The sequence below is a fragment of the Erythrobacter sp. JK5 genome (genome assembly GCF_018205975.1).
In the GTDB taxonomy this organism is placed as follows: Bacteria; Pseudomonadota; Alphaproteobacteria; order Sphingomonadales; family Sphingomonadaceae; genus Erythrobacter.
On the sequence record NZ_CP073577.1, the window covers coordinates 281,806 to 732,698 of the forward strand.

The 450,893-nt window shown below is 64.2% G+C and carries 455 protein-coding genes, 3 tRNA genes, 1 other RNA gene and 7 pseudogenes (2 of these 466 only partly in view); 267 read left to right on the forward strand and 199 right to left on the reverse strand.

All coding sequences use genetic code 11. The features are described 5' to 3' along the window. The 8 genes in view from KDC96_RS01270 to KDC96_RS01305 are tightly spaced (at most 26 nt apart) and all read right to left on the reverse strand, a layout consistent with a single transcriptional unit that may run on beyond the window. A protein-coding gene (locus KDC96_RS01270) for a hypothetical protein (protein WP_212452817.1) crosses the window boundary here: on the reverse strand, positions 1-62 show its beginning. Its footprint begins 193 nt before the window's first position; the window shows 62 of its 255 coding nt (coding positions 1-62); it begins with the start codon at positions 60-62; its stop codon lies beyond the left edge, outside the window. After that, positions 62-427, reverse strand: a complete 366-nt coding sequence (locus tag KDC96_RS01275; RefSeq protein WP_212450022.1) for a hypothetical protein — start codon at positions 425-427, stop codon at positions 62-64. Before KDC96_RS01275 ends, KDC96_RS01270 begins: the two co-directional genes overlap by 1 nt. Continuing rightward, positions 424-777, reverse strand: a complete 354-nt coding sequence (locus tag KDC96_RS01280) for a hypothetical protein (protein WP_371815512.1) — start codon at positions 775-777, stop codon at positions 424-426. The genes KDC96_RS01275 and KDC96_RS01280 overlap by 4 nt, the downstream gene beginning before the upstream one ends. After that, positions 774-1,100: a hypothetical protein gene (locus KDC96_RS01285; RefSeq protein ID WP_371815513.1), complete on the reverse strand. Its 327-nt coding sequence runs from the start codon at positions 1,098-1,100 to the stop codon at positions 774-776. Before KDC96_RS01285 ends, KDC96_RS01280 begins: the two co-directional genes overlap by 4 nt. Before the next feature lie 26 nt (positions 1,101-1,126). Beyond that, positions 1,127-1,501, reverse strand: coding sequence for an envelope stress response membrane protein PspC (pspC, locus tag KDC96_RS01290; protein ID WP_212450024.1), 375 nt, complete (start codon positions 1,499-1,501; stop codon positions 1,127-1,129). Continuing rightward, the gene (gene pspB, locus KDC96_RS01295; RefSeq protein ID WP_212450026.1) at positions 1,501-1,803 is read right to left on the reverse strand and encodes an envelope stress response membrane protein PspB; all 303 of its coding nucleotides are present in this window, start codon (positions 1,801-1,803) and stop codon (positions 1,501-1,503) included. Before pspB ends, pspC begins: the two co-directional genes overlap by 1 nt. 3 nt (positions 1,804-1,806) lie before the next feature. Next, on the reverse strand, positions 1,807-2,805 hold the full coding sequence (pspA, locus tag KDC96_RS01300; protein WP_371815514.1) for a phage shock protein PspA: 999 nt from the start codon (positions 2,803-2,805) through the stop codon (positions 1,807-1,809). 10 nt (positions 2,806-2,815) lie between these two features. Continuing rightward, a complete protein-coding gene (locus KDC96_RS01305) occupies positions 2,816-2,974 on the reverse strand; it encodes a hypothetical protein (protein ID WP_212450028.1) in 159 nt (52 codons plus the stop codon). A 180-nt stretch (positions 2,975-3,154) separates the two neighbouring features. Here KDC96_RS01305 and pspF point away from each other — a divergent pair, with 180 nt between their 5' ends. The 13 genes from pspF (at position 3,155) to KDC96_RS01370 (ending at position 13,486) form a co-directional block, all read left to right on the forward strand. Then, on the forward strand, positions 3,155-4,198 hold the full coding sequence (gene pspF, locus KDC96_RS01310) for a phage shock protein operon transcriptional activator (RefSeq protein ID WP_212450030.1): 1,044 nt from the start codon (positions 3,155-3,157) through the stop codon (positions 4,196-4,198). 81 nt (positions 4,199-4,279) lie between these two features. Further along, positions 4,280-4,597, forward strand: a complete 318-nt coding sequence (locus tag KDC96_RS01315) for a hypothetical protein (RefSeq protein ID WP_212450032.1) — start codon at positions 4,280-4,282, stop codon at positions 4,595-4,597. Between the two features lie 100 nt (positions 4,598-4,697). Next, on the forward strand, positions 4,698-5,087 hold the full coding sequence (locus KDC96_RS01320; RefSeq protein WP_212450034.1) for a PilZ domain-containing protein: 390 nt from the start codon (positions 4,698-4,700) through the stop codon (positions 5,085-5,087). Between the two features lie 165 nt (positions 5,088-5,252). Beyond that, positions 5,253-5,831 (forward strand): ribosome maturation protein RimP, encoded by a 579-nt coding sequence (rimP, locus tag KDC96_RS01325; protein ID WP_212450036.1) that lies wholly within the window; start codon positions 5,253-5,255, stop codon positions 5,829-5,831. Next, complete coding sequence (nusA, locus tag KDC96_RS01330) at positions 5,831-7,504, forward strand: transcription termination factor NusA (RefSeq protein WP_212450038.1); 1,674 nt, start codon at positions 5,831-5,833, stop codon at positions 7,502-7,504. The genes rimP and nusA overlap by 1 nt, the downstream gene beginning before the upstream one ends. Then, complete coding sequence (locus KDC96_RS01335) at positions 7,485-8,246, forward strand: DUF448 domain-containing protein (protein WP_212450040.1); 762 nt, start codon at positions 7,485-7,487, stop codon at positions 8,244-8,246. The genes nusA and KDC96_RS01335 overlap by 20 nt, the downstream gene beginning before the upstream one ends. Positions 8,247-8,255: 9 nt before the next feature. Continuing rightward, the gene (gene infB / locus KDC96_RS01340; RefSeq protein WP_212450041.1) at positions 8,256-10,769 is read left to right on the forward strand and encodes a translation initiation factor IF-2; all 2,514 of its coding nucleotides are present in this window, start codon (positions 8,256-8,258) and stop codon (positions 10,767-10,769) included. Between the two features lie 44 nt (positions 10,770-10,813). Further along, positions 10,814-10,960 (forward strand): hypothetical protein, encoded by a 147-nt coding sequence (locus KDC96_RS01345; protein WP_212450042.1) that lies wholly within the window; start codon positions 10,814-10,816, stop codon positions 10,958-10,960. Further along, entirely contained in the window at positions 10,957-11,382 is a 426-nt protein-coding gene (locus tag KDC96_RS01350) for a PaaI family thioesterase (protein WP_249171870.1), read from the forward strand. The genes KDC96_RS01345 and KDC96_RS01350 overlap by 4 nt, the downstream gene beginning before the upstream one ends. Next, positions 11,379-11,831, forward strand: a complete 453-nt coding sequence (locus KDC96_RS01355; protein ID WP_212450043.1) for a PaaI family thioesterase — start codon at positions 11,379-11,381, stop codon at positions 11,829-11,831. The genes KDC96_RS01350 and KDC96_RS01355 overlap by 4 nt, the downstream gene beginning before the upstream one ends. After that, the gene (locus tag KDC96_RS01360) at positions 11,828-12,373 is read left to right on the forward strand and encodes a DUF1697 domain-containing protein (RefSeq protein WP_212450044.1); all 546 of its coding nucleotides are present in this window, start codon (positions 11,828-11,830) and stop codon (positions 12,371-12,373) included. The genes KDC96_RS01355 and KDC96_RS01360 overlap by 4 nt, the downstream gene beginning before the upstream one ends. A 4-nt stretch (positions 12,374-12,377) precedes the next feature. Further along, on the forward strand, positions 12,378-12,794 hold the full coding sequence (gene rbfA / locus KDC96_RS01365; RefSeq protein WP_212450045.1) for a 30S ribosome-binding factor RbfA: 417 nt from the start codon (positions 12,378-12,380) through the stop codon (positions 12,792-12,794). Beyond that, positions 12,791-13,486 (forward strand): hypothetical protein, encoded by a 696-nt coding sequence (locus KDC96_RS01370; RefSeq protein WP_212450046.1) that lies wholly within the window; start codon positions 12,791-12,793, stop codon positions 13,484-13,486. Before rbfA ends, KDC96_RS01370 begins: the two co-directional genes overlap by 4 nt. A gap of 6 nt (positions 13,487-13,492) precedes the next feature. Here KDC96_RS01370 and KDC96_RS01375 read toward each other — a convergent pair whose 3' ends face one another. Beyond that, positions 13,493-14,080 carry a YceI family protein gene (locus tag KDC96_RS01375; protein ID WP_212450047.1) on the reverse strand — a complete coding sequence of 196 codons (588 nt, stop codon included), beginning with the start codon at positions 14,078-14,080 and terminating at the stop codon, positions 13,493-13,495. An 80-nt stretch (positions 14,081-14,160) separates the two neighbouring features. Continuing rightward, positions 14,161-15,783 carry an AbgT family transporter gene (locus KDC96_RS01380; RefSeq protein WP_212450048.1) on the reverse strand — a complete coding sequence of 541 codons (1,623 nt, stop codon included), beginning with the start codon at positions 15,781-15,783 and terminating at the stop codon, positions 14,161-14,163. A 151-nt stretch (positions 15,784-15,934) separates the two neighbouring features. Between KDC96_RS01380 and KDC96_RS01385 the strand changes: the two genes are divergently transcribed. Continuing rightward, positions 15,935-16,510, forward strand: a complete 576-nt coding sequence (locus KDC96_RS01385; RefSeq protein WP_212450049.1) for a thymidine kinase — start codon at positions 15,935-15,937, stop codon at positions 16,508-16,510. A 6-nt stretch (positions 16,511-16,516) separates the two neighbouring features. Here the strand turns inward: KDC96_RS01385 and KDC96_RS01390 are convergent, their stop codons facing one another. Genes KDC96_RS01390 through KDC96_RS01400 form a run of 3 tightly spaced genes read right to left on the reverse strand, consistent with a single transcriptional unit; the run spans position 16,517 to position 17,654 of the window. Further along, positions 16,517-17,035: a hypothetical protein gene (locus tag KDC96_RS01390; RefSeq protein ID WP_212450050.1), complete on the reverse strand. Its 519-nt coding sequence runs from the start codon at positions 17,033-17,035 to the stop codon at positions 16,517-16,519. Beyond that, complete coding sequence (locus KDC96_RS01395; RefSeq protein ID WP_212450051.1) at positions 17,032-17,247, reverse strand: hypothetical protein; 216 nt, start codon at positions 17,245-17,247, stop codon at positions 17,032-17,034. The genes KDC96_RS01390 and KDC96_RS01395 overlap by 4 nt, the downstream gene beginning before the upstream one ends. Then, positions 17,244-17,654 (reverse strand): hypothetical protein, encoded by a 411-nt coding sequence (locus KDC96_RS01400; RefSeq protein WP_212450052.1) that lies wholly within the window; start codon positions 17,652-17,654, stop codon positions 17,244-17,246. The genes KDC96_RS01395 and KDC96_RS01400 overlap by 4 nt, the downstream gene beginning before the upstream one ends. 171 nt (positions 17,655-17,825) lie before the next feature. Here KDC96_RS01400 and KDC96_RS01405 point away from each other — a divergent pair, with 171 nt between their 5' ends. After that, positions 17,826-18,542 (forward strand): site-2 protease family protein, encoded by a 717-nt coding sequence (locus KDC96_RS01405; protein ID WP_212450054.1) that lies wholly within the window; start codon positions 17,826-17,828, stop codon positions 18,540-18,542. Here KDC96_RS01405 and galK read toward each other — a convergent pair. From galK to KDC96_RS01425, 4 genes are read right to left on the reverse strand one after another with little or no spacing between them, the layout of a single operon-like run. After that, a complete protein-coding gene (galK, locus tag KDC96_RS01410; protein ID WP_212450056.1) occupies positions 18,539-19,585 on the reverse strand; it encodes a galactokinase in 1,047 nt (348 codons plus the stop codon). The two genes, KDC96_RS01405 and galK, sit on opposite strands and share 4 nt — an antisense overlap. Continuing rightward, positions 19,578-20,669: a galactose-1-phosphate uridylyltransferase gene (locus tag KDC96_RS01415; RefSeq protein ID WP_212450058.1), complete on the reverse strand. Its 1,092-nt coding sequence runs from the start codon at positions 20,667-20,669 to the stop codon at positions 19,578-19,580. The genes galK and KDC96_RS01415 overlap by 8 nt, the downstream gene beginning before the upstream one ends. After that, a complete protein-coding gene (glpD, locus tag KDC96_RS01420) occupies positions 20,666-22,159 on the reverse strand; it encodes a glycerol-3-phosphate dehydrogenase (protein ID WP_212450060.1) in 1,494 nt (497 codons plus the stop codon). Before glpD ends, KDC96_RS01415 begins: the two co-directional genes overlap by 4 nt. Continuing rightward, a complete protein-coding gene (locus KDC96_RS01425; RefSeq protein ID WP_249171871.1) occupies positions 22,156-24,237 on the reverse strand; it encodes an alpha-galactosidase in 2,082 nt (693 codons plus the stop codon). Before KDC96_RS01425 ends, glpD begins: the two co-directional genes overlap by 4 nt. 100 nt (positions 24,238-24,337) lie before the next feature. On the opposite strand from KDC96_RS01425, the gene KDC96_RS01430 reads away from it, so the two are divergent. Then, positions 24,338-25,840, forward strand: a complete 1,503-nt coding sequence (locus tag KDC96_RS01430; protein WP_212450062.1) for a sodium/solute symporter — start codon at positions 24,338-24,340, stop codon at positions 25,838-25,840. Here KDC96_RS01430 and KDC96_RS01435 read toward each other — a convergent pair. After that, on the reverse strand, positions 25,812-26,705 hold the full coding sequence (locus tag KDC96_RS01435; protein ID WP_212450064.1) for a hypothetical protein: 894 nt from the start codon (positions 26,703-26,705) through the stop codon (positions 25,812-25,814). The two genes, KDC96_RS01430 and KDC96_RS01435, sit on opposite strands and share 29 nt — an antisense overlap. Positions 26,706-26,814: 109 nt before the next feature. Between KDC96_RS01435 and truB the strand changes: the two genes are divergently transcribed. The 3 genes from truB (at position 26,815) to pnp (ending at position 30,571) form a co-directional block, all read left to right on the forward strand. Beyond that, positions 26,815-27,798, forward strand: coding sequence for a tRNA pseudouridine(55) synthase TruB (gene truB / locus KDC96_RS01440; protein WP_212450066.1), 984 nt, complete (start codon positions 26,815-26,817; stop codon positions 27,796-27,798). A 12-nt stretch (positions 27,799-27,810) separates the two neighbouring features. Beyond that, positions 27,811-28,080, forward strand: a complete 270-nt coding sequence (gene rpsO, locus KDC96_RS01445; RefSeq protein ID WP_212450068.1) for a 30S ribosomal protein S15 — start codon at positions 27,811-27,813, stop codon at positions 28,078-28,080. A 175-nt stretch (positions 28,081-28,255) separates the two neighbouring features. Further along, positions 28,256-30,571, forward strand: coding sequence for a polyribonucleotide nucleotidyltransferase (gene pnp / locus KDC96_RS01450; RefSeq protein ID WP_212450070.1), 2,316 nt, complete (start codon positions 28,256-28,258; stop codon positions 30,569-30,571). A 105-nt stretch (positions 30,572-30,676) separates the two neighbouring features. Here pnp and KDC96_RS01455 read toward each other — a convergent pair whose 3' ends face one another. Then, positions 30,677-31,483 carry a DUF2569 domain-containing protein gene (locus KDC96_RS01455; RefSeq protein ID WP_212450072.1) on the reverse strand — a complete coding sequence of 269 codons (807 nt, stop codon included), beginning with the start codon at positions 31,481-31,483 and terminating at the stop codon, positions 30,677-30,679. Positions 31,484-31,884: 401 nt separating this feature from the next. Between KDC96_RS01455 and KDC96_RS01460 the strand changes: the two genes are divergently transcribed. From KDC96_RS01460 to KDC96_RS01520, 13 genes are all read left to right on the forward strand, one after another. Continuing rightward, positions 31,885-32,058, forward strand: coding sequence for a Flp family type IVb pilin (locus tag KDC96_RS01460; RefSeq protein WP_212450074.1), 174 nt, complete (start codon positions 31,885-31,887; stop codon positions 32,056-32,058). 73 nt (positions 32,059-32,131) lie between these two features. Next, on the forward strand, positions 32,132-33,046 hold the full coding sequence (cpaB, locus tag KDC96_RS01465; RefSeq protein WP_212450076.1) for a Flp pilus assembly protein CpaB: 915 nt from the start codon (positions 32,132-32,134) through the stop codon (positions 33,044-33,046). Beyond that, positions 33,033-34,511 carry a type II and III secretion system protein family protein gene (locus KDC96_RS01470; protein ID WP_212450078.1) on the forward strand — a complete coding sequence of 493 codons (1,479 nt, stop codon included), beginning with the start codon at positions 33,033-33,035 and terminating at the stop codon, positions 34,509-34,511. Before cpaB ends, KDC96_RS01470 begins: the two co-directional genes overlap by 14 nt. Beyond that, on the forward strand, positions 34,501-34,788 hold the full coding sequence (locus tag KDC96_RS01475) for a hypothetical protein (protein WP_212450080.1): 288 nt from the start codon (positions 34,501-34,503) through the stop codon (positions 34,786-34,788). The genes KDC96_RS01470 and KDC96_RS01475 overlap by 11 nt, the downstream gene beginning before the upstream one ends. A 17-nt stretch (positions 34,789-34,805) precedes the next feature. Next, positions 34,806-36,332: a TadE/TadG family type IV pilus assembly protein gene (locus tag KDC96_RS01480; RefSeq protein ID WP_249171872.1), complete on the forward strand. Its 1,527-nt coding sequence runs from the start codon at positions 34,806-34,808 to the stop codon at positions 36,330-36,332. Then, positions 36,329-36,823, forward strand: a complete 495-nt coding sequence (locus tag KDC96_RS01485) for a TadE/TadG family type IV pilus assembly protein (protein ID WP_212450082.1) — start codon at positions 36,329-36,331, stop codon at positions 36,821-36,823. Before KDC96_RS01480 ends, KDC96_RS01485 begins: the two co-directional genes overlap by 4 nt. Then, positions 36,820-37,446 (forward strand): TadE/TadG family type IV pilus assembly protein, encoded by a 627-nt coding sequence (locus tag KDC96_RS01490; RefSeq protein ID WP_212450084.1) that lies wholly within the window; start codon positions 36,820-36,822, stop codon positions 37,444-37,446. The genes KDC96_RS01485 and KDC96_RS01490 overlap by 4 nt, the downstream gene beginning before the upstream one ends. Before the next feature lie 84 nt (positions 37,447-37,530). Continuing rightward, positions 37,531-38,637, forward strand: coding sequence for an AAA family ATPase (locus KDC96_RS01495; RefSeq protein WP_212450086.1), 1,107 nt, complete (start codon positions 37,531-37,533; stop codon positions 38,635-38,637). After that, a complete protein-coding gene (locus KDC96_RS01500) occupies positions 38,637-40,028 on the forward strand; it encodes a CpaF family protein (RefSeq protein WP_212450087.1) in 1,392 nt (463 codons plus the stop codon). Before KDC96_RS01495 ends, KDC96_RS01500 begins: the two co-directional genes overlap by 1 nt. Before the next feature lie 3 nt (positions 40,029-40,031). After that, on the forward strand, positions 40,032-41,033 hold the full coding sequence (locus KDC96_RS01505) for a type II secretion system F family protein (RefSeq protein ID WP_212450089.1): 1,002 nt from the start codon (positions 40,032-40,034) through the stop codon (positions 41,031-41,033). 1 nt (position 41,034) lies between these two features. Then, positions 41,035-42,003: a type II secretion system F family protein gene (locus KDC96_RS01510; RefSeq protein ID WP_212450091.1), complete on the forward strand. Its 969-nt coding sequence runs from the start codon at positions 41,035-41,037 to the stop codon at positions 42,001-42,003. Positions 42,004-42,015: 12 nt separating this feature from the next. After that, the gene (locus tag KDC96_RS01515) at positions 42,016-42,828 is read left to right on the forward strand and encodes a tetratricopeptide repeat protein (protein WP_212450094.1); all 813 of its coding nucleotides are present in this window, start codon (positions 42,016-42,018) and stop codon (positions 42,826-42,828) included. A gap of 51 nt (positions 42,829-42,879) precedes the next feature. Next, positions 42,880-43,362, forward strand: coding sequence for a prepilin peptidase (locus KDC96_RS01520; RefSeq protein WP_212450096.1), 483 nt, complete (start codon positions 42,880-42,882; stop codon positions 43,360-43,362). A gap of 10 nt (positions 43,363-43,372) precedes the next feature. Here the strand turns inward: KDC96_RS01520 and KDC96_RS01525 are convergent, their stop codons facing one another. The 3 genes from KDC96_RS01525 to KDC96_RS01535 all read right to left on the reverse strand — a co-directional run bounded on the left by KDC96_RS01525 (position 43,373) and on the right by KDC96_RS01535 (position 46,004). Then, the gene (locus KDC96_RS01525; RefSeq protein ID WP_212450098.1) at positions 43,373-43,873 is read right to left on the reverse strand and encodes a hypothetical protein; all 501 of its coding nucleotides are present in this window, start codon (positions 43,871-43,873) and stop codon (positions 43,373-43,375) included. 317 nt (positions 43,874-44,190) lie between these two features. Further along, positions 44,191-45,114: a YdiY family protein gene (locus KDC96_RS01530; protein ID WP_212450100.1), complete on the reverse strand. Its 924-nt coding sequence runs from the start codon at positions 45,112-45,114 to the stop codon at positions 44,191-44,193. Positions 45,115-45,323: 209 nt separating this feature from the next. Beyond that, positions 45,324-46,004, reverse strand: a complete 681-nt coding sequence (locus tag KDC96_RS01535; RefSeq protein ID WP_212450102.1) for a GcrA family cell cycle regulator — start codon at positions 46,002-46,004, stop codon at positions 45,324-45,326. Between the two features lie 79 nt (positions 46,005-46,083). Between KDC96_RS01535 and KDC96_RS01540 the strand changes: the two genes are divergently transcribed. Next, complete coding sequence (locus KDC96_RS01540) at positions 46,084-46,971, forward strand: ABC transporter permease (protein ID WP_212450104.1); 888 nt, start codon at positions 46,084-46,086, stop codon at positions 46,969-46,971. Positions 46,972-46,987: 16 nt separating this feature from the next. Here the strand turns inward: KDC96_RS01540 and hspQ are convergent, their stop codons facing one another. Beyond that, on the reverse strand, positions 46,988-47,368 hold the full coding sequence (gene hspQ, locus KDC96_RS01545; protein ID WP_212450106.1) for a heat shock protein HspQ: 381 nt from the start codon (positions 47,366-47,368) through the stop codon (positions 46,988-46,990). A gap of 184 nt (positions 47,369-47,552) precedes the next feature. On the opposite strand from hspQ, the gene KDC96_RS01550 reads away from it, so the two are divergent. The 8 genes from KDC96_RS01550 to KDC96_RS01585 all read left to right on the forward strand — a co-directional run bounded on the left by KDC96_RS01550 (position 47,553) and on the right by KDC96_RS01585 (position 54,005). After that, a tRNA-Ser gene (locus KDC96_RS01550) sits at positions 47,553-47,642 on the forward strand. Positions 47,643-47,821: 179 nt separating this feature from the next. Continuing rightward, positions 47,822-49,033, forward strand: a complete 1,212-nt coding sequence (locus KDC96_RS01555) for a site-specific integrase (protein WP_212450107.1) — start codon at positions 47,822-47,824, stop codon at positions 49,031-49,033. A gap of 862 nt (positions 49,034-49,895) precedes the next feature. Beyond that, complete coding sequence (locus KDC96_RS01560; RefSeq protein WP_212450109.1) at positions 49,896-50,144, forward strand: hypothetical protein; 249 nt, start codon at positions 49,896-49,898, stop codon at positions 50,142-50,144. Between the two features lie 528 nt (positions 50,145-50,672). Next, positions 50,673-51,425: a hypothetical protein gene (locus KDC96_RS01565; protein WP_212450111.1), complete on the forward strand. Its 753-nt coding sequence runs from the start codon at positions 50,673-50,675 to the stop codon at positions 51,423-51,425. Between the two features lie 58 nt (positions 51,426-51,483). Next, complete coding sequence (locus KDC96_RS01570) at positions 51,484-51,675, forward strand: hypothetical protein (RefSeq protein ID WP_212450113.1); 192 nt, start codon at positions 51,484-51,486, stop codon at positions 51,673-51,675. 136 nt (positions 51,676-51,811) lie between these two features. Continuing rightward, positions 51,812-52,336, forward strand: a complete 525-nt coding sequence (locus KDC96_RS01575; RefSeq protein ID WP_212450114.1) for a hypothetical protein — start codon at positions 51,812-51,814, stop codon at positions 52,334-52,336. Between the two features lie 379 nt (positions 52,337-52,715). After that, positions 52,716-53,177, forward strand: a complete 462-nt coding sequence (locus KDC96_RS01580; RefSeq protein ID WP_212450116.1) for a hypothetical protein — start codon at positions 52,716-52,718, stop codon at positions 53,175-53,177. 351 nt (positions 53,178-53,528) lie between these two features. Continuing rightward, positions 53,529-54,005: a hypothetical protein gene (locus tag KDC96_RS01585; protein WP_212450118.1), complete on the forward strand. Its 477-nt coding sequence runs from the start codon at positions 53,529-53,531 to the stop codon at positions 54,003-54,005. Between the two features lie 245 nt (positions 54,006-54,250). On the opposite strand, the gene KDC96_RS01590 is transcribed toward KDC96_RS01585, so the two are convergent. Then, entirely contained in the window at positions 54,251-57,295 is a 3,045-nt protein-coding gene (locus KDC96_RS01590; protein ID WP_212450119.1) for a TonB-dependent receptor, read from the reverse strand. 284 nt (positions 57,296-57,579) lie between these two features. On the opposite strand from KDC96_RS01590, the gene KDC96_RS16530 reads away from it, so the two are divergent. From KDC96_RS16530 to KDC96_RS01630, 9 genes are all read left to right on the forward strand, one after another. Continuing rightward, positions 57,580-57,702, forward strand: a complete 123-nt coding sequence (locus KDC96_RS16530; RefSeq protein ID WP_256439026.1) for a hypothetical protein — start codon at positions 57,580-57,582, stop codon at positions 57,700-57,702. 69 nt (positions 57,703-57,771) lie between these two features. Continuing rightward, positions 57,772-60,993, forward strand: a complete 3,222-nt coding sequence (locus KDC96_RS01595) for a TonB-dependent receptor (protein ID WP_212450120.1) — start codon at positions 57,772-57,774, stop codon at positions 60,991-60,993. Positions 60,994-61,051: 58 nt separating this feature from the next. After that, on the forward strand, positions 61,052-61,792 hold the full coding sequence (locus tag KDC96_RS01600; RefSeq protein WP_212450121.1) for a FadR/GntR family transcriptional regulator: 741 nt from the start codon (positions 61,052-61,054) through the stop codon (positions 61,790-61,792). A gap of 88 nt (positions 61,793-61,880) precedes the next feature. Then, complete coding sequence (locus KDC96_RS01605) at positions 61,881-64,172, forward strand: polysaccharide lyase 6 family protein (protein WP_212450122.1); 2,292 nt, start codon at positions 61,881-61,883, stop codon at positions 64,170-64,172. Beyond that, positions 64,169-66,343 (forward strand): alginate lyase family protein, encoded by a 2,175-nt coding sequence (locus tag KDC96_RS01610; protein WP_212450123.1) that lies wholly within the window; start codon positions 64,169-64,171, stop codon positions 66,341-66,343. The genes KDC96_RS01605 and KDC96_RS01610 overlap by 4 nt, the downstream gene beginning before the upstream one ends. 32 nt (positions 66,344-66,375) lie before the next feature. Then, positions 66,376-66,702, forward strand: a complete 327-nt coding sequence (locus KDC96_RS01615) for a cupin domain-containing protein (RefSeq protein ID WP_212450124.1) — start codon at positions 66,376-66,378, stop codon at positions 66,700-66,702. Then, a complete protein-coding gene (locus KDC96_RS01620) occupies positions 66,702-68,018 on the forward strand; it encodes an MFS transporter (RefSeq protein WP_212450125.1) in 1,317 nt (438 codons plus the stop codon). Before KDC96_RS01615 ends, KDC96_RS01620 begins: the two co-directional genes overlap by 1 nt. An 18-nt stretch (positions 68,019-68,036) precedes the next feature. Further along, the gene (locus KDC96_RS01625) at positions 68,037-68,789 is read left to right on the forward strand and encodes an SDR family NAD(P)-dependent oxidoreductase (RefSeq protein ID WP_212450127.1); all 753 of its coding nucleotides are present in this window, start codon (positions 68,037-68,039) and stop codon (positions 68,787-68,789) included. A gap of 48 nt (positions 68,790-68,837) precedes the next feature. Continuing rightward, complete coding sequence (locus tag KDC96_RS01630) at positions 68,838-69,869, forward strand: sugar kinase (RefSeq protein ID WP_212450129.1); 1,032 nt, start codon at positions 68,838-68,840, stop codon at positions 69,867-69,869. Positions 69,870-69,900: 31 nt separating this feature from the next. Here KDC96_RS01630 and KDC96_RS01635 read toward each other — a convergent pair whose 3' ends face one another. Then, complete coding sequence (locus KDC96_RS01635) at positions 69,901-71,610, reverse strand: right-handed parallel beta-helix repeat-containing protein (RefSeq protein WP_212450131.1); 1,710 nt, start codon at positions 71,608-71,610, stop codon at positions 69,901-69,903. 128 nt (positions 71,611-71,738) lie between these two features. Between KDC96_RS01635 and KDC96_RS01640 the strand changes: the two genes are divergently transcribed. The 14 genes and pseudogenes from KDC96_RS01640 (at position 71,739) to KDC96_RS01705 (ending at position 96,603) form a co-directional block, all read left to right on the forward strand. Beyond that, on the forward strand, positions 71,739-74,567 hold the full coding sequence (locus KDC96_RS01640) for a TonB-dependent receptor (protein WP_212450133.1): 2,829 nt from the start codon (positions 71,739-71,741) through the stop codon (positions 74,565-74,567). A gap of 28 nt (positions 74,568-74,595) precedes the next feature. Beyond that, positions 74,596-75,378 (forward strand): 2-keto-4-pentenoate hydratase, encoded by a 783-nt coding sequence (locus tag KDC96_RS01645; protein ID WP_212450135.1) that lies wholly within the window; start codon positions 74,596-74,598, stop codon positions 75,376-75,378. Then, on the forward strand, positions 75,375-76,397 hold the full coding sequence (locus tag KDC96_RS01650; RefSeq protein ID WP_212450137.1) for a TRAP transporter substrate-binding protein: 1,023 nt from the start codon (positions 75,375-75,377) through the stop codon (positions 76,395-76,397). The genes KDC96_RS01645 and KDC96_RS01650 overlap by 4 nt, the downstream gene beginning before the upstream one ends. Next, complete coding sequence (locus KDC96_RS01655) at positions 76,394-76,852, forward strand: TRAP transporter small permease (RefSeq protein ID WP_212450140.1); 459 nt, start codon at positions 76,394-76,396, stop codon at positions 76,850-76,852. Before KDC96_RS01650 ends, KDC96_RS01655 begins: the two co-directional genes overlap by 4 nt. Then, positions 76,852-78,129 (forward strand): TRAP transporter large permease, encoded by a 1,278-nt coding sequence (locus KDC96_RS01660; RefSeq protein ID WP_212450142.1) that lies wholly within the window; start codon positions 76,852-76,854, stop codon positions 78,127-78,129. The genes KDC96_RS01655 and KDC96_RS01660 overlap by 1 nt, the downstream gene beginning before the upstream one ends. Positions 78,130-78,186: 57 nt before the next feature. Continuing rightward, positions 78,187-79,224, forward strand: a complete 1,038-nt coding sequence (locus KDC96_RS01665) for a LacI family DNA-binding transcriptional regulator (RefSeq protein ID WP_212450144.1) — start codon at positions 78,187-78,189, stop codon at positions 79,222-79,224. Positions 79,225-79,344: 120 nt separating this feature from the next. Further along, positions 79,345-79,977: an RpiB/LacA/LacB family sugar-phosphate isomerase gene (locus tag KDC96_RS01670; protein WP_212450146.1), complete on the forward strand. Its 633-nt coding sequence runs from the start codon at positions 79,345-79,347 to the stop codon at positions 79,975-79,977. 5 nt (positions 79,978-79,982) lie between these two features. Beyond that, positions 79,983-80,737 (forward strand): annotated as a pseudogene (gene kduD / locus KDC96_RS01675) (2-dehydro-3-deoxy-D-gluconate 5-dehydrogenase KduD). A gap of 350 nt (positions 80,738-81,087) precedes the next feature. Further along, complete coding sequence (locus KDC96_RS01680) at positions 81,088-83,562, forward strand: galactose oxidase-like domain-containing protein (protein WP_212450148.1); 2,475 nt, start codon at positions 81,088-81,090, stop codon at positions 83,560-83,562. Then, a complete protein-coding gene (locus tag KDC96_RS01685) occupies positions 83,552-86,962 on the forward strand; it encodes a DUF6603 domain-containing protein (RefSeq protein ID WP_212450150.1) in 3,411 nt (1,136 codons plus the stop codon). Before KDC96_RS01680 ends, KDC96_RS01685 begins: the two co-directional genes overlap by 11 nt. Next, positions 86,959-90,285: a hypothetical protein gene (locus KDC96_RS01690; protein WP_212450152.1), complete on the forward strand. Its 3,327-nt coding sequence runs from the start codon at positions 86,959-86,961 to the stop codon at positions 90,283-90,285. The genes KDC96_RS01685 and KDC96_RS01690 overlap by 4 nt, the downstream gene beginning before the upstream one ends. Next, positions 90,285-92,417 carry a hypothetical protein gene (locus KDC96_RS01695; protein ID WP_212450154.1) on the forward strand — a complete coding sequence of 711 codons (2,133 nt, stop codon included), beginning with the start codon at positions 90,285-90,287 and terminating at the stop codon, positions 92,415-92,417. Before KDC96_RS01690 ends, KDC96_RS01695 begins: the two co-directional genes overlap by 1 nt. Further along, positions 92,321-95,875, forward strand: a complete 3,555-nt coding sequence (locus KDC96_RS01700) for a hypothetical protein (protein WP_212450156.1) — start codon at positions 92,321-92,323, stop codon at positions 95,873-95,875. The genes KDC96_RS01695 and KDC96_RS01700 overlap by 97 nt, the downstream gene beginning before the upstream one ends. Continuing rightward, positions 95,875-96,603: a hypothetical protein gene (locus KDC96_RS01705; RefSeq protein WP_212450158.1), complete on the forward strand. Its 729-nt coding sequence runs from the start codon at positions 95,875-95,877 to the stop codon at positions 96,601-96,603. Before KDC96_RS01700 ends, KDC96_RS01705 begins: the two co-directional genes overlap by 1 nt. Here KDC96_RS01705 and KDC96_RS01710 read toward each other — a convergent pair. Next, positions 96,600-96,758, reverse strand: coding sequence for a hypothetical protein (locus KDC96_RS01710; protein ID WP_212450162.1), 159 nt, complete (start codon positions 96,756-96,758; stop codon positions 96,600-96,602). The genes KDC96_RS01705 and KDC96_RS01710 overlap by 4 nt on opposite strands. 21 nt (positions 96,759-96,779) lie before the next feature. On the opposite strand from KDC96_RS01710, the gene KDC96_RS01715 reads away from it, so the two are divergent. Beyond that, entirely contained in the window at positions 96,780-98,528 is a 1,749-nt protein-coding gene (locus KDC96_RS01715; RefSeq protein ID WP_212450164.1) for a hypothetical protein, read from the forward strand. Between the two features lie 16 nt (positions 98,529-98,544). On the opposite strand, the gene KDC96_RS01720 is transcribed toward KDC96_RS01715, so the two are convergent. From KDC96_RS01720 to KDC96_RS01730, 3 genes are read right to left on the reverse strand one after another with little or no spacing between them, the layout of a single operon-like run. Next, positions 98,545-99,495: an alpha/beta hydrolase gene (locus KDC96_RS01720; RefSeq protein WP_249171873.1), complete on the reverse strand. Its 951-nt coding sequence runs from the start codon at positions 99,493-99,495 to the stop codon at positions 98,545-98,547. After that, a complete protein-coding gene (locus KDC96_RS01725) occupies positions 99,473-101,002 on the reverse strand; it encodes a tryptophan halogenase family protein (RefSeq protein ID WP_212450166.1) in 1,530 nt (509 codons plus the stop codon). Before KDC96_RS01725 ends, KDC96_RS01720 begins: the two co-directional genes overlap by 23 nt. 21 nt (positions 101,003-101,023) lie before the next feature. Beyond that, a complete protein-coding gene (locus tag KDC96_RS01730; RefSeq protein WP_249171874.1) occupies positions 101,024-101,716 on the reverse strand; it encodes a DUF6445 family protein in 693 nt (230 codons plus the stop codon). 407 nt (positions 101,717-102,123) lie between these two features. Between KDC96_RS01730 and KDC96_RS01735 the strand changes: the two genes are divergently transcribed. Continuing rightward, positions 102,124-104,895: a TonB-dependent receptor gene (locus tag KDC96_RS01735; RefSeq protein ID WP_249171875.1), complete on the forward strand. Its 2,772-nt coding sequence runs from the start codon at positions 102,124-102,126 to the stop codon at positions 104,893-104,895. Between the two features lie 96 nt (positions 104,896-104,991). Here KDC96_RS01735 and KDC96_RS01740 read toward each other — a convergent pair whose 3' ends face one another. From KDC96_RS01740 to KDC96_RS01755, 4 genes are read right to left on the reverse strand one after another with little or no spacing between them, the layout of a single operon-like run. After that, a complete protein-coding gene (locus KDC96_RS01740) occupies positions 104,992-106,512 on the reverse strand; it encodes a tryptophan halogenase family protein (protein WP_212450171.1) in 1,521 nt (506 codons plus the stop codon). Between the two features lie 53 nt (positions 106,513-106,565). Beyond that, positions 106,566-107,594 carry a LacI family DNA-binding transcriptional regulator gene (locus KDC96_RS01745; protein WP_212450173.1) on the reverse strand — a complete coding sequence of 343 codons (1,029 nt, stop codon included), beginning with the start codon at positions 107,592-107,594 and terminating at the stop codon, positions 106,566-106,568. Between the two features lie 4 nt (positions 107,595-107,598). After that, positions 107,599-109,251: an alpha-glucosidase gene (locus KDC96_RS01750; protein ID WP_212450174.1), complete on the reverse strand. Its 1,653-nt coding sequence runs from the start codon at positions 109,249-109,251 to the stop codon at positions 107,599-107,601. Continuing rightward, positions 109,251-111,101, reverse strand: coding sequence for an alpha-amylase family glycosyl hydrolase (locus KDC96_RS01755; protein ID WP_212450176.1), 1,851 nt, complete (start codon positions 111,099-111,101; stop codon positions 109,251-109,253). The genes KDC96_RS01750 and KDC96_RS01755 overlap by 1 nt, the downstream gene beginning before the upstream one ends. 305 nt (positions 111,102-111,406) lie before the next feature. Here KDC96_RS01755 and KDC96_RS01760 point away from each other — a divergent pair, with 305 nt between their 5' ends. Next, positions 111,407-112,984 (forward strand): MFS transporter, encoded by a 1,578-nt coding sequence (locus tag KDC96_RS01760; protein ID WP_212450178.1) that lies wholly within the window; start codon positions 111,407-111,409, stop codon positions 112,982-112,984. 3 nt (positions 112,985-112,987) lie between these two features. Continuing rightward, positions 112,988-114,367 (forward strand): alpha-amylase family glycosyl hydrolase, encoded by a 1,380-nt coding sequence (locus KDC96_RS01765; protein WP_212450180.1) that lies wholly within the window; start codon positions 112,988-112,990, stop codon positions 114,365-114,367. Between the two features lies 1 nt (position 114,368). Here the strand turns inward: KDC96_RS01765 and KDC96_RS01770 are convergent, their stop codons facing one another. Continuing rightward, positions 114,369-116,054 carry a CRTAC1 family protein gene (locus KDC96_RS01770; protein ID WP_212450181.1) on the reverse strand — a complete coding sequence of 562 codons (1,686 nt, stop codon included), beginning with the start codon at positions 116,052-116,054 and terminating at the stop codon, positions 114,369-114,371. Positions 116,055-116,204: 150 nt separating this feature from the next. Here KDC96_RS01770 and KDC96_RS01775 point away from each other — a divergent pair, with 150 nt between their 5' ends. The 4 genes from KDC96_RS01775 to KDC96_RS01790 all read left to right on the forward strand — a co-directional run bounded on the left by KDC96_RS01775 (position 116,205) and on the right by KDC96_RS01790 (position 120,213). Next, positions 116,205-118,280, forward strand: coding sequence for a glycoside hydrolase family 97 protein (locus tag KDC96_RS01775; RefSeq protein WP_212450183.1), 2,076 nt, complete (start codon positions 116,205-116,207; stop codon positions 118,278-118,280). A 38-nt stretch (positions 118,281-118,318) separates the two neighbouring features. Beyond that, entirely contained in the window at positions 118,319-118,681 is a 363-nt protein-coding gene (locus KDC96_RS01780; RefSeq protein ID WP_212450184.1) for a DUF393 domain-containing protein, read from the forward strand. Between the two features lie 73 nt (positions 118,682-118,754). Next, the gene (locus tag KDC96_RS01785; RefSeq protein ID WP_212450185.1) at positions 118,755-119,921 is read left to right on the forward strand and encodes an alpha-hydroxy-acid oxidizing protein; all 1,167 of its coding nucleotides are present in this window, start codon (positions 118,755-118,757) and stop codon (positions 119,919-119,921) included. A gap of 133 nt (positions 119,922-120,054) precedes the next feature. Continuing rightward, the gene (locus KDC96_RS01790) at positions 120,055-120,213 is read left to right on the forward strand and encodes a hypothetical protein (protein ID WP_212450186.1); all 159 of its coding nucleotides are present in this window, start codon (positions 120,055-120,057) and stop codon (positions 120,211-120,213) included. Positions 120,214-120,283: 70 nt separating this feature from the next. Here KDC96_RS01790 and KDC96_RS01795 read toward each other — a convergent pair whose 3' ends face one another. Together KDC96_RS01795 and KDC96_RS01800 are read right to left on the reverse strand one after the other, a co-directional pair. Then, positions 120,284-121,030 (reverse strand): class I SAM-dependent methyltransferase, encoded by a 747-nt coding sequence (locus KDC96_RS01795; RefSeq protein WP_212450187.1) that lies wholly within the window; start codon positions 121,028-121,030, stop codon positions 120,284-120,286. A gap of 16 nt (positions 121,031-121,046) precedes the next feature. Next, on the reverse strand, positions 121,047-121,790 hold the full coding sequence (locus KDC96_RS01800; protein WP_212450188.1) for a hypothetical protein: 744 nt from the start codon (positions 121,788-121,790) through the stop codon (positions 121,047-121,049). Between the two features lie 166 nt (positions 121,791-121,956). Between KDC96_RS01800 and ald the strand changes: the two genes are divergently transcribed. The 4 genes from ald (at position 121,957) to KDC96_RS01820 (ending at position 125,397) form a co-directional block, all read left to right on the forward strand. Further along, a complete protein-coding gene (gene ald, locus KDC96_RS01805) occupies positions 121,957-123,042 on the forward strand; it encodes an alanine dehydrogenase (RefSeq protein WP_212450190.1) in 1,086 nt (361 codons plus the stop codon). A 168-nt stretch (positions 123,043-123,210) separates the two neighbouring features. Beyond that, positions 123,211-123,879, forward strand: coding sequence for an alternative oxidase (locus tag KDC96_RS01810; RefSeq protein ID WP_212450193.1), 669 nt, complete (start codon positions 123,211-123,213; stop codon positions 123,877-123,879). A 55-nt stretch (positions 123,880-123,934) separates the two neighbouring features. After that, positions 123,935-125,041 (forward strand): S-(hydroxymethyl)glutathione dehydrogenase/class III alcohol dehydrogenase, encoded by a 1,107-nt coding sequence (locus KDC96_RS01815; RefSeq protein WP_212450195.1) that lies wholly within the window; start codon positions 123,935-123,937, stop codon positions 125,039-125,041. Beyond that, a complete protein-coding gene (locus KDC96_RS01820; protein WP_212450197.1) occupies positions 125,041-125,397 on the forward strand; it encodes a cupin domain-containing protein in 357 nt (118 codons plus the stop codon). Before KDC96_RS01815 ends, KDC96_RS01820 begins: the two co-directional genes overlap by 1 nt. A 185-nt stretch (positions 125,398-125,582) precedes the next feature. Here KDC96_RS01820 and KDC96_RS01825 read toward each other — a convergent pair whose 3' ends face one another. The 11 genes and pseudogenes from KDC96_RS01825 to tsaD form a co-directional block, all read right to left on the reverse strand. Continuing rightward, a complete protein-coding gene (locus tag KDC96_RS01825; RefSeq protein WP_212450199.1) occupies positions 125,583-126,128 on the reverse strand; it encodes a M23 family metallopeptidase in 546 nt (181 codons plus the stop codon). Positions 126,129-126,139: 11 nt separating this feature from the next. Then, positions 126,140-126,769, reverse strand: a complete 630-nt coding sequence (locus KDC96_RS01830; RefSeq protein WP_212450201.1) for a hypothetical protein — start codon at positions 126,767-126,769, stop codon at positions 126,140-126,142. Positions 126,770-126,844: 75 nt separating this feature from the next. Further along, positions 126,845-127,855: a fumarylacetoacetate hydrolase family protein gene (locus KDC96_RS01835; protein WP_212450203.1), complete on the reverse strand. Its 1,011-nt coding sequence runs from the start codon at positions 127,853-127,855 to the stop codon at positions 126,845-126,847. After that, positions 127,852-128,496 (reverse strand): maleylacetoacetate isomerase, encoded by a 645-nt coding sequence (maiA, locus tag KDC96_RS01840; RefSeq protein WP_212450206.1) that lies wholly within the window; start codon positions 128,494-128,496, stop codon positions 127,852-127,854. Before maiA ends, KDC96_RS01835 begins: the two co-directional genes overlap by 4 nt. Beyond that, positions 128,496-129,671 carry an acyl-CoA dehydrogenase gene (locus KDC96_RS01845; protein ID WP_212450208.1) on the reverse strand — a complete coding sequence of 392 codons (1,176 nt, stop codon included), beginning with the start codon at positions 129,669-129,671 and terminating at the stop codon, positions 128,496-128,498. The genes maiA and KDC96_RS01845 overlap by 1 nt, the downstream gene beginning before the upstream one ends. 168 nt (positions 129,672-129,839) lie before the next feature. Next, on the reverse strand, positions 129,840-130,196 hold the full coding sequence (locus tag KDC96_RS01850) for a response regulator (protein WP_212450209.1): 357 nt from the start codon (positions 130,194-130,196) through the stop codon (positions 129,840-129,842). Positions 130,197-130,259: 63 nt separating this feature from the next. Beyond that, positions 130,260-130,853, reverse strand: a complete 594-nt coding sequence (locus KDC96_RS01855) for a helix-hairpin-helix domain-containing protein (protein ID WP_212450210.1) — start codon at positions 130,851-130,853, stop codon at positions 130,260-130,262. 155 nt (positions 130,854-131,008) lie between these two features. Further along, positions 131,009-132,475: a von Willebrand factor type A domain-containing protein gene (locus tag KDC96_RS01860; protein ID WP_371815517.1), complete on the reverse strand. Its 1,467-nt coding sequence runs from the start codon at positions 132,473-132,475 to the stop codon at positions 131,009-131,011. Between the two features lie 319 nt (positions 132,476-132,794). Further along, positions 132,795-134,338, reverse strand: a pseudogene (locus tag KDC96_RS01865) (lipopolysaccharide biosynthesis protein). Continuing rightward, the gene (locus KDC96_RS01870) at positions 134,335-135,357 is read right to left on the reverse strand and encodes an NAD(P)H-dependent glycerol-3-phosphate dehydrogenase (RefSeq protein ID WP_212450212.1); all 1,023 of its coding nucleotides are present in this window, start codon (positions 135,355-135,357) and stop codon (positions 134,335-134,337) included. The pseudogene KDC96_RS01865 and the gene KDC96_RS01870 overlap by 4 nt, the downstream one beginning before the upstream one ends. Beyond that, positions 135,354-136,415 carry a tRNA (adenosine(37)-N6)-threonylcarbamoyltransferase complex transferase subunit TsaD gene (gene tsaD, locus KDC96_RS01875; protein ID WP_212450213.1) on the reverse strand — a complete coding sequence of 354 codons (1,062 nt, stop codon included), beginning with the start codon at positions 136,413-136,415 and terminating at the stop codon, positions 135,354-135,356. Before tsaD ends, KDC96_RS01870 begins: the two co-directional genes overlap by 4 nt. A gap of 44 nt (positions 136,416-136,459) precedes the next feature. Between tsaD and hemC the strand changes: the two genes are divergently transcribed. The 3 genes from hemC to KDC96_RS01890 all read left to right on the forward strand — a co-directional run bounded on the left by hemC (position 136,460) and on the right by KDC96_RS01890 (position 139,089). Beyond that, entirely contained in the window at positions 136,460-137,413 is a 954-nt protein-coding gene (gene hemC, locus KDC96_RS01880; protein ID WP_212450214.1) for a hydroxymethylbilane synthase, read from the forward strand. After that, complete coding sequence (locus tag KDC96_RS01885; RefSeq protein ID WP_212450216.1) at positions 137,410-138,087, forward strand: uroporphyrinogen-III synthase; 678 nt, start codon at positions 137,410-137,412, stop codon at positions 138,085-138,087. Before hemC ends, KDC96_RS01885 begins: the two co-directional genes overlap by 4 nt. A gap of 108 nt (positions 138,088-138,195) precedes the next feature. Next, on the forward strand, positions 138,196-139,089 hold the full coding sequence (locus KDC96_RS01890; RefSeq protein ID WP_249171876.1) for a hypothetical protein: 894 nt from the start codon (positions 138,196-138,198) through the stop codon (positions 139,087-139,089). A gap of 19 nt (positions 139,090-139,108) precedes the next feature. Here KDC96_RS01890 and KDC96_RS01895 read toward each other — a convergent pair whose 3' ends face one another. Beyond that, a complete protein-coding gene (locus KDC96_RS01895; protein WP_212450220.1) occupies positions 139,109-140,335 on the reverse strand; it encodes an FAD-dependent monooxygenase in 1,227 nt (408 codons plus the stop codon). A 58-nt stretch (positions 140,336-140,393) separates the two neighbouring features. On the opposite strand from KDC96_RS01895, the gene KDC96_RS01900 reads away from it, so the two are divergent. Then, the gene (locus KDC96_RS01900; RefSeq protein ID WP_249171877.1) at positions 140,394-142,526 is read left to right on the forward strand and encodes a protein-disulfide reductase DsbD; all 2,133 of its coding nucleotides are present in this window, start codon (positions 140,394-140,396) and stop codon (positions 142,524-142,526) included. On the opposite strand, the gene KDC96_RS01905 is transcribed toward KDC96_RS01900, so the two are convergent. Further along, positions 142,435-142,992, reverse strand: a complete 558-nt coding sequence (locus KDC96_RS01905) for a hypothetical protein (protein WP_212450224.1) — start codon at positions 142,990-142,992, stop codon at positions 142,435-142,437. The genes KDC96_RS01900 and KDC96_RS01905 overlap by 92 nt on opposite strands. Positions 142,993-143,214: 222 nt before the next feature. On the opposite strand from KDC96_RS01905, the gene KDC96_RS01910 reads away from it, so the two are divergent. Further along, complete coding sequence (locus tag KDC96_RS01910; RefSeq protein ID WP_212450226.1) at positions 143,215-143,754, forward strand: hypothetical protein; 540 nt, start codon at positions 143,215-143,217, stop codon at positions 143,752-143,754. Between the two features lie 3 nt (positions 143,755-143,757). Here KDC96_RS01910 and uvrB read toward each other — a convergent pair whose 3' ends face one another. Then, on the reverse strand, positions 143,758-145,953 hold the full coding sequence (gene uvrB / locus KDC96_RS01915; protein WP_212450228.1) for an excinuclease ABC subunit UvrB: 2,196 nt from the start codon (positions 145,951-145,953) through the stop codon (positions 143,758-143,760). 140 nt (positions 145,954-146,093) lie between these two features. On the opposite strand from uvrB, the gene KDC96_RS01920 reads away from it, so the two are divergent. The 7 genes from KDC96_RS01920 to KDC96_RS01950 all read left to right on the forward strand — a co-directional run bounded on the left by KDC96_RS01920 (position 146,094) and on the right by KDC96_RS01950 (position 152,430). After that, the gene (locus KDC96_RS01920) at positions 146,094-146,627 is read left to right on the forward strand and encodes a DUF3617 domain-containing protein (RefSeq protein ID WP_212450229.1); all 534 of its coding nucleotides are present in this window, start codon (positions 146,094-146,096) and stop codon (positions 146,625-146,627) included. A gap of 83 nt (positions 146,628-146,710) precedes the next feature. After that, positions 146,711-147,490, forward strand: a complete 780-nt coding sequence (locus KDC96_RS01925; protein WP_212450230.1) for a triacylglycerol lipase — start codon at positions 146,711-146,713, stop codon at positions 147,488-147,490. 108 nt (positions 147,491-147,598) lie between these two features. Further along, the gene (locus KDC96_RS01930; RefSeq protein ID WP_212452288.1) at positions 147,599-149,008 is read left to right on the forward strand and encodes a circularly permuted type 2 ATP-grasp protein; all 1,410 of its coding nucleotides are present in this window, start codon (positions 147,599-147,601) and stop codon (positions 149,006-149,008) included. Between the two features lie 16 nt (positions 149,009-149,024). Beyond that, positions 149,025-149,969: an alpha-E domain-containing protein gene (locus KDC96_RS01935; protein WP_212450232.1), complete on the forward strand. Its 945-nt coding sequence runs from the start codon at positions 149,025-149,027 to the stop codon at positions 149,967-149,969. Positions 149,970-149,979: 10 nt separating this feature from the next. Then, complete coding sequence (locus KDC96_RS01940; protein WP_212450234.1) at positions 149,980-150,813, forward strand: transglutaminase family protein; 834 nt, start codon at positions 149,980-149,982, stop codon at positions 150,811-150,813. A 60-nt stretch (positions 150,814-150,873) separates the two neighbouring features. Continuing rightward, positions 150,874-151,623, forward strand: coding sequence for a proteasome-type protease (locus KDC96_RS01945; RefSeq protein ID WP_212450236.1), 750 nt, complete (start codon positions 150,874-150,876; stop codon positions 151,621-151,623). 174 nt (positions 151,624-151,797) lie between these two features. After that, positions 151,798-152,430 (forward strand): response regulator transcription factor, encoded by a 633-nt coding sequence (locus KDC96_RS01950; protein WP_212450238.1) that lies wholly within the window; start codon positions 151,798-151,800, stop codon positions 152,428-152,430. An 89-nt stretch (positions 152,431-152,519) separates the two neighbouring features. On the opposite strand, the gene KDC96_RS01955 is transcribed toward KDC96_RS01950, so the two are convergent. Beyond that, a complete protein-coding gene (locus KDC96_RS01955; protein WP_212450240.1) occupies positions 152,520-153,248 on the reverse strand; it encodes an extensin family protein in 729 nt (242 codons plus the stop codon). Positions 153,249-153,362: 114 nt separating this feature from the next. Then, positions 153,363-153,752 (reverse strand): VOC family protein, encoded by a 390-nt coding sequence (locus KDC96_RS01960; protein ID WP_212450243.1) that lies wholly within the window; start codon positions 153,750-153,752, stop codon positions 153,363-153,365. 408 nt (positions 153,753-154,160) lie between these two features. On the opposite strand from KDC96_RS01960, the gene KDC96_RS01965 reads away from it, so the two are divergent. Further along, on the forward strand, positions 154,161-154,937 hold the full coding sequence (locus KDC96_RS01965; RefSeq protein ID WP_212450245.1) for an SDR family NAD(P)-dependent oxidoreductase: 777 nt from the start codon (positions 154,161-154,163) through the stop codon (positions 154,935-154,937). Positions 154,938-155,038: 101 nt separating this feature from the next. Then, entirely contained in the window at positions 155,039-155,464 is a 426-nt protein-coding gene (locus KDC96_RS01970; protein ID WP_212450247.1) for a hypothetical protein, read from the forward strand. A 3-nt stretch (positions 155,465-155,467) separates the two neighbouring features. Here KDC96_RS01970 and typA read toward each other — a convergent pair whose 3' ends face one another. Beyond that, positions 155,468-157,309 carry a translational GTPase TypA gene (gene typA, locus KDC96_RS01975; RefSeq protein WP_212450249.1) on the reverse strand — a complete coding sequence of 614 codons (1,842 nt, stop codon included), beginning with the start codon at positions 157,307-157,309 and terminating at the stop codon, positions 155,468-155,470. Positions 157,310-157,697: 388 nt separating this feature from the next. Between typA and KDC96_RS01980 the strand changes: the two genes are divergently transcribed. Next, entirely contained in the window at positions 157,698-160,283 is a 2,586-nt protein-coding gene (locus KDC96_RS01980) for a TonB-dependent receptor (RefSeq protein ID WP_212450251.1), read from the forward strand. A gap of 120 nt (positions 160,284-160,403) precedes the next feature. Then, positions 160,404-160,889, forward strand: a complete 486-nt coding sequence (locus KDC96_RS01985) for a DUF805 domain-containing protein (RefSeq protein WP_212450253.1) — start codon at positions 160,404-160,406, stop codon at positions 160,887-160,889. 7 nt (positions 160,890-160,896) lie between these two features. On the opposite strand, the gene KDC96_RS01990 is transcribed toward KDC96_RS01985, so the two are convergent. Together KDC96_RS01990 and KDC96_RS01995 are read right to left on the reverse strand one after the other, a co-directional pair. After that, positions 160,897-163,431: an ABC transporter permease gene (locus tag KDC96_RS01990; protein ID WP_212450255.1), complete on the reverse strand. Its 2,535-nt coding sequence runs from the start codon at positions 163,429-163,431 to the stop codon at positions 160,897-160,899. Beyond that, positions 163,428-164,135: an ABC transporter ATP-binding protein gene (locus tag KDC96_RS01995; protein WP_212450257.1), complete on the reverse strand. Its 708-nt coding sequence runs from the start codon at positions 164,133-164,135 to the stop codon at positions 163,428-163,430. The genes KDC96_RS01990 and KDC96_RS01995 overlap by 4 nt, the downstream gene beginning before the upstream one ends. A 59-nt stretch (positions 164,136-164,194) precedes the next feature. On the opposite strand from KDC96_RS01995, the gene KDC96_RS02000 reads away from it, so the two are divergent. Further along, the gene (locus KDC96_RS02000) at positions 164,195-164,932 is read left to right on the forward strand and encodes an arylesterase (protein ID WP_212450259.1); all 738 of its coding nucleotides are present in this window, start codon (positions 164,195-164,197) and stop codon (positions 164,930-164,932) included. 27 nt (positions 164,933-164,959) lie between these two features. Here KDC96_RS02000 and recF read toward each other — a convergent pair whose 3' ends face one another. After that, complete coding sequence (gene recF, locus KDC96_RS02005; protein WP_212450261.1) at positions 164,960-166,048, reverse strand: DNA replication/repair protein RecF; 1,089 nt, start codon at positions 166,046-166,048, stop codon at positions 164,960-164,962. A gap of 230 nt (positions 166,049-166,278) precedes the next feature. On the opposite strand from recF, the gene KDC96_RS02010 reads away from it, so the two are divergent. Genes KDC96_RS02010 through KDC96_RS02020 form a run of 4 tightly spaced genes read left to right on the forward strand, consistent with a single transcriptional unit; the run spans position 166,279 to position 166,930 of the window. Beyond that, positions 166,279-166,392: an enoyl-CoA hydratase gene (locus tag KDC96_RS02010; protein ID WP_212450263.1), complete on the forward strand. Its 114-nt coding sequence runs from the start codon at positions 166,279-166,281 to the stop codon at positions 166,390-166,392. 33 nt (positions 166,393-166,425) lie between these two features. Beyond that, the gene (locus tag KDC96_RS02015; protein ID WP_212450264.1) at positions 166,426-166,539 is read left to right on the forward strand and encodes an enoyl-CoA hydratase; all 114 of its coding nucleotides are present in this window, start codon (positions 166,426-166,428) and stop codon (positions 166,537-166,539) included. Positions 166,540-166,583: 44 nt separating this feature from the next. Next, positions 166,584-166,718 (forward strand): hypothetical protein, encoded by a 135-nt coding sequence (locus KDC96_RS16535; protein ID WP_256439027.1) that lies wholly within the window; start codon positions 166,584-166,586, stop codon positions 166,716-166,718. Continuing rightward, entirely contained in the window at positions 166,715-166,930 is a 216-nt protein-coding gene (locus tag KDC96_RS02020) for a PspC domain-containing protein (RefSeq protein ID WP_212450266.1), read from the forward strand. Before KDC96_RS16535 ends, KDC96_RS02020 begins: the two co-directional genes overlap by 4 nt. A 110-nt stretch (positions 166,931-167,040) precedes the next feature. Here KDC96_RS02020 and KDC96_RS02025 read toward each other — a convergent pair whose 3' ends face one another. From KDC96_RS02025 to KDC96_RS02060, 8 genes are read right to left on the reverse strand one after another with little or no spacing between them, the layout of a single operon-like run. Continuing rightward, positions 167,041-167,823 (reverse strand): SDR family oxidoreductase, encoded by a 783-nt coding sequence (locus KDC96_RS02025; protein WP_212450268.1) that lies wholly within the window; start codon positions 167,821-167,823, stop codon positions 167,041-167,043. Further along, a complete protein-coding gene (locus tag KDC96_RS02030) occupies positions 167,820-168,407 on the reverse strand; it encodes an NUDIX domain-containing protein (RefSeq protein WP_212450270.1) in 588 nt (195 codons plus the stop codon). The genes KDC96_RS02025 and KDC96_RS02030 overlap by 4 nt, the downstream gene beginning before the upstream one ends. Before the next feature lie 12 nt (positions 168,408-168,419). Continuing rightward, positions 168,420-169,094: a TPM domain-containing protein gene (locus tag KDC96_RS02035; RefSeq protein WP_212450272.1), complete on the reverse strand. Its 675-nt coding sequence runs from the start codon at positions 169,092-169,094 to the stop codon at positions 168,420-168,422. Positions 169,095-169,108: 14 nt separating this feature from the next. Further along, complete coding sequence (locus tag KDC96_RS02040) at positions 169,109-169,972, reverse strand: YgcG family protein (RefSeq protein ID WP_212450275.1); 864 nt, start codon at positions 169,970-169,972, stop codon at positions 169,109-169,111. Then, positions 169,972-170,757: a YgcG family protein gene (locus tag KDC96_RS02045; RefSeq protein WP_249171986.1), complete on the reverse strand. Its 786-nt coding sequence runs from the start codon at positions 170,755-170,757 to the stop codon at positions 169,972-169,974. The genes KDC96_RS02040 and KDC96_RS02045 overlap by 1 nt, the downstream gene beginning before the upstream one ends. Beyond that, positions 170,757-171,566 (reverse strand): YgcG family protein, encoded by an 810-nt coding sequence (locus tag KDC96_RS02050; protein ID WP_212450277.1) that lies wholly within the window; start codon positions 171,564-171,566, stop codon positions 170,757-170,759. Before KDC96_RS02050 ends, KDC96_RS02045 begins: the two co-directional genes overlap by 1 nt. Beyond that, a complete protein-coding gene (locus KDC96_RS02055; RefSeq protein ID WP_249171878.1) occupies positions 171,563-172,075 on the reverse strand; it encodes a YgcG family protein in 513 nt (170 codons plus the stop codon). Before KDC96_RS02055 ends, KDC96_RS02050 begins: the two co-directional genes overlap by 4 nt. 5 nt (positions 172,076-172,080) lie before the next feature. Beyond that, complete coding sequence (locus KDC96_RS02060) at positions 172,081-172,683, reverse strand: LemA family protein (RefSeq protein WP_212450279.1); 603 nt, start codon at positions 172,681-172,683, stop codon at positions 172,081-172,083. 177 nt (positions 172,684-172,860) lie between these two features. Between KDC96_RS02060 and mscL (KDC96_RS02065) the strand changes: the two genes are divergently transcribed. The 3 genes from mscL (KDC96_RS02065) (at position 172,861) to ssrA (ending at position 174,259) form a co-directional block, all read left to right on the forward strand. Then, the gene (gene mscL / locus KDC96_RS02065; protein WP_212452306.1) at positions 172,861-173,283 is read left to right on the forward strand and encodes a large conductance mechanosensitive channel protein MscL; all 423 of its coding nucleotides are present in this window, start codon (positions 172,861-172,863) and stop codon (positions 173,281-173,283) included. An 82-nt stretch (positions 173,284-173,365) separates the two neighbouring features. After that, positions 173,366-173,857, forward strand: coding sequence for a large conductance mechanosensitive channel protein MscL (gene mscL, locus KDC96_RS02070; RefSeq protein WP_212450281.1), 492 nt, complete (start codon positions 173,366-173,368; stop codon positions 173,855-173,857). A 21-nt stretch (positions 173,858-173,878) separates the two neighbouring features. Then, positions 173,879-174,259: a transfer-messenger RNA gene (ssrA, locus tag KDC96_RS02075) on the forward strand. A gap of 30 nt (positions 174,260-174,289) precedes the next feature. On the opposite strand, the gene KDC96_RS02080 is transcribed toward ssrA, so the two are convergent. From KDC96_RS02080 to KDC96_RS02095, 4 genes are all read right to left on the reverse strand, one after another. Then, a complete protein-coding gene (locus tag KDC96_RS02080) occupies positions 174,290-174,550 on the reverse strand; it encodes a hypothetical protein (RefSeq protein ID WP_212450283.1) in 261 nt (86 codons plus the stop codon). A 130-nt stretch (positions 174,551-174,680) separates the two neighbouring features. Next, on the reverse strand, positions 174,681-175,931 hold the full coding sequence (locus tag KDC96_RS02085; RefSeq protein ID WP_212450285.1) for an N-succinylarginine dihydrolase: 1,251 nt from the start codon (positions 175,929-175,931) through the stop codon (positions 174,681-174,683). Further along, positions 175,928-176,944 (reverse strand): arginine N-succinyltransferase, encoded by a 1,017-nt coding sequence (locus tag KDC96_RS02090; RefSeq protein ID WP_212450287.1) that lies wholly within the window; start codon positions 176,942-176,944, stop codon positions 175,928-175,930. The genes KDC96_RS02085 and KDC96_RS02090 overlap by 4 nt, the downstream gene beginning before the upstream one ends. Further along, on the reverse strand, positions 176,941-178,095 hold the full coding sequence (locus tag KDC96_RS02095) for a hydrolase (protein ID WP_249171879.1): 1,155 nt from the start codon (positions 178,093-178,095) through the stop codon (positions 176,941-176,943). Before KDC96_RS02095 ends, KDC96_RS02090 begins: the two co-directional genes overlap by 4 nt. Before the next feature lie 163 nt (positions 178,096-178,258). Between KDC96_RS02095 and KDC96_RS02100 the strand changes: the two genes are divergently transcribed. Then, positions 178,259-180,355: a malate synthase G gene (locus tag KDC96_RS02100; protein ID WP_212450291.1), complete on the forward strand. Its 2,097-nt coding sequence runs from the start codon at positions 178,259-178,261 to the stop codon at positions 180,353-180,355. Here KDC96_RS02100 and KDC96_RS02105 read toward each other — a convergent pair. From KDC96_RS02105 to KDC96_RS02125, 5 genes are all read right to left on the reverse strand, one after another. Then, entirely contained in the window at positions 180,352-180,870 is a 519-nt protein-coding gene (locus tag KDC96_RS02105; RefSeq protein WP_212450292.1) for a hypothetical protein, read from the reverse strand. The genes KDC96_RS02100 and KDC96_RS02105 overlap by 4 nt on opposite strands. A 46-nt stretch (positions 180,871-180,916) precedes the next feature. Beyond that, positions 180,917-181,330 carry a PilZ domain-containing protein gene (locus tag KDC96_RS02110; RefSeq protein WP_212450293.1) on the reverse strand — a complete coding sequence of 138 codons (414 nt, stop codon included), beginning with the start codon at positions 181,328-181,330 and terminating at the stop codon, positions 180,917-180,919. Between the two features lie 141 nt (positions 181,331-181,471). Then, positions 181,472-182,299, reverse strand: coding sequence for a 16S rRNA (adenine(1518)-N(6)/adenine(1519)-N(6))-dimethyltransferase RsmA (gene rsmA / locus KDC96_RS02115; RefSeq protein WP_212450294.1), 828 nt, complete (start codon positions 182,297-182,299; stop codon positions 181,472-181,474). Beyond that, positions 182,292-183,314: a 4-hydroxythreonine-4-phosphate dehydrogenase PdxA gene (pdxA, locus tag KDC96_RS02120; RefSeq protein WP_212450295.1), complete on the reverse strand. Its 1,023-nt coding sequence runs from the start codon at positions 183,312-183,314 to the stop codon at positions 182,292-182,294. The genes rsmA and pdxA overlap by 8 nt, the downstream gene beginning before the upstream one ends. 7 nt (positions 183,315-183,321) lie before the next feature. After that, entirely contained in the window at positions 183,322-184,638 is a 1,317-nt protein-coding gene (locus KDC96_RS02125; protein ID WP_249171880.1) for a peptidylprolyl isomerase, read from the reverse strand. Here KDC96_RS02125 and KDC96_RS02130 point away from each other — a divergent pair. Beyond that, the gene (locus tag KDC96_RS02130) at positions 184,637-184,777 is read left to right on the forward strand and encodes a hypothetical protein (RefSeq protein WP_212452819.1); all 141 of its coding nucleotides are present in this window, start codon (positions 184,637-184,639) and stop codon (positions 184,775-184,777) included. The two genes, KDC96_RS02125 and KDC96_RS02130, sit on opposite strands and share 2 nt — an antisense overlap. A gap of 103 nt (positions 184,778-184,880) precedes the next feature. On the opposite strand, the gene KDC96_RS02135 is transcribed toward KDC96_RS02130, so the two are convergent. Beyond that, the gene (locus KDC96_RS02135; protein WP_212450297.1) at positions 184,881-187,277 is read right to left on the reverse strand and encodes an LPS-assembly protein LptD; all 2,397 of its coding nucleotides are present in this window, start codon (positions 187,275-187,277) and stop codon (positions 184,881-184,883) included. Between the two features lie 140 nt (positions 187,278-187,417). On the opposite strand from KDC96_RS02135, the pseudogene KDC96_RS02140 reads away from it, so the two are divergent. The 5 genes and pseudogenes from KDC96_RS02140 to ndk all read left to right on the forward strand — a co-directional run bounded on the left by KDC96_RS02140 (position 187,418) and on the right by ndk (position 190,571). Next, positions 187,418-188,870: pseudogene (locus KDC96_RS02140) on the forward strand (leucyl aminopeptidase). Between the two features lie 17 nt (positions 188,871-188,887). Beyond that, positions 188,888-189,031 (forward strand): DUF2256 domain-containing protein, encoded by a 144-nt coding sequence (locus KDC96_RS02145; RefSeq protein ID WP_212452307.1) that lies wholly within the window; start codon positions 188,888-188,890, stop codon positions 189,029-189,031. After that, complete coding sequence (locus KDC96_RS02150) at positions 189,028-189,462, forward strand: DNA polymerase III subunit chi (RefSeq protein ID WP_212450298.1); 435 nt, start codon at positions 189,028-189,030, stop codon at positions 189,460-189,462. The genes KDC96_RS02145 and KDC96_RS02150 overlap by 4 nt, the downstream gene beginning before the upstream one ends. A 60-nt stretch (positions 189,463-189,522) precedes the next feature. Continuing rightward, complete coding sequence (locus KDC96_RS02155; RefSeq protein WP_212450300.1) at positions 189,523-190,032, forward strand: hypothetical protein; 510 nt, start codon at positions 189,523-189,525, stop codon at positions 190,030-190,032. Positions 190,033-190,148: 116 nt separating this feature from the next. Next, positions 190,149-190,571 (forward strand): nucleoside-diphosphate kinase, encoded by a 423-nt coding sequence (gene ndk / locus KDC96_RS02160; protein WP_212450302.1) that lies wholly within the window; start codon positions 190,149-190,151, stop codon positions 190,569-190,571. Positions 190,572-190,637: 66 nt separating this feature from the next. On the opposite strand, the gene KDC96_RS02165 is transcribed toward ndk, so the two are convergent. From KDC96_RS02165 to purM, 3 genes are read right to left on the reverse strand one after another with little or no spacing between them, the layout of a single operon-like run. Continuing rightward, positions 190,638-191,846: a sulfotransferase gene (locus KDC96_RS02165; protein WP_212450304.1), complete on the reverse strand. Its 1,209-nt coding sequence runs from the start codon at positions 191,844-191,846 to the stop codon at positions 190,638-190,640. Then, positions 191,846-192,808 (reverse strand): phosphoribosylglycinamide formyltransferase, encoded by a 963-nt coding sequence (gene purN / locus KDC96_RS02170; RefSeq protein WP_212450306.1) that lies wholly within the window; start codon positions 192,806-192,808, stop codon positions 191,846-191,848. The genes KDC96_RS02165 and purN overlap by 1 nt, the downstream gene beginning before the upstream one ends. After that, positions 192,801-193,898 (reverse strand): phosphoribosylformylglycinamidine cyclo-ligase, encoded by a 1,098-nt coding sequence (gene purM, locus KDC96_RS02175; RefSeq protein WP_212450309.1) that lies wholly within the window; start codon positions 193,896-193,898, stop codon positions 192,801-192,803. Before purM ends, purN begins: the two co-directional genes overlap by 8 nt. 71 nt (positions 193,899-193,969) lie before the next feature. Between purM and KDC96_RS02180 the strand changes: the two genes are divergently transcribed. From KDC96_RS02180 to KDC96_RS02200, 5 genes are read left to right on the forward strand one after another with little or no spacing between them, the layout of a single operon-like run. After that, entirely contained in the window at positions 193,970-195,271 is a 1,302-nt protein-coding gene (locus KDC96_RS02180) for a heavy-metal-associated domain-containing protein (RefSeq protein WP_249171881.1), read from the forward strand. Between the two features lie 29 nt (positions 195,272-195,300). After that, positions 195,301-195,942 carry an ATPase gene (locus KDC96_RS02185; RefSeq protein WP_212450311.1) on the forward strand — a complete coding sequence of 214 codons (642 nt, stop codon included), beginning with the start codon at positions 195,301-195,303 and terminating at the stop codon, positions 195,940-195,942. A gap of 54 nt (positions 195,943-195,996) precedes the next feature. Continuing rightward, a complete protein-coding gene (epsC, locus tag KDC96_RS02190; protein WP_212450313.1) occupies positions 195,997-196,710 on the forward strand; it encodes a serine O-acetyltransferase EpsC in 714 nt (237 codons plus the stop codon). Beyond that, a complete protein-coding gene (locus KDC96_RS02195) occupies positions 196,710-197,078 on the forward strand; it encodes a DUF2794 domain-containing protein (RefSeq protein ID WP_212450315.1) in 369 nt (122 codons plus the stop codon). Before epsC ends, KDC96_RS02195 begins: the two co-directional genes overlap by 1 nt. A gap of 2 nt (positions 197,079-197,080) precedes the next feature. Further along, complete coding sequence (locus tag KDC96_RS02200; RefSeq protein WP_212450317.1) at positions 197,081-198,478, forward strand: DUF1963 domain-containing protein; 1,398 nt, start codon at positions 197,081-197,083, stop codon at positions 198,476-198,478. A gap of 51 nt (positions 198,479-198,529) precedes the next feature. On the opposite strand, the gene KDC96_RS02205 is transcribed toward KDC96_RS02200, so the two are convergent. Both KDC96_RS02205 and KDC96_RS02210 read right to left on the reverse strand, forming a co-directional pair. Next, positions 198,530-199,459, reverse strand: a complete 930-nt coding sequence (locus KDC96_RS02205) for an SDR family NAD(P)-dependent oxidoreductase (protein ID WP_212450319.1) — start codon at positions 199,457-199,459, stop codon at positions 198,530-198,532. A 168-nt stretch (positions 199,460-199,627) separates the two neighbouring features. Then, entirely contained in the window at positions 199,628-200,323 is a 696-nt protein-coding gene (locus KDC96_RS02210) for an HAD hydrolase-like protein (RefSeq protein WP_212450321.1), read from the reverse strand. Between the two features lie 89 nt (positions 200,324-200,412). On the opposite strand from KDC96_RS02210, the gene glmU reads away from it, so the two are divergent. Together glmU and KDC96_RS02220 are read left to right on the forward strand one after the other, a co-directional pair. Continuing rightward, entirely contained in the window at positions 200,413-201,768 is a 1,356-nt protein-coding gene (glmU, locus tag KDC96_RS02215) for a bifunctional UDP-N-acetylglucosamine diphosphorylase/glucosamine-1-phosphate N-acetyltransferase GlmU (protein ID WP_212450324.1), read from the forward strand. A gap of 19 nt (positions 201,769-201,787) precedes the next feature. After that, on the forward strand, positions 201,788-202,153 hold the full coding sequence (locus KDC96_RS02220) for a VOC family protein (protein ID WP_212450326.1): 366 nt from the start codon (positions 201,788-201,790) through the stop codon (positions 202,151-202,153). Here KDC96_RS02220 and KDC96_RS02225 read toward each other — a convergent pair. Continuing rightward, positions 202,134-202,859 (reverse strand): glutathione S-transferase family protein, encoded by a 726-nt coding sequence (locus tag KDC96_RS02225; RefSeq protein WP_212450328.1) that lies wholly within the window; start codon positions 202,857-202,859, stop codon positions 202,134-202,136. The genes KDC96_RS02220 and KDC96_RS02225 overlap by 20 nt on opposite strands. A 59-nt stretch (positions 202,860-202,918) precedes the next feature. Between KDC96_RS02225 and KDC96_RS02230 the strand changes: the two genes are divergently transcribed. Further along, positions 202,919-203,188, forward strand: a complete 270-nt coding sequence (locus KDC96_RS02230) for an HNH endonuclease (RefSeq protein ID WP_212450330.1) — start codon at positions 202,919-202,921, stop codon at positions 203,186-203,188. Positions 203,189-203,262: 74 nt separating this feature from the next. Beyond that, positions 203,263-203,910, forward strand: coding sequence for a heme-binding protein (locus tag KDC96_RS02235; protein ID WP_212450332.1), 648 nt, complete (start codon positions 203,263-203,265; stop codon positions 203,908-203,910). A 34-nt stretch (positions 203,911-203,944) separates the two neighbouring features. On the opposite strand, the gene KDC96_RS02240 is transcribed toward KDC96_RS02235, so the two are convergent. The 3 genes from KDC96_RS02240 to KDC96_RS02250 form a co-directional block, all read right to left on the reverse strand. Further along, positions 203,945-204,184 carry a DUF1153 domain-containing protein gene (locus KDC96_RS02240; protein WP_212450334.1) on the reverse strand — a complete coding sequence of 80 codons (240 nt, stop codon included), beginning with the start codon at positions 204,182-204,184 and terminating at the stop codon, positions 203,945-203,947. A gap of 205 nt (positions 204,185-204,389) precedes the next feature. Beyond that, on the reverse strand, positions 204,390-206,513 hold the full coding sequence (locus KDC96_RS02245; RefSeq protein ID WP_212450336.1) for a prolyl oligopeptidase family protein: 2,124 nt from the start codon (positions 206,511-206,513) through the stop codon (positions 204,390-204,392). A 120-nt stretch (positions 206,514-206,633) separates the two neighbouring features. Next, positions 206,634-207,254, reverse strand: a complete 621-nt coding sequence (locus tag KDC96_RS02250; protein WP_212450338.1) for a hypothetical protein — start codon at positions 207,252-207,254, stop codon at positions 206,634-206,636. Positions 207,255-207,317: 63 nt separating this feature from the next. Here KDC96_RS02250 and KDC96_RS02255 point away from each other — a divergent pair, with 63 nt between their 5' ends. Then, on the forward strand, positions 207,318-207,806 hold the full coding sequence (locus KDC96_RS02255) for an Rrf2 family transcriptional regulator (RefSeq protein WP_212450340.1): 489 nt from the start codon (positions 207,318-207,320) through the stop codon (positions 207,804-207,806). Between the two features lie 74 nt (positions 207,807-207,880). On the opposite strand, the gene KDC96_RS02260 is transcribed toward KDC96_RS02255, so the two are convergent. From KDC96_RS02260 to KDC96_RS02285, 6 genes are read right to left on the reverse strand one after another with little or no spacing between them, the layout of a single operon-like run. Further along, positions 207,881-208,138: an ATP synthase F1 subunit epsilon gene (locus KDC96_RS02260; RefSeq protein WP_212450342.1), complete on the reverse strand. Its 258-nt coding sequence runs from the start codon at positions 208,136-208,138 to the stop codon at positions 207,881-207,883. 5 nt (positions 208,139-208,143) lie between these two features. Beyond that, a complete protein-coding gene (atpD, locus tag KDC96_RS02265) occupies positions 208,144-209,601 on the reverse strand; it encodes a F0F1 ATP synthase subunit beta (RefSeq protein ID WP_212450344.1) in 1,458 nt (485 codons plus the stop codon). A gap of 27 nt (positions 209,602-209,628) precedes the next feature. Continuing rightward, positions 209,629-209,976: a hypothetical protein gene (locus tag KDC96_RS02270; protein ID WP_249171882.1), complete on the reverse strand. Its 348-nt coding sequence runs from the start codon at positions 209,974-209,976 to the stop codon at positions 209,629-209,631. 14 nt (positions 209,977-209,990) lie between these two features. Continuing rightward, positions 209,991-210,860, reverse strand: coding sequence for a F0F1 ATP synthase subunit gamma (locus tag KDC96_RS02275; RefSeq protein WP_212450348.1), 870 nt, complete (start codon positions 210,858-210,860; stop codon positions 209,991-209,993). Between the two features lie 26 nt (positions 210,861-210,886). Further along, positions 210,887-212,416 (reverse strand): F0F1 ATP synthase subunit alpha, encoded by a 1,530-nt coding sequence (gene atpA / locus KDC96_RS02280; RefSeq protein WP_212450350.1) that lies wholly within the window; start codon positions 212,414-212,416, stop codon positions 210,887-210,889. Positions 212,417-212,428: 12 nt separating this feature from the next. Next, on the reverse strand, positions 212,429-212,983 hold the full coding sequence (locus KDC96_RS02285) for a F0F1 ATP synthase subunit delta (protein ID WP_212450353.1): 555 nt from the start codon (positions 212,981-212,983) through the stop codon (positions 212,429-212,431). A 205-nt stretch (positions 212,984-213,188) separates the two neighbouring features. Between KDC96_RS02285 and KDC96_RS02290 the strand changes: the two genes are divergently transcribed. After that, positions 213,189-214,016, forward strand: a complete 828-nt coding sequence (locus tag KDC96_RS02290; RefSeq protein ID WP_212450355.1) for a TauD/TfdA family dioxygenase — start codon at positions 213,189-213,191, stop codon at positions 214,014-214,016. Between the two features lie 69 nt (positions 214,017-214,085). Here the strand turns inward: KDC96_RS02290 and KDC96_RS02295 are convergent, their stop codons facing one another. After that, positions 214,086-215,696 (reverse strand): trypsin-like peptidase domain-containing protein, encoded by a 1,611-nt coding sequence (locus tag KDC96_RS02295; protein ID WP_212450357.1) that lies wholly within the window; start codon positions 215,694-215,696, stop codon positions 214,086-214,088. Positions 215,697-215,817: 121 nt separating this feature from the next. On the opposite strand from KDC96_RS02295, the gene ada reads away from it, so the two are divergent. Continuing rightward, complete coding sequence (gene ada, locus KDC96_RS02300) at positions 215,818-216,882, forward strand: bifunctional DNA-binding transcriptional regulator/O6-methylguanine-DNA methyltransferase Ada (RefSeq protein ID WP_212450359.1); 1,065 nt, start codon at positions 215,818-215,820, stop codon at positions 216,880-216,882. Position 216,883: 1 nt separating this feature from the next. Next, positions 216,884-217,629, forward strand: a pseudogene (locus KDC96_RS02305) (isocitrate lyase/phosphoenolpyruvate mutase family protein). Here KDC96_RS02305 and KDC96_RS02310 read toward each other — a convergent pair. The 4 genes and pseudogenes from KDC96_RS02310 to KDC96_RS02325 form a co-directional block, all read right to left on the reverse strand. Beyond that, positions 217,626-218,651 (reverse strand): fatty acid desaturase, encoded by a 1,026-nt coding sequence (locus KDC96_RS02310; RefSeq protein WP_212450361.1) that lies wholly within the window; start codon positions 218,649-218,651, stop codon positions 217,626-217,628. The pseudogene KDC96_RS02305 and the gene KDC96_RS02310 overlap by 4 nt on opposite strands. 130 nt (positions 218,652-218,781) lie before the next feature. Continuing rightward, positions 218,782-219,426, reverse strand: a complete 645-nt coding sequence (locus tag KDC96_RS02315) for a glutathione S-transferase family protein (RefSeq protein ID WP_212450364.1) — start codon at positions 219,424-219,426, stop codon at positions 218,782-218,784. Between the two features lie 15 nt (positions 219,427-219,441). Next, positions 219,442-221,018, reverse strand: a pseudogene (locus tag KDC96_RS02320) (cryptochrome/photolyase family protein). Between the two features lie 33 nt (positions 221,019-221,051). Then, entirely contained in the window at positions 221,052-223,229 is a 2,178-nt protein-coding gene (locus KDC96_RS02325; RefSeq protein WP_212450365.1) for a primosomal protein N', read from the reverse strand. 53 nt (positions 223,230-223,282) lie between these two features. On the opposite strand from KDC96_RS02325, the gene KDC96_RS02330 reads away from it, so the two are divergent. The 6 genes from KDC96_RS02330 to cysS all read left to right on the forward strand — a co-directional run bounded on the left by KDC96_RS02330 (position 223,283) and on the right by cysS (position 229,098). Further along, a complete protein-coding gene (locus tag KDC96_RS02330) occupies positions 223,283-223,984 on the forward strand; it encodes a DUF4197 domain-containing protein (protein ID WP_249171883.1) in 702 nt (233 codons plus the stop codon). Positions 223,985-224,053: 69 nt separating this feature from the next. After that, positions 224,054-224,707: a fructose-6-phosphate aldolase gene (gene fsa / locus KDC96_RS02335; protein WP_212450367.1), complete on the forward strand. Its 654-nt coding sequence runs from the start codon at positions 224,054-224,056 to the stop codon at positions 224,705-224,707. A 100-nt stretch (positions 224,708-224,807) separates the two neighbouring features. Then, complete coding sequence (cobT, locus tag KDC96_RS02340) at positions 224,808-226,646, forward strand: cobaltochelatase subunit CobT (RefSeq protein ID WP_212450370.1); 1,839 nt, start codon at positions 224,808-224,810, stop codon at positions 226,644-226,646. Positions 226,647-226,651: 5 nt separating this feature from the next. Then, entirely contained in the window at positions 226,652-226,927 is a 276-nt protein-coding gene (locus KDC96_RS02345; RefSeq protein ID WP_212450372.1) for a hypothetical protein, read from the forward strand. Further along, positions 226,924-227,586 carry a nitroreductase gene (locus tag KDC96_RS02350; RefSeq protein ID WP_212450374.1) on the forward strand — a complete coding sequence of 221 codons (663 nt, stop codon included), beginning with the start codon at positions 226,924-226,926 and terminating at the stop codon, positions 227,584-227,586. The genes KDC96_RS02345 and KDC96_RS02350 overlap by 4 nt, the downstream gene beginning before the upstream one ends. 33 nt (positions 227,587-227,619) lie before the next feature. Continuing rightward, positions 227,620-229,098, forward strand: a complete 1,479-nt coding sequence (cysS, locus tag KDC96_RS02355; protein ID WP_212450376.1) for a cysteine--tRNA ligase — start codon at positions 227,620-227,622, stop codon at positions 229,096-229,098. Here cysS and KDC96_RS02360 read toward each other — a convergent pair. After that, positions 229,095-229,712, reverse strand: coding sequence for a 2OG-Fe(II) oxygenase (locus tag KDC96_RS02360; RefSeq protein WP_212450378.1), 618 nt, complete (start codon positions 229,710-229,712; stop codon positions 229,095-229,097). The genes cysS and KDC96_RS02360 overlap by 4 nt on opposite strands. Before the next feature lie 62 nt (positions 229,713-229,774). On the opposite strand from KDC96_RS02360, the gene KDC96_RS02365 reads away from it, so the two are divergent. From KDC96_RS02365 to KDC96_RS02375, 3 genes are all read left to right on the forward strand, one after another. Further along, a complete protein-coding gene (locus KDC96_RS02365; protein ID WP_212450380.1) occupies positions 229,775-230,725 on the forward strand; it encodes a D-2-hydroxyacid dehydrogenase in 951 nt (316 codons plus the stop codon). Between the two features lie 93 nt (positions 230,726-230,818). Then, positions 230,819-232,507 (forward strand): acetolactate synthase large subunit, encoded by a 1,689-nt coding sequence (locus KDC96_RS02370; protein WP_212450382.1) that lies wholly within the window; start codon positions 230,819-230,821, stop codon positions 232,505-232,507. 20 nt (positions 232,508-232,527) lie between these two features. Further along, positions 232,528-233,967 (forward strand): aldehyde dehydrogenase family protein, encoded by a 1,440-nt coding sequence (locus KDC96_RS02375; RefSeq protein ID WP_212450384.1) that lies wholly within the window; start codon positions 232,528-232,530, stop codon positions 233,965-233,967. Positions 233,968-234,084: 117 nt separating this feature from the next. Here KDC96_RS02375 and KDC96_RS02380 read toward each other — a convergent pair whose 3' ends face one another. Next, the gene (locus KDC96_RS02380; protein WP_212450386.1) at positions 234,085-234,480 is read right to left on the reverse strand and encodes a hypothetical protein; all 396 of its coding nucleotides are present in this window, start codon (positions 234,478-234,480) and stop codon (positions 234,085-234,087) included. After that, positions 234,474-234,677, reverse strand: a complete 204-nt coding sequence (locus KDC96_RS02385; protein WP_212450388.1) for a hypothetical protein — start codon at positions 234,675-234,677, stop codon at positions 234,474-234,476. The genes KDC96_RS02380 and KDC96_RS02385 overlap by 7 nt, the downstream gene beginning before the upstream one ends. A gap of 123 nt (positions 234,678-234,800) precedes the next feature. On the opposite strand from KDC96_RS02385, the gene KDC96_RS02390 reads away from it, so the two are divergent. Further along, complete coding sequence (locus KDC96_RS02390; RefSeq protein ID WP_212450389.1) at positions 234,801-235,679, forward strand: IS1595 family transposase; 879 nt, start codon at positions 234,801-234,803, stop codon at positions 235,677-235,679. Positions 235,680-235,741: 62 nt separating this feature from the next. Here KDC96_RS02390 and KDC96_RS02395 read toward each other — a convergent pair whose 3' ends face one another. Further along, complete coding sequence (locus KDC96_RS02395; protein WP_212450391.1) at positions 235,742-236,308, reverse strand: hypothetical protein; 567 nt, start codon at positions 236,306-236,308, stop codon at positions 235,742-235,744. A 13-nt stretch (positions 236,309-236,321) separates the two neighbouring features. Then, on the reverse strand, positions 236,322-236,603 hold the full coding sequence (locus tag KDC96_RS02400) for a hypothetical protein (protein ID WP_212450393.1): 282 nt from the start codon (positions 236,601-236,603) through the stop codon (positions 236,322-236,324). A 132-nt stretch (positions 236,604-236,735) separates the two neighbouring features. On the opposite strand from KDC96_RS02400, the gene KDC96_RS02405 reads away from it, so the two are divergent. Together KDC96_RS02405 and KDC96_RS02410 are read left to right on the forward strand one after the other, a co-directional pair. After that, positions 236,736-237,407, forward strand: coding sequence for a S24 family peptidase (locus tag KDC96_RS02405; RefSeq protein WP_212450394.1), 672 nt, complete (start codon positions 236,736-236,738; stop codon positions 237,405-237,407). 189 nt (positions 237,408-237,596) lie between these two features. Beyond that, a complete protein-coding gene (locus KDC96_RS02410) occupies positions 237,597-238,238 on the forward strand; it encodes an MBL fold metallo-hydrolase (RefSeq protein ID WP_212452312.1) in 642 nt (213 codons plus the stop codon). Between the two features lie 33 nt (positions 238,239-238,271). On the opposite strand, the gene KDC96_RS02415 is transcribed toward KDC96_RS02410, so the two are convergent. After that, positions 238,272-238,667 (reverse strand): MAPEG family protein, encoded by a 396-nt coding sequence (locus tag KDC96_RS02415; protein WP_371815518.1) that lies wholly within the window; start codon positions 238,665-238,667, stop codon positions 238,272-238,274. A 222-nt stretch (positions 238,668-238,889) separates the two neighbouring features. Here KDC96_RS02415 and rpmF point away from each other — a divergent pair, with 222 nt between their 5' ends. The 5 genes from rpmF to KDC96_RS02440 all read left to right on the forward strand — a co-directional run bounded on the left by rpmF (position 238,890) and on the right by KDC96_RS02440 (position 242,044). Beyond that, positions 238,890-239,069 carry a 50S ribosomal protein L32 gene (gene rpmF / locus KDC96_RS02420; protein WP_152435052.1) on the forward strand — a complete coding sequence of 60 codons (180 nt, stop codon included), beginning with the start codon at positions 238,890-238,892 and terminating at the stop codon, positions 239,067-239,069. Positions 239,070-239,102: 33 nt separating this feature from the next. Next, positions 239,103-240,212, forward strand: coding sequence for a phosphate acyltransferase PlsX (plsX, locus tag KDC96_RS02425; protein ID WP_212450396.1), 1,110 nt, complete (start codon positions 239,103-239,105; stop codon positions 240,210-240,212). Continuing rightward, positions 240,209-241,186, forward strand: coding sequence for a beta-ketoacyl-ACP synthase III (locus KDC96_RS02430; protein ID WP_212450398.1), 978 nt, complete (start codon positions 240,209-240,211; stop codon positions 241,184-241,186). The genes plsX and KDC96_RS02430 overlap by 4 nt, the downstream gene beginning before the upstream one ends. Positions 241,187-241,307: 121 nt before the next feature. After that, positions 241,308-241,610 carry an integration host factor subunit alpha gene (locus KDC96_RS02435; RefSeq protein WP_212450400.1) on the forward strand — a complete coding sequence of 101 codons (303 nt, stop codon included), beginning with the start codon at positions 241,308-241,310 and terminating at the stop codon, positions 241,608-241,610. 5 nt (positions 241,611-241,615) lie between these two features. Next, positions 241,616-242,044, forward strand: a complete 429-nt coding sequence (locus tag KDC96_RS02440; RefSeq protein ID WP_212450402.1) for a MerR family transcriptional regulator — start codon at positions 241,616-241,618, stop codon at positions 242,042-242,044. 9 nt (positions 242,045-242,053) lie between these two features. Here KDC96_RS02440 and KDC96_RS02445 read toward each other — a convergent pair. The 4 genes and pseudogenes from KDC96_RS02445 to KDC96_RS02460 form a co-directional block, all read right to left on the reverse strand. Then, positions 242,054-245,475 (reverse strand): annotated as a pseudogene (locus KDC96_RS02445) (chromosome segregation SMC family protein). Positions 245,476-245,502: 27 nt separating this feature from the next. After that, positions 245,503-246,273, reverse strand: coding sequence for a thioredoxin domain-containing protein (locus KDC96_RS02450; protein ID WP_212450404.1), 771 nt, complete (start codon positions 246,271-246,273; stop codon positions 245,503-245,505). A 114-nt stretch (positions 246,274-246,387) separates the two neighbouring features. After that, positions 246,388-247,128 (reverse strand): thioredoxin domain-containing protein, encoded by a 741-nt coding sequence (locus tag KDC96_RS02455; RefSeq protein WP_212450406.1) that lies wholly within the window; start codon positions 247,126-247,128, stop codon positions 246,388-246,390. Positions 247,129-247,148: 20 nt separating this feature from the next. After that, positions 247,149-247,709: a DUF721 domain-containing protein gene (locus KDC96_RS02460; protein WP_212450408.1), complete on the reverse strand. Its 561-nt coding sequence runs from the start codon at positions 247,707-247,709 to the stop codon at positions 247,149-247,151. A 14-nt stretch (positions 247,710-247,723) separates the two neighbouring features. On the opposite strand from KDC96_RS02460, the gene KDC96_RS02465 reads away from it, so the two are divergent. After that, a complete protein-coding gene (locus KDC96_RS02465) occupies positions 247,724-248,752 on the forward strand; it encodes an A/G-specific adenine glycosylase (RefSeq protein ID WP_212450410.1) in 1,029 nt (342 codons plus the stop codon). On the opposite strand, the gene KDC96_RS02470 is transcribed toward KDC96_RS02465, so the two are convergent. Then, positions 248,749-248,970, reverse strand: coding sequence for a hypothetical protein (locus KDC96_RS02470; protein ID WP_212450412.1), 222 nt, complete (start codon positions 248,968-248,970; stop codon positions 248,749-248,751). The two genes, KDC96_RS02465 and KDC96_RS02470, sit on opposite strands and share 4 nt — an antisense overlap. 140 nt (positions 248,971-249,110) lie before the next feature. On the opposite strand from KDC96_RS02470, the gene KDC96_RS02475 reads away from it, so the two are divergent. The 6 genes from KDC96_RS02475 to KDC96_RS02500 all read left to right on the forward strand — a co-directional run bounded on the left by KDC96_RS02475 (position 249,111) and on the right by KDC96_RS02500 (position 254,198). After that, entirely contained in the window at positions 249,111-250,427 is a 1,317-nt protein-coding gene (locus tag KDC96_RS02475) for a serine hydrolase (RefSeq protein WP_212450415.1), read from the forward strand. After that, positions 250,427-251,341 carry an NAD(+) diphosphatase gene (nudC, locus tag KDC96_RS02480; protein ID WP_212450417.1) on the forward strand — a complete coding sequence of 305 codons (915 nt, stop codon included), beginning with the start codon at positions 250,427-250,429 and terminating at the stop codon, positions 251,339-251,341. Before KDC96_RS02475 ends, nudC begins: the two co-directional genes overlap by 1 nt. Then, positions 251,338-252,042 carry a DsbA family oxidoreductase gene (locus KDC96_RS02485; RefSeq protein WP_212450419.1) on the forward strand — a complete coding sequence of 235 codons (705 nt, stop codon included), beginning with the start codon at positions 251,338-251,340 and terminating at the stop codon, positions 252,040-252,042. The genes nudC and KDC96_RS02485 overlap by 4 nt, the downstream gene beginning before the upstream one ends. Positions 252,043-252,057: 15 nt before the next feature. After that, complete coding sequence (locus tag KDC96_RS02490) at positions 252,058-252,933, forward strand: DUF1295 domain-containing protein (protein ID WP_212450422.1); 876 nt, start codon at positions 252,058-252,060, stop codon at positions 252,931-252,933. Positions 252,934-253,048: 115 nt separating this feature from the next. Further along, positions 253,049-253,513 carry a cytochrome c gene (locus KDC96_RS02495; RefSeq protein ID WP_212450424.1) on the forward strand — a complete coding sequence of 155 codons (465 nt, stop codon included), beginning with the start codon at positions 253,049-253,051 and terminating at the stop codon, positions 253,511-253,513. A 19-nt stretch (positions 253,514-253,532) separates the two neighbouring features. Next, entirely contained in the window at positions 253,533-254,198 is a 666-nt protein-coding gene (locus tag KDC96_RS02500) for a cytochrome b/b6 domain-containing protein (RefSeq protein WP_212450426.1), read from the forward strand. Between the two features lie 81 nt (positions 254,199-254,279). Here KDC96_RS02500 and KDC96_RS02505 read toward each other — a convergent pair whose 3' ends face one another. Then, a complete protein-coding gene (locus KDC96_RS02505) occupies positions 254,280-254,669 on the reverse strand; it encodes a DUF1489 family protein (protein WP_212450428.1) in 390 nt (129 codons plus the stop codon). Between the two features lie 52 nt (positions 254,670-254,721). Then, positions 254,722-256,173 (reverse strand): magnesium transporter, encoded by a 1,452-nt coding sequence (mgtE, locus tag KDC96_RS02510; RefSeq protein WP_212450430.1) that lies wholly within the window; start codon positions 256,171-256,173, stop codon positions 254,722-254,724. 111 nt (positions 256,174-256,284) lie between these two features. Between mgtE and KDC96_RS02515 the strand changes: the two genes are divergently transcribed. The 10 genes from KDC96_RS02515 to KDC96_RS02560 all read left to right on the forward strand — a co-directional run bounded on the left by KDC96_RS02515 (position 256,285) and on the right by KDC96_RS02560 (position 263,654). After that, entirely contained in the window at positions 256,285-256,746 is a 462-nt protein-coding gene (locus tag KDC96_RS02515; RefSeq protein WP_212450433.1) for a peptidylprolyl isomerase, read from the forward strand. A 26-nt stretch (positions 256,747-256,772) separates the two neighbouring features. After that, a complete protein-coding gene (locus tag KDC96_RS02520) occupies positions 256,773-257,075 on the forward strand; it encodes a hypothetical protein (RefSeq protein ID WP_212450434.1) in 303 nt (100 codons plus the stop codon). Beyond that, positions 257,065-257,523, forward strand: a complete 459-nt coding sequence (locus tag KDC96_RS02525) for a hypothetical protein (RefSeq protein ID WP_212450436.1) — start codon at positions 257,065-257,067, stop codon at positions 257,521-257,523. Before KDC96_RS02520 ends, KDC96_RS02525 begins: the two co-directional genes overlap by 11 nt. Before the next feature lie 76 nt (positions 257,524-257,599). Next, positions 257,600-258,943, forward strand: a complete 1,344-nt coding sequence (miaB, locus tag KDC96_RS02530; protein WP_212450438.1) for a tRNA (N6-isopentenyl adenosine(37)-C2)-methylthiotransferase MiaB — start codon at positions 257,600-257,602, stop codon at positions 258,941-258,943. Further along, positions 258,940-259,524: a hypothetical protein gene (locus tag KDC96_RS02535; RefSeq protein WP_212450440.1), complete on the forward strand. Its 585-nt coding sequence runs from the start codon at positions 258,940-258,942 to the stop codon at positions 259,522-259,524. Before miaB ends, KDC96_RS02535 begins: the two co-directional genes overlap by 4 nt. Then, the gene (locus KDC96_RS02540; RefSeq protein ID WP_212450443.1) at positions 259,517-260,095 is read left to right on the forward strand and encodes a hypothetical protein; all 579 of its coding nucleotides are present in this window, start codon (positions 259,517-259,519) and stop codon (positions 260,093-260,095) included. Before KDC96_RS02535 ends, KDC96_RS02540 begins: the two co-directional genes overlap by 8 nt. 106 nt (positions 260,096-260,201) lie before the next feature. After that, the gene (locus tag KDC96_RS02545) at positions 260,202-261,233 is read left to right on the forward strand and encodes a PhoH family protein (RefSeq protein WP_212450444.1); all 1,032 of its coding nucleotides are present in this window, start codon (positions 260,202-260,204) and stop codon (positions 261,231-261,233) included. After that, entirely contained in the window at positions 261,234-261,713 is a 480-nt protein-coding gene (ybeY, locus tag KDC96_RS02550) for an rRNA maturation RNase YbeY (RefSeq protein WP_212450445.1), read from the forward strand. A gap of 42 nt (positions 261,714-261,755) precedes the next feature. Beyond that, positions 261,756-262,676 (forward strand): hemolysin family protein, encoded by a 921-nt coding sequence (locus tag KDC96_RS02555; RefSeq protein WP_212450446.1) that lies wholly within the window; start codon positions 261,756-261,758, stop codon positions 262,674-262,676. A gap of 93 nt (positions 262,677-262,769) precedes the next feature. Then, positions 262,770-263,654 (forward strand): LysR family transcriptional regulator, encoded by an 885-nt coding sequence (locus KDC96_RS02560; RefSeq protein ID WP_212450447.1) that lies wholly within the window; start codon positions 262,770-262,772, stop codon positions 263,652-263,654. On the opposite strand, the gene KDC96_RS02565 is transcribed toward KDC96_RS02560, so the two are convergent. From KDC96_RS02565 to KDC96_RS02595, 7 genes are all read right to left on the reverse strand, one after another. Further along, entirely contained in the window at positions 263,651-264,595 is a 945-nt protein-coding gene (locus KDC96_RS02565; protein ID WP_212450448.1) for a 1-acyl-sn-glycerol-3-phosphate acyltransferase, read from the reverse strand. The two genes, KDC96_RS02560 and KDC96_RS02565, sit on opposite strands and share 4 nt — an antisense overlap. Next, entirely contained in the window at positions 264,588-265,010 is a 423-nt protein-coding gene (locus KDC96_RS02570) for a Fur family transcriptional regulator (protein ID WP_212450449.1), read from the reverse strand. Before KDC96_RS02570 ends, KDC96_RS02565 begins: the two co-directional genes overlap by 8 nt. Positions 265,011-265,101: 91 nt before the next feature. Continuing rightward, positions 265,102-265,542 (reverse strand): MucR family transcriptional regulator, encoded by a 441-nt coding sequence (locus KDC96_RS02575; protein WP_212450450.1) that lies wholly within the window; start codon positions 265,540-265,542, stop codon positions 265,102-265,104. Positions 265,543-265,657: 115 nt separating this feature from the next. Next, positions 265,658-266,092 carry an N-acetyltransferase gene (locus KDC96_RS02580; protein WP_212450452.1) on the reverse strand — a complete coding sequence of 145 codons (435 nt, stop codon included), beginning with the start codon at positions 266,090-266,092 and terminating at the stop codon, positions 265,658-265,660. A gap of 29 nt (positions 266,093-266,121) precedes the next feature. Then, the gene (gene tsaB, locus KDC96_RS02585; protein WP_212450453.1) at positions 266,122-266,766 is read right to left on the reverse strand and encodes a tRNA (adenosine(37)-N6)-threonylcarbamoyltransferase complex dimerization subunit type 1 TsaB; all 645 of its coding nucleotides are present in this window, start codon (positions 266,764-266,766) and stop codon (positions 266,122-266,124) included. 49 nt (positions 266,767-266,815) lie between these two features. After that, complete coding sequence (locus tag KDC96_RS02590) at positions 266,816-267,424, reverse strand: malonic semialdehyde reductase (protein ID WP_212450455.1); 609 nt, start codon at positions 267,422-267,424, stop codon at positions 266,816-266,818. A gap of 25 nt (positions 267,425-267,449) precedes the next feature. Next, positions 267,450-268,031, reverse strand: a complete 582-nt coding sequence (locus KDC96_RS02595; protein WP_212450457.1) for a NifU family protein — start codon at positions 268,029-268,031, stop codon at positions 267,450-267,452. A 98-nt stretch (positions 268,032-268,129) separates the two neighbouring features. On the opposite strand from KDC96_RS02595, the gene KDC96_RS16655 reads away from it, so the two are divergent. The 8 genes from KDC96_RS16655 to KDC96_RS02630 all read left to right on the forward strand — a co-directional run bounded on the left by KDC96_RS16655 (position 268,130) and on the right by KDC96_RS02630 (position 278,028). Continuing rightward, positions 268,130-269,344, forward strand: a complete 1,215-nt coding sequence (locus tag KDC96_RS16655; protein WP_371815519.1) for a M16 family metallopeptidase — start codon at positions 268,130-268,132, stop codon at positions 269,342-269,344. Next, the gene (locus tag KDC96_RS16660; protein WP_371815520.1) at positions 269,242-271,140 is read left to right on the forward strand and encodes an insulinase family protein; all 1,899 of its coding nucleotides are present in this window, start codon (positions 269,242-269,244) and stop codon (positions 271,138-271,140) included. Before KDC96_RS16655 ends, KDC96_RS16660 begins: the two co-directional genes overlap by 103 nt. A gap of 121 nt (positions 271,141-271,261) precedes the next feature. Further along, positions 271,262-272,647 (forward strand): class II 3-deoxy-7-phosphoheptulonate synthase, encoded by a 1,386-nt coding sequence (locus KDC96_RS02605; protein WP_212450459.1) that lies wholly within the window; start codon positions 271,262-271,264, stop codon positions 272,645-272,647. Between the two features lie 96 nt (positions 272,648-272,743). Next, positions 272,744-273,835, forward strand: coding sequence for a diguanylate cyclase (locus tag KDC96_RS02610; protein WP_212450461.1), 1,092 nt, complete (start codon positions 272,744-272,746; stop codon positions 273,833-273,835). Positions 273,836-273,963: 128 nt separating this feature from the next. Beyond that, on the forward strand, positions 273,964-275,226 hold the full coding sequence (gene egtB / locus KDC96_RS02615) for an ergothioneine biosynthesis protein EgtB (protein ID WP_249171884.1): 1,263 nt from the start codon (positions 273,964-273,966) through the stop codon (positions 275,224-275,226). Beyond that, entirely contained in the window at positions 275,226-276,212 is a 987-nt protein-coding gene (gene egtD / locus KDC96_RS02620; RefSeq protein WP_212450464.1) for an L-histidine N(alpha)-methyltransferase, read from the forward strand. The genes egtB and egtD overlap by 1 nt, the downstream gene beginning before the upstream one ends. A gap of 31 nt (positions 276,213-276,243) precedes the next feature. Continuing rightward, positions 276,244-277,200: an NAD(P)/FAD-dependent oxidoreductase gene (locus KDC96_RS02625; protein ID WP_212450465.1), complete on the forward strand. Its 957-nt coding sequence runs from the start codon at positions 276,244-276,246 to the stop codon at positions 277,198-277,200. Positions 277,201-277,263: 63 nt separating this feature from the next. Continuing rightward, complete coding sequence (locus KDC96_RS02630) at positions 277,264-278,028, forward strand: SDR family NAD(P)-dependent oxidoreductase (RefSeq protein ID WP_212450466.1); 765 nt, start codon at positions 277,264-277,266, stop codon at positions 278,026-278,028. 67 nt (positions 278,029-278,095) lie between these two features. On the opposite strand, the gene KDC96_RS02635 is transcribed toward KDC96_RS02630, so the two are convergent. The 3 genes from KDC96_RS02635 to yghU form a co-directional block, all read right to left on the reverse strand. After that, positions 278,096-278,170 (reverse strand) — tRNA-Gln (locus KDC96_RS02635). Between the two features lie 56 nt (positions 278,171-278,226). Next, on the reverse strand, positions 278,227-279,606 hold the full coding sequence (locus KDC96_RS02640) for an MFS transporter (RefSeq protein WP_212450467.1): 1,380 nt from the start codon (positions 279,604-279,606) through the stop codon (positions 278,227-278,229). Between the two features lie 83 nt (positions 279,607-279,689). Beyond that, complete coding sequence (gene yghU / locus KDC96_RS02645) at positions 279,690-280,550, reverse strand: glutathione-dependent disulfide-bond oxidoreductase (protein WP_212450469.1); 861 nt, start codon at positions 280,548-280,550, stop codon at positions 279,690-279,692. A 117-nt stretch (positions 280,551-280,667) separates the two neighbouring features. Here yghU and KDC96_RS02650 point away from each other — a divergent pair, with 117 nt between their 5' ends. Both KDC96_RS02650 and KDC96_RS02655 read left to right on the forward strand, forming a co-directional pair. Further along, complete coding sequence (locus KDC96_RS02650; RefSeq protein ID WP_212450471.1) at positions 280,668-281,678, forward strand: DNA topoisomerase IB; 1,011 nt, start codon at positions 280,668-280,670, stop codon at positions 281,676-281,678. 63 nt (positions 281,679-281,741) lie between these two features. Continuing rightward, the gene (locus KDC96_RS02655) at positions 281,742-283,802 is read left to right on the forward strand and encodes an NAD(+) synthase (RefSeq protein ID WP_212450473.1); all 2,061 of its coding nucleotides are present in this window, start codon (positions 281,742-281,744) and stop codon (positions 283,800-283,802) included. A 155-nt stretch (positions 283,803-283,957) separates the two neighbouring features. On the opposite strand, the gene KDC96_RS02660 is transcribed toward KDC96_RS02655, so the two are convergent. Beyond that, positions 283,958-284,551 (reverse strand): FMN-dependent NADH-azoreductase, encoded by a 594-nt coding sequence (locus tag KDC96_RS02660; RefSeq protein WP_212450475.1) that lies wholly within the window; start codon positions 284,549-284,551, stop codon positions 283,958-283,960. A gap of 81 nt (positions 284,552-284,632) precedes the next feature. Continuing rightward, the gene (locus KDC96_RS02665) at positions 284,633-285,334 is read right to left on the reverse strand and encodes a pirin family protein (protein WP_212450477.1); all 702 of its coding nucleotides are present in this window, start codon (positions 285,332-285,334) and stop codon (positions 284,633-284,635) included. A 117-nt stretch (positions 285,335-285,451) separates the two neighbouring features. On the opposite strand from KDC96_RS02665, the gene KDC96_RS02670 reads away from it, so the two are divergent. Continuing rightward, positions 285,452-286,354 (forward strand): LysR family transcriptional regulator, encoded by a 903-nt coding sequence (locus KDC96_RS02670; protein WP_212452316.1) that lies wholly within the window; start codon positions 285,452-285,454, stop codon positions 286,352-286,354. On the opposite strand, the gene KDC96_RS02675 is transcribed toward KDC96_RS02670, so the two are convergent. The 4 genes from KDC96_RS02675 to KDC96_RS02690 form a co-directional block, all read right to left on the reverse strand. Further along, complete coding sequence (locus KDC96_RS02675; protein WP_212450479.1) at positions 286,351-287,016, reverse strand: glutathione S-transferase; 666 nt, start codon at positions 287,014-287,016, stop codon at positions 286,351-286,353. The genes KDC96_RS02670 and KDC96_RS02675 overlap by 4 nt on opposite strands. After that, positions 287,009-287,956: a rhodanese-related sulfurtransferase gene (locus KDC96_RS02680; RefSeq protein ID WP_212450481.1), complete on the reverse strand. Its 948-nt coding sequence runs from the start codon at positions 287,954-287,956 to the stop codon at positions 287,009-287,011. The genes KDC96_RS02675 and KDC96_RS02680 overlap by 8 nt, the downstream gene beginning before the upstream one ends. A 200-nt stretch (positions 287,957-288,156) precedes the next feature. Continuing rightward, positions 288,157-289,251: a branched-chain amino acid aminotransferase gene (locus KDC96_RS02685; RefSeq protein WP_212450483.1), complete on the reverse strand. Its 1,095-nt coding sequence runs from the start codon at positions 289,249-289,251 to the stop codon at positions 288,157-288,159. Between the two features lie 740 nt (positions 289,252-289,991). Then, positions 289,992-290,549 (reverse strand): hypothetical protein, encoded by a 558-nt coding sequence (locus tag KDC96_RS02690; protein WP_212450485.1) that lies wholly within the window; start codon positions 290,547-290,549, stop codon positions 289,992-289,994. Positions 290,550-290,583: 34 nt separating this feature from the next. Here KDC96_RS02690 and KDC96_RS02695 point away from each other — a divergent pair, with 34 nt between their 5' ends. Beyond that, positions 290,584-291,369 carry a TlyA family RNA methyltransferase gene (locus KDC96_RS02695; protein ID WP_212450486.1) on the forward strand — a complete coding sequence of 262 codons (786 nt, stop codon included), beginning with the start codon at positions 290,584-290,586 and terminating at the stop codon, positions 291,367-291,369. An 11-nt stretch (positions 291,370-291,380) separates the two neighbouring features. Then, positions 291,381-291,686 (forward strand): annotated as a pseudogene (locus KDC96_RS16325) (GIY-YIG nuclease family protein). 47 nt (positions 291,687-291,733) lie between these two features. Here KDC96_RS16325 and KDC96_RS02700 read toward each other — a convergent pair. Both KDC96_RS02700 and KDC96_RS02705 read right to left on the reverse strand, forming a co-directional pair. Next, the gene (locus tag KDC96_RS02700; RefSeq protein WP_212450488.1) at positions 291,734-292,408 is read right to left on the reverse strand and encodes a hypothetical protein; all 675 of its coding nucleotides are present in this window, start codon (positions 292,406-292,408) and stop codon (positions 291,734-291,736) included. Between the two features lie 80 nt (positions 292,409-292,488). Further along, the gene (locus tag KDC96_RS02705; RefSeq protein WP_212450490.1) at positions 292,489-292,746 is read right to left on the reverse strand and encodes a hypothetical protein; all 258 of its coding nucleotides are present in this window, start codon (positions 292,744-292,746) and stop codon (positions 292,489-292,491) included. A 313-nt stretch (positions 292,747-293,059) separates the two neighbouring features. Here KDC96_RS02705 and KDC96_RS02710 point away from each other — a divergent pair, with 313 nt between their 5' ends. From KDC96_RS02710 to KDC96_RS02735, 6 genes are all read left to right on the forward strand, one after another. Then, on the forward strand, positions 293,060-293,608 hold the full coding sequence (locus KDC96_RS02710) for a TspO/MBR family protein (RefSeq protein WP_212450492.1): 549 nt from the start codon (positions 293,060-293,062) through the stop codon (positions 293,606-293,608). Positions 293,609-293,652: 44 nt separating this feature from the next. Then, entirely contained in the window at positions 293,653-293,901 is a 249-nt protein-coding gene (locus tag KDC96_RS02715) for an accessory factor UbiK family protein (protein WP_212450494.1), read from the forward strand. A gap of 69 nt (positions 293,902-293,970) precedes the next feature. Then, positions 293,971-294,261: a GIY-YIG nuclease family protein gene (locus KDC96_RS02720; RefSeq protein WP_212452319.1), complete on the forward strand. Its 291-nt coding sequence runs from the start codon at positions 293,971-293,973 to the stop codon at positions 294,259-294,261. A 59-nt stretch (positions 294,262-294,320) separates the two neighbouring features. Beyond that, positions 294,321-294,923 (forward strand): DNA repair protein RecO, encoded by a 603-nt coding sequence (locus KDC96_RS02725; RefSeq protein WP_212450496.1) that lies wholly within the window; start codon positions 294,321-294,323, stop codon positions 294,921-294,923. A gap of 10 nt (positions 294,924-294,933) precedes the next feature. After that, the gene (gene leuB / locus KDC96_RS02730; protein WP_212450497.1) at positions 294,934-295,992 is read left to right on the forward strand and encodes a 3-isopropylmalate dehydrogenase; all 1,059 of its coding nucleotides are present in this window, start codon (positions 294,934-294,936) and stop codon (positions 295,990-295,992) included. A gap of 11 nt (positions 295,993-296,003) precedes the next feature. Then, the gene (locus KDC96_RS02735; protein WP_212450498.1) at positions 296,004-297,095 is read left to right on the forward strand and encodes a glycosyltransferase family 2 protein; all 1,092 of its coding nucleotides are present in this window, start codon (positions 296,004-296,006) and stop codon (positions 297,093-297,095) included. Here KDC96_RS02735 and KDC96_RS02740 read toward each other — a convergent pair. From KDC96_RS02740 to KDC96_RS02750, 3 genes are read right to left on the reverse strand one after another with little or no spacing between them, the layout of a single operon-like run. Continuing rightward, complete coding sequence (locus KDC96_RS02740) at positions 297,024-297,467, reverse strand: hypothetical protein (RefSeq protein ID WP_212450499.1); 444 nt, start codon at positions 297,465-297,467, stop codon at positions 297,024-297,026. The genes KDC96_RS02735 and KDC96_RS02740 overlap by 72 nt on opposite strands. Next, positions 297,458-298,789, reverse strand: coding sequence for a phospholipid carrier-dependent glycosyltransferase (locus tag KDC96_RS02745; protein WP_212450500.1), 1,332 nt, complete (start codon positions 298,787-298,789; stop codon positions 297,458-297,460). Before KDC96_RS02745 ends, KDC96_RS02740 begins: the two co-directional genes overlap by 10 nt. A gap of 44 nt (positions 298,790-298,833) precedes the next feature. Further along, entirely contained in the window at positions 298,834-299,262 is a 429-nt protein-coding gene (locus KDC96_RS02750) for a hypothetical protein (protein ID WP_249171885.1), read from the reverse strand. A 77-nt stretch (positions 299,263-299,339) separates the two neighbouring features. Here KDC96_RS02750 and KDC96_RS02755 point away from each other — a divergent pair, with 77 nt between their 5' ends. From KDC96_RS02755 to KDC96_RS02775, 5 genes are all read left to right on the forward strand, one after another. Beyond that, positions 299,340-299,888, forward strand: a complete 549-nt coding sequence (locus KDC96_RS02755; RefSeq protein ID WP_212450501.1) for a TetR/AcrR family transcriptional regulator — start codon at positions 299,340-299,342, stop codon at positions 299,886-299,888. A gap of 11 nt (positions 299,889-299,899) precedes the next feature. Next, complete coding sequence (locus KDC96_RS02760) at positions 299,900-301,117, forward strand: PLP-dependent aspartate aminotransferase family protein (RefSeq protein ID WP_212450502.1); 1,218 nt, start codon at positions 299,900-299,902, stop codon at positions 301,115-301,117. 104 nt (positions 301,118-301,221) lie between these two features. Then, on the forward strand, positions 301,222-301,488 hold the full coding sequence (locus tag KDC96_RS02765; RefSeq protein WP_212450503.1) for a hypothetical protein: 267 nt from the start codon (positions 301,222-301,224) through the stop codon (positions 301,486-301,488). Between the two features lie 387 nt (positions 301,489-301,875). Next, a complete protein-coding gene (locus KDC96_RS02770; protein ID WP_212450504.1) occupies positions 301,876-303,390 on the forward strand; it encodes a SulP family inorganic anion transporter in 1,515 nt (504 codons plus the stop codon). A 182-nt stretch (positions 303,391-303,572) separates the two neighbouring features. After that, a complete protein-coding gene (locus KDC96_RS02775; RefSeq protein ID WP_212450506.1) occupies positions 303,573-304,202 on the forward strand; it encodes a 2-hydroxychromene-2-carboxylate isomerase in 630 nt (209 codons plus the stop codon). 67 nt (positions 304,203-304,269) lie between these two features. On the opposite strand, the gene KDC96_RS02780 is transcribed toward KDC96_RS02775, so the two are convergent. Together KDC96_RS02780 and KDC96_RS02785 are read right to left on the reverse strand one after the other, a co-directional pair. Beyond that, complete coding sequence (locus tag KDC96_RS02780) at positions 304,270-305,472, reverse strand: mechanosensitive ion channel (protein ID WP_212450508.1); 1,203 nt, start codon at positions 305,470-305,472, stop codon at positions 304,270-304,272. Positions 305,473-305,545: 73 nt separating this feature from the next. After that, entirely contained in the window at positions 305,546-306,394 is an 849-nt protein-coding gene (locus KDC96_RS02785; protein ID WP_212450510.1) for a LysR family transcriptional regulator, read from the reverse strand. Positions 306,395-306,493: 99 nt separating this feature from the next. Between KDC96_RS02785 and KDC96_RS02790 the strand changes: the two genes are divergently transcribed. The 7 genes from KDC96_RS02790 to KDC96_RS02820 all read left to right on the forward strand — a co-directional run bounded on the left by KDC96_RS02790 (position 306,494) and on the right by KDC96_RS02820 (position 310,591). After that, the gene (locus tag KDC96_RS02790) at positions 306,494-307,021 is read left to right on the forward strand and encodes a hypothetical protein (protein ID WP_212450512.1); all 528 of its coding nucleotides are present in this window, start codon (positions 306,494-306,496) and stop codon (positions 307,019-307,021) included. 25 nt (positions 307,022-307,046) lie between these two features. Beyond that, positions 307,047-307,562, forward strand: a complete 516-nt coding sequence (locus tag KDC96_RS02795; RefSeq protein ID WP_212450514.1) for a hypothetical protein — start codon at positions 307,047-307,049, stop codon at positions 307,560-307,562. After that, positions 307,555-308,091, forward strand: a complete 537-nt coding sequence (locus tag KDC96_RS02800; protein ID WP_212450516.1) for a hypothetical protein — start codon at positions 307,555-307,557, stop codon at positions 308,089-308,091. Before KDC96_RS02795 ends, KDC96_RS02800 begins: the two co-directional genes overlap by 8 nt. Before the next feature lie 11 nt (positions 308,092-308,102). After that, positions 308,103-308,678, forward strand: coding sequence for a hypothetical protein (locus KDC96_RS02805; RefSeq protein ID WP_212450518.1), 576 nt, complete (start codon positions 308,103-308,105; stop codon positions 308,676-308,678). A 106-nt stretch (positions 308,679-308,784) separates the two neighbouring features. Beyond that, positions 308,785-309,192, forward strand: coding sequence for a Co2+/Mg2+ efflux protein ApaG (gene apaG / locus KDC96_RS02810; RefSeq protein WP_212450519.1), 408 nt, complete (start codon positions 308,785-308,787; stop codon positions 309,190-309,192). A gap of 75 nt (positions 309,193-309,267) precedes the next feature. Further along, positions 309,268-310,059, forward strand: coding sequence for a LysR family transcriptional regulator (locus KDC96_RS02815; RefSeq protein ID WP_212450520.1), 792 nt, complete (start codon positions 309,268-309,270; stop codon positions 310,057-310,059). Then, positions 310,052-310,591 carry a GNAT family N-acetyltransferase gene (locus KDC96_RS02820; RefSeq protein ID WP_212450521.1) on the forward strand — a complete coding sequence of 180 codons (540 nt, stop codon included), beginning with the start codon at positions 310,052-310,054 and terminating at the stop codon, positions 310,589-310,591. The genes KDC96_RS02815 and KDC96_RS02820 overlap by 8 nt, the downstream gene beginning before the upstream one ends. Here the strand turns inward: KDC96_RS02820 and KDC96_RS02825 are convergent. Further along, entirely contained in the window at positions 310,575-311,819 is a 1,245-nt protein-coding gene (locus KDC96_RS02825) for a hypothetical protein (protein WP_212450522.1), read from the reverse strand. The genes KDC96_RS02820 and KDC96_RS02825 overlap by 17 nt on opposite strands. Then, positions 311,773-312,159, reverse strand: a complete 387-nt coding sequence (locus tag KDC96_RS02830) for a hypothetical protein (protein WP_212450523.1) — start codon at positions 312,157-312,159, stop codon at positions 311,773-311,775. Before KDC96_RS02830 ends, KDC96_RS02825 begins: the two co-directional genes overlap by 47 nt. A 187-nt stretch (positions 312,160-312,346) precedes the next feature. On the opposite strand from KDC96_RS02830, the gene KDC96_RS02835 reads away from it, so the two are divergent. The 3 genes from KDC96_RS02835 (at position 312,347) to KDC96_RS02845 (ending at position 314,723) form a co-directional block, all read left to right on the forward strand. Then, positions 312,347-312,679, forward strand: coding sequence for a hypothetical protein (locus KDC96_RS02835; protein WP_212450524.1), 333 nt, complete (start codon positions 312,347-312,349; stop codon positions 312,677-312,679). Continuing rightward, positions 312,679-313,938, forward strand: coding sequence for an Mbeg1-like protein (locus tag KDC96_RS02840; protein WP_212450525.1), 1,260 nt, complete (start codon positions 312,679-312,681; stop codon positions 313,936-313,938). The genes KDC96_RS02835 and KDC96_RS02840 overlap by 1 nt, the downstream gene beginning before the upstream one ends. An 80-nt stretch (positions 313,939-314,018) precedes the next feature. Continuing rightward, positions 314,019-314,723 (forward strand): ankyrin repeat domain-containing protein, encoded by a 705-nt coding sequence (locus KDC96_RS02845; RefSeq protein ID WP_212450526.1) that lies wholly within the window; start codon positions 314,019-314,021, stop codon positions 314,721-314,723. A gap of 71 nt (positions 314,724-314,794) precedes the next feature. Here the strand turns inward: KDC96_RS02845 and KDC96_RS02850 are convergent, their stop codons facing one another. Both KDC96_RS02850 and KDC96_RS02855 read right to left on the reverse strand, forming a co-directional pair. Next, the gene (locus KDC96_RS02850) at positions 314,795-315,010 is read right to left on the reverse strand and encodes a hypothetical protein (RefSeq protein WP_212450527.1); all 216 of its coding nucleotides are present in this window, start codon (positions 315,008-315,010) and stop codon (positions 314,795-314,797) included. Positions 315,011-315,161: 151 nt separating this feature from the next. Continuing rightward, positions 315,162-315,794, reverse strand: a complete 633-nt coding sequence (locus tag KDC96_RS02855) for a hypothetical protein (protein ID WP_249171887.1) — start codon at positions 315,792-315,794, stop codon at positions 315,162-315,164. 209 nt (positions 315,795-316,003) lie between these two features. Between KDC96_RS02855 and KDC96_RS02860 the strand changes: the two genes are divergently transcribed. The 41 genes from KDC96_RS02860 to KDC96_RS03060 all read left to right on the forward strand — a co-directional run bounded on the left by KDC96_RS02860 (position 316,004) and on the right by KDC96_RS03060 (position 345,649). Next, the gene (locus tag KDC96_RS02860) at positions 316,004-316,816 is read left to right on the forward strand and encodes a MarR family winged helix-turn-helix transcriptional regulator (RefSeq protein ID WP_212450528.1); all 813 of its coding nucleotides are present in this window, start codon (positions 316,004-316,006) and stop codon (positions 316,814-316,816) included. A gap of 80 nt (positions 316,817-316,896) precedes the next feature. Further along, on the forward strand, positions 316,897-317,523 hold the full coding sequence (locus KDC96_RS02865; RefSeq protein ID WP_212450529.1) for a hypothetical protein: 627 nt from the start codon (positions 316,897-316,899) through the stop codon (positions 317,521-317,523). A gap of 1 nt (position 317,524) precedes the next feature. Beyond that, positions 317,525-318,595: an ImmA/IrrE family metallo-endopeptidase gene (locus KDC96_RS02870; protein WP_212450530.1), complete on the forward strand. Its 1,071-nt coding sequence runs from the start codon at positions 317,525-317,527 to the stop codon at positions 318,593-318,595. A 399-nt stretch (positions 318,596-318,994) separates the two neighbouring features. Beyond that, on the forward strand, positions 318,995-319,366 hold the full coding sequence (rpsL, locus tag KDC96_RS02875) for a 30S ribosomal protein S12 (protein ID WP_007164630.1): 372 nt from the start codon (positions 318,995-318,997) through the stop codon (positions 319,364-319,366). A gap of 176 nt (positions 319,367-319,542) precedes the next feature. Then, the gene (gene rpsG, locus KDC96_RS02880) at positions 319,543-320,013 is read left to right on the forward strand and encodes a 30S ribosomal protein S7 (protein WP_212450531.1); all 471 of its coding nucleotides are present in this window, start codon (positions 319,543-319,545) and stop codon (positions 320,011-320,013) included. Between the two features lie 110 nt (positions 320,014-320,123). Next, the gene (gene fusA, locus KDC96_RS02885; RefSeq protein WP_212450533.1) at positions 320,124-322,256 is read left to right on the forward strand and encodes an elongation factor G; all 2,133 of its coding nucleotides are present in this window, start codon (positions 320,124-320,126) and stop codon (positions 322,254-322,256) included. 92 nt (positions 322,257-322,348) lie between these two features. Continuing rightward, a complete protein-coding gene (tuf, locus tag KDC96_RS02890; protein ID WP_212450534.1) occupies positions 322,349-323,539 on the forward strand; it encodes an elongation factor Tu in 1,191 nt (396 codons plus the stop codon). A 323-nt stretch (positions 323,540-323,862) separates the two neighbouring features. Continuing rightward, a complete protein-coding gene (gene rpsJ / locus KDC96_RS02895) occupies positions 323,863-324,174 on the forward strand; it encodes a 30S ribosomal protein S10 (protein WP_006831877.1) in 312 nt (103 codons plus the stop codon). Positions 324,175-324,407: 233 nt separating this feature from the next. After that, a complete protein-coding gene (gene rplC, locus KDC96_RS02900; RefSeq protein ID WP_212450535.1) occupies positions 324,408-325,271 on the forward strand; it encodes a 50S ribosomal protein L3 in 864 nt (287 codons plus the stop codon). Positions 325,272-325,274: 3 nt separating this feature from the next. Then, the gene (rplD, locus tag KDC96_RS02905; RefSeq protein ID WP_212450536.1) at positions 325,275-325,898 is read left to right on the forward strand and encodes a 50S ribosomal protein L4; all 624 of its coding nucleotides are present in this window, start codon (positions 325,275-325,277) and stop codon (positions 325,896-325,898) included. Beyond that, positions 325,891-326,211 (forward strand): 50S ribosomal protein L23, encoded by a 321-nt coding sequence (locus tag KDC96_RS02910; protein ID WP_212450537.1) that lies wholly within the window; start codon positions 325,891-325,893, stop codon positions 326,209-326,211. The genes rplD and KDC96_RS02910 overlap by 8 nt, the downstream gene beginning before the upstream one ends. Beyond that, a complete protein-coding gene (rplB, locus tag KDC96_RS02915; protein WP_212450538.1) occupies positions 326,211-327,047 on the forward strand; it encodes a 50S ribosomal protein L2 in 837 nt (278 codons plus the stop codon). Before KDC96_RS02910 ends, rplB begins: the two co-directional genes overlap by 1 nt. A 6-nt stretch (positions 327,048-327,053) precedes the next feature. Next, complete coding sequence (gene rpsS, locus KDC96_RS02920; RefSeq protein WP_212450539.1) at positions 327,054-327,329, forward strand: 30S ribosomal protein S19; 276 nt, start codon at positions 327,054-327,056, stop codon at positions 327,327-327,329. Continuing rightward, a complete protein-coding gene (gene rplV, locus KDC96_RS02925) occupies positions 327,329-327,706 on the forward strand; it encodes a 50S ribosomal protein L22 (protein WP_212450541.1) in 378 nt (125 codons plus the stop codon). The genes rpsS and rplV overlap by 1 nt, the downstream gene beginning before the upstream one ends. Position 327,707: 1 nt before the next feature. Next, on the forward strand, positions 327,708-328,403 hold the full coding sequence (gene rpsC / locus KDC96_RS02930; protein WP_212450542.1) for a 30S ribosomal protein S3: 696 nt from the start codon (positions 327,708-327,710) through the stop codon (positions 328,401-328,403). A gap of 10 nt (positions 328,404-328,413) precedes the next feature. After that, positions 328,414-328,848: a 50S ribosomal protein L16 gene (gene rplP, locus KDC96_RS02935; RefSeq protein ID WP_212450544.1), complete on the forward strand. Its 435-nt coding sequence runs from the start codon at positions 328,414-328,416 to the stop codon at positions 328,846-328,848. Then, positions 328,848-329,072, forward strand: coding sequence for a 50S ribosomal protein L29 (rpmC, locus tag KDC96_RS02940; protein WP_212450546.1), 225 nt, complete (start codon positions 328,848-328,850; stop codon positions 329,070-329,072). Before rplP ends, rpmC begins: the two co-directional genes overlap by 1 nt. 10 nt (positions 329,073-329,082) lie before the next feature. Further along, positions 329,083-329,373, forward strand: a complete 291-nt coding sequence (rpsQ, locus tag KDC96_RS02945; RefSeq protein WP_212450548.1) for a 30S ribosomal protein S17 — start codon at positions 329,083-329,085, stop codon at positions 329,371-329,373. 71 nt (positions 329,374-329,444) lie between these two features. Further along, positions 329,445-329,813, forward strand: a complete 369-nt coding sequence (rplN, locus tag KDC96_RS02950; RefSeq protein ID WP_010411138.1) for a 50S ribosomal protein L14 — start codon at positions 329,445-329,447, stop codon at positions 329,811-329,813. A 1-nt stretch (position 329,814) separates the two neighbouring features. Then, the gene (gene rplX / locus KDC96_RS02955; RefSeq protein WP_212450550.1) at positions 329,815-330,135 is read left to right on the forward strand and encodes a 50S ribosomal protein L24; all 321 of its coding nucleotides are present in this window, start codon (positions 329,815-329,817) and stop codon (positions 330,133-330,135) included. Then, positions 330,128-330,712, forward strand: a complete 585-nt coding sequence (gene rplE, locus KDC96_RS02960) for a 50S ribosomal protein L5 (RefSeq protein WP_212450552.1) — start codon at positions 330,128-330,130, stop codon at positions 330,710-330,712. The genes rplX and rplE overlap by 8 nt, the downstream gene beginning before the upstream one ends. A 28-nt stretch (positions 330,713-330,740) precedes the next feature. After that, positions 330,741-331,046, forward strand: a complete 306-nt coding sequence (rpsN, locus tag KDC96_RS02965; RefSeq protein ID WP_212450554.1) for a 30S ribosomal protein S14 — start codon at positions 330,741-330,743, stop codon at positions 331,044-331,046. Between the two features lie 11 nt (positions 331,047-331,057). After that, a complete protein-coding gene (gene rpsH, locus KDC96_RS02970; protein ID WP_212450556.1) occupies positions 331,058-331,453 on the forward strand; it encodes a 30S ribosomal protein S8 in 396 nt (131 codons plus the stop codon). Then, positions 331,453-331,986, forward strand: a complete 534-nt coding sequence (rplF, locus tag KDC96_RS02975; protein WP_212450558.1) for a 50S ribosomal protein L6 — start codon at positions 331,453-331,455, stop codon at positions 331,984-331,986. The genes rpsH and rplF overlap by 1 nt, the downstream gene beginning before the upstream one ends. A gap of 1 nt (position 331,987) precedes the next feature. Next, entirely contained in the window at positions 331,988-332,332 is a 345-nt protein-coding gene (gene rplR / locus KDC96_RS02980; protein WP_212450560.1) for a 50S ribosomal protein L18, read from the forward strand. Next, positions 332,332-333,189, forward strand: coding sequence for a 30S ribosomal protein S5 (rpsE, locus tag KDC96_RS16330; protein WP_249171888.1), 858 nt, complete (start codon positions 332,332-332,334; stop codon positions 333,187-333,189). The genes rplR and rpsE overlap by 1 nt, the downstream gene beginning before the upstream one ends. Positions 333,190-333,194: 5 nt before the next feature. Then, a complete protein-coding gene (rpmD, locus tag KDC96_RS02990) occupies positions 333,195-333,380 on the forward strand; it encodes a 50S ribosomal protein L30 (RefSeq protein ID WP_212450562.1) in 186 nt (61 codons plus the stop codon). 128 nt (positions 333,381-333,508) lie between these two features. Further along, on the forward strand, positions 333,509-334,000 hold the full coding sequence (gene rplO / locus KDC96_RS02995) for a 50S ribosomal protein L15 (protein ID WP_212450564.1): 492 nt from the start codon (positions 333,509-333,511) through the stop codon (positions 333,998-334,000). Positions 334,001-334,115: 115 nt separating this feature from the next. Beyond that, positions 334,116-335,480, forward strand: a complete 1,365-nt coding sequence (gene secY, locus KDC96_RS03000; RefSeq protein ID WP_212450566.1) for a preprotein translocase subunit SecY — start codon at positions 334,116-334,118, stop codon at positions 335,478-335,480. 65 nt (positions 335,481-335,545) lie between these two features. After that, entirely contained in the window at positions 335,546-336,190 is a 645-nt protein-coding gene (locus KDC96_RS03005; RefSeq protein WP_212450568.1) for an adenylate kinase, read from the forward strand. A gap of 67 nt (positions 336,191-336,257) precedes the next feature. Continuing rightward, complete coding sequence (locus KDC96_RS03010; RefSeq protein ID WP_212450570.1) at positions 336,258-336,938, forward strand: SRPBCC family protein; 681 nt, start codon at positions 336,258-336,260, stop codon at positions 336,936-336,938. Between the two features lie 362 nt (positions 336,939-337,300). Beyond that, positions 337,301-337,669 (forward strand): 30S ribosomal protein S13, encoded by a 369-nt coding sequence (rpsM, locus tag KDC96_RS03015; protein ID WP_212450572.1) that lies wholly within the window; start codon positions 337,301-337,303, stop codon positions 337,667-337,669. 56 nt (positions 337,670-337,725) lie between these two features. Beyond that, entirely contained in the window at positions 337,726-338,115 is a 390-nt protein-coding gene (rpsK, locus tag KDC96_RS03020) for a 30S ribosomal protein S11 (RefSeq protein WP_212450574.1), read from the forward strand. Between the two features lie 131 nt (positions 338,116-338,246). Next, positions 338,247-339,302: a DNA-directed RNA polymerase subunit alpha gene (locus KDC96_RS03025; RefSeq protein WP_212450575.1), complete on the forward strand. Its 1,056-nt coding sequence runs from the start codon at positions 338,247-338,249 to the stop codon at positions 339,300-339,302. Positions 339,303-339,457: 155 nt separating this feature from the next. Beyond that, positions 339,458-339,880 carry a 50S ribosomal protein L17 gene (gene rplQ / locus KDC96_RS03030; RefSeq protein WP_212450576.1) on the forward strand — a complete coding sequence of 141 codons (423 nt, stop codon included), beginning with the start codon at positions 339,458-339,460 and terminating at the stop codon, positions 339,878-339,880. A gap of 177 nt (positions 339,881-340,057) precedes the next feature. Next, positions 340,058-340,624 (forward strand): GbsR/MarR family transcriptional regulator, encoded by a 567-nt coding sequence (locus KDC96_RS03035; protein ID WP_212450577.1) that lies wholly within the window; start codon positions 340,058-340,060, stop codon positions 340,622-340,624. Between the two features lie 27 nt (positions 340,625-340,651). After that, positions 340,652-341,329: a DUF4166 domain-containing protein gene (locus KDC96_RS03040; RefSeq protein ID WP_212450578.1), complete on the forward strand. Its 678-nt coding sequence runs from the start codon at positions 340,652-340,654 to the stop codon at positions 341,327-341,329. Beyond that, entirely contained in the window at positions 341,322-342,485 is a 1,164-nt protein-coding gene (locus KDC96_RS03045; RefSeq protein WP_212450579.1) for a saccharopine dehydrogenase NADP-binding domain-containing protein, read from the forward strand. Before KDC96_RS03040 ends, KDC96_RS03045 begins: the two co-directional genes overlap by 8 nt. After that, complete coding sequence (locus KDC96_RS03050) at positions 342,482-343,906, forward strand: serine hydrolase (protein ID WP_212450580.1); 1,425 nt, start codon at positions 342,482-342,484, stop codon at positions 343,904-343,906. Before KDC96_RS03045 ends, KDC96_RS03050 begins: the two co-directional genes overlap by 4 nt. Positions 343,907-344,051: 145 nt before the next feature. Further along, positions 344,052-344,600, forward strand: a complete 549-nt coding sequence (locus tag KDC96_RS03055) for a hypothetical protein (RefSeq protein ID WP_212450582.1) — start codon at positions 344,052-344,054, stop codon at positions 344,598-344,600. A 209-nt stretch (positions 344,601-344,809) separates the two neighbouring features. Continuing rightward, on the forward strand, positions 344,810-345,649 hold the full coding sequence (locus KDC96_RS03060) for a hypothetical protein (RefSeq protein WP_212450584.1): 840 nt from the start codon (positions 344,810-344,812) through the stop codon (positions 345,647-345,649). Here the strand turns inward: KDC96_RS03060 and KDC96_RS03065 are convergent, their stop codons facing one another. The 15 genes from KDC96_RS03065 to KDC96_RS03135 all read right to left on the reverse strand — a co-directional run bounded on the left by KDC96_RS03065 (position 345,650) and on the right by KDC96_RS03135 (position 363,181). Beyond that, the gene (locus KDC96_RS03065; RefSeq protein ID WP_212450586.1) at positions 345,650-346,327 is read right to left on the reverse strand and encodes a trimeric intracellular cation channel family protein; all 678 of its coding nucleotides are present in this window, start codon (positions 346,325-346,327) and stop codon (positions 345,650-345,652) included. It abuts the gene before it with no gap. Then, positions 346,324-347,019, reverse strand: coding sequence for a PepSY domain-containing protein (locus KDC96_RS03070; protein WP_212450588.1), 696 nt, complete (start codon positions 347,017-347,019; stop codon positions 346,324-346,326). The genes KDC96_RS03065 and KDC96_RS03070 overlap by 4 nt, the downstream gene beginning before the upstream one ends. A gap of 23 nt (positions 347,020-347,042) precedes the next feature. Next, positions 347,043-348,401, reverse strand: a complete 1,359-nt coding sequence (locus tag KDC96_RS03075) for an amidase family protein (protein WP_212450590.1) — start codon at positions 348,399-348,401, stop codon at positions 347,043-347,045. Between the two features lie 39 nt (positions 348,402-348,440). Beyond that, entirely contained in the window at positions 348,441-349,919 is a 1,479-nt protein-coding gene (locus KDC96_RS03080) for a DUF4403 family protein (RefSeq protein WP_212450592.1), read from the reverse strand. A gap of 31 nt (positions 349,920-349,950) precedes the next feature. Beyond that, a complete protein-coding gene (locus KDC96_RS03085) occupies positions 349,951-350,937 on the reverse strand; it encodes a hypothetical protein (RefSeq protein ID WP_212450593.1) in 987 nt (328 codons plus the stop codon). Between the two features lie 18 nt (positions 350,938-350,955). After that, on the reverse strand, positions 350,956-352,368 hold the full coding sequence (gene lpdA / locus KDC96_RS03090; protein WP_212450598.1) for a dihydrolipoyl dehydrogenase: 1,413 nt from the start codon (positions 352,366-352,368) through the stop codon (positions 350,956-350,958). Positions 352,369-352,383: 15 nt separating this feature from the next. Next, positions 352,384-353,628: a 2-oxoglutarate dehydrogenase complex dihydrolipoyllysine-residue succinyltransferase gene (gene odhB, locus KDC96_RS03095; RefSeq protein WP_212450602.1), complete on the reverse strand. Its 1,245-nt coding sequence runs from the start codon at positions 353,626-353,628 to the stop codon at positions 352,384-352,386. Between the two features lie 109 nt (positions 353,629-353,737). Then, on the reverse strand, positions 353,738-356,545 hold the full coding sequence (locus tag KDC96_RS03100; RefSeq protein WP_212450603.1) for a 2-oxoglutarate dehydrogenase E1 component: 2,808 nt from the start codon (positions 356,543-356,545) through the stop codon (positions 353,738-353,740). A gap of 25 nt (positions 356,546-356,570) precedes the next feature. Continuing rightward, complete coding sequence (sucD, locus tag KDC96_RS03105) at positions 356,571-357,461, reverse strand: succinate--CoA ligase subunit alpha (RefSeq protein WP_212450616.1); 891 nt, start codon at positions 357,459-357,461, stop codon at positions 356,571-356,573. Between the two features lie 45 nt (positions 357,462-357,506). Further along, positions 357,507-357,800, reverse strand: a complete 294-nt coding sequence (locus KDC96_RS03110) for a GIY-YIG nuclease family protein (protein ID WP_212450623.1) — start codon at positions 357,798-357,800, stop codon at positions 357,507-357,509. A gap of 130 nt (positions 357,801-357,930) precedes the next feature. Beyond that, positions 357,931-358,215 carry a hypothetical protein gene (locus KDC96_RS03115; protein ID WP_212450625.1) on the reverse strand — a complete coding sequence of 95 codons (285 nt, stop codon included), beginning with the start codon at positions 358,213-358,215 and terminating at the stop codon, positions 357,931-357,933. Then, the gene (gene mdh / locus KDC96_RS03120) at positions 358,212-359,174 is read right to left on the reverse strand and encodes a malate dehydrogenase (protein ID WP_212450626.1); all 963 of its coding nucleotides are present in this window, start codon (positions 359,172-359,174) and stop codon (positions 358,212-358,214) included. The genes KDC96_RS03115 and mdh overlap by 4 nt, the downstream gene beginning before the upstream one ends. A gap of 260 nt (positions 359,175-359,434) precedes the next feature. After that, entirely contained in the window at positions 359,435-361,378 is a 1,944-nt protein-coding gene (locus KDC96_RS03125; RefSeq protein ID WP_249171889.1) for a bifunctional diguanylate cyclase/phosphodiesterase, read from the reverse strand. A 109-nt stretch (positions 361,379-361,487) separates the two neighbouring features. Next, a complete protein-coding gene (locus KDC96_RS03130) occupies positions 361,488-361,850 on the reverse strand; it encodes a hypothetical protein (RefSeq protein ID WP_212450628.1) in 363 nt (120 codons plus the stop codon). A gap of 158 nt (positions 361,851-362,008) precedes the next feature. Further along, positions 362,009-363,181, reverse strand: a complete 1,173-nt coding sequence (locus KDC96_RS03135; protein ID WP_249171890.1) for a cell wall hydrolase — start codon at positions 363,179-363,181, stop codon at positions 362,009-362,011. Between the two features lie 168 nt (positions 363,182-363,349). Here KDC96_RS03135 and KDC96_RS03140 point away from each other — a divergent pair, with 168 nt between their 5' ends. From KDC96_RS03140 to KDC96_RS03150, 3 genes are read left to right on the forward strand one after another with little or no spacing between them, the layout of a single operon-like run. Continuing rightward, positions 363,350-364,258 carry an ABC transporter substrate-binding protein gene (locus KDC96_RS03140; protein WP_249171891.1) on the forward strand — a complete coding sequence of 303 codons (909 nt, stop codon included), beginning with the start codon at positions 363,350-363,352 and terminating at the stop codon, positions 364,256-364,258. Next, positions 364,255-365,247: an iron ABC transporter permease gene (locus KDC96_RS03145; RefSeq protein ID WP_212450629.1), complete on the forward strand. Its 993-nt coding sequence runs from the start codon at positions 364,255-364,257 to the stop codon at positions 365,245-365,247. Before KDC96_RS03140 ends, KDC96_RS03145 begins: the two co-directional genes overlap by 4 nt. 10 nt (positions 365,248-365,257) lie before the next feature. Further along, positions 365,258-366,013, forward strand: a complete 756-nt coding sequence (locus KDC96_RS03150; RefSeq protein WP_249171988.1) for an ABC transporter ATP-binding protein — start codon at positions 365,258-365,260, stop codon at positions 366,011-366,013. A 417-nt stretch (positions 366,014-366,430) separates the two neighbouring features. On the opposite strand, the gene KDC96_RS03155 is transcribed toward KDC96_RS03150, so the two are convergent. Further along, a complete protein-coding gene (locus KDC96_RS03155) occupies positions 366,431-366,751 on the reverse strand; it encodes a hypothetical protein (RefSeq protein WP_249171892.1) in 321 nt (106 codons plus the stop codon). Between the two features lie 269 nt (positions 366,752-367,020). Here KDC96_RS03155 and uvrA point away from each other — a divergent pair, with 269 nt between their 5' ends. The 4 genes from uvrA (at position 367,021) to drt2 (ending at position 372,313) form a co-directional block, all read left to right on the forward strand. Beyond that, complete coding sequence (gene uvrA, locus KDC96_RS03160) at positions 367,021-369,936, forward strand: excinuclease ABC subunit UvrA (protein ID WP_212450630.1); 2,916 nt, start codon at positions 367,021-367,023, stop codon at positions 369,934-369,936. Between the two features lie 72 nt (positions 369,937-370,008). Further along, positions 370,009-370,305 carry a hypothetical protein gene (locus KDC96_RS03165; protein WP_212450631.1) on the forward strand — a complete coding sequence of 99 codons (297 nt, stop codon included), beginning with the start codon at positions 370,009-370,011 and terminating at the stop codon, positions 370,303-370,305. Between the two features lie 16 nt (positions 370,306-370,321). Then, complete coding sequence (locus KDC96_RS03170) at positions 370,322-370,582, forward strand: hypothetical protein (RefSeq protein ID WP_212450633.1); 261 nt, start codon at positions 370,322-370,324, stop codon at positions 370,580-370,582. A gap of 402 nt (positions 370,583-370,984) precedes the next feature. Further along, positions 370,985-372,313, forward strand: coding sequence for an antiviral reverse transcriptase Drt2 (gene drt2, locus KDC96_RS03175; RefSeq protein ID WP_212450635.1), 1,329 nt, complete (start codon positions 370,985-370,987; stop codon positions 372,311-372,313). A 319-nt stretch (positions 372,314-372,632) separates the two neighbouring features. On the opposite strand, the gene KDC96_RS03180 is transcribed toward drt2, so the two are convergent. Further along, positions 372,633-373,517, reverse strand: a complete 885-nt coding sequence (locus KDC96_RS03180) for a hypothetical protein (RefSeq protein ID WP_212450637.1) — start codon at positions 373,515-373,517, stop codon at positions 372,633-372,635. A 135-nt stretch (positions 373,518-373,652) separates the two neighbouring features. Between KDC96_RS03180 and KDC96_RS03185 the strand changes: the two genes are divergently transcribed. Together KDC96_RS03185 and KDC96_RS03190 are read left to right on the forward strand one after the other, a co-directional pair. Next, entirely contained in the window at positions 373,653-373,937 is a 285-nt protein-coding gene (locus KDC96_RS03185) for a hypothetical protein (RefSeq protein WP_212450639.1), read from the forward strand. A gap of 283 nt (positions 373,938-374,220) precedes the next feature. After that, on the forward strand, positions 374,221-374,664 hold the full coding sequence (locus tag KDC96_RS03190) for a CHRD domain-containing protein (RefSeq protein WP_212450641.1): 444 nt from the start codon (positions 374,221-374,223) through the stop codon (positions 374,662-374,664). A gap of 31 nt (positions 374,665-374,695) precedes the next feature. Here the strand turns inward: KDC96_RS03190 and KDC96_RS16335 are convergent, their stop codons facing one another. Continuing rightward, a complete protein-coding gene (locus tag KDC96_RS16335; RefSeq protein ID WP_249171893.1) occupies positions 374,696-374,995 on the reverse strand; it encodes a septal ring lytic transglycosylase RlpA family protein in 300 nt (99 codons plus the stop codon). An 879-nt stretch (positions 374,996-375,874) separates the two neighbouring features. Here KDC96_RS16335 and KDC96_RS03200 point away from each other — a divergent pair. Beyond that, a complete protein-coding gene (locus tag KDC96_RS03200; RefSeq protein WP_212450643.1) occupies positions 375,875-376,216 on the forward strand; it encodes a hypothetical protein in 342 nt (113 codons plus the stop codon). Between the two features lie 18 nt (positions 376,217-376,234). Here the strand turns inward: KDC96_RS03200 and KDC96_RS03205 are convergent, their stop codons facing one another. Beyond that, a complete protein-coding gene (locus tag KDC96_RS03205; protein WP_212450645.1) occupies positions 376,235-377,455 on the reverse strand; it encodes an argininosuccinate synthase in 1,221 nt (406 codons plus the stop codon). A gap of 137 nt (positions 377,456-377,592) precedes the next feature. Here KDC96_RS03205 and KDC96_RS03210 point away from each other — a divergent pair, with 137 nt between their 5' ends. Then, the gene (locus KDC96_RS03210) at positions 377,593-378,963 is read left to right on the forward strand and encodes an acyltransferase (RefSeq protein ID WP_212450647.1); all 1,371 of its coding nucleotides are present in this window, start codon (positions 377,593-377,595) and stop codon (positions 378,961-378,963) included. On the opposite strand, the gene KDC96_RS03215 is transcribed toward KDC96_RS03210, so the two are convergent. Further along, positions 378,947-380,200, reverse strand: coding sequence for a cyclopropane-fatty-acyl-phospholipid synthase family protein (locus tag KDC96_RS03215; RefSeq protein WP_212450649.1), 1,254 nt, complete (start codon positions 380,198-380,200; stop codon positions 378,947-378,949). The genes KDC96_RS03210 and KDC96_RS03215 overlap by 17 nt on opposite strands. Positions 380,201-380,283: 83 nt before the next feature. Between KDC96_RS03215 and KDC96_RS03220 the strand changes: the two genes are divergently transcribed. After that, complete coding sequence (locus KDC96_RS03220) at positions 380,284-380,724, forward strand: DUF1801 domain-containing protein (protein WP_212450651.1); 441 nt, start codon at positions 380,284-380,286, stop codon at positions 380,722-380,724. A gap of 16 nt (positions 380,725-380,740) precedes the next feature. On the opposite strand, the gene KDC96_RS03225 is transcribed toward KDC96_RS03220, so the two are convergent. The 5 genes from KDC96_RS03225 to KDC96_RS03240 form a co-directional block, all read right to left on the reverse strand. Then, entirely contained in the window at positions 380,741-381,490 is a 750-nt protein-coding gene (locus KDC96_RS03225; RefSeq protein ID WP_212450653.1) for a molybdopterin-dependent oxidoreductase, read from the reverse strand. After that, positions 381,483-382,004, reverse strand: coding sequence for a cytochrome b/b6 domain-containing protein (locus KDC96_RS03230; RefSeq protein WP_371815542.1), 522 nt, complete (start codon positions 382,002-382,004; stop codon positions 381,483-381,485). Before KDC96_RS03230 ends, KDC96_RS03225 begins: the two co-directional genes overlap by 8 nt. Next, positions 382,004-382,159: a hypothetical protein gene (locus KDC96_RS16665; protein ID WP_371815522.1), complete on the reverse strand. Its 156-nt coding sequence runs from the start codon at positions 382,157-382,159 to the stop codon at positions 382,004-382,006. The genes KDC96_RS03230 and KDC96_RS16665 overlap by 1 nt, the downstream gene beginning before the upstream one ends. Beyond that, a complete protein-coding gene (locus KDC96_RS03235) occupies positions 382,156-382,920 on the reverse strand; it encodes an SDR family oxidoreductase (protein WP_249171894.1) in 765 nt (254 codons plus the stop codon). Before KDC96_RS03235 ends, KDC96_RS16665 begins: the two co-directional genes overlap by 4 nt. Before the next feature lie 135 nt (positions 382,921-383,055). Beyond that, the gene (locus tag KDC96_RS03240; protein WP_212450655.1) at positions 383,056-383,538 is read right to left on the reverse strand and encodes a glycine zipper 2TM domain-containing protein; all 483 of its coding nucleotides are present in this window, start codon (positions 383,536-383,538) and stop codon (positions 383,056-383,058) included. A gap of 262 nt (positions 383,539-383,800) precedes the next feature. Here KDC96_RS03240 and KDC96_RS03245 point away from each other — a divergent pair, with 262 nt between their 5' ends. Next, positions 383,801-384,646: a PhzF family phenazine biosynthesis protein gene (locus tag KDC96_RS03245; RefSeq protein WP_212450657.1), complete on the forward strand. Its 846-nt coding sequence runs from the start codon at positions 383,801-383,803 to the stop codon at positions 384,644-384,646. 12 nt (positions 384,647-384,658) lie between these two features. On the opposite strand, the gene KDC96_RS03250 is transcribed toward KDC96_RS03245, so the two are convergent. Both KDC96_RS03250 and KDC96_RS03255 read right to left on the reverse strand, forming a co-directional pair. Beyond that, on the reverse strand, positions 384,659-385,297 hold the full coding sequence (locus tag KDC96_RS03250) for an MOSC domain-containing protein (protein WP_212450659.1): 639 nt from the start codon (positions 385,295-385,297) through the stop codon (positions 384,659-384,661). A gap of 150 nt (positions 385,298-385,447) precedes the next feature. After that, a complete protein-coding gene (locus KDC96_RS03255) occupies positions 385,448-386,041 on the reverse strand; it encodes a trans-aconitate 2-methyltransferase (protein ID WP_212450661.1) in 594 nt (197 codons plus the stop codon). A 69-nt stretch (positions 386,042-386,110) separates the two neighbouring features. Here KDC96_RS03255 and KDC96_RS03260 point away from each other — a divergent pair, with 69 nt between their 5' ends. Further along, the gene (locus KDC96_RS03260; RefSeq protein ID WP_212450663.1) at positions 386,111-387,343 is read left to right on the forward strand and encodes a DUF418 domain-containing protein; all 1,233 of its coding nucleotides are present in this window, start codon (positions 386,111-386,113) and stop codon (positions 387,341-387,343) included. Here KDC96_RS03260 and rlmN read toward each other — a convergent pair. The 6 genes from rlmN to KDC96_RS16345 are packed head-to-tail and all read right to left on the reverse strand — an operon-like array spanning position 387,331 to position 391,877. Further along, on the reverse strand, positions 387,331-388,575 hold the full coding sequence (gene rlmN, locus KDC96_RS03265; RefSeq protein WP_212450665.1) for a 23S rRNA (adenine(2503)-C(2))-methyltransferase RlmN: 1,245 nt from the start codon (positions 388,573-388,575) through the stop codon (positions 387,331-387,333). The two genes, KDC96_RS03260 and rlmN, sit on opposite strands and share 13 nt — an antisense overlap. Before the next feature lie 43 nt (positions 388,576-388,618). Further along, positions 388,619-389,011: a VOC family protein gene (locus KDC96_RS03270; protein WP_249171895.1), complete on the reverse strand. Its 393-nt coding sequence runs from the start codon at positions 389,009-389,011 to the stop codon at positions 388,619-388,621. Continuing rightward, positions 389,008-389,481, reverse strand: coding sequence for an invasion associated locus B family protein (locus KDC96_RS03275; protein WP_212450669.1), 474 nt, complete (start codon positions 389,479-389,481; stop codon positions 389,008-389,010). The genes KDC96_RS03270 and KDC96_RS03275 overlap by 4 nt, the downstream gene beginning before the upstream one ends. Continuing rightward, positions 389,474-389,956, reverse strand: coding sequence for a transcription elongation factor GreB (gene greB, locus KDC96_RS03280; protein WP_212450671.1), 483 nt, complete (start codon positions 389,954-389,956; stop codon positions 389,474-389,476). The genes KDC96_RS03275 and greB overlap by 8 nt, the downstream gene beginning before the upstream one ends. A gap of 8 nt (positions 389,957-389,964) precedes the next feature. Next, entirely contained in the window at positions 389,965-390,984 is a 1,020-nt protein-coding gene (locus KDC96_RS16340; protein WP_249171896.1) for a lytic transglycosylase domain-containing protein, read from the reverse strand. Next, the gene (locus KDC96_RS16345) at positions 390,888-391,877 is read right to left on the reverse strand and encodes a hypothetical protein (RefSeq protein ID WP_249171897.1); all 990 of its coding nucleotides are present in this window, start codon (positions 391,875-391,877) and stop codon (positions 390,888-390,890) included. Before KDC96_RS16345 ends, KDC96_RS16340 begins: the two co-directional genes overlap by 97 nt. Before the next feature lie 162 nt (positions 391,878-392,039). Between KDC96_RS16345 and dapA the strand changes: the two genes are divergently transcribed. Next, complete coding sequence (dapA, locus tag KDC96_RS03290) at positions 392,040-392,924, forward strand: 4-hydroxy-tetrahydrodipicolinate synthase (RefSeq protein ID WP_212450673.1); 885 nt, start codon at positions 392,040-392,042, stop codon at positions 392,922-392,924. Here dapA and KDC96_RS03295 read toward each other — a convergent pair. The 3 genes from KDC96_RS03295 to KDC96_RS16355 all read right to left on the reverse strand — a co-directional run bounded on the left by KDC96_RS03295 (position 392,921) and on the right by KDC96_RS16355 (position 396,035). Further along, positions 392,921-393,991, reverse strand: a complete 1,071-nt coding sequence (locus KDC96_RS03295) for a succinylglutamate desuccinylase/aspartoacylase family protein (RefSeq protein ID WP_212450675.1) — start codon at positions 393,989-393,991, stop codon at positions 392,921-392,923. The genes dapA and KDC96_RS03295 overlap by 4 nt on opposite strands. 101 nt (positions 393,992-394,092) lie before the next feature. Next, the gene (locus KDC96_RS16350) at positions 394,093-395,094 is read right to left on the reverse strand and encodes a S9 family peptidase (RefSeq protein ID WP_249171898.1); all 1,002 of its coding nucleotides are present in this window, start codon (positions 395,092-395,094) and stop codon (positions 394,093-394,095) included. Between the two features lie 5 nt (positions 395,095-395,099). Then, a complete protein-coding gene (locus KDC96_RS16355; protein WP_249171899.1) occupies positions 395,100-396,035 on the reverse strand; it encodes a hypothetical protein in 936 nt (311 codons plus the stop codon). A 137-nt stretch (positions 396,036-396,172) separates the two neighbouring features. Between KDC96_RS16355 and smpB the strand changes: the two genes are divergently transcribed. The 7 genes from smpB to alaS all read left to right on the forward strand — a co-directional run bounded on the left by smpB (position 396,173) and on the right by alaS (position 407,279). Further along, the gene (gene smpB, locus KDC96_RS03305; RefSeq protein ID WP_212450677.1) at positions 396,173-396,655 is read left to right on the forward strand and encodes an SsrA-binding protein SmpB; all 483 of its coding nucleotides are present in this window, start codon (positions 396,173-396,175) and stop codon (positions 396,653-396,655) included. A 158-nt stretch (positions 396,656-396,813) separates the two neighbouring features. Continuing rightward, the gene (locus KDC96_RS03310; protein ID WP_249171900.1) at positions 396,814-397,398 is read left to right on the forward strand and encodes a DUF2062 domain-containing protein; all 585 of its coding nucleotides are present in this window, start codon (positions 396,814-396,816) and stop codon (positions 397,396-397,398) included. Positions 397,399-397,499: 101 nt separating this feature from the next. Next, a complete protein-coding gene (locus KDC96_RS03315) occupies positions 397,500-399,917 on the forward strand; it encodes a response regulator (protein ID WP_212452347.1) in 2,418 nt (805 codons plus the stop codon). A gap of 80 nt (positions 399,918-399,997) precedes the next feature. After that, positions 399,998-401,506, forward strand: a complete 1,509-nt coding sequence (locus KDC96_RS03320) for a DUF4139 domain-containing protein (RefSeq protein WP_212450679.1) — start codon at positions 399,998-400,000, stop codon at positions 401,504-401,506. A gap of 17 nt (positions 401,507-401,523) precedes the next feature. Next, the gene (locus KDC96_RS03325; protein WP_212450681.1) at positions 401,524-403,164 is read left to right on the forward strand and encodes a DUF4139 domain-containing protein; all 1,641 of its coding nucleotides are present in this window, start codon (positions 401,524-401,526) and stop codon (positions 403,162-403,164) included. A gap of 167 nt (positions 403,165-403,331) precedes the next feature. After that, complete coding sequence (gene recA / locus KDC96_RS03330) at positions 403,332-404,396, forward strand: recombinase RecA (RefSeq protein ID WP_212450683.1); 1,065 nt, start codon at positions 403,332-403,334, stop codon at positions 404,394-404,396. A 222-nt stretch (positions 404,397-404,618) separates the two neighbouring features. Beyond that, positions 404,619-407,279: an alanine--tRNA ligase gene (gene alaS / locus KDC96_RS03335; RefSeq protein WP_212450685.1), complete on the forward strand. Its 2,661-nt coding sequence runs from the start codon at positions 404,619-404,621 to the stop codon at positions 407,277-407,279. Positions 407,280-407,303: 24 nt separating this feature from the next. Here alaS and KDC96_RS03340 read toward each other — a convergent pair whose 3' ends face one another. The 6 genes from KDC96_RS03340 to cpdR all read right to left on the reverse strand — a co-directional run bounded on the left by KDC96_RS03340 (position 407,304) and on the right by cpdR (position 413,040). Continuing rightward, positions 407,304-407,489, reverse strand: a complete 186-nt coding sequence (locus tag KDC96_RS03340; protein WP_212450687.1) for a hypothetical protein — start codon at positions 407,487-407,489, stop codon at positions 407,304-407,306. A gap of 65 nt (positions 407,490-407,554) precedes the next feature. Further along, the gene (locus KDC96_RS03345; protein ID WP_212450689.1) at positions 407,555-409,318 is read right to left on the reverse strand and encodes a cation:proton antiporter; all 1,764 of its coding nucleotides are present in this window, start codon (positions 409,316-409,318) and stop codon (positions 407,555-407,557) included. A 31-nt stretch (positions 409,319-409,349) separates the two neighbouring features. Further along, positions 409,350-410,993 carry a bifunctional GNAT family N-acetyltransferase/carbon-nitrogen hydrolase family protein gene (locus KDC96_RS03350; protein WP_212450691.1) on the reverse strand — a complete coding sequence of 548 codons (1,644 nt, stop codon included), beginning with the start codon at positions 410,991-410,993 and terminating at the stop codon, positions 409,350-409,352. Positions 410,994-411,083: 90 nt separating this feature from the next. Then, entirely contained in the window at positions 411,084-412,304 is a 1,221-nt protein-coding gene (locus KDC96_RS03355; RefSeq protein ID WP_212450693.1) for an NADP-dependent isocitrate dehydrogenase, read from the reverse strand. A 185-nt stretch (positions 412,305-412,489) separates the two neighbouring features. Beyond that, positions 412,490-412,564 (reverse strand) — tRNA-Val (locus KDC96_RS03360). Between the two features lie 86 nt (positions 412,565-412,650). Beyond that, positions 412,651-413,040 carry a cell cycle two-component system response regulator CpdR gene (gene cpdR, locus KDC96_RS03365; protein WP_212450695.1) on the reverse strand — a complete coding sequence of 130 codons (390 nt, stop codon included), beginning with the start codon at positions 413,038-413,040 and terminating at the stop codon, positions 412,651-412,653. Between the two features lie 202 nt (positions 413,041-413,242). Here cpdR and KDC96_RS03370 point away from each other — a divergent pair, with 202 nt between their 5' ends. Then, complete coding sequence (locus KDC96_RS03370; protein WP_249171901.1) at positions 413,243-414,184, forward strand: N-formylglutamate amidohydrolase; 942 nt, start codon at positions 413,243-413,245, stop codon at positions 414,182-414,184. Between the two features lie 227 nt (positions 414,185-414,411). On the opposite strand, the gene KDC96_RS03375 is transcribed toward KDC96_RS03370, so the two are convergent. Together KDC96_RS03375 and KDC96_RS03380 are read right to left on the reverse strand one after the other, a co-directional pair. Continuing rightward, positions 414,412-415,215: a SapC family protein gene (locus KDC96_RS03375; protein ID WP_212450697.1), complete on the reverse strand. Its 804-nt coding sequence runs from the start codon at positions 415,213-415,215 to the stop codon at positions 414,412-414,414. Positions 415,216-415,339: 124 nt separating this feature from the next. Next, complete coding sequence (locus tag KDC96_RS03380) at positions 415,340-416,770, reverse strand: FAD-binding oxidoreductase (RefSeq protein WP_249171902.1); 1,431 nt, start codon at positions 416,768-416,770, stop codon at positions 415,340-415,342. Positions 416,771-416,934: 164 nt separating this feature from the next. Here KDC96_RS03380 and KDC96_RS03385 point away from each other — a divergent pair, with 164 nt between their 5' ends. Then, positions 416,935-417,537, forward strand: coding sequence for a hypothetical protein (locus tag KDC96_RS03385; protein ID WP_212450699.1), 603 nt, complete (start codon positions 416,935-416,937; stop codon positions 417,535-417,537). A 151-nt stretch (positions 417,538-417,688) separates the two neighbouring features. After that, positions 417,689-419,068, forward strand: a complete 1,380-nt coding sequence (locus KDC96_RS03390; protein WP_212450701.1) for a DEAD/DEAH box helicase — start codon at positions 417,689-417,691, stop codon at positions 419,066-419,068. Positions 419,069-419,327: 259 nt separating this feature from the next. On the opposite strand, the gene KDC96_RS03395 is transcribed toward KDC96_RS03390, so the two are convergent. Beyond that, on the reverse strand, positions 419,328-421,520 hold the full coding sequence (locus KDC96_RS03395; protein WP_249171989.1) for a UvrD-helicase domain-containing protein: 2,193 nt from the start codon (positions 421,518-421,520) through the stop codon (positions 419,328-419,330). A gap of 425 nt (positions 421,521-421,945) precedes the next feature. Between KDC96_RS03395 and KDC96_RS03400 the strand changes: the two genes are divergently transcribed. Continuing rightward, a complete protein-coding gene (locus KDC96_RS03400; RefSeq protein ID WP_212450703.1) occupies positions 421,946-422,326 on the forward strand; it encodes a hypothetical protein in 381 nt (126 codons plus the stop codon). Between the two features lie 36 nt (positions 422,327-422,362). Here the strand turns inward: KDC96_RS03400 and rsmD are convergent, their stop codons facing one another. The 3 genes from rsmD to KDC96_RS03415 are packed head-to-tail and all read right to left on the reverse strand — an operon-like array spanning position 422,363 to position 424,892. Further along, a complete protein-coding gene (gene rsmD / locus KDC96_RS03405; protein ID WP_212450705.1) occupies positions 422,363-422,938 on the reverse strand; it encodes a 16S rRNA (guanine(966)-N(2))-methyltransferase RsmD in 576 nt (191 codons plus the stop codon). Then, positions 422,935-423,714, reverse strand: a complete 780-nt coding sequence (locus tag KDC96_RS03410; RefSeq protein ID WP_212450706.1) for a pseudouridine synthase — start codon at positions 423,712-423,714, stop codon at positions 422,935-422,937. The genes rsmD and KDC96_RS03410 overlap by 4 nt, the downstream gene beginning before the upstream one ends. Positions 423,715-423,731: 17 nt before the next feature. Beyond that, complete coding sequence (locus KDC96_RS03415) at positions 423,732-424,892, reverse strand: aromatic ring-hydroxylating dioxygenase subunit alpha (protein WP_212450707.1); 1,161 nt, start codon at positions 424,890-424,892, stop codon at positions 423,732-423,734. Between the two features lie 72 nt (positions 424,893-424,964). Here KDC96_RS03415 and KDC96_RS03420 point away from each other — a divergent pair, with 72 nt between their 5' ends. Both KDC96_RS03420 and KDC96_RS03425 read left to right on the forward strand, forming a co-directional pair. Next, on the forward strand, positions 424,965-426,686 hold the full coding sequence (locus tag KDC96_RS03420; protein WP_212450708.1) for an MFS transporter: 1,722 nt from the start codon (positions 424,965-424,967) through the stop codon (positions 426,684-426,686). Then, on the forward strand, positions 426,683-428,023 hold the full coding sequence (locus KDC96_RS03425) for an MFS transporter (RefSeq protein ID WP_371815523.1): 1,341 nt from the start codon (positions 426,683-426,685) through the stop codon (positions 428,021-428,023). Before KDC96_RS03420 ends, KDC96_RS03425 begins: the two co-directional genes overlap by 4 nt. 23 nt (positions 428,024-428,046) lie before the next feature. Here KDC96_RS03425 and KDC96_RS03430 read toward each other — a convergent pair whose 3' ends face one another. From KDC96_RS03430 to purB, 8 genes are all read right to left on the reverse strand, one after another. Further along, the gene (locus KDC96_RS03430) at positions 428,047-429,345 is read right to left on the reverse strand and encodes a folylpolyglutamate synthase/dihydrofolate synthase family protein (protein WP_212450710.1); all 1,299 of its coding nucleotides are present in this window, start codon (positions 429,343-429,345) and stop codon (positions 428,047-428,049) included. Positions 429,346-429,468: 123 nt separating this feature from the next. Beyond that, positions 429,469-430,320 (reverse strand): acetyl-CoA carboxylase, carboxyltransferase subunit beta, encoded by an 852-nt coding sequence (gene accD / locus KDC96_RS03435; RefSeq protein ID WP_212450711.1) that lies wholly within the window; start codon positions 430,318-430,320, stop codon positions 429,469-429,471. 134 nt (positions 430,321-430,454) lie between these two features. Further along, positions 430,455-431,234 carry a tryptophan synthase subunit alpha gene (gene trpA, locus KDC96_RS03440; protein WP_212450713.1) on the reverse strand — a complete coding sequence of 260 codons (780 nt, stop codon included), beginning with the start codon at positions 431,232-431,234 and terminating at the stop codon, positions 430,455-430,457. A gap of 596 nt (positions 431,235-431,830) precedes the next feature. Further along, entirely contained in the window at positions 431,831-433,045 is a 1,215-nt protein-coding gene (trpB, locus tag KDC96_RS03445; RefSeq protein WP_212450715.1) for a tryptophan synthase subunit beta, read from the reverse strand. Positions 433,046-433,156: 111 nt separating this feature from the next. After that, positions 433,157-433,789: a phosphoribosylanthranilate isomerase gene (locus KDC96_RS03450; protein WP_212450717.1), complete on the reverse strand. Its 633-nt coding sequence runs from the start codon at positions 433,787-433,789 to the stop codon at positions 433,157-433,159. Positions 433,790-433,798: 9 nt separating this feature from the next. Further along, entirely contained in the window at positions 433,799-434,473 is a 675-nt protein-coding gene (pyrF, locus tag KDC96_RS03455) for an orotidine-5'-phosphate decarboxylase (protein ID WP_212450719.1), read from the reverse strand. Further along, the gene (locus KDC96_RS03460; protein WP_212450721.1) at positions 434,470-434,871 is read right to left on the reverse strand and encodes a LapA family protein; all 402 of its coding nucleotides are present in this window, start codon (positions 434,869-434,871) and stop codon (positions 434,470-434,472) included. The genes pyrF and KDC96_RS03460 overlap by 4 nt, the downstream gene beginning before the upstream one ends. Before the next feature lie 96 nt (positions 434,872-434,967). Next, on the reverse strand, positions 434,968-436,278 hold the full coding sequence (purB, locus tag KDC96_RS03465) for an adenylosuccinate lyase (RefSeq protein ID WP_212450723.1): 1,311 nt from the start codon (positions 436,276-436,278) through the stop codon (positions 434,968-434,970). A 208-nt stretch (positions 436,279-436,486) separates the two neighbouring features. Here purB and KDC96_RS03470 point away from each other — a divergent pair, with 208 nt between their 5' ends. Further along, positions 436,487-437,086: a hypothetical protein gene (locus tag KDC96_RS03470; protein WP_212450726.1), complete on the forward strand. Its 600-nt coding sequence runs from the start codon at positions 436,487-436,489 to the stop codon at positions 437,084-437,086. A 70-nt stretch (positions 437,087-437,156) separates the two neighbouring features. Then, on the forward strand, positions 437,157-438,167 hold the full coding sequence (locus KDC96_RS03475; RefSeq protein WP_212450728.1) for a DoxX family protein: 1,011 nt from the start codon (positions 437,157-437,159) through the stop codon (positions 438,165-438,167). Between the two features lie 27 nt (positions 438,168-438,194). Here KDC96_RS03475 and radC read toward each other — a convergent pair whose 3' ends face one another. Next, positions 438,195-438,941 carry a DNA repair protein RadC gene (radC, locus tag KDC96_RS03480; RefSeq protein ID WP_212450730.1) on the reverse strand — a complete coding sequence of 249 codons (747 nt, stop codon included), beginning with the start codon at positions 438,939-438,941 and terminating at the stop codon, positions 438,195-438,197. Between the two features lie 76 nt (positions 438,942-439,017). Here radC and KDC96_RS03485 point away from each other — a divergent pair, with 76 nt between their 5' ends. The 8 genes from KDC96_RS03485 (at position 439,018) to KDC96_RS03520 (ending at position 445,726) form a co-directional block, all read left to right on the forward strand. Continuing rightward, entirely contained in the window at positions 439,018-442,254 is a 3,237-nt protein-coding gene (locus KDC96_RS03485) for a YdbH domain-containing protein (RefSeq protein ID WP_212450732.1), read from the forward strand. Positions 442,255-442,337: 83 nt separating this feature from the next. Beyond that, positions 442,338-442,514, forward strand: a complete 177-nt coding sequence (locus KDC96_RS03490) for a YnbE family lipoprotein (protein WP_371815543.1) — start codon at positions 442,338-442,340, stop codon at positions 442,512-442,514. Between the two features lie 46 nt (positions 442,515-442,560). Further along, positions 442,561-442,941, forward strand: coding sequence for a YdbL family protein (locus tag KDC96_RS03495; protein ID WP_371815544.1), 381 nt, complete (start codon positions 442,561-442,563; stop codon positions 442,939-442,941). 242 nt (positions 442,942-443,183) lie between these two features. After that, positions 443,184-443,510: an AtpZ/AtpI family protein gene (locus KDC96_RS03500; protein ID WP_212450738.1), complete on the forward strand. Its 327-nt coding sequence runs from the start codon at positions 443,184-443,186 to the stop codon at positions 443,508-443,510. Positions 443,511-443,588: 78 nt separating this feature from the next. Further along, a complete protein-coding gene (locus KDC96_RS03505; protein ID WP_212452356.1) occupies positions 443,589-444,347 on the forward strand; it encodes a F0F1 ATP synthase subunit A in 759 nt (252 codons plus the stop codon). Between the two features lie 51 nt (positions 444,348-444,398). Continuing rightward, positions 444,399-444,626 carry a F0F1 ATP synthase subunit C gene (locus KDC96_RS03510; RefSeq protein ID WP_212450741.1) on the forward strand — a complete coding sequence of 76 codons (228 nt, stop codon included), beginning with the start codon at positions 444,399-444,401 and terminating at the stop codon, positions 444,624-444,626. A 79-nt stretch (positions 444,627-444,705) separates the two neighbouring features. Next, the gene (locus KDC96_RS03515) at positions 444,706-445,200 is read left to right on the forward strand and encodes an ATPase (RefSeq protein ID WP_212450743.1); all 495 of its coding nucleotides are present in this window, start codon (positions 444,706-444,708) and stop codon (positions 445,198-445,200) included. Continuing rightward, positions 445,193-445,726, forward strand: a complete 534-nt coding sequence (locus tag KDC96_RS03520) for a hypothetical protein (protein WP_212450745.1) — start codon at positions 445,193-445,195, stop codon at positions 445,724-445,726. Before KDC96_RS03515 ends, KDC96_RS03520 begins: the two co-directional genes overlap by 8 nt. A gap of 141 nt (positions 445,727-445,867) precedes the next feature. Here KDC96_RS03520 and KDC96_RS16670 read toward each other — a convergent pair whose 3' ends face one another. The 8 genes from KDC96_RS16670 to aroA form a co-directional block, all read right to left on the reverse strand. Then, the gene (locus tag KDC96_RS16670) at positions 445,868-446,014 is read right to left on the reverse strand and encodes a hypothetical protein (protein WP_371815545.1); all 147 of its coding nucleotides are present in this window, start codon (positions 446,012-446,014) and stop codon (positions 445,868-445,870) included. Then, positions 445,945-446,847, reverse strand: coding sequence for an NADPH:quinone oxidoreductase family protein (locus KDC96_RS03525; RefSeq protein ID WP_371815524.1), 903 nt, complete (start codon positions 446,845-446,847; stop codon positions 445,945-445,947). Before KDC96_RS03525 ends, KDC96_RS16670 begins: the two co-directional genes overlap by 70 nt. 7 nt (positions 446,848-446,854) lie before the next feature. Continuing rightward, positions 446,855-447,610, reverse strand: a complete 756-nt coding sequence (gene gloB, locus KDC96_RS03530) for a hydroxyacylglutathione hydrolase (RefSeq protein WP_212450747.1) — start codon at positions 447,608-447,610, stop codon at positions 446,855-446,857. A 95-nt stretch (positions 447,611-447,705) separates the two neighbouring features. After that, the gene (gene rpsA / locus KDC96_RS03535) at positions 447,706-449,412 is read right to left on the reverse strand and encodes a 30S ribosomal protein S1 (RefSeq protein WP_212450749.1); all 1,707 of its coding nucleotides are present in this window, start codon (positions 449,410-449,412) and stop codon (positions 447,706-447,708) included. A gap of 208 nt (positions 449,413-449,620) precedes the next feature. Then, positions 449,621-450,250, reverse strand: a complete 630-nt coding sequence (gene cmk / locus KDC96_RS03540; protein WP_212450751.1) for a (d)CMP kinase — start codon at positions 450,248-450,250, stop codon at positions 449,621-449,623. Continuing rightward, entirely contained in the window at positions 450,247-450,456 is a 210-nt protein-coding gene (locus KDC96_RS03545; RefSeq protein ID WP_212450753.1) for a hypothetical protein, read from the reverse strand. Before KDC96_RS03545 ends, cmk begins: the two co-directional genes overlap by 4 nt. Further along, complete coding sequence (locus KDC96_RS03550) at positions 450,453-450,728, reverse strand: permease (protein ID WP_212450755.1); 276 nt, start codon at positions 450,726-450,728, stop codon at positions 450,453-450,455. Before KDC96_RS03550 ends, KDC96_RS03545 begins: the two co-directional genes overlap by 4 nt. Continuing rightward, positions 450,725-450,893: the 3' end of a 3-phosphoshikimate 1-carboxyvinyltransferase gene (aroA, locus tag KDC96_RS03555; RefSeq protein ID WP_212450757.1), read on the reverse strand. The gene runs 1,151 nt beyond the window's last position; only the last 169 of its 1,320 coding nucleotides appear in the window; its start codon lies off the right edge, out of view; it ends in the stop codon at positions 450,725-450,727. The genes KDC96_RS03550 and aroA overlap by 4 nt, the downstream gene beginning before the upstream one ends.

A 450,893-nucleotide genomic window follows, 5' to 3' on the forward strand; every position in this document is an offset into this window, starting at 1 on the left:
AGCGCCGCCATTCCGGCGATCACCAGCGCATCGATAACCAGCGGTGTGTCGGCGCCCCACATCAGGCGGTCCCCTTGTCTGTGCGGTGTTCGAGCGCCCGTTCGCGGAGCTTGTCGATTTCGCTGCCAAGCTGGTAGCCGCCATCGGTGACGATCCGTTCGACATTGGCCAGGCGATCCTTCACCGCTCCAAGCTCGGCGCGCAGTTCGGCGTTCTCCTGCGTCAGCAGGGTCACACGCTGCTTCGCCTCGTGATCGCTGCTCGGCTTGAGCGCCTGCCCCCATGCCCCTTCGAGCGGGTAGCCGTGCTTGATCCTCAGCCTGGTCGTGTGAACCCAGCCGACCACACCGGCCGCGCCCAGCGCGAGCGCGCCGCCGATGATCCAGGGCAGGTGGGGAATGATCGTGGCAGCAGCGTCGGGGCTCATGCTTTTTCCTTTCGTTCGAGGTCGATCGGGACACCGCTGTCGGCCGGTGCCTGCGCGGGTCTGTCGCGCAGCGCTTCGATCTCTTCGGAGAGCGAATAACCGCGGTCGGTGACGATCTTTTCGAGCACGATCATGCGATCCTGCATCGCATCGAGCTTGCCGTGCAACTCGCGGTTCTCGGTCTTCAGCCGCTTGGTTTCGTCGCTGTCGGCCTTCTTGGCGGTCTTCCCGCCCCATTCGTCTTCGAGTTCGTAGCCATGCTTAGCGCGGATCCAGTTGTTGATGATCCAGCCGAACGTGCTGATCGCGATGATCGCGATCACGAATTCGGGACTGCCCCAATCCATCATGCATTCTCCTTGCGGGCGATCTCGAGCGGGACGCCGTGATCGGACTGATCGTGCGCGCGGGTGTCGCGTAGGGCTTCGATTTGAGTCGCAACGTCGTAGCCCTTGTCGGTGACGATCCGTTCGAGCACCTGCACCCGGTCTTCGAGCCGCTGGACCTGGCTGGCGTATTGCGCGGCCTTTTCAGCGGTGTGTTCGGCGGTGGTTTCGACCTGCAGCCGCGCCACCTTCTCCTTGTGCTTGGCCCAGATCGCGACCATCGGAATCGTGCATCCGAAGATGATGGCGACGATGGGGATCATGATCCCGAAAGCTTGAGCGCTCATGTGAATTCCTCCCAGTGTGTTCGCGGTTAGCGCAGGCGTTCGATTTCGGCGGTCAGGCGCGGATTGCTGCTGACGTAATGCGCTTCGACGCTCGCGAGGCGGCGGTCGATATCGCGAAACCGGGACCGGATTTCGCGCGCGGTACGCTGCGGGCTCTGCCGGACGCGCTGCCAGTATTGCTGTTCGTCGCGATCGCGATAGAGATGCGCGGGTTTCTTGTTCAGCAGAAAGCCGGCGGCGAAGTAGGCGAGGATCGGCCAACCGAGCGAGATCGAGAGGATCACCATCCCGAGCCGGATCCAGAACACGTTGACACCGGTGTAATCGGCGATGCCGGAGCACACGCCCATGACCTTGCCATGAAACTTGTCGCGGTAAAGCGTCGTGCGGGGGCTGTTCATCACTGGGCTCCTTTCTTCTCGGCGATCATCTTTTCGAGTTCGCGCAGTTGCTGGTTGTCGCTTTCCTGGTCGGCCAGCAGCCGCTTGGTCGGGGTGAACGAGGGGTCGTCGGAGGCGACGAGGCGCTCGACCGTGTCCATCCGTTCATCGAGGCGTTTGGCGAGGCTGTAGAGCTCCTCCAGCAGCACTTCGTCGTCGGTGGTTATGGTCGCCGCGGTTTTCCACCGCGTCATGTAATGAAGGATCATCCAGGGCAGTCCGACAAGGACAATGAAGACGATCAGGACGACTTCGAATGGCATGGCTTATTCCCCTTTGCTGGCGCTGTCCTTGCCCAGCGCCTTTTTCATTTGAGCAAGCTCGTCGTCGATCGCATCGGCGCCTTCGAGCGCGGCGATCTCGTCGGACAGCGACGGCGGGCCGTCCTGACCGATCTGGATCGCATCGGCGCGGCCTTCCGCATAGTCGACCCGGCGTTCGAGCTGGTCGAAACGCGACAGCGCCTCGTCGGTGCGCTCGGTACTCATCAACGTGCGCAGCTTGACGCGGTTTTCGGCGCTTTCGAGCCGCGCGGAAATGGCGGTCTGACGACTGCGAGCCTCGCGCAGGCGATGCTGCAACTTCTGGATATCCGCTTCGTAGGCGCGCAGCGCATCGTCGAGCACCGCGATTTCTTCCTTGAGCTGGTCGGCCATATCGGCCGCCTTTTTCTTTTCGACCAGCGCCGCACGGGCGAGATCTTCGCGGTCCTTCGACAGCGCCAGCTGCGCCTTGTCGGCCCAGTCGGCCTGGAGCCGGTCGAGCTTGACCACATGGCGGTGCATTTCCTTCTGGTCGGCGATCGTGCGCGCCGCACTCGCCCGGACCTCGACCAGCGTTTCCTCCATCTCGAGGATGATCATGCGGATCATCTTCGACGGGTCGTCCGCCTTGTCGAGCATGTCGTTGAAGTTCGCGGCAATGATGTCCCGGGTACGGCTGAAAATGCCCATAAAGGCTACTCCATCAAAGAAAGGGTTGTCGCTGGTCGAGCGTGCGTTGTCGGCGTCGCTTTGCCCGCCGCGTGGCCCGCTCTGGGTCGGGACCGGGCTACGGCGCAGCTTTTCGATCTCGGCGTCGAGGCGCGAAAGCGGCTTGGGATGCGGAACTGGTTCGGGCGCAAGCTCGTCCGCAGGGGCATGGGGGTGGGCCGGAGCGTGCTTTTTTTCGGCGGTGTCAGCGTGATCGGCTGCACCATCGGGAGCACCTGCAGGGGGGACTGATTTCTCCGGCCCGAGGGTATTCTTGGCATCGCGCTTGCTCATCGCGTCATGCTCACGCAAGTTCGACCATGATCGGGTCGTGCGCGATCGATGCAGCGTAGGCGTCGCTGGCGGTGAACTGGCTCGAAATGGCGACAAACGCGACCATTGCGATAATACTGGCGATCGCGGCCTGGCCCAGTTTGCTGCTGAAGAAGCGGCGGTCGTACATGGTTCGTCCCTTTCGGTTCTGTGTGGCGAACTTCGTGTTCGTTCACATGCTCGTTCACAAAATAGCAAGGGGTGTGCCAAACCTCGCAAATCACAGAAATGCTTGGATTTCTCGAAAGGTGCGAAAAACACCGTTGGTTTCTGTTGCCAAGCATTGGGAATTTTCACTATACATTGGGCCATGGAGCGCGAAAATCAGTTTATCGGCCAGTCGGGCGCCTTCCTCGATGCGGTCGAACGCGCCAGCCGCGCCGCGCCGATGAGCCGCCCCGTGTTGGTCATCGGCGAACGCGGCACCGGCAAGGAACTGATTGCCGAACGTCTCCATCGCCTGTCGAACCGCTGGGGAGAGCCGCTGGTCACGATGAACTGCGCGGCGCTGCCCGAAACGCTGATCGAGGCCGAGCTGTTCGGCCACGAAGCCGGAGCCTTCACCGGCGCTACCAAAGCCCGCACCGGAAGGTTCGAAGAAGCCGACAAGGGCACCTTATTTCTCGACGAACTGGGCACATTGTCGATGGGCGCACAGGAACGTCTGCTGCGCGCGGTCGAATATGGCGAGGTAACGCGCATCGGATCGTCGCGTCCGGTCCGCGTCGATGTCCGTATCGTTGCTGCCACCAACGACGATCTCCCCGCGCTGGCAGCGTCGGGCGATTTCCGCGCTGATCTGCTTGACCGGCTGAGCTTCGAAGTCATCACGCTGCCGCCGCTGCGGGTGCGCGACGGCGACATCATGGTGCTGGCGGAATATTTCGGGCGACGCATGGCAGCCGAGCTCGACTGGCACGGCTGGCCCGGCTTTGCACCGCATGTCGCCAAGGAGCTGGAGGATTACGCCTGGCCGGGCAACGTCCGCGAACTGCGCAACGTGATCGAGCGCGCGGTCTATCGCTGGGACGATCCCGATGCGGCGATTTCGCATGTCCAGTTCGACCCGTTCGAAAGCCCGTGGAAGCCAGCGACTCCGCCGCATCGCAAGCTCGATACCCCCAGGCCGTCGGGCAATGTGCCCGATCCAGCGGACTTTGCCGCCAACGCCCCGTGTTTCGACGAAATCGAGGACCTGCGTGCTGCGGTCGATGCGCACGAGCGCGCGATCGTCGAGCATGCGCTCGGCAAGCATCGCTGGAACCAGCGCCAGACCGCGAAAGCGCTGGGGCTCAGCTACGACCAGCTGCGCCACTGCATAAAGAAGCACGCCTTGCTGGAAGAGACCGAGTGAGGGGGAGCTGTACGCCCCTAACCGCTTGTTTACCCCCACCGTTTAGCTTCGCGTCTCACGTAGAAGAAATGGGGACGAAAAATGCGTGCAATCGTGGATCTGGTCGATTCCATCGGATCGAGCATCCGCTTTATCTTCCTGCTGATCTTCCTGACGATCCTCGGGTTTGGACTGATGTTCACCGCCGGAGCCTCCTATGTCGCGCCGCAGGTCGCCGACAAGGTGGTCGAGCGGGCCGAACGTTTCGGTGAGCGCGCGATCGAGGAAGAACGCCTGCGCCGGCTCGGCACCGAAGGCTGGGGCCACACCACCAGCGGCCGCGTTGCGAGCACCCGCACCGAAGGCCAGTTCGGCGAGGACGAGGGCGGATGGGCCGAGGAACCGCCGAGCGGGTACTGATTTCCGGAGACGCGAGCGTTGGCGCGCCTGCGCCGCCTAGGGAATTCAGCCTAGCCCGAACTTTCCTCGACAATCACCATGGCGCGCTAGATCGGGACCCATGCGTGGGTCCCTTGCTTCGCGAATCGGTCGACCGCTCGACAGTATCGGGCGGCGTCAGGCCGCGCGGCTGCGGCTGGCCATGCCGGGCAAGCTGGTAACGATTTACGAAACCCGCCGCTGCATCGTGCTCGATCTCTCGCAAACCGGCGCACGGATCGCTGTCGATCGCCCTTTGGTGAGGGGCGAAGCCGGCATCCTGCAGTGCGCCGGTATCGACTGTTTTGCCGATGTGGTTCGCAGCGAAGACGGTGGCAATGCGCTGGCATTCGAGGAATGGCTGTTGCCGGAACAGGTGCTCGCGATCCGCGACTACGCCGAACATTTCGACGAACATCAGCGCCGCGAATTTCGCCGCACCGCGCGGGACTGGATCAGCGGCGGCGGTTAAGCGACCGCAATTCTTTGGGCTCGATGTAGCGAGCCTATTGCGTTCTGCGCTGTAGCGGCCTATCTGCGCCTCATCCCGACATTGTCGTGACACTGAAGGGGCTGGCGCCGAGAGGGGCCGGCACCAAACGGCTGTGCCAGGCGATGCAGTAATGACCGGAGACAGATGGCCGATATCGCGCGCCTTACCGAACTGATCGAGCCCGAGGCGCAAGCGCTCGGTTTCGAGCTCGTGCGCGTGCGGATGATGCAGTCGGAAGCCGGTGACGGCGGTGAGGCGCTGCAGATCATGGCCGAGGATCCGGCAACGGGCCAGCTGGTGATCGAACAATGCGCCGCGCTCTCGCGCCGCGTCTCCGAGGTGATCGACCAGCGCGAAGAAGCGGGCGAGGTGCTGATCGACGGCGCCTATCACCTCGAAGTGTCTTCGCCCGGCATCGACCGGCCGCTGACCCGCGAAAAGGATTTCGCACAGTGGGCCGGGCACGAAGCCCGGATCGTGATGGTCAAGGGATACGTTGCCGACGCTGGGGCACAGCGCGTCTACAAGGGCGTACTCGGCGGGATCGACGACGGAATGGTCGCGATCGAGGATGCCAAGGCGGGCAGGGCGATCCTGCCCCGCGACCAGATTCATACGGCCAAGCTCGTCCTGACGGACGCGCTGATCGCCGCGACGAAACCGATCGACACCACGGGTGTCGAGGACATACTAGAAGACCAGGAAGAAAAGGCAGACAACTGATGGCCAGTGCCATTTCCGCCAATAAGGCTGAATTGCTCGCGATCGCGAACGCGGTCGCTTCGGAAAAGATGATCGACAAGGCGATCGTCATCGAAGCGATGGAAGAAGCGATCCAGAAGAGCGCGCGCAACCGCTACGGTGCGGAGAACGACATTCGCGCGAAGCTCGATCCGCAAACCGGCGACCTGACGCTGTGGCGCGTGGTCGAAGTGGTCGAGGAAGTCGACGACTACTTCAAGCAGGTCGATCTCAAGCAGGCCGAAAAGCTCCAGCCTGGCGCGGCAATCGGCGACTTCATCGTCGACCCGCTGCCCCCGGTCGATCTCGGCCGGATCGACGCGCAGTCGGCCAAGCAGGTGATCTTCCAGAAGGTCCGCGATGCCGAGCGCGAGCGCCAGTTCGAGGAATTCAAGGACCGCGCCGGCGAAATCATCACCGGCGTGATCAAGTCGGTCGAATTCGGCCATGTGATCGTCAATCTCGGCCGTGCCGAAGGCGTGATCCGCCGCGATCAGCAGATTCCGCGCGAAGCCGCGCGTGTCGGCGAACGCGTGCGCGCGCTCATCACCAAGGTGGAGCGCAACAATCGCGGCCCACAGATTTTCCTGAGCCGCGCCGCGCCCGATTTCATGCGCAAGCTGTTCGCGCAGGAAGTGCCCGAAATCTACGACGGCATCATCGAGATCAAGGCCGCCGCGCGCGATCCGGGCAGCCGCGCCAAGATCGGCGTCATCAGCCACGATTCCAGCATCGACCCGGTCGGTGCCTGCGTCGGCATGAAGGGCAGCCGCGTGCAGGCTGTCGTGCAGGAACTGCAGGGCGAAAAGATCGACATCATCCCGTGGTCGGAAGACACCGCGACCTTCGTCGTCAACGCGCTCCAGCCCGCGACCGTGGCCCGCGTGGTGCTTGACGAAGAAGAATCGCGCATCGAAGTTGTGGTCCCCGACGACCAGCTGTCGCTGGCGATCGGTCGCCGCGGCCAGAACGTGCGGCTCGCCAGCCAGCTGACCGGTCACCAGATCGATATAATGACCGAGGAAGAGGCGAGCGAGAAGCGGTCGAAGGAATTCGCAGAGCGCTCCAAGATGTTCGAGGAAGAACTCGACGTCGACGAAACGCTGTCGCAGCTGCTCGTGGCCGAGGGCTTCGCGATGCTCGAGGAAGTCGCCTACGTCCCGATGGACGAACTCGCGGCGATCGAGGGCTTCGACGAGGAACTCGCCGAGGAACTTCAGAGCCGCGCGATCGAGGCGCTCGAGCGACAGGAAGAGGCGCACCGCGTCACTCGCCGCGAACTCGGCGTCGAGGATGCGCTGGCCGAGATTCCGCATCTCAGCGAAGCGATGCTGGTCACGCTCGGCAAGGCGGGCATCAAGACGCTCGACGATCTGGCCGATCTCGCCACCGACGAGCTGATCGCCCGCAAGCGCGAAGCTCCGCGCCGTCGCAACACCGCCGATGGTCCGCCGATGCGCCGGCCGCAGCGCGAGCAGGACAAGGGCGGCGTGCTGGGTGATTACGGCTTGAGCGAAGAGCAGGGCAACGAAATCATCATGGCTGCCCGCGCGCACTGGTTCGACGACGACCCTGTTGATTCTGGGGAGGAAGCTCCGGCACCTGCCGAGACGACCGACACGCAGGAGGCCGCCGATGCGGACTCCACCCAATGAGCGCCTGACGCCCGACATCGCCGACACGCCCGAATCCCGGACTTCCGGGAGCGAACGGCGCTGCATTGTTTCGGGGCAAAGCTATCCGCGCGATGAACTCGTGCGGCTGGCGATCTCGCCCGATGGCGATGTGCTGCCGGATCCGGCGGCGAAGGCTCCGGGGCGCGGAGCGTGGATCGCACCGGACCGTGCCGCGCTTGAAAGCGCGCTTGCGAGTGGCCAATTCAGGGGCAAGCTGGCGCGCGCTTTCAAAGGCGCGCGGCTCTCGGTTCCGGACGATCTGGCCGACCGGGTGCAGCAGGCGCTGTCGCGTCACCTGGCCGATCGGCTCGGACTGGAACTGCGCGCCGGGCACCTGGTGCTGGGATCGAGCCGGATCGAGGAACAGGCGCGCAGCGGGCGCATCGCCTTGTTGCTGCACGCCAGCGACAGCAGCGAGGACGGGCGCAAGCGGCTCGACCAGGCATGGCGCGTGGGACAAGCGACCGAAGGGTCTGGCGATCGCGGGATCGTCTTGCCACTGGACCGCACCGCTCTGTCTGTGGCATTGGGCCGCGAGAATGTCGTCCATCTGGGCGTCTCGGGTCAATCGGGCGGTTTGCGCGCGGCTGACCGAGTGGGACAGGCAATTCAGCGCCTTGCAAGGTTTGTCGGGAGCCATCCCGGCGATTGTGTCCGGCCTGATACCGGGCAAGCTTCCGCTTTGGCGGATGGCGAGATAGTGAAATACGTGAAGGACTGACGAGCTAGAATGAGCGACGAAACCAACAAACGCACCCGTAAACCGCTGGGCCTGAAGAGGTCGGTCGATGCTGGCGAGGTCAAGCAGACCTTCAGCCACGGCCGCACCAACAAGGTCGCGGTCGAGGTCAAGCGCCGCCGCAAGCTCGTCAAGCCGGGCGAAACGCCGGCGCCGGAGGCCGCACCGGCACCCGCTCCCGCACCGGCGCCCGCGCCCGCCCCGGCCCCCGCGCCGGTGGCGAAGAAACCGGCTGCGCCCAAGGAAACGCCGCAGGAACGTGTCGCGCGTCTCCAGCGCGAGGCTGAGGAGGAGCGGCTCAAGCTGGCCGAGGAAGCGCGCAAGCGCGACGACAAGAAGGCCAAGGAAGAAGCGGCCGACGAGAAGAAGCGGCAGGAAGAGAACCGCAAGGCGGAAGACGAGGCCGAAAAGCAGCGCGCCGAGGACGAATCCAAAGTTGCCGAAGAACCCGTTGCCGAGCCGGAGATCGCTGCAGGCGAGGAAGCAAGCCCTGCGCCCGCCGCGCGCAAGTTCACGCCGGTTGCGCGTCCGGAACCCAAGCGTCCGGAAAAGAAGAAGAAAGACGACAAGCGGACCGAAAAGCCGTCCAGCGGCAAGGACAAGCGCCGTTCGGGCAAGCTCACAGTCACAAGGGCCCTTAACGAGGACGAAGGGCGCCGCGCCCGTTCGCTCGCCGCGCTCAAGCGTGCGCGCGAGAAGGAGCGCCGGATGCAGGGCGGCGGCTCGTCCAAGCCGCGCGAGAAACAGATCCGCGACGTCATCGTCCCCGAAGCCATCACCGTTGGCGAACTCGCCAAGCGGATGGGCGAGAAGGGCGCGGACCTGGTCAAGGAACTGTTCAACCTCGACATGATGGTCACCGTCAACCAGACGATCGACCAGGACACCGCCGAATTGCTGGTCGAACAGTTCGGTCACAATATCGAGAAAGTGTCCGAAGCCGATGTCGATATCGACACGTCCGAGGATCAGGACCCGGAAGAGACGCTGAAGCCGCGTCCGCCGGTGGTGACGATCATGGGCCATGTCGATCACGGCAAGACCAGCCTGCTCGATGCACTGCGCGGCACCGATGTGACCAAGGGCGAGGCCGGCGGCATCACCCAGCATATCGGCAGCTACCAGATCACCACCAAGGACAAGTCGAAGATCACCTTCCTCGACACGCCGGGCCACGCCGCCTTCTCCGAAATGCGCGCGCGCGGTGCGAACGTCACCGATATCGTGGTGCTGGTGGTCGCAGCGGATGACGGCATCATGCCGCAGACGATCGAGGCCATCAATCACACCAAGGCCGCGGGCGTCCCGATGATCGTTGCGATCAACAAGATGGACAAGCCCGAAGCCAATCCGGACAACATCCGCAACCGCCTGCTCGAACACGAAGTGATCGTCGAATCGATGTCGGGCGACGTGCAGGACGTGGAGATTTCGGCCAAGGAAAAGACCGGTCTCGACGAGCTGCTCGAAAAGATCTCGCTTCAGGCGGAACTGCTCGAACTGAAAGCCCGTCCGGACCGCGATGCCGAGGCGACCGTGATCGAAGCACAGCTCGACAAGGGGCGCGGCCCGGTTGCGACCGTGCTGATCACGCGCGGCACGCTGAAGCGTGGCGACACCTTTGTGGTCGGCACCGAAAGCGGCCGGGTGCGCGCGATCGTCAACGACCAGGGCAAGCAGATCAAGGAAGCCGGACCCTCGATGCCGGTCGAGGTCCTCGGCCTCGGCGGCGTTCCGTCGGCGGGCGACCAGCTCAGCGTGGTCGAGAACGAACAGCGCGCCCGTGAAGTCGCGCAATATCGTCAGGAAAAGGCGACCGAGAAGCGCACCGCGCTTGCTCCGACCAATTTCGACACGATGTTCAACAATCTCGCGTCGAATGTGATCGAATGGCCGGTCCTGGTGAAGGCGGATGTGCAGGGTTCGGTCGAAGCGATCGTCAACGCGCTGCACAACCTTTCGAACGACGACATCAAGGTCCGCGTGCTGCACGCAGGTGTCGGCGCGATCACCGAGAGCGACGTCACGCTGGCGGGTGCATCCAGTGCGCCGATCATCGGCTTCAACGTGCGTCCGAACGCGAAGGCGCGCGAGCTCGTCAAGCGCGACAATGTGCGGATGATGTATTACGACGTCATCTATCACCTCACCGAAGAGGTCGCGAAGGAGATGGCCGGCGAGCTTGGTCCGGAGCGGATCGAGACCGTCGTCGGCCGCGCGCAGGTCAAGGAAGTTTTCAAGTCCGGCAAGAAGGACAAGGCAGCCGGTCTGCTGGTCGAAGACGGCGTCATCCGCAAAGGCCTGTTCGCACGGCTTACCCGCGAGGACGTCATCGTTTCGGCGACCACCATCGCTTCGCTGCGGCGCTTCAAGGACGATGTGGACGAAGTCCGCTCGGGCCTCGAATGCGGCGTCGTGCTTGAGGACACGAACGACATCCAGCCGGGCGATCAGCTGGAGGTGTTCGAGGTCGAAGAACGCGAGCGGACGATCGAGGTTTCGTGATCCAGCTCCCCTCCCGCTTGCGGGAGGGGTTGGGGGTGGGCGCTATGAGCGAGAACGCCGATCAGGAAAACGAATTCAAGAAGCGAGACAAGGAAGCCGAGGGCTGCTTGTCTTGGCTGAGCGGATGTCTGCCCATTCCGCTTGCGCTCGTCGCAGGATTTCTCGTCTTACCTGATTGGTTTTCATTTTGACGAAGATCTACGAAGAGCAGCGCTCTCCCTCGGCTGCCCTGATGGGCAGCGAGTTCGTATCGTTCGATGCGGACAAGGGCGAGCTGACCACGCGCTTCACCCCGTCGCCCTCTTTCGCGTCTCCGCGCGGAGCGGTGCAGGGCGGGTTGATCGCGGGTTTCCTCGACGAGGTAATGGGCGGCGCATTGCTCGCCGTGACCGATCACGGTGAGGGCGAGATCCGCCTGCCGCTCAATCTCGACATGAACCTTACCTTCGTGGCGATGGTCCCGCTGGAACCGATCACCGCCAAGGGCCGCGTGGTCAAGCACGGCCAGCGCGTCGCGTTCCTAGAAGGCGAGCTTTACGACCAGTCGGGAAAGCTGCTTGCGCGCGCCACATCCACCGCGCTACCGACCCCGGTTCCGGGAGCGGATGAATGAGCAACGAGAATTTTCCCGCACTCGCGGTCGATTCCGTACTGGGTTCGCCGCATTCGGAGACGCTGGGGTCGGAATTCCTCGGCTTTGACCGCGAAACCGCGACCGCGACCATGCGCTTTACCGTCAAGAAGGAAATGACCACCTGGCGCGGCGGCGTGCAGGGCGGGCTGGTTGCGGGCTATCTCGATGATGTGATGGGATATGCCTATGTCGCGATGACCGATGGCGAACAGGCACCGCTAAACCTCGAAATCTCGATGCAATTGCTCGGCCTGTTGCCTTTGGGCGCGACGATCATCGGCAAGGGCAAGGTCATTCGCGGCGGAAGGCGGGTAATCTTCCTCGAAGGCGAATTGCTGAGCGAAGACGGGCAGGTGCTCGCCCGCGCAACCTCGACCGCGATCCCGACCATGCGCCCCTCTCCGACCGAAACGGGGATGGGCGGATGACGCGCCTGCTCGCGCTGCTTGGCAGCATCAATGTCGGCGGTAACCGGATCAAGATGGCGGAGTTGAAGACGACGCTTGAGGAATCGGGCTTCAGGGACGTCGTCACCGTCGCGGCCAGCGGCAATGTGATCCTGACCGACGACCGCGACCCGGCGATGCTTGAAATCCGGCTCGAAAGTCTGGTGCAGGACCGTTTCGGCTTCCAATCCTGCGCGATGGTCCGCACTGCCGACGAAGTGCGCGCCGCGATCGAGGAAAACCCGTTTCACGGCACCGGGCCGCAGCATGGCTCCGACAAGATGGTGCATTCGATCTTCCTCAGCCAGCAGCCCGACACAAGCGCGGTCGACTCGCTTATCGCAGAGCACGCGGACAAGGGCAGCGAGCGGCTGGCACTGGGTGACCGCGTGCTGTTTCTCGACTATGTTCACGGGGTGGGCGTGTCGGACCTGTCGAACAAGGTTCTCGAACGGCGGCTCAAGGTCAAAGGCACCGCGCGCAACATGAATTCGCTCAAGAACATCCTTGCGAAGATGGACTAGGCCCATGGCAAAACGTCAGGATTTTACCGCTGAACAGCACTCGGTCCGCGTCCTCAAGGTAGGCGAGCGGGTGCGGCATATCCTGTCCGAACTGCTCGCACGGCAGGAGGTGCACGACGAGACCGTCAGCGCGGCCAATATCGCGGTCACGGAGGTGCGCATGACCCCGGACCTGCGCAACGCCACCGCCTATGTGAAACCGCTGCTGGGCGCGGACGAGGACGATGTGGTCACGGCGCTGCGCCAGAACACCGCCTTCCTGCAGCGCGAGGTCGCCAGGCGGCTGAGCTTGAAATTCGCGCCCAGGCTCACGTTCCGCAAGGATGAGAGCTTTGCCGAGGCCGATCGGATAGAGGCGCTGCTGCGCGATCCCAAGGTGGCCAGAGATTTGGGCGACGATCCCGAAGGCGACGAAGCGTGAATGCCCGGCTGACATTGTGCCTGCTCGGCTGCCTCGCCCTGTGCGCACCGGTATCGCTCAAGGCCGAAGAAACCGCGATCGAGCCGGCCGCCAATCGCGCTATCGACTTCGTGCCGTTCGGATGGAAACTCTACGACAAGGTCGAAGGCGATCTGAATGGCGACGGTAGCGCGGATACCGCGCTCGTCATCCAGAAGAACGATCCGCAGCTGATGATCGAAAATCCCGACGGGCTGGGTTCCGAGCGTTACGACGCGAACCCGCGCATGCTCCTCGTCGCCATGAAAACGAACGACGGTCGTTACCGTCTGGTCGGTCGCAACGGCGCGATTATTCCCGATCATGACAGCCCGACCATCGAAGACCCCTACGAAGGCATGCGGATCGAGCAGGGTTCACTGCACCTCGCCATCGCCTTTTTCGCCAGTGCCGGCAGCTGGTCGATGTTCAACCGCCAGTTCCAGTTTCGCTGGAATGGGGAGGCGATGGCGCTGATCGGGTTCGAGGCGAACTACGTGCACCGCGGCAGTGGCGAGATGCGGCAGGCGAGCGTGAACTATCTGACGGGGCGACGGAAGGATGCAGCGGGCAGCATCGCGGACGACCAATCCGATTGGCACTGGAGCGACATCGCCCCGGACAACCGCCCGACCTTGGACTCGATCGGCAACGGCTTCGAATTCGAAGGCTAGCGCGGCCTAGCGCGGCAGCATCCGGGCGCGCAGGCGGATATCGACCTTGTTGCCGACGATCAGTTGGTAGCTCTTCATTCCGTACTTGCGGCGGTCGATCGTGGTCGTCCCGGTGAAGCTCACCGGTTTTCCGCGGGCGGTCGTCAGCGGGTCGGTATCGAAGGTCACATCGAGCACCTGCGGCTGGGTTACGCCGCGCGCGGTAAGCTCGCCCGAAACGGTTCCCCTGGTCGGGGACGTCAGTTTCAGCGACCGACCGACGAAGCGCACCTGCGGATACTTCTCGACCCAGAAGAACTTTTCGCCGCGCAAGCGCTCAAGCGTGACGCTATCGGGTGCCTTGATCGCGGTCGCATCGAACGTCACGTCGATCAGCGCCCGTTCGGGCTGGCCGGGCACGATCCGCACCGTCCCCTCCATCTTGGGAAACGTCGCAGTCTTGCTCGACAGGCCGAAGAACGGGACTTTGGCCGAGACGTTGCTGGCGCTCGCGTCGAGTGTGTAGGTCAACGGCGCGGTGCTGTTGGCAAGCAGCACCGCCGGCGCGACCAGCGCGACAATGGGTAACAGGAATTTGCGTTTCAGCAGCGGCATCGGTGCGGCTCCTCCACTCTGGGGTACGATTGAGCGCAGCGGATGGTGTCCGAAGAGTATGCCCGATTGCGACCAGGGGATCAATTGACGGGGCCAGGCGCTCCTGAACTGACCGCGGCCGTCGGCACTTCCATGAACACGCTTGCGCCCGGGCCGAGCGGCAGGTCGAGCACGACCCAGCCGATCGTCAGCGCCAGGCCGGCCACCATCAACCCGATCGAATAGGGCAGCATCGTCGCTGCCAGGCTGCCGAGCCCGAAATCCTTGTTCCAGCGCTGGCAGAAGATCAGGATCAGCGGGAAGTACACCATCAGTGGGGTAATGATGTTGGTCGCGCTGTCGCCCACGCGATAGGCGGCGGTCGCCATTTCCGGGGTGATACCCAGCAGCATCAGCATCGGCACCATCACCGGCGCAATCAATGCCCATTTGGCGCTGGCCGAACCGACGAACAGGTTGAGCAGCGCCGAAACCACAATGATCGAGGCCAGCAGCGCCCAGGCGGGCATATTGGTCGAGCCGAGAAAGTCGGCGCCGTGCACCGCGAGGATCAGCCCGAGGTTCGACCATGCGAACATCGCCACGAAATGCGCGGCGGCGAAGGCAAGGACGAGGTAATAGGCGAGATCCTCCATCGCGCCCGACATCATCTTCACCAGATCGCGGTGGTCGCCGATCGTGCCCGCGCCGCGACCATAGGCCCAGCCCGCGAGCAGAAACAGCAGGAAGAACCCGGCGACGAGACTGCGGTAGAACGGGGTCAACTGCGCTTCGGGACTCGCGCTTTCGTCGATCAGCGGGGTACCAGGGCCGAGCGTGAAGAACAGCCACAGACCGACCACGAACAGCACCGCGAGCCCGGCGTTGCGCAGGCCGCGTTTCTCTTCGGGGGTGAGCGCGCGGTCGGATTGCTCGTCATCGCTGGCGCGGCCCGCATTTGCCGAGTCCCAGGTGCCCAGTCGCGGCTCGATCATCCGGTCGGTGACGTACCAGATCACCGGCAGGAACACGAAGGTCATCGCCGCGATGAAATACCAGTTGCCCGCGATGTTGGCGGTGAAATCGCCGAACACGGTCTCCACGCTCGCTTCGGTGATCCCGAACAGCAGCGCGTCGAGCTGGCCGGGCAGCAGGTTGGCCGAGAAGCCGCCCGACACCCCGGCGAAGGTGGCCGCGATACCCGCGACCGGGTGGCGTCCGGCGGCGTGGAAGATGATCCCGGCAAGCGGTATCAGCACCACGTAGGCGGCGTCTGCAGCGAGATTCCCCATCATCCCGACCAGGACGACGATCGGAGTCAGCAGCCCTTTGGGCGCGTCGCGCACGCCCGCGCGCATCGCGGTGCCGAACAGCCCCGCCCGCTCGGCAACGCCCGCGCCGAGCATCACCACCAGCACGTAACCGAGCGGGTGGAAGTGGGTGAAGGTAGTGGGCATGTCGACCCACAGTTTCTGGATGTTCTCCGCGCTCAGCAGGCTGGTCGCGGTGATGACCACTGCGGTGCCGGTATCGGGATCGACTTCGGTGGGGTGCGCGGCGGAAACGCCGAACAGGCTGGAGACGACCGAGATCGCGATCAGGATGAAGATCAGCCAGAAGAACAGGAAGACCGGGTCGGGCAGCTTGTTGCCGCTCCGCTCGATCCAGCCCAGAAAGCCACCCAGATTGCCCTGATTGCCATCAGCCGAAGCTGCCGTTGCCATCGCTTGGTCCCCGCAAGTCTTGGAATTTCGAATTGGTGCGAATGGGCGCTAGCATCGCGATGTGCGCCTGTCTGCCCGCTTAATGGCGCCTGTGGACAGCGGCGGGGTGCCGGTCTTGGCAGTTTGCCCCCGCCGCGCTTAGTCAGCGGACATGGCCAAGCTCTACTTCTACTATGCCAGCATGAATGCGGGGAAATCGACCACCATGCTGCAGGCCGATTTCAATTACCGCGAACGCGGTATGGCGACGATGCTGTGGACTGCCGAGCTCGATACCCGCTCGTCAGGGATGGTGCGCAGCCGCATCGGGCTCGAGGCAGGGGCGCATCTCTATTCGCCCGATACCGACCTGTGGAACGAAGTGCAGGCCGCGCACAACTCACGACCGCTCGATTGCGTGCTGGTGGACGAGGCACAGTTTCTGACCAAGCCGCAGGTGTGGCAGCTCGCACGGCTCGCCGACGAAGCGGGCATTCCGGTCCTGTGCTACGGCATCCGCACCGATTTCCAGGGCGAGCTGTTTCCCGGATCTGCGGCCTTGCTCGGCATCGCGGACACGCTCGTCGAGCTGAAGGCAGTGTGCCATTGCGGGCGCAAGGCGAGCATGAACCTGCGGGTCGACGCGGAGGGCAAGCCGATCAAGCAGGGCGAACAGACCGAAATCGGCGGCAACGATCGCTATCTGGCGCTGTGCCGCAAGCATTTCAGCGAGGCGCTGGCTCGCTAGCCACCGCTATTTGCTCTCCCACGTGCTTATCCGGCAAAGATCGAGATTGTTGTCGCGCCCGGCTGCCATGTTGGCTGCGCTGGAATAGAAACTGAGCTCGAGCAACCGACCCGGCGTGTCCGGAGCAAGGATCTCGTCCTTGTCCGACAGCCGGAGTTCGACTGCAACGGGCTGACTTTCGGCACAGATTCCTGTCAGTGCGTCGTAATCCTGCTCCCATTGGAGCGTGGCGTGGCTGCCCTGAAATTGCATCTTCGCGGATCCGATAGAAGCGAAGGTGATCTTATCGTCCGCGATCGTCATCGCGCCAAATTCGGCCTCTGCCATTTCCGAGACCGGCGTCCATTCGCCCATGACTTTGGTGAGTTTCGCCTTGTCGACCAGCGGTCCCGTTTCCAGGACGAGCCCTTCGGCCTCTTCGACCGCGGCGGACTGTGTGTCGTTCGCCGTGTCCTTCGCCGGTTCAGCGGCAGGCTGACAGGCGGCCAGCCCGACGGCAGCCAGGCCCGATAACCAACCCCTCATGGCGCTCTCCTCCGGTTTTGCGTCTGGCTGGTGCGATGCGCCGACATGAACAGGTCGTAGATTTCGCGATTGCGCGAAGCGGAAAGCTGAGGGCGGTTGGATTGCCGCGCGGCCTCCTGCCAGTCGGGCCCGCCCCTCCGGTTGATCGCCCGGGTAAACTGCCGGAAGACGGTGTGAATGCGGTTGCCCAGATTGTAGGCCATGTCGATCATGGCGACCTGCGCGTCCTCGGGAAGGCATTCAACCCCGGATAATTGGCGCGCAGAATCGCTATCGCGTCGTTGAGAGACAGTTCGAGCAATCGTGTGCCTTCGGCGCGGGTGATCTCGAGCGTTCGGTACTGCGCATAGTGGCGGGCCGCATAGTTGATCCGCGTTCCCGCCGGGGACAGCCGCTGCATGGTGGTCCACTCCGCCGCCTTTTCCGCCACGGTCGCGGGGCGCTGCGGCCTCGCCGTCACCTTGATGAAATTGACCGAGGCGGTCGATGCGGCGGTCCGGAACATCTTGCCGAACCCCACGGTTACGTAGCTGACCGAGTCGAGATACATGTGCGGCACGAAGCTTTCGTGCTGGGCGATCATCCGGGCCGCACGCCGTTTGGCATTCTGCAACGACATATTCGAATTCTCCCGCCTTTGCTGTCGACCACTTACCAGATCGTGTGCGGCAGAAAAAGTCGCAATTTCAGATGCATGAAGCGGGGTATCGGATCAGACAGGGACGCTCCGACCGATCGCCGGGATGGAAGCCCACTGGCGCGCCAGCGTGGAGCCTCCTATCTGGTGCCCATGACCGATACGCTCGCCGTTGCGCTTGTCCTCATCCCATGCCTGATTATCGCGATCGTGTTTCACGAGGTCGCGCATGGCTACATGGCGAAGCTCCTTGGCGACGAGACCGCGAGCGAGCGCGGGCGGTTGACGCTCAATCCGATCAAGCACGTCGACCCGATCGGTACGCTGCTAGTGCCCGGAGCGTTGCTGCTATTCGGTGGGCCGGCGTTCGGCTGGGCAAAGCCGGTGCCGGTCAACAAATGGCGGCTCGACAATCCGCGCTACGGAATGATGGCGGTCGCGGCGGCGGGGCCGGGAAGCAACTTCGTGCTCGCGGCGATCGGCGCGGTCCTGTTCGGGCTCTTGACGCCGCTTACGGCCACGATGGCGCCGTCCGCGACCGGGATGCTGATGGTCGTCGGCCCCGACGGCAGCGTCCAGTATCTCGCCAGCGGGCTGTTCTATTTCATGCTGATCAACGTGTTTCTTGGCCTGTTCAACCTGCTGCCGATCCCGCCCTTCGACGGGTCGCATATCGTCGGCGGGCTGCTGCCGCGCAGCCTGCGTGCGCAGTGGGACAGGCTGCAGCAGGTCGGCATGTTCCTGCTGATCGCGGTGATTGCGGGCAGCTGGGCGTTCGGAACGGGGTGGATCGAAAGGATCGTGATGCCGCCGGTTTACTGGGCGATGGGATATTACCTCGCGCTCGCGCAGTTTGTCGGTGGCGGTTAGGGTTCGGCCCCGACCGCATCGATAAACCGGGACCGAGCGTGCCGGGCAGACAATTCTTTGAGCCACGTCTCGCGCCTTTCTGTCTCCACGCAAGCGACGATGCAGCCGCCAAAACCACCGCCCGTCAGCCGTGCGCCAAGCGCACCCAGCTTGAGAGAACTTTCGACCAGTGCGTCGATCTCGGGCAGCGACATCTCGAACAGGTCGCGCATCGAGGCATGGCTTGCATTCATCAGCGTTCCGAACGACGCCATGTCGCCAGCCCGCATCGCCGCAACCGCTTTCTGCACGCGCGCATGTTCGCTCAGGCAGTGAAGGGTTCGCCGTTTCGGGATATCGTCGAGCTCCGCCGCCTCGACCAGCGCGCGGTCGAGCAGGCACAGGTCCTCGGTCCCGAAATGGCGCTTGGCCGCGTCGCATTCGGCCTTGCGCGCGGCGTAGCGCCCATCGGTCAGCTTGCGTGTCAGGCCCGAATGCACGACGACCATCTCGTATCCGCGAGGGAACGCGACAAGTTCGCAGGACAGCGTCCGGGTATCGAGCGCCATCGCGGTACCGGGCGTCGCCAGTGCGACGGCCATCTGGTCCATGATCCCGCACGGCACTCCCATGTAGAGGTTTTCCACCCGGCGCGCGGCTACGGCCAGCTCGACATCGTCCGGCCCCGCGCCAGCGGCTTCGCGCGCGGCCTTGAGCACCGCGACGATGAGCGCCGCCGAGGAGGACAGGCCGGACCCTTGCGGAATGGTGGATTGCACCTCCAGCGTCGCCCCGCCGCGCAGCAGGCCGAGTGCGTTCGCCTCGCGTAGCGCGCCGACGCAGGGGTCGGCCCAGTCGCCGACCGCATCGTCGGCAAGGTCGCGGATTGCCGGCGCGTCGTAGCCATTCGATGCGACCGCCACCGCGCTGTCCGGGCGGGGAACGAGCGCGACTTCGAGCCCGACCGCCAGAGCCGCAGGCAGCACCATCCCGCCGTTGTAGTCGGTGTGCTCTCCGATCAGGTTGACGCGGCCCGGTGCGCGGGCAGTGAAGGCGTCAGTCATCGGCAAGGTCCCGCAACAGAGCAACCGCGCTCTCGGGCATCACGTCGACCGTGAACGTGCCCGTGTGCTGTTCGACCGAGGCGAGGTATTTGGTCCGGCCCGGCGCGCGCAGCAGCGGGTAGAATTGCACGGTGAAGTGATAGCCGGCCGATCCGGCATCTAGGTTCGGATTGGGTGCGGCGTGAAATGCCATCATGGTCGCGGCGGGCTGATCGAACAGCTTATCGTAGCGACGGGTGACTTCGCCCAGCCAGTAGGCCAGCCCGTCGAGCTCTGCGTCGGTGCAGTCCCACGGCCCTTCGCGCCGGGCGCGCGGCGCAATCCATACCTCGTAGGGGAAGCGTGCGAAGCGAGGCACGAACGCCGCCGTGCCGCCGACGTCGCCGAGACCGTATTCGGGAAGCGCGGCGTCGATCTCGCCTGCCAGATCGAATCCGCCTGCAAAGGCATCGATGGCGCGTTGCTGAACCTGCGGTATCCGCTCGAATCCGTAAATCTGCCCGTGCGGATGGTGCAATGTCACGCCGACAACGTCACCGCGATTTTCGAATGGAAGCACATAGTTGCAGCCCGAAGCGAACAGCATTTCATAGCGGTCGATAAGCGCCGCCAGCAGCACCTGCCGCCGATCCTGGCCGATCGTGTGGAGACTGCCGCTCGGTTCGGGACCGTAGACCACGACATCGCAGGCACCTTTGGCGGGTCCGATCTCCAGACCGGGTAGTCTCTCCGCCTTGCCGGCACCGGGATGGAACGCGGCAAATTTGTTTTCGAAGATCGCCAGCTCGAAATCCTCGAAGGGAATTTCGGTTTCGGGACCATTCGGGCGGGTCGGGGCGAGCGGATCGTCGGCCGCCGAAGGTTTGAACGTGCGGTTCTGCCGATGCGCCGCGTAAACGTTCCATTCGCCGCGCAGCGGATGGAACCGGATCTCTCCGCCCTGCGCGATTTCGTCATCGCTTTCTCGCTGTGACGGTAGATCATGCGGCTCGCGACCATAGAGATGCAGCATCCGCCCATCGGCCTTGCGATGATCGCGCCGATAGGTCGGGCATCCACCCAGCGAGCGTGAAAGTTCGATCATGCTGCAACTTTCTGCTGCGCGAACCATTCCCGCACCCGCGCCTGCGAGGCTCCGTCCAGATGCAGCCCCAGCTTGCTGCGCCGCCACAAGACGTCCTCGGCACTCTTCGCGAACTCCTGGTCGACTAGATATTCGAGCTCGAGTTCGTAGAGATCGCCGCCGAGATGCGGACCCAAGTCATTGAGACCTTGGGTGTCGACCAGCAGGATATGCACCCGCGTGCCGTAAGCGCGGCAAAGTCGTTCGATAGCACTCCCCGGAAGCCAATCGTATCTTTTGCGGACATCTTCGACGAAGTCATCGAAACGCTCGGGATCGATATCGCCTCCGGGCAGCGGTGCGGGTGCGGTCCATGCCTTGCCGGGCATTCCAAGCTTTTCAAGCGCATGCTCGGCAAGCTTGCGAAACGTTGTGATCTTGCCGCCGAAGATCGACAGCAGCGGCGGCTCATCGTCGCCGTCTCCTCGATCGAGTTCGAAAACGTAGTCGCGCGTCACGGTCGAGTCCGATGAAGACCGATCGTCGTAGAGAGGGCGCACCCCCGAATAACTCGACACGGCCTGTTCGGGAGTCACGTCCACGCGCAGATATTCGTTCGCGGCATCGCAGATGTAGCGCGCTTCCTCGGGCGAGATTTCGATCACGGAAGGATCGCCTTCGAACCGAACATCGGTGGTGCCGACGAGCGTGAATTCACGTTCGTAGGGGATCGCGAAGACAATCCGGTCGTCCTTGTTCTGGAAGATGTAGCAATGCTCACCTTCGAACAGGCGCGGGAAGATCAGGTGGCTGCCTTTGACGAGGCGGAGGTTTTCGTGGCTCTCGCGCGGGATTGCCCGCTCAAGCACGGTGTCGACCCAAGGCCCGGAGGCATTGACGACCATCCGGGCGCGCACCTCTTCCTCGCCGCTCTCGGTGCGCAAGGTGGCGGTCCAGACCTCTTCGCCACGCTTCAGGCCGGTGCATTCGGTCCGCGTGCGAATGTCGGCGCCATGCTCTTTCGCGTCGACGCAATTGAGCGCCACAAGTCGCGAGTCCTCGACCCAGCAATCGGAATATTCGAAGCCCTTGACGAGGCGATCTTCCAGAATGTCGGCATGCGGCGGTTCGCGCAGGTTCACGGATCGCGTCGGCGGCAACAGCTTTCGCCCGCCAAGATTATCGTACAGGAACAGCCCCAGCCGCAGCATCCATTTGGGCCGCAGCCCCTCGTCATGCGGCAACACGAAGCGCAAGGGCCAGATGATGTGCGGCGCGATCTTCAGCAACCGCTCGCGCTCGATCAGGCTTTCGCGCACCAGCCGGAATTCGTAATGTTCGAGATAGCGCAGGCCGCCATGCACGAGCTTGGTCGAGGCGCTTGACGTGTGCTGCGCGAGATCGTCTTTCTCGACCAATAGCACCGACAGCCCGCGTCCCGCCGCGTCGCGCGCGATCCCGGCACCGTTGATGCCGCCGCCGATCACCAGCAGGTCGTAAGGGTCTGTCATTCTTCGGCTTCTAGGTGATGGATCAGGCAGGTATCGGGATAGGTTTGCGGCAGTTGCAGCCCGTACTGCATCAGGGCCGATCCGGCAAAGCTGGCCGGTTCGCCGACGAGAAAGGTCGGCCAGACGCAGGCGACCTTGTAGCGTCGCTGTAGATCAAGCCCGACAAAGCGCAGGCGCGGCGGATGCGGCGAGGGGTGCTGGTCGATCACGGCGGTCTGGAACAGCGCTTCGCCGCGATCGCGCGAGACGACGCCAATCGCCGCAAGCTGCGCCGGCGTTTCGAGCCGGTGATAGTCTCCGCCATGGATCAGGGCGCGATGCCGCTTGTGCAGCGCAATCGCGGCCTTGAGGATACCCCGGTCCGACACGCTCTCGGTCGCCAGATCGAGCTCCATCCCCATATGACCGAACACCGCCGTTCCCGCGCGAAAATGCATGTCGAAGCGCCGCCCGGTGATGTGGCACCGTTTTGGTCCGACATGGTTGCCAAGCACCCGCAGCGGCAGGAAATAGGCGGCTCCCCGCATGATCGCATGGCGCTGGCGCGCGTCGTTGTTGTCGCTGGTCCAGATACGGTGGGTGCGCTGCAGGATGCCGTAGTCGGCCCGCGCTCCGCCGCTCGAACAGCTTTCGATTTCGAGTTCGGGGTGCGCTGCGCAGAGGCGGTCGATCAGCGCGTAGACCGCTCGGGTCTGCCGATGCACCGCCGGTCGCCCTCCAGCGTTCCCCGGATGCTGGATATCGCGGTTCATGTCCCACTTGATGTAGGCGATCGAAAGCTCGCGGACGAGGTGGTCGATCCGCTCGAACAGGTAGTCCGAGACTTCGGAGCGCGTCAGGTCGAGCGGGAGCTGATGGCGCGACGCGATCGGGTCCACCCTCTCCACCCCGAGCACCCAATCGGGATGCTCGCGGAAAAGATCGCTGTCGGGATTGACCATCTCGGGTTCGAACCACAGGCCGAATTCCATGCCGAGCGAGCGGACATGGTCGGCGAGGGGGCCAAGTCCGTCGGGATAGACATCCTCAGAGACAAACCAGTCGCCGAGCCCGGCGCGATCGCTGCGGCGCGCCCCGAACCAGCCATCGTCGAGCACGAAACGCTCTGCGCCGGTTTCGGCCGCCTGATCGGCGAGCGCAAAGAGCCGATCCGGCGAATGATCGAAATAGACCGCTTCCCAGGTGTTGAAATGCACCGGCCGCGGGACGGAACGACCGACCTGGTCCGCAACGAAGGCGTGGAGCCTGCGGGTGGCTTCACCATGGCCGTCTTCCGCCCAGCACGCATACAGCGTCGGCGTGGAGTAGCTTTCTCCGGGTTCCAGCCGCATCTCGCCGGGCAGCAGCAATTCGCCTGCCTGAAGGGCAAGCGTATCGTCGGGAAGCCGATCGATCCGGAGGCGATGATTGCCGCTCCAGCCGAGATGGAAAGCCGCCGCCGGGCCATGGGTCTCGCTGGTGGCCGAGGTGCCGCAATACAGGCCCGGAAAGCTCGTGTGGCTCGTGCGTCCGGAGCGGTTCTCGCGCAGGAAAGCGCCGCGGACAGGCTGCCATTCCTCGATCTGGAATTCGCCCGCCCATTTTCCGCCGAACGCCATGATGCGATCGAACCGGGGATCGAGCGGCAGGCACACTGCGCTCAGCCACTGCAGGTCGAGCGCGGTGTCGCCGGAATTCGCAAGCGAGGCGCTGAGCGACAGCACCCCGGTCGAAGCGTCGATGGCAAAGTCATGCCTGACCGTGACCCCGGCGTTGTCATCGCGGGTGACCACCGTCAGCGACGCGCTCGGTTCGATATATTCAACCAGTCGCAGATCCACCGCCCAACTGCAGCCATCGCGGTGCAGCAGCAGACCGGGCGGGCCGGGGTATCCGGTGCCCAGCGGATTGAGCAGGCTCGGCGCGACTGGAAGCTGCGGCCCGCCCGGTGCATGCTGGCGCTCGCTCAGCCCGGCGAAATCCTGCGCGGTCGCGCCCGGCAGCGTCGGTCCGGCATGCAGCAGGCGCGGGCGATCGCCCACTCCGCCGTGCACAAGCAGCTGCGTTCCACTGCCTTCGAGATTCGCCGTTGCGTTCACAGCCCGCGCCCTATCGGGGATTGTGCCGCTTGCCCATTGGTATGCGCGAAAAAGGCAGTTACTGCCGCACGCGAACAACGGCTCGGGGGAGAGCGCAGGAATGAATATCGTCCAGGTCGCGGTCTTTCTCGGATTGATGCTGGTTCTTGCCGTGCTGACGTGGCGAAAGGTCGCAGCCGCCCGTGCCGCCAGCCATGCCTCTGCCGATCGCGAAATCTTTCTTGCCGGCGGGGGGCTGAGCTGGTTCTTCGTCGCCGGCGCGATCACGCTTACCAACCTTTCGACCGATCAGCTGGTCGGCATGAACGGCAACCAGATGCTGCTGCTCGCCTGGTGGGAACTGGCCGGTTTCGTCGGGCTTCTGCTGCTCGCCTTCGTGTTCGTCCCGATCTATTATCGCAACAATTGCACGACGATCACGCAGCTGCTCGAGCAGCGCTACGACGGGGCGAGCATCCGGACCGTGATCTCCGCGCTGTTCCTGCTCGGCAACCTCCTGATCTATCTGCCCGCCGTCATCTATTCGGGTGCGCTGTTCATGCAGACCCTGTTCGGCGTCGATGCATCGGTGACGGCGATCGCCGCGCTGTTCGCGATCGTGGGGGCGGCCTATGCCATCCTTGGCGGACTGCGCGCTGTCGCGGTGCTCGATACCTATGCCGGGGTCGGCATCCTGGCGCTGGCACTGGTCGTCGTGTTTCTGGCGATGCAGGCGGTTGGCTGGGATATTTCGACCGATGTTCCGCGCGAGCGGCTGACGATGATCGGATCGCTCGACAGCCCGATCCCGTTCCACACGCTGTTCACGGGGATGCTGTTCATCCAGATATTCTATTGGTCCACCAATCAGAACATCACGCAAAAAGCGCTGGCCGCACCAAGCGTGAAGGAAGCGCAGAAAGGCGTGATCGCCGCGGCGATCATCCGGGTGCTGATTGTACCGCCGATCGTGGTGGTGCCCGGGATCGTCGCCTTCAAGCTGTTCGGCGACGTCGATGATCGTGCCTATGCGATGGTGGTCGGCGAGGTGCTGCCGGGCTGGACCAGCGGCATGTTCGCCGCAATGATCGCGGCGGCGGTGCTGACAACTTACGCGGCGGTGATGAATGCGACGATCACGCTCTGGTCGGTCGACTTCCATCGCCGGTTCATCAACCCTGATGTCGACGTCCGGCGGCTCAACCGCGTGGTCGGGATTGTCGCCATGATTGGCTCGATCGCGCTCGTCCCGCTCTATGCCGGGGCCGAGAGCATCATCAACCTGTTGCAGGAGCTCAACGGCTTGCTGTCGATGCCGATCCTTTCGGCTTTTATCGCCGCTTTGCTGTTCCGCAACATGGATGCGCGCGCCGCTGTCGCCGGGCTGTTGTGGGGCTTCTCGGTCTACGCGCTCCACACCTTCTATCTCTACGTTCCGGCGAATTTCGGAGGGGTAAGCTGGTATGCGACGATCGGCCTGCCGTGGGTCCATTACATCGACGTCATGGTGTTCGTGCTGTTCAGTTCGGTGCTGGTCGCGCTGCTGACGAACCTGGTGGTATTCGGCAACCGGGCGCGGCTGGCGATCGGCGGCGCTAGCCCACCGGATCCGGCTTCGATCTGAGGCTGGTCTCGGCGAACCGCGCCAGCGCGGCGCGGTGGCTGTCGGCATAGCGGTCTCCCACCATTTCGGCGTAGGTGGCGATATTGTCGAGCCCGCTTTCGAGACAGGCGAGAAAGCCGTTGGTGATGCGTGCCTGCTTGCCTTCGTCGGGCAAGGCCTCGGCGATCCGCGAGACGTAACCGCGGATGATATCGTCGCGGCAAGGGCGGGCGTTGCGGGCTGCGGCACCGGGCAGTTCGGTAATCGCATCGACCACTCCGAGCCGTTCTAGCAGGCCCGACCCCGGAAACACTGACCCAGCTGTGAAATCGTGCGCGATGACCGGGGCGCCGCTGCGCTTTTGCAAGCGCTCGAGATCGGCGAGATGATCGAAGGCGTAGTACCAGTAGGGCGTGCCTGAACCGGGCATCGGTGCCGCGATGTGCGCGAAGCCGCGCCGCATAATATCGTAGAACAGCTGGAAGGCGTCGGAATAAATGTGGTGCTGGAGCTGGGCAAACAGGCTTGCAAAGGCCGCGCCGGGTTCGCGCAGCACCACGTGCCATTCGATATGTCCGACCTCGGCCTGATTGGCGGCGTCGTCGATCGCATGCAGCGGGCGATCGTCGTACAGTGCGCCCTCGAGATCTTCCGACGACAGGATTACCGTGCCGCAACTGGCTGAGCGTGCGGCCTCGATCATCGCCACCAGCGGCTCCTCGTCGCCCTGCAGGATGCGCCACGCGGCGTCATGATGAGCCGGATAGGCTGCCTGCGGCTGATACCACACGCCGCGCGCTGCAAGCTGGGCATGGTGATCGTTCAGCACGTGTTGAAGGTAGGTTGATCCGGTCTTGTGCAACCCGGGATGGATAATCAGTTTCATGCTGGGCGGGTTACGCCGATATGGTAAATTCCCGGGTGCTCGCGGCATCGCGGAAAGCCCCTAGCCGGGCGTCTGGACGTGCGAAGCTGCTGCACCTACAGCGCGCGGCATGGTGAATGGCTGGCTGATCCTCGACAAACCGCGCGGGCTGGGCTCGACGCAGGCGGTTGCGGCGGTGAAGCGCAACCTGCGCGAAGGCGGCTATCCCAAGTGCAAGGTCGGCCATGGCGGGACGCTCGATCCGCTGGCGGAGGGCGTGCTGCCGATAGCCTTGGGCGAGGCGACAAAGCTGGCCGGGCGGATGCTCGATGCGTCGAAAATCTACGACTTCACGATCCAGTTCGGAGCGGAGACCGACACGCTCGATGCCGAGGGCGAGGTTGTGCAGCGCGTCGATCGCTACCCGCCAATAGCAGCGATCGCGGCGGTGCTGGAGCATTTCACCGGCGAGATCGAGCAGGTTCCTCCGGCCTATTCGGCGCTGAAGATCAACGGCAAGCGCGCCTATGACCGGGCGCGGGCAGGGGAGGAAGTGGAGATGAAGCGGCGGCGAGTGACGATCTATTCGCTCGCCCTCGCAGGGAAACGCGACAGAGATCCCGATCTGCGTTCAGCCTTCCAGACCACAGCCGGCCGCCCCGATCCCTACGATCCGTCAGCGCCGCTCGAACTCGCCGACAGCGTCACCCTGACAGCGCACGTGTCCAAGGGCACCTATATCCGCAGCCTGGCACGCGATATCGCCCGCGCCCTTGGAACCGTCGGCCATGTTACCTATCTACGTCGCATCAAGGCGGGGCCTTTCACCGAATCTCAGGCGATTTCGCTGGACAAACTCAACGAAATCGGTAGAGGCGCGCCACTTGAAGACCTACTCCTGCCGTTGGAGGCAGGGCTGGACGACATCCCGGCCCTTTCCCTCTCTCAGACTGACGCGCAGGCGGTCCGCCAAGGCCGGGTCCTGTCTGAACTGCCCCAACCATCCGGGCTCTATTGTGCGATGCTGGACGATGTCCCCGTCGCGCTGATGGAAGTGGTGGACGGGACGGCGAAGGTCGTCAGGGGTTTCAACCTTCCCGATGTCGCTGAGTAAGAGAGACAATACATGTCGGTAGATGCCGAAACCAAAACGAAGATCATCAAGGACAATGCCCAGGGCAATAACGACACGGGCAGTCCCGAAGTGCAGGTCGCGATCCTCACCGAGCGCATCCGCAACCTGACCGAACACTTCAAGGATCACCACAAGGACAACCATTCGCGCCGCGGCCTGCTGATGATGGTCAACAAGCGTCGCAACCTGCTCGCCTATCTCAAGAAGAAAGACGTCGAGCGGTACAACGCCCTGATCCAGAAGCTGGGTCTGCGTAAGTAAGAGTTTTGCGAAGGGCGGCTCCAACGGGCCGCCCTTCGTCTATCCCCTCCCGAGCAATTCGGCTGGGAGCGGACGAAAGGGGCGCGATTAGCCCCGCACCGGACCGGGACGGTACACCCGGAAAATGTAGGCCCCGCCGCGCAATAAGGCGCCGTGGGTTCGAAAAGGAAAATCAATGTTCGACACGAAAACCGTATCGCTGGAGTGGGGCGGAAAAACCCTCACTCTGGAAACCGGCCGTATTGCCCGTCAAGCCGACGGCGCCGTTCTGGCCACCTATGGCGAAACCGTGGTGCTGTGCGCCGTGACCGCCGCCCGGTCGGTGAAAGAGGGGCAGGACTTCTTCCCGCTCACCGTCCACTACCAGGAAAAATTCTCCGCAGCCGGCCGTATCCCGGGTGGCTTCTTCAAGCGCGAAGGCCGCGCCACGGAAAAGGAAACGCTCACCAGCCGTCTGATCGACCGCCCGGTGCGTCCGCTCTTCCCCGAGGGCTTCTACAACGAAATCAACGTTATCGCGCAGGTCCTCTCCTACGACGGCGAGACCGAGCCGGATGTGGTCGCGATGATCGCCGCGTCGGCCGCTCTGACGCTTTCGGGGGTTCCGTTCATGGGCCCGATCGGCGCCGCGCGCGTTGGCTACACCAATGACGGCGAATATGTCCTCAACCCCAGCATCAGCGATGCTCTGGGCGAAGACGGTCGCCTCGACCTGATCGTAGCCGCGACCAACGACGCGGTGATGATGGTCGAATCCGAGGCCAAGGAGCTGACCGAAGAGGAAATGCTCGGCGCGGTGATGTTCGCGCATGACGAGTGTAAGAAGGTCGTCGGTGCGATCATCGATCTGGCCGAACAGGCCGCCAAGGATCCGTGGGAGCTCGACCCGGTCGAAGACAAGTCGGCCAAGATGGACAAGCTCCGCGCTGCCATCGGCGCCGACCTCGAAGCGGCCTACAAGCTCACCAACAAGTCCGAACGCCAGAACGCGGTCAATGCGGCTCGCGAAAAGGCGCGCGAAGCCTTTGCCGATCTCGCAGAAAGCGATCCGGCGGAATATCTTGGCACGCTGAAGCTGGTGAAGAAGCTCGAAAGCGACATCGTTCGCGGTTCGATCATCAAGGACGGCACGCGCATCGACGGGCGCAAGCTCGATCAGGTGCGCCCGATCGAAGCGATCGTCGGCCTGCTGCCGCGCACGCATGGTTCGGCACTGTTCACCCGCGGTGAAACGCAGGCGATCTGCACCACCACGCTGGGCACGAAGGATTCCGAGCAGATGATCGACGGGCTGGAAGGCCTCTCGTACAACAACTTCATGCTGCACTATAACTTCCCGCCCTATTCGGTCGGCGAAGTGGGCCGTTTCGGCTTTACCGGTCGGCGTGAAATCGGCCACGGCAAGCTCGCCTATCGCGCGCTGCACCCCGTGATGCCCGATGCCGAGGAATTCCCGTACACGATCCGCGTTCTGTCCGACATCACCGAGTCCAACGGCTCGTCCTCGATGGCGACCGTCTGCGGCGGCGCGTTGTCGATGATGGACGCGGGCGTTCCCCTCAAGCGTCCGGTTTCGGGTATCGCCATGGGCCTGATCCTCGAAGGCGACGACTTTGCGGTCCTGTCCGACATCCTGGGTGACGAAGACCACCTCGGCGACATGGACTTCAAGGTTGCCGGTTCGGAAGAAGGCATCACCAGCCTTCAAATGGACATCAAGGTTGCCGGGATCACCAAGGAGATCATGGAAAAGGCGCTCGATCAGGCAAAGGCCGGCCGCGCGCATATCCTGGGTGAAATGGCCAAGGCGCTCACCGGGGCCCGCACCGAGGTCTCCAAGCACGCTCCGCGTATCGAGACGATGCAGATCGACAAGTCGAAGATCCGCGACGTCATCGGGACGGGCGGCAAGGTGATCCGCGAGATCGTGGCCGAAACCGGCGCCAAGGTGGACATCGACGACGAGGGCGTGATCAAGATCAGCTCCTCGAACGCCGACGAGATCGAAGCCGCACGGAAGTGGATCGAAGGCATCGTCGAGGAAGCCGAAGTCGGCAAGATCTACACCGGCAAGGTCGTCAACATCGTCGATTTCGGCGCGTTCGTGAACTTCATGGGCGGCAAGGACGGTCTCGTCCACGTCTCCGAAATGAAGAACGAGCGGGTCGAAAAGCCGACCGATGTCGTCAGCGAAGGCCAGGAAGTGAAGGTCAAGGTCCTCGAGATCGACCAGCGCGGCAAGGTCCGCCTGTCGATGCGGGTGGTCGACCAGGAAACCGGCGAAGAGCTCGAAGATACCCGCCCGCCGCGCGAACCGCGTGGTGACCGTGGTCCCCGCAGTGATCGCGGTGATCGCGGTGGCCGTGGCGGGGATCGCCGGGGCGGTCGCGGAGGTCGCGGTCCGCGTCGCGATGGCGGCGGCGATCGTGACGGCAATCGCGATGGAGGCAACGATGGCCCCGCCGCGATGCCCGACTTCCTGAAGGACTAGGTTCTTCCGGCACATCGAAAGAAAGAGGCCGCTCGGAGCAGTCCGGGCGGCCCTTTTCGTTACGGTGTTCAGAATGGCGGGAGCGCGACGGCCCCAGGCTCGCGATCAGGTCGCGACGCGGTGGCGATAGGTGACGTTCACCCGCTCCGACAGGATCAGGTAGGGCAACCAGATCGCGGCGCTGATCAGCACTTTGTCGATATTGCTGTCGAGCAGGGTGCCCAATGCGCCCGCGATCGTTGGCGAAAGGTCGAATTGTGCCATGGTGCGGGCGATCCCGAGCTGCAGCATCACGTCGATCATCCAGACATACAGCAGCATCTTGGGAAACAGCGGGATCGTGCGCAGCGCCATCGCGAAACACACCATGTAGAAGAAATTCATCATCACCGTATCCGCCGCCATCAGCCAGAACAGGGTGAGGCCCCAGTCCGGCGCCGCGCTGGTGAGCGGGGGGACCGCGAGCAGGAACTCGCCGGTCCGCATCACGACATTGAGCAGCATGCCGATGACCAGCGACGCCATGAAGCCGATCGGGCCGAAGCTATCGTGCCGCAACGCCTCGATCGGGCGCAATTTCGACCACTTGCCATAGGCGGAGAAGTGCACCGAGCTGGGCCGGAATCGCGCACGACCGGGAAACGCAGCGCGCGCGATCAGGAACCCGGCGATCGGCGAGATCGCGACCAGCAGATAGGGTATGGTAAGTTCGAGATAGTGCAGGAAGGTCTGCGGCGGAGTCGGCGAAAGCACGATGCGCACGATCGAAACCAGGCCGATCGCGCTCAGCCAGATCAGGGCGATCGTCACAAGCCGCTGATTAACCAGATCGATCGCCGCCTTGCTGCGTTCGAAGGCGGACGCCGCCGATTTTCGGGCCAGCGATCGGACCGGGACAAGTGCCTGTTCCATCCGCGAAAGCATACCACGGAACCGCGAGGAACCGCGAATCACCGCCAACACATCAAAGCCTGTTGTCAACGGCTTTCGCCTCGAATTTGGTTCGGGTTGTCGCATTTGTGCAAGTCGTAAACCCAATAAGTTAACAGCCATAGCGCGTAAGTTATTCCGAAGGCTGGTTAAAATTTTGTAAAAAAATTGTCATTGACGCAAGGCTAACAAAGCGTGACCCTTCTGATTGTTCCAGGGGGACGAGGCGCAAGTGCACGGCGCAAGCCGGCAAAACAAAAACTGGGGTTGCGCCTGTTCTGCAAATTGGCCCGCACGGAATGAGGTAACCGGAAATAGAAGCCGGAGCCTCTGGTTGAGCTGTTCGCGATCTGCGAACACGAACTGAGTGTGAGGATAATACGATGAAACTTCTCAAGAACTTCATGCGTGATGAATCGGGTGCTTCGGCGGCCGAATACGCACTGATTCTGGCCGTCGTCGGTGCCGGCATTGCCGGTGCTGCACTGCTGCTGGGTCAGGCGATCGACGCCGAAATCGACCAGGCCACCGGCCTCGTCCAGGGCGCGATTCCTTGAGTCTCGCTGGGCTCGCGGCGGTTCCGCCGCGAGCCCACACTCGTTGTGACACATTTTTCATTGGAGGGGCGCGATGAGGGGTAGAAACCTTCTCATTGTCGGCGCAGCCGTCTTTTTCGGGCTGATCGCGGTCTATCTCGCGAACGCCTATTTCAGCGGTTACGAAAGTCGGCAGGAACAGACCGCGCAGGATCAGCGGATGGTGCGCATCGTCGTCGCCAGCCAGGATATGGAATTCGGCGCGCCCCTGACTTCAACCAATACCCGGCTCGCCAACTGGCCGTCGGATTCGATCCCCGCCGGGGCCTTCACATCGATCGAGGATGCGACCCGCGGAGGGCGCGTGGCCTTGCGGCCTATCGTCGCCGGCGAGGCGGTTCTGGCCAATCGCGTGAGCGGTGAAGGCGGGCGGGCGACGCTCGCCTCGGTGCTGCCCGAAGAACTGCGCGCGGTCTCGATCCCGGTCAACGAAGTCGCCGGAGTCGGCGGTTTCGTGCGCGCCGGCGATGTGGTCGACGTGATGCTGACCCGGCAGATCCCGGGCGAAGGCGCGGGCACCACCGACAAGATGACCACCGTGGTGCTCGAAAACGTGCTTGTCCTGGCAGTCGACCAGACGGCCAACGAGAACGAGACCGAGCCGACCATCGGCAAGACCGCTACCCTTCAGACCGATCTCTACGGCTCGCAAAAGCTCGCTTTGGCGACCCAGATCGGCACGCTCAGCATGGCGCTGCGCAATGTCGAGAACCAGGTCGTCGGATCGACCCGTGCGGTGCTCCCGCGCGACCTCGGCGGCGAGGGAATCTACATCCCCGCCCGCCAGCGCTCGGCAGCGATTTCGCCGCAGCCGGTCGCCAGCGCGCCGCGCGAACGATCCACTTCCGCTTCGACGCCAGCTCCGGTTCGCTACCGCGGCCCCAGCATGACTGTCGTGCGCGGTGTCGAAAGCCAAGATTATCGGGTGAAACGCTATGGCGGTTACTGAGAAACTCCGCGCCCTGACGGGGGCCATCGCACTCGCTGCGTGCGCGACGCTGGCGACGCCGGCCGCGGCGCAGGACGGCGAAATGTCGATCCACGCCGGGGCCGTCGAAGTGCCGCTCAACAAGAGCCAGGTCGTCACGGCCGACCGCTCGATTTCGCGGGCGATGATCGGCAACGACGACATCGCCGACATCTTCCCCATTTCGGACCGTTCGGTTTACGTGCTGGGCAAGGCGATGGGCACCACCAGCCTGACGCTGTACGATCAGGCCAACCGGGTGATGGCGGTGATGGATATCGCCGTCGGTCCCGACGTGATCGGCCTGCGCGACCAGATGTCGACCCTGATGCCGAGCGAGCGGATCGACGCGCGCATTTCCAATGAATCGATCGTGCTCAGCGGTCTCGTCACCAATCCCGCGGCCGCAGACCGCGCGGTGCAACTCGCCCGCGCCTATGCCGGGGACAATGTGGTCAACCTGATGTCGCTCGGCAGCAGCCAGCAGGTCATGCTGGAAGTGCGCTTCGCCGAGGTTTCGCGCAGCGTCGGCAAGGATATCGGCGTCTCGTCGTTCTTCCGCTCCAACGGTCGCGCATTCGAAGGGTCGACCGGTGATGGCGCACAGCTGGTGCCCGATCCCGATACCGGGGCCGGCATTCTCCAGCTGGATTCAATCACCGGCACGTTCGGCATCTTCCGCCGCTTCTTCACCGATGTTGCTGGCCTCAATATCGAGACGGTGCTCGACGCGCTCGAGGATCGCGGCCTGTCGAAAACGCTGGCCGAACCGACGCTGATTGCGCTGTCGGGCGAGAAGGCGTCGTTCCTTGCCGGCGGGGAATTCCCGATCCCGGTGGTGCAGCAGAACTCGGGCCTCGGCGGAGGCAACGGCGGCGGAGCGATTTCCGGTGCGGTGACGGTCGAGTTCAAGCCGTTCGGCGTCAGCCTCGCCTTCACCCCGACCGTACTGTCCGACGACACGATCAACCTGCTGGTCGAACCCGAAGTGAGCTCGATCGATCCGACCGCGTCGATCCGGCTCAACGGGGTGAGCATCCCGGGTCTCCAGACGCGGCGGGCGAGCACCGTGCTCGAGCTGCGCGACGGGGAAAGCTTTGCCATCGCCGGGCTGCTCCAGCGCGATTTCGAAACCACGGTGCGGCAGGTGCCGATCCTCGGGTCGATCCCGATCATCGGATCGCTGTTCCGTTCGAGCCAGTTCCAGAAGGGCGAGACCGAGCTGCTGATCGTGGTCACGCCGCGGCTGGTGGCACCGATCAAGCCCAGCCAGGTGCGGCTGCCGACCGACCGGGTCAAGGATCCGGTGCAGGCGGACCTGTTCCTCAATGGCGTGGCCTATCGACCCGAAGAGCCGGCGTCGCCAAGCGCCTCCGCAGCGGCAGAAGCCGCAGCAGCCGACGCTGCAAGCGATCCTGAAAGCGAGAGCGATGACTATGAATTCTAGGCAAATTTTCGTGGGCGCTGCGCTGCTGGTCGGCCTTTCGGGGTGCGCGACGGCGGACAAGGAACTGCTCGGGTTTCAGGACCCGACCTGGGGCGACGCCAACCGCGCGACGATGGCGGCGCAGGTCATCAATCCGAACCCCGAATACGACACGCGAATTCCCGAAACGACCGCGACCAACGCGGTTCGTGCGATCGACCGTTACCGGGATGGCCAGGTGGAGCAACCGGACCGGGTCAGCACCACCGCAGCGACCACCGATGACGGCCCGCGGTAGAATGGAGCTAGACGTTTGTGAACCCAGGAATACCCTTCCGCTTCTGGCGCGATGAAAGCGGCGCAGTAGCCGCCACTTACGCGCTGTCCCTGTTCGGGCTGATCGCTGTGGCCGGGGTCGGGTTCGATTATGCGCGCTTGGCCGGAATGGATTCCGAATTGCAGAACGCGGCCGACCAGGCGGCGCTTGCTGCGGCTACTCAACTCGATGGCGAAACCGGAGCCTGCGCGCGCGCTTCGGCGGCGGCGGTGGGGCTGGTTGCCAATCAGACCCTGCTCGCGAGCGGCGCCAATGCGGTGACGGTGCCGAGCGAGCCTGCCTGCGATGCGACCGGCCAGATCCGGTTCTGGCAGAACAAGACCAAGACGTCCGCAGCGACCAACGACAGCAACGCCAATTACGTCGAAGTGTTCGTGAACGCGCGCACGGTCGATTTTGCGCTGCTGCCGATTACCGGGCTGGTCACCTCGGACACCGTTCAGGGTGCCGCGCTCGCCGGGCTGGGCTCGGCGATCTGCAAGCTGCCGCCGTTGATGCTGTGCAATCCGCGCGAATCGACCGACCCGAATTTCGATGTCGGGTTCTATATCGGCAAGGGCCTGAGGCTGGTGGCGAACGATGGCGGCGGGTTTGTCCCGGGAAATTTCGGCTACCTCGAAACCAGTGCCGGCAATGGGGCCAGCGCGACCGCCCAAACACTGGGGCGAACCGAAGTGCCTGGGGATTGTGTTGGGACCGACATGGTGACGACCAAGCCCGGGGTGCAGGTGAGTGTGCTAGATGCGCTGAATACCCGCCACGACATTTACGAGAATGGCATAAACAACGCATGCCCCAGCGGTGCGTCAAGCTGCCCACCATCGGCCAATTCGCGCAAGGACCTCTTGAAAAAGGTCGGCAATCAATGCGGCACTAATGGCAATAACGGTTGGCAAGTCGGACCCAATCCATACCGTCCCGCATCGCCCGTCAATCCGCTAACCAATGCCCAGGCCAGCGCGCTCGACCCGATGGGCTATCCTCGCGACATGTGCCATGCGGTGAGCAATACTGGCTCGTGTGTTGGCGGTCAGGTTGGCGATGGCGTGTGGGATCGCAACGCCTACTTTATCAGCAATTCAGCGGTCTATCCCGGCGGTGTGCCTCCGACAGCGCTTGCCGGGACGCCTACCCGGTATCAGGTTTATCGATATGAGGCGGCAAATTCGTCGCTGCTCGCCACACAGAATGTCGGCAATCTACGAGCCTATGGCGCACCCGTTTGCGGCGCTCCCGGAGTACCGGTGGGATCGAGCAATCCTGATCGCCGGGTATTGAGCGTGGCAGTGCTCAATTGCGGCGGGCAATCGGGCAAGTTCAGCAAGGTACCGGTCGAGTTCATCGATGTGTTCTTGGTCGAACCCTCGCTCAATCGCGGCAACGGACCCAACAAGGTTACCGAAAAAAGCGACGTCTATGTCGAGGTGATCGGCCCGACCACGCTCGGCGGCGGCTCGACAGCGGGACAGGACATCCGCAAGGATGTTCCCTACCTGATCGAATGATCCGGCTCGGCACCCGGTTCGGCAAAGACCAGCGCGGCTCGGCAGCGGCCGAAATCGCGCTGATCCTGCCGATGATGCTGGTGGTGCTGTTCTCGACCTTCGAGGCGGGTCATTATTTCTATACCGAGCACAAGATCATCAAGGCGGTGCGGCAGGGCGCGCGCTATGCCGGGCGGCTGCCGTTCGATACCTACACCTGCCCGTCCACGGTCAACGGCGCTGCAGTCAGCCAGATCAAGACTGTGACCCGCACCGGCAGCGTCGGCGGCACCGATCCGTTGATCAAGGACTGGACCGATGGCGACATCACCGTGTCGGTCCTGTGCAATTCATCGACCACGACCGGAGTGTTCCGCAGCAAGACAGGCGGTGCGCCGGTGGTGACGGTATCGGCCACGGCGAGTTACCCTTCGTTGTTCGACTTCCTGCTCGCGCAGGGCGAGTCGGTTCAGGTCTTCGCATCGGCGCAAGCAACGGTGAACGGCATATGACGAAACGTTGCACATTGAAGGAATTCGGACGCGATATCCGCGGTTCGAGCGCAGCCGAGTTCGTGCTCGTGCTGCCGCTGCTGCTGCTGTTCATCATGGGCACGATCGATGTCGGGCTCTACAGCTGGACCATCAACCGGGCGGAAAAGGCGACCCAGACCGGCGCGCGCTGGGCGGTGGCAACCCAGATGTTGCCGGGCGGCACGTCTCCGAACGGCCTCGCCAATTACAGTTTTGCCGTGTCCGGCGGCATCCCGCAGGGCACCGTGGTTCCTGCCAGTGCCTTTCCCGGGGTCAGCTGCACCTCGACCGGATGCACCTGCAACGGATCGTGCGGGTTTGCGACGACGATGGATCAGCCCGCGTTCGATGCGCTGGTCGGCCGGATGCAGCAGATCAGCGCCAATATCCAGCCGGGAAACGTCTCGGTCGATTACGAGTATTCCGGGCTGGGATTTTCCGGCGACCCCAACGGGCCGGACGTGGCACCGATCGTCACGGTCGAACTCGACGACATGACTTACCAGCCGATCACTTTCGCATTCTTCGGCGGAACGCTCGACCTGCCAACGATCCGCTACTCGCTGACCGCAGAGGACAGCGAGGGAAGCTTTGCCAATTGAGGTTTTCACCCAGTGACGAGGATTGACGATATCTATGACACATCGATGAGCCGGGCAGTGCAGCTACCCGGTAGGGTGGTGGTATTGGCCCGACCCGAAACCATTGCCGGATTGAGTGAACTGGGCGAGACGATCGCGCTGATCGAAACCGGTCTCGACCAATTGCCATCGCGGGAGGCGATCGCCGCCGCAGACGTGATCGTGGTCGAGGTCGATCCGGTCCGCAAGAGCTCGATCGATCGCATCGGCACGATCGCCGCATCCACGTCCGGCACCCCGATCATTGCCGGGGTAGAGGCGCTCGACATCCGCACCACCCGCGCACTCCTGAAACACGGCGTCACCGACGTGCTCCAGATCCCGTTCTCGATCGAGGACCTGCTCGGAGCGCTTGCCGACGTCGACTCCGGCCCGGCGACCAAGGCCCCGAAAGAGGTTGCTCTTGCCCCGGTCGTCGCCTGTATCGGCTGTTCGGGCGGCGTCGGAACGACCACCGTCGCGACCCACCTTGCGGGCGCCTGGGTGCATGACGGGATTGCGGTCAACGTGATCGATCTCGACCTGCAGCACGGGGATGTGGGCAGCATTCTCGGCCTGCGCCCCGGTCTGACCTTGCAGGACCTCGTCGATGCCGACCAGCGGCTCGATGCCGAGCTCTACAATTCGGTACTTGCGCGACGCGAGGGCATGCCCGGCGTGGTTGCATCGCCAATCGACATCCTGCCAATCGAAGAGCTCGAATTCGACCAGTTGCAGCCGATTCTCGCCGCCGCCCGTCGCAACTGCGAGATGGTGGTGATCGACATGCCCGTGTCGCTGACCAACTGGGGCCTGTCGACGCTGTTCGCTTCGCAATACATCGTGCTGGTCGGCAGCCTGACGGTGCATTCGCTGCGCAAGATGAAGCGGCGGCTCGATTTCCTCGTATCGATGGGCATCGATCGCAACGCGATCAAGATCGTCCTCAACCGGGTGCAAACCGGATTGTTCAGGCCGATCAAGACCAGCGAGGCCGAAGAGGTGCTGCGCCATTCGGTGTTTGCAACGATCCCGGACGAGAATTCCGACCTGCAGGACGCGCAGGACCAGGGCGAACTGGTCTGGTCGCTGAGCAAGCGCGGCAAGTTTGCCCGCGCAATCGAGCAGTTTGCCGACGACCTGCTGGCAGCGATGGACGATGGAGCCGAGTGATGTGGAAGGTCTTGCGACAAGCCGATGACGAACAACCGCCTGAAACGGTGGTCGAAGAGGTGAAGGCCGCGGCCGACGAGCCGGCTGTCTCGCTCCACCCGACCCTGAGCAAGCGCGAGGAACGGTTGCTCGAGATCAAGATGGCAATCCACCAGGGCTTGCTCGACAAGATCAACCTGTCGCTGCTCGACAAGCTTCCGCCCGACCAGGTGAAGTCCGAAATCAGCGCGCTGGTGCCCGAATTGCTGGCGGTGTTCGATCACCCGCTCAACCGCGAGGAACGCGCGGTTCTGGTGCAGGACGTCATGGACGAACTGCTTGGCCTCGGACCGATCGAGCCGCTGCTCAAGGACGAGACCATCACCGATATCCTCGTCAACGGCTGCGATATCGTGTTCATCGAGCGTGGCGGGGTGCTGGAGCGGGTCAAGACCCGGTTCCAGAATGAGAAGCACCTGATGCGGATCATCCAGAAGATCGTCAGCGCGGTCGGTCGCCGGATCGACGAATCCTCGCCCTTCGTCGATGCACGTCTTTCCGATGGATCGCGCGTCAACGCGATCGTCGCCCCGCTGGCGCTCGACGGATCGCTGCTGTCGATCCGCAAGTTCGCCAAGATTCCGATCGACATGCAGAAGCTGATCGACCTCGGCAGTGTCCCCTCGGCGATGTCGCAGGTTCTCGAGGCGGTCGTCAAATCGCGCCGCAACGTTCTGATTTCGGGCGGTACGGGCTCGGGCAAGACGACGATGCTCAATGCCATGTCCTCGTTCATCGACGAGCGCGAGCGCATCGTCACGATCGAGGATTCGGCCGAGCTTCAATTGCAGCAGATCCATGTCGCGCGGCTGGAGACGCGCCCACCCAATATCGAGGGACGCGGCGAGGTCAGCCAGCGCGATCTCGTCAAGAACGCGCTGCGCATGAGGCCTGACCGGATCATCGTCGGGGAGGTCCGCGCCGGTGAAGCCTTCGACATGCTGCAGGCGATGAACACCGGCCATGACGGTTCGATGACCACGGTTCACGCCAACTCGCCGCGCGATGCGCTGTCGCGTGTCGAACAGATGATCGGGATGAGCGGGATCGACATCACCTCGAAATCGAGCCGCGCGCAGATCGCATCGGCGATCCATATCGTGCTGCAGGTCGCGCGACTTTCCGACGGGCGACGGCGGGTGAAGAGCCTGTCGGAGATCACCGGGATGGAAGGCGAGACCATCACGATGCAGGAGATATTCCGCTTCAGGAATACCGGGGTCGGCGAGGACGGACAGATTCTCGGACATTTCGAAGCGACCGGGATCCGTCCGAAATTTCTCTCCGTCGCCGCCGAATACGGCATCGACCTGCCGTCCGCGCTGTTCCGCCCCGATACGAGGATCGACTGACCCATGGGTGCCGAGATCGTCCGGCTGTTCATCTTCCTCGCGGTGTTTGCCGCGGTGTTCCTGCTCGCCAGCGCCTTTTTCGACGAAATGTCGCGGCGCAGGACGCAGTCGAGAGCGGTCAACAAGCGGCTCGAGATGATCGGCAGAGGCGTCGATCGTGAGGAAATGATCGGCGAACTCGTGAAGCGGCGCCCGAGCGATCTTGCGTTCCTGCCCGACTTCGTCCGCACCCCGATGCTGTCGTTCCAGCGGCTCACGTTCGCTTCGGGCGTGCCGCTCAGCTTTCAGTCGGTGGTGCTGTATCTCGCGCTTTTCACGGTCGGTGTGTTTTTCGCAGCGCTGCTGATCGCGATGGTTACAGGGGTGACGATCGGGTTTGGAACCTTGCAGATCGTGCTCCTGTTCGCGCTTGCGATCGGCCTGCTGGTGCCGATCATGATCCTGCAGCGGATGGCGCAGTCGCGGCGCAGGAAGATGGAACAGCAGTTTCCGGTCGCGCTCGACATCTTCGTGCGGGCGCTGCGCACCGGGCATCCGGTCGCTTCGGGGATCGAACTTCTCACCAACGAGATGGAAGACCCGATCGGAAGCGAATTCGGCCTCGTTTCGGACGAGGTTGCCTATGGCTCGGACCTCATCGACGCGCTGCAGGCGATGGCCGAACGCTGGAACCTGGAAGATATCCGGATGTTCGTGGTCTCGCTCTCTCTGCAGAACCAGACGGGCGGAAACCTGGCGGAAATCCTGGAAAACCTGTCGAAGGTGATCCGCGATCGTGCGCAGATGTACATGAAGGTGCGCGCGCTGAGTTCGGAAGGCCGCATGACCGCCTGGATGCTGACCGTCCTGCCGGTGTTCGCGTTCGTTTCGACATTCATCCTGGCACCATCGTTCTATCTCAACGTGGCCGACGATCCGGTCTTCATAACCGGATCGATCGTGCTGCTGGTGCTGTACGTCACCGGCGTCCTGATCCTGCGGCGAATGGTCGATCTGAAGGTCTGACATGATTGATTTTATCGTTTCCAACTGGGTCATGCGCGCGAGCATTCTCGTGCTGGTCTTCGCGATCGTCGCGTTCGGCGGCCTGTTCCTGGCGAATTTCATCGCCGGCCGGGTTGCGACTGCACGCGGCCTGCGCGCAATCGGCGAGACCGAGGCAGCGTTGACGCATGAGGGGCTGGCCCGGGATCGCAGGCGCACCGCCTGGACACGGGTGATCGAGCGGATCGAATCGAGCGGCCTCAGCCTCGACGACACACGCGGTTCCGAGATCGAGAAGCTCCTGAAATCGGCGGGCTACACTTCGCCAGCTGCACCGCGGGTCTACACTCTGGTCCGGCTGGTGCTGATCTTCGCGCTGCCTGCGGCGTTCGTGGTGCTGAGCCTTCTCGCCGGCCGGCAGCTCTCGGTCTTTCAGCTCTACCTCGTTTGCGCGATCCTCGGCCTGCTGGGGCTTTACCTGCCGAATGTCTGGGTGCGCCTGCTGGCTTCGGGCCGCCGTACCAAGATCATCAACGGATTTCCCGACAGCCTCGATCTCATGCTGGTCTGTGTCGAGGCCGGCCTCGGGCTGGAGGCGTCGCTCGACCGGGTCAGCCGCGAGGTAGCGACCACGCACCCGCTGATCGCCGGCCTGTTTTCCGAAACGGTGTTGTTGATGCGCGCAGGTGCGTCGCGCGACGATGCGCTGCGCAAGCTGGCCGACAGCGCGGGCGTCGATGAAATCCGTTCGTTCACGACTTTGCTGATCCAGTCGGACAAGCTGGGGACCAGTATCGCCACCACATTGCGGGTCTACGCCTCCGAAATGCGCGAAGCGCGGCGGCTGCGTGCCGAGGAGCGGGCGCATCGGCTGCCGGTCCTCATTTCGATCCCGCTGGTCGTATTCATGTTGCCGACGATGATCGGCGTTTTGGCTTTGCCTGCGGTCGTGCTGACGATCCGGGAAGTCTTCCCGTCCATGGCGGGGTGAGAGAGGTGTGTCATGAAGATCGCTAAACTCCTGATATGCAGCGCAGCTCTGGTCGGCCTGAGCGGCTGCCAGAGCTTCCTTGCGGAACTCGGCTTCAAGTCGAAGAGTGCGAGCGAGGAAGCCCAATTCGCAACGGGCGATTCCGAGCGGCTCGAATTGGGTCGCGAAGCGCTGCGCGCGGGTGCGCCCGGCAATGCGATCTACCATTTCGAGCGCGCCGTGCTCGATCCCAAGGTCGCGCCCGAAGCCTATAACGGGTTGGGCATCGCCTATGTCCAGCTGGGCCGCGAAGACCTCGCCGAGCGCTTCTTCAACGTCGCGGTAATGCTGCGTCCGAGCGACACCCGCTTCGCGCGCAATCTCAACCGCCTTTACCAGTCGCAGATCGGCCAATCCGCCACCGCCGTCGCCAGCAGGGAGGCCGAGGCCGACCGGGCGCTTGCCGAAGCAGCGAGCGCCGCAGTCGCCGAAGGGCTGATCGAGCCCGATGCACGGGATTTCGAACGTCGTGGTGCGATCGTGCTCGACAATCGCCGCCCGCGCATCCAGCGCAGTTCCACCGGCGAGATTGCCGTTGCGACCGTGCGCGAACAGGGCGCGAGCGCGCCGCAGATCGAAGTGGCCTCGCGCCGCGTCAAACCGGTCGAACCGGAACCGGAAGCGCCGGAGGAAGAAAGCGAAGACACCGCCGCCAGGATTTCGCAGGCGACGCGGCAATCGGCCTCCTTGACCGAGTTTCCGACCATCGCCTGTGCGACCGGAGAGCCCGCGCCGTCGCGGGACGGCGGCCGGTATCCGATCCGGGTCGGTCTCAACGGACGGTGATGGCCGGACACGACCAGGCATGATGACCGACCTTAGCTCGCCTGCGCGATCGTGAACGCGATCATCGCCGGGGTGCTGTGCGGCCTGCTGGTGCTCGCTGCATGGCTCGATGGCCGATACCGGCTGCTGCCCAACTGGCTTGCCGTACTGATCCTGTGCTGCGGCGTCGCGACAATCTTCACCGGTTCCCATGCGGCGCCGTGGTGGTCGCATCCCGGACATGCAGGCATTGCGCTGGTGATCGGATTTGCGCTGTTCGCGCGCGGCTGGCTCGGCGGGGGGGACGCCAAGACCTATGCCGCATTGGCATTGAGCTTCCCGATGTCGCAGGCGTTCGGCCTGCTGGCTGCCACATCGATTGCCATGCTGGCAATCGGAACCGTCTGGATCGCGGTGTCACGCATCCGGCGGCGCCGCGCCGCAGCGTCCGGACCGACCGAAGCTGTTGGCGCACGCGGAGACTTTGCCAAGATACCGCTCGGTGTCGCGATCGCGGCAGGCGGCATCGCGATGGTGGTACTCCGGCACACATAGCGCTTGGCGATCAATTGGGTCGCAGGTTCACCCGATCGAGCGTCGGATCGTATCGCAAGTCGATTCCCATCTGCCGCAGCCGCTGGAACGATACCGGCCCGCGTTCCGGCAAGCTGGCCAGCTGCGATGAAACCCGTGGCTGCCCCGTCAGCAGCGATTTGAGCTGGCGCGCTTCGACATAGAGTTGAGCGTCGTCGTCGACGTTGATCGGGATCGATCCGATCGAGGTATTGCCGACAAACACTGGCTTGCGGACAGCGATCGTTCCGCTGGCAGAACGCGACACCGCAGCCGATGATCCCGACTGCCCGTCGAGCGAGAAATCGGACGGGAGGATTTCGTATCCACCGATGACTTCGGCACGCGGCGATTGCGGGACGGACTGTGCCCCGGCCTGCTGCTGGCTATCGGCTGGTTCCGTGATCGCTTCGCCCGCAACGGGCGCGGTCTCCGAAGCCGTCTCGATCGCGCCGCTGACCACATCCTGCGAGGTCGGCCTGTCGATACCCACTACCAGCGTTTGGGCCGCTCTGGGTGCCCCCTCCGCCGAAACGGAACCGGTTGAAGAGCCGGCGAGTGCGCGCACATGAGGATACAGGGTTGCCGCCTGCAGCGCACCCAGGATGCCAATCGTGTAGGCGAACAGTGCCCGTCGTCGCAGACTGTTTCCGGACGCTCCGCGCAGCAAGCGCACGGGGTTGGCAAATTCGGGCATCGTCCCTCCGCACCGACTGCGGGGAACCTAGCATTTCCGTTGCCAACGAGCCAGTTCCAGATTGCTGCACGGGGAAGGGCGCGCAAGGCATCAGCGGGTAGGGCGGATCGCGCCTAGAAGTCGTAGATCAGCGTCACCCGGCTCAGCGTATCGGTTTTGACGGCCCCGAGCGGAGGGTCGGTGTCATGTTCGACAGTGTAGGATAGCCGCACCGAGAAATTGCCGGCGATCGCCGCCTGCAATCCCGTATCGGAAATGTAGGTGCTGGACCCGCCTTGGATGAAAGCGCTGGCGTCTTCGGTGAACACGAGATTTTCGGCGATCTGCCAGTCGAAATCGGCCGCGGCGAGCGCAGCGATGCGGCTGGTGCTTCCGCCCCCAACCAGCTCGGTGCGCCGCCATGCAGGGCCCGCCTTGACCGACAACGCCATGCTGTCGTTGTCGATCACGTCATAGCCGAGACCTCCGGAGGTCGAATAGCGCGCTGAAAAGCCCTGAAAGCGGTCGCGCTCATACTGACCTAAGGCATAGGCGAACAGTCGATCGGTGATCTTCCAATTGGGTTCGTAGGCGGCGAGGAACTGCTCGCGCGTCACCACGCCTGCGGTCTCCTGGTAATCGACCCGCGCGCGAAACTTGTGGCGCCAGTCGATTCCTTCACGGGTCAGCTTGAGACCTGCGGTAACACCGGCATTGTCCGAATTGCCGGTCGAACGGAACGCGCCCAGCTCCCCCTTGCCGGTCCAGTTTTCGAACAGGCCCGCATCGCGGATCGCCGCCGCTTCCGCTGCAGCCGCGTCAGCCGCGACGGCGGCAAGGTCAGCCTCGTAGTCCGACAGAATCGTGTCGAGCTCCGCGCCATCATCGGGATTGGTCTGCCGCGCCAGGTCGATCACCGTGCGCACGGCCTCCTCGTCGCCGCGCTCGATCGCGGCATCGATCATCGCGCGAACCGGACCGGGCAATTCGGCATTGGCAGGCGTGGCAAGAAACAGCGCGCTCGTCGCAACACTGGCGGCCAGAATGGTGTTTTTCATGAATGTCTCAGCGTTCGAAATGGGGAAGAGGTCCCACAAATTTTGCTCGAATGCGATCTGAGGCCTTCCGCGGCCAGCGGCGCAACCGCCTTGCAAGACGCGCCACGATCGCTGCCGACAGGCCCGGTTGAGCCAAGAAGGACACCGGAGCTCTCGCTGCCGCAGTTGTGCACGGCGCAACCGGACAGAGCGGCTGCGGCTGGTGCGCCTTACCGCACCCGTGGCCCGCCGAACGGCAGCGGCGGAGGGGGACGTCGCGCGCCGCGCGGCAGCTGCGCCTGATAGGCCCGTCCGCAATGCTCGACGCAATAGGGGAAGCCCGGGTTCACATCCTGTCCGCAAAAGTGGAAATCGGGTTCGCCCGGGTGGCCCATCGGCCAGCGGCAGACCTTGTCCGACAGATCGAGAAGACTGGTCTTGTCGGCGATCGCGGGGCTGGGCTTGGCGGGCACCAGGCGGCGAGGCGGGGCAGGCGGGATCGGCGGCTGCTGATCGCCCGGCCCCTGGCGCAGAAATCCACCCGGGCCGACCGAGACGATCTTGGGCAGTTCGGGTGTCGGATTGGGGATCGGCTGCGAAGGCGAAGACGAAGCCGCCCCCGACTTTGCGCCCGACACGCTTTCGGCCGGCCTGGAAGACGGCTTTGCCGCAGGCTTGGCGGTCTTGGCCGCCGGTTTTCTCGCCGCCGGTTTGGGCGCCGCCTTCTTGGCTGCCTTCTTCTTCTCGTTGGCCTTCACCGGCGAGGGGCGCGATTTGAGCCCCAGCCGGTGCGCCTTGCCGATCACCGCGTTGCGACTCACGCCGCCCAGTTCCTCGGCGATCTGGCTCGCTGTCGAACCGCCTTCCCACATTTTCTTGAGGGTCGCGATCCGCTCGTCAGTCCAACTCATAGATACGTGCTTTCCATTCCTGTTCGTCGTCGAGCGCACGCCTTGTCAGCACTCGGTCGAGACCGTAGGCGCTGATGCCATGACCGATCTACCTCACGCGGACCCTGCGACGGACGCTGCTTCCTTGGAGAAACCTGCCGGGGGAAGCGCCCGGTTCTCGCCGCGCGGTGTGCCGATCATAACCGGGATCAACCGCGTGGGTCTGTTCGCGCTCTATATGAAGGAGGTGCGGCGGTTTCTCAAGGTCCAGACGCAGACCATTTGGGCTCCGGCGGTCACGACCCTGCTGTTCCTGGTCATATTCACGGTCGCCCTCGGGCGTGGAGGGCGCGAAGTGCTGGGCGTGCCGTTCGCCAGTTTTGTGGCCCCGGGCCTGATCGTGATGGGGATGATGCAGAACGCGTTTGCCAATTCCTCGTTCTCGCTGCTGTCCGGCAAGATCCAGGGGACGATCATCGATCTGTTGATGCCGCCGCTGTCCCCGGGCGAGCTGATGGCGGGGATCGTCGCAGCGGCGGTGACACGCGCGATTGCGGTGGGATGCACCGTGGCTCTGGCGATGGTGCTGTGGCCCGGCGTCAGCCTTGCCGTGGAACACACCTGGGCAGTCGTGTGGTTCGGGCTGATGGGGTCGGTGATGCTTGCTCTGCTGGGTCTCGCAACCTCGATCTGGGCCGAAAAGTTCGATCACAACGCGGCGATCACCAATTTCGTCATCGCGCCGCTGTCGCTGCTGTCGGGCACGTTCTACGTGATCGACAACCTCCACGGCGTCTTCCAGTCGGTCAGCCGCGCCAACCCGTTCTTCTACGTGATCTCCGGCTTTCGTTACGGTTTCCTTGGCGAGAGCGATATTGGCTCGCACGGCGATGTGATCGTCGCCGCGATTGGCCTTGGATTGTTCAACGTGGTGATCGCTCTTGCGGTCTACGGCATCCTGCGATCAGGCTGGCGATTGAAGAGCTGACGAAGTGGCGACCGCTTCAGTGCGTGAGCGACCGGCGCATGCGGTACCTGCCGTCCTTGAACCGCTCGAACAGCTGCGAGACAGTCGGATGGTCGACCGGGCCGCCTTCGGCATCGAGCACGAGGTTCTGCTGGCTGACATAGGCGACGTAGGACGAATCCTCGTTTTCCGCGAGCAGATGATAGAACGGCTGGTTGCGCCGGGGACGCAGATCTTCGGGAATGGATTCGTACCATTCCTCGCTGTTGGCGAAGACCGGGTCGATATCGAACACGACCCCGCGAAAATCGAACAGCCGGTGGCGGACGATGTCACCGATGCCAAAGCGCGATCGCGTCTGTCGCGGGGCGACGATGGTGCGGCCCGCCTGGCTCGAAAAGAACTCTGCGCGTTCCATGGTTCGCAAGATATGGCTCTTCGCACCTGCAAAACAAGCTTTCGGGAGTCTTGCGAAGCGGATTATGCCCGCATTTTGTGGGCGATCGGGGCTTGGCAAGGGGCGGGGCCTGCGCTAACGGGCGCGCTCCGATTGACCGGTCGCAGCGCTCTCACAGCGCGGCGGAGTGCGAATGTCGCACCGCGGAGAGGTGCCGGAGTGGTCGAACGGGGCGGTCTCGAAAACCGTTGTGCTCTCACGAGTACCGAGGGTTCGAATCCCTCCCTCTCCGCCACTTACCGTTTCCTGACCGTTCCCAGCCGGTCAATCCTTTTGCTAAAATAGACGGAAATAGAGGGGTTTCGCGACCCTAGCCGAACCTTGCGGTTCCCTGCCAGCCGCGTTATCACGTGGGGAGAGGTGTGGGGAAACCCTAACTTCGCACTAAGGTGAACGGCAAGGTTTCGGCAAGGCATGGGCAAGCTCACAGCGACGGCGATTAAAGGCGCGAAAGAGCCGGGGTGGTATCCAGACGGCGAAGGGCTTTACCTCGTTGTCGGCAAGGGCGGCGCGAAAAGCTGGATTTTGCGCATCCAGAAACACAAGCGGCGGCGCGATTTTGGGTTGGGCGGCCTAAACAAGGTCCCGCTCAAGCTGGCGCGGGAACGCGCGGCGGAAGTGCGCGAGCAAATTGAGCGCGGTATCGATCCGGTAGCGGAGCGGGCGAAAGCGGCTGGCATCCCCACATTTTCGGAGGCCGTAAAAAAGGTGCATGCCGAGAACGCGCCGAACTGGAAAAACGGCAAACACGTCGCGCAATGGATCACGACGCTCGAAAAGTATGCTTGCCCGCATTTTGGCAATCGTTCGGTTGCCGATGTTGACGCGGCGGCGGTGCGCGATTGCCTCGCTCTAATCTGGCTTGAGAAGCCCGAAACCGCGCGGCGATTGAAGCAGCGCATTTGCAGCGTGATCGATTGGGCGGTTGCCAAGGGCTATCGCGAACATTCGCTGGCAATGCCGATAATCGACAAGGGCTTGCCGAAACAGCGCGCAAAGCAAAAACACCATCCCGCATTGCCTTACGCTCAAATGGCAGAGTTTCTGGCGCATTTGCGGCAAGTCGAGAGCATGGGGCGGCTGGCTCTCGAAATGGTGATTTTCACGGCGGCGCGCTCGGAAGAGGTGCGCGCAATGACGTGGGGCGAGATTGATCTGGAGGCGGCGACTTGGACCGTTCCAGCCGAGCGCACGAAATCGGGGCGGCAGCATATGGTGCCGCTTTCCCCGCAAGCGCTCGCCTTGCTTGAGAAGATGAAACCGCATCGCCGCGAATACACTGATTTAGTGTTTCCCGGACAGAACCGGGGGAGGCCGCTTTCCGATATGACGATGGCGAAGCCAATCAAGCGAATGCACGAGGCGTCAATCCGCAAGGGCGGGATTGGCTACCTTGACCCCGTCGAGCAGCGCGTCGCCACACCACACGGCTTTAGAAGCACGTTTCGCGATTGGGTTAGCGAGGTGAGCGCTTGGCCTTCAGAGCTTGGCGAGGCGGCGCTGGCGCATGTTGTAAGCGATAAGACCGTTGCGGCATATCAGCGCGGGCAGATGCTCGAAAAGAGGCGCAAGTTGATGGGCGATTGGGCAGAGTTCTGTGAGGGGACGAGCACTCATGCCGGATGACCCCTTTAGTGGCTCCGAGACGGACCAAAAGGATAGTTGCGTTTGCCTGCTTTCAAGGGAGCTGTGCCCCGTTCACGGTCGCCGGATAGAAACGGAAGAAAGAAACCGGCTGATAAGCCGAGCATTCACGCTAACAGCCTCGCTCGAAGCTGCGTCGCTAGATGAAGCAATTGATGATGACGTTCTCGATATGCTCGCGGAGCTTCTGAAATCCGACATTGATATACCTCACGAAGTTCGCGATTTTTTGGGCCGAGCGCTTACTGGCGAAGCTGAGCACTGGCGTCTGTCATTTGTTCCAAACCGCACGGGACCGCGCCGAACGAGGGAGCGGGTAAATGAAGCCTTCAAACGTGATTCTACGCAACTTGTGGCCGTATTAAGTGCGCTCAAACGTATCGAGAACGAGCATATTCCCGTAGAAGCTGCGGTCGCTGAGATAATGGCTGAGGCCCACGTTACACGAGCCAAGGCGTATGAGGCTCTCAAGAGGGTTAGGAGCCATCCGAGCGCCGTTTGGAGCGCTGTGCGACGAACAGTCCCTCGTTCTAACGACAATTAGGGGACCGGGATTTCCTAGTGCTGACTGCACGCCACGCGTAGTTCTTGGCGTGCCACGGCATTCGCTGCGGTGCGTTATCGGCGCTATCCGGTGGAAAGGGAAGGGCAGTGCAAGAGGCCCCATCAGAACTACTTACCGTTGGCGACTTTTGCGGTCGTTATCGAATTGGAAAAACGAGCCTGTATCGCGAGGCGGCAGCTGGTCGCATCAAGCTTCGCAAATTCGGCACTGCCACACGCATTGCCATCGAAGATGCGGAAGCATGGGCGGCAAGCCTTCCCATTGTCGAGGGAGGTGCAAATGGCACCGCCTAAAAAGAATGGGGGCGGTGCGGTAACACCAACCCCCAATGCCATCGCTCTCATCGCAACAGCAATATCGCACTACCTCGCAAGCCAGTCGCAAAGCAAGGTGAATGAGCAATCGCTCGAAGTCCCTCGCTCGCTGGTCGAGTTTGCAATCGAAGCGGCAATCGATTGGCTGGATCTGATCGATCAACAGGCGGCGCAATCCGCAAGGCTGGCAGAAGTGCCTGAGAATGCCCTGTGAGCGCGTTTGACGACAAGCGGGCGCTCGGACGCCTCAGAACCTCCTATCGCGACTCAGAGGGCCGCATTTGGCGCTACAGGGGCAAGCGGGCGCGCGTGCTCGACATGCTGGCCGCAGAGCCAGGAGGGGTGACGCAACACGATTGCTACCCTTGGCATACGCGGCTGGGCGCATCGATCCACGCAATGCGCGATGATGGGCTGGCAATCTCGACTGAGCTTGAGGGACCGTATCGCCACGCACGCTATCGATTGGCGGTGAGGCTGGTCCGTGTTGATGCACCGGGCGAGCACCGAGCGGCAGGCTTGAAAAACAATCATCGGAAATCAAGCAGCCAGCCGAACGATTAGCGCAATCGCGCAATCGCCAAGCACCGTTTCTTAGCGGTGAATAACGGGCTTTGGGGGCTGTCAGGAATTGGCGGTCCCCGCCCGAAATCGACCAATCTTGAAACTTCGACAGGGGCTGCGCTGGCTCGCCTGATAATACAGGCGGAAAACAGGCATGCGCGCCCGATTGGCATGCATCATGCAACATAATAGTTACGGGCCAAGTCAGCCGAGCAAGGCACTATCAGACAAGGCAAAAGACCAGCCGAGCACCGAATTTTCCGACACCGTAAAAGAGGAAGCGGGCAAAGACTTTTTGCGCATTCCACGCGGGTGCGCGAGAAGGAATAAACGGAGCAGTACGCGCGCGCGAGGGCATGGCGGGGCGCGCAACTTCAAGAACCGGGTAAGCACGGCACTGAAGCAAGAGCACGCGGAAGGCATCTTGAGAGCGATTGCCGTTGCCGAGCTTAGGGGAATGCCGCTCAATCGATTTTGGACCGTGAATTATGAATGGGCCGGGATCGATGATTGCGACGGGACAGCATTTATCGGGAAGCTCCTCGAATTATGCCACAAGTACGCGCGCGCGCGAGGCGGGGTATTCGCTGCGGTCTGGGTCAGGGAGATTGGGAGCAAGAACGGCGCGCACGTTCACATAGCGCTGCACTTTCCGTTCGGCTGGAAACTGAGCGGGCACCTGATACGCAAGTGGATCAAGCAAGCGGGTGGCCAATACTCCCGCAAGGTGAGCAAGATGGACGCGATTGGGGGGAGCCTGATTTGCGCGACAACCAACCCCATTTTGTATTGGGCAAATATGGAGACGGTCGCGAGCTACATGGTGAAGGGCAGCGCGGGCTCTGTTGCCAATGAATTGGGACTAAGCCTGCGCAAATGGGGCGGTCGCGTTATTGGGAAAAGGTGGGGGCGGACGCAGAACCTTGGGTGAATGGCCGTCTGCCTGTAACAGAGAACGGAACGTACTTAAGCAAGCGAGCTGCTTCCCAATGACACGAGATGAAGAGATTTGGGCAATGGCGCTCTGGGTGGAGAAGCACCATGGCAGCGATGGCTGGCTCTTCATTGCACAGAAGCAGGATCGACTTTTTGCTGAGGGAGAATTTGACGGAGTTAAGCTCTGGCAAGACGTCGGATCAAAGTTTGAAAAGCTCCAGAAGAAACCGAAGCAATGCTCGTAGGAAGGGCTGCCATTGCGCAAGACATTCGGCAAATACCAATCAGCCTTCGAAATGTCGCTCAGATACAATCAGGCGAGCTATTTAGTCGTTACCGCGCACGGCGCGGCAATTCTGCCGAGAACAGGGGTCTACCAAAATGAAGAAGCTTGGAAGCGTCGTGCTGGCGACGCTATTGGCGACTGCCAGCGGCGGTTGCGCAACTGTGCTGAATGGCACCAATGTTGATTATTCGACTGACACTCGCCCGGATGGAGCGCGAGCAGTTTTCACATCTGGCCAAGAATGCATCACGCCTTGCGAACTTGAGATGAAGCGCAAGAATGACCAGCGCGTCGATTTGTTTGCCGAAGGCTACAAGCCAACTTATGTCTTGATCCAGTCCAAGCTAGGCGGGTCTACGTTTGGCAACATTCTAGCTGGTGGCGGTATTGGCGCAGTCGTTGACGGAACGAACGGTGCAAGCAACCGCCTTTATCCGCGCCCGTTGATCGTGCAGCTTGCCGCGGAAGGAACTGACGACGAAGCGGTCCTGCTCGACAAGGATGGAAACGTCACCATGACGGTCAAAGAGCATAACGACAGCGTACGCGTTGATGTTGCCAAGACCATTGGGGCCGAGCTTGCTGGCCTTGAAGAGCCTCCAATGGTTGGCACCGAATAGGACTGCATCAACAGTAATAAGTTTCAAGGAGGGGGTAGCTGTCGCTGCCCCCTTTTTTGGTGGGAACGTTGGGTGGCTGACGATGTTGGCGAACCACATGAGTGACGGCAGCGCGAACGCGGTTGCGGATGAGCTTGGACCAAACCTTCGAAAGCGGGGCGGGCGGGTTATCGGAAAGCGATGGGGGCGGACGCAGAACCTTGGGCAAGTGTGAGTCGCAAGGAACAAGGCATGGTCAGATTGGGCGCAATGGAATTTGACTCAATCGCCTTCTTGGGAGCAATTACCGTGCTAGGAACCTTTTGTGCGATAAACGCTTTTTTCACCGGTGTTGACTTAAATGGCAACAATTCTAAATCTTGTTGCGAGTCGCGAACTCGTGAAGGTCGATGCTGACCTTGACGAGGATGAACTGGAAGAAAGGCTGATTTTTTTCGTTAAAGGCGTGGATTCACAATGCGCCAAACTGATTGAGAGCATGGAGTCGCAATGGGACATTGAATTAAGTCCTGCGGAGCAGCTTGATGAATTGGTCTATCATTTTGCCACTGGAGGCGTGCTGGATTGCCCTCGTCAATTTCACGTCCTGAGCCATAAGCGCGACGGTATCTGGGAATTGAAGACTCCTGACCTACGCCTGTTCGGTTTTTTTGCGCGGAAGGATATTTTCATCTGTACCGACGTGGCCGATGCAAACGCGGTCAAGGAAGGTTGTCTTTACGCGGGTTACTGTGAGCAAGCGTGGTTCAAGAGGGAGCGCCTTGATCTAGATGATCCTAAGTTTGTCGGCGGAGTAGAGCCTAAGAATGTCGTATCAAATTGCCATACCCAAGAATCGTAAGGTTGCCGCCCGCTTTGTTGGCAAGGTGCGGAGGCAGCTCCAGGAGATGCTCGCGAATGAGCCTGAAATCTCGCGGTCGCAGATTGCGGATGCAATTGGAGTCCATCGCTCAGTTGTTACAAGGCAACTCAATGGTAAGTCGGACTTGTGCCTCGGTAGAGTAGCCGAAATCGCTTGGGCTGCTGGCTATCGAGCTGACTTTGATCTTTCCAAAGTTGAGGGGACGGATGGAGACAATAAGCACGAAGTGTGTGCCCCAGCTAAGTCCTTTACGACCTATACATTCAGCTCTGCTGCCGGTGAGACAGCCGAAGTTGAATTGGACGGAGCTGGCGTTTTGGTCGAGGCTCAATGACCAGTCCTGATATAATATCGCTTTCCATGTTCTGTGAGCATGCACGGAGCGAGCGTGGCGGGGTGGCATCCCTAATCGGGGTTATGCCAGACAGAATTAACTTAAAGGCGGCGGCGCCGAAGGACAAAGTCAGCGACGCCGATTACAAACCAGCCTTGCCAAATTTGGCCGTGTACACTCGCAGCCGAATCCCGCTCGATAGAGAGCTAAGGAAGGGCGTCGTCATTCAAATGCTCTCTCCGAGTGGAGAGGAAGTCTTTAGTCACCAATTTGACGACGAGTTTGTCGCGAACTCTTTTGATGCCGCGCGGTCTGACGGCAAGGAGTATCTGATACTGATAAGCCAGTTCGGCTTGCAAAACTTCCCGGTGATTGATGAGGGGCCATTCACTGTTTGGGTCGAATACGGTGGTGAGCGTTTCTTTTCAGGCCGCTTGCACATCAGCTTAAGTACAGAAGATTCTGAGGGCTGATCGACTGCACTGCTTCATTCTAAGGCTTTACAGTAGCAAAATCGAAAAGTTTCTCATGTGGGATAAAGTGTGGGGTAAAAAACATAGAGATACGTGAAAATTCCTAAAAATTAGGTCTCTATCTCAAGCAATTGGCAGACTCCCTCTCCGCCATTCATTGCCACAAATGACGAAGGCGCCGCCGGGGTTTCCGGCGGCGCCTCGCAATGGTCTCCGGTCCGCAGACGGGCCGGGTGGGTTTCTCGTCAGAAGCTTACCGATGCGCCGAACACGAGACGACGGTCCGGAAGGCCCTGGAAGCAGAACAGCGCCCCTTCGTTCACGCAGGACTGCGTGATGTCCGACTTGGTGAGGTTGACGCCTTCGACGCCGATGTTGAACCAGTCCGTAACGTCGTACGAGACGCTCGCATTCAGCTGGCCGCGCGACTCTGTCACCACCGGGAAGCCGAAGGTGCTGTTGAGCGATGCGCCGCCGGCGGTGTCGAGCGTCCGGAACGCGTCACGCCAGGTATAGCGCGCGCGTGCCGAGAGGCCGTACTTCTCGTAGAACAACGTGACGTTGTAGGAGTGCTGCGAGAAGTCGAGCAGGCCCTGAACCGCGGTCACCGGCACGAAATTGGCATCGTTGTAGATGCCGTTGATCGCGTTGAAGACATCGGTCCCGCGTGACGCCGAGGTGTTGGTTGCCTGGCCGCCGCCGAAATCCTGGTAGGTGTAGTTCGCCAGGATGCCGAAGCCCGATGCGAAGCCCAGCGCGTCCTCGTACCGCGACAGATCGTACTGGAACGCGACCTCGACCCCGGTCTGCGTCGTGCTGGCCGGATCGTTGATGGTCGTGAGCAGATCGACGCAGATCCCGTTGCCGGGAATGTCGGACGAAATATTGCGGTCCGCGACCGGGTTGAAGATGCCGCCGCCTTCGCACGGAGGCACGATATCCCCAAAGCCGTTGCCGTCACGGAACGCTTCTTCGAGCTGGGCGACGAACAGGTTCGTGCGGTCCTTGTGGAAGAACGCCACGCTGATCAGCGCCGATGGTGCAAAGTACCAGTCGAGCGAAACGTCGTAGGATTGCACGGTTTCCGGCGCCAGGTTCGGGTTTCCGATCCCGACCGAAGCCTGCGAACTGGTACCGAACACGATCGAGGTCGACAGGGTGTTGAAGTCCGGCCGGTTGATATCCTCGGTGTAGCTGGCGCGCAGGATCAGGTCATCGGTCAGATTTGCGGCCAGGTTCACACGCGGCAGCCACTGGGTGTAACCGCCCTTCGTGGTGGTCTGTTCGATCGCGTTGCCGGACACCGCGTTGCCGATCGAAGTGATCTGCGTGTCGACGAAGCGCACGCCGACATTGCCGCGCACCGGACCGAATTCGAAATGCGCCTGTCCATAGGCCGCAAGGGTCTTTTCCTCGATGTCGTAAAAGCCAAGCGCGCTCGGCGTGAGACCAGCGATCGTCCGCATGCCCGGGACGGTCTGCAAGGCGGCCTGCAGGATCGCAAGCGTACCGGCCTGATCGTTGAACGCACGGTTGGGGTCGACGACGAGGAAATCGCCGAAGAACAACTCGCGTCCGTCACCATCGCCGTAATTGTTGGGGCCAGGCACGAGCAGCTCGGCAAAAGCCGTGCCGCGCGGGCTGTCCCTGAGCGAGCTAAGGCCGAGATTCGACCCGATCTCCTGGAATTCGCTCTTGCGGACGTTGTAGCGCCAACCCGCATCGAGCGAAGTAAGGAAGCTCGGAAGTCCGCTGCCTTCGTAAGACAGGTCGAGGCGGATGGCATCTTCCGAGTTCTTTGTCTCGTCGGCGCCGACGTTGATCGCATCGAGCACAACGTTGGCCGGATCGAGCAGCTGCTGGACGGTCGGGGCGAACGGCGACGAGGAGTCGATGCCGAACGCCAGCCCGTCGCGCAGATCGTAACGGAAAGGCACCGCGTTGTCGTTGCCTCCGCCTGCATCGAGCGGCGTGTTGGGGTTGATGAAGTTCAGCGTGGTGCTGAGTTCGGGATTGACGGTATCCGCCTTGGTTGTCGACCCTTCGAGCCGCACGGACATGCCCCCGAGCTCCCATTCGACACCGGCGCGATAGAGCTGGCTTTCGGTCAGACGCGCGCCCGTGTCGCTGGAAAAGCGCAGGTTCGGATCGTCGTCGTCGATCGCGAGGAAGGGCTGGATCGTGCCCGTCAGAGCGGCCTGGATCGAACCGAGCTGGACGCCGTCGAGTGTGCCGAAATCGACCGTTTCGAAGGATTCGGGCACGTTGTAGTTCAACACGGCGCTGACGCCCGAACCCTGAACGCGCGAGCTGTCCTGCCGCCGTTCCTGATCGTTGTAGAAGGCGTCGAAATACAGTTTCAGATTGTCGCTCGGTGCCCATTCGACCGAACCGGCAAAGTTGATCGTCTCGTATTCAAAATTCTCGAGCTCCTGGTTGAGGAACTGGATGCCGAGGAAGTCGAAATCCTGTGCAGCCGGGCGCCGCGTGACCTGGTTTTCCACGTTGCCGTTGCGGATGACCTGCGCGTTTCTGTTCTCTACCAGCCCGCCGTCGCGATCGACACGCGGGCGGAACGAAGTCGCTTCCTGCTTGGTGAAGCTGCCGGCCAGCACGATGCCGAATTCGCCCGCACCGGTCGACCAGTTGTCGCCGAAGCTGGCGGCGATACGCGGCGTCACGCTGTCTGACAGCTCGCTGTATTCGCCCTGTACCCGGATGCTTGCTACCCGGTCGACGATGTCGAGCGGGCGAATGGTCCTGAGATTGATCGTGCCGCCGACCGAACCTTCGATCGTGCTGGCTTCGGGTGCCTTGATGACTTCGACCGAAGCGATGATCGCCGCGTTCACGTCTTCGAAGTTGATCCCGCCGCGACCGCGACCCGAGGCGACGGTGCCGACGCCGTTGATTTCGGTGCGGTTGTCGTTGGTGCCGCGGATCTGCACTCCGGTGCCGACGCCGGCGGTACGGGTAATCTGAACGCCGGGAATGTTTTCGAGCACCTCGGCCAGGTTCTGGTCGGGCAGCTTGCCGATGTCTTCCGCCTGGATGACTTCGATCAGGCTGTCGGCGTTGCGCTCTTCGTTGAGCGCGCTGCGCAATGCGCTGCGGATGCCGGTAACGACGATCTGGTTTTCCTCGCCGTCCGACGCGACCGTGGCGTCTTCGTCAGCGTCCTGCGCCCAGGCTGCCCCTGGGGCAAAGGCAATGGCCGAGCCGGTCAGCAGGCCTGCAACAATTCGTGACTTCCTCGACGACGCCCATGCGCCTGAGTTCCGGTACCCCATGACATTCTCCCATCATGTTTATTCTTGTGCAATTTGGCCGGAACATATCTTCAAGCCGAATCGAGTCAAACGGATAAGTAGCCCGATCTCCGCCATGTGTCATACCAATTGGTATGGATAAATATTTAACCACATGAAAAAGCGACTGAAAATGGCGAAACAGGATTGTTGCCATTGTGCACAACTGCCTGCGAAAACGTGCGATTCAGTCTGAAACGCGGCCATCGCGCCACACTTTTTGGGGTCCGGGCGCAGGGAAAACCGACAAGGCTGGCGGCTCGACGATGGAAGTCTTTACCGGAGATTTCGGCCTTTTCCACGCCAGAGTCCGCGGCGCGAGCGGCTGGAACGGCAAGGAAAACAGTGCGTTGAAAATTGGACTGGCATTAGCTTGGAAAATGGTATGACAGAATGGTTGACTTGGAGGTAGGAGGCTCTATCCCTGACGGCATAACAAACTGAGGGGAGAGAGAACCATGGCAACCGGAGCATCGCGCATCGGCGGTTTTTCGCGCGTTTCGATTTCGGCAGCATTGCTCGCGGGGACGGCTCTTGCCGCAACGCCGCTGGCTGCGCAGGACGAGCAGGACGACGAGGATACCCAGGTTTCGGAGGGTCAGGGCGATATCGTCGTGACCGGAATTCGCGCGACGATCCAGGGCTCGATCAACGAGAAGCGCAACTCGACCGAGGTGTTCGACGCGCTTTCCGCAAGCGAGATCGGTGATCTCCCCGCGCTTTCGATCGGTGAGGCGCTTGAAACCCTGACCGGTGCCGGTTCGCACCGCGAGCAGGGCGGCGCGACCGAGATTTCGATCCGCGGGCTCGGCCCGTTTCTGAGTTCGACGGTGATCAACGGTCGCCGGGCGACCAACGGGAGCGGGGATCGCTCGGTCAATTTCAGCCAGTTCCCGTCGGAGCTGTTCAGCAAAGTCGGCATCTACAAGACTCAGGCCGCGAGCTATATCGAAGGCGGCGTGGCGGGCCAGATCGTGCTCGAGACGGTCAAGCCGCTCGACTACGGCAAGCGCCGGATCCAGGGCGAGATCAAGGCAAGCATCAATCCCGACAACCTCGATATCGATTCCGATCAGCGGTTCCAGGATATCGGGTACCGCGGCACCTTGAGCTATGTCGATCAGTTCGCAGTCGGGGATGGCGAGCTCGGTATCTCGGTCGGCTATCAACGCAACGAGACGACCAATCCCGAGCAGGAAGCGAACGTATCGAATACGATCCGCGCCTGCGTTCTCGACCCCAGCACGACCAGCGACGGGGTATTCGACGATGGCAATTGCGACACCAGCGGCAGCACCATCGCGGGCTTGCGCGACGGCAGCGTGAATCTGCCGTTCGTGATCGCGCGCAACAGCTATTCGTTCCGTTCGAACATCACCGACGACACGCGCGACGCGATCTTCGCCGCGATCCAGTACAAGCCGAGTCCGGACGTCAATATAAATGCCGACTTCCAGTATTCGTCGCGGCTGTTCCGCGAGCAGCGCAGCGATCTGAATTTCGCAGAAGGCCGCAGGATCGACGGGCCGGGCGATCCCAACAAGATCGAAGGGTTCGATCTCCTGTTCACGGAAAGCGGCGCGTTGCGGCAGTTTACCAACGAACAGCGCATCGAAGCCGTGAGCGAATATCTCGAGCGCGACGAGGAATATTGGGGCGGTGGGCTTTCCCTCGATTTCAAGCCAACCGATCGACTGACGGTTTCGCTCGACGCCTCTTATTCGCAAACCCAGCGAATCGAAGAAGCGGTGCAGGTCCGTTTCCGGACCGAAGATGGCGAGAGCATCGAGGGCAACACCGACGCCAACGGCAATCCGTTCTTTCCCGAAGCGTTTGAAAGCGATCAGACCCCCAATGCGGGGCGGACCAACGGTACCGACGATCGGGTCGAAACCGCAGTGTTGATCCGCCAGAACGGGTCGCAGGGGCTCAACTTCTTCACCCAGAATTTCGACGTCACCGATCACGGCCTGTTCGCCAACGATCCGCGCGTGCGCGCCGATCTGGAACAAGACCGCTTCAACAGCATCTGGGCGATGCGCGGCGACTTCGAGTACGAGCTGGACGGGTTCTTCACATCGGTCCAGGCGGGGACCCGGTATCAGGAGCTGATCTATCGCGATGTCCCGGGCGCATCGAACGGCACCAGCCGCCAGGAAATCAACTACAACGACACCGATGGCACCGGCGCCCTCGCCGTGGCCAATCGGGAGTGTCGCACGAGCTTTCCGGAAACCGGCTTCCTGGCTTCGGTGTCCGGCGGCAATCCGCTGATCACAAATGTCGATCTCAACGGCAACGTGCTCGGCACTTCGAACACCTTCGCGACGTTCGACGCGCGTTGCATCGTGCGGGTGCTGGAGCGCGAAGATCCGTCTGGCCTTGAGTTCGATGCTGATGGCAACATCATCTTCCCGACCGGCGATTTCGATTCGATCCAGAACACCGATGTGACCGAGCGCAGCTGGGCCGGTTTCCTCCAGGGCAATTTCGATACCGAATTCGGCAACCTGCCGGTGCGGGGCAATGTCGGCCTCAGGGTCGTCAACACCTCAATCCGGTCGCGTGGTTTCCGGACCACGCTCAACATCGAGGTCGAAGATGTCGACGAGGACGGTGTGGCCGGGTTCGCGCTGGTGGAAGACCCCACGCGGCTGACCGTTCGCAACTCGCTTGCGTCCTACACGGCGGTCTTGCCGAGCCTGAACCTCGTGGCCGAATTCCAGCCCGATCTGCTCGGTCGGTTCGCGGTTTATCGGGCGCTGTCGCGTCCCGACCCGTCCGAGCTGGGTGACGGCCGGATCATCAACATCAACGACGAGGATGAATTCGCGACGCCGCAGGAAGCGCTGATTGGCGGCGTGAACAATGTTTCGGCGACCGGCAATCCGGCGACCGATCCGCTGTTGTCGTGGAACGTCGATGCCGGGCTGGAATGGTATCCCAACAAGGATACGATCCTGGCGTTCAACGCGTATTACAAGAGCTTCAACGGCGGGTTCGAAACGGTCGGCGTGTTCGAGACGTTCACAATCGAAGATGCCAGCGCCGATCTGCTGGTGACCTCGATCGATACCACCAACGAAACCAGTACGATCTACGGGATCGAGATCACTGCGGCGCACCGCTTCAGTTATCTCCCGTTCCCGCTTGACGGTCTGGGCTTCAAGGTCAGCTACAACTACGCCAATTCCGATTTCGAATTCGAAGACGATACGCTGGGTGCGATCACGACCGTCAACGCCGACGGCTCGACCAGCACCAGCAACGGGCTGATCCCGCCTTCGAACCTGTTCGGTTTCTCCGAACACGTGCTTTCGGCGCAGGCCTATTACGAAATCGGACCGTTCGATTTCCAGGGCGTGTACAAGTATCGCAGCGAGTACTTCCAGCAATTCGTCGCCACCCCGGGCCGCATCCGATACGTCGACGATGTCGGCGTGTTCGAGGCGCGGGTGTCGTTCGAACTCAACGACAACGTTCGGCTGACGGCGGAAGGGATCAACCTGTTCAACGAACCGCGCACGAACTTCCGCGGCGCTCCCGATGATTTCGCCGCAATCCAGGTTTATGGGCCGCGCTACTTTGTGGGGCACGGGTCAGGTTCTGACCCGAGCACGACTGCCGTCGTGGATGGGGTCTGCGGCGGCAGTCGATCGCTGTGGTTGACAGGAAGGTAGCGTAGGCAGGTAAAGATCGGATACAGGGGTAAGCAACAACGGTAATCAAGGGTCTGGGATGAGCGGTAAACGACTATTCCAATCGGTGGCGGAACAGATCACCGACCTCATAGATTCGGGCGCATTCCCGCCCGGCACCCGGCTGCCCGGCGAGCGCGAACTGGCCGAACGCCTGGGGGTCAGCCGGGTCACGATCCGTGAAGCCGAAATCGCTCTGCAGGCGATCGGGCGGCTCGAGATCAAGACCGGCTCGGGGGTCTATGTCAGCGAAGAGGCCCCTCCGAGCAGCGCCGCGCTGCCCGAAGCCAGCGCATTCGAAGTTACCGAGGCGCGGCTGCTGGTCGAATCCGAATCCGCTGCGCTCGCCGCCTATCATATTTCCGACGAGCAAATCGCCATACTCGCCGAACTGGTCGAGCAGATGGGCACCGATGACGAGGAACGCGCCAACCAGGCGGACGAGGAATTCCACCGCACGATCGCGGAAGCGACCAACAATGCAGCGATCCTCCACAGCATCAAGTCGCTGTGGCGCATGCGCGAAGAGATCGCCGGAGTGAAAGGCACCTACGATGCGGTTTGCGTGCACGATCCGAAGTCCCGGATCGAGGAGCATCGCACCATCTTCGAAGCCCTGAAGTCGCGGGATCCGGCGGCCGCGCGCGTGGCGATGCGCAAGCATTTCACACGCTTGCTCGAGACGATGCTGGAAACGACCGAGCGGATGGCTCTCGAAGAGGTGCAGCAGCAGGCTTCGCAGAGCCGGAAGCGCTTCCTCACCGCCGCCAAGATTGGTTAGGCCAAGTGGCGTTACAATAATTACCACCTCTACATGCCAGATTGATTGACAGTGCATCGGCGTGCCGTATAGTCCCGACTCATAACAGATGGATGAGGGGATTGTCGGGATGCTGGCGCGGGTTGGCCTTGTGTTGCTGGCTGTATGGCTGGGTGCGACGCCCGCGATCGCCGAACATTATTTCGTACGCACGCAGGGCGAATATGCCGCCGCGCTCCAAGGGGTGGAGGCTGGCGACGTCATCATCCTTGCCAACGGCGAATGGCGCGATTTCGAACTCGTAATTACCGGCAAAGGCGAGCCCGGAAAACCAATTACGGTGATTTCGGAAGACGCCGGCAAGGTCATCCTGACCGGCCAGTCGAGCCTGCGCATCGGCGGTGAGTATGTTCTCGTGACCGGCCTCGTCTTCAAGGACGGTTACAGCCCGCGCGGCGAAGTCATTTCTTTCCGCCGCACAAAGGATGACCAGGCCAGGAATTCGCGCGTCACCGAAGTCGTGATCGACAATTTCAGCAAGCCCGATCGCTACGAAAGCGATTATTGGGTCGGTATCTACGGCAAGAACAATCGCTTCGATCACAATCACCTCGTCGGAAAGACCAACAAGGGCGTGACGCTGGCGGTGCGGCTCGACAGCGAGGAGAGCCGCGAGAACGGGCACCGCATCGATCACAATTATTTCGGCCCGCGTCCGGTGCTCGGCTCGAACGGCGGCGAAACGCTGCGGATCGGCACGAGCCGCTACTCGATGTATCGCTCCGATACGCTGGTGGAGGACAACATCTTCGATCGCACCGATGGCGAGGTCGAGATCATTTCCTCCAAGTCGGGCGGCAACATATTCCGCGGCAACGTCTTCCTGCGCTCGCGCGGGACACTGACCCTGCGGCATGGCGACGACAATGTCGTCGAGCGCAACGTCTTCCTGGGCGGGGGCAAGGATTTCACCGGCGGTATCCGCGTGATCAATCGCGGGCAGATCGTGCGCGGCAACTACATGGAGGGTCTTCGCGGTGAGGCATTCTCCAGCGCGCTGGCGGTGATGAACGGCGTGCCGAATTCGCCGGTCAACCGTTACGTCGAGGTCGACAAGGCGCGGATCGAGAACAACAGCATCGTCGACAGCCGCCGCGTGGCGTTCAATGTCGGTGCCGACGAGGAGCGTTCGGCGCCGCCGATCAACAGCACCTTTGCCAACAACCTGCTGAGCGGGCTGGCGGGCGAATCCTTCGTTGAAGCCTACGGCGAGGTGTCCGGTATCGCATTCAGCGCCAACCGCGTCGTGCAGGGTTCGGTCGCCGACGTCCTGCCGGGCATCGAGCCCGCCAAGACCGACCTGGAGCGCGCCGCCAACGGCCTGCTCTACCCGGTCGACCCCGCGCTCGCCACGGTCGGTGCGCCGCGCGATCTCGATCCGGTGTCGCTCGATAAGGTGGGGGTCGCCTGGTATCCCAAGCCGGGCGACGACATCGCGTTCGGTTCGTCGGGCAGGGTGATCGCAGTCGCTCCGGGCGAGGATACGCTGGTCGACGCCGTGTTGTCTGCCGGCCCGGGCGACGTGCTGCTTTTGCAGAGCGGCGAATATGTCGCGAACCGGGCGATCCCGCTCGACAAGGCTCTGACCTTGAGAGGCGCGTTCGAGGAAGGTAGCGAACCGCCGACGATCGTCTTCACCCGGCCGAGCCTGATCGAATTGCGCGAAGGCGGAAACCTCCAGCTCGCCGATCTGATTATCGACGGTGCGCTGGCTCCGGATTCGGTCGGCAATTCGGCGATCCGCACGACCACTTTTCCGATCAAGTCTAACATGCGGATCGAGCTGGACGGGGTCACGGTGCGCGGGCTGGTGGTCAACCGCTCGTTCAACGTTCTGACTCTCGGCAAAAGCGCGCTCGCAGACCGGGTCAGCATCCGCAACAGCCGCTTCCACGACATCACCGGCGCGGTCGTTTCGGCTGCGGCCGAGACCGAGGATTTCGGGCAGTACAATGTCGAGTATCTCGAAATCGTCGAAAATTCCTTCGCCGCGATCGGCGGACCGATTGCCGATATCTATCGCGGGGGTCGCGACGAGAGCACGTTCGGCCCGCTCGTGACGATCGCCGGGAACCGCATCGCCGATGTGGGCCTTGCCACGACCAACGGCTCCGGCGCGTCGATCAACCTTCATGGTGTTCAGGTGGCGCGGATCGAACGCAACGAAGTGGCGGCTTCGGCACCGTTCCGCGTGGTCCACACGGTGGGAACGCCGCAGACCGTCGTCAAGGACAACAGGTTTGCCGACACGCCGAGTATCGTTCTCGAAGAGCTCGAATACGATGGCGTCAACCGCGCCGAGCTTTCGGGCAATACCTTTGCCGACGGGACGGGCAATTGAAGCGCACGGCTCTCCTCGCTGCGGCGGCGGCGCTGGGTGCACTGCCGCTCCCGGCGATGGCAGCTGCACCGCAGGCTGTCGAAGCGCAGCAGCAATTTCCCCCGCTGTTTGCTGCCGAAATCGAGCGCGCGAAAGAATTCGTCGATGGCATGATCGCCGAAGGCGTGGTCGTGCCGGTGCCCAAGGATCCGGGCGGCGGTTACACACACGAACAGCACAAGCGCAATTATCGCGCGATTCAGCTCGGCGGGCAGCTTTTCCGGGTCACCGGTGAACAACGCTATGCCGATTACGTCGGGCAGATGCTGCTCGAATATGCGGCTCTCTATCCGACGCTTGGCGATCATCCGGCCCGCGCCAACCAGAATGTCGGTCGTCTGTTCTGGCAGGTGCTCAATGATGCGATGTGGCTGGTGCACGCGGTGCAGGGCTATGCCGACATTCGCGACACGCTGTCGGTGGAGGACCGACAGCGGATCGACGACGACGTCTTCCGCCGTGCCGCCGATTTCCTGTCGGTGGACTCGCAGCGCACCTTCGACCGGATTCACAATCACGCCACCTGGGCGACGGCGGGCGTCGGGATGACCGGCTATCTGCTGGGCGATCAGGACATGGTCGATCGCGCGCTGCTGGGTTCGGACAAGAGCGGGGAAACCGGATTCCTGCGCCAGACCGAGCTGCTGTTCTCGCCCGACGGGTACTATACCGAAGGGCCGTATTATCAGCGGTTCGCGCTGCTTCCGTTTATGGTGTTTGCCGATGCGATCGAGCGCAACGATCCCGGGCGCAAGATCTTCGAACATCGCGGCGGTATCCTGCTCAAGGCGCTGCGCACGACAGTGCAGCTCAGCTATCGCGGATATTTCTTCCCGTTCAACGATGCGATCAGGGACAAGAGCCTCAAGACTGCCGAGCTTTATGAAGGGATCGCGATCGCATACGGGCAAACGCGCGATCCCACGCTGCTTTCGATCGCGGAATACCAGGATCGCACGGTGCTGGGTGCGAACGGGCTGCAGGTTGCGAGCGACCTGGCGGCAGGCAAGGCGGAACCGTTCCCGTTCCGCTCCCTGCTGTTGAGCGACGGCCCCGATGGCAAGCAGGGCGCGGTCGCGATCCTGCGCCGCGGCGAGGGCCCAAACCACACCGCACTGGTCGCCAAGAACAGCTCGCAAGGCATGGGCCACGGACATTTCGATAAGCTTGCCTGGCAGCTTTACGATAACGGGAACGAGATCGTTCGCGATTACGGCGCCGCGCGGTTCCTCAATATCGAAGCCAAGGAAGGCGGTCGTTACCTGCCGGAAAACACGACCTGGGCGAAAGCCTCGGTCGCGCACAACACGCTGGTGGTCGATCAGCGCAGCCATTTCGACGGCGATGTCGACGTTGCGAGCGAGACCTGGCCGGAGCAGCTGTATTTCTCGGACGCCGAAGGGTTGCAGGTTTCCAGCGCACGGATCGACAGCGCCTATCCCGGGGTTGTGATCCGGCGCACGCTGATCATGCCGGACGTTCCCGGGCTCGAAGCGCCGCTGGTGATCGATCTCGTGCGCGCCGACAGCGCCGACCCGCATCTTTACGATCTGCCGCTGCACTATTCCGGGCACATCATGGAATTCGACTTTGCGCCCCAGAGCCACGTTGCCAACCGGCCCGTGCTGGGCGAGGCGAACGGCTATCAGCATATCTGGGTCGACGCCGAGGCCAGCCTCGACGATGGCAGGGGCGCGCTGACGTGGATCCTTGACGGCCGGTTCTACACCTACCGTTTCGACAGCAACGGTCCGTTGACGGCGATCCTCGGTGAAAGCGGCGCAAACGATCCCGATTTCAACCTGCGCCGCGAGCCGCTGATCCTGCTTCGCGCAAAGCGCGGGAATGGCGCTGCGCGCTTCGCGAGCCTGCTCGAGGCGCATGGCAGCTATGATGGGGCGGCCGAACAGACAGTGGCCAGCCGCAGCCGCGTGGAAAATCTTGAACACGACGTGATCGACGGCAGCGATATCGTACGTCTGACCCTGAAAACGGGGCAGCGCTTTGCGATCGCCGTATCGCACGATCCCGATCCGGCACGAGCCCATTCGGTGTCGCTCGGAGGAGACCGCATCGCCTGGACGGGATTTGCAGCAGTGGTCGCGCTGGCAGGAGGGGAGAAACGAAAATGACGGGAATGACGAGCGAGGCAAGCCCCCCTTTCGTGACCGCGAAGCGAGCGCCGAAAGAAGATCTGGGCGAGGGCATCAGCCGCCAAATCCTCGGTTACGGACCGGATCTGATGATCGTGAAGGTATGGTTCGAGGAAGGCGCGATCGGGCAGGTCCACGATCACCGTCACAGCCAGTCGAGCTATGTCGAAAGCGGCAGGTTCGAAGTCTTGATCGATGGCGAGAAACGCGTTCTCGAGGCCGGTGACAGCTTCTATGTCGCGCCGCATCTCGATCACGGCGCCGTGTGCCTTCAGCCCGGAGTGCTGATCGACACGTTCAGTCCGGCGCGCGAAGATTTCCTCGGGCAGGAGGGCTGATGATGAAGCTGAACGGATTACGCTGGTGGGTTGTCGGGCTCGTCGCCCTTGCGACCATCATCAACTACATCGATCGCCAGACCATCAACGTCCTTTGGCCGGAGAACATTGCGCCCGAGCTGTTCCCCGACATGGATGCCGACGGGCACAAATACATCCTCGGGGTCATCAGCACCGTCTTCATTTTCGCCTACGCGGCGGGTCAGGCGATCTTCGGCAAGATCTTCGACTGGGTCGGAACGCGCCTGGGCTTTGTGCTGTCGATCGGGGTCTGGTCGCTGGCGACTGCGGCGCATGCGCTGGCGAAAGGCATTATCAGCTTCAGCGTGTTTCGTGCGATCCTCGGCATCGCGGAGGCGGGCAACTGGCCCGGCGCGACCAAGGCGAATGCCGAGTGGTTTCCGACCAAGGAACGCGCGCTCGCGCAGGGTATCTTCAATTCCGGCGCAGCGATCGGCGGGATCATTTCGATTCCGCTGATCGGCTACATGGCCGTCATCCTCGACTGGAAGCTGATCTTCGTGCTGGTCGGTGTGATCGGGCTGCTCTGGCTCGTCCCATGGTGGTTCATCGTCAAGGCTCCGCCCAAAGAGCACGACTGGCTGACCGATGACGAACGCGAATATATCCTGACCGGTCAGAAAGTCGAGGATGCCACCAGCGACGATGACGACGGGTACAACCCGCCGACCGGGGAACTGCTGGCGCGCAAGGAAAGCTGGGGCGTGATCATCGCCTCGGCCGCCATCGACCCGATCTGGTGGTTGTTCATCGTCTGGATTCCGACCTACCTGGTCGAGGTCCACAACTTCAACGTGAAGGAAATTGCGGCCTCGGGCTGGCTCCCGTTCGTCGGGGCGATGCTGGGCGCCTGGTTCGGCGGATTGCTGGCACAGAACCGGCTGAAGGCGGGGTGGAGCGTCAACCGTACGCGCAAGTTCACGATCACGCTGGGGTGCCTGATCATGCTGCCAGCGCTGCTGGCCCTGTCGGCGGCGTCTTCGCCCTGGCCTGCGCTGTGGCTGATGTTCACGATCCTGTTCGGGTTCCAGACCGCGATCGGCAACGTCCAGACGCTTCCGAGCGACCTGTTCGGCAAGCGGACCGTGGGCACCCTGTCGGGTATCGCCGGCATGGCGGCAAAGCTGAGCGCCGCAGCGCTTACCTATCTCGTTCCGATCATGACGGCCGGAGCGAATTACTACTCCGTCTTCGTTCTCGGCGCGGTTCTTGCGCTGACAGCAATCGCAAGTGTCTGGCTCCTCTGCGGGGAAATCAGGCCCTTGAAACCGAAATCGGCCTCTGGCCATGCATGATCCGAAGGGGACAATTCAATGAAGTTTGCAGGCAAGGTGGCAGTCGTAACCGGGGGCAGTCGCGATATCGGTAGAGCGGTATGCATCAAGCTCGCCAGCGAAGGCGCGAACGTGGTCGTGAACTACAACAGCAACGAGGCCGATGCGGATGCCACGATCGCGGAAATCGAAACGGTCGGCGGGAAGGGCATCAAGGTCCGGGCGGACGTGACCAAGGCTGCCGAAGTCGAGGCGTTGATCGCGGCGACCTGCGATGCGTTCGGCGGCTCGATCGACATTCTCGTCAACAATGCCGGCGGAATGGTTGCACGCAAGACGCTGAGCGAGATGGATGAAGCCTTTTTCAACCGCGTAATGCAGCTGAACCTGACTTCGACCTTCCTTGCTTGCAAGGCGGCGGTGCCGTTCATGGACAAGGGCGGGGCGATCGTGAACCTCGCATCGCTGGCCGGGCGCGACGGCGGTGGTGGCGGGGCCATGGCCTACGCCACATCCAAGGGCGCGGTGATGACGCTGACGCGCGGTCTGGCCAAGGAACTCGGCCCGCAGGGTATCCGGGTCAACGCGCTGTGTCCCGGCATGATCGCGACTACGTTCCACGATACGTTCACGCCCGACGCCGCGCGTGAGAATGTCGCCAACTCGACACCGCTGCGCCGCCAGGGCCGCGCGGAGGAGATCGCCGACCTGGTCGCCTATCTCGCTTCGGACGAGGCTTCGTTCATCACCGGCACAAATGTCGACATCAACGGCGGGCTCGGGTTCTCCTAAGCTTCGCCTTCGTTTCATTTCCCTCCAACGTCACACGGATTCCTTCCCATGGCAGAGTTCCTTTCTTTCGGTGAGATCATGCTCCGGCTCAAGACGCCCGGGCATGAGCGGTTCTTTCAGTCGCCCGGTTTCGAAGCGACCTTTGGCGGCGGCGAAGCGAATGTCGCGGTAGCGCTGGCCAACTACGGGCTCGACGCGGGGTTCGTGAGCGCGCTCCCGGATAACGACATCGGCGATGCGGCGATCCGGGAACTGCGGGGCTTCGGGGTCGATACCTCGATGATCCGCCGGAGCGGCGACCGCGTGGGGATCTATTTCCTCGAAACCGGGGCCAACCAGCGTCCTTCGAAAGTGGTTTACGACCGGGCGCGCTCGTCGATCTGCGAGGCGGGGCCGGGCGATTTCGACTGGGCCACGATCTTCAAGGGTGCGAAGTGGCTGCACATCACCGGGATCACTCCGGCGCTGAGCCAGTCTGCGGCAGATCTCAGCGTTGAATGCGTGCAGGCAGCACAGGCGGCGGGAGTCACCGTGTCGTGCGATTTCAATTATCGCGGCAAGCTGTGGAAGTACGGCAAGACCGCGCCGGAAGTGATGCAGGATCTTGTCAAGCACGTCGATGTTGGCATCGCCAACGAGGAAGATTGCCAGAAATCGCTCGACATCACAGTCGATGTCGACGTCGAAAGCGGCGAGCTCGATACCGCGAAATACGAGGCGCTGTCGGCCAAGGTGCTCGACACCTATCCCGGCATGAACGCCATTGCGATCACTCTGCGCGAAAGCTTCAGCGCGGACCGCAACGGCTGGTCGGCGTGCCTGCGCACCGCTGACGGAGGATTCATGCTGTCACGCCGTTACGAGATGACCGACATCGTCGACCGGGTGGGCGGGGGCGATAGCTTCGCATCGGCGCTGATCTATGGCCTTAACGCCTATGACGATCACCAGCAGGCGCTCGAATTCGCGGTCGCGGCAAGCTGCCTCAAGCATTCGATCATGGGCGATTTCAACCGCGTCACGGTGCCCGAAGTCGAAAAGCTGATGAGCGGCGACGGCTCGGGCCGGGTACAGCGGTAGGGAAGCCGCGGACCGACCGGAGCCGGCGAGACTATTCTCGCGTCCGTTTCAACAACTGGTAGGCATACAGCGACGGCACGGCGCGCACGGCGCGGTTGTGCATTTCGACATAAGGCGTCGGCCGATGGTCCAGCCTGATCGGGCGGTTGCCATGCATGCCGACGATGCGCGCTTCGGGTCCCTCCGAACCGGCCAGGATCACGACTTCGTCGCCCGGCGCCACGCCGCCATCGAACACGATCGAGAGATTCCAGGTCGTGTTGAAGCGTCCGTGGCCGGGCTGCCAGTATCCCGCTCCTCCGGCCTTGTAGAGGTCGTAGAGCGGTTTGCCGTCCTCGCTCTGCTGGTCGGGTGTCACGTGGACGGTGATGTTGTCGTACAGGTTCTGGTGGTTCGATCCGGCATGCTGATCGAGCGTCGGGGTCGTCCAGACCGTGCTGTTCGTATAGACCGACCGGGTTGATTTGGTGTTGAAGCTCAGCGCGTGGACGGTCGGATTGTAGACGGTCAGCCGATCGACCAGCACATTGTGCACGTTGCCGATATGGACGCTGTAGTGCGCCGCATGCTCGCCTTGTGTGACGACATTGCTGATCGTGACGTTGGCCAGATCGTCGGTCAGGATGCCGCTGTCGCTGTTCTCGATCCGGACATTGCGTATCCAGCCATTGTGCACGCCGGTGAAGTACACGCCGTTGAAGCCGGATTCGTTGTGGTGCCCGAAATACGGATTGGGCGGGAATACCAGCGCGAGATCCTGGATCCCGACCTCGCTGAGATGCGCCCATTCGCTGAAGTAGGCCGGCAGGTCGGTGCCGATATCGTGCAACAGCGGATCGGCGATGGTTACGGTGTTGCCGTCGATCGCCTCGATCCGGGTGGGCTGCTGCACCAGCGGCCGATCAGGCGTTTCCCAATGGCGGCTGCCGATCTTTAGATCGGTATCGCCATAGAGCGATTTGACGAGCGGCCCGTCCGGCCCCGCACGGTTGTGCCAGTTGATCCGCAGCACGTCGCCGACTTTCAGCCCCGACGTATCCTGAACGGTGAGCGTGCGCGAAAACTGCTTGCCGGTCCTGATATCCGCGATCTTCGCGATGGGCGGGTCCATGCTTTCGATATAGCTGGCGTGGCGGCCGCCCGGGACGCGCGACCAGATGAAGCCGCCGCTCCAACTGTATTCCGAGAACAGGACATCGAGATTGGCGTCCGGCTGACGCTCGTACTTGTCGTTCTCGCGCAGATACTGGCGGATTTCGTCAAGCGTGCCGCCATCGTCGATCTGGTTGAGCGGGCGCGGCATGTAGAGTTCCGTCCCGCCGGCGCCCATTCCCATGCCCGAAAGGACGATACCGCTTTTTTCCAGCCACAGGATTTCGCTCAGGATGTAGCGTCCCGGCCCGAACTGGACCCGCACCGGGCCGCTGCGCGAATGCGCTTCGGCGAGCGCCGCCTGGATAGCCTTGCTGTCGTCCTTGCCGTCATCCGCCTTCGCGCCGAAATCGGCGACGTCGATCTCCTGATCGACCGTGGGGATGGTTTCCGTTCCGAATCCGTACCCTGCATAGGAGAAATCGGGCAGCGGATTGGCCCTCTGAGTCGCCGGATCGGCGAGGATGGACGGCAAAGCATCATCTGCCGCCGCCGATCCTGCGACCCCGCCGAGCAGGGTTGCCCACACCAGTGCAGCACCGGCCAGCGGTTTGTGAAAATTCGCGAATCTCGTTGATCGACGCGTCATGGACCCTCTCCGGACGGCTTTCCCACAAATGGTATTGACGCGCAATGATACCGGTGTCAATCATTTGGGTAACCGGTGTCATGGTCGGATAAACGCCCAGGCATCGCATGATCCTGGGGAGGAAAATCATGTCCGCAATCTTCGAACAACCGATCTTCGATGTGCGCCTGGGCCTGCGCGCGACTCTGCTGAGTACGGCGGTGCTCATCGCTGCGCCGGCCGTGGCGCAAAGCCAGCAGGAAGGCGATAGCCAGCCAGGGTCAGCCGAGCCCGAAATCGTCGTTACCGGCGAGATTTCACGCACGATCGAATCCTCGCTCGAAACGAAGCGCCAGCTCGACGTGATCGGGGATGCGATCGTCGGCGACGACATTGGCGACCTGCCCGACCTGTCGGTAGCCGAAACGCTCGAACGTGTGGTCGGGGTCACTTCAGACCGGTTCAAGGGTGGGGCGTCGGAACTGTCGATCCGCGGTCTCGGTGCCTTCCTTGGCGCGAGCTTCCTCAACGGCCGTGAAATCTCGTCGGGCAGCGACGGTCGCGACGTCAATTACGGCCAGTTTCCCTCCGAGCTCATCAATGGCGCGGTGATCTACAAGTCGCAGCAGGCCAGCTTCATCGAAGGCGGGGTGTCCGGAATCATCGAATTGCAAACGCTGCGCCCGCTCGATTATGGCAAGCAACGACTGCAGTTGCAGGCTCTGGGCGGCTACAGCGACTATGAGGATCGGGTGGTCGATGGCGAACCCTTCAACTACCGGCTGACCGCATCTTACGTGGACCAGTTCCAGGTTGGCGACGGGGAGCTGGGGATCGCGATCGGGGGCCAGATCCGCCGCGACACCGCGCCGGAGGATATCTACACTAGCAGCTCGACCTATCGGCCATGCAACACGATCGAAGGGGTCGACCAGAGCAACAATTGCGATTTCGACACCGATGCCAACGGCAATCCCAGCGGCGCGTCGGACCAGTTCTATTTCGTATCCAACCAGTACATCTACCGCGCGATGGCGACCGATGCCGATCGCGATGCGGTAATGGGGGCGATCCAGTATCGCCCGTCGCCATCGGTCGAAATCAATCTCGATGCGCAGTATTCCTACCGCGACGATATCGAAGAGCGCGCCAATCTGGTGATTGCGGACGGGCGCCGGGATATCGTCCCGCTCGACATCTCGCCGACGGGCGCGCTGCTCAACTGGAGCGGCGAAACCCGGATCGAGAACCAGTCGGTATGGCGCCAGCGGACCGAGGAATATCTGGGACTGGGCGGCAATCTGGAATGGAGCTCGGGCCCTGTCACGCTCGCCGTCGACGTGGCGTATTCGCAGACCAAGCGCCGTCAGGATGAAAAGGACATGCGCATCCGCACCAATTCGCGGGTGCTGTATGAAATCGACAAGCGCGGGGTCGAGGTGCCGAACCTGACCTTCACCGATGTCAGCGCGGTCGAGAACAACACCGGGCTCGTCTTTGATCTCGACAATCACGATCTCTACAACAATGGCGCGCGCGCCCGGCGGCGGCTCGAGAACGTCGATGACGAGATTTTCGCCGTGCGGCTGGACGCCGAATACGAATTGAGCGGTGGCTTTTTCAAGAGCATCGAGGCGGGCTTCCGCTATGGCGACCGCTTCCGGCTGCACGATGACGGTATCGACGCGACCGTCGCGCTGGTGGCGGGCAATTATGCGAACCAAGCCGCGATCGACGCGCGGCGCGATAGCTTCCTGGTCAAGGACCTGTTCGAAGGCGCCGACACTGCGGTGCGGGGCATCACCTGGGCGGCCTGGGATGCCGAGGCCCTGTTCACCGCTCTGACGGGCGATGCCGATGCGGGACTGCCCGCGCCGGGCGTGTCGACCCGTTCGACACAGGATGCCGAGGTCACGGAAAAGACCTATGCCGGGTATCTGCAGGCCAATTTCGACACGATGTTCGGCAGCACGCCCGCGCGCGGCAACGTCGGCGTTCGCATCGTCCGCACCGAAATCACCTCGGTGGGAATCAGCTCGGCGCTGGAAACCAGCCCCGGACCCGATCCGGACACGATCACGATCACCGAAGTCGGCGATCCGATCGTCAATATCGAAACCAACAGCTTCACCGATATCCTGCCCAGCGCCAACCTGATCCTCGAAGTCGCCCCGGACAAGCTGCTGCGGTTTGCGGCCTACCGCGCCCTCGCGCGACCCGACCAGGAAGCGATGTCGGCAGCGCTGTCATTCGACGACGAGGCCGATCTTGGAAACCTCGGCTCGATCGTCAGTGCCAGCGGCAACCCGTTTCTGGAACCGTTGAAATCGTGGAACGGCGACGTCTCGTTCGAATGGTATGCGGGGCCGACCAGCTCGATCGCGGTCGCGCTGTATGCGAAGCAGCTGCAAACCGGCTTCCGGACCGACGTGACCCCGCTGACGATCGAAGTCGACGGCACACCCACCGAGGTGATTATCGGCCGCACCGTCAATTCCAACGACAAGAGCCACCTGCTGGGTTTCGAGATAGCGGCGCAGCACGCGTTCGATTTCGGGCTGGGGTTCCAGGCGAGCTACAATTATGCGGACTCGAACTTCGAGTTTCCCGACCCGCAGGTGGTCGATGGCAATGCGATCAGCGACTTCACCGAACCGGCCAACATTCCTGGCTATTCGCGCCATTCGCTGAACGCGACGGTGTTCTTCGAAACCGCGCGGTTCAACACCCGGCTCGCCTACAAATGGCGTTCGGATTACTTCAAGCCGTTCCGGTCCGACCAGAACCGCTTTACCGAGGACCAGGGCTTCCTCGATTTCTCGGCGGCGTACGACGTGATCGACAACGTCCAGGTGCGGGTGCAGGTGCTCAATATCCTCGATGAACCCAACATCTTCTATCGCCCGACGCGGGATAATCTTGCACAGTCGGATTTTTCCGGTCGGCGATTCTTCGTCGGCATCCGCGGTCGGTTCTGATCCGGGCGCGAAGCGAGGGAGCGGGAATATGACGGACACTGCCGCTGTGCAGAATGATCGGCTGCGCGAGCTATCCCGCACGCTTGTTGAGGCGCGGCGTTGCGCCGGCTCGCTTCCGGAATTTCCGGGCCCGCTCCCGCGCGACCTTGAAGAGGCCTACAAGGTGCAGGCGCTCTCGCGCGCTGCCTGGCCGGATGATGTGATCGGCTGGAAAGTCGGCGGGATTCCGCCCAAGCACCGCGTCGCACTCGGCGAGCAATATCTGGCAGGCCCGATTTTCGCCAAACGGCTGGTTCGCGCGCAGCCCGGCGTCACGAACGAGATGCCGGTTTTTGCTGGCGGGTTCGCGGCGATCGAGCCCGAATTCGTCTTGGAGCTTGGCGAGAATCGCGATGCCGATCGGCTCTTCATCGGAGCGGAAATCGCCAGCAGCCCACTGGTCGCGATCAACGATATCGGACCGCTGGCGGTCGTGTGCGATTTCGGGAACAACAACGGTGTCCTCGTAGGCCCCGAAATTCCCGACTGGCAGACCGCAGGCGAACGCGACCTGCCGGTTGCGACGGTGATCGACGGTCAGATGATCGCCACGCGGGTGGTCGCGGATCTCGCCAGCGACGTGATTGCCGTGCGCGACTTCCTGTTCGCCCATGCCGAACGCCAGGACATTGCCCTGGCGCCGGGTACGCTGATTTCGACCGGAGCGATAACCGGGGTGCACGAGGCGCACGCGGGGGCGCGATCGATCCTCGACTTTGGCAGGTTCGGCGCACTCGAGCTTGTGTTGGTGCCGGAGCGGCAATCCGCATGAGCCGCGCCGCCAGGGGACTCGACTTCGCCCGGCGCGATGTGCTGGGCGGAGCATCCGCGCTGGCAGCGCTGACGATGAGCGGGTGCAGCCCGCGCGTCGGCAGTGCCTTCACCGCGACCGATACGCATGTGCTCGATTATCCCACCGTGCAGGCGGTTATCCGGTTCGGAGAAATTCTCTCGGCCCGCACCGACGGAAGGCTCTCGCTCAAGATGTACGCGGGCGGCCAGCTCGGCAACGAGCGCGACACGCTCGAAATCACGACATTCGGCGGGCTCGATTTCAACCGGATCAACCTGGCTCCGCTCAATTCGATCGAGCCGCTGACCAAGGTGGCGGCGCTGCCGTTCCTGTTCGAGTCGACCGCGCATATGCGGCGCAGCCTCGATGGCGAGATCGGCGAGGAGATTCTCGCCTCGCTCGAGCCGCACGGGCTGATTGGCCTGTGCTTTTACGATTCCGGTTCGCGATCGTTCTACAACACGCGCGGACCGATCCGCACCCCGGCAGACATGCGCGGGCTGAAACTGCGCGTACCCGGCTCCGATCTCTATGTGGCGATGGTCCAGTCGCTCGGTGCCGATGCCGTCCCGATGCCGCTCGACGAGGTTTACCAGTCGCTGGCGCAGGGCGTTATCGACGGGGCGGAAAACAACTGGCCGAGCTTCGAGAGCGGCAAGCATTTCGAGGTCGCGCGCTATTACAGCCTCACCAATCACCTGCTTGCTCCCGAGGTGTTCGTGATGTCGAAAATCAGCTGGGACAAGCTTACCGCATCGGATCAGGCGCTAGTGCGTGACGCGGCGCGGCAATCGGTGCCCTATATGCGCGAATTGTGGGACCGGCAGGTCGCCAAGAGCAAGGCGATCGTGATGGGGTCGGGGGTCGAGGTGAACGAGGTCGATCCCGCACCCTTCGCCGCGGCGATGACCGGGATGTGGGACAGTTTCATCGACGATGCCCGCCAGCGCAATCTGGTCGAACGCATCCAGGCATTGCGCGGCGGAGAAAGCGAATGATGGACCGGATCGCAGACTGGCTGGTGAAGATCGGCGCGGCCGGCCTGATCCTCATGACGGCGGTGGTCGGCTGGCAGGTGTTCGGCCGCTTCGTCCTGAATTCCAGTCCCTCGTGGACCGAACAGGCCGCGCTGATCCTGATGATCTGGTACGTGTTCTTTGCGGCGGCAGCAGGCGTGTGGGAGCGGTTCCACATCCGGATCGAGTTGCTCGAGCATTGGCTCAGCGCGGCGCGCGCTCGCCAGTTGCGGATTGCGATCCACGTCCTGGTCGCCGTGTTCGGCCTGGTGCTGCTGGTCTTCGGCGTGCAGCTCGCGTGGCTGGTGCGCGATCACGTGATCCCGTCGCTCGGGATCAGCCGCGCGCTGGCCTATGTCCCGATCCCGCTCGCCGGACTGTTGACTGTCGTGTTTTCGATCGCGCGCATCCGGGTGCGAATGCAGGAGGCCTACTGATGGAGATCCTTGTCCTCCTCGGAGTCCTGCTGCTGCTGCTCGCGCTCGGCGCGCCGGTGGCCTACGCGCTGTTCGGCGCGGCATTGGCGACGTTCCTGGTGATCGACATCCCGCTGGTCGTCGCCGTGCAGCGGATGGCGGCAGGGATCAGCGTATTCACCCTGATGGCGATCCCGTTCTTCATTTTCGCGGGTGACCTGATGTACCGCGCTGGCATCGCCGAACGGCTCGTGCGCGTCGCCGATGCGGCGCTGGGCCGGGTGCGCGGGGGACTGGGCCTGGTCGATGTCGGCGCGTCGATGATGTTCGGCGCGGTGTCCGGTTCGGCCATCGCCAGCGCTTCCGCGATCGGATCGACCATGGTCCCGCTGATGGAAGAAAAAGGCTATCACAAGGATTATGCGGTCAACGTTACCGTCACCGCTGCGATCGTCGGGTTGCTGATCCCGCCTTCGCACAACATGATCATCTACTCGGCGGCGTCGGGGATCGGCGTTTCGATCGGCGATCTGTTCCTGGCCGGGATCGTGCCGGGCATCCTGACCGGTGCGATGCTGATGCTGACCGCCTGGCTGGTTGCGCGCCGCCGCGGCCTGCCCAAGGGCACATTCCCCGGCTGGCGCGAACTCGCCCGCGCGACTGTTTACGCGATTCCCGGTCTGATGACCGGCGTCATCATCATGGGCGGCATTCTGAGCGGGATCTTCACGCCCACCGAAAGCTCGGCCATCGCGGTGATTTACACGGGGCTGGTCGGCACGTTCGTGTACCGCAATCTGGGCTGGAGCGGGTTCGTCGAGGCCGCCCAGAAGTCCGTCCGCACGGCTGCCATGGTTCTGTTCATCATCGCTGCGGCGACTGCGTTCGGGTTTGCGCTCGCGCTGCTCGAAGTGCCCGCTGCGCTGGCGAGCCTGATCGGGTTGATGACCGAGAACCCGATCCTGACGTTGATCATCATAAACCTGATGCTGCTGGCGCTGGGCACTTTCATGGACATGGCTCCGCTGATCGTGATTGCGACGCCGATCTTCCTCCCGGTCGCGATGGAAACGGGCGTGGACCCGGTCCACTTCGGGATCATCATGATGATCAATCTCGGGATCGGTCTGGTCACGCCGCCGGTCGGATCGGTTCTGTTCGTCGGCTCCGCCGTCGGCAAGATTCCGCTGGCCGACATGATCCGGACGATCTGGCCGTTCTACCTCACTCTGCTCGCCGCGCTCGCCCTGATCACCTTCGTACCGGCTCTCTCGATGGCCCTACCGGATGCTTTCTGACTTCTATTCGGCGGTCGAATTGGCCTAAGGCAGATAGCGGAGGGCGAAGGGACACTTATGGCGAAAAGCGGCAAACCGACGATCAACGACGTCGCGCGCCTCGCCAGTGTCTCGAAAAAGACCGTCAGCAGGGTGATCAACAAGTCGCCGCTGCTCAGCGACAAGACCCGCGAGCACGTGGAGCAGGTGATCGCGGAGATCGGCTTCGTCCCCAATCTTCAGGCGCGCGCGCTGGCGCTGCGGCACAATTTCATCATCGCGGCGATCCACGACAATCCCAACGCGCAATTCCTGGTCAACGTTCAGCAGGGCATCCTCGAAGGCCTGGCGGACAGCGAATACGGGCTGATGGTGCAGCCGGTGGATCGCGCTGCCGACACGCTTGCGGACGATATTCGCGCGTTCCTCGAACGGCACAAACCGTACGGCGTGGTGCTGCTGCCGCCGATTTCCGAAGACGATGCGATCGTGGACGTATGCCGGGACTTCGGCTGCGGATACGTCCGGATGGGATCGGTCAAGCTCGATGAGGCTGCGCACAGCGTGAGCTCGAACGACCGCGAGGCTGTGCGCGAGGCGGTTTCCTACCTGATCGCCAAAGGGCATAGCCGCATCGCGCTGATCGAAGGGCCGGAGGGATTCACCTCCCCCCGCGAAAGGCGTGCCGGGTTCGAAGAGGCGATGGAGGCCGCCGGGCTGGCGCTCGATCCCCAGCTGGTGCGACCCGGGCAATACACGTTCGAATCCGGAGTCGAGGCGGGGCAATCGCTGATCGACGCCGGCAATCCGCCCACCGCCATTTTCGCATCGAACGATGAAATGGCGATCGGGGTGATGATCGCAGCGCGTCGCAGCGGTCTGCTCATCCCCGATGATCTGTCGATCGTGGGTTTCGACGACACGCCGCTTTCGAGCCATGTATGGCCACCCCTCACGACGGTGCATTGGCCGATCGTGGCGATGGCACGGACCGCGGCGCGCAAGCTTGTCGCTCCCGACGACAAGGACGTACAGCGCCGCTGGCTGCTGCGTTCCGAGCTGGTCGAGCGCGCCTCCGTCATCCCGCCGAATATATCGGTGAAAACGCCTCGATGAGTCGCCAAGAAGTGGCTTGCACCCGTCTATGACACCGGTTACCTATGTGTCGAAATTGTATACGTCCGGATTGCCAGTCCAATCGGCCGCCCAATCCCGTTCAAAAGGAAGCGTCGCGCTATGAAAATCGCCCTCATCATTGAAAACAGCCAGGCCGCCAAAAGCGACATCATCCACGGCGCCCTGACGTCGGTGGTCGAGCCGATGGGCCACGACGTGTTTCACTACGGAATGCATACGCCCGAAGACAGGGCGCACCTGACCTATCCCATGAACGGCATTCTGACGGGCACCTTGCTCAATTCCGGCGCGGCCGATTTCGTCGTCACTGGTTGCGGGACCGGCATGGGATCGATGCTCGCCTGCAATGCGATGCCGGGCGTCTTCTGCGGCCTCGTAATCGACCCGACCGATGCCTTCCTGTTCAGCCAGATCAACGCCGGCAATGCGATGGCACTGCCATTTGCCAAGGGCTTCGGCTGGGCTGCCGAACTGAACCTGCAGGATTGCTTCCGCAAGTTCTTCGAGAACGAGCCCGGCCTCGGCTATCCCAAAGAACGCGCCGAGGTCATGGCCAAGAACCGCAATGTCCTCGCCGATCTCAAGAAGGCCACCTGTCACGACATGCTGACCGTGCTGAAAAACGCCGATCAGGACCTGGTGCGGACGGCCGTTTCGGGTGAGCGGTTCGCCGAGTACTTCTATCCCAACTCGCAGGACGACGAGATCAGCGCCTACCTGAAGGCGCTGTGATCGCGATGGGTGGCATGTTCGATCTTTCCGGCAAGGTCGCGATCGTTACGGGTGCGAACACCGGCATCGGGCAGGGTATTGCCGTCGCTCTTGCCAAGGCGGGAGCCGACATCGCGCTGGTCGCCCGCAGCGACGCATCCGAGACCAAGGGGCTTATCGAAAGTGCCGGGCGAAAGGCCGCCATCATCAATGCGGACCTCTCGACCATCGAGCCCTGCGCGCGCATCGTCGAGGAAACCATTGCCGCCCTCGGCGGGCTCGACATCCTCGTCAACAACGCCGGGATCATCCGCCGCAACGATGCGCTCGAGTTCACCGAGGACGATTGGGACGCGGTGATCGACACCAACCTCAAGGTGCTTTTCTTCCTCTGCCAGGCGGCGGGGCGGCACATGGCGAAGCACGGCGGGGGGTCGATCATCAACATCGCCTCGATGCTCACGTTCCAGGGCGGAATCCGGGTTGCAAGCTACACCGCTTCGAAAAGCGGGGTGGGCGGTCTGACCAAGCTGCTGGCGAACGAATGGGCCGCTAAGGGCATCACCGTGAACGCGATCGCTCCGGGCTATATCGCGACCAACAACACCGCCGCGCTGCAGGCGGACGAAACCCGCAATCGCCAGATCCTCGAACGGATACCGGCCGGGCGGTGGGGCGAGCCGTCGGATCTCGGGGGGCAGCGGTGTTCCTCGCGTCCGATGCAGCGCGCTACGTGCAGGGGCACATCCTCGCCGTCGACGGAGGCTGGCTGGCGCGCTGAACCTGCGCCAAGCCCTCGCGCGATTCTCGCGATCCGCTTCGATCCGGGCTTTCGCGATCAGCCGAGGCTGGGCTGACCGCGTCGAAGCTTCGCCTCAGGCGTCTTCCGATCCGGAGCAGATTGACGGTGCGATCCATGAAATCGAGCGAACAGTCCGCCGTGTCACAATTTAGCCATTTTAGTTTCCGTACCCAATTCTGTCCTGTTGCAAGTTACGCGGCGAAATATACTGAAAATACGACAAAGTGTTTTGACTTCGTTATTTCAGAGGCGTAGCTTCCCATTGCCTTCGGGAAAATCGCAACAATTCGATTCTCTTTGAATCCGTAATTTCTACGGGGGGCAATGCATTGAGCGCGACCGAAGGGCGGTGGGTTGACGGGGGCAAGATCAATGTTGCCGATGTCATCATCACGGATGGTCGCCATACGACCAGCCCTCCGGACCCCAGCACCGATCCTCACCTGATCCTCGACCGGCGTGGACTGTTCGTCATTCACGCTGTCATGCTTCACACCGGCAAGGTCCTGTGGTTTTGTGGCCACGTCGAAGACAGCCACTATTCGCTCAAGAGCTATCTGTTCGACTACAAGAATCCGGGCAGCGTCCTGGCTTCGCAGGATTTCCCGCTCCACAATCCCGCGCTGGCGCGAGGTGGAACGGCAGGGCAGTTGCCCAACGATCCCATCACCGAACATTTCCATGCGGACCTGTTTTGCTGCCACTTCGTCCACACGCACGATGGCAAGGTGATGGTGGTCGGCGGATCGGACCCGGAATATTTCGAGCGCGGGCCAGGTGGGACCAATGTCGGCCATTCCAGCGTCGGCGAACGGTATCTCTACCTGTTCGATCCCGATCCGCCTGCGGGGCAGCGACACTGGCAAACCGTCATGGACGGGTCCAACGTGGCGCGATTGTCGCACGGACGGTGGTATCCGACGGCGGTCATGTTCGGGGATGGCCGGATCGGCGTATTCTCCGGCCGAAGGGAATTCGGCGTCGGCAGCAGGACGGGTATCTCCGACATAGTCGAGATCCTCACGCCGCAAACCGGCAACAACAACTACCGGGTCAGCACTCTTGCGAGTGGAGCGACCGGCAGCGCGGTGTTGAAGCTGCCGATCTATCCCGGCCTCCATCTCGCGCCCAATGGGCGGGTCTACTACACCCACACCAACTGGGGGCTGGAGATCGATCCTCCCACGGAAACGGTTTCCATCGGAATTCCGAACCACTCGACCCAGGCATCGTGGGAAACACACGCCAACGTGAGGCCGCAACCGGCAACGGCGGCTTCGATCCCGCGTCGGGAAGAGGGGATGAGCGTCTTGCTGCCCCCGGCGCAGGACGGAAAGATCCTGCTGTTCGGCGGAAGCGAAGCGCTGGGAGCCGGGAACAACCGCGTGCGTCAGGGCGCGTCGTATACGCATATTCGCGACGCTGCCGATCCGACCTCGACCGCCATTCTCGACACGACGGGCGCGACCCCCAGTTGGACCGCCGGCCCCACGCTTGCACACGGGCGGATCAACGGTCACGGGGTGATCCTCCCGGACAAGAAGGTGCTCATCTGCGGTGGGCACAACAGCCACAAATGGACCGCCGTCTATCCGGGTAACGTTCGCAATCCCGCCGACCCGGTGGACCCGCCAGAGGCAGCCGTCGCCGACAATGCGCAATCGCACTACAGCGAGCTGTACGATCCGGCGACGAACACGGTTTCGCCTGCAGCGCCGCTCAATCACGCGCGAATGTATCACGCGGCTGCGGTCCTGCTGCCCAACGGTTCCGTGCTGATTGCCGGGGGTGCCGACGCCGACAACAACAAGAACCACGTCTTCGACCAGACCGTCGATGGCGAATTCCCCATCCACCATGCGGCCGACGGTTTCTCCTACCCCGGGTTTCCGCCCAATCCGGCCGGCACGCCCCCCGATATGTGGTTGGGTCCGATCATCGGACTCGAAGATCCGCCCGGGAGCGGGACATTCCGGAGCATTACCTACAACCGCAAGGATTACGAGATTTACGAACCGCCGTATTTCTTCACGCCGGGAACGCGTCCGCGCATTGAGGCGATCCAGAAGAGCGGAGCGGATTCGACCCGCGCTGATTATGGAGAGACTTTTCGTATTCGCTCGTCTCTCGCGGCAACCAATACGCAAGCGGCGCTGATCCGGCCCGGAGCCGCCACCCACCATACCGATTCGGAGCAGCGCTATATCGCGCTCACCCCGGCCAACGTGAGCGGCAACGAATTCGACGTGACGATCCCCAATGATCGCAACCTCATCCCGCCGGGTTACTACATGCTCTGGATCATCAAGGACGGGAAACCCTGCGAGGAGGCCAAGTTCGTGCTGGTCGGCAGCATCCTGCCCGCGCCTCCGCCTGCAAGTTCGTCGTGGTGTATCGTGGTCACCGCCGCCGCCGGATCGCGCGACGCAGCCGAAGTGCAGTTCCTCCAGCGATTGAGGCGCGAGCTGGAACGCAGCGGGACGGTGGGCGAACGTTTCATCGATGTCGTCAATACGCTCTACTACGGCGTATCCCCCACCATCGTGCGCCAGATGCGCAGACACGCAGGGCTGAGATACGCCATTCGCGACACTCTGGTGATGCCGTCGGTGCAGATCATCGACAAGGCACGCCGCACCAGCCGGTTCAAGCCCGACGGTCAGAACGGAGCGCGGTTTGCAGCGCTGCTGACGGTCCTGGGTGTGGCGGGCATTCTCGCATCCCCGATCCTGCTGGCCATCGTCCTCGTCCGCTGGGCGATGTTCGCACTCGATGCACAACCGGAGGCTGGTGATGGACGATAGCACACTGGCACAGATCGGGCGGCTGCTCGCCGTCGCAACGCAGCCGATCACCAGCCGCCTCGAAGGGGGATATGCACGGCGGTTCTTCGTCATGCTGGGCGTCGACGTCCCGCTGGACGTGTTCACGCCGGAACTCGAGAACGCGTTCGCCACCACCGCCTCTTCGGCATCGGCTCTCGGAGAAGTGCTGCCCGAACTGATCGCGGCGATCGATGCCGGGAATACCGGCGAAACGGTCGCCAAGGCGGTGGAAATCGTCGAGCTCGTCCGCTCGGTTGTGGTCTCGGTCGAAACCATCGTCACCGAAATCGAAACGATCGGCCTGCCGGGAGTATCAGGTGCGGAACTGAGCGCATTCATGGGCGATGTCGCGGTCCGCACGAGCGAGCTTGTCCTGATCGAGCACCTTCAGAACTATGCGACGGTGGTCTTTTCGATCCTGCATTTCTTCGGCGTGATCGAGATCGAGGTCGGGAATGCCGGCGAGCCCAATATCCAGCTCATGGAATTCGACCGCAAGCGCTTCCGTTTCGACCGGATCGAAATGCTTTTTACCGATCCCGGAAATCTTGTCGCCGACGTGTACGGCTGGGGTTCCAACGGCCTCGATGGCGAAGCGCTGATATCGCGCCTGGCTGCGCTGCTCGAAGCGCTGGGTCTGCCTTCATCGCGCGTCCGGATCGACGATCGTCCACGGCTTGAGATCTCGATCTTTTCGCTGATGCCGACCCAGGGCGTCAATCCGCCCGGTCTCGATGCCGAAATCACGCTCGGCATGGCAGAGGGGTTTGCGCTCGAAATTCCCGTCGCCGACGGGCTGGTGGCCGATGTGAACGCCCGCGCGGCGCTTTCGGCATCGACCGGCATCTCGATCCGACCGCCTGCGGATATTGTGGTGATCCCGCCTTCGGGCGATGTCGGCGGACAAGTCGGCATGGGCTTCAGCTTCGTGCCGGTAGCTCCGGCCGAGCGGATCACGCTGCTGGGGATCACCGGCGGGACTGGGTTGTTCATCGAGAAATTCCGCGCCGGTATCACCGCCGAATTCGCGTGGGCAGGCGGGCAGGCCGATGGCGATGTCGGGTTCGAGGCGCAGCTCGAAGGCGGCAAGCTGAAGATCAGTGCCGACGGCGCCGACGGGTTCCTCGCGGACTTGCTGTCGGGCGTGAACCTCGAAGCCGATTTCGACGTGGGGATCAGCTGGTCCGCTGGCAACGGCTTGCGCTTCACCGGCAGCCACGCGCTGACCATCCAGCTGCCCGCGCATATCGATCTCGGCCCGATCGAGCTCGACGCGCTGACCCTTACGCTCGGTATCGATGGCGGAAAGTTCCCGATTGCGCTGGCGACCAACATCAACGCGCAACTGGGTCCGCTGAGCGCGAGCGTCGAGCAGATCGGCGGGATGATCGAGCTCGCGTTCCCGGGGCAGGGCGGCAATGCCGGGCCGATGAACATCACCGGCAAGTTCAAACCGCCGGTGGGTGCCGGGCTGGCGCTCGACGCGGGAGCGGTCAGCGGGGGCGGCTACCTCTATTTCGATTACGAGAACGGCGAATATGCAGGCGCGCTCGAGCTCAACCTTGCGAACATCGTGTCGGTCAAGGCGATCGGGATCATCGCGACCAAGATGCCCGACGGCAGCGATGGCTTTTCGCTGCTGATCGTCATCACCGCCGAATTCGGCACCGGGATCCAGCTTGGCTTCGGCTTCACGCTGCTGGGTGTCGGCGGCATCCTCGGCCTCAATCGCGGAATGGCGCTCGATGCGCTGGTCGAAGGGGTGCGCGCGGGCACGCTCGACAACATCATGTTCCCGACCGACGTGATCGCCAACGCGCAGAGCATCATCGCCGATCTCAAGAAATACTTCCCGATCGAGGTCGATACCTTCGTGATCGGTCCGCTGGCCAAGATCGGGTGGGGGACGCCGACTCTGGTATCGCTGTCGCTGGGCGTGGTGATCGAAATCCCGCCCGGCAACATCGCGATCCTCGGCGTGCTCAAGGTGGTACTGCCCGATGAGCGTGCGGCGCTGCTGGTGATCCAGGTGAGCTTCATCGGCGCGATCGAGTTCGACAAGGACCGCGCGTGGTTCTTTGCCTCGCTGTTCGGCTCGCGGGTGCTGTTCATGACCCTCGAAGGCGAAATGGGTCTGCTGATCGCGTGGGGCAACGATCCCAATTTCGTCGTGTCTTGCGGCGGATTCCATCCGGTCTATCAGCCCCCGCCGTTGCCTTTCCCGACCCCGCGGCGGATCGCGGTCAGCATCCTCAACGAAAGCTGGGGCCGGATCCGGGTCGAAGGCTATTTCGCGGTCACCTCCAACACCGTGCAGTTCGGCGCGAAGCTCGATATCTTCTTCGGTTTCAGCGCGTTCTCGATCAGCGGATACCTCTCGCTCGACGCGCTGTTCCAGTTTTCGCCGTTCTATATGATCGTGCAGATTTCCGGCGGGCTGTCGCTCAAGGTGGCGGGGCTCGATCTGCTTTCGGTGCACCTCAAGTTCACGCTCGAAGGGCCGACTCCGTGGCGCGCCAAGGGCAGGGGTTCGGTCAAGATCCTGTTCTTCGAAATCAGCGCCAATTTCGACGAGACCTGGGGCGATCGCGAGGATACGAGCCTGCCCAAGATCCCGGCGCTGCCGATCCTCGAGATCGAATTCGCCAAGCTCGAAAACTGGACCGCGCAGCTGCCTCCTTCGCAGACGCTGGCGACCACGCTCCGCGAGCTGGAGCCGACCGAGTCGCTGGTCCTGCACCCGCTCGGCTCGCTCAAGATCGCACAGCGCGCAGTGCCGCTCGATATCGATATCGACAAGGTCGGCAACCAGGCAGTGAGCGACGGCAAGCGCTTCTCGGTCGACAGCGACAGCGCGCTGTTCGCGAAGCTGGGCGGCACGCGCGACAGCTTTGCGACCGGGCAGTACAAGGAGCTGAGCGACAGCCAGAAACTGTCGAGCAAGGGGTACGAATCGCAGCCCAGCGGACTGGAACTGGGGATCGCCGACGGCGAGCTGAAATCGGGCGGAGCGACCACCCGCACCACCCGTTACGAATTGTCGGTCATAGACAGCGCCTTTCGCTCCAAGATCCGCAAGTACTGGGGGCTGGCGAGCACGCTGTTCGCGCACTTCCTCAAGGGAGCGGCTGTCACCCAGCTGGCCGTTTCGAACGCCGCGAAGAAGAAGGTCAATCCGCACGATGATGGTGTTGTCGTCGCGCCCGGTGCCTATGCGGTCGCCAATGTCGATACCAATCTCGTCAGGAGCCCGGCCTTCATCAACTTCGCGAGCCAGGCCGAGGCCGAGGCGTTCATGAGCGATCAGGTGGCGAGCGGCGCAGCCAATGCCAACGAGCTGCACGTCGTCGAAGCATTCGAAGCGAGGATCGCGGCATGAGCCTGGGGCGCTATTCCTTCGTTCCGTGGGTTCGGCAGGGTCTCGCGAACGCGCTCGACAATCCCACCGCCGGGTCGCTGCGCGCGACCACCAACGTCCGGCTGACGGTGAGCGGATCGGGCGGCGAGAATCCGGTGTCTGGCACGATCGACCAGAAGGTGGAACTCTACGGTCCCGGCGATATCGTCGGGCTCGATCAGGGGCAGATCATCCGCACCGAACCGCGGCACTGGGTGACCGATTTCGAACCGAATTACCTGCCCTATATCGAGCTCTACGACGAAGGCCTGCCGTGGGCCTATTCGCCCGAGGCCCCGACTGGCGAGCGGCTGAAGCCGTGGCTCGCGCTGATCGTGCTCAAGACCGACGAGCACGAATTCCGCAGCCAGGCGGGACGTCCGCTGCCGTTCGTCCACGTCGAGAACCCGGACGACAGCCTGCCCGACCTGTCCGAGAGCTGGGCCTGGGCACATGTCCACACCAACGAATCGCTCTCGGGTGGCGATGTGCAGTCGGGGGCGGACCCAGCGACCGCCAATGCCCTGTCAAACCTTATCGACCGCGACCCGGATCTCGCCTACGCGCGGATCGTCTGCGGTCGGCGGCTCGAGCCGAAAACGCAGTATCACGCGTATCTGGTCCCGACATTCGAGACCGGTCGGCTGGCCGGGCTTGGCCTGGATATCACGCAGGCACCCGGCGCGCGGCACGGCGCGTGGCGTGCGCCCTATCCGGGCGGCGCCTTGGCGCAGGAGCCGCAATCGATCCCGGTCTATTTCCGCTGGCAATTCGAAACCTCCGAGCGCGGTGATTTCGAATACCTGGTGCGCCTGCTCAAGCCGCGCCCGGCAGATTCGCGTATCGGGCGGCGCAATATCGATGTGACCGCGCCGGGCAGCAATATCAGCGGGATCGACGTGCCCGGGCTGCAGGGCGTGCTGCGGCTCGGCGGTGCCCTGCAAGTTCCGTTCGATACGTTGAGCCAGCCGGAAAAGGACACGGCGACCGCATACGAGGAATGGGACAACCCCTATCCGGTCGCGTTCCAGAGCGAGCTCGCTGCGTTCCTCAATCTCGGCGACGATTACAACCGCGCCACCGCCGGGGTCGCGAATGCCAATTCGGGCGTCGCGATCGATCCCGCCGAGATCGACGATCCGCTGATCGTGCCGCCGATCTACGGGCAGTGGCATGCGCGCAGCCCGCGGGTGCTGACCGCCGAGGATGGCAGCGCGCTGCCCAACGACGACAACTGGCTGCACGAGGCGAACCTCGATCCGCGTCACCGCGCGACCGCCAATTTCGGCACCAAGGTGATCCAGCGCCACCAGGAAGACTTCATGAAAGGCGCGTGGGAACAGGTCGGCGATGTGCTCGCGGCCAACCGCCGGATGCGGCTGGTGCGGCTGGGGCTGGCGACCAGCGTGGTGTTCCACACTGTCCACCTCCAGGGTCTGCTGGCCAAGGCCGCCGGAACCTTTACCCAGACGATGTATCCGATGGCGCGGCGGCTGATGGTCGGGCCGATGAGTGCGGCGGCGACGATCCGCGACAGCGTGGTGCCGCCGGTGATGCTCAGCAGCGCCATGCGCCGGGCGGTGCGTCCGCGTTCGCCGCTGCTCAAGCGCGTGGCGGTCGGCCGGACGATGCCGACCCGGGATATCGTCACCCGCGTGGCCGATGGCGAAGTGAAACCCGCGCCGCCCAAGACCGCGCCCGAAAGCGTGCCGAAGCCGTCCGATCTTCCGCAGAGCGAGGTCGACAAGACGCCGCCGACGGTCAGGAATGCGCGGATCGCCTTTGCCGGGCTGCTGCTGCTGATCCTTGTGCTGTTCTTCGCCGGTTACTGGCCGCTGGCATTGCTGCTGCTGCTGGTGGCGATCTTCCTCGGCTATCGCCTATTCACGATCCGGACCCGGCCCGTAGGGGTCGGCGGCGGGGTGACGACCGATCCGGTCACCGGCGACACGGTTGGTCCGGCATCGCCGCGGCCTGCGGAGGTCGACGACATGCCGCCCAGTCCGGACTTTGCGCTCGCCGATCCCTATGCGCCGACGCCCGCGCCGGAACCGACGATCCGGCTGCCGGGGCTCGGATCGGACAGCGCCGAGCTGGGGCGTTACAAGGATGCGCTGCGCGATACCTATGCCGACGAGACGCTGACCGCCACGATCGCACCGGTGCGTCCGAACAACCCGATCAACATTGCGACCTTCGCCGGGCAGTTGCTCGAGGCGACCGATCCCAAGGTGGTGATGCCCGCCAAGTTCGGCCCGCTGATCCGGATTCCGGACCGGATCGCAGACATCCAGATCGAAACCTTCGCCCCGGTGATGGCCTATCCCGAATTCGATACGCCGATGTACCAGTATTTGCTCGAGATCTCGGACGAGCATTTCGTCCCCAACCTGCAATTCGTGCAGCAGAACTCGATCAGCCTGCTCGAAACCAACCAGCCGTTCATCGAAGCCTATATGCTGGGGCTCAATCACGAATTCTGCCGCGAGATGCACTGGCGCAGCTATCCGACCGACAATTGCGCGACGTCGTTCCGGCAGTTCTGGGACGTCAGCTCGTATTTCGATCAGGCGGGCACCGATCCCGAGGCGCTGCGCGAGGAGCTGCGCGATATCCCGCCGATCCACATCTGGCCGCGCGCGTCGAAGCTCGGCGATCACGATCACCGCGACAAGGGCGGCGAGGCGGAAAACGAGCTGGTGCTGGTGATCCGCGGCGATCTGCTCAAGCGGTATCCCAACGCGGTGATCTACGCCCAGCGGGCTGCATGGCAGACCAATCCGGACGGCAGCATCAACAACAAGGTCGAACGCATGCCGGTCGAACTGACCCCGGCGCAGGAAGACAACCCGCCCGAAAGCCTGGTCAAGACGCCGATCTACGAGGCCAAGGCGCGGCCCGACATCTACTTCTTCGGGTTCGACCTGACCGCGCTCGAAGCCCAGGGCGAAAGCGGCGACAATCCGGGCGACGATCCCGGCTGGTTCTTCATCATCAAGGAGCGTCCGGGCGAGCCGCGCTTCGGCCTCGATATCGAGCGCGATGCGGGCGTAACGCTGGCGACCTGGAGCGATCTCGCCTGGCCCGACGTCAGCCTTGAAGCGGGTTCGAGCTATCTTGAGGCGGAGCAGACCCACGCGCTGAGCGAACCGGCGACGACCGACGAACGCCACGAGCAGTGGGAGGACGACCGGCACGTGACCTGGACGCCGGCCACACATGCGGGCGACCTCGCCTATGTTCTCTACCAGTTGCCGGTGATGGTCGCGGTCCATGCCGGTGACATGCTGCCGAGGAATCCCTAGTGAGCCGAACGCCCGAATTCACCGCCCAGCTGGCGCCGCTCAAGCAGGCGCGCGATGCCGCCGACGATGCCCGTCGGGAGGCCTACGCCGCGACGCAGGATTACCAGAAGCTGGGGCGCGACAAGACCCGCTCCAAACGCACCGCGGATGCCGGGATCGCCGGTCAGATCGACCGGCAGATCGAAACTGCCGGTCGGCGGGCCGGACAGGCCTGGGGCGCGTTCGGTCAGCTCCACGCCGAACAGCTGGAAATGCTCGCGAACATCGCGCCGATGCTCGATCCGCGCGATCATGTGAACCAGTTCGACGATTCGCATCCGATCCTGTTGATGCCGCTGCGCATCGAAACGCGCTTTGCGCCGGGGGCGGACGAGTTGTGGATCCGCGTTTATCCCGATGCCTGGGCGGTCGACGGCTTCGAGGAGAAGCTGAGCGAGAAAGAGGTCATCAGCGGCCGCAGCTTCTGGACCGATTACTGGGCGGCAGCGGGCGATCGCGACCGGCAGGTGGCCGCGTGGCGCAACCTCGTGGCCAGCCATGGCACCGGGCGCGCGCAGTGGATCGCCACCAGTTTCCGGCCCGCCAACGAAGGGGAGGAACCAGCGGCACCGGCAGCGGGCGAATTGCTGCTGATCGCCGAAGGAACCAGGCCGCCGCAGACCGAGATCGACGCCGTCACCGCTTATTGGCAGGCGGTGTGGAGCAAGCCCGACGATGCGAATGTGGCCGATGCCGCGCTGGCCGATCTCAAGGCGGCGATCGGTGATCCGGCGGCACAGGCGGCAGTCGCGGCGCAGCCGCGCCGGTTCCAGGAGCCGCGCCCCGAACTCGACCGGTCGGCGACGACGCTGGTCCTGGCCTGGATCGAATGGCCCAACCTGGCCGACGACGACGTCAAATCGGCAAGCTGGACCGAGGCCGCGCGCAGCGACATCCTGCCCGAACGGCTGGTGGTGACGCTGATTCGGGGCGACACCGTGCGCAGCGAAATCGGCAAGGTGATCCCGAGCACGGTGACACTGGGTTTCGACCCCAGCGCGCCCGATGCCGAGCAGGTCGAGCAGGTCGACGGTGTGCTCAAGCTGCCCGAGGCGATGCAGTGGATCTTCGATTTCGACAAGGCGGTCGAAATGGGGCTGGGGTTCAGGATCGCGCTGTCGGACCGTGAGCGTATCGCCGGGTTCGATCGCCTGCTGGTGTGCGGTGTGTCGCTGCGCGACGACGAGGACGAGAGCAGCGCGGCGCTGGAGACGCTGCTGCTGCACCACCATTTCAGCGGCAGCGGTGTTTCGCTGCTGCCGCAGGGCACGCCGACCAACAACAGCGACAAGCCGAGCGGCTACTCCGATCGCGACGAGGTCGAGGAAGCGTTCGACCGGATGTTCGGCGGCAACCCGCCCGATCTTGACCGGGCGGATGTGCTCGACAAGCTCGACGGGCAATGGTTCGCCGAATGGCTCGGCATCGATCCGGCTGCGGTGGCGCGGCTGCCGTTTGCAGGTGGGCGTGACCAGGCCGAGGCGCGCGCAATAAACCGCCTGCTCTGGCCCGCAACCATCGGCTATTCGCTCGACACGCTGATGGACGATATCCTGAGCAAGGAAGCGGTCGACCGGACGCGCACCTATTTCGAAAACTATGTGCTGGCGCGCGATTGCGTGCCCCAGATCCGGATCGCCGATCAGCCTTACGGCATCCTGCCCGCCGGTGCCTGGTCGAAGCACCGCTGGTACCTGCCCAAGCACGACACCGACGATGACGTCGCAGCAAGCACGGCGCGCAAGGTGACGCAGTTTCTGAGCGCGAAAACGGGGGATTCGTTCTTCCTGTTGCGGCTGGTCGGCATCATGAAGCAGGCCGACCAGCAGTTTGCCGACCTGCTCGATCGGACTGCGCATGTCGGGCGCGCGGGCGATTTGCACCAGACGCTGCTCGACATCCTCGGTCTCGCGCCCAATTCGCTGGAGTTCTATCGCCGCACCGCCGACAGTCACGATCACTATTACAACCTGCTCCGCGCCCAGGGCTGGGCGGGTTGTTCGAGATGTTCCGGGTGCACCTGTCGACCGAGTCCGGGCGACAATTGCTGCAGAGCTTGGGCTGGAAGGGCGGCGACACGCCCGAGATTCTGAAATTCATCTTTCACGACGGGCAGCAACCGCTGAGCCAGATCCTCGTCGACGATGTCGAAATCAGCGAAACCAATCCGATCCGCGCCTACACCGACAGCGAAGAAAACTACCTGAAGTGGCTCCTCGATGCCGGGGAGACGTCGCTCGAGGCCCTGCGGCGGCAGGACGGGTTCGCCGATGACGAGCTGCCGCGCGCGCTGCTTTATCACCTCGCGCGGCATTCGTTGCAGCTGAGCTATTGGGATGTCGGCATGCGACTTCGGCTGGCTGCTGCGCCAGCTGCCGAATCCGCCGCAGCCGCGCGGCGCGAGCCGAGTTTCCTGCATATCGCCGAAGCCGAGACCCGGAGCCCGAGCCGCTATCTCGAACTCTACAGCCCGGCTCCGAGTGTGACCGGCAATCCCAACACCTTCCTGCTCGATCATATTGCGACCGTCTGGAACCACGCGCCCGAGGCGGCGGAGTATCGCCGCGTGCTCGACGGGTTGCGCAGTCTCGTAGACACGCCGACCGCCCGGCTCGAACGGCTGCTGATCGAACATCTCGATCTGTGCACCTATCGGCTCGATGCCTGGCGGCAGGGCGTGTTCCAGTTGCAGCTGGAACTGATGCGCAATCATCTGGCACCGGTTCCGGTTGCGACCAATACCGGCGCGGCTGCGGCTGCCGCAGGCCCGGCGCGCGGGATCTATCTCGGGGCGTATGGCTGGCTTGAGGATGTCCGCCCGCGCCAGAGCGCGCCGGTGGCCGTCACCATCCCGCCCGAGCTGCGCGACGCATTCGATGCCGCCGCGCGCCCGATGGTCGAGGACCCCGACAACCTCGGCTACATCCACGCGCCGTCGCTGGATCAGGCCCAGACCGCAGCAATCCTGCGCAGCACATATGTCAACAACGCCGACCCGGAAAACGCCAGGACCACCGGGGTCAATCTGACTTCGTGGCGGGTGCGGCAGGCGATGACCGTGCTCGAAGGGATGCGCAACGACCAGAGCCTCGGCGAATTGCTCGGATACCGGCTCGAACGCGAACTGCACGAGAATTTCGCCCTGGCCGAGACCGATATCTACATCTACGCGCTGCGGCGGCATTTCGCGCTGGTCGCCAATCGCAACACCAAATCGTATCAGGACCTGCAACCGGGCGAGAGCATCGAGACGATCGAAGCGCGCAACGTCGTCGACGGCGAAAAGCTGATCAAGCATATCGAGGATAGCGGCAACGCGACCTATCCTTTCGGCCTTGCCGACATGCCCGCCGCCGATGCGACGCAACAGGGGAAGATCGACGGGGCGGTCGACCGGCTGCGCAACGTCGCCGACGCGGTTGCCGATCTGGCCATGGCGGAAAGCGTGCATCAGGCCCTGAAGGGCAAGCCCGATAGCGCTGCGGCGAATCTCGATGCACATGGTTCGGGCCTGTTTCCGCCGGTGTCCGAATTCGTCGCCACCCCGCGCGAAGGGATCGCGATCACATCGCGGACGGCGCTGTTCCTCGATCCCGCACCCGCAGCGGGACCGGCATGGGCCGCTGTCGCGCAGACGGTGCGAGGTGCGGCGGAGCCGGTGCTGAACGCCTGGCTCGCGAGCCTGTGCCCCGATCCGTCGGACGTGTTCGTGCGTGTTCACAACGAAACCGAAACGACCGACACCGATATCCCCCTGTCCGACCTGGGGCGGCAACCGATCGACTGGTTCTACGACCTCAAGCTCGACGATCGTCAGTCGCTGGCGACACTCGATATGCTGGTGGAGACGCATTATCGCCGCACCCAGGCCCCGGTCGGCCCGCGTGACAGGATTGCGGTCCAGTATGACACGGCACCCGCCGGCAAGCTCAGCCTGTTCGAATTTGCGCCGCTGATCGACGCCGCGCGGCAACTGGCGAGCCGGGGCCGCGATCTGCGCGCAAGCGACATCGCGCTCAACAACGACAGCCGCGCCGAACGGGAGGGCAGCGCTCCCGTTCTGCCTCGCGCCCGCGCCGACGATGCACTCGCTGCGCTGGTCTCGCTCGAAAACGACACGCAGGCATTCGCCGCTCCGATCGAAGCCGAGCTCGACGATCCGGTCGCCAACCAGGCCGCGATCCGATCCGCGCTGGCGGCGCGGCTCACCGCCTATGCCCTGCTGGTCGAACGTGCGCGGGCATTCGGGTTCCGGGAACTGGACGGGGCGATCGGCATCCGCTGGAAGCGCCAGTGGTTCACCGCGCTCGACAACCGGCTGCGCGACACGATTGCCGAGTGGCACCGCCGGCTGGACGATTTCCACGGGTTCATCGCGCGCTACGACGCAGTTCCTCCCGGCTCCGCATTCGCCGACGTGTTCCGGCCGTTGCAGCGCGCCGAGCGGCAGATATCGACCACGGTGACGACACCCTTGCCCGACGATCCGGCGACGATGCGCGCCGATCTCGCCACGCGGGTGCAGGCGTTCGAGGCAAGGCTGGCCGCACTCGAAGCGGTGGTCGCGCTGGGCACCGACGATGCCGATCAGTACCTGACCCAGCTCGAGGCCGCGCTACCGCTGACCGATTTCGTTCCCGAGGATTTCGACATTGCCGAAGCGCGGGCGGCCTTCGCCGCGCCCTCGGCCGAGATGGTCGCGACGGTCGAGGCGCTGCTGGCAGCCGCCGCGAAGCGGCGCACTGCGGCGCAGGCCAAGCTCGATGCCCTCGCGGGCGCGCAGCCCGATGCGGTGGCAGACCTGGTCATCGGCGCGCTTCAGGCGCTGTTCGGCGAGGAATTCGTCGCGCTGCCCAGCTTCACGCTGACGCCCGAGCAGCAGGCCGAACTGGCGCTGTGCGAAGCCGACAAGGCCAACCTGATCCGGCACCAGCGCGACACTCTCGGCGATCCCGATCCGGTCGATACCTGGTGGCACGGCACCGCGCGGGTACGCGACCAGATGGCCGGGCTCGAATATCTGTCGATGGCGCGCGAGGCCCTGACGGGGACCGATATTGCGCTGGATGCGTGGCAGTTGCCGCATGCTCCCGACGCGCACTGGGTTGGCGCGACCTATCCGGTCGATTACGCGATCGATGGCGACCGGCTGCTGTTCCAGGCGCACCACGCCGCGCCGTTCGCTCCGGCTGCGGCACAGGTCGGCATCCTGATCGACGAATGGACCGAAGTGATCCCGACCGAAAACATCACCACCGGCGTGGCGTTCCATTTCGATCAGCCCAACAGCGAGCCGCCGCAAGGCTTCCTGTTGATGACGCCAACGGATTTTCGCGGTGGATGGGTGTGGGCGGACATTATCGACGGCCTTAACGAGACGCTCGATGCGGCCAAGCGTCGCGCCGTGGAGCCCGAGCATATCGATGCGACCCCGTATGCCCAGTTCGTTCCCGCAACCATCGCCTCGACGCTGCATCACCCGCTGTCGATCATGCTCAACTATGCGGTGGTCAACAATTTCGCGCGGGTCGATGCTGAGGAGATCGTCTGATGGCCAAGCGCGATCCACTGGTAGCGACCATCCAGGGGCAGGCGGTCGCCTACGACACGCCCGTGGCGCTCGCCGCGAGCCTCGAAGCGCGACAGATCCCGATGATCCGGCGCTGGAACCGGCTCGAAGGGCGACCGCGCTCGCGCGATTTCGATCAGGCGATCCGGGCCGAGGTGCGCGACCCTTTGTGGAACCTGTGCAAGCAGTGGCAGGTGGGGGAATTCATCGGCGAGGACGCGGGCAGTCCGGCGCAGGCCGCGATCCACATCGAGCAATCGGCGTTCCGGCAGTTCGCCGCGGGTTCCAACCCGTTGCAGCCCTTCGACGACAGTGAACCGCTCGAATACCGGGTCGAGCGCCAGCCGCTTGGCTGGGATCATGGCGACCGCAAGCTGCTGCTCGACATGCGACTGGCCCTGGGTCGCCGGTGGCGCAAGCTGCTGCGCGCGAGCGGGCTCGGTGCCGAATACGCCAAGTTCGTCGATGTCTACGCGGTTGACCGACCCGACCCGACCGATCCCGCCGACGCCGATATTACCGCGCATTCGAAGGTTCACCAGCGGGTGGCCTCGGTCGCAGGGCGGCTGATGGATGGCGGCGCGTTGCTGGCATTCCTCGAAGATGCTCCCGCCAATGTCGCTTCGGCCGGCATTCCCGGCCTTGCTCCGGGAGATGCGGCGACGATCGACTCGCTCGGACCGGCGTTTGTCGCCTGGGCGAGGGGCTAATCGGCGAGCCCGATGCGCAACAGAACGGCTGGCGCGAGGAACGGCTGGAGTACGCGGCGCAAATCCGCACCGAACCGGCGGGCGGCCCGGCGCATTTCGAGGACGAGAACCTCGTCGCTGACGAGATCTACGACGGTCGGCTCGACTGGTACCATTTCGACCGCGAACCCCCATCGGTGCGCCCCGATCCCGAAGACCTGGCGGAAGACCCGACCGTCTTCATCCCGAGCCCGCTCGTGTTCGGCGGCATGCCACATCCGCGCTGGTGGCAATTCGAGGAAGGCGCGACCAATTTCGGCGCGATCGACCCGTCGACCAGTGATATCGGCAAGCTGCTGTTCCTCGAACACGTGCTGCTCTATGCGAACGACTGGTACATGTTCCCCTATACCGTCCGCGCGGGTTCGAATGCGCTGGTGCGCGGGCTTTCGGTGACGAACGTGTTCGGCGAACGGTTCTGGATCCAGGCGTCCGGCGCGAAGGACACCGAAAACTGGCAGGGCTGGGGCCTGTTCGCCAACAGTGCGACCGACGACATCCTCGACAACAGCGACCGGCATGTCACGGTGCTGCCGACTTCGCCGAAAATCCAGGATGCGCAATCGCGCGAGGTGCAGATGTTCATCCGCGACGAGATGGCCAACAGTGTCTGGGCGATCGAGCAGCACGTGCGGACTGTGGCAGGCACTGTCGCGCGCGGGGCCGAGCTGGCGATGGAAACGCGGCGCTATTTCACCGATCGGATCGGCGCGCCCGCCGTGCCACCGGTGGCGACGGATGCGGCCTATCGCTACGACCTGATGACGCGGGTTCCGGAACAATGGATTCCCTTCGTCCCGGTGCACAAGGATGGCGACAATCGCCTCACCAAGCTGCAGCGAGCGGCGATGCCGCGCCTGATCGAAGGCGATCCCGCTCCTCCCGAACGGATTCGCCCGCGCACCCAGCTGATCCGCAAGGGGCTCGACCAGACCCCGCGCGAGCTGATGTTCGTCGAGAACGAGGAAGTGCCGCGCGCAGGCGTGCAGGTGTTCGACGGGTTCCGCCGGACCCGCTGGTACAACGGCCAAACCTTCATCTGGCGCGGCGTGCAGAAACGGACCGGGCGGGGCGAGGGCTCAAGCGGGCTGGCGTTCGACGAACTGGTGCCCAAGAAGGTGCAGAAACCGGTCACCGATGCCCCGGTCCCGCAGGTCGGGCACGCGCCGATCGAGGTGACCGCCGATCCGCCGCCGACGATCGCGCTTGCCGTCCATCCCGATCCGGTCTCGGGCTGGAACCTCGAGATCACGTCGACCGGCCACGTGGTGACACCCGACAACGCATCGTCCGCGCATGTCGAGGGCGAGGGGCACATGCATCTCTATCTCAACGGGATCAAGGTCACCCGGATCTATGAGCGTTGGTTCCACCTGCCCGCCCTGATCCCCGGCAAGCACGACGTGACGGTCGAGCTGAGTTCCAACACCCACGCGGCATTGGCGAAGGACGGGGTGCCGATCGCCGCGAGCGTCGAGATCGACCAGCAGCCAGTGCCGCCGCACATGCACCCCATGGGCGAAGAGGTTGTCAGCGATCCGGGCGCGCCCAGCGTTGCGCTGATGGCGCATCCCGATCCCGCGTCCGGGTTCAATCTGCACATGATGGTGCAGAATTTCACCCTGAGCGCCGAGCATGCCGGGGGCACGCATGTGCCGGGCGAAGGTCACCTGCATATCTATGTCAACGATGTGAAGGCGGCGCGGGTCTACGGCATGTGGCACTATCTGCCCAAGCTTGCGGGCGGGACGCACACGATCAAGGTGGCGCTCTACACCAATGATCATCGCCCTTACGTGAAGGATGGCTCCCCGATCGAATCCGAAGTCGAAGTAACGGTCGAGGATGGCGGCTTCGCGGTCGGCGGAGGGCACGTCCACCCGTGATGCCGCAGCGCGCCGGTCAGCGCAGCAGCCAGGCGAGTATCTCCGGAAGACGCGCGGCCCAGGCGTTCTCTTCATGCTCGGCGCCGGGATAGGTGCGGCTTTCCCAGTCGCGCCCCCGCTGCCACTCGCTAGCCGACATCCATGCATCGATTTCGGCCTGGTAGGGCGGGTAATAGGCATCGAGGGTGGCAGTGCCGTGATCGAACCACAGCTTGCGACCCACCGGCGGGCCGAGCCTTTCGGCCAGCATGCCGCGCCAGATCGCGACCAGATCGGGATTTGTCGCCCCCACGCTCTGCGGCGCGACCGCAGGCCAGTGCGTGCTGACGCAGCCCGCGCGCCCGAAGACCTGAGGATATTCGAGAAACGCATGGAGGCTGATCAGCCCTCCCATGCTCGATCCGATCATCGCGGTATCGCCCGGCCCGGCGCGGGTGCGCAAAGCGCCGTCGAGCCAGGGCTTGAGCGATCCGACAATCCATTCGAGATAGCGGCGTGAGGCTATCGGCCCCTGCGCATATTCATCCATCGCGGCGCGCAGCTCGGCCCCGGCCCGCCGATAGGCGGGAAGCGGCAGGTACTGGCGATAGCGATCGCCCCCCGGCGACCACATGCCGACGACGATCCACGGTGACTCGCCGGTCGCCGCCGAATGGCGCAGCATGGCCCGGTCCGCTGCCCACACCTTGTTGAAGTTCGACAGCGACGGGTCGAACAGGTTCTGCGCATCGTGCATGTAGAGCACGCGATAGCGCTCGGCGCTCGTGTCGTATCCGGGCGGTAGCCAGATGGTCAGCCGCTGGGCGGGCAGCCCCGCCGCGCGAATGCTCCCGAATTCGAGAAAGCGGCCGCCGATGTCCGAGGCGCGAAGCGCTGCTGGGAGCGAAACAAGAGCCGCGCATCCCACTCCGGCACGCAGAATTCCGCGCCGGTCCGGCATCGCGTCAGGCCGCAGCTGCTGCGGCATCGACGGGTGCGGTGCAATGTCGTGCGATATAGTCTTCGTGCTTCGGCAGGTTGGCGACCGCGCGCTCGACGATCTTGCGCAGGTTGCCAAGAAATTCGTCGAGCTGCGTGTCGGTTAGCTGATCGGCCATCGGATCGTAGCTGGCCGGGGTGATCCCCTGGCCGTGCATCACCTGCACCCAGCTTGCCTCGCGAAACAGGTCGTCGGCATCGCGTCCGAGCCTTCCCGACGAGGCGAACAGTTCGAGCTTGTGCGTAAGGCTGTCGGGCACGTCCATGTGCTTGCAGTAGCGCCAGAAGTCGGTGTCTTCGCGCTCGGTCCGGTGATAGTGCAAGATCAGGAAATCGCGGATCTGTTCGAATTCGGCAGCGCAGCGCTGGTTGTATTCCGCACGCTCCGCCGCAGCGTCCCCGTTCCTCGGAAACAGCTGGATCAGCCGGTTCACATGCGCTTGGATCAGGTGGATCGAGGTCGATTCCAGCGGTTCGAGGAAACCGCATGACAATCCGATAGCGGCGCAATTGTGCGACCAGAACTGTTCGCGCCGGCCGGTGGTGAAGCGGATCGGACGCGGATCGGCCAGCGCCTTGGATGGGAGATTGTCCATCAGCATCGCCGCTGCGTCGTCATCGGACAGGAAGTCGTTCGAATAGACGTGGCCGTTGCCGGTGCGGTGCTGCAACGGGATGCGCCACTGCCATCCGGCGGTGCGCGCGGTGGCGCGGGTGAAGGGCACCAGCGTTTCGAGCCGTTCGCTCGGCACCGCCTGCGCGCGGTTGCACGGGAGCCATTTCGACCAGTCCTGGTATCCGACGCCCAGCTCCTGCCCCAGCAACAGTGCGCGAAAGCCCGTGCAGTCGATGAAGAAATCGCCCGCGACGGGGTGACCGCCGTCGAGCGTGATGGCAATGATATCGCCGCTTTCGCCGTCGCGCTGCACGCTCTCGACGATCCCTTCGGTGCGGGTCACGCCGCGCGCCTCGGAATAACGGCGCAGATATTGCGCGTAGAGGCTGGCATCGAAGTGATAGGCGTAGGCGAGGCCGGTCATGGCGGTGTTGCCGACCTTTTCCATATGCGCGAAGCGGGCCTCGTTCGCGGCCTGCTGGTGCAGAGAATAGTGCCACAGCCCCGGTGCATCCGCGCGGGACGCCGCATGCCGCCGCCAGTAATGGTGGAACGGAACATTGGCGAGATTGAGCCCGGTGTCGCCGAAGGTGTGTAGATAGCTGTCGCCCTTGCGCCCCCAGTCGACGAACTCGATCCCGAGCTTGAACGTGCCGTAGGTGTGCTTGAGGAAATCGGCCTCGTCGAGACCCAGGATCGCGTTGAGGCGGATGATCTGGGGGATCGTCGCCTCGCCCACGCCGACTGTGCCGATCGCTTCGGATTCGACCAGTTCTATGTCGAGGCTCGTCCCCAGCAGCTTGGCGAAGGCGGCGGCGGTGATCCAGCCGGCGGTGCCGCCGCCGACGATCACGAGCTTCTGGTTTCGGGTGGGTGTCATGTCATTCGCAATCTGGCGCAATCAGTTGGGCCTGAAAAGGGCGTTGATCGTCAGACGGCCGGTACGCGGATCGAGCGGCAGCGGCGCGTGGTTGTCGATGATCCCGCTGTGGAGCACGTTGCCGCGATAGAATATCGCCTGGTTGAAGCTGCCGGGGCTGGCAAAGATGCGCTCGAAATGCGGCCCGCCATCCTCGATATAGCGCGCAGGGGGCAGGCCCGTCTGTCCGACCTCTTCTTCCAGCGCGGCCTTGTAACGCGGAAAGGTTTCCGCCGTCAGGCTCTCGAGACCGGTCGTCTTCTGGCGGAAAAAGGCCGTGCCCCCATGATCGGTGCGGTGCAGGTACAGCATCATCGCCACCAGGGCCGGATCGGTGCCATCGACATGCGGCAGGCGCTGCATCGGGATCAGCGCGCCCGGCGGCGTGGTCACTATCGAGAACCATACCTGCATGCCCCAGCCGCCGGTTGCCGGACCGAACGCCCGATCGAGCAGCGGCGAAAGCTGGGCGAGCCATGCCTTGGCGACCGCCCGATCAAGCGGCGCACGCAGCCCCGGATATTGCGGCGTTATCTTTGCAAAATTTTGCAAACACGCAGCTTCAATCGCAACTTCGGGCCGGTCCATGAAATCATCGATCGTGACAAGTTCATGGTTTTGCGTCGAAAATTCGGAGATTCTCGCATCATCGAGGGAAATCGCCCAGTTTTGCATGATGCTTTTGCGATCCCGCTCTCGTTCACAATCCTGCGATGAGCGTATCAAAGTCTTCGGGCAATTCCAACGAGGTGAATAATAAGCGTGTAAAATCAGATGGATATAAATTCATGACTGAGTGCCGATCCGATCGGCAAGGGACTGTGATCTTCGTTTCACGGCAAACAGGCGGCGTTCTGCCTGCAAAAGTGTGACGCCAGCGCCACAGCCTGTTGATTACTTCTGTCGGGATCGGAGATTTCATCAGGTAGAAGCAGATCAAGCACTTGAAAACGCATTAGTTTGAATTGCTAACGTGGGGTCGCGCACGATCTTGCGATTGGTGATTTACGTCGGCACAAATTGCCGCTATGAAAAAAACTGCAAACGCACGGATCGAACATGTGCGTCGGGGGAGAGTACTGATGGGATTTACGCGTAACTCGGCGAATGCTCGCCTGCTCAGCGGAGCGGCGATGGGTCTGGTGATGGTGGCAGGTGCGATGCCTGCGGCCGCGCAAGACACTGATACGCCTGCCGCCGAAGGCGAGGGCAACCAGATTGTCGTCACCGGTATTCGCAGCTCGATCGAGACTTCGCTCGAGGCCAAACGCGAAGCTACAAGCATCGTCGAAGTGATCTCGGCCGAGGATATCGGCCAGTTGCCCGACCTCTCGATCGCCGACTCGCTCGCGCGTTTGCCGGGCGTTACCGCCCAGCGTGTGCGCGGCCGTTCGCAGCAGATCTCGATCCGCGGCCTTGGTCCCGACTTCTCGCTTTCGCTGCTCAACGGTCGCGAAGTCGTTTCCGCCGGCAACAATCGCGGGATCGAATTCGACCAGTTCCCGTCGGAACTGATCAACCAGGGCGTCGTCTACAAGACCGGCGACGCGCGTCTCGCCGCGATCGGTATTGCCGGTGCGGTCGACCTGCGCACCGTTCGCCCGCTCGATTACAACGATCGCCGGATCAACGTTTCTGCCCGCTACGTCGTCAACGACAGCGGTGAGCTCAATCCGGATTTCAGCGCCGACGGATACCGCTTCTTCGCCTCGCTGATCGACCAGAACGCCGATGGCACGGTCGGCTGGTCGCTGGGCGCGACGGTGCAGTCGAACCCGACCCACTTCGTCTCGCGCGAGCTCAAGACCAACCAGTTCCAGGTCGCCCGCGATGCCAGCGGTCTGCTCTACGCCGCCGACAACCCGCGCCAGGGCGCGGTCAGCCGCGACTTCCAGCGCGTTTCGGTGGCGGGCACGCTGCAGTTCGAACCGCTCGACAATTTCAGCGCGACGATCGACGCATTCTATACGGATACCGAGGATGCCGGGATTTTCCGGGGCACCGAAACCCCGATCGCTTCGTGGAGCGGCGCCAGCTTCCAGAGCGCGACCGGTTCGGGTCCGTTCGCCGACAGCGCGACCTACACCGGCGTGGTTCCGATCCTGCGGACCGACACCGAAGGCAACGAAGCGCAGATCTTCGCAATTGGCGCGAACCTCGAATGGGGCGTGACCGACAACCTGACCTTCGTGTTCGACTACGGTTATTCGCATCTCGACCGCAACGATATCGATTACGAAAGCTATGCCGGGACCGGCCGCGCGCGTTCGGGTGCGCAGGACACGATCACCTTCAACACCCCGATCAGCGGGCGCTACAGCCTCGACACGCAGCTCGACTACACCAATCCGTCGAACGTCCTGCTGACCGATCCGGGTGGCTGGGGCCAGGTCGGCTTCATCAAGGAGCCGATTATCGAGGACGAGCTGGACCAGCTCCGCGCCGAACTCGATTACGAATTCGATGGTGGGTTCCTCAGCAGCATCACGGTCGGCTACCTTTACACCGATCGCAGCAAGAACTTCGATTCCAACGAAGCCTTCCTGCGGCCGACTGCGGCGTTCGTGAACGGGGCGCTGGCTGTCCCGACCAACGCCATCGTCGGCAGCACCGATACCAAGGGGCTGAACAACGACATTCTCGCCTACGATCCGTCGAGTTTCCTGACCGACGGAACCTATTTCGTCGAAAAGGCCACTTTCGACACCGAATGGGTAGTGGATGAGGAGGTGCACAACTTCTACGTCCAGGCGAATATCGACACGAAGCTTGGCAGCATGCCGGTGCGCGGCAATGTCGGCCTGCGCTACGCGGAAACGCGGCAGTCTTCGACCGGCACGATCGGTGGCGGTTTCGTCAACACCGTGACCGAAAGCTACGACGACTTCCTGCCGAGCGCGAACCTGAGCTTCGAGGTTGCTCCTGACCTGTTCGTCCGCCTCGCAGCAGCAAAGTCGATCACCCGTGCCCGTCTCGATCAGATGGCGGCGAACCAGAACATCACGGTCAATCCGCTGAGCTGTACCGATACCAACGGCGACCAGATCCCCGATACGGTCATCGGCTTCTCGCCGCCGCAGCTGGTGTGCTTCAATCTCGGCGGGGGCAATCCGTTCCTGCAGCCCTACGAATCGGTGTCCTACGACCTTTCGGTCGAGAAGTACTTCTCGCGCGGGACCGCGATCGTCGTGGCGGTGTTCCACAAGGACCTGTCGGACTGGGTGATCGATTTCAACGAGATCATCGACCTCGAACAGCAGATCAACAACGCCGGGTTCGGCGCGATCCTGACCAACGCGCCCGAACTGGCCACCGGTTCGTTCAGCGGTCCGGTCAACTTCGCTGACGGTTCTATTACCGGTATCGAGGGCACGATCCGGTTCGACTTCAAGGACTTCAGCTCCACGCTCGACGGGTTCGGCGGGTTCTTCAGCTTCACCTACGCCGATGCCGAAGTCGAAGACCAGAACATGGATTCGCTGCCGATCCCCGGCTATTCGGAGACCACCTGGTCGGGCGACATCTTCTACGAAAAGAACGGTTTCCAGGCCAAGATCGCAGCGCGCTATCGCAGCGGGTTCCTGTCCGAAGTGCAGAACTTCGACGGCAGCCTCAGCGGGGCCAATGCCCGCAGCGAGACCATCCTGGACGGCCAGATCGGCTACACGTTCCAGAACGAGGAGGGGCCGCTCAAGGGCCTGTCGCTGCAGTTCGAAGCGTTCAACATCACCGACGAACCGTTCGTGACCGAAAACGACCTGTTCGATGCGGGCGGCAACGAGATCGGGCAGTTCCCGAGCCGCCACGAAATCTATGGACGGACGTTCAACTTTACAGTCCGCAAGGCGTTCTGACGCCTTGAGGGTCGCATAGGGGGGATAAGGGGCTCGCTGCTTGCAGCGGGCCCCTTTTCATATGCGCCGTCGGGAGGGCGGTAGGTTGCTAGGCCGCTAGGCCGCGTGCGGAGAGCGGCAGTTCTGCGCGAGGAATTCCGCGTGCGACGGCATTTGCGCGACCGCTTCGCCCATCGCCTGCGCAATCGCCGCCATGCGTTCGCCGACCGGCACCTGGTCGCGCATCCGCGCCAGCGCAGGCGCGCGGAGGGGCACGATGTTCTGGCCGAGATACACCGCGATCCAGCTCGGATTCTTGAACAGCTCGCGCTCGTCGGACACCAGCAGGCCGTAGTTGCGGAAGTGATCGATCTTGTATTGCAGGCTGTCCGGGATCGCCATGTCCGCGGTGTAGCGCCACAGCTCGGAATCGTCGCGCTCGGTCGCCTTGTAGTGCAGGATCAGGAAATCGCGGATACGCTCGTATTCGGCGGTGGTCTGCGCGTTGTATTCGTGCGCGAGCAGCGGCGACATTTCCTTGTCCGGCATCAGCGCGATCAGCCGCAGGATGCCATACTGGATCAGGTGCAGGCTGGTCGATTCCAGCGGCTCCATGAAACCCGCCGAAAGCCCGATGGCGACGCAGTTCTTCTCCCAGAACTTGCGGCGCTTGCCGGTCACGAAACGCAGCGTGCGCGGGTCTGCCTGGGCCTCGCCGTCGAGCGAGGTCATCAGCTCGGTCGTCGCATCGTATTCGCTGATGAAGTCGCTGCAATGGACGTAACCGTTGCCGGTGCGGTGCTGTAGCGGGATGCGCCATTGCCACCCGGCCGATTTGGCGGTTGAGCGGGTGTAGGGCGCGATCGCATCGCCCTTGGCGCAGGGCACCGCGACTGCGCGGTCGCAGGGCAGCCAGTGCTGCCAGTTGTCGTAGCCCGCGTGCAGCGCATCCTCGATCAGCAGCCCGCGAAAACCGCTGCAATCGATGAAGAGCTCCGCCTCGTATTCTTCTCCGCTGTCGAGTGTCACGCTCTTGATGAAGCCGTTTTCGGCGCGCAGCGTGGCATCGACTACGCGGCCTTCGATCCGCCTGACGCCGCGTGCCTCGGCGTAGCGGCGCAGGAACGCCGCATAGAGCGTCGCATCGAAGTGATAGGCATAGTCAAAGGTGGACTGGATCTGCTGGCGATTGGGCGAGGGGTGCGAGAATACGCCCGCCTTCGCCATCGCCCAGCACATCGAGAATTCGTCGATCGGTTCCTGAATTCGGCCCGCGAAGCTTTCACGTATCCAGAAATGGTAGAACGGCACGCTGTCGAATTCGGCCCCGTACTGGCCGAACGGGTGGAAGTAGGCATGACCGAGCCGGGTCCAGTCCACGAACTGGATGCCGAGCTTGTAGGAACCGGCGGTTTCCTTGACGAAAGTCGCTTCGTCGATGCCCAGCCGCTGGTTGAAATGGCGGATCGGCGGGATGGTTGCTTCGCCGACCCCGACTGTGCCGATCGCTTCGGATTCGATCAGCGTGATCTGGCAGCTGCGCCCGAGCGTTTCCGCCAGCGCCGCAGCGGTCATCCACCCGGCGCTGCCGCCGCCGACGATGATGATCTTGTCGAGGGGGCGGTGCGGCTCAGTCATGCGTGCAATCGGGATGGTTCACGCGGCGCAGACTGCCCGGTCTGCGGCGCAAGTCAACCGCCGCAGCTTTCGCGGATCAGCAGGCTGGTTTCGAGCCGCTGCGAGGCGCCGCGCCCGCCCTTGCTGTCGATCAGCTTGGCAACGAGCATGCGCCCGGCCAGGTTCGCGTCCTGATCGATCGTGGTCAGGCGCGGGGTCACGAGGCCGGACGCGGGGATATTGTCGTAACCGACCACCGACACGTCCTCGGGCACCCGCCGCCCGCTGTGGGCCAGCGCGCGGATCGCTCCGATCGCGATCAGGTCGCTGGCGGCAAAGATCGCATCGAAATCGACGCCGCTGTCAATCGCCGAACGGGTCGCCACCTCGGCCGAATGGACGTCGAAATGTGCGGGCAGAGTCAGCCGCTCGTCATAGGGCAGGCCCGCCTGTTCGAGCGCTAGCCGATAGCCGCGATGGCGCTGATCGGCTTCGGGCGCTTCGGTATCGCCGAGGAACAGGATGCGCCGACGCCCCAGTCGCGCAAGGTGCGCCGTGGCCCGTCGCCCGCCTGCGAGATTGTCCGAACCGATCGTGCAATAGGCCGCATCGGCGAAGTCCGCACCCCAGACGACGAAGCGGTTGTCGCGCGCGGCGAGGCTGTTGAAGGCATCGTGCAGCGAGCTCTGGCCGATGAAGATCATCCCGGTCGCGCGGCTCGTGTTCATCGCATATTCGATGTCTTCCGCCGATCGCGGGCTGAGATGGCTGACGAGCAGATCGGCATTGCGTTCGCGCGCGGCCTCGGCGATCCCTGCGAGCAGTTCGAGGAAGAACGGGTCGGCGACCCGCGTTTCGCGAGCTTGCGGCGCCGGGACGATCACCGCGATCGTGGCTTCGGCCCCGATCGGCCCGTTGGGCATCGTGCGGCGGAAATCGTAATCGTGCGCCCGCGCGATCTTCCAGATTTCCTGCTTGGTCCGGCGCTTGACCGCCGGGCTGTCATTGAGCGCGCGCGAGACGGTCGAGATCGACACGCCGGCTTCGCGGGCGATATCCTCGAGCCGGGCCGACTTTCTGGTTCTTTCGCGCGCTTCTTGCATCCATTCAGCCCCTGCTGTCCGCCGCCCAGTAGCCCCAGCGTCCGTCGAGCACCACCGGGATCGCCGCCCCGCTCCCCACTTCGCCCGCATCCGCTGCGATCCGGCCTTCGGCGAATTCTGCGGGAGGTGTCCATTCCACGGGACTGTCGCCGAGGTTGAACGCGCATAGCACATCGCCCTGCGGTGCGGAGCGGACGAAGGCCACGATTTCCCCCGGCGTCTCGAGCAGCTCGCTCGCCCCATCGACGAGGGCCGGGAGCGTGCGCCGCTGCGACAGCAGCTGGCGCGTGTAGCTCAGCACCGAAGAGGGGTCCTCGATCTGACGGTCGATCGCCAGCGCGGCATGGTCGCGATCGACCTTCAGCCAAGTGCGGTTGGCGCAGGAAAACCCGGCCTGCGGTGCCCCGGCGGCCCACGGCATCGGCGTGCGCGCCCCGTCGCGACCCAGCGTGTGCGGCCAGTTCGCGATCGCCTCGGGATCGAGCAGATCCTCGAACGCGACGAAGCCCTGCGGCAGGCCGAGCTCCTCGCCCTGGTAGATGATCGGGTTGCCGCGCAGCGACAGCAGCAACAGCATGCTGAGCCGCGCGATCCGCTGCCGGTCCTCGCCGTCGCTCCAACGCGAGACCGAACGCGGCGCATCGTGGTTGGAGAACGCCCAGCTCGGCCAGCCTTCGCCGGGCGTTCCGTCCCAGTGCGAAAGCGACGCGCGCACCCGCTCGGCGGTCAGTTCCGGAGCGTATAGAAAGTCGAAATTGTAGGCGCTGTCGAGCCGTTTGCCGCCTTCGGTAAAGGCCTTCATTTCCGCAAGCGGGTCCGGCCCGCCAACCTCCGCGACGGTGAACCGGCCGTCGTATTCGTCGAGCACGTCGCGCAACCGCTCGAGAAACGCCGGGATATCGGGGTGCGACTGGTTGTACCGCTTGATCTGCATGTCGAACGGGCGGGTAACCTGCTCCATCGGTGCGCCCGAGGGCGGATTGTCGCGCAGCTGCGGATCGTGCATCGAGAAGTTGAGCGCATCGAGCCGGAACCCGTCGACTCCGCGATCGAGCCAGAAGCGCATGACGTCCAGCACCGCTTCCTGCACCTCCGGGTTGTGCACGTTGAGATCGGGCTGGCTGGTCAGAAAATTGTGCAGGTAGTACTGCTTGCGCGGCCCGTCCCATTGCCATGCCGAACCGCCAAACACCGATTGCCAGTTCGACGGCGGAGATCCGTCGGGCTTGGGATCGGCCCAGACGTACCAGTCGGCTTTGGGGTTGGTGCGGTCGGCGCGGCTTTCCTGAAACCACGCGTGTTCGTCTGACGTGTGCGAATAGACCTGGTCGATGATGACCTTGAGCCCCAGCGCATGTGCGCGCTCGATGATCCGGTCGAAATCCTCGAAGGTGCCGTAGCTCGGATCGATTCCGCAATAATCCGAGACGTCGTAGCCGAAATCTTTCATCGGCGAGGTGAAGAACGGCGAAATCCAGATCCCGTCGACGCCTAGTGTCGCGATATAATCGAGGCTGTCGGCGATACCTTTGAGGTCGCCGACGCCGTCGCCGTTGGTGTCGCGAAAGCTGCGCGGATAGATCTGGTAGATCACCGCGCCGCGCCACCATTCCGCGCCGCTTGCCGCGAACGCCTCAGGTTGGGTCGAGGTCGCCATTACTGTTTGCCCTCTTCGAGCACGCAGGCGGCATAGCCGAAAGCGGGCAGGACGATCCGGGCCACTCCCGGCGCCGCAAGGTCGGCAGGGCACTGGCCGAGCAGCGGGGCGATTCCGGCTGCACGATAGTTGATCTCGACGTTGCGCGAGATGCTCTCGCCCGATGTATTGAAAACGACCAGCACCCGCTCACCGCTCGCCGGATCGTGACGCTCGAGCGCGAGCAGACCGGGGCCTTCGTGATCGTATCCGCGAACGATCGTGAGGCCGCGCCGCAGCGCCGGGCTCGACTTGCGTGCCTCGGCGAGCGCGGCGACGGTGCGGTAGATCGGGTGCAGCGTGTCGAAATTGTCGTCTGCGGTGGTCGCATCGGTGCCGATCAGATCGTTGTCGTTGTAGACTTCGGTGAGGCTGGGGAACATGTTCTCGCGCGCCAGCTGATCGTTGCCGTCGCCGACGAATCCCTGTTCGTCGCCGTAATAGATCACCGGTGATCCGCGCAGCGTGAACATCATCGCATGGCCCAGCAGCACGCGATCGAGCAGTTCTTCCTGCGAAATGCCGGGATTGTCGGCCTTCACCAGAGTCGAGAACCGCCCCATGTCGTGATTGCCGAGAAAGATCGGCATGGCGAGGGCCGCTTCTTCGCCGCCTTCGTAATTCACGTCGCCCGCCAGCATGTCGGCCACGATCGCCGGGGAGGCATCGCGCGCAAGCGCACCGCGCACCGCAGACTGGAACGCGAAGTCGAGCACCGCAGGGAAACCGTCGCGGCGGGTGAACTGCGCGAGGAATCCGCTGTTCGGGCCTTCGGAGTAGACTTCTCCGAAGATGCGGAAGTCCGGAATGCCGGCCGTTTCCGCGCGTTCCATCATGGCGGGCACGAACTTCTGCCAGAACTCCGGATTGACGTGCTTGGCGGTATCGATCCGGAAGCCGTCGACCTTGGTGCGCTCGATCCAGTCTCCGAAAATTTCGATCATGCCGTCGACGACGCGCGGATGTTCGGTCGCAAGATCATCGAGCCCGGCGAAATCGCCATAGACGCTGCTTTCGCCGACCCAGGCCGAGTTGCCGCGGTTGTGATAGTAGATCGGATCGTTGAGCCAGGCAGGGACCTTCACGTTGCGTTCGGCCTCGGCGATCACCGGGGTGTAGGCAAAGGTGGCGTCGGTCAGCCTCGCCCAGTTTTCGGCCGTGGCGACGTCGTCCCCGGCGAAGCCTTCATTGATCGGCTCGCCGTCCGGCCCGCCGCGCCGCGAATAGGGGAAGTCGGCCTTGCTGCGATAGGTATAGCCGGTTTGTGCACCTTCCGCGTATCCGATGACGTCGGCAGTGTGGTTGGTGATGATGTCCATATAGACCTTCATCCCGCGCGCATGGGCGGCTTCGACGAAGGCTTCGAATTCCTCATTGGTGCCGAAATGGGGATCGATGCTGGTGAAATCGGTGACCCAATATCCGTGGTAGCCGGCGCTTTCCTGACCCGGATCGCCCTGCACGGGCTTATTCTTGAACACCGGTGCGAACCAGATCGCGGTGACACCCATGCCCTCGATATAGTCGAGCTTTTCGGTCAGTCCGGCGAGGTCGCCGCCGTGATAGAATCCCTTGTGAGTCGGGTCGAAACCGTGGGTCAGTCGGTCGCCCGCAATTCCGCCGAGGTCGTTCGACGTATCGCCGTTGGCGAACCGGTCCGGCAGGACGAAGTAGATGACCTCATCGCTCAGCTGGCGATCGGATTCGTCGCCAGCGCCAGCCTCGACATCGCTGGGCGGCTCGGTCATCGCCGATCCAGGACCGGCCATGATCCACGCGGCCCCCAGAATCGGTAGCAGGATTCGTTTCATCAATTTCCCCTCCGGGGATTTGAATGCCATCCCGGTTCGAAATTTGCAAATCTTTGTATTCGCCGATGCGATCCGGCTTTACGCGTAACTTATCGTGACATTTTAGATAGATGGAAACTCTTGTTCTTGCGAGAGTGCGCTTTAACCACAGCAAAAATGAAAGGTTCTTGCAAATCTTTGCAGGGTCGCCACACTAGCGCGTCGGACGAACGCCGCAGAAGCGTCGCTGGCATCGCTCGGAAAGCGATTGGGGAGTATGGGCAGTATGCGAGCGCGCTCGAACTGTCGATGGCGAGAGGGATCACATGACTGACGCAGCAATCGGCACCGGGCGCAAGCCGGCGATGAATCCGATGCAGATCTGGAACATGAGTTTCGGGTTTCTCGGGATCCAGATCGGGTTCGAACTGCAGAACGGCAATGTCAGCCGGATCTTCCAGACGCTCGGCGCCGAAGTGAACGAACTCGCGATCCTGTGGATCGCGGCGCCGATGACCGGGCTGATCGTGCAGCCGATCATCGGCCACATGTCCGACAACACATGGGGCAGGTTCGGACGGCGGCGGCCCTACTTCCTCGTCGGCGCGATCCTGGCGAGTCTCGCGCTGTTCATCATGCCCAACTCGCCTGCGCTGTGGGTCGCGGCCGGGATGCTGTGGATCATGGACGCCTCGCTCAACATCACCATGGAGCCGTTCCGCGCCTTCGTCGGCGACAACCTGCCCGACCGGCAGCGAACGCGCGGCTACGGGATGCAAAGCTTCTTCATCGGTGTCGGCGCGGTCATCGCGGGCGCGCTGCCGTGGGTGATGACCAACTGGATGGGTCTGTCCAACGTCGCGCCCGAGGGGCAGATCCCGGAAACGGTCCAATGGGCGTTCTATATCGGTGGCGCGGCATTGCTCGCCGCGGTGCTGTGGACGGTGTTCAGTACGAAGGAATACAGCCCCGAACAGATCGCCGCCTTCGAAAAGGCCCGGCACGAGGCGTTGGGGATCGTCGAGGGTTCGGTCGAGACGATCCTGCGCAGCGCGCGGCAATTCCTCGCTGGCGGGGCGGTGTGGGTCCTTGCAGGGGTGATCGTCGCCGCGCTGGTCGCCTTGGGTCGCTCTGGAGACGGCGGGATCGAGATCGGCAAGGAGCTGTTTATCCTCGCGGGACTCATCGCGGCTTTCGGCGTCATCCAGTTAGTCGCCGGATATCTGCGCAACCACGAACTCGACGACAACGGCTTCATGGAAGTTGTGAACGACCTGTTCGCCATGCCCAAGACCATGCGGCAGCTCGCCGTAGTCCAGTTCTTCAGCTGGTTCGCGATGTTTGCACTGTGGATCTACGGCACCCCGGCGGTCACCGATTTTCACTTCGCCTCGCCAGATCCGACCACGCAGGGATATCAGGACGGCGCCGACTGGTGGAGCCTGATGGGATCGGTGCGCAACGGGCTGGCGGCTGCGGCCGCACTGATATTCGTGATCGTCGCCGCCAAGATCGACCGACGCAAGCTGCACAGTGTCAATATGGCGATTGGCGCGGTCGGCTTTGCATTGATGATCGTGATCCGCGACCCCGCACTGCTGTGGGTGGCGCAGATCGGGCTCGGCATCGCCTGGGCCTCGATCGTATCGCTGCCCTACGCAATCCTCGCTGGCTCGGTGCCGGCGAAGAAGATGGGCATTTACATGGGCATCTTCAACATCTTCATCGTCGTGCCGCAGCTGATCGCCGCGACGCTGCTCGGCTTCCTGCTGACGGTGTTTTTCGACGGAGCACCGATTTACGCGATGGCGATCGGTGGGATTTCGTTCCTGCTCGCATCGATTGCGACCCTGTTCGTGACCGACGGAGCCAGCGCGCTTCAAGAACAAGCAGAGGGAGCCTGACCCATGCGCAAATTGCTCTCGGCCCTGGCCCTTGGGACGGCACTGGCACTGACCGGCTGCGAGGCCGCGCCTATATCCACCTACGAACCGCAGCCCTATGTGAAGATCGCCGCGCCCGACTGGACCCGCGACGCGGTGATCTACCAGCTCAACACCCGCCAGTTCACCAAACAGGGCACCTTCGCCGCCGCGCAGGAGCAGCTGCCGCGGCTGGCCGAGATGGGCGTCGATATCGTGTGGCTGATGCCGATCCACCCGATCGGCGAAGAGAACCGCAAGGGCGGAATGGGCAGCCCCTATTCGGTCAGGGACTACCGCGCGATCAACCCCGATCTCGGAACCGAGGCGGAATTTCGCGCCTTCGTCGATACGGCGCACGAGCTCGGGCTGAAGGTTATCCTCGATTGGGTCGCCAACCATTCGGCGTGGGACAATCCGCTCACCGGTGAGCATCCCGACTGGTACACCCGGACGCCCGAAGGCGAGATGATGCCGCCGCTCGGCACCGACTGGTCCGATGTCGTCGATTTCGATTACTCGAACCCGGAGCTGCGCCGGTACATGACCGAAAGCCTGACCTACTGGGTCCGCGAGTTCGGGATCGACGGTTACCGCGCCGATGTCGCCGGGTTCGTCCCGCTCGATTTCTGGGAAACCGCGCGCGCCGAGCTGGATAAGGTCAAGCCGGTCTTCATGCTCGCCGAATGGGAAACACCCGATTTGCACGCCCGCGCCTTCGACGCGACCTATGCGTGGAAATGGAAGGAGGCGATGCAGGAGCTGGTCGCCGATGGCAGCGGGGCCGGAGCCGTACGTGGATACTACGCCACGCAGGAAACCACCTGGCCGCGCGCCGCCTACCGGATGACCTACACCGACAATCACGATCAGAATTCGTGGGACGGGGTCGCTTCGCAGATCTACGGTCCGGCCTACGAGGCAGCGATCGCGCTCAGCTTTGTCGGGCCGGGCATGCCGCTGATCTACAACGGGCAGGAAGCCGATCTCGACCGGCAGCTGGCGTTCTTCGAGAAGGACGAGATCGAGTGGAAGAAGGGACGCTACGACGGTCTCTTCCGCCAGCTGATCGCGCTTCGCACCGAAGAACGGGCGCTGTGGAACGGCGAGCATGGCGCACCGATGGTCGATGTGCCGAGCGACGCCAGTGCCGATGTGCTGAGCTTCGTGCGCGGCGCGAAGGGCGAACGCGTGTTCGGTGTTTTCAACCTGTCTCCGCGCGCGCAGTCGGTCGGCTTCGAACGTGCCCGCCATCATGGCCACTATGTCGATGCGCTATCCGGCGAGGCCGCAACCTTTGGCGAGAACGACGAACCACTGGCGCTCGCGCCGTGGGGTTACCGGATTTTCCGCGAGGCAGATTGAGCTAGGGCTGATCGATCACCAGCGACTGACCCGCCACCACATCTGCGCGGATCGTCTGGGTCCCATCGGGCCAGATCACCCGCAAGCCGCCCTGCGTGTGGGGTCCCATGCCGAACAGTTGCACCGTCGAGTTGTGCGAGGTGAAGTTGCTGTTGATGCTCACCATCCGCGTCTGCGTCGTATCGGCGATCGTCAGCTGAATGATCGCTCCCACGGCGAAGGTGTTGGGCGCTTTCCCGCGCAATCGCACCTTGATTGCGTTCGCACTCGCCAGCTGGTTTTCCCAGTAATGGGCGGAGCCAATCGGTTCGGCGGTCAGCAGCAGCACGTCGACATCGCCGTCATTGTCGAAATCGTCGCACACGATGCCGCGTCCCTGGTCGGTGTCGAGCATGTTCGAAGCGGCGGCCGCATCCACGAAAGTGCCGTCACCCCGGCTCATCCACAGCCGGCTCGTGTCGTCGACATAGAGCGAGGCCGATGGGTCCTTGCCCGCTTCCCAGCCATTGGTCTGGTAGATATCGAGCCAGCCGTCGGCGTTGAAGTCGGCGAAGCACGATCCCCAGCCCCAGCCACCCGGCTCGACCCCTGACGCCGCCTCGCGCCGGAAACTTGCTCCACCGAGATTGCGGTACAGCCGGTTGCCGTTGATCGAGGACACGAACCAGTCGAGATCGCCGTCGTTGTCGAAATCGCCGACCGCGCTGCCCATGCCGTTTTCATCGTCGGGGGTGAAACCGACGCCGGAAAACGTGCCGTTGCCGTTGTTGACCAGCACTTTCGATCCGCGAAAGTCGGAAACCATGAGGATATCGAGATCGCGGTCGCCATCGATGTCGGCGAAGTTGGGCGCGAAAGTATAGTCGTAATTCGGCCCGAGCACCCCGGTCGGCAGTTCGAACGCGAGCAGGTTGGCGACCCCGCTGACCTGGCTGGCCGGCGTGAACCGGACCTTGCCCGGCGTCGAATCGTTGCGCCACAATGTCTCGGTCTCGCCCGGAACCGAGGGATTTCGCGGCGTGCCCCAATGGGCCATGAGTATGTCGAGATCGCCGTCCGCGTCGTAATCGCCGAGTGCCATGGAGATCGTCTGCGCGCTCGAGGCGTTGTCGAGACCCGATCCGGCGGTCGCGTCGGTGAAGCTGCCGCTGCCATTGTTTGCGAAGAGCTTGGTCGGCCCGCCCTGGAGCCCGCCGAGCAGCAGATCGAGATCGCCGTCGCCATCGACGTCGGCAAATGTCGGTCCGCTGTGGCGACCGTTGGAAGTTCCGCCGAGCGAATAGGCAAGACCGGCCGCCGCTGCGCGGTCCTCGAACCGGGCACCGCCCTGGTTGACGTAGAGCCGGTTGGGGCCGCTGTCGCCGCGCGCGACAAACACATCGAGATCGCCATCGTTGTCGATATCGCCCGACGCCGCTCCGCCCGCGAATTGCGCCACCATCGGATTGAGTCCGGCGGAAAAGCCGAAGGAGTGCACCACCTGCATCTGCGTGGTGCGGTCGGCGAAGGTGGTGTTGGCTCCGACCGGCAGGGTTGCGCTGGCCGGCGGCGGGCTGGGCGGGGGCGTCGGCCCGCCCGCGACCGCGCCTGCGCCCGAAGTCGAATTCCCGTCGCCGCCCCCGCAGCCGGCCAGAGCCAGTGCGAACGTGCTGGCCGCCAGCGTCGCGAAACTGCGCAATGTAACCATCGAACCCCTCCCGGCGCGACCGTTTCGCCGTGCTCCGTGCAAAAGTTTGCAGAGATTCCTCTTGGAGAAAAGGGGGATTCTCATATTATGCGCATCGCAGAGCTGATAAATTTGCAAAAATTTGCAATCACCAGCGCTGGAGAGGGACAAATGCTGGGTTCTTGGATCAAAATTGTCGTCGCGGCACTCGTTGCACTGCTTTCGACTGCATCGCTGCACGCCACGACTCTCGAGGTATCGTCGCCCGATGGGAAGATCACCGTCGCGGTCTCGGACGACGGTGGCCATGCGACTTACACCGTGAGCTACGATGGCGAGGTGGTGATGCCGGCTGCGCGGCTTGGCCTGCTGTTTGCCGATCATCACGGCCTCGAGGACGGGCTGGAGATCAGAGGAACGGCCGATGTCACGGCGACCGACGAAACATGGGAACAACCCTGGGGTGAGCGGCGATTGGTCCGCAACCACTACAACGAGCTGCGCGTAGGCTTTAGCCCCAAGCAAGGCCCTGCGCGCGCGATGATTGTTGAATTCCGTGTCTTCGATACCGGCCTCGGCTTTCGTTATGAGGTGCTACAGACCGAGGCGCTGCAAGGCGACATCCGCATCACCGACGAGCTGACCCAGTTCAACATCGGCGGTGACGCCGATGCATGGTGGACGCCGAGCCGCCAGTTCAACCGCTACGAATATATCTACCGCACCGGCAAGGCGGCGGTGGTCGACGATGCGCATACGCCGGTGACCTTCCGCCAGCCGAGCGGGCTGCATATCTCGATCCATGAAGCCGCGCTGGTCGATTATTCCGCCATGTCGCTGCTCGCGCTGCGACCCGGCAGTTTCGAAGCGGCGCTGCGGCCGGGTTCGGACGGGATCAAGGTTCACACCAGGGCTCCGTTCAGGTCTCCGTGGCGCACGATCCAGATTTCTCCCGATGCAGCGGGCCTGATCAATTCGGACATTATCCTCAACCTCAACGAGCCCAACAAGCTCGGCGACGTCTCGTGGGTCGAGCCCGGCAAATATGTCGGCATCTGGTGGGCGATGCATATTCGCGAGCGCACCTGGGGCAATGACGGCATTCACGGAGCGACCAACGAGGAAACCCGCCGCTATATCGATTTCGCCGCCGAGCACGGCTTCAAGGGCGTGCTGGTCGAAGGCTGGAACGTCGGCTGGGACGGGGACTGGTTCAACAATGGTGAATTGTTCCGCTTCACCGAAGCCTATCCCGATTTCGACCTCGAAGAGCTTGGCAAATACGCCTTGTCAAAAGGCGTGCGCATCATCGGCCACCACGAAACCTCGGCCAATGTTGCGAACTACGAAGCGCAGATGGGCGACGCATTCGACCTCTACGAAAAGGTCGGCGTGCGACAGGTCAAGACCGGCTATGTCGCCGATGCGGGCGATGTGGTGCGCTACGACGAGAACGGCATCAGGAAATACGAATGGCACGACAGCCAGTTCATGGTCGATCATCACCTGCGGGTCGTGACCGAAGCGGCCAAGCGCAAGATTGCGATCAACGCGCACGAGCCGGTGAAGGACACCGGGCTGCGGCGCACCTATCCCAACTGGATGACCCGCGAAGGCGCGCGCGGCATGGAGTTCAACGCCTGGGGCTCGCCGCCGAACCCGACTTCGCATGTCTCGACGCTGGCCTTCACCCGGATGCTCGCCGGCCCGATGGATTTCACGCCCGGCATCTTCAACCTGCGGCCCAACGAGAAGCCGCCGGTGCGCGAGGACATGCAGCGCGGCGACCCGTCGAACCGTCCGCAGACCACGCTCGCGAAGCAGCTGGCGCTGTATGTCGTCCTCTACTCGCCGCTGCAGATGGCGGCCGATCTGCCCGAGCACTACGAGGAGCGGATGGACGCCTTCCAGTTCATCAAGGACGTGCCGGCCGACTGGGAGGAAAGCGTCGCGCTGGCAGGCGAAGTGGGCGAATATGTCGCCATTGCGCGGCAGGAGCGTGGCGGGACCGACTGGTTCCTCGGCGCGGTTACGGACGAGACGCCGCGCGACATTGCCGTGACGCTCGATTTCCTCGAACCCGGCGCGACCTATCTGGCTGAGGTCTATCGCGACGGCGAAGACGCGCACTGGGACACCAATCCCTACAGCTATGTGATCGAGAGCCGCGAGGTCCGCGCTGGTGAAACCATGACGCTCCCGCTCGCCTCGTCGGGCGGGGCGGCGGTGCGTTTCATCAGGCAGTAGCGCTTGGAACGATCGCGCGGAGGGTGCATTGAAGCGGAGTGTCTCAAGCGCTCTCTCCCAAGCTCAAGGTGTGGTTCGACGGTGCGTGTCCGTTGTGCCAGCGCGAAATCGCGCTGATGCGGCGGCTCGACCGGAATGGCGCCATTGACTTCGTCGATGTGTCCGACAGTGCCGACCCGTCCTGCCCGGTGGACCGGAGCGAACTGCTGGCCCGCTTTCACGCTGAAGAGAACGGCAGGGTGCTGGACGGGGCGGCGGCCTTCGCGGCGATGTGGCGGGTAATTCCGCCCCTGCGCCCGCTCGGCCTGATAGCTCGCAACGCGGCGGTGCTGAAGGTGCTCGAATGGCTTTACCTGCGTTTCCTCAGGATCCGACCGCGAATCCAGCGCCTGCTGCGCTGACCCCACAATTCGCTTGCCCGCGCGGCGCGCATCGGCTCAATCTTCCTTCAGGGAAAGAGGGAGTGGACCACCGATGAGCTATTTCGGCGCGATGCAGAACGAAATCTACAATGCCGGTCTCAAGGGGATCCTGCCCGCTTTCCCGGTCGATTTCGCCACGCTCGAAAAGCGCGCGCACGAAGCGCTCGGACCGATGCTGACCAACTATGTCGCGGGCGGCTGCGGCGACGAGCACACGCAGGACCAGAATGCCGAGGCCTTCCATCACTGGGGCATGATCCCGCGCATGATGGTCGACTGCGCCGAGCGCGACCTGTCGATCGAGATCTTCGGCCAGAAATACGACAACCCGCTATTCATGGCCCCGATCGGGCTCAACGGCGAAGCCTCGCAGGATCGCCACGGCGATATCGCTGCGGCGCAGGCTTCGGCGGCTACGGGAGTGCCGTTCTGCGCTTCCACGCTTTCCAACGATCCGCTGGAGGATGTCTACACCGCCTGCGGCGACACCGCGCCGTGGTTCCAGCTCTACACCTCGCGCAACAAGGACGTGGCCGAAAGCATGATCCGCCGCGCGGAGAAAGCCGGGTACAAGGCGCTGGTGGTCACGCTCGATACCTGGGTGACCGGATGGCGCCCGCGCGACCTCAACGCGTCGAACTTCCCGCAGCTGCGCGGCAAGGTGCTGCGCAACTACATGACAGATCCGGAGTTTCTGAAGTTGCTGCCCAAGCCGCCCGAGGAAGATTTCGAAACCGCGATCATGATCTGGGCGGCGACCTTCGGGCAGGTGCTGACATGGGAGCACCTCGAATGGTTCAAGTCGGTCACCGATCTGCCTATCGTGCTCAAGGGAATCTGCCACCCGGATGATGCGCGCAAGGCCGTCGATCACGGGGCCGATGCGATCTACTGTTCGAACCATGGCGGGCGGCAGGCGAATGGCGGGATCGCCACCATCGATCTGCTGGGTGACGTGGTGAAGGCGGCAGGTGACCTGCCGGTGCTGTTTGACAGCGGAATTCGCTCGGGCAGCGACGCGGTCAAGGCGCTGGCGCTAGGGGCGACCGCCGTGGGTGTGGGCCGACCCTATACCTATGGCCTCGCGATCGGCGGGGCGAAGGGGGCCGAATGGGTGCTCCGCTCGATCCTCGCGGAGGCCGATTTGCTGATGGCAGTCAACGGCTACCCGACGCTTGCAGCGGTGCGCGAAGCAGGGGCGATCCGGACCGATCGGTAAGGTTCGCAAGGCCCCTCGTTTCCAGGAATTGTATGGAAACGACAAATTTGGATTCAGTTTTCCACAGTTTTGCTGTTAGCTTGACGGCCTAACGAATCGCGAATCGGGCAAATCCGACACGGGGACGCGAAACATGGTACGACCGACGATCAGTTCCAGCGGTCCGGACGCAATGGGCCGGACCTTCTGCCATACCGACGAGAGCTCGCGCCGCGCGCGCTACGGACGCATTCAGCCGATGCATTCGCATGGGCCGTTGCGGCGAGTGATCGAGCGCCTGCTCGCGCGCTAGGCGACAGCCGCTCTCTACAGTCCAGGCTGGGTGTTCTGCCAAGCACGCGGCCTGGGTCGCGCGGCACCGCTCAGCGAGGATTGCAGACCAGAATCATGCGCTCGCAATCCGGGCCGATCGTCGCGCATTCCGAATCCAGCCGATATTCGCTGAAGCGCGCCACCGTCTGCCAGCCGGCGGCCGTCAGCATCTTTTCGGCCGATCGCGGGGAATAGCATTCAAGCTCGAAGTCGATGACGCAATCTTCTGACGCGCCACCCGAATATCGCCAGGTCGATTTCACACAGTCGCGTTCGGGATCGTGCAGATAGGTCTCGTGAAATTCAGTTCCGCTCGCGAGCACGCGGTTTCGCTTCAGGTCCCCGTTCTTCCTGAACCAGTCGCCGTTGAAACTGTCGATCAGCAACATCCCGTCGCCCACCAGCGAACGGCAATTTGCGAAGAAACGCGCCTCCTCCTGTTTCGGAAAATAGCCGAGCGAGGTGAAACATCGAACGATGTTGGCGATGCCGACCGGCGCGAATTCCGACGGGATCGCGAAGAAATCGGCATGGATGAAGAACGCATTGGGCACCTTGCGATGCAGCGCCTTGGAAAGCAGTGCCTGCGACAGATCGACTCCGACATAGAAGGCCGACGCACCCGCCAGGATTTCGGCCCAGCGCCCGTTTCCGCATCCGAATTCGAGCGTGCCGCGATCCGAAGCGCCGAACCGGCGGACGATCGTTTTGAAGAATGCGGCGCTTTCGGGGTCGTCATTCGCACCGGCGACGATCGCTTCGAACATATCCGCCTGATCGACGAACATGTCTTCCATCCATCGCTGGTATCGCTCACTCATCTCCGGCGAGGACGCTCGAGATCGATTGACCGGCCGAGAAGGACTTGCGCCAGAGTTTGTTCAACCGGTCGTTTTCGGAGTCCGGAATGGTCCCCTCGCTGCCTTCCCAGATCGGTGTCGGCGACATCAGGACGGGGCTCAGGAATCCTTCAGCATCCCAGGTCTTGAGCACGCAGACGCCAGCGTGGACGTTATGAAACTGTTCGCCGGCCTGGGGAAAGATCTGGACGACGTGCGGCTCCGCTCCGCCTTCGGGCCGCTGGACGAGGATGAGCCGCAAGCCGACCAGATAGCCTTCGATCCGGTAGGTCGAGTATCCGCCCGCCGGGCGCGGAACAGAAAGGCTGGCGAGCAATTTTCCCGGAACGTCGATCAGCGAGAAGTCGACCTTGCGATAGCGCCAGGTTTCCCGATCCTCGACCTTGGTCTGGATATAGTGGTGCCAGACCTTGCGAAAATGCACGAGGTTTTCGCGATCGGAATAGATATCCGACTGGAGCGTATTGGCGACGAGTTCCTTGATATGGGTAAGCCCGCTCGCATCGATGATCGAACTCATTACCAGACCAATACAGGCACCCAGAGCGCCGCCACCGATGGCGATGAACAGCGGCCCGATAAAGGTATTTTCGCCGAGCAGGAAGCCGACCGTCATCAACAGGGCGCTGATGACGAAAGAAGCGGCAAGAAAAGCCAGAGACTGCTTCTTGATCAGGCTGGTGAGTTCGGAATTCATTTCGATTTCAAAACATAAAGCACCTTTCCGGTCAATCCGGACGGTCCAGCCCCCGACCGGCAGCCTTCCTCCCATTCGTCGGCGACGTGGAGGCAAACTCGTTCCATTTGAAACTTTCTTGCGCAGGGTCTAGCGGGGAGCTTCCCCCAGAGCGCAGGAGCGAATCATGCTGGTCGGCGTACCCAAGGAAATCAAGAACCACGAATACCGGGTCGGACTGACACCCGAATCGGCGCGCGAATATGTCGCGAGCGGACACGAGGTGATCGTCGAGACCGGTGCGGGGTTGGGCATCAGCAAGACCGATGATGATTACCGGGCTATCGGCGCGCAGATCGTCGATACAGCGGAAGAAATCTTCGCTCGCGCCGACATGGTCGTGAAGGTCAAGGAACCGCAGCCGAACGAGTGGGTGCAGCTGCGCGAAGGACAGATCCTGTTCACCTATCTGCACCTCGCGCCGGACCCCGATCAGGCCCGGGGTTTGATGGAATCGGGCGTGTCGGCGGTCGCTTACGAGACCGTCACCGCGTCAGACGGGTCGCTGCCGCTGCTCGCGCCGATGAGCGAGGTTGCGGGGCGTCTGGCGGTCGAGGCCAGCGCGCATTCCAGCCACGCCAACAATGGCGGGCGCGGTATCCTGATGGGCGGTGTGCCCGGCGTGCTCCCGGCCAAGGTGGTGGTGATCGGCGGCGGCGTCGTCGGCACCCATGCGGCGCGCATGGCGGTGGGACTGGGGGCGAATGTCGAGATCATCGACCGTTCGCTGCCGCGGATTCGCGAGCTCGACGAGCTGTTCGAGGGGCGCGCGACCACGCGCTTTTCCAACGCCGGGACGATCGAAAACGCGATCACCGATGCCGATGTGGTGATCGGGGCGGTGCTGGTGCCCGGCGCCAGCGCGCCCAAGCTCGTGACCCGCGACATGCTCGGCCTGATGCAGCATCGCGCGGTGCTGGTCGACGTCGCGATCGATCAGGGCGGGTGTTTCGAAACCTCGAAACCCACGACCCATGAAAACCCGACCTTCCTGGTCGACGACATCATTCATTACTGCGTCGCCAACATGCCGGGCGCGGTGCCGCACACCTCCAGCTATGCGCTCAACAACGCCACTCTTCCGTTCGGATTGGCGCTGGCGAACAAGGGTTTGCAGGCCTGCGAGGACGATCCGTATCTCAAACCCGGTCTGAATGTGCACGCGGGCATGATTGTAAATTCTGCAGTCGCCGAGAGCCTCGGCTTCGCTTAGTTGCAGAGAATCGAACAAATGGTGTGCCGGATTCGCGGGTAATCGGCGAGGCAATGCGCCATATCCTGGGTGCCGATAGGAGCCCGGCCAGGGCGCTCGACATGAGGGTCGAGTAGAAGGGGCCGCGCCGCTTGAGAGTGACCCGTGAAACATATCGACACCTTCCCCATGGTCCGGCAAATCAACCGGGACGCCGACCTCACCGCGCATGTTGCGCCGGTGACGCGCAGCGACAAGGTCGCATTTGCGTTCGTGAAGTTGCTGCGCTTCTTTGCCGATACGTTCTTTGCCAAGCGCTACGGCCACCGCGCCGTAGTTCTGGAGACTGTCGCAGCCGTTCCCGGCATGGTCGGCGGGCTGATCCAGCACCTCACCGCCTTGCGCAAGATGCGCGACGACGAAGGCTGGATCCGCACGCTGCTCGACGAGGCCGAGAACGAGCGGATGCACCTGATGACCTTCATCGAGATCGCGCAGCCCAGCTGGTTCGAGCGGATGCTGATCGCGGCGACGCAGATGGTGTTCTACAACCTCTATTTCTTCCTCTACCTGTTCGCGCCGCGCACCGCGCACCGGGTGGTCGGGTATTTCGAAGAAGAGGCTGTGATCAGCTACACGGCCTATCTTACCGAGGTCGATGCGGGTCGGCACGAGAATGTCCCCGCGCCGCAGCTCGCGATCGATTACTGGCAGCTGCCGGCCAATGCCCGTCTGCGCGACGTGATCATCGCGGTGCGCGCCGACGAGGCCGAGCATCGCGATGTGAACCACGGTTTCGTCGATATCCTCGACGAGCGGCGCCAGCGGCTCCCGGTCGGGGACAGTCTCAAGGCTTGACCCGCTCCGCTCCCCGTGCTGCGCAGGGATCCGCAGTATCGGGGAGAGCCAGCCGATGAAGACACGTGCCGCCGTAGCGTTCGAAGCGAAAAAGCCGCTCGAGATCGTCGAGCTCGACCTCGAAGGCCCCAAGGCGGGCGAAGTGCTGGTCGAGATCATGGCGACCGGCATCTGCCACACCGATGCCTACACGCTGGACGGGTTCGACAGCGAAGGCATCTTTCCCAGCATCCTCGGCCACGAGGGCGCGGGAATCGTGCGCGAAACCGGCGCGGGCGTGACTTCGGTCGTGCCGGGCGATCACGTGATCCCGCTCTACACGCCCGAATGCCGCCAGTGTAAAATGTGCCTTTCGGGCAAGACCAACCTGTGCAGCGCGATCCGCGCGACGCAGGGTCAGGGTCTGATGCCCGACGGCACCTCGCGCTTCAGCTACAAGGGCGAGACGATCTACCACTATATGGGCTGTTCGACCTTCTCGAACTTCACCGTCCTGCCCGAAATCGCGGTCGCGAAGATCCGCACCGACGCGCCGTTTGAAAGCGCCTGCTATGTCGGCTGCGGCGTGACGACCGGGGTCGGCGCGGTGGTCAACACCGCCAAGGTCCAGCCGGGCGATAACGTGGTGGTGTTCGGCCTCGGCGGGATCGGTCTCAACGTCATCCAGGGCGCGAAAATGGCGGGCGCGGACCGGATCGTCGGCGTCGACATCAACCCGGCCAAGCGCGAATGGGGCGAGAAGTTCGGCATGACCGATTTCGTCGACCCGCGCGAGACCAAGGACGTGGTCGGTCATCTGGTCGAAATGCTCGATGGCGGCGCGGATTACTCGTTCGACTGCACCGGCAACGTGCAGGTGATGCGCGACGCGCTCGAGTGCTGTCACAAGGGCTGGGGCACTTCGATCATCATCGGCGTCGCCGAAGCGGGTCGCGAAATCTCGACCCGCCCGTTCCAGCTGGTCACCGGCCGCAACTGGCGCGGCACCGCGTTCGGCGGGGCCAAGGGGCGCACCGACGTGCCCAAGATCGTCGACTGGTACATGAACGGCAAGATTGCGATCGACCCGATGATCACGCACACGCTGACATTGGACGAGATCAACAAAGGGTTCGACCTGATGCATGCCGGCGAGAGCATTCGCTCGGTGGTGGTTTACTGATGCCGCAGAAGGTCACTCTCTCCGACAAGTTCGCGATGTTCGACGAGCATTGGGCGCCGCGCCTCGCCGCGCGCTACAACGGCAACGAAGTGCGCCTCGCCAAGGTCGAGGGCGAGTTCCACTGGCACCAGCACGACGACACCGACGAGCTGTTCCTGGTGGTCGAAGGCGTGCTCGACATGGAGTTCCGCGACCGCACCGAAGTGATGCGAGCGGGCGATCTGATCGTCGTGCCCAAGGGCACCGAACACCGCCCCTGCGCGCGCAAGGGCGAGGTCAAGCTGTTGGTGATGGACGCCGAGGGCACGCCCAACACCGGTGACGCAGCGACCGCGTTCACGCCGATCGAAGTGTAGGCCTCTGCCAGCTCACGCAAGAGATCGTCAGCGCGTTTGCTCGCAAGCCAGACTGCCATCGCTCGCCCTGAGCCTGTCGAAAGGCAGCCACGGCCTTTGCCCGCATGTGGGGCAAGCCTGGCGTGGGTCCTTCGACAGGCTCACGATGAGCGGATGCTGGTGATTGGGACTTGCTGGTCGCAAGTCTACGGCGTCAGCGCGGCCGTCAGCCCCGGATCGATCGAGACACTGGATTCGTAAAAGCCGAGCGAACCGGTTCCGGAGGCCGGCAGGGGCAGCTTGGTCGTCCCGCTTGAGCGGTAGATCGTGTAATGCAGGTGGATACCGTACGACCCGCCCGTATTGCCCATCACCCCGATGTTCTGGCCCTGCGTGACGTTGGCGCCGAGGGCCACCGCGAAGCTGGCGAGGTGACCGTATGCCGAGTAGATGTGCCGCCCCAGCGCATCCGTGCCGTGATAGATGACGATCACGTTTCCGTAGCCGGAGCCACCCCCGGCAGCGCCGTTGGATGGGGGCGTGCCCAACCTTCCGCTCACCCCGCGATACACGACAGTCCCGGCCTGCGCCGCCCTGATCGAGGGAGAGGCTCCCGAAGCATTGCGACGCCCGATATCGACACCCCAATGCTTGCGACCGCTTCGAATGGCGCCCCACGGGCTGGTGATGCGACCGTCAGCCGCCCTGACCGGAGAAATGAAGCGGGCAATGTCGACAACGTGTTGAGCCATAAGCGCGTCCCCTAGTTTGCGGCTGAGCAGGGTTTGAGCGACACCGTCCAGCTACCGTCAGCCGAGCGGACAAGGCTTGCATCTGTCGTGGTGGAGGTGTCGAAACCGGGTTTGCCCCAGCCGGTATAGCCGCGAATATTCGCGCAGTCCGGACCGACCCATCCGGCGAACTCTGTCGCTGCGAAATCCTCCATCCCGAACCGCGCTTGCTGGGCGAACGCTCCGTCCTCGCCGCGTTCGTAGACGAAGCTGCCCGAGCCGGAGCCATCGCCGGTCTCGTCGGGATTCACGACGATCAGGTGGCTCCCGGACGAACTGAAGTTAGGCTCTGCCGGAAGAGTCAGCTGCGCGCCGCTCTCCGTATCGATCAGCAGGTATTCGCTGCCTTCATGGTAGAGCTTGTGGATCAGCGCATAGCCTACCGGAGCCTGATCGACGCGCCTGAAATCGACGCAATCGTCGCTGCTGCAGGAACCGTTTGCGACATTGCGCGGCTCGAAGGTCAGATCGCCCGCGGCGGTTTCGACAACCAGCCGGGCGCTCGTTTCGGCTCCGCTTTGCCCGGCGATCGAGCTGGGCGAATGGCATCCTGCAAGGGCAGCAGTCAGGATCGGCGCAAGGATCGCGGGCAGTCGCTTCAAGTCAGGGACTCCTTATCGAAGACAAGGAGTTATGCCATTTAACGTGCCAACTCAATCGCTTTGGTGGAGGGCCGTTCAGACCCCCACCACCGTCTGCTCGATCGAGCCGAAGATCGAGTGGTTGTCCTTGTCGCGCATCTCGACCTTCACCGTGTCGCCCGGCTGCATGAAACGGGTCTTCGCCTCGCCGTCGCGGATCGTTTCGATCATGCGGATTTCGGCGATGCACGAATAGCCGAGCCCGCCTTCGCTGACCGGCTTGCCCGGGCCGCCATCCGCGCCCTTGTTCGAGATCGTGCCCGAACCGATGATCGAGCCCGCGCCAAGGCTCCGGGTCTTTGCGGCATGCGCGACCAACTGGGCGAGGCTGAAGGTCGCATCGACCCCGGCCTCGGCGCGGCCGAACGGCTCGCCATTGTAATCGACCATCAGCGGCAGGTGGATCAGCGAATCCTTCCACGCATCGCCCAGCTCGTCGGGCGTCACCGCGACCGGCGAAAAGGCGCTGGCGGGCTTTGACTGGAAGAAGCCGAAGCCTTTGGCGAGTTCTCCGGGGATCAGGCCGCGCAGGCTCACATCGTTGACCAGCATCACCAGTTTGATGTGGCTGGCCGCGTCTTCTGCCGACACGCCCATCGGCACGTCGTCGACGATCACCGCGACCTCGCCTTCCATGTCGCAGCCCCACGCGATATCGCCCAGCGGGATGTCCGCGCGCGGCGGCAGGAAGCCGTCGCTGCCGCCCTGATACATCAGCGGATCGTGATAGAAGCTCTCCGGAACCTCGGCCCCGCGCGCCTGCCGCACCAGCTCGACGTGGTTGATATAGGCCGATCCGTCCGCCCATTGATAGGCGCGCGGCAGCGGCGAATGTGCCTGACGTTCGTGAAACCGCTCGCACGGTACCGCCTCGTGCTCGACATCGCGCGCCAGCACCTCGAGCTCTGGTGCGACCCGCGCCCAATTGTCGAGCGCAGCCTGCATCGTCGGCGCGATATAGCCCGCGGCACAGCAGCGGGTGAGATCCTTGGATACGACGACGAGCTTGCCGTCACGGGTGCCATCGTTGAGCGTTGCAAGTTTCATCGGTTTCTCTCGGGATTGTCGGGTTGATTATCGGGATGCGCGCGCCGGAAAGCGGGCAGGGCAAGGCACGCCGCCTCGATCCGCGCGATATGCGGGTGATCGGTAAAGTCGTATTCAAAGCGCTGCGCGTTGTAGACCTGCGGCAGCAGCACGACTTCGAACAGGCCCGGTGTATCGAACAGGAAGTCGCCTGTGCCCAGCTGCGCCAGCCGCGCTTCGACCGGGATCAGCGTGCGCGCGAGCCAGTGGCGATACCAGGTGCCGATCTCGTCCTGCGTCTTGCCGTATTGCTCCTTGAGATACTTCAGCACTGGCAGGTTGAGCGGCGCGTGCAGCTCGGTCGCGATCGCATAGGCCATTTCGCGCGCGGTGTAGCGTTGCTCGATGTCCTTCGGCAGCAACGGCGGATCGGGATAGGCCTCGTCGAGCCATTCGATCAGCGCCATCGACTGCGACCGGTCGCGGCCGTCGGCCTCGAGCATCGGCACCGATCCGAACGGGTTGCGACTGGTGAAGGCCTCGCCCTTTTGCTCGGCTTCGAGCAGGTTGACGGGGATGTTCTCGAATTCGAGTCCCTTGAGTTCAAGCGCGATCCTGAGGCGGTACGAGGTCGAGGACCGGTAGTAACCGTAAAGCCGCATCAGAACGCCGCGATCCCCGTCACGGCCCGACCCAAGATCAGCGCGTGCACATCGTGTGTGCCTTCGTAGGTGTTGACCGTCTCCAGGTTCACCGCGTGGCGGATCACCTGGTATTCCTCGCTAATGCCGTTGCCGCCATGCATGTCGCGCGCCTGCCGGGCGATATCGAGCGCCTTGCCGACATTGTTGCGCTTGACGATCGAGATCATGTCGGGGGCGAAGCGGCCTTCGTCCATCAGGCGACCGACGCGCAAGGAAGCCTGCAGGCCCAGCGCGATATCGCTCATCATGTCGGCGAGCTTCTTCTGGTAGAGTTGCGTCCCCGCCAGCGGGCGGCCGAACTGCTTGCGGTCTAGCCCGTATTGCCGCGCCGCGTGGAGGCAGAATTCCGCTGCGCCCATCGCGCCCCAGCTGATGCCGTAGCGCGCGCGGTTGAGGCAGCCGAACGGGCCCTTGAGGCCCTGCACATCGGGCAGCAGCGCGTCGGCGGGCAGCTTCACCTCGTCCATCACGATCATGCCGGTGGTCGAGGCGCGGAGCGAAATCTTGCCTTCGATCTTGGGCGCCGAAAGGCCCTTCATCCCTTTCTCGAGGATAAAGCCGCGAATGCCGCCGCCGTGTTCTTCCGACTTGGCCCAGACCACGAAAACGTCGGCAAAGGGCGAGTTGGAGATCCACGTTTTCGAGCCGGAGATCACGTATCCGTCGCCGTCCTTCCTCGCGACAGTCTTCATGCCCGCCGGGTCGGAGCCGGCATCGGGCTCGGTCAGGCCGAAACAGCCTATCAGCTCGCCACTGGCGAGGCCGGGGAGGTATTTGCGCTTCTGCTCTTCGGAGCCGTAGGCGTAGATCGGGTGCATCACGAGGCTGGACTGCACGCTCGCCATCGAACGATAGCCGCTGTCGACCCGCTCGATCTCGCGCGCGATCAGGCCGTAGGCGACATAGCTCGCGCCGACACCGCCATATTCCTCGGGGATGGTCGCGCCAAGCAGGCCCGCCTGTCCCATCAGCGGGAACAGTTCGGGCGCGGAGGTCTCCTCGCGAAACGCCTCGATCACGCGCGGTTGCAACTCGGACTGCGCGAAGGCGTGCGCGGTGTCGCGGATCATTCGCTCGTCTTCGGTCAGCTGGCTTTCGAGGTCGAACGGGTCTTCCCAATTGAACGGGACCATGCCCGAGGGGGGCTGCTCGAAGACTGGCCGAACTTGTGGGGGGCGTTCACTGGTTACTCCTGAAACCTGTTCATTCCACCTCTCGCAGGCTTGGCGGCGTGCCGCAAGAAAAAGGCGAGCGCGGGGACCGGCCCCGGCTCGCCTTGTCGAACGTTGCGGTGCACCGGCTCAGGCCGCGGCGAGCACCTCGTTCACGGCATCCAGCATTGCTGCGGGCGGGCACGGCTTTTCCAGCGTGGTCGCGGTCGGAAAATGCGCTTCGACCTCGGCACGAGAGTGCCGACCCGAATGGAAAATGATGGGTACGTTTTCGGCGGCAAGCTTCTGTGCGAGAGGAAACACGATGCCATCGTCGAGCTGGATATCAAGGATCGCGAGATCGGGTTTCTCTTTCTGGAACGCGAGCATGGCCGACGAAATGCCGCTGTGCGGACCTTCGACGGAGAAACCCGCTTCCGCGACCGTGTCGCACAGGTCAATACCGATAATCATCTCGTCTTCCGCGACCAGTATGCGTCCGCTCATCGCGCCCTCCCGAATGTTATCGTTTCTCCTAACACGGATCGGGCACTTTTGTTCCGGAAAACCTCACCCGTTCTGGCCGAATCTTGCTGCGAAACCGGATTCATCTCCTGCTGCCAGCAGTTTGGCCTGTTCAACCCAATTGTCGCGGCTGATGCGGCCCTTGAACCGCCCAAGCTGTGCATCGATGCGCTCGACGTCCGAATCGGTCCACGCGGCGATCTGGGCGAAGGTTGTGATGCCCTGCTCGTGAAGCACCGTCGCGAGCTTCGGGCCGAGCCCCTTGATGGTGGTCAGATCGTCGGCGGCAGTTGCCGGGGCTGTGGCCGGGGAGGGGGCCGGAGTTGGGGCGGGCGGAACCGGATCGCCTACAGTCGGCGCGACCGAAACGCCGGCCTCCGCATCGGCGACCGCTCCGGCGGCGGCGATCGTGTCGGAATTGGCGTTGGCCGACGTCGGCCCGAAATCCTGTTCGACCGATCGCGGTGCGTCGATCAGTGCCTGGTTGCGCTGGGCCCGCGCGGCGCCTTCGTCGAGCACGTCCTTGCGGTCGCGGTCCACAACGCTGGTCTTGCGATTGACGAAGTAAAACAGCGCCACCAGCAACAGGAGGACGGCAAGCCCGGCGAGGACATAGGGTAGGGCTTCGTTGAAAGTCATGAATCGGAACCTCGGATTGGGATGATGTCGGCGCGCCCCTTAGCAGGGCATGGGCGGCCCGCCCAAGCCCTTCGATAAGAGGCTCACAGACAAACGGACGGCACGTCGGGAAACGTGCCGCCCGTGTATTCGGTTCCGGTTGCGGAAGGAGGAGGTCAGCCGCCCTTCATGCTGGCCGCAAGGGCGTTGAGCTGGAGGAATTCCTGCCGCCAGAAATCGTCCTGTCTCCCGGCCAGAGCACCGACATCGTCATGGTCGAAGCCCTGCATCTTCTCGTCGCCGCGCAGGATCTGTCCGAATGCGGCGACCGCGGCAGCGAAGGCAAAGTCGCCGCGCGGCGCGCGCGCCGCTTTCAGCTGATCGCTGGTAACCACGTAATCGATCAGTTTCGACGTATCGCCATCGGGCAGCTTGTAGCGCAGTTTCACATGCGCCGCCTCGGCCATCCTGCGGGCGGCTTCGGATTGCGGCGCGTCTTCGTAGCGGCGCGGCGCGATCCAGCCCCTGGCCCCGGTCGGCACCACCTCGTAGATCGCCGTGACCTGATGCCCTGCGCCGATATCGCCGGCATCGACCCGGTCGTTGTCGAAATCCTCTTCGCGCAGCGCGCGGTTTTCGTAGCCGACGAGGCGGTATTGCGAGATCACCGCCGGGTTGAATTCCACCTGGATCTTCACGTCCTTGGCAATGGTGAACAGGGTCGAGCTCATTTCATCGCCGAGCACCTTCTTCGCTTCGAGCGCGGTGTCGATATAAGCGTAGTTGCCGTTCCCGTGATTGGCGATCTGCTCCATCATCGTTTCATTGTAATTGCCCGTGCCGAACCCGAGCGTGGTGAGCGTGATGTTGCGGTCGCGATAGCCTTCGATCATCTCGACCAGCGCCTTCTGGTCCGACACGCCGACGTTGAAATCGCCATCGGTGGCGAGGATCACGCGGTTGACGCCGCCCTCGATAAAATTGTCTTCGGCGATGTTGTAGGCCAGCTGGAGCCCCGCGCCGCCGGCGGTCGAGCCGCCCGCCGACAGCTCGTCGAGCGCGCGGCGGATCTTCTTCACATCGTTGGTGGGTTCGAGCACCAGTCCCGCAGCCCCGGCATAGACAACGATCGAGACGCGGTCCTTCGCGGACAGTTCGCCGGCAAGGCCGGACAGCGCGGTCTTGACCAGCGGCAGCTTGTCGGGGCTGGCCATCGATCCCGAAACATCCATCAGGAACACGAGGTTCGCCGGCGGGCGTTCGGCGCGGTCGATATCGTAACCGCGCAGCCCGATGCGCATCAGGTAGGTGTCGGCGTTCCACGGCGTCTTCGCGACATCGGTGGTGACGGTGAACGGCTGCGACCGGTCGGTCGGGCGATCGTAATCGTAGCGGAAATAGTTGATCATCTCCTCGGTCCGCACAGCGGCCTGCGGCGGCATCGTGCCCTGCGTCAGGAACCGGCGGGCATTGGCATAAGCCCCGGTGTCGACATCGACCGAGAAGGTCGAGACCGGCTCGGCGCTGGTCAGCTTGACCGGCGAGACCTCCTCGCCGTCATAGCGCTCGCGGCCCGGATCGGTGGCGACAACGACCGGCGGGACGAAGCCCGGTGCGGGCGCAATGGCAGGGGCGACCCGCATGGCTCGCGATTCCTGCGCCTGATTGGCTACGCGCGATCCGGTGACGACAACCGCGTTGTCTGCGGTTGAGGCCCGTGGCGGCGGCGGAGGTGGTGGAGGGGGAGGCGGTGCCTCGGTCGTGCTGTCAACGGGCTTGCCGGTGCTCGCGATCTCACCGCTTTGCTGCGCGGCGCATCCCGCGATTGCAACGCCCAAAACTAAAACGCTGGCCAGTTTCCACGCACGCATCGCACACTCCCCTCATTACCCGGGGCAAAGCTCTGCCGAAGCGAGTGAATAGCGACTGAATGCTCTGTAAGGGCGATGAAATGTGGCCGCTTCAAATATCCGAAACTGCGGCATCGGGAGACACGTTCTTGCGAAACAGCACGCGATCGTCCTCGCCAAATCCGCGTTTCCAGATCACGTAGCCATAAGCTGCAAGGATCGCCGGAATGCCGACCAGCAGCTCAATCCATTCGGGCAGCAGCGTGAACGCGAAACCGATCACCACCGCCGGGCCGGTCGCCCACACCAGCCCCCAGCGCCAGTTGCTCACCGGTGCCTTGAGCAGGGTCTTGAGCACCAGCGCCTTGATCAGGCTCGACGCGCCGAGCGCCAGGAACAGCGCCAGCGCGGCCCCCGCCGCCTTGAAGCCTTCCCCGAGTTCGAGATGTTCGGCGAGCAGGATCAACGCCACCGTCAGCACGCCCTGGAGCGTGATGATCCCGATCGAGATCGCAAGGTTTCGCTTGCGCGCGATGTAGACCAGCACGCTTTCCGACACGACCGCCATCGACCCGGCAACCTCGGCCATCAGCAGCAGCGCAAGCGCGCCGGTGCCGCCGACGATCGCCGGCCCGCCGAGCCCCATCACCGCTTCGCCCGGGATCGCCAGCGCGAGTGCGATTCCAAGCTGCAGCGCGATGATCCAGAACCCCACCTGCCGCACCTGCGCCGCGATCGCGGTCATGTTGCCGATCTTGAGGTTCTTGGTGATGACCGGGGAAAGGATCGGCTCGAAACTCGATTTGAGTTTCTGCGGCAGGCTCGTGACCTCCTTGGCGAAGAAGTAGATGCCGACTGCTGCCGCCGAAGTGAACTGGCCGAGCAGGAAGATGTCGAGCAGCCGCGTGCCGCGTTCGATGACGTCCGCCCGATCAGCGGCAGCGCGCGGGCGGTCATCTTGCCGAGATAGCGCGGGCGCGGTCGCCACCCGCGCGGCAGGCCAAAGGTACGGAAGAACGACCACGCGGCGGTCAGCAGCCCGGCATAGATCGAAGCGAGAAAGGCGAGGGCGAGGCCACCGTCGCTGACCGCGGGAATGAAGAAGAACGCCCCGACCGCGATCGAGCGGGTCCACGGCTCGACGATCGCCCGCGCCCGCACGGTGGTGGCGATATCGTAGCGATAGGCCTGCGCCGCCAGCAGGATTTCGGTGAGCGCGAAAGCAGGGACGGCGGCGATCATCCAGATGTCGAATTCACTGCTGGTACCGCTCGGGAAGACGATCACCGGGAACAGCAACAGGATCGCGCAGGCGACCAGCGAGATCAGCAGCGAGGCCAGCATCCCGTCGAACACGAGGTTCGATTGCGGGGCGTGATCCGCCGCGCGAGCGTCTGACCCTTCGGTAAGGCGCTGCGCCAGCCCGCGCTTTTCCCCGAGCGCGCAGACCAGCGCGAGGACCTCGATGATCACGAAGGCCGAGGCGAAGCGCCCCATGTCTTCGACCCCGTACAGGCGGTAGCCGATGAACAGGAACGGGATGTTGCCGAGCAGCCGGATGACGAAGCCGAGCGTATTCGTGCGCCCGCCCCTGGCCAGCGTCGCCATGTCGTCGCCACCGGTGGCGGGTTGCGGTTGCGCCTTGGCGTCGGTCATTCGCCGTTGTCTGTCTGTTCGGCGCGCAGGGGGCGGGCGAGCAGCCTGGCAACGACCTCGCGCGTGTTTTCGCCCTCGAGGATGGCATGGACGGCCATCACGATCGGCATGGCGATATCGCGCTCCTGGGCCAGCCTGGCCAGCACCGGCGCGGTATGCGCGCCTTCGGCTACGGTGGTGCGATCGGCCATCAGGTCGGCGGCGCTCTGGCCCTCGCCGAGCGCCTTGCCGAGCGAGAAGTTGCGGCTCGACGTCGAAGAGCAGGTCAGCACCAGGTCACCGAGCCCGCACAGCCCTGCGAGCGTTTCCGCCCGCGCACCCAGCGCCTCGCCGAAACGCAGCATTTCGGCATAACCGCGCGCTATCAGCGCGGCGCGTGCGTTCTGGCCGAGCGCAAGGCCGTCGACCAGGCCACACGCGATGGCGAGCACATTCTTGATCGCTCCGCCGATCTCCGCTCCAACCACGTCGTCGGTGAAATACGGGCGGAAAGCCGGCCGGGCGATGGCGGGCTTGAGCCGCTCCCACTGAGCTTCGCCGCCACCGCAGGCGAGGGTGACCGCGGTGGGCAGCCCGGCGGCAACTTCATGCGCGAAGGTCGGTCCCGAAAGGACCGCGATGGTGCTGTCGGGGCAGGCCGAGCGCGCGACATCGTTCATCAGATGCCCGGTCCCGGCTTCGATCCCCTTCGAACACAGCACCAGATCGCGGGGAGTGTTCGGCAGTTGGCTCAACACCTTGCCGAGCACCTGTGCCGGGGTGACGCCAAGGACGATGTCGAGCGTGGCGAATTCGCCGAGATCCCCGGTGGCGCGTATGCCCGGCGCAAGCTCGGCGCTGGGCAGGTAGACAGGGTTCCTGCGTTCGGCATTGATCGCCGCGACCACCTCGGGCTCGTAAGCCCACAGCAGGACCTCGCGCCCGTCGCTGGCAAGCATCTGCGCCAGCGCGGTGCCCCACGCTCCTGCGCCGACGACACCGATCGTCTCCCGATCGTCCCGAGTGTTTCGAAGGGTCATGCCTTGACTCCTGCGCCGCGCACCTTCTCGGCTTCGGGATCGAGCGGCCAGCGCGGTCGCGCCTTGATATCGAGCGGATCCGATTGCCCGAGCGGCAGGCGCTCGCAACCGGCCCAGGCGATCATTGCGGCATTGTCGGTGCACAGTGCCAAGGGCGGGGCGACGAAGCGCATATCGTGCTGCGCCGCGAGCGCCTCGAGCGCGGCGCGCACTGTCTGGTTGGCTGCAACGCCCCCGGCAACCACCAGCGCAGGCCACTTGCCTGCCGCGAGCGCATGGCCGAGCCGGTCGATCAGGCAATCCACTGCCGCCTGCTGGAAACTCGCCGCGATGTCTGCAGCGGTATGATCGCCGCTCTCATGTGCACGCAGCACCGCGCTTTTCAGCCCGGCGAACGAAAAGTGCGGTTCCTTCGATCCCTTCATCGGACGCGGCAGCGCAACCGCACCGGGATCGCCTTCGCGCGCCAGCCGTTCGACCGCCGGACCGCCCGGATAGCCGAGCCCGAGGATCTTGGCGGTCTTGTCGAACGCCTCGCCCAGCGCATCGTCGATCGTAGTGGCGAGCCGGCGGTATTCGCCGACTCCCTCGACGCCGAGGATCTGGCAATGCCCGCCGGACACGAGCAGCAGGAGGTAGGGAAACGCGAGATCGGGATCGGCAAGCCGGGGTGAAAGCGCGTGGCCTTCGAGATGGTTGATCGCCATCAGGGGTTTGTCGCTCGCCATCGCCAGCGCCTTGGCGCTGACCAGCCCGACCATCACGCCGCCGATCAGACCCGGACCTGCAGTCGCGGCGATCGCGTCGACATCGGCTAGGCCGAGCCTGGCATCGGCCATCACCGCTTGGAGCATCGGTGCCAGCCGCTCGGCATGCGCGCGCGCCGCAATCTCCGGCACCACCCCGCCATAGGGCGCATGCTCGGCCTCCTGCGAGGCGATCCGCTGCGCGACAATCCGCCGGTCGCCGGTCACCAGCGCCACCGCCGTCTCGTCGCAACTCGACTCGATCCCGAGCACCAGCGCCGCGTGGTCTGGATTGTGCGTTGTCGATCCCATCGCGCTTCCACTTACTCGCTCCTCAAGCTAGGGCAAGCGCGAGCATGAGCCAGTCAACACCCGGAAATCCGCCCACCAAGGTCAAGATCCGCCTCGGGACCCGCAATTCGCCGCTGGCCATGGCGCAGGCGATCGAGACCCGCGCGCGGCTCTGTGCGGCGCATGGCTGGAGCGAGGACGCAGTCGAACTGGTTCCGGTTCTGGCGAGCGGCGACAAGGTGCTCGACCGCCCGCTGGCCGAGATCGGCGGCAAGGCGCTGTGGACCAAGGAACTCGACGCCTGGCTTGCCGAAGGGCTGATCGATGCGGCGGTGCACTCGGCCAAGGATGTCGAGACGTTGCGGCCCGATGCGTTCCACTTCGCCGCTTTCCTGCCGCGCGCCGACCGCAGGGACGCGCTGGTCGGGGCGGATAGTATTGCGGCAATCCCCCGAGGCGCGGTGGTCGGCACCAGCGCGCCCCGGCGCGCAGCGCAGCTGCTCAACCTGCGGCCCGATTGCCAGGTGGTTACCTTCCGCGGCAATGTCGCTACGCGGCTCGGCAAGCTCGGAGCGGGAGAGGCGGATGTGACGTTCCTTGCGGCGGCGGGGCTGGAGCGGCTGGGGCAGTCCGCGGTCGGATCGCCGCTGCCGGTTGGCGACTGGATTCCGGCTGCGGCGCAGGGCGTGATTGCGCTGGAATGCCTCGCCGACAACCGGGCCGCTACCCAAGCGCTTGCCGCGATCGACCACGCCGCGACCCGGGCCGAGATCACGGCAGAACGCGCGCTGCTCGCCGGTCTCGGCGGGACCTGCCACAGCCCGGTGGCGGTGCTGTGCGACGGATCGGGCCATGGACTGACCCTGCGCGCGGCGCTGTTCAGCCCCGATGGCAGCGAACGGATCGAAGGCAGCGCACAGTTCGCACCCGGCGATCACGACCCGGTGCACGCTCTTGCCGAAGACCTGCTGACCCGCGCGACGCCCGGCATCGCGCCGCATTTCCGCACCACGGCATGACGACGCCGGTTCTGGCGATCCGTCCCGAACCCGGGCTTTCCGCGACGCTGGAGGCGGGGCGCAAGCTTGGCCTCGACATGCATGGCTGTGCCCTGTCGCTGGCGGAGCCGGTGGCGTGGGACGCGCCGGAACCGACGGATTTCGATGCGCTGCTGGTGGGAAGCGCCAACGTGTTCCGGCATGGCGGGGCGCGGCTCGATGCGCTGAGGCAACTTCCGGTCCACGCTGTCGGAACCGCGACGGCGCGGGCGGCCGAGCGCGCGGGCTTCGCGGTCGCGGTAACGGGCGAAGGCGGATTGCAGAGCGTGATCGACGCCGCGCACCCACCGATCCGGTTCCTGCGCCTTTCCGGAGCCGAACGGATCGATCTGACCGCTGCCGACGGGGTCTCCATCGACGAGCGCGTTGTTTACCGGATGGTCCCCTGCATGCTGTCCGAACCGGCTGCACGGCTGCTCCGGCGCACGCCTGTCGTGGCGCTCCATTCGGCGGCATCAGCCCGGCAGTTCGTTAGCGAATGCAAACGCTTACACGTTGAACCTGCTACAGTGTCGATTGCTGCGCTGGGGCCGCGCATCGCCGATGCGGCGGGCCGGGGCTGGCGCGCCATCCACATTGCCCCGCATCCCAGCGACAGCGCTCTGCTGGAAATGCTGCGGGACATGTGCAAATAAGGCCGGAAACCACCCCGCATGCCCTCGGGCGGAAACAGGGTCGCAGAACGGAATACGATGGAATCGAAATACGGTAGCCGCCGCAAGCCTGCCTCAAACCGGGGATTCATGCTCGCCGCCCTGGCGTCCTTCATCGCGGGAGGAATGCTGGTGGGCTATATCGTGTGGTACAACGCGCAGCCCGACACTCCCGAGATCGAAGCTGCCGGTGCTTCCCTCGCCGAGACGAGTCCGAGTGCCACGACGCCCGCCGCAGCCTTGAGCCCGACGCCGGCAATCGCCGAAGCGATCGAAGCGATCGAGGCCGACAATCCCGAAGGCGCGGTGGAAGCCGTCACCCGCGTCGTGGCTGAACAGCAGGGCGGCATCGACCAGCGCCTCGCAGCGGCCGAACAGCGGCTCGCGCGGCTCGACCTGCAGGCGCAGGCTGCTGCGGGCAATGCCGCGCGCGCCGAGGGTCTGCTGATTGCGTTTGCAACCCGCCGCGCGATCGAGCGCGGGGCCGAACTCGGCTATCTCGCCGACCAGCTGCGGCTGCGCTTCAGCGACCAGTGGCCCAATGCGGTCAGCACAATCATCAATTTTTCGCGCCGCGAAACGCCGATCCGGCTCGATACGCTGATTGCCCGGCTCGAAGGGTTGGGCCCGCAACTGTCCGAGCGCGAGGAATCGATGTCGTTCCAGCGTTTCCGTCGCGAACTTGGCCAGCTGTTCGTGGTCCGGCGCGAAAGTACGCCGTCCCCGAAGCCCGAACGGCGACTCGAACGCGCCCGCTTTGCGCTCGAACAGGGGCGTTTCCGGAACGCGATCGACGAAGTGCGCAACATGCCCGGTGCGGAAAAGGCCGAAGCCTGGATCGCCGATGCCGAAGAATACATGCGCGTGATGGAAGCGCTCGAGCGGATCGAGACCGCCGCTGTGCTCGACCAGAGTGGATTGCGCGATGGTGCCGGCAACCCCGTGCGTCAGCCAAGCCCGCTCGACAGCGCCAACGAAGAATAGCGGCGCGAGGGCCTGCGCCCTAGGCCTTCAGCAGTTCCGGCAAATCGCCCGAGACGCCGCGCGCTTCGTCCATGAACCAGTGTTTGAGCGGCCCGGTGCGCTGCACCGCCGCCATGCCCAGCCGTCGCACCGCCGAAGCGGTCTTGCCCGGCGCGCCGAACAGCCGCGTAAGGCCGTCGGTCGCCAGCGCGACCATGAAACTGTCGAGCCCGCGCCAGTTCTCGTAGCGCTTGAGCAATTGCGCATCGCCCGGGTCGAGTCCGATCCGCGCACCTTCGGCCAGCACCTCGACCAGCGCCCCGACATCGCGCAGCCCGAGATTGAGGCCTTGCCCGGCAATCGGATGGATGCCGTGGGCGGAATCGCCCACCAGCGCGAGCCGCTCGCCCGTGATCTTCGCGGTGTGGTGGAAGCCGAGCGGCCAGCTGGATCGCGCGCCGACGCTCGTCACCGTGCCGAGCACGTCGCCCATCCGTTTCTGCACTTCGGCGAGAAACGCCCGGTCGCCGAGCTTCATCACCGCGTTCCCGTCTGCCTCGGACACAGTCCACACCAGCGAGGACCGGTGGGTTCCGTCCGCATCGTCGTTCATCGGCAGCAGCGCGAACGGTCCTGCGGGATAGAAGATCTCCCACGCGACATGATCGTGCGGTTTCGAATGCGTCAGACCCGCAATGATCGCGCGGTGCTTGTAATCCCACCTGGCGATGGTGATCCCGGCCTCTTCGCGCGTGGGAGAACCGCGCCCTTCGGCCGCGATCATCAACCGGCCCTTGAGCTTGCGGCCATCGGCGAGAACTGCCGCGACGCCAAATTCGCTGCGCTGGCGCTCGCTGATCTCGGCCTTCGAAACCCAGTGGATCAGCGGTTCTTTGGCGGCGGCTTCGAACAGAGCGAGGCGCAGGCGGCGATTGGGGAACATCCGGCCCAGCGTGCCTTCGTGCGGTTCAGGCTGGAAATCGATCCGCCCCGGCTTGTTCTGGTCGGTCACGGCGATGCTGGAGATATTGCAGGCGAACTGCTCCAGCCCCTCGGCCATGCCGATGTTGCGGAACAGGTGCCAGCTGGCGGTCGAGATCGCTGTGGCGCGGTCGTCGAAGCCTTCCTTGGTCAGCTCCGCTGGATCGGCGCGGTCGATGACATGGCTCGACAACCCCTTCCTTGCCGCCGCCAGCGCCAGCGTCATGCCGACCAATCCTCCGCCTAGGATCAGGAGGTCGCAGGTTTCGGTTTCGGGGTTGGTCATTGGGTCACCTTGTTCGCATTCATTGCGAATATCGAGTGTGATCCCTAGAGGTTCCGCCGTGATCGAAGCAAGATTGTTCCCGCACTGGAAAGCGCTGTTGTTTGCGTGGCTCGTTGCGTTTGCCGCACTCATTGCCGTGTCGGTGCAGGCGCAGGAGAGTGAAGCTCCGCGCGAGGCGCGGTTCGGCGACGCAAACATCGCGGTCGAGTTGCTCGCCGATGGACTGCCCAAGCCGGGCGAGGAGTGGATGCTGGCGCTGAAGTTCACGCCGAGCGCGCCGGAGTGGCACGGATACTGGTCCAATCCCGGCGACGCGGGGCAGGGGATGCGGCTGGAGCTGGACCTGCCCCAAGGGTGGCAGGCGGGCGAGGCGCTCTACCCGGTGCCGAAGACGCTGCTGATCGGCGACCTGATGAACCACATTTACGAAGGGCAATACGCCGTGCTGGTGCCGGTGCGCGTGCCCGAGGATGCTGTGGTCGAGGGGCTGCCGACGATCGGTGGCTACGTCGATTATCTCGCCTGCACCGACAGGGTGTGCGTGCCGCAGGACGCGGCGCTGAGCATCGGCATGGGCGGCGATTTCGCGCGCTGGCGGGCGGAGGTGGCACCGCTGCTGGACTCGGAAGCCACGCTGCAATGGGCTGCAACCGATCTCAGGCTCGCAATTCCACTGCCCGCGAGCGTCGCCCTCACCGATCCACATGTCTTCATCGCCGATACGGTCAATTTGCAATATGCGGCGAAACAGACCTTCCGGCGTTCGGGCGATCAGGTCGTGGTCGAGATTCCTTTGCGTTCAGGAGGAAGCAGCCCCGATAGAGTCACGGGAATTCTGGCTTTCGGCGAGGGCGCGGGAGTCCGGTTCGAGGCCATGGCAGGCGAAGTGGCTTTGGAAGGCGAAATGATCGCCGGTCCAGTCGGAATGGCGGGCACCCCGCCGTTCTGGACGCTGATCCTCGGCGCATTGGTCGGCGGGTTGATCCTCAACATCATGCCCTGCGTGTTCCCGATCCTGAGCCTCAAGGCGCTGTCGCTGGCGCGCGCGGGGGAGAGCGAAGTGCAGGCGCGGCGCGAGGGGCTGGCTTACACAGCAGGGGTGGTGCTGGCCTGCGTCGGGCTGGGAGCGCTCATGTTGGCGTTGCGCGCGGCGGGCGAGCAGGTCGGCTGGGCTTTCCAGTTGCAGGAGCCGGGCATTGTCATCGTGCTGCTGGTGCTGGCCGCGACCATCACCGCGAACTTCGCTGGCGTGTTCGAGCTGCCGTCCTTCACTTTCACGCAAGCGGGGGAGCCGGGCGGAGCGTTTGCGACCGGACTCCTGGCGGCCTTCGCGGCGACGCCGTGCACAGGCCCGTTCATGGCGGCGGCGCTGGGAGCGGCCTTGCTGCTGCCCGCACCGCTGGCGCTGCTGCTTTTTGCGATGCTGGGACTGGGGCTGGCGCTGCCGTTCCTGTTGATCGGCTTCGTGCCAGCCCTGCGCGGGATGTTGCCCAAGCCCGGTGCGTGGATGGAGAGGTTCCGCCGGATCATGGCGATCCCGATGGGTCTGACGACGCTGGCGCTGATCTGGCTGACGGTTCAGCTTGGCGGGCGTGGCTTTGCGCTGTTCGCGCTGGTGATGCTGTTCGGGATCATCTTTGCGCTGTGGGTGGTTGGCAAGCTGCAGCAGCGCGGCAAGATGGCGTGGCCCGCCTTCGGCCTGGTCGCTGCTCCGTTCCTGATCTTTGGCGCGTTTTCGCTGCCTTACAGCTTCGCGCAGCAGACCCGCGAGGCGTCGGAATCGCTGCTCGCCCCGCGCGAGTTCAGCCGCGATGCTCTGGCCGAGGCGCGCGCGTCCGGTCAGCCCGTGTTCCTGTGGTTCACGGCCGACTGGTGCGTCACCTGCAAGGTCAATGAAAGCGTCGCGATCGAGCGCGAGGCGACCCACGACGTGTTCGAGCAAGCGGGGGTGATCGCGATGGTCGGCGACTGGACCGTGCGCGACGAAGAGATCACCACCTTCCTGACCGAGCAAGGCGCGGCGGGCGTGCCGCTTTACCTGTGGTACGAGCCGGGTGCGGAGGGCGAGCAACTGCCGCAGGTGCTGACGCCCGACATGCTTACGGAGCGAGCGTCTCGGGGTCGGGCAGCTTCGGTGCCACCTCGCCCCGGCAATCAGCAAGGAATTGCGAGGGCAACGCGCTCGGATTGAGCGTCACCATGCCCGCGCCGGGCACCGTAACCGTGACCTGACGCGGCCCGGACAATGGCTCCCAGCGCGCATCCGTCGCGGGAAGTGCGCCTTGCCAGATCGAGCGCCCCGAAACCTCGGTTGCATCCACCTCCATCCGCCCGATCGCACCATTGCCGACCAGCGCCAGCATCGCCCCCGCGCCTTCGTCGGCAGGGCTGAGGCGCGCGATGCGAAGGGTGGGTTCAGAGGTGTCGCGAATACAGGCAAGCGCCAGCAGCACCGGCTGCCCCGGTACGCCATAGATGATCCGTTCCGCCTCAGCGCTTTCCGCCCAGACCGCCCCTTCGGTATCAGGCGAGGGCAGCGGATCGGAGGCGAATGTTTGCTCGGCCTCCGGCATATCGCGCGCCATATCCGCATCGGTAGGCGGAGGCTTGCACGCAGCCAGTGCCAGGAGCACGGTGAAGAGAAACAACAATCTCATATGTCTGGCATCTCGTCGGGCTGGATCGGGACCGACCGCTGGTTGCAATACTATCGCTCTGATGATCTGGGCAACAGATGGGGGCTATCGACAATCGACGGAAATCGGCTGTGCCGCCGATCGACCGCTATCGACATCCGGTACGCCTCGGTCGAACGGGACGGGCGATCGATCCGAGAATGCAATAGCGGTTGCGCGCACAGATTGCAGAGGGAACGTTCCATGAAAGGCTTTCGGCTCGCCAGCGCGCTGGCGCTGGCATTCACAGCACCGGCTTACGCGCAGGACGAACCCGCTTCGCCCGAGGTTGCCCATGCGAGCGTCGAGCAATTGCGCCACGTGATCGGCGAATGGGAGGTAGTGACCACCTTCTATCGCGACGACGGGAGCGAAGCCGGCGACTTCTCAGGGACCTATAGTTTCGCTTGGGTCGTCGAGGACAAGGTCGTGCAGGGCATCAGCACGATCCCCGAATTCGCCATGGCATCCGGTATCCTGTTCTACCTGCGCCCCTCGACCCAAGAGATCGAGATGGTCTCGGTCGGGCCGGACGGGCAGCTGTGGACCATGACCGGACCGATGGACAGCGAAACGCGCGAAACGCCCATGGTGGAGCAGGCGGACGGCAGCACGATCAAGCTGCGATTCACGCGCTTCAACGTTACTCCTGACCGGTTCGAATCGCGCATGGAACGATCGAGCGACGGCGGCGAGACCTGGGTGCTGGGCAACAGGCAGGTGTTCGTGCGCAAAGAAGCTTGAGTTCTAAGGCTTCCCGCCCATCCGTTTGTAGCGCGTCTTCCCGTACCGTGTCTTGCGCGTGCCCGGCCTGCCCGCGTCCGAGCGTCCGACCCGCGGTGCTTTCTTCTCCCCGTCCGGCAAGCCAAGCTCGTCGTTCTCCAGCCGCCGGATCTCGTCGCGCAGCCTCCCGGCTTCCTCGAACTCGAGGTCTGCCGCGGCGTCGCGCATGCGTTTTTCGAGGTCCTCGATATAGGCGCGGAGGTTGTGGCCGACGAGGTTGTTGACCTCTTCGTCTTCGAGATCGACCGTCACTCCGTCCTGCGACGCAGTGTGCGCGACGATATCCTGGATATTGCGCTTGATCGTGGTCGGCGTGATGCCGTGTTCTTCGTTGTACGCCTGCTGCTTGGCGCGGCGGCGGTCGGTTTCGGCCATCGCGCGTTCCATGCTGCCGGTGATGCGGTCGGCATACAGGATCACCCGGCCATCGACGTTGCGCGCCGCGCGGCCGATCGTCTGGACCAGCGAAGTCTCTGAACGAAGGAAGCCTTCCTTGTCGGCATCGAGGATGCACACCAGCCCGCATTCGGGAATGTCGAGCCCTTCGCGCAGCAGGTTGATCCCGATCAGCACATCGTACACGCCCATGCGCAGGTCGCGGATCAACTCGATCCGCTCCAGCGTTTCGACGTCGGAGTGCATGTAGCGGACCTTCACGCCCGCCTCGTGCATGAACTCGGTAAGGTCCTCCGCCATCCGCTTGGTCAGCGTGGTGACGAGCGTGCGGTAGCCCTTCTTCGCGGTGGCGAGGCATTCCTGGATGCAATCCTGCACCTGATCCTCGACCGGGCGGATTTCGACCGGAGGATCGATCAGGCCGGTCGGGCGAATCACCTGTTCGGCGAACACGCCGCCGGTCTGCTCCATTTCCCACGTGCCGGGCGTGGCCGAAATCGCAAAGGTCTGCGGGCGCATTGCGTCCCATTCGTTGAAGCGCAGCGGGCGGTTGTCGATGCAGCTGGGCAGGCGGAAACCATATTCGGCGAGCGTGATCTTGCGGCGATGGTCGCCGCGCGCCATCGCACCGATCTGCGGCACCGTCTGGTGGCTTTCATCGACGAACAGCAGCGCGTTTTCGGGCAGATATTCGAACAGGGTGGGCGGCGGCTCGCCCGGCAGGCGCCCGGTGAGGAAGCGCGAATAATTCTCGATCCCGGCGCATGAACCGGTCGCCGCGATCATCTCGAGGTCGAAATTGGTGCGCTGTTCGAGCCGCTGGTGCTCGAGCAGTTTGCCTTCTTCCTCCAGCTCCTTGAGTCGGTGCTCCAGCTCGAACTTGATCGCTTCGGTCGCCTGTTTCATCGTCGGGCCGGGCGTGACGTAGTGCGAATTGGCAAAGACCCGCACCTTGTCGAGCTTCGCGCCGGTCTTGCCCGTCAGCGGGTCGAATTCGCTGATCTCCTCGATCTCGTCGCCGAAGAAGCTGATGCGCCAAGCCATGTCCTCGTAGTGCGACGGGAACAGTTCGAGATTGTCGCCCCGTACCCGGAAGCATCCGCGCGCGAACGCTGTATCGTTGCGCTTGTATTGCAGCGCGACGAGCTTGCGGATCAGCTCGCGCTGGTCGACCGTCTCGTCTGTCTTGATGTCGAACACCATCGCCGAATAGGTCTCGACCGAGCCGATACCGTAAAGACACGAGACCGAGGCGACGATGATCACGTCGTCGCGTTCGAGCAGCGCGCGGGTGGCCGAGTGGCGCATCCGGTCGATTGCCTCGTTCACGCTCGATTCCTTCTCGATATAGGTGTCGGAGCGCGGCACGTAGGCTTCGGGCTGGTAGTAGTCGTAGTAGGAGACGAAATACTCGACTGCGTTCTCCGGGAAGAAACTCTTGAATTCGCCATAAAGCTGCGCGGCGAGGATCTTGTTGGGCGCGAGCACGAGGGCCGGGCGCTGCAATTCCTCGATCACCTTGGCCATGGTGAAGGTCTTGCCCGATCCGGTGACGCCGAGCAGTGTCTGGGTTTGCTCGCCCTCCCGCGCTCCCGCGACCAGTTCGGCGATCGCGGTCGGCTGGTCGCCCGAAGGTTCGTACTCCGAGACGAGCTTGAACCTCCGGCCGCCCATCGACTTTTCGGGGCGGGCGGGGCGATGCGGGGTGAACTCCTCGCCGGTTTCGGGTTCGTCGAGACCGCGGCGGATTACAAGCTGGGACATGCGCGAACATATGAGGCTCGCCGCCCGCATTGTGAAGTGGCCGCCTTCGGCCTAGCCTGCGCGGATAACGACGGTCGCGACGATCAGGATTCGCTGTGGAGGGATATCGGGTGACGAAACGAATAGCAGTTCTTGCGACCTTGAGTCTGGGTTTGGCGGCATGCGGAGGCGATTCCGGCGCCGGCAGTGCCGATGCCGACAATGACGGCGAAATCAGCCTCAACGAGGCGGCGGCCGAGGTCGATCGCAACCAGGGCATGATCAGGCCCCAGGCCGGGCTGTATCGCGGCACGATGGAGCTGGTCGACCTGCAGGTTCCCGATGCGCCGCCCGAAGCGCAGCAGATGCTCAAGGCAATGATCGGCGGCGAGCCGCGCACGCACGAATTCTGTCTGACCGAGGAAGACGCGGAGCAGGGCTTCGAGAAGATGGCGAAGGAATCCCAGGGCGGCGATTGCAGTTTCGAACGCTTCGACATCCAGAGCGGCAGGATGGACGCGGTGATGAATTGCCAGGTGCCCGGACAGGGCGCGGCGAAGATCACGCTGCAAGGCACCGGCACGCGCACGTCGTCGGACATGACCATGAACATGGATGCCAGCGGGCCCAACGGCGAAACGATGAAGATGACGATGAAGACGTCGCAACAGCGGGTCGGCGACTGCCCGGGTTAGACAATCCGCCGCTGCGGGCGGCTGGGTGCGGGAAGCCCTTGCTTCACTTGGCATTCACGCCGCGACGGTAATGTTTCGCGGCCATGGCAACGCGTCCGCCCTTTTCCGGCCTCCCGCCGTTCCCCTTGAAGGAGGGCGAGTTCGCGCGCCGGATCGCGCTTGCGCGCGAGGAACGCCCGGACGAGGAATTCGGCCGGCCGCATGCCCTGCGGCTGCTGGCCGAGCTCGACATCCTGGCCGAACCGGCGCGGCGGCTGGTGCGGCGGCTTGAAATCCCAGCGAGCGCCCGTCCGCGCACCGTGATGATCCTGCCCGGCTTTGGCGCGCGGTCGCGCAAGATGCGCTACATGGCCGAGCAGTTCGAACGCGCCGGGCACGAAGCAAAACGCTGGGGCGTTGAAGGCCGCAACTGGGGCCCGACGCCCGAACGCTTCGCGCGGCTGGAGGATCGTCTGATCGAGCTGCACGCGCGCAAGCGCGAACCGGTGGTGCTGCTCGGCTGGAGCCTGGGCGGGCTGTATGCGCGCGAGCTTGCGCATCGCCACCCGCAGGCCGTGGCCAAAGTCATCACCATGGGATCGCCGTTTTCCGGCAGTCCGCGGGCCAACAATGCGTGGCGGGTCTACCAGTTCGTCACCGGGCACCCGGTCGATGCCCCGCCGGTCGAAGCCGACATTTCCGCCAAGCCTCCGGTCGAGACCGTGGCGCTGTGGAGCCCGTACGACAGCGTCATTGCCCCGCGCTGCGCCGCCGGCCTGCCGGGCGAACGCGATCGCGCGATTGCGCTGCGCTGCACCCATCTCGGTTTTACCTATGCGCCGGAGGCGATTCTGGCGGTGCTCGCGGAATTCGAACGCGACTGACGCTATCTTTTTCAGATTGCGCGGTTAAACTGCACCTTCTTCTCCATTTCCAGACAACAGGGATCAGCGGTCGCCCACGTGGCAGGACAATCCGACATATTCAACGAGATGTTCGAGCCGGACGGTGCGACCCGGCCCGGCTATGCCGACTATTGCGGCTGGTACGACGAACAGGACAAGGGCCTGCTACGGCGCAAGGATCTGGAAGCGGACGAGAACTTTCGCCGCACCGGGATCACTTTCAATGTCTACGGCGAGGACGAGGCCGAAGAGCGGCTGATCCCGTTCGACATGGTCCCCCGGATCATTACCGCAGCGGAATGGCGGCGGCTGACCCGCGGGATCGAACAGCGCGTACGAGCGCTCAACAGCTTCCTTTACGATCTGTATCACCGGCAGGAGATCATCCGCGCCGGGCGCATTCCCGAACGGCTGTTCCATCACAACGCCGCATGGCTGCCGCACATGGTCGGCTTCACCCCGCCGGGCGGAATCTACACCCATATCGTCGGGATCGACCTTGTCCGCACCGGGCCTGATGAATTCTTCGTGCTGGAAGACAATGCCCGCACTCCGTCGGGTGTCTCGTACATGCTCGAGAACCGCGAAACGATGATGGCGATGTTCCCGGACCTGTTCAGCCGGATCGCGGTCGAGACCGTGTCGGACTATCCGCGCCGGCTCGCCCGCTCGCTGGCAGCCTGCGCCCCGCCTGACTGTTCGGACAGCAACGGCGGCAAGCCTGCGGTCGCGGTGCTGACGCCGGGGATCTACAATTCCGCCTATTTCGAGCACGCTTTTCTCGCCGACCAGATGGGTGCGGAGCTGGTCGAGGGCAGCGATCTGCGGGTGGTCGACGGGCGGGTGCAGATGCGCACCACCAGCGGATACACGCCGGTCGATGTGCTCTATCGCCGGGTCGACGACGAATATCTCGATCCGCTCACCTTCGATCCGAACAGCCTGCTGGGCGTACCCGGGATCATGGACGTCTATCGCGCCGGGCGGATCACGATCGCCAACGCGCCCGGCACCGGGATATGCGACGACAAGGCGATCTACAGCTTCATGCCCGAGATCGTCGAATTCTACACCGGCGAAAAGCCGCTGCTGCCCAATGTCGAGACCTGGCGCTGCGCCGATGAAGACAGCCGCGCCTACGTGCTCGACAATCTGGAAGAACTGGTGGTCAAGGAAGTGCACGGATCGGGCGGATACGGAATGCTGATCGGCCCGACCGCTTCGAAGCGCGAGATCAAGGAATTCCGGGCCAAGCTCGAAGCCAACCCGGACAATTACATCGCGCAGCCGACGCTCTCGCTTTCGACCTGCCCGATCTACACCAAGAAAGGGCTCGCGCCGCGCCATGTCGATCTGCGCCCCTTCGTGCTGGTCTCGCCCGACGGGATCGATATCACCCCCGGAGGACTGACGCGGGTGGCGCTCAAGGAAGGTTCACTGGTGGTCAATTCGTCGCAGGGCGGCGGCACCAAGGATACGTGGGTGCTCAAGGACTGATGCGCGGGAACTCATCATGCTAGGCCGCACCGCCAACGGATTGTTCTGGATGTTCCGCTATATGGAGCGGGCCGAGAACACCGCGCGCCTGCTCGAAGCCGGGCTGCGCATGGCGTTGACGCGCGATCTGGTGACCTCCGAAGAGGAATGGCGTTCGGTCATCGCGACCTCGGGTCAGCAATCGCTCTACGAGGCGGCGCACGATCGTTACGAGGCCCAGTCGGTCTGGAACTTCGTGCTGCGCGAGAAATCGAACCCGGCCAATATCCGCGAGATGTTCAAGGAAGTGCGGACCAATGCCCGCACCGCCCGGGCGAACATCTCGAGCGAGGTGTGGGAAGCGGTCAACGAAAACTGGATGAAGCTCGACACGATGCTGGCCAAACCGGTCGGGCAGGGCACGGTCGGCGAAGTGGTGCGTCGCGTCCGCCGCGCGGGGACGCAGGTGCACGGCGCCTTGCTCGGCACGATGCTCCGCAACGAAGCATATCACTTCGCCCGCGCGGGGACCTTTGTCGAACGTGCCGAAAGCACCGCGCGCATCCTCGACTTGAAGTATTATCTGCTGCTGCCTTCGCTGTCCTATGTCGGCTCCAGCCTCGACACCGGACAGTGGGATCAGGTGCTGCGATCGGTTGCGGGCGCGCGCGCCTACACCTGGCTCAACGCGGGGCAGATCGACGCCCGCGGGATCGTCGAATTCCTGGTCCTCGACGATCGTTTTCCGCGCAGCCTTGCGTTTTGCCGCAGCGCCTTGCGCGAAAACCTCGCCGCGCTCGCGCGGGTGCATGGAGCCGAAGGCAGGTGCAACGAACTGATGCGCGAAGCCGACATGCAGATCGCCGAAATCACCGTCGATGGCATATTCGAACAGGGGCTGCATGAATTCCTGGTCGATTTCATGTATCGCAATGGCGCGATCGCGCAGGCCATCGCCGAAGACTACCGTTTCCTCGCATGAGACTTTGCCCATGAGACTGGCGATCCGCCATACCACCCATTATTCGTTCGCCGATCCGGTGTTCCACGCGCTGCAGCGGCTCCGGCTGACGCCTAAGGAAACTCAGGGGCAGCGGATCGTGAACTGGGAAATGGAATACGAAAACGCGCATCCCGAGCTCGAATACGACGATCAGCATTTCAACACCGTCACTCTGATCGCGGTCGACTCCGGCGCCAGCGAAGTCGTCGTGACCTGCCACGGCACGGTCGAGACTCAGGACAGCGCCGGGGTGATGGGGCGACATTCGGGCCACCTGCCGCTGTGGAGCTTTCTCGGTCAGACCAAGCTGACCAGGCCGGGGCCGAAGCTGCGCGGATTGCTGCGCGACCTTCCGCTTCCCGAAGACGGGGCGAAGCTCGATTTCCTCCATGCGCTGTCGGGGCGGATTCTCGACCGGGTCAGTTACAGCACCGGGCAGACCGGGGCAGGGACCACCGCCGAGGAAGCCGCCGCACACGGATCCGGCGTGTGCCAGGACCACGCGCATATTTTCATCGGCCTCGCCCGCGCGTCGGGAATTCCGGCGCGCTATGTCAGCGGCTACCTGATGATGAACGACCGGATCGACCAGGAGGCCAGCCATGCCTGGGCCGAGGCGCATATCGACGGGCTCGGCTGGGTCGGGTTCGACATTTCCAACGGGATCAGCCCCGATCCCCGCTATGTCCGCGTCGCAACCGGCCGCGACTATCGCGATGCCGCCCCGGTGACCGGGATCAGTTTCGGCACTCCGGCGCAGCATCTCCGGGTCGATGTTGCGGTCGAACAGCAGCACCACGTCCAGGAACAGCAGCAGCAATAAGAGTATCGCCGCTGTCCGGGATAGGCTAGCCGCGCGACCGACAACTTCGAAGGAATCCGCATGACCTATTGCGTTGGCATGGTGCTCGACAAGGGCCTGGTGCTGATGAGCGACACCCGTACCAATTCGGGTGTCGACAACATTTCGGTGTTTCGCAAGATGTTCCACTGGCAGGTGCCGGGGGAGCGCATGATCGCGATCATGACCGCCGGCAATCTGGCGACCACCCAGGCGGTGGTGGGCAAGCTCGAGGAGCGCACCAAGGAACCCGACGAGCGCGACAACACGCTGATAAAGGGGCAGACGATGTTCAACGTCGCAACCGAGATCGGCCGGTTGCTGCGCGAAACGATCGAAGAAGTCCAAAGCGCCAACGGCGACCGCGGGAAGAGCCGCTTTACCGCGTCGATCATCCTCGCCGGCCAGATCGCCGGAATGCAGCCGCGCCTGTTCATGATCTACCCTGAAGGCAATTTCATCGAGGCGAGCTGGGACACGCCGTTCTTCCAGATCGGCGAGACCAAGTATGGTCGCCCGATCATCATCCGCGGTTACGAACGCGGCATGAGCTTCGAAGACGCGGTCAAGCTGCTGATGGTGTCGTTCGATTCAACCCTCAAGGCCAATCTGTCGGTCGGGCTTCCGCTCGATTTGCTGGTCATCGAAAAGGACGGTTTCGAGCCCACGCACCAACACCGGGTCGCACAGGACGACCCCTATTTCGACGCGATTTCGTCGGGCTGGGGCAACGCCTTGCGACAGGCGTTCCTGTCGCTGCCGAGCTACAGTCTCGAGACGACCGACACCTGAGCTGCGACGAACCGAACCGGGTAAACCCGTACGTAGGATAGCGGATTCGCGTTCGTTTCGGAGTGTTGATTGCTTCGTGATATCAAAATCTTAGATATAAGTTAACCGTTCATTGCTCCGGAATGGCGAAGGTCTCGCGTGAACCGGTGCCGCATCTCGCGCAATGCGGTAACCATGTCACGAAAAGCCACGCTCCACTTCATCGACTCATCCAGCCGCCAGCGCGCCGAGCTCGCGCGGGTCGGGTTCGCGCTGGGCCACCACGCCGAAGTCTACGGCGACCTGTCCGAACTCTCGGTCCACCCGCCGCGCGAGGGGATCATCGTGGCGCGCGACACGGTTGAACAGGGCGGGGTCGCGACGATCCTCGAACGGCTCAGCCGGCTCGGCATCTGGCTGCCGCTGATCGCGGTCGATATCCAGCCCCGGCCGACCCGGATCGTCGAGGCGATCAAGGCCGGAGCGCTCGACTACCTCTCGCTGCCGCTCGATCCCGAACGGTTCGGGCGCTGCCTCACCCGCATCGCCAAGGAAGCGGAGCTGTTCGGCCAGGCGCGCCGCCGCATGATCGAGGCACGCGACCGCATCTCCAGCCTGTCGCAGCGCGAGCGCGAGGTGCTGGACTGGCTGGCGCAGGGCAGCAGCAACAAGGTGATCGCGCGCGAGCTCGAGATCAGCCCACGCACCGTCGAGATTCACCGTGCCAACATGATGACCAAGCTTGGCGCGCGCCACGCCGCCGAAGCGGTGCGGCTGAAACTAGAAGCCGGGCTCGACGAACCCGAGGCGCCCCGGCAGCGGGCCTGATCCGCACGCCCGGCACCCCGGTCGGCCTCGCCGCTCTCGCCCCCTCTTGTCCTCTGCCTGGCGGCGGGGCCGCATCGCGGCAGCGGGGGTCAGCGGCAGAACTGCCCGCTCGATTCTTCGAGATGGAAGTGATCGCGGTGCGCCGCGTTGTATTCGGGGCCCAGCACCGTGCCGAAGCGCTTGCACGCGCTCCTGTGCACCACGCGCAGGAACTCGCGTTCCGCCGCGCTGCCGTTGTCCCAATCTTCGGCCAGCGCAATCCGGCGACCGTTCTCCAGCACGAAGGCCGAGACGTCGATCGCTTCCGCGCGCGCATGGGCGGAGCGGCGTTCGCTGCCCGCGACATTGCGGCAGGCATAGCTGCCCATGGTTTCGACCCGGGCGAGCGGGCTGCCGAGGATTTCGCGCGCGGCGCGATCGACCCCGAACCGCAGCCATCCGTTGAAGGTCGTCGCGGCGCGGCAGGTGACCGGGCCGATATTGCTGATCCCGAAGCGCGACGCATCGCCGGCCAGTGCCGACAGCTGCACTGTGCCGAGCGTGCTGCACCCCGGCGCGGAATAGGCATCGGGCAGCGCATCGAAGCTGGCGCCGGCGGCGTTAAGCTCGGCGAAGCAGGTGACGTCGCCCGCGCGGTTCGAGACCCGCTGCGGGGTCGAGGCGACGCGGGCGGGCGGGCGCGAAGACGCGCTGGTCGATCCGGCCGCTTGGCCCGCCGCCGGGCCGCCGTTCGAGGCCGGGATGAGGCTCCCGCAGCCGGCCAGCGCGAGCGCGCTCGCCAGCAGGGGTATCGCCTTGGGGGTCGCGGTGAATGTCATGGTTAAGGACTCTTGCCCGGAAATGGTTAACGGACCGGTAACGTCCGCGCCCGCCATGCCCCGCGAAAGCGCCCGCGCGGCGGCCCGTGCCGCGATCCCGGCGAGCGGACCGCGTCAGGGCAGTTCGTCGGCCACCTGCTCCCACAGTTCGATCTTCACTCCGTTGGGATCGAGGATCCAGGCGAACTTGCCGTAGCCTTCGTCGGCGGTGTCGAGCACCTTCACCCCCTTCGCCTCCAGCCCGGCGCAGAAGCCATCGAGATCGACAACCCTCAGGTTGATCATGAAGCCACCCTTGCCCGGCTTGATGTACTGATCGTCGGCAAAGTGGCTGACCAACGAATAGGGGTTCTGCATCGGATCGTCGGCCCACGCGAACTGCGGGCCATAGGTCCCGTCGACCCCCAGCATGTCGCGATACCAGGCGCGCGTCGCCTCGGGATCGGCGGCGACGTAAAACACGCCGCCCAACCCGGTGATCCGTGGTCCTGTCTGCTTGCTCATTGCGATCGTCTCCCTGTGTGTCGTGAGCGTCCCGCGGCCGAATGTGGACCATCCGGGCCGCGCAGGGAAGGGCGCGGTGCCGCCGCCCGGCCTCCCGCCGCACGCCCCCTAAGGGATGGAACGCATGGAACGCGGTCCAGACGCTAGGCTCAAGCGACCAAACCGGGCGCGATCGATCGTTCCGGGCGATCACCGGACCGGACGGGAACGGCGCCACAGGCGAAGGCGGGCGGCATGACGAACCGGGATGCACCGCCCCGCGCCGAGCGGAAACGGCAAAGCTGCACATTGTTCTTTTTCGTCATTCGCGCGCAGGGCGGATGACGGTTTTTGGGGGGATCACCTTTCGGCCTCCTTCCAGATAACCTAATACCCCGCCAACATCCCTCCCGCACGAAGGCCCCTTCCATGACCAACCTCTCCCGTTTCACCGGCAAGACCGTCATCGTCACCGGCTCCTCGACCGGCATTGGCGAGGGGATCGCACGGCGGTTTCATGATGAGGGGGCCAATGTCGTCATCAATGCCCGCAACGCGGAGAAGTGCGCGGGCGTGGCGGCGACGCTCGATGCGGAGCGGACGCTGGTGGTTGCGGGCGACGTAAGCCAATCGGCCTTCGCCGACGAGATCGTGAGCAAGACGGTCGAGCGGTTCGGCGGGCTCGATTGCCTTGTCAACAATGCCGGGGTCGCCGACCAGGGCCTGCTGCACAAAATGTCCGATGTCCAGATCGACCGGGTGATCGATATCAATGTGAAGGGGGTGATCTACCTGTCGCGCGCGGCCATTCCGGAACTGATGAAGACGCACGGGTCGATCATCAACATCTCCAGCGTATCCGGCATCGGCGGGGATTCGACGCTGCCGCTCTACAACGCGTCGAAAGGCGCGGTGACCAATCTCACGCGCGGGCTGGCGTTGCAGCTCGGGCCCAAGAACGTGCGGGTCAACGCCATCAACCCGTCGGTCACCCGCTCGGACATGGTCGAGGGCCTGACCGAAAGCGAAGCGGCGATGCGGATGATCATGAACCGGATGGCGATCAAGCGCGTGGGCGAGCCCGAGGACATCGCCGCGGCCGCCGCCTTCCTCGCGAGCGAGGATGCGAGCTTCATCACCGGGGTGAACCTGCCGGTTGATGGCGGTACGAGCGCCTCGAACGGTCAGGCGAATTTCATGCAATAGGTTCGAGGGGACGGCCAATGCGAATTCCCACAATCCTAGGCTTTGGCGCAATCGCGCTGGCGTCGTGCAATACGGAACCTAAGGCGCACTCGCGTGCCGGTATGGACGCCACGCAAGCCGATGTGTCCGAGCCGATTGCATCCGCCGAGCCCGACGGAGCGAGTACTTCCGGCGCAGCCTCGAACGGCGATACGCCCGCCGATGCTTCGGAAGCGGCGGCAGCGTCAGGAGAGAGGCAGGATACCATCCCGGCACGCTTCCACGGCACCTATGCCGAAACGACTGCCGCCTGCGACATCAGGGCCCATGGTCGCTTCACCGTGTCGGCCGACCGGATCCAGTTCTTCGAAAGTGCGGCCGATGTGCTCGGCGTGCGTGTCGATGGCGACTATGCGGCGGTCGATGCCGAAGAAACCTATGCCGACCAGACGGGCCGCTATGTGTTCTACATGGCGTTGGAGGGAGAGGATCGGCTGCGCTATCGCTACGACAGGAACGAACGGATGACCTGGGTGCGCTGCCCGTAAGGCTCAATTCTCCCTCGCCCGCTTTGCGCGCTTGCGCTCGTGCGGGCACAGCAGCGCCTTGCGCAGGCGGATCGATTGCGGGGTCACCTCGACCATCTCGTCGTCGTCGATATAGGCGATCGACTGTTCGAGGCTCATGCGGCGCGGCGGGGTGAGGCGGATCGCGTCGTCCTTGCCGGTCGAACGGACGTTGGAGAGCTGCTTCGCCTTCATCGGATTGACTTCGAGGTCTTCGGGCTTGGCGTTCTCGCCGATCACCATGCCTTCATAGACCTTCATCTGCGGAGCGATGAACAGCTCGCCGCGTTCCTCCAGCATGTTGAGCGCATAGGCGACCGCATCGCCATCGCCGTTGGAGATCAGCACGCCGTTGATCCGGCCTTCGATCGCGCCCTTGTAGGGACCGTATTTCTCGAACAGCCGGTTCATGATCCCGGTGCCGCGCGTGTCGGACAGGAATTCGCCGTGATAGCCGATCAGCCCGCGCGAGGGGGCGGAGAAGGTGATGCGGGTCTTGCCCACGCCCGAGGGGCGCATTTCGGTGAGGTCGGCCTTGCGGCGCTGCATCTTCTCGACGACCGTGCCCGAATGTTCGTCGTCGACGTCGATGACGACGGTTTCGTAAGGCTCGAGGCGCTGGCCGTTTTCTTCGCGGAACAGCACCTTGGGGCGGCTGATGCCGAGCTCGAAGCCTTCGCGGCGCATTGTTTCGATCAGCACGCCGAGCTGCAGTTCGCCGCGCCCGGCGACTTCGAAGCTGTCCTTGTCGGCGGCTTCGGTCACGCGGATCGCGACGTTGGTTTCGGCCTCGCGCAGCAGGCGATCGCGGATCATGCGGCTGGTGACCTTGTCGCCTTCGCGGCCCGCGAGCGGGCTGTCGTTGACCGCAAAGCGCATCGCCAGCGTCGGCGGGTCGATCGGCTGCGCTTCGATCGGGGTGGTGACCGCAGGATCGCAGATGGTGTTGGCGACGGTCGCCTTTTCGAGGCCCGCGAGCGCGATGATGTCGCCCGCCTGCGCGCTTTCGACCGGCACGCGTTCGAGCCCGTCGAAACTCATCAGCTTGGTCGCGCGCCCGGTTTCGACGACCTTGCCGTCCATGTCGATCGCGTGGATCGGATCGTTGACCCGGACCGTGCCCGACTGCACCCGGCCGGTGAGCACGCGGCCCATGAAATTGTCGCGATCGAGCAGGGTGGCGAGGAAGCTGAACTTGCCGGTGGTGTCGAGCCCGGGCGGGGGCACGTGGTCGCAGATCAGCTGGAACAGCGGTGCCAGCGTGCCTTCGCGCGCAGTCTCGTCGTCCGAGGCATAGCCGTCGCGTCCCGAAGCCCAGAGCGAGGGGAAATCGAGCTGTTCGTCGTTCGCATCGAGGCTGGCGAACAGGTCGAACACCTCGTCGAGCACTTCCTGCGGGCGGCCATCCGGACGGTCGATCTTGTTCACGACGACGATTGGCCGCAGGCCCAGCGCAAGCGCCTTGCCGGTGACGAACTTGGTCTGCGGCATCGCCCCTTCGGCGCTGTCGACCAGCAGGATGACCCCGTCGACCATCGACAGGATGCGTTCGACTTCGGCGCCGAAATCGGCGTGGCCGGGCGTGTCGACGATGTTGATGCGGGTGACCTCGCCGTCCGGGCCTTCCCATTCGACGCTGGTGCACTTGGCCAGGATGGTGATCCCGCGCTCCTTTTCGAGATCGCCCGAATCCATCGCCCGCTCCTCGATCCGCTGGTTGTCGCGAAACGTGCCCGACTGGCGGAACAACTGGTCGACCAGCGTGGTCTTGCCGTGATCGACGTGAGCGATGATCGCGACATTGCGGAGGGACGAGGGGGAAGACATCGGGCGGGCTTTCATTGGCCGGGCGGTGCGGTGCCCGAAAGGGGAAGTTTCGGCGCCGTGAAGACGCCGCGAAATGGCTCGTGATAGGTGCCGCTAGCCATTTCGGCGCGACACCGGCTCGTGCTGCGATGCAGCATCGGCGCGCGGTTAGCGCAGTGGTGTCGCTACGGCAAGCTAAGTTGCGAATATGCCGCGTTGCAACATTGCAAATTGCAACTGTTACGCCCTTGCAACAATGCCGGATTCGCCAGCGGTTCTGCGGGTTTGCAGCTTGTCGCTTGTGCAACACTCGCCTATCAGAAGTGCCAATCAACCGGGGCTTCGTGCATCTGGGGATGCAGCCTGTTCGGGCGGTTCCGGTTAGAGGGATTTGAGGAGAGGAGCTTCCATGCGTTCGATTTCCACCGGCCCTGCCGGATCGCGCCGATTCACCCTGCTTGCAGGGGCTGCCGCCGTCGCTTTCACGCTGCCCACCGTCGCCTTCGCGCAGGACGAAGAGGAGCTTGAAGCACCCGACGAAGGCAACGTGATCATCGTCACCGCCTCGAAGCGCGAACAGACGCTTCAGGAAACCCCGATCTCGGTTTCGGTCACGAGCGGCGAGACGCTCGAGGATGCGCAGATCCGCGACGTGCTCGATCTGCAGACGGTCACCCCGTCGCTCCGCGTCAGCCAGTTGCAGACCGCTTCGGCATCGACCTTCATCATTCGCGGTTTCGGTAACGGTGACAACAACTTCGGGATCGAGCCTTCGGTCGGCGTCTTCATCGATGGCGTGTTCCGTTCGCGGTCGGCCGGCGCGCTGTCCGACCTTCCGAATGTGCAACGCATCGAAGTGCTGAACGGTCCGCAATCGACGCTGTTCGGCAAGAACGCGTCCGCCGGCGTCATCTCGGTCGTCACGCGTGAACCGCAGTTCGATTTCGGCGGCACGATCGAAGCCAGCTACGGCAATTACAATGCCCTGGTGATCAAGGGCGACGTCACCGGCCCGATTAGCGAGAACATCGCCTTCTCGCTCGACGGCAGCTACAACCGCCGCGACGGCTTTGGCGAAATCGTCAACCTGGGCAAGGACATCAACGATCGCGATCGCTGGTCGGCCCGTGGTCAGCTGCTGATCGAGCCCAGCCCGGACTTCAAGGTCCGTGCTATCGTCGACTATTCGGAAATCGACGAAGTCTGCTGCACCGTCGGCAACGTCGTCGCCGGTCCGACGGCGGCGGGTATCGTCGCCGTGGGCGGCCAGTTGCCTCCGTCGAACGACTTCTTCTCGCGCGACGTGTTCCTGAACTTCGTTCCGCGCAACACCGTCAAGAACTACGGCGGTTCGATCCAGATGGACTGGAACGCGACCGATACGGTGCAGCTCACTTCGATCACTTCGTATCGCGAGCTGGAGAACTTCTTCCTTACCGATATCGACTTCACCAGCGCGGACATCGCGACCGAAACCCGCGCCCAGCAGGTCGAATCCTTCACCCAGGAACTGCGCCTGACCACCGATTTCGATGGCCCGGTCAACTTCCTGCTCGGCGGTTTCTACTTCGACGAGTCGATTGCGCAGCAAAGCGCGATCCAGAACGGCAGCCAGATCCGCAACTTCTTCGAGATCCTGGCAGGCCAGAACCCCGTCGCCGTCCTCACCGGTCAGCCGACGCTGTTCAACCAGCTCGAAGCAAGTTTTGGCTTCCCGCAGGAAAGCATTTTCAACACGCCGCTGTTGACCAACGAGGTCTACGGCATGGACAACACCGCCTGGTCGGTGTTCGGCACGGTCGATTTCGAGCCGGTCGATGGCCTGATCTTCACCGGCGGGTTCAACTACACCGACGACAGCAAGGATTTCGCGCTGTCGCAGCAAAGCTTCGATCCGCTGGCACAGGTCAACTTCGTCGATGCCTTTATCGTGCAGGCGACGGGCGGGACCGTAACCAATCGTGCGGCGTTCCAGGCACTGCCGGCTGCCAATCAGGCGGGTCTGCTGGCTGCGGCAACCAACCCCAACGTGAACCCGCTGCTGGGTCTGCGTGGGTTCCAGTTCCAGCCACCGTTCCTGAACATCCCGAACGCGGTCGAACCGGGTTCGACCAACGACGACAAGTTCACGTACCTGTTCCGGGCCTCTTACGAGATCTCGCCCGAGGTGAACGTCTATGCGAGCTACGCGACCGGCTTCAAGGCAAGCTCGGTCAACCTCTCGCGCGACAGCCGTCCGATCAACACCGATTTCCTCGCCGGTCCGCTGGGTTCGACCTTCGCGGCACCGTCTTCGCCGATCGTCGATGCCGGTCTCGCGCTGCCGAACCTCGCTTCGGGCTCGCGCTTTGCCGGTCCCGAAGAAACCGAAGTCTACGAAGTCGGTATCAAGGCGCAGTTCGACGGTGTGAGCGTCAATATCGCCGCGTTCGACCAGTCGATCGAAGGCTTCCAGAGCTTCGCCTTCACCGGCACCGGTTTCGCCCTGCGCAACGCGGGTAAGCAGTCGGTCAAAGGTTTCGAACTCGACAGCACGATCATCCCGACCGATGGCCTCGTGCTGACCTTCGCGATGACGTATCTCGATCCGCTGTTCGACAGCTTCCCGGGCAGCGTGCTGGGCGACCTTACCGGGGTAACCCCGGCGGGTATCCCCGAGATCGCGATTGCAACATCGGCGACCTACACCCACGAATTCGGTGCATCGGGCAACCGTCTGGTCACCCGCATCGACTACAACCACGAGAGCGACACGCTGATCAACAACGGCCTGCCGACTTTCGGCCCGAACAACTTCACCCGCGAAGTGAACCTGGTGAACGCGTCGTCGACGCTGAAGCTCGACAACGGCCTCGAAGTCGGCATCTGGGCGCGCAACCTGCTCAATGACGAATTCATCACCACCGTGTTCGACGGTGTCGCCCAGGCCGGCACGGTTTCGGGTTACCCGAACGCACCACGCACCTACGGCGGTGTCGTGCGCTTCCGGTTCTGATCCGGGTTCGTCCCGATCCGAAACAAAGAGGCCTCGCCGGAAACGGCGGGGCCTTTTTCATTGTGTCGGCCCGAAAGATATGGTCCTTTGCCCCGACATCAATCGGAGGGGGATACCGACATGCACTGGATGATACTGCCGTTCAAACGCTACGCCGACTTCCAGGGGCGTTCGCGCCGGATGGAATTCTGGATGTTCCAGGTACTCAACCTGATCGTTGCCGCAGTCACGGTCGGGCCGGCGATTGCGCTCGCCCCCGCCACGACCGAATCGGATTATTACGCCGGGGACGGCGGCTTTGCAGCGTCGGGCGGGTTCGAAAGCTCGATCGCGGACAGTCCGTTGTCGATGATCTTCATCGGCCTTTATGGGCTCTATGCGCTCGCCGCGCTGATCCCGTCGATCGCGGTGACGGTGCGCCGGTTCCACGATCGCGACATGTCGGGCTGGTGGTATCTCGGCTTCATTGTCATGAGCCTGATCCCGTTGATCGGCATCATCGCCAGCATCGCGCTGTTGGTGATCATGTTCTTGCCGGGCACCGCCGGACCCAACCGCTTCGGGCCGGATCCCAAGGATCCGTACGACGAAGAGGTGTTCGCCTGATCGCCTCCTAGAGCTCCCTTAACGCCTGGGCGGGTTTCGCACGCAACAGCGGCAGCGACCCGCCCAGCGCGAAGGCGAGCACCATGACGAGGCCGAGGCCGAGCACCGCGAACACTTCGCCCCAGTCGGGCAGCCAGTCGAATTCGAACAGCTGGGTGATGATTACCCAGCCCAGCGCCGATCCAAGCGCGAGCGCAACCAGTGCGAGCGCGAGCGCGATCAGCCCGTATTCTGCCAGCTGCATCGCGAGGATCTGCCGCCGGCTCGCGCCGAGCACGCGCAGCACCACGGTATCATACATCCGCGCCGCACGGGCGGCGGCGATCGCGCCCATCAGCACCGCCAGCCCGGCCAGCACCGCCACGGCGGCGGCGGACAGCGTGGCGAGGCCGACCTGCTCCAGGATCGTGCGTGCCTCGCGCAGCACTTCGCCGACCTCGATCACGGAACTCGACGGGAAGTCGCGCACCAGTGCGCGCAGCAATTCTCCGCGCAAGGCGGAGTCGGCATCATCGGGCAGGTCGACCGTCGCGGCGAGATTGTGCGGTGCGTCCGCAATCGCGGCTTCGGAGAACACCAGCGCGTAATTGAAACCCATGCTTTCCCAGTCGATCGTGCGCAGGTTCGCGACCCGCGCGGTCCGTTCGACCCCGAGGATACCGACCGTCAGCATATTGCCGACCTCGATCCCAGCCGCTTCGGCGAAATCCGCGTCGATCGAAACGAACGCGTCGTCAGTCCCGGAGTCCCACCATTCGCCGTCGGTCAGACTGTTGCCGGGTGGAAGCGTGTCCGAATAGGTCAGCCCGCGCTCGCCGCGCAGCGCCCAGGCTCCGTCGGGGATTTCCTCAAGATCGGCGACGCGGATCATGTCGCCTTGCGGGCCGTAGGCAAGCACCGCGCCGCGCATGGTCGGGACCGCGCGGACCGACGCCTCGGGGAAGCGTTCGGCGATCAGACCGGCAAACCGGTCCTGGCCGTCGCGCGGGATGTCGAGCACGAAATAGTCGGGCGCTTCCTGCGGCACGCGGCTCTGGATATTGCCGTCGATCGCGCTCTGGATCGCGGCCAGCAGAACGAAGGCGGCGAGCCCGAATCCGAGCGCCGTCACCAGCGCCCCGGTCGGCGCTCCGGGCCGGTGGATGTTCGAAAGTGCGCTGCGCAGCAACGGGTTCGACGGGCGCGGGATGCGGCGCGCAATGGTGCGCATCACCAAGCCGAGCCCGGCGAGCACGATCAGTGCGCCGCCTGCCCCGGCGAGGAACCCGGCCGAAAGCTGCGGCTGATCGGTGGTGATCAGAGCCAGCGCGCAGATCGCCGCAATCCCCGCGGCGGTGGCGAGGATCGCGCGCCGGTCGCGCGCCAGCGGCACCACCCGCGATCGCATCAGCGCCATCGCCGGAAAACTGCGCGCGCGCAGCAGGGGAGCGGCGGCAAAGGCGAAAGCGACCAGCAGGCCGTAAGCCCCCGCGAGCAGCAGCGGCGCTGGCTCGATCACAAACCCGCTTTCGACCGGCAGCAACCCTTCGAGCGCGGCCCCAAGCAGCGGGGTGACGAGGATCCCGACCGCAAGCCCGGCAGCACTGCCCACTGCGGCGGCGACCGCGATCTGCAGCGCGTAGATGCGCACGATATCGCGCGAGGACGCACCCAGCACCTTGAGCGTCGCGATCCCGTTGCGTCGCGCGTCGAGATACGAAGACACTCCTCCGGCTATCCCGATCCCGGCGATCACCAGCGCCGCAAGGCCCACCAGCGTCAGGAAATCGCTCATCTGCCGGACGAACCGGTCCGCGCCGGGCGATGCGCGGTCGCGGTTGCGGAAATCGAACCCGGCATTGGGGAACGCCTCGGTCAACGCTTCCTCTATCGCTTCGGGGTCCTGGCCCGGATTCTCGAAGGCGACGCGGTACTTGCTCTGGTAGAGCGATCCGGGCTGGATCAGCCCGGCTTTCATTGGAATATCCTTGGCGACGATCACCGTCGGGCCGAGCTGGAATCCTTCCGACAGGCGATCGGGCTCGTTGGCGATGATCCCGGCCGCCGTGAGCGTGACGGTGCCGACGCTGAATGTGTCGCCAACCGCGATCCCCAGCCGGTCGATCGCACCCTGCGCGAGCCAGGCGTCGGTCCCGTTCGGCGCTCCGGTGGCGCGCCCTTCGCTGAGGTCGAGCGTGCCGTACAGCGGCCATTTGTCGTCGACCGCCTTTAGCTCCACCGGAGCGGCCGCGTCCGTTGCGGAAGCCATGGCCTGCAGGCGATACCCGCCCGAGATCACGCCGTATTCGCCGAGCGCAGCCTGTTCCTCCGCCGAAAGGTCGCGCTGCCACACCTCGATTTCGAGATCGCCACCGAGCAATTCCTGCCCGCTCGCGGCGAGCTCGCGCTCGATCGCGGCGGTCAGCGTGCCGATCGCCGCAAGCGCCGCTGTGCCGAGGAAGATGCACACCAGCAGCAGGCGCAGCCCGCGAAACCGCGCGTTGAGATCGCGCCGCGCGATCTTCCATGCCGCGCCCCAGGACAGGCCGGTTGCGTCGCTCATTCGGCGGCCTGCGCGATCGCCCTCGTATCGGAAACGATCACCCCGTCGGCCATTGTCAGCACCCGCTCGCAGCGTTCGGCGAGGTGGCGGTCATGGGTGATGACCAGCAGCGTCGCCCCGGTCTCGGCTCGGCGCGCAAACAGCAGTTCGATAATTTCCTCTCCGGTCGCGACGTCGAGATTGCCGGTTGGTTCGTCGGCGAAGATCAGCTGCGGGCGCGGGGCCGTGGCGCGGGCGATGGCGACGCGCTGTTGCTCGCCACCCGAAAGCTGGGTCGGGTAATGCCCGGTGCGATGGCCCAGTCCCACCGCCTCGAGTTCGGCGACCGCGCGCGGCGAGGCGTCGTCCGCGCCCGCGAGTTCCATCGGGGTCGCGACATTTTCGGCCGCGGTCATGGTCGGCAGCAGGTGGAAGGCCTGCAGCACGATCCCGATCCGTCCCCGGCGCGCTGCCGCCAGCCCGTCTTCGCTCATCCCGGCGAAATCCTGCCCGGCGACGGTCAGGGTGCCGCCGCTGGCGCGTTCTAGGCCGGACAGCACCGCCATCAGCGAGCTCTTGCCCGAACCCGACGGCCCGAGCAGCGCGACCACTTCGCCCTGTTCGATATCGATATCGATTCCACGCAGGATATCGACCGGCGCGACGGCGCTGCCGAGCGTCAGAGTGAGATTACGGGCGGAAATGGCGGGGAGAGGCTTTGTCACTGGTTCCAGATGGCATAGGGGTGGGCGCTCAACAAGATACCCAACCGGAAGGTCGATAGATGCAGGATCGCGCTTGGTCGAAAACTCTGGGTCTGGCGCTCGGCGCACTCGCGGCAATGGGCTTGGCGGCGTGTAGTGACAATGCGGCGGATGCGCCCGCGGTTCCCGCCGAATCCGCGGCGTCGGCGGACGGCGGGGGCGACCTGCCCGAAATCCCGGTGATGGGGCCGGAACGGCGGATCATCGCCTTCGGAGACAGCCTGTTCGCAGGATACCGCCTTGCCGAGGAGGAAGGATACCCCGAACGGCTCGAAGCGGCGCTGCGGGCGGGCGGCATCAATGCGCGCGTGGTCGACGCCGGCGTGTCGGGCGATACCAGCGCGGCGGGCCGCCAGCGGCTCGCCTTCACGCTCGATGCGCAGGACGTGAAACCCGATCTGTTCATCCTGGAACTTGGCGGCAACGATCTGCTGCGCGGACTTTCTCCGGCGGAAACCCGCGCCAATTTCGAAGCGATGCTCGACGACCTGAAGCGGCGCGAAATCCCGGTGCTGCTGATGGGCATGCGCGCGCCGGCCAACTACGGCGGCGAGTTCCAGGCGCAGTTCGATGCGCTGTATGGCGATCTGGCGCGCGATTACGATGTGGCGCTGATCCCGTTCTGGCTAGAGGACATCTACCGCGACCCGAGCCTGTTCCAGTCCGATCGCATCCACCCGACCGCCGAGGGGATCGAAAAGCTGGTCGCCTCGACGCTGGACGAGGTGAAAAACGCGCTGCCGGAAGACGAAGGATAATCCGCGATTTGCTGCGTTCGCGGGCGCTCACAAACGTTCGAGTTCTCCGTTCGACACCCGCCACACCGCCGCCTCCGCCTCGATCTCGGCGAACGGGGCCAGTTCGGTACCTGTCATCCACACCTGCGCCCTTCCGATGCGCAGGCGGCGAAACAGTTCGGAGCGGCGGCCCGGATCGAGATGCGCGGCGACCTCGTCGAGCAGCAGCACGCTCGGCCGCCCCGAGGCGGCGAGTACGCCATGGGCCAGCGTGATCGCGATCAGCATAGCTTTCTGCTCGCCGGTCGAACACGTGGCGGCGGCATGGCCTGAAACGGCCATAACCACGTCGAGCTCGTCGCGATGAGGTCCGGAAAGCGCGCGCCCCGCTGCGCGGTCGCGCCGGCGCTCCCGCGCGAGGCTGGCGAGCAGCTCGGCGACATCGGTCGGACCGCCGGGGCGATAGCTCAGGATCGGGCGCGCGAAAGGTTCCGGGGGCAGCGCGGAAAGCTCGTCCGCCAGCAAGGCGATCAGCCGCGAACGGTGGGCCGAGACGACGGCGCCGTGCTGCGCGGCCTGTGCCTCGATCGCGTCGAGCCAGCGCGCATCGCCGCCGGTCTCGAGCAGCTTATTGCGTTCGCGCAGCGCGGCCTCGAGGCTGGTCACATGCTTGGCGTGACCCGGTTCGATTGCCAGCGCCATCCGGTCGACGAAGCGCCGCCGCGCGCCTGCGCTGTCGGTGAACAGCCCGTCCATCGAAGGGGTCAGCCACGATATCGCGAGCCATTCGCTGAGCGCCGAGGCGGTTGCCTCCGCCCCGTTGATGCGCACCATTCGGCGGGTGGGGCGCTCGGGCTCGGTGAAGGTGCCGAGCCGGGCGGAGGTCTGCCCCTGTTCGACCAGGCTCGCACCGATCGCGAAGACACCCGGTTCGGCATCAGGGGTCTTGCGCAAGGCGAGATCGGCGAGCTGCGCGCGCCTGAGGCCGCGCCCCGGGCTGAGCAGCGAGATCGCCTCGAGCACATTGGTTTTCCCCGCGCCGTTTTCACCCACCAGCAGGTTGAACTGCGCCGAATCCGACAGCTCGCTCGCGGCGTGGTTGCGAAAATTCTGAAGGGTGATCTTGGTCAGCGCCATGGGAGAGCGCGGGTTAGCATGCGGCTCACGCAAGGCCACCAAAAAGGCCGATCCCAAGACGTGGGGAAATTTCCCAACCTTTCGGATTGATGAACGAGCAGTTCAGCTACCCTGCGAGTCGAAACCGCAGAATTCTGCCGTTTTTTGAGTTTGGCACACCTCCTGCAATGTGTTCAGCATCCAACGGGAACATCCCCAAGGAACCGAAAAACACTCGAAGGAGACCTCAAATGACTGCCACCACCGTTTCGACCCGCCTCGCCGCCGCCGCGTTTTCCGTGATCCTGTCGGCCGCTTTCTTCGCTTACGCGATCGTCCCCGCCACTCCCACGCTCGTTGCCTGATCCGGCACGGCTTCACCCGAAAGGACCCTCACCATGTTCGGTACCAACACTGGAATTCGATTTGCTTCGGCCGCCTTCTCGCTGATCGTTTCGGCAGTCTTCTTTGCCTACGCGATCATCCCGGCCAGCCCCGGCCTGATGGCATAAATCGCCCATCGACCACAATCACGACACACGGAAGGAATAGCACAATGTTCATCTCGTCCGACCTTGCCAATCGCCTGCTAGCCGCGGCATCGGCTCTGGTCGTTACCGCACTGGCCATGGCGACCGCGATCGTCCCGGCCACGCCCAACGCTCCGCTGATGATGGGAGTCCTCGCATGAACAACGTCACTCGCAAATCGGACGGTACCCCCCCGTCGAAGGGCTTCCGGCTCGACAAGACCAACGCCAAGCTTGCCGGTGTGTGCGGCGGGATCGCCAGCTACGCCAATATCGATCCGATGCTGGTTCGCCTCGGCTTCGTGATCGGCGCGCTGGTCAGCTTCGGCACCGTCGCCATCGTCTACCTCGCGATCGCGCTGATCGCCGACTGAGTGCGTAGCTAACGAAAAAGCGGATCCCGGTTTCGGTCTGACAGTTTTTGGCCGCTACGCACCGATCTGAACCAAACCGGGAGGGGCCCACGCGGCCCCTCTCTTGATTCCTACATCGCCGAAATGCCGCCATCGAGCTTGATCTCGGCCCCGGTCATGAAACGACTTTCGTCGCTCGCCAGATAGACCACCGCATTGGCGATATCGTTCGGCTCGCCGACGAACCTGAGCGGGATCTGCCGCGCCAGCTTTTCCAGAAGCACATCCTTGTCGAGCGCATGCGCCTTGGCGGTGCCGTCCAGGATCGGGGTGTCGACGAAGGTCGGGTGGACCGAATTGCAGCGGATCTGCATGTTCTGCTTGGCGCAGTGCAGTGCGATCGATTTCGACAGCATCCACACAGCGGCCTTGGACGAGTTGTAGGCCGGCATCGTGTCGCTCGCGATCAGGCCCGCGATCGAGCTGATGTTGATGATCGAACCCGGCGCATGCTCGCGCATCAGCGGCAGCGCCTTCTGGCAGCCGTGAAAGATCGAATTGACGTTGATGTCGAAACAACGCTGCCAGTCATCGAACGTGCAGGTCTCGATATTGCCCGCGACCCCGATTCCGGCATTGTTGACGAGTACGTTGAGTCCGCCGAGCTTCTCGCGCGCGGCATCGATCGCGGCCTCCCACTGGGCGGGATCGGTCACGTCATGCGCGATCGCATGGGCCGTGCCTTCGCCCATCTCGGCGTTGACGATTGCCGCCGTTTCCGCTGCGCCTTCGCCGTTGATGTCGGTGGCGAGCACCCGCGCGCCTTCCTGCGCCAGCCGGATGCAATGCGCGCGCCCCAATCCCTGCGCGCCGCCGGTGACCAGTGCCAGTTTGCCTTCGCAGCGTTTCGTCATGTCAAACCCTTTCCCAGAAATCCCGGCGTCAACAGCATCGCGATCCGCACGTCGACACCGTGCCCCGCCGCGCGCCAATCGGCAACGAAGCGTTCGAGATCGGCCAGCGCGACGCGGTGCACGGTGATGTTCTCGCCCTCGGTCCCGCCGCCTTCGCCGACCCGCTCGAGCTGTGTCGCGCGCAACAACGTGAAGCATTCGGAAACCATGCCGGGCGAGGAATAGTATTCGCCGAGCATGTCGATCCTGCCCGCGCGGTAGCCGGTTTCTTCCTCGAGCTCGCGCGCGGCGGCCTCGATCGCCGGCTCATCTTCGCTGCCCGCCTGATCCCCGACCAGCCCGGCCGGTATCTCGAGGCAAAAGCAGCCGAGCGGAACCCGATACTGGCCGACCAGCAGAACGTGCCGCGAGCCGTCCGGGTCCTCGTCGATCGCGATGATCGCCGCGGCGCGGATCCCGCGCGAGCGGCCGACATATTCCCACCGCCCGCGCTTCTTCGCGGTGATGAACCTGCCCTGCCACATCAGCTCTTCGGGCTGGTCGGCGTCGGGGTCCTTGACGAATTCCGGGTTGTCGCGATTCATGTCGCGTGCGGCTTAGACCTCGATCAGCCGATCGGGAAGCTCGTTCTGATCCTCGGCGCCGCGTGGGAAATGCTGCGCGAGAACGAAGCCGACGTCGCGTACTCCGGCGGCCATGCCTTCGGCGATCTTGCCGTCCTTGATCTCGACCAGCATGTCCGCCATCGCTTCGCCCCACACCTCGGGATCGACCTTGGCCGCGATCGGCTCGTCGGCGACGATCTCGGCGCGGTGCTCCTTCATCGACAGGTAGATCAGCACGCCGGTGCGGCCGTGGGTGCGGCGTTCCGCGCCAACCTTGAAATGCTTGATCGCCTGATCGTGCACGCGCGCGGTCTTGATCGGGGCGGGGACCACCAAGAACCGGAGTGGATCCCACAGGAATATCAGCGAGGCGAGCGCATAGGTGATGAGACCCAGCGCGATCGTCATGCTCGCCAGCTCGCCGGTGGTCCATTCGTGGCTCCAGCCGCCATAGAATCCATCCCAGACATTCATGAACGGCTGCGGGAACAGCGCAAACGCGCTCATCGCGGTAAAGGCCAGCGCCGCCGCCCACAGCTGCACGATATCGCTGTAGCCGTCCGAACGGTCGGCAAGCACGGTCAGGATTTCGCCCGAGGTTTCGTGCTCGGCCCCGGCGACCGCGTCGGAGACGATCTTGTGTTGGTCTGCTGTCAGATATTTCATGCCGTACCCCGTTTCTACCAGCCGCCCGACGCGCCGCCGCCGCCGAACGATCCGCCGCCGCCCGAGAAGCCGCCGCCAAAGCCGCCGCCGCCCGATCCGCCGCCGGAAAATGCGCCGCGCGCGATCGCGCTGCCGACTTCCCACAGGATGACGTCGCCGGCCGTGCGGCCCCAGCCATCGTGGTCGTCGTCATCATCGTCGTCGCGGCGCTTGCCCCACGGGCCCTTGCCGCGCGCGCGATATCTCCGCCGCCGTCCGCGGGCGCGCAGGATCGGGAGGAGGAAGAAGAAAAAGATGAAGCCGAGCCAGATCAGCCCGCCGACGGGAAGGCCGCCGTCCTCGCTGGCGCTCTGGCGCTGCGCGGCAGCCTGCTGCGCGATCCGCGCGGCCTCGTCGGGCGGCAATTGCAGCTGCGCGATGATCGCATCGGCACCAGCGACGATGCCGCCGGGCATATCCTCGTTGCGGAATCGCGGCAGGATCTGGTTCTGGATGATCAGCGCGGAGAGCGCATCCGTGAGGTAACCTTCGAGACCGTATCCGACCTCAATCCGCACCTTGCGCTCGGTCGGGGCGACCAGCAGCAGGGCGCCATCGTTGCGCTCCGCATCGCCCAGCGCCCATTCGCGCCCGAGCTGGTAGCCGTAATCGGCAATGTCGTAGCCCTGCAGGTCGGGCACGGTGGCGATCACCAGCTGGCGCTGGGTCTGGGTTTCGAGTGCTTCGAGCTTCGCGGTCAGCTGCGCCTCGATTTCGGGGGAGATGATATCGGCATTGTCGACGACACGCCCGGTCAGCTCGGGAAATTCCGGCTGCGCGGCGAGCGGGGCGGCCAGCGCCAGCGCCACCAGCGCCATCAGCCTGAGCACTCTCCGCATCACCAACTCCCACTCGCGCCGCCGCCGCCGAACGATCCGCCGCCGCCCGAAAAGCTGCTGCCGCCGCTCGAAAAGCCGCCATAGGAGCGCGACGAGCCTCCTACGAAGATCGATCCCTTGCCGCCCTCCTTCTTCCATTTCTTGTACCGCCTGGGAAAGAAAACAAGGAAGATGACGAACGGCACGAGGAAGAACAGGATCGGGAACAGCGTGACCAGCACGAACATCACCACGATGAACACGATCTGGGAGGGCTCGAGTTCGCTCTGCTCGCTAGCGGCGCGGGCGCGGGCGAGTGCTTCCTCTTCCGGCAGGCCGAGCTGGATGACGATCGCCTGCGCTCCCGCCTCGATCCCGCTTGCATATTCTCCGCGGCGAAATTCGGGGAGAATGTCGTTTTCGATGATGATCTTGCTCAGCGCGTCGGTGAGCACGCCTTCGAGCCCGTAACCGACCTCGATCCGGACCTCGCGCTCAACCGGAGCGACCAGCAGGATCACACCGTCGTTGCGCTCCGCGTCGCCGATCGCCCATTCGCGGCCCAGCCGGTACCCGTAATCCTCGATCGCGTAGCCTTCGAGGGTCGGCACGGTGGCAATGACGAATTGCGCCTGCGTCTGGGTTTCGAGCGTTTCGAGTTGCGCGGTCAGCCGGTCTTCGGCGTCGGCCGGGAGGATTTCCGCGGCATCGACCACACGGCCGGTGAGCGCAGGGAAATCCTGCGCGGCCGCTGGGGAAGCCATCGCAAACAGCAGCAGGGGGCTGGCGAACAGGATGATCCGCATCACCAGCTTCCGCTCGCACCGCCGCCGCCGAACGATCCGCCGCCACCCGAGAAACTGCTGCTGCTACTGCTACTGCTGCTGCTCGAAAAACCGCTGCTGGACGGGCTCCAGGATGATTCGGAAGAGGAATAGGTCGACACCTTCGATCCGCCCGGACTGATGCCGCTGTAGCGTGTGCGACCGGTCGATCCGGACGTGCCGATAACGACAGGAACCAATATGATAAGCAGCGGGACCACGATCAGCAGCGGCAGAACCCACACCGGCTCGCCGCTGTTGCCGGATGCTTCAGTGGCCTGCCGGGTCATCAGCTGGATCGCCTCTGCTTCGGGCAGCAGCAGGTGATTGGCGATCGCAGTGGTCCCCGCGACGATGCCACCTTCCATATCGCCTTCGCGGAAACGGGGAACGATGTCCTGCTCGATAATGATCTTCGAATAGGCGTCGGTCAGGATCCCTTCGAGCCCGTAGCCGACCTCGATCCGCACCTCGCGTTCGTTCGGCGCCACGATCAACAGCGCGCCATCGTTGCGCTCCGCATCGCCGAGGCCCCATTCGCGCCCCAGCTGGTAGCCATAATCGGCGATATCGGTGCCCTGCAACGTGGGCAGGGTTACGACGACCAACTGCCGCTGAGACTGGGCTTCGAATGCTTCGAGCTGGGTCGTCAGCTGCGCTTCGGTTTCGGGCGAGAGAATATCGGCATTGTCGACCACGCGCCCGGTCAACTCGGGAAACTCGGGCTGCGCGGCAAGGGGGAGCGCCAGCAGCGAAGCGAGCATGGCAACAAGGATGAGCAATCGCCTCATGCCGCTTCTTTCAATTCGTAGGGAGTGACTTCCTTCATGAGTCCGTCAACGCCGGCCCGCAGACCCGCTTCGAAGTCACCTTCGCGGAAGTGGGGAAGAATACCGTCCTGAATAATAGAGGCAGCCTCCTCATCTTTCACCGACGCTTCCAGCCCCCTGCCGACTTCGATCCGAACCTTCCGTTCGTTTGGCGCCACCAAGATCAAGAGGCCGTCATCGCGCTCCTTGCTGCCAAGACCCCAGCTTCTCGCGAGGTTTAGAGAGTAGTCATTGATCTCGTAACCCTGGAGATCGGGTGTCGTGGCGACCACCAACTGCACGCCGGTATCGCTCTCCAGCTGTTCGAGAACGGCAGTGGTCTCGGCTTCGAAAGCGGGCGAGAGAATGCTCGCCGCGTCGACCACGCGCCCCGTCAATTCGAGGGCGGGCGCGATCGCCGAGTCATCGGCTTCCGCCGCGCATCCTGCTGCGAGGAGCGCGGCGCAGCCGATCAGGAAGAGCCGCAGCACCGACCTCAGTTCGAGGTCATGTCGAGCTGCGGAGCAGCCTCGGCACCTTCAGTTGTCGCGGTGTAGGGCACCAGTGGCTCGGCCCCGTGGATAATGTTCGCGCCGATCGTGTCGGGGAAGGTGCGGATCGTGGTGTTATACTTGCGCACCGCCTCGTTGTAATCGCGGATCGCGACCGCGATGCGGTTCTCCGTGCCTTCGAACTGGCTCTGGAACGCGAGATAGTTCTGGTTCGACTGGATGTTCGGATAGGCTTCGAAACTCGCCAGCAGCCGTCCGATTCCGGCGCTCATCTGTGACTGCGCGGCGGCGAATTCGGCCATCTTTTCGGGATTGTCGAGATCGTTCGCGGTGACGTTGACGGCGGTCGCGCGGGCGCGCGCCTCGGTCACTTCGCGCAGGATCGTCTGCTCGTTCTCGGCCGCGCCCTGCACGATTTCGGCGAGGTTGGGGATCAGATTGGCACGGCGCTGAAACTGCGCCTCGACGTCGGCCCACTTGGCCTTGGCCTCTTCCTCGGCGGCGGGAACGCTGTTGATCCCGCAGGCAGCGAGTGTAAGCGCGGCGGCCGCGGCAACGAATCCACGGGCGATCGTCTTAAGGTTCATCGAAATCCCTCCAAAAAACGCGCCCGTCGCGGATCGCGCGGCGCGCACAGTTCCTGTATTGCCGATATAGCACACCGCAGGCCCGTTTCAAGAAGTCCACAGGGTGTGCGCGGACGGTTGGTTTTTTCTCCTAACGCTGCGAGAACAGCGGGAAATCCGGGAGCAGGAGGAATGAGTATGCTGACCGAATTCAAGGAATTCATTGCCAAGGGCAACGTCATGGAACTGGCCGTCGCGGTGATCATCGCGGGCGCATTCGCTACGATCGTCGGATCGATGACCGACGACCTGATCATGCCGATCGTCGGCGCGGTTTTCGGCGAGGTTGATTTCAGCGACAAGTACATCGTGCTCAGCGGCGAAGTGGCCGACGGGATGAGCCTCGAAGCGGCGCGCGCAGCGGGCGCCAACGTCATTGCCTGGGGCGCGTTCATCTCGACCGTGATCAATTTCCTGATCCTGGCTTTCATCATCTTCCTGCTCGTCCGCTATGCCAACAAGGTGCAGGCGCGCTTCGAAGATCCGAAGGAAGACGACGCGCCGGCCGGTCCGACCGAGATCGAACTGCTCACCGAAATCCGCGATTCGCTCAAGAAGTAGGCGCGCAGCGCGCTCCGAATGGGGGGAACCCGGCTTGCCTTGTGTCCGTTGCAGAGCGGATACAGGGCAGAGGAGACCCCCCATGAATTTCGTCGCGGAGTTTCGCAAGTTCATCGCACGCGGCAACGTGCTCGACCTCGCGATCGGGGTCGTCATCGGTGCCGCCTTCGGCAAGATCGTTACCTCGCTTACCGAAAGCGTGATCATGCCCTTCATCGGCTGGCTGTTCGGCGATGTCGACTTCTCGAACTATTTCCTGCGGCTCGGCGCGGTGCCCGAAGGCTATTCGGGCAGCCTCACCAACTATCGCGAGCTCAAGGAAGCGGGCGTGGCGATGATCGGATACGGCGATTTCCTGACCCAGCTGGTCAACTTCCTGATCATCGCGGTCGCGCTGTTCCTGGTGCTGAAGACGGTCAACCGCGTGATCGACGAGATGCAGGAGCGGGCAGGGCAGTCGGAAGACAGCGCCAGGCAGGATGACGTTCCGACCGATCCGCAGCTCGACGTGCTCAAGAAGATCCTGGCTGAAATGCGTCAGACCAACGACAGGCTCGCGCCCAACGGGCCGTAGGACCGCAAGCGCGACCGCGCGTCCACTTCCAATTAAGGTTGGATCGCCTATATAGGGCGCGTCGGGCAACCGACTATGGTGATAAACTGCGGCGTGCAATAGGCGCAACGGACCCGGGGGCAGTACCCGGCGGCTCCACCACAACCCTCTGTTTCGCAGGGGTTTCTGACGGGGCCGAACCAGGATCGACGTGTGTTGAAAGGCGTTGTTTTTACCCGGGCTGAGTAACCCGTTAAAGGCTCAAAACCAATAAGTGCCAACGATAACGAAGCACTTGCTCTCGCAGCGTAATTCTAGGGCCTAACGGCCTGAATTTACAAAGCTAAAGCGCGGTTGGACCCGCCGGTCAACAGAAGTGGATTCCGGGGGCCCGGGGGAGCCTAGCAACAGAATTCCCCCACCTTCATCGACATTCGGCCCGTTTGCGGCAGGTTAGCGAAACTCGGCGATCGCGGCTTCGGTTGCGTCGCGCTCTTTCAGCTCGCGCTCCAGCTTGAGGCAGTCGAGGATCTTCGCGCCCGCCAGGAACACCGCGCCGCTGGTCGCCAGGAACAGCAGCTTGCCGCTCCATCCGGGATATTCCGTCAGGTAGGCGGCACCGCGGGTCATCGCCCCCAGCGCCAGCGCATAGATGATCACGAAGGCTTCAAAGCGGTTCTTGATCACGAACAGCCTTCCGATCTTGCGCAGCATCTAGCCTCCTTTGCGTTAACCTCTTGATCTGCAAAGGCCGTGCCAACAGCGGAATGCTGCGGGTCGGCGTGGTTAACGTAGAAGCGAGTGTAAGCGCGCCCGACGGCGATGCCAAACGCGTTAACTTTGATTAAGCAAGCTCGGGCAGTTCGAGCGCGGCGAGCAGTGCCGCACGTGCGGCAATCACAGATTCCGCAAGGCTGTCCGATCCGAGATCCGCCGGGTCGATCTGCTCGGGCCAGTTGGTTGCGATCACCCGCGCGATCAGGTCTGCCCTGGTCTCGTTCAGCAGGAAACGCGGATCGACCGTCGCCGGATCGCATACCACGCGCAGCCGCAGGCAGGCGGGGCCGCCACCATTCGCCATGCTCTGCCGCACATCGACCGGGATCACCTCGCGGATCGGCCCGTTCGAAGCCATCATCCTTTCGCAATAGCCCCAGACCGATGCGCTCTCGCGGCATTCTTCGGGGACGATCAGCGCCATCGATTCATCGGGCTGCGTCACCAGCTGGGCGTTGAAGAGGTAGGTCTTGATTGCCTCTGCGAGGCTGACTTCGTCCGAGGGCACCTCGACCACTTCGAGCGCGGGGAAAGCGGCGCGGATCGCGTCGTAGGCGCCCTGCTGATCGGCGAAGGCTTCGGCATGGGTGAACAGCACGCGCTCGTTGGCGACCGACACAACATCGTTGTGGAACGCGCCCGCTTCGATCGCTGCCGGATTCTGCTCGATGAAGACCGTGCGTGCGGGATCGAGTCCGTGCGCGCGGGCGACGAGGCGGCTGGCCTGTTCGTGCTGGCGCGCAGGGAAACGTCCGCCCGGCCTGCCGTAGACGAACACCTCGACCCCGGCGCTGCCATGCCCCTCGCAAAAGCGCATGTGGTTGGCCGCGCCTTCATCGCCGAAGGTCATCGGCGCGATCCCGTGGACGGTGAACTGGTCGCGATCGCCGAACGCGACCTCGAGCATGCGCTTCGTGTCGGGCCATTCCTGCGCGCGGTGCAGCATGGTGACGAGGTTGGCGGGGGTCAGGTGGCACTTGCCGTCGGCAGTGTCGGGCGCGGGGCTGACGGTCGCGGCATTGGCGGTCCACATGCTCGATGCCGACCACGGCGCGGCGCGCAGGGCGGGCGCTTCGGTGCCGTCGCAGGCTAGCGCTTCGCCGAGCGCGCGGTTCGGCCGGGGCAGCGGCAGCAGGAAGCCCTGCACACCCAGCCGTGCAAGGTTGCCGCGCATCTTGTCGACCCCCTGCAAGGCCGCAGCGCGCGGATAGGAGGTGTCGCCCGCATGGCTCGCGCTCGCGATGTTGCCGAGGCTCAGCCCGGCATAATTGTGCGAGGGGCCGACGATCCCGTCGAAATTGATTTCGGTTAGGCTCATCGTCCGACGCTCCAGACCGTGTCGCCAACCGTCACGTCGAGCGCATCGGCCGCTGCGGCGTCGATCGCTATCCCGCTGTCCCCATCGAGCGCGCGTGCACCGTAGCACGCGCGAAAATTCTCCAGCCGACCGGTGGCAAGGATGGCGCGCTCGCCTTCCTTCAGGTCGACCTTGCTCACTTTCGCCGAGACGCTGTTCTTGACGCTCGTCACCTCGTCGGTATGCGCCACCATGGTCGGTCCGCCGTCGAAGATGTCGACATAGCCTTCGTAGCGGAAGCCCTCGTTTTCGAGCATCCGCATGGCGGCGCGGCCGGTGGGGTGTGGGACCCCGATGACCTTGCGAGCATCGTCGCCCAGCATCGCGACATAAACCGGATGCTTCGGCATCAGGTCAGCGATGAACTGGTTGCCGTTGATCGCGTTGAAATAGTCCGCTTCCTGGAAGCCCATTCCGAAAAAGCGCCCCGCGACCCCATCCCAGAACGGCGAGTCTCCGCGCTCGTCGATGATCCCGCGGAGCTCGGCGATGGTCTTGTCGGCGAAGCGCTTGCGATGCATCGCAATGAACAGGTAGCGGCTGCGCGCGAGCAGCAGGCCGAGGCCCCCGGCGCGCTCGTTGGGGTGGAGGAACAGCCCGCCGACCTCGCTCGACCCCTCGAGATCGGTGACCAGGCTGAGCAGCTCGGCGCGCACGGTGCGGTCGAGCTCCTGCGAATACTGCGTGAGCGTGTTGAGCCGGTAGGAATAGAACGGCCATTGCTGTCCGACCTTGGTCATCAGCTGGCAGGTGCCGGCGATCTTTCCGGTCTGGAGGTTTTCGAGAACCAGCACGAACTGCTCGTCTACCAGTTCGTCTTCGGTGTTGGCAAAGGCTTCCTCGGCGCGGGTCAGCTTGGCCTTGAGCGCGGTGCGATCGGCCGGAAGGTTGGTGAACCCGCCCCCGGTCAGCTTGGCCATCTCGTAGAGATGTTCGAGATCGGAAAGGCGCGCGGCGCGCAGTCTGAAGGTCAAGTGAGGGCCCCCTGTGCAAGACGTTCGATTACACGCGCGGACAGCGCGGCGCGCTCGGCAAGGCTGGAGACGATCAGGAACTCGTCCGACGAGTGAATCGATCCGCCACGTACGCCCATCGTGTCGACCACCGGCACCCCGCAGGCGGCGATATTGTTGCCGTCGCATACCCCGCCGGTCGATTGCCAGCGAATATCCTGCCCCAGTTCCGCGCCGCATTCCTTAACCAGATCGAACAGGCGCTGCGCCTTCTCGTCGACCGGCTTGGGCGGACGGGTGACGCCGCCATGGCGATGCGCTGCGATCTCGTGATCGGCTTCAATGCTGCGCAGCAAAGCGTTGAGATCACTGTCGAAGCTGTCCATCGCCTCGGTCGATTTTGGGCGGATGTTGAAGCGCAGAACCGCGTGATCCGGCACGACATTGTTCGGTCCACCGCCTTCGAGCTTGGCCGGATTGATAGTGATGTCCTCGCGCTCCATCGCTTTCAGTCGCAGGATCAGGTCGGCGGCGGCAACGATCGCGTTGCGCCCGTCCTTCGGGTTGCGCCCCGCATGGGCCGACTTGCCGGTGAGCGTGATCGAATAATTGCCGGTTCCGCCGCGTTCGTGCGCGAGTGTCCCGTCGGGCAGGGCTGCGGGCTCATAAGTCAGCGCCGCCAGCTTGCCTTGCGCCATGTCGGCGATCAGGTCAGCACTGGCGAGCGAGCCGGTTTCCTCGTCTGAGTTGATCAGGACGTCATAGCCAAGCGAGCCCGCCGACGCGGTTTCCTCGAACGCCATCAGCGAATGCAGGATCACCGCGATCCCGCCTTTCATGTCGGCGACGCCGGGGCCGTTCAGTACGTCGTCTTCGAGCCAGGTCTGCTGTTGGAACGGGTGATCCTTGGGAAACACCGTGTCCATATGCCCGGTCAGCAGGATGCGGCGATTGGCGGTGGGGCGCACCCGCAGGATCAGGTGCTGGCCGTTGGCCTTCTCGAACTCGTTACCGTCAGCCGCAATTCCCGTAACCGGGGCCGGATCGATCAGCTCGACCTCGCCGGGCAGTGCCGCAAACGCATCCGCCAGCGCGCTCGCCTGCTTTTTCAGACCTTCGAGATTCCCCGTCCCGGTGTTGATAGCGCACCACGACTGGACCCGATCCAGCATCGCCGTAGCGTCAATTTTTTGGAGAAGTTGCGATGTCATCGGCGACCACCCCTAGACGCCAAAATCGCTTGTTCCAAGCCGTTGCAACTCACGGCGGTTTCAGTCATATCGCGGCCCGTCCTCCTCCCCGGGACCCATTCCAGATGGCGTCAAGAGGACCATAATGACGATGCAAGTAGAACGCGCCGGACTTTCCGTGGACGAGCGGCTGGCCGGTTTCCTCGAAACGCAGGTGCTGACCCCGCTCGGCCGCGATGCGGGCGATTTCTGGCAGGGCTTTGCCGCGTTGCTGGCGGAGTTCGCGCCCCGGAATGCCGCACTGCTCGCCAAGCGCGAAGACCTGCAGGCGCAGATCGATGCCTGGCATATTGAGCGGCGGGGCAAGCCACACGACGCGGGCGAATATCGCGCGTTTCTCGAAAGCATCGGCTACCTCGTCCCCGAGCCGGGCGAATTCACCATCGGCACACAGAACGTCGATCCCGAGATTGCAACCATGGCCGGGCCTCAGCTGGTTGTGCCGATTCTCAACGCGCGGTTTCTCCTGAATGCCGCCAACGCGCGTTGGGGCAGCCTCTACGACGCTTTCTACGGCACCGATGGGCTCGAAGCGCCGCCGGCCAGGCCGGGAGGCTACGATACGGTCCGCGGCGACGCGGTGATCGCACGCGGCCGCGAATTCCTCGATCAGGCGCTGCCGCTGGTCGATCAGAGCTGGGCCGATCTCAGGGACGAGAACGATGGCAAGCTGCAGGACGAGAGCCAGTGGGTCGGCCACACCGAAAAGGGCCTGCTGTTCCGCAACAACGGGCTGCATATCGAGGTCGTGTTCGATCGTTCGACGCCCGTGGGTGCGGCCGACAAGGCGGGCATTTCCGACATCGTCGTCGAAGCCGCTCTGACCACGATTGCCGATTGCGAGGACTCGGTCGCGGCAGTCGATGCCGAGGACAAGCTGCTCGCCTACACCAACTGGCTCGGTATCATTCGCGGCGATCTGGAGGAAAGCTTCGAGAAGGGCGGCAAGTCGCTTACCCGCAAGCTGGCGGGTGACAAGAACTACAAGGACGGTGACGGAAACGAACACAGCCTGCCCGGTCGCAGCCTGATGTTCGTGCGCAATGTCGGGCACCTGATGACCAATCCGGCGATCCTGCTTCCGGATGGCAGCGAAATTCCCGAAGGCATCATGGACGCGGTCTTCACCAGCGCGATCAGCACCTTCGACGTCGAAGGCCGCGCCAGATACGGCAACTCCAGGCATGGCAGCATCTATATCGTGAAACCCAAGATGCACGGGCCGGAGGAATGCGCCTTCACCAATGATCTGTTCGACGCAGTCGAGGACCTGCTGGGTCTGCCGCGTCACACCATCAAGGTCGGGGTAATGGACGAAGAGCGCCGCACCAGCGCCAACCTCGCCGCCTGCATCCATGCGGTGAAGGATCGGATCGTGTTCATCAACACCGGCTTCCTCGATCGCACCGGCGACGAGATTCACACCTCGATGCAGGCCGGTCCGATGATGCGCAAGGGCGCGATGAAGTCGTCGGCATGGCTCACCGCCTACGAAGCGCGCAACGTCGCGATCGGCCTCAGGCACGGCCTGTCGGGCAAGGCGCAGATCGGCAAGGGCATGTGGGCCGCGCCGGATCTGATGAAGCAGATGATGGTCGAAAAGATCGGCCACCTGCGTGCCGGGGCGAACACCGCATGGGTTCCGTCGCCGACCGCCGCGACGCTCCACGCACTGCACTATCACCGGGAAAACGTGTTCGAGATCCAGAAGTCGCTGCCCGAAGCGCCCGGCCTCGACGCGCTGCTGGCGATCCCGCTCGCTGCCGATACCAACTGGCCCGAGGACGAGCTGCGCGACGAGCTCGACAACAATTGTCAGGGCCTGCTCGGCTATGTGGTGCGCTGGGTCGATGCGGGCGTGGGGTGCTCAAAGGTCCCCGACATCAATGATGTCGGCTTGATGGAAGACCGCGCGACGCTGCGCATCTCCTCGCAGCATATCGCCAACTGGCTGCACCATGGCGTCGTTAGCGAAGCGATGGTGATGGACAGCCTGATGCGGATGGCGGCCAAGGTCGACGCGCAAAACGCGGGCGACCCGTCCTACGTGCCGCTGATCGGCAACGAGGACGGCGCGGCGTTTAGCGCGGCGAAGGATCTGATCTTCAAGGGCGTGGAGCAGCCGAGCGGCTACACCGAACCGCTTCTGCATCGCTGGCGGCAGGTCAAGAAGGCTGGCTAAAGGACCGTATTCTCCTCCAGTGCCTTGGCGACTTCCGGGCCAAGTTCGGCCTGCAACTTGAGCTTTTGCAGGGAGCTCTGCACCGACGCCGCTATAGTCGCGACTTCGCAGGTGAAATCGCGCATCCGCAGCCCCTCGACGAACGTGGTTTTCGTGGTCACCGTGACGCGACACTTGTCCGGGCCGAGCTGCTCGAATTCGTAGCGTTCGTGGTTGTGCTTCATGTTGCCGACCTGCGGCCGGATGACACAGTCGAAGGCATAGACCCTGTGCGGCTCGGCTTCGGTTACCGCGAATTCGAAGGTCAGGTCGTTCATGAACTCCATGACCATTTCGAACCGGTCGGGCGTTGCCGGAATCTGGCGCACCATGTTGCCGGTGGCGCGCTTGGCGTTGCGGTCATCGGCCCAGTCGATCAGCGCGTAGACCTCGCCGGCAGGCTTGCCAATCTCCACATCTGCCGAGAACTCGACCGGCCCTTCCGGTGCAAGCTTCGGTTTGAACAGTCCGAACATTTGCCACTTCCCCCTATCGATCGTGCGAAGGGGTACCGGCTACGGGTTAAAATTCGCTCTTCTCGCGCGCGCCACAGCGGGAAACGAGGGCCGATCGCTTGCGACCCAATCGGATGTTGCTCGTGTTCGCAGCAGGGCCGATTTCCTTCGCCCTTTCCCCAGCGATCTGCGCAATCATTCCGGGCTGAAGCACGAACTCGAATGCGACCCCGCAAGTCCCTTCGCTCGACCAGACGACCGTGCAGTAAATCTCGTCTTCCCCCAGAACCAGCCAGCCTGATACGCCTTCGGGCGGCGGGTCCTCCAGTTCCAGCTTGGCGCCCGCATCGGAAATATTGGTCATCTCGCATTCGCGCATCCCGCTGACCGTTCGAAGGCCCACCGGGATATCCACCAGCATTCGCCCGGATCTGCGGCGCTCGATCTCGGCGGCTTGCTGGCGAAGGGCGAGGCTGCTCATGGGCTTCTCCTGTTCCGGGCAAACGCGACAGGACCGGCCGCGCGACACCGAAGACGCCATAATGCGCGCCTATTTCCAACCGGCAGGTTCCCGATTTTGCTTGCCCGAAATTAACGATGTGCAAGGCGCGACGCGCTGCGCTCAGGCAGTGTCGAGCGCGCGCGCGAGCGCCACGAATTCCGCGACGCCGACGGTTTCCGCCCGCCGCGTTTCCTCGATCCCGACCTCGGCCAGCGCGTCGAGCGCGCCCGGCACGCCTTTCAGGCTCTGCCGCAGCATCTTGCGGCGCTGGCCGAAAGCCGCTTCCGTGAGGCGTTCGAGGGTCCGCGCCGAAACGCCATCGGGCGCGTCGGTGGGCGCGACGTGGACCACCGCGCTCATCACCTTGGGCGGCGGGGTGAAGGCACTGCGGTGGACCTTCATTGCGAGCGCGGCTTCGGCGCGCCACTGGGCGAGAACGGCAAGCCTGCCGTAGGCACCGGTGTTGGCGCGCGCGACGATGCGCTCGGCAACCTCCCGTTGGAACATCAGCGAGAGCGAGCGCCATTGCGGCGGCCAGTCCGCGCCCGAAAGCCACTTCACGAACAGCGCGGTGCCGACATTGTAGGGCAGGTTGGAGAGGACGTGGAACGCCTTGCCCTGCATGACTTCGCCGTGATCGAGCTTCATCGCGTCGCCTTCGATAACGGTGAGCTGGCCCGGAAACGCCTCGCCGAGTTCGGCGAGCGCCGGAAGGCAACGGCGGTCCATCTCGATCGCGGTGACGCGCGCGCCGGCGCGGAGCAGGGCGCGGGTCAACCCGCCCGGCCCGGGGCCGATTTCGAGCACGTCCCGGTCGGCCAGATCGCCCGGTATGGCAGCGATGCGGGCCAGCAATTGCTCGTCGAGCAGGAAATTCTGTCCCAGCGCCTTCGACGCGGACAACCCGTGCCGGGCAATGGTCTCGCGGATCGGCGGAAGGTCAGCCACGCTGCCGCGCCGCCGCCATCGCTGCGGCCATCCGGATCGCCGCCAGCATCGCACCGGGATCGGCCACGTTCCTGCCGGCGATATCGAACGCGGTCCCATGGTCGGGCGACGTCCGCACGATCGGCAGGCCAAGCGTGACGTTGACGCCTTCGTCGAATTCGAGCGCCTTCAGCGGGATCAGCGCCTGATCGTGATACATGCACAGCGCCGCATCGTAACCGGCGCGGGCACGCGGGAGGAACAGCGCATCGCCGGGGACCGGCCCGGTCACGTCGAAGCCTTCGGTGCGCAGGGCGGCGATCGCAGGGGCGATAATTCGCGCTTCCTCGTCGCCGAACTTGCCGCCTTCGCCGGCGTGCGGATTGAGCGCAGCGATTGCGAGGCGCGGGCGCTCGATCCCGAAATCGCGCTGCAATCCCGCCGCCACGATGCGCGCCTTGCGAAGGATCAGGTCCTGCGACACCAGCCTCGGCACCTCGGCGAGTGCGACATGGACGGTGAGCGGCACAGTGCGTAGCGATGGGCCCGCAAGCATCATCACCGCATCGCGCGGGTCCACGCCGCATACATCGGCGAGATATTCGGTCTGTCCGGGATGGTTGAAGCCGACCTGCGCCAGTTCGGCCTTGGCCACGGGCGCGGTGACCAGGCCCGCAGCCTCGCCATCGAGCGCCTGCCGCGTCGCCCATTGCAGCGAGCTCAACGCCAGCTGTGCGCCTTGCGCGGAGGGCGTGCCCGGCGTGTAGGGCGCATCGAGCCCGGCGAGCACCGGCAGCCCGGCATGGAATGCGAATTCGGTTTCGTGCGCCTCGGCGATCGGCACCAGCGGACAATCGAGCCCGCGCATCTCTGCCGCGGCGCGCAGCACCTCGAGCCCGCCGACGACGAAGAACGGATGCGCCGCCGCGCCTTCGCGTCTGAGCCGGTCATAGCTCGCGCAGATGATTTCCGGCCCGATCCCCGCCGGATCGCCGAGCGAAATGGCCAGCGGAAAAGCGGGCGCGGCGCCGTTCAAGCCGAGCTCAATTGTACTCGATATAGGCGTCGTTGCGCAGGTCGCGCAGGTAACGCTGCGCGCGCTTGTTGATGCGCTCTTCCTCGATCTGCCGTTCGATACTGGCAAAGGTCGGCCCGGCTCCGCTTTCCGGTTCGTCGCGGCCGCACAGCATCAGCACTCGGATGCCTTCTTCGACCGAGCCGAATGGCGGGGTGGTCTGCCCGATCTGCAGATTGAGGATGATCCCTTGCAACTGCTCGGGCAGCGAGCGCGCGCGGATCTGGTCGTTCGAGACGACGGTGGCACCGATCCGTTCGCGGGCGGTTTCGGCATCGGCGCAGCCGCGCAGACCCTGCACGAAGGTTGCGAACTCATTGACCCGGGCCTCGGCGGCCGGGGTGTCGATGCCGGGATCGAAGGTGATCGAAATCTGCTTGAGGCTGAGCAACGCGTCGCGCGGATCGGCCATCAGCACCTGGCGCTTGTCGATCAGGTAGAGGATCGAAAAGCCGCCCGGAATCTCGATCGGACCGACCAGCTGGCCGGGCTGCATGTTGCGCGCGGCGGTCGCCAGCGCGGGAGGAAGCTGGCCGAGCCGGACAAAGCCGAGATCGCCGCCGACAACGGCGGTGGTCGCTTCGGAAAATTGCCGCGCATAGGCGACAAAGCTGCCGCCAGCCCGCAGCTGCTCCATGATCCGTTCGGCGTTCTGCAGCACTGCCTGACGGTTCTCGATCGTCGCCGAGAGGTAGATCTCTCCGAGCCGGTATTCCTCTGTCCCGCGCGAAGCCTCGAGCCGTGCGAGGACATCGTTGACCTCTTCCGCAGCCACGTTGACGAACGGGGTGACGTTGCGCCGCAGCAGGTTCTCCCATGCGACCTCGCCTTCGATCTGGCGCTTGAGCGCGGCCGGCGAAGACCCGATCGAAACCAGGTATTCATCCATCTTTTCCGGCTCCTGGCCGAAATTCTGGGCGGCAAGCTGGCTGTAGGTCCGCTCGACCTCCTCGCGCGTGACCTTCATGTCGAGCGCTTCGGCGGCCTGCACCTTGAGCGTTTCGTCGATCAGGTTGCGCAGCACCTGGACCCGCAGTCGCTGCAATTCCTCGGCTGACACCTCGGCCTGCGAAGCCGAGGTCACCAGTGCGACCCGCTGATCGATATCGGTCCCGGTGATGACGAAGCCGTTGACCACTGCGGTGGCGCTGCGTTCGTTCGGGTTTTCCGGGCCGAGGATGTTGATGCTCTCGGGCAGCCCGAACGGGTTGTCGGCCGTCGGCACCGCCTGCGTCTGCGCGGCGGCAGGCGCGGCTAAGGCCCCGAGGCCGAACATGGCGGCCATGGCCAACGCCGCGCAGGAATTCGAAAACGCCTTGAAAGTCACTGTTATCAATCCCGATTTCATTCAAACTGGATCGCCGTCCACCCCTCTGGCGCGGCGCATTGCTGTTGTCGCAGGCCGATTGCCAAAGCCTGGCTGAACCGCGGCTGAGTCCGGCTTGCGCATCCCCGTCGCCGCTCCATTAGCCATTTTCGTTTGCGATGCCAATTCATCGGCTGGGCAAAAACCCGCGAACGCCGCGATTACCGGAAACCGAGATTGCGCAGCGCGAAGAACAGCTGGAAGGTGTTGCCGCGCTCGGCATCGCCGGCGGTGATGTAATCGCGGCGCCAGGTCAGCCCGAATTCGATGCAGTCGTCTTCGTAGGATACGCCCAGCCGGGTGCGGATCGGCTCGAACCCGTCGGGGGCGAAGGTCGGGTCCTCATCGGCACCCGTGAGGTTGAACACGCCCGATCCGAACACCGACCAGTTGTTCGCGAAGGCAACGCGCGCGGCGGCGCGAAATTCCTCGCGATCCTGCAAATCTTCGACGGTGGTAATGTCGCGGTTGAGCCGCAGGTAACCGACCTCGAGATAGGTCCGGCGCGATCCGATCGTGGCGTCGATCTCGTTGCGGCGCACCGCGAGATTGTCCTTGTCGAGCCGGAACCTGTGGGTGAACTGGATGAAGTCGCGAAACCGCACCTCGGTGCGCCCGACGAAATCCGATACCCGCTCGGACAGCCCGGTCCCGTCGGGAAAGATCTCGCGGTCGGCATCGAAGCGGTAGGACTGGCCGATATTGCTTTTGACCCGCCAGCCGGGCTTGGTGAGCTCCCAGTCGACGCCCCAGGTCACCCGCACGCCGTCCTCGACCCGGTCGTATCCGGGGAAGCGATTGAGCGCGAACAGGTTCGAATCCTCGAGATCGATCGCGCGCGAATCCTCGTTGGGAACGGCCAGATTGCGGATCGGGGGGCTGGCGACGAGCTGAACGCGCGGCGTCAGCACCTGCGTGCCGCCAAACGCTTCGCCGACGAACGGCCATTCGACATCGACCGCGCCGATCGCCACCGCCCGCGCGGTCCATCCGTCATTGCCGCGATAGACCTCGGTCAGGGTCGAGAGCGTATCGTTGGTGTTGTAGAGATCGCCGCGAACGAGTGCGCTGAGCGTCACCACCTGCCCGAAATCGGTGAGGCGGCGCAGGTCCCATTTCGCCCCGGCGAAGGCGCGCTGCGTATCCTGCCCGTCGGTGCGGATCAGGCTGAGCGTGTTGGCCTGCAGTTCGATCTCGCCGCCCAGCACCGGGTCGTCGATCAGGCGGCGATAGTCGAACGCCGGCAGCGCGACCGGGATCTGCCCTTGCACCGCGTTGATCCGCAGCGTCTGCGTCGCCCAACCGGCAAGCGAGAGGTAGGAGCGATCGTCGATCCGCTCGAGGTTGATGGTCGAGCGCAGCCGGTCGTCGCGGCTGATATCGTAGCGCCGCAGGAAGGTCCGGTCGCTCGCGACGCGGACCGTGCCGGTCAGGCTCCATTCGGGCGAGAACTGGAACCGCCCGTTGGCGAACAGATAGCCGCGCGGATCGCTTTCGGTAGTCGGTTCCCCGGTGAAATCGGCGATGCGGCTGCTGACGGTGGCGTAGCCGGTGATCTGATACGCCCCCCGATCGGTCAGGTGGCGCCATTCTGCGGAGGCCATCGGCGCGACTTCGGAAAAGACATAGGCGCCCAGCGTCAGGTCCTGGTTGTCGGCGAGCCGCCAGTAATACCGACCCGACAGTTCGAGCCCGTTGACGTTGCTGATGCGGACATCGGGGACCAGGAAGCCCGAGACCGCGCTGCCGTCGGTACGCAGCGACAGACCCGGCAGCGGAAGGATGCGCGCACCGAACAGTTCGAGCGTCGCACCGCGAAACCGCACCCGGTTGTCCTGCGGGTCGAAAGTCACCCGGTCGGCGGTGATGCGCCAGCTCGGATCCTTGGCGCAGCCGTCTTCGCCAGTGACAGCGCAGGCGGTGTAGGCGGCATCGGTAAGGATGATCGTGCCGTCTTCGCCGCGCTCGCCCGAGCGCGCCGCGAGCCGTCCCCCGGCGCGCAGGGCCACCAGCAGGTCCTCCATCGCGCCGGCTTCGAATTCGTCGGTGAGTTCTAGCCGGTCGGTGTAGAGCTGGTTGCCGTTCTCGTCGACGAAGCGGATGTTGCCGGTGGCCAGGATCGTCCCGGCCTCGCGGTTCCAGACCACCTCGTCGGCAACGACCGATCGGTCCCCGCTGCGCAGGATTACGCTGCCCCGCGCAGTGACGACGTCGCTGTCGGTGTCGTAGGAAAGCTGGTCGGCTTCGAAATCGATCCGTTCGGAGGGTTCACCCAGTTCAGGCGGCGGATCGTCGAGCGTGGCAACGGCGATCGGCCCGGGCTGTGGCTCCCGCAGCAGCGGGTCGCCGTAGCCGAGTTGCCGGTTCTCCCGCTCGAGCACCACGGCTGCTGGATCGACGTCGGCACCGGTATCCTGCGCCGACAGCGGGCTCGCCAGCACCAGCGGACCGGCGATCGCCGCTGCGAGGATCGCCGCGCGCGAGGAGGCCAGTTGTCCAGGTGCGCCTGCATATGCGGCAGCAACCCGTTCCATCGCTGCCTTCGTACCTCCCGACATGCCTTGCCTATTGCACCGCTCACGCTTAATCGCAATCGCCATTCCAAAGCCCGTTCTTCGGTGCCGATCAGCCGTTTCGTGCATTCGATCGACCGGACCCTCAGCCGCCCTGCGCGGTTCGCCCCATTCGCGGAGACATCATGCAAATCCTCTTCACCGACACGCCCCTGCCAACGTCCGGCTAACCGCCCGGATCGTCAATCAGGGGGATGCGCTTTCCGATCTCGATGCGGCCATCGCCGACGGAGCCAAGGCAGCGCGGTTCAACGGCCGGGCCGGGCAGGTGTTCGAGAGCTTCGCGATGGCCGGCGGAAGCCTGCGCCGCGTCGCGCTTGCAGGTGCGGGCGAAAGCGCAGCCGAAGGTCGGCGGCTCAACATCGAAAAGGCGGGCGCATCGCTCACCGCAAAGTTCCTGGTGTCGGGCGAGAGCGCGATGGTGCTCGATCTCGGCCATGCCGACCTGTCGGGCGAGGAAGCGGCTGCGGCACTGCTGGGCCTGCGCCTACGCGCCTGGCGGCACGACAAATACCGGACCAAGCTTGCCGAAGACAAGCGCCCCACGCTGGCGACCGTGCATGTCGTCGGTGCCCCTGCGGGCACGGAGGCTGCATGGGAAACCGCCGCTGCAGTTGCCAAGGGCGTCGAGTTCACTCGCATGCTCGTCGCCGAACCGGCCAACATCGTCTATCCCGAAAGCTTCGTCGAACTCTGCCGCGAAGCGTTCGAGGGACCGGGGCTGAAATTACCGTGCTCGACGACGAGGCCATGGCGAAGCTCGGCATGGGCGCGCTGCTGGGTGTCGGGCAGGGGTCCGAGCGGCCCTCGCGCCTGCTGGCAATCCGCTGGGACGGGGGCGGCGATGAACAGCCGACCGTGCTGGTGGGCAAGGGTGTGACGTTCGACACCGGCGGCATCTCGCTGAAGCCGCCGCCCGGGATGGAAGACATGAAGTGGGACATGGGCGGCGCAGGCGCGGTCGCGGGCGGGATGCTCGCGGTGGTCAGCCGCAAGGCGAAGGCCAATGTCATCGGCGTGATGGGGCTGGTCGAGAACATGCCAGACGGCAAGGCGCAGCGTCCGGGCGATATCGTCACCACGATGAGCGGCCAGACGGTCGAAGTGCTCAACACCGATGCCGAAGGACGGCTGGTATTGTGCGACGCGCTGCACTGGGCGCAGGAGGAATACGACCCGGCGCGGATCGTCGACTTCGCGACGCTGACCGGGGCGATGATCATCGCGCTGGGCAACGAGCATGGCGGGTTGTTCGCCAACGACGATACGCTCGCCGAACACTTGCTGGCGGCAGGAACGGCGACCGGCGACAAGCTGTGGCGGATGCCGATCGGCCCGGCTTACGACAAGCTGATCGACAGCCCGATCGCCGACATCAAGAACGTCGGCCCGCGTCAGGCCGGTTCGATCACCGCGGCGCAGTTCCTCCACCGCTTCATTCGCAAAGGCCTGCCGTGGGCGCATTGCGACATTGCCGGAATGGTCTGGGCCGACAAGCCGGGACACAGCTGGGACAAGGGCGCGACCGGCTACGGCGTGCGTCTGATCGACCGGCTGGTTGCGGATGTGGCGGAGTAGGAAGAGCCGTGGCGCGCATGCGCAAGAAATCGGACCTGCCATCGAAGATCTGCGAGACCTGCGGCCTGCCGTTCAGCTGGCGCAAGAAGTGGGAGCGCGATTGGGACAGCGTGCGGTATTGCTCCGAACGGTGCCGGCGCAATAGGTCCGCGCCGGCATGAAGGTAGACTTCTGGCAGCTCTCGAACGACCCGGTCGAGAAAGTCGTGGCGCTGATCGCGCAGCGCGTGCTCGATTCAGGAGAGCGGCTGCTGGTGGTCAGCGCCGATCCCGACCAGCGCGAGGCGATTTCGCGCGGATTGTGGAATTCCGGGCCGGAAAGCTTCCTCGCGCATGGCGATGCCGCGGGGGCGCAGCCCGAAGCGCAGCCGATCCTGCTGTCGGATTCGCCCGAGCCGGCCAACCGGGCGAGCCACGTGATTTATGCTGACGGTGCCTGGCGCGATGCACCGGGATTTGCGCGCAGTTTCCTGCTGTTCGACGCGGCGACGCTGGAGCAGGCGCGGGCGACGTGGCGCTCGCTCGACGGCACCGATGATCTCGAACGGTCGTTCTACCGACAGGACGGCGGCAAATGGGTGAAGGTCGCCTGATCGCTTGCGCCGCGAATGCGGATCGGGGATGATCCGGTCTGAAACGAGGGGAGTTCGATCATGCGCAGTCTGTCCACCATCTTCGCCGGTTCCGTCGCCCTCCTGCTGGCCGCCTGCGGATCGGAACGCTCGGGCGAGTTCACCACCGAGGATGGCGAATCCGGCACCTATACTATCGACGGCGGTTCGGCCGAGGCCAGCGCCACGATCGAAACACCCGATGGGACGGCGACGATGCGCTCGGGCGCGAACGTGCCGGTCGATCTGCCGGGCGGATTCACCCTCTATCCCGGCGCGAGCGTGGTCAGCAATACCACCATCGACCATGCCGATGGCAAAGGCACGATGCTGATGCTTCAGACCGGCGATGCGCCCGAAAAGGTGATCGGCCATTATCGCAAGCAGGCCGAGGCGGCGGATGTGAAAATCCAGCTGCAGATGACCACCGAACAGGGCATGATGATCGCGGGCGAGGGCCCCGGCGGCCTCACCGTATCGGTCAACGCCTCGCGCGACGGCGACGGGCCGACGCAGGCGCAGCTGATGCTCGGTCAGCGCCCGGGCGGCTAGACCGCGCGGCGGTGTTGCGAAAGGGTTGAACCGCGACCCTGCCGGGGCTAAGGGCGCGCGGCGAATTCCACTCCCGGCGCCGCAAGCTGCGCCCTCTCTTCTCAAGGATAAAGACAATGGCGGTTACCCGCACCTTTTCGATCATCAAGCCCGATGCGACCAAGCGCAACCTGACCGGCGCCGTCACCAGGATGCTGGAGGAAGCCGGCCTGCGCGTCGTCGCTTCGAAGCGCATCCGGATGACCCGCGAGCAGGCCGAAGGGTTCTACGCGGTCCACAGGGAACGCCCGTTTTTCGGCGAGCTGGTCGAATTCATGATGAGCGAGCCGGTGGTCGTGCAGGTGCTCGAAGGTGAAGACGCGGTAAAGCGCAACCGCGACGTGATGGGTGCGACCAACCCGGCCGAAGCCGCCGAAGGCACGATCCGCAAGGAGCACGCGCTGTCGATCGGCGAAAACACCGTCCACGGTTCGGACAGCGACGAGAACGCCGCGATCGAGATCGCGTTCTTCTTCAACGACGACGAAATCGTCGGCTGATCGCGATCCGAGCCGACCGTTCGAGAGGGCCGTCCGACCGGGCGGCCCTTTTCGTTTGTGCGATGCTCAGCCGCGCGCGGCGAAGCGCTTGAGCTGCTGCGAATGCGCGCGGTGGTCGCCGCTTTGGCTGTCGGCCATGGTCGCGCGCATCGCAGTGAGGGCCGCGTCGCTCAGGTCGAGGCCCAGTTCGGCATAGGTGCGCCTGATCTCGCCTTCCCAATCGGCGTTGAGCGCATCGAAATGCAGGCGCGCGATCGGGCCGGGCCACTCCGCGAGCGCCGTCTCCATCCGCTTTTCGCGCAGCGCGATCTTGTGCCGCCACAGCGCTTCGATCCGGTCGAGTTCGCAGCTGTCGCTCTGGATCGCCATCTGGTTCGCCGCGAGCGAGACCGCGCTGCGCAGCACCGCATCGGTATCGCGCTGGGCCAGAACCAGCCGCGCATCGGGAAACTGGACGAGCAGCGTTGCAAGGTCTTCGGCAAATTGCGGGACCTTGAGCACGCGCGGCTTGTCGGCCAGCCCGCGATAGGCGGCATCGGTGCGCAGCACGCGTGCGAATTCGCGATAGACCGGCGCGGGGTCGCGCGCTTCGCTGAACGCCGAATAGGTCGGGATGCGCCACTGCGATTCGTAGATAGAATGGTTGAGCGCCCCCGCGATCCACGCCAGTTCCTCTTCGACCTCGCCGCTGGCCATCGGGTGGATAGACTGGACCCACGGGTTAAGCCCGCGCAGCAGCGCGATGTCGATCGCACCCCTGGCGAGGCGCAGATCGGGGGTGCTGGGGACCGGGTGCCACGCGTCGCAATAGCGGGTGTGCGAATGCGCCGGATCGGCAGCCAGCAGCTTGTGGATGCGCGTCGTGCCGCTGCGCATGTGGCCGATCACGATGATCGGTGGGGCGAGCCGGGTGGCGAGCAGTTCGGGCCGCCGCGACCACAGTTCCCCGAACCGCAGCCGCGCGCGGATCACCCGCATCAACTGACCATGCGCCATCGCGCGGCCCAGCGGGTTGAGATCGGCCTCGTCCTGCACCGCTTCGGTCAGCACGTGCAGCCGCAGACGGAAATCCGCGACGTCATCCGGGCGCCGTCCGCCGATTTCGGCTTCCTCGGCGCGATTCCTGAACCCTTTCGCGGCCAGCGCCCACAGTTCGTCCGCGTCGAGCGCGGGTTCGGGCAGCCAGCCCCTGTCCCAGGCCTGTCCCAGGAAACCGCTGGCGCGATCGGCGATCGGCGCGCGGGCGAGCGGATGGGCGCGGGGAGGGGGCGCCATCAGAACATCTCCGCCGCGCCGATAAGCCTGGTCAATCGCGCCGGGGCGACGCTGCGCCAGCTGCGCTGAAGCCACTCGTCGACATGCTCCCAATCGACGCCGGGCCGGTTGAGGATCAGCCCGACCCAGCCGCTCGCGCCGTAATAGGCGGGCTTGAAATAGATCTCCGGCTGCGCCTCGACGAGGTCCAGCAGCTCGTCCATTCCGCCGGTTTTCACGAGCACCGCGATGTGCTCTTCGCCGTGATGCTGGTTGTTGAAATGCGCGAAGAACTTGCCCGATTTCTCGGTCCCGACCCGGAAGCCGGGCGAACCGTGGCTGTCGCGCGCGTGCGTTTCGGGCAGGGCCAGCGCCAGCTCGCGAACCCGCGCATAGAGATATTCGGCATCGTATCCGCGCGAGACATAGTTCGAGACCGCCCGCGGATAGAGCTGGTGCTCGGCGAACTTGACGCGCTCGGCCAGGCTTTCGGGCGTTTCGTCGCTGCGGATCGCGACCCGTGCCTGCGCCAGCACCTCGCCCGCATCGAGCTCCGGCGTGACTATGTGCACGCTCGCCCCGCCATGGCTGTCCCCCGCGGCGATGGCGCGGGCATGGGTGTCGAGCCCCTTGTATCGCGGCAGCAGCGAGGGGTGGATGTTGAGGATCCGGCCCTCCCAGCGGCGCACGAAACCGTCCGACAGGATGCGCATGTAGCCCGCGAGCACCAGGTATTCGGCCTTCGCATCGACCAGCGCGCGCTCCATTGCCGCGTCGTGATCAGCCCGGCTCACCCCTTTGTGAGAGTGCACGAAGGTGGCGATGCCTTCGCCCTCGGCGATCGCGAGCCCCGGCGCAGTGGCGACATTGCTGGCGACAAGCACCACCTCGTAGGCGCTGTCGTCGCGCAAGCTGGCGTAGAGCAGCGCCGCCATGTTGGTGCCGGTTCCAGAGATGAAGATCGCGACCCTGGCCCTATGCAAGGTGCACCGCCTCCCAGTCCTCCTTGGCCGACCACGTGCCCTGCGATCCGCGTACGGTGCAGCCGCGCTGACCCGCCTCGACGGTGCCGACGCGCAGCACGGATTCGCCTGCATCTTCGAGCCGTGCGGATACCGCAGGAACGTCATCGGGCGCGATCGCCAGCACCATGCCGACGCCGCAATTGAAAGTGCGCGCCATTTCGGCGGGCTCGATGCGGCCCTGAGCCTGCAGGAACGCCATCAGCCGCGGCTGCGCCCAGGCATCGGTATCGATCATGGCGTGCGCGCCATCGGGCAGGATGCGCGGAATGTTTTCGAGCAGTCCGCCACCGGTGATATGCGCCAGCCCGCGGACCAGTCCGGCGCGGATCAGCGGCAGCACGCTCGCGACATAGATACGCGTCGGTTCGATCAGCGCATCGATCAGCAGCCGTTCCTGATCGAACAGCGCCGGACGGTCGAGCTTCCACCCGAAATCCGCCGCCAGCCGCCGCACCAGCGAATAGCCATTGGAATGCACCCCGGAACTGGCGAGACCGACCAGCACGTCGCCGGGTGCGACCTTGTCTCCAGTGAGCTGTTCGCCGCGTTCGACCGCGCCGACGCAGAAGCCTGCCAGATCGTAATCGCCATCGGCATACATGCCGGGCATCTCCGCCGTCTCGCCGCCGATCAGCGCGCAGCCTGCCAGTTTGCAGCCCGCGGCAATCCCCGCAACGACCCGCTCGGCCACCCCGGTCTCGAGCCGTCCGGTAGCGAAATAATCGAGGAAGAACAGCGGCTCGGCACCCTGGACGATCAGATCGTTGACGCACATCGCGACGAGATCGATCCCGACCGTGTCGTGCCGGTCATGCTCGATCGCGAGCTTCAGTTTGGTACCGACGCCGTCATTGGCGGCGACCAGCATCGGATCGACGTAACCAGCGGCCCTGGGATCGAAAAAGCCGCCGAATCCGCCCAGCTCGCTGGTCGCGCCGGGCCGCGCCGTTGCCTTGGCCAGCGGCGCGATGGCCTTCACCAGCGCGTTGCCGGCTTCGATCGAAACGCCTGCCTGTTCGTAGGTGTATGATGTTTTCCCGCCACTCATGCCTCGCGTTTACCCTTTCACGCTTGGAATTCCACTCGCCTTTGGGCAAAAGGCGCTCGATTTCCCCCATGATGGCGGCACGCACTCTTTCCGGCCCGGTTCCCGAGGCCCCGATCCGAGCGATCCCCCCGCTACGCTGGGTGGTCGGCGCTGCACTGGCGCTGGTGCTGCTTGCCGGGGGCTATGCCTTGCTCGTCGCGCAGGTGACCGGTGAACGCGGGATCGCGCCGACCGCCTCGAGCGCCGATATCGAGGTGCGCGGGATCGAGGTCGATATTCGCGCCGATACCGGAGAGGAAGCCCGCCAGCAGGCGTGGCGCGAGGCGCAGCGCAAGGCATGGGACAAGATTGATGGTCCGGCGGTGTCCGATGGGCAGCTGCAGGCGATGGTCTCAGCAATCGTGATCCAGCGCGAGCGGATCGGGCCGAAACGCTACATTGCGACACTCGGCGTGATCTTCGATCGCCAGCGCGCCGGGCGCTATCTCGGAGGCGCGGCGCAGCAGCGCAGCTCCGCGCCGATGCTGCTGATCCCGGTCACGGTGACCGGCGGCACGTATACCGTGTTCGAGGTGCGCAATCCGTGGCAGCGCGCCTGGGCGGAATTCAACCCGGGTACCAGCCGGATCGATTACGTGCGGCCAAGCGGAGCTGGTGGCGATTCGCTGCTGCTGAACTACGGCCAGACCGGTCGCCGCAGCCGTGCGTGGTGGCGCGCGGTGCTGGACCAGTACGGCGCCGCCGACACGCTGACGCCGATCGCACGGTTCGAACACCAGTTTCCCGGCGGGCCGATCACCGGCATCTTTACCGCGCGCTACGGTCCCGACAGCCGCTTCCTCGAAAGCTTTGAACTGACCGCCGACAGCCCTGAAAACCTGCCCGCGATGCTGTCGCAGGCGGTCGAGCGGATGGACGGGATCTTCTCGCAGGCGCTCGCCGACGGCAAGCTGCGCCCCGATCCGACGCTGACGTCCGGCGGATCGGGCGATACCGATCCGGCGATCGCCCGGCTGATCGAGATCGGCCGCGCGATTCGCGCCCGGGACGCGGCCGCCGCGGCGGCGGCTGCCGCGCCGAGCGCGGCGCAATCGTCCGCGCAATCGGCCGCTCCCACCCCGCCGCCGGCGATGACTGTGCGCAATATCGTGGTGCAGTTCGCCTCGCCCGATCCGCAGACTTTCGATGCGGCGCTTTCGGGCGTGCGCGGCACGCCGGGCGTGCGATCGGTTGCGGTGACGAGTACGGCGATGGGCGGAACCTCGGTAATGAGCGTGAGCTTTGCCGGATCGCTCGAGGAACTCGCCGGAGGCCTGCGCTCGCGCGGCTTCACCGTCCGCCAGGGTGCGAACGCGCTCGCGATCAGCCGCTAGGGCGGGCAATTCTGGTATTGCTGCGGACGATGGCCGATTCCCGCATCCCGGTATCGCAGATCGCGCTGCCCCTCGAACCGGGGGCGAAGGCCGCGCCGCAACGGATCGTGGTCGGCAATGCCAATCGCGCCGCGGTCGAGGCGCTGGGCGATCCCGACGGCTGGCCATTCGGTACCGCGATCCTTACTGGGCCGCCGCGTGCGGGCAAGTCGCTGCTGGGGCGCTGGGCCGGTGCGCAGGGAATTGCGGTGATCGACGGCGCCGACCGGCTCGAGGAAACCGATCTGTTTCACCGCTGGAACGCAATCCAGCCGGGCGGTTCGCAGGCCGGCGGACGGCTGCTGCTGATCGCCGACAGCCGCCCGTGGGAAATCGCGCTGCCCGATCTCAATTCGCGGCTTGGCGGTTCGCTGCAGCTCGAGATCGGCGATCCCGATGACGCCATGGCGGCGCAACTGGTCACCGCCTTCGCCGAACAGCGCGGCCTGTCGCTCGCCGACGGGGCCGCGGATTATCTGGTGCCGCGGGCCGAACGCAGCTTCGAAGCGCTGGAGCACCTGATTGCGACGGTGGATCGCATCAGCCTTGAACGACAGGTTCCCGCCACCATGTCGGTGTGGCGGGCCGCGCTGGAGGCCCTCCATGGTCCGGAGCAGCAGCGCCTGTTCTGACCCCGGCCGGAAGGCCCATTTGCATTCTCGCGCGTTTGGTGGGAGGAGATTGACATGTTCGAACGGCTGACCGCCTATCTCGACTCTATCCGGGCGCGCGATCCAGCCCCCCGGTCCCGCTGGGAAATCCTATTGTATCCAGGGGTTTGGGCTCTGGGATTCCACCGTGCGGCGCATTGGCTGTTCGATGCCAAGCTGTATTTCCTCGCGCGGTTCGTGAACCATTTCGGGCGATTCCTGACCGCGATCGACATTCATCCGGGCGCCACGATCGGTAAGAACTTCTTCATCGACCACGGCTTTACCGTGATCGGCGAAACAGCCGAGATCGGCGACAACGTGACGATCTACCAGTGCGTGACACTGGGAGGGACCAACCCGACCAACGGTGTGGGGGGCAAACGCCACCCGACGATCGCAGACAATGTCATTATCGGCTCGGGCGCGCAGATCATCGGGCCGATCACGGTCGGCGAACGTGCCCGGATCGGGGCCAATGCGGTGGTGACCGAGGACGTGCCCGAAGGCGCGACGATGGTGGGTTTCAAAGCGCGCTCGACGCTGGTTCCGGCTGAGGACTGGATCAAGGAATTCATCCCCTACGGCACCCCATGCGAAGATTCGGAGGGCAACCGGGTCGATTGCATCGAAAAGCTCGAAAGCGAGCTTGCGGCGATGAAATCCGAGATCGCGAGCCTCAAGGCCGCGCAGGCCGCTGCTGTCGAGCCGGAGCCTGAACTCGCCCAGAAAAGCGGAACCGCCGACTGATGAGTGCGGGTCTCGGGACCGGGCTGTCAGGCCAGGTCGTTGCCTTTCCCGGCCGCGCGAGCGATCAGGTGGGGTTCGAACGCGAGGAATTGCAGCGCATTCTCGACCTTTATGGCCGAATGGTCGCAGCCGGTCAGTGGCGCGATTACGCGATGGATTTCGACCAGTACGCCGCCACTTTCGCGGCCTTCCGCCGGAGTGCCGAGCGTCCGCAGGCGCGGGTCGAGAAGCGCCCGGCGCTGCGCGGCAAACAGGGCATGTGGACGCTGTTCGGCGAGCACGGCCAGGTGCTCAAACGCGGACACGAGCTGGTGAACGTGCTGGCCCCGATGGAGCGACGGCTGCTGAAAGCGGTGGACGGGGATTAGAAGTGTCCGAGCAAGGCGAAACATCGACCGACATCCTTCGGGCAGCCGAGTTATTCAAGCGCTATCAGAGTCCGGCGATTCTCCTGCACCGGCCTTATCCGCCCCACTCGGTGCCGGAGAGCCTCAGCTACTTCGGTGGTTTGCCAACACTCCCCAGTGACTGTGAATGGCCACGCACTACAGATGGCGTGGCGTTGCACTTCTTTTGCCAGATCGATTGCTCGGAAATCACGTGGTCAACGCCATTGCCGAAACGCGGGATTCTCTACTTTTTCGGGCGTGATGATGAGGAGCAGAGTTGGAACATAGAAAGACCCGAGGAATGCTGCAGGGTCATATTTGCCGATGATAAGGCAAGGGTCGGTGGTCAAGTTCAACCTCCCCCCGACCTCAAACCGATACGCGGCATGTTTCAGGAATCGGCATTTCGTGAAGTGGCACTGGATTCGGATCCTCCGCCGCTGGTGCATGTTAAATGGCCAATTCAGCTTTGCCCGATGGAGAGCTTTCCCGATACGTCAGGTTTGCCGCCGTTGATTCATCAATCGAATGAACCGTGGGCAAAGACGTCTCGCGCCTTCCGGCATAGAAATGCGCTGAGAAGGATCTGGCCATGGATGCGTCCGCTTCCCAAGCTGGATACAAGGCCGGCACCGGATCAGGGCGTTTGGGACCTCTACGAAGACATCCTGCCTCATGTTCGAACGCGGGCGTTCGAACGCGCCATTCGCAGAGAGAGAGGGCCCCGTTGGGATCGATTTGAGAGCTACAGGGCGAGAGAAGTCTGCGCGTCGGAGGAGTTTCCCGAATATTGGTTTCTGGTCGAATTCATGCTCAGATATGCGCTCAGGAATGACCTCAAGGGCGCTCGGCAATACGGCGACGACGTGACACCGGAATTCGTCGCCAAACGTCAAAAGGCAGATCAGGACGTCCAGGATGAGGCGCAAGTCTGGCTGAAACGAGCGCTGGAGTACGCTCACGGGATGTGCCCCACGGCGCCTGAGCGGATTGAATTTCGCGATTGGCTAAAAAGTGTCGACGAGCGAATGACTTGGCACGGCATGACAGGTCGCTGGCTAAAGGAGTCCGCGAAGTACGTTGTTCGCGCGTGCGCGGGGGATCGCGCTATGTCAGAGGCTCTCCCGCAATGGGTGTATGATGCTGCGGACGAGAGTTTATTCCCGACGTCCGCCGAGTTTTCGCAAATGTTGGGAGAGGCTCCTGCGTCTCAAGGCGCTCAGTCGGCGGACAATCCTGAGATTTGCCTGCTGAACCTGTGCAGCGACCCCGGCGTTGGCTGGCAATTCTGGGACATGGGCGAGTGCAGCTTCTGGATCGATCCTGACGATCTTGCAGCCCGAGATTTCAGTCGCGTGATAGGCATGATGGCTGGATGAGTTGGCCGGTCCCGTGGACTTTAACCAAAGGGCCGGCCAGGTTCTTATGGTTTAGCCCCGCGCGCTGCTCGGTCCCGTTCCGGTCACTTTCTGCATCGCGGTAAGGATCGCGCCCGACTGTTCGGAACCGCTTTGCGGTGCCTTGAGGTTGGAGAATTCGCTGATCTTGTCCCAGTTGTCGGCAAAGCCTTCGACAGTGCGCTCACCCTCGGGCAGCCACACTGCATCGTTCATGACCGTCCAGGACGAATGATAACCGCCTGCACCGGCGCCGACGATCGCGTTGGTCGGGCTGTCTTCGCTGACGAGGAACAGCGCGGCCGGGACCACGTTCACTGGGTCGAACAGCTTGAAGGCCTCTTCCGGGAAAAGGTCTTCGGTCATCCGCGTGCCTGCCACCGGCGAAAGCGTGTTGACCCTGATGTTGTACTTCGCGCCTTCGAGCTGGAGCGTCTTGGTCAGGCCGGCGAGGCCAAGCTTGGCTGCGCCATAGTTTGCCTGCCCGAAATTGCCAAACAGCCCGGTCGACGAAGCGGTCATCAGCACGCGGCCATAGGCCTGCTCGCGAAAGGTTTCCCAGCACGCCTTGGTGACGAAAGCCGAACCGGTGAGGTGCACCTTGAGCACGAATTCGAAGTCTTCCGGGCTCATCTTGTGGAAGGTCTTGTCGCGCAGCACGCCGGCATTGTTGATGAGGATGTGTACGCCGCCCCACTTCTGCTTGGCGTCGGCGACCATCTTTTCCATCTGGTCGTATTCGGTGACGCTGCCGCCGTTGGACATGGCTTCGCCGCCCATCTTCTCGATTTCCTCGACCACCTGCAGCGCCATGTCCGAATGGCCGGTGCCGTCGCGCGATCCGCCGAGATCGTTGACCACGACCTTCGCGCCGCGGCGCGCGAGTTCGAGCGCGTATTCGCGGCCCAGACCGCCGCCGGCACCGGTGACGATGGCGACCTTGTCCTTGAAGGTGATGCTCATGAGATGTGTCTCCTGCAATGAAAGCGGCGCGGTTTACGCGCGCGTAAACTTGTGTGCGGCGCTGCGTGGCACTTTCTTCGCTGCCTTGCAACAGGGGCAAATGGGAAGCTGCGATTCCGTAACGTCCGCTAAATGGCGAGTTCCCGCCTAGGCGGCAACTTGCGCGGGTTACAGCGTTTCCAAGGCGGAAATCAGGCCGCCCAGCGAATCGATGACGGAATCCGCGCCGAGTTCGTGCGGCGGCTTGTCGCAATAGCCGTAACCGGCGGCGATTACCGGGACTTCGGCCCCCCGCGCCGCCTTCACGTCGTAGGTTGAATCGCCCACGAACGCGAAACGTCCTCCGCCGCAGCGGCGCTGCGCCTCGATCACGGGTTCGGGACCGGGCTTGGCCAGGTAGCGACCGTCCGATCCCTTGCCCAGGCTGTCGCCGCCGATCACGGTTTCGAACGGCGCGAGAAAATCGAGCCGGGTCAGGATGCTGCGCGCGAACCCTTCGAACTTGTTGGTGACGACCGCCAGCCTGATGCCGCGCGCGGTCAGCTCCCCGACCACGTCACGGGCGTGCGGGTAGGGCGTGGTATGCACCGCGTTGTTGTCCGCATAGTAGCCCAGCATCGCCTTGTAGAGCGCGCGGAACTCGTCCTCCGGCAGGCCACCCTGCCGTTCGACCGCACGCGCCAGCATGATCTTCGCCCCGCCGCCGATCAGATCTTTCGACGAATCGACCGGCACCGGGTCGAATCCCCCAAGCGCAAGCGCGTGATTGACCGCTGCGCCGAGATCGCGAAACGTATCCAGCAGCGTGCCGTCGAGGTCGAACCCGACCGCATCGAAAGGGAAATCCGCCCGGGAAAAAGTCATGCCGGGCGCGGTGCAGGATAGGACTTCAATCCGCAAGCATTTGCTGGCAAGCGCGCCAACACAGACGTTTCAGTGGTATAGGACGCCGCATGACCGATTTTGCCGCCATTATCCTGGCCGCGGGCAAGGGTACCCGCATGAAGAGCGACCTGCACAAGGTGCTGCATCCGATTGCCGGCAAGCCGATGCTGATGCACCTGCTCGACAGCTTCGGCGAATTGTCGCCGCGCAAGACCGTGGTGGTGGTCGGCGACAAGCGCGAGCAGCTGGACGAAGCGCTCGCAGACCGCGGCATCGCGACCGCGCTGCAGGAGCCGCAATTGGGCACCGCGCACGCCGCCTTGCAGGCGCGGGAATCCCTTTCCGGCTTTTCGGGCAACATCCTCGTGTGCTTCGGCGACTGCCCGATGGTCAGGGCCGAAACCGTGCGCAAGCTGACCGGGGCGCTCGAGAGCGGGGCGAAGGTCGCGGTGCTCGGCTTCCGTCCGGACGATCCGCTGCAATACGGCCGGATCATCGCCGATGACGACGGCACTGTGCGCAAGATGGTCGAATACAAGGACGCCAGCGAAGAAGAGCGCGCCTGCGACCTGTGCAATTCCGGCCTCATAGTTGCGCATTCGGACGATATGTGGCCGCTCCTGGATGCGGTCGGCAACGACAACGCGCAGGGCGAATATTATCTCCCCGACGTCGCCACCGGAGCCATCGCACGGGGCGACAGGGTGCAGGTGGTCGAAACCGGGTCGAGCGAGGTCTCCGGCATCAACAGCCGCGCCGAACTCGCCGCCGCCGAGGCGCAGTGGCAGGCGCTCAAGCGCGAGGAGGCGATGGCGAACGGTGCGACGCTGAAAGCACCCGAGACGGTGTTCTTCAGCTGGGACACCGAGATCGGGCGTGACGTGCTGGTCGAACCCAATGTCGTTTTCGGTCCGGGTGTGAAAATCGCCAACGGCGTGCACATCAAGAGCTTCTGCCACATCGAGGGCGCGACCATCGCCAGCGGCGCTCAGGTCGGCCCCTTTGCGCGGCTGCGTCCGGGCGCGGTGATGGAGGAGGACAGCTTCGTCGGCAATTTCGTCGAGATCAAGAAGGCGGTGCTGGGCAAGGGCGCGAAGGCCAGCCACCTGTCATACATCGGCGATGCCACGGTCGGCCAGTACGCCAATATCGGCGCGGGCACGATCACCTGCAATTACGATGGCTATTTCAAGCACCAGACCGTGATCGGCGACCGTGCATTCATCGGATCGAACAGCGCTCTTATCGCCCCGGTGACCATCGGCGCCGACGCGATCGTGGCGGCGGGCAGCGCCGTCAGCCGCGATGTCGGCGCCGGTGATCTGCGTATGGTACGCGGCGAACAGCTGGTAAAACAGGGCTGGGCCGACCGGTTCCACGACACGATGAAAAAGAAGAAAGCGGCGGCCGCAAAGAAGGAATGACGCGAAAGGAGCCAAGCCGATGACCCCGATCCAGTTCGTCGCCAGCGCCAATCATGACGAGGCGCGCGATTTCTACAGCAACACGATGGGCTTCGAGCTGACCGACGATTCGCCGTTTGCGCTCGAATACGACACCGGCAATGGCATGCTGCGGGTGCAAAAGGTCGAGCAATTGACCCCGCACCCGTTCACCGCGCTGGGCTGGGCGGTCGATGATATTGCCGCCGCGCGCGATCGATTGGCGGAGCGCGGGGCAGGCTTCGCCTCCTACGATTTCCTCGAACAGGATGAACGCGACATCTGGACCACGCCGGACGGCGCACAAGTATGCTGGTTCCGCGATCCCGACGGCAACACGCTGTCGCTTACGCAGTTTCCGGTGTGAACTGGGGATAGACTGCGCCGCGAAATCTCTCGAGCCATTCGGTCAGGCTTGGGTCGCTCGCAATCGCCGCCTTCATCGGGCTCGCGAACGGCACGTAGACGATATTGGCCAGCAGGGAATAGACGGTCGCGTCAGCAAGGCTCGGCGCATCACCGAAGAACCACGGACCGTCTCCCAGAATTCGACCGAGGGCCGCGATATCCTTGCTGCTGATCGCTGCGATATTTTCGTCCGAGTGGAGGCCCATCCCGTGACCAGCGAGTTGCTTCTTCACCCCTCGGCGCGCGAGTGGTGCCAGGATCGCGCGCGGCAGAGCCGGGATATCGCCCAGCACCGAAGCCTTCAGGATCGGCCAGTTCTCGTCGCGACACCAACGGTCGTAGACCATCGCCCAGTAGAGGTTCTCCTCGACCAAGCGCTGGATCGCGACCGCTATCCCGCGTTGCTTTGCAGAAAGGTGTGCGTCGACATCCGTGGCGAACTCCCCGGTCAGGAAAACGATGATGAGTGCCGAATCACCAAGGGTGCGCCCCTTGTAGATGATCCACGGTGCCTTTTTCTTGGGACCGCCGAACGGCGTCGCCGCGGTGACGGAATCGTGCTCTATTCCCGTCATCCGCAGGAATGCATCGAGCTTCAGACAGAAGGGACTGACCGAGACCAGCCCCCAGCGACCCGGCAGATGATACGCGCGCAGCCCCGTCATGGATTGTCCCTTTCCACGCGCAGCTTAGACATTTTCTCTCGCTTGGCTAGAAAGCGGAAATGGACGAGGAACTCACCTGCTGGCTGTGCGAACGCCCGTTCGAGACGCTGGTCCAGTGGCATCATCCCGTGCCGAAGGCGAAGAAGGGGCGCGGCACCGTCCCCGTCCATCCGATCTGCCACAAGACGATCCACGCGAATTTCTCGAACGCCGAACTGGCGCGGATTGGCGAGGATGCGGACAATATCCGCGCGCATCCGGCGGTGGCGAAATTCGTGCGGTGGGTCGCGGGCAAACCGCTCGATTTCCATGCCCCCACGCGCCGCTGACCGCTTGGCATCCGGGAACCAATGTCGCGCGTAGCTGCTGATAGGGCGTAACCAGCACCATCAGGAGCACAAATATGGGTATCGGGAAATGGGTCGTCGGGGGTCTCGGGATCGCCGCTGTCGGAGCGGTCGCGGCCTATGCCCAGTATCGCGACAGCGAGGAACCAGACTTCGCCCTGGTGAGGGAAGACCGGGCGTTCCAGCTGCGCGATTATCCTGCGCTGGTGGTCGCCGAGGTGACCCATTCCGGCAACCGGCGTGAAGCGAGCGGCAAGAGCTTCCGGAGGCTTGCGGCTTACATTTTCGCGCAGGACCGGCCCGAAGGCGGCGAGCCGATCGCCATGACCTCGCCGGTGTTGCAAGGCCGCGCCCCGCGCGACGAGAAGATCGCAATGACCGCGCCGGTGCTGCAGGATGAGATCGCCAAGGACCGCTGGCGGATGCGGTTCGTGATGCCGGCGAAATACACGCTGACAACCCTGCCGCCCGCACCCGAAGACATCACGCTGACAGAAATTCCGGAACGGCGGATCGCGGCAGTGCGCTTCAACGGCTACGCGCGTCCAGCCGAAACGGAAGCGATGGAGCGCGAGCTTCTGAAATGGGTGACGGCACAGCAACTCACTCCGGTGGGCGACTTCGAATACGCGTTCTACGACGCGCCGATGGTGCCCGGGCCGCTGCGCCGCAACGAGGTGATGATCGAGGTCGAGGCCGACTAGGCCGGACCGCTCCCATCACCTCGCGTCGGGGGCGTCAGGCGACTTCGAGTGAGCGAGCGCGTTGGTCGCTGACGCCGAATTGCTGTTCCCACTGCTCGAATTCGCTTTGGCTCAGCAGGTAGAGATCGCGCGCCTCGCGAAAGCTGAGTGCATCGTCGTGGACGGCGCGGACGACATTCGCCTTGCGGTTGCGCGACCATTTTACCCGGTGCGATTCCGGCAGGTGGTAGCGCTTGATCGCATCGGCGATGGACGTGTGTTCGGGATAAGCCATTTTTCGTCTCCTGTTCGCCCCTGTTGCCTGACAATGCTCGATTTTCGGGGTTAACGCGGGCCTGACAAACAGGGTTAATTTGGCGTTAACGGCTTTCCCTGTGCCGGGCTTGCGGCGAACCGAAGTCAGACTGTCGGAGCGCTTTACAAACGCAAGAGGCGGCCCGTTTCGGGACCGCCTCCAGCGTTCGAAATGGCTGCACGAATTACCCGCCGTCGGCCGAGTCGCCGGGCCCATCCATCAGCTGCTGCATCAGATAGACATATTGCAGCGCCTGCAGCTTGGCGCGCTGTTCGTTGTCGACCCCACCCGAATGGCCGCCGGTCATGTCCTCGAAATAGAAATACGGCTGGCCCAGCTCCTTGAGCCGCGCGGCACCCTTGCGCGCGTGCGCGGGGTGCGTGCGGTCGTCGGCGGTCGAGGCCCACAGGAACGGGGTGGGGTAGTCCACGCCCTCGACCAGCTTCTGATACGGCGAATACCCTTCGATCCAGGCGCGCTGTTCGGGGATGCGCGGATCGCCGTATTCGCCGGTCCACGACGCGCCGCGCCCGATCAGGTGGAACCGCAGCATGTCGAACAGCGGGATCTGGATGATCGCCGCGCCCCACAAATCGGGCCGCTGGGTGATGGCGGTCCCGACCAGCAGCCCGCCCTGCGAGCCGCCCTGGATGCCGAGATGCTCCGGGCTGGTGAGGCCGCGCGCCACCAGGTCTTCCCCCACGGCGATGAAATCGTCCCAGGTGCGCTGCTTGTTCTCGCGGATTGCGGTCTGGTGCCACAGCGGGCCGAATTCGCCCCCTCCGCGAATATTGGCGATGACATAGGCCCCGCCGCGCTCCATCCACAGCTTGCCCGTGATGCCGAGATAGCCGGGCAGGCGCGGAACCTGGAACCCGCCATAACCGCCCATCAGTACCGGCGTGCTGCCGTCCATCTGCATGCCCTTGGGCTTGACGATGAAGTATGGGATCTGCGTCCCGTCCTTGCTCGTCGCCATCAGCTGTTCGACTTCCATCCCGGTCTTGTCGAACCGGCTGGGCGAGGTCTTGAGCACCTTCGGCGCAGCGCTACCGTCCGCGTAATGTAGCGTGGTCGGATTGAGGAAGTCGGTGACCGTGAACATGATCTGGTCGGTCTCGTCCGAGCTCGCAGCGATATCGACCGTGGCGTTTTCGGGCAGATCGACCGGCTCGCTCACCCACGCGCCATCGACATAATTGAACTGCATCACCTTGCCGACGACATTATCGAGCATGGCGACGAACAGCGCGTTGCCGGTGATCGCACCGCCCTGTTTGGTCTGGCGCTCACCCGGAGACCAGACCAGCGACTTCGCCGCGCCGTTGGGATCGGCCTTCCACTCCTCGAGATCGACAGCGATCAGGCTGTCGGCGGGGAAGGTCTGGCCGTCGGTCTCCCAGTCGACGTCGGTCGAATACAGCAGATGCCCGTCGACGATCCCGTATGGGTTCGCCTTCTTCGGAATGTCGAGCTGCACCCACTCGCCGTCCTTCTCGACGAAATACTCGGTCTCATGGAAGCTCACCGCGCGAAACGCGGTGCGCGCGTGGACGGTGCCGGTGTTGTCGCGCAACAGGCTGGCGCCGGACCACACATCGTTGGGCTTGCCGCGAAAAATCTCGGGAGCATCGGCGATATCGGTGCCGCGTTTCCATTCGCGCGTGGTGAACGGGTATTCGCTTTCGGTCAGCGTGCCTTCGCCGAAATCGCGCCCGACCAGCAGCGTGTCGTCATCGACCCACTGGATCCCGCCCTGGCTTTTTTCCTCGAGCACGAAGCCGCCTTCGACGAATTGTCCTGTCGACATGTCGAATTCGCGCAGGATCGTGGCGTCCTCGCCGCCGTCGCTCAGCGCGATCATGCACTTCGTCAGGGCCGGCGGCAGGCAGGTCGAGCCCTTGTAGACCCATTCCTTGCCCTCGGCCGCGGCCAGCGCGTCGATATCGAGCACGGCTTCCCATTCGGGATCGTCGGTCTGGTAGCTTTCCAGCGTGGTCCGGCGCAGCAGGCCCTTGGGATTGTCCTTGTCCTGCCAGAAATTGTACAGCCCGTCCGGGCGGAACGAGACGTAGGGGATGCGGTCCTCGCTATCGAGGATTTCGAGCGCCTCGTTCTTGAGCGTCTCGAAGCGCGGATCGGCTTCCATGTGCGCCAGAGTGAGCGCGTTCTCGTTGCGCACCCATTCGAGCGCCTCGTCGCTGCGCGCTTCTTCGAGCCAGATATACGGATCCTGTTCGGGGCCGGGGATGCCGCTCTGGTCGATGTGGTCGTCGGCGTTCGCGCCGGTTGCAGTCGTGAGTGTCATCGCGGCTGCCAATGCCAGTGTGGAAACAAGCTTCAAATGTCCTCTCCATGCGGGAAATCGCTGGAGCGTATGTGGCGGCTGCGGCTGGACTTGTGAAGGGGTTTGCTTTGCCGAAAAAGGTCACATGGCGACGCCCGGATAGGAGGCGAAGAATTCCCGATGCGCCTGCGGCAATTCGATCTCGTAAAACGCGCCGCTGTAAGCGAGCACGATCAGCAAGCCAGCCAGCGGCCCCAGCACCAGAGCAGGCGCGTGCCAGCCACGGGATTTGCGAAAATGCAGCGCCGCGATCAGGTGCGCCACGAGCGCGGTCACAACCAGCAGGTAATAGGGGGCAAAGCCGTATCTGAGCGGATCCAGCACCAGTGTCCCCGCGGCCCAGTAGAAATTGGTGTCGAGGTCCAGCACCAGGCGGGTGACCAGGGCCGAGGTGGTGTGCATCACGATGAAATAGGCGAGATAGCAGCCGCTCGCAAACTGCACCCAGTGCCAGAAATCCTTGCGTTTGCGGCGGGTTATGCGGCGCAGCAGGGTGATGCCGAGGACGACCTGCCCCGCGAGAGCGATCGCCAGCGCCGCCTCTACGATCGGTATGCGGTAGACCGCGCGTCCGATCTGCAGCACCGCATCCTGTGCGACGATGCTGTCGAGCGCGGCGAAGTGCGCGCTGAAATGCACCACGAGAAACAAACCGATGAACAGCGCGACCCGGCGGTGTGCTTGCCTTGCCTCGATCGACATGCCATTTCTCCTTAACTGGATATCGTTTATCCGGATAAAGAATATCCGATTAAGGAGTCAAGCGTGCAGTTGGGAAAAGGCGTCGAATGGACCGCGCATATCTGCGCGATGCTGCCGCTGGTGCCACCGGGGCGGGGCTTGAGCGTAGATGCGCTGGCCGATTACTTCGAAGTGCCATCGGCCTACCTCGCCAAGCAGATGCAGCTGCTTCGCCGTGCAGGGATCGTGCAATCGGTGCGCGGCAAGGGCGGGGGATACCGGCTCGCGCGCCCGATCGACGAGATCTCGCTGCTCGATCTGGTGACCGCGATCGAGGGCCCGACGCCGGCGTTTCGCTGCACCGAAATTCGCCAGAACGGCCCCTGCGGCCTGAAGCGCAAGGATTGCAGGCGCCCGTGCGAGATCGCTTCGGCCTTCGCCGAGGCCGAGCGCGCCTATCGCGCGGCGCTGGCCTCCCGCTCGCTCGCCTCGATCGCTCAGGAAGTGGCCGTCAACGCCTCGCCTGAGCATCTGCTCGACATCGCCGGGTGGGTGCAGCGCCAGGTGGGATGAATGCAAAAGGGCGCCCTTTCGGCCGCCCTTTCGTCGCTTGCGAGTTCCCCGCTTTCGCAGGGTCTCATGAATGCCTAGCTCTCGACGTGTTCGGCCAGCACGGTCAGGCCGTTCTCGCCGACTTCGGCGAAGCCGCCGCGCACTTCGATCGTCTCGGGCGCGGCGCCTTCGGTCTTGTAGACCTGCACCGCGCCGTCGCGGATCGTGCTCATGAACGGCGCGTGGCCTTCCAGCACGCCGAATTCGCCTTCGGTGCCGGGCACGACGACCATGTGGACGTCTTCCGAGCGGACCAGTCTGGCCGGGGTTACGAGTTCGAAGTGGAGTGCCACGGCTCTTACGCGTCCTCGGCCAGCTTCTGGGCCTTGGCGACCGCCTGGTCGATCCCGCCGACCATGTAGAAGGCGCTTTCGGGCAAGTGATCGTATTCGCCCTCGACCACCGCCTTGAACGACTTGATCGTGTCTTCGAGCTGCACGAACACGCCCGGGATATTGGTGAACACTTCGGCGACGTGGAACGGCTGCGAGAGGAAGCGCTGAATCTTGCGCGCACGCGCGACGGTCAGCTTGTCCTCTTCGGACAGCTCGTCCATCCCGAGGATCGCGATGATATCCTGCAGCGATTTGTATTTCTGCAGGACTTCCTGAACCTTGCGAGCGGTTTCGTAGTGCTCCTGGCCGACGACGCGCGGCTCGAGCACGCGGCTGGTCGAATCCAGCGGGTCCACCGCCGGGTAGATGCCGAGTTCGGAGATGGCGCGCGACAGCGTGGTGGTTGCGTCGAGGTGGGCAAACGAGGTTGCAGGCGCCGGGTCGGTGAGGTCATCGGCAGGCACATAGATCGCCTGCACCGAGGTGATCGAACCCTTGGTGGTCGAGGTGATGCGTTCCTGCAAATTGCCCATGTCGGTCGACAGGGTGGGCTGGTAGCCCACCGCCGAAGGGATACGGCCGAGCAGCGCCGACACTTCCGAACCCGCCTGGGTGAAGCGGAAGATGTTGTCGACGAAGAACAGCACGTCCTGGCCTTCCTCGTCGCGGAAATATTCCGCCATGGTCAGGCCCGAAAGCGCCACGCGGGCACGCGCGCCGGGAGGCTCGTTCATCTGGCCGAACACCAGCGCCACTTTCGAACCTTCGCTGGTGGCAACGCCGTTGTCGTCCTTCTGGATAACGCCGGCATCGAGGAATTCGTGGTAGAGATCGTTGCCCTCGCGGGTGCGCTCACCCACGCCGGCGAACACCGACACGCCGCCGTGACCCTTGGCGATGTTGTTGATGAGCTCCTGGATCAACACGGTCTTGCCGACGCCCGCACCGCCGAACAGGCCGATCTTGCCGCCCTTGGCATAGGGGGCGAGGAGGTCGATCACCTTGATACCGGTGACGAGGATCGCGGCTTCGGTCGACTGATCGATGAACGGCGGGGCTTCGGCGTGGATCGGCGAGGACTTGTCGGCACCGATCGGGCCAAGTTCGTCGATCGGCTGGCCGATCACGTTCATGATGCGTCCCAGCGTCTTCGGACCAACGGGCACGCTGATCTGGGCGCCGGTGTTGATCACGTCCTGACCGCGAACGAGCCCTTCGGTGGCATCCATCGCGATGGTGCGTACGGTGCTCTCGCCGAGGTGCTGCGCGACTTCGAGTACCAGCGTGTTGTCGCCGTTCTTGGTTTCGAGCGCTGTGAGAATTGCGGGCAGCTCGCCTTGGAACTGCACGTCGACGACAGCGCCGATGACCTGGCTGATCGTGCCATTGGTGGTCTGGTTAAGCGCGGGTGCGGTGGCCATGTTCTATGTCCTGCTTTCGTGGAATGCTTATGCGCCTTGCGCGCAAGTGGTTTCGGGGTCGGCGATTTCCCAAGCGGTTTCGCCCTGGACCAGAGTAGTCTTGTTGCGGAGATATTCGTCGTCGCCGAGGCCGTATTCGCAGATCACCTCGGGCGAACCCATCGCGGCACGGCGGCAGACCGAATCGTTGACTGTCTTTGCCTCGGGGCAGGTCTTGGCGAAGGTGCTGGCAAAGACCGCTGCGTCGGGCGGCGGAAGGCTCGGCGCGGCGGATTCGGGCGCTGCGACTGCGGTTGCAGCCGGTTCGGCCGCCGGCTCTTCGCCGCAAGCGGCAAGCACGGTGAGGGGCAGGGTGAGCAGGACGAGTTTCTTCACGGGGGCTTCCATCGTTACAGCGCCTCTGCGCCAGCAATAATCTCGATGAGTTCGGTGGTGATCGCGGCCTGGCGGCTGCGGTTGTACTGGATCGTCAGCTTGTTGATCAGGTCGCCGGCGTTGCGTGTGGCGTTGTCCATCGCGGTCATCGACGCGCCCTGTTCCGACGCCTCGCGTTCGAGCAGCGCGCCAAACAGCTGCGTCTTGACGTAGCGGGGCAGCAGTTCCTCGAGGATTTCCTCCTCGCCCGGTTCGTATTCGACCACCGCACCGGCGTCTTCGCTGGTTTCGGGCGAAGGGACCGGGATCAGCTGGTTGACCGTCGGGTTCTGCACCAGCGCCGACTGGAACGTCGGGTAGATCAGGTGCGCGACGTCGAACTTGCCCGCCTCGTACATCGCGATCAGCTCGGCCGCGATCGCGTCGGCTTCGTCGAAGCCCGGGGTCTTGACCGTCGAGGTATCGAACATCGTGCCGATCCGCTCGGCGAATTCGCGCTTGAGCGGCGCGCGTCCCTTCTTGCCGACGAGATAGAATTCGACGTTCTTTCCGGCAGCGATCAGCTCTTTCGCCTTGGCCTTGGCAGCCTTGACGAGGTTCGAGTTGAGACCGCCGCACAGACCCTTGTCGGTGTTGACCACGACCAGTAGGTTGCGCTTGTCCGAACCGGTGCCGGCCAGCAGCTTCGGTGCGCTGTCGCCCGAAACCTTGCCCGCGAGCGACGCCATAACGGTACCGAGCCGTTCGGCGTAGGGGCGCGCGGCCTCGGCAGCCGCCTGCGCGCGGCGCAGCTTCGCGGCGGCGACCATCTGCTTGGCCTTGGTGATCTTCTGGGTCGACTTGACCGAGTTGATCCGACCTTTGAGTTCCTTGAGTGAGGGCACTTAGGCGCTCCGTCTGTCCTGGTCGATTACGCGAATTGCTTGGCGAAGGCGTCGAGCGCGGCGACCGTGCGGTCCTTCACGTCGTCTTCGAACTTGCCGCTCTCGCGGATGTCCTTGAGCACGTCGGCGTGTTCGCTGCGGAAGAACGCCAGCATCTGCTCTTCGTAATCGTTGACCCGATCGACCGGGATCGAATCGATGAAGCCGTTGGTGCCGGCAAAGATCGACACGGTCTGCTCTTCGAACGGCATCGGCGAGAACTGCGGCTGCTTGAGCAGCTCGGTCAGGCGTGCGCCGCGGTTGAGCAGCTTCTGCGTTGCGGCATCGAGATCCGAACCGAACTGCGCAAACGCCGCCATTTCGCGATACTGCGCGAGGTCGAGCTTCATCGAGCCCGACACCTTCTTCATTGCCTTGGTCTGGGCGGCACCGCCCACGCGGCTGACCGACAGGCCGACGTTGATCGCCGGGCGGATGCCCTGGTAGAACAGGTCGGTTTCGAGGAAGATCTGGCCGTCGGTGATCGAAATCACGTTGGTAGGAATATAGGCCGACACGTCGCCCGCCTGCGTTTCGATGATCGGCAGCGCGGTCAGCGAGCCGCCGCCTTCGCTCTTGTTCATCTTCGCCGCGCGCTCGAGCAGGCGGCTGTGGAGGTAGAACACGTCGCCCGGATAGGCTTCGCGGCCCGGCGGGCGGCGCAGCAGCAGCGACATCTGACGATATGCGACCGCCTGCTTGGAAAGGTCGTCGTACACGATCACGGCGTGCATGCCGTTGTCGCGGAAGAATTCGCCCATCGCGCAGCCGGTGTAGGGCGCGAGGTACTGCAGCGGGGCAGGCTCCGAAGCGGTCGCGGCGACGACGATCGAATATTCCATCGCGCCGTTTTCTTCGAGCTGCTTGACGATCTGCGCCACGGTCGAGCGCTTCTGGCCGACCGCGACATAGACGCAGTACAGCTTCTTGCCTTCGTCGTCGCTTTCGTTGACGCCCTTCTGGTTGATGAAGGTATCGATCGCGACGGCGGTCTTGCCGGTCTGGCGATCGCCGATGATGAGTTCGCGCTGTCCGCGGCCGACCGGAACCAGCGCGTCGATCGCCTTGAGGCCCGACTGCACCGGCTCGCTGACGGATTCGCGCGGGATGATGCCCGGCGCCTTCACTTCGACCCGGCGACGTTCGCTCGATTCGATCGGTCCCTTGCCGTCGATCGGGTTGCCGAGCGCATCGACCACGCGGCCGAGCAGACCCTTGCCGACCGGAACGTCCACGATCGTTCCGGTACGCTTGACGGTGTCGCCTTCCTTGATCTCGGCATCGGAGCCGAAGATCACCACGCCGACGTTGTCGGCTTCGAGGTTGAGCGCCATGCCCTGGACCCCGTTGGCGAATTCGACCATCTCGCCGGCCTGCACCTTGTCGAGGCCGTGGATGCGGGCGATCCCGTCACCCACGCTCAGCACGGAGCCGACTTCGCTGACTTCGGCCTCGGTGCCGAAATTGGCGATCTGGTCCTTGATGACCTTGGAGATTTCTGCGGCGCGGATTTCCATGTTTCTTGTCCTTTAAGCCTTCATGGCCTGAGCAAGCGAGTTGAGACGGGTGCGGATCGAGGCGTCGATGCGCTGCGATCCGATAGTGACGACGAGGCCGCCGAGCAGGTCGGGGTCGACATCGGCGTCGAGCATGACGGTGCGCCCTTCGCGGGCGGTGAGCTTGTCCTTGAGCGTTGCGAGCTGATCGTCGGACAGCGGGTGCGCGCTGGTGACCCTGGCGGACACTTCGCCCCGCTGAGCGGCGGCGATGGTCTTGAACGCGCGGATCACGTCGGGCAGCGCGGAAAGGCGGCGATTGGCCGACAGCACGCCGAGAAAGTTGGTGGTCAGCTCGGTCAGGCCGAGATGCTTCGCGACCCCAGCGAGCGCCTGGCCCTGTTCGGTGCGCGAAAGCTGCGGGTTGGTGGTGACAGCGGCGAGATCGTCCGACTCGCCCAGCGCGTCGCCGAGCTTCTCGAGATCGGATTCGACCGCCGTCACTGTGCCGCCCTCGCTCGCGAGGTCGAACAGCGCCACGGCATAGCGCCCTGCCAGACTGGCCTGTATACCGGCGGAAATATCCACGCGTGTTTGGTCCTTCTTGGATCCGGGAAAACGATGTTGCGCTTCGGATGTCCGGGCACACGGAGAGGGCCTCCCGGTGAAGCTGGCGCGCGCCTAGCATCGGCCCTCGTATATGGCAAGCCGAGCGGATCGTGAATTATGGACATCGGCCATTGCATTCGGCAGAATGTTTTCGATGGGCGAAGACGCCCACGGGAGAGGAAGAATGCAACTGACACCGATGGCCCCCAAATGCGGGGTCGAGATTTCGGGCGTCTCGCTGGCGACGTGCAGCGATGCCGAGATGGATCAGATCAAGCAGGCGATTTACGAACATGGCGTCGCGGTGTTTCGCGATCAGGAATTTTCGCCCGAGGATCACATCACCTTCGGCCGCCGCTGGGGCGGGATCGATGTGAACAACTATTTCCCGCTGCAGGAAGACTACAACGAAATCGCGGTGGTCAAGAAGGAGCCCGACCAGCAGACCAATATCGGCGGGGCGTGGCACACCGATCATTCGTACGACCAGATACCGGCGATGGGATCGGTGCTGGTCGCGCGGCAGCTGCCGCCCAGCGGCGGGGATACGATGTGGGCGCACATGGGCGCGGCCTACGATGCGCTCTCCGACGAACTGAAGGCCGAGATCGAAGGGCTCGAAGCGTTTCACACGGCCGATCACGTCTACAAGACCGATGGCCTTTATGCGCAGACCGACATGGGTAAGAACCTGCGCGGTCAGGATCTCAAGACCGGCGCGGTGCACCCGGTCGTGATCCGTCATCCGCATACCGGGCGCAAGCTGCTCTACGTCAACAGCGCTTTCACGATCCATTTCGTCGGCCAGACCCGCGAGCAGAGCCTGCCGCTGCTCGAGAAGCTTTTCGACGCCGCGCTGACCGACGACAACCAGTGCCGCCTGCAATGGAAGCCCGGCACGATCGCGATCTGGGACAACCGCACGACGTGGCACAACGCGATCAACGATTATCAGGGGCACGCGCGCGAGATGCACCGCATCACGCTGAGCGGGGAAGCGCTGGCAGCCTAGCCGACGCAGCCTTCGCCGTCGCACGCGACGATGATCGCGAGAGCCGACAAGCCAAACAGCCTGTACGGCCTATTCCGCTCCGCCGCCTCCGCCTGCCGCCCCACCGGCGGTAGCGGCGCTCTTGGCCTCGCAGGTGTAGACCAGCCGCTCGTTCGGGCGCTCGGGCAGCAGCGAGAGCACCTTGGATTGCTGCTCGCCCAGCAGACGAGCGGCGTCGCCCACGCCGCAGGCGGGCGGAGAGTATTCGCCCCGTGCCGTGCGCGCTTCCTGCATCGCCGACTGGCGCAGCAAGTAGCGGTCGGTCTGGAAGATCCGCGTCTGCGGGTCGTAGCTGTTGACCGAAACCGCCGCTTCCTCGTTCGGCACGAATACTCGCGACCATTTGCCGTCTTCCATCCCGTACTGCGTGCGCCGGTTGACGCAGCCATCGGCCGACCAGTCGAATTCGACATCGTCGGTGCGCGCGCCGGTGACCCGGCTGCGTTCGGGCACCAGCGTGCACAGCAAGGTGCCGTCGCCTGCGAGCGAGGCGGTGGTGCCGTCTCCGTCGTCACCGTTGTTTTCTTCGGCCATCGCGGCTTCGACCCGCTCCTCGATCTCGCTGAAGCTCGGCCGGGTGAGCCAGGCCAGCAGCGCGCCGATCAGCGCGGTTCCGGCCAGACCCGCCAGCAGCATCGCGCGCTGGCGCGTCGCCTGCTTCTTGCGCAGCTGGAACGCGGCAAAGCCGAGCCCGATCGCGACCAGCAGCAGCACCATCGCCAGCGCCATCGCGTTCTCGCGGCCTTCCATCACTTCCATCTGCGCGGTGAGCCGCAGCCGCGCGCGCTTCTCGCGCAGCTCGGCCTCGCGCGCTTCGAGCCGCGCCTGCGCTTCGGCCCGCTGCGCTTCGAAGCGGTCGCGCTCGGCAGCGTTGAGCTCCTCGATCGAGCGGCACGGCAGTGCGTTGGTGCGCGGCTCGACATCGTTGGCGCGCAGGAACGGCAGCAGCTCGCGCAAGCTCACCGCGAAATAGAATTCCGCATCCGATCCGTCCGAATCCGCGCCGAAGGAATTGACCCCGAGCACCCGGCCGCAACCGTCGAGCAGCGGTCCGCCAGAATTGCCGCGCGCGATCGGGGCGGTGTGGAGGATGGTGTCGAACTGGCGGCTGGGCCGCTCGCCCGACAGGAATCCGCGGCTTTTCACCGGCGGCTGCGCGCGGAAGATGTCGCCGATCTCCAGCCCCTGCGCAAGGTCGACATTCATCGGATACCCGATGGCCGAGACCTCGCCCATGTCGCCGCTGACGCCGCCGGCAAAGGTCAGCGGCGGCAGTCGCATCGCGCCGTCGACGATTTCGAGCAGCGCGAGGTCGTTGCGCGGGCTCACTGCGACCGGCTTGGCAAATGCACCCGCCGCGCCTTCGCTCGGCACGATCCCGATCCGCAGCGTATCGTCCTGCAGCGCTTCGCGGATGACATGGGCGTTGGTGACGATCCGGTTCGCGGTCACCGCAAAGCCGCTGCCATGGCTGACCGGCACCACATCTTCGCCATCTTGCGCGATCAGCACCACGCGGACCACGCCGCGCGCGGCGGCATCGATATCGCCGGGGTCGGCCGTTGCAGGACCCGGAAGCGCGAACAGCGCGCACAGGGCGAGCAGCAGCGCCCCCCAGCTGGCAAAGCGAGAATCGAACATCACGCCTGCTCTATAACGCGGCTTTTCAAAAACGTGTTAGCGAATGGCGTGATTTCGGGTGAGGACGATTGAGCGCAAGGTCCGGGATGCGGCGAATGTGCTATGATGCGACAACCGCGCCATGACTGAAGCACGCAACACATTCGCAGCGCTGAGCGACGACGATCGCTGGCGAATCGCCATGGCCAAGGACCGCCGGTTCGACGGCGCATTCGTAACCGGGGTGCATTCGACCGGCATCTATTGCCGCCCGAGCTGTCCGGCGCGCGCTCCTTTGCGCAGGAACGTGCGGTTCTACGCCGCGGCTGCCGACGCAGAGGCGGCAGGGCTGCGGGCGTGCAAGCGCTGCTCGCCCAACACCCAGAGCGCAGAGGAGGCCTGCGTGCTCGCAGCGATCAAGGCGATCCGCGCCGAAGGGGCGATGACGCTCGATCAGCTGTCGGACCTCACCGGATATTCACCCACGCATTTCCAGCGCCTGTTCAAGCGCACCGTCGGCCTCTCGCCAGCTGCGTTTGCACGCGCGCTGCGCGAGGAACGGGTGCGCGAGGCGCTGGAGGGCGGGGCGAGCGTCACCCAAGCGCTCTACGAAGCGGGCTATTCCGCACCCTCGCGGTTTTATGCGGACACGAAAGGAAGGCTCGGCATGCAGGCAAGCGACTGGCGCAACGGCGGGAAGGGGCGGATGATCCACTGGAGCGTGGTGCCGACCTCGCTCGGCGCCATGCTGGTGGCGGCGACCGGCAAAGGCGTATGCTGCCTTGCCTTTGGCGAGGGCGAAGAGGAATTGCGCGCGCGCTTCCCCAAGGCCGAACTCGTCGAAGGCCGCGAGGAATTCCGAGCGCTGTTCGAACAGGTGATCGCGGCGGTCGAGGAGCCGTCGATCGACAATTCGCACATTCCGCTCGACGTGAAGGGCACCGCGTTCCAGCAACGCTGCTGGGAGGCATTGCGCAAGATTCCGGCAGGCGAAACGCGCAGCTACGGCGAGCAGGCAGCGATGCTGGGCAATCCCAAGGCGAGCCGCGCCGTCGGCAGCGCCAACGGGGCGAACAATATCGCGGTGCTGATCCCGTGCCACCGGGTGGTGCCCGCAAGCGGGGGCGTGGGCGGCTATGCCTATGGTCCGGAGATCAAGGCCGAGCTGCTGCGCCGCGAGGGTGCCGACCAGAAGGAGCTGTTCTGATATGACCAGAAACGATTTCGCGGCGCTCCATCGCAGCGGCGATCCGCTGGTGCTCTACAACGTCTGGGACGCGGGCAGCGCGGTCGCAGTGGCCGAGGCCGGGGCGCAAGCGATCGCCACCGGCAGCCACTCGCTCGCCGGCGCGCAGGGCTACGACGACGGCGAGCACATCCCGTTCGTTCGGCTGACCGAAACCGCCCGGCAGATCGCCGAAGCGGTCGACCTGCCGGTCACGATCGACATGGAAGCGGGCTATGCCACCAATCTCGCCGACCTCGCGCGCAATGCCGATGCGCTGGTCCACGCCGGGGCGATCGGCTGCAACCTCGAAGACCGCCTGATCCGCGCCGGGGGGCTGCGTTCGATCGAGGAACAGGCCGAGCGGATCGCGGCAGTCGATCGCGAGGGTCTGTTCGTGAACGCGCGCACCGACGTGTTTCTCGGGCCGCTTATGGCGGGCAGGGACCCGAACCAGGTCGAACTAGTACACACCGCGATCGAACGCGCCGCCGCCTACCGCGCGGCGGGGCGGGGTGCTTCTTCATCCCCGGTCTCAGCGATCCCGATCTGATCGCGCAAGTGTGCGACGCGGTCGCGCTGCCGGTCAACGTGATGCGTTTGCCCGAGATGGTCAGCAATGCCGAACTGGGGAGGCTTGGCGTCGCCCGTATCAGCTACGGCGGCGCGCCGTGGCGGGCAGCAATGGCGAGTGTAACAGAGGCGGCGAAGGCGGCGTTTTCGGGCTAAGCCGCAACTCGGGCCGCTTCGCGGAAACTCACCAGCTTGCGGCGATCCTCATCCCATAGCGTCAGGATCAAGGGCCGGAACGAATCCCGCGCGGTGTAGCGGTTGACCATGGCCAGGTCAGGGTGAGCCCGGAGCACTTCGGGCAGGCGATAGAATGGTATCCGGCTCGCGAGGTGATGCACGTGGTGGATGCCGATATTGGCGGTGAACCAGCGCAGCACGGGCGGCAGGTCGAGGTGCGTGCTGCCCAGCAGCGCGGCATCGTGGAAAGACCAGTCGTCCTGGTAATCCCAATGCGCCTCTTCGAACTGGTGCTGCACATAAAACAGCCACACGCCCATCGACGCGGCGAGCAGCAACGTCGGGAGAAATACCAGCGCGGTGGTCGCCAGCCCGAACTGATAGACAAGACCGCCCAGCAGCAGCGCAGTCGCCGCATTGGTCGCCATCGCGCTGATCCAGTAGACCGATCCCGCTCTCATCAGGCCGATCGGCAGGCGGTGGCGCAACAGGAACAGATAGGCGGGACCGAACCCGAGGAGCACCGCCGGGTGTCGGTAAAGCCGGTATCCAAAGCGACGCAGCCACGGTTTGCTGCGGAATTCGCGGATGGTCAGCGTATCGACATCGCCGAACCCGCGAGCATCGAGGTTTCCCGTCCCGGCATGGTGCAAGGCGTGAGACCGGCGCCACGGATCGTAGGGCGTCAGCGTGAACACCCCGATGGCCCGACCGAGCCAGTCATTCCCGGCCCGGTTCGGGAAGTAGGCGCCATGCCCGCAATCGTGCTGGATGATGAACAGCCGAAGCAACAGCAGCGCAGCAAGCGGGATGAGCGCCAGGGCGTAATAATATCCCGAATCGATCGCCAGCAGCGTACCCGCGAACACGCCGATGAACGGCACGATCGTAATCGCGAACTCCCACAGGCTGCGAATGGTCTTCGGGTCTCGGAAAGCCGCAAGATCGCGTATCAATTGCTTGGGATCGGGCGCAGTTTCGCGTTGGCTATGAGGGGGCATTCGGTTCCTTGGGGGAGTTGCGGCACTTCGATATGAACGACGTGTTATGGCAGACTTATGGCAAAGTCGCGAAACAGCGGCGCAAATTTCCACGTATCGGCGGGGTTAGTCGACCCATGCCGACTCTGGTTCAATCCAGTTTCGGCGGGAAGCCCGGCTCGCACTTCGCCATCGCACGCTGATACGCATCGCGAGAGCCGATCCGCTGGAGGTACGCTTGCAGGTTCGGCAGGTGGTCGATTGTCATGTTGTTGAAGGCGCGGCTGGTGGTCAGCTGGAATACCATCATGATGTCCGCCGTCGTCAGTTGCGAACCGCCGAAATAGTCGGCTTCGCCCAGCCGGGTTTCGATCTGCTCCCACGCATTGGTCACGCGCTTGGCCAGCGGCGGAGGCATCTGCGCACCGACCGCATTCACGGCGATCTGCATCATGCCGTTGGTCATGAAGGTCGCGTTGGCGAAGTGGAACCAATAGAGGTGATCGGCGAAATCGGGGTGTTCGGGGCCTGGCACCAGATCGGTATCGGGCGCATACTTGCCGATGATGTATTCTACGATCGCGCCGCTTTCGCCGAGCACCAGGCTTTGTCCGTCTTTGGCGTCGGTGATCACCGGAGCAACCTCCATCGGATGCAGCGCCTTCAGTTCGGGCGGAGCCAACCGTGTGTCGGGATCGCGATTGTAGAGCTTAAGTTCGTAATCGAGCTCCAGCTCCTCGAGCAGCCAGACGATGCGTTCGGATTGCGAGATCCGCAGATGGTGGACGGTCAGCATGGGGCGAAATCCTCTCTACTCGTTTCGCGCCCACCCTTTGCTGGCCGGTTCGAGGCTGTCGAGAAAATTCTGCGCGCTATCGAGGTAGTCCTGCCGTTTGCCTTCGTCCATCCGGTCCCAGTTGGAATAGATCCGCCCGATCCGGTGGTTGCTCTCCAGCCGATCGCGGTGGCGGTCCATGAAATGCCAGTACAGCGGGTTGAACGGGCAGGCGCCGTCGCCGGTCTTCTTGCTGACCGAATAGCTGCAGTCCTTGCAGTAGTCCGACATCTTGTTGATGTAGTTTCCACTCGCCGCGTAGGGCTTGGTCGCGAGCTTGCCGCCATCGGCATAGAGGATCATGCCGCTGACATTGGGCAGCTCGACCCATTGATACGCATCGGCATAGACCGCCAGATACCAGTCCTGCACGTCGCGCGGGTTGATCCCGGCGAGCAGGCAGAAATTGCCGAGCACCATCAGCCGCTGGATGTGGTGGGCGTGGGCGTTGGCCTTTGTCGAGCGGATGCAATCGGCGAGGCAGCGCATGTCGGTTTCGCCGGTCCAGAAAAACTCGGGCAGGCCGCGCTGGGCGTTCAGCTGGTTGTCGCTTTCCAGCCCCGGCATGTGCAACCAGTAGAACCCGCGAATGTATTCGCGCCAGCCGATGATCTGGCGGATGAAACCTTCGACCGAATTGATCGGCGCGCGGCCATCTTCGTAGGCCTGTTCCGCGCGCTTGCAGAGCTCCAGCGGGTCGAGCAAGCCGCAATTGATGCTGGTCGACAGCATCGAATGGAACATGTCGTCTTCGCCATGCACCATCGCGTCCTGATAGGGCCGAACTTCTCGATCCGCTCGGCGAAGAACGCGTCGGCGGCCTTTTCGGCGTCGTCTGACGTGACGGGCCAGCCGAACGGTTCGAGATCGCCGAAATGATCGCCGAATTTCTCGCCGACGAGGTCGATCACTTCCCGGGTAGTTTCGTCGGGCTCGAACTTGGGAACCGGTGGCGGGTCCATTTCTTCCTTGGGCGGTTCGCGGTTGTCCTTGTCGTAATTCCAGTCACCGCCGACCGGCTTCCCGCTATCTGTCATCAGGATGCCGGTCTTGCGCCGCATTTCGCGGTAGAAATGCTCCATGGTGAGGTGCTTGCGCCCCTCGGCCCAGTCCTGGAATTCGGCATGCGAGCATAAGAACCGGTCGTCGGGGAGGATATCGACCGGGCAGGCAAACTTGTCGGGCCATTCCTCGATGGCCTGCTGCACCCGCCATTCGCCCGCTTCGACGACGTGAATTTCGCGGGGGTCGTGGCGCTCGACCGCACGCGCGACTTCGCCGGTGAAGCTGCCCGAATTGTCGTCGTCGGTGAGTTCAACGTAATCGACCGTCCACCCGGCATCGCGCAGCTCTTCGGCGAAATGGCGCATGGCCGAAAAGATCAGGACGATCTTCTGCTTGTGATGTCTGACGTAGGTCGCCTCGTCCCAGACCTCCATCATCAGGATGACGGTGTCGTCCTTGGTGCGTCCGCGCAGCGAAGCGAGCGTGCGGTTCAGCTGGTCGCCAAGGATCGGGACGAGGATTGGGCCAGAGGTGGTATTGTTCGACATGCCGCATCAATGAATGGCGCGGCGATTGGTGCCTCAAACGAAGCTGTACGGATCGATATCGATGCCAACCCGCACGCCCGGCGCGAAGTCCTGACCGCCGACCCAATGGTTCAGCACCTGCTGGAGGTTTGCCGAGCGTCGGGCGTTGACCAGGAAGCGATAGCGATAGCGACCCCGCAGCAGCGACAGCGGGGCGGGGGCCGGGCCGAGGATGTAGAGGTCGTCGAGATGGGGGCGGGCATCGCCCAGCCGCACCGCAGCCTCGCGCGCCTCCTTCTCGTCTTCGCTCGACAGGATGATTGCGGCCCAACGCCCGAAGGGCGGGGCACCGGCATCGCGTCGAGCCTCGGTTTCAGCCTCGTAAAAGGCGTCGCGGTCACCGTTTGCCAGCGCCGCGATCACGGGCGCTTCGGGGTGACGCGTCTGAATCAGGACCTCTCCCGGTTTCTCACCACGGCCTGCGCGTCCGGCGACCTGCGCAACCTGCTGGTAGGTGCGCTCGGCAGCGCGCAGGTCTCCGCCTTCGAGGCCGAGATCGGCATCCACCACGCCCACCAAGGTGAGTTCGGGAAAGTGAAACCCCTTGGTCACCAGTTGCGTGCCGACGATCACGTCGATCGCCTTGGCTTCGGCCTGCGCAATGAATTCCGCCGCGCGTTCGGGCGAGCCGAGCGTGTCCGACGTGGCCACCGCGACCCGCGCTTCAGGGAACAGTTCGGCGACCTCATCGGCGATCCGTTCGACTCCCGGACCGCAGGCGACGAGGCAATCGCCTTCGCCGCATTCGGGACAGGTCTCGGGCGGTTGCGTCTCCAGCCCGCAATGGTGGCAGGCGAGTCGGGCGGAGAGGCGGTGCTCGACCAGCCACGCGCTGCAATTGGGGCATTGGAAGCGATGCCCGCAATTGCGGCACAGGGTCAGCGGGGCATAGCCGCGGCGATTGAGGAACAGCAGCGATTGTTCGCCCGCTGCCAGCCGCGCCTCCAGCCCCTCGATCAGCGGGGCCGAGAGCCAGCGGCCATGCGCAGGCTTCTCCTTGGTGAGGTCGACCAGCTTGATATCGGGCAGCTCTGCCCCGCCGAACCGGCTCGGCAGCTCCAGCTTCGTGTAGGTCCCGATATCGGCCATGTGCAGGCTTTCGAGCGCCGGGGTCGCGCTGGCGAGTACTACCGGGATGCCCTCGAACCGGGCGCGCATCACCGACACGTCGCGGGCATTGTAGCGCACCCCGTCATCCTGCTTGAAGCTGATCTCGTGCGCCTCGTCGACCACGATCAGGCCGAGCTTGGCATAGGGCAGGAACAGCGCCGAGCGCGCGCCTACGATGACCTGCGCGCCCCCGTTCTTTGGCCCCTCCGAAATCGCCCGCCACGCCCGCCGCCGCTCGGTCGACTTGAGCGAGGAATGCCACAGCACCGGCGGCGTTCCGAAACGCTGTTCGAATCGATGGAGGAAGTTCTCGGTCAGCGCGATTTCGGGCAGCAGCACCAGCACCTGACGACCAAACCGCACCGCTGCGGCGATCGGTTCGAAATAGGTTTCGGTCTTGCCCGACCCGGTTACGCCGTCGAGCAGGAATGGCTCGAAAGTCTGCTCCTCGACCGCCTGCACCAGCCGTTTCGCCACCGCCATCTGGTCGGGAGAAAGAGCTGGCTGATGGAAATCCGGATCGGCAGGCGGGTAGGGGCGATCGATCGCCACCGTCACCGGCTCGATCACCCCCTGGTTGACGAGACCGCGCAGCACCCCTTCGGAAACGCCCGCGATCCCGGCAAGCTCGCGGATCGTGCCTTGTTCCCCGTCGAGCGCCTCGATTGCGGCGGCGCGCTGCGGGGTCATGCGCTCCGGCACGCCGCCCGACAGGCGGTACTCGGTCATGGTCGCAGGCCCGCCCAGTGCACCGCCGCTCGACAGGACCATCCGGGCGACGCTCGCCAGCGGGGCGCAATAGTAGTCTGCTGTCCACTCGATCAGTCGCCGCAGCGGCTTCGAAATTGGCGGCACGGGAATGATCTCGCGCAGCGCGCGCAGTTTGGAGGCGTCGACCTGCTTGCCGGGGAGCCTGCCTTCATCCCACACGATCCCCGTAACGGTGCGCGGGCCGAGCGGGGCGACGACGACGCTGCCCGGCGCGACAGCCATCCCTTCTGCCAGCTTGTAATCGAGCGGGCCGAGTGCTGCATTGAGGACAAGGAGTCGGACGCGGTTCATAAGTGCCTGCGCAATATGGGAGCGTGGGGCATCAAACCACAAGGAGAGGGGTCATGGATATGAACGTTCGCGAATTCGGGGATCACGGTCGCAGGGATGCGCTGAAGCTGGGTCTGGGCGGCGCGCTGCTGCTGTCGCTGCCAGCCTGCGCGACCACGCAGGGCTTCAGCCTCACCGAAGCGATCCGCCGGTTGCTGCTGCTGTCGAGCGAGCGCGCCTTCGCGCGGCTGACCGCCCCGGACGGCTATTGGGACGATCAGGTTGCCCGGCTCGGCCTCGGCAATCTGCTCGGCACGCGCGGGGACGTGCTGTCGCGCATTCTCACCTCCGCGCTGTTCAAGGATCGGCTCGAAGATGCCTTCGCCGACATCGCGATCGAGGGTTCAGAACGCGCGGCGCCGCTGGTGGCGGACGCGGTGCGGGTAATCGGCGTCGCCAACGCCGTCGAACTGGTTCGCGGCGGACCGACTGCGGCGACCGAATTGCTGCGCGGCGAGCTGGGCGGCCAGCTGATCGATGCGATGGTGCCTGAGCTGGGCGACGCGATCCGCATCGCCTCAGACCCGCTGGTCGGACAGTTGATCGATGCGGCGGCCGGAACCAATGTCAGCGGCATCGCGCAGCGGCTCGCGGGCAGGATCGACGACGCGATCTGGACCGAGATGGGATCCGAAGAGGCCGCGATCCGGCGCGATCCGGCGCAGACCGGCGATCCGCTGCTGATCGGCGTGTTCGGGGCCGAGCGGGTGCTCTAGCCTCGCAGCGATGGCTGTGCCATCTCCGTCGGCAACGATTCGACACACGCGAGGGGAGCACAGCGCACCATGAAATTCTTCGTCGACACCGCAGAGATCGATGACATCAAGGAACTGGCCGCAACCGGCCTGCTCGACGGGGTCACCACCAACCCATCGCTGATCGCCAAGTCGGGCCGCGATTTCATGGAAGTGACCAGGGAAATCTGCGGGATCGTCGATGGACCGGTCAGCGCCGAAGTCGTCGCGCTCGATCACGCGACGATGATGAAAGAGGCCGAAGTGCTGCGCAAGATTGCGGACAACGTCTGCATCAAGGTGCCGCTGACGGTCGACGGGCTGAAGACCTGCAAGGCGCTGACCGAGGACGGAACGATGGTCAACGTCACGCTGTGTTTCTCGGCCAATCAGGCGCTGCTCGCGGCAAAGGCCGGGGCGACCTTCATTTCGCCCTTTGTCGGAAGGCACGACGACAACGGATTCGACGGGATGGACCTGATCGAGGATATCCGCCTCATCTACGACAATTACGCGTTCGAAACCGAAATCCTCGTCGCCAGCGTGCGCCACGTGACCCACGTGCTCGAGGCGGCGAAGATCGGGGCGGACGTCATGACCGCGCCGCCCAAGGTGATCCACGGCCTGTTCAAGCACGTGCTGACCGACAAGGGCATCGAGGGCTTCCTCAAGGACTGGGAAAAAACGGGACAGACAATCGTTTGATCGATCGTGATCTCCTGCAAAAGCAGGAGTCCAGTTCGCAACGTCGCGATTCTGGGTTCCTGCTTCCGCAGGAACTCACGAGTTGCTAACGAAAACTCAAATGGCTGAAGAATCCCCTCTCGACAGGTTCAAGCAGGCGCTGACCGGAGCCGCGCGGGCGATCGCGCGCGATCCTGAGGTCGAGGTTGCCTGGAGCGCCGATGTGCCGGGCGCGGCGGGCAACCGCTTTCGCGTGCCGCTGCCCGGGCGCGACCTGCCGTCCGATCAGGTGACCGAGGCGCGCGGCTTTGCCGACAGCTTCGCGCTCAAGCTGCGCCATCACGATGCCGGGCTGCACGCGGTCGGCGCGCCGCCCGAGCCGGTGGCGCGCGCCTGCTACGATGCGATCGAGCAGGTCCGCTACGAGGCGCTGGGTGCCAACCGGTTCCAGGGCATCAGGGACAATCTCGACGCCGCGACCGAAATGCGCACCGCGACCGATCAGATCGTCCGCGCGCAGAATTCGTCCGAAGTACCGATCCAGACCGCGCTTGCCTTGATGCTGCGCGAGCAGCTGACCGGCGAGGCGATCCCGGAAAAGGCCCGCGCCGGGATCGATCTGGTGCGCGATTTCATCGAGGATACGGTCGGCAAGGATTTCGCCGCGCTCGGCACCAGCCTCAACGATCAGGAAGCGTTCCAGAAACTCGCGCTCGACATGCTGCGCGAGCTCGATCTCACGCGCCCCACCGACGCGCCCGACGAGGCCGACAACGATGACGGCGAAGACGACGAGGGCGCCGACGACGACCAGTCGGGCGACGAGCAGAACGAAGGCGACGCCGATCCGCAGGCCGCCGAGCTCGCCGGCGAAATGGCCGAGGGCGAAGGCGAGGGCGACAGCGACAGCGAATTCGCGCCCGATGACGACATGCAGGACGGCGAGCCGGGCGAAGAGGGCGACGCTTCCAACGCGCCGGTGCGGCCCAACCGCCCGCAGGCCGAGATTCCCGAGGGGCTCAATTACACCTACTTCACCGACCGTTTCGACGAGGTGATCGAAGCGCCCGAGCTGTGCGATGCCGAGGAACTCGACCGGCTGCGCGCCTATCTCGACAGCCAGCTGACCGGGTTGCAGGGCGTGGTGACGCGGCTCGCCAACCGGCTCCAGCGCCGCCTGATGGCGCAGCAGAACCGCAGCTGGGATTTCGACCAGGAAGAGGGCGTGCTCGACGCCGCGCGGCTTTCGCGCGTGGTCGTCTCGCCCGGCACGGCGCTGTCCTACAAGGTCGAACGCGATGTCGATTTCAAGGACACGGTGGTTACGCTGCTGATCGACAATTCCGGCTCGATGCGCGGGCGTCCGATCAGCATCGCCGCGATCAGCGCCGATATCCTGGCGCGCACGCTCGAGCGCTGCGGGGTCAAGACCGAGATCCTCGGCTTCACCACCCGTGCGTGGAAGGGCGGGCAGTCGCGCGAAGCGTGGCTTGCGGATGGCAAGCCGCAAAATCCCGGTCGTTTGAACGACTTGCGGCACATCATTTACAAGCAGGCTGACGAGCCATGGCGGAGGGCGCGGCGCAATCTCGGCCTGATGATGCGCGAGGGGCTGCTCAAGGAGAACATCGACGGCGAAGCGCTGATGTGGGCGCATTCGCGCCTGATGGCCCGCCCCGAGGAACGCCGCATCCTGATGGTGATCTCGGATGGCGCGCCGGTGGACGACAGCACGCTGAGCGTAAACAGCGCGGGCTATCTCGAAGCGCATCTGCGCGGCGTGATCGAATGGATCGAAGCGCGCTCACCGGTGCAACTCGTCGCCATCGGCATCGGCCACGACGTGACTCGGTACTATCGCCGCGCTGTGACGATCATGGATGTAGAGCAACTCGGCGGCACGATCATGGAGCAGCTTGCGGAACTGTTCGAGGATGAAAAGGGTAAGGGGCGGCGATAATCACAATGGACGGTTTGATGATCGGCTTGGGGATCACGATCCTTGCTTTGGCGATACCGGCAATCATTCGACCTGAGTCACTGCACAAGGAATCGCTCAGGAATCGGAACAGAAGGCTTGAAGAACTGCGCAACGGTGCTCCCGAACGGTACTTCGAGGAGCAGCGTGAGCTGGAAGCCTATCGCCCGCGGTTCGATCCGAGCAGCCGGACCATCAGGGCGTTGGGGTTTGTCGGTGTGACCCTCGGCGTCCTGTCGTTGTTTCAGGGAATTTCTCAATGAACGTAACCGAAGCCGTCACCACCCGTCGCTCCGTACGCGAATTTCTCGACAAGCCGGTTGAGTTCGACACGCTTCGGCGGGTGATGGACAAGGCGCGCTGGGCGGCTTCGGGGTGCAATTACCAGCCGTGGCAAGCCTCGATCCTCACCGGCGAGCCGCTCAAGGACTTGCAGGCGAAGATCACCTCCACGCCGCCGCAAGAGCTCGAATACGATTGGGACGCGCCCAAGGCCGAAGACGCCTACAAGGAGCGGCTCTACGGCATTTCCAAGGGCATGTTCGACGCGCTTGAGATCGCGCGCGACGATGGCGCGGCGCGGATGGCGGCGATGGGCCGCAACGCCACCAGCTTCGATGCGCCTGCGGTGATGTTCGTCTATTTCCCGCGGCTGATGAAGGAGCCGCAATGGTCGGACACCGGCATGTGGCTTCAGACGGTCGCGCTGCTGCTGCGCGAGGAGGGGCTGGACAGCTGCTTCCAGGAATTCATGGCCTACTATGCCAACGTGATCCGCGACCACCTCGGCCTCGACCACGAGCGCACCATGTTCTTCTGCGGCATGGCGATCGGCTATCGCGATCCGGATGCGCCGGTGAACAATTTCGAGCGCGAGCGCGTGCCGCTCGAGAACCAAGTGAAGTTCCTCGGCTGGGATTGACCGAAGCCGCGCAGGGCATCAAAGCGCCACGCCATGACCGACGCGCCTTTACGATTGTTCAACTCGCTCACCCGCGAAATCGAAACCTTCACCCCCGTCCATCCGGGCGAGGCGCGGGTCTACACCTGCGGGCCGACGGTCTACAATTACCAGCATATCGGGAATATGCGCGCCTATGTGTTTGCCGATACGCTGGGACGGACTCTGCAATACAAGGGCTACAAGCTTACCCACGTCATCAACATCACCGATGTCGGCCATCTGACCTCCGACGCCGATGAGGGCGAGGACAAGATGGAGAAGATGGCCGCCTCGCAGGGCAAGTCGGCGTGGGATATCGCGCGGTTCTATCAGGAAGATTTCGAGCGCGATCTGGCGCGATTGAACGTTCAGAAAAAACAGCACCCACGCGCCACCGAATATGTCGAGGCGATGATCGCCTGGGGCGAGCGGATGGCCGACAAGCATTGCTACGAACTCGACAGCGGCCTTTATTTCGACGTTGCGACGGTCGAGGACTACGGGCGGCTGGCTCGCGCTGTGACCGACGAGGGCGAAGGCCGGATCGACACGGTCGAAGGCAAGCGCAACGCCGCCGACTTCGCGATCTGGCGCAAGACCCCGCCGGGCGAGAAGCGCCAGATGGAATGGGACTCGCCATGGGGGAAGGGCGCTCCTGGGTGGCACCTCGAATGCTCGGTCATGGGCGAGAAGCTGCTGGGCTTCCCGTTCGACATTCACACCGGCGGGATCGACCACCGCGAAATCCACCACCCCAACGAGATTGCGCAGAACCAGGCGTTTTGCTGCACCGATGGCCTGCACGTGGCGGAAAACTCCGGCGCGCGGATCTGGATGCACAACAACTTCCTAGTCGAGCGCAGCGGCAAGATGAGCAAGTCCTCAGGCGAGTTCCTGCGGCTGCAATTGCTGGTCGACAGGGGCTACCACCCGCTCGCCTATCGTCTGATGTGCCTGCAGGCGCATTACCGCAGCGAGCTGGAGTTCAGCTGGGAAGGGCTGGAGGCAGCGTTCACGCGCTTGAAGCGGATGGTCATGGCGGTCGAGAAGTTGAAGGCGCGTCATGCCGATCGCGGCGAAAAGGTCGTCTATGGCGACGCTTGGGAACGGCATCCCAAAAGCCGGGAGTTGCTGGAAGCGTTCAACGCGGCGATTGCGAATGACCTCAATACTTCCGAAGCGCTGGTCCTCGCCGAACAGCTTCTGGCCCTGAAAAAGGGCGACACGCATTGCGTACTCTCCGGGCTGGGATCGATCGATTCGGTCCTCGGTCTCGGTCTGATCGACCTGACCCGCACCGACCTGCGCATCCGCCCCAAGAACGCCGAAATCACCGAAGCTGAGATCGAGGACGCGCTCGCCCGCCGTGCCGCTGCGCGTGCGGAGAAAGACTTCGCCACCTCCGACGCGATCCGGGATGAGCTCGCCGCCAAGGGTGTCGAGGTGATGGATGGCGATCCGCTCGGCTGGGAGTGGAAGCTCGCCCGCTAGCCGGATCGCGCCGCTCCCGCCGGGCGGTTGCGGTGGAGCCAGCAATTGATAGAGAACCGCCCGTCGGCAAAGGCGTCTCCCGGAACCGCGGTACGGTTGACTTCGTGCGGGGCGATCGAGGTGAACACCACCAGCCGATCGTGCCTGGGTTCGATCGCCAGCCTCTCCTCCCCCACCAGCGCGTGCAGGATCAGCTCGCCGCCCGAAAACGCCTGCGGCTCGCGATGGAAGTAGTAGACCGCGCTGACGATCCGGTCGGTGGGGGTGTCCAGCACCTTGGTGCGGGTGTCGATGTGGCGGATGAAATGACCACCGTCGCGGGTCGCCACCAACTCGATCTCCATCTGGTCGGGGCGAAACCCGGCGCTGCCCGCGCCGCTCACGATCTCTTCGATCCGGCTTTCAATCGCAGCGCGAAACCCCTTGCGCTGCGCCTTCCAGTCGCCTTCGAACCGGAACGAATGGCGGCTTTCGGAGCGCACCCCGGATCCGGATTCGTTGTTGTAGACCAGCGAGGGGGAAAACCCCGCCTCGTTGGCGAGCGCGAAATCGAGCAGGTCCTGCGCTGCAGCTGCGCCGAGGAACCCGTCGATGATGCAGTGGCTTGCCAGCATCCCCCGACTAGTGCAGCGCTCCCGATGCAAGTCAAGCGCGGGCAGGGCGGGAGAGCCGATCGATGACCAGTTCCAGGACGACCCTTGCGATATCGGGCCTGATCCGCCCGCTGCTCGAGCCGCGCCTGCCCGACGATCTCGACGTGCGCTGGTTCATGACCCACGACGAGGCGCTGGAAGCGGTCACGGGCGCCGAGATCGGCTGGTTCGATTCCAACAACACCGACGACATGGTCAAATCGCTGATGGCGGCGACCGATCTCAAGTGGCTCAATTCGATCTATGCGGGTCTCGATTTCCTGCCGATGGACGTGCTGATCGAGCGCGGGATCACGGTGACCAATGGGGCCGGGATCAACGCCATCACCATCGCCGAATACGTGGTGATGGGTATGCTCACCATCGCCAAGGGCTATCGCGACGTGGTGCGCGCGCAGGATCGCAGGGACTGGCTGCTCGACAGCCCGGGCAAGCGCGAGCTTGCGGGGTCGAAGGCGCTGCTGCTCGGCTACGGTGCGATCGGCCAGCTGATCGAGCCGCGGCTCGAAGCGTTCGATGTCGAGGTGACGGTGGTGCGCCGCAGCGGCGGCGAGGGCGTGCTGACCCCCGACGAATGGCGCGGGAAGCTGGGCGAATTCGACTGGATCATCCTCGCCGTCCCCGCCACGCCCGAAACCGAGGGCATGATCGGTGCGGATGAACTGGCGGCGATGAAATCGGACGCGGTGATCGTCAACATCGCGCGCGGCAGTGTGATCGACCAGCCGGCGCTGATCGACGCGCTCAAGGGCAAGCAGATCGGCGGCGCGTTTCTCGACGTGACCACGCCCGAACCGCTGCCGCAAGACCATGAGCTCTGGACGCTCGACAACGCGCATGTCACCATGCACCTGTCGGGCCGCGCGCAGGACAAGATGTTCCTGCGCAGCGCCGAACGCTTTCTCGACAATCTTGCAAAGTATCGCCGGGGCGAGCCGATCGGGCCGATCTTCGATCCCAAGCTCGGCTATTGAAGCGCGTCGCGTATCCGCCGCAGCGGTTTGCGCGAAACGATTGGCGGGTTCGCCCGTTGATACGGTGTCAATCCGCCATAGGAGAGCGCCCGAATGTCCGACACTCCGAACCAGACCAGAAAGGCGTCCGACCTGCTGGTCGAATGCCTCGAAGCCGAAGGGGTCGAATACATCTTCGGGGTGCCGGGCGAAGAAAACCTCGACCTGCTCGAAAGCCTGGCGGATTCTTCGATAAAGCTGGTGCTGACCCGGCACGAGCAGGGCGCGGGCTTCATGGCCGCAACCTACGGACGGCACACCGGCAAGGCGGGCGTGTGCCTCGCGACGCTCGGCCCGGGCGCGACCAATCTGGTGACCGCGATGGCGTATGGCCAGCTGGGCGGGATGCCGATGCTGGCGATCACCGGGCAGAAACCGATCAAGCATTCGAAACAGGGCCGATTCCAGATTCTCGACGTGGTCGACATGATGGGACCGCTGACCAAGTTCACCCATCAGCTGGCAAGCGGCGACAACATTCCCAGCCGGGTGCGCGAGGCGTTCCGGCTGGCCGAGGAGGAAAAGCCCGGCGCGGTACATCTCGAACTGCCCGAGGATATCGCGACCGAGGAGACCGACAGCCGCCCGATCCCGGCGAGCCAGGCGCGCCGCCCCTCGGCCGAAGCCAAGGCGGTGCGGCAGGCGGTCGAGGCGATCGAAGCCGCGAAGGCTCCGGTGCTGGTGGTCGCGGCGGGCGCGAACCGGCGGATGACCTGCAAGATGCTGCGCGAATTCGTCGAGAAGACCGGTATCCCGTTCGTTACCACGCAGATGGGCAAGGGTGTGCTCGACGAACGGCACCCGCTGTTCCTGGGCTGCGCGGCGCTGTCTTCGGGCGATTTCTGCCACCGCGCGATCGAGGACGCGGACCTCGTCATCAATGTCGGCCACGACGTGATCGAAAAGCCGCCGTTCTTCATGACCGATGCGTTCGAGGGCGATGCGCGCGGACAGACCGACAAGGTCGTCCACATCTCGAACACCACCGCCGAAGTCGATCCGGTCTATTTCCCGCAAATCGAGGTGATTGGCGATATTGCCAACGCGATCTGGCAGATCAAGGAAGCGGTGACGCCGCAGGAGACGTGGGACTTCACCCGCATGCTCGAATATCGCCAGGCCGAACACGCGCATTCCACGCCGCTGGAAGAGGACGAGCGGTTCCCGATCTTTCCGCCGCATCTGGTGTGGCAGGTGCGCCGCGCAATGCCCGAGGACGGCATCATCTGCCTCGACAACGGGATCTACAAAATCTGGTTCGCGCGCAATTACACTGCGTATCGGCCCAATACCGTGCTGCTCGACAACGCGCTGGCGAGCATGGGCGCGGGGTTGCCGAGCGCGATGATGAGCGCGATGCTCTACCCCGATCGCCGGGTGATGGCGATCTGCGGCGACGGTGGGTTCATGATGAATTCGCAGGAGCTGGAAACCGCCGTGCGGCTGGGGCTGAACCTGACCGTGCTGATCTTGCGCGACGATGCCTACGGCATGATCCGCTGGAAACAGAAAAACATGGGGTTCGAGGATTACGGCCTCAAATTCGGCAATCCCGATTTCGTCGAATACGCGGCCAGCTACGGCGCGCACGGCCACCGGGTGACCAGCAGCGAACACCTCGCCGATGTGCTCGCCCAGGCCGGCGAGGGCGGGGGCGTGCACGTGATCGATTGCCCGGTCGACTATTCGGAGAACGACCGCATCCTGAACCACGAGATCAAGGAACTGAGCGCGGCGCTGTAGGGCCGCAAGCGAGAACCACCATGCCCCAACTCAAAGACACATACCCGCTCTACCTCAACAACCGGGCCGAGCAGCCCAACACGGATCTGGCGGTGACCGACAAGTATACCGGCGAGGTCGCGTTCCGGGTCGCGCAGGCCGATGCCGAGACGATCGACCGGGCGATCGCCGGGGCGGTGAACGCCGCCGAACCGATGGCGAAACTTGCCAGCTACGAAAAGCAGGATGTGCTGATGCACTGCGTCAATCGCTTCAAGGAGCGGTTCGACGAGCTCGCCTATGCGCTGTGTGTCGAGGCCGGCAAGCCGATCAACGACAGCGAGGGCGAGGTCACCCGGCTGATCGACACCTTCCGCATCGCCGCCGAGGAATCGGTGCGCAATTACGGCGAGATCATGCCGCTCGACATCTCCGAGCGCGCGAAAGGCTATTCCTCGATGTGGAAGCGCTATCCGATCGGGCCGTGCAGCTTCATTTCGCCCTTCAACTTCCCGCTCAATCTCGCCGCGCACAAGATTGCCCCCGCGCTCGCGGTCGGATGCCCGTTCATCATCAAGCCCGCTTCCAAGACCCCGCTGGGCACGATCATCATCGGCGAAGTCTTGGCCGAGTGCGACGTGCTGCCGGAGGGCGCGTTTTCGGTGCTGCCCGCCAGCCGCGACGGCGCGGACCTGTTCACCGTGGACGAACGGCTCAAACTGCTGAGCTTCACCGGCTCGCCCGCCGTCGGCTGGGAGCTGAAGGCGCGTGCGGGCAAGAAGAAGGTGATCCTCGAGCTCGGCGGCAATGCGGCTGTGGTGGTCGATCACGACGCCGATCTCGACGACGCGCTCGAACGGATCATCTTCGGCGCGTTCTACCAGTCGGGCCAGTCCTGCATCGGGGTGCAGCGGATCATCATCCACGAGGACGTGTACGACCGCTTCAGGAAAATGCTGGTCGAAAAGACCAGAACGCTCGTCGCGGGCGATCCCAAGGATCGCGACACCTTCATCGGCCCGATGATCTCGGAGGGAGAGGCGGAGCGGCTCAAGGGCTGGATCGACGAGGCCGTGGCAGGCGGCGCGACGCTGCTGACTGGCGGCGGATTGTCGCGCGGCAACATGCTGGAGGCGACGCTGCTCGAGAACGTGCACCGCGACGCCCGCGCCTTGAACGACGAAGCCTTCGGCCCGCTGGCGATCCTGCAGAAATTCGGCACCTTCGACGAAGCGCTGGCCGAGGTGAACCGCTCGCAATTCGGGCTGCAGGCGGGAATCTTCACCCGCGACCTGTTCAAGATGTTCGACGCGTGGGACCGGCTCGAAGTCGGCGGGATCGTCATCAACGACGTGCCCAGCTACCGGGTCGACAACATGCCTTATGGCGGGGTGAAGGATTCCGGCCTCGGCCGCGAAGGCATCCGCTTCGCGATGGAAGACATGAGCGAGATCCGGAACCTGATTGTAAGGCGGACTTGATTTCGTTTCGCAGGCCCATCCGGGCCTGCGTCCTCGGGGCAGCTCCTCCGCTTCGCTACGGTGCCCCTGCGGGCGCGCGGTCGCGCTTGCGGCCCGCCGATGGCGTGCCGATTGTCGCTAGCTCTCCTCCAGCAGCAACAGCACCGCCGTCACCACCATCCGCTCGTCCGCGCCGAAGCGGTGATCGACTTCGCGCACGGTGGCGTCGGCGACCAGTTGGCCGGGGATGCGGAACTCGTGTTCGGCCAGGTTGGCGATGAAGTCCTCCCCGACCTCGACCGCGTCGCGCCCGTCGAAATCGAGCATCACTTCGTGACGGGTGCCGGAGAAGGTGATCGAGGACCACGCCTTCTCCTCATGGCTGAGCAGGCTCGCGCGTCCCTCTGCCAGCATCAGCAGCGCCTCGCGCACCCGGTCGGCGGTGGTGCGCCGGGGGCGGTAGCGCCGGCCGCGCGGGGCGGGCGAGGGGACGGGTTCGGCGGATTTGGTCTCGATGAGCGTTTCGGTCAGCACGGTTGCGCTACTCCCTTGGTCTGCGTGTTGGCGAAGTCGCGCATGAAGGCGCGGGTGCGTTGCTCGGTGGCGGGCCTGGGCACGCGGCCCATGCGCAGGTCCAGCACGAAGCGCGGATCGTGCGCGGCCAGCCGCCCGAACTTGGTCGCGGCCATGTCGTGCTCGCGCATGAATTTTTCGACGTCGCGGATCAGCATGTGAACTCCCTGTTGCGGTTGGATCGAGCCGGCGAATCGCCCGATGTTCACTAAACGTTCCACGCGAAATCCTACCGAGCTATCCCCTTGCCATACGTAATAATCTGTGGCATATAATGGGGCATGAAAACGAAACCTCAGACCATTGCTCAATTCTTCAAGCGCTTCCCGAATGACGAGGCTTGCTTGCAGCATCTTTTCGATGTTCGGTTTGGACAGGGGCACGAGTGCCCGAAGTGTAAGCGGGCCTCTAAGTGGTTCCGCATCAAGGCTGAGCGTGCGTTCTCGTGCCAATGGTGCGGCCACCACCTGCATCCGACCGTTGGCACTCCTTTTGAGAAGTCCCGCACGTCGCTTCAGCTTTGGTTCTATGCAATCTTTCTGTTCACCACCACGCGCAACGGTGTGGCCGCTAAGGAACTCCAGAGACAGCTAGGAGTGACCTATAAGACCGCATGGCGCATGGCTGATCTAATCCGCAAGCACATGGCCGATGTTGACGGTGACAAGCCAATTGGCGGCGCTGGCACCATCGTAGAGGCTGACGAGACTTACATCGGGGGCGAAGCGCGGGGCAAAGGCTCCGGCTACAAGAAAAACAAGACAATCGTATTCGGTATGCTTGAGCGCGGCGGCGATGTTGTCACCGAGGTTGTCCCCAATCGCGGGATCAACGCGCTGGTTCCGACCATGCTCAAGCATGTTGACCGCAACACGGAAGTCCACACTGACGAACTCGGTTCGTATGGCTACCTCTCGCTTGAAGGCTACGATCACAAGCGCATCAACCATAGCAAGGGCGAATACGTCGATGCAAACGGTGTAGGCGTGAACTCAATTGAGGGCTTTTGGGCGCAGTTGAAACGCTCGATCTCCGGCACTCACATTCACGTGAGCGGCAAGCACCTCTGGAAATACGCTAAGGAAGCGGAATACCGCTTTAATCGTCGTCACCGTCCTGAGGTGATGTTTGACGAGTTGGTTGAGACTTTCCAGCCATAGCCTCAACGGTTCGATTGAAGGCTTCCATATCGCCTTTCACCTCAGGGTGTTCGGCGATGAACTCACTCAGCTTGTTCTGCCGGATCGCTTCTTTGAGATTCATTTGCCATATCCTCTAAAGCATCAAGGACGCGATCAAGGCGCTGGTCTTGCGCGGCATCCTTCTCTGCTTGCTCAACAGCTGTTTCAGTGACTTGGCCCTCTATCGCAGCCCCGGCCCCAAAGGCATCACTCCACAACGCCACGATAGCAATAATCGCAGTGATTATGGTGGCAACTGCCCCTGCGATATAGTTCCTGAATGTTTCCTTCGTCGGCATTTTCCCTTCAGCCGTTTCAAGGCTGGTCGTCAACTTGTCGATGCTGCCACTAATCTCACTGTTCGCAACCTTGCGGTCAGCCTCAGCCTCCCTGAATGCGGCCAGCACGTCGCGCACCTCCGCTTTAAGGTCAGCGTTTATTACATCGACCTTCGCCTCTACGCTTGTCATGCGGTTTTCCAGTTGGCGGAAACGGTTTTCGTTTCTGTTGTCGGTGCCGCCCTGGAACTGTCGATAGTCCGGCCCACCTTTAGGCTGCGGGAAGCCGCCGAAAGTAATTTCGTAGTTCGAGGAGCCATCGTTTTGCATGGATCGCTCGCTATTATTCCGTTTGACCCGCTGCACTCACAAGCCATTCGCCCAGCGCTTTGACTTGGTTCTTTGGCATCGCAATTGTCGCCACGGTCTTTCGGACAAGCTGGCCGTCCTCGATCACAAACTCCAAGAGCGAAAATTTGGCGGTGTGGCTGCCAATCATGAGATTTCCGGCTGCATCCATATAGACCGTTGGCGCATTCGCATCCGCCTTTGAGGCGGGCAAGTCGCCAGTTTCGCCTTCCTGTGAGACGAACTGTGGCTTGGCGCTGTGATCTGTGTCCGACATGAACCCTCCTGATTCGATCACCGGGTTCTAGCTTAGCCTCTGACATTCCAACAATTCCTTTTCTACCTATGCTGAGGGGATACCTCGGAAATCCTACTTGTCTAGGAAATTTCTTTCATGTAGGAAGGAAATATGAACCAAACCGCAGACAACTTGCCCAAAGGCCCGCGCAAGCGGTTGCTCGAACTGTCGCAGGAGCGCGGCGCGAGCCTCAAGAGCCTGTCCGAGATGCTCGACCGAAACCCGAGCTATCTCCAGCAATTCATTACCAAGGGTTCGCCCAAGAAGCTGGAGGAGCAGGACCGGCGCACGCTGGCGCGGTTCTTCGGCGTGGCGGAGGTGGAACTGGGTGCGGTTAAGGATAATTCCTATATTGACGCAGTGTCCAAGCCGAGTCGCGACGACTGGGTCGAGGTTCCGCGGCTCGATATCGGCGCATCGGCGGGGCCGGGCGCACTACCTAGCGGCGAAGCGGTGTTCGACGCCTTTCGCTTCTCGCGCCGCTGGCTGGCCGAGCAGGGCTTCGAAGGCGCGCAACTGTCCGCAATCACTGTCGAGGGGGACTCGATGGAGCCGCTGCTCAACGACGGCGACGAGATCCTCGTCGACCGCGCCCCGCACCCGTTCCGCGACGGCGTGCATGTCGTGCGCATGGGCGACACGCTGATGGTCAAACGCGTCGCCAGCGCCGGGAGCGGTCGGCTGGCGCTACTCTCGCAAAACCTCGCCTACCCGCCGGTGAGCGTCGAGACGGAGGATGTGGAGATTATCGGGCGGGTGGTTTGGAAGGGGGGGCGGATATAATGGCCGCCGATCATTCGTTTCTTCGTCACCCCGGACTTGATCCGGGGTCGGGCTGTTTTCGACGCGAGAAGTAAGCCTTGCCCCGGATCAAGTTCGGGGCGACGACGGCCATATCCATGCGCTCGGCAGCTTGCTTTTCTACCAAGCCGCAGCCATTTCCCCCGCATGACCGACAAACCCACCCTTCCCATGCGCGCCGCCATCATCCCGGTGACTCCGCTGCAGCAGAATTGCTCGCTGATCTGGTGCACCAAGACGATGAAGGCCGCGCTGACCGATCCGGGCGGCGATCTCGACCGGCTCAAGGAAGGCGTCGCCAAGGCGGGTGTGACGCTCGAGAAGATCCTCATCACCCATGGCCACCTGGATCATTGCGGGCAGGCGGGAATGCTGGCGGACGAGCTTGGCCTGCCGATCGAAGGGCCGCACAAGGGCGACCTGTTCTGGATCGAGCAGCTCGACAATGACGGCGCGCGCTATGGAATGGTGGCCAAGAGCTTCGAGCCGACCCGCTGGCTGGAGCATGGCGACACGGTGACGGTCGGCGAATTGACGCTCGACGTGATCCACTGCCCCGGCCACACGCCGGGGCACGTCGTGTTCTTCCACGAGCCGAGCCGGTTCGCGATCGTCGGCGATGTGCTGTTCCAGGGCTCGATCGGCCGCACCGATTTCCCGCGCGGCAACCACCAGGACCTGATCGACGCGATCACCCAGCGCCTGTGGCCGCTCGGCGAAGACGTGACGTTCATCCCGGGCCACGGCCCGACCAGCACGTTCGGGCAGGAGCGGAAGACGAATGCGTTTGTGTCGGATTATGCGTTGGCGTGATCCATACGTCGCACGCCTTCCGGCGGCTTCTGTCTACATCACCCCAAGCCCGATCAGGACGGCAACAACCGCCAGCCCCAGCAGCGTCAGCATCGAAATGATCGTCCCGATCATCCGGCCCTTGGCGAGCGCTCCGCCGTCCATCCCGAATCCGTGCGCAACCCGGCCGAGGATGAACAGCCCGGCGACATAGGCGAGCCAGGGGTCGCCTCTGCCCGACAGTTCGATCACCGCGAGAAGGATCAGGACAAACGGCGCGTTCTCGGTGAAGTTGGCATGCGCGCGCATCCGGCGGATGACGTTCACGTTGTCTTCGTCGCCCACAAAGATCTTTTCCGCCGCGCGCACACGCCCCACGCGGACCATCAGCCAGACGTTCAAAATCGCTGCGGCAGCCGCCGCTGCGAGCGTCACCGGTAAGAGCATCATGCAGGTTCCCCTCGAATAATCCTTGCGCGCATTGCTAGGCGGACCCACATGGCCTTGCAACGCACGAATTTTTCGCTATAGCGCGCGGCTTCCCGCCATTCTGGCCAGGACGCCCGCACTGGCGAAAGCTTGTGCGAGGGCAGGGCTTGGCCTAGGGCGGCTTTCGAGACGTAACGTCAAGTAACGCACAGACACGTATTTATTTGAGGAAGTGGTGCCGCCATGGCTGTCCCCAAGAGAAAAGTATCGCCCCATCGCCGCGGCAATCGCCGGGCACATGATTCGCTCAAGGTCGAAGCGCATCACGAGTGCTCGAACTGTGGCGAACTGAAGCGCCCGCACAATCTGTGCCCGCACTGCGGCTATTACAACGGCCGCGAGGTCGTCGCCGTCGGCCTTTAGGTCTGACCAGCGATTGCAACCGGAGAAAGTGTCATGAACCTGCCGCGTATCGCTCTTGATGCGATGGGCGGCGACGAGGGCGTGCGCGTGATGGTCGAGGGCGCGGCGCTCGCCCGTCGTCGGCACGAAGGGTTCAAGTTTCTCCTGGTCGGCGACCAGAAACGGATCGAACGCGCGCTCGATACGCACCCGGGCATGCGCGGGGCTTCCGAAATCCTGCATTGCGAAGACGTGGTCGGCGGTGACGAGCTGCCGAGCCGCGCGATTCGCCGGGCCAAGACCACCTCGATGGGTCTCACCGTCAATGCCGTGAAACAGGGCGATGCCGGGGCCGCGGTGAGCGCGGGCAACACCGGCGCGCTGATGGCGATGAGCAAGATCGCGCTGCGCACGATGCCGGGCATCGATCGCCCCGCGCTCGCCGCGCTGATGCCCACGCTGGAGCCGCACGATGTGGTGATGCTCGATCTCGGCGCCAATACCGAGGCCGACGCGCGCAACCTTGTGCAATACGCGGTGATGGGCGCGGCCTATTCGCGGATCGTCAACGGGTTCGACAAGCCGGTCGTCCGCCTGCTCAACATCGGCACCGAGGAAATCAAGGGCACCGAAGCGCTGCGCGAGGCGGCGGCGCGGCTGCAGGCCGCGACCAGCCAGCCCGATGGCGGCCCGGCGCTCGAATTCGGCGGCTTCGTCGAATCCGACAAGATCAATCGCGGCGAAACCCACGTGGTGGTGACCGACGGATTCTCGGGCAATATCGCGCTCAAGGCGATCGAGGGTTCGGCGCGGTTTGTGACCGACCTGCTCAAGCAGGCTTTCACCAGCTCGCTGCGTTCCAAGCTCGGGTTCCTGGTCTCGCGCCCGGCGACCGAGCTGCTGCGCCATCATCTCGATCCCAACAACCACAACGGCGCGGTGTTTCTCGGGCTCAACGGCGTGGTGGTGAAAAGCCACGGCAGCGCGAACGCGAACGGCGTGGCCAATGCCGTGAACGTCACCGCCAGCCTGCTCGAAAATAACCTCACCGCGCGGATCGAACAGGACCTCGCGGAACTCGGCGAACAGGCGCTGCGCGAAAACGGCACGGTGGCGTCCGGCATGTCCGAATCCGACGAACCCGGCAGCGAGGCTGCGGAGTGACAGGCTCGCGGCTGCTGGGGACCGGTTCGGCGCTGCCCGAACGGGTGGTTACCAACGACGAGCTCGCAGCGCGGATCGATACCAGCGACGAATGGATCGTCGAACGGACCGGCATCCGTCAGCGACACATCGCTGGTGTGGGCGAAACGACTGCCACGCTTGCGACATCGGCGGCGCGTGCCGCGCTCGACGACGCGGGCCTGACGCCCGCCGATATCGATATCATCATCCTCGCTACCGCCACGCCCGACAACACCTTCCCCGCCACCGCGACCAAGGTCCAGAACGCGCTTGGCTGCAACGGCGGGATCGCGTTCGATGTAGCGGCGGTCTGCTCGGGATTTCTCTACGCGATCGCGACCGCCGATTCGCTGCTGAAAACGGGCATGGGCAGTCGTGCGCTGGTGATAGGTGCCGAAACTTTCAGCCGAATTCTCGATTGGGAGGATCGCACCACTTGCGTACTGTTCGGCGACGGGGCCGGGGCGGTGGTACTCGCTGCGCCGGAGCCGGAGGCGGGTGAAGATGGCGATGCACCGGGCGTGCTTGCCACTCGTCTCCACGCCGACGGAGCGCAGCACGATCTGCTGTATGTCGATGGCGGGCCGTCGACCACGCAGACGGTCGGTCACCTGCGCATGAGGGGCCGCGAAGTGTTCCGCCATGCGGTCGTCAACCTCGCCGATGTTCTCAACGAAGTGCTTGAAGATGCAGGAATTTCAGCGGACGATATCGACTGGGTCGTGCCGCATCAGGCCAACGCGCGGATCCTCGATGCGACCGCCCGCAAGCTCGGCATCCCGGCCGAGAAGGTGATTGTCACGGTCGATCGCCACGCCAACACCTCGGCCGCCTCGGTCCCGCTCGCGCTCGATGTTGCGCGCCGCGATGGACGGATCAAGCCCGGCGATCTGGTGATGCTCGAAGCGATGGGCGGCGGCTTCACCTGGGGCGCCACGCTGCTGCGGGTCTGAACCGCTCGTCGCAGCCCTTGTGCAAAACTTCGCGCAAGCGACGCGAAAGTTTGCGAAAAATGCATCCCGGGATATACTGCCAGCTCCTGGGATGGGTCGCGCCGAATTGGGAGAGGTACGCATGATGCGTTCGGTGGGCACACTCACGAGAGCCGATCTGGCGGAAACGATCAACCGCAAGATGGGTTTCAGCCGGGCGGAATCGCTCGATCTGGTAGAGGCAATCCTCGACAAGATGAGCGACGCGCTGGCTGCGGGCGAGAACGTCAAGATTTCCGGCTTCGGCAGCTTCGTGCTGCGCGACAAGAACCAGCGGATCGGACGCAATCCGAAAACCGGCGTCGAAGTTCCGATCACGCCGCGCCGGGTCATGACGTTCCGTGCGAGCCAGCTGCTCAAGGAACGGATAGCCAAAGGCGCATAACGGGAATGGCTGACTTCGAAGACGGCAAGGACGAAGGCGCACTGCGCACGATCGGCGAAGTCAGCGATGGTCTCGGCATCAAGCCGCATGTGCTGCGTTATTGGGAACAGCAGTTTTCGCTGCTCAACCCGCTCAAGCGCAGTGGCGGGCGGCGCTATTACCGGCCCGATGACGTGGCACTGGTCGAACGCATCGATCAGCTTGTGAATCAGGAAGGCTACACGTTGAAGGGTGCCGAAGCGGTTCTGCGTTCCTCCGGGGCGCCGGGCAGCGACCGACGTCAGGCCGATCGGCGCGAGGGAGACCGGCGGGCGACTGCCGATCCCGACGGTGCGCCGGGGCAGGCCCGCGCCGCGCCGGTGCGCGATCTCGGCGATGCCATCGCCCGCTTGAAGTCGATCAGGAGCCGTTTGGCCCGCGCCATCGAAGCGTAGCTTTCGCTGCTACTCCGCTGCCATCAGTTCCGCTTCGCCGAGGTCGACACTGACCAGGCGCGAAACGCCCTTTTCCGCCATCGTCACGCCGAACAGCCGGTGCATCCGGCTCATCGTCACCGCGTTGTGGGTCACGATCAGGTAGCGCGTGCTGGTCGTGCGGATCATCGAATCGAGCAGGTCGCAGAATCGCTCGACATTGGCATCGTCGAGCGGCGCATCGACCTCGTCGAGCACGCAAATCGGCGCAGGATTGGTCAGGAACAGCGCAAAAATCAGCGCGGTGGCGGTCAGCGCCTGCTCGCCGCCCGACAGCAGCGACAGCGACTGGAGCCGTTTGCCCGGCGGCTGGGCGAAGATCTCAAGCCCCGCCTCGAGCGGATCGTCGCTGTCGATCAGCGCGAGATGCGCCTGACCGCCCTGGAACAGCCGAGGATAGAGCTCCTGGAAGTGGCGGTTCACCTCCTCGAACGCGGCGCGCAGCCGCTCGCGGCCCTCGCGGTTGAGATTGCCGATCGAACCGCGCAAGCGGTTGACCGCCTCCGCCAGTTCGGCCTGCTCGCCGGCATTCGCGCCGTGCTCGTCCTCGATCCGTTTCAGCTCCTCGGCGGCGACGAGATTGACTGGGCCGATCCGTTCGCGGCTGGCGGTGAGCCGGTCCATTTCTTCCGACTCGGCGGTGGCGGGCTTCACATCCGCCTCCTCGAACCCGAAGCGCTCGGCGAGCAAAGGCGGCGGGCACTGGAAACGCTCGCCTGAAATCCGGGCCATTTCGCCGCGCCGCTGTTCCTCGTTCTCCGCGCGCGCTGCGAGCGTCGCACGGCCTTCGCGAGCCTGCGCCAGCGCTTCGCCTGCGTCCGCCAGAGCGCGCTCGGCCGTGCGCATCTCGGCTTCGTGTTCGTCGACCGCCGCCTGCGCTGTTTCGAGTTCGGCGGTAAGCCGCGCGCGCATCGCGTCGCCCTGTTCGATTTCGGCCATCAGCGCTGCGGGCTTTGCAGCGATCACCGCGCGTTCTTCCTCGATCTCCTCCAGCCGCCGCGCGGCCTCGGCCATCCGGCGGGTCGCCTCGCCCGAGCGCGCCTGCCAATTGGCCATGTCGGCTTGCTGCGCCGCAAGCCGCTCGCGCGTCACTGCCAAACCCTGATCGTGCGCCGCGAGTTCGGCGAGCGCGGCCTGCACCGCCGACTTCGCCGCTTCGTGTTTCGACTGCGCGGCCTCGAGCGCGGCGCGCCCGGCATCGGGGGCGGGCAGGGCTGCGCGCGCTTCCTGCGCGGTGACGCGCTCCGCTTCGGCGGCATCGCGCTGCTCGGCGAGGTCGGCCGACGACTGGTTCAGCTCCTTGAGCCGGGCCGCGATGCGCTCCCTGGCGGCTTCAGCCTGGTCGAGCCGCCGCAGCGCCTGGCGCTCGGCCTCGATCGCGCCTGCGATGTCGCGTTCCTGCGCCACCAGCGCCGATTGCAGCGCCGACAGCTCTTCGCGCGCCGCGCGCTCGCGGCTTTCGGCCAGCTCGGCGGCGCCGCGCAGGTCGGGCAGGATATTTTCGAGTTCCGACAGGCGATTGGCAGCTTCGAGCTGCGCGGCTTCTGCGGAGCCTTCGCCGCGCGCGATGAACCCGTCCCATCGGCGCAGATGCCCGTCGGTGGTGACCAGCCATTCGCCGGGGCCGAGAGCCCGTCCGTCATCTTCCGCGGCGCAGTGCACCAGCGCGAGCCGGGCGCGCAACTCGTCGGGGCAGTCGGTAATGTGGTCGAGCAAACTGCCCGCGACCGGTTGCGGCGGCGCGCTGCCGGTCCAGAATCGGCCATCGCCGGGGTTGTCGGGCTTGCCCAGTGGAGACTTCGCATCGCGCCCCAACACCGCCGCGAGCGCGCGTTCGTGGCCCTTGGCGACGCGCACCTTGTCGAGCGCGGCGGGCAGCCCCTCACGTGCCGACGCCCGCCTGGCGCGGGCATCGCGATCGCGCACCAGCGCGGCGTATTCGCGCTCGATCCCGGCAAGCTCGGCCTTGGCGGTGGCGAAGCCGGCGGCGGCTTCGTCGCGCGCGGTCTGCAATTCGCCCTTGCGGGCCTGATCGGCTGTGAGTCTGTCGCGCAGCCGGGCGAGCTCCGCCCCGCGTCGTCGGCGGCTTCGCGGGCCTCTGCCACCGCCGTCTCCGCGTCCTCGCCGCCTTCGAGCTCGCGGCGGGTTTCGGCGATCCGTGCCGCTTCGCGCTGCAGCCGGGCGAGCCGCGCTTCGGCCTGCTCGATCGCGGCTTCGGCGACGCGCCACTCGGCTTCGACCCCGGCGTGATCCGCAGTCGCCTTGGCCAGCGCGAGTTCGGCGGCACGACTGGCCCGCTCGGCATCCTCGCTGCGATCGGCGAGGGCGGGGCGCTCAGCCTCGGCCTTCGCAAGCGCTGCGCGGCTCGCCTCGAGGTCCTTCTCGAGCTTCGCCAGCGCCTCGGCCGCGTCGCTGGTCAGCCGGTCGGCATCCTTCCGGTCCTCTTCGAGCCGGGTCTGCTGGCGTGTCAGGTCCGCGAGGCGCGTCTCCGCGGCTTCGAGCTTTTCCGACAGCGCCGCCATCCGATGGCCATGCGCGCTCGCATCGTCGCGCCGGTCGGCAAGTTCGTCGCGTGCCTCGGAGAGCTTCGCCGCGAGTGCAGCCTGCTCGTTCTGCGCCGCATCGACCGCGCGCTTGGCTTCGGCAACCTGGGCTTCAGCGCTTTCCGCGGCGGCACGCGCTTCCTTCGCCGCGTGCGCGGCATCGCGCCAGCGGGCGAAAACCAGCCGTGCCTCGGCGTGTTTGATCTGGTCGGTGAGACTGGTGTAGCGCTCGGCCTGCTTGGCCTGCCGCCGCAGCGAGGCCATCTGCGAATCCAGTCCCGCCATCAGGTCTTCGAGCCGCGCGAGGTTCGCCTCGGTCGAGCGCAGCTTGCTCTCGGCGTCCTTGCGGCGGACATGCAGCCCGGCGATGCCCGCCGCCTCCTCGAGCATCTGGCGGCGTTCGGCGGGCTTGGCGGCGATCACCTGCGCGATCTTGCCCTGGCTCACCAGCGCGGGCGAATGCGCCCCGGTCGCCGCGTCGGCGAAGGTCAGCGCGACGTCCTTGGCGCGCACGTCGCGCCCGTTCACGCGGTAGGCGCTGCCCGCCCCGCGCTCGATCCGGCGGGTGACGACCAGTTCCTCGCCCTCGTCATCCTGGGCATGCAGCACGACCTCGGCAAAGGCGCGTTCGGGCCGTGCCGAGGTCCCGGCGAAGATCACGTCCTCCATCCCGCCGGACCGCATCGACTTGGGCGAATTCTCGCCCATCACCCAGCGGATCGCCTCGAGCAGGTTGGATTTGCCGCAGCCGTTCGGCCCGACGACCCCGGTCAGCCCGGGTTCGATACGCAGTTCGGCCGGCTCGACGAAGCTCTTGAAACCGCTGAGCTTGAGCCGGTTGATCTGCATGAGTGTGCGTTGACCCCCGAGTGCCGTCTATTCCTTGCGAGCGCCGGCGCGCTGCAAGGCGGGTTCGATGTCTTCCCAGCTGATCCCTTCGACGCGGGAGCCGTTGAGGAAGAAGGTCGGGGTGCCGGTGACGTTGAATTCCTTCGCCTGTTCGTCGGAGGCCTTGGCGATCGCCTCGATCTTGGCGGTATCGGCCAGGCAGCTGCGCGCCTGATCGGCCGACAGCCCGCGCGCGGCGAAGAAATCGATCAGCCCGGTGACTTCGGCGACCCGGACGAAGCGCTGTTCGGGCGGCAGTTCGCCGGAAGCGTTGACCGCTTCGGGATTGGCCTGGATGCCGTTCATGATGTCGCTGAAGCTCTGCCACGCCTGATCCGACAGCGGCTGCATGCTTTCCTTCGGCCCGCACTGCACCAGCGTGGCCATCACCAGGTCGAACGAATTGCGGATCAGTTCGCGCTGTTCGAACGCGACCACACCGGTCGAAATGTAATTCTCCTTCAGCGGCGTTTTCGCGTTGGTCGCGAAAAAGGCGCAGGCATTACAGGTGTGCGATGCGTATTCGACGAGTTTGATCGGCGCCTCGGGATTGCCGACGAGATAGCCCATTTCCGGCGTGACCGTGACCGTATCGAGCCACGTAGTGCCTGCGGGCGCGGGGATCGCGGCGATCGCTTCGCCTGACGGAGCCCCTTCGGGATCGTCCGAACCGTTGCATCCGGCGAGCGCCAGCGACAGCGGAGCGGCAAGAGCGACGATCGCGAGGCGACGGAACGGTGTGGCGCGGGTGACAGTCATGGGCGAAATGTATCCTCCGGTCGGACGGTTCGGTTATAGGGGGAGCACCGCAGCGGCAAAAGCGCAGGGGACATGCTTGTGCACATATGTATCAGTCTGGTTGCGATATCCTGGCTAGTCGCCTGCATTCCCGGCTGAATTGTCGGGCTTGAACCGCGCCGAAAGCACCGGGTAGAGCGCTTCCCAGGAATGCACGCCTTCGAGCAGCGCGCCATCGAGCGCGAAGCTCGGCGTTCCGGGGACCCCGAATTCGGTGCGGTCGGCGTTGCTGTTGTCGATCAGCGCGCGGGCGGCGACATCGTCCGACAGGCAGGCATTCACTTCGGCGATCGATTGTCCGCGCTGGATCAGCGTGTCGTCGAGGTCGAGCGCGCTCGCGGCGTTCAGCCGCGCCGCACGATCGCCGCGCGCCCAGATCGCCTGCTGGCTCGCCGGAGCCTGCCGCGCCTTGCCCAGCCAGCGATCCTGCGAGGTCATGAATGCCCGGTGCCGGGCCTTGAAATCCTTGGCATCGCCGCATGCGGCCAGCAGCGAAACGGTAAGGTCGAGCGCGTTGCGGATCACCGGCCGCACTTCGAGGCTGGCCTTGCCGGGGATCAGCAACACCAGATCGAGCGCCGGTTCTCCCTGCGCGGTAAAGCTGGCGCAGTGTCCGCAGGTATAGCTGACGAATTCGATCAGCTGCGCATCGGCGCGCGGATTGCCGATCAGGTGGCCGCGTTCTGTCGTCACGATCACCGTCTGCCAATTGCCCTTGCGCGGTGAGTTGTCGAACGCGCTTTCCGAGTTGGACAGGTCCTGCTGCTGCGCGCTCGCTGGGCCGGTCAGGGCCAGCGCGGCTGCGAGCGCGGTCACGGATGAGAAGATGCGTCTCACTAGGTGTCGTCGTCCTTCTGTTCGCCCTGGTCGAAACTGCGCGCGAGCGATTCGAGCACGGTGCGCAGTTCCGGATCGCCGATATCGCGCAAACTGTCGCCGAGTTCCATCGGTATCGACTTGAGCGAAGGCGGCGGTTTGGCGGGCTTTTCAGCATGCGTCGGCTTAACCGCGCCTTGCCGAAGCTTGACCCGCGATACCGCATTGTATCCGAAAAACCGGTTTACGCGGTCGATGATTTCCGGCGTGACCTGCTGGATCAGCGGCGCATGCGCCGGGGTAACGACGAGCTGCAGGATCCCTTCGCACTTCTCGCCGGGTGGAAAGCGGATCGCTTCGGGGCTGCACACTTTCGCATGGTGCGGGCCGACGATTTCGGGCCAGCGCGTGACGACCGAGCTTTGCACAAAGCCGAATCGGCGGAACGCGGTGCGCCCGATCTGGGGCATGAGTTCGCCGATCGGCTTCGGCCCGCCGCCGCGCGGGCGGGTGAAGTGCCGCGCCTGCCTGCCCTTGTTCGAACCTGTGGTCTTGTCGCTTCCCATTGCGCGCGCAGCCATGCCATAGGCCCGGCGTGACCGCCAGCATCTCCTCCACGCTGCTCCACTGGTACGACCGACATGCGCGCGTGCTCGCATGGCGCAACCCGCCCGGCGCGGCGCTGCCCGACGATCCGGCCTGGCCCTATCGCGTCTGGCTGTCCGAGGTGATGCTGCAGCAGACCACCGTTGCCGCAGTGAAACCCTTTTTCGAGAAGTTCACCGCGATCTGGCCCACCATCGAGGATCTCGCCGCCGCGAGCGAGGATGACGTCATGGCGGCGTGGGCGGGGCTGGGATATTATTCGCGCGCCCGCAACCTGGTGAAATGTGCGCGCGAAGTCGCGGCACGCGGCGGCTTTCCCCGGACCGAGCAGGGCCTGCGCGAACTGCCAGGGCTGGGGGCCTACACCGCGGCGGCCATCGCTGCGATCGCGTTCGGCGAGCATGCGGTGGTGGTCGATGCCAATGTCGAGCGGGTGGTGGCGCGGCTGTTCGCGATCGCGGAGCCACTGCCCGGCGCGCGCAAGGAAATCCGCGAGCGCGCCGAGGACATAACGCCGCAAGAGCGCGCTGGCGATTTCGCGCAGGCGATGATGGATCTCGGGTCGGGCATCTGCACTTCCAAGGCTCCGCGCTGCCTGCTGTGCCCGATCTCGGATCATTGCCGGGGCCTGAAAGCGGGAGAACCCGAACGCCTGCCGGTCAAGCCGCCCAAGAAGGCCAGGCCGGAGCGGCGCGGCACCGCCTACTGGATCGAGCGCGACGAGCATGTCTGGCTGGTCACGCGCGACGGCAAGGGAATGCTCGGCGGCATGCGGGCGTTGCCCGACGATGGCTGGACGGCACGCGCGGACGGCTCGCCGCGGGCGGGTGAGTGGGAGATGCTCGGCGTGGTGCGCCACGCCTTCACGCATGCGCAACTCACGCTCGCGGTCGTGCGCGACACGGGCGCGGCACCGCCCGAAGGTGCGGGCGAGTGGTGGCCGATCGCACGGATCGAGGATGCCGGCCTGCCGACCCTGTTCGCCAAGGCCGCCCGGCTGGTGTTATCGCGCGACTAGAAGAATCCCCCGCCGATCGCGAGCCGGACCCCGGCGATCAGCAACACGATCAGGCAGAAGTTGCGCCCCGAATTGCTCGACGACAGCGCGCCAATGATCACGCCGATCGCGATCAGCGGCAACGCGAACCAGTTGGCCCAGCCTAAGAACGGGATTTGGGCCGGGATCACGATTACCAGCGACACCAGACCGATGAGGAAAGCGAGGATGTTGAGCATGTGTCTTATATGAGTATTACACCCCTTCAATGCAAGCCCCGCAAGGATGTTCAAACCGCGTTCAGCGCCGGTGCCGATTGACGCCCCGGCGCATCTGCCGCACACAGCCCGCCAATTTCAGTTTCGGAGAAATCCCGCCCATGGCCTTCCGCACTTTCGACCAGCCCCACCTGTCGCGTCGTTCGCTGATTCGCAGCGGGGGCTACCTCGCCGCCGCTGCGACGCTTTCGACGCTGCCATTCGGCCGACAGCTGCTGGCGCACGATGTCAGCGATAGCTGGCCCAATGTCGCGGCGATGGCGGAGAAATACGTATCGGAGCGCAAGCTCGCCAACATGCTGCTGACGTTCGGCTGGGGCCAGCAGGACATGGCGCATACGGTCGGCGGCGGCACGCTGTCGCTCGCGGGCAGCGCCGAAGTCGACCAGGATTCGCTCTTCCGCATCTATTCGATGACCAAGCCGATCACCGGCATGGCGACCATGATCCTGATCGACGAGGGCAAGCTCGGCCTCGACCAACCGCTCTACGACGTCTTGCCGAAATTTCGCGACACGCCGGTGCTGGTCGATCCCGAGGGGCCGCTGGACGATACCGTTCCGCAGGAGCGGCCGATCACGATCCGCCACTTGCTGACCCACACCGCCGGGCTGGGCTATCTCATCACCAGCAAGGGCCCGCAGCTCGAGGCCTATCGCAAGGCGGGCATCGTCGGCGGACGGGTCAGCCGCATGCCGATCCCGGGGATTCCGCCGGTCGAACCCGCGCCGGGTCTCGAGGTCTGGGCCGACCGGCTGGCCGAGATTCCGCTGACCGTGCAGCCGGCCACCAAGTGGATCTATTCCTGCAGTCTCGACCTGCTCGGCAGGGTGATCGAAGTTGCTTCGGGCACCGATTTCGAGACCTTCCTCAACCAACGCATTTTCGAACCCTGCGGCATGACGAGCACGTGGATGACCGTGCCGCAAGGCGAGACCGGGCGGATGACCGACAATTACGGCATCGTCGCGGGCACCCCGTTCCCGATCGATCCGGGCGTCAACACGATCTATCTCGACGATCCAGGCGTCCCCTCGGGCGGCGGCGGCCTGGTTTCGAGCCCGAAGGATTACGATCGTTTCCTGCGCATGCTGCTCGGCTACGGCACGATCGACGGCAACCGGGTGATGAGCGAGGAAGCGGTGCGGGTCGGCAGCTCCAACCTGATCCCGACGACGGTCGACATGACCGGATCGTGGATGGAAGGGCAGGGCCATGGCGCAGGCGGGCGTTCGCTGGGCAGCACCTTCGGCTGGGGCGGTGCGGCTGGCACGCTCGGCGCGGTCGATTTCAGTCTCGGCCTGCGCTCGGCGCTTTGGACCCAATATATGCCGACCGAAGCCTATCCGGTGCGTGACGAGTTCCTCGCCGCGCTGGAGCTCGACCTGAAGGCGATGCGCTCCGACAAAGCCGCCTGATGCACCATCCCGCGCATCCCGAACTGCCGCGAACCGGGCCGATCGCCTTCGCCGGGTCGCCGATCGACCGCGCGGACCAGATCCGGGTCGATCCGGACAAGCTCGCGAGCCACATGAACTGGCGCGCCAAGGTGCTGTTGCTCGACGGGCTGTTGCCGCAGATGGACGATGCAGGCGGGTTGCTGTGGGGCACGCTCGCCGACGTCGATCCGGAAGCGGAACTGGTGTTCCTCGGCCTGCTTGACGGCAAGGCGTGCTTTGCCGCCGTGCCGGGCGAGGGCGCGACGGGGCCGGCCTATGCGATGCCACGCGCGTGGCAGGCGATCCAGCAGCTCACGCCGCCCGACCTCGCGATCTATGGCGGGGCACGCAGCCTCGTCGATTGGCACGCCCGCCACAAATTCTGCGCCCGCTGTGGCTCGGGCACCAAGATCGCTAAGGGCGGCTGGCAGCGAACCTGCGAAAGCTGCGATGCGCAGCACTTCCCGCGCACCGATCCGGTCACGATCATGCTGGTCGAGAACGATGGACGATTGCTGCTCGGGCGCCAGCCGCGGTTCCCGCCGCGCAGCTTTTCCGCGCTGGCGGGCTTTGTCGAGCCGGGCGAGACGATCGAGGAAGCGGTTGCGCGCGAGGTATGGGAAGAGGCCGGCCTGCGCGTCCGCGACGTCGAATATATCGCGACCCAGCCGTGGCCGTTCCCGAGCCAGCTGATGATCGGCTGCTACTCGCAGACCGACGAGACCGAGATCACGCTCGATATCGAGGAGCTGGAGGAAGCGCGCTGGTTCACCCGCGACGAGGTGCAGCACGCGATGGATACGATCGGCAGCGAAGAAGGGCCGTTCAATGCCCCGCCGCCTGCCGCGATCGCGCACAGTCTGCTACGCTGGTGGCTGGAGAAGGACGCATGACCACGCCAGAAAACGTCACCATCGATATCTATTCCGACGTGATGTGCCCGTGGTGCGCAATCGGATACGGTCAGCTGACCAAGGCGCTGGGCGCACTCGAAGGCGAGATCGAGGCCGAAGTGCGCTGGCGCCCGTTCGAGCTCAATCCCGACATGCCGGCCGAAGGCGAAGAGCAGGAAGCGCACCTGCGCCGCAAATATGGCCGCAGCGCCGAGGAAGGCGCGGCGGTGCGCGGACAGATGAAGGCGATTGCCGAAAGCGCGGGCGTGTCGCTCGCCTACGAAGGTGATGGCGAAGCGCCCGCCGCGATGATGTGGAACACCCGCGATGCGCACAAGCTGCTGGGCTGGGCGCTGGAGCAGGCCGGGCCGCAGGTCCAGACGCGGCTGAAACTCGCCCTGTTCGAATCGCATTTCAACCATCGCAAGCGGATCGGCGAGCGCGAGGTGCTGCTCGATATCGCCGCCGAAGTCGGGCTCCACCGCGAAGCCGCCAAGGCCGCGCTAGAGGACGCCGATCTCGAAGCGCGCGTCGTCGCCGAGGAACGGCAGGCGTGGGACCTCAACATCAGCGGCGTCCCCGCGATGATCATCAACGGCAAGTTCATGGTTCCCGGCGCGCAGCCGCCCGAAACCTACGTCAACGTGCTGCGGCGCGTGGTCGAAAAGTCGCGCACGGCGGCGGAACACAGCGCGGGCTGACCCGTTCGAGCCTGCATGAAAAGCATTCTCATCGTCATCGCCGTTACGGTCTTCGCACTGGCCTTCGCGCTGTTTGCGGGGGCGGGCAGCGTCGAGGTTTACGGCGTCAACGCCTTTCTGGACTGTGCATTCGTCGCGCTGGCGGTGAATTGGCTGGCCTTCATCCCGGCGGCGATCGCGCAGTCGGACAAGTATTACGACAGCGTCGGCGCGATCACCTATCTTAGCGTGACCGGCTTCGCCGTCTATGCCGCCTGGTCCGCGCTCGGCACGCTCGATGCGCGCGCGATCGTGCTGGCCGCGATGGTGGCGCTGTGGTGCATCCGGCTGGGCACGTTCCTGTATATCCGCATCAAGGCCAAGGGCGGCTCGGATTCGCGCTTCGAGAAGATCAAGACGAGGCCGACCCGGTTCCTGGTGGCGTGGACGCTGCAGGCGCTGTGGGTGATACTGACTGCGTCGGCAGCACTGATTGCGATCACGACCACCGATCCGCATCCGATCGGCGTGTGGTTCTGGATCGGCGCGGCGGTCTGGGTGGCGGGCATCACGATCGAAGCGGTCGCCGATGCGCAGAAAAGCAAGTTCAAGTCCGACCCCGAAAACGACGGCGATTTCATCGATGTCGGCCTGTGGAAGTGGTCGCGCCACCCGAACTACTTCGGCGAGATCACCCTGTGGACCGGGATCCTGATCATGGCGATCCCGGTGCTGTCGGGCCTGTCGTGGCTCGCCGTCATCTCGCCGCTTTTCGTGACCCTGCTGTTGACCAAAATAAGCGGGATCAACCTGCAGGAAAAGCAGGCGCAGGAACGCTGGGGCGACGATCCCGCGTATCGCGAATACCGCAGGAACACCCCCGCACTGTTTCCCAAACCGCCCAAATCGTGAGGTGCAATCAGGGGGTTGCCGAACTATCCTCTCATCGGTTTGATCAATGTGACGAGAATTCGATCCGTCAGCACAGGAGCTTTTCGATATGATGCATTGCCCAAAGACCCGGTTTATGATTGCCGCTCCGGTGATGGCGTTGCTCGCTGCCTGTGGCGGCGGAGCAGGCGATGCTCCCGCAGCCGAGGGCGATCCGCCCGCCGAGATCAAGGTCCGTCAGGACAATTTCGAAGCCATCGGAGACAGTTTCAAACTGATCCGCAACGAACTGGAACTGGAGAACCCCGACTTCCTCGCGCTTCAGGCGGCTGCAACCGACATCAATGACCGTGCCGCGCGGCTTGACGGATACTTCCCCTCCGGTTCGGGCAGGGCTGAAGATTGGGACACCGAAGCGCTTGCAGCGATCTGGGAAAAGCCGGAGGAATTCACTGCGGCCCAACAGAAGCTCATCGAGGAAAGCGGGCGCATGGTGGAGATCGTCAAGGGCGGTGACGCCGCAGCAGTGGGCGAGCAGGTCAAGGCGCTGGGCGCATCGTGCAAGAACTGCCACGATACGTTCCGTCTCGACGACGAATGAACCGGACCGGGATCCGATCATGGAGACCAGGCCGGTAAAGGTATGGGATTGGCCGGTGCGGGTGACACACTGGTCCTTTGCCGTACTGGTCCCCGCGATGTGGATCACAGCCGAAAACTCGCAGATGGGACTGCACATGCAGATTGGCCACGTGCTGCTGGCGCTGGTGATCTTCCGCCTCATCTGGGGGTTCATCGGCACCGACACCGCGCGCTTTGCCAATTTCGTGAAAGGTCCGAGGGTGGTGCTGGCATACCTGCGCGGAGGCTATGACCATCAGCGCGAAATCGGCCACAACCCGCTTGGCGCGCTGGCCGTGCTCGCACTGCTCGGCGCGATGGGTGCGCAAGTCGGCATGGGTCTGTTCGCAGGCGATCCCTTTGACGGCGCGACCGGACCCCTCAATCCGCTGGTCGGAGTGATGACCGCCGACTGGCTGACCGACACCCACGAATGGTTCGTCTATGTCGTTTTCGCCATGATCGGCCTGCACCTCGCGGCGATCGGTGTCTACGGCGTGATGCGGATGCAGAACCTGATCGGCCCGATCATTGTCGGAAAAGCCGAGAAGGCCGAAGGGGTTGCGGACAATTCGAGTCCGTCGCTGACTGCTTTGGTCATTGCCGTGGCCGTGTCCGTCGCCATCGCGGCCTGGATCTATTCGGGCGCACCGCCGCTTTCTTGATCGGCTTGCCCGCCTGCTCCGCCTTCGCGGGACAGTCGGCAAAAGCTGCAAGAGCGAGAGGCATGGCGCTCCCTATCGTGATCAAACCAGCCCCAGCCGTTCCAGCCTTGCTGCCAGTTTCCCGGGCAGCGCGTCGCCGATGTCCTCGTCCGGCGCGAGGTCGCGCGGGGGCTCGCCCTTGAGGTAGCGCCAGCCCTGATGCGCGCGCTTGGTGCGGGGGGCGACGCGCACCAGTTCGGGCTTCAGTTCGATCCGCCAGCGCCCGTCGTCACCCTGCGTGAACCCGGTGATTTCCGAGCGCGCGACGATCGCATGCTGGTGTATCCAGTAGAGCGAGCCGCCGATGCACTGTTCCCACTTGGTCGGACGATACTTGGTCGTCAGGTAGGGGCTGCGGCGGCCGGCGTACCAGCTTTCGATATCGGCATAGCTCTGCGCGCCGAACGCGATCTTGGTCAGGTGGAGGGGCATGTGGTCAAGATAGGGAAATCGTTCGCGGGTTCAAACGTCGGGTGCCTTGACCCTAGGCGAGCGGCGCGAGGCCTGCCAGCACGGCAAGGCCGAGGAAGGCGAAGAAGCCCATCGAATCGGTAATCATCGTCACGAACACGCTGGAGGCCACCGCCGGGTCCTGATCGAGGCGTTCGAAGATCACCGGCACCAGCACCCCGGCCATTCCCGCGACCACGATGTTGACGATCATCGCCACCGCGATCACCACGCCCATCATCGGCGTGAATAGCACCGCCGCCGCGATCCCGATCAGCACCGCCACGGTCGCGCCGTTGAGGATTGCGACCCGCAGTTCGCGCCACACGATCCGCCAGGTGTTCGATCGGGTCAGCTGGTTGGTCGCGATCGCGCGCACCGCCACCGCCATCGTCTGCGTGCCGGCGTTGCCGCCGATGCTGGCGACGATCGGCATCAGCACCGCGAGCGCCACCAGCTGCTCGATCGCGGCGCCGAAGAACGCGATGATTGCGCTCGCCACCACCGCCGTGCCGAGATTGGCGATCAACCAGCGCACCCGGCTCGAATAGGCTTCGGCAATCGGTTCGTTGATATCGCCATCGCCCGCACCCGATAGCAGCAGCGCGTCCTCGCCCGCTTCCTCTGAGATGATGTGGACGATATCGTCGACCGTCATCTGCCCGACCAGCCGCCCGTTCTCGTCCACCACGGCGGCGGAAATCAGCGCGTATTTCTGGAACATCAGCGCGACTTCCTCCTGATCCATCGTCACCGGGATCAGGGTCTGGTCGCGCTTCATGATATCGGTCAGCTTGACCCAGCGCGGGGTGGTGAGGACCCAGTTCAGCGCGCAGGTGCCGACCGGATGGTGCGCGGCGTCGATCACGAAGACTTCGAAGAAATCGTGGTTCAGGTCGCCTTCGATGCGCAGATAATCGATCAGGTCGCCGACGGTCAGGTGCTCGGGCACCGCCATCACATGGCGGTTCATCAGCCGCCCGGCGGTCTCTTCCGGATAGGACAGCGCGCTCTCGACCGCGGCCTGCGTCTCCGGCTCCAGCTCGGCGATGATCGCGCGCTGATCGTCTTCGTCGAGATCTTCGAGCAGCTGGACCGCATCGTCGGTTTCGAGCTGTTCGGTGATCGCCGCGACCGCTTCGGGCGCGAGCGCCTCCATCATGTCCTCGCGGACGTGATCGTTGAGCTCGGCGACGACATCGCTGGTCATCAGATCGGTGATCGCGGCGGCGAGCTGCGCGCGCGCGCCCTTGCCGAGCAATTCGATCAGGTCGGCGATGTCGGCGGGGTGGAGCGGCTCGACCAGGTCGTAGACCGCGCCCTTGTCCCCCGCGTCGAGCGCGTCTTCGACCGCGTCGACATATTCGGGCTTGAGCCGGTTTTCCTCGTCGTGCCGTTCGTCGTCGATCCGGTCGTCGGGACGCACCTCCTCTTCGGGGGCGTCGGCGACCATCAGTTCGTCGTCAAGGCGCGTCGGATCGACCATGCGGCGGGTTTAGAGTTGAGCGCTTGAAAAGCAAGCGGATGGCGCGTCGCGCGGGTGACAGCGCGGTGCAAAGCCGTTAGGTGCAGCGCAAGTCAAAGGAGATACCGAACAATGGCCGACAAGCTCACTTTCACGCTCGACACCGGCGACGGCGAGAACAAGGACGTCGTCATCAAGCTGCGCCCCGATCTGGCCCCCGGCCACGTCGAGCGCATCACCGAGCTGGCAAGCGAAGGCTTTTACGACGGCGTGGTTTTCCACCGCGTGATCCCCGGCTTCATGGCGCAGGGCGGCGACCCGACCGGCACCGGCATGGGCGGCAGCGACAAGCCCGATCTCAAGGCCGAGTTCAATGCGGAGCCGCATGTGGAGGGCACCTGCTCGATGGCGCGTTCGCAGATGCCCGACAGCGCCAACAGCCAGTTCTTCATCTGCTTCGAAGACGCGGGCTTCCTCGACAACCAGTACACCGTCTGGGGCCAGGTCGAGAGCGGGATGGAACACGTCCATGCGCTGCCCAAGGGCGAGCCGCCGGCAAGCCCGGGCAAGATCGTCAAGGCGACGGTGGGCTGAACGCCTATCCCGGAACCGGGTGAGCGATGGAATACTACGCATCGTTGCTGATCGCGGGCGCGGCGGGGTTCGCAGTGACGCACTTGCTCGGCTGGCTCGCGCCCGCAGCGGGGCGGGTGCGGGCGGTGGTCCTCGCGCTGATCCCGCCGGCCCTGCTGTTCGCGGTCTTCCTCGCATTTTTCGAAGGCAGTCCGGTGGGCGAGGACTGGCTCTGGCTCGGCATCGGGGTGGTGTATTTCTGGCCGTGGTACCTGTCCTGGTGCCTCGGCTGCGCCGGCGAGTGGCTGGTGCGCAACCGATGGAAACGTGCGAGGGGGAATGCCGGCTAGGATCGACCGCGATGTTTCGGCAGTCCTGCGCCGCGTTGCGCGCGTGCTTGAGGCTGCCGATGATCCGTGGTGGGTAATCGGCAGCGCGGCGGTGGCATTGCATGGCGGTTCGCCGGGCGCGATAGGCGATATCGACGTAATCGTCTCGCGGCGCGATCTTGATTGGCTCTACGAAGAGCTCCCGCTGACCGCGACGCCTGACGAGACGAAGGATGTGTTCCTGTCAGAGCGGTTCGGGCGCTGGTCGGAGCCCGCTCTCGACGTCGAATTCATGACGGGCCTGAAGGTGCGGGTCGGCGGGGAATGGTCTGCGGTGGAGCCCCGGTCCCGGAAAGCGATCCGGATCGGCAAGGCGCAGGTTTTCGTGCCCGAGCGCGCGGAGCTGATCGCGATGCTCCAGCGATTCGGACGCGAGAAGGACGTGCGCCGTGCGGCGACGCTGATGTGAGCTGTCTCCAGCATCGAATTCGCGGAAGCTCGCATGTGTTGGCAAGGGTTCCCAATCCCGCTAAACGCGCCGCTCCATGAAACCGCAAACTCCTCCCAAGACCTACCGGGTCAAGAGCTTCGGCTGCCAGATGAACGTCTATGACGGCGAGCGGATGGCCGAATTGCTCGGCGAGAAGGGCTTGCATTCTGCGCCCGAGGGCGAGGAAGCGGACCTCGTAGTTCTCAACACCTGCCACATTCGCGAAAAGGCCGCCGAAAAGGTCTATTCGGACATTGGCCGGCTGGTGAAGGCCGGCGAAGAAGCGGGCAAGGCGCCGATGATCGCGGTCGCGGGCTGCGTGGCGCAGGCCGAGGGCGAGGAGATCATGGCGCGCGCCCCGGCGGTGAGCATGGTGGTCGGCCCGCAAGCCTATCACCGCCTGCCGGAGATGCTCGACAAGGCGGTGCAGGGCGAACGCGCGAGCGACACCGATATGCCCGCGATCGCGAAATTTGATTCCTTGCCCCAGCGCACGCGGCGCTCCCCCACCGCCTTCCTCACCGTGCAGGAGGGCTGCGACAAGTTCTGCACCTATTGCGTGGTGCCCTATACGCGCGGCGCGGAAATCTCGCGTCCGTTCGGTGACCTGATCGCCGAAGCGCGCAGATTGATCGAGGCGGGAGCGCGCGAGATCACGCTGCTCGGCCAGAACGTGAATGCGTGGGCGGGCGAGGATGACAAGGGGCACGACGTTGGCCTCGGCGGGCTGATCCATGCGCTCGCAAGGCTCGATGGGCTCGAACGCATCCGCTACACCACCAGCCACCCCAACGACATGGACGACGCGCTGATCGCGGCGCATGGCGAAGTCGACAAGCTGATGCCCTATCTCCACCTGCCGGTGCAGTCGGGCAATGACCGCGTGCTCAAGGCGATGAACCGTGCGCACACCGCCGAAAGCTATATGCGCCTGCTCGAACGCTTCCGCGCGGTGCGGCCCGACATCGCGCTCAGCGGCGATTTCATCGTCGGCTTCCCCGGCGAGACCGAGGCCGAGTTCGAGGATACGCTCAGGATCGTCGATGAAGTTCGCTACGCACAGGCGTTTAGCTTCAAATATTCCCCGCGCCCCGGCACGCCCGCAGCGACGATGGTGGGCCAGATCGCCAGGGAGGTGATGGATGATCGCCTCCAGCGCCTGCAAGCGCGCCTCAATCGCGACCAGCTGGCCTTCAACGAGGCGAGCGTGGGCAAGACTTGCAGTGTGCTGATCGAGCGCAAGGGCAAGCATCCCGGCCAGTGGCTCGGCAAATCGCCGTGGCTGCAAAGCGTCTGGTTCGAAGGCGAAGCGGCGATCGGCGATCTGGTCGAGGTCGAACTGCTCGAAGCCGGGCCCAATTCGGTGATGGGTCGGCCGCTGGCCACAGTCTCTGCATGACACTGCCGTTCTGGGAGGACGGATACCAGCTGGTCGAGGGGCTGCTCGATCAAGACAAACTGGCGCTGGCTTCGGCGGCGATGGACCATTCGAGCGCAAGCGGTCTGACGAAGCTGCGGACCGATCCGGCGGTGGGCCATGCCGAAGACGAATATTCGCCCCGGATCGGCGACATGCTGCTGGCCCACTGTCAACCCGCGATCGAAGCGGTGGTGGGCCGCGCTCTGATCGGTTCCTACGCCTATTGGCGCATCTATCGCGAGGGCGGGGTGATGCAGCGGCACAGAGACCGCGCGGCGTCCGAAGTGGCGGTTTCCATCGGGATCGGGACAGAGCCGGGCACACCCGATTGGCCGCTACGGATTCAGGACCTGCATGGAAAGGAAATGGCGATCGTCATCCCCCCAGGCGCGGGGCTGGTCTACCAGGGGCATGCGATCGAGCATTGGCGCGACCGGCTGGACACCGGCGCACAACGGCAGCTGTTCATTTTCTACGTGTTCAAAGACGGCGAGTTTGCGAACCATGCCGGCGACAGGATCGAAGTGCCTGTTTCGCGCTGGGGAAACGCAGATGACTGATCCGTTCTGGGACGATGGCTATCTGATTGTCGAGGACATGATTTCCCCGGCTCAGGTCGCGTTTGTGGCATCCGCGATGGATACGCAGAGCCGGATTGGGAAGATGGTTCCGACCCAGACCCGCTATGTCACCGGAGCGGAAGACCAGTATTCCCCTGTCCCCGCTGCGATCCTGCTCAAGCATTGCCTTCCGAGGATCGAGCAGCTGGTCGGCAAGGACCTGCTTGTGGGCTATGCCTATTGGCGCAAATACAGCCATGCGGCCGTGCTGCGCTCACACGTCGATCGGGCGACCTGCGAAATCAGCGTTACGGTGGCGATCGGCACCGAACCGTCTGGCAGCATCTGGCCGTTCCACATCGAGGATCTGCACGGCAACCGGATCGCAATCGCGCTGTCGCCCGGTGCGGGCGTGATCTACCAGGGGCACAGGGTCAAACACTGGCGCGAACCGCTCCAGGCCGAGTGGCACAAGCAGATGTTCCTGCATTACGTGCTCAAGGACGGCGAGTTTGCCGACCATGTGTTCGACAAAAACGCCGGGGAACGGGTTCGCCGTATTCCGGTGTGACTTTCCACCGCCGCGTGCGCCCGCCGACCTTGCTTTGCTCCCGCGCGTGCTTACCTTTCCGACTCGGGACCCGCGCGAAGGGTGCGGGCCATCGGCAAAGGATTTTATGGGCCGCAAACCAACCCGCGCAAACGATCCGGCGATCTCGCCCGACCCCATCCCGATCCGCGAGGCGCGTCGCGCGCAGGTGGAAATCAGCTTTGAAAACCAGTCGCTGCTCGGCGCGCTGTTCGGGCAGTTCGATGCGAACCTGGTGCAGGTCGAAAACCGGCTGGGCGTGTTCATCCATGCGCGCGGCGACAAGGTGGTGATCGAAGGCCCCGAAGACGCAGTGGCCCGCGCCCGCGACACCTTGCAGACGATGTACGATCGGCTGGCGATGGGGCAGGATCTCGATGCAGGGGCGATCGAAGCGCTGATCGCGATGTCGAACGAGCCGACGCTCGAAGGGATCATCAGCGGCGAAAGGGAATCGCCGCCGATCATGATCCGCACGCGGCGCAAGACGATCGTGCCGCGCAGCGCGACGCAGGTCAGCTACATGCGCAGCCTCGCGCGCGACGACATCATCTTCGCGCTCGGCCCGGCGGGAACCGGCAAGACCTATCTCGCGGTCGCACAGGCCGTCAGCCAGCTTATCAGCGGCAGCGTCCAGCGCCTGATCCTCTCGCGCCCGGCAGTGGAGGCAGGCGAGAAGCTCGGCTTCCTGCCCGGCGACATGAAGGACAAGGTCGATCCCTACCTGCGCCCGCTCTACGACGCGCTCTACGATTGCATGCCGCCCGAACAGGTCGAGCGGCGGATCGAGAGCGGCGAGATCGAGATCGCGCCGATCGCCTTCATGCGCGGACGCACGCTCGCCGACGCGTTCGTGATCCTCGACGAGGCGCAGAACACCACCCGCGAGCAGATGAAGATGTTTCTCACCCGTTTTGGCCAGAACAGCCGGATGGTGGTGTGCGGCGATCCCAAGCAGGTCGATATCCCCGGCGGCGACCGGATGAGCGGCCTGGCCGATGCGGTCGAGAAGCTGGAGGGCGTCGAGGGCTTCGGTACGATTCGTTTCAGCGCTGCCGATGTGGTGCGCCACCCGATCGTCGGGCGGATTGTGGAGGCCTATGAGGGGCCGGCCGCTTAGGTGAACCTCGACATCGACATCGAGGAATGGCCGGCAGGCGTATGGGAAGCGCTGGCCGGGCGTGCTGTGGATGCGACCGCGGAAGCCGAACCGCCGCTCGCAAACCCGCGCCTCTGCGCCAGCATGCTGTTCACCACCGATGCCGAGGTCCATGCGCTCAACCGTGAATGGCGCGGGCGCGACAAGCCGACCAATGTGCTCAGCTTTCCGATGCTGGAGCGCGACGCCTTGCGCGAACTTGCCTCCGAAGGCCCGCCGGTCATGCTCGGCGATCTGGCACTCGCATACGAAACCTGCGCCCGCGAAGCGGCGGAAAAAGGCATTGCGCTCGAACATCATGCGGCGCACCTGCTCGTCCACGGCCTGCTGCATCTGGCCGGCCACGATCACGAAACCTCCGACGAAGATGCGGATGAAATGGAAGCGCTTGAGACCGCGATACTTGCAAAGATGGGCATCGCGGACCCATATGGTACCTGAGCCCGACCGGCTCGATTGAATGGAGGAAAAGTCGCAAGGGCCATGCCCGATTCCCAATCCCCCGCCGGAGACGCGGAGAGTAGCAGCGGGCTGTGGCCTGCGATCCGGAAAATCCTCAAGGTCGGCGATGTCGATCGCTCGCTGCGCGCCCAGCTCGAAGAGGCGATCGACGAACACGAGGACGACAACGACGAGGACAGTCGGGACGAGGGCGCCGGCAACGGCGACCTCTCGCCGGTCGAACGGCAGATGCTGCGCAACCTCCTGCATTTCAGCGAACACGACGCCGACGATGTCGCGGTGCCGCGCGGCGAGATTATCGCGGTCGAAGCGGGGATCAGCTGGGAAGAACTGGTCGCCAGTTTCAGCGAGAACGGCCATTCGCGCATGCCGGTCTATCGCGGCACGCTCGATGACGTGATCGGGATGATCCACATCAAGGACGTGTTCGGGTTTCTCGCCAACGGCAAGACGCCGCCCGCGGACTGGACCACGCTGATGCGCCAGCCGCTTTACGTGCCGCAGGTGCGCGGGGCGCTGGACGTGCTGGCGGACATGCGCTCCCGCCGGGTCCACCTGGCGATCGTGCTGGACGAGTTTTCGGGCACCGACGGGATCATCACGATCGAGGACCTGGTCGAGGAAATCGTCGGCGAGATCGAGGACGAGCACGATGAAACGCCCGAGGAACTGATCGTGTCGATCGGCGAAGGGATGTGGGATTGCGATGCCCGCGCCGAGCTCGATGACGTTGCCGAACAGGTCGATCCGCGCCTCGCCGAGGTCGAGGAATCGGTCGATACACTGGGCGGGCTCGCCTTTGTCCTCGCCGAGCAGGTTCCCCCGGTCGGGGCGGTGGTCGAACACCCGAGCGGCTGGAGGATCGAGGTCACCGCAGGCGACGAAAAGCACGTTACGCGCCTGCGTCTGCACGCCCCGCAAGTTGAGAACGACGTGCAATAAGCGCAATTCTTCCCACGCAGTTCACATCTTTCTTTCGTTTTTTGCATCCAAATCGCTGGTCAAGCGTATCTCCTTGAGAGCAAGGAGACCCGAATGCCGACTCGCCGACTACCACCGCTGCGCGCGCTTGAAGCGTTCATGCGCACGGTACGCCTGGGATCTGCACGTGCAGCCGCCGAAGAAATCGGATTGAGCCCGTCCGCACTGTCGCGGCGGATCTCGAATCTCGAGGAATTCGTAGGCAAGAAGCTGTTCACGCGCGCGCGCCAATCGATGCAGCTTACCGACGAGGGGCAGGCATTCTACGAAGCGGTGAACCCGCATCTCGAATCGCTCGCGCGGGCGGTCGAAAGCCAGTCCGAGAATATCTCGCTGCTGCGGCTGCGGCTGGGTGTGTTGCCGCTGTTCGGCAGCCAGCGGCTGTTCCCGCGACTGGGCGAGCTGCGCAAACGGCACCCGCTGTTGCATATCGACATCGACACCGGGCCGCATCTCGAAGACCGGGTCGGCGACACGCTCGACGCGGCGATCATCCTGTCGCGCGGGCCGGCATCGGGCCTGCACGCGGTGCGTCTGGACCACAATCTCGTCCACGCCATCTGCAGCAAGGATGTGGCCAATGTGGTGGGCGACGAAGTGACCAGCGAGAGCCTCGCCAAGCAGACTTTCCTGATCCACAACGAACTGCCCGAAAGCTTCGTGGCATGGAAGAAGGCACACGAGCTCGACGAGATGGAGCCCGCGGCTATCGATCACTACGATTCGGGCCAGTTGATGCTCGAAGCCGCCGCGCAGGGGCTGGGGATCGCCATCATGCACGACGATCACATGCGCCGCGCGCAGGACAACCGCTTGACGGACCTGTCGAAAAAGCAGGTCGAAAGCCCGTACAGCTACTGGTTCGTGTGCAAGCCCACCGCGCTTGAATCGCGGCCCGTGCGGCTGTTTCACGATTGGCTGGTGCGCGCCGGGCTCTAACCGGCCCGTTCGTCGACCTGTTCGTTGACGATCACGCCCACGCCCTGCGCCCCCTTCGGTGCGTCGTAGCGGACCGGGGGCACATCGTGCGCGAAATCGCGCACCGGTTTGCCCAGCGCCGTTTCCAGCGCCTCCTCGATCCGCCGCCGCGCTTCGGCGGCGATCGCCTTGCGCCCGCGAACATCCTCGGGGCTGAAGGGTTCGAGGAAATGCATGTGGAGCGTGAATGTGCCGCGCCGCGCCAGCACCCGCTTGGCGTTGTTGAGGCCGCTTTCCTGCCCGACCCAGCCGATCCATTCGGCGACCGAATTGTAATCGAGCATCACCGGCTGGACGAGCACCTCTCCGGGCGGCGGCTCGAGTACCGAGAGCATGCTGCTCTTGAAGGGCAGCAGCGAATGACCATCGGTGGTCGTGCCTTCGGGGAACACCGTCACCGCCCAATTGTCCGCCAGCGCCTCCTTCAGGGCGTTGATCTGCGCGGCGACGCCGAGGCGGTTCTCGCGCTTCACGTAAACCGTACGGTTGAGCGAGGCGAGCCAGCCGACCACCGGGGCTTCGGCCAGTTCGGCCTTGGCGACGAATGCCGTGCCGCACGCGCCTGCCATGGCGAGGATGTCGATCCAAGAGATGTGATTGGCGATGTAGAACACATCGCGCTTCAGATGCGTGCCGTGGACCACCACCTTGCAGCCCGAAACCCGCGCCGCATAGCGCAGGAACAGCATCGGGAAGGGCGATCCATAGCGAAAGATGCGGTAGAGGTAGTGCAGCGGCACGAAGACCAGCAGCAATCCGATCAGCGCGAGGGAACGCAGGCCGATCCGCATCCAGCCGCCGGTCGAAATCGGCGTTTTCTCGCCGCGCGCCGCCGCGACGCGATGGTCCCAGATCTTGCTGCCCGGCGCGTCTATGCCGTGTTCGGCAGGATTGTCAGTCATCCCGCGAGAGCCTGACCCCGTAGAGCTCCATCCGGTGATCGACCAGGCGATAGCCGAGCTTTTCGGCGATCTGGCGCTGCAGCGCCTCGACCTCGGGATCGACGAATTCGACGACCTTGCCGGTTTCGACGTCGATCAGGTGATCGTGATGCGCTTCGGGAACGGGCTCGTAGCGCGAGCGCCCGTCGCCGAAATCGTGGCGGTCGAGGATACCGGCCTCCTCGAACAGGCGAACAGTGCGGTAGACCGTCGCGATCGAGATTCCCGGATCGATCGCCGATGCGCGCTGGTGCAGCATCTCGACGTCGGGATGATCTTCGCTGTCCGACAGGACCTTGGCAATCACGCGACGTTGTTCGGTGATGCGCAGGCCCTTTTCGGCGCACAATTGTTCGAGATCGATTTTCTGTGTCAATTGGCGCTCCGCGAGACGAGTAGTGCCCCGTCTTCTATCGAGACGGGGCGACTAGCTCAAGCTGGCGACACAGAGGCGTGCCGGACGAGTGTCAGGCGGCTTTCTTGCGCCGTCCGCGCCCGGTGCCCGGCTTGCGGCCGAGGCCGATCTTCTTGGCCAGATCGCGGCGCTTGGCTGCGTAGTTCGGCGCCACCATCGGGTAATCGGCCGGCAGGCTCCAGCGAGCGCGATATTGTTCCGGCGTCATGTCGTAATTGGTGCGCAGATACCGCTTGAGCATCTTCAGCTTCTTGCCGTCTTCGAGGCAGACGATGTAGTCCGGCTTCACCGAAGCGCGGATCGAAACCGCCGGTTCGGGCAGCACTTCTTCGGCTTCGGCGGGTTCGCCTAATCCCTGCAACGCCGCATAGACGGTGGTAATCAGCGTCGGCACGTCGGCCACGGTGACATCGTTATTGCTGACATGTGCGGCGACGATGTCGCTCGTCAATGTGATCAGCGTTTCCTTCATCTCGTTTTCCAGATCTTGCATGAGTTCCTCACAGTTTTAGCTCGGGTTTTCCCGATTAGTGATCCATGAACCAAGCACGCAGTGAATGCAAGACGGCACAATGCTGACTTGTAAATAAGTCGGGGAATTACAGGCCCTAGATTGTTCGACCGAAAGTAATCGCGTCGATTCTTTCACCATTAGCGGCCTGGTAATAGTTGGGTCGCTCACCGATCGGCTCGAATCCGGCCTTGTCGTAGAGATGCACGGCCGGGTTTCCGCGCCGCATTTCCAGGTAAATCCGCGTGGTCCCGCGTTCGCGCGCAGCGGCGAACAACTGGTCAAGCAGGACCTGCCCGAGACCCTTCCGGCGAAACTGCGGCAGAACCGCGATCAGCAGCAGTTCCTCCTCATCCGCCGCGTGCCGGGTGAGCACGAACCCGGCTGGAACGCTGCCCGCTGTCTCGATTGGCTGCCCCTCGGGATCGACCACCAGCGCATGCGTGCTGGGCAGCGTCAGCGCGTCGCTGATCTGGCGGCGGTTCCAGGCTTCGCCGAAGGTCGGATCGAACGCGGTTTCCATGACCTCCATGATCCGGTCGATGAGGTGCGGGCAGGGCGTCACGACGCTGTCCGCCCGGCGATCGGGGTGGCGTCCGGCCCGCGTCCGTAGATCGGCGTGAGGTCGGATGTCAGGCAGACGGCAGGCAGCAGGTCGGTGCGCGCCGCGTCAGGCAGAATGACAAGCGGGCGAAGCTCTGCACCCTCATGGAGCGCGGCCAGCTCGGCGGCGCGGTTGCCCGCGATCACCGGGCGCGGCGCGCGCGCGCTCGCCTGGTCTAGGGTCAGCGATGCGACAGTTGCTTCGGGCCGGCCATCGCCACCGAAATCCTGCACGAACCATTCGCCGTGTCCGCCATTCGTGCACACAGTGATTCCTGTCCCCGCCGCCGCAAGGTCCGGATCGGAGCGGGCCATCGCCGCCAGCAGCGCGAGCGTCGGGTAGCCGAGCACCTCGGCCTGCCACGCAAACCCGAGCGCGCGCGCCGTCGCGATGCCGATCCGGACTCCGGTAAAGCTGCCGGGGCCGAGCGACACCATGATCCGCTGCGCCTCGCCCTTGTCGGGCAGTGCAGCGATCATCGGCACCAGCCGTTCGGCATGGCCCCGGCCGAGGATGCGATGGTCGTGCGCACGCAATGCGCCGCCCTCGAACAGGGCTACCGAACAGGCTTCGCTGGCGGTTTCGATCGCGAGAATGCGCATGGCGGCTGCCCTGCCTTACCGCGTCGTGCCTCGCAAGATCGCAGGACGATCAGACGATGGTGTTGAAGCGTTCGAAATCGGGGCGCGGGCTGCGGTCGAAGATGCTGTCGGGATCGCCATAGCCGATCGAGCAGATGAAATTGACCCGGTGGCGCGGCTGATCGGCGAAGAACGCTGCATTGACCGCGTCGGCATCGAAGCCCGACATCGGCCCGCAATCGAGCCCGATCGCGCGCGCGGCGAGCATCAGATACGCGCCCTGCAACGACGAATTGCGGAACGCGCCCTCCTTGCGCCCTTCCTCATCGCCTTCGAACCAGCTTTTCGCATCGGTATGCGGGAACAGCCACGGCAGTTCTTCGTGAAAGTCGATGTCGTAGCCGATCACTGCGGTGACCGGCGCGGCGCGGACCTTGTCCTTGTTGCCGTCCGATACGCATTCGACCAGCGTGTCCTTCTGCGCATCCGACTTGACCCAGACAATCCGCACCGGCTGCATGTTGGCCGACGTCGGAGCCATCTTCATCAGGTCCCAGATGGCGTGCAGCTGCGCTTCGCTGACCGGCCGATCGAGCCAGCCATTGTAGCTTCGCGCGTCGTTGAAAAGCTGTGCGAGCGCCGCGTCCGAAAGGACGACGTCGTGAAATTGCTGTGTCATTGTGTCCCCGTTCTGGAGCGAGTTTTCAGGCGGCCCGTACCTCAACGACCTCGGGCAGATAATGTTTCAGCAGGCCTTCGATTCCCTGCTTGAGCGTCGCGGTGCTCGAAGGGCAGCCCGAACAGGCACCCTGCAACGCCAGGTAGACGACTCCGTCGGAAAACCCGCGATAGGCAATGTCGCCGCCGTCGCCGGCCACCGCCGGTCGTATCCGCGTTTCGAGCAATTCGTTGATTGCGGCGATTACTTCGGCGTCTTCTTCCTTGTCCTGGATCGCCATCACGGGTTCTTCGGGCGGAACCGCGATCCCGTCGGCCGATCCGCCTGCGAACAGCGGCGCTTCGGAAACGAAATGATCGAGCAGGATCGCGACCACCTGCGGCTTCAACGCGCTCCAGTCGCTCCCCGGGGCAGCGGTGACCGTGACGAAGTCCCACCCGTAGAACACGTTGACGACTTCGCCGGTGTCGAAAATCGCCTGCGCCAGCGGGCTCGCTTCGGCGGCTTCGGGCGAGGCGAATTCGCGCGTGCCGCTCTCCATCACGGTCCGGCCGGGAAGGAATTTGAGGCTCGCCGGGTTCGGCGTGGTTTCGGTTTCGATGAACATGGATGATATCTAGGAGCGGCAAGGGCGCGCGGCAACCGGCGATTGCGGCAAAGAGCATTCACTATCCCTTCATGGCTCGACCGATTATAGACACCGTCATGAACGTACTTTCCCGTGCATTTCGCGTCCTGATTCTGCTTGCGGCGCCGGTTGCCATTGCGCTTCCGGCCAGCGCCCAGCAGGCGACCGCCGAGCCCTCGATCCCGCCTGCGCAGGCGCTTCAGACCGGTGACGAGGTGCCGTGGCTGTACGAAGGCAGCAACGTCCCGGTCGATCGCGAATGGCTGTTCGGGGAGATGGACAACGGGCTGCGCTATGCCGTGCGGCGCAACGGCGTGCCGCCGGGCCAGGTTTCGATCCGGGTCCGCATCGACGCGGGTTCGCTGCACGAACGCGACGAGGAACAGGGGTTTGCCCACCTGCTCGAACACCTGCTGTTTCGCGAAAGCAAGTATCTCGGGCAGGCCGAGGCGATCGCCGCCTGGCAGCGGCTGGGCGCGACCTTCGGCAGCGATGCCAACGCCGAAACCAGCCCGACCCACACCGCCTACAAGCTCGACATTCCGAACGTCGACCGCGCCAAGCTGATCGAGAGTTTCCGGTTGCTGTCGGGCATGATCCGCGAGCCGGTGCTGAGCGAGGCCAACGTCGCTGCAGAGCGTCCGATCGTGCTCGCCGAAAAGCGCGAACGCGGCGGGGCGGCGGAACGGGTGAGCGATTTCACCCGCCGCACGTTTTTCGCCGGTCAGCGGCTGGCCGAACGCAACCCGATCGGCACGGTCGAAACGCTCAATGCCGCCAATGCCGCTTCGGTGCAGGGCTTCTACGATCGCTGGTATCGTCCGGAAAACACGGTGATCGTGGTCGCCGGCGATGCCCCCGCAGAGCTGCTGGCCGGGCTGGTCGAGCAATGGTTCGGGGACTGGCAAGGCACCGGCCCGGCCGGCGAAGCGCCCGATTTCGGCGATCCGGTCGCGCCCGCAGACGCCACGATCCCCGCAGGCTCGGACCTGCCGCTGGGCGAGATCGGCGTCGTGGTCGAGCCCGACCTGCCGCGCAACCTCACCTATGCGGTGATGCGTCCGTGGCGACCGGTGCAGGATACGATCGTCTACAACGAAGGCCTGCTGCTCGATGCGCTGGCGCAGCAGATCATCAACCGCCGGCTGGAAACCCGCGCGCGGGCGGAGGCAGCTTCCTCTATGCGCAGGTGCAGCAGGACGACATCTCGCGTTCGACCGACGCGACCTTTGTCAGTTTCGCACCGATCACCGCCGACTGGCAGACCGCGCTCGCCGACGTCCGCGCGGTGATCGCCGATGCGCTCGCGACACCGCCCTCGCAGGAGGAAATCGACCGCGAAGTCGCGGAATTCGACGTGATCTTTGCCAACCAGGTCGAACAGAGCAGCGTCCAGGCCGGATCGGAACTCGCCGACAACATCGTCAACGCGGTCGATATCCGCGAGACCGTCGCCTCGCCCGAGACCGTGCTCGCGGTGTTCCGCGGCATGCAGCAGCGGTTCACGCCCGAAGAGCTGTTCGAACGCACCCGGATGCTGTTCGCTGGCGACGTGCTGCGCTCGGTCTATGTCACGCCCGGCGTCGGCGAAGCAAACAGCGAGGCCCTGCGGCTGGCGCTGGCCAGCGAGGCGGCGGTCGATGCCACCGCGCGGCTCGCCGCCGCATCGATCTCGTTCGACGAATTGCCACCTGTCGGTCCTGCGGGCGAGGTGGTCGACGAACGGCTGCTCGGGATCCTGCAGGTTGAACAGGTCGATTTCGCCAACGGCACGCGCGCGCTGCTGTGGTCGAACAACGCCGAACCCGGCCGGGTCACGGTGCGGGTGCGGTTCGGTTCGGGCTATCGCGCGTTCGACGCCGGCACCGCAGTTTACGCCCCGATCGGCGAGATTGCGCTGGTGGGTTCGGGCATCGGCGAGCTGGGCCAGAACGAGATCGACCGGCTCGCGACCGGGCGCAAGCTCGGGTTCGAATTCGAGATCGACGACGGGGTGTTCACCTTCACCGCGCAGACCCGTTCGGAAGACGTCGCCGACCAGCTGTACCTGTTCGCCGCCAAGCTCGGCATGCCGCGCTGGGACCCGGATCCGGTGATCCGCGCCAAGGCGGCGGCGGAACTGGCCTACAACACCTTCTCGACCAGCCCGGCGGGCATCATCAACCGCGATCTCGAGTACCTCGTCACCAACCGCGATCCGCGCTTTGCCACCCCTTCGCCCGAGGCGCTGCAGCAGGTGACGCCCGAAGGATTCCGGCAGGTATGGGAGCCGTTGCTAAGGCAGGGGCCGATCGAAGTGCTGGTGTTCGGCGAATTCGACCGCGACGCGATCGTCGATAAGCTCGCCGAGACCTTTGGCGCGTTGCCGCCGCGCGAACCGATCCCGCCCGCAGTCGCGGCGCGGGTTCCCGATTTCCCGGCGTCCAGCGCCGAACCGACCGTGCTGACCCATCGCGGCGATGCCAACCAGGCGGCGGCGGTGATCGCGTGGCCCAGCGGCGGCGGGGTCACCAGCATCCGCGAATCGCGCCAGCTCGAAATCCTCACCCAGCTGTTCAACAACCGCTTGCTCGACGCGCTGCGGGAACGCGCCGGGGCGAGCTACGCCCCGCAGGTCTTTTCCAACTGGCCGACCGATATCGAAAGCGGCGGGACGATCACGGCGCTGGCGCAGCTCGAACCCGAATTCGTGCCGGTGTTCTTTGCCGAAGCCGATCGGATCGCGCGCGATCTCGCCGAAAATCCGCCCAGCGCCGACGAGCTCGACCGCGTGACCGAGCCGCTTGCGCAGCTGATCCGCCGGGCGTCGACCGGGAACACCTTCTGGCTTTACAATCTCGAAGGGGCGACCGTCGATCCGCGCCGGGTATCGCTGTTGCGCAGCCTGTTGCAGGACTATTCGCAGACCAGCCCGCAGGTCATGCAGTTTCTCGCCGATCGCTATTTCACCCAGCGCACCCCGCTCAAGCTGGCGGTGATCCCCGAAGGCCAGACGCTGGCGACGCAGGTCGGCCGGCAATACGGCCCGGACGCGGTGCCGGCCGTGCGCCCTGCGCAGCCCGCAGCCAAGGAGATCGTCGGGCGCTGATCGATTGAGGCGGTCGCGCTGAGCGCGACATATAATTGTCGCACAGCGCCTCTTGCCTTTACAAATCGAACCCCGCTGCGTAGCCGCGCGGCGACGCAATTGGACGACACGAGAATTGAACGTGGCTCAGAACTGGACCCCCGACGGCTGGAAAGCCCACGAAGCGCGGCATTTGCCGCAATACGAGGACGCTGCGGAGCTGGCTGCGGCCGAGGCGACGCTGCAATCCTACCCGCCGCTGGTGTTTGCGGGCGAGGCGCGTGCGCTCAAGGCCGATCTGGCCGATGTGGCGAACGGTCACGCCTTCCTGTTGCAGGGCGGCGACTGCGCCGAAAGCTTTGCCGAATTCCATCCGAACAACATTCGCGACACGTTCCGCGTGTTGCTGCAGATGGCGGTCGTCATGACCTTCGCGAGCAAGCGGCCGGTGGTGAAGGTCGGACGCATGGCCGGGCAATTTGCCAAGCCGCGCTCCTCGCCGACCGAAACCAAGGACGGCGTCACGCTGCCGAGCTACCTTGGCGACAACATCAACGGCATCGAGTTCGACGCCGACCAGCGCCGCAACGATCCGGCGCGCATGGTGCGCGCCTATTCGCAGGCGGCAGCGACGCTCAACCTGCTGCGCGCCTTCGCCGGCGGTGGTTACGCGAACCTGCGCCAGGTGCACCAGTGGACGCTCGATTTCATGGGACGCACCTCGTGGACCGAGAAATTCTCCGAAACCGCCGACCGGATCGGTGAAGCGCTCGATTTCATGGAGGCCTGCGGGGTCGATCCCGCAACCGTGCCGCAATTGCAGGGCACCAGCTTCTACACCAGCCACGAAGGGCTGCTGCTGCCCTACGAACAGGCGATGACCCGGCAGGATTCGCTTACCGGGGACTGGTATGCCACCTCGGCGCACATGCTGTGGATCGGCGACCGCACCCGCTTTCCTGGCAGCGCGCATATCGAATTCGCGCGCGGGATCGGCAATCCGCTCGGCATGAAGTGTGGGCCGAGCCTCGAGCCCGATGCGCTGCTCGAACTGCTCGACGTGCTCAATCCCTCCCGCGAACCGGGGCGGATCACGCTCATCAGCCGCTATGGCCACGACAAGGTCGAAGACGGCCTGCCCAAGCTGGTGCGCGCAGTAGAGCGCGAGGGGCATCCGGTGGTGTGGAGCTGCGATCCGATGCACGGCAATGTCATCAAGTCCGAAAGCGGCTACAAGACGCGTCCGTTCGACCGCATCCTGAAAGAGGTGAAGGGATTCTTCGCGGTGCACCGCGCCGAGGGCACGCATCCCGGCGGCATCCATATCGAGATGACCGGGCAGGACGTGACCGAATGCGTCGGCGGAGCGGTGGCGATCACCGACGATGCGCTGGGCGACCGCTACCACACGCATTGCGATCCGCGCCTCAACGCCGAACAGTCGCTCGAGCTCGCGTTCCTGCTCGCCGAAATGCTCAACACCGAGGTGGGCGACCGCGCCAAGGGCCTGTCCGCCGACGCCGCCTGATCCGGTTTGCCGGTTAGGTAGATTTCCGCAGGGCATATTGCGCCTTCGCTAGGCCTATCCCCGCTATCGCGTTCGCACCTCGTGAGGGCGAACCCGATGCGCACCGTTGCCGATCCCCAGTTCCAGATCGCCGGTCAACCGGTCGGTGCTGACCTGCTGGTCGCGATGAGCCTGCTGCTGGCGCTGGTCGCGTTGGTGGGAATCGTAGGGGTGATGCTGGCGCGCCGCGAAACCCGCTTTGCAGCCCGGCTCGCGCGGCAGCGCGCCGGCAGGGTGGGCGATTTGCTGCGCACCATCCGGATGGCGGAAAGCATCGCCGAACTGGGCGTGTGGCAATACGATCCGGCCACCGGCAGGCAATCCTGGTCTCACGGCATTCGCGCGTTGTTCGGCGCCGAGGAAAACCTTGCCTTTGCCGAAAAAGACGCCGCGAACCTGCTGCTGGCCAACGAGATCGACCTTGTCGGTAGCGCTCTTGCGCACCGCGACGACGAATGCCCGTTCGAATTGCAGTTCGACATCGTCGGGTTCGACGGGATTGCGCGGACGCTTGCCGTTCACGCCTGCAACCTGCCCGGCAAGAATCGCGGCATCGCGATCGTCGTGGCGGTGGTGAGGGATGTGACCGATCAGGTCGAGCGCGAACGCCGGCTCGAGCAATCGCGCGCGGTCGCCGTGTCCGAAGCGCGCCGGGCGCGCCAGCTGGCGGCAACCGATGCCCTGACCGGCCTCGCCAATCGCCGCCGGGTGCAGAAAGATCTCGAGCGGATCGTGCGCGAGTCGCGACACTCAGACCGGCCGCTCGCGCTGATCGTGTTCGATATCGATCACTTCAAGCGGGTCAACGACACCCACGGCCATCTCCGCGGCGATCAGGTTATCCGCCGGGTGGCCGAGATTGCGCTGGCGCAGGCGCGAGACAGCGACCTGGTGGGGCGCGTCGGAGGCGAGGAATTCATCTGGGTGATCCCCGGTGCCGATGCGAACCTCGCCCGCGTTCTGGCCGAGCGGCTGCGGCACGCGGTGTCGCTGCAAAGCTCTGTCGGACCTGTGCCGGCGGTGACGGTCAGCGTTGGATTTGCCGCGCTTTCACAGGGCGATAGCGCGACGGCCCTGTTTGCGCGCGCCGATGCCGCGCTGCATTCGGCCAAGAGCGCAGGGCGCAACCGGGTGCGGCGCGCAGCCTGACGCGGCTGTCGGACAAACCGGCGGAATGCGATCCGCCTTCGCCTTGCATGCCTTTCAATTGTCATGGCTTTCGGGCATGTCTGCGGCAGGCAGCCGGCGCGAGGGCCGGACAAGCACGGGAGGCCGATGTGCCCCGATCACAGCCGAACGAGCGTCCGCAAGACGAGCACCAGCTGCGCGAGCGCTTCGCGGCGACCCGTTCCCTGGCGCAGGCGCTGGTCGAGCCGCTGTCCGACGCCGACGCCACGCTCCAGTCGATGGACGACGCCTCGCCCGCGAAATGGCACCTCGCGCATACGACGTGGTTCTGGGAGACGTTCCTGCTGCGCGATCATGCACCGGGTTATGCGCTGTACGACGAACACTGGCCGTTCTGCTTCAATTCCTATTACGAGGCCGAGGGCGCGCGGATCGAGCGACCGTCGCGCGGGCTGCTGTCGCGCCCCTCGCTCGAGAAGATCCTCGCATGGCGCGCGCATGTCGATGCGGCCATGGCGCCATTGCTCGACGATCCGGCCCATGCCGGTCTGATCGAACTCGGCATCGCGCACGAGCAGCAGCACATCGAATTGCTGCTGACCGACATCAAGCACGCGCTGTTCCACAACCCGCTCGGTCCGGCGATGTTCGGCGGATCGCCCGAGGCAGCGCTGTCGCCCGGCGGCGGCAATGTGGGATGGCACACGCACCCCGGCGGCGTCGCGCTGATCGGCGCAGGCGAGGGTGGCTTTGCGTTCGACAACGAAGGTCCGCGTCACCGCGTGCTGCTCGAACCCTTCGCCCTGTCGCGGCGGCTGGTCAGCAACCGCGAATGGGATGAATTCATCGCCGATGGCGGCTACGAAACCGCCGGGCTGTGGCTGTCGGACGGCTGGGCGTGGGTGAAGGAGCACGGGATTGCCGCGCCGCTCTATTGGCGCGACGATCAGGCCTATACCCATCAGGGGTGGCAGACCCGCGATCCCGATGCACCGGTGACGCACATTTCCTATTACGAGGCAGATGCCTTCGCCACCTGGGCCGGAGCGCGCCTGCCGACCGAATTCGAATGGGAAGCGATCGCGCGCGGACAGGATGGCGCGAATGCGGCGCACAATCCGGCGGGCGGCAACCAGCTCGACGATGCCGGGCCGCCGGTTCCGCACGGCGGCGAAAGCCTGTTCGGCGATTGCTGGCAGTTCACCCGCTCGGCCTATTTGCCCTATCCCCGGTTCAGGCCGGCCGAGGGTGCGGTGGGCGAATACAACGGCAAGTTCATGAGCGGGCAGTTCGTGCTCAAGGGTGCCAGCTGCGCCACCGTGCGCGGCCATTCGCGCGCCTCCTATCGCAACTTCTTCTACCCGCATCAGCGCTGGCAATTCACCGGCCTGAGGCTGGCAAAGGACGTCTGATGAATACCAAGAAGGGCCTCAAGCTGGTCGAACGCGACGAAGAGGGCATCGACACCGCCTTCCGCGCCGACGTTCTCGAAGGATTGGCGCAATCGCAAAAGGCGATCCCGGCGCGCTGGCTCTACGACGAAGCGGGTTCGCAGCTGTTCGAGGATATTACCCGGCTGCCCGAATATTATCCCACTCGCGCCGAGACCGAGATCCTGACGGAGCGCGGCGCGCAGTTCGCGGCGCTGATTGGCGAAGGCCGGGCGGTGGTCGAATTCGGCTCGGGCTCGTCGGTCAAGACCCCGCTGCTGCTCTCCGCGATCGCGCCGAGCGCCTATATCCCGCTCGACATTTCGGGCGAGTTCCTGCGCGCTGCCGCTGCCGATCTGGCGCAGAAATTCCCCGGCCTGCCGGTCTACCCGGTCGAGGCGGATTTCATGCGCCGGGTGGAGCTGCCCGCCGAAATCGTCGATCTGCCCAAGCTCGGGTTCTTTCCCGGATCGACCATCGGCAACATGGTCGCGCGCACCGCCGTGGACCTGCTGCGCTCGATGCGCGAGACACTCGGCACCGGCGCGCAATTGCTGATCGGGATGGACCTGATCAAGGACGAAGAGGTGCTGGTCTCCGCCTACGACGATGCCGCCGGGGTGACCGCCGAATTCAACACCAACCTGATCCGCCGCATCAACCGCGAGCTGGATGGCGATATCCCGGTCGAGAAGCTTTCCCACGAGGCCCGCTGGCACGACGATTGCGCGCGGGTCGAGATGCACCTTGTCGCAAGCGAAGCGCTGGAATTCTCGGTCGACGGGCGGCGCTTCGCGATGCAGGCGGGCGAGACGATCCACACCGAGAACAGCCACAAGTTCGATCGCCGTACCTCCAACATGCTGCTGCTCGCCGGGGGTTGGGAGCCGCAGGCGCGCTGGCTCGACAGCGAGGGGCGGTTCTCGCTGATCCTCGCCCAAGCCAAGCCGCCGCGCAGCGCACCCTGAAACCGCGCGCCGATTGGCGCGTTGGGCGGCCATGGACGGACAACATCACGACATTCTGATCATCGGTGCGGGCATGGCCGGGCTGACCTGCGCGACGCGGCTGGCCGAAGCGGGCTACCAGGTCCGCATCATCGACAAGGGCCGCGGGCCGGGCGGGAGGATGGCAGCCCGGCGGGCGGAGATCGCGGGCGAGGTCGTCTCGTTCGATCACGGTGCGCAGTATTTCACCGCGCGCGATCCCTCTTTCCGGGAGGTCGTGGAGGAGTGGGCGGCACAGGGCGTCGTCGCCCCCTGGCCTGCCGCAGGCGACGACGCGTGGGTTGGCGTTCCCGGAATGAACGGACCGATCCGGGCGATGGCGGATTCGCTCGATGTGAATTGGGGTATTCGTGCCGAGAGCATCGCGCGCAGTGCCGAAGGATGGCGCATCGAAGCGGGAGAAAGTTCTCTCACCGCGCAAACGGTACTTGTCGCGGTTCCAGCTGAGCAGTCTTGCGCGTTGCTGAAACCGGTCGTGCCACAACTCGCTGCACTCGCCGGTTCCGTTCGGTCCGAACCGTGCTGGGCCGTGATGGCTGCCTTTGCCGGACGGCTCGCGATCGAAGCGGACACGTTGCGCGATCCCGATGCGTGCATTTCATGGGCTGCGCGCAATTCGGCCAAGCCCGGGCGCTTGGGCACCGAATGCTGGGTCCTGCACGCGTCGCCCGCGCGCAGTCGGGACCTTCTCGACGGGCCCGGCGAGGAGGTCGGGCCGCTGCTGCTGGCGGATTTCTTCGACCAGACCGGAGCCGATCCGGTCTCTCCGATCCATCTCGTCGCGCATCGCTGGCTCTATGCCATGCCCGAAAAGGCCGGAGGCGAACCCGCGCGCTACGATGCCGAGGCACGGATCGGCATCGCCGGCGACTACCTGCATTCGCCGCGGGTCGAGGGCGCGTTCCTGTCGGGCCGCGCGCTCGCCGAAAAGGTGCTGGCAGCCGCATAAGCGCTAGTGGACGCGGCTCGCGCGCCGCGCTTACCTCGCCGCAGACCAGCGGGGAGAGAATGCATGCAGGACCTGTTCGACCTTACCGGCAAGACCGCAGTGATTACCGGGGCCGGGCGCGGCATCGGAGAGGGCATCGCCCACCTGCTTGCCGAAGCGGGCGCCAACGTCGTCTGCGCGGCGCGCTCGGCAGACCAGATCGAACAGGTCGCCGAGGCGATCAACGCCCGCAATTCGGCGGGCAGGGCGGTGGCGCACGTCACCGACGTATCGCGTGAGGAAGACATGGAAGCGCTCGCCCAGCGCGCGGTCGACGAATTCGGGCGGCTCGATATCTGGATCAACAACGCGGGCGGATCGTTGGTCTCCGCGCCGCTGGTCGAGCTCGCCCCGGCAGAATGGGACAAGACGCTCGCGGTCAACCTCACTTCGGTATTCTGGGGGGTGCGCGCGGCGGTCAAGCACATGACAGACGGCGGCTCGATCGTGAACACCTCGAGCATGGCGGGGCGCGATCCGTTTCCCGGCAGCGGCCACTACAGCGCGGCCAAGGCGGGGGTGAGCATGCTGACCAAGACGCTCGCGCTCGAGCTTGGCCCGCAGAAGATCCGGGTGAACGCGATCCTGCCCGGCTTCGTGCCGACCGATACGGTGAAGCAGGCGCTCGACATGACCGACGAGGATTTCGGCCCGCTGCTGGAACAGCTGAACCTGCCCGCCGGGCGGCTTGGCACCCCGCGCGATATCGCCGCCTGCGTGCTCTACCTGGTCGGCGATTCGGGCGAATGGGTGACCGGGCAGAACCTGGTCGTGGCGGGGACGGTCTGACCTGAGCACCCGCATCCTCGGGTGCGTCTTCGGTGCGAACCGGCGGATGCCGGTCGATGCGGCACAGTGGCTGGGGTGGCAGGGATCGAACCTGCGAATGCCGGTACCAAAAACCGGTGCCTTACCACTTGGCTACACCCCAGCAGAGTGGCGGGCATATAACGCCTCGGGCGGGGATGTGAAGGGGTGAAAGGGCAGTTACGCGGGCGCGGCGCGGCGGGCCGAGAGGTCCGCTTCGACCCGGTCGATCACCGCGCGGTCGATCCCGTAAAAGAACAGCGCGGTTGCCGCCGGGATCATCACCGCTGCCGGAATGACGGCAAAGGCAAGCTGGATGCCCATCTGCGCAGTCTCGGATTGCTGCGCCCCCTTCACGAACCCGGTGATGTCGAGCATCACGCCCGGTATCGCCGATCCGAACGCGATCCCCGCCTTGACGCCGAACACCGACGCCGCGACCACCAGCGCGGTCATCTGCCGCCCGGATTTCCAGTCGATGAATTCGGCAATGTCGGTGAACATCGCAAACGACAGCACCATCAGCATCCCGAACCCGATCCCGACGACATACTGCACCAGCGTCTGCGGCCCGATCGCATCGAGCGGCAGGAAATAGAACAGCGTGATCATCGCCGCCTTGAGCACGCCCGCTGCGATCAGCAGGTGTGCTTTCTCGAAGCGCTTCTGCAGGACATTGCCGACGATCACCCCGGTCACCTGCCCCAGCGCCAGCGCGGTCAGGAACAGGGCGGTCCGGTCGAGGAACAGCAACACCGGCGATCCGTCGTCGCCGACGACATACTTGAAGAAGAACAGCGCGCTTCCCGCGCGTGAGGCGATCGCGGTGACGCCGAGGATCGCCGCGACCGCGACCGCGATCCACGGCCCGGTGCGCACCAGCACGCCCAGATCGCTCCAGGGCGATGCGTTGGATTCGGCGGGCGGGATGCGCTCCCGCGTCGTCATGAAGGTCGTGAGCAGGCACAGCGTCGCGACGATCGCGATGCAGCAGACCGTCAGCAGGATCCCGAGCGCCTCGTCTCCGCCGCCGAATTCGCGCACCAGCGTGGTCGCAAGCACCCCGATCAGGATGCTCCCCGTCGCGGAAAAGAACATCCGGTAGGCGGTGACGCTGGCGCGCTCGCGCGAAGACGGCGAAATCACGCCCAGCAGACCGCCATAGGGCACGTTCACCGCGGTGAAAGCGAGCATCGAGAGCGAATAGGTGACATAGGCCCAGATCAGCAGCGAGGTTGTGCTCATCGTGGGGGCCGAAAAGATCAGCACCAGCGAAATCGCGAGCGGGATCGGGCCGAACAGCAAATAGGGACGGTAGCGGCCCCAGCGGGTGCGGGTGCGATCGGCGATCACGCCCATCATCGGATCGGTGACGGCGTCGATCAGCTTGGTGAGCAACAGCATCAGCGCGATCGCCGCCGGGGCCAGTCCGCCGAGATCGACGAAGTAATAGAGCAGGAAGACGCCGAAGAAATTGAGGATCAGCCCGGCGGCGAGATCGCCGATGCCGTAGCCGAGCTTTTCCGAAAGCCTGATCTTCGCGCTGCCCGTCGATGCCAAACCGGTTTCCCTTCGGAGACGCAATGGGCCGAAACCCCGCAGGGTTCCAGCCCGGATGCGTAGTCAGCAGCGCGGGCGCGCCGTCATTCGAGCGTCTTGCCTTCGAAATCGGCCGCCGAATGCCGCTCGCGCAGCTGGGTGGATTCATCGTCGCCCCACACCTTGTTGACGATCCGCCCGCGCTTCACCGCCGGACGCGCGGCGATTTCCTTCACCCAGCGCCCCACGTGTTCGTATTCGTCGATCGACAGGAAGCGTTTCGCATCGTTGTAGATTCCGCCGAACACGAACGGTGCGAGCCATGGGAAATTGGCGATATCGGCGATGGTGTACTCGTCGCCGGCGAGGAACCGGCTGTCCGCCAGCCGCTTGTCGGCCACGTCGAAGATCCGCTTGGTCTCCATCGCGTAGCGATTGATCGGGTATTCGTATTTCTCCGGCGCGTAGGCGTAGAAATGGCCGAAGCCGCCGCCGATGAAAGGGCCGGTGCCGACCTGCCAGAACACCCAGCTGAGCACCTCGGCGCGCGCGGCCGGATCGGTCGGCAGGAACTCGCCGAACTTTTCCGCCAGGTGGACCAGGATAGCGCCGCTCTCGAACACGCGGAACGGCCGGTCTCCGCTGTTGTCGAGCAGCGCGGGAATCTTCGAATTCGGATTGATGTTCACGAAGCCGCTGGTGAACTGTTCACCTTCGCCGATATTGACCGTGTAGGCATCGTATTCCGCGCCCGCGTGCCCTTTTTCGAGCAGCTCCTCGAGCATCACCGTCACCTTCACCCCGTTGGGCGTGGCGAGCGAATAGAGCTGGAACGGATGCTCGCCCTGCGGCAGCGCCTTGTCCTCGCGCGCGCCCGAGGTGGGGCGATTGATATTGGCGAAACGCCCGCCGGATTCGGTGTCGGAGCTCCAGACTTCGGGCGGGGTGTAGGTGGGATCGGCCATTCGGCTCTGCTCCTTGTTATGAAGGATGGTTGTCGTTCTGACCCGCTTTCGAGGTGGGCTATCGCAACGCCGAAGGCAAGGCGGAACCGGGCCGGTGGCTGGCGCATTTCCTTGACGATGGAAAAGCTTATCTATGTCGATGACGGGTTGCCGGGCATCACGCGCAAGGGCGCGGGGACGGGATTTGCCTATTACACGCCCGACGGCGACCTGATCCGGTCGCGCAAGGAGCGGGCTCGGTTGAACGCGATCGCGCTTCCACCGGCCTATCGCGATGCTTGGTTCTGTCCCATGGCCAACGGTCATATCCTTGCCACCGGCTATGACGACAAGGCGCGCAAGCAATATCGCTATCACCCCGATTTCCGGACTTTGCGCGAAGGCGAAAAGTTCGATCGGGCGCGCGAATTCGGCGAAAGGCTGCCCGCAATGCGCCGCCGCGTCGAACGCGACATCAAGGGCGACGAGGCGACGCGAAGCCGGGTCCTCGCAGCGGTTGTGCGGCTGCTCGACATGGGGTTCGTGCGGATCGGCAACGAGGTCTACAAGAAGACCAACAACTCCTTCGGTGCTTCCACCCTCAAGGATCGGCACGCGACCATATCGGGCAGTTCGGTCGAACTGCGCTTCGTCGGCAAGGGCGGGAAAGAGCGCCGCGTCGCCTTGCAGGACGAGGAGCTTGCCCGCGCGGTCGAGGATGCGCGCGATGTGCCCGGAGATCACCTGTTCCAGTATCACGACGCGGACGGCGAGCGGCAGTCGATCGGCAGCGCCGACGTCAACGACTACATCCGCGAAACCATGGATGAACAATTTTCGGCCAAGGGCTTTCGCACCTGGCATGCCAGCGTGCTCGCCTTCTCGATGCTGGCCGAGGCGCGCGAGCGCCCGACCATTTCCGCTGTGCTCGAAGAGGTTTCCGACAAGCTTGGCAACACACCGACGGTGGCGCGCAACAGCTATATTCACCCGGCCGTGATTGACATCCTTTCACGCGACAACGGCTGGGAAGAGTGGCGCGAGAAGCAGGAACTGCCGCGCGCGACGCGATACCTCACCCGGCACGAGCGCGGCCTGCTGGCGCTGCTGGACGAGGCCCCGCAGGCGGCGGAACTGCTTGCCGCCTAGGAAGTCGGCGCGATTGCGGCTAGAGGCCCCTGAAGTAGCGCATTTCCGGGAGCTTGCCATAGCATGGGTGACACCGCACACCGCTTTTACGACATGCACGCGCATGGCTTCGTGCGCGTGGCGACCGCTACCCCGCGTTCGCGCACGGCGGATGTGGCCGCAAACACCGCCGGGGTGATCGCCGAGGCGAAGCGCGCGCACGCGGCGAACGTCGACCTGGTGGTCTATCCCGAACTTTGTCTGTCCTCCTACGCGATCGACGATCTGCATTTGCAGAACGCCCTGCTCGACCGGGTCGAGCGCGCGGTCGGCGAAGTGGTCGCGGCATCGAAGGAGATCGCGCCGGTGCTGGTGATCGGCGCACCGCTGCGCCGCACGGGCAAGCTGTACAATTGCGCGCTGGTGATCGCGGGCGGCGAACTGCTCGGCGTGATCCCCAAGAGCTACCTTCCGAACTATCGCGAATTCTACGAGAAGCGGCACTTCGCACACGGCCGCGACTGCCGGGATCTGTGGATCGGCGTGAACGGCGAGGAAGCGCCGTTCGGCACCGATCTCGTGTTTGCCGCCGCCAACCTTCCCGGCTTCATTTTCGGGGTGGAGATCTGCGAGGATTTCTGGGCGCCCAATCCGCCTGGCACGCTGGCGGCGCTCGCCGGAGCGCAGATCCTGTGCAACCTTTCCGCCTCGCCGATTACCATCGGCCGCGCCGACGACCGCAAGCTCCATTGCCGCAGTTCCTCGGCACGCAGCATTTGCGCCTATGTCTATTCGGCCAGCGGCTACGGCGAGAGCACCACCGACCTGTCGTGGGACGGGCAGGGGGTGATCTACGAGCTCGGAGACCTGCTGGCGGAAAGCGAACGGTTCGACACCGATCCGGAGCTGTGCGTGGTCGATATCGACCTCGATCGGATCGCGGGCGAACGGCTGCGCAACCAGACCTTCTCCGACGCTGCCGAAGCGCACGGGCGGCCCGAAGACACGTATCGCCGGGTGGTGTTCGAGCACGCCTTTACCGAAGGCGATATCGGTCTGCAGCGGCCGACGCGCCGGTTCCCGTTCGTGCCCAACCGCAGTCAGGCGCTCGACGAGGATTGTTACGAGGCGTTCAATATTCAGGTCGATGCGCTGATGCGGCGGATCGAGGCGACCGGAGCGAAATCGCTCGCGATCGGCATTTCGGGTGGGCTCGACAGCACCCACGCGCTGATCGTCGCGGCCAAGGCCTGCGACCGGCTGGGCCTGCCGCGTACCACCATCCGCGGTTACACCATGCCCGGCTTCGCAACCTCGGACCAGACGAAGTCGAACGCCTGGAAGCTGATGGAAGCGATGGAGATCACTGCCGAGGAGATCGACATCAAGCCGGTCGCGCTCAAGATGTTCGAGGATATGGGCCACCCCTTCGCCGATGGCGAGCCGGTGCACGACATCACGTTCGAAAACGTGCAGGCGGGGCTGCGCACCGATTACCTGTTCCGGCTCGCGGGGCAGCATGGCGGGTTCGTGATCGGGACCGGCGACCTCAGCGAACTCGCGCTTGGCTGGTGCACCTATGGCGTGGGCGATCACATGAGCCATTACGGGGTCAACGCCGGGGTGCCGAAGACTCTGATCCAGTACCTGATCCGCTGGTCGATCCAGACCGGGCAGTTCAGCGATGCCTGTTCGCAGGTGCTGGGCGCGATCGTCGATACCGAGATTTCGCCCGAGCTGGTCCCGGCGGGGGCGGACGGCGCGATCCAGTCGACCGAGAGCATCATCGGCCCCTACGAACTCAACGATTTCTTCCTGCACCACACGATCCGCTGGGGCCAGCGCCCGAGCAAGATCGCGTTCCTGGCGTGGCATGCATGGAAGGACGCGGCCGCCGGCCAGTGGCCCGAGGGGTTTCCGGAAGATCGCAAGAACCAGTACGACCTTCCGACCATTGCCGACTGGCTCGAGAAATTCCTCAAGCGCTTCTTCGGTTTCAGCCAGTTCAAGCGCAGCGCGCTGCCCAACGGGCCGAAGGTGAGTTCGGGAGGGGCACTGTCGCCGCGCGGAGACTGGCGTGCCCCGTCCGACGCGGTCGCCGACGTGTGGGTCGAAGAACTGCGCGACAGCCTGCCCGATTGCTGATGCAAGAAAGCCGGGGTGCATCGCTGCACCCCGGCTCTTGCGACCCTCCAGGGGCTCTCCGGTGCTTCGTGACCGATCGGCACGAAACTGCATTTTGAGAGACAACGCCGCGAGCCACGCAAAGGTTCCGGGCACCAGGCAATCCGGCGTCCCCGTCAGGCTGCCAGCTTTTCGATCTCGGATTTCGCTTCGGCGATCTTTTCATCGGCGTTTTCGCCCATGATGCCGTCGGCGGCGATCACCTGCTCGGTCTCGATGCCGAGGAAGCCGAGGAAGAACTTCAGCCACTTGGTCATCAGGTCCGCGTCGCTGCCGACCGGAACGCCGCCGGATGCGACCGCGATATAGGCCTTCTTGCCGGTCAGCAGGCCCTCGGGGCCGTTCTCGGTGTATTTGAAGGTAGTCCCTGCGCGGGCGACGAGATCGGCCCAGCTCTTGACCGTGGCGGGCACGCTGAAATTGTAGATCGGGGTCGAGATCACGATCGTGTCGGCGGCCTGCAACTCGGCGATCAGCGCGTTGCCGATCCTGGCAAGCTCGGCCTGTTCGGGCGTGCGCTCCGACGCGGGAGTGAGGTTTGCCGTGTGCCGCTCGTGGGTCAGATAGGGGATGTCGTTGGTCGACAGATCTCGGCGGGTGACACTGGCACCCGATTGCGCAGCGAGTTTTTCGACCAGCTTGTCGCCGAGATCGCGCGAAACGCTGTCGTCGTCGCGGATGCTGGCGGAGAGGTAGAGGATGTTGGACATGGGAATTCCTTTCTCGATTAGGGGGTTGTGAAAGGAACGACCGGGGCGGGGGATCGGTCCCCGGTCGTTCCGATGTGGGGGCTAAGCGGCGTCGACCAGGACGACTTCGCTGTCTTCGAGCGCGGTGATGGTCACAGCCTCGAGCTGGGTGATGGCGACACCGTCGCGGGCACTCGCCTCCACGTCGTCGATCCGCACCTTGCCGGTTGCGGGGACGAGGTAGAGGTGCCGGTCGGCGCTGCGCGGGGTGTAGGTCACGCTTTCGCCGGCCTTGATCGTTGCGCCGAGCACGCGGGCATCGGTGCGGATGGGCAGCGCATCATTGTCGTTGGCCGAGCCGCTGGCGAGGGGGACGAACTGCCCGGCGCGGTCGCCCTTCGGAAACTGGCGGGCGCCCCAGGTGGGTTCGCCGCCGCGCTGATCGGGGATGATCCAGATTTGGAAGATCTGCGTGTCCTCGTCCTCGCGGTTGTATTCCGAATGCTGCACGCCGCTGCCCGCGCTCATCACTTGCACGTCGCCCGCTTCGGTGCGGCCTTCGTTGCCCATGGAGTCGCGGTGCGTGATCGCGCCTTTGCGGACATAGGTGATGATTTCCATGTCGTTGTGCGGGTGGGTCGGGAAGCCGGTTCCGGCAGCAATCGTGTCGTCGTTCCAGACGCGCAGGCTGCCCCAGTGGACCCGCGCCGGATCGTGGTAGCCCGCAAACGAGAAGTGGTGATGCGCATCGAGCCAGCCGTGATTGGCGCTGCCGAGCGAGTTGAAGGGACGAAGTTCGATCATTGTCTGTCTCCTGTGGGAGCAGGGTTGCTCTGTTGAAGCGGGAGATAAGGGCAATGGTTCGCACGGATAAGTGCGATAAAACTTGCCAAGATGTTCAGATTATCCGAACATACGGGCGTGAAACTCGGCGATCCCAGTCTCGATCAGCTTCGCATCTTCCTCGCCGTGGTCGAGCATGGCAGCTTCGGCGGTGCGGCTCGGGCCATGAACCGCGCGGTCTCGGCGATCAGCTATGGCATCGCGCAGCTGGAGGCGCAGCTCGCGGTGTCCCTGTTCGAGCGCGAAGGGTCGCGCAAACCGGTGCTGACCGAAGCGGGCGAAGGGCTGCTGGCCGAGGCGCGCGGCGTCGCCGACCGGGTCGATGCGCTGCTGGCGAAGACGCGTTCGCTCCATGCCGGGCTGGAGAGCAGCGTCTCGCTCGTGCTCGACGTGATGGTGCCGGGCGAGGTCACGGCCAAGGTGCTGCGGCGGTTCCGGGAGATGTTCCCGACGGTCGCGCTGTCGCTCAATATCGAGGGGCTGGGCGCGGTGGCCGCCTGCCTGCTCGACGAGGATGGCGACCTCGCTATCGGAGGCCCGATCATCGCCGATCACCCAGCGCTCGAGCGGCAGGTGGTGGGGGCGGTCGAGCTGGTGCCGGTGGCCGCTCCCGATCACCCGCTGGCGCAGCCGGGTATCCAGCCGGGCGAAAGCCGCAAGCATTTGCAACTGGTGCTGTCCGACCGCTCCTCGCTCACCGAGGGGCGCGAATTCTCGGTGCTCAGCCCCGAAAGCTGGCGGCTCGGCGATCTCGGCGCAAAGCACGCGCTGCTGAAGGAGGGGCTCGGTTGGGGCAACATGCCGCGCGCGGTGGTGGCGGGCGACCTCGAACGCGGCCGGCTGGTCGAACTAGACCTGCCCGAAAAGCCCGGCGCAGACTACACGCTGAGCGCGCTGTGGCGGCGCGACACGCGGCTCGGCCCCGCGACCAGCTGGCTGATCGATGCGTTTCGCGAGCAGCTGGAGCGGTGTCCGGCCTAGGGACCGAACAGGATCGGCTCGTCGCCCGCTTTCCACGGCGCGAATTTGGGCATGATCGCCCTGAACAGGTCCGAGGCGAGGTGGCGTTCCAGCCATTCCTGCACATGCGGCAATCCCTGCGCGTCGAACCAGTCGCGATCGGTGTTGGCGAACTGGCGGATGAAGGGGAACAGCGCGATATCGGCGAGGGTGGGCGTTTCGCCGCACAGATGTGCGCTTGAGCCGAGACGCGAATCGAGATCGGTCAGGATCGCCAGGCCGGCGTTGCGATGGTCGAGCCGGAAAGTTTCCTCGTCTCCGTGTGCTTCATCGGGGTAGCGGGTCGGATATTTGTAGCGATCGAGGTGGTGCTTGAACGGGCCGTCGTTGCGCGCGATCAGCCCAGGAACTGACGGCGCATCGTCGCCTGCGAGCCAGCCTTTGGGATCGTTGCACTCCAGCGCCCAGTGCATGATCGCGATGCTCTCGTCGATCACGGTGCCATCGTCGAGCACCAGCACCGGCACGGTCGCCTTGGGCGAGGCTTCGGCGAGTTCGGGCGGCTTGTCGGCGAGCTTCACTTCGCGCAGCTCGACCGTGATCCGCGCCACCCACAGCGCCATGCGCGCGCGCATGGCATAGGGGCAGCGGCGGAAGCTGTAGAGGATCGGAGGCCTAGTCATCCTGATCGAGGAACGCCGCCCCGACATGGGCGGTTCCGCGTTTCCGCGCGAGCGCTTCCTGCCGCTGGCGCTCGGCGTAACGGGCGCGCTGCTTCTCGCTGCGCTCGTCGAAACAGGCGGGGCAACTGACGCCTTCCTCGTAGGCGGGCGAGGCCGCATCCGAGCGCGAGACCGGGCGGCGGCAGGCGCGGCACAGCCCGTAGTCGCCGGTTTCGAGGCCGTGGCGCACCGTCACCCGCTCGTCGAACACGAAGCAGTCGCCGTGCCACCGGCTTTCATCCTCGGGCACCTCTTCGAGGTATTTGAGGATGCCGCCCTTGAGGTGGTAGACCTCCTCCACCCCTTCGGCGCGCAGGAAGCTGGTCGATTTCTCGCAGCGAATCCCCCCGGTGCAGAACATCGCGACCTTTGTCTTGCCTGCGAGCAATTGCTCGCGGTTTTCGCGGAACCATGCGGGAAAGTCGCGGAAGCTGGCAGTGCGCGGATCGACCGCGCCTTCGAATGTCCCGACCGCCACTTCGTAATCGTTGCGGGTGTCGATCACGAGCGTGTCGGGATCGGCGATCAGCGCGTTCCAGTCGTGCGGATCGACATAGCGCCCGACGCTGTGGCGCGGGTCGATATCGGGCTCGCCCATGGTGACGATCTCGCGCTTGAGCCGGACCTTCATGCGGTGGAACGGCATTTCGCTCGCGGTCGAGAATTTGACGTCGAGCTCGGCACAACCGGGCAGCTGGCGGATATGGTCGAGTACGGCGGTAAGAGCGTTGTCGGTTCCGGCGATGGTGCCGTTGATGCCTTCGTTGGCGAGCAGGAGCGTGCCTTTGACGCCCGCCTTCTCGCAAGCGACGAGCAGTGGGTCTTTCAGCGCAGCGGCGTCGTCGAAGGGCGTGAAGCGGTAGAGCGCGGCGACCTGGATTAAGGGGATGCTGACGGACATGGACCCGGCTATTAGCGTGGTTCGCGATCAGCGGACACTTTTCAGTGGCGCTGCTGAACCGATGACACGGCGGCATCCCCCAACTCCCCGTCGCCCCGTGCTTGACACGGGGTCGGGCTTTTTTGCTTCAAAGTCTGAGGGAAGAAGCCTTGCCCCGGATCAAGTCCGGGGCGACGATGAAGGCGAATGCGAGTCTTTCGTTAAACCCGCACCACCCAGCCGTGCTTGTCCTCGACCTTGCCGTGCTGGATGGCGACCAACCGCTCGCGCATCTTCGCGGCCATCTGGCCGATGCCGCCGGTGCCGATGGTGAACTCGCCATCGGGCGAGGCGACGGTGCCGACCGGGGTCACCACCGCAGCCGTGCCGCAGGCAAGGGTTTCGAGCAGCTTTCCGCTCTCCGCTTCCTCGCGCCATTGGTCGATCGAGTAGGGTTCCTCGCGCACTTCCAATCCCTCTTCGCGCAGCATCGCGATCAGGCTGTCGCGGGTGATGCCGGGCAGGATCGTGCCGGTCAGCGGCGGGGTGACGACGCTGCCGTCGTCGCGGATGAAGAACAGGTTCATGCCGCCCAGTTCCTCGACCCATTTGTGCTCCAGCGCATCGAGGAACACGACCTGGTCGCAGCCCTGCGCGATCGCCTCGGCCTGCGGGACCAGCGAAGCGGCGTAATTGCCGCCGGTCTTGGCCGCGCCGGTGCCGCCGGGGGCCGCGCGGACATAATCCTGGCTTACCCAGATCTTCACCGGGTTCACGCCCTTCTTGAAGTAGTTGCCGCTCGAAACGAGGATCACCACGAACTTGTACTGCTTCGCCGGACGCACGCCGAGAAAGGCTTCGGAGGCGAACATGAACGGGCGGATATAGAGCGAGCCGCCCTCGACCGGCGGCATCCAGTCGGCGTCGGTCTCGACCGCGAGCTTCACCGCGTCGAGGAACAGGTCCTCCGGGATTTCCGGCATCGCCATGCGCCGCGCCGAAGCGTTGAAGCGGCGGGCGTTTTCCTCCGGCCGAAACAGGCACAACCCGCCATCCTCGTGCGGAAAAGCCTTCATCCCCTCGAAGATTTCCTGCGCGTAGTGCAGCACGCTCGCGGCGGGATCGAGCGCGATCTTTTCGCGCGGGCCGATCTGCGCATTGTGCCAGCCGGAGCCGCCCGCTTCTCTGGCGGCTTCATCGTAGTCGATCGTGACCATGTGATCGGTGAACACCGTGCCGAAACCGGGATCGGCGATGGCGGCGGTGCGCGCGGCGTCGGGTGTGGGTGAAGGATGCGGGATACGGGTGAATTGCATGGCCCACGCGATTAGTGGGGAGCGCCCCCAAGAGCAAGATTTGTGGTTCCTCGCGCAGAGTCTTTGTTTTCCGCACCCCATCCAGGGTGCGATATCCTCGCTCATGCGACCTGAAGGTCGCGTCGCTGCGGGCGCCCAGTCGGGCTTGCGGTCGCTAGCGCGACCGTGCTCCGCGACGCGCTAGCTAGGTTGCGCTGGTTCGACGCCGCAGGCGTCGCAAGCGCAACCGCGCGCCCGGAGGGGTGGCCCCGCAGGGGTCGGGCCCCCGGAGGATAGCCAAGCGCGCGGATGCGCGCGCCGGCGCTTGAGGCCCACAAACAAATGAAAAGGGCGGTCCCGCCCGTCGGGGAACCGCCCTTTCATGGTCAGCGGCCGGAAGTGCCGCTCACGAAGCCTTACTCGGTGATGGAAGTCACCGAATATGCCTCGCGCGGAAACTTGCCGACCTCTCTACTGAACCATGAGACATCGGATCACCTCCTTTCGCGCTTGAAAGCCAAGACCCTGACCGTTTCACCGGGGGCCGAGAGCCGCGTTCGCCGCTGGCCTCACCTGCATATTTGAGTCGTTGTCGGCCCCAACACAAGACTTGAAATATCTTTTTCCCACGTCAGAATAGAACGCCGTTGCTCAAAAGGAGCATTGCACGACGCCGGAGGGAAACCTCGGGCGTCTTTCGTTTTCGGCGCTGGCGCTGTCCGCAGCTCGTCGCGGCGCTGTGGAAAGCGGGAAACGAATCCCTACCGACAATCCTCGATCACCCGCGTTACTTCGACCCAGGCGGGAAGGTAGAGCGTGCGCTCGCCCTCGACCTCGAGCGCGAACCGACCCTTCGTGATCGCCATCGCATCGAGCAAGGCGTCGCGCGCATCGATCTCGGCAGCGACCAGCGGGCTGCCGCTCTCGCGGGTGACCGCTTCGAGCATCCCGGTGCGGGTCTCGGTGCGGATCCGCATGGCTGCGGCCGCGCGGTTCGAGCCGAACCGTCCGATGCCGATCCGCCGGGTGCGCAGATCGCAGCGGACGATCGCCAGCGGCTCGGCCCGGCCGGTGCCGAAGATCGCGAAGGTCTCCTGGCTTTCGGCAGCGTAGCTCCAGTCGCCGGGGGTTTGCGGCGCGTCGAGATAATTGTCGAACACCGGCTCGGTCACCACCGGCGCGGGTGGCGGCGCGGGGCGCGGGGCGGGGGCCGGAGTTGCAGCCGGAGCGGGCGCGGCGGTGCGCGGGGCCGGAACGCAGGCGGCGATGAGACAAGTGAGCGCCAGCGCGCCGGCGACGTGGAGGTAGATCGCTTTCATGCCGCCTCAATGCGCGCTAACGGCAAAAGGGTCCATGAACAATCACGAGAAACCCCCCGGGAATCCGGCGAACAAGAAGCGCGTCGATCATCTGCTGGTCGAACGCGAGCTCGCCGAAAGCCGCACCCGCGCGCAGGCGCTGGTGATGGCGGGTGTGGTGTTCTCGGGCGAGAGCAAGATCGCCAAGCCGGGCCAGCAGCTAGCGCGGGACGCGCCGCTCGAAGTGCGCGGGCGCGATCATCCCTGGGTCAGCCGCGGCGGGATCAAGCTGGCGCATGCGATCGGGCATTTCGGCCTCGATCCCACGGGTGCGGTGGCGATGGATATCGGCAGCTCGACCGGCGGGTTCACCGACGTGCTGCTGACGCACGGGGCCGAGCATGTCTTCGCGGTCGACAGCGGGACCAACCAGCTCGCCTGGAAGCTGCGGCAAGACCCGCGCGTGACCGTGCTCGAACAGACCAGCGCGCGGATCCTCACGCCCGAACACATCGATCGCGCGTGCAATTGGGTGGTGTGCGATGCGAGCTTCATCGGGCTCGCCAAGGTGCTCGAACGCCCGCTCGAACTGGCAGCCCGGGAATGTCAGTTGGTCGCTCTGATCAAGCCGCAATTCGAAGTCGCGCGCGAGGAAGTCGGCAAGGGCGGCGTGGTCCGCGATCCCGCCCTGCACGAGCGGGTGTGCGGCGAAGTTCGTGAATGGTTGGAGGGGCTTGGCTGGGACATCGAAGGTATCGTCGAAAGTCCCATCACCGGGCCGCAAGGGAACGTGGAGTTCCTGATTTCGGCGAGGCGCCCTGCGTCGTCATTGCGAGCGTAGCGAAGCAATCCTTGGACCGAACATCCGATTTTCAGCCAGCCGCATACATTGTGGCGAACCACGAGAATGGAACGATTTACACGGGTGTGACCTCGAAGCTGCCTCGCCGGGCGTGGGAGCATCGGGAGGGTCTCGTCGACGGTTTCTCAAAGAGGCATGGCTGCAAGCGACTTGCCTGATTCGAACTTCATTCGACCATGGAAGCCGCGATCCTTCGGGAGAAGCAGATAAAGGGCGGATCGAGGGCAAGGAAAATCGCTCTTATCGAGACTTCAAATCCCGAATGGCGTGACTTGTTCTTTGATCTCAACCGCTAGCCCATGGATTGCTTCGTCGCTGCGCTCCTCGCAATGACGAAAACACTTTAGGCCATTTCCTCTTCGGGCCAGTCGAGCGAATTGATCTTCGCATCGAGGTCGATCGGAGTCTGCGACAGCACCTCGACCCCGCTGGCCTTTTCGTAGGCGGCTTCCTCGCCGTGCTCCGCGACCAGTTCGGCGTGCTTGGCGTCGCGCGCGCGGATCAGTTCGGCGATCTCGTCGCGGTACAGCGCCACCATCGCGGTGACGAAGCGGTTGACGCAGTCGTCTTCCTTGGTGTGATCGACATTGTAGGCGGGCAGGTGCTCGATCATCACCTCCGCCGGAAACAGGAATTCATTGGTGACGAACCGGTTCACGGTGAACCACGCGCGCGGGATGCCCAGCGTGTCGATCGACAGCGCGATCAGGTGCGTCACATGCGCGCGCGCCTCCTCGCGCTGCGGGGGCCAGACCTTGGGTTCGAGCCCCTCGGGCAGCTGCGTGCGGTGCAGGAACAGGTGGAAATGGCCATGCTCGTCCGGATCGCGATCGCCGGGGGCGTGCACGTGGTAATACCAGCGCGCCTTGCAGAATTCGTCGCGCGCGTCGGCCTTTGGATAATGTTCCCAGAAGGTTGCGCCGCCTTCGGGCACCACGCGCAGCATCAGCGGTCGCTGTTCCTGCGCCATCCGGGTGATGGTTTCGATGACGGTCCGGGCGGCTTCGATCTGATCCATGGCCAGCGCCTAGAATGCAGAAAGGCCGGCGGCAACATCGCGTTGCCACCGGCCAGTCCAATCAGGTCTGCAAGTGGTGCTTAGGCAGCCGGCTCGCAGCCGGCGGCGGCGCAGCAAGCACCTTCGCAAGCCGCTTCGCAGCCCGCCGCTGCACAGGCAGCGCCTTCGCATGCAGCAGCGCAAGCCGGGGCGGCTTCGCACGTGGCCGCGGCGCAGTCGGCGACGGCGGTGGTGTCGGCATCGGTGGCGGCGTCGTCGGCCGGAGCCGAGCACGCTGCCGTGGCAACTGCGAGACCGCCGGCGACAGCGAGCATCGAAGCGAAGTTGGTCTTTTTCATGTAATTCGTTCCCCTAATTGGGCCCCTTATCGGGCAGGACGCGCGAAAGGATGATTTCTTGCCACCTCACGTCCCGAATCGCGGCAAGAATGTGGCGACGCTAGCAGAATGATGCGCGATCGCACACGGATTTCAGCTTGTTTCGTATTTCGCATGCAAAACTAATCGGTTGATGCACGCGCCGTCACGGCGAGGGGGACAAACGGGGGACGACGATTGGCGCAGAACGCGCGGTTGTGTATCCGCGCCTAAGGGCAATTCGGAGCGGCGAATCGCACGTGCACAGCGTCGCCGCCGGAGATCGGGAGAGACGATGAATTTCCTCGCATCGAAGGCGCAGCTGCGCGCCAGCCTGCTGCGGTGGTCGCTGTTCCTGGTTCCCCTGATCGTGCTCTTGGGTTTTCTCGGCGGGCAGATGGGCAGCCCGCAGACGGCGTGGTTCGCAGGGCTGGCGAAACCCGCGATCTATCCGCCACCGGCTGCCTTCGGGATCGTCTGGAGCATCCTCTACGTTTTGATCGGATTTGCGCTTGCGCTGGTGGTGAGCGCGTGGGGCGCGGCCGGGCGCGGGGTCGCGATCGTCGTGTTCGCAGCGCATTTCATCGGCAATCTGGCGTGGACTGCGGTGTTTTTCGGCATGCAGGACATCACCGGAGCGCTGATCGTTCTCGGCTACACGCTGGTCACCCTGGTGGCGGTGATCGCGGCATTCTGGCGGGTGCGACGCAGCGCCGCGTTGCTGTTGCTGCCGTATCTCGCGTGGGTCGCGTTCGCGACGCTGCTCAACTATCAGTTCCTTGCGCTCAATCCCGATGGCGGCGGGTCCGGCAGTACCGAGGCGGTCGAGCGGGTGCGGTTGTAGCAAATCCCCTTGCCCTCGAGCACGAGCATCGCCAGATAGCGCGCATGCAAAGCGAAAACCCGATCATCGCCGACTTCGTCAAACTCGCCAACAGCGCGGCAGGCACCTTTGCCGGGATGACCCGCGAGGCGCGCGAGAGCGCCCGCGAACGCATGCGCGAGGCGCTGGGCGGAATGGATTTCGTCTCGCGCGAGGAGTTCGAGACGGTCAAGGCCATGGCGCAGAAGGCGCGCGAACAGGCCGACGCGCTCGAAGCCAAGGTCGCCGAGCTCGAGGCGAAGCTCGAAAAGTGACCCGTCGCCCCTGCGAAGGCAGGGGCCCAGATAGGCTGGCTGTTTGGTCGATTCGCTCCTATTGGCGTGCTGATGGGCGGCTGGGTCTACATCATGACAAACGGACCGCACGGTACGCTGTATATCGGAGTGACCTCTGATCTGGTTTCTCGAATTGCCGCGTACCGGGAAGGGCGTGGCTCCGAGTTCTGCCGCAAGCATGGACTGACCCGCCTCGTCTATGTCGAGCGATATGAGAGGATCGACGACGCGATATCCCGCGAAAAGGCGATGAAGCGCTGGAAGCGGCAGTGGAAACTCAAGCTGATCAGGCGCGACAATCCCGACTGGAACGACCTGTTTGAGACGGTCAATGCGTAGTCCGACACCGACCGTTATCTGGACCCCTGCCTTCGCAGGGGTGACGCAATGAGCTAGACGTGCACCTGCGCGCCCCTGCCATTCTCGTCGCTTCCCGGCCTCACGGTGAAACCGCCACGATCGCGCGGTTGCTGACCGAGGAATATGGCCTGGTCGCCGGCTACGTCGCCGGCGGGCGCGGGCGGCAATTGCGGCCGGTGATGATCCCGGGCAACCGCGTTGCGGCAGAATTGCGCGCCCGATCCGACAGCCAGCTGCCGTTTGCGCGGCTCGAGCTGGAAGAGAGCCGCGGCCCGTGGATGACCGAACCGCTGCCTGCCGCCGCAATCACCTGGGCCTGCGCGCTCACGGCCTCGTCCCTGCCCGAGCGCAATCCCTATCCCTCGCTCTATTCGGCGCTCGACGCGCTGCTTTCGGCGATCTGCAATGCGCCGTCCGCGCGCGGCTGGCTGGCCGCGATGGTGGCGTACGAGACCATGCTGCTGCGCGAGCTCGGCTATGGCGGGGAGCGCCCGGACATGCACAGCGGTTTCGATACCCAGTTTGCCGCGTTCCGCCGTCTCCATCAGCCGCTGAAGCGCTACCTGTTTGCCGACAGCCATGGCGATGTTATGGCCGCGCGCGTGCTGTTGGGGGAGCGGCTGAGCCGCATGCAGGAGTGAGTTTCGGATCATGAAGATTGCGGTTCTGCCGGGCGACGGGATCGGTCCCGAGGTAACGCGCGAAGCGGTGCGCGTGCTGGAAATGCTGGGCCTGCCCGGCCTCACCCTGTTCGACGGCGACGTCGGCGGCATCGCGTACAAGCGCCATGGCCAGCCGCTGCCCGAAGAAACGCTGACCATCGCGCATGCGTGCGACGCGGTGCTGTTCGGTGCGGTGGGCGATCCGGAGTGCGACGGGCTGGAGCGCAAACTGCGCCCCGAGCAGGCGATCCTCGGCCTGCGCAAGCATCTCGGACTGTTCGCCAATTTGCGCCCGGCGAGGGTATTTGCCGGGCTCGAACATCTCTCGCCCCTGAAGCCCGAAATCGCCCGCACGCTTGACGTGATGATCGTGCGCGAGCTCACCGGCGATATCTACTTCGGCGACAAGGGTGAGCGCGCGGCCAGCGACGGTTCGCGCGAGGGGTGGGACATGATGTCCTATTGCGAAACCGAAGTGCAGCGGATCGCCCGGGTCGCCTTCCGCACGGCGCGCAGCCGCGATTGCCGGGTCTGCAGCGTCGACAAGGCCAATGTGCTCGAAACCAGCCAGGTGTGGCGCGATACGGTGAAGGCCGCAGCCGGATCGCATCCGGATATCGAGCTCAGCCACATGTATGTCGACAACGCGGCGATGCAGATCATCAGCAACCCGGCTCAGTTCGGCGTGATCCTGACCGGCAATCTGTTCGGCGATATCCTGTCCGACCTTGCGAGCGCAGCGGTCGGCTCGATCGGACTGTTGCCGAGCGCCTCGATGGGCGACCGGGCGACCGAGTTCGGGCGGTTCGGCCTGTATGAACCCATCCACGGCAGCGCGCCCGATATCGCCGGGCAGGGCAAGGCCAACCCGATGGCAACGATCCTGTCGGCGGCGATGATGCTGCGGCATTCGTTCGGACGCGAAGCCGATGCGGTGCGGATCGAGACCGCGGTGGAGAGGGCGCTGGCCGACGGGATCCGCGGCGGCGATCTGGGCGGCGATCACGGCACCGAGGAAATCGGCGCGGCGGTGCGCGAGCGGCTGTAGCCGCAGCGTCCATGACCCTCGACCTCGCGATCATCCTCCCGACGCTGAACGAGCGCGGCAATCTTGCGCCGCTGGTCGGGCGGATCGAGGAAGCGCTCGGGGCGGAAGGCTGGGAAGTGCTGATCGTCGACGACGACAGCGAGGATGGCACCGCCGACGAAGCGCGCGCGCTGGCCCTGCACGACCGGCGGGTGCGGGTCATCCAGCGGATCGGACGGCGAGGGCTGGCGAGCGCGGCGATCGAGGGATTCTGCGCCACCCCCGCGCCCTACTGCGCGGTGATGGACGCCGACCACCAGCACGATCCCGCGCTGCTGCCGCAGATGCTCGCGAGTCTGACAGCCGGAGAGGCCGAGATCTGCGTCGCCTCTCGTTTCGTCGAAGGGAGCAGCACTGTAGACTGGGCCGAGCCGGAGCGAGAGCGCCTGTCCGGCCTCGCCAATGCCATGGCGCGCAGGCTGACCGGCGTGGACCTGACCGATCCGATGAGCGGATATTTCATGCTGCCGACCGCGAGTGCCCGCGCGCTGGTGCCGCGCCTGTCGGGCATCGGGTTCAAGATCCTGCTCGATCTGCTGGCCACCTCGGACAAGCCGATGAAGATCAGGGAATTTCCGCTCACCTTCGCCCGCCGCCGCGAGGGTGAGAGCAAGCTCGATCGGGCGATCCTGTTCGATTTCCTCGCCGGACTTTACGACAAGACCCTCGGGCAGCTGATCCCGACCCGCTTCGCGCTGTTCGGCACGGTTGGCGGGCTGGGCGTGATCGTGCACTATGCCGTGCTCGCGCTCCTGCTGGCGGGCATGACCGCAACCTTCTGGAAGGCGCAGCTCGCGGCGGTCCTGACCGCGATGAGCTTCAACTTCTGGCTCAACAACTGGCTGACCTATCGCGACAAGCGGCTGACCGGCTGGGGCGATCTGCTGCGCGGCTGGGCCGGGTTCTGCCTCACCTGCGCGATCGGCGGTTTTGCGAACGTGGCAGTGGCGACCCTGCTCGAAAGCCGCGGCGTGTTCTGGGCGCTCGCGGCCTTATGCGGGATCCTGATCGGTTCGGTCTGGAACTACGCCCTCAGCAGCCGCTTCGTCTGGGGGAGGTATTGATTGCTTGGCAGTGTCGCCCTGCCTGAAGACGATCTTGTTCGCGACGCAGCGCTGATTGGGAACGTCGGTTGTGGTGGCACGCATGATCCTCGGCATTGCTTTTTGGACGATGCGCTCCTGCCTTTCGGTCAGGTCTTGGCGGGTCACGAACGCGCAGTCCACGAATCCGCCATTCGCATCGACCCTGCACCGAAAGTCGACCTCCACCACTTCCGGCAAGATTCTGTCGATGTGGGTAGGCCAGGCATTGGTGATGGCCGCTTCGTCAAAGCGGAGTTCGCCCTTCGGCTGCGGACAATTGAACCGATCGTCGGCGCTTGCCGGGGAGGCAAGGACGAGTAGCGACGCAAGCATCCTCATCTTCATCGCCACCCCGCAATCCATGCCCATTTCGCAAAGCTCATCGGGCCTTCGAGTTCGCCCGCCGTCAATATCCTGAAAAACAGCGCGAAGAACGCCGCGCTGCCGACAAGAACGACATAGCTGATCCAGCGATACTGCGCGCTGCGGTGGATGTCGCTCAGGCTCAGCGCCAGCGCCGCGAGCAGGAAACAGCTCGGCATCAGGTAATGGTAGTAGAACTGCACCGGCTTGGGCGCGATCAGCCACAAGCCGAGGCTGACCGCGAAGCCGACGAATGCGCCCAGCCGCGCCCAGTCTCCGCGATACAGCCCGCTGACGAAGCACCACAGCAGCGCAGGCAGGCCCAGCAGCATCGTCAACGGATTGCCGATCAGCAGCACCCCGCGCTGCGCGTTGTCGGTGAACTCGTACAGATACCAGATGCCGCGCGCATTGAGCAGCCACTGGTCCCACGTGCTCTGGTAGTTGTGCGGCTTCATGACCGAGGCCTGCAGCTCGAGCATTTCGCGGTGCAGCCCGATCAGGCCGAGCTCGGCGAGCGGCGAGGGGCGGATCGCATCGCCAAGCCCGTATCCCGGGGCGAAAGTCAGCCCGTAGACGGCGAGCGGCACGATCCCGAGCCACACGAACGCTTCGACCAGCGAGATTCCCGGCACCGGCACCCCGCGGGTGCTGACAAACAGCCGCTGTCGCCCGGCGGACAGGCGCGCGGCAAGAAAGGCGAGGCCGGGGACCATCGCCAGCGGGACGGAGTTCCACTTCGAAGCGAGCGCGCAGCCGATCGCGATGCCGGTCAGCGCAAGCCGCCAGCGCCCGGTCTCGGGCTCGCGGATCGCCGCAGCGAACTGCCACGCGGCGAGCGCGAGGAACGCCGCCATGAAGATATCGAGCATCGCGATCCGCGCCTGCACGAACAGGTGGAACCCGGTGGCGAGCAGCACGCCGAACGCGATTGCAGCGAAGCGATCGTGGCTGGCGTGCCACAAGGCGCGCATGCTTGCCCCGATCGCGAAGGTCCCCGCGATCAGCGACGGCAGCCGCCAGCCCAGCGGGTTGTCGCCCAGCTGCCAGATGCCGAGCGCGATCAGCTGCTTGCCGAGCAGCGGGTGTTCGCGGTTGAGATAATCGCCGCCCGCCAGCAGCTCGCGCGCGGCGGGCAGGTAATGCACTTCGTCGAAATAGGGGGCCGACGGGATCGTCAGCCGGATCGCCGCCAGCGCCGCGAACATCGCCGGGAGCGCGAGACACCACAGCCACGGATCGGGCGGGCCATGGACCGGACCGGCGTGGTGCGGCGTGGCTGCCGGCGTTCGGGTTGCGACCTCGTGCATGCCCGCAAGCGCTTAGGAAAGCGCCCGTGGGCCTACAAGGGGATTCACGCTTTGGCGGGTGCGACAGCGGCGGCGGTTTCGCCCTGGCTTTCGAGCCAGAACAGCCGCGCGATCATCGCGAGCAGTCCGATGCTGGCGGTGCAGGCCGACAGCAGCGCCCACAGCGGAACGTTCATGCCGGCCGCGCGGGCGCGCGGCGCGATGAAGAACAGCGCGATGATCACACACATCACGAGGTCCCACCACACCTGGATGCCGGTGAGGTTGCCGGTGTGGTTGGTGAAGAACATTACCACCCCTTCGGACCAGATCTGCACCGCCGTGTAGGCACCGAATCCGGCCGCGAGCATCGCTGCAATCGTGGCGCTGCCGATGGTCGGTCTGGCGGTGAGGATATGCACCAGGCCTGCCGCACCGAAAACCAGCACGGCGACAAAGGTGACTTGCAGTGTATCCATGGGCAGCGTGTCCATCGTTCGATCTCCGACTCGTTATGTAGCAGTTGCTACATAGACTGGTATCTTAATGTAGCAATCGCTACAAGAGGAAAATGTCGAAAGCGTCACTCTCGCGCGAAATGCTCCTGCCCAAGCTCGCCGCGCATGTTCTCAATCACGGGCTGGGCGGGGCAAGCCTGCGGCCGCTAGCCAGGGCGGCGGACACAAGCGACCGGATGCTGATCTACCATTTCGGCAACAAGGAGCAGCTGGTCGCCGACCTGCTCGACCATATTGCCGGGATCTATGCGACCGCGCTCGACGCGGCGATGGGGACGGAGCGACCAAGGACGCGCAAGGAATGTTTCGAGCGCCTGCTCGATCAGGGTCGCCACCCGATGATGCAACCGTTCATGGTGCTGTGGTGGGAGATCGTGGCGGGGTCGGCGCGCGGCATTCCCGGCTATCGCGAGGCGGCGGACGCGATGATGACGAAACAGCTCGCCTGGCTCGAAACGCAGATGCCGGCGGGCGATCCCGATCCGGCGGGCGGGGCGCGCTATCTGATGACGCTTCTGGAGGGTACGCTGATGCTCGGCGCGGTTGGGCATGACCGCACAGCACGCGACGGGCTGCTTGCGAGTGGTCTCGCAGCCCCCTAAGCACGCGCGCAATGAAGAAGACCACCGGAATGGACCGCGCCACGACGCGCAACTGGCGACCGGCTACGCGGGCGATACGCGGCGGGACCTGGCGCAGCGAGCATGGAGAGACCAGCGAGGCGCTGTTCCTCACTTCGGGCTATACCTACGACGACGCACAGACCGTTGCCGACCGGTTTGCGGGCGAGGCCGAGGGCATGACCTATTCGCGCCTCCAGAACCCGACCGTGGCGATGCTGGAGGAACGGATTGCGCTGCTCGAAGGCGCCGAGGCCTGCCGCGCGCAGGCGAGTGGGATGGCGGCGATGACGGCGGCTTTGCTGTGCCAGCTTTCGACCGGAGATCACGTGGTGGCCGCGCGCGCCGCGTTCGGATCGTGCCGCTGGCTGGTCGACAACCTCCTGCCCCGCTTCGGGATCGAAACCTCGGTGATCGACAGCGCCGACAATACGCAATGGGAAGCCGCGATCCGCCCGAACACCAAGGTGTTCTTCTTCGAGAGCCCGGCCAATCCGACGCTCGACATCGTGGACCTCCAGTTTGTCTGCGATCTTGCCAAGGCACACGGAATCACCACGGTGGTCGATAACGCGTTTGCCAGTCCGGCGTTGCAACGCCCGCTCGAATTCGGCGCCGACGTGGTCGCCTACAGCGCGACCAAGCTGATGGACGGGCAGGGCCGGGTGCTCGCCGGAGCGGTGTGCGGATCGGAGGAGTTCATCACCGAAACGCTGCTGCCGTTTCAGCGCAACACCGGGCCGAACCTCGCGCCGTTCAACGCATGGGTGGTGCTCAAGGGGCTGGAGACGCTGAGCCTGCGCGCGCACAAGCAGAGCGAACAGGCGGTGGCGCTGGGCCGGTTTCTCGAGCCGCGCGTCGAGCAGGCGGGCGGGCGGATGCTCCACCCCGGTCTGCCGAGCCATCCGCGCCACAATCTCGCGCTCGTCCAGATGGATGCGACGGGGCCGATCTTCGCCTTCGATGTGGGCACCCGCGAGCGCGCCTTCGCGATTCTCGACGCGCTCGAACTGATCGATATCTCCAACAATATCGGCGACGCGCGCAGCCTGTTGTGCCACCCGGCCTCGACCACGCACGCCAGTATGGGCGAGGAGGCGCGTGCAGAGATGGGCGTGACCGAAGGGCTGCTGCGGATCAATGTCGGGCTGGAGGATATCGCCGACCTGACCGAGGATCTGGACCGCGCGCTGGCGGCGTCGGGTATCTAGGGCTGCTGTTCTAGCAATTGCGAGGCGGCTCCGAGCACCGCTCCCAGACCAGCTTTCCTGGCATTAACCGGGCTTTCAGCACGCGAAATTACAAGCACCCGCTGATGTTTGAGATTTTTGCCATCGTCTGTTTCTCGGTCGCCTTCGCAATCGTTTCTCTCCTCGCAACGATTTTCCTCGGCCTGACGATCGGGGCATGGGCGCCGGAACTTGCAGTAAGAGGAGACGGCCTCGCAGATATTCTGCGCCCGTGGCGTATCATCGCCGTTGGCGGTGCCATCTATGGGATATTTGTGGCCGGGTCATTGCCTGCAGGTTCCTCCGAGCTTGCCGCCATATTCGCTCTTTGGACTTGGCTCGGCTTTGCTTGATGCGCCCGATCGCGCACCATTGGATGAGGCTCGCATATCGTCTGGAATTCTATTTTTGAGGAAAATGCGGCCGATACGCAAAAGGCCGGCGCAGGCGTGCCTCACACATCCTGCACCGGCCTCATGCACATTGGCCCCTGGTCGGGGGTCGCTTGGAACGACAAGTCGGGGAACCACTCCCCCTGTCTACGCGCCGAAGACGTTAGCCGTATCGCAATTCCGTCCTAACAAACCGGATGCAAGTGCGGGAAACGCGAACTTAACCATACGCGCCCGCTCGAAACCGGCTATTGTGCATTGCAGCATGACACCCTAGGTGTCGCTCGCTCACCTCTCCGCGACGCGTCCTGACGGGCGCCGCAACCATTCCAGATCCGGACACTTTTCATGCTTGCAGACCGCAGCTTCGCGGCCACTTTCCGCCGCGACTGGTTCGCGCAGCCGCGCGCCGACATCCTCGCCGGGATCGTCGTCGCCCTCGCGCTCATCCCCGAAGCGATCGGGTTCGCGCTGATCGCCGGCGTCGATCCGAGCGTCGGGCTGTATGCTTCGGTGGCGATCGCGATGGTCATCGCGTTCACCGGCGGACGACCGGGCATGATCTCGGCTGCGACCGCTGCGGTGGCGGTGGTGGTGATCCCGTTGGTGCGCGATTACGGCGTCGATTACCTGTTCGCTGCCACGATCCTGATGGGCGTGTTCCAGGGGATTGCCGCGCTGCTGCGGCTCGACCTGTTGATGCAGTTCGTCAGCCGCAGCGTCATCACCGGCTTCGTCAACGCGCTCGCGATCCTGATCTTCATGGCGCAGATCCCGCAGCTCCTGCCCGGCAATCCGGGGGTCGGCGTGTGGACCTGGGCGATGGTCGGTGCGGGCCTTGCGATCATCTACGGCTTCCCGCGCATCACGAAGGCGGTGCCGAGCCCGCTGGTCGCGATCGTGCTGCTAACCGCAGCGGCGGTGTTCTGGGGCCTGCCGGTCAACAATGTCGCAGGCGAGGGCACGCTGCCGGACGGCCTGCCGACCTTCGCTCTGCCCGACGTCCCGCTGACGTGGGAGACGCTGCAGATCATCGCGCCCTATTCGCTGACGATGGCGGCGGTGGGCCTGCTCGAAAGCCTGCTCACCGCGCAGATCGTCGACGACATGACCCACACCGATAGCGACAAGCGCCGCGAAAGCGGCGGGCAGGGCGTCGCCAATGTCGTCGCTGCATGCTTCGGCGGAATGGGCGGGTGCGCGATGATCGGCCAGTCGGTCATCAACGTTGCCAGCGGCGGGCGAGGGCGGCTCTCGACCTTCACCGCCGGGGCGTTTCTGTTGTTCCTGCTGACCGTGCTCGGGTCCTATGTCGGGCAAGTGCCGATGCCCGCGCTGGTCGCGGTGATGATCATGGTCTCGATCGGAACTTTCAGCTGGAACTCGATCCCCAACCTGCGCCGTCACCCGCCGACCAGCTCGATCGTGATGATCACCACCGTCGTGGTGGTGGTGTGGACCCACGACCTCGCGCTCGGCGTGCTGTCGGGCGTGCTGCTGTCGGGCATTTTCTTCGCACAGAAGGTCAAGAACCTCTTCGCCGTCGAACGTGTCCGCCGCCCGCACAGCGCGGTCTATGTCGTGACCGGCGAAATCTTCTTCGCCAGCGTCGACAAGTTCATCGAGAAGCTCGGACCCGAAAGCCAGTATGATGACGCCGCGCACCACGTGGTGATCGATGTATCGAAGGCGCATTTCTGGGATATCTCGGCGATCGGGGCGCTGGAGAAGGTGGTCGACCGGATGCGCCGCAACGGGCGGCACACCCGCGTGGTCGGGCTGAACACCGCGAGCGCCGACCTGTTCGACAAGTTCGCGCTGGAAGATCGCACCGGGCTCGAGCTCGGTTTGGCACCGCATTGATCTTTTGCGAAGGCGCATCCGCGCCTTCGTCCTCGGGGCTGATCCTCCGCTTCGCTACGGGCCCCTGCGGGCGGCCGGTCGGCCTTGCGGCGCTCCGCTCCGAGCGTTAGGTCTGAAAACCAGACTTGAAATCGTAGCGGCCTCATGCGACCTCCGTTGCAACAAACGGGAGAAAATTTGCCATGGCCAACCGTGTCGAACTGCTGTTCGATTTCGTCAGCCCCAACGCCTACCTGATCTGGTGGCCGCTGCGCGATCTCATCAAGCGCACCGGAGCCGAGCTCGACGTGGTGCCGGTGTTTCTCGGCGGGATGCACAAGCTCACCGGCAACGCTCCGCCGATGATCCGCGACGCCGATGTGAAGGGCAAGGTCGAATATTCGATGCTAGAGATGCGCCGCTTTATCGAAACGCATCAGCTCACCCGGTACAAGCTTCACCCGCAGTTCCCGTTCAACTCGATCACGTTGCAGCGGATGCTCTACGCCGCCGATCAGGACGGGCGCGGGGTACAATTCGTCGAAGCGATGCTGCCGCTGATCTGGGAGGAAGGGGTCGACGTGCTCGATCCCGAAAGCCTGGGTGCGGCGGTCACCAGGGCGGGCTTCGATGCGCAGGACCTGTTCGCCCGCGCGCAGACCGACGCGGTGAAACAGGGCCTGGTCGCCAACACCAGCGCGGCGGTGGAGCGCGGCGCATTCGGCATTCCAACCATGTATGTCGGCACGACCGGTGCGGACCCGTCCAGTTTCGAGATGTTCTTCGGCAAGGAACGGCTGGGCCAGATCGAGGACGAGCTGACGAGGGGATAGCGCCCCAACGATTTGCGCCGACCTCACGGGAGTGAGGCCGGCGCAATGTCTGTCGGACCCGCTGTGCCTATTTCGGGTTCGACTCGTTCTTCCAGTCCTGCAGCATTTCGTGCGCGGTCTGACGTCCGCCGATGCCGAAGGCAATCGCAGCAGCGATCGCCACTGCACCGAGGATCGCGCCAAAGGCGATCACCACGATCTCCGTCGCGATGCCCATGAAGCTCAGCCCCATGGCAATCGTGAGCGCGATGATCGCATAGCTTGCGATCCGCCCGATCTTCGCATCGCCGTTTTCGGAAATCAGCTTGGAAGCGATCCGGGCAATCACGAAACCGGCCGCGATCACCGCTGCGCCGAACACGATCCGCCCGCCGAGGCGCACGGCCTCATCGGCGATCCGCGAGACCACTTCGAAATTGAGCAGTCGCGCCGCCTCGGTGAAGGCGAACAGCATCACCGCGATCAGGATCACGTGATAGCTGACCCGCGAGATCGAGAAGCGCTCTCCGCTGAGGCCGATGGCCGAACCGGTACGGTTGACCCCGAGGCCCGAGAGGAAGCTCTCCGCCGCACCCGCGATCCAGCGACCGATGAAGAATGCGGCAACCAGCACCAGCGCCGCAGCGATCACGTGTGGCACCGCCACAAGGATCGTCGCCAGCAGCTCGCGCAGCGGCACGGTGACCGCCGCGATGCCGAGAACGTCGATCGCGGCAAGCGTGATCGGCAGCAGCACCAGCAGCTGCACTGCCGTTCCGGCGGCCGCCGCAACCGAAGTACGCGCCTTGGTCTGCTCGGCGGGGTCTGCGCCCTCTTCGGTCAGCCAGCGATCGATATTGAGCATGCCGACGGAATTTTCCGTGATACCCTTCGCGATCTTCGACAGCGCGATGCCGACGATGAAGATCGCCAGAGCCCCGATCAGGTTGGGAAGGAACATGCCGATTTCGTTCAGCAGCGAGTTGAGCGGTGCGACGACCGAGCCCAGCTGCAGCGGCTGGAGCGCGATCAGGAAACCGAACAGCCAAATCAGCCAATAGCCAAGCTTGCCGGCCTGGCTCCAGATTTCCTCGTTGGCTTCCTTGCGCGTATCATCCTTTTGCCAGGGCGACTTCTCGCCGATCTTCCGGATGCCGCGCTCGATCAGCTTTGCGACGAAGTGGGTGATGACCAGGATGGCCAGTGCTGCGGCGATCCTGGGGCCCCAAAGTATGAGGGTTGCGCCGACGCGTTCGAGCGCAGCCTCCATCCCGCTTGTGTCCAAATTCATGGTATCCTCCCTATTGCGACGTATGGTTCTTAATGTGCCGTTCAGTTTTGGAGAAACCCGAATGTCGGGATGTTCAATTCGGGATATCCGAATTGAATCTGCTTTTCAGGCTCAGCACCACTTCGGCGGCGAGTTGTGCGTCCAGATCGCGGCGCCAGCATACGAAGGCGGGGAATTCGAACTCGGGAGCATCCGCCACCCGCGACAACTGGCCGCTCTCGATTTGATTCTCGACTGATTTGAGCGGCATGTAGCCTGCCATCCTGGTCTGGATCAGCCAATTGGTCGAACGGCTTCCGAGATCGAGAACCAGCCCCGCTTGCGGCACAATATCGAGCCGCGAGGCGATCTCGACCCCGAGCGAACGGCCCCAATCGATCCGCACGAAATGGTCGCGCCAATGCTCGGGATCGCCGCCGGTCACCATCACCAGCTGATCCTGGAACAGCGGCTCGGCACCGATATCGCGGCGAAAGATCGGATCGTGGACCACGATTATGTCGAGCGCTCCTTCGGCGAGGTCGCGGTTGAGCCGCGTCCAGGCCCCCGCGGTCGCCCGGATCGCAAGGTCGGGCAGCAGGTCGCTCACCTCGGCCAGCCACTGAATAAGGAACCCGTCCCACAGAAAATACTGTCCACCGAAGGTGATCGACCGGGCGAACCGATCGGGCAGGGCGACTTCGTGCTGCGCGAATTCCCATGCCCGCACCGCCTGCCTGGCCGGGACCAGAAAGCGACGTCCGGCGGACGTCAGTTCGCAACCGCGCTTGTCGCGCACGAACAGCTTGGTGCCGAGCCGGAATTCGAGTTGCTTGATCCGCTCGGTCACGCTCGAGGGTGAGGCGTGCACCCGCTGTGCGGCTCCGGCAAAGCTGCCGGTGGCCGCTGCCGCGAGGAAGGTTCTGAAGGTCGTGATGTCCATTCAATCCCGATAATCCGAATTCAACCTTCTGACAATCGCGTTATGCAGAATTTGACCGGGAGAATAACCTTCAAGCCAACGAATCGAAGGAGATTGACGATGAAGGTTTTTCTGATTGCCGGCGGCCTCGCTCTGAGCGCGCTTGCCGTTCCGCAGGCGGCATTCGCCCAGCAGGATCAGGCGGCGGCAGGGATCGTGGTGACCGGCAAGTTCCAGAAGGACTGGGACCGCGGGCACAAGCTCGAGGCCGAGGGTCTGCGCGACCTGCAATCGGCACAGCGCGACCTGGTCGAGTACAGCGCCGATGTCGTCAACGCGCAGGACTTGCGGGAAACGTCGCGCAGCCGCGCGGACAATGCCCGCCAGGCGCTCGAAAGCCTGACCGCGCGCCCGTTCTTCAGCAGCGCCGACGAAGCGCACAAATGGTCGAAGCAGGTCGAAAGCGCTGCTGCGGACTGGGCCAAGTATGACGAGCGCAGCGACAAGGGCGCCAAGGATTTCGAAAAAGCGCAAAGCCGCCAGCAGAAGGCGCAGGAGGCCGTCGACAAGGCGCAGGCCAAGATCGACAAGGGCCGGGGCATGAAGGCCGACGCCGAACTCGCCAGCCAGCGCGCCTCGATCCGCTAGAATCGCTGCCGAACGGAGACAGGCGATGTTTGCAAAACGCAGTGCGATCCAGCCGATGGTCGAACCCCCGGTCGGACCGGTCCGGTCGGGCGGGGCGGTCGATCACGTCGCCGCTGCAAGCGCGGTAATGGTGATCGGCCTCGGGGTCATGCAGCTCGCCGCTCCGTTCTTCACCAGCCCGCTGACCGGGATGGAGGCCGGCACCGGCGGGACCATCATCGCGGTGCAGTGGATCGTCTTCGGCGCGATCCTCGCGACCGGCGGTTTGCTCCGCATGCGCGTGGTCACGATGTTTGCGGCGGAATTCCTGCTGATCGCAGGCGTTGTCGCGGCAATCGTGACGATGCTCGGCAATCACGAGCCGATCCCGCTGCTGGTGCATGGCGCGATCGCATTCGTCGGGCTGACCAACGCCGGGCTCGCCCGCCTGACCGACAGCGCCGATCTCAAGCGCGAACTGCGTCTCGCCAAGGAGAGCGCCAGGATGTCGCGCGAGGACGAAAACAGTGTCGAAGAGACCAACGGAGCGCCCCATGCCTAAGCCGATCATCGATGTTCACGCCCTTGCCGAGCGCATGGCGATTACGCCCGAGGAGGCGCAACGGCTGGGCGAACGGTTCTTCACCAGCCTCGCCAAGGCCGAGAGCAGTCTGGGCGAAGCGCTGATCGCGGCGTCCAGGAATTCGCGCGTCCGGCCCAAGCAGGTCAAGGGCATGCTCGATCTGTTCGCCGCGGACTTCCGTGCTCCGCTGCCGCCCGAAACCGAATCGCTCGGCGAGCGGGTGAGCGATCTCGCCAGCGACGCCCGCGATCGGTTGACGGGCATGAAGGATCGCGTCGCCACGGGAATCGCTGCGATCGACGTTGCCGCGCTGCGCGAAGAGGGCGGCGAGAAAGTGGCCCGGCTGCGCCAGCGTGCGGCCGAGATCGACGTTGCCGAAATCGGCGACCAGGCGCGTGAACTGGGCGCACGAGCGGTGGATGGCGCGCGCGACCTGGCCGGCCAGGTGCGCAACAAGGTGAAGGCGAAGAAGGACGCGAAGTCCTCCCCGCCATGGGCTGACGAGTAAGGCTGCGGATGATGCCCTTCGGGTCAAGAATGGTCGCAGTCGGGCGGCAAGGGCGCAGGTTCCCCCTCACCCTTGCCGCTTCAGCCCTGTTCGCCGTGTTCGCGGCTCCGGTGCACGCGCAAAGCGGCGAGAAGCATGACAGCGTCGGCGAAGACGCGGTCGACGCGGTGACCCAGCCGCTGAGCGATCTCAACCTGCGCAGCAAGGATATCCCGCTGCTGCTGACGCTGGCGCAGCAAGCCCCCTACGATCTTACCAATCTCGACGATTGCGACGCGCTGCGCGGCGAGGTCGGCCGGCTCGACGAGGTGCTCGGCCCCGATGCGGACGCGCCGCAGGATGAAGAGGGCCTGGTCAACAAGGGGCTCAAGACCGGCGGAAACATCCTGGGCGGGATGATCCCGTTCCGGGGTCTGGTGCGCCAGCTATCGGGCGCGAAGGCGGAGGAAAAACGCTGGGAGGCGGCGATCTATGCCGGGGTCGCCCGGCGCAGCTATCTCAAGGGGTACATGGCCGGAAAGTCATGCCTCACCAGCGAAGAGGAAACGATCCGCAGCGCCCGCGACGTGCTGAACCTGTCCGAGTAAGCGCACCCTCGCACCCCGGCAAATTTTGCCGGATACGGGATACAGGGGGGATTAACGGTGTTGGTGCTCTTGTGAGCCATACCAGAATCGCTAACTTGTGAGTCGTATGAAAGAGCTGTTCCAACACGCTGCCATCACCGACGGGGTTACGGTCCGCGTCGCCGTCAACTTTTTGCCCGAGCAGTCGCATCCCGAGGCGGGCAAGTGGTTCTGGGTCTATCACATCCGAATCGAGAACGGCTCGCACGAGCCGCTGCAGCTGCGCACCCGGCACTGGCGGATCACCGATGCGCGCGGGATGGTGAACCATGTCGATGGCGAAGGGGTGGTGGGCGAACAGCCGCTGCTCGAACCCGGCCATAGCCACGATTACGTTTCGGGCTGCCCGCTGACGACGCCGCACGGTTCGATGGAAGGGTTCTACACCTTCCTGCGCGCCGACGGCACACCGCTGGAAGTGCGAATCCCGTTCTTCCCGCTCGCGGCCCCGGCCGAAGCCGACGAGCAGCGCTGACCCCATCGCCTCCATTTCGATACCGCGACAACGCGTTGCTTGCAGCCGGCAGGCACGCGGCCTAAATCGCCCGGCGTGAAACGCACGCACCTCCCTCTCAACGCCCTGCGCGTCTACGACGCGGCGGCGCGGCATCTCTCGTTCACCCGCGCGGCCGACGAGCTGGCGGTGACGCCCGCCGCCGTCGGCCAGCAGATTCGTGCGCTCGAAGACCACCTCGGCGTGGTCCTGTTCCGCCGCACTTCGAAGGGGCTCGAACTGACGCCCGAAGGCTGCGCCGGTCTCGATGCCCTGCGCGAAGGGTTCCTGCGGTTCGAAGAGAGCGTGCAGGCGATGCAGGCCGGGCAGGCGTCCGATCGCTACACGATCGCCGCGCCGCGCGAATTCTACGCCGAATGGCTGGCGCCGCGGCTCGCGAAGTTCCAGGCCGATACACCCGGCATCCAGTACATCCTCGTCGCCGAGGAGAACGCCGATTTCACCGAAGCCAACCTCGATCTCGCGATCCGGCTGGTCGACGGTCCGGAAGATCTCGAAGGGGTGCAGCTTGCCCCGGCGGAGCGAGTGGTCGTGGCCGCCCCGGAGGCGCGCGATGCGTGGATCGAGTGGCCCGGCGCGGCCTTGCCCGACGATGCCTCGCCCTGCATCAAGGCCGGGAGCGCGGGCCAGGCGCTGTCCTCCGCGCTCGCGGGGATGGGGCGCACCGTGCTGCCGCTGCCACTGGTCGAAGGCGCGATCGCGGAGGGCAAGCTCGAACTGCTCGGCGGCCCCGAAGCCAGTCGCCGCGCCTATTGGCTGGTCGCCCCGTTGCCGCAATGGCGGCAGAAAAAGGTCAAGGCGCTGGTCGCGCATCTGACCGGTGGCTGAGGTCCCGACTCTCGGGACCGCGCGTTTTACCCTGCGCCCCTTGCGGCGGTCCGACGCGGCGGCGCTGTTCCCGACCCTTTCGGACCCGGCGCAGTGCCTGTTCCTCACCCGTCCGGCTTTCGAAAGCGAGGCGGAGCTGTGGGCCTGGCTCGCCGAACCCGGCTGGCCCGGCCTGACCTGGATCGCCGAAGACGCACGCGGCGTGGCGGCGCGACTGGTCGCGGTGCCGGGTCACGAGGATGGCGTGGTCGAAATCGGCTACATCACCTGCGCCCACCGCCAGCGCGAAGGGGTGGCGCGCGAATGCGTGGCGGCGCTGATCGAGCACCTGATCGGCGACGGAGCGCGCAAGCTCACCGCCGAGGTCGATTGCGAGAACACCGCTTCGGTCGCGTTGCTGGAACGGCTGGGGTTCACCCGCGAAGCGCATCTGCGCCAGCACGAGACCACCCATGCGGGTCTGCGCGATGTCTATTGGTACGGATTGCTGGCGTCCGACCGGCGGCCGGGCCTCGTCAGCCGTTGTGAATGATCACGATCGCCTGACCGGATGCGTCGGCTTCCTCGCAGGCGGCCAGGAACAGATCGCGGATAGCTTTGGTCTCCGGGGAGGATCGATCGAGTGCTGCGATATCGTCGCGGTGCTCCTTGATCGCGTCCGACAGGATCGCAACCGTCTCTTCCCCGAAAAAGCCCATGCGCCAATCGAGATCGTCGTCGGGCAGCAATTCGTGCGGCGAATTGGCGACGGCGGCTTGTGCCAGCTTGTCACCCACTCCCAGCGCTGTGCCGAACTGTTCGAATGCGGCGACGAAAGACTCGACCGACACATTGCAGGCTCCGACTTCCGTGCCCGATGCTTCGATCGCCGTTATGATCGCGGTGAGGCGTTGGGTTAAATCCGCACCGAAGAGCATGCTTGGCAGCAACCGTTCTTGCGCCAGGCAGAAGACAAATTCCTCGGTCATAGATTTCGCCTTGTCACTCGCGATAAAGTCCGTTGTAAACACCGTCCATCGGAAAGAGTTTTTGGTTTGGCAATGGCTGCTCTTGCGTCCCGCCCCTTTGACGATTCCAATCACTTTGCCACTGAGTTTTGGCGCGCCCTGCTTGCCGCGAAGCGCATTCAGCATCTTGGCCTTGAACACCTGCTCTGCCTTTGTCTTGGGTTTCAACGCCAGTACCGAGTTCGTGACCCACCGAACATCCATCTGATCGCCTTTCGCCGCACCTGTACTCAGCTTGGCTTTCAAACCTTTGGCTTCCACGATTATTATCTCGGTTTCGTTGTTTTGCGCGTCGTATTCGGCCCAGATCTGATCGAAGCCCACTCCCGGCGCGAAACCGTAAACCAGCCTTGCCTTGGGATAGTAGTGTTTCATGTACTGCGTGGCAGCGATTTCGCCCAAGGCTTCGGTCACCTTTGCCTTGTGAGCCGAAATCTTCTCTTTCTTAAGCCGTTGTTCGTAGTGGTACTTGTGTTCGAAGAGCGCTTCCAGGTGCGGCTTGAGAGCTAGGGACCGATTGGCTTTCGGGATGCCCTTCAGAATCGCGGCGCACCCCTGAACGCCGAATTTTTTCGTATTTTTTTCGAGTTCTTCCCGTCTGATCCGGATTCTTTCCGTGGAAGGCCTGAGTCGTCGTTTCGTCCGCTGGGCGGGCGACACATTGCTGCCCGCGCCCTTTTTCTTGCCCTGCTTCGCGCGCGCCATTTCAGCCTTCTTTCGCACTGCTGGCGCGCAGGCGACGATCAAGGCCATGGGGGACATTTTCCCGAATGCGTTTCAGCAAAACAGGAGAGTTCACGATCCGGCCGATCCGCTCTTCCGGCTCGATTCTGCGGTTGGTCAAAGCCGCTTGGACCGATCTTACCCGATAAAACTCCGCGTCGTAGCGGCCCAGCAACTCGCCGATACCCACCAGCGAGGGGGTATCGCTGATACCATATTCGATCCCCAGCTCGATCGCGCGCTCGGCGCACAGTTCCGCTGTCGCGGCGTCGGCACCCTTCGCTTCGAGCGCCGCGGCGACATCGTCGAAGGTCTGCGCGATCGCCGCATCGGCAAACGCATCCATCGTTGCATCCGTGATCTCGAGCATGGCGGCCCCCCGCAGTCCCAAGTCTGCGCCCATAGCAGATAATCGCGCTGCCCGACAGCATGCGCCAATACGGGATGCGCCGATCGGGCACGCTTGTGCTGGGCCGCAGAATTGATAAGCTCCATCAATGCAGCGGCTTCGGTCCGATTTTGCTCAAACCCCGGGGACAATCGCGAAGGCCCGCGCAGTGATCACGATTTCAGACAGTCTCTATGCGCGCTATCGGGAGGACGACTTCTACACCTTCCTGTTTGCGTTCCTGCGCGACAATGCGCGCGGCTCCCTGCGTGCGGCGCTGGGCGAGCGCGAGCGCTGCCGCGCGGTGTGGGCGCCGTTCTTCGAGCCCGAGCGCCCGAGGATGGAACTCGCGCTGCGCCACGCCTACGCGCTCGGCTGCGAAATTGCGGGCGAAGGGCTGGGGGGGACGATCCCCGACGACGTCACCCCGATGCAGATGAAGGCGCGGCTGGATGGCTGGGACTTCGTGCCGTTTTCCGCCTTCGATCTGGAGCTGACCTGATGGCCGGGACTGATCCTGCGCAACCCTGCGCCGATCCGTGCGCGCAGCAACGCGCCGACGATATCGCGCTCGCCAACGGTGCGCGCGACCTCGCCGACGCCTACCAGCAAAATGCGGTCAGCCGCCCGGGCCACCTCGGTCGGACCTGCGCGCAGCGTGCCCCGCAGATGCGCGAGGCAGCCGATCGCTTCGATCGCTACGGCGCGGCGATCCCGAGCGCGCGCGCGGCGGACGATCTCAACCAATTGGGCGATGGCAACACACGGCAGGTTTCCGCACCGTGTCTGGAGCGGTTGCCGCTTGACGCCGATGCGCTCAACCGAGAACTCGGCATTCCGCCCGGCAGCCCCAATGCGATCACCCCCAACGATCTGCGCAACGACACCACCGGGCACCGCGCGGCGATCTACCGTTCCAAGACCGACGGGCGGCTGATCATGGTCTCGCGCGACACCCAGCCGGATTCGCTCGTGGACTGGAAGACCAATATCGAGAACGGGCAGGGCTTCGACACCGATCAATATGCCGCGACCCGCAGGCTGGCGACGAAAATGAATGCGTCGGGCCAGAATTTCGACATCAGCGGCTATTCCAAGGGCGGCGGGCTGGCGCAGGAGGCGGGGCTGCTGTCGCCCAATTCGAATGTGTATGTCTTCAACAGCGCGGGCCTGCACGAGGCTTCGCTGGCGCGCACCGGGCAGGGCAACTTCCAGTCGCTGAAGAACCGCACCCACTCCTTCAGCGCGGAAAACGATTTCCTGACCTTCATGAACACCACCACCGACCCCGGGCGCGAGGTTCGCAACGCGCAGTTCCTGCGCACGCATCTTGCCGGGGAGATGCCGGGTTCGATGAATCCGATGGCGATCCAGTACAGCAACCCGGAACACAGGATCCTTGCCGGACAGCGAACCAGGAACAGGCCGGACGTGGCAGCCGCCCAGCGCGCCGCGAACCAGGCCTTCCAGGCCGATCGCGCCCGGTTCCTCGAATCCGTCGACCAGATGATCGCCGGCGCCGCCGAGACGCCCGACTACGACCGGCTGTTCCCGCCGGTCAGGTCCTCCACCCACGATACCGTACCGGGCCGGTGGGGCCTGATGTCGGGGGTGGCCGGATCGACGGGGGCGAGCGGCGAGGAAGCGCGGTTCGGCAAGCTCGTGCAGCACAAGATGTCGCAGGTGCTCGGACCGATGGAGGCGCAGCTCGAGGACGATCGAAACGCCTTGCAGAATTTCATGCGGTCATGCGGATCGTAGGCCGCGCATTCATCGCCGCCGCACTTGCGTGGGCGGTGCCGGGATGCACAGCGCCGGACAACGGAGACAGGACAACGCCAATGCAGTTCAGTGGACAGGATGCCGCGCTCGAAACCGCGATCGCCGCCGACGACCCGGCCGCGGTCGACGCCGCGATCGCCGGCGGAGCCAACGTCAACGCCAGCGGCGCGGTCGGGGTCACCCCGCTCGCCTTCGCGGTCGGCACCGGGAAAGTGCAGGCGGCGCGGGCGCTGATCGCGCGCGGGGCCAACCCCAATCTCGAGGACGACGAGGGCGACACCGCCGTGACGCTCGCCGTCAACGGCTACGCCCGCGAGCCCGAACTGCTGCGGATGGTGCTCGATGCGGGCGGCAATCCCAACCAGCTGCGGCGCGATGGCGACCCGGTGATCGTGCGCTTCGTCAATGCCGCCGATCTCGAAGCGATCACCCTGATGCACAGCAAGGGCGCGGACCTGAACGCGATCGCCAACCAGCAGCCGCTGGTGGTGTTCGCCGCCTATGGCGCGGACTGGGACGTGGTGTGGCACCTGATCACGCTCGGCGCGGATCTCGAGGACCCGACGGCGCGCGAAGGGCTGGTCGAGGCGTTCAAGGTCCCCGGCGCGACGCTCCCCGACAGCCCGCTCTACCCGGCAAAGGTCAAGGTCTACGAGCACCTGCGCAAGCTGGGCGAGGAGCCGGTGCCCCGGCGGGGTATGAGGGGAGTCTTTGATTGTTCCGCACCCCATCCGGGGTGCGAAATCCTCGCTCACGCGGCCTGAAGGCCGCATCGCTGCGGGCGGGCGGTCGCCCTTGCGGTCAGCTTCGCTGACCGTGCTCCGCCACCAAGCCTCTACCCTTTCTTCCCGAGAATAATCCGCTCGTTCCGCTCGCGCCGCGCGACGATCTCCGGGTCCGTCCCCAGCCGCTGGCCGATCCGCCCTGCCTCGACATGGGCAAGCCATTCGCGGGCGTGGCGCAGGCCGTCGCTGTCGCCCGGCGGGGACGCGACGCCGAAAGCCGCGCGGCCGGGGGGAAGGGGGGCGGCAGGATCGTGCTTGAGCGCCATCAGTCTGATTCCTTTACGTCGTGTCCCGACTCTTGCCGGAGTGGGGCTGGCTCGACGCCGCAGGCGTCGCAAGGCCGACGGGCCGCCCGCAGCGACGCGCCCGGAGGGCGTGTGAGCGAGGAAATCGCGCCCGCGGATGCGGGTGCGCATATCAACGCTCTGCCTCCCATTTCGCTTCGAGTTCCTGCCGCCATTGCGCCACCTTGGCGTCGATCGAGCGGTGGATGCGCTTGATCCGCGCCGGATCGTTGGCGAGGCGGATCTGCTCGGCTGCGTACTCGGCCTTCACCCGCTCGTAGACCGGATGGCCGGGGCCGATATCCTTGGCCGGGTTGTAGCGATCGGCAAGGCGATTGCGCAGGAAGAACATGACCAGCGCCTCGTTATGCCGGGTCTCGGTCCCCAGCACCTTGCCGGAAGAGACGACCATGCGCTTCTCGCCCTGGATCGCGCGGGTGAGCGCACTCGCCTCCAGCCGCGACACCCCGCGATCGATCGCCGCGTCCCACGCCGCGCGAAACTCCTCCGCCCCGGGCCGCTGGCGCAGCTTGTACAGCGCCTCCATACTCTTGCCGATATGCCGCGCGGCGGCGGTGACGATCCCGGTCGCGGCGAGATGCGCGATGAACTTGCGCTGGAGATCGGGCGTGATCGAGTTGCGGCGCGGATGGGTGTGCGGGACCGGCGCAAAGCCGAGCAGCGGATCGTCCGGCGCGGGCGGTTCGGCGGTGTAGGCAACCGCGGAGGTGGCCTGGCGGGCGATGGCGCGTTTGCATTCGGTCATTCAGGGGCTTTCCTTGCGCTACAACTTCCCCTTTCTTGCGCCCTATAGATCATCCACAGTCATGTAGGAAAGCAACTAACCGTCTATTTGCATTTCTCTTCAAACCGTGGTGTGATTACCTCGGGTTAGGTAACAAAGACAAAAAAGCCGTGCCAGCCTGCGGGCCTGTTTGAAAGGCAGCCCGCATAACATGAGGTTAGGGGGCAAGGATGAACAAGGGGCGCAAGGACGCCGGGCATTTGCTCGCGCATCTGACCAATGGCGAACGCGATGTTGTCGCACTCATCGCGAAGCAAAAGCCATTAGACGAAATCAAGGCGAAGATCGGTCTGCCACGGCGAACCATCGAAGGCCTGATCCACTCGGCAAAGATCATGCTGAGCGCGAATGGGGATCTGGTCGATGAATATCTCGCCATGGTCGAAGATTGGCAGCGGGAAACCGGCAGCAGGCTGTTTTCGAACATGATCGTCGCCAGCCCGGATGAGGCTGCGCTGGTCTCCGACCCGCCGCCGGCCGACAAATCGCGCATTCTTGAAGACATCGAAGCCAGCATGACGCCCGCCGAAATGCGCGATCTGGCCGGATCGCTGCTGCGGCTGGCCGATGCGTTCGAGCAGGACTGGTCACCCGACAGCGTGCAGGCGGCGTTCCATTGGCCATCGGGCGCGGCCAAGATCGAGCGCAATTCGCTCGAACTGGCCAAGCGTGCGACGCTGCTGGTGCGGCAGCGGCAGATGCGGGAGACATTCCTGCCCAGCGACCTGTTTGGCGAGCCGGGGTGGAACATGCTGCTCGACCTGTTCATCCAGTTCGCGGGCGGGGCGAAGGTTTCGGGCAAGAGCCTGTCGATCGCCGCCGGATGCCCGCAGACCACGGCGCTGCGGCACCTCGCGCGGCTGGAGGAAGCGGGGCTGGTGAAACGCGAACCCTCCCGCCACGACGCGCGGGTGACGCTCTACAGCCTGACCAAGCAGGGCGTGATCGGCGTGGGGCGGGTGCTGGAGCGGATGGTGGGGTAGGGAAAAGCGGCGACACAGGGTTGCTTTTAAGATTTTCGACCTCTAATGAGGGTGAGATTCTTAAAAGCGAGGCAATTTCCGTGGCTACTTTCTCAACGCAAATCATTGATACGGAACTGGAAGTCGATGCACGACTCCATGACTTCGGACTGTCGCGTGATCAGATCCTTGCGATTGCGGATGTGGCGAAAGCCTGGGCGAGCGATGCGAGCCCTCTCATGCCGAAGAATGCTCCTGGTACGCTAGCTTACATTTACGGTGTGGAGGCACTGCGCCAGCAGCTGCTGGATGGAGAGTGGCAAGTTGACCGGACCCAGAATGTTGAGTCGGTGGTCAATCGTGTTCGGGGCATTCGTATCGGCTTTCAGAACGTCGATCATTCGTGTGATTTGATGTTCCCTCCGATGCCGCGTTCGTCAAAAGGTTCGGCAGCCGAAGGCATGAGCGGGCCGACGCTGTTCGACTATGCCGGTATTGAGACGGGACCTCTGACTGGTGTTTTGTCCGATGGCATTCCCACCTACTATGTGATGGTTGGCGAGGACGGATCTGTCGAATTGAGCCATCCGGTGATCTCGGAAGGTGCCTATAAAGACTTTGTTGAGCGAATCTTTGTTCGCGGTGTTGGAGACGACTGGGCCGAAGATATCGACCCGGAAACGGGACCGGTATCAGAATTCGATATTCCGGTTAGCCTCAAGCGCTGATATGCCATATTCTGGTGAAAGGTTAAGGATCGCCCGGCAGCGGCGAGGCCTTAGCGGGAAGCAGTTAGCTGAGAAGGCTGGCCTTACGCCAGTAACCATCTCAAAAGCTGAGAATGGACATCACGTAGAGGAAGCAACATTTGCTGCCTGCGCGGCGGCTCTTGATTATCCGATTGAGTTCTTCTTGCTCGACGCACCACAGCAGATTCCTGCGGAGACTGTCAGCTTTCGCAGTCTCGCAAAGATGGGTGCTGCCGAGCGCGACGCAGCGCTGGCGGCTGGCACACTCGGGGTTGAGTTGTACGAGTGGGTTTCTGAAAGGTTTAATCTTCCGGCACCGGACTTGATTGACCTTAGTAAAGAGAGGGATCGACCATACATCGCTGCCAGACTTCTTAGGCAGCATTGGGGATTAGGTGACAGGCCGATTGGCAATATGCTTGCTCTGCTCGAATCGAAGGGAGTTAGGGTTCTCTCGTTGGCCGAGAATACCAAGAATGTTGATGCATATTCCTTCTGGAAAGCCGAGCATCCTTATGTCTTCCTCAATCAAGAAAAAACGCCCGAGCGATCAATATTTGATAGCGCACACGAATTGGGGCACCTCGTAATGCATCACCATGCAGGCGCGAAGTACAATCGCGACGCTGAATGTCAGGCGGACGCATTTGCGTCTGCATTTCTGATGCCCGAGGCGGACGTGATGAATGAGATTTGTGGAGTTTCAACGGCGTCACAAGTCATTCGGCACAAGTCTAGGTGGCGCGTGTCTGCGATGGCATTGGCCTATCGACTCCACAAGCTGAGTCTCATTTCTGAGTGGACCTATCGATCAATTTGCATTGAGCTTGGAAAACTTGGATATCGTAGCGCCGAGCCGACTGGAATTAAGCGCGAAACGTCAGTGGTTTGGGAGAAGGTTCTCTTAACTCTTTGGAATGAGCGGGTCACAAAAGCTGACATCGCGACAGAGCTCCGGATTCCGTATCATGAGCTTGAGGCGCTTATGTTTGAGTTGGCTGGTCCGAAATCGGCGAGCGGGAATAATGCTCGTTTAAGGCTAGTGCATTGAAGGCACCCTTGACCCTTCCAAGGTTTCCCCCTAAGTGCCGCGCCATTCGAGGGCGTTGTGCGCCATTCGCTCGCCGCTCCCTCGCACAATAGAGCTGAACATTGCCGGTCCTGTCCTGCAGGCTTTGCTCGGAACGAGCGAGGCCTTTTCTATTGGGGCTTTTTGGTTTTGCTGGATCCCGGATCGGGGTCCGGGATGACGAAAGAGCTTAGCGAGGCAGCCGTCAAAGTAACCCGGTGGCCGAAGGGCCGGTTTGGGTGGAGTGTTTCAGCTTGGTGAACGCGCCGCGCGTGTGGCCTGTCATGCTTCGACAGGCTCAGCATGAGCGGCACTTGCCAAGCCTCACTCCTCACAGATCGTCCCGAGTTCCACCTTCATACGGTGAAGAGAAAGACTCATATGCCGACGATCAACCAGCTGGTCCGCAAGGGCCGCACTCCGCAGAAGGCCAAGTCCAAGGTCCCTGCGATGGAGCAGAACCCGCAAAAGCGCGGCGTCTGCACCCGCGTCTACACCACGACGCCGAAGAAGCCGAACTCCGCTCTGCGCAAGGTCGCCAAGGTGCGCCTGACCAACCAGCGCGAAGTCATCTCCTACATCCCGGGCGAAGGCCACAATTTGCAGGAGCACTCCGTCGTGCTGATCCGCGGCGGTCGTGTGCGCGACCTTCCGGGCGTGCGCTACCACGTGCTGCGCGGCGTGCTCGACACGCAGGGTGTGAAGGACCGCAAGCAGTCGCGCTCCAAATATGGTGCGAAGCGTCCGAAGTAAGGAGAGGCATCCCGATCCCTTGTCCGTCACCCCTGCGCAGGCAGGGGTCCAGATACGGGCAATTGCCGGGAGAGACTCAAGGTATCAGCGAGCCACGACCGTTATCTGGGTCCCCGCCTTCGCGGGGATGACGATTTGAAGACGGTCGCTGCGCTCCCGACATTTGGAGAATAGAAATGTCACGTCGTCGTCGTCCCGAAAAACGGGAAATCCTGCCTGATCCGAAGTTCGGAGATCAGGTGCTGTCGAAATTCATGAACAACCTGATGCTGGACGGCAAGAAGGCCGTTGCCGAGGGTATCGTCTACAGCGCGCTCGACACGGTCGAGGCCAAGGCCAAGGCCGATCCGGTGCAGCTGTTCCACGAAGCGCTGAACAATGTGAAGCCGCAGGTCGAGGTCCGCAGCCGCCGCGTCGGTGGGGCGACCTACCAGGTGCCGGTCGAGGTCCGCCCCGAGCGTGCCCAGGCGCTGGCGATCCGCTGGCTGATCGGGGCCGCGCGCGGTCGTCCGGAAACCACCATGAGCGCGCGCCTTTCGGGCGAGCTGATGGATGCGGCCAACAATCGCGGCAACGCGGTGAAAAAGCGCGAGGACACGCACCGCATGGCGGACGCGAACCGCGCCTTCTCGCATTACCGCTGGTAGGGATTGCGCACCGGTCGGAAGCTGCGTCTTCCGACCGTCGCAATCGTCACTATATGGAGGCCGACCCGCTTTGAGACGGCGGCCTCCGCAAGACGACTAAGGAAACTGTTATGGCCCGCGATTATCCGCTGGAGCGCTATCGCAATATCGGCATCATGGCTCACATCGATGCCGGCAAGACCACCACGACCGAGCGTATCCTGTACTACACCGGCAAGTCCTACAAGATCGGCGAGGTGCACGATGGCGCCGCGACGATGGACTGGATGGAGCAGGAGCAGGAGCGCGGGATCACCATCACGTCGGCTGCGACCACGACCTTCTGGACCGCTGAAGATCCGACCATGGACGCGATGTCGGACCCCGATAGCCTGCGTGCGGACATGCCCAAGCACCGCATCAACATCATCGACACCCCCGGCCACGTCGACTTCACCATCGAAGTCGAGCGCAGCCTGCGCGTGCTCGACGGCGCGGTCGCGGTGTTCGACGGCGTCGCCGGGGTGGAGCCGCAGTCCGAAACCGTGTGGCGCCAGGCCGACAAGTACAAAGTGCCGAGAATGTGCTTCATCAACAAACTGGATCGCACCGGCGCGGATTTCTATTACTGTGTGCAGTCGATCATCGACCGCCTCGGCGCGACGCCGCTGGTGTTGTATCTCCCGATCGGTGCGGAAAGCGACCTTCAGGGCGTAGTCGACCTCGTCAACAATCGCGGCATCGTGTGGCAGGCCGAGGATCTCGGCGCGAAATACGAATTCGTCGAAATCCCCGATGATCTGAAGGACAAGGCCGCCGAATACCGCGAGAAGCTCATCGAGACCGCCGTCGAACAGGACGACGACGTCATGATGGAATATCTCGAAGGCAACGAGCCCGATGCGGCGACGCTCAAGCGGCTGATCCGCAAGGGCACGATGGCGCGGTCGTTCGTTCCGGTGCTGTGCGGCTCCGCGTTCAAGAACAAGGGCGTCCAGCCCCTGCTCGACGCGGTGGTCGATTACATGCCGTCGCCGCTCGACGTTCCGGCGATCGAGGGAATCATTCCCGATACCGATACCAAGGACACGCGTGCATCTTCGGACGAAGCGCCGTTCTCGGCGCTGGCGTTCAAGATCATGAACGACCCGTTCGTCGGTTCTCTGACTTTCACCCGCATCTATTCGGGCAGGCTCGCCAAGGGCTCGGTCCTGAACTCGGTGAAGGACAAGAAGGAAAAGATCGGCCGCATGCTGCTGATGCACTCGAACAACCGCGAGGACATCGATGAAGCATTCGCCGGCGATATCGTCGCGATCGCGGGTCTCAAGGAGACCACGACCGGCGATACGCTGTGCGATCCGGCCAAGCCGATCATCCTCGAACGGATGGAATTCCCCGATCCGGTCATCGAACTGTCGGTGGAACCCAAGACCAAGGCCGACCAGGAAAAGATGGGCGTCGCGCTCAATCGCCTGGCTGCCGAGGATCCGAGCTTCCGCGTTTCGACCGACCACGAAAGCGGTCAGACGATCATCAAGGGCATGGGCGAGCTTCACCTCGACATCCTGGTCGATCGCATGAAGCGCGAGTTCAAGGTCGAAGCGAATGTCGGTGCGCCGCAGGTTGCATACCGCGAAGCGCTCGCCCGCGAAATCGAAGTGACCTACACCCACAAGAAGCAGTCGGGTGGTTCGGGTCAGTTCGGCGAGGCCAAGGTCGTCGTCACCCCGGGTGAGCGCGGCCAGGGCGTCATTTTCGAAGACGAGATCAAGGGCGGCAACATCCCGCGCGAATACATCCCGTCGGTCGAAAAGGGCATGCGCGAACAGGCTGAAAGCGGTCACCTGATCGGCTTCCCGATCATCGACTTCACCATCCGCCTGATCGACGGTAAGTACCACGACGTCGACTCGAGCACGGTGGCGTTCGAGATCACCGGTCGCGGTGCGATGCGCGAAGCGGCCAACAAGGCCGGGATCAAGCTGCTGGAACCGATCATGAAGGTGGAAGTCGTGACTCCCGAGGATTATCTCGGCGACGTCATCGGCGATCTCAACAGCCGTCGCGGGCAGATCCAGGGCACCGACACGCGCGGCAACGCGCAGGCGGTCGAAGCGTTCGTTCCGCTGGCCAACATGTTCGGCTACGTCAACGAGCTGCGTTCGTTCACTCAGGGGCGCGCGCAGTACACGATGCAGTTCTCGCATTATGACGAAGTTCCGGCGAACGTTGCGCAAGAGGTCAAGGAGAAGCTTGCCTAAGCGGGCAAGCAAGGGTAGGGGCGGCGCCGGATTCAGCGGGCCCGCCTTTTCTCCCGCTACGAAATCATCTCAGACAGAAGGTATTACGAGAAATGGCGAAGGAAAAATTTGAGCGGAACAAGCCGCACTGCAACATCGGCACCATCGGTCACGTCGATCACGGCAAGACCACGCTGACCGCCGCGATCACCAAGGTGATGGCGGAAACCTATGGCGGCGCAGCCGTCGATTTCGCTAACATCGACAAGGCTCCCGAAGAGCGCGAGCGCGGGATCACCATCTCGACCGCTCACGTCGAGTACGAGACCGAAGCGCGCCACTATGCGCACGTCGACTGCCCCGGTCACGCCGACTATGTGAAGAACATGATCACCGGCGCGGCGCAGATGGACGGCGCGATCCTGGTGGTGAACGCAGCCGACGGCCCGATGCCGCAGACCCGCGAGCACATCCTGCTCGCCCGTCAGGTCGGCGTTCCGGCGCTGGTCGTGTACATGAACAAGGTCGACCAGGTCGATGACGAGGAAATCCTCGAACTCGTCGAACTGGAAGTGCGCGAACTGCTGTCGAGCTACGATTTCGACGGCGATAACATTCCGATCGTCAAGGGTTCGGCTCTCGCCGCGCTCGAAGGCCGCGACGATGAAATCGGCAAGAACTCGATCGTCGAGCTGATGAAGGCCGTCGATGACCACATCCCGCAGCCCGACCGTCCGGTCGACAAGGACTTCCTGATGCCGATCGAAGACGTGTTCTCGATCTCGGGTCGCGGTACGGTCGTCACCGGCCGTGTCGAAACCGGCGTCGTGAACGTTGGCGACGAAGTCGAAATCGTCGGCATCAAGGACACCACCAAGACGACCGTGACCGGCGTCGAAATGTTCCGCAAGCTGCTCGATCGCGGTGAAGCGGGCGACAACATCGGTGCCCTGATCCGCGGCGTCGGCCGTGAAGAGGTCGAGCGTGGCCAGGTTCTCGCCAAGCCGGGTTCGGTTACCCCGCACACCGAGTTCAGCGCCGAAGTCTACGTCCTGTCGAAGGACGAGGGCGGCCGTCACACGCCGTTCTTTGCGAACTATCGTCCGCAGTTCTACTTCCGCACCACCGACGTCACCGGCGAAGTTATCCTTCCCGATGGCACCGAAATGGTGATGCCGGGCGACAACGTGACGATCAACGTCAAGCTGATCGCACCGATCGCCATGGACGAAGGCCTGCGTTTCGCGATCCGCGAAGGCGGCCGCACCGTCGGCTCGGGCGTGGTCTCGAAGATCACCAAGTAAGCGCCCGCTCCGCCAGGAGCGCGTGACATTCGGGGCCCGGTTCTCGCATGAGAGCCGGGCCCCAATTTATGTGAGGCCCGTTTCGCCGATTTCGCGGAGTGGGTCGAGCAAGGCGAGGCGCAAATTTCATGGGCGAATGGGGTTGCCAGAATCCCCGCCCGACCGTATAGGCGCGCCTACCGCAGCGGGGATTCGTTTCCGTTGCAACGAAATTCATGGGGCCTCCCGTCCGGGAAACCGGGGAAACAGGGTGGGCCTTTTATTTTTGGGAAGTGTCTCATCCCGTGGGGCAGTTCCTTGGCTCTTTCGCATCGGTGTAGGTAATGGAAGCTCAGAATATCCGTATTCGCCTCAAGGCGTTCGACCATCGCGTTCTCGACCAGGCCACTGGCGAGATCGCAGACACCGCGCGTCGTACGGGTGCTCTCATTCGGGGCCCCATTCCCATGCCGACGCGTATCGAGAAGTTCACCGTGAACCGCGGCCCGCACATCGACAAAAAGTCGCGCGAGCAGTTCGAGGTGCGCACCTACAAGCGGTTGCTCGATATCGTGCAGCCCAACGCCCAGACGGTCGACGCGCTGATGAAGCTCGATCTGGCTGCGGGTGTTAACGTGGAAATCAAGCTGGCCTAAGCCGGTTTGTCTTTTGCCCCGGACTTGATCCGGGGTCGCCTGACAGGCGCGGTCCCCAGCGGACCGAAGACATAGAGATACCGCCGGATTGATCCGGGCTGCGTCTCCCGTCTCGCTCAACCGGCCCGATGGCCGCGCGAGCATTCAGCCCGGACGGGGCGATGCATGACATTGATGGGCTGGCAAGCACGCGGGGATGGTCCCTGTGTGCCTCTGTGTAGGAGTTCAAGACGATGCGCACTGGCGTGATCGCAAAGAAGGTTGGGATGACCCGCCTCTTCCAGGAGGACGGACGGCACGTGCCGGTTACCGTTCTCGCGCTGGAGGATTGTCAGGTCGTCTCGCACCGCACCGCCGACACCGATGGCTATTTTGCCGTCCAGCTCGGCGCGGGCGAAGCGAAACAGAAGAACGTTGCGAAGCCGCAGCGCGAGCATTTCGGCAAGGCCGGCGTCGGCCTTAAGAAGCGCGTAGCGGAGTTCCGCGTCGAAAACGAAGAGGGCCTGCCGCCCGTCGGTGCGATGATCAGCGCCGATCACTTCGTCGCCGGCCAGAAGGTCGACATCACCGGGCATACCCAGGGTAAGGGCTTTGCCGGTGCGATGAAGCGCTGGGGTTTCGGCGGTCTGCGCGCGACGCACGGCGTTTCGCTCTCGCACCGTTCGCATGGTTCGACCGGTAACCGTCAGGATCCGGGCCGCGTGTTCAAGGGCAAGAAGATGGCCGGTCACATGGGTGATCGCCAGCGTACGCAGCAGAACCTCGAGGTGGTCCGTACCGACGCCGATCGTGGCCTCATCTTCGTCAAGGGCTCGGTCCCCGGTTCGAAGAATGGCTGGCTGCTGGTGCGCGACGCGGTGAAGTTGGCTGCGGCCGACGACCTGCCGTTCCCGGCGGCGATCCTCGACACCTCCGCTCCCACGGCCGAAGCGGCCGCGCCCGAGCAGGAAGCGCCGCAGAACGACGCCGCTCCCGAACAGGACGCTCCGGAAAAGGATGTCGCAACCGACGTCCCGAACCAGGGCGAAGAAGCTGCCGCCGACACCGGCGCGCCCGCCGACGACGCTTCGGCGGCTGACGAAAAGAAGGAAGACTGAGCCATGAAGGTGAAGGTCCAGAAAATCGACGGGAAGGCGTCGGGCGATATCGAACTGTCGGATGACGTGTTCGGCATCGAGCCGCGCGCCGACATCCTGCACCGCGTGGTGACGTGGCAGCTCGAGAACCGCCGCGGCACCGCCCGCCCGACGCGCGAGCGCTCGGACGTCAACCGCACCGGCAAGAAGTTCGGCAAGCAGAAGGGCTCGGGCGGCGCCCGTCACGGTGCCCGTTCCGCGCCGATCTTCATCGGTGGTGGTAAGGCCCACGGTGCCCGCAAGCGCGAGTTCGAGCAGTCGCTCAACAAGAAGATCCGCGCCCTCGGCCTCAAGATGGCGCTTTCGAGCAAGGCCAAGGACGGCCTGATCGTGGTCGACAGCCTGTCGCTCAAGGACGCCAAGACCAAGGTGCTCAAGGGCCAGCTCGACAAGGCCGGCTTCAGCGGCAAGGTGCTGGTGATCGACGGCGAAAGCGTGGACGCGGGCTTCAAGAAGGCCGCCGGCAACCTCCCGGGGATCAACGTGCTCCCGGCGATGGGCGCCAACGTCTACGACATTCTCAACCACGACACGCTGGTCCTGACCAAGGATGCGGTCGAAAAGCTGGAGGCGCGCTTCAATGGCTAAGAAAAGCGAAATCGATGCGCGTCATTACGACGTGATCCTGGCCCCGCACATCACCGAGAAGTCGACCATGGCTTCCGAGCACAATGCGGTGGTCTTCAAGGTGGCGGGCGATGCAACCAAGCCGCAGATCAAGGAAGCTGTCGAAGCGATCTACGCTGCGCAGAAAGCCAAGGTCGTCGCGGTGAACACGATCGTCACCAAGGGCAAGACGAAGCGCTGGCGGGGCAAGCCCTACAAGCGTTCGGACGTCAAGAAGGCGATCGTCACGCTCGCAGAGGGCACGATGATCGACATCACTGAGGGTGTGAACTGATGGCACTCAAGAACTACAAACCGACCAGCCCCGCTCGCCGCGGCCTGATCCTCGTCGACAAGTCGGGCCTGCACAAGGGCGGCCCGGTGAAGTCGCTGACGGAAGGCAAGCGCAAGACCGGTGGCCGGAACAACAAGGGCCATGTCACCTCGCGCGGCATGGGCGGCGGTCACAAGCAGAAATACCGCTTCATCGATTTCAAGCGGCGCAAGTGGGATGTCCCCGCAACCGTCGAGCGGATCGAATACGACCCCAACCGCACCGCGTTCATCGCGCTCCTCAAGTACGAGGACGGCGAGCTCGCCTACATCATCTGCCCGCAGCGTCTCGCTGTTGGTGACACGGTGGTCGCCGGCGAAAAGACCGACACCAAGCCGGGCAACGCGATGCTGCTGGGCCAGATGCCGGTCGGCACGATCTGCCACAATGTCGAGATGAAGCCGGGCAAGGGCGGCCAGATCGCCCGTTCGGCAGGCGCCTATGTCCAGCTCGTCGGTCGCGACCGCGGGATGGTTATCGTGCGGCTCAACTCGGGCGAGCAGCGTTACCTGCGCGCCGATTGCATGGGCACGGTCGGTGCGGTGTCGAACCCCGACAACCAGAACCAGAACCTGGGCAAGGCTGGTCGTCGCCGGTGGATGGGGCGCAAGCCGCTGACCCGCGGTGTCGCCAAGAACCCGGTCGATCACCCGCACGGCGGTGGTGAAGGCCGCACCAGCGGTGGCCGTCACCCGGTGACCCCGTGGGGCAAGCCGACCAAGGGCGCCCGTACCCGCAAGAACAAGCAGACGGACAAGATGATCATCCGTTCGCGTCACGCGAAGAAGAAGAGGTAATAGACGATGGCACGTTCCGTCTGGAAAGGTCCGTTTGTCGAGCTCAGCCTGCTCAAGAAGGCGGAGACCGCGCAGGAATCGGGTGGCAACAAGCCGATCAAGACCTGGTCGCGCCGCTCCACCATCCTGCCGCAGTTCGTCGGGCTGACCTTCAATGTCTACAACGGACAGAAGTTCATTCCCGTTTCGGTTTCGGAAGAAATGGTCGGTCACAAGCTCGGCGAGTTCGCGCCCACGCGCAACTTCCCCGGTCACGCTTCCGACAAGAAGGGCAAGCGCTAATGGGCAAGGCAAAGGCACCCCGCCGCGTTGCGGACAACGAGGCGTTGGCCGTCGGCACCACCATTCGTGGGTCGGCGCAGAAGCTCAACCTCGTTGCCGAACTGATCCGCGGCAAGAAGGCCGAAGAGGCCATGAACATCCTCTCCTTCTCCAAGAAGGCGATGGCGAAAGACGCCAGCAAGGTGCTCGCCTCGGCGATCGCCAACGCGGAAAACAATCACAACCTGGACGTCGACGCACTGATCGTTGCGGAAGCTTCGGTCGGCAAGTCGATCACCATGAAGCGGTTCCACACGCGCGGTCGCGGCAAGTCGACCCGGATCCTCAAGCCGTTCAGCCGGCTGCGGATCGTGGTTCGCGAACACGAGGAAGCGTAAGATGGGCCAGAAGAGCAATCCGATCGGTCTGCGCCTGCAGATCAACCGCACCTGGGACAGCCGGTGGTACGCCGAGGGGCGCGACTATGCCGCGCTGCTCGCCGAGGACATCAAGATCCGCAAGTATATCGTCGAGAACCTGCCGCAGGCGGCGATCTCGAAGGTGGTGATCGAGCGTCCGGCCAAGCTGTGCCGCATTTCGATCTATGCCGCTCGACCCGGCGTGATCATCGGCAAGAAGGGCGCGGATATCGAAAAGCTGCGCACCAAGCTTTCGTCGATGACCGACAGCGAAGTGAAGCTGAACATCGTCGAGATCCGCAAGCCGGAAATCGACGCGAAGCTCGTCGCCCAGGGCGTCGCCGACCAGCTGGTTCGCCGTGTCGCGTTCCGCCGGGCGATGAAGCGTGCGGTGCAGTCTGCGCTGCGTCTGGGTGCCGAAGGCATCAAGATCGTCTGCGGTGGTCGTCTCGGCGGGGCGGAAATCGCCCGCGTCGAATGGTACCGCGAAGGCCGTGTGCCGCTGCACACGCTGCGCGCGAATATCGATTATGCCGAAACCGAGGCGCTGACCGCCTACGGGATCATCGGCATCAAGGTGTGGATTTTCAAAGGCGAGATTCTTGCGCACGATCCGACCGCGCAGGACCGCCTGATGATGGAAGCGCAGACGTCCGGCGTCCGCCCGGCACGTTGAGGTAAGAACAATGCTGCAACCGAAAAAAACCAAGTATCGCAAGGCCTTCAAGGGCCGGATCAAGGGCGAGGCGAAGGGCGGCACCACGCTGAACTTCGGGGCCTACGGTCTCAAGGCGCTCGAGCCGGAACGCATCACCGCGCGCCAGATCGAAGCCGCGCGTCGTGCGATCACCCGCGCGATGAAGCGTCAGGGTCGCCTGTGGATCCGCGTCTTCCCCGACGTGCCGGTATCCAAGAAGCCTGCCGAAGTGCGTCAGGGTAAGGGTAAGGGCTCGGTCGAATACTGGGCTGCTCGCGTGAAGCCGGGCCGCATCCTGTTCGAACTCGACGGTGTTCCCGGCCCGCTGGCCGCGCTCGCCTTCGAACGCGCGGCGATGAAGCTGCCGATCAAGACCAAGGTCGTGGCCCGCATGGGCGACACCTCGCACCTGGGAGGCAACTGATGGCAAAGGATTCAGGACGTTTCGAGGATCTTCGCACGAAGACCGACGACCAGCTGACCGCCGAGCTCACCGAGCTCAAGCGCGAACAGTTCAACCTGCGCTTCCAGGCTGCGACCAACCAGCTCGAAAAGCCTTCGCGGATCCGCGAAGTGCGGCGCACGATTGCGCAGATCAAGACGCTGCAGAACGAGCGCGCGGCCGCTGCCGCGACCGCAAAGGCGTAAGGAGTAGACAATGCCGAAACGTATCCTCGTCGGGACTGTCACCTCCGACAAGACCGACAAGACCGTGACCGTACTGGTCGAACGCAAGGTGAAGCACCCGCTCTACGGGAAGATCATCCGGCGTTCGAAGAAGTACCACGCTCACGACGAACAGAACGAATATACGCTGGGCGACGTCGTCCGCATCGAGGAGACCAAGCCGATCTCCAAGACCAAGACCTGGATCGTCAAGGACCGGGTCGTTGCGGGCGGAACCCAGGCGATCGAAGCCGATCTCGATGTCGAGGCGGCAGGTAACTGAACTGACGTAGGAACTGCCGGGCCCCGGTCGATTTCGGGTGTCTCGGCAAGCCAAGAGAAGGAAACGGATCAATGATCCAGATGCAATCCAATCTCGACGTCGCGGACAACAGCGGCGCCAAGCGCGTCCAGTGCATCAAGGTGCTGGGCGGCTCGAAGCGCCGGTTTGCCTCCGTCGGCGACGTGATCGTGGTTTCCGTGAAGGAAGCCCAGCCGCGTGCCAAGGTGAAGAAGGGCGACGTTCATCGCGCCGTGATCGTGCGCACCAAGAAGGACGTTCGCCGTCCCGATGGCAGCGTGATCCGCTTCGACAGCAACGCGGCCGTGCTCGTGAACAAGAGCGAGGAGCCGATCGGCACCCGCATCTTCGGCCCGGTGGTGCGCGAACTGCGCGGCCGCGGGTTCATGAAGATCATCTCGCTCGCGCCGGAGGTGCTCTAAGATGGCATCCGCTAAGATCAAGAAGGGCGACAGCGTCGTCGTGCTTTCGGGCAAGGACAAGGGCCGCACCGGCACCGTCCAGCAGGTCATGCCGAAGGATGGCAAGATCGTCGTCGAAGGCATCAACGTAATCGCCCGTCACCGCAAGCCGAGCCAGACCAACCCGCAGGGCGGCATCGACCGGTATCCGGCCCCGATGCACCTGTCGAAAGTCGCGCTCGCCGATCCCAAGGATGGCAAGCCCACCCGCGTCCGTTTCGAAGAGAAGGACGGCAAGAAGGTGCGCGTTGCCGTGAAGAGTGGGGAGACCATCGATGGCTGATTACACTCCGCGCCTGAAGTCCCGCTACGAGGACCAGATCGTCAAGGCGATGACCGAGAAGTTCGGTTACAAGAATCGTCTCGAAGTGCCCCGGCTCGCAAAGATCACGCTCAACATGGGCGTGGGCGAGGCGAGCCAGGACAAGAAGAAGGTGCAGACCGCCGCCGAGGAAATGGCGCTGATCGCAGGTCAGAAGCCGGTCATCACCAAGGCCAAGAAGTCGATCGCCCAGTTCAAGCTGCGCGAAGGCATGCCGATCGGCTGCAAGGTCACCCTGCGCCGCGACCGGATGTACGAATTCATGGACCGTCTGGTGACGATCGCCATGCCGCGCATCCGCGACTTTCGCGGGCTCAACGCCAAATCGTTCGACGGTCGCGGCAACTACGCGATGGGTCTCAAGGAACAGATCGTGTTCCCCGAGATCAGCTACGACAAGATCGAGAAAGTGCGGGGGATGGACATCATCGTGACCACCACCGCGAAGACCGACGAGGAGGCGCGCGAATTGCTGCGTCTGTTCGGCTTCCCGTTCCAGGGTGAAGCCGCCGCGTCCGACCAGAAAGAAGCGGCCTGAGGCCGGTAAGGAAGAGAGCTTAAGTCCAATGGCGAAACTGAGTTCCATCAACAAGAACGAGCGTCGCAAGAAGCTCGTGAAGCAATACGCTGCGAAGTACGAGAAGCTGAAGGCGATCGCGAACGACAAGTCGCTCGACGAGACCGAGCGGCTCGTGGCGCGCCTCAAGATGGCCGAGATTCCGCGCAACGCGAATCCGACCCGCGTGCGCAATCGCTGCGCCACCACCGGCCGCCCGCGCGGCTATTATCGCAAGTTCGGCATCAACCGCATCGAACTGCGTCAACTCGGCAACCGGGGCATGATCCCCGGCCTGACGAAGTCGAGCTGGTGAGGATCTGACGAATGGCTATGACCGATCCCCTGGGTGACATGCTCACCCGCATCCGCAACGGCCAGCAGGCGAAGAAGGACAGCGTCCTTTCGCCCGCGTCCAAGCTGCGTGCGAACGTGCTCGAAGTGCTTCAGCGCGAAGGCTACATCCGTGGCTACAGCGAAGACGAGAGCGGCAAGCACAAGGCGCTGCGGATCGAACTGAAGTATTTCGAAGGCGAACCGGCGATCAAGCATGTCGCCCGCGTCTCCAAGCCCGGCCGCCGGATCTACTCGGGCTCGAAAGAGCTGCCGACCGTCCGCAACGGCCTGGGCATCACCATCGTCTCGACCCCGAAGGGCGTGCTGTCGGATGCCGAAGCGCGCACCGAGAATGTCGGCGGCGAAGTGCTGGCGGAGGTGTTCTGATGAGCCGCATCGGCAAACAGGCCGTGGCGATCCCGAGCGGGGTCACGGCCAATATCGACAACGGCACGCTGACCGTGAAGGGCCCCAAGGGCACGCTCACGCTCGGTCTCAGCGACCTGATCGACTACAAGGTCGAAGGCGACGAGATCCAGGTCAACCCGGCCAACGACAGCAAGCAGGCGCGGTCCTACTGGGGCATGCAGCGCACGCTGGTGTCGAACCTGGTCGAAGGCGTGACCGAAGGCTTTTCGAAGACGCTCGAGATTTCGGGCGTCGGCTACCGTGCACAGGCGCAGGGCAAGAAGCTCAAGCTGCAGCTCGGTTTCAGCCACGACGTCGATCTCGACGTGCCCGAAGGTATCGAAGTCAAGACGCCCGATCAGACCACGGTCGAGATCTCCGGCATCGACAAGCAGGCCGTGGGCCAGTTTGCCGCCGAAGTCCGCCGCTGGCGCAAGCCCGAACCCTACAAGGGCAAGGGCATCAAGTATCGCGGCGAATATGTCTTCCGCAAGGAAGGGAAGAAGAAGTAAGATGGCCAAACTGTCTCTCTTTGAACGGCGCCGCCGCCGCGTGCGCACCGCGCTCCGCAATCGGGCCGGTGGCAAGCCGCGCCTGTCGGTCCACCGTACCGGTCGCCACATCTACGCGCAGATCATCAACGATGCAGAAGGCCGCACCGTGGCCGCTGCCTCGACGCTGGGCGCGAAGAAGTCGGGCGCGAATGTCGATGCCGCCGCACAGGTGGGCAAGGATATCGCCGCTGCCGCCAAGAAGGCGGGCGTGACCACTGTCGTGTTCGATCGCGGCGGGTTCCTGTTTCATGGCCGCGTCAAGGCGCTGGCCGATGCCGCCCGCGAAGGCGGGCTGGAGTTCTGATGATGGCTGACGACAAGAAAACCGAAGCGCCCGAAACGGCTCCGGAAACCGAAACTCCGGCCGTTGCGGAAACGCCGAGCGAAGCTGCCGACAACCAGTCGGCCGCGGCCGAGCCGAGCGCGCAACCGACCGAAGAACCCAAGACCGAAGCCGCTCCGGCGGAAGCTGCGCCAGCCCCGGCGGAAGCCGCGCCGGCCCCGGCGGAGCAGCCGCAGCAGCGCGAAGGTCGCGGGCGTGGTCGCGGTGGCAACCGTGACGGTGGCGGTCGTGGTCGTGGTCGCGGAGGCCGTGACGGCAACCGCGGTCGCCGCGAAGAGGAAGATGACGGCATCATCGAGAAGCTGGTGCACATCAACCGCGTCTCCAAGACAGTGAAGGGCGGCAAGCGCTTCGGCTTCGCCGCGCTCGTCGTGGTCGGCGACGGTCAGGGCCGGGTCGGTTTTGGTCACGGCAAGGCGCGCGAAGTGCCCGAGGCGATCACCAAGGCGACCGCAGCCGCGCGCAAGAAGATGATCCGCGTCCCGCTCAAGGAAGGCCGCACGTTGCACCATGACGGCAACGGCCGGTTCGGTGCCGGCAAGGTGACCCTGCGCACCGCGCCTCCGGGTACCGGCATCATCGCCGGTGGTCCGATGCGCGCCGTGTTCGAAAGCCTCGGCGTTGCCGACGTGGTGACCAAGTCGGTCGGCACCTCGAACCCCTACAACATGATCCGCGCCACGTTCGAGGCGCTGCAGGAGCAGACTTCGCCGAAGTCGGTGGCGCAGCGTCGCGGCAAGAAGGTCGTCGACCTGCTGGGTCGCGGTGGCGCCAGCGCAGCCGAGGCCGAAGCCGACGCCGCAGCGGTTGTGGAGTAAGACCCATGGCAGACAAGAAAACCATCAAGATCAAGCAGGTCGGTTCGCCGATCCGCCGTCCCGAAAGCCAGCGCAAGATCCTGATCGGGCTGGGCCTCAACAAGATGCACAAGGTCGTCGAACGTCAGGATACTCCTGAAGTGCGCGGCGCGATCGCCAAGATTGCGCATCTGGTTGAAGTGGTCGACTGAATGTAACGCGTGAGTCCCCGCGAAGGCGGGGACCTCCGGCCACTCGCACGACGCAGTGGCACGAGATCCCCGCCTTCGCGGGGTTCACACCTCAGGAAGCGCGAACAAAAGCGAAAGCGAGTGCAGACATGAAACTCAACGACATCCGTGACAATCCCGGCGCCCGCAAGGGTCGCATGCGCGTAGGCCGTGGCATCGGCTCGGGCAAGGGCAAGACCGCCGCGCGCGGCCAGAAGGGCCAGAAGAGCCGTTCGGGCGTCGCGATCAAGGGCTTCGAAGGCGGCCAGATGCCGCTCCACATGCGCCTGCCGAAGCGCGGGTTCAACAACCCGTTCGGCAAGGACTACGCCGAAGTGAACATCGGCATGGTGCAGAAGTGGATCGACGCCAAGAAGCTCGACGGCAAGAAGGACATCACCGAAGACGCGCTGCGCGCCTGCGGCCTTGTGCGCGGCGGCAAGGACGGCGTTCGGCTGCTCGGCAAGGGCGAGTTCACGGCCAAGGCCAAGTTCGTCGTCACCGGCGCGACCAAAGGCGCGATCGCCGCGGTCGAGAAGGCTGGCGGCAGCGTTGAAGTGACCGCTCCGGCGAAGGCCGACGCGGCCGCCGAGAGCGAATAAAGCGACAAAACGGGGAGCGGGGGTTCGACAACGGGCCGCCCGCTCCCTACTTATCGTCTCTGAGCCGGGGCGCCCTTGGGCCAGTCCGGCAAACGACTAGGATCGACGATACGACATGGCTACACGCGCCGACAGCATTGCGAGCAATCTGAACCTCGCGAATTTTTCCAAGGCCACCGAGCTGCGCCAGCGAATCTGGTTCACGATCGGCGCGCTGATCGTGTTCCGGTTTCTCAGCTTCATCCCGCTGCCCGGCGTGAACCCGGCGGCGCTCCAGAACCTCGCGGATCTCGGACGCGGCGGCATTCTCGATCTGTTCAACACCTTTTCGGGCGGCAGCCTCGAGCGCATGAGCCTCATCGCGCTCGGCGTGATGCCCTACATCACCGCTTCGATCGTGGTGCAGATGGCCGCGGCGCTGCACCCGACGCTCGCCGCGCTCAAGAAAGAGGGCGCGACCGGGCGGCAGAAGCTCAACCAGTACACCCGTTACGGTACGGTGTTCCTGTGCGCGATCCAGGGCTGGTTCCTGGCATCGGGCCTCGAAAGCTTCAGCGCGCAGAACGGCATCGCCGCCGTGGTCGATCCCGGCTACATGTTCCGCATCGGCGCGGTCGTCAGCCTCGTCGGCGGCACGATGTTCCTGCTGTGGCTGGGCGAACAGATCACCTCGCGCGGGATCGGCAACGGCGTCTCGCTGATCATCATGGCGGGCATCGTCGCGCAGTTCCCGATGTTCGCGACCAACCTGTTCGAAGGCGGGCGGACCGGAGCGATCGCGCCGGGGATCATCATCGGCTTCATCGTCATGGTCGTCGTGTTGATCGTCGGCATCGCCTTCGTCGAACGCGCCCAGCGGCGGCTGCTGATCCAGTATCCGAAACGCGCGACGCAGCAGGGCATGATGCAGGCCGACCGCTCGCACCTGCCGCTCAAGCTCAACACTGCCGGCGTCATTCCGCCGATCTTTGCCAGCTCGCTGCTGCTGCTGCCGCTCACGATCTCGCAGTTCGCGGGCAATTCGGTCGACACCGAAAGCACGTTCGGCACCGCGATCGTGACGCTCAATCAGTATCTTGCGCACGGGCAACCGATCTACATGCTGCTCTATGCGATCGGGATCATCTTCTTCTGCTTCTTCTACACCGCCGTGGTGTTCAACCCGGAAGAGACGGCGGACAACCTCAAGAAGAACGGCGGCTTCATTCCCGGCATCCGTCCGGGCAAACGTACCGCCGAGTATCTTGAATACGTGCTCTCGCGCATCACCGTGGTCGGTGCGATCTATCTCACGGTCGTGTGCGTGGTGCCCGAATACATGATCGCCCAGACCGGCATTCCGCTGTTCCTCGGCGGGACCAGCCTGCTGATCGTCGTCAACGTGACGGTCGATACGCTGAGCCAGGTGCAATCGCATCTGCTGGCGCATCAATATGGCGACCTGATCAAGAAGGCTAAGTTGAAAGGCCGGTTGCGGTAACGCACACGCGTGGCGCTGGCGAAAATGAACGCGGCGTTCGTCCGCGCGACTTTGGGGGATTGTTGGTGAACATCATTCTTCTTGGCCCTCCCGGGGCTGGCAAGGGTACGCAAAGCGCCGGGCTGGTCGAGCGGCATGGCATGCGCCAGCTTTCGACCGGAGACATGCTGCGCGCAGCGGTCAAGGCCGAAACGCCGGTCGGCCTGGAGGCCAAGGCGGTGATGGATCGCGGCGAGCTGGTCTCGGATGCGATTGTTTCGGCGCTGATCGACGATAACCTCGCGGCGATGGACGCGCAGACCGGCGCGATCTTCGACGGGTATCCCCGCACCGCCGCGCAGGCCGACGATCTCGACCGTATCCTCGCCAGGCACGGTCGCTCGCTCGACCACGTGATCGAGCTGGAAGTCGATGTGGATGCGCTGGTCGAGCGCATTACCGGCCGGTTTTCCTGCGCCAATTGCGGCGCGCTCTACCACGACACCGCCAATCCGCCCGCCAAACCAGGCGTGTGCGACACGTGCGGCAGCACCGAATTCAAGCGTCGGCCCGACGACAACGAGGAAACCGTGCGCACCCGGATGGAGGAATACCGCGCCAAGACCGCGCCGATCCTTCCCGGCTATGAAGCGCGCGGGATCGTCACCCGGGTCGACGGCATGGCCTCGATCGACGACGTGGCCGGGGCGATCGACGCGATCCTCGCCTGACCCGGCGCTGGGGGCTTTGCGGGCGACCGGCAATGCCCTAGGTCGGGTGCGAAGGGAGAACCCAATCATGCCGCTCCGCATCGCGCCCCTCGCCGGTATCGCACTGGCCTTTGCCGCCGCGCCGCTCGCCGCCGAAGTTGTCGACACCAGCGCCAGCGGCTTCGTCACCCGCGACGAGGCAGTAGTCGAGGCCGATCTCAAGGATACGTGGCTGGCACTGATCGCGCCGGCGAAGTGGTGGAATTCGGCGCATACCTGGTCGGGCGATTCCGCCAATCTGACCATGCGGCCGCAGGCCGGCGGCTGTTTTTGCGAGCGCATTCCCGAAGATCCCGATCCCGACCGGATCACCCTCGAAGGCAGCGTCGAACATATGCGCGTGATCCACGCCTTTCCGGAAAAGGCGCTGCGGCTGCAGGGCGCGCTCGGGCCGTTGCAGAGCGAACCGGTAACGGGCGTGCTGACCATCGCGCTGACGAAGGTCGACGACGGCACCAGGATCGTCTGGGAATACAACGTCGGCGGCCCGATGCGCTACAAGGTGGCGGATATCTCCAAGGCGGTCGACGGGGTGATGACCCAGCAGCTCGCCGGTCTCGCCGCGCTGCTGGGGCGGGTCGAAGGCCCGGAACCCGCGTCTGAGACTGCCGACGAGCCCGAAGACGCCGAACCAGCCGAGGAACCGCTGGAGGATGCCGCTGCCGAACCGAGCGTGGATCAGGCTTTCGGCGATCTGTCGGACGGGTAAGCGCGGGCCTCGGGCCGCTGCTTTCCACCACGCCCCGCTTCCCGCTTTTGACCCGCACGGCGTTTGGGTGTATTTCGACGCTTGAAAACATTCCCGGGCGGCCCATATCGGCGGCTCGGTCGATTATGCGCAGCTAGCGGTTGACGGGAACCCCGATTCGCCGTAAGCGCGCGGCTCATTCGACACGTTCGAACCCAGTCCGGCAGGCATCGCCGCTGCGCGTATGCCATCCGGGCTTTTGCCGTTTCGAGACCCTGCCCACGGCACGGTCGGCCTCGGCAGCGGATGCGTCGGTGAGTTGAGCGTTGAGATAGGGGCTCCGGCAGCCAAGCCGCAAACCCCTGTGGAGCATGGAGAATTAAGTGGCTCGTATTGCCGGGGTAAACATCCCCACCAACAAGCGCGTTATTATCGCGCTGACCTACATTCACGGGATCGGTCGCACCACGGCCGTCAAGATCGCCGACAAGCTTGGCATTGCGCACAGCGCCCGCGTGCAGGACCTCACCGACGAGGAAGTGCTGCGGATCCGCGAAACGATCGACGCCGACCATCAGGTCGAAGGCGATCTTCGTCGCGAAACCGCGATGAACATCAAGCGCCTGATGGACCTGCGTTCGTATCGCGGCCTGCGTCATCGCAACCAGCTGCCCGTCCGCGGCCAGCGCACGCACACCAATGCCCGCACCCGCAAGGGCAAGGCCAAGCCGATCGCCGGGAAGAAGAAGTAAGCTCGGGGCGACCCGACGCTTTTTCCTTCACCCGCATTCAATAAGGAATACGAGAAATGGCACGCGAACCCGGCAAAGTAAGGCGCCGCGACAAAAAGAACATCACCAGCGGCGTTGCGCATATCAACGCCAGCTTCAACAACACGATGATCACCATCACCGATGCGCAGGGCAATGCGATCAGCTGGTCCAGCGCCGGCATGATGGGTTTCAAGGGCAGCCGCAAGTCGACCCCGTATGCAGCGCAGGTCGCTGCCGACGATGCCGGCAAGAAGGCTGCCGAGCACGGTGTGCGCACTCTCGAAGTCGAAGTGAAGGGTCCGGGCTCGGGGCGCGAAAGCGCACTGCGCGGTCTCGCCGCAGTCGGCTTCAACATCACCTCGATCCGCGACGTGACGCCGATCCCGCACAACGGGGTTCGTCCGTCCAAGCGTCGCAGGGTCTGACTCAGGCGTCTGATCCGATACTTCCCGGCGACCGGACAGGGTCGCCGAGACTTTCCCGGACCGGACGCGCTCTCACCAGCGCCCGGTCCGCCCATATTTTGAACCGCTGCAAGGCGAATTAGGGGAAATCCATGTCCGTCAACACGAAGAACTGGCAGGAACTCAAGAAACCCAACACCCTGGAAATCAAGGAAGGCGGCGACAAGTCCCGCAAGACCACCTTCGTTGCAGAACCGCTCGAGCGTGGCTTCGGCCTGACGCTCGGCAATGCGCTGCGCCGGGTGCTGCTCTCCTCGCTCCAGGGTGCCGCGATCACGTCGATCAAGATCGAGAACGTGCTGCACGAATTTTCCTCGCTCGCAGGTGTGCGCGAGGACGTGACCGACATCGTCCTGAACGTGAAGCAGATCGCGCTCAAGATGGAAGGCGAAGGCCCCAAGCGGCTGCAGCTTTCCGCCACCGGCCCGGCCGAAGTGAAGGCCGGAGACATCGCCGTTTCCGGCGACATCGAAGTGATGAACAAGGACCTCGTCCTGTGCCACCTCGATGAAGGCGCGACGCTGAACATGGAACTGACCGCCGACGTGGGCAAGGGCTACTCGCCCGCGGTCCAGAACCGTCCGATCGATGCGCCGATCGGCCTGATCCCGGTCGATTCGCTCTACAGCCCGGTTCGCCAGGTCAGCTACAAGGTCGAAAACGCGCGTGTCGGGCAGGAGCTCGACTACGACAAGCTTTCGCTGACGATCGAAACCGACGGCACCGTCACCCCGGAAGATGCGGTGGCCTATGCCGCGCGTATCCTGCAGGATCAGCTGACGCTGTTCGTCCACTTCGAAGACGGCATTCCGCAGCCGCAGGCGGCCATGATCGGCCACGCCGCGCAGCCGCAGGAAGACGATGCCAACCAGCTCAACCGTTACCTGCTCAAGAAGGTCGACGAGCTCGAGCTGTCGGTGCGGTCGGCCAACTGCCTCAAGAACGACAACATCATCTATATCGGCGACCTGGTCCAGAAGACCGAAGCCGAGATGCTGCGCACGCCGAATTTCGGCCGCAAGTCGCTCAATGAGATCAAGGAAGTGCTTTCCAGCATGGGCCTGCGCCTCGGGATGGATATCCCTGGCTGGCCGCCGGAAAACATCGAGGAAATGGCCAAGAAGCTCGAACAGGAACTGCTTGGCTGACGATGCTGTGAGCTCCTGCGGAAGCAGGAGCCCGGTTTTTTCGCACAGGGCTCCGGATCAAGTCCGGAGCGCACATAGGGCGATGGTCTGGAGCCCTGATCCGGACCAGCTACGGGCTACCTGATACGGGCCCATATCGAACGAAGGAAGATACGATGCGTCACGGAATTTCGCAGCGCAAGCTGAGCCGCAAGTCGGGCCACCGCAAGGCCCTGTTCCGCAACATGGCTGCCGCGCTCATCAAGCACGAACAGATCCAGACCACGCTGCCCAAGGCGAAGGAACTGCGTCCCTATATCGAAAAGCTCATCACGCTGGCCAAGCGCGGCGGTCTGTCGAATCGTCGCCTCGCCCAGGCGCGGCTGCTCGACGAGACCCAGCTCAAGAAGCTGTTCGATGTGCTGGCCGAGCGGTACAGCGACCGTGAAGGTGGCTACACCCGCATCATCAAGGCCGGTTACCGCGCCAGCGACAGTGCGCAGATGGCGATCATCGAATTCGTCGACCGCGACCCCGATGCGAAGGGGCAGGACAGCGGCCCGGACATGAGCGAAGCGAGCGAATACGAAGACGCGTAGGCACCGGCCGTCACCTTGGCGAAAGCTCGGGGTCCAGGGCGGCTAGGTGACACGGAGCAGCTTGAGGTCCCGGCTTACGCCGGGATGACGAAGCCATAGAGGGGCCGGCGGGGCGATCCGCTGGCCCCTTTGCTTTGCGCGCTTGACTTTCCTGCGGAATAGTCTGATATTTCTGTCATGACAGAAATACGTGTCGAGTCGGAACTTTCGCCTTCGGTGGCCCGGTTCGTCCTCCACTGGGGCGATCTTGGCGGGCAATGGGGCGTGAACCGTTCGGTGGCGCAGATCCACGCGCTGCTGTTCATCGCCGACGATCCGCTCACTGCCGAGGAGATCGCGGAAAAGCTCGGCATGGCGCGGTCCAATGTGTCCAATTCGATCAAGGAGCTGCTCGGCTGGCGGCTGATCCACCGCGTGCCGGTGATGGGCGACCGGCGCGATCACTTCACCGCCGAAAGCGACATCTGGGAGATGGCGACCCGCATCGCACAGGGGCGCAAGGCGCGCGAGATCGACCCGGCCGAAGAGGCGCTGAGGCTGTGCAATGCGGAGGCAGAGCACGATCCCCATCTCAGCCCGCAGGCGAAGGAGAAACTCGCCGCGATGCTCGACTTCGTCACCACCATGTCGCGCTGGCACGACGAGATGCTGAAGGTTCCGAAACCGGCGCTGACCGCGCTGATCAGGATGGGTTCGGGCATCACGAGGCTGATCAACTGGAGGCCGGGCAAGGGGTCCGAATAGTCACGCAACCCGCGAAAGGGGGGCATCATGAAACCGCAGATTGCCAAACGCGTTCCGCCGATCCCGCAGCCGGATGATCGGGCGACCGACAAGGGCAGCGCGGCCTACGATGCCCGGTTCCGGCGTCTGATCGTCAGTCACGCCTGGGCGAACCTGCCCGAGGCGGTGCGGCAGCGCTTTTCCAAGCGGATCGAGGGTGAACGGGTGGCGATCTATCCCGGCGTGATCCGCGCGGCCCGGTGTTCGCGGATCGGCCGGGCGCTGGCGCAGCTGTGCCGGATCGTCGGTGCACCGCTGCCGCTGGGGTGCGATTGCGGAGTGCCGGCTGCAGTCTCGGTGTCCGAGGATCGTGACGGTGGCGGGCAATGCTGGACCCGGGTCTATGGCCGCAGGCGCGGCTTCCCGCAGGTGATCCACAGCGCCAAGCGCTTCGCGGGGCCGACCGGGCTCGAGGAGCATATCGGTTGCGGGATCGGCATGGCGCTGCGGGTGAAGGCGATCGCGAACGGGCTCGAGTTCCGCAGCGACCACTATTTCGTCGAGGCGCTCGGATACCGCCTGCGCTTCCCGCGCTGGCTCGAACCCGGCGTCACCGTGGTGCAGCACCGCGACGAAGGGGAGGGCGGGTTCGTCTTCTCGCTCGCGTTGATCCATCCCTGGCTGGGCGAACTCGTCTACCAGGAAGGAGCGTTCCGCGATGCATGAACGACAATTGGAGGTCCTGATCCTCGGCGCGAGCGGCGTGTTCGGTTCGCGGCTGGCGGAACTGGCGAGCCGCGAGGCCGGGATCGGGCTGACGCTGGCGGCGCGCAATCGCGACAGGCTCGAACGCATCGCCGATGCGCTCGCGCCGCGACCGCGCTGCGTCGCGCTCGATCGCGACCGGCTGACCGCGCTCGACCTCGCCGGTTACGACCTCGTGATCGATGCCGCGGGGCCGTTCCAGGCTTCGCACAGCCGCGTGATCGAATCCGCGCTTGCAGCCGGCGTGGATTACCTCGATCTCGCCGACGGGCGCGCGTTCGTTCGCGATTTCCCGCGCTTCGACGAGGTTGCGAAGGGAGCGGGTGTGGCGCTGACCACCGGCGCCAGCTCAATCCCCGCGCTGAGCCATGCGGTGATCGACGAGTGCACCGCCGGGTGGCAGCATATCGACCATCTGCGGATCGGCATCTACCCCGGCAACCGGGCGCCGCGCGGCCTGTCGGTGGTCGAGGCGATCCTGTCCTATGTCGGCAAGCCGGTCCGCGTCATGCGCGACGGGCGCTGGCAGGACATGAGCGGTTGGGGGATGACGCATCGCGAGGACATCCCCGGCCTCGGCAAACGCTGGGCGAGCGTATGCGACACACCCGAGCAGGATCTGCTGGTGGATCGCTACGCTCCGCGCGAGGGGGCCGAGTTCTTCGCCGGGCTCGAACTGTCGATCCTGCATCTTGGCCTGGCTCTGCTGTCGCTGCCGGTCCGGTGGGGTTGGGTCGCAAGCCTGCGCCCGATCGCGCGGCCGATGCTGGCGGTGGCGAAGTGGTTCATTCCGTTCGGCTCTGACAGGGGCGCGATGACGGTGTGCGCTCGCGGTACGGACGCGGTCGGCGATGTGGTGACGCGGCGCTGGGTGCTCGGAGCCGACGCCAATCGCGGGCCCTACGTGCCGGTGCTGGCGGCAGTGGCGATGATCCGGCGCTATCGCGACGGCATGCGACCGCCCCCGGGGGCGCGAGCATGCTCGGGAATGCTGAAGCTGGCGGATTTCGCCCACGATTTTGCGCGGCTCGGGATGACCCACGAGGTGTTCGACGACGCCGGACGGGCGATAGGCTTTGACTCGCAGGAACGCTCGCGCCAATCCTGCGCGGCATGATCCGCACCACGATTGCCGCAGCGGCAGCGCTGCTTCTCGCCAGCCCGCTTGTCGCCCAGTCCGCACAGGATGAACTCGACGCGCGCTACGACCGCGCGCTTGCGGCCGGGTACAAGGCATTGTTCCTGTGCAGCGCGATCGCCATTGCCGAACGCAACGGAGCATCGCGCACTCCGGAAAGTGTCCACCAATGGGAGCTGAGCGGGATTCAGGCCCCGCTCGATGAGATCGTGCGCGAACTTTCCTACAGGATCGTACGCCGACCGACCGGCCAGATCGCGCAGGTCGCAGTCGAATGGGCCGACGACATGCCTGATCGCATCGCCGCCTATTACGGGCCGCAGACGGGGTGTTCGGTGCTGCCGATTGGCGCGCCCGAGACCGTGGTCAATTCCGATGCGCCGGTTGCCATGCCGGAACCGCACAGTGACGAGCTACTGACGTTCGACATCGAAGCCCGCGATGGCGCGGCGATGCCGGATGCCCGCGAACGCAGCCCGCTCGAACGCGCGCTCGAGAACGCGATGACCGGCACCTATGGCGAGGGCACCCGGACGACCGCCGCGCTCGTGCGGCAGCACGGCGTCACCGATGGGCTGACCGAGCGCGCCCGCTATGCTCCGGGTTTCAGCGAGAACACCCCGCAGCGCACCTGGTCGGTCGCCAAGAGCATCGCCGCCACGTTGGTGGGCGCGGCGGTGCAATCGGGCGAATTCTCGGTCGATCAGCCGATCGGCCTCAATTACTGGCGTTCGGGCGGGGCGACCGATGCGCGCCGCGCGATCACGATCGATCACGCGCTGCGCATGGCCAGCGGCAGATATTCCGACACGCCGGGCAACCGCACCGATCCGCTCTATTGGGGCGGTGCAACGGTTGACGAGAGCGCGACCCACTGGCCGCTGATCGCCCAACCCGGCACGGTCTATCGCTATGCGAACAACGACACGCTGATGGCGGTGAAGGCGATCGAGGCGTATCTGCAGTATTATCCGCCGGCGGAATTCTTCGTCAGGCTCGGCATGGACCACACCGTCGCCGAAACCGACATTCGCGGGAATTACGTGCTGTCGAGCCAGGTGTGGTCGACCGCGAGCGATCTCGCGACGCTCGGGCAGCTGTATCTCGAGGATGGCGTGTGGAAGGGAGAGCGACTGCTGCCCGAGAACTGGCGCGAATACGTGTCCACCCCGTCGGGACCGCAGCCGGGCGGTGCCTTCGGCTATGGCGCGGGGTGGTGGCTGCTCAACGCTTCCGAAGGCGTGCCGCCCGATACCTTTGCCGCGTTCGGCAATCGCGGGCAGTATCTGGTGGTTGTCCCGAGCCGCAAAGTCGTGATCGTAAGGCGCGGCGAAGACAGGGTCGGCACGCGTTTCGATATCGCGGCTTTCACGCGCGACGTGCTGGCGGCTCTCGATTGAGCCGGAGCGCGGACGTTCAGAAAAAGGCCCCTTAACCTGAACACTCGCTGCAAGGGCGCTTCAGGCTCGGCACAAGGCGAATCATTCATAAGGCCCTCGAAGCCGGGATACCCCCGTTCCGGCGAAACCCGAGGACGAAACCCTTATGAAGACTCTGAAACAGACTCTCGCCAAAGGCACGCTCGGGACTGTCGCGGCTGGCGCGATGGCCCTGGCGACCGCCACCCCTGCCGCAGCCGACGATTATCGCGATCGCGGCGGTATTGATGCCGGAGACGTGATCGCGGGAGCGGTCGTGATCGGCGGGATCGCCGCGCTCGCGGGCGCCTTCGACAAGGACAAGGACTATCGCTACCGCGACCGCCGCGACAGGTATCGCGGTTACCGGTATCGCGGCGACGGTTACGGCTACAAGCACGGCTATCGCGGCACCAATCCGCGCCGCGCGGTCCAACGCTGTGTCAACGCGGCCGAGCGCCAGGCGCGCCGCTTCGGCGGATGGCGCTACGCCGATGTCACCCAGATCCGCGATGTCGACCGGACCCGCAACGGCTTCCGCGTGAAGGGCCGGATCGAAGTCGGAGGCTCGCGCGGCTATCGCGGACGTGATTTCGACCGTGGCCGCTTCACCTGCTGGTTCGACGGTCGCGGCCGGCCGCAGGTCGACTTCAAGAACCTGCGCGGCCTGCGCTGAGCGGGACGCGAGGGTTCTTCCCATGACCCTTGGGGGTTTTTTTCCGCGCTGCATGGCGCAGCCTCCAAGGGTCTCCAAATCCGACACCATCCGCGCTATGATCGCGCAGACGCTCACGGCGGTTCAGGCGCGCGTAAGCCTGAACCGCCTAGGCGCATTGCGTATCAGGGCGATTGGTGGCCGCTCGTGTTGAAACAGGAGGGAGCGTAATGGCTCACATTTCTCGTTTCGGGGCGCTGGCCGGGCTTATCGCCGCCGCTTCGATGGCATCCACCCCCGCATTCGCCGCCGACCTGCCCGACGGGCTTGTCATCCAGCCGGCCGATGCGAGCGCGGTGTTCGCCGATTTCGATTCCACCACCTATGACGCCGACACCGATATCGCCCAGCGCCATCGCGGCTGGGGCTGGCGACGCGGCTGGCGGCGGCATCGCCGCGGCGTGCGCGCGGGCGATGTGCTCGCGGGCGTGCTGATCCTCGGCGGGATCGCTGCAGTGGCGAGCGCCGCCAACGACAACCGCCGCCGCGAGCGCGACGTCGTGATCGTCGATCGCGATCGCGACTACGATTACGATCGCCGCGACGATCGTCGCTATGACAGGCGCGACGACCGGCGCGGGTCGGGTGCGAGCGGGCTCGACAGTGCGGTTTCGCAATGCCTCGACCGGATCGAGCGCGATGTCCGCGTCGACAGCGTCGACAGCGTCGATCGCACCGGCGAAGGCTGGCTGGTGACCGGATCGCTGTTCAACGGAACGGGCTTCGCCTGCCGGATCGGCAACGATGGGCGGATCGCCGACATCGATTACGGCGGCCTCGCCGATCGCGGCGAGTTCGACGAGAGCGGTCTCGCGGAATTCGAAGCCGAAGGGCAGCTTGACGACAGCACTTATCGCGCCGCGCGCGGTTCGGTCGCGGCCGAGCCGACCCGCCGCATTGCGCGGGCGGAAATCCCTGCCGACGCTGCGCCGGCCTATCCGGGCGGGCTCGCGCCGGGGCAGACCATTCCCGAAACCGCGGACAAGATCGACGGCGATCTCGACGACTGACTAGTTCGGGGGCGAAGTCGGCGCGGGGTTATGGTCTTCCCCGCGCCGCCTTTCCCCGTAATGGGGTAATCCCAATTGCCAGTGGATGGCCGCGCCGCGCAGCGCGAACCCGGCGGCGAAGCCCGCTCCCCACACAATCCCGTTCGACAGGCCCAGCATCGGTGCGGCCAGCATCCCGGCGACCGTCAGCGACGCGCTGAGCGCGGCGGCGGTGACGTAGAGTTCGGGCTGCATGATGATCGAAGGCCGCCCGGCGACAACATCGCGGATGATGCCGCCGACGCAGCCGGTAATGATACCCATCAGCGCCGCCGGAACGGGCGGCACGCCATAGGCCATGGCCTTTGCCGTGCCGAGCACCGCATAAGCGGCGAGGCCGATGCCGTCGGCATAGTCGAACAGCCTGCCCTGCCACAGGCGCACCGGGGTGAACCAGGCGATCAGCGCGGTGCCCAGGCACACCGGCGCGACCCAGCCATCGGTCATCCAGAATACCGGCGCACCGATCAGCAGATCGCGCACCGTCCCGCCGCCGACGCCGGTGACCAGCGCGAAGAACGCCATCGTCACGAAGGTTTGCCGCTCGCGCGCCGCCACGACAGCACCCGACAGCGCGAAGATCGCGATGCCGACGATATCGAGCCAGTCGAGGATCGGGGTGAGGACTTCCCCGTTCATGCGTCGGCCGTGACGCGCGCCTTGCGGCGCCGGAACATCAGGATGAGGCCCATCAGCGCGCCCGTGAGTCCGAGCGCGGCGAACACGATCAGGATCGGGTGACTGGTGTCCTCGCGTTCGGAAAAGTCCATGATGTGCAGGCCCCACATCACATCGAACCACCGCCACCAGCGCGTGCGCACCGCCTCGATCTCGCCGGTGTCGCGCCCGATATAGACGTTGGTTCCATCTTCGAGCGCGACCTGCCACACCGCCATCGGGCGGCGGAAATCGAACGGCACCGCGCTCGCATCGAACAGGGTGACGCTGCGCACCGCATCGCCGCCGACGATCCGCGCGGCCGCAATCGCCCGCGCCGCCTCGGCATCGAGCGGGGCGATCGGATCGCCGCTCGCCATGTCGACCCGGCTGGTCATCCCGTCGAGCGTGGTGAGGATCGCCACCGCGCGGCCATCCTGCATCGTCACCCGCATCTCCTTGAGCCGGGCCTCGTCGCTGGCAATCTCGCTGCCGGGGATGATGAGCGCCTGCTCCGGCGTTTCCACCCTCAGGTGGTTGCCGCGCACCTCCTCGATCGGCCTGGCGACCATGAACAGGCCGCTTGCCAGCCACATCACGATCGGCACGCCGACCAGCCAGCCGAGCCAGATGTGCCATTTGGCGAGACGTTGCATCAGGGGTTTTGCAGCCATGGATCGCCCATGGGACAGGCCGGTCAGCCGTGCAAGATGTTCCCGATCTGGCGCGCCGCTTCGATGCAGTCGAGATCGGCCCAGCGCGGTCCGATCACCTGCAGGCCGCACGGCAGCGTGACGCCCTCGGTGGTGCCCTCGCCGATCGGCAGCACGGTGGAGGGGAGGTTGGGGAAAGTCGCCAGCCCGGACCACGCGAGACCGCTGCCGGCCGGCACGTCCTCGCCGTTGATCCGCAAGGTCGAATTGAACACCGGCCCGTCGTGATGCGGCACCGCCAGCACCGGAGCGGGCGGAGCGAGCACGAAATCGTAACGCTCGAACACCTGCGTCCAGGCGAATTCGACCACCGATTGCGCATCGAGCAGGTCGAACCAGTCGCTCGCCGTCGCGCGCTTGCCATTGGGCGCAGGCGCCCCGCGCGCCATCACCACGTTGAGCATCTTGAGATAATCGTCCTGCTGCCGCGCAAGGTCGGGCAGCAGGTCGGTTGCATACTCGATCGCAATCCCGGCGGCCTCAAGCGTGGCGAGTGCAGCTTTCGTCGGCTCGGCCACTCCGACATCGAGCGTGCTCGAAGGGTGTTCGACGATCGCCAGCAACCGGCATCTCGACAGCGGCTTGTCATGGTGGCGCAGCGGCACGGTCGCACCGATTTCGGTCAGGACCGCAAGATCCTCGGCATTGCGCGCCAGCGGCCCGGCGATCGACAGCGCGCTGTCATGCGCAGCGACAAAGCCATTCTGCCGCGCCATCTGCGGGTGATCGTGCCCGCGCTTGCTGACCAGGCCCCAGCTGGTCTTGTGACCCCACACCCCGCAGAAATGCGCGGGCACGCGCACCGATCCGCCGATATCGGTGCCGTATTCGCACGGCACCATGCCGCTCGCGACCGCAGCCGCGCTGCCGCCCGAGGAGCCGCCGGGCGAGCGATCGAGATTGTGCGGGTTCTTGGTCCGGCCATAGACCGGGTTGAAGCTCTGCCAGTCGCTGAGATCGACGGGAACGTTGGTCTTGCCGACGATCACCGCGCCTGCCGCCTTCAACCGGCGGACCAGATCGGAATCGCGCGGCGCGATGTAACCGGTCAGCCGCTCGTGCCCCCAGCACGATTGCAGCCCTTCGATATCGAAGCTTTCCTTGATCGTCATCGGCACGCCGAACAGCGGCTGGTCGTCGCCAGGCCCGGCCGCGTCGAGCGCCTTGGCCGCAGCATAGGCGCGCTCGAAATCGGGCACCGCCAACGCATCGATATCGGCATCGCGCTGCTCGATCCGCACGATCGCGGCATCGACAGCCTCGACCACGCTGATCTTGCCTGCACGGATCGCGGCGGCGGTGGCGAGCGCACCCGGCTTGTCGGTCAGTTGCGGATAGGCCATCGGCGTCGCGTCTCCCATTGTCGCGCAGGCGCGCTCACATCAGCGCGGCGCAAAGCGAATCCGCGCCACCCCGTTCGCCGATACCGGAAGGAACAGCCCTTCGCCATAGGCGGCGAGCGTGCCCGTAGAAACGGTGTCGAGCTTGGTCGCTATGGCAAAATCGCCCAGCTGCTTTTGTGCGAGGGCGGCTTCGACCTTCTTGATCAGGTCGCTGTAATCCTTTTCGAAATTCTGTGTCAGCGCCTCTTCGATCGCATCGGAGAAATCCTGCGTCTTGGCGATCTCCAGCAGGATATTGGTCGTGAACCGGCTGGTTTCCGCCTGATATTCGGGATCGAGGAATTCGACCGTGCGCGAATCCGGTGCGTTCGATGGGCGCGCGGTCAGCCATACCGTGCCGCTCGCCGGATCGTCGCGCTCGCCCGGTTTCCACGCCTTGAACTCGACCCCCAGCGCCACCCGGTTGTCGCTCGTGCCATAGGCGGTGACCGAGCGGAATTCGACCATCCGCTCGCCCAGCCTGGGCAAGGGGAAGGGCCGCTTGGCGCGTTTCGTGAGCGCCTTTTGGACCACCTTTTCGAGCTCGGAATATTGTGCGACCACGGGCATGGTCAGGGCGAGACCCGAAGACGAGGCAAGATTGCGCGCCATCCGGGGAAGGGGGGCAGCGTCCGGCGCATCGGGTTCGTCGCCCACGAAAATCTCAGTCTTCGCCGCCAGTCTTACCCTCACCGACACCGCGTTGCGCGAAGCGGAATAGCCGTCATAGCCCAGCGCTTCGGGCGTTAGCCGCAGCCACACAGGCGGGTTCTCGCGGTTGAGCGACAGCACGGTAAAGCCGCGCTGCCACAGCGGCGCGATTTCGCTGCGCAAATCGAGCCGGGCGATCTCGGCCTGAAGCGTCCGCTCCAGCCTTGCCACCACCGTCTTCAGGCGCTCGTCGGCCTTGTCGGCGAAGGTGATCTTCTGCCCGAGCAGCGTGACGGTCGGCGGGCTGGTCCAGTCGTAACGGATGTCGACCGTGCCCCCGACGCCCCAGTCGCGCGTGACTGAAAGGCGCACGGCGGCGGTGACGTTGGCATTCGCGGTCGCGGTCTTGCGCTCGATGATCCCGCCGATATCGCTGGCGGTGACTTCGGCGCGGATCGGCATGGTCACGAACAGGTCGCGACCCCGGCCCGACAGCGCGAGATTGCCGCGCGTGACCGTGCCCTTGAGGTCGCAGCGGATCGGCGGAGACTTGAGCGCGATCCCGATTACCTCGGTGCGCTGCGGCGGGATGCATTCGACGCCGCTCTGGTCGATCGACCACAACCGCCGCGGCACTTCGCGCTCGAGCGCGCGCCGCAGGGTGGCAAGGCTGACATCGATGTCGGCGGCGAAGGTCGATTGACCCTCGGGCACAGTGATCGGTTCGCTCGAACGCGGCGGGGGTTGAACTTCGGACCCGAACGAACAGGCTGTGAGCGCGAAGACAAGCGCCAGCGCGATCGCTCGAAACCCCGAATGTGTCGCCATCCTTTGCCCCCTTTGGCGCGAGTGTAGCGCGTCAAAGCGATGCGAAAAAGCGGTCTTCGGCCTTGTAGTCGAACAGGTCCCACGGATAGGCGGCGAGCTGCGGGAAGGCGGTTCGCCAGTCGGAGGGGTTGAGGTCGCGGAGCCAGCGAACGGTGTCTTCTGCTTCCACATCGAATTGTATACGGGCCAGCTGCCCTGCTTTGGCAGCCTTTGATCCATCGACAAGGAAAGGCCGGGGAACCGCCCACGGTGCTCGGCCGACATTGTCGACCGGTGGACCGGCGATCGGCACGAAGTCGACCGGCCTATCGAGCAGTTCTGCAATGCTTCGCCCGATCTCGACGACGGTCGGGGACGTGGCGTCGGCGAGATTGAAGATTCCCGCCAGGTCCCGCTCCGCCACTGCAACGACGAAATCGCCGATCAGGTCGGCATTTGTGGTGTGGAATTGCGACGCCCCTTCGAATGCCAGCGGAATCTGCGTCCGTCCGTCGAGCAAGCGCTTGACGAACCACCATTCGCGCGGATGGCGGCTGTACGGACCGTAGATCGCGCAGGGGCGCAAGATCGTGACGCGATCGCCGAACAGTTCGAGCGCCCGAAGCTCCATTCGCCGCTTGCGCGTGGAGTAGGTCCCGGAACCGGGTTCGACGGTCGACTGGCTTTCGGAAATGGGGCCGTCGAATTCGGGGAAACCGTGCTGCGCCGCTTCGTCGAGCGTGCGTCCCTTGTGGTCGCAATAGACGCTGGCAGACGACACGACGATCAGACGACCGACCCGGTCGGGATCGTAGCGGTCGATATCCTCGGCATCGAAGGCGATCGTGTCGAACACTATTTCCGCCTCGGGAGCGGCGTCCTGTCCTGCTTCGTAGGGTTTGAAGTGATGCTCGAAGCCGGTGAGCCAATCGGGCCGCGATCTCGCCAATACGCTCGCTTCGTGCCCCATGTCGCCGAGGCAGTACCACGCTCCGTAGCCGATCTGGCCCGCTCCGATAATCGCAACCGAACGGGCCATTTCGTTACCTCCGCTCGATCACATATGGATCGGCTTGCCCTGCACCGCCATCGCCGCTTCCTTGAAGGCTTCGGCGTGGGTCGGGTGGGCGTGGCAGGTGTAGGCGATGTCTTCCGACGTGGCGCCGAACTCCATTGCCTGAGCGGCCTGTGCGATCATCGTGCCCGCGAGGCTGTTGATCATCCAAACCCCGACCACCCGGTCGGTTGCGGCATCGGCGATCACCTTGACGAAGCCGTCGGTGTCGCGGTTTGCCTTGGCGCGGCTGTTGGCCATCATCGGGAACTTGCCGACCCTGATCGCTTTCTTGTCGCCGCCCGCTTTCTCGATCGCCTGCTCTTCGGTCAGGCCGACGCCCGAGATTTCGGGATAGGTGTAGACGACATTCGGGATCACATCGTGGTTCACGATGCCGGTCTGTCCGGCGATGTTCTCCGCCACCGCGATGCCTTCGTCTTCGGCCTTGTGCGCGAGCATCGGGCCGGGAACCACGTCGCCGATCGCCCACACGCCGTCGACCTTGGTGCGGAAATCGTGGTCGATCTCGATCTGGCCGCGATTGTTGACCTGCAGCCCGGCCTTGTCGAGCGCGAGCCCGTCGGTGTTCGGTCGTCGCCCGATCGAGACCAGCACATGGCTGGCTTCGAGTTTCTGCTCGTCGCCGCCGGCCGATTTCTCGATGGTCAGCGTCACCTTCTTCCCCTTGACGGTGGCACCGGTGACCTTGTGGCCGAGCATCAGCTCCATGCCCTGCTTCTTGAACAGCTTGCCCGCTTCCTTGCGCACTTCACCGTCCATGCCGGGGAGCAACTGGTCGAGGAATTCGACCACGGTGACCTTCGCGCCGAGGCGACGCCAGACGCTGCCGAGCTCGAGCCCGATCACGCCGCCGCCGATCACCACGAGGTGCTCGGGCACTTCGGACAGCTCGAGCGCGCCGGTGCTGTCGACGATGCGCTGCTTGTCGTTGTCGACCTCGACGCCGGGCAGGGGAGTGACGCTGGAACCGGTGGCGATGACGATGTCCTTCGCCGTGTGCGTCGCGTCGCCGACCTTGACCGTGTGCGCATCCTCGAACGCGGCGTGGCCCTTGAGCCAGGTGACCTTGTTCTTCTTGAACAGGAATTCGATTCCGCCGGTCAGCTCGCCCACTGCCTTGGTCTTCTCTTCCATCATCCGGCCGAGGTCGAGTTTTGGCTTGGCGGTGATTCCCCAGGTGGCGAAGTGGCCGCCTTCGGCTTCTTCGAACAGTTCGGACCCGTGGAGCAGCGCCTTGGAGGGAATGCACCCGACATTGAGGCAGGTGCCGCCCAGCGTCTCGCGGCTCTCGACGCACGCGGTCTTCAGCCCCAGCTGCGCCGCGCGGATCGCCGCGACATAGCCGCCGGGCCCGGCACCGATGATGAGGACGTCGTAGTCGTATTCAGCCATGGGGGTCTCGTTCCTTTAAAGGTCGATCAGCATCCGGGTCGGATCTTCGATCGCTTCCTTGATGATCTTGAGCGCGGTGACGGCTTCGCGCCCGTCGATCAGGCGGTGGTCGTAGCTTAGCGCCAGATACATCATCGGGCGGATCACGACTTCGCCGTTCACCGCGACCGGGCGGTCTTCGATCCGGTGCAGGCCGAGCACTGCGCTTTGCGGCGGGTTGATGATCGGGGTCGACATCAGCGATCCGAACACGCCGCCGTTCGAGATCGTGAAAGTACCGCCGGTCATGTCTTCCATGGTCAGCGTGCCTTCCTTGGCGCGCGCGCCGAAGTCGGCGATGTCCTTTTCAATCTGCGCGAAGCCTTTCTTGTCGGCGTCGCGGATGACGGGCACGACGAGGCCGTTGGGCGCGCTGACCGCGACCGAGATATCGACGTAGTCGTGATAGACAATTTCGTCGCCCTCGATGTAGGCGTTGACGCTCGGCACGTCCTTGAGCGCAAGGCACGCGGCCTTGGCGAAAAAGCCCATGAAGCCGAGGCGGATGTCGTGCTTCTTGGCGAACATGTCCTTGTACTTGGCGCGCGCCTCCATGACCGCGCTCATGTCGCAATCGTTGAAGGTGGTGAGCAGCGCGGCGTCGTCCTGTGCGCCTTTGAGGCGGCGGGCGATGGTCTGGCGCATGCGGGTCATCTTGACGCGCTCTTCGTTGCGGCCAGCGCCGGTTGCGGCGGGTGCCGCAGCCGGAGTGGGCGCGGGTACGGGGGCAGGAGCCGGATCGCCCTTGGCCTTGGCGGCGGCGAGCACATCCTCCTTTGTCAGGCGGCCATCCTTGCCGGTGCCCTTGATGGTCGACGGATCGACCCCGTGTTCGAGCACCGCGCGGCGCACGGCGGGCGAAAGCGTCTGCGCCGCAGCCGTGAGTTCCTCCGAGGGTGCTTCCTTGGCAGCGGGTGCAGGCGAGGGTGCGGGAGAGGGCGCGGGCGTTTCCGCCTTGGCGGCGGGCTTCGCGTCCGCCGTCGCGCCTTCCTCGATCACCGCGATCACCGCGCCGACCTCGACCGTGTCGCCGACCGCCGCGCGGTGTTCGGACAGCACGCCCGCAACCGGCGAAGGCACGTCGACCGCAACCTTGTCGGTCTCGAGGCTCGCGATCGGTTCATCGGCGGCGACCGCGTCGCCCGGCTGCTTGAGCCATTCGCCGATCGTGCCTTCGGTAACCGACTCACCCAGAGCCGGGACTGTGATTTCGGTGGCCATCAATTCGTACCCCAGTGAGAAACAACATCCATTCGATCGATGCGAAGTCGAGAACCGTTCGCGCTGACGTGTCTCGACTTCGCGCGACACGAACGGCGATGATCGGTCTTCATGTCTTCAGCCCCAGCGCTTCGGCGACCAGTCGTTCCTGCTGTTCGACATGGCGCTTCGCGAGGCCGGTTGCGGGCGAGGCGCCGACATCGCGCCCGGCATAGCGGGGCCGCATGCCCTTGTGCCCGGCCTCGGTCAGGGTGTCCTCGATCAGGTTCTGGACGAAGAACCACGAACCGTTGTTCTTCGGCTCTTCCTGGCACCACACGACTTCCTTGAGGTTCGTCATCCGTTTCATGCGCACCGCCAGCGGCTCGCCGGGGAACGGATAAAGCTGCTCGATCCGGACGATCGACACGTCCTTGAGCTTCGCTTCGTCGCGCTTCTCCATCAGGTCGTAGGCGACCTTGCCGCTGCACAGCACCAGACGCTTTACCTTGGCGTCGTCGATTTCGGTGAGGTCCGACTTGATCCGCATGAAGTGGTGCTCGCCGAGGAACTCTTCCTTCGGACTCTTCGCCAGCGGGTGCCGCAGCAGCGACTTGGGAGTCATGATCACCAGCGGCTTGCGGAACGGGCGCAGCATCTGGCGACGCAGCACGTGGAAGTAGTTCGCCGGGGTGGTGATGTTGCACACCTGGATATTGTCGTTGGCGCACAGCTGCAGGAACCGTTCGAGTCGCGCCGAGCTGTGTTCCGGGCCCTGGCCTTCGTAGCCGTGCGGCAGCAGCATGACGAGCCCGTTGGCGCGCAGCCACTTGGCCTCGCCCGAAGCGATGAACTGGTCGATCATGATCTGCGCGCCATTGGCGAAGTCGCCGAACTGCGCCTCCCACAGCACCAGCGTCTTGGGATCGGCCATCGCGAAACCGTATTCGAAGCCGAGCACGCCGTATTCGGACAGCGTGCTGTCATAGACCTCGAACTTGCCGTGCGGCAGCGTGGTGAGCGGGATGTATTTGCGTTCGTCGCGCTGGTCGATCCACACCGCGTGGCGCTGCGAGAAGGTGCCACGGCCCGAATCCTGCCCGGACAGGCGCACGCCGTACCCTTCCATCACCAGGCTGCCGAACGCGAGCGCTTCGGCAGTGGCCCAGTCGAAATGCACCTCGTCGTCTTCGAACATTTCGCGCTTGGCCTTGAGCACGCGGGTGAGCGTCTTGTGGACCTCGAGATCGTCGGGAACCTCGGTCAGCACCCGGCCGAGGCTGTCGAACATCTTGGGCTCGATCGCGCTGTGCACGTTGCGCCGCGCGGTCTCCGGGTCGAACGGCTTGTTGAAGCCCGCCCAGCGTCCGCCGAACCAGTCGGCCTCGTTTGCCTTGTAGCTCTTCGCCGCCTCGAATTCCTCTTCGAGCAGCGCATTGAATTCGTCGGCGACCTGGCTGCGGTGCCCGGTTTCGATCACACCCTCTGCAATCAGCCGATCGGCGTAGATTTTCGAGACCTTGGGATGGTTGCGGATCGCGGCGTACATCAGCGGCTGGGTGAAGCTCGGCTCGTCGCCTTCGTTGTGGCCGAAGCGGCGATAGCACCACATGTCGATCACCACGTCGCGGTTGAAGGTCTGGCGGTATTCGATCGCGAGCTTGGATGCGAAGGTCACCGCTTCGGGATCGTCGCCGTTGACGTGCAGGATCGGCGCCATCACGCCCTTCGCCACGTCCGAGGGGTAGGGGGAACTGCGGGCGAAGCGCGGGCTGGTGGTAAAGCCGATCTGGTTGTTGATGATGAAGTGCAGGCACCCGCCGGTGTCATAGCCGTTGACGCCCGACAGGCTCAGGCTTTCCCACACCACGCCCTGGCCGGCGAACGCCGCGTCGCCGTGAATGAGGACGGGCAGCACCTGCTGCTTGTCGTCGAGATCGTCGCGGTTGGCCTGCTGCGCGCGCGCCTTGCCCAGCACCACCGGGTTCACCGCTTCGAGGTGCGAGGGATTGGGGACGAGGCTCATGTGCACCTCGATCCCGTCGAACGAGCGATCGGTGCTGGTGCCGAGGTGGTACTTGACGTCGCCCGAACCGCCGACATCCTCGGGGCTGGCCGAACCGCCCGAGAATTCGTGGAAGATCACTTTGTACGGCTTGGCCATCACGTTCGCGAGGACGTTGAGCCGCCCGCGGTGCGCCATGCCGTAGATGATTTCGCGTATCCCGTCCTGCCCGCCATGCTTGATGACGGCTTCGAGTGCCGGGATCATCGATTCCCCGCCATCGAGGCCGAACCGTTTGGTGCCGACGTACTTCTTGGCGAGGAATTCCTCGTACAGCTCGCCGCGCAGCACGGCCGCGAGGATCGCGGTCTTGCCTTCGGGCGTGAACTGGATGGAATCGCCGGGGCTTTCGAACTTGTCCTGCAGGAACCGCCGCTCCTCGGTGTCGGCGATGTGCATGTATTCGAGGCCGACCTTGCCGCAATACACTTCGAGCAGGCGCTGGTGCAGCTCGCCCACGGTGGTCCAGTGCAGGCCCAGCACGCCGCCGACGAACACCTCTTCGCTTTCCTTGCCCGCAAGGCCATGGAAAGCGAGCGACAGGTCGGCGGGAGCTTCGCGCTTGCCCGAAATGCCGAGCGGATCGAGATCGGCAGCCATGTGTCCGCGCACGCGGTACAGCCGCACCAGCGTCATCGCCGCGATCGAAAGGCTTGCGGCCATCTCGATCGCCATCGGGTCCATCGCCTTGCCCGCCGCCTTCGCCGCTTTCTCGACCGCGAGCCGCATCTGCGTCGGGTCGAGCGCCGTCGTCAGGTCGGCATCGGCCCCGCTGACCTGATCGAGCCACCCCGGATTGCCCCACGAAGGGCCCGGCTGCGGGCCTTCCTGGTCGTAGGCTTCGGGGACGAAAGGCTGGGCTTCTTTGTTCATGCGGGTTTCCCGAGGGGAGGAGGGGTTACGCCATTTCCTTCAGCATCGCATCGAGCGTGGTGCCGAGTTCGCTGGGGCTGGGCGAGACGCGGATACCGGCCGCTTCCATCGCTGCGATCTTGTCGTCGGCGCCGCCCTGTCCACCCGAGACGATCGCGCCCGCGTGGCCCATGCGGCGGCCCGGAGGCGCGGTGCGGCCCGCGATGAAGCCGACCATGGGCTTCTTTCGGCCCTTGGCAGCTTCCTGCTTGATGAACTCGGCGGCTTCCTCTTCGGCGCTGCCGCCGATTTCGCCGATCATGATGATGCTTTTGGTTTCGGGATCGTCGAGAAGCAGGTCGAGCACGTCGATGAAGTTGGTGCCGTTGACCGGGTCGCCGCCGATGCCGACTGCGGTGCTCTGGCCGAGGCCGACCTGCGTGGTCTGGTGCACGGCTTCATAGGTGAGCGTGCCCGAGCGCGACACGACGCCGACGCTGCCCTTCTTGAAGATCGAACCCGGCATGATGCCGATCTTGCATTCTTCCGGCGTCAGCACGCCGGGGCAGTTCGGGCCGATCAGGCGCGATTTCGAGCCGCGCAACGCGGCCTTGGCGCGGACCATGTCGAGCACCGGAATGCCTTCGGTGATGCAGATGATCAGTTGCATCTCGGCATCGATAGCCTCGCAGATCGCATCGGCGGCGAAAGGCGGGGGTACGTAGATGCACGATGCGGTGGCTCCCGTGGCTTCCTTGGCCTCGCGCACGGTGTTGAAGTTGGGCAGGCCGATATGGGTCGTGCCGCCTTTGCCCGGCGTGACACCCGCCACCATCTGCGTCCCGTAATCGAGCGCCTGCTGGGTGTGGAACGTGCCGGTATCGCCGGTCATCCCCTGGGTGATGACCTTGGTGTCTTTGTTTACGAGGATGCTCAACTCATCTCTCCAGTTTCGTCACCCCGGCGAAGGCCGGAGTCCAGTTCAACTCAAAACCAACTCGAACAGATCGTCCCAGTCGGGGTTCTTCTCTTCGATCGCGCGCAGTTTCCAAGCGCGCTTCCATTCCTTCATCTGCTTCTCGCGCTCGATGGCGGCTTCGATGGTGTCGTGGCGTTCGAACCACACCAAGGTCTTGCAGCCATACTTCTTTGTGAAGCCCTCAATCCTTCCTTCGCGGTGTTCCCAGACCCTCTTCGGCAAATCTGATGTCACACCGAGATAAATCGTTCCGTTTCGGCGGCTTGCCATGCTGTAGACAAAACCGCCCTTTTCCATCGTCCGCTACCTCAGCCGTCATTCCGGCGCAGGCCGGAATCCAGTGAAACAAGAACCGCCGGATCTGGACCCCGGCCTTCGCCGGGGTGACGGGTGTGTCTGTTTACGAGGATGGACATCAGAGAACCCCTTATGATTGATCAGATGCTTGCTTCGCAGAAAAGCGACCGACAAAATAGGTTACTAGTCCGATGATGAGTTGCCCGGTGACAAGCCATCCGTAGTTTTGAAAGAGCGGGTTGCTTGATTGCGATATATCCATCGTTAGCGACATCAGGCCAGCCAGCATTGCGGGTATGGTGACGAACAATGCGAGCCACCAAAAACGCTTTCGGCCAGCCCAGAAAACTATGCCAACATAGACAACCAGACCAATGAGGCCTGAGAACAAGCCGAAGAGAAGAGGGTCGATCACGCGAGCGAGCTATCCAGCCCTTTACATGCTTCGAGCAGTTCCTCGACCGCGTCGGTGCTGACCTTGAGGTTGGCTTTCTCTTCGTCGCTGAGTTCGATCTCGATCACCTCTTCGGTTCCGCCCGCGCCAATCACGGTGGGGACGCCGACATAGAGCCCGTCGAGGCCGTATTTGCCCTGGACATAGCTGGCACACGGAAGGATGCGCTTCTGGTCGCCCAGATACGCCTCGGCCATGCTGATCGCGCTGGTGGCGGGAGCGTAATAGGCCGAACCATTGCCGAGCAGCTGCACGATCTCGCCGCCGCCTGCGCGGGTGCGCTTGACGATCTCGTCGATGCGCTCTGCGGGAACGCCCTTGATCTTGGCATAGTCGTTCACCGGAATGCCGTTGATCGTGGTGTAGCTGGTGACGGGAACCATCGTGTCGCCGTGGCCGCCGAGCACGAAGGCGTTGACGTCTCGGGTCGACACGCCGAACTCCCAGGCGAGGAAGGTCGCGAACCGCGCGCTGTCGAGCACGCCGGCCATGCCGACCACCTTGTTGTGCGGCAGGCCGCTGAATTCGCGCAGCGCCCACACCATCGCGTCGAGCGGGTTGGTGATGCAGATCACGAACGCGTCGGGGCAGTTGTTCTTGATGCCTTCGCCGACGGCCTTCATCACTTTCAGGTTGATGCCGAGCAGGTCGTCACGGCTCATGCCCGGCTTGCGCGGAACGCCGGCCGTGACGATCACGACGTCGGCGCCGGCAATGTCTGCATAGTCGTTCGAGCCGGTGATCTTCGCGTCGAAGCCCTCGATCGGGCCGCACTGGCTGAGATCAAGTGCCTTGCCCTGCGGCATGCCCTCGGCGATGTCGAACAGGACGATGTCGCCCATTTCCTTCTTCGCTGCGAGGTGGGCGAGCGTGCCGCCAATCATGCCTGCGCCGATGAGCGCGATCTTCTTGCGTGCCATGTGCGAGATTTCCTTCCCTGATCCGACGGGACGAAGAAACAGTTGCAAGGTCCCGCTGCCAGCCCGTCCCAAATGGCGTTACGCAACGGAAATCGCAGGTCGGGGTAGGCGGGTGGATAGGTGAATGCAACCGTCAATAGGTCGCATTCGGCATTAATCTTTGCAAATAGTTCGCAGTTGCAATAACTGTCCGTGTCTCAGGCTTTCGAGTGTCAGGCGCTGCATCGATGGGAGCGGGCCGAAGAGCCCTGCGCGTGCGTTCAGCCGATCACGCGGCGCGTGTCGCTGTCGCGTTCCTGCGCCAGCAGCATCGCGGCGAGGTAATCCGGGACCGCGCGGCTGAAGTAGAAGCCCTGGCCCAGCGTACAGCCCGCCTCGCGCACCGCCTGAACTTGCTCGATCGTCTCGAGCCCCTCGGCAACGATCTCCATCTCCAGCGTCGAACCCATCTCCGCCACTGCGCGGATGATCGCGTCCGACTTGCGCCCGACATTCGGCCCCGACACGAAACTGCGATCGACCTTGATCTTGTTGAGCGGGAAGGTGTTGATGTAGCCGAGCGAGGAATAGCCGGTCCCGAAATCGTCGAGCGCGAACTTGACCCCGATCGACGACAGCTCCTCGATAAAGGCAGCGGTCGCATGGTTGTCTTCGATGAACAGGCTCTCGGTCACTTCGAGCTCGAGCCGCGCGGGATCGAGCCCCGCCTCGCGCAGCGCATTGCGGATGCCCAGCGCCGCGCCCGGCGCACGGATCTGCAACGGGGACAGGTTGACCGCGACCGTCACGTCTTCGGGCCATTGGGCGGCGGTGCGCGCGGCCTGCGCGGTGATCCAGTTGCCCAGCGTCACGATCACGCCGGTCTCTTCGGCCACCGGGATGAACTCGTCGGGGCGCAGCTCGCCCTTTTCCGGGTGGAACCAGCGCACCAGCGCCTCGAACGTGCGGATCTTGCCGGTTTCGAGATCGACGATCGGCTGGAAGAAGATCGACAATTCGTCGCGTTGCAGTGCGGCGCGCAGCTCGTCCTCGATCTCGCGCCGGCGCACCAGGTCGCGGGTCATGGTCTTGTCGAAGAAGCGGGTCTGCGCCCGCCCGCCCACCTTGGCGTGGTACAGCGCCAGGTCGGCGCTTTGCATCAGCGTGTCGGCATCGCGGCCGTCCTCGGGCAGCAGGGCGACACCGAGCGAGGCGCGCACTTCGAGCCGGTCGCCGTCGATCCGCACCGTGCGCATGATCTCTGCATGGACTTCGCTGGCGATCCGTTCGGCGTGCTTGCGGTCGTCGACCGGGCAGAACAGCACGAATTCGTCGCCGCCGAAGCGCGAAACGGTCGATCCGTCGGGGCACACGTCGGTCAGCCTGCGGGCGACCTCGCTCAGCACCCGGTCGCCGACGGGATGGCCGAGCAGGTCGTTGACTTCCTTGAACCGGTCGAGGTCGATCCAGATCAGCGCGAGGCGGGTGTCGTCGTCGACCGTCATCATCGTCTCTACCATCGCATGGTTCAGACCGGCCCGGTTGGCGAGGCCGGTGACCACATCGGTGCGGGCGAGATGCTGCATCTTGTCGGCGAGCTGCTGGCTGGTTTCGGCCGCCGAGATGGAATCGCGCAGTACTTTGAAGACGTTGAGCACGATCGACATCATCGCCGGGATCAGCAATCCGATCGTGACGGCCAGCACGATCAGGCCAGGTTTGCCGCTGGCGAGGCAGGCAACCATGATCGGTACGCAGGCAAGAGCGAGCTGACCGATCCCGATCACCGGGCGTCCGGCGTTACGCGGCGACACGCCGACGCCGTAGCACAGCGCGTTCGCGACCATCAGCACCTGGACTTCGCTCGGCGCCTCGAGCCAGATCGTTGCGGCACCGTACATGCCGAGCACCAGCGCGTAGCTGAAGGCTCCGATCTCGTAGACCAGCTCGAGCTTGCGGGTGCTGGTTCCGTGGGAGTTGGGTGACAGGCCCAGCGCGGCGGTGACGCGCGCGACCGCGATCACGGTCAACAGCACGCACCCCACATACAGCTCGGGCATTTCGGCGAACCATGCCGCAAGCGTCGCGGCGGTGACTGTGGTGAAGGCACCGATCGCAAGGCTGGCGGGTTGGGTATAGAGCGTCTTGACGAGGATGCGTCGCACCCGCGCGGACAGCTTGTCCGCGCGTTCGCGCCTGAGACGCGCCGCGCAAATCGCGCGCAATTTGGTTATAGGCCCAACCGCACCTTGCATAGCATTCGAATTAGCCCAAACTCGTCAAGTCTAAGTTAACACTCTGCTTACCGCGATTTTCCGCAGTAATGCTGGGGTCTTAGGCTTCGACGCTGTCGATTTCGACGGGCGAACTTGAGTCGTTTTGTGCCGCAGGGACTACCTGTTCGGCCTGCGCCGCCAACCGGCGGTCGAGTGTCCGGGTGATTCCCAGCCACCAATCATAGGCCGCGCGATCCCCGGCGAAGAACGCTTCCTCGGCGCGGGCACGCGCCGCGCGCGCCGCCCCCAGCCCGTACTGGGCGAAATGGCGCAAGGCCGCGCGCAGCATCTGCTCGTTCGGGACCGGCGCGCCATACCGTGCAAGATTGTCGTTGGCGGCGCGCTCGGGCGCGACGAAGCGCAGGATGCGGGCAACCGGCGATTGATCGGCAATCTCGACGGCGGCGAAGTGACGGCTCATGAATGCGACTTCCATATGTTTTTGCGGGCGCGCCGGACATGCGGTCTTCGCCTCGTTCGATGTCGCCGAAATACCGGGTGGCCGCTAAGGCTTGGTATTGGGACAGGGTTTCGCGCGAATTAACCTTGAGCGGTGGTGGCGATCGCGGGAAACCGAGGTCACTGACCCGTAGCGGGCCTTGATGGCGGAACCGACAGGTCGAGGCTCTTGGGGTCGGCCTTCCACTGTCCGGCCTTGGCATAGGGCTGCTTGACCTGACCGGCCCCGCTCCAGGCCGGATTGACCGGCGGCGTCGTTGCGACAGACGAAACGGGTGCAGCGGGTGCGGGCGGCGTCGGCGCTCGCGGCGCAGCGCCGATGGGCACCGGATTGACCGGCGCAAGGCCCGGTGGGTTGGCGGTAGCGCGCGCGGGCGCTGTCTCGTCGATCGCCAAAGCAGCGGGCGCGCGTGCGGGCACACCCGGTTCGAACCCGGCATAGGTCACGGTGAAGGCGCCCAGGCTGCCGCCTGCCCCGCGATTGCGATAGAAACGGTGCGCGCCGATCGTGCCGATATGGTCGAGCGAACCCGCCCAGCGCGGATTGACCCAGAGCGTGTGGTAATGCGTCGCGTGACCGACCGGCGCGTAGACTTCGCCGGCCAGCGCTGCGGCGGCAATCCGCTGCGCGCGCGCCCAGCTGGCGCCGCCCGCCCTGCGGGCCAGGCTGCCGTCGCAGGTGAAGGTGAACTGGCAGCCGGTCGAACGGTTCGATCCCTGATAGACCACGCCGCACACGCTCGAAGGCCAGCTGGGATGCGCCACGCGGTTGAGCACCACCTGCGCCACGGCGCGCTGACCCGCCTCGCTTTCGCTCGCGGCCTCGTACCACACCGCCTGCGCGAGGCATTGCTGCGCGCGCGCTCGCGATGCGCCGCTGCCGGCGAGCGCGAAGGCGCGTGCGGCCGGACCGGATTCGATCCGCTCGCCCAGGGCATAGCCGACGGCATCGGTCGATCCGTCGAGCGGATCGGTAGCGGGCAGCGCGATCAGCGCCTCGCTCGGCGAATCGGCGAGGTAATAGAAGGCAGAACCGGGAAAGCTCATGCCCGGTCGCTCGAACGGCATCGCCGCATCCAGCGCCAGCCGCGCCTCGTCGCGCGGGGCCGAGGCCGGTGCGGCTCCGAAATCGCCCGGTGCAGCCATCGCCGGAACCGCGATCGCCGCAGCCAGCACCGCGATGCGCTTGCGCAGCGACAGCCGTGGTTCGTTGGCGGTCGCGGCATCGCGCGTCCCATCGGGCAGCCTGATCACGTCAGGCGCTGGTTTCTTGAGGATCCGGTTTCGTGTCATGGCGCACCTTGGCGCGTATCGCGCGGGCGCTCGGTATTCGAGCGCCAAAACTCTGGCGTCCCGAAAGCAAACACTCTTGGTTTACCTGTTAATGCCTCGGGTCAACCATGATTGATGCAGGGTGCTTGCGGGCGGCGATCGCCCCGCGTATCGCCTGCCGACGGGGTCATGGCGCACACGAAACTCTCTTCCGGCCTTTGGACGATGCGCCGCCTCGCGTTCGGGTTCGCGGCTCTGTCGCTGGCCGGATGCGCACCAGGCGCGCCGGATGAGGCCGAGGTTTCCGGCAAGCCCACCTTCGTCAGCCTCAATCCCTGCCTCGACGCGCTGCTTGTCGAGGTGGCCGAACCCGGGCAGATCCTCGCGCTGTCGCACTACAGCATCGATCCTTCGGCGAGCTCGATCGCGGTCGAACGCGCGCGGCAGATCGGGATTACCGGCGGATCGGCGGAGGAGGTGCTGGCGCTCGAGCCCGATATCGTTCTTGCAAGCACGTTCATCGCGCCTTCCACCCGCGCCGCGTTCGAGCGGCTGGGCCTGAGGGTCGAAACCTTCGACAGCCCCGCGACCGTCGCCGAAAGCGTGGAGCAGGTCCGCCGCCTTGCCGGGTTGGCGGGAGATGTTGCTGCAGGAGAGGCGCTGGTGCAGGCGATCGCACGCCCGGCGCACGGATCGCAGGGAAGGCGCGCGATATCGACCCTGCTGTGGCAACCTGGCCAGATCGTGCCCGGCGAGACCACGCTGATCGGCGAGCTTCTTCGCGAAAGCGGGTTTGCCAGCCACAGCGCCGAACGCGGACTGCACCAGGGCGATTACGTCGCGCTGGAAACGCTGCTGGTCGATCCGCCCGAATTGCTGCTGGTCGCCGGATCGAGCGCGGGGCAGCGCCATCCGATGCTCGCACGCATGCGCGGCACGCAGGTCGAGCCGCTCGACCAGCGGCTGCTGTTTTGCGGCGGTCCGACCATCATCGATGTGCGCCGCCGGCTCGTGGAGGTTCGCGAGGCGATCGAGCGGCGCGACGAGACCCCGACCGAACGCCCGCTTCAGGCGCGTCGGGAGGGCGCGGGTCCTTGAACCGCGCCGCTCTGGTCTTTGCCGCCCTGCTGGCGCTGCTGCTGCCGCTTTCGCTGCTGGCGGGACGGGTCTGGCTCGACCCGGCGACCATGCCGAACGCGACTCTGATCCTGCTGGAACTGCGCCTGCCGCGCGCAGCGCTGGCGGTGGTTGTTGGGGCAGGGTTGGGCGCGGCCGGAGCGGCGATGCAGGGCTATCTGCGCAACCCGCTCGCCGATCCGGGCCTGTTCGGGATCGCGCCGATGGCGGCGCTGGGGGCGGTTGCGAGTTTCTGGTTCGGCGCGATGCTTCCGGCGGCGTGGGCAGCGTGGAGCCTGCCCGCCTTTGCCCTGACCGGAGCCGCTCTGGGGATGGCGCTGCTGGCGTTGATCGCCGGGCGCACCGCGTCCGATGCGGCGGGCGGAGCCGGGGGCGGGATCGCGCTGTTCACGCTCGCCGGTCTGATGATCGCGAGCCTTGCCGGAGCGCTCACCGCGCTGGCGATCACGCTGGCGCCGAATCCGTTCGCGCTGAGCGAGATCGTGCTGTGGCTCAACGGGGCGCTGACCGACCGGTCGTGGCGCGAGGTCGGGATCGCCGCGCCGCTGGTGGCGGTGGGGATCGCGGCGCTGGCGCTGACAGCGCGCTCGCTCGATGCGCTGACCTTGGGCGAAGACGCCGCGCGTTCGCTGGGCGTGCAGCCGGGGCGCTTGCTGCTGCTGCTGGTCGCGGGCGTCGGGCTGACGGTCGGCGCGGGCGTCGCGGTGGCCGGGATCATCGGCTTCGTCGGGCTGATCGTCCCGCATCTGGTGCGCCCGCTGACCGACCGGCTGCCGTCGAGCCTGATCCTGCCCAGCGCGCTCGCCGGAGCCTGCCTGGTGCTGATCGCCGACAGCGCGGTGCGGGTGCTGCCCCTTGTCACCGAATTGCGGCTCGGCATCGCGCTGAGCCTGATCGGCGCGCCGTTCTTCCTGTGGCTGCTGCTGCGGATGCGGCGAGGGAGATTGTGACGTGGAGACGGTGACGCTCGCTGCCGAAAACCTCTCGCTGATGCGCGGCGGCCGGACTGTCGTCGAGCGGGTCACCGCCGCGCTCGCTCCCGGGCGGATCACCGCCATTTGCGGCCCCAACGGTGCGGGCAAATCGAGCCTGCTGATGGGACTGGCCGGCCTGATCGACCCGGTCGTCGGCGCTGTGCGGCTCGATAGCCGCACGCTGGCGCAGCATGACGCGCGCGAGCGGGCGAAGGCACTGGGCTATCTCCCGCAAAGCGCCGATGTCGCGTGGGACGTATCGGTCGAAAGCCTCGTCGCGCTCGGCCGCCTGCCGCATCGCGATCGCGGCGAGGGCGAGGTCGAGGTGGCGATCGCCGCGCTCGCGCTCGAGGAACTGCGTCACCGCCCCGTCAGCCGTTTATCGGGCGGCGAACGCGCCCGCGCGCTGCTCGCAAGGGTGCTGGCCGGAACCCCGCAATGGATTCTCGCCGACGAGCCGCTCGCCGCGCTCGACCTCGCGCACCAGCTGAGCCTGATTGCGCATCTCAAGGCCTGCGCGGCTTCGGGGCAGGGCGTGGTCATCGTCGTGCACGATCTCGGCGTGGCGATGAACCACGCCGATCGCGTGCTGGTGCTGCGGGAGGGACGGCTGGTGGCCGACGGAGCGCCCGAAGCGGCGCTGTCGCGCGAAACGATCGCCAACGGGTGGGGCGTCGCGACCGAGTGGTTGGGCGAACCGGGCGCGCGCGCGCTCGCACTGCGCGACGGAATGCGAACCTAGGCGGGAGACCGGATCGGGGCGGGAGACGGAAGGGTCGCGAGGGTACGGCAAACCATGGAGCTGCCCATGGTGCCGGGCGCCCATGGAATGCCTCTCTTCACAGCCGCGAACGGCCAAGGTGCGACCCGAAGGACGAGGCGGAAGACCTGCAAAGAGGCCTCCCATGTGAACGATCACGGAGCAACACGGGACTTGAGATTTTCTGTAGGTGGGAGTTTGAAGGTGGAAAAGGATGCAAGTTCAATGAGGTATTTCGTTAACAAACTCCGGGATTCTTTTCCCGACTAATACAGCAACCGGGCGATTGGCGATGTGGGGGACACGGAATTCTCGCGGCACTGCGATCCGTTTGGTACTCGCAATGCCTAGGCTTCCGGGCGGAAGGTTGTCATTGCTGGAAATCAGGACGACCCGGCTTCACCGTTCGCAATAGCGGTAATCGCCTGCCTTGCAGCGGCGCACGGCTTCGCGCCATGCGGCCATGCGGCGTTCGTATTCGGCCATCGCCGCCTTGTGATCGCGGGTCGCCTGCCAGCCGCGCGCATATTCGGCGTCGCGGCGCTGGACGTAGCGGAGTTGCTCGCGGTTGAGGCGGCGGATTTCGGCCGCGTCACGCTCGCGCGCTTCCTTCGATTGCATCGCAGGGTCCTTGGGATCGTCCGCGACGGCGGGGCTTGCTCCGACCGTCGCGAGACTCAACATCGCTGCCGCCATTGCCGCTGCTCGATATCCGGTCATGCTGCGCCCCTCTTGCTGGTTCCGGCGGAAGGATAGCACGCGGCTTGTTCGGCATGATTAACGCCCGACGCAACCCGGCGCATGAGCGGCGCGGCTGGACCGGTTTTCCAGCAGCCCGCTGGACCAGTTCCAAACGGGTGAAATTCTCTCACCGCGTTCCTATCTCGGTGGAACGAACGCCTGTCCGGATCGCTCTAGTGTAGGCAGGGTGGGGATCGCGCCCGCCCGACCGCTTGACTTGCCGAACATTACCAGAACATAGAGAGTGTATGTCCCTGACCACGATCTCCGTCCGCGGTGCCCGCGAGCACAATCTCAAGGGTATCGATATCGATCTGCCGCGCGACGCGCTGATCGTCGTCACCGGGCTGTCGGGGTCGGGGAAATCGTCGCTCGCCTTCGACACGATCTATGCCGAGGGGCAGCGGCGTTATGTCGAGAGCCTTTCGGCCTATGCGCGCCAGTTCCTCGAGATGATGCAGAAGCCCGATGTCGAGCATATCGACGGGCTCTCGCCGGCGATCTCGATCGAGCAGAAGACCACCAGCCGCAATCCGCGCTCGACCGTCGCGACGGTGACCGAGATCTACGACTACATGCGGCTGCTGTGGGCGCGGGTGGGGGTGCCGTACTCGCCTGCGACCGGTGAACCGATCGAGGCGCAGAGCGTTTCGCAGATGGTGGACCGGGTGATTGCACTGCCCGAGGGTACGCGCGCCTATCTGCTTGCGCCGGTGGTGCGCGGGCGCAAGGGCGAATACCGCAAGGAGCTGGCCGAGTGGCAAAAGGCGGGCTTCACCCGTGTGCGGATCGACGGCGAGCTCTACGGAATCGAGGAGGCGCCCGCGCTCGACAAGAAGTTCAAGCACGACATCGAAGTGGTGGTTGACCGCCTCGCGGTGAAGGAAGGGCTGGAGACGCGGCTGGCGGACTCGTTCGAGACCGCGCTCAAGCTGGCTGACGGGCTGGCCTATGTCGATCTGGCCGATGGCGTGGTGCCGGGGCGTGAAGGCGAAGAGGCTACTGGCGGTGCGATGAAGGGCGCGGGCATCCCCGCCAACCGGGTCGTCTTTTCCGAGAAGTTCGCCTGCCCGGTCAGCGGCTTTACCATCGAAGAGATCGAACCGCGGCTGTTCTCGTTCAACTCGCCGCAGGGCGCGTGTCCGACCTGCGACGGGATCGGCGAAAAGCAGCTGTTCGATCCGCAGCTGGTGATCCCGAACGAGGCCCTGACCCTCAAGCAGGGTGCGGTGGCGCCTTGGGCGAAATCGAACCCACCGTCGCCCTATTACATGCAGGTGCTCTCGAGCCTCGCGAAGGCCTACGACTTCGACATCAACACGCCGTGGAAGGATCTGGAGCCGGACCAGCAGCTGATCATCCTGCACGGCACGGCCGGGATGCCGGTGCCGCTGACCTTCAAGGACGGGCGCAGGGAATACACCGTCAACAAGCCGTTCGAGGGTGTGATCGGCAACCTCAACCGCCGCATGATGCAGACCGAGAGCGCGTGGATGCAGGAGGAGCTGGGCAAGTTCCAGACCGCGCAACCGTGCGAGACCTGCGGGGGCAAACGGCTCAACGAGAAATCGCTCGCGGTGAAGATCGCGGGCACCGATATCGCCGAGCCGGCCAAGATGAGCGTGTCGGATGCGAAGGAGTGGTTCCTCGCGCTTGACGACAAGCTGACCGACCAGCAATCGCAGATCGCCCGCGCCATCCTCAAGGAGATCAACGAGCGGCTCGGCTTTCTCGACAATGTCGGGCTCGATTACCTCAACCTCGACCGTACCTCCGGAACATTGAGCGGCGGGGAGAGCCAGCGCATCCGGCTTGCGAGCCAGATCGGCAGCGGATTGTCGGGCGTGCTGTATGTGCTCGACGAACCCAGCATCGGCCTGCACCAGCGCGACAACGACCGGCTGCTGGAGACGCTCAAGCGGCTGCGCGATCTCGGCAACACGGTGATCGTGGTCGAGCATGACGAGGACGCGATCCGCCAGGCCGACCATATCGTCGATCTCGGCCCCGGCGCGGGTGTGCGCGGCGGCGAGGTGGTGGCGCAGGGCACGCTCAAGCAGATCATGAAGGCGAAACAGTCGCTCACCGCCGACTATCTGACCGGGCGGCGCGCAATCGCGGTCCCGGCCACGCGCCGCAAGGGTAACGGCTTCCAGCTGACCGTCCACGGCGCACAGGCGAACAACCTGCAAGACGTCACCGCCTCCATTCCGCTCGGCACCTTCACCTGCATCACCGGCGTTTCGGGCAGCGGCAAGTCGAGCTTCACCATCGACACACTCTACGCCGCCGCCGCGCGCACATTGAACGGCGCGCGGGTTATCGCGGGCAAGCACAACAAGGTCACCGGCCTCGAATATTGCGACAAGGTGATCGAGATCGACCAGTCGCCGATCGGCCGCACCCCGCGCTCCAACCCGGCGACCTACACCGGCGCCTTCACCCAGATCCGCGACTGGTTCGCAGGGCTGCCCGAAAGCCAGGCGCGCGGGTACAAGCCGGGCCGGTTCAGCTTCAACGTCAAGGGCGGGCGCTGCGAGCAGTGCACCGGCGACGGGCTGATCAAGATCGAGATGCACTTCCTCCCCGACGTCTACGTCACCTGCGAGGAATGCGGCGGCAAGCGCTACAACCGCGAAACGCTCGAGGTGAAGTTCAAGGGGCTCAGCATCGCCGACGTGCTCGACATGACGATCGAGGACGCGGAAGGGTTCTTCAAGGCCGTCCCCCCGATCCGCGACAAGATGCGGATGCTCAACGAGGTGGGGCTGGGCTACGTCAAGGTCGGCCAGCAGGCGACGACTTTGTCAGGCGGCGAGGCGCAGCGGGTGAAGCTGGCGAAGGAACTCAGCAAGCGCTCGACCGGGCAGACGCTCTACATCCTCGACGAACCGACCACCGGCCTGCATTTCGAGGATGTGCGCAAGCTGCTCGAAGTGCTGCACCGGCTGGTGGAGCAGGGCAATTCGGTGGTGGTGATCGAGCACAATCTCGACGTCATCAAGACCGCCGACTGGATCCTCGATCTCGGGCCGGAGGGCGGCGTGCGCGGGGGCGAGGTGGTCGCTGCGGGCACTCCGGAAGATGTGGCGGAGGAACCGCGCTCGTTTACGGGACAGTACCTCAAGCCGATGCTCGAACGGCAGCGGGAAGCGGCGGAGTAACCCGAAATTAGGGCGCGTCGCGCATGATCCGCGAACCCGGCGCGGTCCAGCGCGTGCGGGAGGGAGGCTGTCATGTTGAAAGCACTGGTTCTGCTCGCATCCGCCGCGATCGGGTTCGTGGTCGCGTTTTCGTTCACCGCCAGCGACGAGATCGGCGTCGAAGTGTCCGAGCGGCTCGAATCCGACTTCGTCAACCAGTGCGCCGCCCGCGCGCAGTTTCCGCCCGAGCTCAAGCCCCACGCCCGCAGCATCTGCGGCTGCATGAAGGCCGAGTTCGACCGCAAGGGCATGGTGCTGACCGACGCCTTTGGCTCGAAGCGCAGCGAAATGCAGCAGGTGACGCAGGACTGCGCCCGGATGTATATGTAGCGGTGGAGAAGCGACGATGACCGATCACGAGGACGACAACGCCTTCGACCGTATCGATCGCAGGATCGGAATGGCGTGGAGCCGCCTGGGCGGCGCGGTGTTCGGCATGATGGGCTTGCTCGCGCTGCGCAGCGCGTTCCTGTCCGGGGACACGACCAGCCAGCTGATCATCGGCGCCGCCGCGCTCGCGCTGCTCTGGCTCGCCTACACATGCTTCAAATCGCGCACCGGGATCCTGGACTTGCTGGGAGACAACGGGCCCGGGCGGAAGGGTTAGCTGAGAAGGCGAAGAGATGGGTCGTCTATCGGTGCTGGCGGAGATCTACCTGAGTGCATCTGAAGCCGATGATAGAGACCGTTGCTCGCGCTGCCCTGGAGACAGCGGAGTGAGGGCCAAGTGCTTGTGGATAAGTAATTCTTGATCGAGCCCTTGCATTTCGGGAGCTGCCTACCCACCCTTTATTATGCCCTGGGGCTTGGATCCGGGGGATCACTGTTTGGGATGTCAAGTGCGCTGATGCGCGCGACGACGAAGGGCAGGGTGACTTCGAGAGTCATGTTGAACTTTACTCCTAGATAGAGTGTGGATGTAATCATCGCTACAACGATATTATAACACACTAGGTACTTTCGAACCGGCTCTCGAAGCCGGGAGTAAGGTCGTTAACCCGGAGGACGTGTGGGACGAACGGTATCCTCTGCCTCCGGGTACGCACCAGAAGACGACGAATTCGACCCTCGCATTGATGACTTCGTTTCCAAGGAACGGAACTACACGCATTTCGATTTGCCTTTGTCTGAGGCGCGTCGTGATGGAATCTCGTTCACGGCAAATGATATTTGCGCTCACTCATTTTGGCCATTGCTAGCATATGATTCAATTGAGCGGCGAGCAAAGAAAGACGAGAATGGCGATACAATTTTCGTCGAAAAGGCACGCCCCATCAAATTCGCCGCGCATCTCGATGCTGCATTGCTAGAGTGGTATACGAAAGCCTTGTCAGAGAATTACGAGGCTTGGCTTCGAGATCAGGCATTTTCGTCTTCGATCTTAGCTTATAGATCGGGCGTTGGGGACAATATCAGTCACGCCAAGAGCCTCTTTGATGAGATCCGCGAACGTGGAGAATGTACGGCAATTGCCGTCGACATCAGTGGCTTTTTCGACAACATCCGCCATGTTGTGTTGTTGGAGGCTGCAAAGACCGTACTTAAATGTTCGCGGTTGCCCGAGCATCATTTCAAGGTATTCGATCGAATGACCCGCTTTTCTTGGGTTGAATCTGACGCGCTTAAGGCAAGGCTCGGCGACCAATATGGAAGGCGCGGAAGGATCTGTAATGCTCAACAGTTCCGTGAGAAGATTCGGCCGAATGGTGCTTCTCTCGTGCAAGAGAATTCAGATGCTTTCGGAATACCTCAGGGTACGCCGCTTTCCGGTCTTTACGCTAATATGAGCATGCTGCGAGTAGACCGTGAAATGCACGAACTAGCCAGCGGTATGGGTGGCAGCTACCGGCGCTATTCCGACGATATTGCCTTTATCGTACCGGGCATCGTAGACCCGGATCAGATTGTGAATAATCTCGAAGCGATCCTAAACTCGGTTGGTCTGGAGTTAAGCACACATAAAACAGAAACCAGTCACTTTTCGTTGGTCGAAAAGTGTCAAGTATCGAACAGACCATTCCAATACCTCGGTTTCACTTTCGATGGTCAGCGTGTCTTGATCCGCCAGTCCTCCCTGAGTCGCTATTATTCTAAGATGCACAATGGTGTGCGTGCGAAGGTTCGGGCTGCGATTACAAGAGGCGTGGCGCGAGAAGAAATTTTCCTTCGAGAGCTCTTTCGTAGGTACACGCACTTTGGGAAGTCGCGAAACTTTCCACGCTATGCGTACCGTGCATCACGAGTTCTTGAAGCGCCAGAAATTCGCTTTCAAATGAGAAATCACATGCAAGCGTTCAAGGCTGCGCTTCGATACTATTTGGATCGAGCATACGGATAGATTGGGATCAATTCGTCTTGGTGCTGATTGTCCTACTTAGCCCAGGATTATCAGTTGCTCCATTTTGACAACAGACGATATCAACGTGCGCGAGATTTCGTACCATCCGCATGGCTCGCGTGAACTGAACAGCCTCAGCCAGCGCGATGGGCTAGATCATCGGCACCGAGTAGCCACCATGTCGCGGAGCACGGCCCGAAGGGCGGCAAGGGCGACCGCCCGCTCGCAGCGATGCGCCTGAAAGGCGCGTGAGCGAGGGAAGCGAAGCTGAGCGACCGGAGGGAGGACAATTCGCAGCTCGGATGCGCTGCGCAACAAACTACGCCGCGTTTTTCGCCGCCACGTAATCCTCCAGCTTCGCCTGCATTACTCGCGCCCCGTCGCAGTCGCTGCCGTTCTCGCCGCAGCCGAGCAGCTCGACGAACTTCTCGGCGTTGATCGCGACGTCGTCGGGGCCGATCTGGTCGAACGGATCCTCGAGGTGGTTCTGGATGTTGTCGAGCCCGGTCAGGATCACCGCGAACAGCACGGGCATGACATAGGTCAGCACCGGCGCGTCATACTCGACCGCGCAATAGGCGAAGAACGGGCCGTAGATCAGCGGCAGGAGGATGATGAACACGTCGCTGAAGGCGCGCAGGGTGCGCGGGGTGCGGTACTGGTAGATGTGTTTCACGCTTTCGAACGCGACGATCATCTTCGACACATACTGGTTGCAGCGGCTGCATTCGCCGCTCGCGAGCCCTTCGCTGCGCATCCGCTTCACGAAGTCCGACAGCTGCGAGAAGGCGGCGTAGACGTCGCGCTCGGTCCGGGGCATGTCCTCAAGGTTGCCCTTGAACATGTCGCGGCAGGCGGTGAGGAGGTTGGACAGGACGGCCTCGACATGGTGCAGGCGCTCGAGCTTGGCCTGTTTTGCGTCGCCGTCCTCATCCGGAAGCCAGTCGCGCGCGGCGAAGTAGAGCGCGCGGCCATGCGCCTTGATGATCCCGTAATCGTCGAGCGCGGCCTCGCGGCGCTTGTAGGCGTGGCCGATCGAGAACACGATCGGGAAGATCACTGCGGTCGAGATGATGGTGAGCGGGTAGTCGGCGATCAGGCCAAGCTTGAGCGAGGCCCATGTGGAGACCACCGCGAGCGCGACGATCATCAGCGACTTTCCGTTGATTACCAGCCCGATACGGGTGAAGCGTTCCCAGCTCATGCAGTCCTCGATCGTGTCCTTGCGATTGAGCGCTGGCCCTAGCGCAGCCGAATTGAGGTATGGTTAAGCGGGCGCGGGGCGGGATTCGCCCGGATGGGCCGCCTCGTGTACGGTGAGCGGGCGAGGAGGACTGCCATGAGTTGGATGCTCAGAAACGTGCGCGTGACCAGTTACGAAACTCACAGGGCCAGTGCGTCAGGCGGGCCGGGCAAGACGCTGCAAGTGATCGCGCCGCGCGACACGTTCAAGCAGGGTCAGCGCATTCCGAAGCTCACCCTGCAGGACCAGAAGGGCAACACCGTCGCGCTCGAACTGGCGCATGTCGTGCAGCAGCGTCCCGCGCGCGCGCGGGCGGGCGGCAATGACGTGATGCAGCAGGAATGGTCGATCGTGTACGAGTCGATCCAGCGGGCGGTCTAACGCGTTTTCTTACACGGGCCGAATTGCGTAGGTTGCGCAAGGGTTTGGCTCGATATCGCCCGGTTGCGGCTCGCCCTTATGCGCGAAACCGGGTTGGAGAAGTGTCAACTTCGCATTTTCGCTCCAAAGGACTGTAATTTGTGAGGAAAAGCCCGGAAATGGCGGGTGACACGGTGTCAAGTGTGTCAACTTTGCCGGGAGCGAGGTCCGGGGTGATTGCGAGGAGGCTTTTCCGACTCGCGGCGCAGGTTTATTCTGGCTCTCCCACTGCGGGAGAGGGACTATGACGAAATCGACACATTGGATGGTCGCGTTCGGTTGCGGATTGGCGCTCGCTGCGGGGCCGGCGCTGTCGCAGGACAATCTCGCCTTCATCGGTACCTCGATGTTCGGCGAACAGGAGGTCGATCACGAAGGCGCAGGGGAGGATGCCAGCGGCGACTTCTCGGCCGAGCTCGACCTCAAGGCCGGGCGGATGTGCTACATGCTGGAGATCCAGGGGCTGGACGGCTTCACCGCCGCGCACCTGCACAAGGGAAGGCTGGGCGAAAACGGCCCGCCGGTGGTGACGCTGGAACTGTTGGGTGAGGACGGTCGCGACATCTGCGTGAATGTCGATCCCCAGCTGTTGAAGGACATCGCGAAGAACAAGGCGAAGTACTACGTCAACGTCCACACCGAGGAATTCCCGGCGGGTGCAGTCCGGGGCCAGTTGGCGGTAGAATAGGAAAGGGCGTGCGCTGGGATGCGCGCGTGTGTCAGCGCTCGACGATGTCGAGTTCGACGCTCGCGTGGCCGCGGCTGATCATCCCGAGCTGTTCCGCCGCCGCGCGCGAGAGATCGATCGAGCGACCGCGAACGAACGGCCCGCGATCGTTGATGCGCACGGTGACTTCGCGACCGTTGCGCGGGTTCGTCACGCGCACCAGCGTTCCGAAGGGCAGGGTGCGATGCGCCGCAGTGAGCGCGCTCATGTCGAAGCGTTCGCCATTGGCGGTGCGGCGGCCGTGGAACTTGCGCCCATAGAACGAGGCGACGCCCGACCCGAGACTGCGCACGATCGCGTCCGCTTCGACCGGCGGATCGAACTCGTCGAGATCGACCGCGCTGGGGGGATTTGCAGATCGGGCAGCGGCGCTTTCGTGAGCGGCTTGAATTCGCTGGCGAAATCGGCGGTGTCGCTCGTTCCCGCTCCCGTGGCGGGCGCAGTCGAGGCGGGTCGCGCGGCGCTTGCGGGCGCCAACGCCGCGGCATCCTCCGATGCCGGCGAAGCCTGCGAGGCCGAAATCGGCATGACTGTCGCAAGCACGGCGACAGCGCCTGCATTGCGAAGCTTGCGGAGAATACGAGGTGCCCTCTTCATGGGCTCCGCCTATACTTTGCCGGGGTTTCGCCGGGCAAACCACAAGCCCTCGCAGCGTCGGATTTGGAGAGCGGTCTACCGTCAGATGCCCCTCAAGCGCGGCAGGCCGAGTTTGGTTAACGCGATCGGGGGCGGTGCAGACTGGGTGTGTTGCGGATTCTCGCGGCTGCGAATCGGGCTGATCCAGGGGCAAAGCAAATGGGGCCGGCATTGCTGCCGACCCCACTCTCACCAGCGCGTGGTCACTCTCTCTTTCGAGTCTTCCGGCGAACCTTCCAACCCGACTTCCAGAGCGCGCTTGGCGCCCGGTGTCTTTCCGCATTCCCGAAGGTCTGCGTTCTGTCACCGGCGCTCGCGCCGGCATCCGGTTCACGCTTGCGAACAGTCCCATCGTTTCGGGCCGAAGCCCGTCGCGTTAAGGTCTGCCCCTAGGGCGGAACCGAGACCGCGAACCGTAGCGGACTGCAATCTTCGCGCGGTTGTTCCGGGCCGAAGCCCTTTCCTCCCACAATTGCCGACCTGGCTCGTGGCCTATCCGGTGGCTTAGCTTCGCGTTCCTCTCAAACGATCCGACTTGCTTCCGGCCGAAGCCTTCATCATGTCGTCTCTCGAAGTGCGCGTGGACAATACCACCGCATCCTTGAGTTCAAAAACATCGGAAAATCAGAACCTTGCGGTTTGCTTTTCCAATCTTTCTTCTCCCGAAGACAGGCTGAGATTGCTCCGCGATGCCGAGTCGCGCAAGCTTCGCAACCCCGACTTTTCCACTTTTGCCCAGATCATCTGTGGAGAGCGGTGGACAACTCAACGTTTCACCGCATTCGTTGAAATCGTTGCCGACTGGCCGGTCCAACCTTCGACAAATCGCCACAATTTCTTGCGTCCGAGACGGCCTCACGGCTTGCTCGATTCGTGACGAAACCGTTCCGAATATTCAGCGAATCCGATCGCGCTGCGCCAGCAGCTTGAGCCGCAGGGCGTTCAGCTTGATGAAGCCTTCCGCATCATGCTGATCGTAGGCCCCGGCATCGTCCTCGAACGTGACATGGGCTTCCGAATACAGCGAATTCGCCGACTTGCGCCCGACGACGCTTGCGAGCCCCTTGAACAGCTTGAGCCGCACCGTCCCTGATACCTTGTCCTGGCTGTGATCGATCGCCGCCTGCAGCATCTCGCGTTCGGGGCTGAACCAGAAGCCGTTGTAGATCAGCTCCGCATATTTCGGCATCAACTCGTCCTTGAGATGCGCCGCGCCGCGATCCAGCGTGATCTGTTCGATCCCGCGATGCGCGCGGGCATAGATCTCGCCGCCTGGCGTTTCGTACATGCCGCGCGATTTCATGCCGACGAAGCGGTTCTCGACCAGATCGAGCCGTCCGATCCCATGCCTGCGCCCGAGCTCGTTGAGGGCGGTCAGCAGGGTGGCGGGCGACATCGCCGCGCCATTCAGCGCCACGCCATCGCCGCGCTCGAAATCGATCGTGACATATTCCGGCGTGTCGGGCGCGTCCTCGGGGTGCTCGGTGCGCGAATAGACGTAGTCGGGCGTTTCCTCCCACGGATCCTCGAGCACCTTGCCTTCGGACGAGGTGTGCAGCAGGTTCGCATCGGTCGAGAACGGGCTTTCGCCGCGCTTGTCCGTCGGGACCTTGATCTGGTGCTTTTCCGCCCATGCGATCAGCGCGGTGCGGCTGGTGAGGTCCCATTCGCGCCACGGGGCGATCACCTGGATATTCGGATCGAGCGCGTAGGCCGACAGTTCGAAGCGCACCTGGTCGTTGCCCTTGCCGGTCGCACCGTGGGCAATCGCGTCGGCGCCGGTCTCATGCGCGATTTCGACCAGTCGCTTGGAAATCAGCGGGCGCGCAATGCTGGTGCCGAGCAGATAATCGCCCTCGTACCGGGCATTGGCGCGCATCATCGGGAAGACGAAATCGCGCACGAATTCCTCGCGCAGGTCCTCGACGAAAATGTGTTCGTCGGGGATGCCCATTGCCCGCGCCTTGTCGCGTGCCGGCTCGATCTCTTCACCCTGCCCGAGGTCGGCGGTGAAGGTCACCACCTCGAGCCCGCGCTCAACGCTGAGCCACTTGGCGATGACGCTGGTATCCAGGCCGCCTGAATAGGCGAGGACGACCTTCTTCACATTGGGCATTGTTCGCTTCCTCAAAGTCGCGGCGCGGCTAGCAGGCGGGGCAAGCATCGGCAACGATTTGCTGCGAATTGGTCGCTATCCGCTTGTCTTGACGGCTCGGCACCCGATATTTGCCGAACGCAGGGGACGGGGATTGTATGCTGACGATGTGGAACAAGGCGCGCGAACTGGCGGAGATGACGCCGCCCGAGCGCAATCGCTGGGTCGATTTTCTTCGCGCGGTTTCCATTCTCGCCGTCGTGTTCGGCCATTGGCTGATGGCGGGGCTGTATGTCGACCCGGCGGGCGAATTGCAGCGCGGTGACCTGCTGTCCGTTTCGAGCTGGGCGCATTGGCTGACATGGGGTTTCCAGGTGATGCCGGTGTTCTTCCTCGTTGGGGGGTATTCCAACGCAGTGAGCTGGAGCGCGACGCTGCGAAAAACGCCGCCGGGACAGACCGGCACCTATCGCGACTGGCTGGCGAGCCGGGTGCAGCGCCTGATCACCCCGACATTCCCGGTGCTGCTGCTGTGGGCCGCGCTGGCCGTGATCCTGACGCAGCTCGGGATCGATCGCGAACAGATCCGCATGGCGACCGAGGCGGCGCTGATTCCGGTCTGGTTCCTCGCGGTGTATCTGCTGGTCACCGCGTTCACGCCGCTGACCTTCAAGGCCTGGGAACGGTTCGGCTGGGCCAGCTTCGCGATCTACATTCCGCTGGCGATGCTGACCGACTGGCTCACGTTCAGCGTCGGCGTTCCGTATGTGAACTTCACCAATTTTCTATGGGTGTTCCTGGCCATCCACCAGCTCGGCTTCGCGTGGCAGGCGGGCAAGTTCGACAACCGGGTGTTCGCGTGGGCGACCTTCGCCGTGGGGCTGGCGATCCTGGTCTCGATCACCGTCTACGGATTCTACCCCGTGTCGATGGTGTCCGCGCCCGGCGGATTCTCCAATTCTCTGCCGCCGACGCTGGCGCTGTTCGCCTTGGGCGTGACGCAGGTCGGTCTGGTGCTTGCGCTCGAACCGCTGGGCCGCAAACTTCTCGACCATGTCGGCGTGTGGACCGCGACCGTGCTGATGAACGGCATGATCATGACGGTGTTTTTGTGGCATCTCACCGCTTTTGTGCTGGTGATGACGGTCGTCTGGCTCGGTCTGGGCGGCGTGGGGCTCGATTCGGTTCCGGGCACCGGTGAATGGTGGATCTCGCGCCCGCTGTGGCTGGCGATCTACATTCTTGCGCTGCTGCCGATGATCGCGGTCTTCGCACGGCACGAGCGCAGTTTCGGCCCGATCAGAGGCGGACGCACAGTTCCCAGGGTGCGGGCGGTGTTCGGCGTCCTGATGATCTGTATCGGTCTTGCCGCGACCGCCGGGGTGACGATCGCCAGCCCGGACAGCATTTCCGGCGTTCGCTGGTGGGTGATCGCCCTGCCGCTGGTCGGCGCGGCGCTACTCGGGTTCGGACCGGTCTACCGCCCCAGCGCGGAAACCAAGGCCGCAGAAGCTAACCGGGGTTCCTGAGCAGCCGCTGCTCCTCAGCCGCGATATAATCGCGCGTGATCGGCAGCGCGTGGCGGCTGCGGGCATACTGGATCTGGTAATTGCACATGCTGCCATACTCGAACACGGTCGCCGCGCCGGCAAGGTAGAAGGTCCACATCCGGAAGAACCGCTCGTCGTACATGTCGACGATCGCGTCCTTGTTCGCCATGCAGTTGGCGTACCAGCAGCGCAGCGTCTTGCCGTAGTGGAGCCGCAGCGTCTCGACATCGGTCGCGATCAGCCGGAACTTCTCGCTCGCGGCGACGGTCTCGGACAGTGCCGGGATGTAGCCTCCCGGGAAGACGTACTTGCGGGTAAAGGCGTCGGTCTGGCCCGGCATCCCCATCCGCCCGATCGTGTGCAAAAGCATCGTGCCGTCGTCGGTGAGCAGGTTGGCGCAGGCCTGGAAGAAGTCGTCGAATTGCGGCTGGCCGACATGTTCGAACATGCCGACCGAGACGATCCGGTCGAACTTGCTCCCGGCGGCGGCGAAATCGCGGTAGTCGACCAGTTCGATGCTGACCCGGTCGGCGACGCCCGCATCCCTCACGCGCTGTTTGGCGAGCTCGATCTGCTCTTCCGACAGGGTGATCCCGGTGACCGTCACGTCGTAGTGTCGGGCCAGGAAGATCGCCATGCCGCCCCATCCGCACCCGATATCGAGCACGGTCTGGCCGGGCTGCAAAGCCAGCTTCGCCGCGATATGCGCCAGCTTGGCGGTCTGCGCCTCGCCCAGCGTCTCGACACCCTCGGGCCAGTAGGCGCAGCTGTATTGCCAATGCTCCTCGTCGAGCATCAGCGCGTAGAAATCGTTGCCGATATCGTAGTGGTGCGCGACGTTGCTTTTCGAACTGATCGCGTTGTTGACCTTTTCGGCGGCCCAGGTGGCGCGGTTGAGCAACCTGCGCAGCATCTTCGGCGGGCCGATATCGCCGCCCTTGTCCCACTGGTTGTTGGCGCGCAGCAGGGTGACGAGCCCCATCACGTCCCCTTCCTCGATGATGAGGCGGTCGTCCATGAACGCTTCGGCCGCGCCCAGCCGCGGGTCCATGACGATATCGCGCGCGACCCTGTCGTCGGCGAATCGGAGCACGATCTCGGGAAAGCCTTCGGCCGGTTCGCCATAGGTGTTCGCGCTGCCGTCGGCGAATACCACGCCAAGCCGGCCGAGCTTGACGCCGCGTTCGAGGAATCTGTCGAGGAGAGTCTTGCTCATTGAAATTCCGTCATTTTGGTGGAGACATCGCGATCACAAAGCTTCAGCCTTGCGCCGTGTCAACGATAGCCTAGTCTGGCGTGATGGCAGAGAACAAAACCCGGCAAACCGACGTTGCGGTCGAAGAGTTCATCGCAAGCGTCGAACCGAAGGCAAAGCGCGACGATGCCAAGGTGCTCGACGCGCTGTTCCGCAAGGTCACTGGCGAAGAGCCGAAGATGTGGGGGCCGAGCATCATCGGCTATGGCAGCTACCACTACACATACGAAAGCGGGCGCGAAGGCGACAGCCTGCGTTCCGGCTTCAGCCCGCGAAAGGCAAAGCATTCGCTCTATTTCATGGGCCGCTATTGCGACGATGCGACCGGCAAGAAGGTGGATGCGCTGCTCGCGAAGATGGGCAAGCACTCGACCGGAGCAAGCTGTGTCTACGTGAACAAGCTGGCGGATATCGATCTGGATATCCTCGGGGAGATCATCGGGCTCTGCTGGGATGCGATGAACCGCAAATATCCGCCGTCCTAGCGCGAAAACTTGTCGGTCAAATCCCGGCATACCACTGATAGCCGTATTGATCTTCCCAGAAACCGCCCTTGCCCTTGCCGATATCCTCGAAGCTGGCGACGGCCTCGATCGCGGTGAGGTACTTGGCGTGCTTGTATCCCAGCTGGCGCTCGATCCGCATCCGCAGCGGGGCACCGTTCTTCTCGGGCAAGGGCTCGCCGTTGAGCTCGTGCGCGATGATCGTCTGTTCGTGGTAGGCGTCGACCAGATCGACGCTTTCGTAGTAGCGTTCGCCATACAGCGAATCCGCGCAGCGAAACACGATGAAGCCGGCTTCGGGGCGGATGCGTGCGCGATCGAGCAGGACGCCGAGCTGCGGGCCCTTCCATTCGGCGATCGCGCTCCAGCCCTCGACGCAATCGTGGCGGGTGATCTGGGTGCGCTGGGGCAGGGCGCGCAGGTCCGCCAGCGATAGCGACAGCGGGTTGTCGACCAGTCCCGTGACCGCAAGCCGCCAATCGGCAAACCCATCGGCAAGCGCGCTGCGATACTCCGGGGTATCGACGGTGACGCTGCCGTTGCCCCTGACATCGGGTGAGCGTTGATCGGGCGCGTATTCGGGCGCGAGCCGTTGGCGGCCCGCGAGCGCCCGGTGCGCGGCGCGGTGCCAGTCTTCGGCGCGGTCGAACAGGTCCGATCCCGCATCGCTTTCGGCAAAGCGCGAGCAGGCCCCGGCACCCAGTGCCGCGGCTCCCAGCAACACGCTCCTGCGCGCGAATTCAGACATGCGATTGCTCCCGACTGCCGCCGGCGATCATGGTCCACACCTGTCGCAGCGGACCGGAAATCAGCACCATGGCGAGATGGATCGCGAAAAAGCCGAACAACGCCCAGGCGAAGAGAAAGTGAAGCGACCGGGCGCTCTGCCGCCCGCCGAGAATGTCGACCAGCCAGGGTGCGGCGGGTTCGAAACCGGGACTGATCGCGAGCCCGGTGAACACCATCATTGGCAACAGGATCCCGAACACGATCCCGTAGGCGATCTTCTGCACCGGATTGTACGCTGCCTCGCCTTCCGATCCGTCCTTGCGCCGATGGCTCGCCACCGATCGTTTGAACGCGGACAGGGTCCAGTCACGCGGTGACGTCATGATGTCGCGGGCGAAATGGCGATTGACGAGCATCGCGATCCAGATCGCAAGTAGGCCGATCGCGAACACCCAGGCGGCAATGCTGTGCCAGTCGCGCGCCGCGGCGAGGTTGTAATATCCAGGAATCGTCGCCCATCCCGGAAAGCGCATCACTGCCAGCCAGGCATCGGCCGGGTCGTAGCCGTAATCCCCCAGTAGAGGCGCCGGTGGGCATTCGAGATGTTGAGCCCCGACATGAACAGCACCGTCAGGGCGGCGAAATTGATCCAGTGCCACAACCGGGTCGAGAGCGCGTGGCGCTTCATCGGGGCGCCCCCATCCTTGCAAGGTAGATCACGTCGCGATCCTGCGACAGCAGGTGCTGGCCGCTGTCGATGAACAGCGTCGAGCCGCTCCTGAGCGTGCCATTCGCAAGGAACAGTGCGGCATCGACGATCTCGCCCGTATCGGTCTTGCGCTGGAGCAGGTTGAGCCGGTGCGAAACCTCGGTTTCTTCCTGCTCCTGATCGTGGCTGGCCAGGATCGCGCCGGGGGCGATGCCGTACACCCGATCGTCTGCGCCCGCCGCACCCTGCGCCAGCATCGCGATCGTCGCCGCAAGCGCGTGTTTCGACATCGTATAACTGAAGAAGTCGGGATTGGGGTTTTCGAGCTTCATGTCGGTGACGTTGATGACGGTGCGCAAGCCATTGCTGCGCGCGCGCGAGAGATAGCGCTGCGCCATGACCGCCGGGCTGATTGCATTGACCTGCATCGTCGCCCGGTTCGTTGCGAGATCGAGTTCGGTTGCATCGTCGTAAAGAAAAACCGAGGCCGAGTTGATGAGGCAACGCCAATCGGAGAGCCTGCCTGCCAGGTTATCGATCATGTTTGCCGCCGCTTCGCTGTCCGAAAGGTCGCATTGCACGGTTTCGGCGGACGGAAGCGTCGCAGCGAGTTCTTCGGCGGGCCGCGCGCTGGAATTGTAATGGATCACGGCGTGCCAGCCCGCCCCGGCGAACCCGCGCACGGTTTCGGCACCGATCCGGGTCGCGCCTCCGGTCACGAGCACGGCTGGGCGGTTCAACGAAATGGTCCTGTGGTGGGCTGCATCGCCCACCGGCCTATCAGCGCCATGCCCGCGCTTCAATCGGGCTTGCAGCACAAAAAGGCGCCGCCGATCGCGTTGACCGGCGGCGCCAGATATCGTCCGCTGTTCCGGTTAGCGGCAGCGCGCCGAACCGCGATCGATCTCGCGACCCAGCACCGCGCCGAGCGCGCCGCCGAGCAGAGTGCCGACCGTGCGGTCGCCGCGCGTGTCGATCGCACGACCGATCAGCGCACCGCCCGCAGCGCCGATGATCAGGCCGGTGGTGCCGTTGTCGCGCTTGCAGTAATAGCGTCCATCGCGCCCGCGCCAGACGCGGTCGCCGCGGCGGATGCGGCGGGGCTCGTTGTAACGGTCGTAGCGATCATAAGCCCGATCATGGCCGCGCCCGCGACGATAGCGACGATCGCGATAATCGTCGTCATAATCGTCCCAATCGTCGTAGTCTCCGAGGCGAAAGGGATCGGAATGCGGCGCGGAAATCGAACTTGCGTCGAGAAAGGCCGAATTGCCGATTGCGGGCAGCTCGGCGGCTTGGGCCGGGGCTGCGAATGTAGCGAGCGAACCGGCAGCGGCGATGATGGCGATCTTCTTCATGGCGTTATCCTTTGACGACTCCGCTGGTGGAGCAACCCCCGTATCGTTCAGGAAACGAGAACCGCAGATGAACGGCTTGTTGGGAAATTCGTTCAGGCGACAGGCCGATTGGATTAAGCGATGAGTTGAGGGTGCCTCGCCTCAGGCTGAGTCTCTGGCGGGTCTGATCGCCGCCGCGCCGGGTGCGCTTCAAAGGGCTTTGGACAAGCGCAGTAGCGCGGCTAGGGCGAGAGCGGGACGTGCGCTGATTCGGGAGGAATGCGTGAAGCCGGTCTGCGACCTGATCGATGTTTTCTGCGACGGTCGGTTGAGCGGCAACCCGCTCGCCGTCGTGCACGGTGCCGACGCGATGCCTGGCGAGGATATGCTCGCGCTGACCCGCTGGCTCGGCTTTTCCGAGACGACGTTCCTGCTTCCACCTTCAGATCCCGCTGCGGATTACCGGGTGCGCATCTTCTATCCCGGCGGCGAACTGCCGTTCGCGGGGCATCCGACGCTCGGCACGTGTTTTGCGTGGCTGGAGGCTGGCGGCGTGCCCCGGGCGACCGGATACGCGGTGCAGGAATGCGGCATCGGCCTGGTACGGGTGCGCGCCGAAGGGGACAGCCTCGCCTTTCGCGCGCCGGAGCTGATCCGTTACGAGCCGCTGTCGGATAAGGAACGGACTGAGGCGATCGCACTGACCGGCGTGAACGAAGCCGCGGTGGTCGAAGCCGTGCACGTGGTCAACGGTCCGCAATGGCGGCTGCTGCGGCTGCGGTCGGCCACCGATGTCCTGGCTGCGGAACCGGCGGCAAAGGCTGTTCCGGGAACCGACATCGGTCTCGCCGGACCATGCGATCCCGGCGCGGATCGCGACTGGGAGCTGCGCGCGTTCTTCGCGGACAGCTTCGGGCGTTTCAACGAAGACCCGGTGACCGGCAGTTTCAACGCGGGCGTCGCGATCCACCTGTTCGGCGCAGGCCTGGCTGACGGCTCGTACCGTGCGGGGCAGGGGCGCAAGGTCGGGGCGAACGGGCTGGTGCTCTGCGAACGGGACGCGCAGGGAGACGTCTGGATCGGCGGCACATGCGCCATGATCAGTGCGGGCGGGATGCTCGCCAGCTAGCGACCGCCTCCGTCACGAGAGCTTGGCTGCCGCCTTGGCGCGCAGCTTCGGCGCGAGCCGTTCCAGCGCCGCGAGTTCGGACAGCTCACCGTGCGTCGCCGTGCCGCCGATCAGGCAGGAGAAGGTTCGCGTCACCGACCACTCGCCGTGGCCCACTTCCGTGCGCTCGAGCGTGTCGCCAGCCTGGCAATCCCCGCTTTCAAGCACTCGAAAATACCACCCGCACCGCCCGCTGCGGACGATCTCTGCGACCATACCTTTCGTGCCGAACCGATGCTCGATCTTCCAGCACGGCTGGCGCGGCTGGCTGATCTCGATCAGCGCGCTGCCGAGCCGAAAGCGGTCGCCGATATGCACTGCGCTCTCCGCGATCCCGCTCACCGCGAGGTTCGATCCGAAAGCGCCCGGCTCATCGAGCAGGCGCGGATCGTCCAGCAGCCCGCGCCAAAAGGCATGGTGATCGAGCGGATAGAGATGCACCGCCATCTCGGGGCCACCGTGGACCCGGCGATCGGCCTGTTCGTCGGGCGCAAAGCCGTCTTCGAGCAGTTGCACGATCCCCTCGCGCGGGCGTTTGGCGATGGCGCTGGTTTCCGCCCCGTTGAACGGGCGCGCGGTGCCGGTGCAGATCGCTTCGACCGTCAGCCGCATGTCCGCCACTCGTATCCTGCAGAATGGAACACTATCCTGACGATCAAATCGCAACCCGCTTCGCAATCGTCGGGGCGGGGCACAGCAGGAAACGGAGCGAAGTTCATCGCGCCGTTCCAGCACATTGCGAAAGGTTAGGAAAGGCGCGTTTCAGCCGGAAGTGCGCACCGTCAGCGCCAGCCAGTCGCGCATCGTCCCGTCGCTGCCCTTGCCAGCGAACATCAGCTCGTCCTCGATCGCAAATCCGGCGGCGCGGTACCGCTCGATCAGCCAGGCAGCGGTGGGGAAATTGTGCAAACGCCCCAGCAGGTCGCGCCCTTCGCCGGTGCCCAGCTTGTAACTCGCATAGTGCAGGCCGCCGGGCTTCAGCGCGCGCCGGATGCGACCCAGGACTTCGGGCATTTCGGCTGTCGGGCAATGCAACAGGCAGGCATGCGCCCACACCGCGTCATATTCGGCGTCGGCATCAAGCTCGTCGAACCGCATCAACCGCGCGCCCAGAGCGTGCCGCTCGTTTGCCTTGGCGACCATTGCCGGCACCGCGTCCGTCGCATCGAGCGAGAATCCGCGTTCCCGTATCCGCGCTCCATCGCGTCCCGCGCCGCATCCCAGTTCGAGCACCCGCGCGCCGGATTCGAGACGATCGAGAAAACAGTCGAGGTGGCGGCTGGGCCCGACCGAGGGATCGAGCGAATAGAACGGTGCCTTGCTCTGGTAGAAGTCGAAGGTCGCCGGGTCGATCATGCCGGACCTTTGCTACCCGCTGCTTCACACGACAAGCCGTTTTCCGTATGGCTGTCCTCGGGGGAAATCATGACATCACCATCCACAGGCCTTGCGCCGGTGACTTCGGGAGAGCGCCTTGGCGTTCTGGATGCCTTGCGCGGATTTGCGCTGCTGGGAGTTCTGCTGGCCAACCTTGCAGAATTTGCCGGGCCGCCGTGGATGGCCACCGGACCTCAACTGGATTCCCTGACCACTGCGGGTCGGGACGGGCAAACCTATTTCCTGCTCGACTGGTTCGTATTCGGGAAGGCCAACACGCTGTTCGCGACGCTGTTCGGAATCGGCTTCTGGGTTCAGCTGGAACGGCTCGAAAGCCGCGGTGCCGCTTTCGAGAGGATTTACCTGAGGCGCCTGTTCGTCCTCCTGCTGATCGGTCTGGTGCATGTCGCCTTTATCTGGGAGTTCGACATTCTGCATGTCTATGCGCTGGCCGGATTTCTGCTGTTCTTCATGCGGAAGGTGAGAGACCGGGTGCTGATTTCGCTGGGTGTGGCGCTGGCCGTGTTCGGTCGACCCGTCTTCGATTATCTGGGCGATTTGAGCGGCATCTTCTTCGACCCGGAACCCCTGTATGCGGACGCCATAATCCTTGGTCGGCAAGAGGCGAGCGAAGCCGGTCGCTACGGGGATCTGGTTCAGCAGTTCTGGACGATGACCCTGTACGAATGGGTTGCCGGAGGATTGCTGCTGGGCTGGATCATCTACGCGCTCGGGCGGTTCCTGATCGGTGCCTATATCGCGCGGCGCGGCTGGGTTCAGCGCGCTGGCGAGTTGCTGCCGCAGTATGCCAGGGTGATGGCTGTGGCGCTTCCGCTCGGCTTGCTGGGACAGTATCTATCCGCCTCGGTCGCTGCCGATCGGATGGGGCCGTTGCTGGGCAGTGAACTGTTCACCGATGTCGTCGATTACGCTTCCATTCCGCTGACATCGCTGGGCTATGCGTGCCTGATCGTTCTGCTCTTCCATTCGGCGCTGCGCCCGATGGCAACGGTGTTCGGTCCGGTGGGGCGGATGGCGCTCACGAACTACGTCATGCAAAGCTTTCTGATAGCCTTCCTGTTGTTTGGAATCGGGCCGGGCCTTGCTCTTGCCGGGAAGGAGGGCACGCTGGCGCTTACGATCTACGCGGTGATCTTCTTCTTGGGCCAGATCGTGTTCAGCCACCTGTGGCTGAAGATGTTCGCCTTTGGCCCGCTGGAATATCTGTGGCGCTGGGCCACCTACGGCAAACGCCCCGGATTTCGACGTCAGCCCGCCTGAGCGGTCTCTGCCGCCTCACGGTCGCGCTCGGCCCGGCTCTTCTTCTGCGCGGCCGTCTTCAACTGCCCGCAGGCGGCGTCGATATCGCGCCCGCGCGGGGTACGGATCGGGGCGCTGATCCCGCCTTCGAACACGATGTTGCTGAACGCCCTGATCCGTTCAGGCGTGGAGCATTCGTATTGCGCACCCGGCCACGGATTGAACGGGATCAGATTGACCTTGGCGGGTAGGTCGAACTGCTTGAGTAGCCGGACCAGTTCGCGCGCGTCCTCGTCGCTGTCGTTCTTGTCCTTGAGCATCACGTATTCGAAGGTGATGCGCCGCGCGTTGGAGGCACCGGGATAGTCGGCGCAGGCCTGCAGCAGTTCCTCGATCCCGTATTTCCTGTTGAGCGGCACGAGCTCGTCGCGCACGTCCTTGCGCACCGCATGCAGGCTCACCGCAAGATTGACCCCGATTTCCTGTCCGCAGCGCTCCATCGCGGGGATGACGCCGCTGGTCGAAAGCGTGATCCGCCGTTTCGACAAGGCCAGCCCGTTGCCATCCATGACCAGTTTGAGAGCGTCGCGGACGTGGTCGAAATTATACAGCGGCTCGCCCATGCCCATCATCACGATATTGGTCAGCAGGCGGCCATCGGCAGTGTAGTGGCCGGCGTCCTCGGCATCGTCTAGGCCGTCCATTACACCCTTGGGCCATTCACCCAGCGCATCGCGCGCGAGCATCACCTGTCCGACGATCTCGCCGGGGGTGAGGTTGCGTACCAGACGCATCGTGCCGGTGTGGCAGAAGGTGCAGTTGAGTGTGCAGCCGACTTGGCTCGACACGCACAGCGTGCCGCGATCCTCGTCAGGGATGAACACCATCTCGAAATCGTGGCCGTCGTCGGTCCGGAGCAGCCATTTGCGCGTGCCGTCCGCACTGTGCTGCGCTTCGACAATGGCGGGCCGACCGATCACGAAGCGTTCGGTCAGCCACGGGCGCATGGTCTTGGCGATATCAGTCATCGCCCCGAAATCGGTGACGCCGCGGTGATAGAGCCAGTGAAACACCTGCTTGGCGCGCAGCTTGGCCTGACGCGCATCGAGCCCTGCTTCGCCGAACAATTCGCGAATGCGCGCAGCTGACAGGCCGATCAGGTCGATACGCCCGTCCTCGCGCGGCGTGATGTCACGCGTGACGGGTACGGGATCCACCTGACCGGGGATCGACATGAGTGACGTGTCTGCCATGATTGGCCGCGCATATAGTCGCGCGGGCGCGAATTTGCCAGCGTCAGCGCAGCGGATGCGCGATCAGGTCCTGTCCGATCATCACCCGGTGCCCGTCGGGCGTGCGCACGGCGAATTCGCGCATGTCCCATTCCTCGGTGGTCGGCGGCTTGATGATCTCGGCCTTGTCGCGGTCGATCTCGGCGAAGTAGGCGTCGACATCGGTGACCTCGATATAGCCGAAATACTGGTGATCGCCGAGTTGCGCTGGCGGGATCGCATCGGGGCACGAACCGAGCATGATCATGCAGCGCCCGCGCTTGACGAACACCCATCCGCCAAGGTCCTTGAGCGCGTCGAACTTCATCGCATCGACCCACCAGCGCGCGGTCGCCATCGCATCGGGCACGGCGAGCACAAAGTTGAGGTTGGTGATTTCGGGACGACGTCTGCTCACAGGTTCGCGCACCCGACTACCGCGGCGTCGATCGCTGTCGCCGCACCGGCAAGCGCATAGCGATCGGTAAACCGGCGACCGCTGGTGTCGCGACCGGTCACGCTCATCGCGGTGGCGGAGCGGAGCGCGGCAACGATGGCGGCGTCCATCCGGCTGTCCTGCGCCCAGGCATCGCGCCCGCGCGTCGGCAACGCGAACCGCCGATCGCCGATGCGAAGCGTCGCTCCCGTATCGCCCACCGTCCGCGACAGCCGCAGGTGCACCTGGTTGCGCAGCCGCTGTTTGGGCCAGGTGGCAATGCTGGCGAAGCTGCCTTTGCCGTTGCGCGGCTTCGCGATGGCATAGCAGCGCGGCTGGTCTGCATCGCGAAACGCGGCCCAGCTGGAATAGACGCCCAGGCTGTCCCTCGCCGCAGCGGGGTCGGATAGCGCGAGGGCGGCCAGCGCGATCGCGGCGGTGAGCCTAGTCATACCGGATCGCCATCACTTCCCATTCCTTCGCGCCGCCGGGCAGCGTGACGGTTCGCACATCGCCGACCGATGCCCCTTTCAACGCTCTCGCCATGGGCGATTTCCAGCCGATCCGGCCTGCGCCGGCGTCCTGCTCGTCATCGCCGACCAGCGTCACCGTCTTGCGGTCGTCGTCATCGTCGGCGAGTTCGACGGTCGCGCCGAAATATACGCTTCGTTTGTCGGGCTGGTGGGACGGGTCAACCACCCGCAGCGCCTTCATCCTGCGGGCAAGGTAGCCGAGCTCGCGGTCGATCTCGCGCATGCGCTTGCGGCCGTAGAGGTAATCGCCGTTTTCGCTGCGATCGCCATTGCCCGCCGCCCAGCTGACGATCTCGACGATTTCCGGTCGCTCGGTACCGAGCAGGTGATCGTAGCGCGCCTTGAGCGCCGCCATGCCCGCAGGCGTGATCGGTGGCCCCTGTTGCTGCCCCATCGCGAGGCCTAGCGGAGGAACGAGTCGATCGTGCGCGGCTGCCCCGCCTGATCGGGGTACATGTGCGAATAGCTCACCGCGTTGCCGAGCACGCGCATGATGTAATAGCGCGTCTCGAAATTGGCCGGGATCTTTTCGACCCAGGTGACCCAGTCGATTTCGCCGCGACGCGGATCGCCGTTGAGCCGCAGCCACTCGTTCACGCGGCCCGGACCGGCGTTATAGGCGCCGACCGCCAGCGGATAGGCGCCACCGTAATAGTCCATCATCCGCGCGAAATAGGCATCGCCCAGCCGGATGTTGTAGCTCGGGGAATCGATCAGGCTCGCCGACATGTACTGCACGCCGAGCTTGCCCGCCTGTTCGCGCGCGGTGCCCGGCATCAGCTGCATGACCCCGCGGGCCCCGGCATGGCTCACACGGGTCCGGTCGAATTCGCTTTCCTGGCGCGAGATCGCATGGACCATGGTCCAGTCGTTGACGAGCGGAGTCTGGACGGTCGGGAAGCCCACGCGCTCGAACCCGGACAGCCCGTTTTCACCGGCCTTCATGCCGACCACAACGGCCATCTCGTTAAGCCCTGTCTCGAGCGCCAGCTGGGCCACCAGCGCCATTTGTCCGGGGGTCTTGGCGGCTTCGCCGATTTCCTCGAAGAACCGCCGCTCGGTCCGCCAGTCGCGCCGGTTCGCGGCGATCGCGCGGATCGCCTGCGTCAGCGGCTGCCGCTCGAATTCGGCGCGGGCGTCGGCATCGAGAGCAACGTCGGGGAGGGGTTCGAACTGCGGCATCGGCCGACCGAGTGCGCTGATCGCCAGCTGGCCGTAATAATAGTGCGGCCACTGCGCCGCCATTTCGAAATAGCGCGTCGCTTCGCCTTGCATGCCGGCCTGTCGTGCCGCCCGACCGGCCCAGTAATACCCCTTGGCCTTGGTCAGCGGCGTGCGTGCCGCATTGCCGTAACGTTCGAACAGCGGGGCGGCGCGGCGTCCGTCGCCAAGCCGCCACAGGGCATTGGTGCCCCCATCCACATCAGGTCGGTGTAGCGATCGCGCAGGCGGAACGAGCCCTGCGAGATGTCCGCACCCGGAGCGAAGATGTCGTCGATGCGGCTGGTGATGTCGACCGTATCGGTTGCGCTCGCGGCCTTGGCGACGGCGAGCATGTCGCCGAGGAATTCCTCGGGATCGCGCGCCGGCGCTTCGAACGCCGGGCGCGTGGCCAGCAGCCGCACCGCTTCGCCGACCTGCCGTTTCGCCCACAGGTAGTTGAGAAGGTTGAAGGTGAATCCGGCGTCGCGATTGGCCGCGTTCGGGATCGCGAGACCGGCTTCGCGCGGTGTCGATCCGTTGAGCAGCGACAGCCGCGCCATGGCGAGCGGGCGGTCGCTTTCGCGCAGGTTGATCACCTGCCGGGCCGCAGCCTCGCGTTCGCCCTGCCACAACAGTGAGTCCATCCGCGCCGCGTGATCATCGTCGCTGAAACGCGACCCGTAGAGGCCCGCAATATAGGCTTCTGCCGGGCCGCTCATCCGTCCACCGCGCCACGCATCGCGCGCGACCTCGAACGCACCGGCGTGCTGGGCGGCCGCAAGCGTCAGCGCATACCGGGCGCGCCCGGCATTGGTCAGCGGCGGGTGAGCGCCGAAAAACCGCAGCAGCTCGTCGGTTGGCGGAGCCTCGTTCTCCAGCGCCGCCTCGGCGCGCAGGCGAATGATATCGAGCCGGGGGAAGGTTGGATTGGCGACTGCAAATCCGGCATATTGCGCGAACGGCAAATTGCGGTTTTCCTGCAGGTATTCCCACATGCTGATCGCGGAGCCGATCGCCCGCTGCTGCTGCGCGACCATCGGCTGCGCGCCCACGCTGCGGCTTTGCTCAGCCGATGCCGGGACGGCAAGCGCGGCGGTAGCAACCGTGGCCAAGGCGGCCAGAGTTGCGGGACGAACGAACGAAAATGTGGATCGCAAACATGTGGCCATGCTGGACATAGTGGGAGTCTGCTCCTTATCAGGCGCTGAACGGTGGTTTGGCGCACAAATCTGCGCCGCGCCAGAGAGATAAATGCTGCAATCGGGAATTATTCAATGTTCAGCGGATCGATACCCGCTCTGGTGACTCCTTTTCGCGACGGATCGTTCGACGAGGCGGCGTTTCGGAAGCTGGTCGACTGGCAGATCGAGCAGGGCAGTTCGGCGCTGGTCCCGTGCGGGACCACCGGCGAGGCGTCGACCCTCTCCAACGCCGAGCATCACCGCGTGATCGAGGTCTGCATCGAGCAGGCGGGCGGGCGGGTGCCGGTGATTGCCGGATGCGGCAGCAACGATACCCGCAACGCGTTGCTGCACATGACCTTCGCCAAGAAGGCCGGGGCGGCGGCGGGCCTGTGCGTCGCGCCCTATTACAACCGCCCGAGCCAGGCGGGGCTGATCGCCCATTTCAGCTTTCTCGCGGAAAACAGCGATCTGCCGATCGTGCTCTACAACGTGCCAAGCCGGACGGTGACGGATATCGAGGACGAGACCGTCGTGACGCTGGTCAAGAAATACCCCGACCGCATCGTCGCCATCAAGGATGCGAGCGGCGACCTGTCGCGCGTGGCCGACCATCGCATGGGTCTGTCGAGCGAGTTCTGCCAGCTGTCGGGCAACGACGAATTGTGGCTGCCGCATTCGGCGGCGGGCGGGCGCGGGGCGATCTCCGTCACCGCCAATGTCGCCCCGGCTCTGTGCGCCGAGTTCCACGCGGCGATCGCGGCAAACGAGCTCAAGAAAGCGCGCGAACTCAACGACCGGCTGTTTCCACTGCATTATGCGATGTTCTCCGACGCTTCGCCCGCGCCCGTCAAATATGCGCTCAGCCGGGTGCATGACTGGATCGCGCCGACCGTGCGCCTGCCGCTGGTTGAAGCGAGCGACGCCTCGCGCGCGGCGGTGGACGAGGCGCTGGTGCACGCCGGGATCGTCGCCTAGAGCACCTCGTCCTCGTCGAGCAGCGCTTCGGCAAAGCCTTCCGGCTCGCTTGCCATGATCGCTTCGGTGATGCCTTCGATCCGTGCGCCGACGCGTTCGGGGTGCGCGACCGAGGCGATGTGGAACAGCGCCTCGCCCTGATGCACCACCGGCAGGGTCGAGTGGCCGATGACGATCCCGTCGATCGGACTGACCACCGCTTCCGGCTCTTCGCCCAGCAAACCGCCGACCGTTGCCAGCAGGTCGCCTTCACGAACCGGATCGCCCGAGCTCTTGGCCCGGTGCGCCACGCCGCCACGCACCGAGCGCACCCAGGTGGTCTTTTTCGAGCGCGCGGGGACGCCGATCTCGGTCAGCCGGTGATCGTCGGGGATCATGCCGAGATGTTCGAGCACACGCAGCACGCCCGCAACCCCGGTCTCGATCGAAAGGTCGTCGAAACGCAGTGCTTCGCCCGCTTCGAGCAGCAGCATGTCCACCCCGTTATCGGCGGCAAGCGCGCGCAGCGATCCATCGCGCAGCGGCGCTTCGATGATGACCGGCGCGCCGAATGCCATGGCCAGTTCGACCAGCCGCGCATTGTCCGCTGCGATGCGGATCTGCGGCAGGTTGTAACGGTGGACGGCGGCGGTGTGGATGTCGATACCGAGCGAGGCGCGGCTCACCACTTCGCTGAAGAAGACATGCGCCAGCTGCCCGGCGAGCGAGCCGTTCTCGTTGCCGGGAAACGAGCGGTTGAGGTCGCGCCGGTCGGGCAGATAGCGGCTGTGGTTGAGAAAGCCGAAGATGTTGCAGACCGGAACCAGCAGCACCGTTCCGGCAAGGTTTTCCGGCTCGATCTCGCGCACGAGCCGCTGCACTACCGCAGTCCCCACGATCTCGTCGCCGTGGATCGCGGCGCTGACGAACACGGTGGGTCCAGGCTTTGCGCCATGCACTACCCTTATTGCGAGCGCCGAGCTCGTCCCCGTGGCCATCGTGGTAATTGGCAGCCGGATATCGCACGCCTCGCCGGGCGCAACCGTGTGGTGCGCGATCGTGAAGGGGGCAGGTTGTGGCTCGTGCATGCTTGACTCCGGCAGGTCCGTGTCGCCTGCTGCTGCACCCATAGCGGAATCTATCGCGCGTGCTGCAAGCTTTGTGTTCGAGGCTGTATTCCGGCTTGCGCTTAATCCGGCGGGTTGTGCTGCTCGACGAAGCGGACGGCCTGTTCCAGCATCAACTGCCGTGTCCCGGACAGCGACAGCCAGTGATCTTCGCCATCGAGCGTCACCATCTCATACGGCTTGCCGGCGTCCTTGAGCTTGTCGGCCATCTTGAGCGAATGGCTGTAGGGAACGACGACATCGTCCTTGCCGTGGATCAGCATGATCGGTGCATCGGCGCGCGCTGCAGCGCGCAGTGGCGACACCGCGTTCCAGCTTTCGCGCGGGCCGAGCTGTTCGAGCAACGCGACCTTGGTGGTGCGCTCGCTGCCGCTGCCGCGATAGTCCTCGCGATACATGTCGGCGATGTCGCTCACCGGTGCGACCGCCACCGCGCAGCGATAAATGCCCTGTTGCAGCGTGACGCCGGCGAGCGCGGCATAGCCACCATAGCTCGCACCGACGATGCAGGCGCGCTCGGGATCGACGATCCCGGCCTGCGCCAGTGCTGCTAGTCCGTCCGACTTGTCGGTCTGCATCTTGCGGCCCCATTCGCCATAACCGGCCAGGCGGAAACCGCTGTCGCGATTGGTCGACCCGCGGAAGTTCGGCTGCAGCACCGCATAGCCGCGAGATGCGAAGGCCTGCGCCCACCAGTCGAATTCCACATTGTCGTGGCTGTGGGGGCCGCCGTGCGGCAGGATCACCACCGGCAGGTTGCTCGCTTCGCGACCGGGGGGCAGCGTCAGCACGCCGTCCAGTTCCATGCCGTCGCTGGCGACATAGTCGAATTTCGAGATCGGGCCGACGTGGTCGGGCAGGATCGCGAGTCGTTCATAGGCGATCGCATCCGCTTTGCCTGCGGCGAGATCGACCGCAAAATAGGTGCCGCTGTCCTTGTTGCCGCTGGTCTGCACGATCACGTGACCGAGATCGTTGGTCCAGTCGACCATGCGCATCTCCAGATTGGGGAACGCCGCGCGCACGGCCCGTGCGGCCTTCTGGTGATTTTCGACCTGGAACACCGGTTTCAGGTTCTCGCCCCCTCGAGATAGCCCATCATGTGCCCCGTGCTGTCGTCGAAGAACACGCGGTCGACGTCGACATCGGCGAGGAACGGGGTCATCGCCCCGCCGGCAAGTGGCACTTCGTACCACTCGATCCCGTTCTCGCCGCGCTCGGCAAGGATCACGCTGGTCCCGTCGTAGCCGAGCCCGACCAGCCCGACGCGCCCGCCGCGGTTGACCCCTTTCGCGATCACGCCATTGCCTGGCCCGCGCAGATCCCATTCGCCGGTGTTGTCATCGATATCGAGCGTCGCGGCGACTTCGCCCGCGGCATCGATCAGCCAGTCGGTATCGTGGCCGGGGCGGGCGGCATTGGCGATCTTCTTGACCGAGAAATCCTGCAGATCGACGCGGTAGAGATAGGGTCTGCCATGGTCGAATTCGTATTCCATCCGCCCGCTCCGCGTGAGCTGGATCGCGCCGTAGAACCCGTACCAGCGCCCGTCGATGTTGCGAATCCCGTAATCGCCGATGATCGCATCCACGAGCTCGCGGCGATTGCCGAAGATCAGCCCGCCCTCGACGCCTTCGGCCATCGGCAGCACGCGCGCGGTGAAGAATTCGGCCTTGTCGGTGGTGAAGTTGTAGCCGAGATCCTGCGTGCGGCTGGTCACCATCAGCAGCCGGTCGTCGCCGATCCACTCCATCCAGCGAATCTTGAGATCGCCGACTTCGAACCGGGAAACGAGTTTGGTCCGATCCTCGACCGCGACCACCGTGCGCTTGCCATCGATGTTGGTGAGCACCGCCAGCCGCTTGCCGCTGGGCGACAGGACCGCCTCTTCGACATCGGGCAATTTGCCATACTCGGCCAGCGTCGGCGGCTCCTGCGCCTGGACTGCGATGGGAGAAAGGATGAGCGAAACCGCAAGCGCGGCGGCACGAAGAAAAACACGCATGGAAAACACGACCCTGTTGCGACTGACCCCTTGAGTGCAACCGATCATCTCGATTTTTCGCGCAAAATCAATATTGGCGGGTGCGATTGCGCACGGGGCTTTGCGAATGTGGCATCAGCGCCTATCTGCCCCGCACCATGGCACGGCCGAAACCCGAAACCTTCGACAAGCACAAGACCGTCGCGGAAAACCGCCGGGCGCGGTTCGATTATCATATCGAGGACAAGTTCGAAGCCGGACTCGCGTTGCAGGGCACCGAGGTGAAGGCGCTGCGCGCGGGCGAGGCGAGCATTGCCGAAAGCTACGCCGAGGTGCGCGATGGCGAGGTGTGGCTGATCAATGCCAACATCCCCGAATACAGCCACGGCAACCGGCTCAATCACGAGCCGCGCCGCCCGCGCAAGCTGCTGCTGCACAACCGCGAGATCGAAAAGCTGTTCGGCGCGGTCGAGCGCAAGGGCATGACGCTGGTGCCGCTGTCGGTGTATTTCAACAAGCAGGGGCGCGCGAAAGTCGAGCTGGCGCTGGCCAAGGGCAAGCAGGCGCACGACAAGCGCGCCACAATCAAGGATCGCGACTGGAAGCGTGACAAGGCCCGCCTGATGCGTGACCGCGGATAGCGTTTGAGCCGGGCCGATCGGGCCGATTCCCCACTCGTCGATTCACCGGCTGGTCAGATCGCCTGGAGTACCCATATGACCATCATGGCTGGCCAGCTACACTTCGACGATCTTGACTTGCGCTACGCTGGCTGGCGGCGCAGGGCGGCTGCGCAATCATGAGCGCGAAACGCAACAAGACCTGGGCGGCCGATACGATCCGCAAGTACATGCCCTCTCGCGAAGAGATGAGCCGCAACAAGTATCTTGCGCCGATCGCCCACCGGTTCCTCTCGCCCGAATTGTGGCGTTTCACCCGCCGTTCCGTTCCGCGCGGGGTCGCACTGGGCCTTTTCGCCGGGTTCATCATTCCCTTCGGACAGATCTTCCTCGCGGCGTTTCTCGCACTTCCGGCTCGCGCCAACGTTCCGATTGCCGCGATGGTGACCTTCGTCACCAATCCGTTTACCTTCCCGTTCTGGATCGTCGTCGCCAACCAGGTCGGCGAGACCACGCTCAACATCGATCAGGCGGTCGGCGGAATCGCCAACGAGGAATTGCAGAGCGGCCGGCTGACGTGGCTGGTTGACCTGTTCGAGATGGCCGGAGTGACCGCCTTCGGTTTCCTGGTCCTCGCGATCGTGACCTCTGCCGTCGGATACCTCGTGGCGGGCGGTGTGTGGCGCGTGATCGTGGCACGCAAGCGGGCAAAACGCCTCGCTTCGATGGAGGCCCGTCTCGACCAGCGGCTCAATGCCAATTAAGGGCAGGTGCGGGCGAACGACGGCGCGGCGCGCGATGGGACAGGACCTTGCAGCGGTTGGAAGGCGAAGCGAACACTATCTCTGTAGATGACAACCGGCTGATGCTGGCGCTGCTTGGCGGCGCGCTGCTTACTAGTGCGATCGTCCTCTTCGCCGCGACGGCCGATGTGACGCTCACGCTCGCCTACGTGCTGGGCCTGACGGTGCTGATGCTGGCGGTGTTCGCGGTCGATCGGGTGCGATCCGCGCCTGCTGGGCAGGCCGTTGCGGCACCCGATTGGTCGGTTACCGTCGCAGCTATCGAGGAAGCCGACACCGCGATCGCGATCACCGACCGGGCCAATCGCCTGGTCTGCGCCAATCGTTCCTTCGTCGCGGCATTCGGCGCGGGCAGCGCGCCGCCGTCGCTGCCGCTCGGACGCGCGGGGCTCGAGGCGATGACGCGTCTCGCCCGCGAGGCCTGGCGCGATGGCGCGGCCGCGCTCGACGAACTTGCCGGGCGGGATGAGCGAGACGCCTGGAGTGTCAGTGCCGTGCGTGCGGGGCGCGGAGAGGACCATCTGATCTGGCGTTTTCGGGCGCTCGAGGACCAATCGTCACGAACGCTCGACGATCTCGATCTCAGGGGCCCGTTCGGACAGATGCTCAGCCGTGCAGGGATCGAGACGGCGATCACGACCGCGAACGGCGTGATCCGTTCGGTCAGCACCGGGTTCGCCGAGCGGGCGGTCGGCGACGAGGCGGCGACGCTCGCGGGGCAGGACTTCGTTTCGGTCCTGCGCTCGGACGAGCGCGATCGCATCTACTTCGCGCGCGAAGGGCGCGGCGGCACGCCGCAAACCCTGATCGACGTGCCGCTCGTCGATCCCGAAGAGTATGCCGGGATAGGGCCGGACGAGAGCACATCGCTGATGCTGCTGGTCGACAGCGGCGTGGGCATCGGCAGCGGCTGGGACGGGTCCTCGCAGGCCGGAGTCGCCCAGCTCGACGCGTTGCTCGCGCAGCTCCCGCTGGGCCTCGCGATGACCGATCGCGACGGGCGGTTCCTGTTCGGCAACGACGCCTTCCTGCGCTCGGTCGAGCGCGAGGGGAGAGGGCTGCCCGCCTTCCCGACCGATCTGGTGGTGCGCGAGGACAAGGCGGCACTGTCGGACGCGGTGCGCCGCCACGGACGCGGCCCGGCGACCAGCGGCAACATGGCGGTGCGCCTGATTTCGCAACCCGAAGAGCCGGTTTCGCTCGGCCTTGCGGGCGTGCGGGGACTGGGCGAGGCGGCGGTCTTGCTCAGCCTCGCGGATTCGAGCGAGGAAAACCAGCTCAAGCGCCAGGTGGCGCAAGCCACCAAGATGCAGGCGGTCGGCCAGCTCGCCGGCGGCGTCGCGCACGATTTCAACAACGTGCTCACCGCGATCATCGGCACCTGCGACCTGATGCTGCTGCGGCATACGCCGGGCGACAGCGATTATGACGACATCCAGCAGATACGGGCCAACTCGAACCGGGCGGCTTCTCTGACCCGGCAGTTGCTCGCGTTCTCGCGCCAGCAGACGCTGCGGCCCGAAATTCTCCAGCTGCCCGATGTGGTCAGCGAAGTCGGACCGCTGATCAAGCGGCTGCTCGGCGAAAAGATCAGCTATTTCGTGCAGCACGACCGCGATCTTGGCGCGGTCCGCGCCGACCCGCAGCAGCTCGAACAGGTCATCATGAACCTCGCGGTGAATGCGCGCGATGCCATTCAGTCGAACGTGCCGGGCGGGGCTGGCCGGATCTCCTTGCTGACCCGCAGTCTGCAGGCAAAGGACGTGATCCAGCTGGGTTCCGAAATCCTCCCGGCGGCGGACTATACCGTCCTGATCGTTCAGGACACGGGCGGCGGCATTCCGCCGCACGTGCTGCCCAAGCTGTTCGAACCGTTCTTCACGACCAAGGAACTGGGCAAGGGGACCGGGCTGGGGCTTTCCACCGCCTACGGGATCGTCAAGCAATCGGGCGGCTTCATCTTTGCCGACAATGTCTCCGACGCCGATGGAAAGATCGTGGGGGCGCGGTTCACAATCTATTTCCCGGTCCACCATGGCGAGGCGCCGCGCCGCCGCGAGCCCAAGGCGCAGACCGTATCGTCGGACTGGTCGGCCGGCGGCAAGGTCCTGCTGGTCGAGGACGAGGACATGGTGCGCGCCGTCGCCGAACGGGCCCTGTCGCGGGCAGGCTACGAAGTGACCGCATGCCCCGGCGGCGAGGAAGGGCTGTCCGCGATTGCCGAGGGCGGGGAGTTCGATCTGATCGTCAGCGACGTGGTGATGCCCGGCATGGACGGGCCAGCCATGGTCCGCGCGATTCGCAAGCAGCGGCCCGATATCCCCGTGCTGTTCATGTCGGGTTATGCCGAAGAGCAGCTGCGCAAGGACATCGATATCCCCGACATGCACTTCATCCCCAAACCGTTCAGCGTGGCGGCGATTGGCGACAAGGTCGCGGCGGTGATGCAGGAGGCGAAATCCGCCGAAGGAGCCGGTTGACCGGCGACTGCCTGCCTGTTCACCTTGGATAAAGCGCGGTAATCCATGATAAAGCCTGCAATCGAGGGGAGGGGTAAGCAATGTCTCGAGTCAATCTGACGGGCGCGATCAAGGTCGCGGCGCTTTCGGCAACCGCGCTCATGACGAGCGCAGCCGCCTCGCAATCGGTTCCCGGACCGGATGAAACCGCGCAGGGCGACGTTTCGGTCACGATCTACAACAGCAATCTCGCGCTGGTGCAGGACGTGCGCCAGCTTGATATCGCGCGCGGCACCAGCCGGGTCGAGTTTCCCGACGTTTCCGCCGCGATCCAGCCGCAGACGCTGAGCTTTTTCGCGCCCAATACGACGATTATCGAGCAGAATTTCGACTTCGATCTGCTCACCCCGACCAAGATGATGGAAAAGGCGATCGGCCAGACCGTCACCCTGCTGCGTACCAACCCGGCGACCGGTATCGAAACCCGCGAGCGGGCAAGGGTGCTCTCAACCGCCGGAGGCGTGGTGGTCCAGATCGGCGACCGGATCGAGGTGCTGCGCGACGACGGCCTGCCGGTGCGGGTGATCTTCGACCGGGTGCCGCCCAACCTGCGCGCGCGCCCGACGCTCTCGGTCAATCTCGACAGCAGCCGGGCAGGGGTGCGGCCGGTGTCGCTGCGCTATCTTTCGAGCGGGCTCGGCTGGAGCGCGGATTACGTCGCGCTCTACAACGAAGCGGGTGGCACGATCGACATGCAGGGCTGGGTCACGCTTACCAACAACAGCGGCACCACCTTCCATCGCGCCGACACGCTGCTGGTGGCGGGCAATCCCAGCGGATCGCGCGCGCGCGGCTTCGGCAACCGCGGAATGGTGCGGGCCGGCACCGAAAGCGCGGATCGCGAACGGCTGGGCGACTTCTACCTCTATCCGATCAGCGGGCGGACCACGATCGCCAACGCGCAGACCAAGCAGGTGAGCTTCCTCGATGTGCAGGCGGTGCCCGCACGCAAGGTCTATTCGCGCACCGTCGGCTGGCTGCAGAACGATACGCAGCCGGTGAACGTCGCGAGTGCGATCAGCTTTTCCTCCTCGCGCGATCAGGGTCTGGGCGACGCTTTGCCGGCGGGGACTGTGCGCTTCTACCAGCGCGACAGCCAGGGCACACCGCAATTCATCGGTGAGAACGGCATCGGCCACACCCCGATGGGGTCCGAACTCTCGCTGACGACCGGCGATGCGTTCGACATCTTCGTCCAGGCCGAAGTCGAGAAGCGCGAGACCATCACCACCCGCGAATGGGAACAGAGCGCGCGCTACCGCGTGATCGAGGATGGCGTCGAAACTTCACGGATCGAGGCCGAACGCCTCCGCAACAGGACCTTCTACCGCACCACCATGCGCTACAAGATCACCAACGCGAAGGACGAGCCGATCGAGGTCGACCTGACCCAGTCCGGGCTCGGTCGCTATTGGTGGGGCTGGGATTACCGGGTGGTGAGTGAGGATATCGTCGGCGAACAGATCAATTACGATCGCCGCAAATGGGTGGTCCCCGTTCCTGCCGAGGGCGAACGCACGATCCGCGTTACATTCGAGACCCGCTGGTAGGCGGCGGGGCCGGGACGATGCGGGCAACCGCGATACTCTCCCTCCTGCTGGCGCTGGTGTCGGCGCAGCCCGCTGCGGCGCGCACGATCGTGGAGGCGTCGGATCCGACCGATCTTTCGGTCACGATCTATCGCGATCCCGACCGCTCGGTCGGCGAGGAAATGAACCGCGACTGGCCGCAGGGCTTCGCGATGATAAGCGAGGTCCGCACAGTATCCCTTCCTGCGGGCGTATCGACCATCCGCTTCATCGGTGTAGCCGAAGGGATGGTCGGCGTCAGCGCGATCGTCACCGGCCTGCCGGGCGGGACGATCGAGAAGAACCGCAACGCCGAACTACTTTCGCCTGCTGCGCTGGTGAACGGGGCCCTGGGCAACCGCATCACGATCACCCGCACCAATCCCGCCACGGGTGAGGCGCAGTCGGAACAGGCCATCGTCCGCACCCGCGCCGATGGCGGGCTCGTGTTGCAGACATCGCAAGGCTACGAGGCTGTGCGCTGCGCAGGGTTGCCGGAAAAGCTCACTTTCGACCGTATCCCGGACGGCCTCTCTGCCAAGCCGGTCTACACGATCGACACGCAGACACCCGAGGGCGGCACCTACGAGATCACGCTGACCTATCTCGCCTGGGGCTTCGACTGGCAAGCGGACTACGTCGCCACGATCCATCCTGCTCAGGAGCGCAGCAAGGGGCGCGGCGACGAATTCACGCTGCAATTGCTGAGCTGGCTGACGCTGCTCAACGACAACGATCAGAGCTTCGACAACGCCAGGCTCCAGATCATCGCCGGCACGCTCAATATCGAAACCGATTTCGAAGGCCTGTCGGATCCGCCCGTGGCGCGACCTCTGCGGCTGACCTGCTACCCGTTCGGCAGCACCGCAGCCGGGTCGCCGATCGCCTATCCGCCGCCGCCTTCTCCTTCGCCCTCCGCTCCGATGGGAGCAGTGGCCGACGAGATGATCACGGTCACTGGCGCCCGGATGCGAGCCGAACTCATGGAATCTGCAGCGCCCGTCAGCGTGGTGACGGCGGAAGAGGAGAATCTCGGCGATCTCAAGCTGTTCCGCGTGCCGGACCGGGTCGACGTTTCGGCCAAAGGAATGAAGCAGGTTGCCTTCCTCAACCAGGACGAGGTGAAGGCCCGATTCCTCTACACCGCCGAATGCGATCCCTACGGTTGGTTCGGGAGCGGGGTCGATCCCCAGCCGGCCGGACTGTTGCTGGCGACAAGAAACGACGAGGAAAAGGGGCTCGGTCTCGCGTTGCCGCAGGGGGCGATGAAACTCTTCGAGCCCAGCACCTTCGGCCCGCAGCTCGCCGCAACCACCGAACTGCGCGATTATGCGCGCGGCCAGGACGTCGAGCTCGAGATCGGTGAAAGCGCGCAGGTCTTCGCGCGCTGTGCGCGGCTGGTGGAAGCGGAATTCGATCCCGATTCGCGCAAGTGGACCAAGATGCAGGCGACGATCACCAACGCCAATCCTCACCCCGTCACCATGCGGCTCAAGCTGGGATGGGCCGGGGACTGGGACGTTCGCTTCCCGCGCGAGAAGGTGTTCGTGAAGGATGGGTACGACGTGGTCGAGGTGCGGATCGCAGCCAATTCCTCGCGCGAATTCAACTGGCGCCTGCGCAATACCGACGCCGACTGAATCAGAGAGTCGACTCCGATCGCGCCCTGCGAAAAAACTTTCGTTCCCCACTTGTTCCATCAGAACAAATCAGATACATGATCTCCGACACGGGGGCGCGAAGGTCCACCGAACAGGGGCGGTTAAAACTCTCTAACCGGCTCTAGGCAAGCGAAGGAGGTCATGCGATGGCTACTAATCTCAAGCTGGTAGAGAAGGAAAAAGACGTGGACCGTCAAAAGGCGCTCGACGCCGCGCTGGCCCAGATCGATCGGGCGTTCGGCAAGGGTTCGGCGATGAAGCTCGGCTCGAAAGAGGCGATGCAGGTCGAATCGATTTCGTCCGGTTCGCTCGGGCTCGATATCGCGCTCGGGATCGGCGGCCTGCCCAAGGGCCGCGTCATCGAGGTCTACGGGCCTGAAAGCTCGGGCAAGACGACGCTGGCGCTGCATGTCATCGCCGAGGCGCAGAAGGCCGGCGGCACAGCCGCCTTCGTCGACGCCGAGCACGCGCTCGATCCGGTCTATGCCAAGAAGCTCGGCGTGGACATCGACGAACTGATCGTCTCGCAGCCCGATACGGGCGAGCAGGCGCTCGAAATTACCGACACGCTGGTCCGCTCGAATGCGATCGACGTGCTGGTGGTCGACTCGGTCGCGGCGCTTGTCCCCCGCGCCGAAATCGAAGGCGAGATGGGCGATGCCCATGTCGGCCTGCAGGCGCGGCTCATGTCCCAATCGCTGCGCAAGCTGACCGGGTCGATCAACCGTTCCAAGTGCATGGTGATCTTCATCAACCAGCTGCGGATGAAGATCGGCGTCATGTACGGCAATCCGGAAACGACCACCGGAGGCAACGCGCTCAAGTTCTACGCATCGGTACGGCTCGACATCCGCCGCACCGGCCAGATCAAGGACCGCGACGAGGTGATCGGCAACTCGACCCGTGTGAAGGTGGTCAAGAACAAGGTCGCCCCGCCATTCAAGCAGGTCGAATTCGATATCATGTACGGCGAAGGTATCTCGAAGATCGGCGAGATTCTCGATCTCGGGGTCAAGGCCGGCCTGGTGGAGAAATCGGGGAGCTGGTTCTCCTATGACAGCATCCGTATCGGTCAGGGCCGCGAGAACGCCAAGACCTACCTCAAGGAAAATCCCGAAGTTTGCGACCGGTTGGAAGCCGCCATACGCGGCCGGACCGACGAGGTTGCCGAGGAGATGATGACGGGCCCGGACGCGGATTCCGACGACTGATCCTCAAGCGGGCAGAGCGGGCATCGATCCCGCGCCCGAAAGACCGGAAGACCGGCGCATGCGAGCCTCCCCCTGGTTCAAGGCATGCGCCGGTTTTTCTATTGGTCCATCCATGCCGGACGAAGAGGGGATGGCGCAGCTATGCATCGCGCCATGCGCGACGCGCCGCCTGCTGCACGCGGTGGCTTGTCGCTCGCGCTCGCATTGCCTAACTGCGCTGCCATGACTTCTACCAACGAACTCCGCCGGTCTTTCCTCGACTATTTCGGGAAGAACGGACACCAGCAGGTGCCGAGCGCGCCGCTGGTGCCCTACAACGATCCCACCCTGATGTTCGTGAATGCGGGAATGGTGCCGTTCAAGAACGTCTTCACCGGGCTGGAGACTCCGCCCGCACCGCGCGCGACGTCTTCGCAGAAATGCGTGCGCGCCGGGGGCAAGCACAACGATCTCGACAATGTCGGATACACCGCGCGCCACCACACCTTTTTCGAGATGCTCGGCAATTTCTCGTTCGGCGACTATTTCAAGGAACAGGCGATCCACCATGCCTGGACCCTGCTGACCGGGGAATGGGGCATCCCGGCCGAGCGCCTGACCGCAACGGTCTACCACACCGATGACGAGGCGTTCGATCTGTGGCGCAAGATTTCGGGCCTGCCCGAGCAGCGCATCATCCGCATTCCCACCAACGACAATTTCTGGTCGATGGGCGATACCGGACCCTGCGGGCCGTGTTCGGAGATCTTCTACGACCATGGCGAGGATATTCCGGGTGGCCCTCCGGGCAGCCCGGACGAGGATGGCGATCGCTTTGTCGAAATCTGGAACCTCGTCTTCATGCAGTTCGATCAGGGCGCCGACGGTGAGCGCCGCGACCTGCCGAAACCGTCGATCGACACGGGCATGGGGCTCGAACGGATTGCTGCGGTGCTGCAGGGCGTCCACGACAATTACGACACCGATACCTTCAAGGCTCTGATCGCGGCATCGGAGCACCTGACCGGGGTCGAGGCGCGCGGCAAACATTCCGCAAGCCACAGGGTGATCGCCGATCACCTGCGCTCGACCAGCTTCCTGATGGCGGACGGCGTCTTGCCGTCCAACGAGGGGCGCGGCTATGTCCTGCGCCGGATCATGCGCCGCGCCATGCGCCACGCGCATCTGCTGGGTGCGGGCGAACCGCTGATGCATCGGCTCGTCGGTAGCCTCGTCACTGAAATGGGGCAGGCTTATCCCGAGCTGGTGCGGGGGCAGGCGCTGATCGAGGAAGTGCTGCTGCGCGAGGAAACGCAATTCCGCCGCACGCTCGACAAGGGTTTGAAGCTGCTTGATGAGGCGACCGGCGACATGGCCGAGGGCGGCGAGCTCGACGGCGAAACGGCGTTCAAGCTCTACGACACCTTCGGCTTTCCCTACGACCTGACCGAAGACGCATTGCGCGCGCGCGGTATCGGGGTCGATCGCGAAGGCTTCGATGCGGCGATGGCGCGCCAGCGGGCGGCCGCCCGCGCGGCGTGGAAGGGTTCGGGCGAAGCGGCATCGGGCGAGATATGGTTCGACATTGCCGAACGCGAAGGCGCGAGCGAGTTCACCGGATATGCCGCAACTTCGGGCGAGGGCAGGGTGGTCGCGATCGTCCGTGATGGCGCGGAGGTCGGTCGCGCCAGCTCCGGCGACGAGGTGGTGATCCTCACCAACCAGACCCCGTTCTACGGCGAAAGCGGCGGTCAGACCGGCGACACGGGCGTGATCCACACGCCGGGCGGGTTTTCGGCCACGGTCACAGACACCAGCAAGCCGCTCGGGCGGCTGCACGCGCACCACGCCAAAGTCGAGGCAGGCGAGATTGCGGTGGGCGAAAACGTCCAGCTCGATGTCGATGCCGAACGCCGCGCCGCAATCCGTGCGAACCACTCGGCCACCCACCTTGTCCATGCCGCACTGCGCAACCGGCTCGGCGAGCACGTGACGCAGAAGGGTTCGCTGGTCGCGGAGGACCGTTTGCGATTCGACTTCTCACAGCCGAAGCCGCTCGCCGCCGAAGACATCGCGGCGATCGAAGCAGAGGTGAACGCCGAGATTCTTGCCAACGAGCCGGTCGCCACCCGGTTGATGAGCCCCGACGACGCGGTCGAGGCCGGTGCGCTCGCGCTGTTCGGCGAGAAGTATGGCGATGAAGTGCGGGTGCTTTCGATGGGCCGCAAGGCCGATGGCGCACGCAACTACTCGGTCGAACTGTGCGGCGGTACGCATGTGAAAGCCACCGGCGATATCGGGTTGTTCCGGATCATTTCCGAAAGCGCGGTCTCTTCGGGCGTGCGGCGGATCGAAGCGCTGACCGGCGAAGCGGCGCGCGCCTGGCTGGTCGAGCGCGAGGAAATGTTGAAGGCCGCCGCCGGCACAATTCGCGCCACGCCAGAGGAAGTGCCCGCGCGACTTGCGGCACTGCTGGAAGAACGCAAGCGGCTTGAAAAGGAGCTCGCTGAAGCGAAGAAAGCGCTGGCGCTGGGCGGAGGCGGGTCGGCCGATGGCGGCTCTGTCGCCGCAGACGAGGAGATCGCCGGTGTCAAGTTCAGCGGGCAGGTGCTCGATGGGCTGAACCCCAAGGAACTGCGCCCGCTGCTCGACGAAGCCAAGCAGCGGCTAGGTTCCGGGGTCGCGGCAATCGTTGCGGTCAACGAGGGCAAAGCCAGCATCGCTGCCGCTGTGACCGATGATCTGATCGGGCAATTCAGCGCGGTCGATCTGGTGCGCGCGGGGGTCGAGGCGCTCGGCGGCAAGGGCGGCGGCGGTCGGCCCGATATGGCTCAAGGCGGCGGCCCCGATGGGGACAAGGCCGCAGCCGCAATCGAAGCGGTGAAGGCGGCTCTCGGCGCCTAGGTCGCGATCCCGCCACGCAGCAGGCTAGGCGCTCGGCGTTTTCTTGGTGACCCCGTCGCTGCCCCGCGGCACATCGTTGCCGCCCGTATCGCCGGGCTCGTCGCGATGCGAATGATCGGGCGCGCCGTCCTTCAGCGGGCCTTTCATGTTCTGAGGCTTGAACTTCTCGTCGTTCGGGATCGGCTTGGTCGGATCGGACTGATCGGTCATGGGATTCTCCTTTCCCAATCAACGCATGAGGGCGGAGAAAGGTTCTGGATCGCCGATCCCGATCTTCAGGTGGAGATGCTAGAAGTTCTCAGTTTGGGCTTTTCCTTCAGCCCTCCGTCGCGTTCGAGCTGGACCCGGTATTCGTCGCGCTTCTCGTGGATCGAGGCGATCACCGGACCCATTGCCACCCCGATATCGACCAACACCGCTTCGGACAGTTGCAGCGTTGCTTCCAGCGTTTCCGGCACGGCGTGGCTCGCCCCGGCACGATAGAGCTCGGCGGCGTGTTCGGTGTCGCGCGCGCGCGCGACGATCAGCAGGTCGGGATAATCCTGCCGCAGTTTCGATACGAGCCTTTGCGCCAAGACCGGTTCGTCCATCGTCAGCACCACCGCGGGCGAATTCTCGATGCCCAGCCGCGTCAGCGCGTCACCGCGCGCAGCATCGCCGAAAGTCGCCCGGTACCCGTCGCGCTTCACCCGCGCGATCATGTCGGGATCGGAATCGAGCAGAACATAGGGTTGCTTGTGCGCTTTCAACATGTCTGCAACCAGCCGTCCCACGCGGCCGCCGCCTATGATGATGGTGCGCGTTTCGTGTTCGTCTTCCTCGGGCAGTTCGGGAAGCGCTTCGACCCGGCGCGCGATCACCCGGCCCAGTTTGGCCAGCAGCGGCGTGACCGTCAGCCCGATCGCGGTGACGATTTGCCAGAATTGCGCAGTTTCCCGGTCGACAACCAGCGCGCTGGTGGCGGCCGCAAGCACGATCAGGGTGGTTTCGCTGGGGCTGGCCATCAGCACGCCGGTTTCTGCAGCAGTGCTGCGCCGCGCGCCCATCAGGCGCAACAAGATGCCGGTCACCAGCGCCTTGAACGTCAGCACCCCGACCACGGCGAGCGTGATCGGCACGATGTTGGTCCAGATGTTGAGCAGGTCAATGCTCATCCCGATCGTGATCAGGAACACCCCGAGCGCGAGGCCCTTGAACGGCTCCATGATTGTTTCGACCTCGCTGTGATACTCGGTTTCCGCGATCAGCAGCCCGGCGATCAGCGCGCCGACGATCGGAGACAGGCCGGTGGCCGACGTGGCGAGGCTGGCACCGATGACGACCAGCAGCGAAGCGGCGAGGAACAGTTCGGGACTTTTCGTGCGCGCGGCCTGCGAGAACAGGCGGGGCAGGGCATAACGCCCCAGGATCAGCAGCGCGATCACCACCAGACCGCCCTGCCACAGCGTATCGGTGAGGCCGGTCCAGCCTTCGGACTGGGCATAGGGCGACAGCGCGCCGAGGACGAAAATGATCGGCACGATCATGATATCCTCGAACAGCAGCATCGATAGCGCCGCGCGGCCCACGGGGGTGCGCGTGCCCGAGATCGGCAGCACAATCGCGGTCGACGAAAACGCGAGGGCGAACCCCAGCGCAAGCGCCCCGGTCCAGTCCTGCCCGGTCGAATAGCCCAGGAACGCGGCGAGCGATGAGCCGATGATCAGCAGTTCGAGCGCACCGAGGCCGAATACGAGCTTGCGCAGCTGCCACAGGCGGTTGAACGACAGCTCCAGCCCGATGGCGAACAGCAGCAGCACGATTCCGAAATCCGCAAACGGCGTCAGCGCGTCGGGATCGGATATCGTTATGTGCGTGAGCCAGGGTATCTCCTCGACCAGCGCGCCGAGCCCGAACGGGCCGACCAGCACTCCGATCAGGATGAAACCGATAATGGGGGTGATCCGGAACCGGGCGAACACCGGGATCACGATCCCCGCCGCGCCGAGGATCACCAGCGCGTCGGACATTACCGGGGAGAGTTCGAGTTCGCCTGCCATGGTTATGGATTAGCCACGCGCTCGCATCGAGTCACCCACCGCCGTGACCTTTCGGTCCGCTGGAAACGGCCGGGCTGTGGGCCTGTTCCTCGCCCAGCGGATCGGAAATGTTGCCGACGCGCTTGTCCCACTCGATGCGATAGAGGTCAAAGCGCCGGTCGGCGAGGTTCTGCACGGTCCCTTCCGCGCGCGCCCACTGTAGGTCGGCGAGGTTCACGTCGCTGATCGTCAGCGTTTCGACGTTCTCGCTCGCTTCCGCGGCGATACCGTCTCGCGCGAAGGGGAAGTCGCACGGCGTCAGGATGCAGCTTTGCGCGTACTGGATATCCATGTTGGCAACGTTCGGCAGGTTGCCGACATTGCCGCTCATGACGACGTAGCACTGGTTTTCGATCGCTCGTGCGGCGCAGCAATAGCGCACCCGCAGATAGCCCTGACGGGAATCGGTGCAGAACGGCACGAAGATGATCCGCGCGCCTTCGTCTACCAGACGCCGGGCGAGCTCCGGGAACTCGCTGTCGTAACAGATCAGCACCCCGATCGGGCCGCAGTCGGTCGGGATCGCATCGATACTGTCGCCGCCCTTGATGTTCCACCAATACGCCTCGTTCGGCGTGGGGTGAATCTTCTCCTGCGCGTAGATCGATCCGTCGCGCAGGCAGACATAGGCGACATTGTGGATGTCGCCATCGGGCATGCGCGTGGGATGCGAACCGCCGATGATGTTGATGTTGTAGGCGAGCGCCATCTCCGACAGGCGCTTGCGGATCTTCGGTGTGTATTCGGACAATCGCTCGATCGCTTCGAGCGAGGACAGTTCCTGATCTTCCGCCGCCAGCAGCATCAGCGTGAACAGCTCCGGGAAGACTATGAAATCGCTTTCGTAATCCGATGCGACGTCGACGAAATACTGGACCTGCTTGATGAACTCGTCGAAGTCCTTCACCGCGCGCGCCTGCAACTGGCAGGCGGCGATGCGCACGCTTTCGACATCGCGCGGCAGCCGGTGCTTGGGCGGAGCGTCGCTGTCGACGTAGGGGTTGCGCCAGATCATGCGCACAGCGTTGCCGCGCGAAGCCTTGTCTTCGGGCAGATACCTCGGAAGGATTCCCTGCGGCTCGAACCCGTTGGCAAGCTGGAAGCGAAGCACCGGATCGTGGATCTTGTTGGCGAGGACCAGGTCGAGATATTCGCCGGGGTTTTCCGCGCGGTTGGTCTTGCGCCGCTTGGCCCGTGCATAGCCCGGCATCCGGCCGCCGAAAACGATGCCGGTCAGATCGTGGCGTTCCGCCAGCGCGCGGCGTTCCTCGTACAGCCGCCGCCCTAGCCGGGTTCCCCGCACCTTGGGGTCGACACACAATTCGTAGCCGTAGAGCCAGTCCCCGGTAGGATCGTGGCGCGATCCGAAGCCGTTGCCGGTAACCTCGTCCCACGTGTGATCCGACAGCGCGACCTTTTCGTCGAGCCGCATCGAAGCGCAGTAGCCGACGATCTTGCCGTCGAGTTGCGCGACGAAGCAGCCCTCGCGGTAATTGTTGATCTGCCCTCTGATCTCGCCCTGCGTGTAGGCGGGCAGATCGTCATAGGCGCGGCGGACCAGGTCGCCGATCGCGCGGACGTCCTTGAGTTTCGCTTGCCTGACTTCGAGCCGGGCCTTGGGGCGGGATTGGGTCATGCGGTTGCTTCCGGATACGCGAAGGGCGGCCCGCCGCGAAGGAAAGCCGCCCCGAATTATGCGCAGGATTTGCGCCAGTTCCAGTGTGGATCAGCTCCAGTTCTGCATTTCCTTTTCGAGGTTCTGCACGATCGCCTCAAAGAACTGCTCGGTGGTCAGCCAGTTCTGGCCCGGACCGATCAGCAGCGCGAGGTCCTTCGTCATCTGGCCGTTTTCAACCGTTTCGATGCAGACCCGTTCGAGCGTTTCGGCGAAACGCACCACGTCGGGAGTGTTGTCGAACTTGCCGCGATACATCAGCCCGCGCGTCCACGCGAAAATCGACGCAATCGGATTGGTCGAAGTCGCCTTGCCCTGCTCGTGCTGGCGATAGTGGCGGGTCACGGTGCCATGCGCGGCTTCGGCTTCGACGGTCTTGCCGTCCGGCGTCATCAGCACCGAGGTCATCAGGCCGAGCGAGCCAAAGCCCTGCGCCACCGTGTCCGACTGGACGTCGCCGTCATAGTTCTTGCACGCCCAGACGAACTTGCCGGACCACTTGAGCGCCGAAGCGACCATGTCGTCGATCAGGCGGTGTTCGTATGTGATGCCGGCTTCTTCGAACTTGTCTTTGAATTCGCTGTCGAAAATCTCCTGGAACAGGTCTTTGAAGCGGCCATCATACTTCTTCATGATGGTGTTCTTGGTCGACAGGTAGACCGGCCATTTGCGGTCGAGCCCGTAGTTCATCGAAGCGCGGGCGAAAGCGCGGATTGAATCGTCGAGATTATACATCGCCATCGCGACGCCGGGGCTTTCAAATTCGAACACGTCAAGATCGATCTTCTCGCCATCCTTTCCTTCGAACACGAGACGGAGCTTGCCTGCCCCCGGGATCAGCGTGTCGGTGGCGCGATACTGGTCGCCGAAGGCGTGACGGCCGACCACGATCGGATCGGTCCAGCCCGGAACAAGGCGCGGCACGTTGTCGATGACGATCGGTTCGCGGAAGACCACACCGCCCAGGATGTTGCGGATCGTGCCGTTGGGCGAACGCCACATCTTCTTGAGATCGAATTCCTCGACCCGCGCTTCGTCGGGCGTGATGGTGGCGCATTTGACGCCGACACCGTGCTGCTTGATCGCGTTGGCGGCGTCGACGGTGATCTGGTCGTCGGTCTCGTCGCGCTTCTCGATCGACAGGTCGTAATACTTCAGATCGACATCGAGATAGGGGAGGATCAACCGTTCGCGAATCCATTGCCAGATGATCCTGGTCATCTCGTCGCCGTCGAGCTCGACGACCGGGTTCACGACTTTGATTTTTTGCATGGCTTACGCCCCACCTTCCTGGATTGCGAGTGATCGACAGGATGTCTGAATAGATCCCACGCGCGCTTTAGCAGAGGGAGGCGGGCTTGCAAGCGGGCCCGCCAGCCTTTCCAGGGCGCGCAACGAAGCAAAAAGACCCGCCACTTTGGGCGGGTCTCTCATCGGCGTTGACAGCCGGAAAACGATGGTGGGCGTAGGAAGAGTTGAACTTCCGACCCCTGCGATGTCAACACAGTGCTCTACCACTGAGCTATACGCCCGAGCCATCGGTTGTCCGCCCGGATCGCCGGGCGGAGCGGCGCATTAACGCGGCTTGGCCAAAGGTGCAAGCGATTCGCTGAACGCGCTAGAGCGAGGCCTCGCGCTGCTCTTCGAACACCCGTTCCACTTCGAGCACGAGATCGCGCAGGTGGAATGGCTTGGACAGCACCTTGGCATGCGGCTGCTCGCGGCTTGCGCGCAGCGATACCGCGGCGAATCCGGTGATGAACATCACCTTGGTGCGCGGGCTGATTTCCGCACAGCGCTGGGCGAGTTCGATCCCGTCCATTTCCGGCATGACGATATCCGACAGCAGCAGGTCGAAATGCTCCGCTTCGAGCAGAGGAATCGCCTCCGTCCCGCGATCCACGGTGGAAACTTCGTATCCGGCATTGGTTAGCGCGCGCTCGAGATAGGTGCGCATGGCTTCTTCATCCTCGGCGAGGAGGATTCGCGGGGTTGGCGACGTGTTCATGGTGATGCGCATAGCAGGTTGCGCTTAAGAAATCTTTCCCGGTTTCGGGATTGGCCAGCTTTGATACGCCCAACCGGTTCAACCTCAATGCGGAATTGCGCTTTGACACCTCGGTACAAAGCGGGCAGCAATCCGCGTCTATGGCTTCTGTCCCGAACAGCTTCGCATGCACCGTCGCGGCGATGGAAATGGGGATCACTGCGTGACCCGGTCCGTAACAGACATGGTTTCCAGCAAGGGCGGCAAGGTTGCCGGAGACAAGCAAGGTCCCGCGTTTACGCATGTTGCGCCGCGTTCGATGCCGTTGCCGGTCCTGATCGCGGTTCCGCACGCGGGCCGGGTCTATCCCGGTGACACTCTGGCAGACATGCGCGATCCCGATCTGTGCCAGCTGCGGCTTGAGGATCGTCACGCCGACCGGCTCGGGGTCGAAGTTGCAAAGCAAACCGGAACCGGGCTGCTGGTGGCGCATGCGCCGCGCGCGATGCTCGACCTCAACCGGGCGCAGGACGATATCGACTGGGACATGATCGCCGGGTCGCGCAGGCGCGGGCCGAGCCATTCGGCGGCAAACCGCCGTGCGCGCAGCGGGTTGGGGCTGGTCCCGCGTCGGCTACCGGGCTTCGGTGAAATCTGGCGTCAGAAGCTGCCGCAATCCGAACTCGAAGCGCGGATCGAGAACATCCACCGTCCGTATCATGGCTTTCTCGCGCAGGAACTCGAACGGATTCGCGATGCCTGGGGCGCGGCATTGCTGGTCGACCTGCATTCAATGCCCCCGCTACGGGCGCAGGGCGAGCAGTCACGGGCGCCACAGATCGTGATCGGTGATCGGTTCGGGGCATCCTGCCATAGCCGCCTGGTCGCCCGGGCATTTCGCTGCCTCGATGAACACCGCCTCCCGGTCGCGCACAACCGTCCCTATTCGGGCGGGTACGTGCTCGATCGTCACTCCGATCCGCGCCGTGGCCTGCATGCGGTGCAGATCGAAGTCTGCCGCTCCGCCTATCTCGATAATCGGCTGTCCGAACCGGGGGAGGGCCTGCTGCCGCTCGCTGCGCTGCTGTCGGACCTCGTGCGCGAGCTGGGGGTCGAAACCGCGCGATTGGGTGCGGGCGACGATCTCGCTCAGGCGGCGGAATAACTTCTCTCAGAAACTACCTTCAAGCAGCTGGAAAGGTATGAAAAAACCACCTCGCGCTTCGCAGCACGAGGTGGCCAAGGTTCAGGGAGGTCTGCGCATTGGAGCGCAGATGCCGAACGGTTATGAGGGGGGTACCGCCCGGCTCCCTAGAGGTAGGATCGGCGCGGAGCCGCTTCAAGAGCGACCCCCTGCATTTTCATTGTGCGGTGCGCAATTTGCGCGCCGGATCAGTTCGCCGCGGCTCCGTTTCCGGCATCGGCAGGCATATTCGGCACCGGCACCTTGCCCTGCGCCGACTGACGTTCGAACAGCCTGCGCATCAGATTGAGCGAGAACAGGTGCGCATGGATCAGCATGATCATGCCGTTCTTGTTCAGCGTTTCGAGCGTTTCGGCCGAAAGATCGCGCAGTTTCTGCTCGTCGACCATCTGGAACCCGCGATAGACGAACGGCTTGTCCGGCATATCGTTGCGGGTGATGGCGATCTCGCCGTCCATCAGGATATCGAGCTTTTTCAGCTCTTCGAGGAAGGCGCGGGTGCGGTGGCCCGATTCCTCGAACTTCTTGCAGAAGTCGAGCACGCCCTGGGTATATTCCGAAGGCTGGCCGTCTTCGCCGAACAGATCCTGGCCTTCGTCCTGCTTCTTCACCACGCCCGCGCTCGGATCGAAGCACAGCGACATGTCTTCGGTGTCGGGCTGCAGCTTGGCGAGGATGAACGGATAGCGGCGGATATAGGCCGGGACATACACGTCTGCGACAAGCTTGCCGTCGTCGCCGATGAAGGTGTTCACCCCTTCGTTGAGACCCATCAGCGCGATCGGCAGCGGATTCTCGCCCGCGGTGAAAACGATCGGATAGTTGCGCTGGGCGTCGACGAATTCATCCACGGTCAACGGGATCGCGTGGCTTTCGGCGACGAAGGAAGCGCTGTCGAAAGCGCCGACCTTCCAGTCGCCGTGGTCGCGGCTGTTGAGTGGCAGAAGGTCCTTGTAGAACAGCGGAAGTTGCGGCTGCGGCGCGCTGGCCATGAAGTGTCTCCGAAATAGTGATTTCTGAAATGGATTGCGGCATGCTGCGAATGGAAGCGTCCCTCCCGCAGGCCGAACGCGCCGCGCTTTAGGCGTTCGCGCAGCGCGGCGCAAGCTTACCGGCTCAGGGCACCAGTTTGCCGGGATTGAGCAGGCCGTGTGGATCGAGCGCATGCTTGACCGCGCGCATGATCGAAAGCGCAACCGGATCGCCGAGCCGGGCGAGTTCACCGACTTTGGACTGGCCGATCCCGTGCTCGGCGCTGATCGATCCGCCCCATTCGGTGACCAGATCGTACACCCTCGCGCTGATCGCCACCCCTTCGCGTTCTTCCCACTCGCCCGGCGTCGCTCCTGCGGGCGCGATGATGTGAAAATGCACGTTGCCATCACCGAGATGACCGAAGGCGACGCCGCGCGTCCCGGGAAACTCGCGTTCGATCAGGGGGATCGCTGCGAGAATGAATTCGGGCATCTTCTCCACGGGCACCGAGATGTCGTGCTGCATCGCCGGGCCGAGCGCGCGTTCGGCGCCCGAGATCGCATCGCGCAGCAGCCAGAAATCCTCCGATTGGCGGTCGTTGGCGGCGATCGCCGCGTCCTCGAGCAAATCCGCTTCCATCGCCTCGGCAAGCGCGGTTTCGAGCCGTTCCGACAGATCCTGTTCGTCAGGACTGACGCATTCGATCAGGGCGTTCCAAGTGTGCCTCTGGCTCAAGGGAGCGCGCGCATCCGGGAGGTGGGCCAGCACGCTGTCGAGGCAGTGATCGGGCACAACTTCGAACCCTTCGAGCGCGTCGCCCATGATCCGCTGCATGTGGCGCAGCAGCGTGCGCGCCTCGACGATGCCCGCAAGCCCGGCCCATGCGGTCGCCCGCGCGCGTACTGCGGGCAGCAAGCGGACGGTGACGGCGGTCACGATCCCAAGCGTCCCCTCGGACCCGATCAGCAATTGCTTGAGGTCGAAGCCGCGATTGTCCTTCTTGAGCGCGGTCAGACCGTTGAAAATCTGTCCATCAGCCAGCACCGCCTCGATCCCGAGCACCTGCGCGCGCATCGTCCCGTGCCGCAGCACCTGGGTGCCGCCTGCGTTTGTGGACACCAGCCCGCCGATGGTCGCCGAGCCCTTGCCGCCGAGCGTCAGCGGAAACCGCATGTCTTCGCCCGCTGCGGCCTCGTGCAGCGATTGCAGGATGACGCCCGCCTCGCACACGGCCTGCCCGGCCTCGGGATCGAGCGACCGGATGCGGTTCATCCGGCGCAGCGAGAGCAGGATTGCCGCGCCGCTCTTGTCGGGCGTCGCCCCGCCGACCATCCCGCTGTTGCCGCCCTGCGGCACGATCGGGATCCGGTGTTCGGCGCAGAGTTTGGCGAGTGCGGCGACTTCGGCGGTCGAACCGGGAGAGGCGAGCGCCAGCGCCATGCCGGTGTAGCGCCCGCGCCAGTCGGTAAGCCACGGTTCGATCAGGTCGGCATCGCGGCTGAAACCCTTGGGACCGAGCAGTGCGCTGGCGGCTGCGACGAAAACCTCGCTGCGGGTGGCTGTCATCTCCATTGTTGCGGCTATGCCACAGGTCGCGACGAATGCGCCAGCGCTTTGCGCGCCGTCCGGGCCGGGGTTAAGCCGCCGTTCAATCGCTCGCGCTAGTGCTGCAGGTCTCGCGCGCTGGGGTGGACGCGTTCGAGACCATGCGAACCGAGGAGGGCTCCCGGGCATCAATGCCGAGCTTGTATGCCATTGCAGCGCCATTTGCGCTGATCCTGCCGCTGATCGGACAGAGCGCGGCGGTACCCGTCGCGTTGGCGGGAGGCGAGCTTTCGCCCGTGGGCGAGCAGGATTCCCCCGAGCAGCCATCTCCTTCGATCCAGCAGGACCGTATCACCCCTGTCGCCGGGGTGGCCAATCCGCTCAACGCGCTGCGCGACAGCCAGATCGTGCGGCAGGTGCGGATCGAGCAGCGGGTGATCGTGCGGATCTCCCCGGCCCGCGGCGAGAACCGCAACAATCTGCTCGCCTCGCTCCCCCAGCAATCGATCACGACCAAATTCGAAGAGCGCAAGATGGAAAAATGCGTGCCGGTATCGGGCATTGCGGGGGTCCAGACCGGCAGCGGCAACCGCCTGTTGCTGTTTCTGCGCGATCGGCGGATCGTCACCGCAAATCTCGAAAAGTCGTGCCGCGCGCGCGATTTCTACTCGGGCTTCTATGTCGAGAAGAACAAGGACGGGAAACTCTGCGTCGATCGCGACAAGCTGCAATCGCGCACCGGTGCCAAGTGCGAAGTCGAACGCATGCGGCAATTGGTCGCGGTCAAGGAATAGCGGCGGCCTTCGCAACCGCGATCGACCGTAAGCCGGATTCCTTGACTTTCGCCACGATTTGGGACTAGTCGCTCGGCCGATCGCGGCACATTTCGCGATCGCTAGATTCTGGCACGCTTCGGCTGCCCGCTACCCGGAAAACACGCACCCCATGAATTTCGCCGATCTCGGCCTCTCACCCGAATTGCTCAAAGCCGTCGATGATGCCGGCTATACCGAACCGACGCCGATCCAGGCCGAGGCGATCCCGGCCGTCCTGATGATGAAGGACCTGATCGGCATCGCCCAGACCGGCACCGGCAAGACCGCCAGCTTCGTGCTGCCGATGATCGACGTGATGGCGGCCGGTCGCCGCCGCGCGCTGATGCCGCGTTCGCTGATCCTCGAACCGACCCGCGAGCTTGCCGCGCAGGTTGCCGAGAATTTCGAGAAATACGGCCAGAACCACGACCTCAAGATGGCGCTGCTGATCGGGGGCGTGCAGATGGGCGACCAGATCAAGGCGCTGAACGAAGGCGTCGACGTATTGATTGCGACGCCGGGCCGGATGATGGACCTGTTCGAACGTGGCAAGATCCTGCTTTCGGGCTGTGAACTGCTGGTGATCGACGAGGCCGACCGGATGCTCGACATGGGGTTCATCCCCGATATCGAATTCATCTGTTCGAAGCTGCCCGAAACCCGCCAAACGATGCTTTTCTCGGCCACGATGCCGCCGCCGATCGAGAAGCTGGCGAAGAAGTTCCTCAACAATCCCAAGCGGATCGAGGTCAGCCGCCGCGCCTCGACCAACGAGAACATTACCGCTTTCAAGATTCCGGTGAAGAGCCGGCAGAAGCGCGAAACGCTAGAATGGCTGCTCGCCAACGATCAGGTCGAAACCGCTATCATCTTCGCCAATCGCAAGACGACAGTGCGCGATCTCAACAAGCACCTGCAGAAGCGTGGCTTTGCCAGCGGCGAAATCCACGGGGACATGGACCAGTCGAGCCGGATCCAGGAGCTCGACCGATTCAAGGCGGGCGACGTGAACATCCTCGTCGCGTCCGACGTCGCGGCGCGCGGGCTCGACATCAAGGGCGTTTCCCACGTCTTCAACTTCGACACGCCGTGGCACCCGGACGATTATGTTCACCGGGTCGGACGGACGGGGCGGGCTGGGGCCAAGGGTCGCGCCTTTACCCTCGTTTCCGACGAGGACGCCGAAGCAATCTCCAATGTCGAGAAACTCACCGGCGCCAAGATCAAGGTGTTCGGCAAGGACGACGTGCGGGTCGAACTGGCGCATGCGGGACAACAGGCCGCCGACGCTCCCAAGGATCGCGACGAAGCGAAGCCCCGGCGCTCTCGCGAACGCAAGCGGGACGACAGCGACGATGCACCGAAGAAGCCGCGCCGCGAGCGCGCCGCACGCGAGGACAAGCCGGAACGCAAGCCCAGAGCGCGCCGCCGCGACGAAGACGACGAACCAGTCGCGCCGGGCGAATGGAACGGACCCAAGCCGGGGTTCCTGGACGTGGGGCTGGGGTAGGTTTTTGCCGGTGCTGCAATCCTGGTCGGCGATCAGACCAGCGATCGACGCCAATTAGGCCACAATCGAGATCCCGATCGCGATTCGCGCGGGACAATTCTCGCGCCGCCGGAATTCGACTTTGCCTGCTGTTCCCTTGGCGCTTCCTTCTGTCCATCCGGAAGCCCAAGACCAAAGATCAAATCTCAGAGCCTTCTCAGCGTGGATGGCTTGAAGCGAGCTATTCGATCCGGATCGAGGTCTTCCAGAAAAATCATGATCACCCCACCACCTTCACGAAGCTGTCGATCACGCGTTTCTCGCCGGCATCTTCGAACTCGATGGTGAGCTTGTTCCCCTCCTGATCGATCACGCATCCGGTGCCGAACTTGTCGTGGTGCACCATTGCGCCGATGGCGATGTCGCTACGGGGCTGGGCGGCGAAGCTGGCGGCCGAGCGGCCCGGTTCGGCCACGCGCTGCTGGCGCGGTTCGTATCCGGTCGCGATCGCGCGCTGCCAACCGGGGCCGCGCGCCTGCGCACGATCCGGACGGTCGCGGGCGACATGCGCGAACGGGTCCTCGTTCTCGCTCCAGTTGGCGCGCCACAGAGAGGCGCCACCGGTCAGCGTCGTCTCCTGTTCGATATGCTCCTCGGGCAGTTCCTCGATGAAGCGCGAAGGGATCGAGCTGATCCACTGGCCGTAGATGCGCCGGTTGGCGGCGTGCAGGATGATGCAGCGTCGTCGTGCGCGCGTGATCGCGACATAGGCGAGGCGGCGTTCCTCTTCGAGGCTGGCAAGCCCGCCTTCGTCGATCGCGCGCTGGCTGGGGAACACGCCTTCCTCCCATCCGACGCAGAACACGTGGTCGAACTCGAGTCCCTTGGCGGCGTGGATCGTCATGATCGTGACGGTTTCCTCCTCGTCCCCGCGATCGTTGTCCATCACCAGCGCGACATGTTCGAGGAAATCGCCGAGCGTCTCGTATTCCTCCATCGCGCGCGCGAGTTCGGAGAGGTTCTCGGCGCGGCCGGCGCTTTCGGCCGAGCGGTCGTTCGCCAGCATGTCGTTGTAGCCGGTTTCCTCGAGCACCAGCCGAAGCAGGTCCGACGGTGTCATCGCTTCCGCTGCCTCGCGCCAGGCGAGGAACTGCCGCATCAGCCCGCCGATCGTGTTTGCCGCGCGCTTGGGCAATTCGTCGCTGTCGGCCAGTTCGAGTGAGGCAGCAGCCAGTGGCAACCCGGTGCGCCGCGCATGCTGGTGCATCTTCTCGAGCGTTTTCGCACCAAGCCCGCGCTTGGGCTGGTTGTAGATCCGCTCGAACGCGAGATCGTCCTGCGGCTGCGCGATCACCCGCAGATAGGCGAGCGCATCGCGGATCTCGGCGCGTTCGTAGAACCGGAAGCCGCCGATGATCCGGTAGTTGACGCCGATCTGGATGAAACGGTCTTCGAACTCGCGGGTCTGATATTGCGCGCGGACGAGGATCGCGACCTGATCGAGCGGGGCGCCTTCGCCTTCTAGCCGTTCGATCTCTTCACCGACCCGGCGCGCTTCCTCGGGCGCGTCCCAGACACCGATTACGCGGACCTTGTCGCCGCCATTGGCTTCGGTCCACAGTGTCTTTTCGTGGCGTTCGCTGTTCGCCCGGATCAGGCCCGACGCCGCGCCGAGGATATGCGGGGTCGAGCGGTAGTTTTGCTCCAGCTTGACGACATGCGCACCGGGGAAATCCTTCTCGAACCGCAGGATGTTTGCAACTTCGGCACCGCGCCACGAATAGATCGACTGGTCGTCGTCCCCCACGACGCAGATGTTCTTGTGCTCCTGCGCGAGCAGGCGCAGCCACAAATACTGGACTGCGTTGGTATCCTGGTACTCGTCGACGAGGATATACTTGAAGCGCTTCTGATAGTCCGCGAGCACATCGTGATGTTTGCGGAAGATGTTGAGCATATGCAGCATCAGATCGCCGAAATCACAGGCGTTCAGCGCCTTCAAGCGCTCCTGATACAACCGGTACATCGCCTGTCCGCGTCCGTTGGCATAGCTTTCGTTGTCCACCGCATCGAGATCGTCGGGATTGAGCCCGCGATTCTTCCAGCGGTCGATCAGCCCGGCGAGCTGGCGCGCGGGCCAGCGTTTCTCGTCGAGATCGCTGTCCGTAATGAGCTGCTTGAGAAGCCGAAGCTGATCGTCGGTGTCGATGATCGTGTAGTTCGATTCGAGCCCGACCAGCTCGGCGTGGCGGCGCAGCATCTTGGCGCAGATCGAGTGGAACGTGCCGAGCCACGGCATGCCTTCGACCGCCTGCCCCAGATGCTCCGCGACCCGCCCGCGCATTTCGCGTGCGGCCTTGTTGGTGAAGGTGACACACAGGATCTGGCTCGGCCATGCACGGCGGGTCGCGACGAGGTGCGCAAGGCGCGATGTCAGCGCGGCGGTCTTGCCCGTGCCCGCGCCGGCCAGCATCAGCACCGGCCCCTCGGTCGTCAGTACCGCCTCGCGCTGGGGCGGGTTCAGGCGCGCCGCATAGGGCGGGGGGCACCGGGATCGTGCGGGGTGGGCAGCGGGTTACTCATGGCAATCTGGTGAACAAGTAGAGAACGAACCATCGTTCGGCAAGTCGTGTCGGCCGAATTCCAGATGCCCGTTCCCCAGCCCTTTCGGCTCATTTTTTTTCGTGCGAATCCAATCTCGACCGGTAGGCGAAGTCGCCTTGACGCGGTTTCGCCACGCATCTCGCCACGACGTGCATCGCGTGGGGCGCGAGGCCCGCCCAAGGCTGGGCGCGGGCCGGACTCGCAGGCATAAGGGTCGCGTGCGGACGGAGGGGATCCATGCCGCCGGACAGGTCGCGTTCGGCCACGCTTGGGACCATTCATACGGAGAATCCCATGCGTAAGACTACAATGTACCTGATCGGAGCTTCCCTCGCCGCATCCGCGGCGCTGGCCCCGACCACCCTTTCCGCCCAGGACGATTTGCCCGGCGAGGAGGTCTCGCTGACCGCCGAGCAGCAGGCGGAATACGACGGCTGGCCGCCCGACATGCAGTCCGCCTACATGACGTGGCCCAATGAAACCAAAGGCTATTACTGGTCGCTGACCCCCGAACGGCAGGGGCTGTTCTGGCGCCTCAGCGATGACGACAAGCTCGCCCTGACGGCGATGACCGGTCCGGAGCGCGACACCGCCTGGCAGAATATCGAAGCACGAGCGAGCGGTGGAAGTGCCGAACCGCCGACCGAGGAACCTGCTGCGCCCGAAGACCAGTAAGCCCGCGCCCTCCGCGCGTTGGTGGTCGCGCGCGGATCAACCGGGTGGAGTGTCCGGATCGGTACGGTCGGGTTCCAAGCGCAACAGCGTGAGCTTGCCTTTGCCGATCCGGCGCTCAACCTCGGTTTCCAGACCCTGCACCGTGACCGTCTCCGTCGCAGCGGTCTCTACCGCGATCCACGTTGCCGGACCGATCCAGCCCAGCCGTAACAAACGGTCGAGCGCAACGGCGCCCGCGCCGGTGCGATAGGGCGGGTCGATCAACAGCACATCGTATGGTTCGCTCGCAGCGCGCAGGTGAAGGACCGAGCCGGCTTCGATTGTGGTCTTCTCGCGCGCGTCGAACGCGGCGATGTTGCTGCGTATCGCATCGAGCGCCGCGCGATCCTGTTCCACGAACAGGCAATGTGCCGCGCCGCGCGACAGGGCTTCGAGGCCGAGCGCGCCCGAACCGGCAAACAGATCTGCAACCCGCAATCCGTCAAAATCGCCGAGGCGGCTGGTCAGCATCGAAAAAAGCGTCTCGCGCGTCCGGTCCGCTGTGGGCCGCGTCGCGTCGCCCTTGGGCGCAACCAGCTTTCGCCCGCGCCATTCGCCCGCGATGATCCTCATTTCTCTCGCTTCTTGAGCGTGCTCAGGAATCGCCCGAGGTCCTGCTTGCGGATCGCCGCTGCCTGGCCACGCGGCAAATCGCCCAGCTGGAAGGGGCCGTAGGCGGTGCGGATCAGGCGGTTCACCTTCAGTCCCAGATATTCGAGCACGCGGCGCACCTCGCGGTTCTTGCCTTCGGTGATGGTCATCTCGATCCAGTTGTTCTTGCCCGAACTGCCATGTTCGAGATTTGCGTCGATCGAACCGTAGCGAATGCCATCGATCTCGACGCCTTCCGCCAGCGCTTCGAGCTGGGCCTGCGACACGTCGCCGAAGGCGCGCGCGCGATAGGTTCGCGGGATCCCCGTAGCGGGAAGCTCCATCTGGCGCTTGAGCCCGCCATCGTTGGTGAGCAGCAACAATCCTTCGGTGTTGAGATCGAGCCTGCCGATCGGCATCAGGCGCGGCGTCCCCTTCGGCAGGGCATTGACCAGCGCCGAATAGATCGTCGCGCGCCCCGCAGGATCGCGCTCGGCGGTGATGAGGCCAGTTGGCTTGTGAAACGCGAACAACTGCGACGATTCGGGTTCAGCGACCGGTTTGCCATCGACGCTCACGCCCTTGAGGCTGGTGAGGAAGGTCGCGGGCGTGGTCACCGGCTTGCCATCGATCGTGATGCGCCCGGCGTCGATCATCCGTTCGATCTCGCGCCGACTGGCGATGCCCGCGCGGGCGAGCAACTTGGCGATGCGATCGCCTTCGGGGCGATCTTCGGATTGGTTGGGGTTGGTCGGCATGGAGCGCGCCTAGGCGCTCAGTTCACCTCCCGCAAGGCGTCCTGCACGATCGCGTCGAACCGCGCGATCCCGCTTTCGAGCGTGCCGAGCGTCAGTTCGCGGATCACGCCCGATTCGAGGCCCTGCTGGCCGAGTTCGGCGGCGCGGAAATCCTCGCTCGCGAACACCCCGCCATCGAGTAGTTGCCAGCTGCGTTCCCAGTGATCGCGCGCCTTGTCGGAGGTCGGCTCTTCGGGGATCAGCATGAAATCCTCGACCAGCGTCAGGTTGTGAGCCTGCGGCATCAGCACCATGACGTTGACGTAATCGGGGCTGGGCACGATCACCGTGCCCGGCAGCAGCTGGTAGGCGAAGGTCACGACCTTGCGCATCTCGGCCATGTCGGTGAGATCGACGCGTTCCATTTCTTCCAGCCGCCCGACTGCCGAGCGCATGTGTGGCCCGATCTCGTCGCCGGCGGTCACCCCGTCCTTGAAAAACGGCCCGATCGTGTTCGCGTGGAGCCGGGTGACATGATAGCTTTCGAGAAAGGCGTCCATGATCAGCTTCCAGTTGCCCGCGACCGTGTGGGTCTTGCGGCGGAAGAGCCAGGCGCTGTCCATCCCGAAGGCGTGGAAATCCTCGCCGAGCCGCTTGGCATCGGCGAAGTCGGCACCCTCTTGTGGGGCGAACCAGATCAGCCCGCCCGCCTCGCAGCTTGGCAGCTCGACAAGACCGTGTTCCGCCTTGTCCATGCCTGGAAAGGTTTCCGGGCGAGGCAGCGCAAGCAGCTTGCCGTCGAGCTTGTACGTCCAGGCGTGGTAGGGGCACACCAGCCGCTTCGCGCATTGCACCTCGCCGCCTTCGACCAGGCGCGTGCCGCGGTGGCGGCAGACATTGAGGAACACATGCGCCTTGCCTTCGGCGTCGCGGGTGATCAGCAGCGGGCGTCCAGTATTATCGTGCGGCACCGCCATGCCGGGCTCGGGCAGCAGCGCGCTTGGCACCAGCACTTGCGGCAACCGGTCGAACAGCGCCGATTTCTCGCGTTCGAAATGCGCGGGGTCGGTATAGCGGCTGGCGGGGACCGTGCCGATCGTATCGCTTGTGCGCGGCTTGCCCTGCCTGATCGCGTCGGCAAGTGCCAGCTGGGCCCGTGTCGGGCGCAGGGCAGGCGTATCTGTTGTGGACGCATTCATCGCGGCGTTCCTATTCCTCTCATCCGCAGCTAGTGTTGCAGACAATTTCCGATCGCGAAAGGACGACGATCAATGGCTGAAGCTGCCGTGGTTCAAAAACCCAGTGCATGGCGCGCGCTGGGCGTCGCGCTCACCAACCGCAAGACCTTTTTCATGCTGGTGTTCGGGTTTGCCAGCGGCCTGCCGTTCGCGTTGTTCCTGGGCACGCTGTTCGCGTGGTTGACCGAGGCCGAGGTCGATCTCGAAACGATGGGAATCTTCTCGCTGATCGGGCTCGCCTATGCATTCCAGTTCCTGTGGTCGCCGTTGATCGACAAGGCCGATCTGCCGCTGCTGCGCAAACTGGGCAAGCGCAAGCAGTGGATCGTGCCGATGCAGATCGCGCTGGGCGTGATCCTCGTGACGATGAGCGTGCTCGAGCCGCGTACCCAGCTCGGCTGGTTCTCGCTGCTCGCCGGGATCGGTGCCTTCGCCAGCGCGACGCAGGACATCGCGATCAACGCCTGGCGCATCGACGTGGCCGACGACAAGGCGACGATCGACATCCTCTCCACGGTCTACCAGATGGGTTACCGCTTCAGCTCGCTGGTCGGCGGCGCGCTGGGCCTGATCATAGCGGCGCGGATCGGCTGGCCTGAAACCTACATGATGATGGGCGCGATCCTGCTGGGAGCGGGCTTCATCGGGTTGTTCGCCCCGAACGCGGAAGGCGATGCGCTCGCGACCAGCGAAGTCGCCGACGAGCAGGTGCTGGCGCTGCGCAAGGCGGGCGAGCTGAACCCGAACATTCGTGGCCGCGCGCTCGGCCTCGTCGGCCTGCTGTGGGCGATCGCGATAGGCGTGGTGCTGACATTCATGATCATGTCGATGACCTACGCGCCGGAAGACCGCCCCAATCCGACCGAGTTCACCCGCAATTTCGGCCCGTGGATCATCGTTGCGACCATCATCCTCCCCGCGCTCATCGCCGGTTGGCTTTCCGCGCAGAAGCGCGAGGGCAGGCACGTGCTGACCGAGGACGCGCCGCCGGTGAGCGGCGGGGCCTATGCGCTCGACCATCTCTATCGTGCGCTGGTGCTGCCGCTGGTCGAGTTCGTCGGGCGGATGGGCTGGTCGCTGGTGCTGATCCTGGCGGTGGTGCTGACCTATCGCATCTGCGACGCGATCTGGGGTACATTCGCCTACCCGTTCTATCTCGGCGAATTGAAGTACACCAACGATGAGGTTGCCTTCGCCTCGAAGTTCTTCGGGGTCGGGGCGATCATCGCCGGACTGGCGCTGGGCGGGCTGATGCTGACGACGATTGGACGCATGGCGACACTGCTGATCGGCGGTCTGCTCGCGGCGCTCACCAACCTCCTCTATGCCGATCTCGCGGTCGGCGGCGCGAACATGCAGGCGGTGAGCGATGCGGTCGGCTTTACCTGGGCGATAAGCCAGGTGCCGGTGATCGGCAGCGCCGGGCTCGCGAAGCTGACGATTACGATCGCCTTCGAAAACCTCGCGATCGGGATCGCGGGCGCTGCCTATATCGCGTGGCTCAGTTCGATCGTCTCGAAAAAGTTCAGCGCGGTGCAATATGCGCTGCTGTCGTCGCTGACGCTGCTGGTCGGCACCCTCGGTCGCGGCGCGCTGGGCGAGATGATCGAGAACCAGGGCTATTTCGACGTGTTCGTGCTGACGACCTTTATCGGCCTCGCCGCATCGGTGCTGGTCTGCCTTGAATGGTATCGTCAGGTACGGGCCGGCAGCGAAGCCGGCATTATCGCGCCCGAGGCGCAGCCGGCAGAGTGAAGCCTGTCGGCCCCGTGGAGCCGGTTGCGCATTCAGGGCGCCGCGATCTTTGGCAAGCCGCTCTTCCGTATCTTGAAAAGGAGCCGCTCGGCGCGTTCTTCCTCGGCGTCTCGTCCGGTTTTCCTTACGCGATGATCGGAGCGACGCTGACCACGCGGCTGGCGCAGGACGGGATCGACAAGGCCACCGTCACCGCCTTCACGCTGGCGTTCCTGGTCTACAATCTGAAGGTATTCTGGGCGTGGATCGTCGATGGTGTGCGGCTGCCGCTGCTGGGGAGCATGGGGCAGCGGGTGTCGTGGATGATCCTTGCCGGGCTGCTGGTGATCGCCTCGGTGGTCAATCTCGCGCTGGTCGATCCCTCCGAAAGCCTTCTTGCAACTATCGTCGCGGCGGTGCTGGTCGGCGTGGCCGGGGCGACCTTCGATATCGTCATCGACGCCTACCGGATCGAGATCCTGAAGCCGTACCAGCTCGGTACCGGCTCGGGCATGAACCAGTATGGCTGGCGGGTCGGATCGGCCGGCGCGGGGGCCATCGCGCTGGTGGTGGCGGCGCGATACGGCTGGAGCGCGGCGTATCTGTCCTGCGCGGCGCTGGCACTCCCGGCCATGCTGACCGCGCTGATCCTCGGCGAACCGGCTCGGCACAAGGTCGAGAGCATGCAACGCGGCCTGGCGGAGATATGGCACTCGATCGCAGGGCCGTTCGCGGAGTTCTTTTCGCGACACGGCGCATGGCTCGTCCTCGCCTTCATCCTCGTCCACAAGATCGGCGACACGCTTGCGAACCTGACCTTCCGCCTGCTGTTCGACGACCTCGGCTTCAGCAATGACGAGATCGCGATCTACGATGTCGGCGTGGGCTTCTGGGCCTTCATGGTCGGAATCTTTGTCGGCGGGATCATCTATGCGCGGCTGGGGCTCAAGCACTCGGTGCTGATCGCGCTGGTGCTGATGGCAGTCTCCAACCTGGGTTTCGCCGTGCTGGCGGTGGCGGGAAAGACCAATCTCGGCCTCGCTTCCGCGATCGGGTTCGAGAACTTTGCCAGCGGCTATGGCGGCGTGGTGGTGGTCGCCTATTTTTCGGCGCTGTGCGACCTGCGCTTCACCGCCACACATTACGCGATGATCAGCGCGGCGGCGAGTATTGTCGGGCGGGTGCTGACCGGCACCACTGCGGGCGGGCTGATCGAATGGGCCGGCTATGTGAACTTCTACCTGCTGACGACGCTGCTGGCGGTGCCGGGGATCGTGCTGTTCGCTTGGATGATGCGCACCGGGCTGGTGGACGAGGCGCTGGGCTCGGCTGGGAGGGACACGAGCGAGGCCAAATAATCCCCTCCCCGTGGGGAGGGGAGTTAGGTGGGAATCTCATCGTTGAGTCGTAGTGCCTCGCCCGCAAGATAGAGCGAGCCCGCGATCAGGATCGGCCGCCCGTCGCTGGGCAGGTTAAGCAACGCTTCTTCGAGGTCCGACGCAGCGCGTGCATCGGGGCCGAAGGCTTCGGGCGGATGGCAGTCGTGATCGGGCACCGGGACGATAGTCAGGCTGAGCACCTTGTCGCCCAGCGGATCGAGCAGCGCGCGCGGATTTTTGTTCTCGAGCATGCCGACGACGAGGTGGATCGGCTCGTCGAAGAAGGCCGCGATTTGTTCGCCGGCGCTCGGGTTGTGGCCACCGTCCAGCCAGACGGTTTGGTCCGAAGCGAGAGCGGTGAGCGGGCCTTCGGACAAGCTCTGCATGCGAGCGGGCCATTTGGCTTGCCTCGCGCCTAGCGAGACTGCCTTGTGGCCAACCGGCAGTTTGTCCTGCGCCAGCAGCATGGTGATCGCCAGACCCAGGTTTTGCAGTTGATGGTCGCCTACGAGCGCAGGCACCAGCTGAAACATGTCATCCCAATCGCGAACATAATAGGCCCTGCCTTCCTCGATGTGGAAATCGAGGAAACTCTCCTGAAGGACAGCGCCGGTGCGGTCGGCAGCCGCTCGGATCGCAGTCTGCGCCTCTAGAGGGTAGCGATCTCCCAGTGTCACCAGCGGCACGCCCAACTTGGCGATTCCCGCCTTCTCGAACGCGATGCGTGCCATCGGCTCGGTCGGCACGCCGTCCTCCGGCGCGAGCAGGAACCGCTCGTGGTCCAGCCCCAGCGCCGCGATCCCGCAGGCGGCCAGCACCTCCGGCTCCAGCACATTGGTCGCATCGAAGCGTCCTCCCAGGCCGACTTCGACCACACAGGCATCGGCCGGTTCGCGACTGAAGGCGAGGAAGGCGGCGGCGATGGTGACTTCGAAGAAGCTGGGGTGGAGGTCCTCGCCTGCATCGAGCACCTCTTCCAGCAGCGCAGAAAGCGCCCCGTCCGAGATCAATTCACCGGCGATCCGGATTCGCTCGTTGTAGCGCACCAGGTGTGGCGAGGTGGTGACATGGACGCGGTACCCTTGCGCCTCCAGCATTGCCCTCAGGAATGCGCAGACCGAGCCCTTGCCGTTGGTCCCGGCGATGTGAAACACCGGCGGCAGTTTGCGGTGCGGATTGCCGAGGCGGTCCAGCAGCGCGCGGATCGTCTCAAGTCCGAGCCGCCCTTGGGGCACGCTCAAAGCGCTCAGCCGGTCGAGCTGGGCCTGGACGCGTGGGTCGGATGATTTGCCGAAATCCATTAGCCGCGTCTCGTCATTGCGAGGAGCGCAAGGCGACGCGGCAATCCATCTTCAAACGAATCGCCCGAGGGCAATGTCGGATGGTGGATTGCTTCGCCTGCGGCTCGCAATGACGATGTCTCCTTAAGCAGCTATGCGCGGCTGCAGGTAATCCAGCACTCTCGCCAGCGTCGCCTTCAGCTCGCTGCGCGGGACAACCATGTCGACCATGCCGTGCTTGTGCAGGTACTCGGCGCGCTGGAAACCTTCGGGCAACTGCTCGCGGATCGTGTCCTGGATCACCCGCTGGCCCGCAAAGCCGATCAGCGCGCCCGGCTCGGCAATGTGCACGTCGCCCAGCATGGCATAGCTCGCGGTGACGCCGCCGGTGGTCGGGTCTGTCAGCACGACGATATAGGGCAGGCCCGCGGCCTTGAGCCGCCGCGTCATCACGGTTGCGCGCGGCATCTGCATCAGGCTCAGAATGCCCTCCTGCATCCGCGCGCCGCCTGCCGCCGTCACCACGACATAGGCGCATTTGCGCTCCAAAGCGCGCTCGGCCCCGTTGCAGAACGCCTGGCCGACCGCCATGCCCATCGATCCGCCCATGAAGTGGAAATCCTGCACCCCGATTACCGCGGGCGTACCCTCGATCGCACCCGACCCCACGGTGAACGCGTCCTCATGCGGGTTGGCCGCGCGCGCCGCCTTGAGCCGGTCGATGTACTTCTTGCTGTCCTTGAACTTGAGCGGGTCTTCCTCGACCTTGGGCTGCGGCAGCAGCTCGAACCCGGGATCTAGCAGCAGTTCCAGCCGCCGGTCCGCCCCAATCCGCCCGTGATGCTCGCAGCGCGGGCAGACGTTGAGGTTGTCCTCGTATTCCTGGACGAACAGCATCTCCTGGCATGAGCTGCACTTGATCCAGAGATCTTTCTCGGTGCTCTTCCTTTCCGAGCCGAAGCCCAGCGAAGTGCGGACGCGGGTGAACCAGTTCATGCTTCAGTACCTAATCCCAAAAGATCGTCATTGCGAGCCGCAGGCGAAGCAATCCATCTTCTGACGTTGATTTCAATTGCGACGTCGGTCGATGGATTGCCGCGTCGCCCTGCGGGCTCCTCGCAATGACGAGGTCAGGATTCGCTTTGCATGGCCGCAACCATGCTCGCGGTCAATTCCTGCAGCCTCGCAGGCGCGTCCTTGCCAAATTCGCCGACCAGATCGACGAAAGCCGAACCGACGACGACGCCGTCGGCCACCTTGGCGATCTCCGCGGCCTGTTCGGGCGTGCGCACGCCGAATCCGACCGCGACGGGCAGGTCGGTCGATTGCTTGATGCGGGAGACATTGGTCTCGATCGAGTCGATCGCGGCCTGCTGCTTGCCGGTGATGCCGGCGACAGAGACGTAGTAGAGAAACCCTTCACTGCCTGCGATCACCGCCGGGAGCCGAGCGGCGTCGGTTGTCGGGGTGGCGAGGCGGATCGGAGCGATCCCTTGTGCGCGCAGGGCCGGGCCGAGCGCGTCGTCTTCCTCGGGCGGAATGTCGACACAGATGATTCCATCGACGCCTGCCTTGGCGGCAGCATCGGCAAACCATTCCGGCCCGCGCCGGATCATCGGGTTGGCGTAACCCATCAGCACCAGCGGCACGTCCGGGTGGCGCGCGCGAAAGTCGGTTGCGATCTGCAGCACATCGGCGGTGGTGGTGCCTGCACCCAGCGAGCGCAGGTTCGCTGCCTGGATCGCGGGGCCATCGGCCATCGGATCGGTGAACGGCATGCCGAGCTCGATCACGTCAGCGCCGCCGGCGACGAGTGCATCAAGATTGGCCGCAGTGTCGCCATCGCCAGCAGTGATGAAGGCGACGAAAGCGGGGTGGGGTTTGGAGAAGGTGGTGGAGAGGCGGGTCATTCTTGGTTCTTCGACTCGTCGATAACGGTTTTTGCCCATTGAAATGAGGCAATTACAAACGCAATTCCGAACGAAATCGCAGTGTCGAACGCAGTTATCTCAATCGGGAGATTACGGAATACATGGTCCAATAGCTCTCTCAGGATCAGAATTAGGATTCCGCCCGATACTCCAACTACTAGAAACCGTAGCAACCTGTTCCTCAATGGCTCAATCCGGTTCGATTATGGTCCTCGTCGCCCCGGACTTGATCCGGGGCAAGGCTTCTTTGGCTTGGAAAGTAGAAAGCCTGATCCCGGCTCAAGGCCGGGATGACGGTGGTGGTTTTACGCCGGGTCATTTGGTCTTGGTTTCTGCTTTCGCTGCCTGGCGACGTCTTCGCCATTCGTTGAAGGAAGAGATTGAGGCCGCCACTACAGCCGCCCAAACGAAAGTACGAACTTCAAAACCTTCTTCTGCCATAAGCCCGCGCAACATGGTGAGAACCAAGAAGAGTAGTAGGAATTCGAATAGCCACTGTCTCCACCTAGGAAACCTCGGTTGTTGCCGGGATCGGACCAAACGTTCCTTCTTCCTTTCCCTAGCCCGAGCCTTGCTCAAATCTCCACCCCAAGCTTTTCAGCCACGGTGAAGATGTCCTTGTCGCCGCGTCCGCACAGATTCATCAGGATGATCTGATCCTCGCTCATCTGTTTGGCGCGCTCGGCCACCGCCGCAATCGCGTGCGACGGTTCCAAAGCCGGAATGATCCCCTCGGTGCGGCACAGCAGCTGGAAACCGTCCAGCGCCTCGTCGTCAGTGACGGCAGTGTATTCGACCCGCCTGCTTTCCTTGAGCCATGCGTGCTCGGGGCCGATGCCGGGATAATCCAGACCGGCGCTGATCGAGTGGCCTTCGGTGATCTGGCCGTCCTCGTCCTGCAGCAGGTAGGTCTTGTTGCCGTGGAGCACTCCCGGTGCGCCGCCGAGCAGGCTTGCGGCGTGTTCGTCGCCATCCAAGCCGTGGCCCGCTGCTTCGACGCCGAGCATCTTGACTTCCGGATCGTCGAGAAACGGGTGGAACAGGCCCAGCGCGTTCGATCCCCCACCGATGCAGGCGACGAGCAAGTCGGGAAGCCGACCCACGCGCTCGAGCATCTGCGCGCGCGCTTCGGTGCCGATCACGCTCTGGAAGTTGCGCACCAGCTCCGGATAGGGGTGCGGGCCTGCCGCCGTGCCGATGATGTAGAAGGTGTCGTGGACATTCGCGACCCAGTCGCGCAGCCCTTCGTTCATCGCATCTTTCAGCGTCGCGCCGCCGCTGGTGACTGGGACGACCTCCGCGCCGAGCAGCTTCATGCGGAAGACGTTGGGCGATTGCCGCTTCACGTCCTCTGCGCCCATGTAGATCACGCAGGGCAGGCCGAACCGCGCGCACACGGTGGCGGTTGCGACCCCGTGCTGGCCCGCGCCGGTTTCGGCGATGATGCGGGTCTTGCCCATCCGGATCGCCAGCAGGATTTGCCCGATGCAATTGTTGATCTTGTGCGCGCCGGTATGATTGAGCTCGTCGCGCTTGAACCAGACCTGCGCGCCGCCAAGCGCCTCGGTCAGGCGTTCGGCGAAATACAGCGGGGAGGGGCGGCCGACGTAGTGTTCGAGCAGGTCGTCAAATTCGGCCGCAAAAGCCGGATCGGCCTGCGCCGCACGATATTCGCGCTCCAGATCGAGGATCAGCGGCATCAGCGTTTCGGCCACGTAGCGTCCGCCGAACTGGCCGAAATGCCCGCGTTCGTCGGGCTGGGCGCGGAAGGAATTGGGAGCGGTTGCCAAAGTCAAGAAATCCGTTCGGGCTGAGCCTGTCGAAGCCCCGTTCTTCACTTCCGGCCCAGCAGGAAAAGAAAAAGTACGGCCCTTCGACAAGCTCAGGGCGAACGGGAATGGTTAGGTGTTTCGAGCCGCTTCGCAGAACGCCGCGATCTTGTCCACGTCCTTGACGCCGGGCGCGCTTTCGAGGCCCGACGAGGCATCGACCAGCTCGGTTCCGGTAGCGCGGATCGCATCGGCGACATTGTCGGGCGTCAGTCCGCCCGCGAGGCCCCACGGAATGCGGTGCTCGAAATCCGCCAGCAATTCCCAACGGAAGGTTTCGCCATTGCCGCCGGGCAGTTTCTTGGCGGGCGCGTCGAACAGCAGCCGGTCGACCGCGCCTTCGAACCGGCGCGAATTGAACAGCGTGTCGCGGTCCTTGACTCCGAGCGCGCGCCACGTTTCGACCCCGGACTTGGTCCGCACCAGCTCGATCCACTCGGGCGTTTCCTTGCCGTGGAACTGGATCACGTCGGGCTTGACCTGCTCGATCACGTTACCGGTCGTCTTCACGTCGGCATTGACCAGCAGCACCACCGCCTTGACCGATGACGGCACCAGTCTGCGCAGCCGCGCGGCATCGTCGAGCGAGACGTGGCGCGGGCTCCTGTCGAAATGGACGAGGCCGACATGCGTCGCACCCGCGCCGACGGCGGCTTCGATGGTTTTGGGCGTCGACAGTCCGCAAATCTTGATCTGGATCGGCATTGTCTTGCTCTAGAGCGTGGCTTCGATTGCCCTTGCTGCGGCTTCGGGATCGTCGGCGCGGCTGATCGGGCGACCGATCACCAGCACGCTGGCCCCGTCGTCGCGCGCCTTGCGCGGGGTGACGATCCGCTTCTGGTCGCCGATGCCGTTGGTGCCGGGACGCAGGCCGGGAACGACGAAGAAACCATCCTTCCACTGCTTGCGTACTTCGCCGACCTCCTGGCCGGAACAGACGATCCCGTCGAGCCCGGCCTTTTCCGCCAGTTCTGCGAGCCGCATGACGTGATCGCGCGGGGAGCCGTCGACCCCGGTGCGCGCCAGATCCTTCTCATCGAGGCTGGTGAGCATGGTCACGCCGACCACCTTGCACCCTTCCGCCGCCGCCGCCTTGGCGTCTTCCATCATCGCGCGGCCGCCGCCTGCATGGATGGTCACGATCGAGGGTTCGTATACGTGGATCGCCTGCATCGCGCCGGCAACGGTGTTGGGAATGTCGTGGAATTTCAGGTCGAGAAACACCGGCAGCCCCATGCGCGCGATCTCGTGGACCCCGTGTCCGCCATGTGCGCAGAAGAATTCGAGGCCGAGCTTAACGCCGCCTATATGCGCCTTGACCTTGTGCAGCAGCGCCTTGGCTGGCTCGATCTGCGGCAGGTCGAGCGCGAGGTAGACAGGGTTGCTCATTCGCGCCCGGCATCCCCGGTTGCAGGCGTCGCTGGCGTCGTCGGCTCAGGTGAAGGGGCAAAGTTATCCACCGGTGCTGCCGGGTCTTCCGCAGGGTTTTCAACAGGGTTGTCCCCAGCCTGCGGGGGCACGGGCTCATGACGCCGTGCGAGCGCGTTCGACTTTGCGGCGCTTTCGAGGCTGCGGATGCGCCGGTTGAGGCTCCACTTTACACTGCGGTGATACAGCCAGGTAGGGACGAGACCGAGGAGGAAGGCGATGATCACCAGCGCAGGGATCTTGGTCTCCAGCACCAGATTGTCCCACAGTGTCACTTCGACCGATTCCCAGTTGAAGAACGAAAAGGCCAGAATCACGAACAGGATCAGGACCCAGATGATGGTGCGGACAATCTGCATGGGAAGCGTTCCCTCTATTCCTCTGCTCTCGCCAGAGACTTAAGCGTTTTGGTTGGCGAGTCTAGCGATTGAGCCGGATTCACCCATGCAGCGGACCTAACCGAAGACCCGTTCGAAGATCGTGTCGACGTGCTTGAAATGGTATTCGAGGTCGAATTTCTCCTCGAGCTCGGCAGCGGACAGCGCAGCGATCACTTCCTCGTCTTGCTTGAGCAGATCGAGCAGCGAGATGATACCGTTGGATTCCCAAACCTTCATCGCATTGCGCTGGACCAGGCGATAGGCGTCTTCGCGGCTGACTCCAGCCTGGGTTAGCGCGAGCAGCACGCGTTGCGAATGGACCAGCCCGCCCATCGCATCGAGATTGGACTGCATCCGATCAGGATAGACCAGCAGCTTCTCAACCACCCCGGTCAGGCGGGCGAGCGCGAAGTCGAGCGTGATCGTCGCGTCCGGGCCGATGAACCGCTCGACCGAGGAATGCGAGATGTCCCGCTCGTGCCACAGCGCCACGTTTTCCAACGCGGGCAGGGCATAGGCGCGGATCATGCGTGCCTGTCCGGTCAGGTTCTCGGTCAGGATCGGGTTGCGCTTGTGCGGCATGGCCGACGAGCCCTTCTGGCCGGGAGAGAAATATTCCTCCGCCTCGAGCACTTCGGTGCGCTGAAGATGCCGGATTTCGACCGCGAGCCGTTCGATGCTGCCTGCAATCACGGCGAGCGTTGCGAAAAACATCGCATGGCGATCGCGCGGGATCACCTGCGTGCTGATCGGTTCGGGGGTGAGGCCGAGCTGCTCGGCGACATGAGCTTCGACCGCAGGGTCGATATTGGCGAAGGTGCCGACCGCGCCCGACACCGCGCAGGTCGCGATTTCCGCGCGTGCGGCGATCAGCCGCTCGCGGCAGCGGTCGAACTCGGCATAGGCCTGCGCGAGCTTGAGCCCAAAGGTCACCGGTTCGGCGTGAATGCCGTGACTGCGCCCGATGGTCGGGGTGTATTTGTGTTCCTCCGCGCGCGTCCTGATCGCTGCGAGCAGCGCATCGAGATCGGCCAGCAGGATGTCCGAAGCACGCGCCAGCTGCACCGACAGCGTCGTGTCGAGCACGTCGGAGGAGGTCATGCCCTGGTGCATGAACCGCGCTTCGTCGCCGACCTGTTCGGCCACCCAGGTGAGAAACGCGATCACGTCGTGCTTGGTCACCGCTTCGATCGCATCGATCGCCTCGACATCGATTTTGGGATCGGTGGCCCACCAGTCCCACAGCGCCTTTGCCGCGCTTTCCGGCACGACGCCGAGTTCCCCCAGTTTCTGCGTGGCGTGCGCCTCGATTTCGAACCAGATGCGGAATTTCGCCTCCGGCTCCCAGAGGGCGGACATTTCGGGGCGGGCGTAGCGCGGGACCATCGACTGAATTCTCCAAGGGTTGGGCCGGGGCGCGGCTACGGTCCGGTGCAGGTGCTGTCAACTCGACTCGACCGACGCGTCGCGTGATCGCGAAACTTGGCGTGTTTCTACATTACAATCGCCCGTCGGTAGGGCACATTCGCGCCAATCGACCGGTCGGAAAGATCGGCGCTTGTCCGGGTCGCTTTCAGAAAGATGGGAGCCACCAATGCCAATCCGGGACGAGCAAGGCAATCAATGTCATCATATCGTACGGCTGCACCTGCGCAGTCTGGGAATGCCGCGCGTTTCCGAATTCAGCGCGCTGGCCAACGCGCAACGAACCTATGGTCCGCACGGCATCTGCATTTCGTTCGAAAGCGGGATGAGCATGCCGCAGGCGGTCGATACCGCAACGCAGTGCGTCGAACTCGTGAACGTGAATGTCGGGACCTGTTTGATGAACCAGGGCACATTCAATCCCACGATGACAGCCCAGCAGAGCGCTATGTTCGGGATCGGAGATATTCAGAGCATTCCGCCCCGAAACATCCTGGCTGTGTGGGTCGAGAATGTTCGCAAGGAAGACGGGACACGCCTCGCCGGTTGCGCCTCGCATCCGGCAGATCGGGGAGCCTGCGTGGTCGCCGCCGCCGGGTCTCTGTGGACGTTGGCGCATGAAGTCGGCCATGTGCTGGGTCTTACGCACGAAAGTGGAACGCGAAATCTTATGAGCACGCCGACGTCAAGCATATCGACGAACCCGCCGGAGCTTTCGGCGAGCCAGGTCGCAACCGTCAAACGTTCCAGGTATTGCCAGCGGGTCTGATTTCCCCAACCCCACCCTCCGTTGTAACCAATCCCGGTTGTGCGCGAACCGGGAGGCAGGAGGACATGCGATGAGCAACCACGGGTTCGGCTCGCCAGCCGGCGCATCGACTGCGTCGGTGCCTGGCCCGGCACCGGGCTGGGGAGAGCGCCTGCGCTCCCTGTATTCGGGCAGCGCCGTGCTGTTTTGGCCCTTTACCGATTTCGCCATGCGCATCTTCATTGCGATCGCGTTCCTGCGATCAGGCTGGGTCAAGGCGTCAGACTGGGACAAGGCGGTCTATCTCGCTGCCGAGGAATACCCGGTCAGCTGGCTTTCCGCTCACGCGGCGGCGGCGACTGGGCTCGCGATCGAGCTGGTCGCTCCTATGCTGCTTGCAATCGGCCTGATGACCCGCCCGGCAGCGCTGGCGCTCGCCGCGCTGACGATCGTGGCCCACACTGTCTACATCCCGACCACCACCAATCTGATGCTGATCGCGATGCTGATCTGGTATCTGGTTTCGGGTCCGGCAGCGATTTCGCTCGACGCACTGTGGGTGCGCGGGTTCACAAGCGGCAAATCGGGTCCCGTCACGCTGGCCGTGCGCGCCGGGGCCTGGCTTCGCGCCCGCGCCGGCCCGCTGGTGGTTGTGGCCATGCGGGTCTGGCTGGGGATCGCGCTGCTTGCGCTGGCAGAGGTCTTCGACCCGCCGATCTGGCTTGCCACGTGGCTGCCGATCACCAGTTTCACCGGATTGCCGGCGTGGCTGGCGATCCTGTTTGCGGTGTTGCTCATCACCGGAACGGCGGCGAGTCCGGTATCCTACGCGCTGACATTCGTGGTGGCCGCGTTCATGATCTCGGGCGTCCATCCGGACGTCACGTTCTACCCGGTGCTGTTGCTGGGCGTGTACGAGGCACGGGGCGCGGGGCCGTGGTCGGTCGATGACCTTGTCGAAGGCTGGCTGCGAAAGCGCTACCCTACGTCGGCGGGCGAGAAGGTGAATATCGACGATCCGGATCTATGGCTCGCAACGCTGAAACAGTGGTGGCGGGGCGGGAGGCGGATCGCCGGGATGCTGGTGTTCAGACGATCCTGAACACCGCTCGCCCGGATGGATCAGGGTTTAGATAAGTCCTTTCGCGCGCAACGAAACGTGTCCTTCGCGCCCGACGATCACATGATCGTGCACCGTCACGCCCAGCAACCGACCGGCCTCCGCAATCCGCTGGGTGATCTGGATGTCGGCGCGGCTGGGCTCCGGATTGCCGCTCGGGTGGTTGTGAACGAGGATCAGGGCGCTGGCACCGAGATCGAGCGCGCGGCGGATGACCTCGCGCGGATGGATCGTCGCCTCGTCGATCGAACCGTCGCCGACGTGGTGATCGTCCATCAGGCGATTCTTGGTGTCGAGATACAGCACACGCACCCGCTCGACCGTCAGGTGCGCCATGTCGATCGCGAGGTAATCGAGCAGCGACTGCCACGATCCGAGCACCGGCTTCTGCACCACCTCGCTGCGCGCCATGCGTCGCGCAGCCACCGCCACGCTCTTGAGCGCCGCAGCGCTCGTTTCGCCGACCCCCTTGACCCGCTGGAGCGCCGCGGGATCGGCATTGAGCACTCCCGCCAGCGATCCGAACTGCTTGATCAGCGCCTTGGCCATCGGTTTCGTGTCACCCTGCTTGATCGCTGCGAACAGCAGGTATTCGAGCACCTCGTAATCGGCGAGCGCCTCCGCACCGCCTTTCAGCAAACGCTCGCGCAATCGGGCGCGGTGGCCTCTGCCGGCAAGCTTGCCCGAATCGGACCCATGCCCCGCCTCTGCGGCGCTCTCCTGACCGAAGTCGAAACTGTCTTCAGCTTGCGGCAAGCATCCTCCCGACAAAGATTATTTGTGCGCGGCATTCATTGCCTTTGGCAAACGTTGCGCGCAAGTGTGGGTCACGATGGCGGCAGCCGAACAAGACAGAGATATCGACAAACGACGGCGATGGTGGCCGCGACGCAAGAGATGGCGGACCGCGATCATCCTGCTCGCAACGCTGCTGATCGTCGGCTCGGGCGCGTGGACCGGGCGCGAACAGATCGCCGGCGACATCATCGACGATGTGTTGCGACAGAACGGCATGACGGCGACCTACGAGATCGTCTCGATCGGGCCGCAGCAGCAGGTGTTCGAAAATCTGGTGATTGGCGACCCGGAAGCCCCGGACTTCACCGCCGAGCGGGTGGTGGTCGATCTCGAATACGGGTTCGGCACGGCTGAACTCGGGCGGATCGCGATCACCGGCGCGCGGCTGTTCGGGACTTTCCGCGAAGGCGAATTTAGCTTTGGCACGCTCGACCCGCTGCTGTTCGCCGAGACCGATGAGCCTGCGGGATTGCCGCCCTACGATGTCAGCATCGTCGATGGCCGTGCGCGGATCGATGGCGACTTCGGCGTGGTGGGGATCAAGCTCGACGGCGAAGGGCCGCTCCAGGATGGCTTCAGCGGGACGATCGCTGCGACCTCCCCGGGAATGTCGGTTGCCGGTTGCCGGTTCGAGGTGGCGACGCTTTACGGTGACATTGCTACGGCCGACGGCGCGCCGAGCTATTCCGGCCCCGTGCGCCTGCGCGGCGGCGAGTGCGACAGCGCACGCTTCGCGCGGCTCGATATCGCGGCGGACCTGTCGCTCGATCGCGAGTTCACGGCGGTTGACGGTGAGTTTGGCCTGACCGGATCGGAACTCAGCGGGTTCGGAGTGGCGGTCGACGCGGTCGGGGGCGACGCGGCACTCAGCTGGGGCGATGGCGGGCTGGCGCTGCGCCACGCGCTGACCGCAACCGCGCTGACATCGCCCTACGGCGATCTTGCCGAGCTCGCGCTCGACGGACAACTTCGCGCGGCCGGCGATCCGCTGCGCAGCGAATGGACCACGCGGATCGAGGGCGAGGGGGCGCGATTGCCGCTCGGAAATCGCTCTGCACTGGCCGAGGCGCGGGCGGCAGCGGACGGTACCTTCGCGGGGCCGTTGCTGGTCAAGATGGAGCGCAGTCTGGCGCGGGCTGCCAATAACGGCAGCATCGTTGCCGATGCGACGGTGCGACAGTCCGGGGACGGCCTGACCCTGATCGTTCCCGAGGCGCGCCTGCGCGGCAGCACCGGCGAGACCTTGGCGGCTGTGTCACGTCTGAGCTGGAGCGCTGGCGGGCGGCTGCGCGCAAACATCGCGACCGGCGGAGAGGGATTGCCCCGCCTCACCGGCCGCATGGAGCAATTGGGCGGCGGCGATCTCGCCCTGCGTCTCGCCATGCAGGAATACCGGGCGGGGTCCAATTGGCTCGCGGTGCCCGAACTGCTGGTGCGCAGCAGCGCCGATGGCAGCCTGAGCTTCGATGGACGGGTTGCGGCCAACGGTGCCGTGCCGGGCGGCGCGGTCGAGCGGCTGGTCGTACCGGTCGAGGGCACATGGTCGCCGGGGAAGGGGCTCGCACTGGGCCGCCGCTGCACCACGGTCAGCTTTGCGCGCCTGTCGTATTACGAGGTCGCGCTCGACGGTCGCCGGATCGCGCTTTGCCCCGAAGCGGGCCGTGCCATCCTTGCTTATGACGACGCGCTCAGCGTCCGCGCGACGACCGGCCGGTTGGCGCTGACCGGGGCGCTGGCGGGATCGCCCCTGAAGCTCGATGCCGATGGTGCATCGTTCGCCTATCCCGGGGTTTTCGGGCTTGACGATCTTTCGGTGGTGATTGGTGCCAGCGGCGAAGCGGTGCGGCTCACCGCCGCGCGGTTCGATGGCAGTATCGACGACACGATCGGTGGCGCCTTTGCCGATGGCACGGCCCGGCTCGACATCGTACCGCTGGACCTCGACGAACTGGCAGGCGACTGGCGCTACGCGGATGGCGTCCTTTCGCTCGATCGCGGGGCCTTTCGGTTGACCGAACGGACGGAGGAGGGGGTGCTTGCGCGCTTCGAACCGCTGTTTGCGCGCGATGCCACGCTCACGCTCGATGGCAACGCGATTGCCGCGCAGGCCGATCTGCGCGAACCCGATGCCGACCGCCTGATCACTTCGGTCGCGATCGCGCACGATCTGGGAAGCGGGACGGGGCAGGCGCGGCTCGATATTCCCGGCGTCCGGTTCGACGACGCGCTCCAGCCCGACCAGCTGAGCTATCTGGCGAGCGGGGTTATCGCCCAGGCTTCGGGGACCATCGCGGGCGAGGGCCTGATCACCTGGACCGCCGACGACATCGCCAGCACCGGCAGCTTCACCACCGACCGGTTCGATTTCGCTGCGGCCTTCGGTCCGGTCAGTTCGGTGCGCGGGACGATGGCGTTTTCGGATCTGCTGGGAATGACGACCGCGCCGGGACAGGTGCTCGAAGTCGGCTCGGTCAATCCCGGGATCGAGGTGATCGGCGGGCGGGTCGTCTTCCAGTTGCGCGACGGACAGGTGCTTTCGGTGGAGGACGCCCGCTGGCCGTTCATGGGCGGAGAGTTGATCCTGCGCCCGGTTACGCTCGATTACGGCGAATCGAACGCGGCACGCTACGTGTTCGAGATCGTCGGGCTCGATGCCGCAAAGTTCATCACGCAGATGGAACTGACCAATGTCAGCGCGACCGGCACGTTCGACGGCACGATCCCGGTGGTGTTCGACACGATCGGGAACGGCCGGATCGAGGAGGGTCTGCTGATTTCGCGATCGCCCGGTGGCAACGTCGCATACATCGGTGAACTCACCTACGAAGACCTTGGCACGATGGGCAATTACGCGTTCCAGGCGCTGCGCTCGCTCGATTACACGCAGATGAGCGTCGGGCTGAGCGGCGATCTTGCCGGGGAGATCATCACCAGTTTCAAGTTCGACGGGATCAGCCAGGGCGAGGGGACCACCCGCAATTTCGTGACCCGCCAGCTGGCCAGGCTGCCGATCCGTTTCAACATCAACGTGCGAGCCGAGAATTTCTACGAACTTTCGACCGTCGTTCGCTCGTTCTTCGATCCCACCTTCCTCGGCAATCCGGTGGATCGCGGGCTGTTCGATGCGCGCGACGGGCGATTCGTTCCGACCAGCCGCAATCCCAGGCCGCCATCCGACGCGCCGGAGCAACCACCCCCGGACGCCGCCGCCGAAGTGATACGCCCCGATGAATCGACCGTTCAACCTCCCGAAAGCGAGGAATTGCCATGAGAGCTGCGAAATTGACCACATCCACGCCCGATGCCAGACACGGATCAACTAGTCAGGCGGGGGGAATGGTGCGGACGACCGGAATGATAGCTGCGGGTGCGGCGATGCTGTCGGCAGGACTGCTGACAGGGTGCATCAATGTCACCGCTCCCGATGAGCCGATCGTGATCGAGCTCAATATCAATATCCGGCAGGAAGTGATTTACCGGCTGGCGGAAGACGCGGCCAACACGATCGACGAGAACGCGGACATTTTCTGATCCGCTGCCATCGCCGGTCGCGCGAAAGGGAAGAGAAATGAATACCATGCGTCAAATCGTTCTGGCCGGTGCTGCGGGCGCGGCCCTGCTGGGTGCCGTCGCGGTGCCAGCGCTTGCGCAGCGCGACCCCGCCTATGCCGCAGCACGCGCAGGGGGGCAGGTCGGCGAACAGCCCGATGGCTATCTCGGCATCGTCGGCGAACGTACGCCCGCGCTTCAGCGGCTGGTCGACGACATCAATATCAAACGCCGCGCGGTCTATTCGCAGAAGGCGCAGGAGAACAGCGCGACGCTAGAGGCCTATGCGCTGACCGCGGGTTGTCAGGCGATCCTGCGTACCGAACCGGGCGAGAAATACATGGCACCCGACGGCACCTGGAAAACCCGCACCAGCGCCGCCCCCGACCGCGATCCGCGTTGTCCGTAAAATTGGTTTTTTGCGCGCCATTCGGCTTGTGGTTTCCTTGCATATGCGTCCGCAGGCCTGATCGGCTGCTGCCTTCCCCGAAGGCGCGAGGATTTCGTTTCGGGGATGCGAAGCGGACAATATCACGTGCGTAATCTGCACAGCCCTGCGGTTGACTTGAACCTACCCCCCTTCTAAGGGGTCCGCGCCCTCGGCGGGCGCTTTGTTTGCGCGTGTCTGCGTTCCATTCTACGGATAGCGGCATGAGTGACGAAAAGCCCGCACGGGAATCCATTGCCGAGGATGCGCGGATCGACGCGCTCGAACGGCGGCTCAAGGCCGCAACCGAGCGCGAAGAGAATCGCAACCGACCGAAAGTGCAGGGGGCCGATGCGAATTATCGCGCTGGCAACCGGGTGCTCGCGGACCTCCTGGGCGGGATTCTCGGCGGAAGTGTGATCGGCTGGGCGTTTGACGCACTGGTCGGTACCACGCCCTGGGGTCTGTTGGCTGGGCTGTTCCTTGGGATCGGCGTCGCCTTCAGAAACATCATTCGTGCGGCGAACACACGCCCCGAGGACCCGGAATAGATCCGGCATCGGGGCGCGTTTCATATCAGGATATCAGGGACCGACAACGTGGCAGCCGAACAGGGCAAAGTCGATCCGATGAAGCAGTTCCAGATCGAGCCGTTGTTCGGCTCGCAAGGCTGGGAAATCGCTGGCTTCAACATCGCGTTCACCAATTCCGCGCTGTGGATGGCGATCACCGTCGTCCTGCTGTGGATCTTCGTGTACGGCGGGATGAAGCGCGAACTGGTGCCCGGTCGCTGGCAGATGGCGGTGGAAAGCTTCACCGGATTCATCGACGACATGCTGGAAGCGAATGTCGGCAAGGAAGGGCGCAAATACGTGCCCTACATCTTCAGCCTGTTCATGTTCATCCTGTTTGCCAACCTGCTCGGCTTGATGCCGATCGGCGTCCTGGGCCTGCACCCGTTCACGTTCACGAGCCACTTCACCGTAACCGGCGTGCTCGCCGTGCTCAGCTTCTCGATCGTGCTGATCGTCGGCTTCTGGAAGCACGGACTCAAGTTCTTCAGCCTGTTCGTGCCGCACGGGACCCCGCTGTGGCTGATGTGGCTGATCCCGGTGATCGAGCTGATTTCCTTCATGGTCCGCCCGTTCAGCCTCGCGCTGCGACTGTTCGTGGCGATGATGGCCGGCCACGTGCTGCTCAAGGTGCTGTCGAGCTTTGTCATCGACAGCGTGAATGCGGGCGCGGTGTACGGTGGCCTGATCGGCGTCCCCAGCTTTGCGCTGATGATCGCGATCAGCGCGCTCGAAATCCTGGTAGCGGGCATCCAGGCTTACGTTTTCGCATTGCTCACGTCGCTCTACATCAACGACGCCGAGCATCTTCACTGAGTTTCACGACTTTTCATTCCAACAGTTTCGAATTCAAAGGAGTTTTCAAAAATGGAACCTGAAGCAGCCAAGCTCATCGGTGCAGGCCTTGCAGCTATCGGCGCCGGTCTTGCCGCAACCGGTGTGGGCAACGTGTTCGGTTCGTTCCTCGAAAGCGCGCTGCGCAATCCGGGTGCGGCCGACGGTCAGCAGGGTCGCCTGTTCATCGGCTTCGCCGCCGCCGAACTTCTCGGCCTGCTGGCGTTCGTCGTCGCGATGATCCTGATCTTCGTCGCCTGACGTCTCCGGGCTGGCGTACCGGGCGGGACGACCGCCCGGTTCCGCCGCCCATCCTGATCATCATCCGCGGACCCGGTCCATGCCCCAGATAGCGCAGCTTGCAGAAACCTATTCCAGCCAGATATTCTGGCTGCTGGTGTTCTTCGGCATCACCTTCTTCCTGATCGGACGGGGGATGGTGCCCAAGGTCATGGGCACGGTCCAGTTGCGCGACAAGCAGATCGCCGACGACCTCGCCGCCGCTCAGGCAGCGCGCGATGCGGCGGATCAGCAGGAAGAGACCTGGCGCGAACGCGAGAACGAGAATCGCGCGAAGGCGCAGGCCCTGATCGCGGAAGCCAAGGCCAAGGCTGCGGCATCGACCGAAAAGAAGGTGGCCAAGGCGCAGGACCGGCTCGACGCCAAGCTTGCCGAAGCCGAAGCGGAGATCGCGGCGGCACGCGCAAGCGCCATGACCGAGATCGAAAGCGTCGCCGCCGAAGCCACACAGGACATCGTCGCCCGGCTCGCCGGGACCACGGTGGATCAGGCGGCGGCCAAGGCTGCCGTGAAGGAGGCGCTCGCCCATGGCTGATATTCTCACCCTGCTCGCCAGCGCTGCCGAAGACGGCAAGGCTGCGCCGTCGGCGCTGTTTCTCGAGGATTATCAGTGGGTCTCGCTGGCCATGCTGGTGCTCATCGCGGTCGTCATCTGGAAGAAGGTGCCGGGCCTCATCACAGGTGGTCTCGACGCCAAGATCGCGCAGATCAAGCAGCAGCTCGACGAAGCCAAGGCCCTGCGCGCGGAGGCCGAAGCCCTGCGCGACGAATATTCGGCGAAGCTCGCGGATGCCGAAAAGCACTCCGAGGCGATGGTCGAGAATGCCCAGCGCGATGCCGAAGCGATCCTTGCCAAGGCCAAGGAAGACTCCGAGCGCATGGTCGCGCGGCGTCAACGGATGGCCGAGGACAAGATCGCCGCGGCGGAACGCGAAGCGGTGGAGGAAGTCCGCGCCCGCGCAGCCGAGGCTGCAGCCATGGCGTCGCGCAAGCTGATCGCAGAGCGGCACGACAGCGCCGCCGACCGCAAGCTGGCGGACGAGGTAATCGCCACGCTCTGAGCGTGCGGCTCAAATCCTGACGAGAAATAGGGCGGTCCTTGCGGGCCGCCCTTTTTCGATCGCATCGTGTGAGTTCTCGCGAACGAGACCGTCCCTCTCCGACTGCCCGAGGTCCCCGACCGCGCGGCGACCCGCAAACCGTCAGGTGCCCGGATCGAACACCACCTTGCCGACCAGTTCGCGCCTCGCCATCGCCTCGAACCCGTCGCGCCATCGGCTCAGGGGTAGCAGGCGATCGATCGCGGGATCGATCCGTCCCTGCTCGGCAAGTTCGGCAAGGGCGCGAATGATCGCCGCCCCCGTTCCGGAAAACGCCGCGCATATTCGCCGGCGCGCAGGCCGACGATGGAGAATCCCTTGATCAGCGGAATGTTGGTCGCGACCTCCGCTATCCTACCGCCGGTGAAGCCGACCACCACCAGTTTGCCGCCGAACGCGACGCAGCGGGTCGATTCATCGAACACGTCGCCGCCCACCGGGTCGAACACGATGTCGCACAAGGCACCGTCGGTGATGGCGGCGACCTGTTCCCTGAAGCGGCCCTGAGACAGGATCACGTGATCGGGCTTGCCAAGCTCGGCAATTCGTCCCGCCTTCGCCTCCACTCCGGTCGCGGCAATCACTCTTGCGCCCAGCGCCTTGGCGAGATCGACCGCCGCGAGGCCGACGCCGCCGCTCGCTCCGTGGATCAGCACCCACTGGCCTTCTCGCAATCCGGACAATTCGACCAGGCCGGTATAGGCAGTCGAATAAGCAGCCCCCATCGCTGCGGCCTGCCCGAAGCTCAGCCGCTCGGGCACGGGCGACAATCCGCGCCCCGGGATGCTGGCGGTCTGCGCGAATGCCCCGATCTTGTTCCCGCCCATCACGCGGTCGCCGGGCGCAAAGCCGCTGTCCGGATCGGCTTCGATTACTTCGCCTGCCAGTTCCAGCCCGCTGATAAAGGGCAGGTCGGGTTTGAGCTGGTATTCCCCGCGCGTCATCAGCAGGTCGGGAAAGTTGAGCGAAGCGGCGCGCACCCTTACAAGCACTTCACCGGGCATGCGCGAAAGCGCTGGCACATCGACCAGTGCGACGCCCGACAGGTCGTCGGACAGGCGTTCGACCATCAGTGCTTGCATCGAACGGCTAGAAATTGTCCTTGGCGGAGCGCAGCGCGGCGAAGGTCTCGTGCGGTTCGCTGCCGCCCCAGCGTGCCATCATGTCCGGATCGTCGGCACGCAGGAACGGATTGGTGGCGAGTTCCCGCTTGAGGACTGTTGGCACCGTGGGTTCGCCGCGCGATCGCTTGTCCTTGATCTCCTCGACATAGGCATGCAGCGCATCGTTCTCGGGATCGGCATGGAGCGCGAACTTGGCGTTCGCTTCGGTGTATTCGTGGGCGCAATACAGCGTGGTGGCGGTCGACATGCGCTTGATCCGCTCCAAGCTGGTCCAGAACTGCTTGGGTTCGCCTTCGAACATCCGCCCGCAACCGAGTGCGAACACCGCATCGCCAACGAACGCGATGCCTTCTTCGACGATGTGATAGGCGATGTGGCCGTTGGTGTGGCCCGACACATCGATCACATTCGCCTGATGCTCGCCGAGATTGACGGTGTCGCCATGGCTTACCACCCGGTCGATCGGAGAAAGCTTTTCGACTTCCTTCGGTGCGATCACCCGCGCGCCGGAGGCGGCAACGATCTCCGCGTTGCCCCCCGCATGATCGGGGTGCCAATGGGTGTTCCAGATATGGGTGATAGTCCAGCCTTTGGCTTCGGCTTGCTTCAGGTATTCCTTGGCATCGGGCGTGTCGATCGCGGCGGTTTCATCCGTGACCGAATTGTGGAGCAGGAATCCGTAATTGTCGGACAGGCAAGGGAATTGGTGGACTGTTAGCATGGATCGCAGTTTACGCTTCCCTGCCGGAATAGGAAAGGCCCGCCTGCATCGCTGCAAGCGGGCCTTTCTGATTGCGCGTGTGCGAGGGAAGGGGCTTATTCGCCCTTCTTGAGCGCTTCGCCCAGGATGTCGCCGAGCGATGCGCCGCTGTCGGACGAACCGAACTGCTGCACCGCTTCCTTCTCTTCGGCGATCTGACGCGCCTTGATCGAGAAGTTCGGCTTCTTCGAACGGTCGAAGCCGATGACCATCGCATCGACCTTGCTGCCGACCTGGAAGCGATCCGGACGCTGTTCGTCGCGGTCGCGGCCGAGATCCGAGCGCTTGATGAACCCGGTCGCACCGTCGTCGCCGACCTGCACTTCAAGCCCGCCATCGCGCACTTCGAGGATGGTGACGGTGACGGTCTGGCCTTTGCGCAGCGAGCCGGCAGCGGCGGCACCGGCTTCGGTCGGAGCGCCCTTTTCAAGCTGCTTCATGCCGAGGCTGATGCGTTCTTTGTCGACATCGACGTCGAGCACGACGGCCTTGACCATTTCGCCCTTGCGGTGGAGCGCCAGCGCATCCTCGCCCGAAATGCCCCAGGCGATATCCGACATGTGGACCATGCCGTCGACATCGCCGTCCAGCCCGATGAACAGGCCGAATTCGGTGGCGTTCTTGACTTCGCCTTCGACTTCGGTGCCGATCGGATGCTTCTCGGCGAACTCGTCCCACGGATTGCGCTGGGCCTGCTTGAGACCTAGCGAAATGCGACGCTTGTCGCTGTCGACCTCGAGCACCATCACTTCGACTTCCTGCGAGGTCGAAACGATCTTGCCCGGGTGGACGTTCTTCTTGGTCCAGCTCATTTCCGAAACGTGCACCAGGCCTTCGATGCCCGGTTCGAGCTCCACGAACGCACCGTATTCGGTGATGTTGGTGACTGTCCCGTTGAGCTTCATGTTGACCGGGTACTTCGCCGCGACGCCATCCCACGGATCGCTTTCGAGCTGCTTCATGCCGAGGCTGATGCGCTGCGTATCCGAATTGATGCGAACGATCTGCACCGTCACGGTCTGGCCGATCTCGATAATTTCGCTCGGGTGGTTGACGCGCTTGTAGCTCATGTCGGTGACGTGCAGCAGGCCGTCGATACCGCCGAGGTCGACGAACGCACCGTAATCGGTGATGTTCTTGACAACGCCGTCGATCACCTGGCCTTCGGCCAGCTGGTCGATCAGTTCGCTGCGCTGTTCGGCGCGCGTTTCCTCAAGCACGGCGCGACGCGAGACGACGATGTTGCCACGGCGACGGTCCATCTTCAGGATCTGGAACGGCTGCGGCATGTCCATCAGCGGGGTGACATCGCGCACCGGGCGGATATCGACTTGCGAGCCGGGAAGGAACGCCACGGCGCCATCGAGATCGACGGTGAAACCGCCCTTGACCCGGCCGAAGATGCGACCTTCGACACGCTTGCCTTCGCCGAATTCGTTTTCGAGCTTGTCCCAGGCGGCTTCGCGGCGGGCGCGGTCGCGGCTGAGCATGGCTTCGCCATCGGCGTTTTCGACGCGGTCGACATAGACTTCGACTTCGCTGCCGACTTCGAGCCCATGGTCGTCTTCTCCGCGGGCGAATTCCTTGAGGTTGACCCGGCCTTCGGATTTCAGGCCGACATCGATCACGGCCATCCCGGCCTCGATCGCGGTCACGGTGCCTTTCACGACGCGGCCTTCGAAGCCGCCATCGTCTGCACCGCCGAGTTGTTCGTTGAGGAGCGCTTCGAAATCGTCGCGCGTTGGGTTGGGCGAAGTCGCCATAATTGGGAAATTCCCTTGTCTACATTTGCTACCGGCCACCGGTTTTTCCGGGGTCTTTCACCGCTTCCTGTGCACCATTGCGCAGGTTGGCGGGGCAAGAGGCCGACGTCTCCACAGGGCCGGATGCCGCCGCGAAGGTTCCTTCAACCGAAAATGATTGCGAGAACGGCGGCGCGCCTAGGCGAAGACGCGGCGCAAAGCAAGGATTTTAGGTGTTCCCACCCAGATGCTGCTCGACCGCCTCGAGCACGACCTCGAAGGCCTGATCGCGGTCGAAGCTGGTCGTATCGATAACCATCGCATCGGGCGCGGCCTTGAGCGGTGCGTCCTTGCGATTGATGTCGCGGGCGTCGCGGGCAACCACGTCCTGCTCGATCTCGGCGAGCGGAATTTCGATCTCTCGCCCGGTCATCTCGAGCCAGCGCCGCCGGGCGCGTTCCTGCACGCTGGCGGTGATGAACAGCTTCACATCGGCGTCGGGGGCAATCACGGTGCCGATATCGCGCCCGTCGAGCACCGCGCCCCCAGGCTGTTCGGCGAAAGCGCGCTGGCGCTCGAACAGCGCCTTGCGCACGCCGGGATGCACCGAGACGCGGCTCGCCAGACCGCCGGTCTCTTCGGTGCGCAGCTCTGGATCGTCGAGCAGCTCGTCGGCGAAGGTGCAGGCCGCGAGCGCATCGGCTTCGCTGTCGGGATCGCCGCCATTAAGCCACGTCTGGTAGCCGACAGCACGGTAAAGCAGGCCGGTGTCGAGGCAGGGGAGGCCGAAATGCGCGGCGAGCTGTTTGGCGATGGTGCCCTTGCCCGACGCGGTGGGACCATCGACGGCGATGATCATGAGAATACGTCCTTTGCCCTCTTGGGGGTCATCGCTCGCGCTTCCTGCCGTTTCCAGCGGTGATGCAGGATGAAGAAGCCCACACAGGCCACTAGCACGTTGAGCCCGAGCAGGACCGGGTCGAACTGCCAATCGTTCCAGAACAGGGCCGAACCGATCGCGAAGACGGCCAGCGCGATCGCGGCAAAGATGCGGCGACGGATCACGAAGGCGTCTCGACCGTCTTCGTTCGCCTTCGGCCGGCCTTGACCAGACCGAAGATCGCTATCGCGGCCCAGAACCCTTCGAGCACAAGGCTGGGCCAGTTGGTGTGGACCAGCAGCGAAATCGTCAGCAACGCGGCGCCCATCAGGTTGGTGCCGTGGAGGATATAGGGGTTCGGATCGTCTCTATAGGTCAGGTAGGCGTAGGCACCGATGATGCAGGCGGTGCCGAGGAAGCCGATCAAGCTGTAGATGTCGAGCGCCTCGCTGGTCATGCGCGCGCTTTCGCCAGCAGGTCCATGAAGGTCGGAAAGCTCGTCGCAATCGGCGAAGTATCGTCGACGGTCACGCCGCCGCTGCTCACAAGGCCTGCCACGGCCATGCTCATGGCAATGCGGTGATCGAGCTTCGTCTCCACGGACGCCCCATCCGGCGTTCCG

Bases quoted from the DNA above. Each gene is read 5' to 3' on its own strand.
- KDC96_RS01275 (WP_212450022.1), bottom strand. From the start codon at position 427: ATGAGCCCCGACGCTGCTGCCACGATCATTCCCCACCTGCCCTGGATC.
- KDC96_RS01280 (WP_371815512.1), bottom strand. From the start codon at position 777: ATGATGGATTGGGGCAGTCCCGAATTCGTGATCGCGATCATCGCGATC.
- KDC96_RS01285 (WP_371815513.1), bottom strand. From the start codon at position 1,100: ATGAGCGCTCAAGCTTTCGGGATCATGATCCCCATCGTCGCCATCATC.
- pspC (WP_212450024.1), bottom strand. From the start codon at position 1,501: ATGAACAGCCCCCGCACGACGCTTTACCGCGACAAGTTTCATGGCAAG.
- pspB (WP_212450026.1), bottom strand. From the start codon at position 1,803: ATGCCATTCGAAGTCGTCCTGATCGTCTTCATTGTCCTTGTCGGACTG.
- pspA (WP_371815514.1), bottom strand. From the start codon at position 2,805: ATGAGCAAGCGCGATGCCAAGAATACCCTCGGGCCGGAGAAATCAGTC.
- KDC96_RS01305 (WP_212450028.1), bottom strand. From the start codon at position 2,974: ATGTACGACCGCCGCTTCTTCAGCAGCAAACTGGGCCAGGCCGCGATC.
- pspF (WP_212450030.1), top strand. From the start codon at position 3,155: ATGGAGCGCGAAAATCAGTTTATCGGCCAGTCGGGCGCCTTCCTCGAT.
- KDC96_RS01315 (WP_212450032.1), top strand. From the start codon at position 4,280: ATGCGTGCAATCGTGGATCTGGTCGATTCCATCGGATCGAGCATCCGC.
- KDC96_RS01320 (WP_212450034.1), top strand. From the start codon at position 4,698: ATGCGTGGGTCCCTTGCTTCGCGAATCGGTCGACCGCTCGACAGTATC.
- rimP (WP_212450036.1), top strand. From the start codon at position 5,253: ATGGCCGATATCGCGCGCCTTACCGAACTGATCGAGCCCGAGGCGCAA.
- nusA (WP_212450038.1), top strand. From the start codon at position 5,831: ATGGCCAGTGCCATTTCCGCCAATAAGGCTGAATTGCTCGCGATCGCG.
- KDC96_RS01335 (WP_212450040.1), top strand. From the start codon at position 7,485: ATGCGGACTCCACCCAATGAGCGCCTGACGCCCGACATCGCCGACACG.
- infB (WP_212450041.1), top strand. From the start codon at position 8,256: ATGAGCGACGAAACCAACAAACGCACCCGTAAACCGCTGGGCCTGAAG.
- KDC96_RS01345 (WP_212450042.1), top strand. From the start codon at position 10,814: ATGAGCGAGAACGCCGATCAGGAAAACGAATTCAAGAAGCGAGACAAG.
- KDC96_RS01355 (WP_212450043.1), top strand. From the start codon at position 11,379: ATGAGCAACGAGAATTTTCCCGCACTCGCGGTCGATTCCGTACTGGGT.
- KDC96_RS01360 (WP_212450044.1), top strand. From the start codon at position 11,828: ATGACGCGCCTGCTCGCGCTGCTTGGCAGCATCAATGTCGGCGGTAAC.
- rbfA (WP_212450045.1), top strand. From the start codon at position 12,378: ATGGCAAAACGTCAGGATTTTACCGCTGAACAGCACTCGGTCCGCGTC.
- KDC96_RS01375 (WP_212450047.1), bottom strand. From the start codon at position 14,080: ATGCCGCTGCTGAAACGCAAATTCCTGTTACCCATTGTCGCGCTGGTC.
- KDC96_RS01380 (WP_212450048.1), bottom strand. From the start codon at position 15,783: ATGGCAACGGCAGCTTCGGCTGATGGCAATCAGGGCAATCTGGGTGGC.
- KDC96_RS01385 (WP_212450049.1), top strand. From the start codon at position 15,935: ATGGCCAAGCTCTACTTCTACTATGCCAGCATGAATGCGGGGAAATCG.
- KDC96_RS01390 (WP_212450050.1), bottom strand. From the start codon at position 17,035: ATGAGGGGTTGGTTATCGGGCCTGGCTGCCGTCGGGCTGGCCGCCTGT.
- KDC96_RS01395 (WP_212450051.1), bottom strand. From the start codon at position 17,247: ATGATCGACATGGCCTACAATCTGGGCAACCGCATTCACACCGTCTTC.
- KDC96_RS01400 (WP_212450052.1), bottom strand. From the start codon at position 17,654: ATGTCGTTGCAGAATGCCAAACGGCGTGCGGCCCGGATGATCGCCCAG.
- KDC96_RS01405 (WP_212450054.1), top strand. From the start codon at position 17,826: ATGACCGATACGCTCGCCGTTGCGCTTGTCCTCATCCCATGCCTGATT.
- galK (WP_212450056.1), bottom strand. From the start codon at position 19,585: ATGACTGACGCCTTCACTGCCCGCGCACCGGGCCGCGTCAACCTGATC.
- KDC96_RS01415 (WP_212450058.1), bottom strand. From the start codon at position 20,669: ATGATCGAACTTTCACGCTCGCTGGGTGGATGCCCGACCTATCGGCGC.
- glpD (WP_212450060.1), bottom strand. From the start codon at position 22,159: ATGACAGACCCTTACGACCTGCTGGTGATCGGCGGCGGCATCAACGGT.
- KDC96_RS01430 (WP_212450062.1), top strand. From the start codon at position 24,338: ATGAATATCGTCCAGGTCGCGGTCTTTCTCGGATTGATGCTGGTTCTT.
- KDC96_RS01435 (WP_212450064.1), bottom strand. From the start codon at position 26,705: ATGAAACTGATTATCCATCCCGGGTTGCACAAGACCGGATCAACCTAC.
- truB (WP_212450066.1), top strand. From the start codon at position 26,815: ATGGTGAATGGCTGGCTGATCCTCGACAAACCGCGCGGGCTGGGCTCG.
- rpsO (WP_212450068.1), top strand. From the start codon at position 27,811: ATGTCGGTAGATGCCGAAACCAAAACGAAGATCATCAAGGACAATGCC.
- pnp (WP_212450070.1), top strand. From the start codon at position 28,256: ATGTTCGACACGAAAACCGTATCGCTGGAGTGGGGCGGAAAAACCCTC.
- KDC96_RS01455 (WP_212450072.1), bottom strand. From the start codon at position 31,483: ATGGAACAGGCACTTGTCCCGGTCCGATCGCTGGCCCGAAAATCGGCG.
- KDC96_RS01460 (WP_212450074.1), top strand. From the start codon at position 31,885: ATGAAACTTCTCAAGAACTTCATGCGTGATGAATCGGGTGCTTCGGCG.
- cpaB (WP_212450076.1), top strand. From the start codon at position 32,132: ATGAGGGGTAGAAACCTTCTCATTGTCGGCGCAGCCGTCTTTTTCGGG.
- KDC96_RS01470 (WP_212450078.1), top strand. From the start codon at position 33,033: ATGGCGGTTACTGAGAAACTCCGCGCCCTGACGGGGGCCATCGCACTC.
- KDC96_RS01475 (WP_212450080.1), top strand. From the start codon at position 34,501: ATGAATTCTAGGCAAATTTTCGTGGGCGCTGCGCTGCTGGTCGGCCTT.
- KDC96_RS01485 (WP_212450082.1), top strand. From the start codon at position 36,329: ATGATCCGGCTCGGCACCCGGTTCGGCAAAGACCAGCGCGGCTCGGCA.
- KDC96_RS01490 (WP_212450084.1), top strand. From the start codon at position 36,820: ATGACGAAACGTTGCACATTGAAGGAATTCGGACGCGATATCCGCGGT.
- KDC96_RS01500 (WP_212450087.1), top strand. From the start codon at position 38,637: ATGTGGAAGGTCTTGCGACAAGCCGATGACGAACAACCGCCTGAAACG.
- KDC96_RS01505 (WP_212450089.1), top strand. From the start codon at position 40,032: ATGGGTGCCGAGATCGTCCGGCTGTTCATCTTCCTCGCGGTGTTTGCC.
- KDC96_RS01510 (WP_212450091.1), top strand. From the start codon at position 41,035: ATGATTGATTTTATCGTTTCCAACTGGGTCATGCGCGCGAGCATTCTC.
- KDC96_RS01515 (WP_212450094.1), top strand. From the start codon at position 42,016: ATGAAGATCGCTAAACTCCTGATATGCAGCGCAGCTCTGGTCGGCCTG.
- KDC96_RS01530 (WP_212450100.1), bottom strand. From the start codon at position 45,114: ATGAAAAACACCATTCTGGCCGCCAGTGTTGCGACGAGCGCGCTGTTT.
- KDC96_RS01535 (WP_212450102.1), bottom strand. From the start codon at position 46,004: ATGAGTTGGACTGACGAGCGGATCGCGACCCTCAAGAAAATGTGGGAA.
- KDC96_RS01540 (WP_212450104.1), top strand. From the start codon at position 46,084: ATGACCGATCTACCTCACGCGGACCCTGCGACGGACGCTGCTTCCTTG.
- hspQ (WP_212450106.1), bottom strand. From the start codon at position 47,368: ATGGAACGCGCAGAGTTCTTTTCGAGCCAGGCGGGCCGCACCATCGTC.
- KDC96_RS01555 (WP_212450107.1), top strand. From the start codon at position 47,822: ATGGGCAAGCTCACAGCGACGGCGATTAAAGGCGCGAAAGAGCCGGGG.
- KDC96_RS01560 (WP_212450109.1), top strand. From the start codon at position 49,896: ATGGCACCGCCTAAAAAGAATGGGGGCGGTGCGGTAACACCAACCCCC.
- KDC96_RS01565 (WP_212450111.1), top strand. From the start codon at position 50,673: ATGCAACATAATAGTTACGGGCCAAGTCAGCCGAGCAAGGCACTATCA.
- KDC96_RS01570 (WP_212450113.1), top strand. From the start codon at position 51,484: ATGACACGAGATGAAGAGATTTGGGCAATGGCGCTCTGGGTGGAGAAG.
- KDC96_RS01575 (WP_212450114.1), top strand. From the start codon at position 51,812: ATGAAGAAGCTTGGAAGCGTCGTGCTGGCGACGCTATTGGCGACTGCC.
- KDC96_RS01585 (WP_212450118.1), top strand. From the start codon at position 53,529: ATGACCAGTCCTGATATAATATCGCTTTCCATGTTCTGTGAGCATGCA.
- KDC96_RS01590 (WP_212450119.1), bottom strand. From the start codon at position 57,295: ATGGGGTACCGGAACTCAGGCGCATGGGCGTCGTCGAGGAAGTCACGA.
- KDC96_RS16530 (WP_256439026.1), top strand. From the start codon at position 57,580: ATGGAAGTCTTTACCGGAGATTTCGGCCTTTTCCACGCCAGAGTCCGC.
- KDC96_RS01595 (WP_212450120.1), top strand. From the start codon at position 57,772: ATGGCAACCGGAGCATCGCGCATCGGCGGTTTTTCGCGCGTTTCGATT.
- KDC96_RS01600 (WP_212450121.1), top strand. From the start codon at position 61,052: ATGAGCGGTAAACGACTATTCCAATCGGTGGCGGAACAGATCACCGAC.
- KDC96_RS01605 (WP_212450122.1), top strand. From the start codon at position 61,881: ATGGATGAGGGGATTGTCGGGATGCTGGCGCGGGTTGGCCTTGTGTTG.
- KDC96_RS01620 (WP_212450125.1), top strand. From the start codon at position 66,702: ATGATGAAGCTGAACGGATTACGCTGGTGGGTTGTCGGGCTCGTCGCC.
- KDC96_RS01625 (WP_212450127.1), top strand. From the start codon at position 68,037: ATGAAGTTTGCAGGCAAGGTGGCAGTCGTAACCGGGGGCAGTCGCGAT.
- KDC96_RS01630 (WP_212450129.1), top strand. From the start codon at position 68,838: ATGGCAGAGTTCCTTTCTTTCGGTGAGATCATGCTCCGGCTCAAGACG.
- KDC96_RS01635 (WP_212450131.1), bottom strand. From the start codon at position 71,610: ATGACGCGTCGATCAACGAGATTCGCGAATTTTCACAAACCGCTGGCC.
- KDC96_RS01640 (WP_212450133.1), top strand. From the start codon at position 71,739: ATGTCCGCAATCTTCGAACAACCGATCTTCGATGTGCGCCTGGGCCTG.
- KDC96_RS01645 (WP_212450135.1), top strand. From the start codon at position 74,596: ATGACGGACACTGCCGCTGTGCAGAATGATCGGCTGCGCGAGCTATCC.
- KDC96_RS01650 (WP_212450137.1), top strand. From the start codon at position 75,375: ATGAGCCGCGCCGCCAGGGGACTCGACTTCGCCCGGCGCGATGTGCTG.
- KDC96_RS01655 (WP_212450140.1), top strand. From the start codon at position 76,394: ATGATGGACCGGATCGCAGACTGGCTGGTGAAGATCGGCGCGGCCGGC.
- KDC96_RS01660 (WP_212450142.1), top strand. From the start codon at position 76,852: ATGGAGATCCTTGTCCTCCTCGGAGTCCTGCTGCTGCTGCTCGCGCTC.
- KDC96_RS01665 (WP_212450144.1), top strand. From the start codon at position 78,187: ATGGCGAAAAGCGGCAAACCGACGATCAACGACGTCGCGCGCCTCGCC.
- KDC96_RS01670 (WP_212450146.1), top strand. From the start codon at position 79,345: ATGAAAATCGCCCTCATCATTGAAAACAGCCAGGCCGCCAAAAGCGAC.
- KDC96_RS01685 (WP_212450150.1), top strand. From the start codon at position 83,552: ATGGACGATAGCACACTGGCACAGATCGGGCGGCTGCTCGCCGTCGCA.
- KDC96_RS01690 (WP_212450152.1), top strand. From the start codon at position 86,959: ATGAGCCTGGGGCGCTATTCCTTCGTTCCGTGGGTTCGGCAGGGTCTC.
- KDC96_RS01705 (WP_212450158.1), top strand. From the start codon at position 95,875: ATGGCCAAGCGCGATCCACTGGTAGCGACCATCCAGGGGCAGGCGGTC.
- KDC96_RS01710 (WP_212450162.1), bottom strand. From the start codon at position 96,758: ATGGTACCAGTCGAGCCGACCGTCGTAGATCTCGTCAGCGACGAGGTT.
- KDC96_RS01720 (WP_249171873.1), bottom strand. From the start codon at position 99,495: ATGCCGCAGCAGCTGCGGCCTGACGCGATGCCGGACCGGCGCGGAATT.
- KDC96_RS01725 (WP_212450166.1), bottom strand. From the start codon at position 101,002: ATGACACCCACCCGAAACCAGAAGCTCGTGATCGTCGGCGGCGGCACC.
- KDC96_RS01730 (WP_249171874.1), bottom strand. From the start codon at position 101,716: ATGCAAAACTGGGCGATTTCCCTCGATGATGCGAGAATCTCCGAATTT.
- KDC96_RS01735 (WP_249171875.1), top strand. From the start codon at position 102,124: ATGGGATTTACGCGTAACTCGGCGAATGCTCGCCTGCTCAGCGGAGCG.
- KDC96_RS01740 (WP_212450171.1), bottom strand. From the start codon at position 106,512: ATGACTGAGCCGCACCGCCCCCTCGACAAGATCATCATCGTCGGCGGC.
- KDC96_RS01745 (WP_212450173.1), bottom strand. From the start codon at position 107,594: ATGCAAGAAGCGCGCGAAAGAACCAGAAAGTCGGCCCGGCTCGAGGAT.
- KDC96_RS01750 (WP_212450174.1), bottom strand. From the start codon at position 109,251: ATGGCGACCTCGACCCAACCTGAGGCGTTCGCGGCAAGCGGCGCGGAA.
- KDC96_RS01755 (WP_212450176.1), bottom strand. From the start codon at position 111,101: ATGAAACGAATCCTGCTACCGATTCTGGGGGCCGCGTGGATCATGGCC.
- KDC96_RS01760 (WP_212450178.1), top strand. From the start codon at position 111,407: ATGACTGACGCAGCAATCGGCACCGGGCGCAAGCCGGCGATGAATCCG.
- KDC96_RS01765 (WP_212450180.1), top strand. From the start codon at position 112,988: ATGCGCAAATTGCTCTCGGCCCTGGCCCTTGGGACGGCACTGGCACTG.
- KDC96_RS01770 (WP_212450181.1), bottom strand. From the start codon at position 116,054: ATGGTTACATTGCGCAGTTTCGCGACGCTGGCGGCCAGCACGTTCGCA.
- KDC96_RS01775 (WP_212450183.1), top strand. From the start codon at position 116,205: ATGCTGGGTTCTTGGATCAAAATTGTCGTCGCGGCACTCGTTGCACTG.
- KDC96_RS01785 (WP_212450185.1), top strand. From the start codon at position 118,755: ATGAGCTATTTCGGCGCGATGCAGAACGAAATCTACAATGCCGGTCTC.
- KDC96_RS01790 (WP_212450186.1), top strand. From the start codon at position 120,055: ATGGTACGACCGACGATCAGTTCCAGCGGTCCGGACGCAATGGGCCGG.
- KDC96_RS01795 (WP_212450187.1), bottom strand. From the start codon at position 121,030: ATGGAAGACATGTTCGTCGATCAGGCGGATATGTTCGAAGCGATCGTC.
- KDC96_RS01800 (WP_212450188.1), bottom strand. From the start codon at position 121,790: ATGAATTCCGAACTCACCAGCCTGATCAAGAAGCAGTCTCTGGCTTTT.
- ald (WP_212450190.1), top strand. From the start codon at position 121,957: ATGCTGGTCGGCGTACCCAAGGAAATCAAGAACCACGAATACCGGGTC.
- KDC96_RS01810 (WP_212450193.1), top strand. From the start codon at position 123,211: ATGGTCCGGCAAATCAACCGGGACGCCGACCTCACCGCGCATGTTGCG.
- KDC96_RS01815 (WP_212450195.1), top strand. From the start codon at position 123,935: ATGAAGACACGTGCCGCCGTAGCGTTCGAAGCGAAAAAGCCGCTCGAG.
- KDC96_RS01820 (WP_212450197.1), top strand. From the start codon at position 125,041: ATGCCGCAGAAGGTCACTCTCTCCGACAAGTTCGCGATGTTCGACGAG.
- KDC96_RS01825 (WP_212450199.1), bottom strand. From the start codon at position 126,128: ATGGCTCAACACGTTGTCGACATTGCCCGCTTCATTTCTCCGGTCAGG.
- KDC96_RS01835 (WP_212450203.1), bottom strand. From the start codon at position 127,855: ATGAAACTTGCAACGCTCAACGATGGCACCCGTGACGGCAAGCTCGTC.
- maiA (WP_212450206.1), bottom strand. From the start codon at position 128,496: ATGCGGCTTTACGGTTACTACCGGTCCTCGACCTCGTACCGCCTCAGG.
- KDC96_RS01845 (WP_212450208.1), bottom strand. From the start codon at position 129,671: ATGGTCCCGTTCAATTGGGAAGACCCGTTCGACCTCGAAAGCCAGCTG.
- KDC96_RS01850 (WP_212450209.1), bottom strand. From the start codon at position 130,196: ATGAGCGGACGCATACTGGTCGCGGAAGACGAGATGATTATCGGTATT.
- KDC96_RS01855 (WP_212450210.1), bottom strand. From the start codon at position 130,853: ATGACTTTCAACGAAGCCCTACCCTATGTCCTCGCCGGGCTTGCCGTC.
- KDC96_RS01860 (WP_371815517.1), bottom strand. From the start codon at position 132,475: ATGCGGGTCGCCCCTGCCATTGCGCCCGCACCGGGCTTCGTCCCGCCG.
- KDC96_RS01870 (WP_212450212.1), bottom strand. From the start codon at position 135,357: ATGACCCTTCGAAACACTCGGGACGATCGGGAGACGATCGGTGTCGTC.
- tsaD (WP_212450213.1), bottom strand. From the start codon at position 136,415: ATGGGATCGACAACGCACAATCCAGACCACGCGGCGCTGGTGCTCGGG.
- hemC (WP_212450214.1), top strand. From the start codon at position 136,460: ATGAGCCAGTCAACACCCGGAAATCCGCCCACCAAGGTCAAGATCCGC.
- KDC96_RS01885 (WP_212450216.1), top strand. From the start codon at position 137,410: ATGACGACGCCGGTTCTGGCGATCCGTCCCGAACCCGGGCTTTCCGCG.
- KDC96_RS01890 (WP_249171876.1), top strand. From the start codon at position 138,196: ATGCTCGCCGCCCTGGCGTCCTTCATCGCGGGAGGAATGCTGGTGGGC.
- KDC96_RS01895 (WP_212450220.1), bottom strand. From the start codon at position 140,335: ATGACCAACCCCGAAACCGAAACCTGCGACCTCCTGATCCTAGGCGGA.
- KDC96_RS01905 (WP_212450224.1), bottom strand. From the start codon at position 142,992: ATGAGATTGTTGTTTCTCTTCACCGTGCTCCTGGCACTGGCTGCGTGC.
- KDC96_RS01910 (WP_212450226.1), top strand. From the start codon at position 143,215: ATGAAAGGCTTTCGGCTCGCCAGCGCGCTGGCGCTGGCATTCACAGCA.
- uvrB (WP_212450228.1), bottom strand. From the start codon at position 145,953: ATGTCCCAGCTTGTAATCCGCCGCGGTCTCGACGAACCCGAAACCGGC.
- KDC96_RS01925 (WP_212450230.1), top strand. From the start codon at position 146,711: ATGGCAACGCGTCCGCCCTTTTCCGGCCTCCCGCCGTTCCCCTTGAAG.
- KDC96_RS01930 (WP_212452288.1), top strand. From the start codon at position 147,599: ATGTTCGAGCCGGACGGTGCGACCCGGCCCGGCTATGCCGACTATTGC.
- KDC96_RS01935 (WP_212450232.1), top strand. From the start codon at position 149,025: ATGCTAGGCCGCACCGCCAACGGATTGTTCTGGATGTTCCGCTATATG.
- KDC96_RS01940 (WP_212450234.1), top strand. From the start codon at position 149,980: ATGAGACTGGCGATCCGCCATACCACCCATTATTCGTTCGCCGATCCG.
- KDC96_RS01945 (WP_212450236.1), top strand. From the start codon at position 150,874: ATGACCTATTGCGTTGGCATGGTGCTCGACAAGGGCCTGGTGCTGATG.
- KDC96_RS01950 (WP_212450238.1), top strand. From the start codon at position 151,798: ATGTCACGAAAAGCCACGCTCCACTTCATCGACTCATCCAGCCGCCAG.
- KDC96_RS01955 (WP_212450240.1), bottom strand. From the start codon at position 153,248: ATGACATTCACCGCGACCCCCAAGGCGATACCCCTGCTGGCGAGCGCG.
- KDC96_RS01960 (WP_212450243.1), bottom strand. From the start codon at position 153,752: ATGAGCAAGCAGACAGGACCACGGATCACCGGGTTGGGCGGCGTGTTT.
- KDC96_RS01965 (WP_212450245.1), top strand. From the start codon at position 154,161: ATGACCAACCTCTCCCGTTTCACCGGCAAGACCGTCATCGTCACCGGC.
- KDC96_RS01970 (WP_212450247.1), top strand. From the start codon at position 155,039: ATGGACGCCACGCAAGCCGATGTGTCCGAGCCGATTGCATCCGCCGAG.
- typA (WP_212450249.1), bottom strand. From the start codon at position 157,309: ATGTCTTCCCCCTCGTCCCTCCGCAATGTCGCGATCATCGCTCACGTC.
- KDC96_RS01980 (WP_212450251.1), top strand. From the start codon at position 157,698: ATGCGTTCGATTTCCACCGGCCCTGCCGGATCGCGCCGATTCACCCTG.
- KDC96_RS01985 (WP_212450253.1), top strand. From the start codon at position 160,404: ATGCACTGGATGATACTGCCGTTCAAACGCTACGCCGACTTCCAGGGG.
- KDC96_RS01990 (WP_212450255.1), bottom strand. From the start codon at position 163,431: ATGAGCGACGCAACCGGCCTGTCCTGGGGCGCGGCATGGAAGATCGCG.
- KDC96_RS02000 (WP_212450259.1), top strand. From the start codon at position 164,195: ATGCAGGATCGCGCTTGGTCGAAAACTCTGGGTCTGGCGCTCGGCGCA.
- recF (WP_212450261.1), bottom strand. From the start codon at position 166,048: ATGGCGCTGACCAAGATCACCCTTCAGAATTTTCGCAACCACGCCGCG.
- KDC96_RS02010 (WP_212450263.1), top strand. From the start codon at position 166,279: ATGACTGCCACCACCGTTTCGACCCGCCTCGCCGCCGCCGCGTTTTCC.
- KDC96_RS02015 (WP_212450264.1), top strand. From the start codon at position 166,426: ATGTTCGGTACCAACACTGGAATTCGATTTGCTTCGGCCGCCTTCTCG.
- KDC96_RS16535 (WP_256439027.1), top strand. From the start codon at position 166,584: ATGTTCATCTCGTCCGACCTTGCCAATCGCCTGCTAGCCGCGGCATCG.
- KDC96_RS02020 (WP_212450266.1), top strand. From the start codon at position 166,715: ATGAACAACGTCACTCGCAAATCGGACGGTACCCCCCCGTCGAAGGGC.
- KDC96_RS02025 (WP_212450268.1), bottom strand. From the start codon at position 167,823: ATGACGAAACGCTGCGAAGGCAAACTGGCACTGGTCACCGGCGGCGCG.
- KDC96_RS02030 (WP_212450270.1), bottom strand. From the start codon at position 168,407: ATGAATCGCGACAACCCGGAATTCGTCAAGGACCCCGACGCCGACCAG.
- KDC96_RS02035 (WP_212450272.1), bottom strand. From the start codon at position 169,094: ATGAAATATCTGACAGCAGACCAACACAAGATCGTCTCCGACGCGGTC.
- KDC96_RS02040 (WP_212450275.1), bottom strand. From the start codon at position 169,972: ATGCGGAGAGTGCTCAGGCTGATGGCGCTGGTGGCGCTGGCGCTGGCC.
- KDC96_RS02045 (WP_249171986.1), bottom strand. From the start codon at position 170,757: ATGCGGATCATCCTGTTCGCCAGCCCCCTGCTGCTGTTTGCGATGGCT.
- KDC96_RS02050 (WP_212450277.1), bottom strand. From the start codon at position 171,566: ATGAGGCGATTGCTCATCCTTGTTGCCATGCTCGCTTCGCTGCTGGCG.
- KDC96_RS02060 (WP_212450279.1), bottom strand. From the start codon at position 172,683: ATGAACCTTAAGACGATCGCCCGTGGATTCGTTGCCGCGGCCGCCGCG.
- mscL (WP_212452306.1), top strand. From the start codon at position 172,861: ATGCTGACCGAATTCAAGGAATTCATTGCCAAGGGCAACGTCATGGAA.
- mscL (WP_212450281.1), top strand. From the start codon at position 173,366: ATGAATTTCGTCGCGGAGTTTCGCAAGTTCATCGCACGCGGCAACGTG.
- KDC96_RS02080 (WP_212450283.1), bottom strand. From the start codon at position 174,550: ATGCTGCGCAAGATCGGAAGGCTGTTCGTGATCAAGAACCGCTTTGAA.
- KDC96_RS02085 (WP_212450285.1), bottom strand. From the start codon at position 175,931: ATGAGCCTAACCGAAATCAATTTCGACGGGATCGTCGGCCCCTCGCAC.
- KDC96_RS02095 (WP_249171879.1), bottom strand. From the start codon at position 178,095: ATGCTGGATCGGGTCCAGTCGTGGTGCGCTATCAACACCGGGACGGGG.
- KDC96_RS02100 (WP_212450291.1), top strand. From the start codon at position 178,259: ATGACGATGCAAGTAGAACGCGCCGGACTTTCCGTGGACGAGCGGCTG.
- KDC96_RS02105 (WP_212450292.1), bottom strand. From the start codon at position 180,870: ATGTTCGGACTGTTCAAACCGAAGCTTGCACCGGAAGGGCCGGTCGAG.
- KDC96_RS02110 (WP_212450293.1), bottom strand. From the start codon at position 181,330: ATGAGCAGCCTCGCCCTTCGCCAGCAAGCCGCCGAGATCGAGCGCCGC.
- KDC96_RS02130 (WP_212452819.1), top strand. From the start codon at position 184,637: ATGGCCAACGCCGCGCAGGAATTCGAAAACGCCTTGAAAGTCACTGTT.
- KDC96_RS02125 (WP_249171880.1), bottom strand. From the start codon at position 184,638: ATGGCCGCCATGTTCGGCCTCGGGGCCTTAGCCGCGCCTGCCGCCGCG.
- KDC96_RS02135 (WP_212450297.1), bottom strand. From the start codon at position 187,277: ATGTCGGGAGGTACGAAGGCAGCGATGGAACGGGTTGCTGCCGCATAT.
- KDC96_RS02145 (WP_212452307.1), top strand. From the start codon at position 188,888: ATGCGCAAGAAATCGGACCTGCCATCGAAGATCTGCGAGACCTGCGGC.
- KDC96_RS02150 (WP_212450298.1), top strand. From the start codon at position 189,028: ATGAAGGTAGACTTCTGGCAGCTCTCGAACGACCCGGTCGAGAAAGTC.
- KDC96_RS02155 (WP_212450300.1), top strand. From the start codon at position 189,523: ATGCGCAGTCTGTCCACCATCTTCGCCGGTTCCGTCGCCCTCCTGCTG.
- ndk (WP_212450302.1), top strand. From the start codon at position 190,149: ATGGCGGTTACCCGCACCTTTTCGATCATCAAGCCCGATGCGACCAAG.
- KDC96_RS02165 (WP_212450304.1), bottom strand. From the start codon at position 191,846: ATGGCGCCCCCTCCCCGCGCCCATCCGCTCGCCCGCGCGCCGATCGCC.
- purM (WP_212450309.1), bottom strand. From the start codon at position 193,898: ATGAGTGGCGGGAAAACATCATACACCTACGAACAGGCAGGCGTTTCG.
- KDC96_RS02180 (WP_249171881.1), top strand. From the start codon at position 193,970: ATGGCGGCACGCACTCTTTCCGGCCCGGTTCCCGAGGCCCCGATCCGA.
- KDC96_RS02185 (WP_212450311.1), top strand. From the start codon at position 195,301: ATGGCCGATTCCCGCATCCCGGTATCGCAGATCGCGCTGCCCCTCGAA.
- epsC (WP_212450313.1), top strand. From the start codon at position 195,997: ATGTTCGAACGGCTGACCGCCTATCTCGACTCTATCCGGGCGCGCGAT.
- KDC96_RS02195 (WP_212450315.1), top strand. From the start codon at position 196,710: ATGAGTGCGGGTCTCGGGACCGGGCTGTCAGGCCAGGTCGTTGCCTTT.
- KDC96_RS02205 (WP_212450319.1), bottom strand. From the start codon at position 199,459: ATGAGCATCACCTTCAAGGACAAGGTCGCCATCGTCACCGGTGCCGGC.
- KDC96_RS02210 (WP_212450321.1), bottom strand. From the start codon at position 200,323: ATGACTTTTTCCCGGGCGGATTTCCCTTTCGATGCGGTCGGGTTCGAC.
- glmU (WP_212450324.1), top strand. From the start codon at position 200,413: ATGACCGATTTTGCCGCCATTATCCTGGCCGCGGGCAAGGGTACCCGC.
- KDC96_RS02220 (WP_212450326.1), top strand. From the start codon at position 201,788: ATGACCCCGATCCAGTTCGTCGCCAGCGCCAATCATGACGAGGCGCGC.
- KDC96_RS02225 (WP_212450328.1), bottom strand. From the start codon at position 202,859: ATGACGGGGCTGCGCGCGTATCATCTGCCGGGTCGCTGGGGGCTGGTC.
- KDC96_RS02230 (WP_212450330.1), top strand. From the start codon at position 202,919: ATGGACGAGGAACTCACCTGCTGGCTGTGCGAACGCCCGTTCGAGACG.
- KDC96_RS02235 (WP_212450332.1), top strand. From the start codon at position 203,263: ATGGGTATCGGGAAATGGGTCGTCGGGGGTCTCGGGATCGCCGCTGTC.
- KDC96_RS02240 (WP_212450334.1), bottom strand. From the start codon at position 204,184: ATGGCTTATCCCGAACACACGTCCATCGCCGATGCGATCAAGCGCTAC.
- KDC96_RS02245 (WP_212450336.1), bottom strand. From the start codon at position 206,513: ATGACACTCACGACTGCAACCGGCGCGAACGCCGACGACCACATCGAC.
- KDC96_RS02250 (WP_212450338.1), bottom strand. From the start codon at position 207,254: ATGTCGATCGAGGCAAGGCAAGCACACCGCCGGGTCGCGCTGTTCATC.
- atpD (WP_212450344.1), bottom strand. From the start codon at position 209,601: ATGGCCACCGCACCCGCGCTTAACCAGACCACCAATGGCACGATCAGC.
- atpA (WP_212450350.1), bottom strand. From the start codon at position 212,416: ATGGAAATCCGCGCCGCAGAAATCTCCAAGGTCATCAAGGACCAGATC.
- KDC96_RS02290 (WP_212450355.1), top strand. From the start codon at position 213,189: ATGCAACTGACACCGATGGCCCCCAAATGCGGGGTCGAGATTTCGGGC.
- KDC96_RS02295 (WP_212450357.1), bottom strand. From the start codon at position 215,696: ATGTTCGATTCTCGCTTTGCCAGCTGGGGGGCGCTGCTGCTCGCCCTG.
- ada (WP_212450359.1), top strand. From the start codon at position 215,818: ATGACTGAAGCACGCAACACATTCGCAGCGCTGAGCGACGACGATCGC.
- KDC96_RS02310 (WP_212450361.1), bottom strand. From the start codon at position 218,651: ATGCCCCCTCATAGCCAACGCGAAACTGCGCCCGATCCCAAGCAATTG.
- KDC96_RS02315 (WP_212450364.1), bottom strand. From the start codon at position 219,426: ATGCTGACCGTCCACCATCTGCGGATCTCGCAATCCGAACGCATCGTC.
- KDC96_RS02325 (WP_212450365.1), bottom strand. From the start codon at position 223,229: ATGAACCGCGTCCGACTCCTTGTCCTCAATGCAGCACTCGGCCCGCTC.
- KDC96_RS02330 (WP_249171883.1), top strand. From the start codon at position 223,283: ATGGATATGAACGTTCGCGAATTCGGGGATCACGGTCGCAGGGATGCG.
- fsa (WP_212450367.1), top strand. From the start codon at position 224,054: ATGAAATTCTTCGTCGACACCGCAGAGATCGATGACATCAAGGAACTG.
- cobT (WP_212450370.1), top strand. From the start codon at position 224,808: ATGGCTGAAGAATCCCCTCTCGACAGGTTCAAGCAGGCGCTGACCGGA.
- KDC96_RS02345 (WP_212450372.1), top strand. From the start codon at position 226,652: ATGGACGGTTTGATGATCGGCTTGGGGATCACGATCCTTGCTTTGGCG.
- KDC96_RS02350 (WP_212450374.1), top strand. From the start codon at position 226,924: ATGAACGTAACCGAAGCCGTCACCACCCGTCGCTCCGTACGCGAATTT.
- cysS (WP_212450376.1), top strand. From the start codon at position 227,620: ATGACCGACGCGCCTTTACGATTGTTCAACTCGCTCACCCGCGAAATC.
- KDC96_RS02360 (WP_212450378.1), bottom strand. From the start codon at position 229,712: ATGCTGGCAAGCCACTGCATCATCGACGGGTTCCTCGGCGCAGCTGCA.
- KDC96_RS02365 (WP_212450380.1), top strand. From the start codon at position 229,775: ATGACCAGTTCCAGGACGACCCTTGCGATATCGGGCCTGATCCGCCCG.
- KDC96_RS02370 (WP_212450382.1), top strand. From the start codon at position 230,819: ATGTCCGACACTCCGAACCAGACCAGAAAGGCGTCCGACCTGCTGGTC.
- KDC96_RS02375 (WP_212450384.1), top strand. From the start codon at position 232,528: ATGCCCCAACTCAAAGACACATACCCGCTCTACCTCAACAACCGGGCC.
- KDC96_RS02385 (WP_212450388.1), bottom strand. From the start codon at position 234,677: ATGCTGATCCGCGACGTCGAAAAATTCATGCGCGAGCACGACATGGCC.
- KDC96_RS02390 (WP_212450389.1), top strand. From the start codon at position 234,801: ATGAAAACGAAACCTCAGACCATTGCTCAATTCTTCAAGCGCTTCCCG.
- KDC96_RS02395 (WP_212450391.1), bottom strand. From the start codon at position 236,308: ATGCAAAACGATGGCTCCTCGAACTACGAAATTACTTTCGGCGGCTTC.
- KDC96_RS02400 (WP_212450393.1), bottom strand. From the start codon at position 236,603: ATGTCGGACACAGATCACAGCGCCAAGCCACAGTTCGTCTCACAGGAA.
- KDC96_RS02405 (WP_212450394.1), top strand. From the start codon at position 236,736: ATGAACCAAACCGCAGACAACTTGCCCAAAGGCCCGCGCAAGCGGTTG.
- KDC96_RS02410 (WP_212452312.1), top strand. From the start codon at position 237,597: ATGCGCGCCGCCATCATCCCGGTGACTCCGCTGCAGCAGAATTGCTCG.
- KDC96_RS02415 (WP_371815518.1), bottom strand. From the start codon at position 238,667: ATGATGCTCTTACCGGTGACGCTCGCAGCGGCGGCTGCCGCAGCGATT.
- rpmF (WP_152435052.1), top strand. From the start codon at position 238,890: ATGGCTGTCCCCAAGAGAAAAGTATCGCCCCATCGCCGCGGCAATCGC.
- plsX (WP_212450396.1), top strand. From the start codon at position 239,103: ATGAACCTGCCGCGTATCGCTCTTGATGCGATGGGCGGCGACGAGGGC.
- KDC96_RS02435 (WP_212450400.1), top strand. From the start codon at position 241,308: ATGATGCGTTCGGTGGGCACACTCACGAGAGCCGATCTGGCGGAAACG.
- KDC96_RS02440 (WP_212450402.1), top strand. From the start codon at position 241,616: ATGGCTGACTTCGAAGACGGCAAGGACGAAGGCGCACTGCGCACGATC.
- KDC96_RS02450 (WP_212450404.1), bottom strand. From the start codon at position 246,273: ATGACTGTCACCCGCGCCACACCGTTCCGTCGCCTCGCGATCGTCGCT.
- KDC96_RS02460 (WP_212450408.1), bottom strand. From the start codon at position 247,709: ATGGCTGCGCGCGCAATGGGAAGCGACAAGACCACAGGTTCGAACAAG.
- KDC96_RS02470 (WP_212450412.1), bottom strand. From the start codon at position 248,970: ATGCTCAACATCCTCGCTTTCCTCATCGGTCTGGTGTCGCTGGTAATC.
- KDC96_RS02475 (WP_212450415.1), top strand. From the start codon at position 249,111: ATGGCCTTCCGCACTTTCGACCAGCCCCACCTGTCGCGTCGTTCGCTG.
- nudC (WP_212450417.1), top strand. From the start codon at position 250,427: ATGCACCATCCCGCGCATCCCGAACTGCCGCGAACCGGGCCGATCGCC.
- KDC96_RS02485 (WP_212450419.1), top strand. From the start codon at position 251,338: ATGACCACGCCAGAAAACGTCACCATCGATATCTATTCCGACGTGATG.
- KDC96_RS02490 (WP_212450422.1), top strand. From the start codon at position 252,058: ATGAAAAGCATTCTCATCGTCATCGCCGTTACGGTCTTCGCACTGGCC.
- KDC96_RS02495 (WP_212450424.1), top strand. From the start codon at position 253,049: ATGATTGCCGCTCCGGTGATGGCGTTGCTCGCTGCCTGTGGCGGCGGA.
- KDC96_RS02500 (WP_212450426.1), top strand. From the start codon at position 253,533: ATGGAGACCAGGCCGGTAAAGGTATGGGATTGGCCGGTGCGGGTGACA.
- KDC96_RS02505 (WP_212450428.1), bottom strand. From the start codon at position 254,669: ATGCCCCTCCACCTGACCAAGATCGCGTTCGGCGCGCAGAGCTATGCC.
- mgtE (WP_212450430.1), bottom strand. From the start codon at position 256,173: ATGGTCGATCCGACGCGCCTTGACGACGAACTGATGGTCGCCGACGCC.
- KDC96_RS02515 (WP_212450433.1), top strand. From the start codon at position 256,285: ATGGCCGACAAGCTCACTTTCACGCTCGACACCGGCGACGGCGAGAAC.
- KDC96_RS02520 (WP_212450434.1), top strand. From the start codon at position 256,773: ATGGAATACTACGCATCGTTGCTGATCGCGGGCGCGGCGGGGTTCGCA.
- KDC96_RS02525 (WP_212450436.1), top strand. From the start codon at position 257,065: ATGCCGGCTAGGATCGACCGCGATGTTTCGGCAGTCCTGCGCCGCGTT.
- miaB (WP_212450438.1), top strand. From the start codon at position 257,600: ATGAAACCGCAAACTCCTCCCAAGACCTACCGGGTCAAGAGCTTCGGC.
- KDC96_RS02535 (WP_212450440.1), top strand. From the start codon at position 258,940: ATGACACTGCCGTTCTGGGAGGACGGATACCAGCTGGTCGAGGGGCTG.
- KDC96_RS02540 (WP_212450443.1), top strand. From the start codon at position 259,517: ATGACTGATCCGTTCTGGGACGATGGCTATCTGATTGTCGAGGACATG.
- KDC96_RS02545 (WP_212450444.1), top strand. From the start codon at position 260,202: ATGGGCCGCAAACCAACCCGCGCAAACGATCCGGCGATCTCGCCCGAC.
- KDC96_RS02555 (WP_212450446.1), top strand. From the start codon at position 261,756: ATGCCCGATTCCCAATCCCCCGCCGGAGACGCGGAGAGTAGCAGCGGG.
- KDC96_RS02560 (WP_212450447.1), top strand. From the start codon at position 262,770: ATGCCGACTCGCCGACTACCACCGCTGCGCGCGCTTGAAGCGTTCATG.
- KDC96_RS02565 (WP_212450448.1), bottom strand. From the start codon at position 264,595: ATGACTGACAATCCTGCCGAACACGGCATAGACGCGCCGGGCAGCAAG.
- KDC96_RS02575 (WP_212450450.1), bottom strand. From the start codon at position 265,542: ATGCAAGATCTGGAAAACGAGATGAAGGAAACGCTGATCACATTGACG.
- KDC96_RS02580 (WP_212450452.1), bottom strand. From the start codon at position 266,092: ATGGAGGTCATGGAAACCGCGTTCGATCCGACCTTCGGCGAAGCCTGG.
- tsaB (WP_212450453.1), bottom strand. From the start codon at position 266,766: ATGCGCATTCTCGCGATCGAAACCGCCAGCGAAGCCTGTTCGGTAGCC.
- KDC96_RS02590 (WP_212450455.1), bottom strand. From the start codon at position 267,424: ATGACACAGCAATTTCACGACGTCGTCCTTTCGGACGCGGCGCTCGCA.
- KDC96_RS02595 (WP_212450457.1), bottom strand. From the start codon at position 268,031: ATGTTCATCGAAACCGAAACCACGCCGAACCCGGCGAGCCTCAAATTC.
- KDC96_RS16655 (WP_371815519.1), top strand. From the start codon at position 268,130: ATGAACGTACTTTCCCGTGCATTTCGCGTCCTGATTCTGCTTGCGGCG.
- KDC96_RS02610 (WP_212450461.1), top strand. From the start codon at position 272,744: ATGCGCACCGTTGCCGATCCCCAGTTCCAGATCGCCGGTCAACCGGTC.
- egtD (WP_212450464.1), top strand. From the start codon at position 275,226: ATGAATACCAAGAAGGGCCTCAAGCTGGTCGAACGCGACGAAGAGGGC.
- KDC96_RS02625 (WP_212450465.1), top strand. From the start codon at position 276,244: ATGGACGGACAACATCACGACATTCTGATCATCGGTGCGGGCATGGCC.
- KDC96_RS02630 (WP_212450466.1), top strand. From the start codon at position 277,264: ATGCAGGACCTGTTCGACCTTACCGGCAAGACCGCAGTGATTACCGGG.
- yghU (WP_212450469.1), bottom strand. From the start codon at position 280,550: ATGGCCGATCCCACCTACACCCCGCCCGAAGTCTGGAGCTCCGACACC.
- KDC96_RS02650 (WP_212450471.1), top strand. From the start codon at position 280,668: ATGGAAAAGCTTATCTATGTCGATGACGGGTTGCCGGGCATCACGCGC.
- KDC96_RS02655 (WP_212450473.1), top strand. From the start codon at position 281,742: ATGGGTGACACCGCACACCGCTTTTACGACATGCACGCGCATGGCTTC.
- KDC96_RS02660 (WP_212450475.1), bottom strand. From the start codon at position 284,551: ATGTCCAACATCCTCTACCTCTCCGCCAGCATCCGCGACGACGACAGC.
- KDC96_RS02665 (WP_212450477.1), bottom strand. From the start codon at position 285,334: ATGATCGAACTTCGTCCCTTCAACTCGCTCGGCAGCGCCAATCACGGC.
- KDC96_RS02675 (WP_212450479.1), bottom strand. From the start codon at position 287,016: ATGACTAGGCCTCCGATCCTCTACAGCTTCCGCCGCTGCCCCTATGCC.
- KDC96_RS02680 (WP_212450481.1), bottom strand. From the start codon at position 287,956: ATGTCCGTCAGCATCCCCTTAATCCAGGTCGCCGCGCTCTACCGCTTC.
- KDC96_RS02685 (WP_212450483.1), bottom strand. From the start codon at position 289,251: ATGCAATTCACCCGTATCCCGCATCCTTCACCCACACCCGACGCCGCG.
- KDC96_RS02690 (WP_212450485.1), bottom strand. From the start codon at position 290,549: ATGAAAGCGATCTACCTCCACGTCGCCGGCGCGCTGGCGCTCACTTGT.
- KDC96_RS02695 (WP_212450486.1), top strand. From the start codon at position 290,584: ATGAACAATCACGAGAAACCCCCCGGGAATCCGGCGAACAAGAAGCGC.
- KDC96_RS02700 (WP_212450488.1), bottom strand. From the start codon at position 292,408: ATGGATCAGATCGAAGCCGCCCGGACCGTCATCGAAACCATCACCCGG.
- KDC96_RS02705 (WP_212450490.1), bottom strand. From the start codon at position 292,746: ATGAAAAAGACCAACTTCGCTTCGATGCTCGCTGTCGCCGGCGGTCTC.
- KDC96_RS02710 (WP_212450492.1), top strand. From the start codon at position 293,060: ATGAATTTCCTCGCATCGAAGGCGCAGCTGCGCGCCAGCCTGCTGCGG.
- KDC96_RS02715 (WP_212450494.1), top strand. From the start codon at position 293,653: ATGCAAAGCGAAAACCCGATCATCGCCGACTTCGTCAAACTCGCCAAC.
- leuB (WP_212450497.1), top strand. From the start codon at position 294,934: ATGAAGATTGCGGTTCTGCCGGGCGACGGGATCGGTCCCGAGGTAACG.
- KDC96_RS02735 (WP_212450498.1), top strand. From the start codon at position 296,004: ATGACCCTCGACCTCGCGATCATCCTCCCGACGCTGAACGAGCGCGGC.
- KDC96_RS02745 (WP_212450500.1), bottom strand. From the start codon at position 298,789: ATGCACGAGGTCGCAACCCGAACGCCGGCAGCCACGCCGCACCACGCC.
- KDC96_RS02750 (WP_249171885.1), bottom strand. From the start codon at position 299,262: ATGGACACGCTGCCCATGGATACACTGCAAGTCACCTTTGTCGCCGTG.
- KDC96_RS02755 (WP_212450501.1), top strand. From the start codon at position 299,340: ATGTCGAAAGCGTCACTCTCGCGCGAAATGCTCCTGCCCAAGCTCGCC.
- KDC96_RS02760 (WP_212450502.1), top strand. From the start codon at position 299,900: ATGAAGAAGACCACCGGAATGGACCGCGCCACGACGCGCAACTGGCGA.
- KDC96_RS02765 (WP_212450503.1), top strand. From the start codon at position 301,222: ATGTTTGAGATTTTTGCCATCGTCTGTTTCTCGGTCGCCTTCGCAATC.
- KDC96_RS02770 (WP_212450504.1), top strand. From the start codon at position 301,876: ATGCTTGCAGACCGCAGCTTCGCGGCCACTTTCCGCCGCGACTGGTTC.
- KDC96_RS02775 (WP_212450506.1), top strand. From the start codon at position 303,573: ATGGCCAACCGTGTCGAACTGCTGTTCGATTTCGTCAGCCCCAACGCC.
- KDC96_RS02780 (WP_212450508.1), bottom strand. From the start codon at position 305,472: ATGAATTTGGACACAAGCGGGATGGAGGCTGCGCTCGAACGCGTCGGC.
- KDC96_RS02785 (WP_212450510.1), bottom strand. From the start codon at position 306,394: ATGGACATCACGACCTTCAGAACCTTCCTCGCGGCAGCGGCCACCGGC.
- KDC96_RS02790 (WP_212450512.1), top strand. From the start codon at position 306,494: ATGAAGGTTTTTCTGATTGCCGGCGGCCTCGCTCTGAGCGCGCTTGCC.
- KDC96_RS02795 (WP_212450514.1), top strand. From the start codon at position 307,047: ATGTTTGCAAAACGCAGTGCGATCCAGCCGATGGTCGAACCCCCGGTC.
- KDC96_RS02800 (WP_212450516.1), top strand. From the start codon at position 307,555: ATGCCTAAGCCGATCATCGATGTTCACGCCCTTGCCGAGCGCATGGCG.
- KDC96_RS02805 (WP_212450518.1), top strand. From the start codon at position 308,103: ATGCCCTTCGGGTCAAGAATGGTCGCAGTCGGGCGGCAAGGGCGCAGG.
- apaG (WP_212450519.1), top strand. From the start codon at position 308,785: ATGAAAGAGCTGTTCCAACACGCTGCCATCACCGACGGGGTTACGGTC.
- KDC96_RS02825 (WP_212450522.1), bottom strand. From the start codon at position 311,819: ATGGCCTTGATCGTCGCCTGCGCGCCAGCAGTGCGAAAGAAGGCTGAA.
- KDC96_RS02830 (WP_212450523.1), bottom strand. From the start codon at position 312,159: ATGCTCGAGATCACGGATGCAACGATGGATGCGTTTGCCGATGCGGCG.
- KDC96_RS02840 (WP_212450525.1), top strand. From the start codon at position 312,679: ATGGCCGGGACTGATCCTGCGCAACCCTGCGCCGATCCGTGCGCGCAG.
- KDC96_RS02845 (WP_212450526.1), top strand. From the start codon at position 314,019: ATGCAGTTCAGTGGACAGGATGCCGCGCTCGAAACCGCGATCGCCGCC.
- KDC96_RS02850 (WP_212450527.1), bottom strand. From the start codon at position 315,010: ATGGCGCTCAAGCACGATCCTGCCGCCCCCCTTCCCCCCGGCCGCGCG.
- KDC96_RS02855 (WP_249171887.1), bottom strand. From the start codon at position 315,794: ATGACCGAATGCAAACGCGCCATCGCCCGCCAGGCCACCTCCGCGGTT.
- KDC96_RS02860 (WP_212450528.1), top strand. From the start codon at position 316,004: ATGAACAAGGGGCGCAAGGACGCCGGGCATTTGCTCGCGCATCTGACC.
- KDC96_RS02870 (WP_212450530.1), top strand. From the start codon at position 317,525: ATGCCATATTCTGGTGAAAGGTTAAGGATCGCCCGGCAGCGGCGAGGC.
- rpsL (WP_007164630.1), top strand. From the start codon at position 318,995: ATGCCGACGATCAACCAGCTGGTCCGCAAGGGCCGCACTCCGCAGAAG.
- rpsG (WP_212450531.1), top strand. From the start codon at position 319,543: ATGTCACGTCGTCGTCGTCCCGAAAAACGGGAAATCCTGCCTGATCCG.
- fusA (WP_212450533.1), top strand. From the start codon at position 320,124: ATGGCCCGCGATTATCCGCTGGAGCGCTATCGCAATATCGGCATCATG.
- tuf (WP_212450534.1), top strand. From the start codon at position 322,349: ATGGCGAAGGAAAAATTTGAGCGGAACAAGCCGCACTGCAACATCGGC.
- rpsJ (WP_006831877.1), top strand. From the start codon at position 323,863: ATGGAAGCTCAGAATATCCGTATTCGCCTCAAGGCGTTCGACCATCGC.
- rplC (WP_212450535.1), top strand. From the start codon at position 324,408: ATGCGCACTGGCGTGATCGCAAAGAAGGTTGGGATGACCCGCCTCTTC.
- rplD (WP_212450536.1), top strand. From the start codon at position 325,275: ATGAAGGTGAAGGTCCAGAAAATCGACGGGAAGGCGTCGGGCGATATC.
- KDC96_RS02910 (WP_212450537.1), top strand. From the start codon at position 325,891: ATGGCTAAGAAAAGCGAAATCGATGCGCGTCATTACGACGTGATCCTG.
- rplB (WP_212450538.1), top strand. From the start codon at position 326,211: ATGGCACTCAAGAACTACAAACCGACCAGCCCCGCTCGCCGCGGCCTG.
- rpsS (WP_212450539.1), top strand. From the start codon at position 327,054: ATGGCACGTTCCGTCTGGAAAGGTCCGTTTGTCGAGCTCAGCCTGCTC.
- rplV (WP_212450541.1), top strand. From the start codon at position 327,329: ATGGGCAAGGCAAAGGCACCCCGCCGCGTTGCGGACAACGAGGCGTTG.
- rpsC (WP_212450542.1), top strand. From the start codon at position 327,708: ATGGGCCAGAAGAGCAATCCGATCGGTCTGCGCCTGCAGATCAACCGC.
- rplP (WP_212450544.1), top strand. From the start codon at position 328,414: ATGCTGCAACCGAAAAAAACCAAGTATCGCAAGGCCTTCAAGGGCCGG.
- rpmC (WP_212450546.1), top strand. From the start codon at position 328,848: ATGGCAAAGGATTCAGGACGTTTCGAGGATCTTCGCACGAAGACCGAC.
- rpsQ (WP_212450548.1), top strand. From the start codon at position 329,083: ATGCCGAAACGTATCCTCGTCGGGACTGTCACCTCCGACAAGACCGAC.
- rplN (WP_010411138.1), top strand. From the start codon at position 329,445: ATGATCCAGATGCAATCCAATCTCGACGTCGCGGACAACAGCGGCGCC.
- rplX (WP_212450550.1), top strand. From the start codon at position 329,815: ATGGCATCCGCTAAGATCAAGAAGGGCGACAGCGTCGTCGTGCTTTCG.
- rplE (WP_212450552.1), top strand. From the start codon at position 330,128: ATGGCTGATTACACTCCGCGCCTGAAGTCCCGCTACGAGGACCAGATC.
- rpsN (WP_212450554.1), top strand. From the start codon at position 330,741: ATGGCGAAACTGAGTTCCATCAACAAGAACGAGCGTCGCAAGAAGCTC.
- rpsH (WP_212450556.1), top strand. From the start codon at position 331,058: ATGGCTATGACCGATCCCCTGGGTGACATGCTCACCCGCATCCGCAAC.
- rplF (WP_212450558.1), top strand. From the start codon at position 331,453: ATGAGCCGCATCGGCAAACAGGCCGTGGCGATCCCGAGCGGGGTCACG.
- rplR (WP_212450560.1), top strand. From the start codon at position 331,988: ATGGCCAAACTGTCTCTCTTTGAACGGCGCCGCCGCCGCGTGCGCACC.
- rpsE (WP_249171888.1), top strand. From the start codon at position 332,332: ATGATGGCTGACGACAAGAAAACCGAAGCGCCCGAAACGGCTCCGGAA.
- rpmD (WP_212450562.1), top strand. From the start codon at position 333,195: ATGGCAGACAAGAAAACCATCAAGATCAAGCAGGTCGGTTCGCCGATC.
- rplO (WP_212450564.1), top strand. From the start codon at position 333,509: ATGAAACTCAACGACATCCGTGACAATCCCGGCGCCCGCAAGGGTCGC.
- secY (WP_212450566.1), top strand. From the start codon at position 334,116: ATGGCTACACGCGCCGACAGCATTGCGAGCAATCTGAACCTCGCGAAT.
- KDC96_RS03010 (WP_212450570.1), top strand. From the start codon at position 336,258: ATGCCGCTCCGCATCGCGCCCCTCGCCGGTATCGCACTGGCCTTTGCC.
- rpsK (WP_212450574.1), top strand. From the start codon at position 337,726: ATGGCACGCGAACCCGGCAAAGTAAGGCGCCGCGACAAAAAGAACATC.
- KDC96_RS03025 (WP_212450575.1), top strand. From the start codon at position 338,247: ATGTCCGTCAACACGAAGAACTGGCAGGAACTCAAGAAACCCAACACC.
- rplQ (WP_212450576.1), top strand. From the start codon at position 339,458: ATGCGTCACGGAATTTCGCAGCGCAAGCTGAGCCGCAAGTCGGGCCAC.
- KDC96_RS03035 (WP_212450577.1), top strand. From the start codon at position 340,058: ATGACAGAAATACGTGTCGAGTCGGAACTTTCGCCTTCGGTGGCCCGG.
- KDC96_RS03040 (WP_212450578.1), top strand. From the start codon at position 340,652: ATGAAACCGCAGATTGCCAAACGCGTTCCGCCGATCCCGCAGCCGGAT.
- KDC96_RS03045 (WP_212450579.1), top strand. From the start codon at position 341,322: ATGCATGAACGACAATTGGAGGTCCTGATCCTCGGCGCGAGCGGCGTG.
- KDC96_RS03050 (WP_212450580.1), top strand. From the start codon at position 342,482: ATGATCCGCACCACGATTGCCGCAGCGGCAGCGCTGCTTCTCGCCAGC.
- KDC96_RS03055 (WP_212450582.1), top strand. From the start codon at position 344,052: ATGAAGACTCTGAAACAGACTCTCGCCAAAGGCACGCTCGGGACTGTC.
- KDC96_RS03060 (WP_212450584.1), top strand. From the start codon at position 344,810: ATGGCTCACATTTCTCGTTTCGGGGCGCTGGCCGGGCTTATCGCCGCC.
- KDC96_RS03065 (WP_212450586.1), bottom strand. From the start codon at position 346,327: ATGAACGGGGAAGTCCTCACCCCGATCCTCGACTGGCTCGATATCGTC.
- KDC96_RS03070 (WP_212450588.1), bottom strand. From the start codon at position 347,019: ATGGCTGCAAAACCCCTGATGCAACGTCTCGCCAAATGGCACATCTGG.
- KDC96_RS03075 (WP_212450590.1), bottom strand. From the start codon at position 348,401: ATGGCCTATCCGCAACTGACCGACAAGCCGGGTGCGCTCGCCACCGCC.
- KDC96_RS03080 (WP_212450592.1), bottom strand. From the start codon at position 349,919: ATGGCGACACATTCGGGGTTTCGAGCGATCGCGCTGGCGCTTGTCTTC.
- KDC96_RS03085 (WP_212450593.1), bottom strand. From the start codon at position 350,937: ATGGCCCGTTCGGTTGCGATTATCGGAGCGGGCCAGATCGGCTACGGA.
- lpdA (WP_212450598.1), bottom strand. From the start codon at position 352,368: ATGGCTGAATACGACTACGACGTCCTCATCATCGGTGCCGGGCCCGGC.
- odhB (WP_212450602.1), bottom strand. From the start codon at position 353,628: ATGGCCACCGAAATCACAGTCCCGGCTCTGGGTGAGTCGGTTACCGAA.
- KDC96_RS03100 (WP_212450603.1), bottom strand. From the start codon at position 356,545: ATGAACAAAGAAGCCCAGCCTTTCGTCCCCGAAGCCTACGACCAGGAA.
- KDC96_RS03110 (WP_212450623.1), bottom strand. From the start codon at position 357,800: ATGGAAAAGGGCGGTTTTGTCTACAGCATGGCAAGCCGCCGAAACGGA.
- mdh (WP_212450626.1), bottom strand. From the start codon at position 359,174: ATGGCACGCAAGAAGATCGCGCTCATCGGCGCAGGCATGATTGGCGGC.
- KDC96_RS03130 (WP_212450628.1), bottom strand. From the start codon at position 361,850: ATGAGCCGTCACTTCGCCGCCGTCGAGATTGCCGATCAATCGCCGGTT.
- KDC96_RS03135 (WP_249171890.1), bottom strand. From the start codon at position 363,181: ATGACACGAAACCGGATCCTCAAGAAACCAGCGCCTGACGTGATCAGG.
- KDC96_RS03140 (WP_249171891.1), top strand. From the start codon at position 363,350: ATGGCGCACACGAAACTCTCTTCCGGCCTTTGGACGATGCGCCGCCTC.
- KDC96_RS03155 (WP_249171892.1), bottom strand. From the start codon at position 366,751: ATGACCGGATATCGAGCAGCGGCAATGGCGGCAGCGATGTTGAGTCTC.
- uvrA (WP_212450630.1), top strand. From the start codon at position 367,021: ATGTCCCTGACCACGATCTCCGTCCGCGGTGCCCGCGAGCACAATCTC.
- KDC96_RS03165 (WP_212450631.1), top strand. From the start codon at position 370,009: ATGTTGAAAGCACTGGTTCTGCTCGCATCCGCCGCGATCGGGTTCGTG.
- KDC96_RS03170 (WP_212450633.1), top strand. From the start codon at position 370,322: ATGACCGATCACGAGGACGACAACGCCTTCGACCGTATCGATCGCAGG.
- KDC96_RS03180 (WP_212450637.1), bottom strand. From the start codon at position 373,517: ATGAGCTGGGAACGCTTCACCCGTATCGGGCTGGTAATCAACGGAAAG.
- KDC96_RS03185 (WP_212450639.1), top strand. From the start codon at position 373,653: ATGAGTTGGATGCTCAGAAACGTGCGCGTGACCAGTTACGAAACTCAC.
- KDC96_RS03190 (WP_212450641.1), top strand. From the start codon at position 374,221: ATGACGAAATCGACACATTGGATGGTCGCGTTCGGTTGCGGATTGGCG.
- KDC96_RS03205 (WP_212450645.1), bottom strand. From the start codon at position 377,455: ATGCCCAATGTGAAGAAGGTCGTCCTCGCCTATTCAGGCGGCCTGGAT.
- KDC96_RS03210 (WP_212450647.1), top strand. From the start codon at position 377,593: ATGCTGACGATGTGGAACAAGGCGCGCGAACTGGCGGAGATGACGCCG.
- KDC96_RS03215 (WP_212450649.1), bottom strand. From the start codon at position 380,200: ATGAGCAAGACTCTCCTCGACAGATTCCTCGAACGCGGCGTCAAGCTC.
- KDC96_RS03220 (WP_212450651.1), top strand. From the start codon at position 380,284: ATGGCAGAGAACAAAACCCGGCAAACCGACGTTGCGGTCGAAGAGTTC.
- KDC96_RS03225 (WP_212450653.1), bottom strand. From the start codon at position 381,490: ATGTCTGAATTCGCGCGCAGGAGCGTGTTGCTGGGAGCCGCGGCACTG.
- KDC96_RS03230 (WP_371815542.1), bottom strand. From the start codon at position 382,004: ATGCGCTTTCCGGGATGGGCGACGATTCCTGGATATTACAACCTCGCC.
- KDC96_RS16665 (WP_371815522.1), bottom strand. From the start codon at position 382,159: ATGAAGCGCCACGCGCTCTCGACCCGGTTGTGGCACTGGATCAATTTC.
- KDC96_RS03240 (WP_212450655.1), bottom strand. From the start codon at position 383,538: ATGAAGAAGATCGCCATCATCGCCGCTGCCGGTTCGCTCGCTACATTC.
- KDC96_RS03250 (WP_212450659.1), bottom strand. From the start codon at position 385,297: ATGCGGCTGACGGTCGAAGCGATCTGCACCGGCACCGCGCGCCCGTTC.
- KDC96_RS03255 (WP_212450661.1), bottom strand. From the start codon at position 386,041: ATGATCGACCCGGCGACCTTCGACTTCTACCAGAGCAAGGCACCGTTC.
- KDC96_RS03260 (WP_212450663.1), top strand. From the start codon at position 386,111: ATGACATCACCATCCACAGGCCTTGCGCCGGTGACTTCGGGAGAGCGC.
- rlmN (WP_212450665.1), bottom strand. From the start codon at position 388,575: ATGGCAGACACGTCACTCATGTCGATCCCCGGTCAGGTGGATCCCGTA.
- KDC96_RS03275 (WP_212450669.1), bottom strand. From the start codon at position 389,481: ATGACTAGGCTCACCGCCGCGATCGCGCTGGCCGCCCTCGCGCTATCC.
- greB (WP_212450671.1), bottom strand. From the start codon at position 389,956: ATGGGGCAGCAACAGGGGCCACCGATCACGCCTGCGGGCATGGCGGCG.
- dapA (WP_212450673.1), top strand. From the start codon at position 392,040: ATGTTCAGCGGATCGATACCCGCTCTGGTGACTCCTTTTCGCGACGGA.
- KDC96_RS03295 (WP_212450675.1), bottom strand. From the start codon at position 393,991: ATGCACGAGCCACAACCTGCCCCCTTCACGATCGCGCACCACACGGTT.
- KDC96_RS16355 (WP_249171899.1), bottom strand. From the start codon at position 396,035: ATGCGTGTTTTTCTTCGTGCCGCCGCGCTTGCGGTTTCGCTCATCCTT.
- smpB (WP_212450677.1), top strand. From the start codon at position 396,173: ATGGCACGGCCGAAACCCGAAACCTTCGACAAGCACAAGACCGTCGCG.
- KDC96_RS03310 (WP_249171900.1), top strand. From the start codon at position 396,814: ATGAGCGCGAAACGCAACAAGACCTGGGCGGCCGATACGATCCGCAAG.
- KDC96_RS03315 (WP_212452347.1), top strand. From the start codon at position 397,500: ATGCTGGCGCTGCTTGGCGGCGCGCTGCTTACTAGTGCGATCGTCCTC.
- KDC96_RS03320 (WP_212450679.1), top strand. From the start codon at position 399,998: ATGTCTCGAGTCAATCTGACGGGCGCGATCAAGGTCGCGGCGCTTTCG.
- KDC96_RS03325 (WP_212450681.1), top strand. From the start codon at position 401,524: ATGCGGGCAACCGCGATACTCTCCCTCCTGCTGGCGCTGGTGTCGGCG.
- recA (WP_212450683.1), top strand. From the start codon at position 403,332: ATGGCTACTAATCTCAAGCTGGTAGAGAAGGAAAAAGACGTGGACCGT.
- alaS (WP_212450685.1), top strand. From the start codon at position 404,619: ATGACTTCTACCAACGAACTCCGCCGGTCTTTCCTCGACTATTTCGGG.
- KDC96_RS03340 (WP_212450687.1), bottom strand. From the start codon at position 407,489: ATGACCGATCAGTCCGATCCGACCAAGCCGATCCCGAACGACGAGAAG.
- KDC96_RS03345 (WP_212450689.1), bottom strand. From the start codon at position 409,318: ATGGCAGGCGAACTCGAACTCTCCCCGGTAATGTCCGACGCGCTGGTG.
- KDC96_RS03350 (WP_212450691.1), bottom strand. From the start codon at position 410,993: ATGACCCAATCCCGCCCCAAGGCCCGGCTCGAAGTCAGGCAAGCGAAA.
- KDC96_RS03355 (WP_212450693.1), bottom strand. From the start codon at position 412,304: ATGCAAAAAATCAAAGTCGTGAACCCGGTCGTCGAGCTCGACGGCGAC.
- cpdR (WP_212450695.1), bottom strand. From the start codon at position 413,040: ATGAACACGTCGCCAACCCCGCGAATCCTCCTCGCCGAGGATGAAGAA.
- KDC96_RS03375 (WP_212450697.1), bottom strand. From the start codon at position 415,215: ATGGCCAGCGCGCCGCAGCCGCAACTTCCGCTGTTCTACAAGGACCTT.
- KDC96_RS03380 (WP_249171902.1), bottom strand. From the start codon at position 416,770: ATGGAGATGACAGCCACCCGCAGCGAGGTTTTCGTCGCAGCCGCCAGC.
- KDC96_RS03385 (WP_212450699.1), top strand. From the start codon at position 416,935: ATGCCGAGCTTGTATGCCATTGCAGCGCCATTTGCGCTGATCCTGCCG.
- KDC96_RS03390 (WP_212450701.1), top strand. From the start codon at position 417,689: ATGAATTTCGCCGATCTCGGCCTCTCACCCGAATTGCTCAAAGCCGTC.
- KDC96_RS03395 (WP_249171989.1), bottom strand. From the start codon at position 421,520: ATGCTGGCCGGCGCGGGCACGGGCAAGACCGCCGCGCTGACATCGCGC.
- KDC96_RS03400 (WP_212450703.1), top strand. From the start codon at position 421,946: ATGCGTAAGACTACAATGTACCTGATCGGAGCTTCCCTCGCCGCATCC.
- rsmD (WP_212450705.1), bottom strand. From the start codon at position 422,938: ATGAGGATCATCGCGGGCGAATGGCGCGGGCGAAAGCTGGTTGCGCCC.
- KDC96_RS03410 (WP_212450706.1), bottom strand. From the start codon at position 423,714: ATGCCGACCAACCCCAACCAATCCGAAGATCGCCCCGAAGGCGATCGC.
- KDC96_RS03415 (WP_212450707.1), bottom strand. From the start codon at position 424,892: ATGAATGCGTCCACAACAGATACGCCTGCCCTGCGCCCGACACGGGCC.
- KDC96_RS03420 (WP_212450708.1), top strand. From the start codon at position 424,965: ATGGCTGAAGCTGCCGTGGTTCAAAAACCCAGTGCATGGCGCGCGCTG.
- KDC96_RS03430 (WP_212450710.1), bottom strand. From the start codon at position 429,345: ATGGATTTCGGCAAATCATCCGACCCACGCGTCCAGGCCCAGCTCGAC.
- accD (WP_212450711.1), bottom strand. From the start codon at position 430,320: ATGAACTGGTTCACCCGCGTCCGCACTTCGCTGGGCTTCGGCTCGGAA.
- trpA (WP_212450713.1), bottom strand. From the start codon at position 431,234: ATGACCCGCCTCTCCACCACCTTCTCCAAACCCCACCCCGCTTTCGTC.
- KDC96_RS03450 (WP_212450717.1), bottom strand. From the start codon at position 433,789: ATGCCGATCCAGATCAAGATTTGCGGACTGTCGACGCCCAAAACCATC.
- pyrF (WP_212450719.1), bottom strand. From the start codon at position 434,473: ATGAGCAACCCTGTCTACCTCGCGCTCGACCTGCCGCAGATCGAGCCA.
- KDC96_RS03460 (WP_212450721.1), bottom strand. From the start codon at position 434,871: ATGCAGATTGTCCGCACCATCATCTGGGTCCTGATCCTGTTCGTGATT.
- purB (WP_212450723.1), bottom strand. From the start codon at position 436,278: ATGGTCCCGCGCTACGCCCGCCCCGAAATGTCCGCCCTCTGGGAGCCG.
- KDC96_RS03470 (WP_212450726.1), top strand. From the start codon at position 436,487: ATGCCAATCCGGGACGAGCAAGGCAATCAATGTCATCATATCGTACGG.
- KDC96_RS03475 (WP_212450728.1), top strand. From the start codon at position 437,157: ATGAGCAACCACGGGTTCGGCTCGCCAGCCGGCGCATCGACTGCGTCG.
- KDC96_RS03485 (WP_212450732.1), top strand. From the start codon at position 439,018: ATGGCGGCAGCCGAACAAGACAGAGATATCGACAAACGACGGCGATGG.
- KDC96_RS03490 (WP_371815543.1), top strand. From the start codon at position 442,338: ATGATAGCTGCGGGTGCGGCGATGCTGTCGGCAGGACTGCTGACAGGG.
- KDC96_RS03495 (WP_371815544.1), top strand. From the start codon at position 442,561: ATGCGTCAAATCGTTCTGGCCGGTGCTGCGGGCGCGGCCCTGCTGGGT.
- KDC96_RS03500 (WP_212450738.1), top strand. From the start codon at position 443,184: ATGAGTGACGAAAAGCCCGCACGGGAATCCATTGCCGAGGATGCGCGG.
- KDC96_RS03505 (WP_212452356.1), top strand. From the start codon at position 443,589: ATGAAGCAGTTCCAGATCGAGCCGTTGTTCGGCTCGCAAGGCTGGGAA.
- KDC96_RS03510 (WP_212450741.1), top strand. From the start codon at position 444,399: ATGGAACCTGAAGCAGCCAAGCTCATCGGTGCAGGCCTTGCAGCTATC.
- KDC96_RS03515 (WP_212450743.1), top strand. From the start codon at position 444,706: ATGCCCCAGATAGCGCAGCTTGCAGAAACCTATTCCAGCCAGATATTC.
- KDC96_RS03520 (WP_212450745.1), top strand. From the start codon at position 445,193: ATGGCTGATATTCTCACCCTGCTCGCCAGCGCTGCCGAAGACGGCAAG.
- KDC96_RS03525 (WP_371815524.1), bottom strand. From the start codon at position 446,847: ATGCAAGCACTGATGGTCGAACGCCTGTCCGACGACCTGTCGGGCGTC.
- gloB (WP_212450747.1), bottom strand. From the start codon at position 447,610: ATGCTAACAGTCCACCAATTCCCTTGCCTGTCCGACAATTACGGATTC.
- rpsA (WP_212450749.1), bottom strand. From the start codon at position 449,412: ATGGCGACTTCGCCCAACCCAACGCGCGACGATTTCGAAGCGCTCCTC.
- cmk (WP_212450751.1), bottom strand. From the start codon at position 450,250: ATGATCATCGCCGTCGATGGTCCCACCGCGTCGGGCAAGGGCACCATC.
- KDC96_RS03550 (WP_212450755.1), bottom strand. From the start codon at position 450,728: ATGACCAGCGAGGCGCTCGACATCTACAGCTTGATCGGCTTCCTCGGC.